The sequence below is a fragment of the Pedobacter metabolipauper genome (genome assembly GCF_004362715.1).
Classification (GTDB): Bacteria; Bacteroidota; Bacteroidia; order Sphingobacteriales; family Sphingobacteriaceae; genus Pedobacter; species Pedobacter metabolipauper.
On sequence record NZ_SNYC01000006.1, the window covers coordinates 1 to 445,687 of the forward strand.

Below are 445,687 nucleotides of genomic sequence, written 5' to 3' on the forward strand. Positions count from 1 at the left end.
CCGAAGCAGACCCGAACAAGACCGCAAGCGGACTGCAACAAAAGCCGAAGCCGAGCAGAAGCGGAGTCGAACAACAGTCGAACACTTACTACCTGTTTTTAACCTGAATTGACATTCAATACCAATTTAAGAAATCCAGGATCCGAACACCATCCCGGTGAAATTTGAAGCTGGACAAAGGGAATACGAAACCGTATGCCGCCTGTGAATTACTTTAGCCAATATACGAATTTTTCAGAACTTTCATCCTGTTAGAGACTTAAATATATAAATGCCTAAAATACCAACCAAATCCTTTCAATCTACAGATCTGACAGCTATGATCCGGGCTGAATTACTTTAAGAAAAAACCAATCAGCCTGTTTAAAATATACGTTAGGCAACGTACCATTCTGTAAATACAGGCTTACCATCCTATACATACCAGTTTGCCTATCTCTACATACCGGTCTACTATCCTGCATATACCATGTTATCATTCTATGTAGTCCAGTAATTTCGCCGTCAGCTCTCATTATAATAACTTTAGATTACCTTGGAATCCCACATAAGCTATATCACAGTTGCCGGAGCACCTCAGCTGTATATATATACTATATAGCGTAAACAGGATTCCTACCTACAACTGCTATAAAATAGTATGACCGCATGTCGTACACCCGAATTTCTATTCCTATATATACCATACAACAAAACACCTGTAAAGAGGAATCAGCCTGCCTGAATAAGCCATTCCCAAAGACAAGATATACCAGTATTGCACAAATGGTTGGTAATGCCTGACATATACAATAATTCTTCCCTGATCTATACCTCAAATATTCCCTGTTAAAAAATGAAACCATGCAGGAAGAATTCCAGTCAATTACCGGCCTGCCATTTCAATTGTTAAATTATGTTAACTGCTTGCCGGGATGAATGCCTTTACATAGCTTAGCGTCCTATTATTTTTAATTGACGTTATCGTATTATTAACTTATCTTTGCAGAATGTTTAAAATTAAACACCTATTACTATTAAGTTTTACCATCATTGCGCTTTCAATTGCAGGCTGCAAGAGCCAGTTTGAAAAACTCAGACTGAGTAATGATGTAGCCAAAAAATACCAGGAGGCATTGAGATTATATGGCAAGAAGAATTATTCTAAAGCATTGATCTTATTTGAAGACCTTTCTCAAAAATACAGGGGAAGAGAACAAGCTGAAGAATTGAACTATTACTATGCCTTAACCTTATTCAAATTAAGAGACTATACTTCAGCAAGATTTCAATTTAAAACATTTGCAGATACTTATCCTACCAGTAAATATGCTGAAGAGTGCCGGTACATGGGCGCATATTGTTACTATTTAGATTCGCCTAAAGCAAGTTTAGACCAGGAGAACACGATTAAAGCAATAGATGCACTTCAATTGTTCATCAACTTTTATCCTAAAAGTGACCGTGCAGTTGAAGCGGCTAAATATATCACGATCTTACGTGCCAAGCTGGAAGATAAAGCCTACGGAAATGCAAAGATGTATTATGACTTAGGCGGATATGACATCACCAATTACAAATCTGCAGTTATCGCGTTGCAAAATGCATTAATTGATTTCCCTGATATTAAATATGCAGATGAAATGGAATTGCTGATTGTAAAATCACAATTCAACTATGCTAAAAACAGTTTAGAAGAACGCCAGGAAGATCGGTATACTGAAGCCATTACCTTTGCTGATGATTTTATCGATTCGTACCCTGACAGTAAATATCTGGCTGAAGCCAAGAGTTTAAAAAAAGACAGTGAAACAGGAATTGAAAATGCCAAACGTTTCTTAGCATTACAGACTGCTAAAATAGAAAAATATAAAGCACAAATGGCAAAAGATGCCAAGAAGGACAGTTCTACTTTAAATAAAACCCCAATCAAGTAATGAATACGAGCAAACCCGCAATACCGAATACTACGGTTACTAGAAATGTTAATGATCTTGATCAGAAAACAGAAAACATCTATGAGTCTTTAGTGATTATTTCTAAAAGGGCTAATCAGATTTCAAACAACATGAAAGAAGAACTTCATGGAAAGCTGGCTGAGTTCGCGTCTTCAAATGACAATCTGGAAGAGATTTTTGAAAATAGGGAACAAATTGAGATCAGTAAGCACTATGAGCGTATGCCTAAGCCAAGCCTGATTGCAATTGATGAATTTCTAAACGATAAAGTATATCACAGAAATCCTGCTAAAGAACAACAATAACATACTGCATAGGGATTAAATTGCATGATGCATTCATAAAACTATGCTAAAAGATAAGAACATTATTCTTGGCGTTTGCGGCAGCATTGCAGCTTATAAATCGGCTACATTAGTAAGACTACTGGTTAAAGCTGGCGCAAACGTTAAAATAATCCTTACCGCTGATGCGGCAAACTTCATTACGCCGCTTACACTGGCAACCCTATCTAAAAACCCGGTCTATACCCAATACTTCGAAGAAGAAACCGGCGTTTGGAGCAATCATGTTGAACTTGGCCTCTGGGCCGACTATATGATCATCGCTCCCATCAGTGCAAATACCTTAGCTAAACTGGCTTCCGGCCTCTGCGACAACCTCCTTACTGCGGTGTACCTGTCTGCCAAATGCCCGGTATTTTTCGCCCCGGCCATGGATCTGGATATGTGGAAACATAAAAGTACCCGGCAAAATGTGAAGCAGGTTCTCTCATATGGCAACCTGCTGATCGCCCCGGAAAAGGGAGAGCTGGCCAGTGGATTGTTTGGCGAAGGCAGGATGGCCGAACCAGAAACAATTGTTACCTTCCTGGTTAATGAAATAAAAAAAGACCTGCCCTTCCTTAGTAAGAAAGTACTGGTTACTGCGGGGCCTACTTTTGAAGCTATCGATCCGGTACGATTCATTGGAAATCACTCTTCCGGAAAAATGGGCTTCGCCATTGCGGATGAGTTTGCACGTTTAGGTGCAGATGTGACCCTAATTTCGGGGCCAACATCAGCGCAAAGCAAATATGCATTACACAGGATCAATATAGTCAGTGCAGCAGAAATGCTCGGGGCCTGCCTAAAAGAATTTGCTGGCAACAGCATCACGGTGATGAGTGCCGCAGTAGCAGATTACACACCTGTTACTACCGCAGATCAAAAAATAAAGAAAACAGCTTCTGAATTCAGTCTTGAACTGAAAAAAACTGAAGACATCCTTGCAAATCTCGGACAGCGGAAAACAGCAGATCAGATCCTGGTTGGATTTGCCTTAGAAACTGAACACGAAGAGGAATATGCCAAAGCCAAGCTGGTCAAAAAAAACCTGGACCTTATCGTCTTAAATTCGTTAAATGATAAAGGTGCCGGCTTCAAAACAGATACTAATAAAATAACTATATTTAACAAAGCATTTGAAAAAACAGTCTTTGAGATGAAATCCAAGACTGAAGTTGCTCAAGATATTTGTAATGAAATATTAAAGTTGATTTAAGACACCCCTAAGGAAATCATCAAATGAAAAGATACTGCCTGCTTGTTTTTTGTTTCTCCCTGATCTTTAATTCCTCTACTCATGCTCAGGAATTAAATGCAAGGGTACAGATCCTTGCACCAACAGTTCCAAATATTGACAAAAGAAACCTGGAAGTACTGCAGAAAATAGTAAGGGAGTTTTTGAACAATAACAAATGGACCACCGAGACCTATACACCACAGGAACGTATCGAATGCAACTTTGTAATCACCATTACAGATTGGGACGGCAATTCTGCGTATAAAGCGGAAGCCCAGCTTCAGTCCAGCAGACCCGTATATGGTTCTGCATATAACAGCACACTACTCAATCTGAGCGATAAAGATTTCGATTTTAACTACACCGAAGGTCAGGCGCTGGATTTTTCGGATCAGAATTTCATCTCCAACTTAAGCTCACTTTTAGGCTATTATGCCTATACCATTATCGGACTGGATAAAGACAGCTTTAGTCGGCTGGGCGGCACCAATTCATTTAAAAAAGCATTAAACGTATTAAACAATGCCCAAACTTCAGGCAATAAAGGCTGGAAAGCTTTTGATGGTCTCAGAAACCGCTACTGGTTAAATGAGAACCTGCTGAATAAGGGGTTTGAAGAATTAAGGGCCTTTATTTACGACTATCATTATAATGGTTTGGACCGTCTTCAGGAAAATACGCCCAGAGGTGTAAAAAAAATGATCACCCTATTAGGTGGGCTCAAGCAGATGGATAAACAAAAAGTTGGTTCTATCTTTCCAAACTTCTATTTCTCTACCAAAGCAGATGAGGTAGTCAATGTTTTTTCTATTCCAACCGGAGATCCCTCCGATAAACTTAAAGCCTATAATCTATTATCTGAAATAGATCCTGCAAATATCAATAAATACGAGAGCCTGAAACAGGCTGCCCCTACGCTCCAGCAAGAACTTAAAAAAAATTAGTTAAAAGTTGTAAAAATATTTTGTTTATACGAATAGATTCGTACATTTGAATACGAACAAATTCGTACAACAAAACATGACAGCAAAAAGTAATCTTAAGCCTACAGAAAGTGAGTTGGAGATCCTGCAGATATTGTGGGAAAAGGGTGATTCTACGGTACGGGATGTACATGAGATCTTAGAGAAAAACAAGGAAGCAGGCTATACCACTACGCTAAAACTTATGCAGATCATGCATGAAAAAGGATTGGTTTCCCGTGATACATCCTCAAAGACACACATTTACAAAGCATTGGTCAATCAGCAAAAAACGGAGCAGCACCTGGTGAATAAGATGATCAACAATGTATTTAACGGATCCGCAGCCAGATTGGTGATGCAGGCACTTGGAAACCATTCGGCCAGCAAAGACGAAATTGATTCAATTAAAAAATATTTGGATGAACTAAGTAAAAATTAGAAACTATGGAGGCAATTGTAAACACCCTGATCAAAGCCACTGGCTGGAGTATTTTTCATTCACTATGGCAAGGCGCTATTATTTATGCAGTCTTGTTGATAGTGGTAAATGTATTTCCAGGATTAAAAGCAAAGACCAGGCATAATCTGGCGTATGCAGCCATGTCCTTAATCTTTATTGGGTTTTGCATTACCTTCTTCTCTATTTTTAAACTGCCGGATCACACCTCCCGGATCTCAGCACTAACCCAAGCAGCAGATGCAAAATACTACCAGTATATCATCAGCTTGCCGGAACGCATCAATAGCCGAACTGAACATCTGTTTCCCTACCTGGTTAGTGTTTATACCATGGGCATATTGCTGCAGCTATTTATTTTAGGTGCAGGATATAGAAAACTGCTGATCCTAAAAAAAGCTGAATACCTATCGATTCCAACAGAATGGCAGGCTGTTTTCAACGACCTTCTTGTTAAACTAAATTTAAAGCAACAGATCGGCTTTCGCTTGTCTTCCAGTGTTAATGTTCCATTGGTAATTGGATATTTAAAGCCAATAGTCCTGTTTCCTATTGCTCTGGCTTCCCAACTGGACATTAAGCAGGTTGAAGCAATCCTGATCCATGAGTTATCGCATATCCGCAGAAATGACTACCTGCTAAATCTGGTCAAGACTGCCATAGAAACCCTATTGTTCTTTAATCCATTTATCTGGCTTAGCGGCAGACTGATTAACATTGAACGTGAACATGCCTGCGATGATCTTGTACTTAAATTCACAGGAACCCCGGTAACTTATGCACATGCGCTGTTAAAATTAGAGATCTTAAAAAATAAAACCAGCCCTTCCCTGGCTATGGCTGCAAATGGGAACAATCAACATCTGTATCAACGTATAAAAAGAATAACTGATATGAAAACGAATTACATGAATGCCAAACAACAATTTTTCGCAATCGGAATAACCATCGCTACTGTAATATCCCTGGCCTGGGTTAACCCGTCCAACACGGCATCAGCAATAGAACTGGTTAAAGCAAAATTAAAAGTTGATCCTGCAAACCATAACATCAACGTGAATAACGGATCTAATACCAACTCCATTCAATTGGTTTCTCACTTTAGTGCTGAACCCGATACAATTAAGAAAAAGAAAAAGATAAAGATCATTACTACAGACGCTGACGGGAACAAACAAGAATATAATTCTCTAAATGAAATGCCGGACAGCTTACGGACACGGTTTATGAATGAGTCATTTTTAAACGGATCATTCTTAAATGGATTATCCATGAACCTGGACTCTGCTTTAAATGGCAGTTTAGCTTTCTTCAAATCTGGCGACTTTAAGAATATGATATTTGATGCCCGGAAAAGTTCGGAAGAGCTGCAAAAGTACTTTACTTCTCCGGAGTGGAAAAAACAGCAGGAAGAAATCAAACAGGGTTCTGAAGAGATCAAAAAACATTTTAATTCTCCGGAGTGGAAAAAACAACAGGAAGATATTAGAAAAAGCGCAGAAGAGATCAGAAAGCAATTCAACTCCCCTGAATGGAAAAAGCAAAAGGAAGAAATGATAAAAAGTTCTGAAGAGATTAAAAAGCATTTTAATTCTCCGGAGTGGAAAAAGCAACAGGAAGAAATAATAAAAAGCTCTGAAGAGATCAAAAAGCATTTTAATTCTCCGGAATGGAAAAAACAACAGGAAGATATTAGAAAAAGTGCTGAGGAAATAAGACTCCAATTTAATTCTCCGGAGTTTAAAAAACAAATAGAAGACATTAAAGAGCTTCAAAAGTCACAAGAGTATAAAGAGCTTAAGGAGAAATTTGATAAAGACCTGGAACTGCTTAAACAGAAAAAAGGGATTAAATCAGATACAAAAGGAATAACCATTACCTCTGGCAGTACCTCAAATAATTAATCACCGTACGTCCTAAACCAACCACACAAATAAATTTGAATAGCGGGCAGAAGAGAGATCTTCTGCTTTTTTTGTTTATAAGAAATAACCATGCATTGATTATGTTTTCATAATTTAGCAACGTATATGCTACAAAAACTTACTATTCGTAACTATGCGCTAATCGACAGCGTAGACCTGGAGCTTGATCAGGGACTCAATATCATCACCGGTGAAACTGGTGCTGGAAAGTCCATTATGCTGGGTGCCCTGTCCTTAATATTAGGTCAGCGTGCGGAAACAAAATACTTCTTCAATCAGGAAAAGAAATGTATCATCGAGGGTCAGTTCCTGTTGAATGACAATAGTCTTCAACCCATCTTCGAAGAAAATGACATCGATTTTGATACCGAGAGTAATTTACGCCGTGAGATTTCTACAGATGGTAAATCAAGGGCATTTATAAACGATACCCCTGTTACACTTGGTGTAATGAAACAGATTGGAGAGAAGCTGATTGACATCCATTCTCAGCATGCTACCTTGGAGATTAATGATCCCGCATTTCAGCTTACCATCGTGGATACTTTAGCAAACCATCAGGAATTGCTAAACCAATACCGCGATCTGTTTAAATCATTTAAAAAGAACCAGCAGAAATTAAGTGCCTTACAATCTGCAGTAGCTGAAGCCAGAAATAAGCAGGACTACGAACAATTTCTATTCAATGAACTGGAAACTGCAAATCTAAAGGTTGCTGAGCAGGGACAGCTTGAAGCTGAACTCGAGATCCTTAGTAATTCAGAAAGCATCAAAAGAAACCTGGTAAACAGCCATAATCTATTGAGTGAGCAGGATACGGCAGTGTTGTCCGTACTTAAAGAAGTGATCAATCAATACCAGGGAATTGAGAAATTTAATCCTGAATACGCTGCGCTGAGCGAGCGCCTCCGTTCTGCATTAATTGAAATCAAAGATATTGCACAGGAAACCGCTTCACTGGAGGAGGGTATCATTTTTAACCCGCTAAAGATCGAAGAGATCAACACGCGGCTGGATCTTATTTATACTTTACAGCAAAAGCACCGGGTTACTACAGTTGAAAAACTTTTATCTGTTCAGGACCAATTGTCCAATAACCTAAGTGATCTGCTGAGTGACGATCAGGAAATTGAACGCCTGGTTGCTGAGATCAATCAGCAGAAAGAGGAATTAAACAAAAAAGCACAAACCTTATCGGAAAACCGCAGCAAATCGATTGGCACCACAGAACAACAGGTTGCCGAAGTACTGGTCCAGGTTGGCATGCCCAATGCAAAGATCAAGGTAGCACATACAACTAGTGAAGAATTAAATAAAGATGGTAAGGATACCCTTTCTCTATTATTTTCTGCCAATAGCGGACAATCTCCTGCACCAGTTGGAAAGGTAGCTTCCGGCGGGGAGTTATCACGGCTAATGCTCGCTATAAAATCTATTCTTGCAAAACATGCTGCACTACCGACGCTGATATTTGACGAGATCGATACGGGGATATCCGGTGAGACGGCTGTTCAGGTTGGTCATGTGATCGGTGCACTGGAACACAGCATGCAGGTGATCTGCATTACCCACCTGCCTCAGATTGCGGCCAAAGGTGATGCACATTACTTTGTTTATAAGAATGAGGACAGCCAGCGTACCACAACCGGCATCAAAAAATTAACTTACGACGAGCGGGTACAAGCGATTGCAGAGATGCTCAGTGGAAAAACCCCCGGACCTTCTGCCCTGCAAAACGCAAAGGATCTACTTGGCTAAATCATTTAACACAGAATAACAAAAAACAGATCTATGTATAATTTATTAAAAGGTAAGCGCGGCATCATCACGGGAGCTTTGGATCAGAACTCTATCGCTTGGAAAGTAGCTGAAAAAGCACATGAAGAAGGTGCTGAATTTGTTTTAACGAATGCACCCATTGCCATGCGGATGGGCGAGATCAATATCCTCGCAGAAAAAACAGGTTCTAAAATTATTCCTGCTGATGCTACAAATGTAGAAGAATTAACAAATCTGTATGTTCAATCACAAGAAATACTGGGCGGCAAAATAGACTTCATCCTGCATTCTATTGGCATGAGTGTCAACATCCGTAAAAAAATTCCCTATACAGAATCTAACTACGACTATTTCATGAAGGGGATTGATGTCTCTGCAATGTCTTTACACAAGATGCTTGCTGTGGCTAAAAAACTGGATGCCATCAATGAGGGCGGCAGTGTGGTTGCCTTAACCTATATGGCCGCACAGCGCACCTATCCATTCTATACGGATATGGCAGACATTAAAGCCATGCTGGAATCTATTGCACGCAGTTTTGGATATCATTATGGATTAGAAAAGAAAGTACGGATCAATACCGTTTCTCAGTCCCCAACAAAGACAACTGCAGGTACTGGCATTAAAGGATTTGGTGATTTTTATGATTTTGCAAATTCTGTAGCCCCTTTGGGTAATGCGGATGCAGAATCGTGTGCGGACTACTGTATCACATTATTCTCTGACCTTACCCGCATGGTTACCATGCAGAACCTTTTCCATGACGGCGGTTACTCCTCAACAGGTGTAAGTGACGAGGTTATGAAAAGATTAGGTGTTGAATAATTAATTACAGGGCATTTTTGTTTTGTATCCAGGTCTGAATTAATTATATTAGTAAAATGACCAGATTATCTTTATGCTGCCTTATTCTTTTAAGTCTTGCAAAGTACAGCTATGGACAAGGCCTATATTCGATCAGCGGAACAGTAAAGGATACTAAGGGAGAAACACTTCCCGGTGCCGGGATCTATTTAAGCGGCTATAAGATCGGTACTGTTGCAGATAATAATGGAAAGTTCAGCTTAAACAATCTAAAGCCTGGTAATTATGATGTGCTGGTTCAGGTCATTGGATTTTTGCCGCAAAACAAGAATGTGATCATCACCAATAAATCAGCAACTATTGAAGTCGTACTCCAGGAAAACATTACCCAACTGCAAGAGGTTGTTATTCGTGCAGATCCAGAAAGACAATACCACCTTGAACTTTTTAGAAAGTTCTTTATCGGGACAACCCCACATGCTAAAAAATGTAAAATACTAAACCCTCAGGTGATCATTACGGAGTATGATAAGAAAAACAGGATCTTAAAAGTGACTGCCAATGAATTCCTAATCATCGAAAATAAAGCCTTAGGGTATCGGATCAAATATCTTTTAGATTACTTCGAGAATAATCAGAGTTCCAATATTGTTTTTTATTCCGGACATCCCTATTTTGAAGAGCTCAAAGCTTCAAAATCAAAAAAGAAAGAATATTTAAAATACAGGGACATCGCTTACAGGGGGTCGCCACAACATTTCTTTCAATCGCTCTATCAAAATAAAACAAACGAAGAAGGATATATCATTAATAAACTCATTAAGATCCCAAATACGAACCGGCCTTCTGACAGCGTGATCAATGCCCATATCAACCGGATCCTGAGACCCCCTGCAAATGGCGGGGTAGTCAGAATACAAGTATCTGCAGATGATTCTTTAGCTTATTGGTCGAAATTAAAAAGACAGCCCAAATTTATAAATACATTGAACCGTGGAAATGTATTAACGGATACCCTGGTAAAACAAATCTATCCCAATCTGAAAACAGTAAATTATAGCGATGCGCTTTATGTAATCTATACCCGTGAAAAAGAAACTGTGGAATATACCAATCTGTCCGGACATTCTGTAAGCAGACCTCTCGATATGCCTAACTATCAAATCTCAATTGTCCATCAATTAGAAGGGCCTGTAAATTTCTTTGAAAACGGTGGGATCTATGATCCCAGATCTTTACTCTATGAAGGTTTTTGGGCGTATGAAAAAATAGCGGATATGGTTCCTTTAGATTATATTCCACAATCGAAGTAATTACTTTAAAATTGCTAATATTTTTAGTAATTTTAACTCATGATACCAGATGAAGGAACCGCTGAAAATTATTTTAAAGGAAGAGGTGCTCAGTTCAACCCACACAATCGCTTTGCTAAAGATGATTATGTAAAGGAGCATTCAGAAGGAATAGACGATTGGGAAGAAGAAGATCAAAAAACGTCATTTATCTTTGGGAAATCTAAATCTATAGTCAACAAAGTGGACAGTCCGGATGTGGGCATGTTATATTCATTAAATCCTTACCAGGGTTGTGAGCATGGCTGCACCTATTGCTATGCGAGAAATGCCCATGAATACTGGGGCTTTAGTGCCGGTCTGGATTTTGAACGGAAGATCATTGTTAAGACTGAGGCACCTGAATTATTTAAAAAGTTTCTGGAACGAAAAGGATGGGATGCTTCCGTGATCTCACTATCCGGAAATACAGATTGTTATCAGCCGGCAGAAAGAAAGTTCAGGATCACCCGGCAGCTCTTAGAGATCGCCCTGGCTTATAAGCAGCCTATAGGAATTATTACAAAGAATGCCTTAATTCTCAGGGATATTGATATCCTGACAGAATTGGCAAAATTAAACCTGTGTATGGTTTACGTATCGATCAACAGTCTCAATGAGCAGTTGCGTCAGAAAATGGAACCCAGAACGACTACGGCTAAACAACGATTAAAAATTGTAGCCGATCTCAGCAAAGCCGGCATTCCAATGGGCGTTATGGTTGCTCCCCTGGTACCAGGATTAAGTGATCATGAGATTCCTGCAATATTAAAAGCCATTGCCAGCAATGGCGCAATTTCTGCGGGATATACAGTGGTTAGACTTAATGGTGCAATTGGCGGTATTTTTGAAGATTGGCTCCATAAAAATTATCCGGACAGGGCAGATGAGGTCTGGCACATGATCCAATCCTGCCATGGTGGAAATGTAAACGATTCCAGGTTTGGAAACCGCATGAAAGGTGACGGAAATATTTCGCAGATCATCAATGACACCTTTAAGTTACATTGTCGCCTAAACCATCTCAATGAAATAAAGCCCAAATTAGACTCCAGTCTTTTTCAGGTCCCAAAAATACAGCTCAATCTATTCGGGAATTAAAAAACTCCCAATCCTTTATCAGGATTGGGAGTTAAATTATGTGTTAGACTTCTGAATATTACTCCAGACTTCCTTCTTCTTTTTTCTTTTTCTTACCCGGACTTTTATTTTCCACGATAATTTGATCATTTTCTTTATCGTAATCAATTTCCAAAGTATCTCCGTCATGGATCTCGCCTTTCAGGATCTCTTCAGCAATCGGATCTTCTAAATACTTCTGAATCGCACGCTTCAGTGGTCTCGCTCCAAAAGCAGAGTCGAACCCTTTATCCGCAATAAATTCTTTTGCTTTATCGGTTAACTTAACCTCATAACCTAAGTTATGTACACGGCCAAATAATGATTTTAATTCAATATCAATGATCTTGAAGATCTCATCCTTACCTAAAGAATTGAAGACAACTACATCGTCTACACGATTCAGGAACTCAGGCGCAAATGCACGTTTTAAAGCACTTTCAATTACTCCTCTGGAATGGGCATCAACCTGGTTAACTTTAGCAGAAGTAGAGAACCCTACCCCCTGTCCGAAATCTTTCAGCTGACGTGCTCCAATGTTCGAGGTCATGATGATGATCGTATTTCTAAAATCAACTTTTCGTCCCAGACTATCGGTAAGCTGACCTTCATCCAATACCTGTAACAGGATATTAAATACATCCGGATGTGCTTTTTCAATCTCATCCAATAAGATCACCGCGTAAGGTTTACGACGAACTTTTTCTGTAAGCTGTCCGCCTTCTTCATAACCGACATATCCTGGAGGCGCTCCCACTAAACGTGAAACCGCAAATTTCTCCATGTACTCACTCATGTCGATTTGAATCAGTGAATCATCACTATCAAACATGAAACGCGCAAGTTCCTTAGCCAATTCCGTTTTACCTACACCCGTTGGGCCAAGGAAAATAAATGAACCGATTGGTTTTTTAGGATCTTTAAGACCTGCTCTTGTGCGTTGAATTGCTTTGGTCAGTTTTTTAATTGCATCATCCTGGCCAATAATTTTCTCTGCAACAGTTTCGTACATATTCAATAGCTTGATGCTATCTGTTTGTCCAACACGCTGCAAAGGAATCCCGGTCATCATAGACACTACTTCAGCAACATTGTCTTCAGAAACGGTATATCGTTTAGATTTTGTCTCTGACTCCCATGCTGCCTTAGCACGATCCAACTCTTCTAAAAGATTCTTTTCAGTATCTCTCAGTTTTGCTGCTTCTTCGTATTTCTGACTTTTTACTACTTTATTCTTTTCAACTTTGATCTCTTCAATCTTGTTCTCAATATCAATGATATTTTCAGGAACATGAATGTTTGTCAGGTGAACCCTTGAACCAGCCTCATCTAATGCATCTATTGCTTTATCAGGCAAGAAACGATCAGTAATATACCTTGATGTTAAAGCCACACACGCATTAATTGCTTCATCGGTATACGTTACACCGTGGTGTTCTTCATACTTTTCTTTAATGCGGTTTAAAATCTCTATGGTTTCATCTGGTGTAGCAGGCTCGATCATTACCTTTTGGAAACGACGGTCCAGTGCTCCATCTTTTTCAATATACTGACGGTATTCATCCAGGGTTGTTGCACCAATACATTGGATTTCACCTCTGGCCAATGCAGGTTTAAACATATTCGATGCATCCAATGAACCAGAAGCACCACCGGCACCTACTATCGTATGGATCTCATCAATAAATAAGATCACATCCGTAGATTTCTCCAGTTCATTCATCACCGCTTTCATACGTTCTTCAAACTGTCCGCGGTATTTGGTACCTGCAACCAGTGAAGCAAGATCCAAAGTAACTACGCGTTTGTTGAAAAGTACTCTTGAAACTTTACGCTGAACAATTCTTAAGGCCAATCCTTCTGCGATGGCAGATTTACCAACACCAGGTTCACCAATAAGAATCGGGTTGTTCTTTTTACGGCGTGACAAGATCTGGGATACGCGTTCAATTTCTTTCTCGCGACCAACAATTGGATCCAGTTTACCTTCTTCTGCGGCTTTGGTAAGGTCCCTTCCGAAATTATCGAGTACAGGCGTTTTTGATTTGATATCAGAAACTTTCTTAGGGCTGCTGAATGCTTCTTCTTCACGATAATCATCATCGCCGCCAGTAGATGCGCTATTTTGTGTTTCATCTCTGAAACCATTTTTATTCACTTCTACTTCCTGTTTAAATATCTCGTAATTAATACTGTATTGCAATAAGATCTGAGAAGCGATATTATCATCATCACGCAGAATGGAAAGCAGCAAATGCTCTGTACCAATTAAATCGCTTTTAAAGATCTTGGCTTCTAAATACGTGATCTTTAAAACCTTTTCAGCCTGCTTGGTTAATGGAATATTACCCAGGTTTACTGTAACACTTGAAGTACCCCTAACAGAGTCTTCTATTGAACGACGAAGTTTTGATGTATCAACCCCTAATGATTTTAATATCTTAATGGCCATACCATCGCCTTCGCGAATAAGGCCTAACAAAAGATGTTCTGCGCCTATGTAATCGTGACCTAATCTCAGGGCTTCTTCCCTGCTAAAAGAAATCACATCTTTTACTTGTGGAGAAAATTTAGCTTCCATATAATCCTTTCTAAATCCGGAATGCTCTAAACTATAAAAATTGTTTTATAAAATGCAGCCCCGGATTTTTTATTTTATCAACAATTACGCCATTGCATGTTAAATTGACACTTTAACACCGGCAATCCCATAAATGTTACCATGTATTGACTCACATAAGTCATTTCAAAAATGCGCTTAATACCTATACAAGGTAGTTTTTTTATTTGAAAAAAAATCAATAAAATGTATTTGTCCCCATAATGTAATGATTTTACCGTCTTCAACAGGCTGTCAAAAATGGTTTACATAAAAAATTGTCTAGCAAATTGTCAGTATTTATACAAAAAATGTCTTACATCACTTGATGTTATCTATAATAAAGGTATGTAACACGCTGTAAATAGCGATTTTTCATTTATGCTCCAAAATGATCATGCCCGCTGATCATCAGACCAACGGGCACAATCGGGATATATGCAGGGAAGAGAATGTCTAAGAACACTTCATCATGTTCCAGCGTGTTTGGTCATACTAATAATTCAACTTAATGGTTACTTCCCAAACTCCTTCTTTAAGTATGGCCATGTTGAACCAGTAATTAAAATAAGCACCGTTCACGTCCCCATTATTATACATATCAATGGTCAGAACCTGTCCGGCCACAAAAGGCAGCGGGAAACCGGCTATTTCCAGTTCGAGGCGATCCGGAAACTCCGTATATTTCGTTGGATTGCTTAAGCCCAGGTTGTGCCAGTCCTTCAGATCCGGTGCCGCAGCTGTTCCATAGTCATAACCAAACAATTTTTTGGGATCAATGGGAACTCCTTCTTTATTCAGGGTATAAACGGTGATCTTATTACCCGTGCTCTGCAGCCTTTTAAAGCTCACGTCAATACCTGTTAATTTTCCATCAATTCCGGAGAACCTATAATAGAATGGTGGTGAGTAGGTCACATTAACAGTCAATGCTCCCTTAATGATACGCTCTTCGGCAGGGTTCTTAACTTTTACATCTATGATATACTTTCCCTTGGTCAGTTGTAAACTGTCTGTAGATTCCGGGTAAATGATCACATTCCCATTTTCAGGATTGATGTCAATTGCTGGTCTGACAACCTTTGTCCGTTTGGCATCGAGCTCTTTATTTGTAGCTTCCTTACCGGTATATTCTGCCTGCCAAAAATAAGTGTCTACTTTATAATCCATAACCTTTGTGGCCAGGGTACCATCTTCATAGCGAATGGCATCTATGCTAAACTCCAGCGGCTTGGTGGATTCATCGGTAATCATTGCTCCGGACTGGATCAGGCTGGCGCCAACGGCTGCATTGATGGTGGTATTCGGGTATTTTAAAGCCGGGCTTAAAAAGCCTTGCTCACTATCATCTTTCTTACAAGATGTTATGAACAATGCAAGAAGCACCAGTAGCTGACCAGATTTTTTTATTAATGTTTTCATCAGTACTAAATTTAGTTTATCCTCTAATTAATTGCTGTTTATTAGTTGTCATTGACCCTAAAATATTTCAGTTTCAGTCCCCCGGCAAAGTTAGATCCGGGTGTTAAGACATGGATCCTCGCATTTGCGGTCTGCAGGTTATGGGTCTGGATCCCTGAAACATAATTTATAGAGTCTACCACCTTGATCTTCCGGTGTTCGTACTCCATATTAAAGGCCGAGGTTTGTATGGAACTTCCTGCATTGATCCCGCCTCCTTTACCATAAATATTCAGGCTATCGCCATTATTATCCTTATAGTACTTTAACTTATCCACTACAGCCTGTTCTAAAGAGACATTATAACTTGGAATAATGAAACGGTTCAGCAGCATTCTCAATGTATCTACACCAATTTTAACCAGCGGCCGCGGAGCTTGCCTGTCAGACGGGCTAAACCTGCGCTGAAAACGCATTACCCCTTCATTGGGAACTGCATAAAAGGTGATGTTAGACTGGTTAACGATTGCTTTTGCATCAGCCAGGTCAATGATCTTCACCAGTGAATCAAATACATGATTTGGACGGCTTGCCAGAAACTCGTAAGCCGTCATTTTCAGTTCTGCCTCTGATTGCCTGGATATACCACCATCCAGGTAGTATTCTTTCTTTTTACAGGCGGCCAGCATCAGGATGATTGCAACTGTTAAAAGGGATATTTTGTTAAATGAAGTATTTTTCATCTGTTTTATAATTAGTTTTTATCTGTGATGAAGCGATCATGATCTTAATCATCTATTGTGATTTTGAAAGATCATAATGGTTTCATATTTCTATTTTTATCAATTAAATGCCTGGCCAATTATCTCCAATATTCATTTTGGGTAATTACAAAATCACTTTTTGCAATGATGGTCTGATCTATCGGGAGCAGCCACGCCCCTTTCTGGAACCAGTCTGCCTGGGTTATTTTTGAATCGGTTGCCAGTTTGCGGGTCCGCACCAGGTCAAAGAAATACTGTCCTTCACCAATCAGTTCCTTTTTACGCTCTAATAAAATCGTATCCTGAAGATTACCTCCGCCTGTGTATAGCGATGCATAGGCCCTTCTTCTCACAGCATTTAGTAAGGTGACCGCTTCTGCGGTTCTGCCTACAGCCGGGCTGGCCAATGCTTCTGCCCTAAGCAACATAATATCAGGCAAGCGGGTAATGATAATATTCGATTCGTTGATGTTTTGAGAACTGGTATCGCCCTTAGCCTGCAGTGTCCTGTATTTACCCAGGTAGATGCGGTCGTTTGGAATATTTGGATTGATGTAATATTCCTTTACAAACCAGGTAAACCTTCTGGCATCCCGGGTACCCGGGATAAACATCTGGTTGAGCTTGGTACGTGTTGGACTCAGCAAGAATCTTTCTGTACCACCTCCTCCATCTGAACCATCAGAGTACCATGGTCTGCCTAACGTCCTGTTGTAAACCCTGTTCTTTTGAACCTCTTTTAATGTGGCATCAAAATTAAGTTCAAAGATGCCCTCGGATGATTTACCAACGAAAATGCTGATCAGATTATTGGTATCGGTTACCAGACTGTATTGTCCTCTTGTGATCACACTATCGCATAATTTCTCGCAGGTTGCATAATCCTGTGTCCAACCCATTACATGTGCCTTAATGGCCCATGCCGCGCCTTTAGTCGCTCTCACCGCTTTATCAGCTGTATTATAAACGACTTGTAAATTCGCGATGGCTACATCCAGATCAGCATTGATCTGTTTAAACACTTCAGCTTGCGGAGACCTTGGGATGTTACTAAAATCAACACTTTTTAAGTTCAAAGGTACATCGCCCCAAAAGCGTACCAGGTAAAAGTAACTCAACGCCCGGATAAAGCTGGCTTCGCCAATGTGCTTTTTCCTGGTTACCTCATCATAAACAGAGATCGTGGAGATCTTCTCTAAAATCAGGTTGCATTGTGCAATGGTACGATAGAACCCACGCCAGTCGCCACCAGCATTATTTAAAAGCTGACCGGAAGTATTCGTTGCAATTAACGTTTCTGTCCTTACATTCGATACTTGTGAGTAGCTTGAGAACACGTCAGCCCTCATATCGCCCATTAAAAATACCTTATCAGGAACTACTTCCCGTAAAAAAGAATATGCACCGGCAAGTGCTTTGTCTACATCGGCAGCAGAAGTGATCGCGTTGCCGTCTGTAGGAATATCAATTACATCCGGATCAAGTATCTTTTTGCAGGAGAACAGCAATGCAAAAGACATCAATGCAATGTATATCAGTTTAGATTTTCTGTTAAATATCGTGTTCATCTCTCTTAAAATTCAAAGTTAAAGCCTAAATTAAATTTGTTTGGAATTGGATATCCGTTACCCTGATCATAACCATAGTAATCCACATTTTCCGGATCGACACCTGAATATTTGGAAATCAGGAACACATTGTTCATGCCTCCATAAACCCTCAATCTTCTTACGTTTAATTTCTTAAGGAAAACCGGAGAAAAGTCATAGCCAAAAGTGACGTTGTTTAACCGTACAAAGCTTCCATTTTCTAAGAACAGATCAGTATTGGTATCATAATTACCGATAAAATCATAGCTGGAAGTGGCATAATAGCGCCATGGGTTTAACACCGGATATTTGGCATTGGTATGCGTTGGTGTCCAAACATCGAGATCAGAAACATCGAGCAGGTTGCGTTGTCCGCCCGGATAGTTTACATTTTCACTAGCCGTCCAGCTCACTGCTTTTAAGCGGTCTGCAAGTACTTTATTGTATACTTTACCGCCAAATGAATAGTTAAAGAACAGATCCAGCTGAAACGAAGAGTTATTCTTTAACCGGTAACTGAATGAGTGGGCCAAACTTCCTGTAAATTTAGGGTTTGGATCACCTGCATAGATCTTATCTGTAGAACCTTTAATATCGATCTCATAATTTCCATTCACATCCTGTAACCGGATATCTCCTGCCCGGTAAGGATCTTGTGAGGTAAACCCGCTGCCGTTAGGGTACAATTTTTTACCGGTATATTTATTTACCGGAACGGATGCGTCATCGGCATACACCCCTAAGTAATGCAGCAGATAAAATCCATTTAACGGGCGTCCGATCTCCAGGTAAGGAGAACCACCGGCATAACCGCCACGGGCAATACTGCGTCCAAAATCAGGAAGTTTTGTCAGCACATTTTTGTTGGTCCCGCCAATAAAAGTAACGGAATACTGAAAGCTTTTTTCAGGAGCGGTTATATATCCGGTAATGGCTCCTTCAAAACCGCTGTTACGTACGGCTCCGCTATTGATGTAGCGAAGGGAGTATCCACTGGTACTATTTACCGCATCAGGGAATAAAAACCCGTCCTTATTCTTATTGTAATAATCCAGGGTTAACGTTAACCGGCTTCTAAAGAATTCCAGATCCAAACCTGCACCGTACTCTTTAGATGTTTGCCAGGTTAGGTCTGGCAAGGGTACACCATTACCGCCGTCGTAATTTGGATAGAGAATAGGTACACCGTTATACGTCGCATTGTTTCCGGATGTTCCTGTATTATAAGCACCTAAAGCAAGGTAATTGTCCTGATACTGCTCACCGGCCTTACCTACACTGGCCCTGATCTTACCGAATGAGAACCAGGACCCTACACTTTTACTAAAGAAATCTTCTTTTGTAAATACCCAACCTCCAGAAACTGAAGGGAAATAGCCCCATTGTTTATTCTTACCAAATTTAGAGGAACCATCTGCACGGATCACACCCTGAATCAGGTATTTCTTCTCGTAATTATACGATAACCTTGAATAATAAGATAGCAGGCCGTAGCTTACATTGTGTGTATTTAAAGACAGATTGGATTGCGGATAACCCTGAATTACCTGCTGTGCATCACTTGGCCCGCCATAAGCACCGCCATATATATTGTTGTTCTCGCTGGTATTAATGGTATTACCTGCAGTAAAATCAAACGCATGTTTGTCATTAAAGGTATGGTGTAACCGGATGAAGGTTTCACTTAGCAGGTTCACATTTTCCTTTGCATAATAAGATGCTGAGGACTTAAAGTCGCTGTTCGTTGCTGAAGGAGCAAAGGAGCGGGTACGGTAAAATTCGTAATTGGCAGATGCCCTCGACGTAATGTTTAAAAATTCAAAAATGTCATAACTGGCTTCAAGCTGTCCCAATACCCTTCGGGTAAGGTCTTCATTCACCCCTTTATTATAAGAATCCAGGTAGGCATCAAAGAAACCGCTTTCTGGTCCGGGACGGAATGAAGAAGAGAAGTTATTTCCAACTACTGCAGCATTATAAGTATCTCCTCTTCTTTGACTTGCATCGGTCTGGCTTAAGTTTGCGCGTCCGGTAATGGTCAGTTTAGAGGTCGGATTGAATACACCGGAATACGTTAGTGCGTACCGGTTAAAACCAGATCCGAGTACAATACCTTTCTCATCATAATAATCAGCACCAAGCCTGTAGCTGGAATTTTCATTCGCACCGCTGATGCCCAGATTTATATTTTTTAAGTCTGCATTCTTAAAATACAACTTCTGCCAATCCGTAGAATTGTTATAGAAACTGTTTAAGCTGTCAGACAGTTCAATCGGAATATCTGTATAACCACCTCCAAATTTTGAGGCTTTATACTGGTTGTATAACGCGATCTTATAATCGCGTTCAGCCTTTCCTCCCAAGGTTTTACGGAGTTCCGGATAATATGTCAGTCCATACTGTGAGTTCAGGGTTACAATTGGCTTGCCTATTTTACCACGTTTGGTATTGATCACAATTACCCCATTCGCACCTCTTGAACCATAGATGGCTGTTGCCGATGCATCCTTTAGTACGTCAACAGATTCAATGTCAAAAGGACTAAAGCCTGAAAGCACACTGGTAATGGCCTGACGGGGATCTGAAGGATTAAAAGCATCCTGTTCCAATGGCACACCGTCTATAATAAATAAGGGTGTACTCACCACATTTGAATTTGCTGAATTAGAGAATGCAGCAATCCCCCTAAGCTGTACATTGCTTCTGCCACCGGGTAATCCGGAGTTGTTCTGCACCAATAATCCGGGTACTAAACCCTGTAAAAGACCTTCTATAGATGCACTGGGCTTATTTTGAAGCTGTGTACCCTTAACACTGTATGTAGAAGCTGTGGTTTCCTGTTTGTTTTGTGTACCATAACCAATTACCACTACGTCCTTTAACTGGGACTGATCTTCTTCCAGGATCACCCGAAGGGTCTGTAATCCCTTTACAGGAACTTCTTTGGATTTAAAGCCAATGAAGGTAAATACCAGAATATCATCATCATCTACTTCAATGGTGAAATTACCATTGGTATCGGATATGCGGGTAGTTGTTTTACCCTTAACCTTAACGGTTACACCGGGAATTGGTAAACCTTTAGCATCTACAACCTTTCCGGTGAAGTCTTTAAAAATGGAACTTACCGGTTGTACAGGTTCCTCTTTATTTCTGATGACCACCGTATTCTGGTTAATCGCATAAGCCAGAGGCTGGTCCTTAAAGCATTTTTCAAGCACATTGATCAGCGACTCATTGGTGACCTCAAGGGAGACTGGTTTGGTCCTTTTAATCAGTTGCGGGCTATATAGAAACGTATATCCGCTTTGTTTCCTGATCTTAACAAAGAGTTTTTCCAGAGAGGCGTTCTTTTCAGACAGGGTGATGTTCTGAGCAAATCCACTGGCACTTACTTGTAAGATTGCTGCAATCATTAACACAACGGTAATTTTTATGCGCATGATGATCTGTTTTTTAATACGCTGCCGCCTTTGCCCATTAGCCGGCCGGCAATGAATATTTTTATTCATATTTTTGTTTGGTTTGGGTTGATAATGATGGTCTTCAAAAATTCATTTGGATTGGCCCGGACTTTTTACCGGGGGGTGGTTCGAACATCTCCCGGTTTATTCACATCGCCATCCTGTGGTGTGGTGAGTCGCTATTTTATCATAGTGTTTGGTTTTAGGGTGAATGGATTGGTTAATTATTTATGCCTGTTTTAGTTTGCGATCACGGTGATCTTTCTCTGCTCTACTTTAAAATGAACGAGTCCGGTTAACTCTAAAGACCGGAGTACTTCAGATACCCTTGTAAATCTGGATACAGAACCTGCCAGTTCCTTATCCTTAATATCCCCTTCGTACACCACTTCAATATCATACCACCTGGCTATTTTCCGCATAACCGATGGAATACTTTCGGTATTAAAGACAAAATATCCATCTTTCCAGCCGGCAGCATCATTTACATCAACCTCTTTTACCAGGGCAGTATTGGCATTGACCTGTGCCTGCTGTCCCGGATCCAGAATAAATGCTGTATTGCCATTTGAAGGCAAGACACGCAGGCTTCCTTCCAGCAGGGTTGTTTTTGTATGATCTTCGTCGGTATAGCTATTGATGTTAAAATGGGTGCCCAATACTTCTACAGACTGCTGCGCAGTGATCACCTTAAATGGTTTTGTTTTATCTTTTGCGATCTCGAAATAACCTTCACCGGTTAGTTCTACTTTCCGCTCGGCACCCCTAAAAACGGTTGGATACCGCAGCGATGAAGCGGCATTTAGCCAGACTCTGCTGCCATCAGGAAGTTCCACCTGGTATTGTCCGCCATTTGGCGTTTCAATGGTATTGAATGATGTTTCTGATGCTGAAGCAGATTGAGCAGTGGCCGTATAGATCAACTGACCATCTTTCCCTTTTACAATTTTAATCCCCGACTGGTTAAAGACAACGCCCTTACTGATATCATTCAGGTTAATTTTGGAGCCATCTGCCAGGGTCAGTACAGCCTTGTTCCCACCGGGTAATGCATCTGCTGCATGAACAGCAGAAATCGGGCGTGTAGCCTGATGGTGCTGGTTGTAATACAACAGTGCTGCTGAGCATACCATTAAACAGGCCGCAGCAAATCCGACAACCTGTCTAACTGTCCAATTAAACAGGAACTTTCTTTTGGATTGAAAAGGTACATTGATGGCCTGTACCGGAACCATGGATTGATCTATTTTGTTAAGTCCTGTTTCTATTTGAAGAACCAGTTCCGGATCAATGGTTACCTGGTTTGCATTCCGTTCTGTGATCTTTTCCCATTCGTCCAGTATTTCGAGGTATTCGCCCTCCGGAGCATGAACCAGCCATGCGGTAAATGCATCTTTCTGTTCCTTTGTATAGTTGTTATCTGCAATTAATATTAAAAATTCCCTTGCTGCCTGTAGGTTCATACCATTCACTATTTAAGGATATGACAGGAACGCAGCTTGATTAGATACCTCTGATCAAAAATTTATTTTCAATATAATAATCCGGAGGCCACGCAAAAGGCGAGAAAGGCGGTGAGGTCGGCATGGATGCGTAAGTATTCCTTGATGTGACGTGTTGCTGCGTACAATTGCTTTTTTACCATCGACTTGGATATTTTCAATTCTTTAGCAATTTCATCCTGCGACAGCTCTTCGTAGGAACTCATTTCAAATATGCGCTTTCTTTTTGGTGGCAGCGCATCAATTGCCTGGTGTATAATTTCCCGGTATTGCGAATAGATATAATTGTCATCTGCATGATTTCCGCTCACTTCGCTGTGATGAATAATATAGTTAAACGCTTTTTCTTTTACTTTTTTATGTTCATGAAGGTTAACCAGCTTATTCTTTGCCATTCGGTATAAATAGCTGTTAAATGATTTTATTTTAGGGAGTTCTTCTTTACGTTCCCATATTTTCATGAATATGTCATGCAGCAGCTCTTCTGTATCTTCTTTACAAAAGCTGGCAAATGGATAAACGTATTTGTATAATTTTGGAAGATAGAAGGTATAGAGACTGGTAAAGGCAGTCCTATTTCCTAAAGAAGCCTGCTGAAGAAGCAAATGTTCTTCATTGAGCGCATCTACCACTTTACTTTCCATTCTACTATACTTACCCCTTGATTAATTTTATACTCAAAAATAGTTAAAATTTAGGGATTAAATTTAACAGATGTTCAATATCGGCACATTTAATTGGCCATCTGCTTAAAATTATTGTACAATATTTGGAATCATCCGATAATCAGGTAATCAAAATATTCCGCTGCTGTTAAACCTGAATATATTTTCTGCTGAGTGTGCTATAATTAAAAAACCCCGTGGATTAGAAATTAGCCTTTCTTCTCCACAGGGGTCAACCATTTAACCAATCTAACCGTATTAGTTCCTTTCGTTGTAAACGCCAAGTTCAGCGATGGAAGGTGATCTTGCTGGATCAATAAATTTGATCCTTACTTTATCGCCCCATACCCGGCTAAACCGATGGATATTTATTTTTTGTCTGGAAGACTGCTGACCTGGCATCAATGGATGCCATTTGTTGTTCGCAAAATATTCCAGTGTATATGTTGACGGGTCTTGTCTCTGTTTAGAGATCACCACCATATTGAATGCGGTTTCTTTACCCAGTTCAACCTCAAACCAAGGATTTTTCACACTTGGATGTGAGTACCAGCTGCTTCCAAAATCATCGTCTGTTGCAAAATCCATGATCGACATGTCATAGCTCCAGCTTGAATTGGCAGCATGTCCCTTTGCAAGGTTTGAAGAAATAATCGGTGCATCCGCTTTTGGGAACTTTGGCAATGAAGCTTGTGGTTTGTATAATTTACCAATTTCTTTAAGTGCGGTTAATGCATTGTCATCAATCAGCCCGTCACGGTTTGGTGCCACATTTAAGATAAAGTTACAGTAGATCTGGTTGTATGGAACCGCATTTTCGTTTACCATCTTTTCCGGAGATTTAACGTCCTTAGTAGGGAAAGATGGTTTCCAGAACCAGTTTTCCTGAAGCGGCAAACATGCTAAAGCCGGAAGACGGTTGTTTTCTTTAGAAATATGCTGACCTGCACCCTGCTCATAAGATTTAATATCTGTATAGAATAAAGCTTCTGAAGGATATTTTGCTGCATTCAGATCCATTACCAGGCAGTTGGGCTGTATGGATTTGATCAGGTTATACACCTCTTCAAATGGAACATCATCATAGGAGATCCTTGACCATGGTGCATCCCATCCATCAATAACCAATGCTGCTATTTCTCCATAGTTTGTTAACAATTCCGTTAGCTGCTCTTTAACCATTTTAATGTGGGCCGGTGTAATGTGCCCTGGTCTTAGCTTATGATGGGTATCCAGAATGGAATAATACAACATTACCTTTAAGCCCTGCTTACGGAAAGATGCTACATATTCTTTAACCACATCCCGTTTTAAAGGACTGTTCATTACATTGTAGGGGGTAGTCTTAGTATCCCAGATTGCAAAACCACTGTGATGTTTGGTTGTCAGACAGCCATAACTCATATTTGCAGATTTGGCTGCAATTGCCCACTGATCGGTATTGAGTTTTTTAGGATTAAAGATATCCGGAGAGGCATCAGGGTCAGCCCAGTCGTCTTCCATATAAGTAGGGATATTGTAATGGATGAACATACCAAACCCAAGATCAACAAATTGCTGCTGAAGCTGGCTAAGGGGTAATGCGCCGGGTCTTTCCTGGGCCATTACACGCGGAGACAGGATTGTGAGGCCAATTAAAACGGCCATTAAGATGTTAAAGGTAATTTTCATATTGTGTGTTAATTGTTTATTAAGGTATATAAATCAGCTGCCAAAACCAAATGAGCCCGGCAGCTGATCTTTTATTTATTTGTTCCAAAAAGTTACTTCACTGATGTTACTGTAATGAGAATCGCCGGAGGCAACTTCTAAAACACGGATCCGTATGTACCTCACTGGTGGCAGGCCATCTGCAAAAGCTACCTTAAACGGAGCTGAGCCATCGTCAGAACGTGAAACCTCCTTAAGGAGTTTCCATCCCCTGCCCAGTGATTCTGCTGTCCAGCCCGGAGAGTTAGACGGAGATCCGGTTACGGCTCCGGTTAAGTCTGCAATGCCCCATATTTCGAATTTTGTAGGGTTATTACAGCAATCCCTGCCAATGATCTCAAATTGTGCCATATTGGAATATACTTTACCCAGATCAAATGTAAAATGGTGCGGTAAGGCCGTATTGGCATCACTATGGAATATATCCGGATATCCGGTTGGCGAAGTATTGCCATTCCAAAGATTTTTAACCCCGGTGTTACTTCCATAGGTACCCACATCATTTGCGAGTTTTATTTCAGCAAATAGTCTTTTGTCCAAAGGAACCATAATGTTCGTCAATGAATCAAAGCCATGGGTATAGAAGGTATCTATTGCAGCTCTTACCGGAACATAGGCCGACTGGTAATAGATCTTTGTTCCGGACTTATAGTTACTCAGGGTAATTTCGGTCTGATCAGGATCCAGCGTCACCGATTTAACGGTTCCATCGGCATGCGTATACTTGACCAGGGTACCGGTATTGATGGTATCCGGAGCCAGGAAGTTTAGCTTGATGTCATTTCCATCCAGTTCGTACGGATTTGATACATCCAGGAACCTGTTGGTTAAGCTGGATTTATAGCTGTCCCCGTAGATCTTGATGTTGTTGATGTTAACCGGTATGGAGCGATTACCGCTTTCATCATACGAGTATACGGTAAATGAATAATTATATTCTACAAGGCGGCTGATGATTACAGACACAGGTGTGTTTACATTGGTTCCTGCAGCTACTTCCAGGGAGTCTGCCCCATTGTTCCAAAAGATCCTGTATTTTTTTACGGTAGGATCCGGACTTGGTGTCCAGCTAAGTTTTACCCGGTAATTACCTGCCGATGCGGTGATACCTTTTGGCAAACCCGGGTATATTTTTTCTTTACCATTCAGGTAATCCTGATACTCCGTTGCATCTTTACTGCAACTGTTGATCAGCAGCAGCATTGCTGCACAGGCGCCGATCAGATATATATTGAATTTCATCTTCGAGTTATTTAAGTTTCAAAAAGCGGTTAATTGGTATTTCCCCAGAAGGATAGTTCCGTTACGTGCGCAAAATCTGCATTACCCCAGGTACTTTTTACAGCCAGCCTGATGTACCTGACCCTTGGCGCATCCAGTGAAATATTAAACTCGAACCCGGCTTTTACAGCGGCAAGATCAAGTGGAGTAGTTTGTCCGGGCACATTTCCTGATGGCGGCGGCGGACAGTCGAAGTTCCCGAGGTTTACCCAGTCGCCAACAACGGCACCTGGAAGCGAAGTTACCGGGAGTTCAACATCCTGCGGGGCAGTTGCAGCGGATCCCCAAAGCGTCCATGCTTTTGGATTACCATGACCATAAGAGTAGTCATTACCGTAGGCTTCTCCGCGCTCCCAAATCTTATAGCGGCTTAGCTTTACCATTGTGCCCATGCTAAAAGTTGTGATCTGTAAGGGTTTCCCTTGTCCTGCTTCTGTATGCCAACCTGGATCTACAGTGATATTATCCCAGAGCCTGGTGGTGTTCCAACCCAATCCGGTAGCACCGAGCGGGGAGTCAGTTCCCAAACGGTATTCGGAGAACTTATCTTTTGGAACCAGGATTTCATAAATGGGACTAATCTTCTGGATTAACGTATCGGAGATATTGCCCCACCTGTCTGTGATATAAACTCCAAAATCACGGGAAAGGGTATCAAAACCACGGACGCTAAAATTGATGTCTTCGGCTTTTGTATAATACTGCTCTACCGGAAGCATTCTTCCGCTGGTTTTGTCGGTCGTAATTACAATGATCCCTATCGCTTGCTTATTCGGGTTTTTTGCGGTTAAATTTACGCCGCCAAAATCCCGCTGCATCAATATGGTAGGAAATGAAAGCAGGTATGCGGGAGTTTCCGGGTGTACTTTAACCAGTACGGCGTCAGATTTAACATCGGCACGGGAAACGGCATATAACGTAACCTCATACTCTGCACTCTTTTCAAATCCTTCTACACGAATGGTATCTGTATAGTAGGAAGATTTCGACTGTCTGACTACCAGGTCATTAATTCTGTATTCAGCAAGCACATACAACAAGTTTTCTGTTTTTGGCAGTGAATAGGTGATCACTGCGCCTCCCGAATAGTTCTCTACCTTAACCGAAGTTATCGCTGCGGGTTTTGATTTATCACTGGTAACCACATCATTGAATCCTTCAGTTTCTTTGCAGGAGAACAGGCAAAGTACCAGGGCAATGCTAAGCATGAACAGGATATGATCGGTCAGGCTATTTTTGGGATTATATATTTTCGATATCATGATTTAAATCTTTTAAGATTAATAATTTACCAATAAGGGTTTTGAACAAGATTTGGATTGATGATCAGGTCGTCATACTTGATCGGCCATAAATAATCTTTTAGTCCGAATACCGGAACAACCATGGTTCTTTGTCTATAATAACCTTCTGGTGAAGTTTCCTGGATACTCCAGCCTTGTAAAGGTGTGCTAAGTACCTGCTGCATGATTTTCCAGCGTCTTAAATCCCATCCAATACGGCCTTCAAAACAAAGTTCGATTCTTCTTTCCTGCTGGATGATCTGTCTAAGGCCTTCTTTCGAATTCACCTTACCCGGATTGGAAGAAGATGCAGTCCATGATTCCTGTACACCTTTAAGTCCGGCTCTTGCACGCACCAGGTCAATATACCGATAAGCGTCTGCTGTAGGTCCGTTCACTTCATTTAAGGTTTCTGCATACATCAGGTAAAGTCCTGACAGGCGGATCAGCGGCATACGAAAAGCGGCCTGGGTTACTTCAACACCAAAAACAGACTGGTATTTAACCAGCTTTTGAGGCCAGTAACCAGAAACGTTTACCCTGATGTTATCCTTTGGACCTGCAATTGAGGTTCCTCCCCTGGCCTGAACGAAGAGCATATTTTCAGGAGTGGTTTGTCCATTTCCGAAATAGTTACTGCCATCAAATGCAAGGTCGGCATAAAAACGCGGCTCCCGCCCCATGTGCATCTTAATGGTCTGGTACCCTTGTTTCAAATGATATTTCTCTTCAGCAGGTACCGTTTCAACGCCATAACGGCCTCTGTAATCATAGGTACGGTCTTCATTGATCGGCACCCCATTTTTTGAATAGAACAATTCTGCCATCACGATGGGTACAGCAAAATTTCCAGGGGCTCCGCCCATGTTTTGAACCATGGCACTGGTTAACCTTGGCATAGACATGCTTTGGTAATCAAATGTAGAGTTGAGTGCCCAGATCACTTCCGGGTTTACTTCCCAGTTCTCGGTGATGCTCTGCCTGATGTCCATTACTGTTTTTAACTCCGCAGGAAGGGTTGGCAAATTACCCGGAGCAATAAATTTATAAAGGGTGTGGTTATTGGTTTCGCATGCTTTTACGGCTATTTCGCAGGCCTGCATTGCTTTTAACCATTTTTCACTGCTGTATGCTGTTGGAAAAAGATTTACTCCATCTTTATCTTTAAAGCCGGCATAGTCTGTGTTTCCATTAAAGAAAGGGCTGGCTTGTGTAGTGAGTACCTCTGCTTTTACCGAAAGGGCAATCAGCTGGGTAATGCGGCCGAGGCTCTGTGCAGGATCCTGGATGATTGTCGGCAAGTTGGGTGTAGCTTCATCGAGAAGGCTTACGATGTAATCAAATGCGGCATCTACGGGTTCGCGCTTTACCCGAACCTGCTCTGTACCGGCATCAATGGATAAGTTATCTTTGATCAATGGAATTGGCCCGTACATTCTAAGCAGGTAATAATGATAGTAGGCTTTTAAGAATTTTACTTCTGCTATCCACCTGTTCTTTTCAAACTGCGGCAGGTCTTTGGGTTTATCAATATTCTCCAGGAATATATTACACCTTCTGATGGCCAGGAACAAGGGTTGGCCCATTTGCTCCCCATCCCAGTAGTTTAATGCCGGGCGGTCGGTTGTTTGTGTACCCCTGATCAGGTGAAAGCCTTGTTCAGCTTCACGGCTGCCCAGTGTAGGTTCTGTCAGTGTGTTTGGAAAAAAAACTTCTCCGGAGGCCGTAAATGCAGGGTCACTGATTGCCGAGTTCATCCGCTGAAGTGTGGAGTAGCAGGTAAAGAGGTAATTTTCCGCTTCATTGCGGTTTCTAAATGCGTAATCAATGGTGGCTACGTTATCCGGGGTTACATCCAGGTATTTTTTACAGGATGTAAAAAGCCCCATCAATCCCACGATGCCTATAAATATTTTGATTGAGAATTTCATGTTTAAGATTGGTTAAAGGTTAACATTGATACCGATGTTATAAACTTTCTGCAGCGGGTAACTGAATCCATTAGATGATAATTCAGGATCCCAGTCTTTAAAACGGCTCCAGGTTAACGGGTTTAGTCCGCTCACATAGATCCTGCAGTTGGCCAGAAACATTTTCTTCGCCGCGTTCTTAGGTATCGTATACCCCAATTCAATTGATTTAAGGCGGATAAACGCACCGTCCCTCATCCACCATGAACTGGTTTGCAGGTTATTGTTCAAGTCTGTTGTAGAAATACCCAACCTTGGATATTTGGCATACAGATCCTGGTTCTCTTCTGTCCAGTGGCTGTTTGCAAAAGCCTGCAATACCTGTCTGTTGTTTAAGAAAGGACTAACCTGGGATGGATCAATAAAGAATGAGGTACGGCCTACACCCTGGAAGAATAATGAAAGGTCAAAGTTTTTATGGCCCATTGATAAGCCCATACCGTAGACAATTTCCGGTGTTGATGGCAAGCCAAGAAATACCTGATCTGCTTCACTGATCTTACCGTCGTTGTTCATATCGCGGTATTTGATGTCGCCGCCTTTAGGTGCAATTGCGCCCGATCCAAATAACTGGCTCGGAGAGGAAGCTGCCTCAGCATCATCCACAAAAAGGCGCTCTGCAATGTATCCCCATCTAACCCCTATTTTCTGTCCGGACAAGATGCGCCATGGTTCTTTATAAGCAGGCTGCTCATAGTCGCCATATTTATTTTGGGAGAACGTAAAGTTACCCCTTCCGGACATCCAGAATCCACCTGAAAAAGTTTTGCTGTAATCTGCAGAAAGGTCTAATCCTCTTGAATCTGCTGAGCCTAAATTGGCACTAATACCAGACTCCAGACCCATTGTTGTAGGTACAGAGGCCCTGGCCATCAATATATCATACCGGTGCTGCTTGTAAGCCTCGGCAATAATGTTTACGCTGTTTAAAATGGTCAGCTCAACGGCAAGATTGGTCTGCCTGGAAGTTTCCCAGGTTACCGCATCGTTTGCATAATTTGAAATGCTGACCCCTGGTCTTGTGATGCTGTTATTCTGACCAAAATAGGCAGGGCTGCCACCGGCCAGGTTTACTTCGGAAAGATAAAAGAAACGCTGTGCACCAATGGCATCATTACCCACCAGACCATGACTGGCCCTAAATTTCAGTTTATTAATTACTTTACTCAATCCACCGTCCCAGAATTTCTCCCTGGAAACGATCCAGGAGGCTCCTATTGTAGGGAAGAAACCGAATCGGTTCTTTTCTGCAAAACGTTCAGAGCCATTATATCCAAAGTTAAACTCCAGAAAATAACGCTGTCCATAAGAATAGGTGGTACGACCGGATACACCTAAGTTCCGGAAAGGAAGAGAGGACTGCAAATCTGTACCGTTTGCATAGAGCCTTTGCTGACGCGTACCGATCAGGGTTGCCGCAATGTTATGGTTGTCTCCAAGTTGCTTGCTGTAATCCAATACCCCCTGCAGGTAGAGAAAGGTATCGATGTCTTTAGCACCAGGTATAAAGTTCAGGTATTCATTGGCCTGTCCGGGCTGGTTATTGATCCAGTTTAAGGAATAGGTATTGGTTACACGGTCGTAACCAGAAACATTATAAAAGAACGGGTTATACTGACGCGACAGGTCAAAATAAGAATAGCGGTTGGTATTGAAGATCCCTTTAAAGTTTAACCCTTTGGTTACGAAATCCAGTTGCTGGTTCAATTCCAGCTGGGCTGACATCCTTGATCTTGAAAAGGTTTTATAACCTTTCATCAAATCCGCATATGGATTGGAATAGCCGGGTGTATTTCCTGATCCCCCAAGCGGGGCATTCCCGAAAAGGATGTGTGTATCTATACCAAGATCAGCATTGTACGGGTATGAAGCCGGGAAAAGAACAGGACTGGTGTGCAGTGCCTTACTGTATAAGTCGGACGCAAATGAGCCATCTGCTGTGATTGGGCCATTGTATTCATCAAAGTTACCCGACAACCTTAACACGACCTCTGTTGTTGGGGTTACGTTAATGTTCACATTCGAACGCAGCTGGTAATTCTCCATCTTTACGTTATTGTTAAAGTTGTTGATCGGACTTACCTTTAAAATCCCATTATCCAGGTTATAGGAAGTAGCAATGTAATAACGGGCAATTTTACCGCCACCACTCACACTTCCGTTTAATCTTTGGTTGCTGGTCCGGTTTTTAAACAGCTCGTCCATCCAGTCTACTGCCGGATAAACATATTTGTTGCTTCCCGGTGCATTGGCGATGGTCTGCTCGCGGTTATAAATATCATTCTGTGTAAAGGCGGGAATGCCAAGCGGGTTACGCGTAGTAATCGCTTCATTGTACATCTTCATGAACGTAATGGGATCAGCAATTTCCAGATTTTGTGTGGCTTGTGAAATGGAGTTTTCAAAACGCACATTGATCTTCGCATTTCCTTCCACCCCTTCTTTGGTAGTAACCAGGATTACCCCGTTTGCTCCCCTTGCCCCGTACAATGCGGTTGCGCTTGCATCCTTTAATATAGAGAAGCTTGCAATATCATCTACCTGAAGCCTGGCCAGGTCGTTTGCGGAAAGCTCAATGTTATCCACAAGGATCAGCGGATCCTGTTTATATCCGAAAGTAGTTACGCCACGAATAAAGAATGCAGAATTGTCCAGCCCGGGTTGCCCGCTGCGCTGATAAGCGACAACTCCGGCAATCTGACCCGCAAGTGCATTTGTTAGATTACTGGATGGAATTTTCAGCTTTTGCGGGTTGATACTGGTAACAGAGCCTACAATGGCTTCCTTCCGTTCCTTTTTACCAAATGCGGTAACCACAACCTCGGTTAAACTGGAATCGTCTGATTTCATGACGACCGTAACCTGTAGTTTAAGCGGATCTGCAATGATGCTCTGGGTTACAAATCCAACGGAGGTGAATTCGATCCTTGATTTTGCAGGAACGTCGATGGAGAAGCGGCCTTCGCTATCGGTCACCGTTCCTACTTTCTTATTTTCTGAGAGGACAACACTTACGCCAGGAATACTAACGCCCGTTGTATCTTTTACAATTCCTGAGATCCTGATGCTGGCTTTTTCCTGTGCCGCCGCCGGTGCACTGTAAAAAAGTCCAAGCAGGATCAGTAAAAGAACTAAATGGTGGTTCAGGTAAGGCAGCCGCCTTACACCGTTCTTGTAAAGTTTTTTCATGAAGTTTGGTTTTGGTTTAGTTTAGTAATGAGTATGCTCCGGGTTAACCTACATCGATTTTCTGAATGCGAAAACCGGAAATCTCATTAATCAAATATATTCCGGCTGTTTTGTTCGATTTAACAAATCGTTTTAAAGATTAGCGATATTTAACAAAAAGAAAATGATTTAAAAAAATACAATAATTTGAATATCAGGTAATTATAATATTGGCATAACTCTTGATATTTGGTTTTATCGGCTAAGTCTGACCATCCGAAAGCCTTGCTCCTGCTTTTTGTAAGCAAATTTTTGATAATTTTAGCACACCGGCAGCAAATACTGCCTTACGGATAATTGTCAAACATGAAGTTTCTTAAAATCATAGTCTTAGCGGCCAGCTTTATGCTGCTGATCTTATCTTCCTGTAATCACGCTGCAGACAATAAATTTACCACACTGACAGATACGGTGAAGATCCAGAAACTGTTGGATTCAGGCAACGCTTTTCTTTGGAGAGAAGGTGATGAAAAACAGGATCTGGACAGCGCATACGCTTATTTCAGCAAGGCCGAAAAACTCAGTGATTCTCTGGGCGCGAGGGAATGGAAAAATAATATATATGCCACATTGGGGGATTATTATTACGAAAGCGGCAATGACAGCCTCGGTAAAGCGTACTTTATGAGGGTTATTCAAGATTACCAACGGTCAGGTGATCTGAAGCAGGAAGCACTCGCATGGCTGCGTTTCGGAAATACCAAAGGCTGGGACCAAAAGCAGACCAAACAAAACCTGGCCAGTTCGCAGATGGCATTTAACCTGTTTAAAAAGAACGGCAATACAGAGGATGCGGCATTGGCCCTGAAACAAATCGCAGATATACATTATCAATTGCGCAATATCCCCCTGGCTGAAATTGAATTACTCGAAGTACTGAAAATGTATCAGTCCATCAATTACAAGAACCTTCATTATACCTATGATCTTTTGTCTGGAATAGCCATTATTAACGGAAGGTATAACAAGGCGCTGTTTTATGCCCAGGAGATGATCAAGAGCATGCACTCTACCGGCGATTCTATATCTGCGGGATCTTTTTACCTCAGACTGGCGGACATTTATTTTAGACTTGGTAATTATACAGAGAGCATTAAATGGTGGCGCAAATCTTACGATCATTATTATATCGGGCACCAAACCGTGCGGTATGACTTAGCGAGATCAACTATTTTTGCGATGATCGGAGCCGGGCAATCTAAACAAGGCCTGGAATTTATTAAAAGCATCCTAAAGATCATGCCTCCGCGGACTTCCAATGATAAAAGAAATTCTTTTCTTGCCCTGGGCATGTGTTATGAAGCCTTAGGGAAGTATAAAAATGCGGAGGGATATTTTACAGATGCCATCAATGAAGACAAACTAACAGAGCCTGATGCCCTGTCCTCTACCATCAATTTTTACACCGGCAGGTTCTATGTAAATACCGGCAGATACAGCAATGCGGTTTATTTTCTGCAGCGGGTGATTGATCTGAGAAAACAATATCCGGGGATATCGCGGATCATGGATACAGAATACCTGTTGTTTAAAGTTGATTCTGCAGCAGCCAGACCCTACCTGGCCATCAAACACCTCCAGGTTCATAATATGCTGAAAGATTCCATATTTAATGAAACCAAAAGTAAACAGATTGAGGAGCTTCAGATCCAGTATGAAACCGATAAGAAAGAGCAGAACATACAGCTGTTGGAGAATCATGCAAAATTTCAGCAGATCAACCTGAACATTACGTATGGCGGAATCTTATTTTTACTCATCATTATTGGTGTACTGTATAACTTTTACAGGATCAAGAAAAAAAGCAATGACGATCTGCAGAGCAAACAAATTGTGATCAATCAAAAGAACAGTTCCCTTCTTCAGCTGGTCAATGAAAAAGAATGGCTGTTAAAAGAAATCCATCACCGGGTTAAAAACAACCTTCAGATTGTGCAGAGCCTGCTCAACAGCCAGGCCTCGTATCTGAAAGACAAGGAGGCATTGTCTGCGATCCAGAACAGCAAGAACAGGGTTCAGGCCATCTCATTAATTCATCAAAAGCTATATCAGTCAGACAATATGGCGATGATCAATATGAACATCTATATTCAGGAACTCTGCCTTCACCTCAGACATTCCTTTGAAACCAGCAACCGCATCCTGTTCGAACTTAACATTGATGCGGTTGAACTTGACGTATCACAGGCTGTGCCGGTGGGACTGATCATGAATGAGGCTATTACCAATTCGATCAAGTATGCGTTTCCTGACGACGCGAAGGGAGTGATCAGCATATCTTTGCAGCAGGTTGAAGGAAATACGATCGTGCTAACCGTTACCGATAACGGTATTGGCTTACCTGAAAACTTCAATGCACTTAAAAATGAGGCACTCGGCATTAAATTAATGAATGGTTTAAGCGAAGATCTGGATGGGAAGTTTTCCATCAGTCAGGATCAGGGCACTGTAATTAAACTCTCCTTTGTTATCAATAAAAGCCTGTTAAAGAAATTACCCTCCACCAATTCAGATTTTAACGTGACGGTACTATGAATGAGAAGATTTTAATTGTAGAAGATGAATTTATTGAGGCCCATGACCTTCAGCTTGTATTGGAAAAAGCAGGTTACCGAATCACCGGAATAGCCAGATCGGTAGACATCGCCTTGAAAATGATCCGGGAGGAAAAGCCTGATTTTGTCATGCTTGACATTTTCCTCAAGGGTGACCAAACCGGGATTGACCTGGCCAGATACTTATCAAAGGTAAATATCCCGTTTGTATATCTTTCTGCAAATTCAAGTGCCGATGTGTTGTCTGCAGCCAAAGCCACACATCCTTATGGTTTTTTGGTAAAGCCTTTTCGTGAAAAAGATGTGCTGGTTACTTTGGAAGTTGCCCGTTATCATCATGAGTACACTACAGAATCTGATCTGAGTAAAAGCATTCATTTCCAGAATCAGCTGGATACCATGCTTGAGGCCTGCAGTTCTTTTGATGAAAGGCTCATCCAAACCGGAAAAGCACTTCAAAACTATATCCCTTTTGAATATTTATCTGTTGGCGTATTGCAAGGCGAGAATTACCGGTTCGATGACCGGGGGATCTTACGCATCGGGTTTGATGAATACCAGTATATCGGACCTATGGAAATGCAGCACATTACGAAGAAAAATGTAGCACAGCTTTCTGCATTGTCGGCACAAACAGAATATAAAGATTCAACGGCTTATTTTCAGGAGCCTGCCTTTGTAAAATTGTGCCGGTTCCCTAATCTGCACAGTTTAATTGCAGAGCAGTTCCAGGTACATTCCTTACTTTATTTACCGCTGGCATTTGGCGATGGCAGCACATTCTATTTTAATTTTTACAGCAGTAAGGGAGACGGTTATGGCTCGCAGCATATCCGGATCAGCAACCAGATCAAAGCATCACTTACCATCGCGGTAGAAAGAATACTTTTGCTTGAATCTGCCAACAGCAGTAAAAACACACCAAATCAGTTGTCTCAGTTAGACACAGAAATCATTCAGCCTGCCCCTTTTGAGGGGATGGTGGGCAGCAGCCACCAGTTGCTTAAAGTATTTGACCAGATCAGCCAGGTGGCATCAACCAATACCTCGGTCCTGCTGATGGGCGAAAGCGGCACCGGCAAGGAGCGGGTAGCTTCCTGTATCCACTACCTGTCTGAACGAAGAAACAAACCTTTCATTAAGGTGAATTGCGCCCGGCTGCCTGGTGACCTGATGGAATCAGAACTGTTTGGCCATGAGAAAGGTGCCTTTACCGGTGCGGTTACCAAGAGAACAGGCAAGTTTGAGCTTGCCAATAATGGCACTATTTTGCTGGATGAAGTTGGAGAGATGAACATCGACATCCAGGTTAAGCTGCTGCGGGTTTTGCAGGAGCAGGAAATTGAACCCATAGGCGGAAGTGTTCCGGTAAAGATCGATGTCCGCATTATTGCAGCAACCAATAAGAGCCTGGAAAAGGAAATCAGTGAAGGAAAGTTCCGTCTGGATCTTTATTACCGCTTGTTTGTATTCCCAATTCATCTTCCGGCACTCCGTGACCGCAAGGAAGATATTCCAGCTTTGGTTGCCTATTTTACAGAGATATACAATAAAAAACTCGGCAAAAGTATCCGGCCGTTTTCGGATAAGATCTTACAAAAGCTAAAGCTGTATTCCTGGCCTGGAAATATCCGTGAACTGGAACACCTGATTGAAAGAACCTTCCTGATGACTAAAGGTGATGATGTGGAAGAAATTGCACTGCCATTGGCCACTGACGGCTATTCTGCGAAACAACAGCAAGACAAGATCAAAACCATCCTGGAAAACGAAAGAGATCATATCTTAACTGTACTCCGGAAGTGTAATGGAAAAGTTTGGGGTGAAGGCGGTGCTGCAGAGCTGTTAAATATTCCACCGTCTACGTTAAACTCTAAGATCAGAAAGCTTGGAATAAACAAATTTAATTTTTCCTGATCCAGACTTCCGTTTCTTATCTTTGCTTTGATATAGGGTCCTGAAAATGTAAAACCTGGTATAATTAGGTATGGGTTGAGTTTCTTCAATTCATCAAATTTGTCCCTGTTTTTGTCCCAACTTAAATAAGAAACACTTTAATACACGAAATAAGCATGTCAGACGAAAAGATTATTTTTTCAATGGCGGGTGTGAACAAGATTTACCCTCCACAAAAACAAGTTTTAAAAAACATATACCTTTCCTTCTTTTACGGCGCCAAGATTGGTGTGATCGGATTGAACGGATCTGGTAAATCATCTCTTTTAAAGATCATTGCCGGCCTTGATAAGTCCTATCAGGGAGAGGTTGTATTTTCTCCGGGATACAGTGTAGGATACCTTGCCCAGGAGCCCATACTGGATGAGAATAAAACCGTACGTGAGATTGTTGAAGAAGGAGTAGCGGAAGTAACTGCGATCCTAAAAGAATATGAATCTATTAACGAGCAGTTTGGCCTGCCTGAAGTTTATGAAGACGCTGATGCGATGGATAAGCTGATGACCAAACAAGGTGAACTGCAGGATAAGATAGATGCTTTAAATGCCTGGGAACTGGACAATAAGCTGGAGCGTGCCATGGATGCCTTGCGCTGCCCTGATCCGGATACCAAGATCGGTGTTTTATCGGGTGGTGAACGGAGACGTGTAGCCATGTGCCGCCTGTTATTGCAGGAACCTGATGTACTGTTGTTGGATGAGCCAACGAATCACCTGGATGCGGAAAGTATTGACTGGTTAGAACAATTTTTAAAGAATTATAAAGGTACTGTTATTGCGGTAACCCACGACAGGTACTTTCTGGACAATGTTGCCGGATGGATCCTGGAACTTGACCGTGGTGAAGGTATTCCATGGAAAGGAAATTACTCTTCCTGGTTAGATCAAAAGGCCAAACGCCTTGCACAGGAAGAAAAGACAGAAAGCAAACGTCAGAAAACACTGGAACGTGAGCTGGAATGGGTTCGGATGGCTCCTAAAGCCAGACATGCAAAGTCTAAAGCCCGTTTATCTAATTACGACAAACTGGCTTCTGAAGACAGCAGAGAACGCGAAGATAAGCTGGAGCTTTTCATCCCTGCAGGACCAAGATTGGGAAATGTAGTGATCGAAGCCAACAATGTAACCAAAGCTTATGGCGACAAATTACTATTTGAAAACTTAAGCTTCTCTTTACCTCCTGCCGGTATTGTGGGAATCATTGGTCCGAATGGGGCTGGTAAAACCACCTTATTCCGCTTAATTACGCAGCAGGAAAGCCCGGATACCGGTACCTTCCGCGTTGGGGAAACTGTTGAACTGGGTTATGTAGATCAGATGCACAATGACCTTGACCCTGACAAGACCGTTTATGAAAATATTACTGACGGACTGGATAACATTCAGCTTGGAAATAAAGCGGTAAGCGGAAGAGCCTATGTCTCTAAATTCAACTTTAATGGCGGCGACCAGCAAAAGAAAGTAGGCATCCTTTCTGGCGGAGAGCGCAACCGGGTACACCTTGCTATTACGTTGAAGAAAGGTGCAAACGTATTGCTGCTGGATGAGCCAACGAATGATATTGACGTAAACACCTTACGCGCCCTCGAAGAAGCTTTAGAAAACTTCGGCGGCTGCGCGGTTGTAATTAGTCACGATCGATGGTTTTTGGACAGGATCTGTACCCACATCCTTGCTTTTGAAGGAAATTCACAGGTTTACTTCTTTGAAGGTAATTACAGCGATTACGAAGAGAACCGTAAGAAGCGACTTGGAGACGTTACGCCTCACCGGATCAAGTATAAGAAACTGGTATAAACCATAAATAACAAAATAGCCCAATCATGATTGGGCTATTTTGTTATTTATACTGTTGCTGTATTTTTAACAGCAATTCTTTAGTTTTCCGGATGCCTTCATCTTCAGAGAACTTAGATCCTTCATATTCTATGCCGACTATACCTGACCATTTATCTTCTTTAATGATCTTAAACATCCGGTCATAGTCAATTGTCGTTTCATTTCCCTGATCGTTGAAATCATAAGATTTTGCACTGATCCCCTTTGCAAAGGGCAAAAGGTCTTTTACGCCCTGATATTTATCATATTCCCGCGTAGCACTTACTTTGAAGTTGCCGAAATCAGGCAGGGTACCACAATATGGGTTATTAACCTGTTTGATCACTGATGACAACCAATTTCCGTCAGATGAATAACCTCCGTGATTTTCTACAATAACATTGATCTTATTTTTTCTGCCATATTCAGAAAGCTTACCCAGTCCATCAACCGCAGCCGCTTTAACTTCTTCTTCTGTTCCTCTTCCTCCGGCATTTACACGGATGGTCTTACAGCCAAGGATTTTAGCTGCGTCAATCCATTTATAATGATTTTCTACCGCCTTTAACCTCGCAGTTTCATTCAAATCTCCTAGCTGACCCTCTCCATCAATCATAATGAGGTTATTTTTAACGCCCTCACTCTTTGTCCGGTCAAGTAGTTCTTTAAGATAGGCGGAATCTGTTTCCTTTTTTTGAAAGAAAGGGCTTACATATTCTACAATATCTATCCCAAAGTCTTTTTTCGCTTTCACTGGAAAATCCAGGTTGGTTAACTTTCCGGCCTGGAGGGTTTTGTGAAGAGACCATTGTGCCAGTGAGATGCTAAAGAATTCCTTCTTTGCCGATGCATAAAGATCAAATGGGACCAGGGAAGAAATACCTGCTGCTGCAGTCAGCATTCCTAAATCCTTAATAAAGGCCCTGCGGTTTTTAGCTTCCATAACGCTTATTTTTTAGTGAAAAAATTATTCATGAACATCAGTTGAAAACCAATTGCATTTTTCCAGTAATCCCAGTTGTGCGCTCCCGGACGGATCGTAAAATCATGGGGGATATTGCTGTACTGCAATTGTTCATGCAATTTAATATTTACATTGTAAAAAAAGTCATCTTTTCCACAATCAATGATCAATGCCAGTTTATTGGGAATCAATAAATGAGTTAGATCAACAACGGATGCGGCTTTCCACCTTTCGGGATACTTATCCAGCGGCCCCAGTCGTTTCGCGATGTCCCAGTTCAAAGGGAAAGGTTTGATATCTACGCCGCCGCTCATGCTACCCGCAGCACCAAAAACATCCTGATGCCTGAACGCAAGGTACAATGCACCGTGGCCGCCCATGCTCAAACCTGTTATTGCACGGCCTTTCCGATCTTTGATCGTTTTATACTTCTGATCTATAAAAGCAACCAGCTCTGTGGCCACGTAAGTTTCGTATTTCCATGCGGGATCTTCCGGACTGTCAAAATACCAGCTGGTTACATTACCATCCGGACAAACAATGATCATCTGGAAATCGTCTGCATATTTTTTTATTGCCGGAACCTTATTTACCCATCCAGAATAGATATCTCCGGCACCATGCAGCAAATAGACTGTTGGATATAGTTTATCTTCGCGATAACCGTCGGGCAGAATAACTACTGCCTTGATATTTTTCTTCATGGAAGCACTTGTGGTCAGTACCGTATCCACGCGTGCAGCCAAACCCTGCTGAATGCTCAGCAGCAGGAATACGCTTAAAACAAAAAGCAGTCTTTTCATACGGTATTAGATCCAGGAACAGGCAGCACCTACCAATGCGGCATCTTCCCACATTTCGGTTTGCCGGATCACGACTTTCTTATTTACGATCTTACTTTGAAGCGCTGGCATAAAATGATTCCATGTTTTAGCAATATTACCACCAACCACCAGAACTTCCGGATTTTCGTCAGCAATGAAATCATTTAAGAAGTTGGCCAGGTTTGTTGCAAATTCCTCAAACAACTGGTCTTTTATCCCCTGATCAGTAGTTGAGAGCAGGTCCTCTACATTCTTTACACTTTGACCTGTCAGTTCCTTATATCTTTTTAAGAACCATCGGGTAGAAATATATTCTTCGGCAATGCTGTCTAAAAAGGGAACAAATGCACGATTTACATCTACAGGTTCACCTTTACAGTTACTGGATGATCCAAGTCCGGTACCTAAGGTTACCCCAATTGCTTTTTCAAAATCTGAAGCCGCACCAGAGGCCAGTTCTCCGCGAAGAAAAGCTTCTGCATCATTAATAAAAACAATATGTTCGCCTGGAATGCCTAAACGATCTGATAAGATCTCCCGTACATTCATGCCATACAGGGAGTCGTATTTTTCCTGGCCTTTCATCAAAGAAATACCGTTTTCATAATCAAACGGTCCCGGCATTGCAATACCCAGCTTTATATCTCCCTCAGCAGACTCCACGATCATCGGCGACAAAGCCTCAACCCAGGAGTTAATGATTACTTCAGCAGTATCCATAGACGCTACACGGATCCGTGTCATGGTACTTTCTATAACTTTATATGATTTACAGTCTACGTGTGACGCAGTAATGTGAGAACCACCAATATCAACCCCAATAAAAGGGAGGTTAGCCGTTTTTGTATTCATTTCTCAGTTTAATTGTGGTTTAGTTTAAGAATCATCATCAATTCTAAGCCTAATTAAGGTTATTTAAACCGTTTTAGCAAAATTTTGACTAATAAATTTAGAACGTACTAATCTTATTACTTTCAAATGTCGTACATCTACTTTGCAGCATCCCTTGGGCCACGCTTATAAATTACCAGTCCATTTAAAAAATTACGAAGGATCTGATCTCCGCAGGGCTTAAAATTAGGATGATCATCACTTCGGAAAAAAGAACCCAGCTCACTTTTCGTAATTTTAAAATTTACCAGTTCCATGATCCTGATGATGTCGTCATTGGTCAGTTCAAGTGCTACACGCAGTTTTTTAAAAATATCGTTATTGCTCATACTAAAATGCTATTTCTATTTTTACCTTTTTATTTTTGATCTTTTCATTTGCCAGCGCACTGAGTACCCTGTTCACCATTTTACGCTTTATAGCTACATAAGATGCCTGATCCTTTACTTCGATCAATCCCACGTCTTCTTTCTGCAACCCGCCTTTTTTAAGTAAAAGCCCAACTATATCAATCTTATTCACTTTATCCTTCTTGCCGGCAGCGATGTACAGCGTTTGCCAGTCACTATCCTTTGGCAATGCAAAACTGCCTTTTAAGTTTTCTGTTTCAATATCGCTTTTTAGGAAAGGATATTTTTCATCGTCTGCAATGACCAGATAGGCGGTTCCCTTTGCATTCATCCTTGCGGTACGTCCGTTACGGTGTAAAAATGCATCTTCAGTATATGGCAACTGGTAATGGATGATGTATTCAACCTCGGGTATATCCAATCCCCTTGAGGCAAGATCTGTAGTAATCAGGATCTTGATGCTGCCGTTTCTGAATTTAAGCAAGGCACGTTCCCGCTCATCCTGTTCCATACCTCCATGAAAAATATCATGGGCAAGATCTTTATCAATCAGTAAATCGCTGATCCGGTCAACCGTTTCCCGGTGATTACAAAAGATCAATGTGGTCTTATTTCCAATTTTGCAGATCAGCTGGAACAACGTATCCAGCTTATCTTCTGCTGTGGTCAGTACTTTCTTAAGCTTAAGATCCGGTGCAACTTTAATATCCTTTAAAAAGTCTATTTCTACGGCCTTACTGACCCCTGTAAATTCAGGGATCTCGTCCATTGCTGTTGCAGATGTTAATATGCGTTGCTTTAAGGAAAGCAGTTTCCTGATGATGTAAGACATATCTTCCTGGAAACCAAATTCCAGTGCCTTATCAAACTCATCAAGCACGAGGGTTGAAATACCGGATTCATCAAAATTCTCATGGCGCAAATGGTAAGCTATTCTACCTGGAGTACCGATCAGAACCGCTGGTGGCTGCTCAAAATTATTGCGCTCTGTCTTTATGGGATGTCCCCCATAGCAACAGTTCACTTTGAAGCCTGTTCCCATCTGTTTAAAGACCTGTTCGATCTGTAAGGCTAGTTCTCTTGATGGAACAAGAACTAAAGCCTGTACGCCTTTTAAATCGGTTTTTAAATTATTTAAAACGGGCAATAAAAATCCAACTGTTTTACCGGAACCTGTTGGGGCCAGTAAAACCACGTCGCTGCCTTTACCTGTAGCGGCTACAGATGCAAGCTGCATTTCATTTAAAGCTGTGATTTTTAATTTCCCTAGTATCTTTTCTACCATCATGGCATCAAAGATAGGTATATATTAAAACTTCAGGTATTTCTTGCGTAAGTGTTTCATGGAAGTGTTTAGTTTTTCTTCTAAACGCATTAACATGACCCCTCTTTTAGAAATCCAGGAAGTCATTTTTTTATTTATTTTCTTGCTGGGCGTATAGATCCGTTCATTTAAAACCTCTTCGTACTTATTGGCCCTGCTTTGTTGTAATAAATAGAATTCATTGATCAGTTCACTTTCCATAATTTGTTTGATTTAGATGAAGTAAAATGCCATTAGACAAGTATAACGCCTGTTCTTAAGCATTAGTATAACAATTTATGGCTAACTTAGTTTATTAAAATTCTTAATCTGTTGACAACCAGATAAATGTTAGCAATTAAACAACATGAAATTAACTTCTTTCTAATTATATAAACTTATTTTTATAAAAACATGAACTGACAGTAACCCACCTAAAACCAACAACTTATGACCTGGAAGAAATTTAGCGGCGAAGTGATCTCCTCGCCCATCCTGGAAGAAATAGAACAAGCCATCATCAGGGAGACCGAGAAGGGCTACAAACTGAAGGTTTGTATCGGCACGGACTCACAGGTAAAAGGCGCTTTAACAGACTTTGCCACCGTAATTGTGTTGTTAAGGGCGCATCACGGAGGTTTTATGTACATCCATCAGGATAAGACCCCTCAAAAAATGAGCATTAAAGAGCGGATGCTGGTTGAAGTGCAGAAATCCATTGAAACGGCTTATTCGATTTGCGACCTTTTGGATCTTTATGATGTAGACCTTGAAGTACATGCTGACATCAATACCAATCCAATGTTTAAATCAAATAAAGCACTTAATGAAGCGATGGGCTATATCTTAAGCATGGGCTTTATTTTCAAAGCCAAACCGGAGGCTTTTGCAAGCTCTACGTGTGCGGACAAGATGGTACACTAATTACCACTTCTTTGTTGAAATGGCTTCCGCTTTTTTTACAGGTAACTGTACAGGAATTGTATTCGCCATTGTTTCCTTAAACTTAGCCGCTAAAATCCCGGTTTCTTTAGCTGTACTCTTTTGGTAAGACTGCCATTCTGATACATTCAGTTTACCCGGATCACTTTCAAGCGGTGTTCCAACAGTTGTTGAAGGCACAAAATTCCCATAGCGATCGCGCTGGTAAGGGATAAAGCTAAAATCTGTGAACCAGAATCTATATTTTTCCGGCTTTACTTCTACATAAAAATTATACCGGACTTCTCCCGAGGGCCTGCTCATTACAAGTGCTGTTTTTTGGATGATCAGTTTAGCGGATGATTCAAATAAACTATCGCCAACTACAGCCTCTGAACTAAAACGTTTACCTGCTTTTTTAAAATAAGCATCTGCTCTTGCAAATAAAGAATCTTTGGGCAATCCTTTACAATCAACCACTTCATAATAGATCAGCTTTCCACGTTCATCCACAGCTAAAGGCTTATCTTGTGCATTGCAAACGGAAGCGCCAATCAACAGCAAGCTGCATAGTATCCATATTTTCATAAGGCAATATAATTAAAAAAGCCACCGGATGTATATCCGATGGCTTGAGATTATGGTAATTGAGACTAAAATGCGTAAACTAATGCCAATGAGAACTGAGAGGCAGATTTAGACGGGGTTAAATTACTTTTAGCAAACATTTCTGATGAACCATTGTCAAATCTTACTTCAGGAATAAAGGTTAAACCTCCTGCTTTAAAATTTCCGGACAAGGTAACTGCCGTTACCGACTCATCATCTGCACCGCCAGTGCCTTTCATGTTGAAATACTCACCTCTAAGACCAAGGCCAAAACCTGGAGTGAATGAATTCTGAAGATATAACGCTGCACCGCTGTAGGCACCTGCACCATCATTGTCAATAGAATAATCAGCTGCATTTAGACCTATTTTAAAGTTCTCCGTCACCTGGTAAGAAGTAGTTAAATCCAATACCGTTCCGGTACCCGGATCAAACTCTTTTTTTCCAGACAATACATTTAAATAAGCAGTCCAGCCTTCAACCGGGCTTAGCATCAATTGCGCGCCAATATGTGAAACACCATTGTTATCGCTGTAAACATTCCAGTCGTTAAACAAACCAACCATTAAGCTGGCTTTGCTTGAAAAAGCATAGGTTCCTTTAATACCCGCATTCTGGAAAGGTCCGTAGCTAAACAGATAAGAAGTAGAATAGTTGTAATTTCCTGTTGGGGCAATTACTTCATATCCAATAAATGTACCCATATAACCTGCGGTCATTGAAAATTTATCTGTGAATGCATAAGAAGCATATAGGTTTTGAATATGAAAACTATTATACCCGTCACCTTCTATATAGCCTCCATCCGAATTGGGAATGGACTGATACTGCCCTCTCGGGCCAAAAGACAACTCACCAACAAAAGAAGCTTTTCCGGTTGTTTTCTTTAACACAAGATCAATCATACCTAATGAAACAGAGTTGTGATCACTACCAAAGTAGGTTGGTATATTGGAACGTTTCTCAAAATCATATTTGTAGTAGGTATCTACTGAACCAGAGATCTGCAACGGTGCATCAGCAGTTTCCTGCGCATAACCCGCAGACCCGATTGCCAGGGATGCTAAGGTTAATAAGGATTTTAATTTCATAATTAGTTTGGTTTGAGGTTGATATTTAGATGGTTTATTTTTTAAGAAGGCGTATTTTCCATTTCCTGTCCCGTTGAAGCAACGATCAGTGTTCCCTGGAAGTATTTTTCGTTGTGCTGACTGGCATCCAGTCCTTCTTCTTCTTCTTCAGAGGTAACGCGGATTGGTTGAACCAGGTTAATGAATTTGAAGATGATGAATGATACAACAAAACTAAATACGACAACGATGACAACGCCTTTTAACTGCGTGATGAAGAAATCCGGATTTCCGTAGAACAAGCCATCAACACCTGCACCATTTACTGTTTTAGTAGCAAAGACACCGGTTAATAACATACCTACGATACCTCCAACACCATGACATGGAAAAACGTCTAAGGTATCATCAAGGCTTGTTTTTTGTTTCCATGCAACGGCCATATTGGAAATAACGGCAGCAAGTGCACCGATAAAGATACTTGAAGGAATACTTACGAAACCAGCGCCTGGTGTGATTGCTACCAATCCAACTACGGCACCAATACAGAATCCTAAAACCGAAGGCTTCTTACCTTTTGCCACATCAAAGAACATCCAGGATAAACCTGCCGCTCCGGCTGCTGTATTTGTTGTCAGGAAAGCCGATACGGCTAAGCTGTTTGCACCCAATGCAGACCCGGCGTTGAAGCCAAACCATCCAAACCAAAGTAAGCCTGTACCGATCAGTACGTAAGGAATGTTGGCAGGAGGTACTTCCTGATGGTCGGCATGGCTTTTTCTTCTTTTTAAAACCAATGCACCGGCTAAAGCAGCCATACCTGCAGAAATGTGTACTACCGTACCACCCGCAAAGTCAAGCACACCCATTTTAAACAGGATGCCATCCGGATGCCATGTCCAGTGTGCCAATGGAGAGTAAACCAATAAAGAGAACAATACAATAAATAAGATGTATGAGGTAAAACGGATACGTTCTGCAACAGCACCCACTACTAAACCCGGGGTAATGATGGCGAACATCAGTTGGAAAACTGCAAATAATGAAAGTGGAATAGTTGCAGCCAGGCTCCATGACGGACTGGAGTTTACACCCTGAAAGAAGAAGAACGTCTTAGGATTTCCAATGAACCCACCAATCGTATCTCCAAAAGCAAGACTGAAACTTACTACAACCCAAAGCACCGTAATTACACCTGCAGCAACCACACTTTTGATCATGGTTGATAATACGTTCTTACGATGAACCATTCCACCATAGAAAAATGCAAGTCCTGGTGTCATTAAAAATACAAGAGCAGCCGCAATTAATACAAATGCGATATCGGGTCCACTGTATTTTCCTTCGTCAAAATTAGGTGCCAAAGGAATAAATAGAGCTAGAACTGCAACTATTACTAAAATTGCAAATGGTCCCCACTGTTTAAATAGAATTTTTGCCATACGTTGTTAGATTTTACTTGTGATTATTTAAAATTTGTTTGTTTGTTTTCCTAAATCTAATAAATATTATCATGCTATTCTAATTTTTTCAAAACAATTTCACGAAATCGTTGTATAATTTCTCAATAAAATCATTAAAATCATAGAAAACTGGTAATTTTAGGTTATGTTTTTTATATAATTACAATATTTACACCCAAAACACCCCCTATTTTTAATAAATAAATAAAAATTACACAAAATCGATCAAGAAACAAGAATATAACAAGCCATCCATCGTCTGATTACTATCCGAACAGGAAACGATATTTATTTGCTTTTTGAGAGATACCAGATAAAAACCTTTGTATCTTTGATCTTTATGAGATCTTACCACCTTTCATTTAAGCAGCAATTGCCCATTTCTGTAACGGAGGCCTGGGATTTCTTCTCTTCTCCAATGAACCTGGCCAGGATTACCCCTAAAGAAATGGCCTTTACCGTAACTTCTGATCCGGCATTGCTGGAAACGATGTATGCCGGAATGATCATTACTTATAAGGTATCCCCATTATTGGGGATTAAGATAAACTGGATGACAGAAATTACCCAGGTTGAAGAAGAACAATATTTTATAGACGAACAAAGATTTGGCCCTTATAAGTTCTGGCACCACCAGCATCATTTTAAAGCGATAGCAGGAGGCACCGAAATGAGCGACATTCTTACGTATGGTTTACCTATGGGGATATTGGGAAATATAGCGAACAGCGTATTTGTAGCCAATAAGCTTCAGCAGATCTTTAATTTCAGAAAACAAAAGGTAGTTGAATTATTCGGCGATTACCCGGTACGCTGAGCCCTGCACAACTCCCCTGCGTTCAATTTCTTTATCGATATAGGTTTGGATCGCAGATTTGTTCAGTCCCCAGTTTGGTGCGATCAGCAAATCCCAATCGGAGATCCCAAATAAACGCTGGATCACGATATCTGGTCTTAACAATGGAATTAGTTTACACAATAGATCGGTATACTCTTCCAGTGAGAATAACTTGAAAGGTTCTTTTTTGAATTTAACACCCATGATCGAACCTTCAACGATATGAAGATGATGGAACTTCACAAATTTTATTTGAGGGAACCGGTTGATCTCATGGATATAACCGAGCATCATCTCTTCGGTTTCCCAGGGAAATCCAAAGATGGTATGCACACAAAGGTCCAGTTTGGAATGCTCCAGTAATTTAACGGCCTCCACAAATTCTCCGTGACTGCAACCCCTGTTGATCTGGTTTAAGGTTTCATCATAGATTGACTCCATTCCCATCTCTAAATCGACATCAAAACGATCTGCATAGCTTTCAAGCAAAGCGATCTTTTCAGCATCAATACAATCGGGGCGGGTTCCTACAGAGAACCCAACTACATCTTCCGGATTTATAGACAATGCTTCATCATACATCATTTTCAAATAATGCACAGGTGCGTAGGTATTGGTATTGGGCTGAAAATAAACGATGAACTTATCTGCTTTATAAAACCCTTTACCCCTTTCCATACCCTGTTCCAGCTGCTCTCTTATTGTAGGAAGTTTCCTGGAAAGCTCTGGCGTAAATGAATCTACATTACAATAGGTACAACCACCATAGCCTTTACTGCCATCACGGTTAGGGCAGGTAAAACCACCATCCACAATTACTTTAAACACCCGCTGTCCTTTATATTTTTCTTTAAGGTGTGTGCCGTAATTATTATATCCCTTGATGCCTAAGTCTAATAGAGTTCCCAATTGTTTTTTCTTGCAAAAATACAGCTTTTATTAACAATCGAAGTGCGCGGAGACAGAATTTAGTTCAATAAGTCAGGCACATATCTCAAAGAACCCCTTTTAAGCTGTTGTTAAAGCCGATTAAAAAACCATTATTAAGCACAGATCTTTAAAACGGCAAAACATCAATTGCTTTCTTTTGTTACTATTGTATAGCTTTATTGCTATCTTCAATTCCGATAATCAACAGCAACAATAAATGACAGATAAACCCTCTTTTTGGCAACGAATTGGCGTTCAGGATTGGTTTTTAACCAACAATGAAACTGCATCATCTGCTAAATCACAATCACTTACCCCAAATATTGTATTTAAGTACATCACCGATAAGTTTCAGGAGTCTATTTCAGAATTGTCATTTGCAGAGCGCATTGTATTCTATCACGAATACATCATTTGCCTGAATGCGGATGACTACCGTGAGTTTATGGACAATAAAAAAGGGATACTGGGTCTTATTGCCCAGGAATCGGTAAAGAATTTTTACGAAGTATTGAATAAAAAAGTTGCTGAAGGCAAGAAAGCTGAGCCTTCCAGTAATAAGTGGGTTTTCCGGTTTGTATCTCATCCGGATTATAAACCTGGCGACAAAGGTTTTATCGGGAAGCTGCTGCCGGACAGTCACCAGAAGGAAGAAAACTTAAGGGTTACCTTTATTCCGAGACAAACGGGACTTGCGCAAACATTTGACATCAACAATGACGTTCTTAAGGATTTTATCTTTTACAGTGAAGGCTATTATGAGATCCCTTATGTAAACACATTAAAAGCAGACACCGGACCTGCGCGTGCGGAAAATAGTTTATTGGCGCGGTTTGAGACCACAATACCTGATAAAGCCTATTCCGGGCAGAAAGTTGAGTTCTTAATGAAAACTGAAGAGATCATCGTTTCCGGAAATGAAGACACCAGGAATGAGCCTCATATTTTCAAGATCCCTTCGGAGTGGGTAAATACGCCTCATCTAAAGATCAGGTACAACAATGCTTCGGATAAATTTTACCTCGCTTCTTTCGGAGAAAAGACAATTGTAAATGAAAACCTGATTGAAAGAAGCGATCTCAATGCCCCGCAGTGGACCGAGCTTCCCATCAATTCCCGGATCATACTGAACGGGATCATCGGTGTTAACATTTTTAAATCTTAAATTATGTCACAAGCCTTGTCTGCAGCGTTATTCATATTCTGTGTGCTCTTATTAATTGCACATTTCAGGGACATCAAAAAATCGGCAAAATAGAATGAGCAAAAATTACTTTGGAATAACCGATACCGGAAAAGTAAGAAGCAATAATGAAGATACTTTTATTGCTCAGAAAACTACAGGCAGCCCATTGATCGTTGCTTGTGTAATTGATGGTGTTGGTGGCTATTCTGGTGGCGAAATTGCCGCAGAGATCGCCAGACATTCTATCCTGTTAAACTTAAGTGATCCTGATCCTGATCTTAGCGGCTTAATGAAAAAAGCCATTATAGATGCGAATGAGAAGATCATGACCGAGAAACAGCAAACTAAAGAATATGAAGGCATGGCTTGCGTACTTACGCTTGCCCTGGTAGACCTTCAAAAAAACCTGCTTCATTATGCCCATGTTGGCGATACCCGGCTGTATCTGTTAAGGGACAATTCCCTGGTAAAACTATCCAAAGACCAATCGTTTGTGGGTTTTATGGAAGATACCGGGCGGCTCACTGAAGATCAGGCCATGCGTCATCCCAAAAGAAATGAGATCAACAAAGCGCTTGGCTTTGGTGCAGACCTGGTGGCGCAGGATGATTATATTGAAATTGGACAATCTCCCTTTCTGCCTGGCGACGTTATCCTGCTTTGCAGCGATGGCCTGTCTGACATGGTGAACAAGAAAGAGATTACCGAAATATTGATCAGCGAGTCTGATCTTCCTGAAAAAGGGAAGCTGTTGATTGATGCTGCCAATAAAAATGGTGGTGCGGATAACATTACCGTTGTTCTGGTTAAAAATGACAACCGATCTGCCCTCCATGAAATTACAAGACCTGAACCTGTGATTAGTGTAGTTATTCCGGAATCCACCCCCGAAACCGTTTTGGAAGATAAATCTGGTCAGCCTGATGAACACGACAAGCCCAATAAGCCTGAACCAGAATTTAAGACATCTGTTCAGGAACGGCTGATGCCCGCAAGAAAGCCGAACATTGCCGTTCCCATCCTTTCTATATTATGCCTGATCTTTATTGCTACATCGGTATACTTATTTTGGTTTAACACCAACGGTACTTCAGCGAATTTAAAGCCTCAACACATCAGCCCTGCTAAAGACCGCAGAAATACCCAGGAAATAAAGCTCCAGGATACGCTCAACAAGCTATCGGGAAACACGCTGATCTTAACGGACTCCTTATTTAAGTCTCCCATTCTCCTTAGTGAATCTTTACTATTCAATAAAGATACGTTGTATATTAAAGCTGAAAAGAACATGGTGATCCGTGCGGACTCTTCATTTAAGGGAACTGCCATTGTGGTTAAGCCAATTGCCAGGCACGTCCAACTTAGAAATTTAACTTTTGAAAATTTCAAAACTGCTATTTCCCTTGACAATAACGCGCTGGTGTTAAAAGACGTAAAGTTTAACAACTGCTTTAACGCGGTACAAAGTAATTATATCCTTTCGCCGAATGTATTTATCAATGGGAAGATCTCCCGGATCAATTTCACAACAGATTCTATAAAACCCGCAGCCATTGACTAGTATGCCGAGAAAATCTGAACGACTGTTTATTTTAGGGATCTCCATTGTACTCGGCGCCTTATTTTACACGCTCTTTAATGCGCTTCAAAGTAATTTTAAGGAAGTAAGTACCCGAACCGGGAACGGCATCATGCTGAACCTCAATGACAAGGATCCGGGAAACCTTATGACCACGCTGCTGCAAAAAGGCTATTATTTTGAAGACCGGAAAGATATTGCATTGATTGCCAAAACTGTGACCAATGGCGTAAGATCTTTTGATGCCCCAATCGACAATATTGGTGAACTTAATAAGCGCAGGTTCTTTGTCAATGCAGATGAGGCTTACCTTACGGGTGGGAAAGATTTTAAGAAAAGGGTAACCGCTTCCCGTTCCTTATTGGGATATACGGGTGATGATGCGAATCGTTTTATACAGGAGGCCAAAAACCCGCCGCAGCTGCCTGCCGTCAAAGATCTTACCCTTGGCGAATATCGGATTACCGGTAAAATTATCAATGTGGATAAAGATCCTGTTGCTGGTGTTCTGGTTAGATTAACAATGATTCTTCCCCAGGATAGTGCCTACTCTGACAATCCGGAGCAGCTGAACCGCTCTATTCCCAGCACTTACGTACGAACTGATGCCAGCGGTTCTTTTGAGTTTAGGGGTCTTCCTAATGATAAAGCTTTTGAAATTTTACCCCTGCAGCCCGGATTTCAATTTGGGAGGTCGCAGGGCGTACAGGAATTAAAGGAAAATGCGGACTTTGTTTTTAAACAGGCACCACATACCATACGACTCTTTTCTGCTGGTGAATTTAAGATCCTTAAAAAGGAAAAATCATTGATCGTACGTACCCCTGATGAATACAATACCTGGTACTGGATCATTGTGGGATGTTTCTTTTTCGGATTTTTAGTGCTCCATCTTTTACTTTCTGTGAAGTTTCCACAGGCCGACCAGCTGATCGTACCGGTAATCATGATCATGACCGGATTGTCATTCATTACATTATTAAGTCTGCAGGACCCGCTCCGCGACAGGTTCCTGGCAAAGGATACCCTAATCTTTTTCGCTATTGGAATTCTTGGCATCTGCATGATACTGGGCTTTAAGCTGCGGAAATTCAATGTGGATTCCCGCTTTTACCGGATGTTCATTTTAAATACCCAGGGCAATAAAGCCAATGGCTGGCAATGGGCCGGCATGGCCCTGGCTTTGCTGGCTCTGACCATCGTATTTGGAAGCGGTCCGGAAGGAAGCGGGGTAAAAGTTAACTTGTTCGGCATTCAGCCCAGTGAAATTGTTAAATATGGCATCATTCTATTTCTGGCAGGTTTTTTTGCCAGCAATGAGAAGTTTATTACCGAATACCGAAGCTGGCAAAAGAGATGGTATTTCTTTTCTTTTGCCCTGGCTGCCATGCTCATCGCGATCCTGATGTACCTGGTGCTTGGTGATCTTGGTCCGGCGATGGTGGTGTGCTTTACCTTTATCATTCTTTTCTCTTTTTCGAGAGGTGATTTTAGCATGATGCTTCTGGCAATCATCGTTTATACGCTTACGGTATGGTTCTTAAATATCTGGCTGGCTTCATTAATTACTGCTGTGCTGGTTACGCTGGCCATGGTATTTAATCAAAAAAAGACCAGCGAATCTGCGATCATGGTTATTATGGTTATTGCCGGGTTCTTACTGATTGACCAGATCCCTTATCTGGACAAACTTATTCCAGGCCCCGTTAACCGGCTTTCTGAACGTAAATCGATCTGGCAGGATCCATGGAATAACGAAGTGTATGGTGGTGACCAGGTAGCCAATGGCATTTGGGCTATGGCCGGTGGCGGTGTTAGCGGCCAGGGTGTTGGAGAAGGCTTTGCCAAAACAATTCCTGAAGCCCATACCGATATGATCCTGCCTGCTATTGGTGAAGAATTTGGATGGACTGCCATTGTTGGTGTATTTATTCTTTTCCTGATCTTTTTAAACCGCTCCATTATTATTGGCCGGCAAACGGGAACACCGTTCTTATTCTACGTCTGTGCAGGTATTGGCATCAGTATGTTTGTTCAGTTCTTACTCATTGCCGGTGGCTCTACAGGTGCCCTGCCCTTATCTGGTGTGGCATTGCCATTTATCAGTTATGGAGGTTCTTCACTGGTGGCCAATTTTATAGCTGCAGGCTTCCTGCTTTCCGCATCTTTAGTTCGGGGAACGCCTGTTCAGATGGCCTTTATTACGAAACAGCAAGACAAAAACCTGGTACCAGCACTATTGTCTGCCAGCGTAGCCGTTATTCTGCTGGCCATTCCTGTTACCCGGTATATTCTGGACAATAAAAAATGGATTGTTCAGCCAGCCCTTGTGGCTGACCGGAGCGGGGCGCGTATGTTTAGCTATAACCCCAGGATCGCTATTTTAATGGACAGACTGGAAGCCGGGCAACTTTATGACAGGAACGGTCATATTTTAGCAACCAGCAATCCTGAGCTGATCCGAAAACAGCGGAAAGACCTGACGGCTGCCGGCATTACCTATAACCTGGACTCTGCTGTGCACAAGCGTGTAAACCGATATTACCCCTTTGAAGCGCAAACGTTTTTTTGGACAGGCGATGCAAACACCGGCGTGTTCAATGGCAGTACCAATGGCTATTTTGCAGAATATGAACATGCCGCAGAATTAAGGGGTTTTCATTCTCCGGTTACTTCCTTCAATACCAGGGCCACCAAATACAGGGAAGACCGCTTTCTGCCCCGCGGCGTAAAAGAAATGAATGTGAGCAGGCGGGACTATGCGGAACTTGCTCCTTTATTAATTGCCGGTATCAACAGCAGTGCCGTTGATGCGTTTAAAAAGAGAAACCGGAATGTGAAGCTAACCATTGATGCGCGGCTGCAAGCCTCCATTCAGCATTCGATGTCATTGGATGATTCTTTAAAGAAAAGCAGGGTTTCTGTGGTGATCATGGAAGATATAACCGGTGATGTGCTCAGTTCTGCCGTTTATCCCCTTCCTCCTGTTAAGGACTGGGACTTATTAAATATGACTACTGCTGAGCAAAACAAGCTCTCTGGCTGGTATACCAATGCCGACCTTGGGTTTACGTATGCCACACAACCCGGTTCAACTGCTAAAGTACTTACGGCCATGGCCGCCTTTAATAAGCTCGGTCTTGCCGCCACAGAGAAAACGTTTAATGTAACTACCAAAGAAAGGATCCGTACCAAAGGGATTGAGCCCGATGAGACTGGTAAGATCAGCCTGGAACGTGCCATTGTAAACTCAAACAATGTGTACTTTATTAAACTGGCCAATGAGGAGCATTTGGAAGAAAACATGGCTAATCTCTACTTAAAAACAGGGATGTTCTTACGTGGTGTTGGCGGTTATTATTTTGACCGCGACACCAATAACATTAAACAGGAAAATAAATGGCTCAGCTACTGGCGCAAAACAGAGTTTAATACGAAGCCCAAATATGACCCTTCAAATATCCGCCGGACCAGGGCAAAGGGTATTTCTGGAATGTCATGGGGACAGGGCGAACTTATTGCTACCCCTGCTTCTGTTGCCAGGCTGGCATCAGGCGTAGCCAACAAGGGAATCCTGGTACCAAACCGGTACGTTTTAAAGATCAGTGATTCGGCTACTGCCGTTAAACCGGGAATTAAACTGGCCAATGACCCTAAATATGCTGCCTTGCTGACCGATTATATGCTCAAACAAAGTGCGAATAAGTCATATACGCTTGGCTTAACCGTTGCCGGTAAAACCGGAACCCCGGAAAGGATCTGGAAACAGAACAGCATTAACGATGGCTGGTATGTATTCTTTGCGCCAAGGAGAACAGGAAAGGGCCATATTGTAGTTTGTATCCGAATTGAATCTACGAGGGGCTCCAGTAAGGCTGTGCTATTGGCCGGACAGCACGTTGTTCCTGCATTAAAGCAACTGGGATACATTAAGGACTTTAAAAAAGAGATTATTACATCACCTAAACAGTCTTCAACCCTTAATTTTTAAAATTGGACTGTTTATTGATTAACCATTAACTAAAAAAAAGCAGAAGTCATGTTTAACTTATTCAACAAGGATACCTCTGAAAAGCCGCAGGATGTAAAAGCCATCAGGGAAGCTTTGCTTGTTTTCATCAAACAGGAATTGCAGAAACTGGAAGGCGGTGAAGGAAATCACATTAAGGGTTTTCTTTTATACATTGCTTGTCCGCCGGTTGAAAGATATATGTACAATTCGGCAGTTTTTGCTGAAGAAGAGGATCGTTTCAAAAATGAGGTTCAGCGGATTGCTGATGATTTTGCCATTGATCTTCCTGAAAAGTGGACAATGGAAATTGTATTTGTTGAGGTATTGCCGGATGAAGCGATTAAAATGGCAAATCTGGATGCCGCCCTTTTTATTAAAACCCCGGAACATGCGGCAACTGTAAATAAATCCGGCACGGCCTATATTACCGTATTAAATGGAGAAGCGGAGCAAAAAGGATATGTGATCAAATCTGAAGATGGAAAGATCAATATTGGAAGAGATAAAAAAGCACAGGATGAGTCGGGTTTTTTCAGGATCAATGAAATTGCCTTTCCAAGTGAAAGCACAAACGAAGGCAACAAATACATTAGCAGGCAGCATGCCCATATTGAATGGAGCGATGAGCATGAGGCCTTTCAGCTGTTTGCCGATGATGGCGGTGTTCCTCCTCGCAATAAGGTAAAGATCCGGTCAGTAAATGACCACAACCCGGTTAAACTCACTTTTACTGAACTGGGCCATACATTGTATGAAGGCGATCAGATCATTCTGGGCGAATCTGCTGTTTTGGAATTCAGTTATCATTTAACGAAGTAACCTGAATGGCTAAAGTATTTACCATAACGGAAGGGCTTGAGAACATGGGTGCATTAAGTACCGGTGGACAAGGCTCTGTGTATAAAGGCAAAAGGATAGGCACCGTAATTTCTGCCGTAAAACTTTTACCTACACCCATCCACACAGAAGATGCATTTGATAAAAACTTCAGGGACTTCCAGAATGAGGTTGAAAAACTTAAAAAGGTAAATGAGGATCCAAACCCCCATGTGGTCAGGATCTTGAATTCTGGTTTAACAGAAAGCGGCAATTTTCCTTTTATTGAAATGGAGTTTATTGAAGGGCCTGATCTTGAGGAACTTTTAAAGGCGCCCCATCCACCGTTATTTACCATATCCGAAACCATTAAGCTGGCCAACCATTTGGCAAGTGCGTTATCACATTGCCATAAAGTAGGTGTTAAACATGGGGATATTAAAAGCAATAATGTAAAATTTAACCAGGCTACCGGCAACTATGTCCTTTTAGATTTCGGCCTTGCTGTGATGTCGGATGAACAGCGTCGTTCCAGTTTAAGACACGCTGGCGCTGTTGAATTCATGGCGCCTGAACAACATCATGGCGAAATGCGGTTTGAGACCGATCTGTATAGCTTTGGGATCATCCTGTATGAACTCTTGGCTGGAACTGTTCCGTTTCCTTTAATTAATAAATCTGAAATGTCCCGCAATATGGTGATGCTTTCTCATGTGGAAAAGCAGGTACCTGATTTGCTGGAACTTAGAAAGAACAGGCTTCCGGAACAATGGCCGGATAATAAAAAGGCGGATGAAATGCGGGTGCCTTCCTGGCTGATGCAGATCATTTACAAGTGCCTGGAAAAGGCACCTGAAGACCGTTTTGCCAATGGCATGGAACTTTACGAGGCACTTTCCAATCACAACGACGGTTTATTGAATAAAGAAGAGGTTGACAGATTGATCAGTGGCCTAAAAAGTGAAAATGAAAGACTGCAGCGCACCTTAGCAAAATATAAACAGGTAACTAAATCTAAAGCTATCCTAATTTCTGCGTTACTTTGTTTTGTTTTTCTGGGGGTTTATGGTATCAATTCTGTTTTTAATACCCGCGACTCCGGAAATGTGATAGCAGCAGACTCTACAGTAACCACTAAGGTTCCTGTAAAAAGCAATGCAAAGCGTACTCCGGATACAATAAAAAAGACTGCTCCGGTAAACAATAATCCGGTTGCACCGCAGAACAAGAAGACAAAGGATGGTTTGGAGAATGATGTGCCCTATTTTTAAAAGAAAAAAACACGATGAGTAAAGTATTTACCATAGCAGAAGGTTTAGAGAACATGGGGGCCTTGCGTACCGGCGGGCAGGGCTCTGTTTATAAAGGTAAACGAATGGGTGCCATTATTACCGCCGTAAAAATATTACCTACCCCCATCCACAATGAAAATACGGAGGATAAAAACTACAGGAATTTTATCAGCGAGGTACAGAAACTTAAAAAGGTCAATGAAATACCCAATCCCAATGTTGTTAAGATCTTAAATTCTGGTTTAACTGAAAGTGGTTCTTTTCCCTTTATAGAAATGGAATACATAGAAGGGCCAGATCTTGAAGATCTGTTAAAACCACCTCATAGCCCTGTATTTACCATTCGTGAGACGATCAAACTTGCGGAACAGCTTTCCAATGCACTTTGTCACTGCCATCGGGTTGGTGTTAAGCATGGCGATATAAAAAGCAATAATGTAAAGTTCAATACCGATACCGGTAATTATATTTTACTGGACTTTGGGTTAGCCATCATGTCTGATGAGCAGCGCCGAAGCAGCGTTCAGCATGCCGGAGCTGTAGAGTTTATGGCTCCTGAGCAGCATGATGGCGAGATGTTCTTTCAGACAGATGTATACAGCTTTGGTGTGGTCCTTTACGAGCTTCTTGCCGGAAGAGTCCCTTTTCCACTTAATACGAAAGGTGAAACTTCGCGAAATGCGGTGATGCTTTCGCACATAGAAAAACCGGTTCCTGATCTGTTAACACTTCGCAGGCACAATTTACCAGAGGATTGGGATGCTGATGTTCAAAGCAGGGAAATGAATGTTCCTGCCTGGCTGCTTGACCTGATTAAAAAATGTCTGGAAAAGAACCCTGAAAATAGATTTGAGAATGGTTCCCTGTTAAAAGATGCCATTACACATCACAATCATGCGGAACCAATCAGACAACAGACCATTACAGTTGTTCCTCCAAATCCTCCAGAGCAGACCGAAGTAACCGCAGATCAAACTGATGTAGTAAAGGTCTCGAAACCGATCTTCTCGATCATGATCCTGTTGCTGGTTGTGTTTGGTGCATTTTCTGCCTATTCTTTGTTCTTTGTGAACAATGACAACAAAAAGATCATCTATGAAGATACGGAGAACCTTCCATTAAAAGATACGCTTTCTGAGAACGCTGCTCAGTTTAAACCGGATACAGCCCAGGTTATTAAACCAGTGCCCACAGATACAGTAGCTCAACAGCAGGAAATTGACAGCTTGCAGCTGGAGTTTGAAGAACAGACCGGCCATCATGGGGTTAAACCTGCAGTACCTGCAAACCCAGCTAAAGATCCTTCTGCAGAGCCCGTGATCATCAGTAAAGGAAAAAAATACATGATCCCAAAAACGGCCACCTATTTTTATGATACGCCAAATCCTGATGCCACCAGGCATGGTGTTTTGGGCCTATGGGTAAACACGAAATTTACGGTAGTAGATGAACAGAATGGATTTATTTTGGTTACCCATACCAATAATGACGGGGAAATAACCCGGGGATGGCTGAGTAAAAATGACCTGAAAGAATTGCCTTAACACAGGTTTTTACTTTTTTTTTAAAAAAAAAGATAAAAAATAAAAACCTTTTTTAAACCTCAGGTGTTATTGCTATAGTTTGTTTGGTTTAGGTTGATCTGTGGTGGGTCAACTGTCTATAAAAACAGGGATAGCATTAAATGCTTATCCCTGTTTCTCTTTAAAGACTTTTCAGTTTCTTTATGTTCTTCTCAGTATCTAAAACAGTCTTGCAAAACTCATTGACAACAGTATGTCGCGATTGAATAAGCATGCTTTGGAATAACTATGGGGCCAGGAACTAAACCTTAGTTGTTGGCTGGCTCAGCTGGTCCTTCAACTCTTTTGGTGATGTAATAAACCGGGATACCAACCAGCATGATCAATACGCCCCATCCGCAGGTATCTGTTTTATAATATAAAAGTGCCACAGATAATGCGGTAGCTAAGATGATGTATAAAAATGGCAGGACCGGATATCCAAAAGCCTTATATGGTCTTTCTGCATTTGGCATTTTCCTTCTTAAGATAAAGATGCCATAGATGGTGAGGATGTAAAATATAAGTACAATAATTACCACAAAATCTAAGAGTGCGCCGTATTTACCTGTGAGGCACAATGCAGAAGCCCAGATGCCCTGGATCCATAGTGCCCATTCCGGTACATCTGCTGTATTTAACTTTGCCGCTTTTTTAAAAAACAGGCCATCTTTAGACATGGTATAATAGACACGCGCTCCAGCCATGATCAATCCGTTATTACATGCAAAGGTGGAGATCATGATCATGACAGCGATGATTATGGTACCTGCATCACCAAAAATATATTGTGCAGCTACAACAGCTACACGATCTGATTTTGCGGTCGTAATCTGATCCAGCGGCAATACTGCAATATACATCAGGTTGGCAAGGATATAAATTACACTTACTATAAATGTTCCAAGGAAAAGGCTCAGCCCTACATTACGCTGGGGATTTTTGATCTCTCCTGCAATAAAGGTTACCCCGTTCCAGGCATCACTTGAAAAGAGTGAACCGACCATTGCGGCGGCAATTCCTGAAAGTAACAGGGAACCATTTATGGGGGTCCATGCCATTGTTTCCAGATTAAACGATCGTGAATCCCAAACATTGGTCCAGTTGGCATTCCAGATCTCTGCTTTTGCACCAAGCATAAAACCAAATACGATAAGCCCCAATAAAGACAGGATCTTTATGATGGTTAAAAAGGTCTGAAGGAGCTTGCTGTTTTTTACGCCCCTGCTGTTTACATACGTCAGCAGTACGATGGTTACAATAGATACCAGCTGTGCTGCGCTGATGGAGAAATTACCAACACCGGTTTGAATATCCCAGAGGATATTGGTTTCACTGAACGGCTCGTATAAATACGCTGCAAATTTCGAAAAAGCAACTCCAACAGCCGCAATAGTTCCAGTCTGGATGACTGCAAAAAGACTCCAGCCATATAAAAATGCGATCAGTTTATTGTACGCTTCTTTTAAATACACATACTGGCCGCCTGCCTTTGGAAACATGGCGCTTAATTCGCCATAGCTGATTGCAGCAATCATAGTCATTAAAGCCGTTGCCACCCAGATCAGGATCAGCCAGCCGGCAGATCCAACTTGCCTGGTAATGTCTGCGCTGACAATAAATATTCCGGAGCCGATCATTGATCCAACTACCAGCATGGTACCATCTAGGAGTCCGAGTTCCCGTTTAAAAGAGCCGTCCTGAGTTTCTTTTTCCATTCTTATCGTTTGTAGGTTTGAGTTTGTTTTTTGAATTGGCCTGATTTGGGCTTCAAAAGCCATAAATACGGGGTCAATCCTGGTGTGCTAATATATTTAAAATTTACAACTATTTAGAAATAGTACGCGATATCGGACAGGTTATGAATTACTTGATAAAATATTTGGTAATTTCACAAACACGACTATTTTTGTATCCCTCCTTAATTGCGAAAACGAATCTATTAGTAAGATGTATGCAGGGAGAAATGCCAGTAAAGCGTAACCAAGTATAACCAAATATATAAACTAAACGATCAGGTATGGAGTTTCTACAAAACAATTTAATCTATTTTATTCCCTTGCTGGGCTTAATCGGCATTATTGTCATGGCCGTTAAGAGTGCATGGGTAAACAAGCAGGATGCGGGTGATCAGAACATGCAGGAACTTGCCGGCTACATTGCCGATGGGGCAATGGCCTTTTTAAAAGCTGAATGGAGGGTACTCAGTATTTTTGTCCTTTTTGCCGGCGCATTATTGGCCTATTCAGGTACGATCCATGAGATTAACGGCAAACCGATCCATTCGAGCTGGATCATTGCCATTTCTTTCGTGATCGGGGCTGTATTATCAGCAACAGCCGGATACATAGGAATGCGGTCTGCTACCAAAGCAAACGTGCGCACTACACAGGCCGCACGTACGAGCTTAAAACAAGCGTTAAAAGTTTCATTTACAGGGGGCACAGTAATGGGTCTTGGTGTGGCTGGACTTGCCGTACTGGGCCTGGGCGGACTATTCATCGTTTTTTTAAAATACTTTGATGTGATTGGCGCAGATGGTGTTGACACCATACACATGAAAACGGCTATTGAAGTGCTAACGGGTTTCTCCTTAGGGGCTGAATCTATTGCGCTATTTGCCCGCGTTGGCGGGGGTATTTATACCAAGGCGGCTGATGTTGGTGCCGATCTGGTTGGTAAAGTTGAAGCTGGTATTCCGGAAGATGATGTTCGGAACCCGGCTACGATTGCAGACAACGTTGGCGATAACGTGGGTGATGTTGCCGGTATGGGTGCAGATCTGTTTGGTTCTTATGTTGCCACGATCCTGGCTACCATGGTACTGGGGCAGGAAATTACAGTAGTGGATAAATTTGGCGGCATGTCTCCGATCTTGCTGCCTATGGTTATCTGCGGATTGGGAATTCTCTTCTCCATCATCGGAACCTGGTTTGTAACGATCAAAGATGAGCACTCCAATGTTCAGAATGCACTGAACCTCGGAAACTGGTCTTCCATTATCATTACTGCTGTTGCTTCTTATTTCATTGTGATGTGGATGCTTCCTGATACTTTAAGTCTTAGGGGATATGAGTTTTCCCGCATTAATGTGTTCTATGCCATTTTAGTGGGCCTCGTTGTGGGTACGATCATGAGCATTGTAACAGAGTACTACACTGCTATGGGTAAGGCTCCGGTAAATTCAATCATCCAGCAGTCTTCAACCGGTCATGCAACCAATATCATTGCTGGTTTGTCTGTCGGCATGAAATCAACAGTTGTGCCGATCCTGGTTTTGGCCGGTGGTATCATGTCTTCTTATTATTTTGCCGGTCTGTATGGCGTTGCTATTGCAGCGGCAGGTATGATGGCCACAACGGCGATGCAGCTGGCTATTGATGCCTTTGGCCCTATTGCCGATAATGCAGGAGGCATTGCAGAGATGAGCCAGTTACCTCCTGAGGTTCGTGAGCGCACGGATAACCTGGATGCGGTGGGGAACACCACTGCTGCTACCGGAAAAGGGTTTGCCATTGCATCAGCGGCATTAACGTCCCTTGCTTTATTTGCTGCATTTGTAGGCATTGCAGGGATCTCTGCGATCGATATTTATAAAGCACCTGTACTGGCCGGACTTTTTGTTGGTGGTATGATCCCTTTTGTATTTTCGGCACTGTGCATCCAGGCTGTTGGTAAAGCGGCCATGGATATGGTTCAGGAAGTGCGCAGACAGTTCCGTGAAATACCGGGCATCATGGAATATAAGGCGAAGCCGGAATATGAAAAATGTGTAGCCATTTCTACGAAGGCTTCCATCCGTGAAATGATGCTTCCTGGTGCCATCGCTTTAATTACGCCTGTTGTGGTCGGATTTATATTTGGCCCTGAAGTTTTAGGTGGTTTACTGGCAGGTGTTACCGTAACCGGTGTGCTGATGGGGATCTTCCAAAGCAATGCGGGCGGTGCGTGGGACAATGCAAAGAAATCTTTTGAAAAAGGTGTAGAGATCAATGGAGAGATGCATTATAAAAAATCAGAACCGCACAAAGCCTCTGTAACCGGTGACACGGTGGGTGATCCGTTCAAAGATACTTCTGGCCCTTCCATGAACATATTGATTAAGCTTATGTCGATTGTTTCGCTGGTTATTGCCCCGTATATTGCTGTTGCCGGCAACAGCCCGGATTATCCGTCTACGGAGATTAAAAAAGAAATAAAAATCGATAAAACCGTTGATTCTTTAGGTAACGTAAAGTTAGATACACTCATTAATCGAACAGACACTTTAAATATTGAGCAATAACATCATAATTATTACTTATAAAAGGGATTTTGTGTCAAAATCCCTTTTATTTTTAGATATATTTTCTTTAGGTTTGACTTTTAAAATATAAAGTAGACACTTATAGACACACTTTAACTAAACTAAACTATGAATTTTAGAAAGTCGATTGACTTACTTACAAAAGAAGCTACAGCTAGCGGTGAGGGTACACTGAAAAGAACCCTTGGTCCCGTTAACCTGGTAGCTTTAGGTATTGGTGCAATTATCGGTGCTGGATTATTCTCAATAACCGGTTCTGCAGCTGCCAATAATGCAGGTCCTGCAATTACGATCTCCTTTGTTATCGCAGCTATTGGTTGTGCATTTGCTGGTTTATGCTATGCAGAGTTTGCTTCCATGATTCCTGTTGCAGGTAGTGCTTACACCTATTCATATGCCACCATGGGCGAATTTGTTGCATGGATCATCGGATGGGATCTGGTACTTGAATATGCCGTTGGTGCCGCCACTGTTTCCATCAGCTGGAGCAGGTACCTGGTCAAGTTTCTCGAATACTTTGACATTCATCTCCCCGCACAGGTAGTGATGTCTCCATTTGATACCGCTACACTTGCTGACGGTTCTGTGGTTTCGGGTATGTTTAACTTACCTGCTGTGTTTATTGTTGTTTTAATGTCGCTGATCCTGATCAGGGGAACTAAAGAATCTGCTTTTATCAATGGCATCATAGTAGCTGTTAAAGTAGTGATCGTTATTATCTTTATCATCCTGGGATGGCAATATATCAATGCGGACAACTTCCAGCCTTATATCCCTACCAACACCGGAACATTTGGTGAGTATGGTATGTCTGGCGTAGTTCGTGCTGCAGGAATTGTGTTCTTTGCCTACATCGGCTTTGATGCCGTTTCTACTGCTGCCCAGGAAGCTAAAAACCCGAAAAAAGATATGCCAATCGGTATCCTGGTATCGCTGTTTATCTGTACCATCCTTTACATTCTTTTTGCTCACGTCATGACTGGTGTTGCAAACTATGAGTTGTTTAAAGGACAGGACGGTATCGCTCCGGTTGCTGTTGCGATTGACAATATGGGTGTCAAAGATGCTGCCGGAATTGTTACTCCTGCTTATCCATGGTTAAATAAATTGATCATCCTTGCTATTCTTGGTGGTTACGCTTCAGTAATCCTGGTGATGCTTATGGGACAATCAAGGGTATTCTTCTCGATGAGTAAAGATGGTTTATTACCAAAAGTATTCTCTAATGTTCACCCTAAGTTTAGTACTCCTGCAAAAAGCAACTTGTTGTTTATGGTATTTGTAAGTTTATTTGCTGCTTTTGTTCCTGCACGTGTGGTAGGTGAAATGACCAGTATTGGAACTTTATTTGCCTTTATCCTGGTTTGTATCGGTATCGTTATCCTTAGAAAACGCATGCCTGATCTTCCACGTGCATTTAAAGTACCTTTGGTTCCGCTTATTCCAATCTTAGGTGTACTGGTATGTTTAGGCATGATGGTATTCTTACCATTGGATACCTGGGTTCGTTTATTGGTATGGATGATCATCGGTATCAACGTTTACCTATTCTATGGTATCAAGAACAGTTTATTGTCAGACAATGTAACTGCAACACTGATCAGAAGCAATAAGGTAGTTTCTTATGTAGGTCTTGCACTGGCTGCCCTTTTAATTATTGTGGCATTGGTGCATCATCATACTACTGGCGGCACAGATACCGGTTTATATTACTTCTCACTTGGATTCGCTGTACTCCACATATTTGTATATATCTACCGGATTATGAATACCAGTCAGATCCAACCAAAATAATAAGTGCTCAAAATGCTTAATAAAAAAGCCCCTTCATCGCTGAAGTGGCTTTTTTATTGTTAAATAATTTACCTTTGTATCAAATCAATCGGCTATGGAGTTTAATTTCAGTCAAATCTTGTCTACCTCAATGGTGCTGTTTGCCATTATTGATATTCTGGGTGCTATCCCTGTAGTTATTGAGCTGAGAAGAAAGGCCGGACACATTGAATCTGAAAAGGCTACGATCGTGGCTACGGTTTTGATGGTCATTTTCCTGTTTGCCGGAGAGACCTTATTAAAGATCATCGGGCTGGATGTGGAGTCATTTGCCATTGCCGGCTCATTCGTTATCTTTTTCATCGCCATGGAGATGGTACTGGGATTAACCATCTTTAAAGAAGGTGATGCCCCTGAAACAGTTTCCATTGTTCCGCTTGCATTTCCACTTATTGCCGGGGCAGGAACCATGACCACCCTGTTGTCTTTAAAAACAGAATATGCGACTCAAAACATCATTGTTGGCATTATGCTGAATATGGTATTCGTTTACTTTGTATTGAAGAATACAGAACGCCTCGAACGTCTTTTCGGAAAGTCGGGCTTGAACGTACTTAGGAAAGCCTTTGGAATTATTCTATTGGCCATAGCCATCAAATTGTTCCGTAACAATACCGGATTGTAACAAAATATCGTTATATTAGTCTTAACATAAATCAGGTTGAGCACGTTTGGCATATTTTCAAATGTTTGAATCCTGAAGGACCAAATTTAAGTAAGCGCAGTAATCATGAACAGTTTTGAGCAACTTACGTTAATAATCGGCATTTTAGCCGTTCTTTTTGAGGCTGTTAAGCACATCAAAGAGAAACTTAAAGATTGGATGCATCCGCTTTAATCAAGCGCGCAGCAAACATGGTATCGGCTTTATTGCCATAACCCTTAATCACTTCCACACGCTCCAGTTTTAAAGGCAGGTTTTCAAGCAGCCAGGAGACTACTTCTTCATTTTCTTTCTTAAACACAGAGCAGGTGATATAGATCAATGGCTTTCCATCTTTAAGATATTTAACCACATTTGCAGCGATATTCTTTTGCAGCTTTGAGAAATAACTCACCTTGTGTTCGTCAAAATAGTACAGCATCTCTGGCGTTCGCCCCCAGGTACCCGAACCGGAGCATGGTGCATCTAATACGATTCCATCAAACTCATAGTGGTGAAGATCAACTTCATTGTTCAGCAGCAGGTCCAGTACTTTCTTTTGATATTTTTTTAATCCTGCATCGCGGAAACGCTCATCCAGGTTATTTAAGCTATTTTCTCTAACGTCACTGACCAATAACTGTATATTCGGCTGCAAGTCGTGCAGAAGCAGGGATTTACCGCCTGATGCCGCACAGCAATCCCACCAGTAATCCCAGGTTTGCGGATCAAAAAGATCTCCTGTTTTTTGTGAGGAAAGATCTTGTATTTGAAAATGCTTCTGATCCGGAATAATTTGTTCCAGCCTGGTACCATTTGGCAGCGCGAGTGTAGTTGGGCCAACTGTTATTGCTTCAACCCCATTTTCTTTCAGCGTTTTGGTAAGCTGGCTGATATCGTTTGCCTTTACCCTCAAAAAAAGATCTGGTTGTGTAAAGTAGGATTCGAAAAAAGATAATTCATCAATGGCTTCACTAAGCTGTTCTTTGAAATTAAAGACCTCTTTTAATTTAAACGCTGGAAAGTGCTGCTGGATCAGGGTAATTTTCTCTTTAACCGGCAGACCGGTCTGGTCTTTTAATTCTGGCAGGGTTGTTTCTACCACCAGGCCTGGTGTTGGGTTGCATAAAAAATCTGCAATGGCGAGCCTGGTTAACTGATCCTCTTTCATCAGGGCTTTACCAAGACGGAAAAAACTATAGATATACCGGTTTGCCCAGCGCCTGTCTGAAGAGCCCATTTGCTTATTTTTTTTAAAATAGGCAAATAGAAACCGATGCAGTGGTTGTACTCCGTCATAGCTTTTAAAGATCTGTTCAAACGCCCTTATCTGATGCTCTACTCTCATTCCATATTTTTTAGCGTAAAATCCTGGTACTTTAATAGCATGAGGCTAGTATTGATATATCCCAATTCCGGATCCTTACGGAAGGAAAAGTCATTCTGTAAACCATTGTATCTTTCCCTTTCCATGTATTTTAAATAGTCAAGACCATGTTCTGCCAATAGTTTAGCAAAGTAAAACCCGGTATCAAATCCCTTAAAGGCATATTCGCCAGGCTCGAAATGATAGGCTGCCCGATATTTGATAATAAAGGTTTTTACTGTTGAACGGGTATAATCTACTTTATAAGATGAGGTTACTGCCGTGTTTAAAGCTTGCAGCTTATCGGTATTGTAGTTCTGTTTGATCCAGCCGGGATGCCCATAAAGATCAACTGCCAGTCCTGCGTTTTTCATTTTGACCAATTTATCCAGTGTTGGCACCACGAACTTCTGATCGTCAGAACATACGATGATCACATATTTCTTGTTCCTGATCAATTTGGTTTCCATGGTAAATACGGAGCCAAATTCCTGAAGTAAAAACTTCCGGCTGGGGTTTGCAAAGTAGGTCCTTAATGGTTTGGCCATCAGTTCATCACTTGCACTTTTTGGATTGATCAGTACCACTACCGTTTGGGCAGGATTGTAATGTTTATTTATATAATCTCCGATTTTTTGCGCATGCAGGTCAACGTTACTGACCAGTGAGATTAGGTTTGGGTTTTTAAATTCTGCGGGGTGACTTGCCGCTAAGGGGCTTACCACAGGAATCCCTTTGCTTAGCGAATAACTGGTGATGTGTTTTAGGCCTTGCGGAAAAACGGGGCCTATGATCAGATCAGAACCCAGCAGGCTTCCATTTTGTATTAAGCCATCAATCTGCGCATTTTCATCCCTGGTATCGTAAACTTTGAGTTTAAAATTGAGGCCGAGTGCTGCTGCTGAATCTACGCCAAGTTTAAAGCCCTGGTAAAAATCTATGGCCATTGCTGCTTTCTCTACCTCTGCCCTGGTTGCCGTTTTAAGCCTGATCTCATTTAACTTAAAAGGTACGAGCAAAGAAATGGTTGCCTGTGTAAATTTCACATCAGGCTTTACCGTTTCTTTTTCAACGCTTTTAGGAATATCCGGCTTTTTAACATTCGTATTTATTTTTGGCGAACATGACGCTAAAAATAATCCGAGACAGATGATCAGCCAATGTTTATTCCCACTCAATTGTGGCTGGTGGTTTAGAGCTAATATCATATACAACGCGGTTAATTCCTTTTACTTTATTAATAATTTCGTTAGAAATTTTTGCGAGTACAGGGTATGGAAGGTGACACCAGTCAGCAGTCATACCGTCAACAGATTCTACAGCCCGTAAGCAGATTACGTTTTCATACGTACGCTCATCTCCCATTACGCCTACTGACTGCACGGGAAGAAATATTGCACCTGCCTGCCATACCTGGTCGTATAAACCTGCTTCTTTTAAGTTATCGATATAGATGGCATCGGCTTCCTGCAGGATGGCTACTTTTTCTGCGGTCACATCACCAAGGATGCGGATTGCCAAACCCGGTCCGGGGAAAGGGTGACGGCCTATAATAAAATGTTCCAATCCAAGTGATCTGCCCACTCTTCTTACTTCGTCTTTAAACAACGTATTTAGCGGCTCTACCACCTTCAATTTCATAAAGTCTGGCAATCCGCCTACATTATGGTGTGATTTGATGGTTGCTGACGGTCCTTTTACGGAAACCGATTCAATTACATCGGGATAAATGGTGCCTTGTGCCAGCCATTTTACATCCTGTACCTGGTGTGCTTCATCATCAAATACTTCAATGAATACACGTCCGATTGCCTTACGTTTTAATTCCGGATCTTTCACGTTAGCCAGCTGGCTAAGAAAACGGTCTTTGGCATCAACTCCTTTAATGTTTAAACCCAGGTGTTTATACTGTTCCAAAACAGATTCATACTCTCCCTTGCGCAGTAAGCCGTTGTCTACAAAGATACAGTGTAAGTTTTTCCCTATGGCTTTATGCAGCAGAACGGCAGCAACGCTGGAGTCTACCCCTCCGGAAAGACCAAGTACCACTTTATCGTTTCCTAGTTTTGCCTGTAAATCTGCAATGGTAGTTTCTACGAATGCATCCGGGGTCCACTCTTGTTTACATCCGCAGATGTCTACCAGGAAGTTTTCCAATAGTTGCTTTCCATCCAGGCTATGTGTTACTTCCGGGTGGAACTGGATGCCATAGGTATCTGAATCTTTTACCTGGAATGCAGCAACTTTAACGCTGTCTGTACTGGCAATAAGTTCAAAGTTTTCTGGAACTACAGTGATGGTATCGCCGTGTGACATCCAAACCTGGGAGTCAACCGCTATATTTTTAAACAATTTGTTACCTGAAGCAACAAAGTTCAGGTTAGCGCGGCCATATTCTCTTGTGGATGAAGGCTGAACCTCACCACCTGAGTGCTGTGCTATATATTGTGCACCATAACAAACTGCCAGTACCGGGAAGTTTTTATGGAATTTTTTCAGATCTACTTGAGGAGCATCTTCCTGACGAACAGAGTAAGGGCTACCGGAGAAAATGATTCCCTTTACATCGGATGAAATTTCAGGAATATTATTAAAAGGATGAATTTCGCAATAAACGTTTAATTCGCGTACCCTGCGGGCAATTAACTGTGTGTATTGGGAACCAAAATCGAGAATTATGATTTTTTCTAGCATGGCCAAAGTTAAGAAAATTTAATTACCTCCACACCGAACCTTCTTAAAAAATCAACACCTTCATCGCTCGGCAACCCTTTATATTCGGCATAGGAATCTTTATAGAACACCAGTTTAATTCCTGATGATAAAATTAACCTTGCACAAGCAATGCAGGGGGAGAGTGTGGTGTATAAAGTTGATCCCGAGATCTTGGATCCGTTTTTTACGGCATACAGTATGGCATTCTCTTCTGCGTGCAGGGCCAGGGAGCAGCTTCCGCGCGAGTCTCTGTTGCATCCGGTCTCCGGCCATTCTTCATCACAGTTGTGTGTTCCTGCCGGAGGCCCGTTATATCCGATAGAAATGATCCGGGTATCTTTTGCCAGAACTGCTCCTACATGTGCGCGTACACAATGCGACCTGGTGGACAGATCGGACGCTAAGTTCATAAAAATATGATTGAAACTTGGTTTACTCATGTTGTTATATAATAAAAGGCTGCCCATTCAAAAGAACGAGCAGCCTTTTAACAGATTTTTTATTTTAATGACCGCCTTCAGCAGCGATCTCTTCGATATTAATTCCTTGTTTTTTTAGTTCACCACTAACTTTCCATGCAAAGAAAACCAAATATGCAAAGCCAATTACCGGAACGATGTATGAATTGTGAATACCTGCGCTATCTGCCAGCTCTCCTTGAATTGGCGGAATGATTGCACCACCAAGGATCATCATGATTAAGAAAGAAGACCCCTGACTGGTATATTTTCCAAGACCAGTGATGGATAATGCAAAAATAGACGGCCACATGATTGAGCAGCACAATCCACCGCTTACAAATGCAAATATGGCAACCTCACCGGTTGTGAACAGGCCGACTAACATTGCTATTGCACCCAGTGTACCAAATACAGCAAGTGTTTTAGCTGGTTTTTCTTGTCCGATATAGAATGCTGCGATCAGTATGACGATACATACTGCATAAACATATAAATTACCTATGTCTGTTCCTGTAAAATGGTTCACCAGCAAGATGACACCAAAAGCAATAAACGGTACAACCACAGTTAATACGTTACGAACTGTTTTTGTCAGGTTAAATGCACTGATTGCACCTGTCCACCTTCCGATCATCATGCTTCCCCAATATAAAGAGATGTATGGTTTAATGTCTGCCGAAGTAAGTGATCCGAATTCCGGAAGACCTAACAACGCGCCTAAGTTACTTTGAATGGTTACCTCTGTACCTACGTACATAAAGATGGCCAGCATGCCGAGGATCAATTGAGGATATTGCATGGCTCCCCATTTAGAAGCATCTTCTTTTTTAGCCATATAGCCAAATAAAAGGGCTCCAATGATGATTACCAATGATGAATATACAAAGATAGACGCACTAATTCCTGTCATATTTGCTAAGGGGCCTGCTGCTGCTACCATTAAAAAGCCTAAGATCATTACCACAAGCGGACCTGTTGGTTTAGGGCTGGATTCAATTTTCTCGTTGCTGGTTACATCAGGAAGTTTTGATACGGCATAGAATACGGCCACTGCAAGGAAAAGACCTGCAAGAATATAATATAAGTTATTGATTGATGAGATCTCAACCGTTTTAGCAACGGCATCATTGGCTGTTCCAAACAGGACTACACTGACAATTACCGGACCCATTAAGCCGCCGAAATTGTTGATACCACCTGCAAGATTTAAACGGTTTGCTCCGCCTTCAGGATTTCCCAATGCCACTACAAATGGATTGGCAGCAGTTTGCTGAAGTGAGAACCCCAATGCAATTACAAAAAATGCGAATAAGATAAATAAGAATGAACCGGAATGAACTGCAGGGATCATCAGTAAAGCTCCTCCTGCCGAGATCACCAAACCGGCAATGATCCCTTTCTTATATCCGATCTTATTCAGGATATCTACTTTACTTGCTTGTGAAGCGAAGTATAAGATCAATGATCCGATAAAATATCCACCATAAAAGGTAAAGTCTATTAGTTGGGATTCAAACTGGGTTAGGCTAAAATGTTGTTTACAAAATGGGATGAAGATTCCGTTTGATGCGGCTACAAATCCCCAGAAGAAAAACACGGTAATGATTGTATACAGTGCTGTTCCGTAATTCTTTTGTGACTGTTGTTCCATATATTGGTTAGTAATAATTTTATGCGTTAAACATAAATAAAAAAAACTGTATGCAGGTAGCCTTGTTTGTAATATTTCAATATTTTTAATGGGCTGAGGGCAATAAATCTAGTTAAAAAAAAGGGCGTAGATTCTATTTAAAATTGCATATTAGCATAATATATATGACGAGCTGAATGTTTGAAGCAATATTACAAGGGATTGGTGCGGGGATATTATTTTCGTTTTTGACGGGTCCCGTTTTTTTTTCTATGATAAAGACCAGCATTGAAAAAGGCTTTAAGGCTGGCTTTTCTTTAGCTATTGGGGTAGTTTTTAGCGACATAATATTTATTATCCTCACTATTTTCACTTCACAATTTGTAGATTATAATGCTGAATACAATCAATATATAGGGATTATTGGCGGGCTTTTCCTATTTGGGATCGGGGTCTATTATCTTTTCAATAAGGTAAAGGTTAGCTATGATATTTCTGAAACCATTAAGATACGGAAGCGCGGTTATATCTTAAAAGGTTTTTTAATGTGCCTTTTATCCCCTTCTACGCTGATGTTCTGGATTATGGTTGGCGGGATTATTTCTGTACAGCTCCATTATGATATGGCTGAAAAGGTGGTTTTCTTTGTGATTGCAATGGCTACACAGCTATCCGTTGATTGCATCAAGACGTATTATGCCGCCAAGCTGAGATACCGCATTAAAGAAAAGAACATCCAGATGCTCAATAAGATTGCCGGTGCTGTTATTTTAATCTTCGCGATCCGGTTGTTTGTTGAGGTCATTCTAAAACATTACAAATAATTATTCCAGTGGGATTAACGGTTTGTATTTATTGATCTAACTGAATACTTATCCTACAAAAAAACCGATGCTGCCCGCATCGGTTTTTTTGTTTGTTATGACCTTTACGATCCGGAACATTTCCGTGCTGGCTCCCCACTAATGGCATATTAATTAAGCTAACGCGTGATCTTTAATTCTTATTCCGTTATAAGCGTTCTTAATTAAAACGTTCTTACACGGTATTGTCTTATTATGCGCTTTTAATATGCTCTCTGGTTATTTCCCTCTTTCCAGTTTACAAATGCTTTGTTTACTACTTTGTTTCCACCAGGTGTTGGGTAGTTACCTGAGAAATACCAGTCTCCGGTATGATTCGGACAAGCAATGTGTAAATTATCAAGCGTCTGGTAGATTACCTCAACTTCCGCTGTGATGTCTTCCGGAGTAATGATCTTAGTGATCTGTGCAGAGATCTCTTCCTGTTTAAATGGTCTGTAAATATCCTTTACGTGATTGACGATCTCTTCTTTAGGAAGCAACAGCGATGCTTTACATTTTTGATATACTTCTTCAATGATGTGTTCCAATCCGCGGGCCTTTAACAATTGAATGGCTGCTTCGAAAGCTACAAACTGTCCCATTTTAGACATATCGATACCATAACAATCCGGATAACGGATCTGTGGTGCAGAGGATACAATGATGATCTTTTTAGGATGCAGCCTGTCGATAATCTTTATGATGCTTTGTTTAAGCGTTGTTCCCCTTACAATAGAATCATCAATAGCAACCAGGGTATCGGTATGGTTCTTAATTACACCGTAAGTGGTATCGTACACGTGTGCGACCATATCCTGTCTGTCGGCATCCTGGGTAATGAACGTTCTTAATTTTACATCTTTGATCGCCAGTTTTTCTACCCGCGGACTCATTGACAACAATTCTTCCAGTTGCTGGTCGTCCAGCTTATCTTTACGGTGAAGCAAGGTATCCTTTTGTACATTCCGGATGTAGCTGTGCAGTCCTTCTACCATTCCGTAGAAAGAAACCTCTGCGGTATTCGGAATAAAAGAGAAAACGGTATTCTTTAAATCGGCACTTACAGAATCAAGGATCTGCTTGCAGAGTAAAGCGCCTAAATGTTTCCGTTCTTTATAGATCTCTGCATCGCTTCCTCTGGAGAAATAGATCCGTTCAAAAGAACACGCTCTTTTTTCTTCCGGCTCTCTAAAGATCTCCTGGGTTACGGTACCGTCTTTTTTTACGATCAGGGCATGTCCGGGTTCAATTTCTTTGACATCCCTGAATGGAATGTTAAACGCAGTCTGAATGGCCGGTCTTTCAGATGCTGCTACCACGATCTCATCATCCTGATAGTAATAGGCTGGTCTGATTCCTGATGGGTCTCTCAACACAAATGCATCTCCGTTGCCAACAATACCTGAAATGGCATATCCCCCATCCCAATTCTTTGCTGAACGTTTTAATATTTTTGCAATATCTAAGTTATCAGATATCTTATGTGTAATGTCTACATTGTCCAGGCCTTCTTTTTTGTACTCGTCAAAAAGCTCCTGATTTTCATCATCCAGAAAGTGACCTATTTTCTCTAATACGGTTACGGTATCTGCCTGTTCTTTTGGATGCTGACCCAATTCATACAGTTGCTCCAGCAACTCATCCACATTGGTCATGTTGAAGTTACCTGCGATAACGAGGTTACGCGTCATCCAGTTGTTTTGACGCAGGAACGGGTGACAGTTCTCGATACTGTTCTGACCATGCGTACCATAGCGTAAGTGGCCTAATAACACCTCACCAATAAAACTAACATTTGCCTTAAGCCATTCTGCATCCAGCATTAACTCCGGGGTTTCATTCTGAATGTCTACAAACTTGCTCTGTACATACCCGAAAATATCTGCTACTGCGTTTTGTGCCATAGAGCGGTACCTGCTGATGTAACGGTGCCCGGGTTTCACATCCAGTTTAATGGTTGCTATACCTGCTCCATCCTGACCGCGGTTGTGCTGTTTCTCCATCAAGAGATAAAGCTTGTTTAAACCATAAAGCGCAGTACCGTATTTTTCCTGGTAGTATGAGAGCGGTTTTAAAAGACGGATAAAGGCTATTCCGCATTCATGTTTTATCGAGTCACTCATTGGGGTGTGTTATTTGAGCCGCAAATTTAGAGTTAATAATAATCAGAACCTAGAAAGAAATAGATTCTTTCATTCAGATTATAATTCAAGGATCATTTGCTATTTCCGGGATCTGTATGCATGGAATGCACCGTTTCTTCAAAAAACACGGAGGCATGGGTATCAAACTGAACCGGATCTCCTGAAGTATAAAAAAGACGTTTGGCTTCTTTGGCAATTTGCGATTCGATTTCGGGATGATTTTGAAGGTAGGTAACCAGGCTATCTGAAACGATGTCACCCTGCCCGAGCAGATTGATATGCGCAGGGAGGACTTCCCTGATCTTAGGCACCAGCAATGGATAATGGGTACAGGCCAGCAGGATGCAATCGATATTGTCATCCTTAGCAATCAATTCTTTTACATACCTGTCTACAAAATAATCTGCCCCTGGCGAGGTATGTTCATTGTTCTCCACCAGCGGCACCCACATTGGGCAGCTTTGCTGCAGTACTTTTACATCGGGAAAGAACTTATTGATCTCCATCAGATAAGATTCAGAATTAACTGTACCGCGTGTTCCCATTACACCGATGGTTTTTGATGTGGTAAAATCACCTACAATCTCCGCTGTTGGGCGGATTACGCCCAGAACCCTGTGATTGGGATATTTAACAGGAAGTACTTTTTGCTGAATGGAACGCAGTGCTTTTGCGGATGCTGTATTACAGGCAAGAATAACCAGTGGGCAGCCTTGTGCAAATAACCATTCTACACATTCCAGGGTATATTGATAAACCGTTTCAAAGGAATGGTCGCCATAGGGTGACCGTGAATTATCTCCTAAATAAATGTAATTGTATTGGGGAAGTTTTTTTGCTATAGATTTAAATACGGTTAAACCTCCATAGCCAGAATCAAATACACCAATAGAATGCTTATTATCCATTATAAAAAAAAACGGGATTGAGTTTTATCACTCAATCCCGCAATTTAATTATTTTATGCTACAATTGTTTTAGACCGCTGTATTAAATGTGCGGAACAATTATTTGCTTATTTTTTAGGTGCTACTGCAGCTGTTGCTGGTATGCCTAATTTAGTTTTAACTAGTGCAGTGATGTCTTCGCCACCATCCCAGTATACCAATCCCTGGTTTGCTGTATCAAATACGTAAGTATACCCTCTTTCTTTAGATACTGCTTTAATTGCAGCGTCAGCTTTAGCCTGGATTGGAGTAAACAACTCCTGGTTTTTTTGCTCTAATTCCTGTTGAGCTTTAGCTCTTGCATCTTCAATACGTTTTTGAAGATCCTGAAGCTGACCACCCATTGTTTGCAGTTCTTTATCTACTGTTTCTTTGTTTGCTTCGCTTCTGGTTTTTTCTTTAGCTTGTGCACCTGCAAGAGTTGTTTGATATTCAGCGATCATTTTATCAATGTCACCAGATTTAGTTTTTCTAAATGCTTCCAATGTAGTTTGCGCAGTCTTAACCTCAGGCATTGCTTCAATAATATTAGCTGAATTTAAATGCGCTAATTTTTGTTGTGCACTTGCAATATTAGCAGTAAATAATAAACCTGCTGCAATAAAAAATGCGTTCATTAACTTTCTCATCTCTATTTTTCTTAATAATTGTTTTTACTCTACTATTTGTGTGTATGTTATTTTATAATTGTACCTGGTTTATAGCCAAGCCTGGTAATTACATCATTGCTGATGTCGTAATTGCTGCTTGCATAGATCATCATGGTTGCCTCGCTACTTTTATCAAAGATAAAGTCTAAAAGCTTAACTTTTGCAATTTCTCCGATTGCTTTTGTTACTTTATCCTGGATCGGGCTAATTAACTTGGTACGGTTTTGAAACAGTTCTCCATCCGGCCCAAAGATCCGGCGCTGAAAATCTTTAGCGGCTTTTTCCTTTTCAATGATCTCGTTCTCTCTTCTCTTACGCATATCTTCAGTCAGTAAAACCTGATCTGCCTGATAGGTCTTATACATCTTGTCTATTTCAACAAAGTTGTTGTCAACCTGCTGCTGCCACTGCTCAGACAAAATGGTCAATTGGTTTAATGACGATTTGTATTCAGGCATGTGTTTTAATATATATTCTGTATCTACATACGCAAACTTCTGTGCAAACGCTCCAACCCCCGTAAAAAGCAGAAAGCATATTAAAATGTACTTTTTCATGTGTCTGATTTATAAAATTAATTAAACCCTCCCAATTGCTGAGCGATACTGAAATGGAACTGGCCCTTATTTGCATCAGGGATACCAGGGATCTTATCAAATCCGTAACCATAATCAATTCCCAACAGCCCGAATATCGGTAAAAATATCTTTGCGCCCAAACCTACTGAACGTCTAACGTTAAAAGGATTGAAATCACTGAACTTATCCCAGGTATTTCCACCTTCAGCAAATGCCACTACAAATGCGGTTGCCTGTTGTGACGCAATTACAGGATATCTTAACTCCATCACATATTTAGTGAAGATCGGGCTACCTGAATTCTGCGCGATCGTTGCATCGGCACCAACAGGTATTACTGAGTTATTTGCATAACCGCGCATGGCGATCAGCTCAGATCCCTGCAAGAAGTCAAATCCCTGCATTCCATCTCCTCCTAATTTAAAACGCTCAAAAGCCGACTGTCCTACGGATTGGTTGTATGTACCTAAGAATCCAAACTGGGCCTGGGCCTTAACCACAAACTTTCCAACCAATCTCTGATACCACTGCGACTCAAATTTCCATTTGTGATACTCGGTAAACTTATAACGTTGTTTATCTGATGCTGTTGCGTAGTTAATACTATTTAATAACGAATAAGGAGGCGTTGCCTGTATGGTGAATCTAAAATAAGATCCGTCTGTAGGGAAGATCTGGTGATTTCTTGAATCACGGCTCAACTCCTGTGTTAAGTTTAAGTTGTATGATGTTCCTGTGGAGAATAAGTATCCCGGGTAATTGTTCAGGATATATTGCTGCATATTGATCGAGTGCGTAAGCTGGAAGAAGTTATCCGGGAAGTTTAACCTTCTGCCCAAACTAACGGTTACCCCATTTAAGCGGATCTTTTGAAAGTTTGAATTGTCTGAACTCAATCCATTAGACTGTAATGAAGTGAATGCACTTACACCGAAGCTAATTGGTTTCTGACCACCTAACCAGGGTTCAGAGAATGAGAAGCTGTACGACTGGTAGTATTTACCATTGGTTTGACCTCTTAAGCTTAACTTCTGACCGTCACCTTTTGGCAATGGTTTGTAAGCATCCAGGTTAAACAGGTTTCTTAATGAAAAGTTATTGAAGGTTAGCCCCAATGTTCCAATGATGTTACCACCACCAAATCCACCGGATAGCTCAACCTGATCAGAAGGTTTCTCTTCTACGGTGTATTCAATATCTACTGTTCCGTCTGCCGGGTTTGGTTTTGGAATTGGTACCGTTTTCGATTCATCAAAATAACCCAGCTGACCAAGTTCACGGATGGTACGGATCAATAATTCTTTAGAGAATTTCTCTCCTGGTTTGGTACGCACCTCACGCATGGCCACGCGGTCATTTGTGATGGTATTTCCTTTGATCGTGATCCGGTTATTGGTGTACTGAGGCCCTTCGGCAATGCGCATTTCAATTTGTACCGTATCGTTATAGATCCTGGTTTGAACAGGCTCTACCTGGAAGGTTAAGTAACCATCATTCAGGTAAACGCTGGACACGTCATCTCCGCTCGCACTTCCTCTTAATTTCTTTTCCAGTTTTTCTTCACTGAATACTTCTCCTTTATCAATACCCAGCACACGCTGAAGATCTTCTGTGGTATATTTGGCATTACCAACCCATGTGATGTCTCCAAAGTAATACTTTGGTCCTTCGTACAGGTCAATTTTTATTCCTACCGCTTTAGCATTGTACTGATAGACGCTGTCTTTTAGAATCACCGCATCGCGATAACCCCTGTCCTGCATCTTAGCAATCAGCTTCAGCTTATCTTCTTCATATTTTTCTTTATTGAATTTACCAGATCCAAAAACTTTATAGAAAGCCTGTTGTTTAGTCTTCTTTAAGAACTTGCGTAATTTGGCTGATGAAAAATCTTTATTTCCGGTGAAGTTGATCTCATGAACTTTGACCTTATCTCCTTTTTCAATGAATACTTGTAATACCATACCATTCTCCAGGTTCGGATCTGGCTTGGTTTTGTACGTTACTGAGGTAAAAAAGAAACCTTTTTCCAGCAAGAATTTCTTGATGGTAGTAGTTGTTGAATTGTAAAGGTTCTCGTTGATAATTGCTTTACCTTTTTTTTCATTCAGTTTTTCAAGAATATCTGTTTTTTGAGACTTGCTTACGCCATTGATCTCAAAGGTACTTAAGCGCGGGCGCTCAACAACATCGATATCAAAGTACACGGTATCTTCCACGATCCTGGAAATATCCAGTTTTATATCGTCAAATAAACCTTGTCCCCATAGAATTTTTATGGCATTTGAAGTTGCTTCTCCGGGAAGTGTTACACGTTCACCTTTGATCAGTTTAGAAAGCGTTACGATTACATCCTTCTCAATAAATTGGGTTCCTGTGATGGTAGTCCCTCCAATTATATATTCTTTGGGATTAAAATAGTCCAGGTCTAAACCACTAACTTTTAAGCTGGGCTGTGCAGGTGTTTGCGTTGGACGTGTGATCTGTGCCATTGTTGGTAAACCAATCAATAACAATAATATGAGTTGATATATTCTTTTCATTTACAATCTAAAAATCGACGCTAAGTTAATTTAAACACATGTTAAAAAGTGTTAAAAGTAAAATTAGTTCAGTTGTTCACTAATTTTACCAAAGCGGCGTTCGCGTTTCTGGTAGTCTACTATGGCTTCAAACAAGTCTTCCTGTCTGAAGTCTGGCCAAAGGGTTTCTGTGAAATAAAGTTCTGAATAGGCCATTTGCCACAACAGAAAATTGCTTACCCGATGTTCTCCGCTTGTCCTGATCATTAATTCAGGATCCGGAATATTACGCGTGGTTAATTGTGCGGCAAAATTCTCTTCATTGATATCATCCAGCTGCAGTTCGTTGTTCTTAACCTTAAGTGCTAATTTCTTAGCTGCATCAAGGATCTCCCATTTTGCACTGTAACTTAAAGCCAGTGTTAGGGTACAGCGCGTATTGCCTGCGGTATTGTCCATCGCACTTTTTAGATCATCAATACATTTCTGAGGAAGAGATGCGATATCTCCGATGGCATTAAGCCGGATGTTATTTTTATTGAGTGTAGGCGTTTCCTGATTGATGGTTGAGATCAGCAATTCCATTAACGCATTCACCTCTTCTATAGGCCGGTTCCAGTTCTCTGTGGAGAATGCATACACGGTAAGGTATTTTATGCCGATATCTGCGCATCCCTCTACAATATCTTTTACAGACAACACGCCTGTTTCATGACCGAAATGCCTGTACTTACCCTGATTTTTTGCCCATCGTCCATTACCATCCATGATAATGGCAATGTGTTCCGGTAAACGTGTTAAGTCGATTTGTTCTTTAAATCCCATTGATTTTGTGCAAATATGCCTAAAATGTATAACATTTTTGGGACACAAAGGTATAAGATATGCCAATACCTACAAACATATATGTATCTCTTTTTCTAAAATCACCTCTTTGTGTGCCCTGAAGTGAGCTTAAAGACTGATTCGATGGGTTTGAAAGCTTTATCCTGGTTACCAGATTACCATCATTTGGCCAATTTACATTGACAGGATCAGGGTATCTGCCCGATACATCATCTAAATAATCGGTATTTGCGGTACGGTAACCAATTTGTGAAAGAAACTGCATGTTATCTGAGAGTCTTAATTTTATACCTGCTCCATAAGGAATAGCAAGGGCATAATTTTTATACAACTGGCTTTGTCCTTCGGTTTGATAGAACCTCAGCTTATAGTCTGTATTTCTGGAAGTACCCGGATCACGGTAGGTTCCAACAGGATTAAAGAAAACCGCTCCTACACCTGCAAACAGGTAAGGTGTAAATTTTTTAGGCCGGTCTATCGTGAAGTATTCCAGAAAGTTAAAATCAACCTGCATACTTACTTCGTTTAAAGAAGTCTTGAAGTTAAGTGCGCGATTTCTAAAATGTTCATTCGAAGATTCCTGATCATCTGCTTTAATGCTCCCGTAGTTATAGTGCAGGCCGACAGACCAATAGGCGTCAAGATTTAATTTCACATATCCTCCGGCAGACATACCACTGATCTTTAGCGGATTGTTCTGGTTAAGATCTCCGAGATATCCTGCTCCGCCACCGGTTAATCCAATTTCAACCGTTTGCCCTTGTACCGCCATTGCCGGCAAGAAAAGCGTAAAAAAATAGAACAGTTGCTTATATCTCATTCCTAATAATTGCGGGTATCAATGCCCCAGAGTAATTTATTCCTTAAGGTGGTTAAGTAACTTTCATTATTAAGCCGGATTAAATTTACATGAAATGCCGCCTTATTTAAAGTTATTTTAACAGAACGGTCTACTGTTTCCGTTCTCGAATCGCAGGAAACTAAAAACTTAGCACTCCTGGCTTCTACCTCAAAGGCCAAAGATACATCATCCGGAATAATTACCGGCCTTACATTTAAGTTATGTGGTGCAATTGGGGTAATTACAAAGTTCTGAGAACTTGGATAAATAATCGGCCCCCCGCAGCTTAAGGAGTAAGCTGTTGACCCGGTTGGTGTTGCAATGATCAGTCCGTCTGCCCAATAAGAGTTTACGAATTCATTATTCATGTACGCATGAATGATCATCATGGCAGAATTGTCCCTTCTGTGAATGGTGATGTCATTCAATGCAAAGTTTTCATCGCCAAATAAACCTTGTTTGGACGTTACGCTCAACAGGGTTCTTTTATCGAGAGAAAATTTTCGGTTTTGAAGGGCTTCAATGGCTACTTTTATTTCTTCTTTATTGATACTGGCCAGAAAGCCCAGTCTGCCAAAGTTAATTCCAATTACCGGGATGCCTGAATCACGGATCAGTGAAAGTGTATCCAATAAGGTACCATCCCCTCCGAGGCTGATCAGTACGTCGGTATTTCCTAAAAGTTCGGTATGGTCTTTAAAGGTTTCAATATGAGCAGGTAATTTGATCTTATCCTTAATAAAATCAAGATATTTCTGATAAACAAAGACCGGGGTTTTGTACTGTTCGAGAACGTTAAATACTTCCTGCACATGTGGCAGTACACTATTGTTGAACTCTCTGCCGTAAATTGCAATTTTCATTTACACATTTAAATAATTCATGAATGAATTATACCTGTCTTCGGTACCATTGTCTGAGCGTGTACTGTTGAACACCGCTTTTACCTGGTAATCGTAACGTTCAAAGGAAGCTATTATACCAGACAATTCTGTCTTATTGATCTTCAAGGTAATTTCAAGTTTGGTAGAGTCAGGAAAGGACTGCACATAGGACGATAAGATCTGTGCATTGTCTGCTTCTACGATCTGTGCCATATGCGCCAATGAATTATTTCTATTACTTATCTCTAATACGATGATGCCTCCATATTCTTTAACTGCATAAATATCTGCCGTGTATTCCAGCAGGCTGTTTACAGATATTAGGCCGAGGTAGTTCTTCTTATAATCCAGAACGGGCACTACGGATAAATGCAACTGGTTAAACAACCGGATAATATCATATACATGTGCATCTTCATACACAAAAGGATTTAAAATGGACAGCGAAAGATTCCCTACTTGCTGTTCGGTATCCCTGATTTCGATGAGTTCGTCTTCAGCGATCAATCCAAGAAATTGAGATTCATTTACTATTGGCAAATGAGATAATTTGAACTCAGTCATTCTTTCCAGAGACTTCTGAACAGAATCAGATGTCTTTAGCGGTGGGATTGAATTAGATATGAGTTCAGATGCAAACATTATTTTAGTAAGATACGATTTAAAAACTTTTCCAGATGGTCGTTAAAGATCTCCGGATGTTCCATCATTGGAGCATGTCCGCATAAATCTACCCAATTCAGTTCAGAATTCGGCAAAAGTTCATGAAATTCTTCAGCTACTTCTGGTGGGGTAACTTTATCTTGTTTTCCCCAAATCAATGAAACCGGGATGGTTATTCTTGACAGATCTTTTGAAAGATTGTGGCGGATAGCGGATTTTGCCAATGCAAGAATACGGATTACCCTGGAACGTTCGTTTACAGTCTTGTATACTTCGTCTACCAGTTCTTTAGTCGCTACAGCAGGGTCGTAAAAGGTAAATGCTACTTTTTCACGTACATAGTCATAACTTTCCCTGCGTGGAAAGGATCCTCCAAATGCATTTTCATATAATCCAGAACTTCCTGTTAAAACCAACGCTTTTACGTGTTCCTGGTGTAAAAGGGTAAATACAAGGCCCACATGACCACCAAGGGAATTACCAATTAGCACTACTTGTCCGAGTTTTTTATGCTTGATAAATTTATTTATGTATTTAGCTAAGCTCTTTACGCCTAAAGTAAGCAGCGGAAGTTCATAAATAGGCAGTATGGGTACCAGAATGTGATAGTGATCCTTAAAGTGATTGATCACCGGCTCCCAGTTGCTTAACTCTCCCATCAATCCATGAAGTAATACCAGGGTTTCACCTTTTCCGGCTTCTATATATTTAAACCCTTCGTCTTCTATTACTTCGTATGTCATATTTAATTTTGTGTAAGTATTGCTACTAAGTTAGTAGACTAAAATTAATTTAATGAAAAAAAAACATTATTTTTAAGATTCAGGGCCTAAAGCTGCAAATGCAACACAATTTATGCCAATTGTGCCTTTACGATCTCAGCAATTAATTTTCCATCTGCTTTACCTGCCAGTTCTTTATTTGCCAGGCCCATTACTTTACCCATATCTTTAACGGAAGTTGCTCCTGATGCCTTGATGATCTGAATGATCAATGCTTCCACTTCTGACTGATCCAGCTGTTTAGGCATAAAGTTACTGATCACCTCAATTTCTTCTTCCTCAATCACGCTCAGATCTTCTCTTCCCTGCTGTTTATAAATATCTGCAGACTCTTTACGCTGTTTGATCAGTTTTTGCAGGATCTTAAGTTCAGTTTCTTCCGTTATTTCTTCTGCTGATCCTTTTTCTGTTCTTGCCAGTAACAAGGCTGCTTTGATTGCCCGCAGTCCTCTGAGTTTGGCCGGGTCTTTCGCAAGCATGGCTTGTTTAATTTCCTGATCTATGGTGTTAGCTATCATATTTATTTTATTATTCGTTAATTTCTATCAATTATTGTTGCCGTTGCCTGCGCTGTTGGCATAATGAGCATATCGTTTATATTTACATGTGCCGGCCTGCTTACTGCAAACCAGATGGCTTCTGCAATGTCATTGGCCACCAATGGCTCTAAACCATCATAAACTTTTTTTGCCCTGCTTTCGTCTCCTTTAAAGCGTACTTTAGAAAATTCTGTTTCTACCATACCCGGATTAATGGCGGTAACTCTGATACCGTGCGGCAGCAGATCGATCCGCATGCTTTTATTCAATGCATCAACCGCATGTTTTGTAGCACAATAAACATTTCCATTCGGATAGACCTCTTGTCCGGCAATAGAGCCAATATTGATAATGTGTCCGCTTTTTTGTGCAACCATCCAGTTTGAAACAATCTTTGTGGTATATAAAAGACCTTTTACATTCGTATCGATCATGGTATCCCAATCTGCAAAGTTCCCTTTATCTATTGGATCCAGGCCCTGACTTAATCCGGCATTGTTAATCAGTACATTTACCTTTTTCCATGAAGCCGGTAAAGTATCCAGTCTGTACGACAGATCTTCATGATCCCTAACATCTGCAATTATCTTTTTAACTTCGATCGCGTATTTGTCTTCCAAATGTTTCGCAATTTCCGTTAACCGTTCTTCTCTTCTTGCCAATAAAATTAAATGATATCCCTGGGCCGCAAATAAGTGAGCGCAGGCGGCTCCAATACCTGAAGTTGCCCCTGTAATTAATGCAATCTTTGACATTTTTGATTTCTTTTATTAAGCAAAGCTATAATTTTTTTGAAATGAGCCGTTACTCGAAGAATAAACTGAAAGTTACATGACGCAGCATCAGTTTATCTAAAGGCGCCACATACCGGGTTGGCTCATTTTCTAAAACATTTTTCATCGAATACGACAGCTTAAGCTCTGGTGACATTTTAAAATATTCAAAGTACAGATCAAAGCCCAGTCCCGCTTCGTAGGACATGAAATTTCGTGCATTGTTTATAAACTTTTCTGCCGGATCGGTTACAAGGCTGTTATCGGTCTTTTTCTTAGAGGTGATGTCTGTGGTAAATTTAACGCCTCCGATCACATAGGCCCTAAAATTGGTTCTGCGATCTGATTTGATCTTGATGCCTATTGGAAAATCTACAAGTGTGGTTGAGATCTTCTTATCGATGTTCGCATTTGCATTGGTATATTCATAAGACAGGGAGCGATCACTGAATACCAATATCGGTGTAAAGCGGAGATCTGCATTTTCACCCAATCTTTTATTTACTACGAAACCAATTCCAAAACCTGGTGTTGGTTTTGAAGAGATAGACCGTAAACCCGGTGTATTTGGAATCTGAGGATCTTCATCAACATATTGACCCCTCCAGTTGGCCTTCTTAAGGATTTTATATTCTGAAGACAGGTATTGGAAGGTAAAGCCGAAATGCAGGTTATCATCGTCTACACCACCACCCCAATTCTGGGCTTTTGCAGAAACCGCAGCAATTAAACATAAAATAATTAGGCTTGTTCTTTTCATTTTATGCCTGTATAAATTGCACATACTCCAAAGGTAAGGCGTCTGTCTTTTGTTTGTTTAAATCCAACCTTATCCATTAATGCGGTAAATACTTCTCCATCCGGAAAAGCCGCTACCGATTCTGGCAAATAGGTATATGCACTATTATCTTTAGAAAAGAGTTTACCCAATAGTGGGGTAATGTGCTTAAAGTAAAAATTATATCCTTGTTTAATTGGGAACTGTCTGGGCTTTGAAAACTCTAATATCACAATTTTACCACCAGGCTTTAAAACCCTGAACATATCTGAAAGTCCTTTTTCCAGGTTTTCATAGTTCCTTACCCCAAAAGCCACAGTTATTGCATCAAAATGATCATTTCCGAATTGCAGTCCCTCAGAATCACCAAGCTGAACAGAAAATATGTCCTGCATATTCCGGTTCTGAATTTTTTTACGCGCCACATCCAGCATTCCTTCAGAAATATCTACACCGATGATCTTTTCTGGCTGAAGGATCTTGATCGCTTCAAAAGCAAAATCTCCTGTACCGGTTGCTACGTCAAGCATGATGCGCGGTTTTATGGATTTAAGCTCTCTAATCGCCTTTTTACGCCATATGATGTCAATTCCAAGCGACATAAAATGATTCAAAAAATCATAAGTTCCTGAAATATTGTTAAACATACTGGCAACTTGTTCTTTCTTTGTTGCTGTTTCGGATCCGTATGGTGTAATGTTTTCGTTCATGGTAAGTCGCAAAGATAAGTATTGTTGAAAACTAATTTTCTACCTTTGTCAAATGATTATAAAATCAGCAACATTTATTTGCAGTAATACAAAGGTTTCTGCCTTACCTGTAGCCAACATGCCGGAATATGCATTTATTGGTCGTTCAAACGTTGGCAAATCATCGCTTATTAACATGCTGGTTAACCAGCATGGTTTAGCTAAGACCTCACAAAGACCGGGAAAAACACAGCTTATTAACCATTTCCTGATTAACGAAAAATGGTATATCGTAGATTTACCCGGCTATGGTTATGCTAAGGTTTCTAAAAGCAGCAGGGAGAAATGGGAGAAGTTTATCCGCAATTACATCACCAAAAGAGAAAGCCTTCAATGCGTTTTTGTCTTGATAGACAGCCGGTTGGAGCCTCAAAAGATAGACATTGAATTCTGTTGCTGGATGGGTGAGATCCAAATCCCATTTGCCCTGGTATTTACAAAATCTGATAAGCAGGGTGCTGTAAAGACCGATCAGAATGTAGCTGCCTTTAAAAAAGAGCTTTCCGGATGGTTTGAAGAGATCCCTCCTTATTTTGTGACCTCCGCAGAAAAGGCGACAGGAAGAGACGAGACCCTTAAGTTCATTGAACAGGTAAATCTGGACTTTGCCATGCCGATCTTAACTCCTAAAGACGAATTTTAATTTATAAATACATGAAAAAGTACTTTTCACTTGTACTGTTTGCACATTCTATTTTTGCATTGCCCTTTGCCATGATCGGCTTTTTTCTGGGGATTACAACCACTTCCAATCCATTTAACTGGTTCTTGCTGGTTCTTGTGTTGCTTTGTATGGTCTTTGCACGTAATTCTGCAATGGCTTTTAACAGGTACCTGGACAGAAATATTGATGCTAAAAACCCGCGGACAAAGATGCGTGACATTCCTGCAGGCAAGATCTCTGCAAATGAGGCATTGATCTTTGTGATCATCAACTGCATTCTGTTCATTACTACTACTGCATTCATAAACAGCCTGTGCTTTTATCTGTCTCCTGTTGCGTTATTTGTTGTGCTGTTTTACAGTTATACGAAACGGTTTACGGCATTATGCCATCTTGTACTCGGATTGGGCTTATCCCTGGCTCCTATTGGCGCTTATATTGCGGTTACCGGCAAATTCAATATCGTTCCCGTTCTATACTCACTGGCAGTATTGTTTTGGGTTAGTGGCTTTGATATCATTTATGCCCTGCAGGACGAAGATTTTGATAAGGATGAAAAATTACATTCTATTCCTGCCGCCCTTGGTATAAAAAATGCACTGAACCTTTCGGTGTTCCTTCATGTGTGTGCTGCTGCCTGTGTGATACTTCCGGTTTTCTTTACACCACTAAGCTGGGTATACTATGCAGGTGTGGCATTTTTCTGTTTTATGCTTATCTATCAGCATTTGCTGGTTAAACCGAATGACATTAGTAAAGTGAACAAAGCCTTTGCAACCACCAATGGTTTTGCTTCTGTAGTTTTTGCACTTTGCTTTTTAATGGACGCTTTCTTAAGAACTAATTATAATTTCTAAACATGATCAACCTTAGCATACCCAAAAAGACAAGAAATTACATTCCCCAAGATCTTGAAATGAAATGGGACAACCTTGAACCTATTCTGAATGAGTTATTGGCACGGCCGGTAGAAGATGTGGCCGGGCTTGAAAAATGGCTTAAAGATAAAAGTGAGCTGGAAGCCGCGCTTGAAGAAGACTTTGCGTGGAGATATATTAGAATGAGCTGTGATACAGCGAATGAGAACCTGGTTAAAGATTTCCAATATTTTGCCATGGAGATTGAGCCAAAGATCTCTCCTATTGCCAACCAACTGAACCAGAAGTTCAATGATAGTCCTTTTATTGATGAGCTTGACCAGGAAAAATATTTTGTTTTTATACGGGCAATCCGGAAAGCAATTGAGATTTACCGTGCAGAAAACGTGGATCTGTTAACCAAACTTCAGGTTACCCAGCAAAAGTACCAGTCGGTTACCGGTGCCATGAGTGTTACGATCAACGACCAGGAATACACATTGGAGCAGGCTGCAAACTTTATTAAGGATACGAACAGGGCTGTTAGGCAGCAAGCCTGGGAAACGATTCAACAGCGCCGCTTAGTAGATAAGGACGAACTTAACATCTTGTTTGATGAACTCCTGGTTATGCGCCATCAGGTAGCATTGAATGCTGGTTTTGAGAATTACAGGGATTATATGTTCCAGGCCTTGGGCAGGTTTGATTATACACCCCAGGATTGTTACCATTTTCATGAAGCTATAGAAAAGGAAATTGTTCCTATTTTAAGAGAACAGGCAGAAAAACGTGCGGAATTGCTGGGTCTTGAATCTTTAAAGCCCTGGGACATGGAAGTGAGCACAACGGGTAAACCGGCTTTGAAACCTTTTACAGATGGACAGGATCTTATCGACAAAAGTATCTCTTGCTTTAATGCGATCAATCCACAATTGGGTCAGATGCTTGCCATCATGAAAGCAAACCACCTTTTTGATGTGGAAAGCCGTAAAGGTAAAGCACCGGGCGGATACAATTACCCGCTTGCTGAAACCGGGGCTCCTTTCATCTTTATGAATTCTGCCAATTCTTTAAGGGACCTGACAACCATGGTTCACGAAGGCGGACATGCGATCCATACGTTCCTTACGGCAAACCTGGAGTTAAACGACTTTAAGCATTGCCCTTCTGAAGTTGCCGAACTTGCTTCTATGAGTATGGAGCTGATCTCTATGGACAACTGGAATATTTATTTTGACAATGAAGCGGATTTGGTACGTGCAAAAAAAGAGCAATTGCTCGATGTGCTTAAGACCTTGCCATGGGTTGCGGTGATTGACCAGTTTCAACACTGGATCTATACGAATCCAGGTCATAATGCGGCCGACCGTGAAGAGGCTTTTAAACAAATATATACCCGCTTTGGTGCTGGCTTTGCAAACTGGGACGGGCTGGAGCAGGAGTTTGGAAATGCGTGGCAAAAGCAACTACACCTTTTTGAGGTTCCTTTTTACTATATTGAATATGCAATTGCGCAATTAGGTGCCATTGCGATATGGAAAAATTACAAAGAGAATCCTGAAAAAGCTTTACAGCAGTATTTAGCTGCTTTATCACTGGGTTACAGCAAACCAATTAACGAAATTTACGAAACTGCGGGCATAAAATTCGACTTTAGTCTGAATTATATTGAAGAACTTGCATCATTCGTTAAAGATGAGCTACAAAAATTAGATTAAATCCACAGTTATTTTTTAAGTTTGAGTATTGAAACCAAACCTAATCAATAACGCATGTTTGAAAAACTGTTTAGAAAGAAATCCATTTCTAAGATCCTGGCTGATGCTGAAAAAGGATATGGAGAACATGGGACCTCACTGCATAAAACCCTTGGCGTAAGAGATCTTACTGCATTTGGAATTGCGGCCATTATAGGCGCAGGCATTTTTAGTACCATTGGTAAGGCCAGTGCTGAAGGTGGGCCTGCAGTGATCTTCCTTTTCATATTTACGGCTGTTGCCTGTAGTTTTGCTGCGTTTGCGTATGCTGAATTTGCATCTATGGTTCCGGTATCCGGAAGTGCCTATACCTACTCATACGTTGCTTTTGGTGAGCTGGTAGCCTGGATTATTGGCTGGTCGCTCATTATGGAGTATGCCATTGGTAACATTACGGTTGCGATTTCCTGGTCTGATTATTTTACCGGGCTGCTCTCTTCCATCCAGATCCCTGCCTTAAACATTAACGGGATCCATTTACCCGATTGGACTACCATGGATTACCTTACTGCATTTAACGGGCATAAAACTGCTGAATCTTTGGTGAGTGCCGGCAAAAACTTGTCTGACCTTGATGAGGCCACGGCAATTGCCAACAATGCCTGGTTAACAGCACCAAAATTAGGAAGTTTTCATGTGGTTGCTGATTTACCTGCATTGGGTATTATCATTTTCATTACCTGGTTGGTTTATCGCGGAATGAAGGAATCCAGAAATGCCAGTAATGCCATGGTTATTGTAAAGCTTGCTGTTATTTTATTGGTTCTTGCCGTTGGTGTTTTTTATGTGGATACTAAAAACTGGAACCCCTTTGCCCCTAATGGCGTATCTGGCGTTTTAAAAGGTGTATCTGCGGTCTTCTTTGCCTACATTGGCTTTGATGCGATCTCTACCACTGCTGAAGAATGTAAAAATCCGCAGCGCGACCTTCCACGCGGAATGATGTGGGCCATTATCATCTGTACCATTTTATATGTTGCCATTTCCCTGGTTTTAACCGGGATTGTAAATTATAAATTTTTAGCCGTAGGCGATCCGTTGGCCTTTGTTTTCGATAAAATTGATTTAAAACTCATGAGCGGTATCATTGCCGTGAGTGCTGTTTTTGCAATGGCCAGTGTGCTGCTTGTTTTCCAAATGGGACAACCGCGAATCTGGATGAGCATGAGCCGTGATGGCCTGTTGCCTAAATCGTTTTCTAAAATTCATCCCAAATATAAAACCCCTTCTTTTGCAACCATTGTTGTAGGTTTTGTTGTTGCCGTGCCTTCTCTGTTTATGAACCTGACCATCGTTACCGATCTGTGTTCTATCGGCACCTTGTTTGCGTTTGTCTTAGTTTGTGCCGGAGTTCTTGTACTGCAGAATAAACCTGATATTCAAAGGGGTAAATTCAGGATCCCATATCTGAATTCAAAGTTCATTGTTCCTGTTTTGTTTATTGCAGCTATCGTCAGTGCTTTTACCTTGTTTAAAACAGAGACAGATGCCTTCATTTATAATAAACAGCGGGTATATGAACCTGTTAGTTTCCTGACATCTTTAAGTGATGCCGAATTGGGCACCATTAAAGAAGAAATTAAGGCCGACCAGGCAAAACTTAACCAGGTTACAGCAAATACAGATTCAGAACAATATTTGAACAAACTATCTGCTGATCAGTATGAAACATTTATGTCTGCTTCGTCCATTGATGCAGATAAGAAATACGAAAGCGGGTGGAATTTGTTTAAGCACAAGATCCCGACATGGATCTTCCTGATTATATGTGTGATCGTTTGCTACTACTGCATCACCAAGAATCTTTCGCTCATTCCGGTACTGGGTTTATTGAGCTGCCTGTATATGATGTGCGAGCTCGGCATATCCAATTGGATCGGTTTCGGCATCTGGCTAATTGTTGGTTTGGTTGTTTATTTCTTGTATGGCTATAAACACAGTAAACTAAACTTAGTCAATCCATAATCAATTAGAATCCATTCCTTTTAAAACTAAAAAAGACCAGATAAACTGGTCTTTTTAGTTGATGACATATTTTAATCGTAGAATAATTTACCCAAAAAATCAAAAATCATGAACAATACAAATATTTTTTTCCTAAAATTCTACATTTTGAGAATATATATCTACATTAGTGGGATAATATATATGAGGTGTTTACGAACACCGATTTGCCCTCCCACTTATCCCTAAAAATTGTTTGGTTGGAAACCCTACAATAAAGGCTCCTCCCCGGAGCCTTTTTAATGCTTTTTGAAATCGTTTAAAAGCAATTAAAAAAGTACTTTTTCAGGTTCTTGTGCACTGCCATCACATTAACAGGCGAAGTAGAAAGAATGATTTCGGAAAGGAGACAAAGCTTTTTAGTTCAGAGACCAGCGCAATTTCCTGCGGCCCTGCATACTTTTTAGAAAAAATTTATACCAGTTTTCAAATAAAAATTCGGACATTAGCCTTGCATCTATTCCAACAAAATATCATTCTTTACTAAAATTAATATGACTCTTTCGTGAGGAGATCTTTCCAATCTACCGCCCTGCTGATATCAATTGTTAAGATCTTACTTTGTTTCATTTGCATGCCAATGGCCTTAAAGGCACAGCAACCGATTCCCTTAACCAATGCCGATTCCCTGATCATTAAAAACTATGCAATACTAACAAGTCACTTTCAACCCTTAACCAGCAATTCGTATTGGGCTAAAATAGTTATCCGCAATCCTTATCCAAATGACGAACAATATGTATTATCCCTGTCTCAACCTCTAAATTATTCTTTATACCAATTAGAGATGAACACCGGTAAGTGGGCGATCAGCGAAGCAGGACCTGGGGTATCAAACGGAAAGCGAACACCGATCATCAATCATTGTACCTTAAAAAAATATTCAGACAATACAATTTATATTAAAATTGAACTACCTGATATCGCCCAGACCACACGATTAATCAAACCTGACATTATTCTGGAAAAAGAAGTCATTTATAGTTCCAGGGAAAGTTTTGTAAACTTATCATTCTGGACTTGCTGTATCATGCTCATCAGTTTTTCATGCTACAACTTTTACATTTATTTACAGTTGAAAGATAAGGCTTATCTATACTATGTAATTGCCCAGGCGGGCGCACTATTGTATCTGACCGGCGACAAGTTCTTTTTTAATGTACTCCTTCCGGTAAGGATTTATCACCAGCGTATTGTTGATGGGAGCGTATTGACGCATTATAACCTTAATGATTTTTTTGAGCACATCGGTGCAGCTGTACTCATGTGCGGGTTCGTTAATTTCAGCCGCTTTTATCTGCAGACCAAAGAACAGATGCCAGGTTATGATCAAATGTTACGGGTTCTTTCGTATATGTATATGCTCATTATCGGTCTGCCAGCCTTATTAAATATTAGCGGGCTATACATGATAAACCGGACGATATTTAACAGTGTCTTCATTATGATCATGATCATAGCCTGCCTGCTAACCGCCTTAGTTGCCTACCAGCGAAAAATCAGGATGGCTAAACATTTTTTGCTGGCCAATTTAATTCCGTTGTCCTTTATAGCCATGGCTTCATTCTACATCATCTGGTATAGAGAAAGCAGCCAGCTATTGCCTGAGATTGCCATACTTTCGCAAATACTTACGTTCGCCGTGGCCCTGGTGGCACGTATTAAGGTAATTAACGAGGAGCTGACCTGCAAAGCACTGGAGGCGATAACCATGAAGGCAGACCTGGATGAACTGGAATATCAACGCTTGCTGGCCGAGCAGCAACGTACCCATGCGGCTATTGTTATGGAGATAGAACAGGAAAAAAATGAATTGCTGCAGCAAAAACTGGAAGCAAACCAGCGCGAACTTGCAGGCAGCAGTCTGCACCTGCACCAAAAAACAAAACTCCTGTCTGACTTAAAAACACAGTTGCGATACATTGATCCAAAAATGCCGCATGATCAACCGGAAATTTTAAAAAACATTAAATCTTCTTTAAACGACAATCAGTATCTCGATGAACGATGGGGAAATTTTAAACTGCATTTTGAGCAGGTACATCCCGATTTTTTTAAAGATCTGCTAGCCAACCACCCCGGCTTTACTACTTATGAAGTGAGACTGTATGCTTATTTCCACATCAACCTGTCTACCAAAGAAATCGCTACGTTACTAAACATCGCCCCTGCCAGCGTTAGGCAGGCAAAAACCCGTCTTCTAAAGAAAATAAATCAATAAATACAGCTCATGTAGACACTTTGTAGACACTCTTATCTAAGTCGATTGGAAATTAAATGCTGTCCTTTGCTTTCGTCTTAAAAACAAAAGATGTCTAAATCGATGATCCTACGCCTATCTTCATTATCGCTAAAGTTTAAGCAAACTGCGCTCTTGGTTCTCTTAATTCTGTTAAGTTCAGCAGTATCGGCACTGGCCCAGTCCAGCACACTTAGTCCGCTATTCAACTCAGGTACATCCGGGTATAAAGGAGCTGACTATACGTTCGGCAGAACCACAAAGCCCAACTCCATCAATGCCACCCGGTTAATTACTCAAAAATTGTCGTGTATCAGTAACACTGATCCAACCTATGGTGATACCGACTATGCTCCAGTGATGGCGAATAGTGGGCTGCCTGTTCGCTACAGCAGTGACAATGATGCCGTGATCTCGATCGTAAACAATAAAATAAAAATTGTCGGGGCTGGCCGTGTAAACATTACCGCTTCACAAGAGGGTGATGCAATATACTTGCCGGCAAGCATTACCAAAACGATCAATGTAGCCCCTTTGCAGGTCACAGTAACTGCCAATGCCCAAACAAAGGTATACGGTAACAATGACCCGGAATTAACCTACACCATTACCTCAGGTGCGTTACTGGAAGGTGATACATTTACAGGTTCATTAAACAGGGATGGAGGAGTGAATGTTGGAGAGTACACCATCAATCGAAACACCCTGGCGTTGAACGTCAACTATACCCTGACGTTTGTAAGTGCAAAGCTGAGCATCACAAAAAGGCCATTGACCATTCATCCGATTTCCGCGACTAAGATATACGGCAACTCCGACCCAAGTCTTCCATATTCGTTTGATGGCACTTCTCTTGCACCCAACGAGGCTATGACTGGCCTATTTGGAAGGACTTTGGGTGAGAACGCTGGCACGTATGCACTGACTTTGGGCACTAAGCGACCGGTAAGCACACAAACTTTTGAATTGACCTCAGACAATTATGACATCTCCTTTATAAGCAACAATTTAACGGTTACACCAAGATCCATAGGCCTGTATGCATATCCTATATCTAAAGAATACGGCGATGCTGATCCTGAGCTAACAGTTAATACATTCTTAGTGGGGACGGATAAACTGAGCGGATCACTAGTTAGGACCCCGGGTGAAGATGCAGGTACTTACACCATTAACCAGGGCACATTAATGCCGCCCAGCAGCAATTATACTTATACTTTTACGGGAGCGTCCTTTACCATCAATAAAAAGATTATTACTGTTACAGCCAATGCGCAGTCAAAGTTATATTTAGATACCGAACCGGAATTAAGCTATGAAGCTACTACTCTTCCTTTTAACGAAATTTTTAACGGGAGCCTTACCAGGGCACCAGGAGAAGATGCCGGTAGCTATGCAATTACCCAGGGCACACTAGCCTTAAGCGATAACTATACCCTGAACTTTACCGGGGCTGATCTGCAGATCGATAAAAGATTACTGCGTTATACCGCCGATCCGGCTACACGTTTTTTTGGTGATAACAATCCCGCATTTACTGGAACCGTTACCGGTTTTGTGAATGGAGAAAACCTGGAAAGTGCCACAACTGGCAACCTATTGTTCTCTTCAACAGAGACATCAGCATCTCCGATTGGAATTTATGCAATTAACGGCTCAGGCTTAGCAGCAAAGAATTATGATTTTATGCAGCATTCTTCCAATGATGCTGCCTTGAGCGTGGTTCTTTCCAGTGACAATACCCTTTCGTCATTTACAGCACATGTAGGGACGCTAACATCAACTTTTGAGAGTTCCCAACTTAGCTACGTTATTAACGTCACGGGTTCTTACGTAGTTCTTTCTGGTACGTTAAGCAGTCCACATGCCACTGCTACAATAAACGGCAAACCTTTCATTTCCAATGATTTTGAAACCGTACCATTACAGCCAGGTAGTAATGCATTAGAAATTATTGTGACCGCACAGGACGAAAGCACCCGCACCTATCAGTTTACCATTAACCGTAACTTGTCTGGTAATAACAGGATTGGAGCGCTATACCTTGGCCACGGCAACCTTAGTCCGTCTTTCAATAGCGAAACTTTGAATTATACCGCAACAGTAAGCAATGCCGTTTCTTCTATTTCGGTTTCTTCTATTTTGGCCGATACTTCTGCCAGGGTAACTGTGAACGGAGCCAAGGTAACCGAAAACGGAGGTTTATCCGAAGTGGGACTTTTATTTGGAGAAAACTTGATTAACGTTTTGGTACGTGCAGAGAACGGAGACGAAAGACTGTACACGGTGTTGGTAACGAGGCCAATTTCATCAGACGCTACACTGGCCACTCTTGGGACAAGCAGTGCAATTAGCCCTGCATTTTCAGCTGCAGTTACAGATTATACCGCGACCGTACCCTCTTCAATCGCTACCTATTCTGTAACGCCGGGAACGAATCATGAAAGTGCAATCTTGTCCATCTCACTAAATGGTATGCCTTTAGCATCTGAAGCCACAGCAATACCGCTGCAAATTGGCCTTAACAATATTGTAATTTTAGTCACTGCGCAGGATAGCGTTACGACTAAAACCTATAGAATTCAGGTAAATCGTGTACCATCTAATGTTGCAACAGCCAATGTAAGTGTGGTTGGCACCACCAAGTTGGTATCTACTGCCGGCACAGGATATAAAAACTATCTGACATCCATCAATGTCAGTGCGACCTCCATCCAGGTAAAAGCCGCATTGGACAATAAAAACGCAAGCGTGACCATAAACGGGGAACCCGCTGTTTCAGGTGTATATACTGTGGTACCGCTTCTGGCAGACTCAACCCTGATCGATGTACTGGTCACTGCTGAGGACGGAATCACACAAAAATCTTATACCATTAAGGTAAAGCGTACTGGGATGAATATTGCAACAGCCAAAGTAGGTGTGCTCGGCGCTACCAAGCTCGTATCTATTACCGGACCGGGGTATGTGAATTATCTGACATCCATTAATGTCAGGGCGACCTCCATCCAGGTAAAAGCCGCATTGGACGATAAAAACGCAAGCGTGACCATAAATGGGGAACCGGCTATTTCAGGTGAATATACTGTGGTACCACTTCTTGCAGACTCAACCCTGATCGATGTGCTGGTCACCGCAGAGAACGGCATCACACAAAAATCTTATACCATTACGGTAAAGCGTACCGGGCTGAATATTGCAACAGCCAATTTAGGTGTACTCGGCGCTACCAAGATCGTATCTACCACCGGACCGGGGTATATGAATTATGTAACATACCTTAATGTCGGTGCTAACTCCATCCAGGTAAAAGCCGCATTGGACGATAAAAACGCAACCGTGACCATAAACGGGGAACCCGCTGTTTCAGGTGAATATGCCACGGTACCACTTCTTGCAGACTCAACCCTGATCAATGTGCTGGTCACCGCTGAGGACGGCAGCACACAAAAATCTTATACCATTGCGGTAAAGCGTACTGGGATGAATATTGCAACAGCCAAAGTAAGTGTACTCGGCACTACCAAATTCGTGTCTACTACTGGGTCCGGATATATGAATTATCTGACATCCATTAATATCAATGCAACCTCAATTAAAGTAAGAGCCGCATTGGATGATAAAAATGCAAGCGTGACCATAAACGGGGAACCCGCTGTTTCAGGTGAATATGCTGTGGTACCACTTCTTACAGACTCAACCCTGATCAATGTGCTGGTTACCGCAGAGAATGGCATCGCACAAAAATCTTATACCATTACGGTAAAGCGTACAGGAATGAATATTGCAACAGCCGATATAAATGTGCTCGGCGCCACCAAGCTCGTATCTACCACCGGACCCGGGTATGTGAATTATCTGACGTCCATTAATGTTAGTGCGACCTCCATCCAGGTAAAAGCCGCATTAGACGATGACAATGCACGCGTGACCATAAACGGGGAACCCGCTGTTTCAGGTGTATATGCCCTGGTACCACTTCTTGCAGACTCAACATTGATCGATGTGCTGGTCACCGCAGAGAACGGCATCATACAAAAATCTTATACCATTAAGGTAAAGCGTACTGGTATGAATATCGCAACTGCCAAAGTAAGTGTGCTCGGTGCTACCAAGCTCGTATCTATTACCGGACCGGGGTATGTGAATTACCTGACATCCATTAATGTTAGTGCGACCTCCATCCAGGTAAAAGCCGCATTAGACGATAAAAATGCAAGCGTGACCATAAACGGGGAACCCGCTATTTCAGGTGAATATACTGTGGTACCACTTCTTGCAGACTCAACCCTGATCGATGTACTGGTTACCGCTGAGAACGGTGCTACACAAAAATCTTATACCATTACGGTAAAGCGTACTGGGCTGAATATTGCAACAGCCAATTTAGGTGTACTCGGCGCTACCAAGATCGTATCTACCACCGGACCGGGGTATATGAATTATCTGACGTACACTAATATCAGTGCAACCTCCATCCAGGTAAAAGCCGCATTGGACGATGAAAATGCAAGCGTGACTATAAACGGGGAACCCGCTGTTTCAGGTGAATATGCCACAGTACCACTTCTTGCAGACTCAACATTGATCTATATGCTGGTTACCGCTGAGGACGGCATCACACAAAAATCTTATACCATTGCGGTAAAGCGTACAGGGACGAATATTGCAACAGCCAAAGTAACTGTACTCGGCACTACCAAACTTGTATCTACTACTGGGTCCGGATATATGAATTATCTGACATCCATTAATATCAATGCAACCTCAATTAAAGTAAGAGCCGCATTGGGTGATAAAAATGCAAGCGTGACCATAAACGGGGAACCCGCTGTTTCAGGTGTATATGCTGTGGTACCACTTCTGGCAGACTCAACCCTGATCGATGTACTGGTTACCGCAGAGAACGGCATTGCACAAAAATCTTATACCATTACGGTAAAGCGTACAGGGATGAATATTGCAACAGCCAAAGTAGGTGTGCTCGCTGCTACCAAACTCGTATCTACCACCGGACCGGGGTATGTGAATTATCTGACATCCATTAATGTTAGTGCGACCTCCATCCAGGTAAAAGCTGCATTAGACGATGAAAATGCAAGCGTGACCATAAACGGGGAACCCGCTGTTTCAGGTGTATATTCCCTGGTACCACTTCTGGCAGACTCAACATTGATCGATGTGCTGGTAACGGCAGAGAACGGCATTACGCAAAAATCATATACCATTACCGTTAAGCGTACAGGAATGAATATTGCGACAGCTAAAGTAGCTGTGCTCGGCGGGACCAAGTTGATATCAATCCCCGGATCGGGATATATAAATTATCTGACGTCTATCAATCTTGATGCCACCTCCATTCAGGTAAAAGCAGCATTGGACGATAAAAACGCAAAAGTGACCGTAAACGGTGAACCGGCTGTTTCAGGGGCATATTCCATTGTACCACTTCTCTCAGGCTCAACCCTGATCGATGTGCTGGTCACTGCAGAGAACGGCATCACACAAAAATCATATATCATTATTGTAGAACGGATGACAAATGACTCCGTCATCATACCTGCAAGGCCCGTTATGCTTAAGGAAGAATTTAAACAGACTACGATAACCAATCTGGAAACGCAGAATGCAAAAACCAAACTTTTAGTCCACCAAGGATTGACACCGAATGGTGACGGCATAAATGACTACCTGCAGATTGATGCAATTAACGACTTCCCGGAAAATAACTTTTCTATCGTCAACTCCAACGGGATGCTCGTCTATCAAACAAAAGAGTACGGTAAAGACGGAAATATATTCAATGGATATTCCAATAATGGAAGTAAACTGGTACCTGGCACTTACTACTACATTCTCGAATATAAAGACGGCAAAGCCAAAAATAAAAAAACAGGATATATTATTCTTAAATACTAAAATGAAGACTAAAATAATTCATGTCTTATAATATTGCTCTCCCAATCCTGCTGCTGATCTTATTAGTAGGCGGCAGGATTTCAGCACAACAGCAAGTATATAGCTATAGTCAGTATGCAGACAACCTTACCCCTGTTAATTCTGCCTACGCGATGCTGGACAAATCAGGATTTGTAAGTGCCTTAGGACACCGGCAATTTATAGGGATTGAAGATGCCCCCAGCAGTTTGATGTTCACGGGAAGTTTACCCATTACACCTATTCATGCATCAGCTGGCATTTACCTGCTAAATGACAGAACCCCGTTGGTGAGACAATTGGAGATCAATACATTTTTCGCAAAAAGTATCCAAATTACCTCAAACCAATATTTATCAATAGGCGTTAATGCAGGCATGAGAAATTATGCTTCTAATTATTCAGCGTTGGATCCATCTGATCCCGAATTCATGACTGATGTACACGATACCAAGCCTAATATCGGTTTTAGTATGATGTATTATAGTGACAGGTTCTATCTGGGCCTTTCTGCTCCGCAACTTACGTTTGGAAATCCCGAAACTGCATTTGCTCAGCAAACAAATCCTTTAAAAAGTCCTTATTTCTTTTCCGGGGCATTCCTTGCTGTGCTTTCTGACGAGGTTAAATTAAAACCCGCCGTGTTGGTCAGCTACGTCAAGAATACCCCAATAGCCGGAAGCTTTTCTGGAACCTTATATATTAAAGAAACTTTTGGGATCGGTGCTTATTATAACTCTGATAAAGTTATAGCCGGCACCGTTTCTGTGACTTTCAGCAACTTCAAAATAGGCTACAGCTATGCAACAGGTATTTCCTACAATACCCGCAATTTAAATAATGCAAGAAACGAAATCGGCTTATCATACAGGTTCGGATCAGAACGATCACCAAAACTTTTATAAGATGATTTCCATCAATCGGAGCAGCATTTGCAGCTGCTTTAGTCTGGTATGTATGAGCGTAAAGTGTCGGTATAGAATCTGATTGCAGTTAACACTTCAACATACAGCGAGAGTTTTATGGATTAAGGAATTACCCGCTACCAACAGCAACCATCTAAAGAGTTAATAGGGATTTAACAAATTGAAAAAGATCAATATTCTATTTTTATATTACGATTATTTCGTAGATTTACGAAAATAAAATAGACTTAAACTCAATGGTATGAAATCTGTATTTATTCTCTTTTTATTAATGGCTCTTTTTACTCCTGTTTTTGCCCAGAAACCCGACAGCGTTTTAGCAAGAGTTCGTTATACGTATATCAGCAAGGCAGACAGTTCTGCGGACAGCAAGCCGCGAAAAGAAAATATGCTCCTGTTTCTTGGCAAGAATGCTTCCGTTTATACCAGCTACGACAGGATTATCCATGAAACTATAGAGGACAGAAAATTTAGGGCGATGATGGCTGCCAGTGCAAACGGAAGTCCAAAGGCATACATTGTTGACAATACTGCGACTGCCTGGATGTCGGCCTCAACAAATCTGTATTTTAGCGGAGAAGACCGGTTTTATACCCGGGAGGTGATTGCATTAAATAATTATATCTATGAAGAGAAACCAGCTAAGATCAATTGGAAGATTAGCCATGACACGTTAACTTTTTCAGGTCTGCGTTGTCAAAAAGCAACAGGAACACTTGAAGGCAAGAACTTCGTTGCCTGGTTTGCCCCAGGCCTTCAGTTTAAAACAGGTCCGTGGAAACTAAACGGACTGCCAGGTTTAATTGTTGAAGCTTATGATGATCAAAAATCTTTACAGTTTCAATTTGCAGGTTTTGAACAAGCAAAAGATTTTAATAACGAGCGTGATACCGGAGGGGCATCAGACCCTAAGAAAGGTAGCGTGGCTGCTATATTTCAAATGATCGGTATGGATGCAGGCCTTGCCTATTTCGAGAACGTGATCAAGTTTCCTGCAAATGCGGTTAAAATTGAGCAATCACAAATGGAAAAACTAAAAGCTGCGTTTAAGAAAGATCCAAAAGGATTTACAAAAGCACTCTCTGGATTTTAACACGGCCTTTAGAGGAGCATTCCATTCAGGCAGTCGAAAAATAGCTGATCTGGAAACTGTTCTTATCATTAAATATACGACAAGTATCATCTGCTTATCACAGCAACAAAACAGGAAGCAGACGCTGATTAAAGACCATTCATTTCGTTAATATTTGATTTAAGGCCTCATTTTTGTTGAAATACTACTTTTCAAATGCCTTAATTTAATCTATGGATACTTTTACTACGATTGCCATTCTCTTTACAATTAGTTCATTTATTGCCTATATCAATCATCGATTTGTTAAACTTCCCGGAACTATCGGGATTATGGTGGTTTCTATAGTGCTGTCTCTATTCATTCTTATTGCAGGGAAATCATTACCTGAAGTGAATCGTTTTATTAAAGAACTTACTTCCAGTATAGACTTTACGAAAGCACTGCTGGACATCATGCTGGCCTTCCTGCTATTTGCAAGTGCCCTGCATTTTGATGTAGAAAAGTTAAAGGCGCAAAAGTTGCCTGTACTGATATTAAGCACGGTTGGTGTTATTGGTTCTACGATCATATTCGGATTTTTATTTTTCTGGACACTGCCTTTATTTGGTATTGATGTACCCATACTATACTGCTTACTTTTTGGTGCCCTGATCTCTCCCACTGATCCCGTCGCTGTTCTTTCCGTTCTTAAAAAATCAAAGATTCCAAAGTCGCTGGAAACTATTATTGGTGGCGAATCACTTTTTAATGATGGGGTAGGTATCCTGCTTTTTGTTACGCTGCGCGAACTTACAGAGAATACAGAAACAGCGTTCTCCTGGTCGCATTCCGCTCAATTATTTGCGATTGAAGTTTTTGGAGGCATCGCATTGGGCGTTGCTTTTGGCTGGATTTGTATACAGCTGATAAAAAAAGCCGACGAACTGCAAACTATTTTAATGATGACCATTTCCCTGGTGATGTTAATTTCTGTTATTGGATCATTACTGCATGTTTCCATTCCATTGGCTGCAGTTAGTGCCGGATTGATGCTGAGCAATATGAAATTAGGTGAAACCCCTGAAGCCGTACGCCTTAAAGACCTGGTTGACCGGATTTGGGGCCTAATTGATGATCTGTTAAATACCATTCTATTTGTACTGATTGGATTACAGATTGTAATCATCACTTTTTACAGTGCATATTGGCTAATTAGCCTTCTGGCTATCGTGTTTGTTCTGGTTGCACGTGCAATAAGCATTACACTTCCCTCTATTCTGCTGGCGCGTACGCTTGAACTACCCTATAAGCGTATCGGTATTATCATATGGGCTGGTTTAAGAGGTGGCATATCCGTTGCACTGGCATTGTCACTTCCTGAGTCTGAATTTAAACCGATGATCGTTTCGGTAAGCTACGTTATTGTGATCTTCTCCATTATTGTTCAGGGCCTGACCTTAAATAAGGTGGTAAACAAACTGGTAGATTAATAAAGCTTTAGCAGCCTAACGAATTATTATGCAGGACATAGAATTAAACCGGTAACCGGTTCAGTTCTATGTCATCTGGTGTAACAAAGATCAACGGAACTTTTTCTACATCTACATAGCTTGAATCCAGCCCGAAACTACGTTCTTCGGATAGACTGAGCTTCTTGAGGATAAAGTAATAATCCATGATGGTACGCTCATAAAAGCTCAGTTTAGAAAATTTAGAAAGGTGTTTTTCTAATAGCACAAACCTAAAATCTCCCGCAATTTTATGCTTATTTAATGAGGTATACTGACTTGTAATATCTACTTCTCCATTTTTAACCAGTTCTTCGATCACTTTCCGGTAAAGCAAGTTAACACGTTGCTCTACCCTGAAACCCAGTTTAAAGTCAATTCGGATCAGTTTGCCAGGAATCAGAAACTCTACTTTGTAATCTCTTGTATAAGGTTCATCGACTACATCTACATGCACCAGCCAGTACACATCGGCGCGTTTGGGTTCTTTCTGAATGATGGAATAGATGATCTTTGATTCTATCTCTGTTTTGAAGTTGGCACTGGTTAGGTAAACCAGTTGTGATGAATATTTAGGCACAGAGATGTCACTGCTCAATTCATTGATGATTTGAAAGTAATCTTCTATCTCGACATATTTTACAAACCTGTTCTTTATTTTCCTCGCCACATACCAGCTCCACATGATGGTAAACAGGAACGAACCGATTAACACGGTTACCCATCCCCCGTGGAAGAATTTAGCCATATTACCAACCAGGAAGGTAAGTTCAATAACGCCATAAACTACTAAAAAGAGCAGGATGACGTAATAAGGAACCTTTTTCCGCTTCATGTAAGCTGCAATTAATATGGTCGTTGCTAAAAAGGTTAAATTTATAGCCAACCCGTATGCACCTTCCATTGCTCCTGAACTTTTAAAGATCAATACAATGCTGATACAACCGGCCCATAGGATCCAGTTGATAGATGGCACATAGATCTGTCCTTTTTGATTGCTCGGATAATTGATCCGTACTTTAGGCCAAAGATTTAAGCGTACAGCTTCAGAAATTAAGGTAAAGGAACCTGTGATCATGGCCTGACTGGCGATTACCGCAGCACAGGTAGCCAATGCAACCATAAACAACAAATACTGAGGCGGTACGATCTCGAAGAATGGATTTAGTGAAGTATTATAATTACCGTGTTTTAATGCCCATACGCCCTGACCAAGGTAATTGAGTATGAGCATAACTTTCACAAAGATCCAGCTGATGCGGATATTCTTACGCCCGCAGTGTCCCATATCTGAATACAGGGCCTCTGCTCCGGTGGTACATAGAAATACTCCACCTAGTATTAATAAAGCCATTGGATTATTTACAATGAGCTTAAACGCATAGTAGGGATTTAAGGCATGAAGGATGCTAAGATCCTGAACAACAAACAACAAGCCCAATAATCCAAGGGTTCCGAACCACAAAAACATGACCGGGCCAAATAATTTACCAACCAGGTCAGTTCCAAACTGCTGTATAATAAACAATAGTGTAATAATTGCCAAAACAATGGGAATGACACTTACGGCCGGAAATTTCATCTGTAATCCTTCTATGGCTGAGGTTACCGTAATGCTGGGGGTAATGATTCCATCTGCAAGTAATGCACAGCCTCCAATAACGGCCGGAACAACCAGCCATTTTGCATTTTTGCGAACTAAAGAGTATAAAGAAAAAATTCCTCCTTCACCTTTATTGTCTGCTTTAAGCGTAACTACTACATATTTTAGAGTTGTTTGTAGTGTTAAAGTCCAGATGATACAAGATAAAGCACCTAAGACCAGGTCTGAATTAACAGATTGTCCGCCGACTACAACAGAATTGAAAATTGCTTTAAGTGTATATAAGGGGGAGGTACCAATATCGCCGTAAACAATACCTAAACTGACCAATAAACCGCCTGCACTCAGCGTATTTAAATTTTTATGACTCGACACAATGCTATTAATTAGGCGGTAAAACTACTCAAAAACGGATTAGAATCGCATATTATTTTATTTCCCGCGGTTCATCAAACGTCATAACTTGTTAAATATTGTTAAAAAATTAATAATTGAACAAATTCATTGATTTTTTTGTTTTATTATTTATATTTTTGACATTACCAATATGAGTGTAAAGCTACCAAAAGTATTTCTGTTAAGATTCTTCTGCATCCTGTGCTTAGGTGTTTTTAGCGTGATGCAGGTTTTTGCTCAGAAGCCTGATTCTTCGATCAGCAGTATCCGCTCGAAAAAGATCAATAAAACACCCCAGATCAAGGCAAGTGTACCTACATACAGACCGAAATATAACAATGGCTTTATCCAGTACAATGATGTGATTGCCAATACCAAACTGAGCACTCCTGTATCTATTAAGCCTGAAAAGATCCTTACCGTTTTAAAAGTTTATCCAAATCCGGTAGATAACCAGATCAACGTCATTGTTAGACTGGAACGTGAATCAAATTTCTCGGTTAAGATTATGGACCTTTTGGGAAATGAAGTACTTACCCTTTCTAATGAACGTATAGCTGCTGGTGAACAGACCAAGAACTATAATATTCCGAACCGCTTAAATGCAGGTATTTATTTTCTTAAAATAGTTGCCGCTTCAGAAACTGTTGTGAAACGTATCTCCGTTTTATAACATAATTCATACTTTAGCGTTTAAAACAAAACTATTCTGAATGAAGATCATTGCAATTGGACGCAACTATGCAGCACATGCCAAAGAACTTAACAATCCAATACCCGGCAATCCGGTTATTTTTTTAAAGCCAGATACCGCTGTACTTAAAGACAATAAACCCTTTTACATTCCTGATTTTTCGTCTGACATTCATTATGAACTTGAAGTAGTGCTGAAGGTCTGTAAAGAAGGGAAACATATTTCTGAGAAATTTGCCTCCAATTATTACGATGAAGTTGGACTGGGAATAGACTTTACTGCGCGCGACATACAAAGCATTCATAAAGAAAAAGGTTTACCCTGGGAACTTGCCAAAGCTTTTGACAACTCTGCGGCGATTAGTACTTTTATTCCTAAATCAAGCATTGAAGACCTTTACAATCTGCAATTCGAGTTAAAGATCAATGGTGAATCCAAACAAAATGGAAATACCAGCAACATGCTTTTCTCTTATGAAAAAATCATTGCCTTCGTATCTCAATACATCACCTTAAAAAAAGGGGATTTGATTTTTACCGGTACCCCTGAAGGTGTTGGACAAGTTAAACCAGGAGACAAGCTGGAAGCCTGGCTGGCCGGAGCGCAGTTGCTTAATTTTGAAATAAAATAGTTTTTAATGATTGTAAAAAAATTCTTAGCCCTTGCATTGCTGGGTTTTTGCTCTTTATATGCACAGGGCCAGCAAGTATTTAGCGACAATAAATATCCGCTTGTAGACTTCCGCTCCCCTTTAGATATTGTTCCCCCTGCCCTTGCCGGTTCTTTTGGAGAGTTAAGGGCCAATCATTTTCATTCCGGAATGGATTACCGTACCAATCAGCGTACCGGCTATCCTGTTTATGCAATTGCAGATGGATATATTGCGAGGCTACGCGTACAAAACAGCGGCTTTGGCCTGGCTTTATACATTAACCATCCAAATGGATACACCTCTGTTTATGGTCACTTATCCCGCTTTAACCCTAAGATTGGACAGCAGGTTAAATCCATACAGTATCAAAAAAAATCATATGAGATTGATGAGTTCCCCAATGCAGCACTTATCCCTGTTCGCAAAGGAGACATCATTGCCTATACGGGTAATACCGGAAGCTCCGGCGGTCCGCATTTACATTTTGAGATCAGGGATACAAAAATCGAAGCGACCATTAATCCACAGTTATTTGGGTTGGAGGTACCAGATAACATACCTCCTGTTTTGTATTCCATGTACGTTTACCGCTTAAATAAGAAACCATTTAACGAGTTTACACCCAAACAATATTTTCAATTGAGCGGAGGATCAGGCAGCTACCGCCTAAACCAGGTAAGCACGATAAATTTAAGCGGAGAAGTTGGGTTTGGCCTTGTTGCCACAGATAAGCACAACGGTGCATCCGGAATAAACGGTGTATATTCTATCGAACTTGAGCTGGATGGGAAACCCGTTTTTACGTCTGCACTGGAACGGTTTATGTTTGAAAACAGCAAGGCGATCAATTCTCACATTGATTACCCAACTTACCTGAAGACCAAAACAAGCATTCAAAAAAGCTTTGTAGACCCCGGTAACCCGTTATCTATTTACAGCAACCTGGTTAATAATGGACGCATTGAATTTAACGATGGTAAATTACACCAGTTAAAATATACAATAACAGATGGAAAAGGCAATAAAAGCACGCTTTCATTCAATGTGCAGGCAAATGCCAAGGCTACTATTGATACTCCTGAACCCACTCCCGGAAATTTATATTCTTATGCAAATTTAAATGAGTTTAATGCCGCTAATGTAAAAGTGATCATGCCCAAAGGGACGTTATATAACGATTTAAATTTTACCTATAAATTACTTCCGCGCCCATCTGTAAATGCATTTTCGCAGGTACACCAAATTCACAATAACCTGACCCCGCTGCACACTGGTTTTGAGATCTGGATTAAAGCAGACAGTACCTTAAACAAGTTTAAAGAAAAAGCACTGATTGTTAATACCGGCAGATCTTCTCAGGGTGGTTACTTCGAAAACGGATATGTAAAGGCTAAACCACGTAACTTTGGTTCTTATTTTATTGCGATAGACACCATACCTCCAGCCATCATTCCTGTTAACATCAGCAACGGCAAGAGCATGGCTGGGATTGGTAAAATGTCATTCAAGATCAGAGACAACCTTTCAGGCATAAAGAGCTTTAATGGCTATATAGATGGCAAATGGATCTTAATGGAGTTTGATACAAAAACAGCTTCACTATGGCATACCTTTGATGAGATCTCTGCTGGAAAACATACACTGGAAGTAATTGTTACTGACATGAAAGACAACAGCAAGAACTATTCAATTACCTTTTATAAATAGAATATGAGTGAACTAAAAGAGGGCCAGGCGGCTCCGGATTTCAACGCGAAAGACCAGGATGGAAATACAGTTTCTTTAGGTCAGTTTACAGGCAAAAAAGTTGTTCTTTATTTTTACCCTAAAGACGACACACCCGGATGCACCGCAGAAGCATGTGATTTCAGAGACAACTACCAGGGCTTAACGGCTAAAGGTATTGTGGTTTTGGGCGTAAGTGTAGACGACGAGAAGTCGCATCAAAAATTTGTGACTAAACACAGCCTTCCATTTACATTATTAGCAGATACCGATAAAAAAATTGTAGAAGCATATGGTGTTTGGGGAGAGAAGAACATGTATGGCAAAAAGTATATGGGTACGAACCGGACTACATTTATAATTGATGAGGAAGGCAAAATTTCACATATCATTAAAAAGGTAGATACTAAAAATTCAACTGCCCAGGTATTGGAACTGCTTACTTAACCACAAGCAGCTGGATCTTTTCATACAACTCGCATGGATGAAAAGGTTTAGAGATATAGGCATCCATTCCTAGTGCCATGCACTTCTCAAAATCACCTTTTACGGTGTGGGCGGTCATGGCAACTATTGGAATATTTTTCTTATAGGACCTCATCTTCCTGATATTCTCGGTCGTTTCATAGCCATCCATTTCTGGCATTTGAAGATCCATAAGCATGATATCAAAATCTTCTTCTTTATATTTTCGCAGCGCAACTTTTCCATTCTCGGCAACAGAAGTCTCATACCCATGTTTCTTCAGCAGCTTTAGAACAAGCATTTGATTGATCACATTGTCTTCAATAACCAATACCCTTATTCCCTTTCCTGATCCAACACCTGTATTTGGTGCTGATGTGCCCATGATGCCTTGTTTTAAAAAGGGCAAACGGAATCTAAACTCTGCACCCCTATCAGGTGCGCTGGTTACCCAAATATTACCCCGCTGTAAGGTAATCAAGTGCTTTACGATACTTAGACCTATCCCGGTGCCTCCAAATTTCCGTTTCATGCCGTTTGTGGCCTGCTCAAAAATATTAAAGATGCGGTCTTGTTTTTCAAGCGGAATTCCAATGCCTGTATCTTTCACCCTAAATTCAATTAGGGCTTCTTCAGGTCCGTCAGAAATTAATATCGCTGTAATGTTGATACTTCCATGTGTAGTAAATTTCAATGAATTTGAAGCTAACGTTAACAGGATTTGAGTAAGTCGGCCCGAATCCCCATAAACAACCTTAGGTATAGCATGATCAATCTCCGCACTGATTTCCAGTTGTTTCTGCGTTGCTTCTGCACCTATGCTCTTAATAACAGACCCAATTAATTCTGTTGTATTAAAAGCTTGTTTAATAAAGTTGATCTTTCCGGTTTCAATGGTGGAGAAGTCCAGGATATCATTCAATGTCATTAAAAGATGATCACCAGATTTGATCATCATCTGAATGCACTCCAATTGCTCTTTATTAACGGGAGAATCATGCAGGTACCGTGCAAAACCTAAAATGGCATTCATTGGTGTACGCATCTCATGACTCATATTGATCAGGAAATCCTGCTTTGCCTTTTCAGAATATTCGGCCCTTTCTTTCTGCTTTAGCATATTATCTTCTGCAAGCCGCAGATCATGGATGTTCTTTTCAAGGGTGTTGGTCATTTCATTAAATGCATTGGCCACTTTACCGATCTCATCCTTAGAGTATACTTGTACGCGTGTTTTTAGTTCTCCGTTCCGGATCAGGTCGGCACCACGTATGATTGCATACACTCCTTTTTTAAGGTTCCTGTTGATGGAGATGGCGATCAGAATACTGGTGATCCCAATGGTTAAGGATAAGGCCAGTACAATGCGCAGAACCATTTGTTCGAGCCATCTTGCTCCTTCACCAAGTGAGTAAGAAAAATTATCTTCCAGTACAGTCAGCTTTCTATTGATCAAATCGATCTTTGTTAAAAGCAGATCGATCTGTTTACCATTCCCGTCATTTTGAACAAGGATGTGAAGTTCTGCGCCGATTTTTATTAATTCCTGTAATGCTGGTTCTGCTTCTGCCCAGGCTACAAATGCTTTTTTGAGGTAATAGATGTTATGGAATCTTCTAAGCAGCTTAATCATTCCATCAATATCATCCGGATGATTCTTTCCTTCCAATAGCTTTTTTCGCGCTAGTGCATAATCCGGGCTGGGCTTTTCGAGTTCAATTCTTGCGGCCTTATCTCCAAGCGGGACCTTTAACAGTTCTGTAAATTTAGCATAATCTGCTTCGTCATGAGAATATGCATAGGTCCGTAATTTAAGCAGTGCATCTTTTTGCGCTTTAGACCATAAACCTTCTCCGCCGACATACGATCTTACCGCGGATAGCGTTGTTATAGAAAACCAAAGGGTACACAATTCTATGGTTACTAATAAAGCGGTAAATCCTATAGTGAAATATAGCTTTTTAGAAATCGACGTATCATTAAGTTTCCTATAGAGAGTTGATATGGCCATATAGGATAAAAGTATGCTTTTAACCTATAATTAGAAACTCTCAAAGCTGTTCATTCTGTTCAAATACGCATGGTTTTTGAACACTTGGCGTTCATTCTTTACATCGTCATTTGGCTTTGCCCATTACCTTCATGACCCGGTTTTAATTTTGTGCCCGGACACTGCATAATACCAGATAAACAGGTAACAGGGAACCATGATCCAATAAGCCTGCTGTGAATCAACAGTATCTGCCATGTACCCATACAGCAATGGCAGTAAGGCACCTCCGGAAATGCCCATGATGAGCAATGACGACCCCGTTTTTGTAAAACGTCCTAAACCGGTTATTGCCAGCGGCCATATTGCCGGCCACATGAGCGAATTGGCAAGACCCAGTAAGGAGATCATCAGAACAGACACATATCCTTCTGTAAGAATTGCTGCAATGGATAAAAGCACGCCTAATATTGCCGAAACTTTTAATGCAGATTGCTGTGTAATATATTTAGGAATGCAAACAATACCTGCTACATAGCCAATGATCATACTGACCAGCGTGTACGTAGCGAAATATTTAGCGGATGATAGCTCAATTCCCTGTGAAGAAGCGTAACTAATTACCGTATCTGCCGCCATTACCTCTACCCCAACATATAAGAATAACGCAAATGCGCCCAAAAGCAAATGCGGAAACTGCATAATGCTCGTTTTATTACTGTTTGCTAAAGCTACTGCTTCATCTTCTTCTTCGGTATTTATTTCTGGCAGACCAGAAAACCAGATCAGAACAGAAAGAACAATAAGCACCCCAATGATGGCCACATAGGGAAGAATTACTTTATGTGCCAGTGCATCCAGTTCCATTGCCTTTTCTGCTGCATTCATTCCTGCAATCTTTACAATCAACGCATCTGCATCCTTTAAGGTTACAGCCCCCAATAAGATTGGGGCACTTGCACCTGCAACCTTATTAAAGATGCCCATAATACTAATCCGCTTTGCTGCAGTTTCTATAGGCCCTAAAATGGTAATATATGGATTTGATGCCGTTTGCAGAATAGCCAGGCCAGTTCCCTGAACAAAAAGACCAAGCAGGAATAAAACATAAGTACGGCTTAAAGCTGCCGGGATGAATAAGGCTGCCCCAATGGCCATTATTACCAATCCAACGGCCATCCCATTTTTAAACCCCGTATTTTTAAGTACCCATGCTGAGGGCAGTGCCATCACAAAATAAGCGATATAAAATGCAAATGCAACCAGGTAAGACTCAAAATTAGTTAACTCACATGCAATCTTCAAATATGGGATTAGTACTGAGTTTAACCAGGTTACAAAGCCGAAAACAAAAAAAAGCGAGCATATAATATATATTGGACTAATTAATTTTTTGTCATTCATGATGTTTCTTGGTTTTTTGAGGATTTGGAGCCTAAATGTAGAAATAAACTGCACAATTTTATCTAAGTTTGTGTTATTAATCAACAACCCAGTTTAATGAAACATACAATTAAAGAATTAGAAGATATCGCTTTTCAAGTAAGAAGGGATATTGTAAGAATGGTGCATGGCTGCCAATCAGGTCATCCTGGTGGATCATTGGGATGTGCAGACTTTATGACGGCATTGTATTTTGAGGTTATGAACCACTCTGCTGATTTTACGATGGAAGGAAAAGGGGAAGACTTATTTTTTCTTTCTAACGGACATATATCACCGGTTTTCTATAGTGTACTTGCAAGATCTGGTTATTTTGACCTCAGCGAACTGGCAACTTTCAGAAAATTAAATTCAAGATTACAAGGCCACCCAACTACACATGAAGGTTTACCAGGAATCCGGATTGCTTCGGGATCATTGGGACAGGGAATGTCTGTTGCCATTGGAGCGGCTCTTGGTAAAAAATTAAATAAAGATACTTCTACGGTCTACTCTTTACACGGAGACGGCGAATTACAGGAAGGTCAGAACTGGGAAGCCATCATGTTCGCACCTTTCAACAAGGTAGACAACCTGATCTCTTCTATTGATTATAACGGACAGCAAATTGACGGCCCTACAGAAAAGGTACTTTCATTAGAAAACCTTCAGGCTAAGTTTGAAGCTTTCGGATGGCACGTGATCAATTCTGATGGTAATGATATGGACTCTATTGTTAAAGCATTACATTATGCCAAATCATTAACAGGAAAAGGTAAACCAATCTTAAATCTAATGAGCACTCAGATGGGCAGCGGTGTAGATTTCATGGTGGGATCGCACAAATGGCATGGTGTTGCTCCAAATGATGAGCAGCTTAAAACTGCCCTGGATCAATTAACCAGTACCCTAAAAGATTATTAAGCATGAAGAAGTATACATACACTGAAAAAAAAGATACCCGCTCTGGTTTCGGAGCAGGATTACTGGAAGCCGGAAAAAATAATCCCGAAGTGGTAGCACTTTGTGCAGATCTTGTAGGCTCTTTAAAAATGGAAGCCTTTATTAAAGAATTTCCTGAACGCTTTTTCCAGATCGGTATTGCTGAAGCCAATATGATCGGTATTGCTGCTGGTTTGACCATTAACGGGAAAATTCCTTTTACAGGAACTTTCGCCAACTTCTCTACCGGCAGGGTTTACGATCAAATTCGTCAATCTGTAGCTTACTCTGATAAGAATGTGAAAATTTGTGCGTCGCATGCTGGCTTAACACTAGGGGAAGACGGTGCAACCCACCAGATCCTGGAAGATATAGGTTTAATGAAAATGCTTCCTGGCATGACCGTAATCAACACCTGTGATTACAACCAGACTAAAGCTGCCACTATTGCAATTGCTGAGCACCACGGACCAGTTTATCTGCGCTTTGGCCGCCCTGTGATCCCTGTATTTACAGATCCTGATCAAAAATTTGAGATCGGTAAAGCATGGATGGTAAACGAAGGTACTGATGTTACGATCATTGCAACCGGACACATGGTATGGAAAGCCATTGAAGCTGGCGAAAAGCTTGCTGAACTGGGTATTGATGCAGAGATCATTAACATTCACACCATTAAGCCACTGGATGAAGAAGCAATTCTTAAATCTGTTAAGAAAACCGGCTGTGTGGTTACCTGCGAAGAGCACAATAAATTTGGCGGATTGGGTGAAAGTGTAGCCAGATTACTATCTACAGAATTCCCTGCCCCACAAGAATTTGTTGCCGTAAATGATAGCTTTGGAGAAAGCGGAACTCCTGACCAGTTGATGACCAAATACGGACTGGACAGCATTAACATCATTGAAGCAGCACAAAAAGTGCTTAAAAGAGCAAAAAAATAATTATTCCATTTAGAAGATTTTAATGAAGCAGGTTGAAGACTCAGAGATATTAGAGAAATTCTCCAATATAAAAACTCGTAATGAAGCATTCAACCTGCTTTTAACCAAATACCAGCAAAAAATTTACTGGCACGTTCGCCGTCTGGTCATTGATCATGATGATGCAGATGACCTGGTTCAGGACGTCTTCATTAAAGTATGGAAGAACCTGGAAAAATTTCGCAGTGACTCTCAGCTGTATACCTGGATTTACCGGATTGCAACAAACGAATCCATTACTTTCCTGAATAAGAAAAAACAGCGGAACAATACGCCGCTGGATGAAGTATCCAATGAGCTTTCTGAAACACTAATTGCCTCTTCTTACTTTAATGGCGATAAGATCCAAATGAAACTTCAGCAGGCTGTGCTTACCCTGCCCGAAAAGCAACGCCTTATTTTTAACATGAAATATTACGACGACCTAAAATATGAGCAGATTGCAGATATTACAGGAACAAGCGTAGGCGCATTAAAAGCCTCTTTTCACATCGCTGTAAAAAAAATTGAAGCTTTTATGCTAAATGAAGACATTAGCTTTTAAACCTTTTGTCAATAAATACATCAATATAACTGTAATGGAACAAAACATAGAAAATAACGACTGGAAAAAAGAAGCCCCATTCCTGGCTGGCTTACCGGTGCGTAATGCTTTTTCTGTTCCTGAGGGGTATTTTGAGGGGTTATCTGTTCAAATCTCAGGTGCTGTTTACCTGGAGAGCTTAAAGGATGTTGAGCACGCTGGTTTTACTTTGCCTGAAAATTACTTTGAAGGATTGGGTGAAAGCATTCATGCCAAATTGATTGCTGAACGATTAAAAGAAGAAATTCCGAATGAAGGACTTATTGTCCCGGTAAATTATTTTGATGATCTGCAGGCTTCTATATTGGCAAAGACCACTGGTGCACCACAACCTAAAATTGTACGCCTATGGCATTCTAAACTGCTGAAATATGCATCTGCCGCATGTTTCTTAATTATGGCCAGTGCAGGTCTTTACTTTAACTATCAAAGTCCTGCCCAACCTGTAAATTATGCAGAACTGGCAGCAGAACAAATGCTTTTTGATATTGATGAGGATGTTATTATTGACCACATCGAGGCAAATGGCATGCAGGAGCAAAAAGTAGCGAACACGAAAGATGCTGCTTTGGAAAGCTACATTTTAAGCAATTACTCTCAAAGTGATTTGACTACTGACTACTAATCCGATATATAAATGAAATATTTAATGACTATAGCGCTCTTCTTCTGTATCCCCTTTCTTGCTTCGGCACAGAGACCGGGAGACAATAGAATGGAAGAAATTGAAGCCTATAAAATTGGCTATTTAACCCAGAAATTAGACCTCTCCACTGAGGAAGCTAAAATATTCTGGCCAATTTATAACGGATGGCAAAAAGAACAAGGTGATCTGCGTAAAGAGCGCATGCAAAAAATGATCAGCTTCAGAAAGATCAACGAAATAGAAGAAATGTCTGACAGTGAAATACAAGTCCTGATCACCAATGACTTTACCATCAAACAAAAAGAATTAAACCTGGAAAGGAAATATTACTACAAGCTGAAGTCCAGCCTGCCGATTAAAATAGTTGGTAAATTTTATAGGGCACAGGAAGCATTTAAGAGAGAATTGTTGTCTAAATACAGGAATCCTCAGAAGCCATAGTAAATATTTCTTATTTTTGGCGCCATGCTTACACAACGCCAGTTATTTCTTCAGCATAACGCACAAACAACTTTAGGGCCGTTACTTCTTGAATTCGTTAAGGCCAGCGGAATGTATCTGTACGATACAGAAGGAAAAAGATACATGGACTTAATTGCCGGTATTGGCGTAAGCAATGTAGGACATTGCAACCCGGCTGTTGTAGAAGCGGTAAAAAAACAGGCAGAGAGCTACATGCACATTATGGTGTATGGTGAGTTTATTCAAAGTCCGCAGGTAAACTTTGCCAAGGCCCTCGCAGATGTTCTTCCTCCAAACTTAAATTGCACTTATTTTGTAAATTCAGGATCTGAAGCTACTGAAGGCGCCATGAAACTGGCCAAACGGTATACACACCGCACAGAGATCATTGCCTGTAACCATTCTTATCACGGTAGTACCCAGGGATCACTTAGTTTGATGGGAAATGAAGAGTTTAAACAGGCCTACCGCCCCTTGTTACCAGACATTAAATTTATCAATTACAATGCAACTGATGATCTTAAAAAGATCACCAATAAAACTGCGGCTGTTTTTGTAGAAACCATACAGGGTGAAGCAGGTATTAGGATTGCCGATAAAGCCTATTTTAAAGCCCTAAGAGCTAAGTGTACAGAGACAGGCACCTTACTCGTCCTGGATGAAATACAATGCGGCTTTGGGCGTACAGGGAAACTATTTGGATTTGAACATTTTGACATTGTTCCGGACGTTCTTTTATTGGCCAAAGGGATAGGTGGCGGAATGCCAATTGGCGCCTTTATCAGTTCTACTGACATAATGGCCTCTTTGGCAACGAATCCCATTTTAGGACACATTACTACTTTTGGCGGTCATCCGGTAAGCTGTGCTGCAGGGCTCGCAACCCTTCAAACCATACTTAGCGGAAATATAGTGCAGGGTGTAGCTCAGAAAGCTGAACAATTTAAAAGCTTATTGAAACATCCTGCCATTAAGGAAGTCCGCTTAAAAGGATTGATGATTGCCGTAGAATTTGAAAGTTTTGAGATCAACAAAAAGATCATTGATGCCTGCATTGCAGATGGAATAATCAGCGACTGGTTTCTGCATTGCAGCAATTCGATGCGAATAGCTCCCCCATTGATCATTAACGAAGAAGAAATTGAATATGCCTGCAGAATATTGCTGAAGAACATTGAGGCAGTTACATCGGTTACCGCGCAGCATTAGCCCATCTTTTGTCTCTTAATTAAATAAGCCTGGAGTATGGGGTAAAATCCCTCAGCTATATCTGCATCGATCATATCTATTTTGTACTGGATGCATTTGAGTTGAATAGATGCCCTGTAACTACTCATTTTAGACAGGTAAGCATCTTTAACTTTAGAAGTATGTGCTTTTAAGGTAGCCCCCGTTTCCAGATCAACAAACTCATATGGACGATTCTCAAAATTAAAGTCCACTTCTTTCTTTTTATCTGTGACGTTGAAGATCACGACTTCATGCTTATTGAATTTTAAATGCTGCAATGCAGAAAATAATGCTTCCGTGCTTTTATCATCCTGCATCGTATTGAGCATATCACTAAAGATAACTACCAGGGACCGCTTGTGGATCAACTCTGCAATTTGATGCAGTGCCTGCTCTAAATTGGTACCCATATTCATCTTTTCTGCTTTCAGCAGTTCTTCAAGGTGTGTAAAGATATATTTCTGATGGGTTGTAGTAGACTTTGCCGGTGTATTTAGAATTAGGTGGTCCGTAAAAAGACTCAGTCCAAATGCATCGCGCTGCCTTTTTAAAAGGTAGATTAGGGCCGCCGTTGCCTCTATAGAGAAGTTTAGCTTGTTGTATGCTTTTAATGGGAAAAACATAGACGACGATACATCTATGATAAACTGGCAGCGCAGGTTGGTCTCTTCTTCATACCGTTTGCTAAACATCTTGTCTGTTTTTGCAAAAAGCTTCCAGTCAATATTCTTAACGCTGTCTCCAATATTATAGAGCCGGTGTTCGGCAAATTCTACGGAGAATCCATGAAAAGGGCTTTTATGAAGTCCTGTAATAAATCCCTCCACCACTTGCCGGGCAAGGAGTTCTAAATTACTATTGAAGTGTTGGCCCTGTTCATCAAATTGCGACTGCATCTTGTAAATATAAAAAAAGCGTTCATAAATATGAACGCTTTTTAATCTGTATATGTTGATTGATTACAATTGCTTGTCTAGTTTCTGTGCTAAAACAGATTTAGGCACTGCACCAACTTGTTTATCTACAACTTCACCATTCTTAAAGTATAACAAGGCAGGAATATTACGGATTCCAAACTGCGTAGATATTTGAGGGTTGTTGTCAACATTCACCTTACCTACAATCGCTTTACCTTCGTATTCTTTCGAGATCTCATCTACTGATGGTCCTACCATGCGACATGGACCACACCATTCTGCCCAAAAATCAACCAAAACGGGTTTATCTGATTTTAACACAACTTCCTCGAAGTTTGCATCTGTAATTTCCAAAGCCATAATTCTTATTTTAAATTTGTTATTTTCTAATTGTTAAACTCCTCTTGCAGAAGCCTTATGAGTCTAAACCCATTACGCAAAAGCAGGATACAAATATATAATCAATTGTAATGCCATCATGTTGTGTAATGCCAATATGACATTAGTTCAACTTAGGATTAACATCAAGCGCCTGCAATTGTTCCAAAAAGATGTTATTGGGATTGATTTTCAGTGATTTTGAAGGCATTTTTATATTTACATTCTGCTCCCTATCATATACATCAAATAACAACTGGCAATTCTGCTGATCTGTATTTGCCCTATTATTTTCGAGTATTTCGTTAATCTGGGACATAAAATCATCTGTAATCCGCTCTATAGGAACCTGGATGGTGATGCACTTTGCGAGTTTATCCCTCAACTCCGACAGCAGATTAATTGAAGTGATCTTAAACTCCCAATCGCCTTCTTTTCTAAACCGTTCACCAACCCGTCCCCTGATCTGCAAAAAATAACCATCTGTAAGGAATTGTTTGAACTTGATAAAATCGTCGCCAAACAGTGCAAGCTCACAGGTATCGTCATAATCTTCAAAGACAATGGTACCGAAAGGTTTGCCGGTTTTAGTCATTCGCTGTGCAGCAACAACAACCAGTCCGCCAACAACAAGCTCCCTGTTCTTAAGCATTTCGAATTCTCCAAGCACCTCTTCATTGGTATCACCAGTTCTTATTTTATTGATAATGCTTAAATGACGCACCTTATGCTGACAAAATTCTCTCAACTCCAGACCGTAATTGTCAAGCGGATGCCCGCTCAAAAATATACCAATAGCATCCTTTTCATACTTTAAGCGGTCTATCAGGCTCCACTCCGGAGCAACAGGTAAGCTGGGTTCTGAGATCAGATCTGCAATGGAGCCCCCAAACAAAGACGACTGTGAAGAAGATTCGTTGTTTTGAAAATCATTGGCATATTTGATCAGCTTTTCAATGCCATTCATCTTATCGTTAACACCGATAAAGAAATATTGCGCCCGGTGATGACCAAAACCATCAAATGCACCGCTATACACAAAACTCTCGTAGGCCTTTTTATTTACGGTACGTGTATTAGATCGCCTTGCAAAGTCATAAACATCTGAATACATGCCATTCAGTACACGGTCTTCAATGATACTTTCTACCGCTTTATCGCCTACACCCTTAATACCTGATAAGCCAAAGCGCACTTCTCCCTGCGGATTTACAGAGAATTTAATATCAGATTCATTTACATCAGGACCCAATACCTGTACCCCCATCTGCCTGCACTCTTCCATAAAAAAGGCAACCTGTTTAATGTCACTCATGTTATTGGATAACACGGCAGCCATATATTCTGCAGGGTAATGTGCTTTCAAATAGGCTGTCTGATACGCGATCCAGGCATAGCAGGTTGAGTGTGACTTATTAAATGCATAGGATGCAAAAGCTTCCCAATCTTTCCAGATCTTTTCGAGTGTAGCTGCATCGTGACCCTTTTCTGCAGCCTGGGCAACAAATTTAGGCTTCATCTTGTCCAATACATCCTTTTGCTTTTTACCCATCGCCTTACGCAAAACATCGGCTTCACCTTTGGTAAAGCCTGCCAGCTTCTGCGATAAAAGCATCACCTGTTCCTGGTAAACGGTAATACCATAAGTTTCTTTCAAATATTCTTCGCAGGCATCAAGATCATATTTGATCTCTTCCTCGCCATTTTTCCTGCGTACAAAACTTGGTATATACTCCAAAGGGCCGGGACGATACAGTGCGTTCATTGCAATCAAATCGCCAAATACAGTAGGCTTAAGTTCCTTCATGTATTTCTGCATCCCGTTACTCTCATACTGAAAGATCCCAATGGTTTCTCCCCGCTGGAATAACTCATAGGTTTTTACATCATCAATTGGAAAAGCATCCGGATCAAGGTCTATACCATGTCCATGTTTAACTAACTTAACGGTATCCTTGATCAGGGTCAATGTTTTTAACCCTAAAAAGTCCATTTTTAACAAACCGGCACTCTCTACAACCGAGTTGTCAAACTGGGTAACATAGAGGTCTGAATCTTTGGCAGTAGCAACTGGTACAAAATTAGTAATGTCACTTGGCGTAATGATTACACCACAGGCATGAATCCCGGTATTCCGTAAAGAACCTTCAAGGATCTGTGCCTGTAATATGGTTTCAGCGCTCAGGTTTTTTGCGTCTGCCAGTATCTTTAATTCCAGGACCTTCTCATATTCGTCTGCCCGTAAAGCACCTTTCAGTGTCTTTTCGTCCAGGTTGAAAATCTTGGCAAGCTTCATGTTAGGGATCAGCTTCGCAATTTTATCTGCTTCAAAAAGCGGCAGGTCCAATACACGTGCCGTGTCCCTAATGGATGATTTAGCTGCCATGGTACCATAGGTGATGATCTGTGCCACCTGATTTGAACCGTACTTTTTGATTACATAATCCATTACACGACCACGGCCCTCATCGTCAAAGTCGATATCAATATCGGGCATGGATACCCGATCCGGATTTAGGAAACGCTCAAAAAGCAGGTCATATTTAATTGGGTCTATATTGGTGATCCATAAACAATACGCCACAACAGACCCGGCAGCAGAACCACGGCCCGGACCTACAGAAACATCCAGGTTCCTGGCTTCACGGATAAAATCCTGAACAATCAGGAAGTAACCCGGGTACCCGGTCTTTTCTATGGTCTGAAGCTCAAAGTCTAAGCGCTCTGTAATCTCGTTTGTTAATTCGCCATATCTCTTCTTTGCACCCACGTAAGTAAGGTGACGTAAAAATTTATTCTCTCCACGCTTGCCGCCGTCGCCTTCATCTTCTGCAACCAGGAATTCTTCCGGAATATCAAATTTAGGAAGGAGCACTTCACGGGCAAGCTTATAGATTTCTATTTTATCAACAATAGACTGGATGTTTATAATGGCCTCAGGAAGATCAGCAAACAAGGCTTTCATCTCATCGGGCGATTTAAAATAGTATTCCTGGTTGGGTAAACCATACCGGTAACCACGCCCTCGGCCTATTTGCGTAGCCTGTTTTTCACCATCTTTTACACAAAGTAAAATATCGTGGGCATTGGCATCTTTTTTATTGATATAATATGTGTTGTTCGTAGCAACCAGTTTAACCTCATTTCTTTTTGCCAATGAGATGAGTGACGCATTTACAATATTTTCATCGTCCTGATTGTGACGCATCAGCTCGATGTAAAAATCGTCTCCAAATTCCGATTTCCACCACAACAATGCATCTTCAGCCTGCCGCTCACCCATATTAAGGAGTTTGCTGGAAATTTCACCGTAAAGGTTTCCGGATAAAATAATAATATCCTCTTTATACTGCGCGATCACATTCCGGTCTATTCTTGGCACATAATAAAATCCTTTGGTATATGCAATGGATGACATTTTTGCCAGGTTATGGTAACCGTTCTTGTTTTTAGCCAGTAAAACAACCTGATACCCATTATCCTTCCGCTTTTTATCTTCATGGTCATCGCAAACAAAAAACTCACAGCCAACAATGGGTTTCATAATGACCTCTGTTGCTTCAGCACCGCTTTCAATAGCCGCAGCATTTTTAGCTTCAGCTCCTTTGTTGTAGTTTAATACCTGGCTTACAAAATGAAAGGCACCCATCATATTGGCATGATCTGTCATGGCTACAGCAGGCATTTTATAAGAAGCCGCAGCTTTGATTAAATCAGGAATATTAATGGTAGATTGTAATACGGAAAACTGGGTATGGTTGTGTAAATGTACAAAAGTAGCTTCCTTAAGTTCCTCCTTATTGCCATCGATAACCTGTTTGGAAAGCTTACTATCCGTTCTTTGAAGCCGTTTACGGATGTCATCAGATGCTGCTTTAAGATTAACATGTCTTAAGCCGGCCGTAGGAATTATCCCTGGGTTTCTTTCTTTGTACTGACGGATATAATCCGGATCAGCCTGCAGCTGTTCCGGTTTAAAAGCATCAATCTTTAAAAGCTGCAGAAAACAACGCGTAGTTGCTTCTACATCGGCCGTAGCATTGTGGGCTTCGGCAAAAGGTTCTCCAAAAAGGTATTGATGAAGCTCTGTCAGGTTTGGCAGTTTAAACTTACCCCCCCTTCCTCCAGGTAAACGAAGCATTTCTGCAGTAACCTCTGTACAGGTATCTAAAACAGGCATCCTGGAAAGTGAACTGTCAATACCCATCCGGTGAAGTTCACAACCCATAATGTTTACATCGAAACCCAGATTCTGGCCTACAATGAATTTAGCCTTTGACAATGCACCGTTGAATTTCTCTAAAACTTCAATCAGTCCGATACCTTGTTCCTCTGCCAGCTCGGTTGATATTCCATGGATCCGTTCTGCATCATACGGAATATTAAACCCTTCTGGTTTTACCAGGTAATCCTGGTTTTCTATTAGATTTCCGAATTCATCATGGAGCTGCCAGGCAATCTGTATACACCGGGGCCAGTTATCGGTATCCGTAATTGGCGCATTCCAATTGCGTGGCAAACCCGTAGTTTCAGTATCAAAAATCAAATACATAGGAAGTTATTAAAATTGATCGTTTCAGAAATCAAAATGATCAATCAAAAATACGGAAATTTGCGGGCTATTTCGGTTTGAATTTTAAATTTTAGAAGCTGACAAAGCCATTACTTTCTCTGCGGCAGGAGCCATTATATGTTCCTGAGAAACCAGTTTAGATGTATCATAACCCTTTTTATGGCACCTATCTATAATTTCTTCCAAAAGTGAATCTGGTAGCCCTGGTTTACGTGACATGATAAAAAGATATTTATGTTTTGGATGGCCCACTACAACATAAGAATAATCTTCTGCAAGTTCAATTACCCAATAATCTGCTTTAAATGGCCATAAGAATTGGGCTTTTAATTCGGCGTTATTTGTTCCGCGGACTACAAATAATTTTGAACGGATATACTTTCGGTCTTCATCACCAGCAGCACGATAGGTTGTAAATACAGCATAATAACCGTCGGGATGGATTACATAGGTTTCAACAGTTTGCCTCCAGTGCTTATCCATCAGGGTTGGTATAGAATACAATGAATACCATTTCCCTGCATAAGACATAATGTCAACTTTACTTACCGGTGTATTATCCATAAACTCCTGTGTTAATCTGCTGTTCAGCAAATGTAAATTCTTTATCATAAAACCACCAATCCGGAATAAAGTTTTTAAAAGCATTTTAAAAACTAACCTTAATTTATACCTTCGAAAATAAAGATGCTTAAAAATGGAGCTAAACGCAGAAGTAGTTAATGGCTTTTTTATTATGTCTGACAGATTATAATTCCTACTTTTAATGAAAACATTTTACAGTAGCTTCATAACCATTTAAAATATAACGAATGAAAATAACGGTTGTTGGTGCAGGAGCAGTTGGCGCCACCTGCGCAGATAATATTGCCAGAAAAGAACTAGCTGAAGAACTTATTCTATTAGACATTAAAGAAGGTTTTGCCGAAGGTAAAGCAATTGACATGATGCAAACAGCCACCTTATTGGGCTTCGATACAAAAATAAAAGGTGTTACCAATGACTATAGTCAAACTGCAGGCTCTGCTGTTGCGGTAATCACTTCTGGGCTGCCACGTAAACCAGGAATGACGCGTGAAGAACTGATCGGTATTAACGCTGGCATTGTTAAGGGAGTTGCTGAGAACATCTTAAAATACTCTCCGGATGCGATTATTATTGTAATTAGCAATCCAATGGATACCATGACCTATCTTGCTTTAAAATCATTAGGATTACCAAAGAACAGGATTATTGGAATGGGTGGCACATTAGACAGCGCCCGCTTTAAATACTATCTGAGCGTTGCATTAAATTGCAATTCTAACGACCTTCAGGGATTTGTTATTGGCGGACATGGCGATACAACCATGATTCCGCTTACACGCTATGCTACCTATCAAAGCTTACCGGTAACAGAATTACTGGATCAGGAAACCCTGGACAAGGTTGCTGCAGATACAATGGTTGGCGGGGCTACCCTAACCGGACTTCTTGGTACTTCCGCATGGTATGCACCAGGAGCTGCCGGAGCTGCCTTAGTAGAAAGCATTGTTAGGGATGAAAAGAAATTATTTACCTGCTGTGTTTCTCTGGAAGGAGAGTACGGACAATCTGATATTTGTTTGGGTGTACCGGTTATTGTAGGCCGAAATGGCTGGGAAACGATAATCGATTACAAACTGAATGAGAGCGAGCAAGCTTCTTTTAACAAAAGTGCCGACGCCGTTCGCGCAATGAATGCGGTACTTGCAGAAATGAAACTGGTATAAATGAGGACAATCAATGTTCCTATAATCTTAATAAATTTACAGGACGACGGTTTCCACCTTTTGGTGGAAATTGTCGTTTTCAGACAAAAAATTCTTGTCGTATTGGATACCGGTGCGTCCAGATCTGTGTTTGACATGGCCTTTATCAAAACACATTTATCGGAAGTTGAATATAGTGAAGAGAGTCAGGCCACTACCTTATTTTCTACGGCAACAACTTTACAAGCGGTAATTCCCAAACTTAAAATAGGACGCCTGGCATTAACAGATTATGAAACTGTTGCTCTCGACCTGGAAAGTGTTAACCAAACCTATGGATCACTTGGGCATCCTGAAATCAAAGGAATAATTGGCAGTGATATTCTGTTAAAGTATGACGCCGTAATCAATTACAAGAAAATGAAGCTCTATTTGTACGCAGAATGACCCCCTCTTTTTCTCTATATCGATCAGGAAGAACTAATAAATACAAAAGAGTCTGATCATTTCTGAACAGACTCTTTTAATAATATTCAAAAAGATCAACTAAGCGTCAATCTTTGCATATTTTGCATTTCTTTCAATGAAATCCCTTCTTGGAGCAACATCATCACCCATTAACATAGAGAATGTATGATCACATTCTGCTGCATTTTCAATGGTAGCCTGCATAAGTGTACGCGTTGCCGGGTTTAACGTAGTGTCCCATAATTGCTCGGCATTCATTTCACCCAAACCTTTATAACGTTGAATATGTACGCTTTCTTCTTTACCTGCTCCTTTTAAACGCTGAACAGCCGCATCGCGCTGCACATCGTTCCAGCAATATTCAAATTCTTTACCTTTTTTAACCTGGTACAATGGCGGAGCAGCGATATACACATATCCCGCTTCAATCAATGCTTTCATATACCTGAAGAAGAACGTAAGGATCAGGGTAGTGATGTGTGACCCATCAATATCCGCATCCGTCATGATTACTACCTTGTGGTAACGAAGCTTAGTAATGTTCAAGGCTTTATCATCCTCAGGAGTTCCTATACTTACGCCAAGAGCGGTAAACATATTCTTGATCTCATCATTTTCGTAGATCTTATGCTCCATAGCTTTCTCTACATTCAGGATCTTACCTTTCAAAGGAAGTATGGCCTGAAAATTACGATCTCTTCCTTGTTTAGCAGTACCACCTGCGGAATCTCCCTCCACCAGGTATAACTCGCATTTTTCCGGATCACTGTCTGAACAATCAGAAAGTTTACCAGGCAAACCCGAACCACCCATAATACTTTTACGCTGCACCATTTCACGGGCCTTACGGGCCGCTGCACGTGCAGTAGCAGCTAAGATCACTTTATTGATGATCAGTTTAGCTTCTCTTGGATTTTCTTCCAAGTAATTATTTAAAGCTTCACCAACGGCGATATCTACCGCACCCATTACCTCAGTATTACCCAGTTTAGTTTTAGTCTGCCCTTCAAACTGAGGCTCCTGTACTTTAACAGATACAACAGCCGTAAGTCCTTCTCGGAAGTCATCACCGGTAATCTCAAACTTAACGTTTTTAAGCAAGCCGGACTTATCAGCATAAGCTTTTAATGTCCGCGTTAAACCTCTTCTAAAACCAGCAATGTGTGTACCACCTTCATGTGTATTGATGTTGTTCACATAAGAATGTACATTCTCTGCATAACTATCATTGTATTGAAGCGCAAGTTCAACGGGAACGCCGTTTTTAATTCCTTCTACATAGATCGGCTCTTCAATCAGTGACGGACGGTTACCATCCAAAAACTGAACAAACTCTTTTAAACCACCTTGAGAATGGAACAACTCGGTTAAGAATGTACCGTCTTCATTTTCTTCACGTTCATCAGTCAGCGTTAATTTAATCCCTTTATTTAAAAAAGAAAGTTCTCTTAACCTCGCGGCAAGGGTATCATAACGGTACTCAGTAGTTTGGGTAAAGATCGTCGCATCTGGTGTAAACGTAACAATAGTACCACGCTTATCGGTTTCGCCGATAGATTTAACTTCATACAGTGGTTTACCAATGTTATATTCCTGTACCCAGATCTTTCCTTCACGGTGTACTTCTGCCCTTAAATGGGTGGATAGTGCATTTACGCAACTTACCCCAACCCCGTGTAAACCTCCGGAAACTTTATAGGTATCCTTATCAAATTTACCACCGGCATGAAGCACGGTCATTACAATTTCTAATGCTGATTTTTGCTCCTTGGTATTGATCCCTGTTGGGATACCACGGCCATTATCTTCAACCCTTATTGAGTTATCTTTTAGAATATTTACATATATGGTATCGGCGTGTCCTGCCAATGCCTCATCAATAGAATTATCTACAACTTCGTAAACTAAGTGGTGTAAGCCTTTTACTCCGGTATCTCCTATATACATTGAAGGGCGCTTACGCACCGCTTCCAAACCTTCTAATACCTGTATATTATCTGCCGAATAATTTGACTTTGAATCCTGTTCTTCGCTCATAATTTTTATTAAAACAATTAGATTCAAATTTAACCAATTATGGCCAATTAACGGCATATGTGGATAACTATTTGAGTAAAATAACCCAAAAAACTACCGAATAAATCCAGTTATTTAGGATACTAAATTTGAAATTTTATATTTGTTGAAATTTACAACTCATAAGGGTATAAAAGTTCAGTAACCCGAATGGACTTATAAGAAGAAAAACTAATTAAAGAATGAAAATAACTAAAAAATTAAGCGGCATTGCTGCTGCAGTAGCCATAGTTTCCGTAATGGCATCTTGCCAAAACAAAGATGAAAAAGGCACAACACCCGCAAAAACCGGATCAGCTCCAGTAAGCAGTGATGAGAAAATAGTTTATGTAAACTCAGACTCATTGTTAACTAAATATGAGTATTTTAAAGATATGACCGCTAAACTGGAAACTAAAGCCAAAGCTGCCCAGGCAGATATGGCAGCTAAAAGTCAGGCTTTTCAGCGCGAGGTTGCTCAATACCAGCAGCAAGCAAATACATTACCCGCAGATCAGAGAGCAGCTACTGAAGAAAGATTAAACCGTAAAGGACAAGAGCTTAAAACATATGAGCAAAATGCAGGTGCAGCACTTCAAAACGAACAAGCTACAGAGCAGAAAAAATTGTACGATGCAGTTGCCGACTATCTAAAAGAATATGCCAAGAAAAAAGGGTTCAAAATGGTATTAACCTATTCTAAAGGAAACAGCTCTATCTTATTTGCTGATGAAAGCCTTGATATTACCAGTGAAGTAATTACCGGCCTGAATGCAGGTTATAAAAAATAAGCTTAATATACCAATCAAAAAAATAGCCTGTATTGTGACGATACAGGCTATTTTTTTTGATATTTTAGTGTGCTTTAAAGTCGGAACATGCTATTTACTTCCCGCAGATTTGGCTGATGCCATACTGATCATTGCATCCAGTTCTGTTACAACTGCATCGGCACTGCCAGAAAAACCCACCGCTTTAAAACGGATCACACCATCACCATCAATAACAAACTTGGTTGGTATCCCTTCCACTTTATATGCCGTGATGACATCAAATAAATTTGGATTTTCTTTGTTTTTAGTATCCAGTAAAACGTTGAAAGTATACTTTGTATCTGCCATAAATTTCTTCACCAATTCCTCCCTGTTGGTCTCGCGCTGCGAGGTATTTATAAATAAGAATACCACGTTAGGGTTGCTGGCATATTTGTTTACTGCCTTTTGCATACCTGGAAATGAGGCTACACATGGACCACACCAGGTAGCCCAGTAATCTAATATAACTACTTTACCCTTCAGGCTGGCCAGGCTGACTGTCTCGCCTTTCAAATTTACCAATGAAAAAGCAGGTGCAGGAACACTGATCATCTTCTTTGCCCATTCTGCCTGCTCTTTTGCTTTCGCTTCTTTTTCAAGGTTGGCCAAAAATACAGCATACGGTTCTTTTAATTTCTTTCCTGCATACAACGACTTTAACCGTTCGCGCATTGCATCAGTACCCTGGCCTTCTTTAAGGAATTTTGAAGCTACCGTAAATGCTTTTTCTTTATCGCCTGCAAGGTCAAGGTACATGACATACCGCTCATTGCCTGGAATATCCATCGCGTCAATTGCTTTTTCCTGGTAAATTACAGCTTCTTTATCTTTACCAAGATGGTGGAGCAACAATGCGTAAGTATCCGCATACATAATATAATTCCGGTTTAAAACTTGAATATATTGCGCTTTGGAACCGGCATTGGCAGGAACTGCATCTGCCTTCGCTGCTTCTACCAGGTCTAATGATTTTTTAGAAATACCTGCAGCAAACGCAACCTCTTCATTCCTTTCTGCAAGAATCCAGGCCACGCTATTGTAGGCAGCTGCAAGACTGGATTTATCTTTTATTTTCGAAGCATATTCTTCGAATTTGCTGATGTTCTTTGTCTGCCCATAATTAGTCACCATCATGTTATACACATAAGATATCTTTTTCATATCGGCTTCTTTGTCTAAGTCCAGCCCATATTTCTTAACCAGTGCCAATAATTTCTCTTCCATTGCTGCAGGATCCTTTTGACTGGCAATAGCAGAATAATCTAATGAAAAAGCATAAGTACCCGTTGGATATTTAGATACCACTATGTTTTTCATAGAGTCGGCTTCAGACTTTTTCTTTAAAAGCATGTATAAATTTGAAGCCGTCATTAAATCAATCTCTGCAGGTAGAGATTTCTTGGAGATCAGGCTGAGGTAATCATTGATCGATTGTGTTCCTGAAACTGCATCAATTTTATATTTTACAGCCAGGTAATTATAAATGGATTTGTCTTTTGATGCAGGATCTATTTCAAAAGACTTTTCATAAGATGCCAGTGCCTTCTGATCATCAGCCTTCATTCCAAGATATGTTGCAATGCTTCCTAACAGATACCCCTCGCTTACATACGCTGAAGCGGGGATCACGCCTCCTTTGGAAAGCTTTACATAGTATCCTTGTGGGTTATCATCTGCAACATCACCAGATTTGAACATCAAAACAACCATGCTTGTACTATCTGTTGTTGGTATTTCTGAACTAAAAACAGATCCATCTTTAACTAGCTTAGGGACCGTAGTCGACAACTGAGTTGAAGCAAAAGTATAGACTAAACATGTAATATCATCCTTTCCCTCTAACTTTGTTCCTTTCGGATCGTAACTAAACTTTACTGGCTTTCCAGCTGCAGGGGCAGCTTCCATAAATTTGACATTCTGCGCAGAAGCAGATATAGATGCTGCTAAGAACAGCACAAAAGTGAGTTTTTTAAAACATTTCATAATCAACAGGTTAAGTTCGCTATTCAAAAACTAAATATATAGTTTTATTGCCAATAAAAAAATATTATATTTAAATATTCAATTCCATTTTATGCAGTTGAACTTTTAAATTATGATTGATCTATTTCAGTAAGATCTGGTTAATTATATCACCAACTCATTGGTACTTTTAAGCCATTGGTATATTACTAATTCATTACTTCAAGTGATTATAAAACGTTAAATAATTGTACTTATAAACGCTTACCTGACTATTTACCCTAATATAAAATCATGAGTTACGAAGAAACGATACGGATAGAACTGGAATTTTGGAAAAGGGATATACTGAAAAAACCATCTGTTTTTAGTAAGGTAACTGATAATATTCAAAAAAAGATCAACAGCTACATTCCAGACAAAGTACATACAGCAATCACTGCAACAATCAAAACAATGATCAAAGGTGTTCTTTATGGCTCAAAGTATACGACTTCAGACATACCACCCTTAGAAATGAGCCTCATACATAGAGAAGCACTTGTTAAAGAAAAGATTGATTTCTATTGTAAAACAGGTGCGGCAGAAGGCGGGATTACGGGTGCAGGAGGTTTTTTGTTGAGCATGGCAGATTTTCCGGTACTAATAGCCATCAAGATTAAACTGCTTTTCGAAATTGCATCGTTGTATGGTTTTGACGTTAAGAATTTCTCAGAGAGATTATACATCCTTTATATTTTTCAACTGGCATTTTCAAGTAAAAAGGGGGCATCAAAGGTATTTCTGCACATCGAAGATTGGGAAGATAAATTGCACATTCTTCCGGATAATTCAGATAATTTTGACTGGAAAACACTTCAGCAAGAGTACAGGGATTATATTGATCTGGCCAAACTTGCACAGCTTCTGCCCGTAGTAGGCTCAGCAGTTGGAGCAGTTGCCAATTACCAGCTGATTAAAAAATTGGGAAATACAGCAATGCAAGCCTATAGGATGAGAATATTAAAGTCCTAACCTTCTTTCTTTTTCTCATCGTTCTTACCCCCACCTGTCTTATCCTCATCGAACATGGTATCGGTCAGATCATCAATCTCCCTGCGGTCTCTCTTTGTTGGCCGGCCAGCACCACGGTCTCTTTTTAATACCGGGGCATGGAACATAGATTTAAAAGCATGGGTTTCTTCAACCGGTGTAATGTCTTTATATTTTGTAACTGCAATCTTGGATTCGGTTCTGTTATACGAAAACTCAACCACTTCAATGATCTTTTTTTCTATTCCTCTGGATACCTGGTAAACATCACCAAGCTTTACAATAGCAGAAGGTTTAAGATTCTGCCCGTTAAATTTAACCCTACCCGCTTTACAGGCTTCAGTAGCCAAACTTCTGGTCTTAAATAAGCGTATAGCCCATAAGTACTTATCGATCCTTAATTTTTCCTGTTCAGCCATAAAAAATCAAAAATACACAACAAAACAACGCTCAATACATAAAATTGATTTATTTTGTCAAAAATTAAAAAATAACATGATAGCAGAATTAAAAAAGTTAGTAGAAGCCGCTTGGGAAGATAGAACTTTATTAGAATACACAGAACATTGCGAAGCAATTGAAACTGTAATTATGCAATTAGATAAAGGTGAATTGCGCGTAGCAGAACCTGTTCTAAATTCATGGGGAATAAACGAATGGATCAAAAAAGCTGTGATCCTTTATTTCCCAATCAGACAAATGAAAGAAATTGAGGTTGGCCCATTTGTATTTCATGACAAAATGAAGCTTAAAACCAATTATAAAGAAATAGGTGTACGTGTAGTTCCTCATGGTATAGCACGTTATGGTGCTTATTTGGCTAAAGGCGTAATCCTGATGCCTTCTTATGTAAATATTGGTGCTTATGTTGATGAAGGTACCATGGTAGATACCTGGGCAACTGTAGGTTCATGTGCACAAATTGGTAAACACGTACATTTAAGTGGTGGTGTAGGTATCGGTGGTGTTTTAGAACCCATTCAGGCAGCACCGGTTATTATTGAAGACAACTGCTTTATCGGTTCAAGAGCGATTGTAGTAGAAGGAGTAAGAGTTGAAAAAGAAGCCGTTCTCGGTGCTAATGTAGTACTTACCGCATCAACTAAGATCATTGATGTTACCGGAAGCAGCCCAGTAGAATATAGAGGAATCGTTCCTGCACGTTCAGTGGTAATTCCCGGAAGCTATGCCAAAAAGTTTCCGGCAGGCGAATACCAGGTTCCTTGTGCGCTGATCATTGGAAAACGTAAAGAATCTACAGATAAAAAAACATCCCTTAATGATGCATTAAGAGAAAATAATGTAGCCGTATAATAAAAATGAATATTGGTTTTGATGGAAAAAGAGCAGCAAACAATTTAACAGGACTTGGCAATTACAGCCGTTCGTTAATTGCACAGCTTGCCGGATTTTTCCCTCAAAACCGATATTTTGTATATACGCCCAAAATTAAGAACCATCCACAGATCAATCGTTTTTTAAGCATTCCAAATATCCTGACTGAATTGCCAAATGTCCCCGGATTATTCTGGCGGACTTCAGGCATAAAAAAGCAATTATTAAAAGACAACATTGACCTCTTTCATGGTTTAAGCCACGAAATCCCTCTGGGTATCCATAAATCTGGAATCCCAAGTGTAGTTACCATTCACGATCTCATCTTTCTAAAATTCCCACAATATTTCGGCCGTATAGACCGCTTTATCTATAACCTGAAATTTAGATATGCCTGTAAAAATTCCAACCGGATCGTAGCAATCAGTGAGCAAACTAAAAATGACATTATAGAGCACTTTAATATTGATCCGGAAAAGATTGAGGTGATATACCAAAGCTGCGATGATAGCTTTAAGATCGCGTCAACAGATCAGTTGAAAGAATCAGTTCGACTAAAATACCAGCTTCCTGAAAAATACATCCTGAATGTAGGTACCATAGAAACCAGGAAAAATCTGTTAACATTGGTCAAAGCATTGAAACAGATCAATGAAGACCATGTGTTGGTAGTAGTAGGCAGAAAAACAAAATATGCAGATCTGGTAAATCAGGAAATCGATAAACTCAATTTAAGACCACGAATTATTTTTCTGCAGGATATTCCATTTAATGAGTTGCCATCTATTTACCAAATGGCAGCTGTATTTGTTTACCCATCCGTTTATGAAGGATTTGGCATTCCCGTAATAGAAGCACTATATGCCCATGTTCCGGTAGTAGCGGCCACAGGATCTTGCCTCGAAGAAGCCGGAGGTAAGTACAGCAGTTATGTTTCTCCATTCGATCATAATGGCTTCGCAAAAGCAATAAATCATATCTTAGACCATCCAAAGGTCCAAAAAGAAATGATAGAAAAAGGTAAAGATTATGTTCAAAGGTTCAATACAGAAATTATTAGTAAAGAAATGATGGGACTATATACGGATGTTTTAAAATTGCATCGTTCTCAACACTCTAATGACGCCCAGCTTTCTACACGACCTCAACGTTCTCGACGTTCTCAACGTACTTCCAAGAATTAAATCTTATGCTAAAAACTGAAATTCAAAAAGCGCTCGACGTATTAAAAGACGGCGGGGTAATCCTTTACCCTACAGACACGGTTTGGGGCCTGGGCTGCGATGCAACCAATGAAGCAGCAGTAGAAAAGATCAATGCCATCAAGGGCCGTGCATCCGATAAAAGCTTTATCATACTATTAGACAATGATTCTAAATTACAGAGTTATGTATCAGAAGTACCTGATGTGGCATATGATCTGATTGAGTACGCTGAAAACCCACTAACCATCATATTTTCAGGAGCTAAGAACCTGGCAAAAAATGTAGTCCACGAAGATGGAAGTGTTGGAATCAGAGTTGTAAAGCATGAATTTTGCCAGCAGCTGATTCAAAGATTCCGGAAGCCGATTACTTCAACATCAGCAAACTTATCCGGAGAACCTACCCCGGCATATTTTGATAAGATCAGTGATGAGATTAAAGAAGCAGTAGATCTTGTGGTAGACTTTGAGCAGGAACTCCGGTCTGACAAAAAGCCATCAACCATAATGAAATTAGCACCGGGCGGTCAATTTTCCTTTATTAGAAGGTAAGTTTTACTACTTTTGCAGATCATCAATGGAAAGACATTTACAAAATCCTGTTTTTAAGGTTCTTGCGGCTATAGCAAATCAGCACAACATTGAAGCCTATGTAATTGGCGGCTATGTTCGCGATATATTCTTGCAGAGGCCATCAAAAGATATCGATATTGTGGTGTTGGGAAATGGCATTGAATTCGCAGAATTAGCGGGCAGGGAACTTAAAGCAAAGGTTGCCGTTTTCAAAAACTTTGGAACAGCGATGCTGAAATTTCAGGACCTTGAAATTGAATTTGTAGGTGCCAGAAAAGAGTCTTACCGCTCAGACTCAAGAAAACCAATTGTAGAAAACGGAAGCATTGAAGACGATCAGCTGAGAAGGGATTTTACCATCAATGCACTGGCCATATCTTTAAACAGTAAAAATTATGGAAAACTGGTTGATCCATTTAATGGACAAACAGACTTGCAAAATAAATTGATCCGTACCCCGCTTGATCCGGAAATCACATTTTCTGATGACCCATTGCGGATGATGCGGGCAATCCGTTTTGCATCTCAGCTTAATTTCAATATTGATGAGGCTGCAATAAACGCAATTAAAAAACAGAAAGAAAGAATAGCCATTGTCTCTAAAGAACGGGTTACAGATGAATTGAATAAGATCATTCTTTCTCCACTCCCATCCATAGGTTTTAAGTACCTGTTTGATACCGGACTCCTGACTTTAATATTTCCCCAAATGGCCAACCTGTATGGAGTAGATATCATCAATGGAAAAGGACACAAAGATAATTTCTACCATACGCTGCAGGTACTGGATAACATTTGTGAGGTAACAGACGACCTTTGGCTACGCTGGGCTGCCATTCTGCATGACATTGCAAAGCCGGCAACAAAACGCTTTGAAGAAGGACACGGGTGGACATTTCATGGGCACGAAGATAAAGGGGCACGGATGGTTCCGCAAATTTTCGGGCAGTTGAAACTGCCACTTAATGAGAAAATGAAATACGTACAAAAGCTGGTACAGCTTCATCTGCGGCCTATTGTATTGGCACAGGAAGTAGTAACCGACTCTGCGGTAAGGCGGCTGCTCTTTGATGCAGGAGAAGATATCGAAAGCCTGATGTTACTTTGCAACGCAGATGTAACCACAAAGAACGAGTACAAAGTTAAAAAGTACAGGAACAACTTTGAGCTGGTTAAACAAAAACTCAAAGATGTAGAAGAGCGTGATAAGATCAGAAATTGGCAGCCACCAATTTCCGGCACGGATATTATGAATATATTTAGTCTAAGCGCAGGCAAAGAAGTTGGGCTTTTAAAAAACGCAATCCGTGAAGCCATTTTGGAAGGTGAAATAACAAACACCTACGATGAGGCATTACAGTTTATGATGAAAAAGGCAAAGGAAATAGGGATTTCAACAGCAACAGATTAATACCATTTCAAAAGTATATTTTATTTTTTTAATTTTATAGCTAGAAAATAAGCTCAAATGGCAATTTATAGATTTAGAATAAGTTTCGAAGATTTCGATGAGGTAGTAAGGGAAATCGATATTAAATCAACCCAGACATTTGAAGATTTGCATAAAGCTGTACACCGTTCAACGGGATACGCTGCAGAAAAATCTTCATCATTTTTTGTGAGTACAGATAACTGGATAAAAGGAGATGAAATTGCTTATTTACCTAACCAGAGAAAAACCGATCGTGGTGTAGCCTTAATGGAGAAGTCAAAGCTGAGCAGCTTTATTGAAGATCCGCATCAGAAATTTTATTATATCTACAATTTTGACCGTCCGTTCGACTTTCATGTTGAGCTGATCAAGATCATTTTAGAAACTGATCCGAACATAGAATATCCTTACCTGGTAAAAAGTACAGGTGATGCCCCTAAAATAATTGATAAAAACAATTTGGGATCCGTTGTCGTTTCATCAAATCCCGTATCCACCGAATTCGATTTCTTAAATGAGATAGATTTCGTTCCAGAAGACAGTGAAGAGCTGGAAGCAATGGGTGGAAGAGGTATCAGTACACAGGAAAAAAGTGAGGATACGGAAGACACGGAGGATGCTGAAGATAGCGATGAATTCGCAGATAACGACAACTACGAAGACGAAGAATATAAAGAAGATTATTAGTGCCTGGCATGGCATCCAATAAAACTTTAATTGTAATTGCAGGCCCTACGGCCATCGGTAAAACTGCTTTGGCCATCGCATTGGCAAAGCAGTTTTCTACCGAGATCATCTCTGCCGATTCCAGGCAGTTTTTTAGGGAAATGGAAATAGGAACCGCCAAACCATCTGCGGAAGAACTGGCAGCAGCACCACACCATTTCATCAATTCCCATAGTGTAAATACCCTTTTTAGTACCGGAGACTTTGAGATTGAAGCATTAAAGCTGATGGAAGTATTGTTCCGTGAAAAAGATCAATTGATTATGGTTGGGGGCTCAGGATTATACATTGATGCGGTTTGCAACGGCTTGGATAAGCTTCCGGAAACAAATCTGGAGATCAGGGCTAAACTAAACAAGTTGTTTACAGAAGAGGGCATTGAACCAATCCGTAAGCAATTAAGCACCTATGATCCTGAGTATTTTGAAAAGGTAGACCAGTCTAATCCGCAACGTATGATCAGGGGACTGGAATTCTTTCTTTCTACCAAACAAAAATTATCTTCTTTTCTAACCAACAGTAAAAAACAGCGTCCATTCAACATCATTAAGATAGGATTAAATACAGAACGCAGTAAACTGTACCAAAGAATCAATTTAAGAGTCGATCAAATGATGGAAGCAGGATTGTTGAAAGAAGTTAAAAGCCTGCAGTCTTTCCGCAGTTTTAACGCATTAAATACGGTTGGCTATTCTGAGTTATTTGCCTATCTGGACAACCAGATCGGCCTTAATGAAGCCGTCGATAAGATCAAGCAGAATACCAGGAGATTTGCAAAAAGGCAGCTAACGTGGTTTAGAAGAGATGACAGCACCGCATGGTTTGAACCCAATGACATCGATGCTGTCACCACCTATATCAACCAGAAAATAACTAAGCCTGAGCAGTAGGTCCGCCAAAATTCATAGGGAAACCTGGAGGCTCTTCCTGTGTTTTAATACGGCCGTTTATGGCTTCATATTTTTCCAGGTTATCCAGCATTGCAGTCACTAATCGTTTGGTATGCTCAGGTGTTAGTATGATCCTTGATTTAACCCGTGCCTTAGGCACGCCAGGCATTACCCGGATAAAATCCAATACGAATTCAGTGTTTGAATGGGTAATAATTGCCAGGTTAGAAAATATCCCTTCAGCTACCTCTTCAGAAAGCTCAATATTTAATTGATTATCTTGATTTTGTTCTTCCATAATACAAATCTAAAAACTATTCGGCGATTTCAAGCATAAAAAAGTCCCCCGACTTTAAAAGAAGGGGGACTTTAGAAAAATGTATTTTAAAATTAAGCTTCTACTTCTTCTTGTTTCGAAGCCAATAATTTATCGTATTCTTCCTGAGAACCAACAATGATCCGCTCATATCCACGTACACCAGTACCTGAAGGAATTAAGTGTCCAACGATTACGTTTTCTTTCAATCCAAGCATATTGTCACGTTTACCAGCAATAGCTGCTTCGTTCAATACTTTTGTTGTCTCCTGGAATGATGCAGCAGAAATGAATGATTTCGTACCCAATGATGCACGGGTGATACCCTGCAAAATTGAACTTGCTGTAGCAGGTCTGGCATCACGTACCTCGATCTGTTTCATATCTTTACGTTTTAACTGAGAATTTTCATCTCTTAATTTACGCAGAGAAAGAATCTGACCTGGTTTAACGGTGGTTGAATCACCTTCATCAACTACAACTTTTTTGTCATAGATCTCATCATTCTCGATCATAAAGTCCCAACGGTCTACAGAGTTGTTCTCTAAGAATATGGTATCTCCCGGATCTTCAATATGCACTTTCTGCATCATCTGGTGAACAATAACTTCAAAATGTTTATCATTGATCTTCACACCCTGTAAACGGTAAACTTCCTGGATACCGTTAACCAGGTATTCCTGAACGGCAGCCGGACCTTTAATCGCTAAGATATCTGCAGGAGATATCGAACCATCAGACAAAGGCATACCCGCTTTAACAAAGTCGTTATCCTGAACAAGGATGTGCTTAGACAATGGAACAAGATATTTCTTGATCTCACCATCTTTAGATTCGATGGTCATCTCACGATTACCACGTTTAACACCACCTAAAGTTACCACACCATCAATCTCTGTTACTACAGCAGGGTTAGATGGGTTACGTGCTTCAAACAACTCAGTTACACGTGGTAAACCACCCGTAATATCTCTTGTTTTACCAGTAGCACGAGGAATCTTAACCAGGATCTGACCAGTTTTAACCATCTCATTCTCGTCAATAGCAATGTGTGCTCCAACAGGAATGTTATAACCTCTGATCAACTCACCTTTTTTATCTACAACCCGTACAGAAGGGTTTTTAGTTTTATCACGTGTATCGATAATTACTTTTTCACGGTGACCAGTTTGCTCATCTGATTCTTCACGGAAGGTAACACCTTCAACGATCGCATCAAATTCAATTTTACCGGCAAATTCCGAGATAATAACCGCGTTGTACGGATCCCATGAACAAATCCTGTCACCCTTAGTGATCTTAGCTCCATCCTCAACATATAAGAATGAACCGTAAGGAATATTACTGGTCATGATCACCTTATTGGTGCCTTCTTCTACAATTTTAAACTCACCTGAACGGCCTAAAACGATTTGTTTCATACCTTCTTCAGTTGCGTTATCTACGGTACGAACATTTTCAAATTCGATGATACCATCAAATTTAGCCATGATCTGAGATTCAGCAGCAATGTTGGATGCAGTACCACCCACGTGGAATGTACGTAGTGTTAATTGTGTACCCGGCTCACCGATTGACTGAGCAGCAATTACGCCGACAGCTTCACCTTTTTGAACGCGTTTACCAGTTGCAAGGTTACGTCCGTAACACAGTGCACAAACACCTCTTTTATTTTCGCAGGTTAACACCGAACGGATCTCAATACCTTCTAAAGGAGATTCTTCAATTGCTTTAGCAACTTCTTCATCAATGTCGTTACCAGCACCTACCAATAATGCACCGTCTAATGGATTAAATACGTCATGAAGCGAAATACGACCTAAAATTCTGTCATATAATGGTTCAACGATATCTTCATTATCTTTCAATGCAGTAGTATACATACCCCTTAAGGTACCGCAATCTGCAGCATTAACGATCATGTCCTGTGCTACGTCATGCAAACGACGCGTTAAGTAACCAGCATCAGCAGTTTTTAACGCTGTATCCGCCAAACCTTTACGAGCACCGTGAGTAGAGATAAAGTATTCAAGAACCGACAAACCTTCTTTAAAGTTAGATAAGATCGGATTTTCAATAATTTCACCACCAGAACCTGATTTTTGAGGCTTAGCCATCAAACCACGCATACCGCAAAGCTGACGAATCTGCTCCTTAGAACCACGCGCACCAGAATCAAGCATCATATACACAGAGTTGAAGCCCTGATTATCGTTTGAAAGCTGGTTCATTACAAATGATGTTAAACGATTGTTGATACGTGTCCAGATATCGATGATCTGGTTGTAACGCTCGTTGTTGGTAATGAATCCCATATTATAGTTATTCCTCACCTCTTCAACCTCTGCAGAAGCTTGTTCCAATAGAACCTGTTTCTCAGCAGGGATGTTCACATCCTGTAAATTAAATGATAGACCACCTCTGAAAGCCATTTGGAAACCTAATTCTTTAATGTCATCAAGGAATCTTGATGCACGGGCCATACCGGTAATTTTTACAACTTCACCGATAATATCCCTTAAAGATTTTTTGGTTAACAGCTCATTGATATAACCTACTTCTTCCGGAACCATTTGATTAAATAGTACACGTCCAACCGTAGTATCAAGTAATCTATTTACAATTATACCATCATCACCTTTAACATTAGCTTTTACCTTAATGAATGCGTGAAGGTCAATTCTTTTCTCATTGTATGCAATGATCACCTCTTCAGCAGAATAGAATACTGAATCCTGACCTTTAACTACACGTCCTTCATCCGTTCTGCGGCCTTTAGTAATGTAATAAAGACCCAAAACCATATCCTGAGACGGTACAGTAATTGGAGTACCATTTGCAGGGTTTAGAATATTATGTGCAGCAAGCATCAATACCTGGGCTTCCAAAATAGCAGCATGACCTAAAGGTAAATGCACAGCCATCTGGTCACCGTCAAAATCCGCGTTAAATGCAGTACAAACCAATGGGTGTAATTGGATTGCCTTACCTTCAACAAGTTTAGGCTGGAAAGACTGGATACCTAACCTGTGCAGCGTAGGCGCACGATTCAGTAATACAGGGTGTCCTTTTAAAACATTTTCAAGAATATCCCAAACCAACGGGTCTTTGCGGTCAACAATTTTCTTAGCAGATTTTACAGTCTTAACAATACCCCTTTCAATCATCTTGCGAATGATGAACGGTTTGAAAAGCTCAGCAGCCATATCTTTAGGTAATCCGCATTCGTGTAATTTAAGGCTAGGCCCTACAACAATTACGGAACGTGCTGAATAATCCACACGTTTACCCAATAAATTCTGACGGAAACGTCCTTGTTTACCTTTCAGGATATCAGAAAGGGATTTAAGGGCACGGTTACCTTCAGTTTTAACTGCATTTACTTTACGTGAATTATCGAATAACGAGTCAACAGCTTCCTGTAACATCCGTTTTTCATTACGTAAAATTACCTCTGGTGCTTTGATCTCGATCAAACGTTTTAAACGGTTGTTACGGATAATTACACGACGGTACAGATCATTTAGATCTGAAGTTGCAAAACGACCACCTTCTAATGGTACTAAAGGACGCAATTCTGGTGGAATAACCGGAACGATCTTAATGATCATCCACTCAGGATTATTCTCAATACGCGTTCTTGCACCACGGAAAGCCTCAACAACCTGTAAGCGTTTTAACGCTTCATTCTTACGTTGTTGTGAAGTTTCGTTAGCAGCCTGGTGACGAAGGTTATATGATAAAGTATCCAGGTCAATACGTTTCAATAAATCTTCTAAAGCTTCAGCGCCCATTTTAGCGATGAATTTATTAGGGTCTTTATCATCAAGGTATTGGTTCTCTTTAGGCAATTTATCAAGAATATCCAGGTATTCTTCTTCCGTTAGGAAGTCCATATACTGAATGCCTTCTTCAGACATTAATCCCGCTTGTATAACAACATAGCGCTCATAATAGATGATCAGGTCTAACCTTTTTGTAGGCAGTCCCAATAAATAACCGATTTTGTTTGGTAAAGAACGGAAATACCAGATGTGCGCAACAGGAACCACCAAATTGATGTGTCCCATACGCTCTCTGCGTACTTTCTTTTCTGTAACCTCAACACCGCAACGGTCACAAACAATACCCTTATAGCGGATACGCTTGTATTTACCGCAATGGCATTCGTAATCTTTCACAGGACCAAAAATACGCTCGCAGAACAAACCATCACGCTCAGGTTTGTAAGTACGGTAATTGATAGTCTCAGGTTTCAAAACCTCACCACTAGAGCGCTCTAAAATAGCCTCCGGCGACGCCAAACTAATGGTGATCGAGGTGAAATTACTTTTTAATTTATTATCCTTTTTGTAAGACATAGCTCTTTTGTTTGAAAGTTGAAAAATTTAAAAAGTTGGCGTGCTTGTCAGTCAAGCTTCTAAACACGCCAACAAAATAACTTTCAACATTAGTCTAACGTAATATCTAAACCTAATCCGCGTAACTCATGTACCAATACGTTGAACGATTCCGGTACACCAGGTGTAGGAAGGTTTTCGCCTTTAACAATGGCCTCGTAAGTTTTTGCTCTACCGATAACATCATCTGATTTAACAGTTAAGATCTCTTGTAGAATATTGGCAGCACCAAATGCTTCCAATGCCCAAACCTCCATCTCACCAAAACGCTGACCCCCGAATTGAGCTTTACCACCCAATGGTTGTTGTGTAATTAATGAGTATGGTCCGATTGAACGGGCATGCATCTTATCATCAACCATGTGTCCAAGTTTCAGCATGTAGATAATACCTACTGTAGTTGGCTGGTCAAATTTCTCACCCGTTAAGCCATTATTTAAATAAGTTCTTCCTGAAGCAGGTAAACCAGCCTTAGCGATCCAGTCTTCAACTTCGTAATGTTTAGCACCATCAAAGATCGGGGTAGCAAATTTAACACCCAATTCCTGACCGGCCCAAGCCAATACAGTTTCGTAGATCTGACCCAAGTTCATACGTGAAGGTACACCCAGTGGGTTCAACACAATATCAACAGGCGTTCCGTCTTCAAGGAACGGCATATCTTCATCACGTACAATACGGGCTACAATACCCTTGTTACCGTGACGTCCCGCCATTTTATCCCCTACTTTCAATTTACGCTTTTTAGCTACATAAACTTTAGCCATTTGCACGATACCAGAAGGAAGCTCATCACCTACACTAATAGCAAATTTATCGCGTTTATAAGCACCCAGTTCTTCGTTTACACGAATACCATAGTTATGAAGCAATAATTTAATCTGATCATTTTTATCATCATCAGTAGTCCATTTGTATGGATTGATGTGGTTATATTCCAGATCAGTTAAACTTTTCTGGGTAAACTTAGCTCCTTTAGGGAACAACAACTCCTTGTAAACATTGTAAACACCCTGAGATGTTTTACCATTCACAATCTGGAATAGTTTATCTACCAGTTCATTTTTAAGGTTGGTTGTTGCCAGATCGTATCTCTTGTCTAATTTCTCTATTGCAGATTTCTCTTCTGCTTTAGTAGTTTTCTTAGCTCTTGAGAACAATTTAGTATCAATAACAACACCTTTAATAGATGGAGGTGTTTTCAAGGATGCATCTTTAACATCACCTGCTTTATCACCAAATATTGCACGAAGTAATTTTTCTTCCGGTGAAGGATCAGACTCTCCTTTAGGAGTAATCTTACCGATCAGGATATCACCTTCTTTAACCTCAGCACCGATACGGATAATACCGTTCTCATCTAAATCTTTAGTAGCTTCTTCAGAAACGTTAGGGATATCAGGAGTTAATTCCTCTTCACCGCGTTTCGTATCACGTACTTCCAATTCAAATTCTTCAATGTGTAAAGAGGTAAAGATATCTTCACGAACAATACGTTCGTTAATTACGATCGCATCCTCAAAGTTATATCCTTGCCAAGGCATGAAAGCAACCTTTAAATTTCTTCCAAGGGCAAGTTCACCATTTTCGGTAGCATAACCCTCACAAAGAACTTGTCCTTTTACCACTTTCTGGCCTTTTCTAACGATCGGCTTCAAGTTGATACAAGTATTCTGGTTGGTTTTCTTGAACTTGATTAATTTATAAGTTTTGCTGTCACCTTCAAATGATACCAAACGATCTCCATCGTTACGTACATATTTAATGGTAATCTCATTCGCATCAACATATTCAACAACACCATCGCCTTCAGCATTGATCAGCGTTCTTGAGTCACGGGCAACGCGACCTTCTAAACCTGTACCAACGATCGGAGCTTCAGGACGTAATAAAGGTACGGCCTGACGTTGCATGTTTGAACCCATCAAAGCCCTGTTCGCATCATCATGCTCAAGGAAAGGGATCAACGAAGCTGCAATTGAAGTAATCTGATTAGGAGCCACATCCATTAAGTCTAATTTCTCAGGCTCAATGATCGGGAAGTCACCCTCATAACGTGCTTTAACACGAGGAGTAGTAAAGTTACCTTTATCGTCATACTCGGCATTAGCCTGAGCAATCGTTTTACCATCTTCATCTTCAGCAGACAAATAGATTACAGGCTCATCAACAGAAACAACACCATTATCAACTTTTTTGTAAGGTGTTTCAATGAAACCTAAATTATTGATCTTCGCATGAACACAAAGAGAAGAGATCAAACCAATGTTTGGACCCTCTGGTGTTTCAATGGTACACAAACGACCATAGTGGGTGTAATGCACATCACGCACCTCAAAACCGGCACGTTCACGTGAAAGACCACCTGGGCCTAAGGCTGACAGACGACGCTTGTGCGTAATCTCCGCCAGAGGATTCGTTTGATCCATAAATTGCGACAACTGGTTGGTACCAAAGAATGAATTAATAACCGACGATAACGTACGGGCATTGATCAAATCTGTTGGGGTAAACACCTCGTTGTCACGAATGTTCATACGTTCGCGGATGGTACGGGCCATACGCGCTAAACCAACACCAAATTGAGCGTATAATTGCTCACCTACAGTACGAACACGACGGTTCGACAAGTGATCAATATCATCCACTTCTTCTTTAGAGTTGATCAGTTTGATCAGGTATTTAACGATCGCAATAATATCTGCTTTAGTTAAAACCTTAACGTGATCCGGAGTATCCATTTTCAACTTACGGTTAATGCGGTAGCGACCAACATCTCCTAAGTCATAACGTTTATCCGAGAAGAACAAACGCTCAATGATACCTCTTGCAGTTTCCTCATCAGGTGGTTCTGCGTTACGCAGAGCACGATAGATGTTTTCAACAGCCTCTTTTTCAGAGTTTGAAGTATCCTTTTGTAATGTATTATAAATAATGGTATAATCAGCCTGACTAGCACCATCATCTTTAGATAAGATGATCGTTTTAACGCCAGCATCAATGATCATATCAATATGGTCATCTTCTAAAACAGTATCCCTGTCTAAGATCACTTCGTTACGATCAATGGAAACAACCTCACCGGTGTCTTCATCCACAAAATCTTCAACCCATTTTCTTAAAACCCTTGCAGCAAGTTTACGACCGATATACTTTTTCAATCCTGATTTACTAACCTTAACTTCATCAGCAAGGTCGAACAACTCAAGGATATCTTTATCAGAATCGTAACCGATAGCACGCAATAAAGTGGTAACCGGGAATTTTTTCTTACGGTCAATGTAAGCATACATGACGTTATTTACGTCAGTAGCAAACTCGATCCAGGATCCTTTGAAAGGAATCACCCGTGCAGAATAAAGCTTGGTACCATTGGTGTGACGGCTTTGGCCGAAGAACACACCTGGAGACCTGTGCAATTGAGAAACAATTACACGCTCTGCACCGTTAATCACAAATGTACCTTTAGGAGTCATATAAGGAATGGTTCCTAAATACACATCTTGAATGATGGTTTCAAAATCTTCGTGTTCAGCATCATTACAAGAAAGCTTAAGCTTAGCTTTTAATGGAACACTATAAGTCAATCCACGGTCAATACACTCAGGTATATCATAACGCGGTGGATCAATAAAATAATCAAGGAACTCAAGAACAAAGATGTTTCTTGAATCGGTGATTGGGAAATTTTCAGCAAACACTTTGAATAAACCCTCAGTGTGACGGTTATCAGAAGTAGTTTCGATCTGAAAAAATTCTCTGAATGATTGCAACTGCACATCTAGAAAATCTGGGTAATCTATGATATGCTTACTACGTGCAAAATTTACTCTTTGGTCGACTTTATTTGCCAATGGACTAAAGTTAATTTACTTTAAGAATAAACTATTTGTTTGGTTAGCCGTTAAACAATTCCACCAACCAAACAAGATGAAATGTTTATAAACAGGTATAGACTCCGACTATACAGTCGGAGTCTATGGTTAAAGTGCGATTAAAATTAAGTGATTACTTAATCTCAACTACAGCTCCAGCTTCTTCTAATTGTTTTTTCAAAGCTTCTGCTTCGTCTTTAGCAACACCAGTTTTTAATTCTTTCGGTGCACCGTCAACTAAGTCTTTAGCTTCTTTCAAACCTAAACCAGTTAGGTCTTTTACCAATTTAACAACTGCTAGTTTAGAACCACCAGCTTCTTTCAATATTACATCAAAAGTTGTTTTTTCTTCAGCTACAGGAGCAGCATCACCAGCAGGACCTGCAACAGCAACTGCAGCAGCAGCTGGTTCAATACCATACTCGTCTTTTAAGATTTGAGCCAATTCGTTAACTTCTTTAACTGTCAAGTTTACCAATTGCTCAGCAAACGCTTTTAAATCTGCCATTTTATAGATTTTTAAAAATTTACGTAAAATAATTTATTAATATGAACTTATAAGGTGTTCCTTAACCTTCTCTTTCTTGAAGAGTTTTAACAATTCCTGCAATAATGCCACCGCCAGATTTCAATGCTGATATCACATTTTTAGCTGGTGACTGTAATAAGCCAACGATATCTCCAATAAGCTCTTCTCTTGATTTCAAGCTTACCAATGCATCTAAATGGTTATCACCAACATATACTGATGAATCGATATAAGCTGCTTTAAGCTGTGGTTTATCAGATCCTTTTCTCAACGCTTTAATCAGTTTCGCCGGAGCGTTACCACTTGTGGAGAATAATAATGCCGACTGGCCTTTTAGCGCAGCAAAGATCTCTGATGCATCGCCTTCTAAACCTTCGATCGCTTTTCTGATCAATGTGTTCTTAGCAACCTGCATTTCAATCCCGCTTTCAAAACATTTGCGACGGATACTGTTTACTTTCTCAACAGATAAGCTGGATGTATCAGCAATATAAAAATTGCCAAATTCCTGCATCTTCTCTTGAAGAGCCGAAACTACTTCGTGTTTTTCTTCTCTGTTCATAATTAGATCCCCGCTACTGATTTAGTTTCGATTGCAATTCCAGGACTCATTGTAGAAGAAACATGAATGCTCTTAAAATAAGTTCCTTTAGCAGCAGATGGTTTTAGCTTAGAAATTACCTGAAGTACTTCTAATGCATTTTCATATATTTTTTCTGCCGGGAATGATACTTTTCCTACTGAAGCGTGTATAATACCACTTTTGTCAACCTTAAAATCAATCTTTCCGCCTTTAACATCAGTAACTGCTTTACCAACTTCGTTGGTTACAGTACCTGACTTAGGGTTTGGCATTAGGTTACGTGGACCTAAAACGCGGCCCAGTTTACCTACTTTTGCCATACAAGCAGGAGTAGTGATAATAATGTCAACATCAGTCCATCCACCTTCAATCTTGGACACATATTCGTCTAAACCTACAAAATCTGCTCCTGCTGCTTTAGCCTCTTCTTCCTTATCAGGAGTACAAAGAACTAATACACGTACAGTTTTACCTGTTCCGTGTGGTAAAGTTGCGATACCACGCACCATTTGATTGGCTTTACGTGGATCTACACCTAAACTAACATCGATATCAACCGATGCATCAAATTTAGTTGTAGTGATCTCTTTAACCAAAGCAGCCGCATCCTTTAAAGAATACGTTTTACCAGATTCTAGTTTAGCATGTGCCTTTTTTTGATTTTTTGTTAATTTAGCCACTGTTGTAAACTGTTTTTTGTTAATTAATTTGTCCAAGGTGCATCACCGCTAACGGTGATTCCCATACTGCGTGCTGTACCGGCAACCATACTCATTGCCGATTCGATAGTGAAAGCATTTAAATCAGTCATTTTATCTTCAGCAATTGACTTAACCTGATCCCAAGTCACCGAACCAACTTTCTTACGGTTGGGCTCAGCAGAACCACTCGCTAATTTAGTCGCATCCTTTAACTGGATTGCAACAGGAGGGGTTTTGATGATAAATTCGAAAGACTTGTCAGCATAAACAGTAATTACAACTGGTAATACTTTACCGGGCTTATCTTGGGTACGAGCATTGAATTGTTTGCAAAACTCCATGATGTTCACCCCCTTAGCACCTAACGCAGGCCCTACTGGTGGCGATGGATTTGCAGCTCCACCCTTGATCTGTAATTTAACAAGTGCACTGACTTCTTTTGCCATTTTCTGTTTTGTTAATTTGTAATACTCAATGTTATAATGTTGGAAGCAAGTAACATTTAAGATCTTTATATATTTCTATTCCTTTTCAACCTGCATATAATTAAGTTCTAATGGAGTTTTCCTTCCAAAGATCTTAACCATAACCTTCAATTTCTTTTTCTCTTCGTTAACCTCTTCAATAACACCGGTGAAACCATTAAATGGCCCATCCATTACTTTGATGTTCTCTCCAACATAGTAAGCAACGTTCATGGTTTCGCTTTGCTGGCTCATCTCATCAACTTTACCTAAAATACGGTTAACTTCAGCCTGACGCATAGGAACAGGATTTCCGCCCTTATCGCCTAAAAAGCCGATTACACTATTAACATTCTTAATAATGTGTTCTAACTCACCGTCTAATGTAGCTTCAATTAAAACATATCCAGGATAAAAATTGCGCTCTTTTGCAATCTTCTTTCCATCTTTCATCTGATAATATTTCTCCATCGGGATCAATACCTGAGGTACCAGATGTGAAAATCCTAAACGGCTAATTTCAGAATCGATATACTGTTTTACTTTCTTTTCTTTTCCGCTAACAGCTCTAACTACATACCATTTTAACTGATCGTTCATTTAGCTATTAATTAAAGTGATTTATAAAAAGTATCTAAAACGAATGTAGAGCCCTTATCCATCGCAAATACAACCAATGCAATGATAAAAGAAGCTACCAAAACCAGCACCGCAGAATTTTGTAATTCTCCCCATGTAGGCCAGGTAACCTTCTGGGTCATTTCTTCATACGATTCTTTAATAAACTGAACTACTTTAGCCATAATTATTTTTTTGCACGGGAACAAGGATTCGAACCCTGATCAAAGGTTTTGGAGACCTCTATTCTACCGTTGAACTATTCCCGTGTGTTTCATAATTCTTTTCCAAGAATCAGATTTGTTATTAGAAACAAAGTACTCAGGCCGATAAAGCCTAAGTACTTTGCCTTTATTTTATAAAACGTCTGGTTCCCTAAGGAGACCGGAGAACTATTTTAAAATTTCAGTTACCTGACCAGCTCCTACTGTTCTACCACCCTCACGGATAGCGAAACGAAGACCTTTTTCCATTGCGATTGCGTTGATCAATTTAACTGTGATCGTAACGTTATCACCTGGCATAACCATTTCAGTTCCTTCAGCTAGTGAGATCTCACCAGTAACGTCTGTGGTACGGAAATAGAATTGTGGCCGGTATTTGTTAAAGAATGGAGTGTGACGTCCACCTTCTGCTTTTGACAATACATAGATCTCAGCTTTGAAATCAGTGTGAGGAGTTACAGAACCTGGTTTGCAGATAACCATACCACGACGGATATCAGTTTTCTCAATACCACGTAACAATAGACCTACGTTATCACCAGCTTCACCATAATCAAGGATCTTACGGAACATCTCAACACCAGTAACAGTTGATTTAAGATTTTCAGCACCCATACCCAAGATCTCAACAGGATCTCCTGAGTTGATTACACCACGCTCAATACGACCAGTTGCAACAGTACCACGACCAGTAATCGAGAATACATCTTCAACAGGCATTAAGAATGGAAGTTCAGTCAAACGTGGAGGAATTGGAATGTAGCTATCTACAGCATCCATTAATTCCATGATTTTTCCAACCCATTTTGGATCGCCATTCAAACCACCCAAAGCAGAACCTTGAATAACTGGAATGTCATCACCAGGGAATTCATAGAATGATAATAATTCACGAACTTCCATCTCTACTAATTCAAGCAATTCAGGATCATCAACCATATCCACTTTATTCATGAATACAACCAATGAAGGAACACCTACCTGACGAGCCAATAGAATGTGCTCACGAGTTTGTGGCATTGGACCATCTGTAGCAGCTACAACGATGATAGCTCCATCCATTTGAGCAGCACCAGTAACCATGTTTTTCACATAATCCGCGTGACCTGGACAGTCAACGTGAGCATAGTGACGGTTAGCTGTTGAGTACTCAACGTGTGCTGTATTAATAGTGATACCTCTTTCTTTTTCCTCAGGAGCTGAGTCAATCGAATCAAATGAACGCGCCTCAGATAAACCAGCATCAGATAACACTTTAGTGATAGCTGCTGTTAAGGTTGTTTTACCGTGGTCAACGTGACCGATTGTGCCGATGTTTAAGTGCGGCTTGCTGCGGTCAAACTTTTCTTTTGCCATGTTTTTATACTTATTAGTAGGTTAACTTTTTATTTATTTATTGTTTTGATACAATTTTCAATACAAAAAACCTTGTTCTCTCTGTGTTAACAGATTTAACAAAGTATCTTTATTTTTGAGCCAAAGATGGGACTTGAACCCACGACCTCTTCCTTACCAAGGAAGTGCTCTACCGCTGAGCTACTTCGGCTAATCTCAGCTTGCAATTCTCTATGTGCCGAACTGCCCACCTTTTTCTATTTGAGCGAAAGACGAGGTTCGAACTCGCGACCTATAGCTTGGAAGGCTATCGCTCTACCAACTGAGCTACTTTCGCTTCTTATTGTGGGGGGAGAAGGATTCGAACCTTCGAAGTCTTGCGACAACAGAGTTACAGTCTGTCCCATTTGGCCACTCTGGTATCCCCCCAAAAAAAGAGCCTCCTATCGGGATCGAACCAATGACCTACTGATTACAAGTCAGTTGCTCTACCAGCTGAGCTAAGGAGGCTTATATCATGCATTGCCAAAATAAAGCAATGGATTTTATAATATTAATCTTTCATAGAACTTTCCGTTTTAGTTAGCGAGCAACGCCCTCTCTGAAACGGAATGCAAATCTACAAGAATTTATGTTCTACGCAAAATTATTTTCAAAAAAAAACAGGCGGATTTAAATCCGCCTGTTCATTATAAAAAACGCAATAAATATATGTCTAATAATCAGACACTTCATCAGCATTCAGCAAAGCTTTGTGCTCACTGAGCTTGTCTCTCGTCTTATCTTTATGTTTTGTAATTTGTTTTCTTAAGGATTCTATAGCCAAATCGGTCGCCTCTTCAAACGATTTACATTGCTCTTTTGCAAACATGGTCACTCCCGGAACGATCAGTTTAATCTCGCTGATCTTATTCGCTTCATCATCTACATTCTCTAATTTTAAATAGACCTCACCACTGATGATCTGGTCAAAATACTGATCTAGCTTGTCTACTTTCTTCTGGATAAAATCTAACAACTTGTGGTCCGCAGTGAAATGGATCGATTGAACTGTAATTTTCATATTTACCTCCTTGTTTTATGCCTTTGGATGGGCTTGTTTATATATTGATTTTAGTCTTTCTACTGAATTGTGCGTGTATACCTGTGTAGCAGCCAAACTGGCATGCCCAAGCAGCTCCTTTATTGCATTTAAATCTGCCCCCCTATTTAATAAACTGGTTGCATAAGAATGTCGCAATACATGCGGACTTTTCTTGTCCTGTGTGGAAACGTACGTCAAATAACGGGTTACTATTCTGTGAATTAATTTGGGATAAGCATCAGCCCCTTTATCTGTAACGAATAACACCCCCGTTTTGTTATCGAAATTTTGCATCGATTTTAATGTGATGTACTCTTTTAGCTGATTAGCAAGCGGTTCGGCTATTGGAATAATTCTTTCTTTATTTCTTTTACCCAAAACCTTTAAACTGCACCCGTAAAAATTGATGTCAGAATCCTTTACAGACAACAGTTCTGCCAAACGCATCCCTGTACCGAATAACGTTTCAATAACGAGCCTGTCCCTTACAGATGGAAAACTGTCATCAAAGATCTCCGTAGAATCCAACAGCAGGTCCAGCTTCTGGTCGTCAATAAATACAGGAAGCCGCTTCGGTATTTTCGGTGCTTTCACCTGGGCCATTGGATTGCCGGTAAGTATTCCGCCACGAATCAAATGTTTATAATAACTGCGGAGCGTAGAGAGCTTCCGGCCAACAGAACTCTCAGAGACATGTTCATCCATCAGGGACACGATAAAGTCTCTTACATGGATGTATTTGGCTTCTGTAAGCTGTAAATCGTAGGTATGAAGGAGATAGTCCCTAAACTGGGTCAGATCTGTCCGGTAAGATTGAATGGTATGCGGAGAGTAACGCTTCTCATGTTCCAGATATGTTAGAAATTGATCAACAGCCATAAATAATATTTGCCATGCCCTATAAAAGTCAATGTACAAAACATTATTTTAATACTGTTCATTTTTTTTATTCAAAAAAAAAGCGCCGGCATAAACGCCGGCGCTTTTAATATATTTAAGCTATTGGATACTTATATAGTACCCTCTAGTTGCATATTTTGCTTGTATATTGCATGTTTAACTTGCGTACGACGAGCTACAGATTTCTTTTCGTAAGCTTGGCGGCTACGTAATTCTCTCAATACACCTGTTTTTTCAAATTTCTTTTTGAAACGTTTTAGGGCTTTGTCAAGTGATTCGCCGTCTTTAATATTAATAATGATCATAACGTAAAAATACCTCCTCTCGTTGTTTTTAGGATTGCAAAGATAAAGTTTTCATTTGATAATCAAAACAATAAATCACAATTAAACACAAAATAAAAGAGACTGCCTTAAAGACAGCCTCTGGATTAATTATATTTGGTTAGAATATTCGTTTTAATTTATTGCCGATCCTAGTTCTTTAATACTTCCCTTGCAATAACAATCTTCTGGATCTCTGAAGTTCCTTCTCCAATCGTACATAGTTTGCTGTCCCGGTAAAACTTCTCAACAGGAAAATCTTTTGTATAGCCATAGCCTCCAAAGATCTGCACTGCTTCAGTTGAGGATCTTACTGCAACCTCCGACGCGAAGTACTTCGCCATTGCAGATTCTTTGGTCATCGGTAAACCTCTGTTCTTTAGATCAGCCGCCTGGCGGATCAATAATTCTGCAGCTTCAATCTCTGTAGCCATATCGGCCAGTTTAAAACTGATGCCCTGAAAATTCGCAATCGGCTGTCCAAACTGATGACGTTCTTTAGCATAAGCCAAAGCAGCTTCGTAAGCGCCCTTCGCAATACCCAGTGATAAAGCCGCAATAGAGATTCTCCCTCCATCCAACACCTTCATGGCCTGTTTAAAACCATCACCAATATTACCCAGCATATTTTCTTTTGGAACACGGCAATTGTCGAAGATCATTTCCGTAGTTTCAGAAGCCCGCATACCCAGCTTGTTTTCCTTTTTGCCGGCAGTAAAACCAGGAGTACCACGTTCTACGACAATTGCAGAAATCCCCTTAGAATCACCTTTCTCTCCGGTACGCACCATAACTACCGCAATATCTCCGGATTTACCATGGGTAATCCAATTTTTAGACCCATTGATTATATAATCATCTCCATCAGCAACCGCAGTGGTCATCATACGTAAAGCGTCAGAACCGGTATTGGCTTCAGTTAACCCCCAGGCACCTATCCATTCTGCAGTAGCCAGTTTAGGCAGCCATTTTTGCTTCTGCTCTTCATTCGCAAAAGCCAGGATATGACCCGTACATAATGAATTATGTGCCGCTAAAGAAAGTCCAACAGAACCGCAAACCTTAGCCACTTCAACAATAACATCCACATATTCCTGATACCCTAATCCCGATCCGCCATAGCTTTCCGGAACAAGAACGCCCATCAAACCAAGCTCACCCAATTTTTTAAAAACGGCTACAGGAAAATATTGCGATTCATCCCATTCCATTACATGAGCACGAATATTCTTCTCAGTAAAATCTTTAACCATTTTCCTGATCATTTCCTGATTTTCAGAAATGCTGAAGCTATATCCTAATGCACTGTCCATTGTTTCTAACATATTTATTCGCTTGAATTGCAGCAATTATAAACAAATAAAACAATAGCACCAGCAGTTAAATATTTGCCTTAAGATAGAACGAAATGGTATTTAGTTCAATAACCTTTCCCCTTGATTTTATTAACTCAAATACCTGAGAAAATCTTTCTATTTTTTTTTAGTTTTACTTTTCAAACCAACAAACCAACCATGAAATTCATTACCAGGAAAGATATTTTTGAACAATTGAAAAAAGACCTAATCGGAAAAGATTCTTACCGTGGCGTAACGCTCACTTACTCCTGGATGGCCAATCAGTTTGGCCATTTTTCACTGGGGTTCATTCCTACCTTTATACTATATAAGATCTTTGTTTCTTCAACCTCCATAAATCCCCCCGCCCTATGGGCATCCCTAATTGTCTGGTCCATATGGATCCTGTTTGAGCTGTTCAACTTTTTATGGCCCTTATTAAAGCCAGCAATAAAGGGACAATCTTCCATTAAGTATACCTTTAAACCTGAATGGGGAAACATAGCTTTCGATACCGCAACAGACCTTTGCTTTTTTGGAATTGGTGGTTTTACAGCCAGCCTGATCTGCGGGTACTCGTCAATAGCAGCGTACCTGCTGGTCATATTGACATTGCTGATCATTTATCCAGCCTATCATTGGTATACCACGAAGATGTATCTTCAAAACGCAGAATATCCGTTCCAGCACCGGTTAAGTCAGTGGCAGATGAACATTACAGATTCAAATAGAGCGGCCATTATTGATTTTGTTGAAAATACAGTCCAGGGAAAGCATTTGTTACTCTTTGGCTCAAAGGGAAGTGGAAAAACAACACTTTCTGTAGGAATTGCAACAGAAGCATCTATCAGAAAGAATCCATGCAGTTATGTTACCGCAGTAAAACTACTATGTATGTTCTTTGAAAAAGAAGATCAGAAAGCGCAAAAATCCGGGCTGTGGACCTGGCGCGATTCATCCATTCTCGTAATTGATGACATTAACCCGGGTGGGCTGATCAAAGATGATATCCTTACCGCAAAGCTTTTTTACCAATTGCTCAATAATTTAGATTGCGGCCCATCCAATATCAAACACATCCGGGAAAAGAACATCATTTGGGTAATGGGTAACGAAGATCCAAATAAACAGCTTGAAGAAAAATGGGAAACTTTATTAAAACAAATAGGTGTATCCGAATCAAATATTAAAATAGTAAATCTGGACAATAGCCAAAAGGGGTAATATAAAATTATCGTAGGCAAAGCTAACCAGATGAGTAAGGCTTTTAACATCAAAACGCTTATACAATGGAATGATCCTTTTTTCAATAGCCGAATGTGATACATTTAATTCGCTGGCAATCTCTTTGAAAGAATATCCCCGGGCAACCAATGAAAGCGCTTCCTTTTCCTTGTTGGATATTGCCAAATGACTGAATAGGATCTTATTCAGTTCTTCTTCAAATTTCTCCTTCTCGGGCCCATAGGCTGCATAACGCATCACACGGCCAAAAATCAAACTGCGGTTGATTTGAAAACGGCCAATAATAGCATCTATTTTTCCATTTTCAGAACTAAATACACCAACCCTGGCAATGATAGGTACCTGGCTCCCATTCTTATGGATTTTTTTAAGTTCAATAGTGAAGCTATATCTCTCCAGATCTTTGCTTTTATTGTGAATAAATTGAAGTGCCTTATCATTCAGGTCATGAGAAAAGGGGGCAAATTCCGGGGCAGACATATTAACAATGGCCAGCATATTGATCTCATCATCCCTATATCCTACAACTTCTTCCCATCCACTTGCATAAACCATTCTATTCTGCTTAAATGAATAAATATAAACCGCCTCTTCCGGAAATCTTGGAATTGTATTTTTGTAATACAATGCTTCCTCACTTTCAAGTTCCGCAGGAATATCTGTTATAAAATTCCTAGAATAATCCCCAAAATCATTTTTCACCTTCATTTTTATTCTTAAGCCTTAATAAAACAACCAGAACTGCGTATTTTCTCAGTTGTCTGAAATAAATAGCTTGGTAATTTTGTAACAAGTTTAATTAAAATCCACATCAATTTATTAAAATAATGGAATAACTCTAAAAATTTTAATCACGCTAAACAAAATACCATGCAAACTAAATCATCAAATAAATTTTTCACATCAGAATTATCAATTTTTATTCTAAAAATGATAGCTTTAGGCTTAGTGATACTCATTCTGTACCAGGCAAGTGTCTAAGCAGGATTAATAAGAGGCCAATGAATAGATCTGGTCAGAGTAAGATTTAAGCCGGTCCCTGCCATTAAGAAAGTCCAGCGCAATAATAAAAGAATAAGCCGAAACCGATGCTCCCAATTGCATAATCAACTTAGAAGCCGCAACCACAGTTCCACCTGTTGCCAAAAGATCATCGTGAATCAAAACCCGTTGTCCGGTAAGCAATGCATCTTTATGACATTCTATAACAGCACTTCCATACTCAAGATCATAAGATTCCCGGATCGTTTTATAGGGCAGCTTACCTGCTTTACGGATCGGTACAAAAGGTACATTTAACCGTTGTGCCAGAGATGGGCCAAATAGAAAACCTCTGCTTTCAATACCTGCAACCACATCGATCTGTATATTTATAAGTTGCGATGCCAGTGCTTCCACAATTTCAGCACAAAGCAAAGGCTCTTTCAGTATAGGGGTAATGTCTTTAAAAATGATCCCAGGTTTAGGAAAATCTTTCACGTCGCGTACGGTTTGCTTAATCTTTGATTCGATCATTTTTAAAAAGTAAGGTAAGGGGCTAAACGCTTCAGTACCTCCGGACTAAGGATGACCACATTGTTCAGTTCTGCAATATTAATATAATTTCCATGTTGTTTTCTATATTGTATCAGTGCATTTACTTGTTTATATCTTATATACGGATGATTTTTAAAATCTTCAGGCATTGCTTCATTCACATTGATCTTTTTAATTTTTGAAACGTCGACAATAAACTGATCTTTGATCTCCATATATTTCGTAGAATCAAGACCAAAAACTTCCATAAGTTGTTCCTTTTTATAGAAACCACCAATCCGTTCCCTATACTTCATAATTCGAAGCGCAAATGCCGGCCCAATTCCTCTGATCTCTTCTAATGCCGTACTGTCTGCCCCGTTGATCTCAATAATTCTTAATACTGATAACGGATGATCCTGATCCTTTTCTTTTATAATTGGGTTTTCAAAACCACTTGTTAATTCACTCTGATCATTAATCCTAACATAGGGTACCAAACGCTCATAAAGTTCATGACTAATAACATACATTTTCTTTAAATCTTCCGGCTTTCTAAATTGCCCGCCTTTAGCGCGGTATTTTAAAATTGATGCAGACTGTCGTTCTGATAAACCCAGTATTTGCCATTCATCAGCATCAATTTCATTCGGATCAAAATAAAACAAGACTGGCTTTCTTTTCAAATATGCATTGCCAGGCAATATTTTATTATGCGCTATCCCGTCTTTTTCAGATAAGAATAACATCTTTACCACCTCCGTGGATTTGGCATCGATTGTATCTCCAGTTTTAACTAAATTATAACCATACGGAACAGTTCCAATCAACACAATTAATCCAAGTAAACCCAATAATCCATTAAATTCGGCTTTACTAAAGCCAAAGGCGTCATTTAACCACTTTTTCATTTTTTTATATCAATAATTGTAAGCAGTTAACAGTAATGCTTTAATGTCGTATTACCACACAAAAGATGTACTTAATGGATTTAAAAATATAAATCTTATTTTTGAGTGGAATTAAAGTTCAAAACAAGCATAAATGAAGATCATAACAACCCAGGAGTTTGCAAAGGCTACCAAAATAGATAAATTAGGCGTACCCGGTCTTGCAGCTTTACTCATGGAGATGATGAAACTCAATGATATCAATAAAGTTTTTTCTAAAAACGTACAGTTTAACGGGCTTGAATTTGTAGATAAGATCCTGGAAACAATAGGTGTTACCATAGATTTTGACGAAGATGACCTTAGAAATATTCCAAAAACAGGAGGCTTTATTGCCATAGCAAATCATCCTTATGGAGGTATAGAGGGTCTTGCTCTGGTTAAATTATTATGTACTGTAAGACCTGAGGCCAAGGTAATGGTTAATTTTATCCTCAAAAAGATTCCCAATCTGAGTGAATTTTTTGTGGCAGTTAACCCCTTTGAAAACGTTCAGCACTCCTCTAGTATAAGTGGTCTTAAAGCAACTTTTGACTTACTGCAAAGCGGCACACCTATTGGTATATTTCCTGCCGGAGAGGTTTCAACATTCAGTTTAGATAAGCAAGAGATCACGGACAGGCTTTGGCATCCTGTAGTAGGAAAACTAATTGCCAGAGCTAAGGTCCCTGTTGTACCGATCTATTTCCATGGAAACAACGGCGTTCTGTTTAATATACTAAGTTTTATACATCCAACGCTAAGAACAGCAAAACTGCCTTCAGAGTTTTTAAACAAGCAAGGATTAAAAATTAAGGTCAGAATTGGGAAGCCAATACATATTGAAGACATTTCTTACCGGAATAACACCAATAAGCTGCTTGACTTTTTAAGGGCAAGAACATATGCATTGGGAACCGGACTGGATGAGGAAAAGAAATTATTTAACCCGATCAGCTTATTCAAAATAAAGAAAAAGCCCGAAGAGATCATTGAGGAGACCGAACGGAATAAAATTTTACAAGAGGTTCAGCAGCTCGAATCATTTAGGGTATGGCAGGAAAAGAATTATGAAGTATATATTACGCCTACTTCAAGTATCCCCAATATTTTACGGGAGATCGGACGACTAAGAGAGATCACCTTCAGAGAGGTTGGAGAAGGAACTAACAAGAAAATAGATCTCGATAATTATGACATCTATTATAATCACCTCTTTATTTGGGATAAGGACCTTCAGAACATTGTTGGTGCGTACCGTATTGGAAAAGGAGATGAGATTTTAAATACCATGGGAAGAAGAGGATTTTATCTTTCCGAACTTTTTAAGATCAAAGAACCTTTTTATCCTATACTAAGAAAGGGTATCGAACTGGGGCGCTCATGGATTAGAAAAGAGTATCAGCAAAAACCACTTCCACTCTTCTTGCTGTGGAAAGGCATATTGAAATATTTATTGGATAACCCTCAATATAGGTATATGTTCGGTCCGGTTAGCATTAGTAATAACTTTTCAAAATTCTCTAAGTCCCTGATTGTAGATTACATCACTAAGAACCACTTTGATTATGAGCTTGCACATTATGTAAAACCGAAGAACAAGTTTAAAGCAGATCTTTCTGCAATTGATAAGGATCTTTTGATAGAAAGCAGCGATTCATTAAAAGACCTCGACGGGCTCATTTCAGACATTGAGAACTCACACATTAAGATTCCGGTATTATTGAGACAGTACATGAATCTGAATGCAAAGATTATATGCTTCAACATCGATCCTAAGTTTTCAGATTGCCTGGATGGATTTCTTGTTGTAGACATGCAAAACATACCACCAGAAATGCTGGAGAAGATTGGTAAAAATTTTTAATAGAAAAAGCCACGACATCCATCGTGGCTTTTTGTTTATCAACTAAACCTAAACGTATAAATACTAACCAAATATTTATAGCGCAAATCTAAGGTCATCATGTTAAGCAGTTGTTAAAAAGCAATTATCTTACTATTTCTATTTAATCTTTTTTAATTATCCTCAGTGCGTTATTATATATTCCTTCATAATTTGTCACTACATTAATTTTTACAAGTTCTGTTTTTAAGTCAGTTAGTTTATCTTCAATATTTTCAAGGCTGGCTGTTGAGTTCCCCCGCAATGCATCAATCTTACCATTGATCTCAATAAAGCTTTGATCAAAGTTCTCAAGGCTGGCTGTTGAGTTCCCCCGCATAGCATCAATCTTACCATTGATCTCAACAAAGCTTTGATCAAAGTTCTCAAGGCTGGCTGTTGAGTTCCCCCGCATAGCATCAACCTTATTATTTACCGAATCAATCTTACCGTTTATCTCAACAAAGCTTTGATCAAATTTCTCAAGGCTGGATGTTGAGTTCCCCCGCAAAGCATCAACCTTATTATTTACCGCATCAATCTTACCGTTTATCTCAACAAAGCTTTGATCAAAGTTCTCAAGGCTGGATGTTGAGTTCCCCCGCAAAGCATCAACCTTATTATTTACCGCATCAATCTTACCGTTTATCTCAACAAAGCTTTGATCAAAGTTCTCAAGGCTGGATGTTGAGTTCCCCCGCAAAGCATCGATCTTATTACTTACTCCTTGAACATGTTCGAGTAAAATTAACATTGTATTTTCAATACCTGTTACTCTTGTTTCCAATCGATTCATAATCTCTTAATTTATCCAAAAATACAATTTAACTACTTAAATTAAAAATAAATTAAATTATATTTTACTATAACGATAAATATAATTCATTAATAATAAAAAAACTGATTTTATTTACAAAACTAATATCATGTAATACCCATAAAAAACCTCAATTAAAATATTAAAACTATAATCTACAAACTATCGCTTTACAAAAAATTTACGTATATTTAATATTAACTAAATATAAAATCATGGGCCGTTTGCTAAGAATATTCGGTACGCTCTGTTTATCTATAATTTTCATACATGGTTATGGGCAGGATAAGAACTATAACATCGGCTTTGAGTTTTATAACGACACCTTTAATCTTGAGATCGATTCTACAATTCTCATAGGTCACAATAACATATTTTCAGAAGAATATATTAAATCTTGTTATAACCGGGTAAATGCCGGTAAATACAGGCAGATCCTTGATCAGTTAACCAACTACAAAGAAAAACACCAGCTTAACGATTGGATGTACTATCAGTTGATCAGAAAAACTGCGGAGCAGATTAGCCCGAAAAAAGAAAACTACGAACGCTATACATTTTACAAATGGTTTTTACTCGTTAAATCTGGCTACGATGCCAGGTTAACGTTAGCTAATAACCGGATTATTTTCTATGTATATAATGATGAAGACATCTCAGACATCCCATACGTGATGTTTAAGAACAGGAAATATATGTGTCTTAATTATCACGATTATTCAAATGAAGATCTTAATAAATTTCCACCTCATGACATGATCAGTATTCCCGAATCAAAAGAACCCTTTTCTTACATCGTAACCCGGATGCCTGATTTTAAACCTGAAGATTATACAGAGAAAAAAATAGAATTTAATTACCGCCACAAGGTATATCACTTCAATATTAAATTGAATCCCGAGGTAGAACGGTTGTTTGCCAATTATCCGGGTGTAGACTTTGGCTATTATTTTAATATCCCTTTAAGTAAAGAAACATATGGATCTTTGATTCCAATGCTTAAAAAAAACCTAAAAGGAATGAAGCAGAAGAAAGGCATTGATTACCTGATGCGATTTACCAGGTATGCTTTTCTTTATGAAAGTGATGATAAGAACTTTGGTAAGGAAAAAAGACTGTCTCCGGAAGAGACCTTGTTTTCAGAATATAGTGATTGTGACGATAGGGCTGCTCTATTCTTCTACCTGGTTAAAGAGATTTATAACCTTCCAATGATCGCTATGCTTTATCCTACACACATCACAATGGCAGTACAGTTTGATAAGCCCGTAGGTCAGCCCATCGTATATAAAGGAAAAACGTATTCAATCTGCGAGCCCACACCACAATCAGAAAACTTAAGCATTGGCCAATTATCTGCCAATCTAAAGAATATCCCCTACCAAGTGGTCTATCACTATGAACCCGGACAATAAATTCTGCTTCTGCCAAATTAATGACAAAAGCAGGAAAACAAGGGAAATTAAATAGAAGTAGTAGAATTTGGATAAAAATATTGTTTAACAAATACAGTATCACTATAAGATGCATTCACATCGCTTGCCATAATGACCTTAATCTCCAATAACCATTTTGATTTATTAATTGATTTGCCAGGAGTAAGATTCTTGCCCTTTACATAACCATCAATTTCTTTAACAGGAATCATATTGCAGGCAACACAAGAACTGATCAGCTTTACACGCCCAGCTAAGACATCTGCTTTCCCCAACTCAAAATTGCTCCCGTTCATTGGCGCCTTAACAAAAAGAAGTATATTATACCCTGGCCTGCTCATATTTGTATGGAATAACCTGTAATTGCCCGCGGCAGTCATAAATAGACTTCCGCCAGTGTTGATATCTGCATTTTCGTTAAATAAGAAAGTACAAGATGAATTTGCAGGACATTGGGTTAGGTCTTTATCTTCTATATTAACAACAACGCCTTTGTCTTTGGCACATGAGAAGTTAATTGCGATAGCGGCGTATAGCACAAATAACTGAATGGTAGCTCTTTTCATATCTTTTAGTTTGTTTACTACTAAAACGAGGGCTAAGTCTATTTCGCTACAAACTCCAGATATAAAAATATCAGGAGTTTGAATATTTAAAGATATAAAATGCTATCGTGTATTAATTAACGGTCACATTCTTAGTTGCTATGCCAGTTGTACTGTACTTTCCACCATAAACAGAACATTTTATTTGATAGCTTCCTGGAGATAAGCTCAGCTCAAAAATATTTTCAGAGCCTGTATATCCATAATAATAAGTCGTTCCGCTAATACCTGTAACTTCCCAATGGTATGAAAGTCCGGCTTCTAACGATTTGTAGCTCATATGAAAAGTCCGCTCCCCAGAAAAGGTACTTGGTCCGCTAATCATAGGCACAACCGTACTGCTTGTATTTATTGGATAGAGGGTTGTTATTGCTGCTGCATCGTAAACAGATGGTAATGCAGGATAGCTGCTGCTGTATGAGCTTATCGCTGTACCGCCATTCATAACAGAATAGGCATCAGTGTTTGGTGTATTAGGGATTTGAGCGGCATAACCTTCATCCATTTCATCCCAGTTTGTATGTCTCAAACCTAAAGTATGTCCAATTTCATGAATCATATTCCAGGTGGTTTGGCTATTATCGATGAAATAATTGGTGTTAGGATCTCTAAAATCAGTATTTACAAGAATTAAATTGCCTGGTTTACCATCATATGTAGGAGGCAAAGCACCTGCAGCTGTATAAATATCAAATGCACCATTATCACCTCGTATCTCAATATCAGCCAGCAATGATGGATCATAATCCTTAATAAATAGATTGAGCTTAATGTTGCTGTTTGCCGTTGAGTTCCAAATCACCACTGCTTGTACCACAGCCGAGTACCAGGTGCTGTTTCCCCAAATTGACTGGTCAATTGATATCGTGACATTTTGGTAACTGCCTGAAATTAGATAAGGTGTTTGGGCCTGGGAAATCCCCTGGTCAAGGCCCATTAATTTTTCTATCCCTTTTGATTTAGCCAGTGTTTCTTTTGAAAGTAAAATATCATTTTCAACCAGGTAATAGGCTCCTAAATCTTTAATCTCTTTAGTACTATAGCCTAAAGTTTCAATTTTAGAAAGTGTAGCCGCATCAATAGCTTGTTTATGAGATGCTTCAGCAGTTGGCTCATCTGTTTTTTTACACGACGAAATAACTGACGTCAACAATACAGCAGCCAAAGCCAGACGTATTGTAAATCGGTTTAAAGTAGTTTGAGTTTTCATAGGATATGATTTTTATTTGAACTTACAAGTCTAATTTAAACTAATCATTAAATAATTATTAATATTTACACAATACCATTAACCTAAGAATGAAAAATACAAATTATTATTGGCCTATGGTATTTTAGCAAACGCAAAAAAGGCTCCCGAAAAATATCGGGAGCCTTTTTTATTATAGTTATTTATAAATTTTGACTATAAGTTGGCTAACAAGTTAACACCATCAACTGTAGCCCATTTTCCACCTGTTATAGCAGCTCCTGTAGCAGTAGCAGATACTGACCAGTTGGCACCAAAGCTAGTAGCAGATACATTAATTGTACTTACTCCAGAGATGAATATAGTTGGGGTATTATTAAGCTTAACATTAGTTAACTTAATTTTACCTGTTAATACCTGATTGTTAAAAGTATTCAAATCACGGATCTGAACTGCTCCACCAGTAAATGCTGTTGGTGTAGTCTGGCTGTTATAACCATCGATAACAATATTGCTAAAGTCGCCGTTTCCTTCAGCTTTGAATTGGAACGCATCTAATTGAATTTCACTTTGTGCTTCAGTAGTTGTACCAGCAGCTCTTTTTAAGGTCATGTTGGTTACTTTTGGCCAAAACGTGTTATTCACACTTTTTGATTCTACTTCTACTCCGTAGTTAGCAATACCAGTTTGGTAAGCAAACCAGTTTGTGTTTTCCTGACCTCTCCAGCCATCTTGCCAATCGAAAGAATCATCACTGTTTGCATAAGAAATTAAATTCTTACCACTAACTGTTCCACCATAGAACTCAAAACCATCATCATTACCTCTATAAGAAACCAGGTTTTCTAACACAGTACCTGAACCTACAGAATAGAAAGAGAAACCATTGTGCTCTTTACTGTTTGTAGTAATTACCTGACCTGCATATTCTACTCTCACATATTTCAATGTACCGCCATTGTGCGTTAAGTTAGAGCCACCATAGGGTAAACCTAATCCATCTTCTGATGTAGCTGTTTGTGGAGTTGGTGCAGTAGCAGAATTCACGATTGGGGCATCTCCGTACATGATGATACCAGCCCATGAACCACCAACTTTTGATTTCTCTGTAAGCACGATTGGCTCATCAGCAGTACCGATAGCAATTAATTTACCACCGTTTAAAACAACTAGTCCATCTTCACCGTCAGTTTTATCAGCAGTAATGGTAGAACCTGCTTCAATTGTTAAAGTAACTCCTGAAGAAATTTTAACCATTCCTTTTAATGTATAATTCCCATAAGCAAGAACTGTATTGGTTGTATAGTTAGCACTGATCTCACCTTGAACTGGTGCTTTTACTATAGGATCATCATCATCACTAGAACATCCTGTGAAAATTGACGTGGTAATTGCGATTGCAAAAAGTACTTTTTTCATTTTTAATAGATTTGTTGTTTTCATTTTTTCAAAATTAATCTTATGATATTTTTTATACGTTAATTCTATTTTACCTTTATATAATCAATGTGTTAGCGAATTGTTAACCGCCAAGGCTTAAAAAGTATAGCCAAGATTTAATGAGAAGCCAACTCCTCTTTTAAAATCCTTAACAGTCAGGTCGTTCTCAACGATATTCACAGTGCTTTTGTCTCCCAATTCAACTTTATAAAGTGGATTTAAGATATTTTCTACACCAAACTTCACATCCCATTTATCTGAGATTTTATTATTCCAGATAAAATCAAGTTTACCAAAAGGCTTTTCATAATAGTGATCCAGGCCATTAGTACCCACTGCATAAATCCTTTCGCCGTAAACATTATAAGCCAGGGTCATGGTGTTTTTCCATTTTTTGCTGAAAGCAGTTTCATATTTAATATCCGCATTGATCAGCCATGGAGAAGCACCTTGCAGTCTGCGCGTATTATCGTTGCCAATAGCAGCCGTTTCTGAACTATTTTTAATCTTATCAATGGTCGTTTCAGTAACCATCAACGAAGTGTTAAAACCGACAGAGAAATCTGATAAGGATTCAGATACCCTGCTCAACTGAAGTAGGAATTCTAACTCAGCTCCATACAATACTGCTTTTTTAGAGTTGTTATAAGTAATCGATAAACCCCCGCTTCCTGCAGATTGCAGAAACAAACGTTCAATAGGGCTATCCAGATACTTTGCAAACCCGGTAACTGCAATCATTTCTTTATCAGTAGGGAACAACTCATATTTAACGTCGAGGTTGTAATTTTTGCTGTTGATTACGTTAGGGTTACCATTCTCGATCGTTGCATCAGGGTTAACAAATTCCAAAGGAAAGGCTTCCATAATTACTGGCTTCGTTAATGTTTTCGAAGCTGAGACCCTAAAGTTCGCTTTATCATTTAAAGCATACTTAAAGTTCAATGATGGAAGTATGTCAAAGTTATCTTTGATAATCTTTTCGAAGGGAGCATCAAAACTACCAGAATTTCTATATCTGGTAATTCGCTGAGATTGTTCAAATCTGATACCTGCGTTTAAATCTGTCTTTTCACCTAATTTTAAAGCCAAGTCACCATAACCAGCATTTACGCCTTCCTGCATTCTCGCTTTATATGTAGCATTTGATCCTTCTCTATAGCTGAAATTGCCACTTGAAAGCTCAGATGTAAATTTTGTATCCGGTTGATCTGTATTAAAAATAACATTATTAGATGCCAGGTTTTGTGAGATTAAGAATCTGAAATTCGACTCCATCTTACTAAAAGATCCGTTATATCCTAAAGAGAGTTTATGCGCTTTAGTGATATCATCATTACCAAATCTCCAGTTATACTCTGCTAATCCCGATGCGTAGAAACTACCATCAAAGTCCATATATTGTCTAACGATACTATTACCGCTATAGCTCACTGAAGTAGTAGATTCATCTATACGGGAACCTTTAAAGGATTTTCTGTCTGGCAATTCAAACTTGGTCTTAGAGTAAGAAACACCAGCACGTACGCTATGTCTGTTATCTTTAGTTAGTTTATAATTTGCAAACAACTGGCTGTTTAAAAAGTCAGAATTTGTCAGTTGATTCAACCGAATAAAAGAGTTGGTAACTGTAGCCTGGCTATTGGTATATCCAAGCTGATCCTGGATCATATTTTCAGTACTCTTCAAATAGAAAGTGTTAAAGCTTAAGTTTAAACGTTCTGATTTGTAATTAAGGGCACCCAATAAAGATGAGTTTGTAGAGAATCTATATCTGGTTGTATATAAATTGTTATCATAGATACCTTGCGCAGTATTAAAAAACCGGTCAACACCTTCTCTAATTTGAAAATTATTATCTGTGTTTAAAGATATTAGATATTGCCATGAACGTTGATTATCTAAATTGAATTTTTGAGTATGTAAAATACCAAAGCTGGTATTTAGCGGTGCCTTTCCATCTTCCACATCGAATCCAGAACCAAATTGCGAAAGCGCTTCACTTGAAGATAAGGTATAAGATGCAGGAACATTTCCTAAAATCTTAGGCAGCTCACGGTCTGTACCTGGAAAACCCAGAAAATCACTAAAAGAGCCGGCATCTTTAGATTTCAAAAACCTCTTCAGGTTACTGTTTGAAGTAAAACTGGTACCGATATTTATTTTAGTTTGGGCTTTCTCGCCTTTAGAGGTAACGATATTAAAAGTTCCGCCTGCAAAATCCCCGTATAAACTAGAATTAAAGGTCTTGTAGGTTTCCAAAACACTTACAATGTCTGTAGGGAAAACATCTAAAGGAATGATCTTTTTAAAAGGGTTGTTCGAGGGAACGGCCAAACCGTTAATTAACAAATTATTGTACCTGTCTTCCAAACCTCTAACAAAAAGTCCTCTTCCATCAACCTTAGTAATACCGGTAATTTTGGTTAATCCTTCTTCAACATCACTTACGCCCTTTCTCGAAAGTTCCTGAATCCCGATGCCTTGTTTAATCTCGGCTGAATTCTTTTGATTTAGCATGATGGAAGTTTCAGTCTCCCTGCTCATCTGACCAGTTACAACTACCTCGTTCAGTTTTTGAGTAGCATTAGACTCTTCCAGAATAAGGTCAACTACTGTTGATGCTCCGTTCTTAACTTCAACATCAACGATTGCTTTAGTAGTATATCCAACGTAAGATGCTTCAATGGTATATTTTCCTGAAGCAATACCACCAATCAGGTACTTTCCTTCAACATCTGTTGCGGCACCTTTAGTGCTGCCTGCAATCTTTACCGTAACACCAATTAGTGTTTCACCGGTTTTCTTATCAGATACTTTACCAGAAATTTTTCCTGTTTGTGCAAATACTGCTGTGCCAATAATTACGAATACCAGAGTAATTAATGCCTTCTTAAGATTTAGTTGTGATTTCAATTTGCCGTGTATTAATTTTCAGCAAAGCTATTACCACAATGTTAGGTATATGTTAGATGTAAATTACCATTTGTTTACCCGAATGTTAATTTAATGTTAATGCCTATTTGGATCAATACTTTATGCCTGTTTTTTTGCATATAAAGTGCAATAACCAGATCGGACCTATTAACAGGAATTTAACATCGTCCAGGAACGAAGGTTTCTTTCCTTCGATCTTATGACCAATAAACTGACCAATCCACGACAATACAAAAATGGCAACACAAACCAGCCACAATGCCGGGCCTCCATTCTTTTCCCACTGTTCAATAGAAACGATCCCAAAACTCATCATGGAAATCAGTATGAGCATCATATAAGACAATACGGGTGAAAGTTTATAATAGTAAAATATAGAGAAGGCAATTAGAAAAGATGCCCAGTTCAGGTAATCGGCATAACGGCCTAAAAACTCCAGTTTTGGAAATGGAATTGCCCAAACAAGACCAAGCAGGCTGAATACAATTAAAGGAACACAGATCCAGTGAATAATTTCATTAGAATGGTTTTGATGGCTTTCTGCATATTTATCAAAAAGGACATCTACCTCACTTCTTTGCACCGTTTTCATATTGGATTAGATTATATGTAAAAATAAAAAAAGCGGAGGAATAATCCACCGCTTTTATAAATATAATAAGCTTGATCTATTTGGCAAATGCTACAGATCTTGTTTCACGAATTACGGTAACCTTAATCTGTCCCGGATAGGTCATTTCAGTTTGGATACGGTTTGAGATATCAGCGGCCAATAATTCTGCCTGCTGGTCTGTTACGCGTTCACTTTCTACAACCACCCTTAGTTCACGTCCTGCCTGGATTGCAAATGTTTTCTCTACACCAGGATAAGAAAGGGCAAGCTCTTCTAATTCTTTTAACCGTTTAATATAGCTTTCTACAACCTCACGTCTTGCACCCGGTCTTGCACCAGAGATGGCATCACAAGCCTGAACAATTGGTGAGATCATTGAGGTCATCTCGATTTCATCATGGTGGGCACCAATTGCATTACAGATCTCCGGATGTTCTTTATATTTTTCTGCAAGCTGCATTCCTAAAATAGCGTGTGGCAACTCAGGGTTGTCATCAGGCACTTTACCTATATCGTGCAATAATCCGGCACGCTTGGCCATTTTTGCATTTAAACCCAGTTCAGCAGCCATGGTAGCGCAGAAATTAGCAACCTCACGGGAGTGATGTAACAGGTTCTGACCATAAGATGAACGGTAACGCATCCGTCCAACCATCCGGATCAGCTCAGGGTGTAAACCATGAATACCCAAATCGATTACCGTACGTTCACCAATTTCAACAATCTCATCCTCAATCTGCTTTTTCGTTTTGGCAACAACTTCTTCAATTCGTGCCGGGTGGATCCTTCCATCGGTAACCAAACGGTGTAAAGCAAGGCGGGCAATCTCTCTTCTTACCGGATCAAAACCAGATAGTATAATTGCTTCAGGGGTATCATCAACAATGATCTCGATACCAGTAGCAGCTTCAAGGGCGCGAATGTTACGGCCTTCTCTACCAATTACACGACCTTTAATCTCATCACTTTCAATATGAAAGATAGAAACCGTATTTTCAATGGCAGCTTCAACCGCAGTACGCTGGATGGTCTGGATCACAACTTTCTTAGCTTCTTTAGTTGCAGTAAGCTTCGCTTCGTCTACAATATCCTTAACCTGGATCATAGCCTGGGTACGCGCTTCCTGCTTCATGTTTTCAACCAGCTGGTTTTTAGCTTCTTCAGCACTTAAACCGGCAATCGTTTCAAGTTGCTTTACATGTTGATTTTTCAACAGTTCTACTTCTTCCTGCTTTTTCAATGCAATCTCAGTTTGCTTGTCCAGGTTCTTTTTATGGTTGTCCATCTCCTGGTCCTTACGTGTTGCATTTTCAAGACGCTGATTTAAGGATTGCTCTTTTTGTTTGACCGCATTTTCGCGCTGGTTGATCTGGTTATTTTTAGAATTTACTTCCTGTTCATGTTCCGACTTTAATTGTAAGAACTTTTCTTTGGCTTCCAGGATCCTGTCTTTCTTTAAGATCTCTGCGTTGATTTCCGCATCTTTAAGTATTTTCTTAACCTTGCTCTGAACTGCTACTTCCTGCTTTTTAAGCAGGCTGCGCAGGAGGAATCTTCCTATTATAACACCGATTACTAAACCGGCAAGTACATATCCTAATATTTCCATTCTATTTATTTAAAAACTATCGTGCCGCTGCACAACTGTAAAAACGTGTAAAAAAAAACCGCAACTACCTTTAAATTCCCCTGTTTTAAAAACCTCAACGAGTTATAATTAGGATTTAAGTCATTTTCAGGTGCAAAGCAGATGAAATACACTCTCTCAATCCTATAAATATTGAAGTGTTAAGTTTTAAAAATAGTGAAACTCAAAAACTAGCTGCGGCTATATCTTTGTTTAATCTTTTAACTAATATAAAGAACGCTCCTATTTGGAGAAAAAATCGTTTAATAAACTATCTAATTCGTCAACCTTTTCAGCAACCTCTGTATCCTGGTTCTGAACTTTGTTTTCTACCTTAAGTACTGCTGTTGCATAATGCAGTACGGCCATAGAAAGCAAATCCTGTTTATCTCTAACCGCATAATTTTCCTGATAATCTTTTATACGTTCATTAATAATCTTGGCTGCGCGCCTTACAATTTCTTCCTCTTCCATACTCACCTTTAAGGGGTAGATACGGTCAGAAATAGTTATTTTTATCGAGATTTCTCCCATTATTTAGCTTTGTTTCACTTTCTGGTATTCCTTATTTCTTAAGTAATACAACACACTTATCTATTTCACGCACAAAATCGTTAATTTTTTGCTTTATATCAAGAGTCTTTTCACTTGTACCCTCAATACTTTTTGCAAGCTTCAAAACCCTAAGCTTTTCTTCCATGTCCAGGTTCTTATTTTTAGCCGTATCAAGAGCAGCCTTTACAGACTGGTTCTCCAGCTTTAATAAGTCATTTTCTTCCTGTAAAGCATTACAGAGCTCTATTAAGCGAGCTGTTTTATGCAATACTGAGTTTAACTGGCCGGCAACAGAAGGCATCTTATTAAATTTTGTTATTTTATTTGTTTAACTTATCCTGAAAACTGAATCTATTTTCTAATTTCTGCTTTCGCTGTTTGTGCTAAGTTATATATAATCTTTTGCATAACAGAATCAATTTGCTTGTCTGTTAAAGTTTGCTCATCATCCTGAAGGGTAAAGTTCAGGGCATAAGACTTTTTACCCGCAGGAAGCTTATCACCAAGATACACATCAAACACCTGAATTGCACGGATTAGCTTCTTCTCGGTCTTGAAAGCAATTGTTTTCAGATCGTCAAAAGTAACGTTCGTATCAACCAGCATAGAAAGGTCTCTTCGTACCGACGGATACTTAGCAACTTCCTTATTGATGATCTTATTCTTTCTTACCAGGTCTAAAAGCAGGGCCCAGTCAAAATCAGCATAATAAACATCTTTATCAATATCGGCTTGCTTCTTATCGGCAGCAGTTACCGCACCAAAGGTTACAATGGTCTTATCGCCTCTAAAATATTTCAGTCCAAATGCAAAGTCCTCATCCTTTACTTCCTCTGTCTGATAAGTAGTGATCCCCAAACGTCCGATCACGGCATCAACAGCACCCTTTAAATGATAAAAACTTACCGGGGTTACTTTTTGGTTCCATTGTTCCGGCTGGATCGAACCAGAAAGCACCATCAATAAACGCGGGCGTTCCACATACTTCTCATTAATGAGATGATATGTTTTACCAAATTCATAGAACTTAATATCGGTCGTTTTCCGGTTTATATTGTAAGCTACACTTTCCAAAGCCGGCATTAACAGGCTCTGGCGCATTACATTCAGATCAGCACTCAATGGATTCAGGATCTGAACCGCTTCATCCGGTTGTTTAGAATACGTACCTTTAGTTAACGAGTTACACCAGATCTCCAGAAAACCGTTAGCGGTAAGCAAATCTGCAATTACATGCTGTGTTTGTTCCTTATCGGGCTTGGCGGTATAAGATAGAGATGCATTTATTTTACTGGGGATCTCAATATTGTTATAACCATAGATGCGCAATACCTCTTCAGTAATGTCACATTCACGGGTAACATCAACCCTATAGCCCGGCACTTTTAACTGTAGTCCTTCCGCAGTCTCTTCAGTAACTTCAATTCCTAAAGCAGTAATAATTCCTTTAATTTCCGCAGAAGGAATGTTGCTGCCAATTAATTTATTGATGTTTAGATAGCTAACACTAACCTCAAAAGGCAATACATGAACAGGATAAATGTCAGATATTGATGAACTGATCTCGCCGCCTGCAAGTTCTTTAATAAGCAGCGCAGCACGTTTTAACGCAATCACCGTCATATCTATATCAGTACCACGCTCAAATCTGAACGAAGCATCTGTTTTTAATCCAAAACGTTTCGAAGTCTTACGTACAGAAACCGGGTTAAAATATGCGCTTTCCAGAAATATGTTAGTAGTACCCTCGCTTACGCCAGAATCTTTACCACCAAAAACACCGGCAATACACATTGGTTCTTCTGCGTTACAGATCATCAAGTCTTCCGCATCCAGTTTACGCATAAGTCCGTCAAGCGTTACAAAGGGCGTATCCTTTGCGCACTTCTTAACCACTACTTTCCCACCTTTGATCTGGTCTGCATCAAATGCATGAAGCGGCTGTCCAAGATCATGCAGCACATAATTTGTAATATCTACAATGTTATTGATTGGTCTGATACCAATCACTTTCAGCTTGTCCTGCAGCCATTCAGGCGATGTTTTAACGGTAACACCAGAAATAGAAACACTGCTGTATCTTTTGCATGCATCTGTATCTTCAACGGTAACAGCTATATCCTGAGTCTCCTTATCTGTTTTAAATGCAGAAACATCAGGCATAGTAATTCCGGTACGGAAGTAGGCAGCTAAATCTCTTGCCACCCCTAAATGCGAAGCTGCATCAGCCCGGTTAGGGGTTAAGCCAATCTCAAAAAGATAATCATCCTCCAGGTTAAAATAGCTTTTGGCAGCAATACCAATCTGGGTATCTTCCGGCAAAACCATAATTCCGGCATGAGAAGCGCCAAGACCAATTTCATCTTCTGCACAGATCATTCCTTCAGAAACTTCGCCTCTTATCTTTGATTTGTTAATTTTAAAAGGCTCGCCTTCATTTGGGTAAACAGTTGTACCAACAGTAGCTACTACAACTTTCTGTCCCTGGGCTACATTGGGGGCTCCGCAAACAATCTGCAGAATTGCTTCAGCACCAACATCAACAGTAGTTATGCGCAAGCGGTCTGCATTTGGATGTTGTACACAACTTAAAACATGGCCAATCACTAATCCTTCTAACCCACCCACAACAGGCTGTACCGTTTCTAAGCTTTCAACCTCTAAACCGATATTCGTTAATACCAGGGAAAGTTCTTGTGGCGTTTGATCAGTATTTATGAATTGTTTTAACCAATTATAGGATATTTTCATGTTGTCATTCAAATAAAATGCAAAGATATAAAATAATGCTATCGCTTATCATTTCTGCTCATGATAAGTTTTAGCAGTTAATAAGTTGCTCAAAGCAAGTCCCCATCGCCAAAACTATAATACAAACTATTGTAAACAATCAAGTGATCTAAAACCGGAAGATCCAATATTTTACCTGCAGCGATCAGTTTCCTTGTTAAATTTAAGTCTTGTACACTTGGTTTTAAATTACCGGAAGGATGGTTATGTGCTAAAATAATATTAGAGGCTTTCTGTTCCAATGCTATTTTAAATATAATTTTTGGATCTGCCAATGTACCGGCTACCCCACCTTTACTAATCTGTTGTTTGCCTATCACACAATTGGCGTGATTAAGCAGAATGATCCAAAATTCTTCGTGACTTAAGTCGGCAAAAATAGATGAAACTATATTAAAGGCATCCCGGGATGAACTCACTTTATGAACAACCTTTGTTTGGATATCCTTTCTTCTCACACTCAATTCCAATGCGGCAACAATAGCAATTGCTTTCGCATCTCCTATTCCCTTAAACCTGGTAAGTTCTTTTACAGAAGCCTTTGCCAATGCATCCAGATCATTTTCATAAAAAGCCAGAATTCGTTTACTTAAATCTACTGCGGTCTCCTCTTTATTACCCGAAGAGATCAAAATGGCGACCAGTTCTGCATCAGTAAGATTTCTTCGGCCAGTTAGAATCAGTTTTTCACGGGGCTGATCAGCCTCTGCCCAAGATTTTAATACAATTTTTTGTTCATAGATATCCATTGGTAAAGCTATATCTATTTTAGCCTATTAACAACCACCTAATCTTTATTAATCTACTTTATATGTCCAACGTTGCAGGGAGGCAAACTAGTTTTTCTATAGGATCATCTGTTGGTATAAAAGAATATAACCCAATTACAATAACTGCAATCAAGGTTAAAAGAGGAGATTTATTTTTCACAATTGAATTATAGCCGGTTAGCTATTAAAAATAACAAATCAAAATCCGATCTCAAATGAATGAAGGTAAATGTTTGAACAAAAAAAACGGGATATGCATTTGCATATCCCGTTTGAATATTGTAAAGCTTTATTTATTTTAAGCCATTAACAAATTTTGTCAATTTAGATTTGTTGTTAGCTGCTTTGTTCTTGTGGATAACGCTTTTCTTGGCTAAACGATCTAACATAGAGATTACTTTAGGTAATAACTCTAAACCAGTTTTTTTATCTTCAGAAGCACGTAATCTTTTGATAAACGTACGTGTAGTTTTTGCTTGGTATCTATTACGTAAACGTTTAGTAGCGTTTGCTCTGATTCTTTTTAATGAAGATTTATGATTTGCCATTTTTCTTTAGCCTTTATTTTTCTATATTTTTCGGACTGCAAATATAGAACTAATGTTTTTAAAATACAAAATACATTTAAAAATATTTTTTCATCCCTATGCGCACTGATTTTCAGCATACACCACTCAACAACATCAACAGATCAAAATGCAAGTTAGCCAGCATTTTATTTATGAGCACAAATAACGCATTTCCAACCCATAAAAGGAATATTTCATACAAACCTGAAAACAACCTTTAATAAATACAAAAAATAATCATATAAATTAAATAAAAACTAAAATATTTTATTTATATTTAAATAATAATTCAGAAGTGCCCTTAGATTGGGTGTTAAAGAGATAGGGTTGAGTAGTACTTTTACAGGGTGCTCACAGGGTTGTAACAGGGTGCTAACAGGGTCATAACAGGGTCGGGAGCTAACGATCTCCTTGTTAATAATGAGTATAAAGTAATTAAATTTTCAGTTAATCCCGAAGGCAACCTTATGGGTGGTGCTTTCCGGGCAATCGTTTACTTTTTTTATTAACAAAAACAGATTATGGCAAGAGTTAAAAATGGAATTATGGGAGGCTTTAGTGGTAAAGCAGGCCCGGTAGTTGGTTACAACATTCGTGATGAGTGGTTCATGAGGGGTGCGCCTAAACTCAGAACACACTGGACAGATAATGAGCTGCTCAATCAGGCAAAATTTGGATTGATCACTAATTATCTTGATCCACTAAAAGCATTAATTAAAGTAGGGTTCAAAAACTACTATACAAAAACAGGCGGATATCGTGCTGCATTGTCCTACACAAAAAAGGTTGCTTTTATAACAAATAAGAATGGATTCTATATAGATTCTGAATTATTCAGAATAAGTGGAGGGCCATTGCTTATGGCTAAAGACCCTGCAGTAACGATCAAAAGTTTGAATGTATTAAAGTTTACCTGGGATGCATCAAACCTGGATTATAACAATCAGGCCGATCAGATCATGGTTTTAATTTATGACCCTGTTCTGTTACAGGCTCAGGTAACAATTTACAATGGCGCATTTAGAAAAGATGGAGTATACGAGCTGCCGTTTCAGCTTCGTTTTGAAGGCAGAGAAGTAGACATCCATATCGGTTTTGTAGCAGCAGACCGGCAATCACAATCAAACAGTCAATATTTAGGAAGTATTAAATTACCTAAATTAACCGCTGTTGAAGCTGAAAAATTAATCAGGGCCGGAAAGAAAACCAAAAAACTAAGCAAACTGGACCTTCAGTTTATTGCCCGGCACGTTTAACCAGCTAATAACCATTACAGCCATTGTTTGTAGCATTTAAGCTAAAAACAATGGCTTTTTTAGCTTAAATTGAAAATAATCAAACTTTTATCTAAGTTTGGGATTATAAGGACAAGCTAAATGAAAAAACGCATCGCCATATTTGCTTCAGGTTCGGGATCTAATGCCCAAAAATTGATGGAACACTTTAAACCCAATACGGGTGTAGAGATTGCTTTGGTGCTCAGCAATAATCCTGATGCCTATGTACTGCAGCGTGCAGACAATTATGAGATCCCGGTGCACATTTTCGACAGGCAAGAATTTTACCATACCAATGATGTAATAGACCTCCTAAAAAACCTGGATATCGATCTGATCGTACTCGCAGGTTTCTTATGGCTAATCCCTAAAAACCTGATCAGTGAATATCCTGGCAGGATCATCAATATCCATCCCGCACTGCTGCCTAAATTTGGCGGAAAAGGAATGTACGGAGATCATGTACACAATGCGATATTAGAGGCTGGGGAGACTGAAGGCGGCATTACCATTCATTATGTGGATGAGAATTATGACGAAGGACAGTACATCTACCAGGCCAGATATAAGATTGATAAGGGCGACAATCTGGAGATGATCAAATTCAAAGGACAGCAGCTGGAACACCATCATTATCCACGTATAATTGACGGGATCATAAAAAAGATAAAAAAGTAAATTTATCAAGTAAAAAATTCTAATTTTGCGGCTCAAAATTTTTCTCTGATGAGTCAATCCATAAAGATCAAAAACGCTTTAATTTCAGTTTATTACAAGGATGGTTTAGAACCTTTGGTTCGTCTGCTTGCTAAGCAGGATGTCCAATTGTTCTCTACCGGCGGCACTGAACAATTTATAAAAGATTTAAACCTTCCGGTTACAGCAGTTGAAGACCTTACCGGTTACCCGTCAATTCTTGGTGGCAGAGTTAAAACCCTCCACCCAAAAGTATTCGGTGGTATTTTAAACCGCAGAGGCCTGACCTCAGATCAGCAGCAGATCGCTGAATATGAGATTCCAGAAATAGACCTTGTTATTGTAGACTTATATCCTTTTGAAGAAACCCTGAAAGCTGGTGGTACTGAAGAAGAGATCATAGAGAAAATAGATATTGGTGGTATCTCCCTGATCAGGGCTGCAGCTAAAAATTTTAATGATGTAGTGATCATCGCCTCTAAAGATGATTACTCAACCTTAGTTGAACAGCTGGAAGCACAAAATGGAGAAACATCATTGGTTCAGCGTAAATCTTACGCTAAAAAAGCTTTCCATACTTCTTCAAATTACGACACTGCAATATTCAACTACTTTAATACCGAAGAGCCGCTTAATGTGTTCAAACAAAGTATCAGCGCTTCGCAAACCTTAAGATATGGAGAAAACCCACATCAAAAAGGTACATTCTATGGTAACCTGGATGAAATGTTCACCAAACTAAACGGTAAAGAACTTTCATATAATAACCTGGTAGATGTAGATGCCGCTGTTGCGCTGATCGATGAATTCGAAGCACCTACATTTGCGATCCTTAAACATACCAATGCCTGTGGTGTTGCGTCTAAAGACAGTATCCTGGAGGCCTGGAATGTGGCTTTAGCATGTGATCCGGTTTCTGCATTTGGCGGTGTCCTGATTGCTAACCGAGAGGTTGACCTGGCTACGGCTACAGAGATCAACAAATTGTTTTTCGAGGTGCTGATTGCCCCTTCCTATCAGGCTGAAGCCATTGAGCTTTTCCGTGGTAAGAAAAACAGGGTAATCCTGCAAAGAAATGAAGTAGAACTTAGTAAAAAACAATTCAAGACGCTATTAAACGGAGTCATTGAACAAGATAAAGATCTAATCATTGAAGGTCCGGAACAAATGACCCCGGTAACCGAAGTAAAGCCAACAGCACAGGAGTTGAAAGATCTTTATTTTGCGAATAAAATTGTAAAACATACCAAATCGAACACGATTATTTTTGTTAAAAATGACCAGTTATTGTCCAGTGGTGTAGGTCAAACGTCAAGAGTTGATGCCTTAAAACAGGCAATTGTTAAAGCAGACGCTTTTAATTTTGATTTAAAAGGTTCGGTAATGGCTTCAGATGCATTTTTTCCTTTCCCTGATTGCGTAGAAATAGCTGCCGAAGCAGGCATTACGGCTGTTTTACAGCCAGGTGGCTCCATTAAAGATGCCGATTCTATAAACATGGCAAATGAAAAGGGAATTGCAATGGTAACTACGGGTATCAGACATTTTAAGCACTAATTATTTAGCACTGAATACAATAAAAAGACGTAGTTTTACATTAATATAATATACAGATTTATCAATATTTAAATTATTACCTATAAATGGGTTTATTTAACTGGTTTACACAAGAAGTTGCGATCGATTTAGGTACCGCAAACACCTTGATTATACATAATGACAAAGTAGTAGTTGATGAACCATCAATCGTAGCTTTTGACAGACAAACAAATAAAATTATAGCGATAGGCAGACAGGCCATGCAGATGGAGGGTAAGACGCACGACAATATCCGTACGGTTAGACCGCTTAAGGATGGTGTTATTGCAGATTTTAATGCAGCAGAAGCCATGATCAAAGGTATGATCCGCATGTTAAATGGTGGTAAAGGCTGGATGTTCCCTTCGTTAAGAATGGTGATCTGTATCCCTTCCGGGATTACTGAAGTTGAAAAACGTGCCGTACGTGACTCGGCAGAGATTGCCGGTGCTAAAGAAGTATACCTGATCCATGAGCCTATGGCAGCAGCTGTAGGGATTGGGATCGATGTAGAAGAGCCAATGGGTAACATGATCATTGACATCGGCGGTGGTACTACAGAGATCGCTGTAATCGCTTTATCAGGTATCGTATGCGACCAGTCTATCCGGGTAGCGGGAGACAACTTTGATTCGGACATCGTAAACTACATCCGTCGCCAGCATAACATCATGATTGGTGACCGTACTGCTGAGAAAATTAAGATTGAAGTAGGTGCTGCTTTACCAGAACTTACAGATCCGCCAGCAGACTTTGCGGTACAGGGAAGAGATTTGATGACCGGTGTTCCAAAACAGATCACAGTATCGTATACTGAAATTGCACATTGCCTGGATAAGTCCATTTCAAAAATTGAAGAGGCCATCCTCAAAGCTTTAGAGATCACTCCGCCAGAGCTGTCTGCAGATATTTATCAAACCGGTATTTACCTTACCGGAGGTGGTGCATTGCTTCGTGGTCTTGATAAACGTGTTGCCGCTAAAACAAAACTTCCGGTACATGTTGCTGAAGATCCGCTTCGTGCCGTAGTACGGGGTACAGGTATTGCCTTAAAAAACATAGGCAGCTTTAAATTTTTAATGCAATAAATTAATGAATGTCAAAATGACCTTGCCTGGAAACTGTTTAAAGCATTCCAGGCAAGGTTAAGATATAACTAAATATGCGTAACCTTTGGATTTTCATAAACAGATATAACGCATTTTTCTTTTTCATTATTTTTTTCTGTATTGGAATCATTCTTACGGTAAAAAACAATGCCTATCAGCGCAGTGTTACTGTCAACTCTACCAATCAGGTAGTTGGCGATGTTTATAACAACCTCAATGTATTTAAAAAGTATCTGAACTTAGGATCTGTAAATGACAGTCTGGCTGCGGAGAATGCCAAACTAAGAACCGAGATCCTGGCCATTAAAAATGTAGATACTACAAAAGATGTGGTTGTTAAAGACACATCCGGGATTCCTCAATACCAATTTGTCCCTGCACGGGTAATTAAAAATTCTATTACCTTAAGAAACAACATCATTACGATCAATAAGGGCAAGGCTGACGGAATAGTGAGCGGCATGCCTGTTATCTCACCTGTAAAAGGGGTAGTTGGCTACATCCATGATGTTTCGGAGCACCTGGCCACCATTAAGTCGTTATTGCATAAAGACACCTACATCAGTGTAAGCATTAAAAAGAACAATGCCGTTGGTTCACTAATCTGGGGTGTGGGAAATACAGATTTCAGAAAGGCTTATATTAAAGACATACCGAATCACTTTAAGATCAATCTTAAAGATACTGTCGTTACTTCCGGCTTTTCTTCATTTCCAGCAGGTATCCCGGTAGGAATAGTCAGCAATACCGGAATTGCTACTGGTGGTAACTTCATGACGATAGAAATTAACCTGCTTAATGATTTCAGCAGTTTACAATACGTGTATGTTATCAAAGATAAATTTGCACAGGAACAGAAAGATCTAGAAGCTAAAATACCCAATGAACAGTAAATTAATCATAGTCAATATTGTCAGGTGGTTCATCCTGCTTCTAACACAGATCCTTTTATTAAGGAACCTGAGTTTTTACAACCTGGCCACTCCTTTTGTATACATTCTGTTTCTGTTACTGCTACCTTTTCGTATCCCCAACCTACTGCTTTACCTGGTTGCGTTTATTACCGGTTTAACGTTAGATGCTTTTTACGATACACTTGGCGTTCATGTTTCAGCATGTATTGCCTTAGCTTTTGTTCGTGTGCTATTCATTTCAGTAACCGTAAACCGGGATAATTTCGATGAACCAGATCCTACTCTGGGAAACATGGGCTTCAAATGGTTCATCTTATATTCTTCACTATGTATCATTACCCATCACATTGTATTGTTCTTCCTGGAAACCTTTAGATTGACAGAATTTTCTTATACCTTGTTAAGGTGCTTATTAAGCAGTGTATTCACATTATTTATTGTAGTACTGATCGAATTTGTTTTTTATAATAGAAAGATGCGCTAATGGACAATTTGTTTAATCGAAAATACATTGTACAAGGATTATTCATTGTTGTTTCCTTAATACTTTTAGGGACACTGTTCTATATACAGGTTGCCAGTGACAGGTATTTTCTATCTGCAGAAAGCAATGTACTGCGTAAGATCTATACCTTTCCTGCCCGTGGGATCATTTTAGACCGAAATGAAAAAGTTTTGGTCCAAAACGAACCTGTTTACGATCTGATGATCATACCAAATGATTTTAAGGCTGCAGATACGCTTAAGCCTATAGATACACTTGAACTTTGCAACATTATCGGCATTGATATGATTAAGTTTAGAAAAAACTTAAAGAAATCAACAAATCAATCCCTGTTTCAACCGAGTATATTTGAAGGGCAACTTTCTGTAGAGATCTATCAGTCGCTTTCAGAGAAGCTTTCCCGTTTTCCAGGATTTTTTGTGCAGAGCAGAACCATCCGAAACTATCCTGATAGTATAGCGTCTCAGTTTTTGGGTTATATCAAGGAAGTTTCAGCAAAAGAAATAGAGAAATCGGAAGGTTATTACCGGCCTACAGATTATATTGGAAAATCAGGTGTTGAGAAATCCTATGAAACTTTACTTCGGGGCAAACGCGGGGTAGTCCGCATGTTATATGATGTGCATAACGTACCAAAAGGAAGTTATGCGGATGGAAAGTTTGATACCGCCGCTGTATCCGGAGAACAACTGATCTCTTCGCTGGATATCAGGCTTCAAAAGATGGGCGAAGAGCTGATGAAAAATAAAGTAGGAAGTATCGTTGCTATTGAGCCATCTACCGGAGAGATCCTTGCTTTTGTAAGCGCTCCGGGATACGACCCAAATGAAATGGTTGGCCGGCAGTCGGGCAATAATTACATGAAATATCTTGGTGCTCCTAACCGTCCGCTTAATGTTCGTCCAATTGCTGGTTACTATTCTCCTGGATCTGCTTTTAAGCCCCTGGACGCGCTTCTTGGTTTACAGGAAGGCGTGATAGACCCAAATACAACATTTAACTGCCCTGGAGGCTTTAGAGCAGGGAGTCTTTGGGTAAGGTGCGAACATGTTGACGGTAACATCGCATTGCGAAGAGGTCTAGCCAGGTCTTGCAATACTTATGCCTGCTATGTGTTCCAAAAGCTGATTACTCAGAAAAAATATAAAAACCAAAAGGTTGCTTATGATGAATGGCAAAAGAAAGTTAGGAAATTTGGTATTGGTGATACATTGGGTGTTGATCTTCCGGGAGAGCGACGCGGCAGATTATATGACGAAGCCTATTACTCTGGCAAATACAGCAAATATTGGGGATATTCTACCGTAATTTCATTAGCCATTGGACAGGGAGAGATGGCTACTACGCCATTACAGATGGCAAATATTATGGCTATTATTGCCAACAGGGGATATTACATTAAGCCGCATCTGGTTAAGGGTATCGGAACAAACCGTACCATCAGGCCAGAATATCTGAAAAAGAATTATGTTGGCGTAGATGCAAAACATTTTGAGCCGGTAATTGACGGTATGCAAGATGCAGTAAATACCTCATGGGGTACTGCAATAGCCTCAAGGATCGATAACATCATCATGTGCGGTAAGACAGGTACGGTTCAAAATTCACACGGTAAAAACCACTCTGTATTTATTGGGTTTGCGCCAAGGGACAATCCCAAAATTGCCATTGCGGTAATCGTTGAAAATGCAGGCTATGGAAGTACCTATGCCGCTCCTATTGCAAGTTTCATTACAGAAAAATATTTAAAAGACAGTGTGGCAGTTTATAAACGCGCACAGATAGAGTGGATGAAAAAACAAGTTGTTTTGCCTGCTGAGCCCAAACCTAAAGTTGTAACGCCGAAGCCTGGTGATTCTGCAAAGGTAAATACACCCCCAGCTGGCAAGCAAACCATTAAAACAGTTATCAAGCCTAAACCTGCAGTCAAATAATGAGCAACCAACAATCAAACCGGTTCTTTTTTAATGTAGACTGGATCACCATTCTGATCTATGTGGCATTATGTACTATAGGTTTTGTAAATATCTATGCTTCTATACCTACCCAATCTGATTCTTCGGTATTTAACTTTTCAAGTAATTACGGAAAGCAGCTGATCTATATCCTTGCCGGACTGGTTTTGGGCTTTTCCATCTTATTATTAGAGGCCAAATTCTTCAGTGTCTTCTCTCCCATTGTGTATGGGATCACGGTATTGCTGCTCATCATGGTATTGATAGTTGGCAGAAAGGTTGCCGGTAACCAGGCATGGATCTCTATTGGGGGAGGATTTAGGCTTCAACCGGCAGAATTTGCGAAATTTGGAACAGCCCTATTGCTCTCCAGGTATATTAGCAGCTTTAGTCCTAAATTCAGAGATTTTAAGTCCATTTTATTTGCTGCACTAATCATTGGTACACCATTGTTCTTTATCATGATGCAGCCAGATGCCGGGTCTGCATTGGTATTCCTGTCGTTTATGTTTCCGATGTACCGGGAAGGATTGTCGGGCTATTTCCTGCTCATATTTCTGGGAATGATCGTATTGTTTGTGGCAGACTTCTTAGTTCCGATGGCAGTGCTGATTCCAATTATTTTGGCTATTGGCGGCTTTTTCATTTACCAAAACAGGAGAAAGCAAAAGGTTATGTTTTCTGCAATCCTGGTTACCTTTGTTGCAATCGCCTATTTATTCTTGGTTAAAGTCGCTTATGAAAAGGTTTTAAAACCACATCAAAGAACCCGGATTGAGCTCATACTGGGTTTAAAGATGGATCCACGGGGAGTAGGCTATAATGTGATCCAGTCTAAAATTGCGATTGGTTCCGGGCAACTTACCGGTCGCGGATTTTTACAAGGTACTCAGACCAAATATGGGTATGTACCTGCTCAAAGTACAGACTTTATTTTCTCTACCGTAGGAGAAGAATGGGGCTTTGTTGGCTGCTTTGTAGTAATTGGTTTGTATCTGTTCTTACTACTGCGATTAATTAATCTTGCGGAGCGACAGCGATCTACCTTCTCAAGGGTATATGGCTACTGTGTAGCCTGTATCCTTTTCTTCCACGTATTCATTAACATAGGTATGGCTATTGGAATTGTTCCGGTAATTGGAATTCCGTTACCCTTTATCAGCTACGGAGGTTCGTCGCTATGGAGTTTTACCGTGTTGCTGTTTATCTTTTTAAAGCTGGATTCGAACCGGATGGGCTTTATCTAGCTAATCCATCTTTAATTAAACCTTTGGAAAACGCTGGTGTAAAAGTTCATAGAATTTATCTACTGTATCCTGCCTGGCTTCCCAATTGTTCTTTCCAGCATAATTGTTTCTTAGAAAAGTATCAGCCGTAGCAAAGTCTGGCATTTTATTGATCAGATCTATCGCTTCAGAATACGCAAGGTTATAGCCGTTAAACAAATCTTTAATGTATAAAAGCTTTTCATTCAGGTTCACGGCCTTTTTTAAGTCTGTAACTGGTGCCTTAGTACTGTCATCATTTACGTTAGGTGATTTATTACCTGCAAGAAGGTCATTTAATGTGGGTCTTGGCGTGTATGCAGGCACAACCTGCTCTTCTACCTTATCCACAGTCAATTCAGTTGTAGCCTTTTGAACTTCTTTTTCTTCAATCTTATCTTCTACAAAGTCTGTCTTAGCAACAGGTGCCTGCCAAACCACAGGATTTGGAGTGATAGGTTCAGTACTATTAATTACTGGTTCAGGAGCATTTATAATCGGCTCTGGTTTATGGAACGCCGGTTCCGCTTTATTCACAACGGGCTCAGGTTTAATAAGTACAGGTTCAACGCTGGTAATGACTGGCTCTGGTCTGGTTACTGTTTCTGGAGTAGAGACGAGGAAAGGTTCAGGTCCGATCTCATCATCAGTAATCTCTTGTGCCTTGCTATTTGCAGCAGCTTGCTGATCTTTAAGGCGTTGTTTTTGTGCAATGATCTGTTGTTCCTCCGCACTTAGCGGTCTGTCAAATATTTCACCTACAGACTTTTCTTCAAAATCAAACTTATCGGTAACAGGAGTTTCATTGATGATAAATTCAAATGAAGGGGCAGAATTGTCCAGCTCAAACAGATCATCCATAAATGGAGCGGGCTTTGACTCTTGTTTAACAGGCAGAGTCTCTTCTTGAACTTCAATAGGCGGTATTTCCTGATGGGTTATTTCCCAATCAGGCTGAACCGCCTGCGCCGGTTGTATTTCTTGTTTATATTGTATTTCAGGTGTTGATCTTATTTCCTGCTTAGGTTCTTGTGTCTCTTGTTTAAAAGATGGGTCTGGTGCCGGCAGTTGCTTAATGGTCTCTGTATAATTTAGCTTTTTAACAATCTGTACGTGATCGGTCAGGAAATTAGCATTAGCAAGAAAAAGTTCCAGCTCCAATTCACTGAGTTGTTCGGGATTCTCAGATAAAAACTCATACTGATCCTGAAGTTCATTAAGTATAAGTCCTATTTTTTTGAAGATATTACTTTGATTCATCATATTCCTTAATTTTCAATTAAAATACATCCTTGAAGTATCCCAAAGATATAATTTTAAACAATTTAGAAAGACTTTAGTTTAAAATGAGCAGTATAAAAGCATTTGCAATGCTTCTTTTTCAAGTTGTTCATCAACACTTCATCGGGTATTATTATCTTATCTAATGAACTCATAATACGAATATATTCAGATAGTTATATACAGTGGTTATTTTACTATAAAATTCCTTTTATTTGAAGGATAAGATTCTTTAACCATCAATCAATTATATTCAATCCAAAATTCGGATATTAGCATTCTATAAGCACTCAGCATCATGTTATTTAGCGAACAAAATTACAGAAGAGGGGAATTCTGCGGCAGTATAGAGGTAATTTGCGGCTCTATGTTTTCTGGTAAAACAGAAGAATTATTGAGGCGTTTAAAGCGGGCACAAATTGCTAAGCTTAAAGTAGAGATCTTTAAACCAAAGATTGACACACGGTATGATGAAAATGCGGTGGTTTCACATGATCTGAATTCTATTCAGTCCATTCCGGTAGAAACTTCATCAGCCATTCTGCTGCTCAATGCAGATACCCAGGTTGTGGGTATTGATGAAGCGCAATTCTTTGATGATGGCCTTCCTGAGGTTTGTAATAAACTTGCACAAAAAGGGGTCCGGGTAATTGTTGCGGGTTTGGATATGGATTATACAGGCAAGCCATTTGGTCCGGTTCCGGCACTAATGGCCATTGCAGAACTGGTAACCAAAGTAAATGCTGTTTGCGTACGTTGCGGCAGTCCGGCAATGTATTCTTTCCGTAAGGCAGCCAGCGAAGCTAAAATATTACTGGGAGAAAAGGACAGCTATGAGCCGCGGTGCAGACGTTGTTACCATACCGTTTGAGTTGAGTTAAAATGAATCTCTTAGACTGAACAAACGGAAATTAAGGCTAACCAAACGGACAATTTTTACAGCGTTTTCCCTTTAAGTATTTCTCACAACACTTCTTTTTCTTCTTCTTATCCTTACCGTGTTTTGAGTCTTTATCCTTATCTTTCTTTGACATAATAGTATTTCAACAAAAAAAGGTACATACTGTTTGATCACCAGCATGTACCTCTCTATAAATTTAATGGATTAACGCGCGACTAGTCTTCGCTATAGCTAATTTTGCCAACGTGTTTATCAATTTCCCATCTTCCTGTTCCTTCTTCACCAATTACATCAAATAATTCAAGGGCACGACGGGCTTTATATTCTTCTTCTCTTTGTTCTTTAAAGAACCAGTTTAAGAATTCAAGAGTTACATAATCTTGTTCTTTATGGCAGCGTGCTGCTATATTTTTAATAGATTGGGTTACACTAACTTCCTGTTCTAACGCTTCTTCATAAACTTCACGGAAGGAATTGTATTCAATCTTAATGTTTGTTATTTCCGGAGAGATGGCAACACCTCCCATATCTAAAACGTATTTATAAAACTTAAGCTGGTGCATTCGTTCTTCTTCTGCTTGCTTAAAGAAGTAATCAGAAGAATAATCAAACCCATTCCTGTCGCACCATGAAGCCATTGATAGATATACTGCTGATGAATAAGCTTCTTTTTTTATTTGCTGGTTGATCAGTGTCTCTACATCTGATGAGATCAAACACTTCGTACGCATAATGTCTTTCATATTCCTGTTATTTATTGATTACAATACAAAAATAATGCAATAAATGCAGAAAGGGTAATATAAGCGCAATATGGAAAGATTCTAATTCTAAGTTAATCAGGCAACTATCCTGTGCAGGCGATCGTAAATGATGTGATTAAGCTCTAACATTACAAATGTACCTTGTAGTAATTCTTTGATTGCGATGATTTGTATTAAGGACAATACATAGCAATGGTCACAGGCACAAATGAATATAATTTCCAGATCAGGTGCCTTGTCACTACTTAAAAGCAGGTTTTCGATATCAATTTGGTATACTGCTTTTTGAAGTTTGAGCAGGTTACGGTAATCAAACCGGGCCAGCTTACCTGCAAAATCTATATACCAGCAATTTTCGCTGTCAGATTGATAGATAGCACCATTCTTTGTGCTAAATACTTCTGAGAACGTAATAGAAGGCAATGTGATCAGATCCTGCATTTTTAGAATTTACCCGTTGTTTAGGCAAAGATTGTTATTATTTAGATTTAATCCAAATCATACAGTAAGTTTTTTTAAAAAAATCAATCTGTCTTTTTAACCGTCATAATTGCTAAATTGGCGTCTTAAATCTTTAAGCCTTACCCATAACATGAAAAAAATTCTCCTATTTATTTTGCTGATCACTTCAGCAGCCTACTCAAATGCGCAAACTAAACTGAATGTTGTACTTGCCGGGCTTAGTCATGACCATGTTAACCTGATCATGAACAGTTATGCTAAAGGAGAAGTTAATATCATTGCAATTGCTGAACAGAACCCTGTTTTGGTTGAGCGTTTCAAAAAACGTTTCAAATTTGCTGATTCCATTTTTTATACCGACTTGAAAGAGGCACTTAAATATAAGAAGCCTGATGTTGTTCTTGCCTTTAATGCGATCAATGATCACCTTGCTGTTGTTGAGGTATCAGCTCCGCTTGGCATTTCGGTTATGGTAGAAAAACCACTGGCGGTTACCGTTAAACAGGCAGAGCGCATGGCAGAACTTGCCCGGCTTCATAAAATCCACTTGTTAACCAATTATGAAACTACCTGGTACCCGAGCAATCAGGAGGCCTATACACGCGTTAAAGACAACACCATTGGAGAAATCAGAAAGATGGTGGTTCATGACGGTCACCGTGGACCAAAAGAAATTGGGGTAAGTAAAGAATTTTTAAGCTGGTTAACAGATCCTAAACAAAACGGCGGTGGTGCCATTATCGATTTTGGATGTTATGGCGCAAACCTGATGACCTGGCTTATGAATGGAGAAGCCCCTATTTCGGTTACTGCCATTACCAAACAGATCAAAAAAGATGTTTATCCAAATGTTGATGATGATGCGACCATTATTTTGGAATATCCAAAATCAACAGGGATCATTGAAGCTTCCTGGAACTGGCCGTTTAATATTAAGGACATGGAAATATTTGGCCTAACCGGTTATGTACAGGCTGTAAATTCAAATACTTTACGGGTTAAAGAGAATAAAAGTCCGGATTATAAACTTGCAGAAGCTAAACCATTGGCAACAGCGTATAGCAGTCACCTTGATTATTTGGCTGCCGTGCTTAGAAATGAGATCAAACCTGGTAATGACCTGTCCTCTCTGGAAAACAACTTAATTGTTGTTAAGATCCTTGAAGCAGCAAAACGCTCTGCAAAAGAAGGTAAGAAGGTGATGTTAAGTAAATAAAGGGTAATATTCAATTAATAAACTATTATGAATAAGTTTCTGATCTGTGTTATTGCCATTGGTCTGTTTTTTACGGCCTGTCAGCCAGAAGGAAATGACCTCACGTTAATTTCTCCGGATTCTGCTGCCGTCAAGATGATCAATGATACCAGCTTTGCCAAACACATGAGCATTCTTGCGTCTGATGAGTTTCAAGGAAGGAAACCTTTTACTGTGGGCGAAACCAAATCGATCAACTATATGAAAGCGCAGTTTAGCCTGCTTGGGCTTAAACCGGGCAATGGCGACAGCTATTTTCAGGAAGTACCGATGGTTGAGATCAAGTCCAGACCAGATTCTCTAATGGTATTTAAAGGGGCTAAAGGAAGTATCAAGGCGAGTTACCTTACCCAATTTGTAGCCGGAACAAAAAGAGTAGATACGATGGTAAACTTAACCAACTCTCCTCTTGTATTTGTTGGCTATGGTATTGTTGCTCCTGAATATAAGTGGAATGATTACGAAGGACTGGATGTAAAGGGAAAAACAGTTGTTGTTCTGATCAATGATCCGGGTTTTTCTGACCCTAAATTATTCAAGGGAAAGAACATGACCTATTATGGCCGGTGGACCTATAAGTTTGAGGAAGCAGCCCGGCAAGGTGCTGCAGGTATATTAATAATTCATGATACCGAACCCGCAGCCTATCCCTGGTCTGTTGTGCGCAGCGGATGGTCAAAATCAAAGCTCCAGCTGGATGAGAAAGATGACAGCTTTAAATCTATTGTTCAGGGATGGATTTCACTGGATCTTGCCAAACAGCTTTTTAAACTTGGCGGCCAATCCGATGCCTTGCTTACTGATGCCCTTAAGCCGGATTTTAAACCTGTAGACCTTAAGTTAACCACGGCTCTAACGATCAACAATACAATCAAAAAATCTGTATCCAACAATGTAGTGGCTATAATTCCTGGTTCTAAAAGACAGGACGAAAATATCATATATTCTGCACATTGGGATCATTTGGGAATTGGCGAAAAGATCAAGGGAGATTCTATCTATAACGGTGCTGTAGACAATGCTACTGGTGTTGCTGCATTGCTGGAACTTGCTGCAGCTTTTCAAAAGTCTGCTCAAAAACCAGAGCGTTCCATTGTATTTGTCTCTTTTACCGGTGAAGAACAAGGGTTGATTGGATCGGAGTTTTATGCCAAACATCCTGTATTCCCTGTAAATAAAACGATTGCCGATATCAATATGGATATGATGGGAATGGCCGGAAAAACAAAGGACATCATTGTCTATGGCTTTGGCCAGTCAGATCTGGAAGACTATGCCGCAGCATCTGCCAAAAAACAAGGACGTGTGGTTGTACCAGATCCGGTACCATCATCGGGCTTATACTACCGTTCTGATCATTTCAATTTTGCTAAGGTAGGCATCCCATCGCTCTTTACCGGATCCGGATCGGACAACGTTGAGCATGGCAAAGAATGGGGACTAAAGAAAATCGCTGACTTTTATAAAGAGCAATACCATTCTCCACAAGACAATTTTGACCCAAAATCTGACGTTAGCGGAATGGTTGAAGATGTTCGTTTATTGTTTGATATGGGCTATCGGCTAAGTAATGAATCTACCTTTCCAAAATGGAAGGACGGATCAGAGTTTAAAGCCATACGGGAGAAAAAGTAATACCGTAGTTTTCCAGTATTAAGCGGGCCAATTTTCAGTATTAGACAGCGTAGTTCTTAAGGATTAAACGGAATAGCGGGCAAGCAGCAAACTCACATACCATGTTCAAATAACAGACTTCAATATTAAATAATGGGTATTTAGACTTATACTCAAATATGCTGCACCCAAACATGACAAGAAATTAAATTCTCTTAATATTAGCGCAATATTGGAACCTTATTTTTGACCAAATTGAATAGTCAGTTACGCTAAATAAGATGGAAAGAAGGTCGGTATTAAAGAGTATTGGTGGTTTATGTTTATTACCTGCATTGGGTTTTGGCATTGAAAACAACCCAAAGAAAGAGCCCGTATTGCGGATTGCACACCTTACTGACATTCATCTTAAAAATGAGTTAAATGCACCTGCTAAATTTGAAAAGTGCCTGCATCATGTACAGCAGCAATCTCCTAAAGTAGATTTTATATTGAACGGTGGTGACATCGTTTTCGACATGAACAAAGAGAACATCGATACCATTAATAACCAGTGGAATTTGCTGGAGAAGATCCAAAAATCTGAATTAAGTGTGCCCGTATATTACTGTTTAGGAAATCATGATATCTGGTGGCAGGAAGACAACAAGAAGGAAGCCATATATGGCAAGAAATATGCGTTAGACAGGCTCAAACTGGCTAAACCTTATTATAGTGTAATTAAAGGCGGCTGGAAGTTTATCCTATTAGACAGTGTTCATCTTGATATTGACGGCACCTGGTATATTGGTAAACTGGGCGATGAACAATTTGCCTGGTTGCAGGAAGAATTAAAGGCCACTCCCGCACCTATGCCCATTACCGTGTTATCACACATCCCTATATTAACGGCTTTATTGATGATTGAAGATAACGTTGTAAACAGATGGGAAATGCTTGGCGGAGATATGCATACCGATACGGCAAAGATCATCAACCTGTTTTATCAACATCCGAATGTAAAGCTTTGCTTAAGTGGTCATCTGCACATGCGGGATAAAGTAGTTTATAATAATGTTACCTATTTATGCAATGGAGCTGTATCTGGTGCCTGGTGGAACGGTAACCGCAGGGAAACTGCTCCTGGTTATGGGCTGATAGACCTATATGCCGATGGCACTTTTGATGAGCAGTATGTAAACTACTAATACAAAAAATACCTATCACATATAAAGAAGCCGTTTCCCTGCGTTATTTTGTCCATTTAAATGGAGCTTGAAATTATACTTTTAGCTGACCTTCAATTGAATCGTCCAGCGTTTTTCCAATTGCAGCGCCCACCATCATCTTAATGCCTGCTACCATATTTCCATGTTTATTGTCCCAGTAATATCCGGTGTAGGGTACTACTTTAAGCAATGAAATTCTAGGGTCATCTTCACCTTCGGTAAACCAGGTTTTTAACATTGGGTTCCATAGTTCTTTGATCTTTGCTTTATCCTCATGGATTGTTGCTTCTGCAGTTAGATACAGGAAGTCTGAATGTTTTGACCCTTGAAAATAGAGTTTCACTTTAGCATCAAGTGCAACTTCGGCATTGGTATGGCTGTCATTTGCACTAAAGATCCACAAGTTTCCTGCATCATCTACTTGCTGAATGCTCATTGGCCTTACCCCTTTAGATGGTCCTGTTGCTGCTTCGGTGCAGAAAAAACAGGTATCAGACTGCTCAATCATTTCTCTGATCTTTTTTAAAGCCTCTTCCTGGCTTAAATTCTCTTTATTATCTTCCGGTTGGTTTTTGTTAATGCTGTTCATAGTCGGTTATGTTTTTCCTATATGCTAACAGTTATGGGCATTAAATGTTCTCCGTAAATTATTTTTACAGGTATTCTTTGTACCTGATCAGATTACGCCGGATGGTGCAGACGGACAGAACATCCTGACAAAAAACACAAAAACCAACCGCTGCTGTTATACTAATCAATTGATTTAACTGCGATCTTAACACCCGATATGGCATCACCAAAAACAAACGACTGGCGTTTCAGACTGCATGAGATTATTTATGAATCGAATACACCTGCGGGTAAAGCATTTGACGTAGGCCTTCTTTTTGCCATTTTTGCCAGCATTATTGTAGTGATGCTGGATAGTGTTGAGCGCATCAATAACCATCATGGCAAGCTGTTTAAAATTCTGGAGTGGATATTTACAGGTCTCTTTACCATCGAATACATTTTAAGACTAATCAGCATCCGGCGGCCAATTAAATATGTTTTCAGTTTATTGGGGATAATCGATCTTATTGCATTGATTCCTACTTACCTGGGCTTTTTCTTTATTGGTGCACAATCATTGGTTGTTTTTAGGGCGCTTAGGTTGTTGCGGGTTTTCAGGGTATTTAAATTGGGAAGCTTTTTAACAGAGATCAATTTTCTAACCACCGCACTTAAAGGAAGTGTTAGAAAGATCAGCATCTTTTTACTTACTGTTTTAACGCTTACGGTAATACTAGGATCTGTAATGTATTTGGTAGAAAAGCGGGAGAATGGCTTTTCTAATATTCCTGAAAGTATTTACTGGGCCATAGTTACTATCACTACGGTTGGCTATGGCGATATTTCTCCCATTACCCCAATGGGTAAATTTGTAGCATCGGTTGTGATGCTTACCGGTTATGCGATCATTGCTGTACCTACAGGCATTATTACCCATGATTTGGCTATTGCCGCCAGAAACAGAAAGGAGCTGCCAGAATCTTGTCCAAGCTGCAGCAGCGAAGGACATGATACCGATGCTTTATTCTGTAAATACTGCGGATCTTCTTTATACAGATAATTCATTGTTATAGTCTGATAATTTCTAAACGTTCTCCGTTTTAAAGCTTTTGATATTTACTCATGGTTGAGCGGCAGATTTAATAAGTTGTGATCGCTTAATTCTCCACTTAAAAGCTGGCAATTTTGTGATACTTATTAATTTTTGGTTGGCAGACTTAAGGAGTTATGAATAGTTATTTACAGACTTAAAAGCTGACTACTTGGTTATACTTACTCCCTGCTGGCAACAGATTTGGAAAGATTTTAATATTTAATCTGGCAACTTTAAAATTATTTAAAGATTTTTTCAGTGCATTTTTTTGATGATGGTAATACTCCTGTATGCCAGCAACTTACAATATCCCCTATTCGTTGTAAATTAAATTATGCATTGATCAAATGCCTTCTATAACCCTCAGAAAATAGTTTTTTCAAAATTTGGTTTCCTATTCTAAAATGCAGAAGCTTGTATACACTAAAAAAAATATGATGTAAACAAAGCTATTGTTATAACTTGCAGAATCTTCAAAAAAATTGAAGCATTCAGCACTTAAGAATCTCGGAAAAGAAACCTCAGAATTTCAAGAAAGCGAGACGATAAAGTGATGAGTGCCCGCACTCTTGCGTAGGATGGAGTGTGTGGGCACCACTTACTCTCGTTTCGGGTTTCTCAGGACCTCTTGTACGGTAAGTTGGGGTCCACACACTTTATCTTAAACAGGAAGCTTTATAGCCGGAAACCCGGGTCTGGCTATAGATTTTCCACATCCCCCTTGCTTATTCAGATTTCAATAATACCAGCTTTAAAACCTGTTCATTATGAAAAAATCAGAATACCTTAAAGCCGTGATCAATCTGGTACACGCACAGTTAGATGCCGAATGCATTTTATGCTTCGATGAGCGCAAGTTTGCCTGTCAAAATCATGGATTGTTGTTAAAAAAGGACCCAATGTCCGAAAATCGCATCCATTTAGGGTTACTGGTAATCAGTGCTGCTGGAACAGATGATCTTGCTTTTATTAAAAGCAGCATCTGCAGTCTCCAGCAGGATGCGCTCAGCTTAACAAATGATACCATCAGCGTAACTTTACTGGTGCACAGCCGGGAACATGTTAAGGCCGCTTTACTTAACGGTGATGGATTTTTCAATTCAGCAGTCCGCAATGGAAATGTGATGTACCTTAAGCCGGGAATAAACCTTACCGATTTTAAGATCACACACAGCGGCTACAGGCATACAGAACTCATTAAAAGTACATGGCTTGGCAGGTGCGATCGGGCAAAAGTCTTTTACGAGGCTGCAACCCATGTTTTACAACATGATATATGCGATGTAACCCTTTACCAGCTGGTAATGGCCATGGAGCAGATCTGCCTTGGATTAACCGAGATCTTCTTTGATTACCGGTCTAACCTTAACGATCTGGACAGCCTGCTTGGCATTTGCGACTGCATTGATGAGCAGTTTGAAATGATCCTGCCACGCAAAACGGATCACGATCTTAGGGTTTACAGAACCTTATTGATCACTGCTAAAGACCTATGTGAAACGGATATGATCGAAGCAGAGTTCTGGATGGTAGACTTGCTTTATCAACAATGTGGCGCATACATCCAAGCGGCCATTCAGCTTGGAGATGAACAGACTGCAGAAAGCACAAGAAAACCTGTTCAAGTAGATCCGGTAGCCGAACTGGTGAATTAACAGCAATATGTTACTTTACTTATTTTCATCGGCACTGCTTATCTACCTTCCGGTTAGCTGGAATCCATTAGACAGGGATGACTTGAAAATTCTAATGCGTTTATTATTACTTTTATGCCTGTTTATGGTATTGAGCCGGATTCATTAATGAATAATCTCCCCCTAGCGTTTCCAGCTACGTTTGGGGAGGTTTTATTCGATCCATGAGTTTATCGGGTTAATAACTTGATAAAGGATGGTGAGCTTCTGCTTTTAGATCTTTTTTGTAATTTTAGTCAAACTATAACGACATGCCTATTCACATTGCCATTACCAGAAAAGTTTTACCCGGAAAGGAAGAAGAATTTAAAGAGGCACTCCACAAATTTCTAGGAGAATCTTTTGTTCATGGTGGCGTGCATGGGGCCAGTATGATTACCGCATTGCCAAATACGGATGGCAGGGAAATTGGGATTTTACGAACCTTTAAAGATGAGACCGAACGGGATGCTTTTTATAATTCTGACCAATTCAGAAAATGGGAAGCCTATGCTTCTACGCTTACCGAAGAACCGGTGTACCGTGAATTAAATGGTTTAGAAGCCTGGTTTCGTTCATCCGCTTCTCCCCCAAGATGGAAAATGGCTATTATTACATTATGCGGTGTTTTCCCTACCAGCATTTTTCTGTCGTTGGCTGTAGTTCCTTTTATTAAAGACTTTCCTTTACTCGTCCGGCTTTTTATTATTGCCGCAAGTATGGTTGGACTTTTAACATGGGTAGTAATGCCCGTGTTGATTAAAGTAATGAAAAGGTGGATCAATTCTTAGAAACCGGCAGGCAATGTTACTACCTGCCGGGTAGTGTTTTATATTTATTTGAAATATTGGGATAGATCGGTGATTTGGCCTATAAAGATGCTGCTAATTGGAGCTGGCGAAGTTCTCAGCTGTCTGGCATCTTTGATAAGGAATAATTTTGACTGGCCTGCCTCAAATTGAATGGCGGTGCCTGCTAGGGTAGATTTTCCCTCATTTAAAGCTATTGCTTTTACGGCTGCTGCCGAAACATCGTATGGAGAACTATTTAGCCCTCTTGCACAGATATCAAATTTGTATTCAAAGTTGGCGCCAGGTAATGGTGGTAATTCAAACGATGCGAAATCACCATTAGTCGGCAATGTAATGCGGATTTCTGGACTTGCTTTGGCGATAACATTGGTCGTCTTGTTACGTGTGTAAAAAACAAGATCAATCGCATTACCACCTGTAAAAACTCCAAGAGTAGATGTAATTGTAGATTTAAATTGAGCATTTATGGCCATATTAGCCATATTGGCTGGCGGATTTATTTGAATGTTATCCACCATCGATGTACCATCAAAGAAGAAACTCAAAGATTGCCCGCTTGTTGGTGATGAAGTAAGTATTTTTGTAATTAATATATCAGTTGTACCTTTTTTTCTAACCTGAAGTTCTCTGGTCGTATTTTCATTAATAAGAACAGTTAACGTCTTATCAATGGCGCTTGAAGCAGTCTCAATGACATTTCCGTCCAGAAGGAATTCTAACTCACCCGAAGAAGCATAACCTTTAACCTGATAGGTTATAAGCTGGTTGTAAATTTTGCTACCATCGTAATAGATAGCAAAAGCCTGTTCAAAAGGTGTAGTTTCTATTGCCCGGGTTGAAATAATATTTACAGATCCTTTTTCTCTGATTTGGATCTCGCCATTTTGACCCTCAATTTTAAGTAATGTTGTTGCCGATGTGTTGCTACCGCTGTTATCAACTAAACCAACAGCCACCACACTGTCTTTGTAAACAAATTCTAATGGTTTAGTTGTATTTATAGCAAACCTTATACGAACCACTTTGGGAGGATCAGCATGAAGTGGCTCTTGTTTATCACAAGAAATAGTTAATAAAGTAAAACAGGTAATAAATAAAAGGATGTAAATGTTAGATTTCATGTAAAATTTTTCTTGTCTTTTTAAAACCTGGATGCAAATCAAAGGATGCATCCAGGTGTGAATAATAAATTAGTGTGAGGAATTAAGTTTGCTAACTAGTAGTCAAACTTTGCCCAGCAACGAGAGAAAGAAGCAGGGAACCAAGAAGCAGGATCTGTTACACTTGTTGTGTTTCCACCAAGATCTGTATAATTTCCAGGAGTAACAAAACCATGGATTCTACTATCTCCTACAAGACCTGCTTCACAAGCACCGGCTGAAGCTTCAACGAAAACACCTCTATTGTATCCGGTTACTGTTGAACCACTAACAATTAGTGTTGCTCCTCTACGAACATGGATTCCATTCTCATATAGACCAGCACTAGCTGCTGCTGAAGTACCCCAAATGCTTACATTTTCAAATGTTACTGTTGTTGTAAGTGTAGTGCCACAAGGATTAGCAACACTGTTGTCTATCTCTGCACCATTTGAATCTGCAGTTCCAGGAAGTCCACTATGAGTTGAAGCGTTATTAGCAATAGCCGCTGAGTTAGAAAGTGTACCTGTATAACCCAAGTCAAAATCGAATTGGTCATCATCATTTGCATAAGCAAGAAGATCAGAAGTGCTTACAGTTCCACCAAAGAATTCGAATCCGTCATCTAAGCCCCATGCTGTTTCAACATTGTTAACTGTTGTTCCGCTACCAACACCACCTAGTGTTAAGCCGTTTACTTCGATATTTGCAGCAAGTTGGTAACCAGCATATTCAATACGTACGTTCTGGAAATTTCCGCGGTTATCTGTATCGTCTACACCTCCATAAGTAAAACGGGCATCAGTAGCATCTAATCCTTCAATGTTTGCAGAACCGGTTGGAGTATTGATTGGAGCATCACCTAAGATGATTATACCACCGAAATCGCCAGGGGCACCAACTGTTGAGTTATTGCCATCTAATAGTCTGCGGCTGGTAAATACGATTGGGTTACACTCATCGCCAACGGCATCAATAGTACCATCTTTAGCGATTACTAAAACGCCGTTAGCTGATCCTGGTGTGTTTACTGAAGATTTGATAAATGTTCCCGGATCAATTTCTAAATGTCCACCACCTGTTACCACAACAACTCCGCTTAATTCATATACATTACCAGCTGTCCAGTGAACAGAAGTAGTAATGTTTCCAGCAGGAACGCTTACTACTGGTAAAGAAGATGCCGCATAATCAGCTGCCGCAGTACTGCGGTTACCGAATGCATCTCCACCACTAAAGTCTTTTTTACATGAACTTAGTGAAAGTGAAACTAAAGCAATAGCGATTATTGCAGTTGATTTAACGTTTGATTTTTTTAGTGGCTCAACTACGTAATTATTTACGCTGGAACCGATAAGAGAAATGGCTTTATTAAGCATAATTTTAAATTTTTGAACAGGTTCTATTTATCCTGTCTATTGTTTTATTAAACTATAAACTCTGGTATTGCCCGGCTATATAAACTATAGCATTTTTTGTGGAGAAATGTAATAGGGAATCATAAATATCCGGGATGTTTTATTATCTTTGCGAGATTTTAAATGTTAAATTTACATTGATATACTGTAACCCAGCCCTTGGCTTGTAGCAGTTAATATTTTAATTATATACTCTCGGGCGTGTCCTGATAGTGCCGGTTTGCGCTAAGCTATCGGTTTTAAACGAGGGGCTCTGATACAGCCCTTCGTTTTTTTCTACCTTTTTGGTGCTATAGGATTCACTTTTTATCCTCCTTTTTAAATGCTGTTTAACTTCTATATCTACATTCATCATGTATTCATTTTAAAAATTCCAGGTAAGGGAAGTACTATACGTTCTGCCAAACTTTTGGCTAAACATAACCTGGTCACCTGCTTCAAGCTTATTCGTAAAACCTGCCTTTAACCGTGTTGCGTTGCTGGCATCGTTTGATTCACCTCGAATATAATCAGGATTGGCTTCGTAACTTCCAGAGTTTCGGTAAAACAAGGATACCCGGTTTAATAAGTTGCCCGCATTCAGTTTGATTTCTAACCTTTTTTTCATAAACCGGTAACTAATCTGCGCATCAATTTGCTCACGGGGCTGTTCATACTCTACATTCTCAGGCAATTCACTGGTTATGTAGGTTTTAAGACCAGACTTATTGTACATGACATTTAAACCCAGGCGATCACCATTATACTGAATGCCTGCGTTGACCAGGTAGGGTGTTTGTCCATACATCGGCCTGTTTTGTTTACTGGAAACTTCTATTTGAGGTAGGGTTGGATCAGGATTTGGAGTTTTATAAGTGCCTCTTACCTCTGATTTTTGTAAGGTTAAGTTACCGTATACTGAAAGGGCATTTAATAAATTATTGTCAGCTATAAAGTTTAGGTTTTTCCGAAGCTCAAATTCTAAGCCATATACTTTTGCCCAATCTGAGCTTTGCAGGTAATAGGATGGGGTATTGTTTGTGGTAATAACCGTTAACTCAGCTGGTCTGTCAAATTTCTTGTAAAATCCACCTACAGATAAGATTTCGCCTAAACCAGGGAACCATTCCGTTTTAAAGTCCCAGCTATTGATCCGCGTACTGTATAGACCCGAGTTACCGTATTGTGCACCCAAATAAGGACTATATCGCCAAAACTGGCTATTATCCATCATTTCCGGACGAACTACACTACTTGAGTATGCTGCACGGATGTTAAGATCTGAAAGAGGACTGTAAGTTAAATTAGCAGAAGGTAGCCATTGCCAGCGGGGATCTGGCTTAATACTGAATACAGAAGTCTTATCATTCTGTCCGTTTTCAATCTCTGTATATTTATAATACTCCCCTCTAACACCCCAAACTAAGCGAAGTTTCTCCATTAGGCGGTTATCAAACATAATATATCCGGCATGACTTTGACTTTTACCTGCATAGCTGTCTAAGAAAAATGGCGATATCGTATATTGAAATCCATTTACTCCTAAGTGCTCTGGTTTTAGCATCTCACTAATCGGAATATACAACAGACTTTCTGCTATTGCTGGACTCGCTGAAAAGGCAGCAATCTGCCAATCGAAATCTGCTTTTTTCCGGTTTCCAAAATAACCTACTTTTAAACTGCTTCGAATGCTGCTTAAGTCAAAAGGAATTGTTGCCGCTACATCCCAGGAGTAGTGTTGCTCCTTATTGTGATAATGCTGCCTGGATGTTGGATTAATACGCGGTTCTGAAGCACTTCCTGGTATATAAAAATATTCATAATCGGATCCAAGCTTAACGGGTTTGCTTTCAGCAATGCTGAGATCTTTTTCTTCCCGGTTGATTGATGTACGTGCAATATTCCATTCTACCTTAATTTTATCCAGCTGATGTTGACCGCTTAGTTTGTTCTGTAACAAATCAGTAAAAGCAGGATCATCAGCTTCCTGAATTCTTGTAGGTGGTACGCCGGCAGTTGGCGGCTCTTCCATAATATATCCTATAGTACGAACAAGTGTATTGTCATACATATGGGTATAGGTATTGCGGAAACTAAAACGGTTATTACCCAATTGTAAACCCGCATTAAACAGACCGCCTAATGTGGTATTAAATCCATACACATGTCCAGTATTGTTGCTCTCTAAATGCCAACCTCCTCTGGTTTGCTGGGTAATCAGGTTGTTACTTTGGGTATTGCGGTAACTAAGAGATCCAGTAAAACCGAATTTATTGCTATTCGAAGTATCTAACGAAAGTAGTCTGCCAATTGTGAATTGGTAATTCTGTGAAGGGGCTGCCTGATTGTGATACATTGTAAAATTATCATTTGTAAATTTTTTACTTTGATCATCAACTTTCTTTCGGTATTCCACATCAGACAATGCTTCATTAGGAGTAGTGTTTCTTATCGTATGCTGAAGGTCTTTTGGAAAATCGCGTCTGCCATCATCGAAGCCAAAGTAGTCGTATTTACCCCTTTTATGGCTTAAAAAGTCTTCGCCGGTGGTTTGGTCGTTATAAGATGTACCCGCAGTAAAGGTTGTAAAATTCTCATTGGGTATATCTTTGGTATTGATCTGGATCAGACCACCTCCAAAGCTGGCATTCATATCTGGTGTAACTGTTTTACTTACCACCACATTATCTACCATATTTGAAGGGATGAGGTCGAACGAGAAGTTACGGCTTTGCGCTTCTGTACTTGGCAATGTTACTCCATCCAGCATGGCTGAATTGTATCGTTCACCAATACCACGCACAAGTATAAATTTATTGTCTATCGTGCTTACCCCGCTGATCCGCTTTAAGCTTTCTCCTATATTTTTATCCGGTGTTCTGGCAATCTGTTCTGCGCTAATTCCATTACTAAGTTCGGCCGCATTTTTTTGCCTGGCCAACAAACCTTCTACTGATGCTTTACGATAATTTGCGGTAACGATGACCTCTTTTAACCCTTTGGCATCTGGCTTCATGGCCACATCAAGCGGGGTATTTTTACCTTCGGTAACCACTACGCCGGTAACACGTTGCGTTACATAAGAAAGGTAGCTGATCTCCATCGTATAAGTGCCAGGATTGAGGCTCAGCACATAACTTCCATCAACACTTGTTTGTACTCCTGCTCCGGTTTCGATGATCTTGATTGATGCTCCCGGCAGGGTTTCTCCCTTTTCATCCAGAATTTTTCCAGAGATCTTGCCTGGCTTAACCGGATCCGGAAGCTTGTAGAGCAATATGGTTTGAGGGTCTGCAAACCTATAGGCCACGCGGGCACCTGTTAACATCTTTTTTAGTACCTGTTCCAAATCCATATCTTTTACATCGATACTGATGGTACTGTTGTCTTTAAAAATCGATTTATTGTAATTGATTGAGCAGTCTGCTTTTTTCTCCAGTGCAGAAAGTCCGTCTGGAATACTTACTGCATTTAGTTTGAGGCTTATTGTACGTGCTTTTACAATTTGGGTTACATGATTTGCGATGCCATTATTCCACAAAAAGCAAAGCAGCAGCAGCATGGCCATGATTGACCTGCTCTTCAAATTGATAAAATATTCTTTTATATGTATGTAAAATCCTACTTTCATAGGTTCAAGACGTTTTTTAATTTTCACGAGTTAAGAACTTTTGTTTATGAGCCGTTCTGTTGACGCAGGGCGGCTTTTTTGTTTGGTTAATTATTTGATTTTTAACTAATAGGGATGATTGTGGAATGTAGAATTATACGATCATTGGCATCCTTCCCCCCATAAGGCTATTTTCTTGTTGTTATTATTGATTTTGTATTTGATGTGGTTTCCGCTCATGATGCGGACCTGTTCCATAACATCTTTTATGCTTTTATTATAAAAGGTTGCATTAAACCGGCACTGTCCTAGTTTAACATTCTGCAGGTCAAAGTTCACATTGTAATATCTTTCAAGCTGGTTAAGGATTACTGCAAGGCTTTTATCCCTGAATACAAACTTATTATTGACCCAGCTATTCACTTCTTCTACACGTTCTGTATTTACCGCATGCTTTCCATTATGCGCATTATATATCAGCTTCATTCCTGGGGTGAGCAGAGAAAGCCTGGTTATTTTACCGCCATTGTTTTCTGAAACTCTTACTTTTCCGGTCTTAACGGCTACGCTAAACTCTTTGTCTGCAGGATATGCATACACATTAAACGATGTTCCCAATACCTGGGTCTGCATTTTGCCAGAATGGATGATAAACGGGCTGCTTACATCTCTTTTTACTTCAAAGAATGCTTCTCCTGCTAAAATGATATTCCTTTTGCTTCCTTTTACAAAGCGTGAAGGCCATGTTAGTTTACTGCCCCCGCTTAGGTATACGATTGAACTATCTGGCAGGATCATTTTTACCTTCTCACCGATCTGGGTTGCTTTGCTGATCATCCCGATCGGCATTTCCTGTATTTGTTGATTTTTATAGCTGTACCAGCCTAATGCTGATGAAAGAACAAAGACTATTGAAGCGGCATATTTTAACACCTGGTAACGCTGCACTTTCTTTTCTTCTTTTTGTTGGAGCTTACCCCAGATCTGTTCAAGGCCCGCAGCTGCTTCAGGTGTCTCGTCCCGCTGCCTGGCTTCTTTTTGCCATGCCTCTTTCATCAGGTCATAGAATTCGTTGTCTTTATTTTTGCTATCGGCTAAATATTGAAATAGTATATCCTTTTGCTGTACGTTTGCCTTTCCTTCCAGGTAAAGTTTAAATAATCTATTAATGTCTCTGTTCTCTTTCACTGTTGATCGATATAATAATTGAGCTTTTTATATGCCCTTTACATATATTATCCACCGGAAGGCAACAACAGCTATATGGATGATCATCTTTTTTAAAGAAAAAACACAACTCACTGTATATCAATTATTAACTTTTGAAAAAATTATTGATTCAGGTTACAATCCGGCATTTCTGGATTGGTACTATCAGTTTTTACAGTTTGGTGCTACCATGGGAAGCTTGCTGTTTATGAATGATATTACCAGGCCATAAAACAAAGAATGCCCTTTCGGGCAAACATAAACAGGGATAATAAAATGCGATGATATGTTCTTAAAAGAACGTTAGTAAAATCAATGATAGCACGGTTTCTGAAGAATATACCTGCATGTATTTACGTACAGTTCCCAATGATTTTTTGATATGATTGTTTACCGTATTCTTGGATATCCCCATTTGCCGGGATATATCTTCGTGAGAAAACCCTTCATTACGGCTTAGCTGAAATGCTATTTTGGCTTGTGGAGAAAGTGAGTTGATGGCTAGGCTGGCAATTTGCTGACAGTCTTTAAGATCTATGTAATCGTCTATTGCGTTGTTAGAGGGTTCTTCTTCTAAATTCTCCACATTAAAAACACTTTCTTTTGCACTATGTCTTAATGCTTTCAGGTAATTGTTACGGATAAGAATAAATAAGAAGCCATCAAAATTTTTAGCAGAGTCAATCTTCGACCTGTTTTCCCAAACACGCACAAAAACATCTTGTGTCAATTCTTCTGCTTGTTCAGATGAGCGTGTAAACCGGTAGGCAAAACCATAGACCTTTTTTCTGTACCTATGATATATCTCATTAAAAGATGCACAATCCCCTAGACGGATTGAAGTCAATAGTTGTTCATTTGTAAGATCGTTAACGTTTTCCATAAGGACAATGGTTTATAAATGCAATTTACAGGTGCAGTTTAAAGTCTATGTTAAGTCTATAAAAATCTTTGTCGCAGGTTAATGATGTGTGATTACAATACTGCTATTAGCTGCTTGTATCCTTGTGTCTAATAACACTTTAGCTACAGCCAATTCTTTTGTTTTAGCCTGTTTTAGTTTGTTATTGACAGCAGCAATGGCTTTTCCTGTAACTTGTGATATGGCTGCCTTTAACAGTGGATCTTCTATTTCGCCAAATTGCCGCAGTGGCAAAGATGACAATTCATTGACGGGAACATCGGGTAAAATTCCTGCGCTATACCCTCCAATTCCACTGCTATTAAATAGTTTATACACTATGGGATGCATTTCCCATTGCACCTGTTTAGGGTTACGGGCATCTGAAATACTGAAAGAAGCTTCATCCTTGCCCCTGGTGGTTTCGCCGATCAATATCACCTGCATGTATGGCTTTAAATTGTTTATAATGACCTCTGATGCTGACGCCGTTGCTGCTGTACCTAGTATATATACCTTACTTAACCCCAGATTTTTTTGCAGCAGGGTATTGAAATTTACGGTGCCATCAAATGTTGCTGCACTTCCTAACGATTCTGTTTTTACACCTCCGTTTTTATTTCCTTTATAGGTAATGAAAGGTTTATCATAGTTGACACCCTGAGCAATCAGGGCACAAAGCCCCGCAGCTTCTGCTACTTGTCCGCCAGAATTGTAACGCAGATCCAGAATGAGATCTGAAATGCCCGATGTCTTAAATCCCGAAAAGGCTGCAGTTAGTGAATTTGCGAGTCCAGGGCTAAAGTCTGTAAGATACAGGTAGCCGATTTTTTTGCCATCGCTTTCTATAACCTTACTGATCTCCCGCTGATCCAGTATAACTCCCTTACTGATCTCCACTGATTTTTTGTCTACCCAGGTATTGTTATTGAGTTCAGCGATCATAAGTGTGAAATGATCACTGCTTAGGATCTCATTCTGTAATGTCTGTGCATTTGCCTCTGTCAATTGCTTGCCATTAATCTTGTTGATGTAGTCTCCCCTTTTTAGTCCGGCCCTTGAAGCTGGCGAATCTTTTAAAACCAGTTTAATAATTCCGATCACCTGTCCTGTAGTTTGCTCCTTTATTGTACTATAATCGAAACCGAAGTTTTTGTTGTTAGGCGTATATGTAGATGGATCATTTGGGTTAATGATATAAGAGAACCTGTCTGCTGCATTACGTACGCTATTAAAAAAATCTTGTGGTTTTGCACTGATATCCAGATTGGAAGGCAGAGACTCATTCCAATAATAGTAACGTTTTAAGCTATCGAGTATCCAGGTGTTCACATTTTCATTGGATCCTGCAGGATATTCTGGTTTTTGATCTTTATTTTTTTTACAGGAACTTTGAACGGCTATAAAGAAAAAGAACAGGCAAAGCCAGTGAAGGGCACTTCTTTTGAAAATGTTTAACGTGTTCTCCATGATACTTTTGGTTAGGCAATGGTATATGGTAAAATTAACTGTCTATTGTTAAGAAATCATTAATAATTAAATTGATCACCATATTTGTATAAGTGTGTTATTTTCAAATAGCGCCAATATTGTAAGCCGGGTTACCTATTTTTACCTTAAATAAGGATCATGAAATATTTTACTAATGTTGTAACCAATGAACTGTAGAACAATATAAAATGTCAAAAGTACCGATCATTGAAGGAACATTCCTGTTGGAAAGAATGCCAGGTAAGGGCGGCTGGACCTATTTGAAGTTACCAGGAGTAAGCTCAGACTATAGAGGAAAGTTTGGCTCGGTCAAAGTAAGCGGTACTATCGATGATTATGAATTAGTCAACTATGGTTTGATGCCCATCCGTAATGGCGGACTATTCCTGCCGATAAAAGCAGAGATCAGGAAAAAGACTGGTAAAAAGGAAGGCGACAACGTATATATAACGCTATATGCGGATGCTGAAAATTTACCAATGGCAACTCCGGAAGATCTGTTATTATGTCTTCAGGATGAGCCTGAGGCCTATCAAGCTTACCAGAGCTGTACTGAGACTGAACGCAAGGCTTTTTTAGATTGGATTGGAGAAGCAAATCAGGACGAAATACGCGTAAAACGTATTGTCCAGACTATAGATATGCTGCTGAATAAATAAACCTCTCATTGTTAAGATATTAATCTGTTAGCCCGACTCAACCAAATCCGGATATATTCCTCTTTATGTTCTTCATGAAGGAATGACCTGTGAATTGTATCAAAGAAGCTGTGGGGTGTGTTAACAAACTTGCTTATTACTCTCTGACAAACTTTATCACTCAGCCCAATTGAAACTGCCAGGTTTTCAAAATCCTTACGTTTAATGTTTCGCTTTCTACCACTTAAAAATAAAGCCACATCGTCTTTGTCATCTGGAAAAATCAAAGAGCTATTGATTAGGTCATACGCAGGTGAAAGTATAATCTGATCTCCTGAATACAGGATAGAGAAATTTTTCATATGCATGTCACTGTTACCGCTTAAGAAGGAAAACACCAGGAGTTCAAAATAATTGAGTACATCCAATCCTTTGTTTGTACAATACAGATTTATCAATTTCCCACAACGTTCGTAAGAGCTGTCGTATTTCTGTTCGGTCTGAAATCCTCCAAGCTGACAAAAATCTTCCATATGAATCTTAGCTTTTCCTTTCCTATCGAATCGCTTGGCCACATAAGCTGGTCCGCCATCCGATATTGGAATTAGGCAATGATCACAGGTCTTTATTTTGAAAATTTCAGCCAGATGCATCGTTAGGTCTTCAACCTCCGGCATAAATGCGATTTCTGCATTCTGCGGTTTTAGTATATATTTTCCTTGAAGCCCCACTATAGTCAATCGTTTTCCTGCTGGAATATTTTCCAGATCCAGGGATAATTTTGGCTGAACGCCTGTAACTGCAATTCTTTTATTTACGGTTTCTTCTGCAAGATTTTGCAGCATCTGCTGGTCAAGTTTGAATTCAGGTAATTTATCTGTTCCGAAGAACTTTTTACAACATTTCTTATGATAGCCTCTATTCTCCTCCACTTCGTTATAACAAAAATAACAATTAGCCATTTTCTGCCTCCTCTTCCAACTCATCCGGCAATACAGTTACAGCACCTATAGTGTCTCTGCAAAGTGTTATCAATAATTTAAAGCGATCTGATCTATTAATTTTCCAATGGCTGCTGGCAATATTCAATAACCAACCCTCTGGGATCAATCCATCGAAAAAAGAAAACAGGACATGGCTATTATACGGATATTCGCTTAAAGGCAGGGTCTGGCTTATTGGCATTGGCTGGTCACTTTTTAAGTATCCGGTATCATACATATAAGTATACCCGCTGTCATTTTTTTCCAGATAACCCGCAAGTTTACCACTATAAAGAACCTTTGCTTTATTTGTCATGGTCCGGTTGTTTATTGATAACCCCAACTTCCTTTCCAAACATATTTAGTACGTCATTTACTTTATCAAGCTGAACAGTGGTTTTTCCTCTTTCCAGTTCGCGCATAAAACGAAGCCCTACACCTGCTTTAAAAGCCAATTCTTCCTGAGATAAGCCATTTTTTTTTCTCGACTCTTTAATGAATTCCACTATTGACTTCATGTCTAATACCCTTTCGGGTACAATATACATGAAATAATCTTAAAATATACCCTAAAGGGTATATTTTCTTAAATGTGATAAACATTTGTACCTGAAAGGGTATGCCTAGATTGAAAAATATAATAATTCGAGGGTGACCATGATCGATGATATACCCTCGAATTATAAATGAATACTTAGATTAGTCTTTCGATTGCAAGGCCGAATCAATTCTACGCTGGGTAAATAGCCCCCGCGTGGTTACTTTATAAAGCCTGCGATTTTTTTATTTACATCTTCGCCTCTAAGATCTTTCGCAATTACTTTACCATCCGGATCAATCAGTACATTTTGTGGGATGGCTGTAATGCCAAACCGAACAGCGATTTCTGTTTTGAAACCTTTAACGTCACTTACCTGGGTCCAGGGCATTTTGTCTACCGCAACGGCATTTAACCAACTGGCTCTTTTATCATCTAAGGAAACCCCTACAATTTCAAAGTTTTTATCTTTAAGTTCTGTATAGGCTTTTAACAGGAAAGGGTTTTCTGCCCTGCATGGCACACACCAGCTTGCCCAGAAATCAACCAATACATATTTTCCCTTTAATGAAGAAAGCTTAAATTCCTTTCCATCTTTATCAGGGAGGGTAAAGTCAATTGATTTACCAATAGCAAACTGCTTTGCTTTCATGTATTTATCTGTTATTTTCTTTCCGGTAAAGCTGGAGAGCACATTTTGGCTCAATACCTTGTAGATTGGATCAAACTTAACTACATCAATTACCATCATTCTATTGCCAAGCACTAAATCTGCTGTTACATATGAATCGGGATGGCTAAAGATGAAATCATCCAATGTTGATTCCATTTTGGCCACTACCGGTTTTGCATCTACAGATATTTGTTTAAGCTCAACCGAATCTTTGGCCGCTTTTGCTTTAAAATACCTTGCAGTTATGTTTTGATACTTCGCTTGCCATGGATCCATTTTGGAATGGTATTCCAGGTTGTCGCTCTGAACTTTAGTTCCGGAAATAGAAGCTGTGCCCATACTGTCCTTTCCAACAACCAGGGTGTTGCCCTTTTCCAGATAAAATTCTTTAAAGTCAGCCCGGGTCTTTTTTGAACTGTCTTTGATAATGGGTTTAAGTTCCAGGTAGGACCTGTTTCCAAAGGCAGTGGTACCACTGATGTTAAATTTGCCTTCTTTTACCAGGGCACTATCCTTTGCAGATTTCCCTAGTGCGTTAACGTAAGTTAAAAGTACCATCTTTTCATTTCCCGCCTGTGGAAGGGTTCCGGAAATGGTGAATTTATCCTGGGCCATGCAGATACTTGTTGAGGAGCATAATAGTATGGCGATTGTGTTTTTTATATTGAATTTCATGTTTTGTTATGATTTAAATTTGAGGTTTGATTACTTGATATATGTTTTCAATTGTTCAAGCAGGTTTTCGCCTCTCAGGTTCTTTGCGATGATCATCCCTTTAGGGTCAACCAGGATATTTTGCGGCACTGAGTTGATGCCATACATTAAGGCTACCTCATTTTTCCAATATTTAAGATCGCTTACATGAATCCATGGCATACCGTCTTTTTCAATCGCTGCTGCCCACTGCTCTTTCCCTGCATCAAGGGATACACTAACAATTTCGAAGTTCTTGTCTTTAAGCGCTTGATAGGCTTTTACCACATTTGGATTTTCTGCACGACAAGGAACGCACCAGCTTGCCCAAAAATCGACCAGTACATATTTTCCCCGTAAAGAAGAAAGTGTAAAAGGCTTGCCGTCCAAGTCATTTTGTGTAAAATCGGTTGCTTTAGCACCTGCCTGGCGTCGTTTACCAATCTCTATTTTTTCGATGGTACGCTGGCCAAGCGGGGAAGACTTTAAGCTGGCTGAAAAGCGGTTAAATAAGGGTTCCACTTTTGCCGGATCAAAGTGACTGTCCAACACGTATAGGTTGAAAGTATGCAGCCCCATAAATGAATTTAAATGAGTTTCAGCAAATTTTACATGAATGTTTTTAATCTCAATAACCAATTTCGAGATGCTGTCTCCTGCCTTTGTCCGTTCTTCTTTAGGCTTAACAAAAACACCGTCTTTTGTTTTTTCTCCATACTCATTCTGCAGTTTCATGATTGCAGCAATCAATGGCTTAACCATTGCTTCTTGTTCGCGGCTTTCACGATCAGACACCGATCCGCTAATCTTTGCATTTTTAACAGAGTCTGTGCCAACAATTGAAATCATGGAGTTTTCCAGAAAAAAGCCCTGGTTATCTTTTGGAGTGCCGCTACGTGGTGACCCGGTCCGCTTGACCGCAATAATTGCCTGCTGTGGTTCAGTTACGTTTCCGGTGAACTGGAATTTGCCGTTTTTTATTTCCAGGGAATCTGTTTCCTTCCATGCCCCGCCCTGCAGGGTAACAAGATAAACTTTCGCCGGTCCGTTTATGCCCGGGATTTTTCCATTTATGGTATAGTTCTTTTGTGCAGCTGCCAAAAATGGAAGCAACAACATGATCAACAGGATTTTTTTCATCAGTGTATGTTTTATAACCATCATGATTGCTGAACTGTACTAACAATCATGATGGTGTTATAGAGATTTAGTTGATGTGAATTAAATTTAAAAATTAAGGCACCAGGGATATACCACTGATGAAGATAGCCTCATACAGGGACGCACCGCTGATATACTTTTCGGATGAAAGAACGGTAAAGCGAAGATATCTTGCGGTGGTGGCCCCCACATCAATTGACTGGCTTCCATCTGCCGCGATGTTTCCGGGAAACACTCCCTTATTTACCCAGGTGGTTCCATTCATACTTGTTTCTATTTGTATGGTTTTTGGATAACCTCCTAAGGTGGGATATTTTAATAAGGTTGGTAAGTAATAATTTACCGCTATAAAGGATACCTCTCTATTAAAATTGATGGTTACCCATTGAGGCATTGTTGCCGTTATGGTAGTGCCCCAATAGGTGGTTAAATTATTAGCATCTAGTAAATTAGCTGCAACCTGTGTTCCATTTACAGAGGATTGACCCACTATGGCCCAGCCCGTTTTATTGACGAACAAGGGTTTACCGGTTTTAAACACATAGTATATTACCCGGCTTGTGGCAGCACCTTCAATTTTTCCATCTACGGATTTGATCACTACCGGAAGAACATAGGTACTATACTCGGTCAACTTCGTTTGCTGACCGATATTTAGCTGGGCGGCTTCTGACACTGATGCTCCTGCAGGTATAACTACAGTAGGTTTGAAGAAGAGATAGGATGTGCTGGGCGGTAGTAGCGCAGCCCCATATTTGGCCCGGTATTCTAATATTTTTGTGGTATCTACTGCAAAAGTGACATGGTGTTTATCTGAAGATGCTGATCCTGACAAGGCTGCCTTGATCTCCAAAACCAGTGTATTATCCAGTAATATAGAAACCGGCATTTCTATGGTATCGCTACCCGCAGCTTGTGCGAACGATACACTTCCGTCCGGTAAAGAAACCAGATCATTTTCTTTACTGCATCCCATTAACAATACAATCAATGAGCATATTGTTATTATATTTATTTTACGCATTTTCATCTGATTTAAATTAAGGGTTTTGTGGCATATCGGGGTTGTAACTTAATACCTGCAACGGGATCTGTAAAGTGTACTTATCGCTGTGTGGCGGCAAAGTAGCAACGACATCCCCTTGTGCATTGTAACGGTTTACTGTTCCCATTCGGTTTTCTTTGTCCAGACGGCGCATATCAAACCAGCGTAATCCGTTGAAGGGCAGTTCATGGCTTCGTTCCATCAATATTTCCTGTATTACATCTTCCTGAATAGTAGATGAATATTTTACATAGCTTGCAGTTGCAAACCTGTTTTTACGGATTTCGTCGAGATGCTGGAGTGCTACCGTTAGGTTATTGGCCCTTGCTGCACATTCTGCTGCGATCAATTTCATCTCCTGCACCGAAGTTCCGGTATTGGTATACGTAAACACTGGTGTAATTTGCGCAGGATAATAGCTGGCAGATCCCCTTGTAAGAAACTTATAGCCATCTGTACTTGAGTATAGCTTTCTTACACGAAGATCGTTGCTGGCGAATGAGCGAATAAAATCAAGGGTAGTACCTGCCGAACCAATTACCATTCTGCCATATACTACATCCGGATGGTAAGCCAGCATATTGGTTGAAGGTAAGGTCCCGTTATAATCAATCATCACTGATCTGCTGTTAGCCAAGGCCAGTTCTGCATTTTTCTGTGCCTCGGAATAATTTCTGGCATAAAAATATAGTCTTGCCAAAACGCTGTATGCCCCTGCCCTGGATCCACGGATCCGGTTGCCGGAATTGTCTTCTGGCAGGTCTGGAATGGCCGCATTAAGATCATCAATAAGGCGCTGATAGATCTCTGCTACGGTGCTTCGCGGTGGAACGATTTGGGTTACATCATTAGAAGTCAAAAAAGGAACTGCAAGGTCCTGGCCAGCGGTTGCGGCATCATAAGGCTTACCATATTCATTTAACAGGTAAAAGTATTCTAAAGAGCGGCCTAATATGGCTTCGGCCTTAAGACTCTTCTTTTTGCTGGTGGTTCCGCCTATTGCATTGTCTACTCCAATAACTACGGTATTGTATAAGTTGATCTTCGCATAATGCTCTCCCCAAAATAAGGGGGCTAAGTTGAGATCCAATATAGGTTGTGGCGCCCATGTATACACCAGCTCGGTTGATGTTAGGGCTGGAGTGGTTATGCCTGCATAATCCACGTTATCACCATAATAATTAAAAACGTTGCTTGGCTGTGCAAGCCCCAAATAGAGCACCTCATCATTTAACCATTTGTCGTAATCGTCAACTGTATTGAGCAAGGTTTTACCTTTTGGGGTAATGTCCAGGTATTTATCGCAGCCGGCAAATAATAGACAACAAGTAAAAAGCTGAATAATTTTATATTTATAATTTTTCATATTGCTAAAATTAAAACGTAGTAAATAGTGCAAGGGTATAGGTTGGGGTTAGATAGGACTTCTGATAGCTTCCTGTGGCCATGCTAAAGTTTTCCCTGTTCATGCCAACTGTCCAGATATTGGATGCCTGCGCTTTGATCTCAAGATGTTTGAGACCTATTTTATTCACAAATTTGAGTTGATCAAAACTGTAAGACGCTGTCAGATCGCCTAAAGTGATATAATCTCCGCTAACCACATAATTATCTGAATAGTTATAGGCGTTGTTTGAGTTGGCACTGGCAAATCCTGCAAGGCCCATTACAGTCGTTGTATTTTCATCACCTGCTGTTTTCCAATAGCTTCCGGCGCCTTCCAAAGGTCTGAGTACATTGGGAGCAGCCCTGGGGATCCGAACTTTAAATCCGCCGTAATAGTTAATCATAGCGAATACGTAAAAGCTTCCAATATCAACCCGGTTACTTAAGCCTGCATTTATGGTAGGAATTGATGAGCCGCTATAATAGCTAACATCTGATGTTGCACTTGCCATTGCCGCAGCTGTTGCGTTCCCCAGGCTATTAACGTTAGTACGGTATTGCGTTCCGGCACCATCCTTAATTAAAGGGTATCCTTCTGCATCAAGTCCTGCATACCGATAAGAGAACATGGCCCCAACCGGATAATTCTTTACATACCCTAGCTGGTTTAGCGTTTGGGGACTAAAATCTGCTTTTTGATAGACTTCCAATACTTTACTGGTATTGCGTGCTATTACCAGGCCTGTATTCCAGTTTGTTTTGCCTGTGGCAATCCAATCTGCATGTAAGCTCAGCTCTATACCATTGTTATTGATGGTGGCCTGGTTGATTAGTGTAGGACTCACGCCAAGGGTAGGGTCAATTTGCGCGCTGCCCAGCAAGTCTGTACTTTTCTTGCGGTAGTAATCTAAGCTACCGCTGATATTTTTGAAAATGTTGAAGTCCAAACCTGTATTAAAATTCTGAGTTTGTTCCCAACGCAGGCTGGTGTTGGCATAGGAAAGCAATCTAAGCGATTGACTTGAAGGCGAAGTATTGGCATTTAAAACAGCACGCGCAATTACCTCTGGAAGTGATAATTTAGCAACGTTACCGTTGAAACCGTATGCTGCGCGCAGCTTTAACTGATTTACCCAGTTTAGCCCTTGCATAAATTCCTCTTTATGGATATTCCATGCCCCGCCTACAGACCATAATGGTTTGTATTTGTATTTGGGATTGGTACCAAAAAGGTTAGACTGGTCTATACGAATACTTCCTGATACCGAGTATGTATTTTTGTAAGAATAAACACCGTTAGCGTAACCTGATAGAAATCTGTCTTCGTTGTATTGCCGGTTGAACAGGTTGTCATATACCGATTGTGTTGCCAGGGGTGATCCAAGGTTAAAGGAACCTCTGATCGTTCCATTTACCAGCGAAGTATAATCTATTGGCTGCTGCAGTAACGTTTCTTCATTATAACCAAAGGATGAAGTTGTAAATCCTTTATCGATCAAATTCCTAACCTCTGCACCCACTATTCCATTAAAAGAGTGTACGCCGATTTCTTTATTGTAATTTAGTTGTGTTCGTGCGGTATAGCTTGAGGTACTATTTGTTTGCTGACGAAGGAAGCCTCCTTTTGGTACATTATATTTATAGGTTCCATCCGTGTTTCTCACCACATAACTATTTACATATCTCCTCGATTCTTGTGAAAGATCGCTGGCATCATGTCGGCTGTCTGAATTTGAACTTTCATAAATTCCCCTTAAGTTCAAATCAAATCCCTTACCTATGTTGTATTTGAGATCAACTGTAGTCCGGTTATTAGTGGTTCGGGTCTTATCATTAACTTCATTCATTTCTACCAATGGGTAATACAGTTGATCGTCCATTCCCTGAGACATCAGCACATTGTTGTAGGTAGGTGAAATGCCTCTTGCTACGATCGACAAAGGATCTCCATTTTCATCTTGAAAACGTGCATAAGGTGCAACCTCAGTGATACCGATTGTAGGCGCACTGCTGGATCTTTGTTCCTGGTAATCTGTTGTCAATTCCAGCGAAAGCCGCCTGGAAATTTTAAAGGTGGTACGGCCAGAAAGAAGCAGCCTGTTATTATCATTCAACCGACGCGATTGCTGGTTACCTGTGTAATTGGCAGTAATGTAATACAATGCATTCTCATTTCCGCCAGAGGCATTGAAATTATATGTTTTAGTTACCGCCTGACGAAGAAATAAACTGCTGTAATCGTCTGTATTGTTGTAACTGGTCAAATCATTAAATGCCGATGCGGCCTGATCTGGAGTAATCATGTTTGCAGCTGCCTGTGCCAGGATATAGTATGGCGCGGTTCGCTGAACGGTGCCCCCGGTAGTTGCGGTGCCTGTTGCTAATAAACCCCACGTACCTGCGTTTACATTTGACAATTGAGTGGTTCTTTGATAATTGGCAACAACAGCAGACGCATCATCTGCCCATCTGTAACGGCTATAATCTTCTTTGGGCGTAAGGCCGGTGGTAGTTCTGAAGTTAAAGCTGGTTTTGCCCTGAGCCGCCTGTTTTCTTTCGATCACGATCACGCCGTTGGATGCCCTTACTCCATAAACGGTAGCCGCAGCCGCATCTTTGAGAATAGTTACTGATTTGATCTCGTTTGGATCAATCATATCCAGGGTGAGCTCGGTTGGAAAACCATCAATTACAATCAGCGGATTTTGGTTGGCAGACATGGTAGAGATACCCCTGATGTTGAACAATGCCCTTGAGTTAGAACCGGTGCTGCCTGGAACGGTACTGGTAAAGTTCACATCATTATTGATCATTAGTCCCGGCAGCCTGTTTACCAATCCGTCCAGAAAACTGGTACTGATCCTGGATTCGTACGCTTTGGTAGTAATTTGCGAAACAGCGCCTGTGCTTTGCTCTGGTTTAATGCGCTGATAACCTGTATTAACAACGACACCAACTTCTTGCAAGTTGGACACCGCAACGGCCATGCGGATTAGTCCGAGGTTTTTTACAGGTTTAAGTTCCCTGGTTTTATAGCCTGTGTGCGTGATAACCAACAATGCATCTTCCTCTACATTTTGCAGCGAGAATGTACCATCTGTAGCGGTCCTGATCATTTGCTTTTTGCCCTTGATCAATATAGTAGCACCGGGCAAAGGTTCTCCAGTTAAGGAATCCACAACTTTACCTGAAACATCAATTGCCATTAGCTGGTCAACCATTCGCTCAAAAATGCCTTTTGGTTTTGCTTTTAAGGTGACTGTATTGTTATTGATCTCATAGGCAATCTGTTGGTTCTCAAAAATTTGATCCAGGACTTTTTCGAATGCTGCATCCTTAACTTTGATGTTCACTGATTTTGCCTGGTCAAGCAGTTCTCCGATCACGATAAAATCAAAACCGCTTTGTTTTCTCAGGTCCTTGATGATTTGCTCCAGGGAAGCATTGGATTTATTTAAACTGATTTTCTGTGCAAAGCCAGAAGCACTGACTTGCATGATGGCAGCTATTAAAATAACGGTGGTTAGTCGCATTATCAGCCAGATTTTATGGATGTAGCCCTTTGCTACTTCCGGTTTCTTGTTTAGTTTTTTTGACACTTAATTTTATTTGTGACAAAGACTTAGCGGCCAAATGAGTGCCTCTCAATATTGCTTTAATGCGCATTATTGCCTAAGTTTGTTTGTCTGGTTTATTGCAGACTGCCTTTTTGCCTTGAAAACTATGGGCACCTGCGGTTAGTTGATAATCCAATATCGAAGCCAGCATATATCCTATTCCGACTCCAATCGGGATGGGATATTTTATGGATGGCTTCTGCTCTAATTCAGCCTCAGCTTTTCTGTCGTAGTTTTTTCTCCATTTCTAGTATTAAGTTTAAAAATCTATTAATTTTTTATTAGCAATATTTTATATCGGAAAGCTTACATAAAGACATAAATTTTCCGGCCTTCAATTTTAAAATGCACATTTCCTGTAGCCTCAAGAGAGATTAGTGCTTTAGACACATTTTCAAAACGGGATACCGATCCCCAGAAAGTGACGTCTGGTACTTCTCCCTGATAGATCACCTCAACGTTATACCAGCGCGAGATCATTCGCATGATTTCTTCAATATGCAGCCGTTCGAAGATGAATTTATTGTTTTTCCAGGCAACGGCCAGTTCGGTATCTACCGTGGCCAGGTGAAGCTGGCCTTTTGCGTTCGTAGCCTGATCTCCCGGACTTAAGATTCTGGTGGCCCCATTGTCTGATAGCTTTACGCTCCCTTGCAGCAAGGTAGTTCTGAACACCTCTTCATCCTGATAGGAGTTTACATTAAATTCAGTACCCAGCACTTCCACCTGTTGACTGCCGCTTTCTACGACAAAGGGATGCAGGGCATCTTTAGCTACCTGAAAATAAGCCTCACCAACCAGCTTTACCCTGCGCTGTCCTTGCTGTTGTAAGCCTGCGGCGTAAGTTAAACTTGAAGCTGCATTTAGCCAAACCTTTGACTGGTCAGGTAAAATTAAACTGTAAGTTTCACCCACGGCGGTACTTAAGGTATTGACCTGATTATTGTTGGAAGAACTTTCTTCGATCTTGTAGGTGATCTGCCCATCGGCTGTTTTGATCACACTGATACCAGCCTGTTTAGCTATCTGCCCATTGGCAGCATCACTCAAACGGATCTTTTTGCCATTGGCCAAAGTCAGCGTAGCTCCTACTTTACCCGGTGCAATGTCATTCGCGTAGTTAGCCATTGCATGCAGGCCCCTTTTTGGATCCTGTGCCTGGTAGTAGAACAATCCGGCACCAATAACGATCAGGGCAATAGCGGCAGCAATCAAGCGTGACCAAAGCGGGATTACCTGTGTTTTTTTAGGACCAGGAAGCGTGGCTAATAGTTGTTGGTAACGAAAGTCGTAATCAATAGGGGCATTTACTTCTTGCTTGTCGCCCAGATCAAGATACCAGGTTTCTACTAATGCTTGTTCTTCAATTGAACTTTTGCCTGCTAAATACCTGTCTAATATTTCTTTTGCAATTTGATCTTTCATAGTTGAAAGGAATTAATTGGATCCCTCTTTAATACTATGACGCTGTACCCGGCCCTTGGTGGTACGCTATATTTAAAAAAAAGATAGAATTTGGAAGAATTTTAAAACAGGACCAGCAGGTACGCTTCAAGTTTAACCTTCAATACCTTTAATGCCTTATTGATCTGCTTCTTTACAGTTTCATCAGAGATACTTAATGCTTCAGCGATTTGCGCATGCGACAATCCCTGGTTCCTGCTCAATTTGAATACTTCCTGCTGACGCGGAGGAAGTTTGGAAACTTCCATTTCCAGCTGGCTGGTCAGTTCTTTAAACCTAACCTGGTTATCGGTCACAAAATCTCCTTTTTCCTCCAGGTCAACCAAAGAATGGAGGTATCCTTCGTGAACCTTATTGTGTCTGATTTTACTGATAATACGGTTACGAACAGCGCTATACAGGTAAGATTTTACAGAACTGCTGATTTTAATGCCGTTGCGTTTTACCCAAAGTGCAGTAAAAATACTTTGAACCACATCCAAAGCCTCATCTTCGTCTTTTAGTAATTTAACAGCATGCTGTAAAAGTACGGCCCAGTAGCGTTCAAAGAGCTGTGTGTACGCAGCATGATCACCAGATGCGACCAGTTTTACCAGGTCAGCATCAGAAAAGCTCTGATATATGCGTTCGCCACTCATCCTTTCCCTGTTAAGTATATTGTGTTATGGAGTATTCCCGATCGATTAATTATCTCCAGCCCAATTATAAAGATTTATTTTGGAAATAACTGTATTTTTTAAAATTAGCACTATTGTAATCAGCAATTTAGTCAAAATGCAAGCCATAAACTTCGACAGTATTGTTTAAATTTAAACAACAAAGATATTTTAACCTTTTTACAACATTTTTTCCTGTTTATCATATATTAAAATAATATCAGGCATCAAAAAAAGTAAAACCAATGCAAGATATCATCTTGTTCTATCTAAATCAATTCCATCTATATTACCTGTTCTATGAATTGCCAATCGTTTTATTGTTCTTTTCCTTTCGGCTGACGGCTAAGTGCTTCCATTTCTGTTTGGATTCCCTTGTCTCCCTGCTGGATCATAAAGTCTTTGAGTTTTTCCTGCAATTCTTTTTTAATGCTGGAATACTGTACATCATTGGCAAGATTGTTCAAATTGTATGGATCCTGAATAACATTATACAGTTCCTCCTGCGGTCGCTTCTCGTAAAAGGAAGAACGCAGGGGGTCTTTTTCAAGCCATTGCTTAAACATCTGCGAATGTGTAATGGTATTTGAAAATTCACCCTGATAATTGAGGTTATGTATATACAGGAACTTTGTACTTCTGGCCGAGCGGCTTGCATAGGCATCACTTCCCTGGATGATGCCACGTGTGGTATGTTCTGCAAATACATAATCGCGCGCATGAGCTACTCCATCAGTAAGTACCTTTTTAAAACTTTGTCCGTCAAATCCGGTTTTACCCAAACCGTCTTTAGAACCCGTATTGATCTTTCCAGGATCTCCCCCCGCGATATCAATTAAAGTAGGCGTGATGTCTATATAGGCGAGCATCGCTTTATTTCGGGTATTTGGCTGCACTTTGCCAGGCCATTTAACAATAAACCCGGAATGAAGTCCCTGGTCATATAGCGTCCATTTAGAGAACGGGAACGAATTGCCCTGCTCTGTTGCAAACATAATAATAGTATTTTCTTTTTGGCCTGATCGTTCTACCATGTCCAGACAGACGCCAACGAGGCTATCCAGATATGAGATTTCTGCGAAGTAGTTCGCCATACGCTTACGGGTCAGTTTAGTATCAACCATGTTGGGCTTAAGCTTGATCTTATCCGGATTATAGGCCTGCTGGTTGCCACGCGTCCAGGGTTCATGCGGCTGATTGCTGGTAAACATTAAAAAGAAAGGTTTACCGGCTGATTTTTTAATGTAAGCTTTTGCTTTGCTTAAATCAATATCCCGGCCCTCGCCATTGTCATGCTCCCTTCCACCAAGAAAATCAAAGGGATAAGCTGATTCCGGTGCATAATGTTTTTTGCCGATCAGTGCAGTACGGTACCCCAGTTGCTTTAGATATACGGGAAGTGTTTTGATCCCATCATAGATCATGGTATGGTTGGGATAGGCCCCGCTGCGAACCGGGCCAAGGCCGGTAAGGATTGATTGCCTTGTAGGAGAACAAACGGGCACCATGTTGAACATATTGTCCAGACACACGCCTTCCCTTGCCAGTCGTGTTATATTTGGAGTATGTACCTGAGTGCTCCCGTATGGTGCTATATCCTCCATAAAAAGATCATCGGCCATAATAAATATGATATTGGGACGGCTTGTGTCCGTTGATTTCTTCTTAGGTGTATTTATTGCCAATAGCGATTCGGCAACAATAACCGACGCACAGATCATAAGAAAGTTTTTCATCGTCTAAATTTACCTTTTTCATCCGGCATTATTTATGCCGGCTGGCTTGTATCTTTTTGATTTCGTCAAATGGTACCACACCAGCCCTGCTGGCCCATTCGTTATATGCTTTAGATAGCTTGCTTACCTGCTCTGGCATGGAAGCCGAAAGATCATGCAGTTCAGACCGGTCTTTATCCAGATCGTAAAGTTCCCATTTTTTTGGTCTACCCTCATGGTACTCGCAAACCAGTTTAAGGTTGCCCATCCTAACGGCCGAGTTGCCTTCGTGTTCCCAGAATATTGGTTGATGGTGTACGGGCAATTCTTTTCCCTGCAGGATTGGAAGTATGCTTTTGCCTTCCATTGGTATAATAGACTGTCCTTTATATGCCAATGGGTATTTTGCGCCGGAAGCTGCTACTACAGTCGCCATGATATCCGGAAGAAATCCGTATTGGTCTGAAAATTTTCCCTGTGATGCTTTTGGAATCATTTTGGGCCAGTATGCAATTAACGGAGTACTGATTCCGCCTTCATTTACCCAGTGTTTATATTTTTTAAATGGTGTATTGGATACATTGGCCCATGATTGCCCATAACTGAGCATGTATCCTTTTTTTGTTCCCAGGTTTTCTGTTAATCCCCCTCCCAGATCACCGCCTTCTGCACATGCCCCATTATCAGAAAGGAATAAGATGAGCGTATTATCGAGTTCCCCTGACGCTGTCAGTGCTTTTACCACCCTTCCGATATTTTGATCCATTCTATCGATTTGCGCGGCATACAGTGCCATACGAAAATCCATTTCATCCTGTTTCTCCGGACTCAGTTTATCCCAGTCTGCCGCATCATCTGCTGAAAGTTCGGCTTCCGGCTTAAGTATGCCCATTTTGATCATCCTGTTGTACCTTTCCTTTCTTAGGGCCTTCCATCCGTTCTTATACTTTCCGCGGTACTTTTTTACATCGTCCTGTAATGCATTTAAGGGCCAGTGCGGACTGGTATATGCCAGGTACATAAAGAACGGGGCTTTTGTTTGCTGATGGTTTTCATTGAGGAAGTCGATTGCATGATCGGTAAGCGCATCTGTCAGGTAAAAATCTTTTCCTTTCGGCTTTACGGGTTCATTCATTAAGGTGAGCCCCCTTAATCCTGTTGGATTAAAATAATTTGCTGCTCCGGCCAGTATGCCATAATATTTATCAAACCCTCTTTGAAGCGGCCATTTCTGGCGATCATGATAACCTACATGCCATTTTCCGGACATCATGGTCTGATAGCCCCTGGTTTTTAACACTTCTGCAATGGTTACGCATTTATTATTGAGGGAACCCTGATAGCCCGGCAAATTATACTGATAAGCAGTACTGTCCTCCGGATCATTGGTCATATGGCCAATTCCGGCCTGGTGGGGATACAGTCCGGTTAACAATGAGGCCCTGGTTGGACAGCATCTTGCCCCATTATAAAACTGCCTGAACCGGATTCCACTGGCAGCAAGCTGGTCCAGGTTAGGTGTAGCTATCTCACTTCCATAACAGCCGATATCTGAATAACCCATATCATCTGCCATAATGATAAGTATGTTCGGTGCTTTTTCCAGAACGGGTTTTGTGTTTACTGCATTGGCTGATCTAAAAGAGTAACCGGCCAGCAAGATACCCGCCGCTATTGAAAAACCGATAAGTCTTTTGATTTCAAATTTCATAGCATAAAGCTATGCTGTTATCAGCATAAAAAAGAATAAAACAAAAAAGCCTCAGATTTCTCTGAAGCTTTTTGCGTGGTATGGGCCGGGATCGAACCGGCGACACATGGATTTTCAGTCCATTGCTCTACCGACTGAGCTACCGTACCATCTTGTTTAAATATGTTTTATCATATTCCCCTCGGTTGGGAGTGCAAATGTAGTGTCTTTTTTTGAATCACAAAATCTTTTTTCAAATTTATTTTAAATAAGCGTTTTTTATTTAAAACACTTCTAAATTTTAAACTTTATGCATGCATAATAATTTCTTTTGTGGGATTTGTTTTAACTTAGCCATACTATAATAGATAAATTGAAAGAATGGTGTCACAAATCATATTTATAGCAATTACACTGGCAGCAGTAGCCTTGTTCAGTTATAACCTCAGGAAAATTATCAGGAATATCCGTCTTGGTAAAGCTGCCAACAGAACGGATCAGCCTCAGAAGAGGATTATGACCATGGTTAAAGTTGCATTCGGACAAACAAAAATGTTCTTCCGTCCGATCCCTGCTTTTCTTCACCTGATCGTTTATGCTGGCTTTGTAATCATTAACCTGGAGGTTCTGGAGATCATGATTGACGGGGCTTTTGGAACTCATCGTGTATTTGGAGGATTGGGTTCGCTTTATAATGCCCTGATCGGTTCTTTTGAGATTCTTGCTTTTGGTGTATGGCTGGCCTGTGCCATTTTCCTGATTAGAAGGAACGTTCTTAAACTGAAAAGATTTACCGGTGTGGAGATGACCAAATGGCCAAAGTCTGATGCCAACTACATCCTGATCACTGAAATTTTACTGATGTCTGCTTTTCTGACTATGAATGCGGCTGATGCCAAGCTCCAGCTGCTGGGTTCAGGCCACTATATCAATGCCGGGGCATTTCCAATAAGCCAATATCTTCAAAACTTGTTACCTGACACCGAGGGCAGCCTGGTTGCGATTGAAAGAGGCTGCTGGTGGTTTCACATCATTGGTATATTTGCATTTTTAAATTACCTGCCATATTCTAAACACTTCCACATCATGTTCGCATTCCCAAACACCTATTTCTCCAACCTGGAGCCTAAAGGTGAGTTTACGAATATGAAAAGTGTTACCAATGAGGTTAAGGCTATGCTTGATCCTTCTTTTACGCCTGAAGAGGCTGAAGCTGGACGTTTTGGAGCAAAGGATGTTAATGACCTCAGCTGGGTTAACCTGATGAATGCATATACCTGTACCGAATGCGGAAGATGTACCTCGGTTTGTCCGGCAAACATTACGGGTAAGCTGCTTTCGCCGCGCAAGATCATGATGGATACGCGTGATCGTTTGGAAGAAGTTGGTAAGAATATAGATAAAACTGGTAATGGTTTTGATGATGGCAAATCCCTGATCGACACTTACATTACCAGGGAGGAGATCTGGGCCTGTACCAGCTGCAATGCTTGTACACAAGCCTGCCCGATCAATATAGATCCTTTAGCCATTATTACCGATCTGAGAAGATATGCGGTAATGGAGGAATCACAATCACCGGCAAGCATCAGTGCCATGCTGGGCAACATTGAGAACAATGGTGCCCCGTGGAAGTATTCGCCGGCCGACCGGTTTAACTGGGCTAAAGAAAGTTAATTAAATGCGCATGTCATAACGTATTAAGAGCGTCAATAAGATGAACGAGCAACTAAATTTTGAAGTGCCTACCATGGCAGAGCTGATCGCCAAAGGCGAAGAACCTGAAATATTATTCTGGGTTGGCTGTGCCGGAAGTTATGATGAACGGGCACAGAAAACCACACGCGATATCTGCAAGATCTTACATCATGTAGGAATTAAATATGCCGTGCTTGGCACCGAAGAAAGCTGTACCGGTGACCCTGCCAAACGTGCTGGCAATGAATTTCTGTTCCAGATGCAGGCTATGACCAACATTGAGGTACTGAACGCTTACAACATAAAGAAAATAGTTACCGGCTGTCCGCATTGTTTCAATACTATTAAAAATGAATACCCCGGTTTGGGCGGAACATATGAAGTGATCCATCACACCCAGCTGATCCAGGATCTGATTAACGATGGAAAGCTTAAAGCCGAGGGCGGTGAGAGTTTTAAAGGTAAAAAGATCACTTATCATGACCCTTGCTATTTAGGTCGCGGAAACGGCATTTATGAGGCCCCACGTAAAGCGCTGGAAGTATTGGATGCCCAATTGGTTGAAATGAAGCGTTGCAAGTCTAACGGCTTATGCTGTGGTGCTGGTGGCGCCCAGATGTTTAAGGAGCCTGAAAAAGGAAATAAGGACATCAACATTGAACGCATTGAGGAAGCGCTTGAAACCCAGCCGCAGATCATTGCTGCAGGATGCCCCTTCTGCATGACCATGCTTAGTGATGGTATTAAATTAAAAGATCAGAATGAAAACGTTCAGGTTTTAGATATTGCTGAAATCACGGTAAGGGCTAATGGTTTGTAACAACCTCCATATTACCTCTTTAAATTCCGGAAGTAACGGGAACTGCTACTATATTGCCAACGATACAGAAGCCATTCTTGTTGATGCCGGACTTTCTTGCCGGGAAACGGAAAAAAGGATGCTTCGCCTGGGCTTATCCATGAGCAAGGTTAAAGCGATCTTTATTTCTCATGAACATACAGACCACATCAAAGGCTTATGTACGCTTTCGGCAAAATATAATCTGCCGGTTTATATTACCCACGGCACTTTAAAAGGCTGTCCGTTTAACATCCGGGAAGACTTGATCAGACCTTTGTACAGCCATACTGCTATTCCTATTGGTAATTTGGTGATTACCGGCTTTCCGAAACTGCATGATGCTTCTGAGCCACATAGCTTTGTGATTTCATGTGGTTCAACTACGGTTGGTGTTTTTACAGATATTGGTGCTGCCTGCGAAGAGCTTACCCATCATTTTAAACAATGTCATGCTGTATTTTTGGAAGCGAACTATGACGATGAAATGCTTAGTAAAAGTGCTTATCCTTATTTCTTAAAGAGGCGCATTAGTGGTGGTAAAGGTCACCTTTCCAATCAACAGGCCCTGGAGCTTTTTAAAACACATAAGCCTTCTTTTATGACCCATGTATTCCTTTCTCACCTGTCAAAGGACAACAACTGTCCGGAGCTGGTGTATGAGCTTTTTAACCAGCATGCCGATGGTGTTGAGATCATTGTTGCCTCCAGGCATGAGGAAACCCCCGTATATACTATTTTTGAACCAGCACTAATTGTGCATTCATTTTAGTTAGCTTTTCTAGAAGATCGCTAAGGTCTTGTGGTTCTATATTTTTTAACGGAATGGAGAGATAAGAAGCCATACTGTCTACATCGCCCTTTTTATCGTTATACGTTTGCACGATGACATCATCGCCTTTGGTGCGCAGGTACAGCTCTCCTTTTTTATCTGTACCGTAATAATCGAGGTCTTTAAACTTAACGAGGTTAAACGAGAAATATTCAACCTTACCGGACGTAAAAAATCGCTTATACCGGCAAAATCCAGTGTTGGTAACATTTAGTTCGTAACGCTTAATTGCAGGGTTTACTGGTGCTTCATTGTAATGCTCTTTCAGCATTTTCTGAATAAATGCCGTTTCTTCCGCTAACCCTATCCCTAAAGAAAAAGCCATAAAAATGCCACACAGCATTACGCCGAGGCCTATTTTCAAGTTTAATGTAAACTTTTTCATTTGGCTAATTATTTTGGAGAATCAAAGTAAATATTTTTGTATTTTTGATATATGAGTTTTTCTCCACAATCTAAAGTTTGGATCTACCAAAGCAATCGTGCATTTACGAATGACGAGGTAAATGCTATACAGCAAAAATTAAATGATTTTACTGTACAGTGGAAAGCGCATGGCCGACAGCTAGAGGCTAAGGCTGAGATCCTGTACAACTTTTTCATTATATTTTTTGTTGATGAAGCGTCTGCCGGTGTAACGGGTTGCTCTATCGATTCTTCTGTTCGTATCATTAAAGAAATTGAGAGTGAGTATCACGTTGATCTGTTTGACAGGTTTAATATGGCCTACAAAGTTGACGATAAAGTAATTGTAACCAATAAGGAGGATTTTGAGACCTTGGTTAACATCAAGGCAGTTGGTCCAAAAACCATTGTTTTCAATAACCTGGTACAAACGCTTCAGGAATTTGAGACCAAATGGGAGATTCCTTTTGAACAAAGCTGGCATAGTAAAGTATTTGCCCATCTGCTGTAACCAGGTTACTTAATATAAAACACATCACCATCTGTATACATATTGAATTGGAAACTTTCCATTTTAATGTGCCCGTTAGCAGTGATCTTTAGTTTTTTAGGATCTGTAATCCGAAGTACCTGGCTTTCGCCGCTTACCCGGATCTTTTTATTGCTCACTACAATAGCTGTTCCTTCATCGATACCGATACAGTCAAATTCTGGATGTGCCGCCAACGATGATATTAAGCGGTTGTAACGATTCCTTTTTACGAAATGCTGATCAATAATGACAGAACCCAATAAGCCCAATCCTTGCTCAAACTCTATGTTTTTATCTAGCAACTTATCAAATGTTTCCTTGTATACGGTATCCAGTAATTGCTTTCCGGTGATCATGTATTTACTCATCACTGCCGCTCCCGCGCTTGTACCCGCTATAGTTGCGCCATTTTTATAGGCTTTGTGGATCACGTCATACACCGGGGTATTTAAAACTACCTTCATAAACCGGCTTTGATCGCCACCGGTAATAAAGATCAGCTTTGCACCTGCTAAAGAATCCAGCCATTTTTTATCTGTTATATTTTGTGCGGTAAAATTCAGGTTGCCAATATGATTTGCTGCCTGTGCGGATAGCTGTACTTTTATGGCCTCAAATGAGGCTTCAGGTTCTCCGCTGGACATTGGCAGAACAATCATATAGTCTGTCGGTTTTAATCCGGCTGTTTTGATCAGATCCCGGATCAGCTCAGGAGACCGCTTTCCTCCACCTATAATAAACAGGCTTCCTTTTGGTGCATCCTTTTGCTGCGCCAGCACCGGTTGCACCATCAATGAAAAGAGGAATGCAAGAACCGTAGTTTTTAAGATTTTATGAATGAGCATCTATTTATAGATCAATACTTCAATTTTACCATCTGCTGTTACGGTTCCCCTATACATGCCTTCGGTATTAAAGGGCATGGTTACATTGCCATTTTTATCTAGTGCAATCAGTCCTCCGTCCCCACCAAGTTTAGCCATTTTGTCCAGCGATGCCTGTGCCGCATCTTTTACAGAAAGGCTCTTATATTCCATCATTGCAGAGATATCATGTGCCACTACACTGCGAATGTAGAACTCGCCCCAACCGGTACAGGAGATACCAGCAGTAAGGTTATTTGCGTAGGTTCCGGAACCAATGACCGGCGCGTCGCCTACCCTTCCGTATTTCTTATTGGTCATGCCACCTGTTGATGTTCCTGCTGCCAGGTTTCCCATTTTATCAAGGGCTACTGCTCCTACCGTACCGAATTTATTGTCTTTGTTGATGGTTCCCAGCTTCATAGATTTCTTGCTTCCATGATCCAGAACTGTTTTTGTTGAATCTTCTTTTATTGCTTTCTGCAAACCTTCCCAACGTTCATCGGTAAAGAAATATTTTGGATCTACGATCTCAATTCCGCTTTGCGCGGCAAACTTCTCTGCTCCGGCACCCACCATCATGACATGTTCTGATTTCTCCATGACCGCCCTTGCCGCACTTATTGGATTGCGAATGGTAGTTACCCCTGCTACGGATCCTGCCATTAAGGTTTTACCGTCCATTATGGCGGCGTCCATTTCATTTTTGCCATCGTGTGTAAACACGGCACCTTTACCTGCGTTAAACAGCGGATTATCTTCCAGCACATGGATCGCGGTTTCTACTGCATCCAGACTAGACTTACCTGCTTTGATGGCCTCATATCCTTTTCGCAATGCTTCTGTTAATGCAGCGGTGTATGCGGCTTCTTTTGCTGGCGTCATATTCTTTTTTAGAATTGTACCGGCACCTCCATGTACGACCATTACATATTTAACTTTTTCCTGTGCCATTGTTTTTAACGATACCAGGATCATAATCAGGCTGGCTATGGTTTTCAATTGTGTTTTCATGGTATACTGGTTAATGCCGCAGCAGTGTTCTTGTTGATCTAAAAATCCAATGGCCCTAATCTACGCATATTTCGCATGATGAGATATTGTCTGTGTTTGATATATCGGGTTGGTTTTTTAGGCGACCATTTCCTTGGATTTGGAAAACAGGCTGCGATGAGCGCGGCCTGCGAACGGGTTAGTTTTGTGCATGACTTTCCAAAATATTCTTGTGCGGCCGCTTCTGCTCCGTAAACACCATCGCCCATTTCTATTACATTCAGATAAACTTCCAAAATCCTTTCTTTACTCCATAAGATCTCGATCAGCAAGGTAAAATAGGCTTCAAATCCTTTACGGATATAGGATCTGCCGGGCCATAGAAACACATTCTTTGCGGTTTGCTGTGAGATGGTGCTGCCTCCTTTTATCTTTTTGCTGTTCTTGTTGGCCTCAAATGCTTTTTCAATGGCCTTGACATCAAAGCCGATGTGCTTTAAAAAAAGCTGATCTTCTGCAGATACAGCCGCCCGTTTCATGTTATTTGAGATGTTGTCAAAGTCGACCCATTTCTTTTCCATTTTTGAGGGCTTGTCATCACCGCTGCGCTCTATATTGCGCTGTATCATCAATAACGTGATTGGCGGGTTTACAAAGCGGTATACCAGCACCCAGAGCACAGTAACCATAAGGAACCACAAGAACACTCTTGATGCTATCGAAATTATCTTTTTAAAAAGAGCAGGTTTTGATTTGGGGGAAGCGGATTTACGTTTAGCCATTGATCAAAGATAATAAAAGGGCACAAAAAAAGCTCCCGATAATATCGGGAGCTTTTTAATAATTATTTGTAAAAGATTACTCAGCTACAACTGCGAAAGGAACTTTAACTTTCACTTCTTTGTGTAAGTTTAGGTTAGCAACATAGTCACCAACAAATTTAGGTTCAGTTTCGAAAGTGATGCGGCGACGGTCAACATCAAAACCTTGTTGTTTTAATGCATCAGCGATCATAATGGTGTTAACTGCACCAAAGATCTTACCTGTTTCACCAGCTTTAGCACCGATTGAAAGTTTAACATCTGTTAAACGCTCAGCGATACCTTCAGCATCTTTTTTAATTTTATCTTGTTTAAATGCAGCTTGTTTCAAGTTTTCTGCCAATACTTTTTTAGCAGAAACTGTAGCCAACTGACCATATCCTTTTGGGATAAGGAAGTTACGGCCGTAACCAGACTTTACATTAACGATATCATCTTTTTCCCCTAGGGATTTGATATCTTGTTTTAAAATGATTTCCATCTCTAAGTTCCTATTTTAATTGGTCAGCAACAAACGGTAACAAACCAATGTGACGTGCACGTTTTACCGCTTGAGCCACTTTACGTTGGAATTTCAATGAGGTACCGGTTAAACGGCGAGGTAAGATCTTACCTTGATCATTGATAAATTTTAACAAAAAGTTTGCGTCTTTGTAATCGATGTATTTAATACCATTTTTTCTGAAACGGCAATATTTTTTTCTGTTATCGTCCACTTTTGGAGCGGTAACATATTGTATCTGATCCTTCGCCATTATACTGCAGCCTCCGTTTTAGGTTTTTTGTTAAAAGCACCACTGCGTTTCTTTTCATTATAAGCAACCGCGTGACGGTCTAATCTAATGGTTAAGAAACGTAGAACACGCTCATCACGTTTTAGTTCTAATTCCAATTTACTAATCACCTCTCCTGTAGATTTATACTCAGTTAGGTGGAAAAATCCGCTTGCTTTTTTCTCAATCGGATACGCTAATTTTCTCAAACCCCAATTGTCCTCTTGAACAATTTCGGCTCCGCTGTCAGTGATGATCTTGCTGTATTTAGCTAATGCTTCTTTTGCAATCTCTTCTGACAACAACGGGGTTAGAACGATAACAGTTTCGTACTGATTCATTGTTATTTATTTGTTTTTTATAATTAATCCGCTCTAATTGCGGGCTGCAAAAGTAACAATAAATTTCTATAAATCAATACATAACCTAAAGATTTTTAATGTTTATTAAACCAACCAAACCGTGATGGCTTTAATTGTATTGATTTTAATTTTCCACAAATTCATTAAGCTCCATAAAAAATTTCTAATTTCGTTGGCGAATGGAGAATTTTATAGTATCAGCCCGTAAGTACCGCCCGGCAACGTTTGAAACCGTTGTTGGTCAGCATCACATTACGGGTACGTTAAAAAATGCTATAAAAAACAACCAGCTTGCACAGGCCTTTCTTTTCTGCGGACCACGGGGTGTTGGTAAAACTACCTGCGCCAGGATACTTGCGAAAACCATTAACTGTACGAATTTAACCCCTGAACAGGAAGCCTGCGGTACTTGCGACTCTTGTGTTTCTTTTCAGACCGGGCATTCATTTAACTTTCATGAGCTGGATGCTGCATCCAATAATTCTGTTGATGACATCCGGAGTTTAATTGAGCAGGTACGGATCCCGCCACAAGCAGGAAAATATAAGATCTATATTATTGATGAGGTCCACATGCTTTCGGCTAATGCCTTTAATGCGTTTTTAAAGACGCTTGAAGAACCGCCATCTTATGCCATCTTTATATTGGCAACAACTGAGAAGCATAAAATTCTTCCTACCATCTTATCACGATGCCAGATCTTTGACTTTAACCGGATCCAGGTGGATGATATTTCCGGACTTTTGGTGAAGATTGCACAGCGTGAGAACATCAGTGTTGAAGCAGACGGATTACACATTATTGCTCAAAAGGCAGATGGCGGATTGAGAGATGCCCTCTCTATGTTTGACCAGATTGTAAGTTATACCAATAAGAACCTTACCTATAAATCTGTAATTGATAACCTGAATATTCTGGATTACGATTACTATTTCAGACTAACTGATTACCTGACTACTGCCAATGTTAGTCAGGTCCTGATCTTGTTTGATGAAATATTGAACAATGGTTTTGACGGCAATAACTTCATTAATGGCCTGGCCAGCCACCTGAGAAATTTACTGGTTGCAAAAGATCCCCAGACCACTAAATTATTGGAGGTAAGTGAGAACATTAAGCAGAAATATATTCTACAGAGTGGTCAGACCCCAGTTTCATTTATACTTACTGCGTTAAATTTAGCTAACCAGTGCGATCTCAATTATAAGAACAGCAAAAACCAGCGCTTGCAGGTTGAGCTTTCGCTAATTAAAATGTGCCACATTCCATCGGTGCTTCAGCTAGCGCAACAGCCAAATAGAGTAACTGACGAAGATCAGATTAAAAAAAAAACTAATTTAAGTCCTGCTCCTGCCGCAATCGCTGAGCCTCAAAAAGCTGAGTCTGCACATTTGTCACAATCGATTCCTGCTGAACCTGAAGTACAAATAATACCTGTTGCTGCAATTCCACTGACCTCGATTACTCCAGAAAAGCCGGTTACTGAACCGCAGCGAAATCCTTCATCTCCTATAAGCATATCTCCCAATGGAAAAATAGCTTTAACCCCTTCTGTAAACAAAGGAGTTGGTACACTCATTCCTTCGTTAACAGATTTAGAGCGGGTTGCCGGTGGCGAAGATGACGATGAACCGAAATATATTAGCGGTGATGCCAAAGAAACTTTTACGTACGAATTTTTATTTGATTGCTGGACACAGTATGCCAATAAAGCAAAGGATGATGGCAAGATAAATATCTATACCATTCTTACTGCTTCTGAACCATTACTGGAATCACCTGAAGAAATTACAGTTCATGTAGAGCATAAAATTCAGGAAGGTCAGCTGCAGGCCGAAATGATTGAACTACTTAACTTCCTGAGGCCGAAATTAAAGAATTTCAATGTAACCATTAAGTGCAAGCAGGTTGTTAAGGCTGTTGTAAACCGCTTATATACCAGTAATGAAAAATATCAGTACCTGATGGAGAAAAACCCTAAGCTTGATGAATTGCGAAGAAAGTTTAACCTGGATATAAACTCCTAGCCACTACGGCATAGGAGGCGCATCATTTATTGGATAACCTTCTTCATCCAGATCGGTACGGTCATCCTCTGGTGTACGTGCCAGATATTCATCTTCCGGGCTTACTTCAAGTATCTCTCCGTTATCAATGTGCATGGCAGAATTTTCCAGGCCTTTTTCTACCTGTTCTTCTTTCGTTTTGTATTCATCTCCTATATACGGATTGGCTTCATCATAATCTGAGTTATCATCTTCACCATTTGGGGCAGCCGTATCATAAGGAAGCGGATGATCGTAGTCTTTATCTTCACCCTTTACATCGATTTCAAAGCTGTTGCTCTCTTCATCAAAATTCAGATTGTTAAAATCTTTGGTCTCTCCTAAATCTGGAGTATGTAATTTATCGGTGGCTTTATTTTCTGATTGCTCTTCGTTCATAATAGAATATCTTAATGTCATTATAACGTTATCGAATCTTTATTTGTTTTGGTTTTTATATCTTTGAGTTTTCAAAATTAAAATTGCATCGATAATATGTCAGTACAAAAAATTAAAGTAACGCAGCCCGTTGTAGAGTTAGATGGTGATGAAATGACCCGTATCATTTGGAAATTCATTAAAGATAAACTTATCCTTCCTTACTTAGATCTTGATATTAAGTATTATGATTTAGGTGTTGAATATCGCGATGAAACCAACGACCAGGTTACAATTGATGCTGCTGAGGCCATTAAACAATATGGTGTAGGTATCAAATGTGCTACGATCACTCCTGATGAAGATCGTGTAAAAGAATTTAATTTGAAACAAATGTGGAAATCACCAAACGGGACCATCCGTAATATTTTAGATGGAACTGTTTTCCGTGAGCCTATTGTAATGAACAATGTTCCACGTTTAGTACCGAACTGGACTGCTCCAATCTGTATTGGCCGTCATGCTTTTGGCGATCAGTACCGCGCTACCGATTTGGTAACTAAAGGTAAAGGTAAACTGACTTTAACATTTACTCCTGAAGATGGTGGTGAAGTTCAGTCTTTTGATGTTTACAACTTTAAAGGTGATGGTGTTGCTTTGGCAATGTACAATACTGATGAAAGTATCCGTGGTTTTGCCAATGCTTGTTTTAACCAGGCACTGATCAAAAAATGGCCTTTATATTTATCTACAAAAAATACAATCCTTAAAAAATACGATGGCCGTTTTAAAGACATCTTCCAGGAGATCTTTGAGAATGACTTCAAAGCTAAATTTGACGAAGCTGGTATTACTTACGAGCACCGTTTGATTGATGACATGGTTGCATCTGCCTTAAAATGGAACGGCAACTTTGTTTGGGCTTGTAAAAACTACGATGGTGATGTTCAGTCTGACACTGTTGCCCAAGGTTTTGGTTCATTAGGCTTAATGACCTCTGTATTGGTTACGCCAGATGGAAAAACAATGGAAGCTGAGGCTGCGCATGGTACAGTGACCCGTCACTACCGCGATCATCAGGCTGGCAAACCTACATCCACCAACCCAATTGCTTCGATCTTTGCATGGACCAGGGGATTAGAGTTTCGCGGTGTATTAGATAACAACCAGGAGCTGATTAAATTCTGCCAGGCTTTAGAACAAGTTTGTATTGAAACGGTTGAAAGCGGCAAAATGACTAAAGATCTTGCGGTTTGTATCCACGGAAACAAAGTTGAGCACGGTAAACATTACTTATATACTGAAGAGTTCTTAGCAGCAATTGATGAGAATTTACAAGCCAAATTGGCATAAAGGTTAATTTTCCGGATTTAATCCGGGAACCTAAATTATTCAGGATTGTGCCGAATCCTATAATTAAAGCCCTGAGTAAAACTCAGGGCTTTATCATTGCCAGCCTTTCGCTAACCAGCTTCAAGGCTTCTTCTAAACTTTTTAAGTTTACGGTACCAAAGCCAAATCGCAGATAATAGATATCAACGTCCGGGATATCTGCATTTGGAATTATTGGCATATCCATACCATGTTCTTTAAGATATTCTACAACTTCATTTACACTACAGTATGCCGGAAAACGAAACCAAAAACTTAGCCCGCAATCGGGTTTATTTACTTTAGCATAATTACCTACATAGTGTTCCAGCTCTATGGCAATATTGTCCCTGTCTTTCTTTTTTGCTGCTCTTGCCTGCCTTACACAAAGCCAAAGATCTCCATTATAAATCATTTTCGTGATTGCCTTTTCTTCCAGAATACTCCGGTATGGATTTATCCTTAATAAATTTTGATCCAGCAAGGCAATAAATTCTGCCGCGGCTATGACCACTCTTGTATTGGACATATATTCAGAAAGCCGGCTTAATGCTCCGAGATAGATCACATGTCCATCATGATTATAGTTGGCAAGAGGAATGAACGGGGTAGACTTATACCAAAATTCATGGTAATCATCTTCTTCTACGATATAGAATTTATGTTTTTTAGCCAGTTTAATTAATCTGGAACACTCTTCGGGCTTCAGTTGATTACCTTCAGGGTAGCTGCACTGTGGTCTTAAGTACAACAGATCAATCTTTTTTTGATTGAGCAAATTTTCCAGCTTCTCAAAAAAGTTGATATCATAAGTACTTAGGTCATAACTATTGGTTTTACAATACTGCAGTGATTCACTAAGAATTACATCTTTTGGCGCTGTATTTACCACTGCACTTCCAGGCTTAAGTAAAAATTTAAACACAGTATCCAGGCATTCCTTCCTCCCAAAGATGAGATGGAGACAATCGCGATGGATCTCAAACCGTCTATGTACATTGAAATAATAACGGATGGCTTTTTTTAACTCTGCAGACTTAAACGTTTCTAACTGTTGCCTGGAGTTCATCTCCAGAAAGCTATTTTTAATTTCAACCAAGTAATTGTAATTGTGTATTACGGGCTGATAATATGGATTGACGGTATCAAAGCCTATAGAAAGAAATGATTGCGGCTGCATCACTACATCTGGCTTTAACAGCTTAGCATGGTCCAGTTTTATGGGCAGCTCTGTTAAAAGATTTTCATCAGGCCCATCCAGCTCTGGAATCCTATCGGCCACAAAGGTTCCGGAGCCGCTTACAGTGGTGATCCATCCCAATGCCGCCAGCTTAAAATAAACCCGCTTGACTGTGTTGACGTTAATTCCATTAAGTTTGGCAAAGGCCAGCTGAGACGGTAATTTTTCTCCCGGTCTGACTTCTTTGGTTTTTATTTTATCTATAAAATATTCCAGTATTTTGTCGCTGAAATTTTTTACAAGCGGAAAGTCTATTTTCCACTGGGCATTAATTTTACGCATAAGATGAGAGATTAATTTATAAACGTTAGGCTAATTTAAACTATACTTACGAGAAATAGAGCATTATAAAAAGCAGGCTATCTCATAATTGGTAAAGCAGGCTATATAAAGTGCTTCCAGGAATGAATAATCTATTTAGTTTGTTTCATGAAATTTTATGAGTAACTCTGATTTTGGTTTTTCCTTTTATCGCCTTAAGTTACTTGCCAACCAACTTTGTTAGTAGATAGATATTAATTTTAATTGTTAAATTTGCGGTAATAAATTAAAAAAACTAGACGTGATAAATTCTCCGATACGTATACTGGCAGATGTTGAAGCGATCTCAAAAATACCTGTAGTTGATAACATTCTTGAAGTGATTTGCCGGAGTACGGGTATGGGCTTTGCTGCAATTGCCCGGGTAACGGAGGACAGATGGGTTGCCTGTGCTGTACGTGACGAAATCAACTTTGGATTGGTACCAGGAGGGGAATTGAAAATTGAAACCACCATCTGCGCTGAGATAGAAAAGAGTAAGCAATCGGTTATTATTGATCACGTTGCTCAAGACAATCGCTTTCATGATCACCATACACCGGCCATGTATGGCTTTCAAAGTTATATTTCTACACCCATTATACTTCAAGACGGCACCTTTTTCGGTACTCTTTGTGCCATTGACCCCAGGCCTAATCAACTAAACACACCAGAAACTATTGGTATGTTTAATCTTTTTGCCGAATTGATCGGCTTTCATCTGAATGCATTGGAACAGGTGGAGATGAGTAAAAGCAAGCTTTTAGAAGAACAGAAGACTGCTGAACTTAGAGAACAGTTTATTGCTATTTTAGGCCATGACCTTAGAAATCCTGTAGGCGCAATCCGTAACAGTGCACAACTGCTGAACCGGATGCCTTTGGAAGACCGGGCATCCCGTTTTGTACGCATTATTCAGGACAGCACTTTTCGCATCACCGGTTTAATTGAGAATGTACTGGATTTTGCCCGCGGACGTTTAGGTGGGGGCCTCACCTTAAATCGTAAACCGAATGAACAGCTTGAAACTACCTTGGTGCAGGTTGTTACCGAGTTAGAAACCATCTGGACTGATCGTACAATAGCTTTTCAATGTAATATTAATGGTTCTGTAAGCTGCGATGCAGAACGCATTGCACAACTTTTTTCAAACCTATTGGGTAATGCCCTTACCTATGGTGATCCGGATACTCCTGTAAAAGTTAACGCAACAAATGAGGATAATCAATTCTCTTTACGGATATCAAACTCCGGCAAAAAAATTCCTGATGCTGCAATGGCTCTGTTGTTTCAGCCTTTTTCCCGTGGTGATGTTGAAAAAAGCAAGGAAGGACTAGGCCTTGGGCTTTACATATCGTCTGAGATTGCAAAAGCACATCTTGGAACTCTTGAGGTATCATCAACTGAGAAGGAAACTAGCTTTCTTTTAAAATTTCCGAGCTAATCAAACTGCTGTTTACTCCAAAGCACAAATATTTAACAGTTTTTTAGATTCTTTTAACATATGTTTAACATTTTAGGCCATTCCTTTTAGGTATTATTGCGCTAAATTACAAGTGCTTATCTATTTTTTCCGGGTTTTCGTCGTATGTTTAAATTGGTTGCTACTCTCCTTCTGGCTTTTACAGCCATTTCTTCTTATGCACAAAATAAAACTACGGTCAAAGGTATGCTTATTGATTCTGCTTTCAGGCTACCTGTTAAATTTGCAACAATAGTAGCTATTAACACATATTCATCACATTTAACCTCCATTTCGTCACATTTAAACTATTGGTTAGTATTTCATTGGTAACATTGCAGCATAAAAAGAATCAAACAACCACAAAACAAACACACACACTCATGAATAAATTTTTCGTTTCTCTCCTGCTCTCGATGGCAGCTTTCACATCCTTTGCCCAGAATAAAGCTACAATTAAAGGTATACTCATCGACTCTGCCTCTAAGGCTCCTGTTGAATATGCCACTGTTGCCGTAGTTAATACCAAAGACACTACGCTGATCTCTTATACGCTGAGCGATAAGAAAGGTGCTTTCACAATTTCAGGGATCACAACAGAACGGCCAACGCGGTTAATTGTTTCTTATGTAGGTTATAAGATCATCCGCAGAAACCTCGATCTCACCAAAGGAGAAACAAAAGATATGGGTACGTTGCTTTTTACGAGCGAAAGTCTCCAGGAAGTGGTAATCCAGGGAGCACGGTCTCCAATTGTTGTGAAGAAAGACACCATTGAGTTTAATACTGAAGCCTTTAAAACACGCCCAAATGCCGTGGTTGAAGAGTTACTGCGAAAGCTGCCAGGTGTTCAGGTAAATACTGATGGTTCTATATTGGTAAACGGAAAGTCTATCAGCAAATTGCTCATTGATGGTAAACAGTTTTTTGGCAATGACCCTAAAGTAGCAACAAGGAACCTGGATGCTGATATGATTGATAAGATACAGGTTTATGACGACAGGGAAAATGACCCAGATCATAAGCTTAGTGAAACTCAAGTGGTAAAGATCATTAATTTAAAGCTGAAAAATAAGATCAAGAAAAGTACCATGGGCAAGATCTTTGGCGGTGGCGGTACCAGGGACCGTTATGAATTTGGTGGTATTGTGAGCAGCTTTAGAGATACACTGCAGGTCAGCCTAATTGGCCTTGGCAATAATTTAAATAAAACTGGCTTCTCCAGCCAGGAATTATACTCTATGGGTGGTTTTAACCGTTCTGGTGGCTCACAGATTTATGATGGTACTTTTGGAGGCAGAGGCTGGGGCGGAATAGAAAAGGTAGCTTCTGGCGGCGTAAATATCAATAACGATTACGGCCAGAAGTTAAAAATGAACCTTACCTATTTCTATACCAATACTATCCGCAACAATGATGGCAGTGCTTATGGTGAACAGACCTTGCCGGAAACCATATTATATACAACAGCGAATTACGGTTCAAAGAATACGGAGAATAAACACGCACTTTCATCATCTATTGAATGGAGGCCTGATACGCTAAATCGATTTAAGTATGAACCGAGATTAAATCTTAATGGTAACAAATCTGACGACCGATCTTACAACCTCTCATCAAACACCCTAAATCCTATACTTAGTGAATCTAAAGGTTATTCAAACAGCAATAGTGATAATACCGACTTTAGCCATAATTTTTCCTGGTACCGGAGGCTAAAGAAAAAAGGATCGTCATTGAACATAAACCATAATCTTTCACTGAACAACTCTGCTTCGAACAATTTCAATTTTAATGACCTGGTGTCTTATACATCACAGCTAAAATCAGAAACGCTGGATCGATATGCCAACGGTGCCAACGGTGGTGACAACGCATCTTTAAGTATTGGTTACACCTATCCGATCGTAAAAAAACTAACTGCTGAACTGAACGCGTCTTCTGGTTATTCTGCTTCTTCTGAGGGTTTATTTACCTACGATAAAAATGTGACTACCGGGTTATACGATATCTTTTTAAATAATCAGAGTAATGAACTGGACAGAACAACCTGGACTCATGATTTAACACCGCAGCTAGCCTATCAGATTACTGAAAAATACAACCTTAGACTTGGCGTAAATGCAAAATGGCAGAATCTTAACAATAAATTTGGCGGCAATACAGGCGATGTTAAGAAACAATATTCAAATGTATTTCCTATAGTTCGTTTTGATGGCCCTGGTTTTTCAATCAATTATGCTGAAAATATTCAACAGCCTGGTATTTCTCAAATTCAGCCTATTGTAAGAGAATATTCACAACTGTATAAATACACCGGGAATCCGGATCTGGAACCAACCCATCAATATGAGATCAATGGAAACGTATATAAATACAATTATAAGAACCAGACCAATCTGAATGCCTATGCTTCTGTTCGTTTTTCTGATAATGAAATTATCCAGCGGACAAATATTGAAGCGAACGGAGCGCATACTTCTACTTATATTAACAGGAATGGTGGAATTTATGGATATGTTAGTGCCAGTTTTGGTAAGCAGTTTAAAAAATCTCAGGACTGGCAGATCGGGCTTAATACGAATGTGAACCTTAATATTAATAAAAGTGCCTTTTTCTTAAATGCAGATGAAGGCCTACAATACCGCTATAGTGCCAGTGCTGGCGAGGGTATAAATTTTAACTACAATGAGCTGCTAAGTTTAAGTTCTAATTATAATTTCTCTAAGTCTATTACGAATTATAAAAATGTAGATTTTAAATCAGTCAATACTTATACGCATACCCTGGGTGCAGACATGAGTTTAAGATGGCCAAAGCGGGTAATTGTTGAAGGAAACTATAATTTTAATTATAACCCACAGGTTTCACAGGGTTTTCAGAAAAGCTCAAACATTTTAAACCTAGCAGTTTCTATACAGATGTTGAAAAAAGACAGGGGAAACCTGAAGGTTTCAGTGTATGATATTTTGGATGAAAATGTCTCTGTATATCAATATGCATCCAATAACTCAATTAGCATGGGACAACAGGATGTATTAAAGCGGTACTTTTTAGTTACTTACCAATATAAATTCAACATTTACAAGAGTAAATAACGGTTTTGTTTATTTTGGGCTTAAAATTTGACACTGGTTTGCTAATGAAAAAATTGCTCACCGGGTGCCTGATCCTTAGCGGATCATTAGGTTTCGCACAAAATAAACAAGATTCTGTTAAACGATTAAAAGAAGTAGTGATCCAGCCTTACTTTTCGGTACAGCCGTTGATTAGAGCAACCGGTACGATTGGACTTATTGGTCAGGAAACGCTGGATCGTCAACCAGGGAGTTCTTTGGTTTCTGCAGTGAATACTGTTGCTGGTGTACGGATGGAAGAGCGTTCTCCGGGCAGCTATCGATTGTCTGTTCGGGGCAGTTTGCTTAGGTCTCCTTTTGGGGTTCGGAACATTAAGATCTATCTTGATGATTTTCCGTTAACCGATGCCGGAGGAAATAGCTACCTGAATGCACTGGATGCTTCCGGAACTTCGCAGCTTCAAATTTTGAAAGGGCCGCATGGAAGTATTTATGGCGCAAATTCTGGTGGCGTGATCCTGATTCAACCCAATGGTGAGGCTGCTGACACAAATTATGTTGCTGTAAAAGCTGAAGGTGGTTCTTTTGGTTCTTTCCGCGAAAATGTGGTGCTAAACCAGCAGATTGGAAATTACGGGCTGAACATTACACAGGCTTACCAACGCAGTGATGGTTACCGTGACCATAGCGAAATGGACCGGAAGTACTTTCAGGCTCTACAAAAGTGGGATTACTCGAAAAACAAGGCCTTAAAAGTCCTGCTCTTTTATTCGGACCTGCATTACAATACTCCCGGCGGCTTAACCGCTGCCCAGTATGAACTGAGCCCTAAATTATCCAGACCTGCAGCCGGTGCGAGTAAAGGTGCTATTGAACAACAGGCTGGAATATATAGCAAAACCATTTATGGAGGGGTTTCTCACAATTGGCGGATTAGCGAAAGTTTTAAACATGTAATTTCGGTTTTCTCTTCGTACACTGATTTTAAAAATCCATTTATCAGCAATTATGAAAAGCGCAGGGAATTCTCTCTTGGCCTTAGAACGTATGTGGAATATGGTAAAGGCACACAAAATATAGATTGGAAGATAGATGCCGGACTGGAAAGTATGAAAACAAGTACGGATTTTGACAATTTTGACAACAACTTTGGTAGGCCTGCTGCAGTACAGGCATTAGATGAGCTTAATGCTTCTGCTAATTTTGCCTTTGTACATTTTAGTATTGACTTGCATAAGAAACTATTGCTGGAACTCTCAGGAAGTGCTAATCTTTATGGTTACGATTATGCCCGCTTAGCTCCTGTTACTGTCGCGAAAAAGACCTATGATTTTGATGTGCAGCTGATGCCCAGGGTTGCCCTATCTTATTTACTGACACCACGAACTTCGTTAAGGGCTTCTGTTAGCAAAGGATATTCTCCTCCTACAAGGGATGAGGTACGCGCTTCTGATCATGTAATTAATGTTGACCTTCAGCCTGAATATGGCTGGAACTATGAAACAGGTATCCGGTACATCAGCAAAGACAATAGGCTTTTTGCTGATGTGAACGGCTTTTATTATAACCTGAAGAGCGCGATTGTTAGGCGCTTAAATGAGAATGATGCTGAATTCTTCATCAATGCCGGGGGAACCAGACAATGGGGACTGGAAAGCACCATTGCTTATTGGGTTTTACCTGAAAAAGATTTTGGCCTGCTTAGGGGCCTGCAGCTGAAAAGCGCATATACGCTGAGTCATTTTAAGTTTGATAATTATACAGACCGCAGCGATGACTTTTCAGGTAATGACCTGACCGGGGTTCCTAAAAACATGATCATCAGCAGTGCAGATATCCTGCTGCCAAAAGGAATTTACTTATTTATGCAGCATAACTATACATCCAGCATTCCTTTGAACGACGCCAATACTGCTTATGCCAAAAAGTATGATTTGGTACAGGCTAAAATTGGCTGGAAGAATTTACACCTTGGCAAGGTTCCGGTTGAGATCTATGCGGGTGCAGACAACTTATTGAACCAGAAGTACAGTCTTGGAAATGACCTGAATGCTTTTGGCGGACGATATTTTAACGCTGCGGCAACCCGTAATTTCTATGGCGGAATGCTGGTCAGGCTATAAGCCTGACCGGGTCATTTGATAACCAGTTCCAGGCTGCTCACGATGATCTCTGTCGCAAATCTTTGTTCTCCTTTTTTGTCAGTATAGATTTGGGTACTCAATTTACCTTCTATGGTAAATTCTGTTCCTTTCTTTACCACATTATCAACCAGGCTAACTTTGTTATTCCAGAAAACGAGGTTAAACCATTGGGTTTGGTTAACGGCCTCACCTGCGCCGTTTTTATAAAACTCATTGACGGCCACGCTGAGGCGTGCCATTTTCTTATTCTCAGAGAAATCAATTACTACCGGATCTGTACCGGCAAATCCGGTTAAGCGAATGCTGTTTTTAATGTTATTCATAATTCTATCTGTTTAGGTAGGTAACAGTATTCAGATTCGATGAGAAAAAGTTAAATTAACCGGATATATCCGGTTAATTTTAAAATAGTGTATATTTAACCTGCAAAATAAAATGACCATGTTTAAATCAATTTCTTTACTACTTACAGTTGTATTCATTTTCCTTCTTACGGATCCGGCATCTGCAAAGAATAAACGCATACTGGTATTTTCTAAAACTGCAGGTTTTCACCATTCCTCCATTAACATAGGTATAACGGCTATCCAGAAACTGGGTTTGGAAAATGATATTGATGTAGATACCACCAAAGATGCCTCTAAATTTACGGTTGTTAACCTTAAAAAGTATAGTGCTGTGGTTTTTCTAAACACTACCGGCAATGTTCTTGACGAGGATCAGCAAAAAGCTTTTGAATCTTATATCCGTTCTGGCGGTGGTTTTGTTGGCATTCATTCTGCTACTGACACTGAATATGAGTGGCCCTGGTATGGCAAGCTTGTAGGTGCTTATTTTGTTAGTCACCCTGCACAGCAAGTGGCTAATTTGAATGTGGTTAACCGTAAATCTAATGCGACAAAACATTTACCGGAGGTTTGGAAGAGAAAAGACGAGTGGTATAATTTTAAAGATATTGGTAAGGATCTAAATGTACTGATCGCATTGGACGAAACGAGTTATACCGGCGGGATCAATGGCGCAAACCATCCGATGGCATGGTATCACAATTTTGAGGGCGGCCGTTCGTTCTACACGGGACTTGGACATGTGGAAGAATCCTATTCAGATCCTTTATTTCTAAAACATCTGCTTGCTGGGATTAACTATTCAACCGGTAAAAAACCGATCGAATAGTTGTGGTCATCACGGCAAGACTGTCCTGATATTTTAATATGCTGCAGTAAAACGCTTTTGCAAATGTTTACCCTGCTCCAGTTCATCTACAATAACAATGGCCAGATCTTCTCCTGATAAGATACTTCTGCCTTCGTTGTTAAATACCGGACTGTCCAAGCCCAAACGATAGGAGCCGGTACGTCCTGTTTTTATGCCCTGGTGCATTTCTATTGCCGGACTGAAAAAAGTCCATTGTAATTCCTTCTCTTCTTTAAGAATATTCAGGTAATCTCTTGCCGCTGTTGCCCCTGGTTTGATGTCTTGCGGAAAATCTGGCCCATCAACCAGCTGGTTGCCGTCAATGTATAAACTTCCCGCTCCGCCAATTGTAATGAACCGGCTTACACCTGATTCTTTTACGGCTTTTTGGATGGCTATACTTCCATTGAGAAAATCGTCATATAAATTCGGATTCGTCCACCCCGCATTAAATGCATTGATCACTGCATCATATCCTTTGACGGCCTCTGCTAATGCATCTGTTTTGAATACATCAACTTCTGACACGGTTAACAGATTATTATTGTTGTTGATCTTACTGCCATCACGAACGATTGCTTTAACCTCATGACCCCGGCTCAATAATTCTGTCAGAATGTTGGCTCCTACAAAGCCGCTTGCTCCTATTAATGCTACTTTCATATTTATAATTTTTGTTGTTTATCTATATTGTAATGTTTATTGTTACAGTTTAGGGTAAAAAAAATCAAATGAACTTACTGCTAAAATCTGCCAGGGTCTGTTTAGATAACTCTGAAATTAAAGTTTGTTCTGTTGAATCATATAAGGTATTTAAATGCATATTAATTTGTTTACCTACCTGACACAGCGGATTGGGCGTGTTTTTTGACACCCCTAGTAAATGATCTTGCTTTACCGCATGATATACCTGCGCCAGACTGATCTGATCTGCTGCTTTTTCTAAATAACTACCCCCGTTTTTTCCTTCTTTACTATTTACCAATCCATGACTGCGTAAGTTGCCCAGTTCTTTTCGCACCAGTACCGGGTTAATGTTAATACTTCCTGCAATCCACTCAGAAGACAATAGTTCTCCCTTTGCTTTTTCGAGCAGGGTTAAGATGTGTAATGATATGGCAAACCTCGAATTGTTCATTCTGTAACTTTAATTATTACAGTACAAAGGTATATTTTCAACTTACTTTGGCAAGGCTATTGCTTATGAAATGATTAAAAAATGACAATTATGAAAAGATACATTTTGATGATGGCTATCGCATCTGCGGGTTTTGCTTCTTGTTCTAACGATAAAGCGGGCAGTGACGCAAAAGACAGCACTGAAGTAATTGCAGTTGATACTACTTTTACAGCTACTGAGCCTAAAGTTGCAGGCGACTGCTATACCTATACTAAGAACAGAGATACTGCGTACCTTAAGCTGAATGTAAGCGGCGAAGAACTTACTGGTGATCTAAATTATAGTTTGTACGAAAAAGATAGGAACAGCGGAACGATTGCCGGTGAAATTAAAGGTGATACGATCATTGCAGAATATACTTTCGACTCGGAAGGAATGCGTTCGGTACGTGAAGTTGTTTTCCTTAAAAAAGACGGGAAGCTATATGAGGGTTTTGGAGATGTAACGGAAAAAGGTGGAAAAACTTTATTTAAAAACAGGGCTGATTTGAAGTTTACGGACGCTATGGTATTCTCAAAAACTGAATGCAGGCCATAATTCTGTGATTAAAACCCTTCAAATTTTTCCCAAAATCCGTCTATGGGTAATTTGGCAAAAATGTTTACAGGTTCCTTTTTAACAGGATGAAGAAACTGAAGTCTGCGGGCATGCAGGCAAATGCTGCCTTTTCTGCTGCCCCGCGGGTATCCGTACTTATTGTCTCCTACTATTGGGCATCCTAATGTAGATAGCTGCACCCTGATCTGGTGTGAGCGGCCGGTAAGCGGATCTACTTCTATTAAGTAATAACCATTTAGCTCGCCAATTAAGCGGTAGCTTAATTCTGCGCGCTGGCTTCCTGCCACTTCGGTGTTGTATGGAGTAACTACATTTTTTTGAGGATTCTTTACCAGCCAGTGAACCAATGTTCCTGATGGTTTTTGTGGCTTATTGCGAACAACCGCCCAGTATGTCTTTTTAACTTCTCTATTTTTAAACAGGGCATTTACCCTTTCCAGGGCTTTACTTGTTTTGGCAAACAGGATAACACCACTTACTGGTCTGTCTAAACGGTGTACAACACCCAGAAAAGCACTGTTTGGCTTATTATATTTTTGGGCAAGGTATCTTTTAACCTGATCGTCCAATGGCTCATCCCGGGTTTCATCTACTTGTACAATATCTCCTGCGCGCTTATTTAACGCGATGAGGTGGTTATCTTCGTAAAGTATATCTTTATCCGTTACAGGCATTAATACTGCTCTTTTTCGTTCGGGAAATCATTTGCTTTTACATCACTGATGTAAGATTTTGCGGCTCCAAGGATGCCATCATATAGATTAATATATTGGCGTAAAAAACGGGGCTTAAATCCTTTGGTCAGGCCAATCATATCGTTAACAACCAATACTTGTCCGTCGCAATGCGGACCGGCACCTATTCCAATAGTCGGAATGTGCAGGCTTTCTGAAACTTCCTTCCCTAATTTAGCCGGAATCTTTTCCAGTACAATACCAAAACATCCCGCTTCCTGTAAGGCCAGTGCATCTACTTTCAACTTTTCTGCTTCGGCTTCATCTTTTGCCCTTACGGTATAGGTTCCAAATTTATAGATAGACTGCGGTGTTAACCCCAAATGCCCCATTACTGGTATTCCTGCTGTAATGATCCTGGATATAGATTCGGTGATCTCTGTACCTCCCTCTAATTTTACCCCATGTGCACCAGATTCTTTCATGATCCTGATGGCTGAATTCAATGCTTCTTTAGAGTTACCCTGATAGGTACCGAAAGGCAGATCGACTACGACGAAAGCACGGGTTGCACCACGAACTACACCCTGAGCATGATAGATCATTTGATCTAGTGTTATTGGAAGCGTAGTTTCATGTCCGGCCATCACATTTGAAGCGGAGTCGCCAACAAGTAATACATCCAGTCCGGCATCATCTAAAATAGTGGCCATTGAATAATCGTAGGCTGTTAACATCGCGATCTTTTCTCCGCTTTGTTTCATTTCCTGAAGGATGTGTGTTGTGATTCTTTTTACTTCTTTGTGTACAGACATGCGTATTGGTTTTGGAACAAAAATAGTTTTTACATTCGAAATAAACGTAGTTTGATTGTTTTTTGACAATTCAGGTAATTCTGACCTATCTTTATATCCAGTATTTAAGCCCTTGAGGATTCCGATCATCATAAAATTATAATCTTTAAAAAACATCTTGATTTAAACCATCAAAAACGTATCTTTGTATCCCGAAATGAAGGGGTCACTTAACAGCACATTTGTTAACTACAAGAACAGCATCAAAGCTGTATTTAAATCCTCATTTTTTCCTTTTTTCACATCCACAATTTCTTTTAATAAGCATGACTAATTACACTAAGTTACCTGCAATCCTGTTACTGGCCGACGGAACCGTTTATTACGGTAAAGCTGCTGGAAAAATAGGTACTACCACTGGCGAGATCTGTTTTAATACAGGAATGACTGGTTATCAGGAAATTTTCACTGATCCTTCTTACTTTGGACAGATCATGGTTACGACCAATGCTCATATTGGAAATTATGGTATCCATAAGGATGAGATTGAATCTGGAAGCATTAAAATTGCCGGACTGGTTTGTAAAAACTACAACATTGGCTTCAGCCGCAAGGAAGCTTCGGAGTCCATTCAGGATTATTTTCAGAATGAGAACATTGTAGGTATTTCTGACATTGATACGCGTTCATTGGTTCGTCACATACGTAATAAAGGAGCTATGAACGGAATTATTTCTTCTGAGATCACTGATCTTGAAGAATTGAAAGCCAAACTTGCTGAGGTTCCTTCTATGGATGGCCTTGAGCTATCATCACAGGTATCTACCAAAGAAGCTTACTTTTATGGTTCTCCTGATGCTACATATAAAATTGCTGCATTAGACCTTGGCATCAAAAAGAACATCTTACGCAATTTTGACGACAGGGACATTTATGTTCAGGTCTTTCCTGCCAAAACAACTTTCGAAGAAATGGATAAATGGGGTGCTGACGGGTACTTTATCTCTAATGGTCCTGGTGATCCATCTGCTATGCCTTACGCGATTGATACCGTTAAGGAAGTGTTAGCTGCTGACAAACCATTATTCGGTATTTGCCTTGGCCATCAGCTACTTGCTGAAGCCAATGGTATTGGGACCATGAAAATGTTTAACGGACACAGGGGTTTAAATCACCCTGTTAAAAATATCATTAAAGACCATTGCGAGGTTACTTCACAAAACCATGGTTTTGGTGTAATTCCTGATGAGGTCCGTAAATCTGACAAGGTAGAAATTACCCACATCAACTTAAATGACCAGTCTATTGAAGGCATCCGTGTGAAAGGCAAAAAAGCCTTCTCTGTACAATACCACCCGGAGTCTTCTCCTGGTCCTCACGATTCACGTTATCTTTTTGATGATTTCATTACCATGATTAAAGGTGAATTGGCCTGGTAAGAATTTTCACGGGACAAATACATCATTTTACCGACATTTTTGAAAGGAAGTAACCCACGTTACTTCCTTTTGCGTAAAACCTTATTACATTTATACCATGGATGACAAAAAAGTCATGATCAGTGTAAAGAACCTGGTTAAGAAATATGACGATTTCATTGCGGTGCAGGGCATTAGCTTTGATGTTTATGAAAATGAAATATTTGGCTTGCTGGGTCCAAATGGCGCGGGTAAAACGACTACACTAGAAATCATTGAAACTCTGCGGGAAAAGACTTCTGGAGAGATCTTTGTTGATGGCCTTTCTGTTGAAAAAGAGGCGAACAAGATTAAGCAGATCATTGGTGTTCAGCTGCAGGCTGCAGGCTATTACCCAAATCTAAACCTGGTTGAATTAATGGAGCTCTTCTCTGGCTTGTACGGGGTTGATATTAAACCAATGGAGATGCTTGAAAAAGTAAATCTGCAGGATAAGGCTAAGGCCAAATACAAAGCACTTTCTGGTGGCCAGAAACAACGCTTTTCCATTGCGACTACACTCATTAACTCTCCTAAGATCATTTTTCTCGATGAACCTACCACCGGACTGGATCCGCAGGCCCGTCGTAACCTGTGGGACCTGATCACGGAAATTCGTAACCAGGGTACTACGGTTGTTCTTACTACACACTATATGGATGAGGCTGAGCAGCTTTGTGACCGTGTGGCTTTTGTGGAACGTGGTGAGATCATTGCGCTGGATACGCCTGACAACCTGATTGACCAGTTGGTAAGCAGTGGTTTTGAACGTAAAAAAGAAGTTAAAAAAGCCAATCTGGAAGATGTTTTCATCAACCTTACCGGCAAAGAATGGCGTGAGGATAATTAACGAAGCACATGAACAACAAACCTTATAGTAATACTAAAGCTACGCTGGCTCTTGCAAAAGCAAGTTTCAGGTCCATTATGCGGAGTCCTTCTGCTGTTGTTTTTACACTTGCGTTTCCATTGATCTTTATCCTTGTTTTCGGATTTTTAGGTGGTGGTGGTGTAAAGGTTGATCTCGCTATTGCACCTGGCTCTGATCTTCAAAATCCGATTATTAAAGCACTGGAACAAAATAGTGTGGTGCGTTTGATTAAAGACAAAGATACCGCTGAACTAAAGCCCCTTCTTGAAAAAGGAAATATTGATGCCGTGATCAATGTTCAGAAAAATGCCGCTGGCACTCCTGCATACCTCGCAAATATTCAATACACATCTGCTTCCATAGACAAGGGAAATATTCTTAGGTCTGTGTTGAACAACATGCTGTATATCATCAATACCAAAGACGTTAAACCAAGCATTGCGCAACTGAACGAAAGTACGGTGCATGGCCGGATTTACCGCACCATAGACTTTATTCTACCTGGACAGCTTGGCTTCTCTTTGCTAAGTACTGGTGTATTTGGAACTGCATTTGTATTCTTTAGCCTACGTCAAAATCTGGTGATCAAACGCTTCTTTGCTACCCCGGTTAGCCGGTCCAGCATTATATTTGGTGAAGGTATTGCCCGAATTGGCTTTGCGTTGCTGGGTGCTGTTTTCATCATTACAATTGGACACTTCTTCTTTCATTTTACTTTGATCCATGGCGTTGTTACTGTTTTAAACATGCTGGTGCTTGCCTTGATGGGCTTAATTGTATTTATGGGCTTTGGCTTTATTGTTTCGGGAATGGCCAAAAGTGAGAGTACCATTCCTCCCATCTCTAATATCATTACGCTACCGCAGTTTTTACTTTCAGGGACTTTCTTTTCTATCGATGCTTTTCCAACCTGGCTTCAACCGATCAGCCGTGCTTTGCCTTTAACCTATTTAAATGATGCCATGAGAAAGGTTGCGTTTGAGGGCGCTGGATTATGGGATGTTAAACACCAGATCCTGATCATGGTAATTTGGGGTATTGGTATCTATGCGGTTGCCGTTAGGGTATTTAAATGGGAATAAGCCCGAATAATCATTATACATCAGAACTTAAATGATCATCAGAATTATAGTCTTGATCGTTGCCGTCATTTTCCTGGCGGGCAACATCGTTTTATTGTACCGGACCAACCTAAGCTGGGCTGCCGGGCAATCCTTTTACATTGGTATTTTTACCATGGCCTGCGTGATTGCATCACAAGTATTTGCATTAAAAGTTATTCAAAAAAACAAAAGGTTAAGTCAATAATTTTGATCTTAACCATTTCTTAATGAACGGAGATATGAAAAAATATCACGATCAAACCTGATAGTTTAAAATTTATTATAACTTTGGATATTGCCTTAGTAATTGTACATTTTACACTAAGGCTTACGTACAAACAAAATATAGATAAAAATGAGTTTAATAATTGATGTTCATGCGCGGCAAATACTTGACTCCCGCGGGAATCCTACTATCGAAGTAGATGTAATTACAGAAAATGGTATTCTTGGTCGTGCTGCTGTGCCTTCTGGTGCTTCAACAGGCATGCATGAGGCTGTAGAGCTTCGTGACAATGACAAATCTGTATACATGGGTAAAGGTGTTCTAAAAGCCGTTGCTAACGTAAATGATAAAATTGCTGATGAATTAAAAGGTATTGATGTATTTGAACAAAATGCTATTGACAGCCTGATGATTAAACTGGATGGTACAGAGAACAAGGGTAACCTTGGTGCTAATGCAATTTTAGGCGTTTCTTTAGCGGTTGCTAAAGCTGCAGCTCAGGAAAGCCGTCAGCCTTTATACCGTTACATTGGTGGTGTAAATGCAAACATTTTACCTATTCCGATGATGAACATCGTTAACGGTGGTTCTCACTCTGATGCTCCTATTGCATTTCAGGAATTCATGATCATGCCGGTTGGTGCTTCTTCTTTCTCTGAAGCATTGAGATGGGGTACTGAAGTTTTCCACAATTTGAAAGCGATCTTACACGACAGGGGTCTTTCTACTGCTGTTGGTGATGAAGGCGGTTTTGCCCCTACTTTTGACGGTACTGAAGATGCAGTTGAAACGATTATGCTTGCCATTGAAAAAGCTGGTTACAAACCAGGTGAGCAGATTTTCCTTGCATTTGACTGTGCTGCTTCTGAATTTTACAAAGACGGTAAATACGATTATACTAAATTTGAAGGCGATAAAGGCGCAATCCGTACGAGTGCGGAACAAGCTGAATATCTTGCCCAGTTAACTGAAAAATACCCTATTATCTCTATTGAAGATGGGATGGATGAGAATGATTGGGATGGCTGGAAATTATTAACAGACAGAGTTGGTGATAAAGTTCAATTGGTTGGTGATGATTTATTTGTAACGAATGTTACACGTTTACAAGCTGGTATCGATAAGAATACTGCCAATTCTATTTTAGTAAAAGTAAACCAAATCGGTTCTTTAACTGAAACCATCAATGCAGTTAGCTTAGCACAAACCAATGGTTATACTTCTGTAATGAGCCATCGTTCTGGTGAAACTGAAGATACTACAATTGCCGACTTAGCTGTTGCTTTAAACTGTGGTCAGATTAAAACCGGTTCTGCTTCTCGTTCTGACAGGATTGCAAAATACAATCAATTGTTACGTATCGAAGAAGAATTAGGTGCTGCTGCCCGTTTTATTGGCAAAGACTTCAAATTTCTTAAGAAATAAGTTGAATTAAACTAAAAAAGCCAATGCACATTACGTGCATTGGCTTTTTTAGTTTATCATAAAGCTGATATAAATATATTTTTATATAAAAGTATATTTATATATTTGTTTACATGAACCGTTTACTGGAACTTATTCGTAACAAGTACTTTCTGTCTGTAGCAGCCTTCATAGTATGGATGCTTTTTTTCGACAAAAATGATGTGGTTGCCCAATATGAATACCGGTCGCAGGTTAATAAACTACAGGAAGAAAAGGATTTTTACGTTAAAGAGATCGATCAGGTTAAGAAAAATCTCAACGAACTAAACACCAACTTAAACACCGCCGAGAAATTTGCCCGCGAGAAGTACTTCATGAAAAAAGACAATGAAGATGTTTTTGTGATTGTTAAAGAAGAGCCTAAAGATTAATTACCCAAATCTGGGAAGCGTTAATTTATACCTTACCACTATTATTCTTAGCGCAAAGATGAATGCGATGACGGCGATCTTCGCAAGATCTGGCTTTAAATTAAAGTAAAGCAATGCAAAATACAGTATCCCTCCCATGATGCATGCCGTTGCGTAAACTTCTTTCCTAAATATCAAAGGAATGGTATTGAGCAGTGTATCACGAATTACCCCTCCAAAGCAGCCGGTTATTGTTCCTAAAGCAATACAAATTCCAGGGCTAAGACCAAATACAATCCCTTTCTCTATCCCCAATATGGTAAATAATCCCAATCCTAATGAGTCGAACAGAAAAAGAGTAATTTTGAATTTCTTGATATAGGTTTTAAAGAAGATGGTGGCTATTGACGTAAGCAGAATGAGCAGGCAGTAATTTACGTCGCGCATCCAGGCTACCGGTGTATCTCCAAGCAACAGGTCACGTACGGTTCCACCGCCTATTGAGGTTACAAATGCAATAATGAGTACGCCAAACGGATCCAGCCTTCGCTGCATAGCCGCAAAAGAACCTGAGATGGCAAATGATACTGTTCCTAATATTTCAATAGCTTCAATTGTAGTGATCTGCATATATTGCTCCTTTACACTTCTCCGTTTCTTTTTCTGAAGAACCATTCCATGGCTAACAACAGCATAATCATTATAAACAGCCACTTATAATTAATCAGTTCCTCGTATTTGCGGTCTTCATAGCTTAAAGTCTTGATCTGCTCATTGCTTTCTATCGCTTTCTGAATCTGATTTATATCCTGAGGCCTGTATAAACGGCCATTTGTCTGGACGGACATTGCATTTAGCAACTGATGATTTGCAATGGTTTGCTGATATTCGGCAACCAGTGTATTGATATAAAATACACCCTGAGCTGTATATTTATTTTTACCTAGTGTTGTACTGGCCACATAGGAATAATTACCGGAAGGCAGAGTTCCGGCATCCAGCTGATAGGCTGATTCTGTACGGGAGAATAGAAAATTATAGGCCTTTCCTGCTGAGTTTTTAACCTGGACATTTACATCAGCTGTATTTACAGATACATAACTGTCATTATACAATACGGCATTAATGATGATGTTCTCATTCTCATCAAACGTATTTTTAGCGGTATAAACCCTAAATTTACGCTTATCATCTTTTACGGATAAGTATTGTGTGGTTTTTAAGACTAAACTGTTTACTATAGAGGGTGCAAGTCCTTCTTGCGCTTCTGCCAGTTTCCATCGCCATATCCCTTCACCTACCAGGTAGCCTGTTTTTTTTCCATTATTGGCCATGAAAAACAATTGTGGATATTGCGTTTTAATTTTTCCAATCCGTTGGTTAAATACTATGGCTGCATCTCCTTTAATTGCTGCAGATCCAAAAGGTGATACTAATGGATCAAATGTTTCTAGTACTTTAACCGAGGCGGCATCAAGATCAAATGCTGTAAAATTTGGGTTAACGGCACTGAAAGCTTCCTGTAGCGTTCCTGTATTTCCTCTAACCTCTACACCATCTTGCAGCCGGTTAAATGCATTCAGATTACTTTGAGCACCCAGGATGTGCCATACGGATACATTAGCTGTTTTTAACTTATTAAAAAAGGCTGTTGGTTCTGTTTGTGATGACGGCAGCTGGTATAAAATGATTAAACCAAAATCGGCTGGATTTACAGCATTTAGTTCTTCTCCTAAAACTACTTTTAGGTCGTAGTATTTATTTAGGGCAATGGCCTGTTTTAATACGGCAATATCCGGATGTGGGGAAGCGGCAGCAATCAATACTTTTTGCCGGGCATCAATTACCTCTATGAATATATCCTCGCTATTATTGCGGATAGAGATTTCATTACTGACTGCACTGAGTGATATGGTATATTTTTGTATTCCAAGCTTTGTTGCTTTTAATTTAACGGGTATATTTTTGACAAATGGATTTGACCCAATCTGCTGACGCGCTTCGTATACTTTGTTTCCATTTTCCAATACTGATATAGTTGTTGATTCTCCTTTACTTTCAAATGCCTGAACCTGCACTTCTATGGTAAACTCATTATCAAGATATACAATATTATTATGGTTCACATTGGCGATCATCACGTCTTTTTTAGGGATGGTATCTCCTAATGCAATGGTATAAACCGGAGCTTTAAGTTTATTGATATCGTATAAAGGGCTTCCTCCACGATTAAATATTCCGTCTGAAGCCAAAATAACAGCGCCAACGTTACGGTTTAACAACTGGTCGTTCAATTGCGCAATAAAATTTGCCCCATTGGTTAATTTTCCTTTGTTCTTAAAATCAAAGCCAGTCCTTACGCTATCACTAAAATTATAGATCTTAACCTCATATTTGTCTGAAAGGTGATTTGCCAGACTATTTAGATCCTGTTCATACTGCTTTTTATCAAATCCTGCTGGTTCAATATGGTCTATTGACAAGGAATTGTCCTGACCGATAATAATAATTGGTTTTTGGAGGTTGTATGAAATACTCCTGATCAAAGGAAAGAACAGCAAGGCTGCAATGGCAGCAAATACTATGGCACGAGTAGCCGCCAGAGCATATCGAAGCCTTTGATCCAAATGCGAAGTTTTTTGATACAATAGCCAGGCAAATAATATGCCTGCAAACAGGCATGCCAGGAGGGTTAATAAGGTGTATAAATTAAAGGAATCGCTCATAGCATTTGCGTAAAGATGCTAAATTTTAAAAAAATAAGTTCTATTTACCAGATAAAACTTACTTTACATTAAATATTTAATTGATCAATCCATGAAGCGCTTTCTTAACCTCATTTTTTTAGTAATTACTATGCTGCCTGCACTTGCACAATCGGATATTAAGAATAAACAGTTAAAATTTGAACGGGTAAGGAATGCGTATGACGAAAAATGGACTGCCTTACAGACGGATTTAAAAAAGGCCGGTTTGGGTGGAAAGATTGAGATCTGCATTACCGCATATAAAACTGAAGGGGTATTGGAACTTTGGATTAAAAATAAAAAACATCAGTTTACACTATTTAAAACTTATAACTTCTGCAGTCATTCCGGCACGCTTGGACCTAAGGTGAAAGAAAATGACGGGCAGACCCCGGAAGGTTGTTACTACATAAATGTTCTAAATCCGGTAAGTACGTATCATTTATCGCTTGGATTAAACTACCCTAATGCTGTTGACAAATTACGAAGCGGAGAGCAGAGACCGGGTAGTGACATTTACATTCACGGAAATTGCGTTACTATAGGATGTATTCCCTTAACGGATGAGAAGATAAAAGAGGTGTATGTATTGGCTGTTGAAGCACAAGATGGCGGACAATCTAAAATTCCAGTTTTCATATTTCCGTTTAAGATGACGAGTGCTAATATGAATAAATATATAACTCAGTTTCCGGCACAACAGATTTTTTGGAAAAATTTACAGCCCGCTTATGATTATTTTAAAGCGCATAAAAAACTTCCAGCCGTTTCAGAGCTGGAAGGTAAGTATGTTTTTAAATAAGTTTAACGGTTCTATAGCATTCCGCCGCAAACGGAAAGTACTTGTCCGGTAACGTAAGCACTCATGTCTGAAGCAAGAAATACACAAACATTAGCTACATCTTCAGGCTCTCCGGCTCTTTTTAATGGAATCCCTTCTTCCCAACCCTTAACTACTTTTGGATCCAGTACATCTGTCATCTCTGTACGGATAAATCCTGGAGCAACTACATTGGTGCGGATATTCCGTGAACCCAATTCTTTGGCAAGAGATTTAGAGAATCCAATAATGCCTGCTTTTGAAGCGGCATAGTTGGCTTGTCCGGCATTTCCCTGGACCCCTACTACCGAGCTCATATTGATGATTGATCCTTTACGCGCTTTCATCATTACCTTAGAGGCTGCTTTGGAGACATTAAAAACAGATTTTAGATTTACATTAATCACCTCATCCCAGTTTTCTTCGCTCATGCGCATCAATAACCCATCTTTTGTGATTCCTGCGTTATTTACTACAATATCTAAAGCACCAAAATCTGCTACAATATCTGTGATTAACTTTTCTGCCTCATCAAATTTGGATGCATCAGACCGGTATCCCTTTACCTGGGTACCAAAGCCTTGAAGCTCCTGCTCTAAAGCCTGGCCTTTCTCTACCGATGACAAATAGGTAAACGCCACATTTGCACCTTGTTCTGCGAATTTTTCAGCAATTTTACGACCGATTCCTTTTGATGCTCCGGTAATTAATGCTGTTTTTCCTTCTAATAACTTCATCTATATATTGTGATTTTGATTAATAACTTTTATTAAACAGCAGGCTCCTGCTGACTTAGACAATGGAAACTTCCTAATCCCCAGATAATATCTGTTGAATCGATCCCTACTACTTTTCTATCCGGAAAAACTGCCTCTATGATCTCCAATGCTTTTTTATCATTTACATCTCTGAATGTTGGAACGATTACTGCCGCATTTGCAATATAAAAATTAGCATAAGAAGCTGGCAATCGGGTATCTTCATGAATTACTGGCGAAGGCATTGGAAGTTCAATAATATTTAAAGGCTCGCCATTTAGTAACCGCATCGCTTTTAATTCTTCCAGATTCTCTTTTAAAAGGATATAATTTTCATCCAATGGATTAGATTCTATTGCGGTTAGCACCGTATTTTCATTTACAAAGCGGGTGATATCATCGATATGACCATCTGTGTCGTCGCCAACAATTCCGTCACCAACCCATAGGATCTGCTCCGCACCATAACATTCTTTCAAATATTCTTCGATCTGCTCCTGGCTTAGGTGCGGATTCCGGTTCTTATTTAAAAGACAGGCCCTTGATGTTAATATGGTTCCTGCACCATTAAACTCTACGGAACCCCCTTCCATAACGATCCCGGGATAGAATACAGGAAGATCAAAATGATCTGCAATTTTTGTTGGGATCACATCATCTAATTCATAGGGTGGATATTTGTTACCCCACGCATTGTATCCCCAGTCAACCACAACTTTTTTAGGATCTGTGTTGCTATTAATCAGAAAGGCTGGTCCATGATCACGGCACCATGCATCATTACTCGGATTGAAATAGAATTCAATCTTGTCCAGATCAGCACCGGCCTGTTCCAATTGTTCCAAGGCAAATACTTTAGTTTCCGCATCATTGACATTGATCCTTACGATTTCTCCTTCGGCAACGATCTTGATGAACTGGCAATAAGGCGCGTAGATGGTTTCTATCTTTCCCGGCCATGATTCTTCTTTATGGGGCCATGTTAACCAGGTTGCTTCATGCTTAGCCCATTCTGCAGGAAAGCGGTATCCGGCTTTCTTCGGAGAGTTATCAAACAGACTCATCATCTATATATCTTTTGGTGATCTGTGAATAACTGTCAATTCTTCTATCGCGCAAGAAAGGCCAGTGAGTCCGGTAACTGTCTGATTTAGACATATCGATTTCTACTACTTTCAATTCTTCTTTATTGTGCGAGGCCTGGTAAAGAATGGTACCAAAAGGATTAGACACAAAGGATCCGCCCCAGAACTCTACTCCTGCTTCTTCGCCAACCCTGTTAATACTCACTACGGGTATACCATTAGCAATGGCGTGCGACCGCTGGATGGTTTGCCATGCGTTATATTGTTCGGTATTGGTAGGCTGATCTTGTGTAGTTGCCCAACCTATTGCTGTTGGGTAAACCAGGAAGTCAGCGCCCATTAACGCGGTTAATCTTGCTGCTTCCGGATACCATTGGTCCCAGCAAATGAGTACACCTATTTTAGCATATTTAGTTTTAAATACTTTATATCCAAGATCTCCTGGTGTAAAATAGAATTTTTCATAAAAACCCGGATCATCAGGAATATGCATTTTGCGATATTTTCCAAGATAGGTTCCATCAGCATCCAGAACAGCTGTTGTATTGTGGTATAAACCTTCTGCTCTTTTTTCAAATAGAGAAGCTACAATGACGACATTCAATTCTGCAGCTACTACTGATAGTATATCTGTAGATGGACCCGGGATTGTTTCTGCAAGCTTAAAGTTCTCATAGTTTTCTTCATCACAAAAATATAGAGAAGTAAACAATTCCTGAAGGCACACTACCTGCGCGCCTTGTGCTGCAATTTCCCGGATCTTAACGATTGCTTTATCTAAATTTTCCTGTTTATTATTGGTACAACTCATTTGTACCAATCCAACTTGTACTTTAGCCATTCTTTATCAACAAATAATTTTGGCTAAAGTTAGCCAAAAAAAATAAATTAGTGGGTATCGCAAGTAGTTTGGAGATGAATGACATTACTCATGAACAGCGTAAAAAAATGGGCATTAGGAAGCCATCATATCCCGATATTCTTGCTGCAGCTGAAATAAACAAAATGAACAGAGGCATCCCTCATGCTGTTCACTAATGAACTGCATTTCGTTCAGATTGAGCTGAACCACGCTGCATTGGCATTTGGTATAGGAATTTGCCTTACACTCTATGGGTGAGCCGCAGCGTTCACACGGTATAATCTCATGTTTAGCCATTTAAATTCAAATATACGACCTTTTGATGGTATCCGCTTTGTAGCCGTTCTTTATTACATTACTATTAAAAAAACTAGCTATGAAAAAATCCATCCATCTTCTTTGCCTGTTATTCATGCTTATTGCAGGCTTAAGTTCGTGTAAAAAAAGCGGCACAAAAGACCCCGAACCAGATCCCATCAGTCCAATTCCAAGTTCATTTAGTTATGCTACAAATAAGGAACTTTCTATTTCTGTACGGCTATTAACAAACGCAGATAAACCTATTCAGGGCGCAGTACTGAATATTACAGATCCGAATAATAGCGAAAGGGTATTTCTAAGGGCAGTAAGTGATGCAAATGGTTATATAAGAGGTAACATATCTGTACCTTCTTATATGGATACACTAACTATTAATCCAAATTATATTGGACTTCTGAACAATGTTAGGGCACACATTGGAACTAAAACCTCCGTTAATGCAATTATTGGAGGTGTTTCGATGGCTAGTGGAGACATTATTCCTGAGGTTGTCAAATTTCCAGCGGTTACAAATCCCGGAAGTATCCTCGCTACTGGCGGAACAGGCAACAAAGCACTGGCCTTAACTTATGGCTATCCTTCTCCATATACCAGTTCTAATGATGCCATTGTAAATACGTCGACCTATCCGCTTGCGCTTGGACGGCCCAAGTATTTGGAAGCTACTGCAGATGTCATTGAAACAAGTTTGCTTAATTACGTAAACGCATCTTTGCCGGAGGGTAAACCCATTACAACATCACATCCTGATTATTTAAGTGCCAGTGCTTTAAATAATATTGTAGTTACTGCAACCAGTGATATTTATGTAACATTCGTTTCTGAAGGCGCAAATAATCTAAACACACTGGCCTATTATGCCTATGATACGGACAGCCCTCCAGCCAATGTTACTTTAGGGGGTGCATTAGGGGGGATTGACAAGATAACCATGGTATTCCCAAATGCATCTGGCCTACAATCTGGCGGTGGCTTAATTTCTGGCGACCGGGTAAAGCTTGGTACATTTGATGCGGGAACAACCATAGCTTTTGTTCTTATACAGAATGGGTGGAATGGAAGTGGTGTTTCTACTTCTTCTACGAAATTTTACTCGGAGACTAAATTTAATCCTGAACTCAGTACAACAAAGAAAAAGCATTCTGTACTCCTTTATGATAATGTTCACAGTCTTTATTTGATGGGATTTGAAGATATTAACAGGGAGGCGACATCTGACAATGATTTCAATGACCTGGTAATTTATGTAAAATCCAGTCCGGCAAATAGCGTTTCTACGACGGGTATGTCTTTAATAGACAAGGGCGGTGATACAGATGGTGATGGTGTGATTGACGGCTTAGATGATTTCCCTAATGACCCTTCCAGAGCTTACATTACTTATTCTCCATCTGCTACCGGATGGTCTACCCTTGCATTTGAAGACAACTGGCCTATAAAAGGTGACTATGATGTAAATGACCTTGTCGTTAATTACCGGTATACCTTTATAAAAAATGCACAAAATGCAGTTGTTGAAATGGCGGGCGAATACCAGCCTGTTGCTGCAGGTGCCAGCTATAAGAACGGATTTGGTGTGCAGCTTCCTATATCAGCTTCTTTGGTTTCTTCTGTAACAGGGCAGAGTTTACAAAGCAGTTATATTCAGCTTGCTTCAAATGGGGTTGAATCCGGACAATCCAAAGCTGTTCTTATCCCATTTGATAATTATGAGAATCTATTACGAAATCCGGATGGAAGTGCACAGGTAAATACAGATCCTGCTAAATCAAAAGTTACGCCTTCAAAGGTTACTTTAGCCATTAAATTTATTAGCCCGGTTGCTGCTGCTGATCTGGGAACGGCTCCTTTTAATCCATTTTTAATTATCAATTTAAAAAGGGGCTATGAAGTACATCTGCCATTTAATAGTCCTACAGATAAGGTAACAAGTTCTTTATTTGGAACGGGTGATGATAACAGCAATCCAGCCACAGGAAGATACTATCTGGGTAAGGACAATTCTCCATGGGCGTTGAGTTTTACAGATATGTTTAGCTATCCGATTGAAGGTAGTCCGATTACGAATGGATATATGCATTTTAATGAATGGGCAACCTCCGGAGGCACAACCTTTAAGGATTGGTATGTAAATACTGCCGCTGGTTTTAGAAATGGCACATATATTTACAGCAAATAGCTGTGAGAACCTAAAGTACAAGTAATTAGTTGCGTATTAAAGAAAAGGCTGGCTCTGATAAACATCAGGCCAGCCTTAATATATTTGGTTAGAATAGTAAACCGGTTAGCCTGAACAGCTAATGCAACCTTCTTCCATTGAACAAACAGGTCCTTCTACAATCTCTTCTGCACTTTCACTTTGTGAAATGTGTTCAGGGATTACCGGCTCCATGTTCTTACCAGCCTGATTCTCTACTGTAAACTTAACGGCTTGTGAAGCTGCTTGTGTACGCAGATAATACATACCAGTTTTCAATCCTTTTTTCCATGCATAGAAATGCATTGAAGTCAATTTTGAAGTATTTGGTGCATTGATGAACAAGTTTAGGGATTGAGACTGGCAGATATACGCCCCTCTGTCTGCAGCCATATCAATGATACTGCGCATTTTAATTTCCCAAACTGTTTTATAAAGTTCCTTGATATAATCTGGAATCTCTGCAATCTCCTGAATAGATCCGTTGGCTAAGATGATACGGTCTTTCATTGCTGGTGTCCATAGACCCAGGGCAACCAGGTCCTTTAACAAGTGTTTATTTACCACAATAAACTCACCGCTCAGTACTCTTCTGGTGTAGATGTTAGAAGTATAAGGCTCAAAGCATTCGTTGTTACCCAGGATCTGAGAAGTAGATGCGGTTGGCATTGGAGCAACAAGCAGGGAATTATAAACCCCATCTTTAACTACTTTTTCACGCAAAGTTTCCCAATCCCACCGGTTACTGTCTGGTTTTACGTTCCATAGATCAAATTGGAATTTACCTTTAGACAAAGGAGATCCTTTAAAGGTTTGGTAAGGTCCGTTTTCAACAGCTAAAGCGTGTGAAGCGGTCATTGCTGCAAAGTAAATCGTTTCGAAGATCTCTTTGTTCAACTCACGTGCACCTTCACTTTCAAATGGTAAACGCATTAAAATAAATGCATCGGCCAATCCTTGTACACCTAAACCAATTGGTCTGTGACGCATATTAGAATTTTTTGCCTCTTCTACCGGGTAGTAATTATAATCTATAATTTTATTCAGGTTCAATGTAGCCTGATAGGTTACATCATACAATTTCTGATGATCAAACTCACCGTTGATTACAAATCTTGGTAATGCCAGTGATGCCAGGTTACAAACAGCTACTTCATCTTTAGAAGTATACTCAATGATTTCTGTACACAGGTTTGAACTTTTAATGGTACCCAGGTTTTGTTGATTTGACTTGCTGTTTGCAGCATCTTTATACAACAGGTAAGGTGTACCGGTTTCAATTTGCGAATCTAGTATTGCAAACCACAACTCTTGTGCTTTGATTGTTTTGCGTGCCCTGCCTTCTTTTTCATAGCGTTCATACAAAGCATCGAATTCTTCGCCAAAGCAATCTGCAAGGCCTGGTGCTTCATGCGGGCAGAATAAACTCCATTCGCCGTTTTCTTCTACACGTCTCATAAATAAATCGCATACCCACAGTGCATAGAACAAGTCACGTGCGCGCAGTTCTTCCTTACCGTGGTTTTTACGCAGGTCTAAGAAACTGAATACATCTGCATGCCATGGTTCTAAATAAATGGCAAAGGCTCCTTTACGTTTACCCCCACCCTGGTCTACGTAACGTGCAGTATCGTTAAATACTTTAAGCATAGGTACAATACCGTTACTTGTTCCATTGGTACCACCAATATAAGAACCTGTAGCACGGATATTATGAATGCTTAGACCAATACCACCTGCACTTTGTGAAATCTTAGCAGTCTGTTTTAATGTATCATAGATACCCTCGATACTATCATCTTGCATGGTTAACAGGAAGCAGGATGACATTTGAGGCTTAGGGGTAGCTGCATTAAACAGGGTTGGTGTAGCATGTGTAAACCAGCGCTCGCTCATTAAGTTGTAAGTTGCAATTGCACTTTCAATATCTTCTTTATGGATACCTACAGATACACGCATGAACAAATGCTGGGGACGCTCAACGATCTGTCCATCTACCTTTAACAAGTATGATTTTTCAAGGGTCTTAAAGCCGAAATAATCAAAGCCAAAGTCTCTGTCGTAAATAATGGTGCTATCCAGAACATCTGCATTCTCTTTAATAACCTCCCAAACATCGTCAGCAATAAGGGAAGCTGGTTTACCTGTTTTAGAATCTATATAGTTATACAGCATCTCCATTGTTTTGGAGAATGACTTTGTTGTATTTTTATGCAGGTTGGATACTGCTATACGCGATGCAAGCAGTGCATAATCCGGGTGTTTTGTAGTCAAAGAGGCTGCGGTTTCAGCTGCAAGATTATCTAGTTCTGATGTTGTAACACCGTCATATAACCCTTCGATTACCTTCTTGGCAACATCGATCGGATCTACAAGTTCAACATTAAAACCATAACATAACTTTTCAATACGAGCAGTTATCTTATCAAACCTTACCGCTTCTTTACGGCCATCTCTTTTTAGTACAAACATATTTTTCAGGTATTAGTAGTGCATATTATTTAATTATTATTTTTTGATGGTGATGACCTAAAAGTCATCATCCAATGAGAAAGCTGCGGCTTTATCTTCGGTTGAAGTTAACACACCACTTTTTTGGTAATCTCCTACTCTTTTCTCAAAGAAGTTGGTTTTACCCTGTAGTGAGATCATCTCCATAAAATCAAATGGGTTGGTGGTATTGTATATTTTGGTATATCCCAGTTCCTGGATCCATCTGTCAGCGACAAACTCAATATATTGAGACATTAATTTAGCATTCATACCTATTAAGGCAACAGGCAATGCATCTGTAATGAATTCTTTTTCTATTTCTACAGCATCTCTGATGATCCCATGAACTTGTTCTTCGCTTAATTTATTTTTAAGCATGCCGTATAACAAACAGGCAAATTCACAGTGTGATCCTTCATCTCTTGAGATTAGTTCATTGCTAAAGGTAAGCCCCGGCATTAAGCCGCGTTTCTTAAGCCAGAAGATAGAGCAGAAGCTTCCACTGAAGAAGATTCCTTCAACTGCTGCAAAAGCAACAAGGCGTTCTGCAAAGTTTCCGCCTTCTATCCAGCGCAATGCCCATTCTGCTTTTCTTTTTACACAGGGAACGGTTTCTATGGCATGAAAAAGTCTGTCTTTTTCATCAGGATCTTTAATATAGGTATCAATCAGCAGAGCGTAAGTTTCAGAGTGGATGTTCTCCATCATAATTTGGAAGCCATAAAAGCATCGGGCTTCCGGCAGCTGAACTTCACTCATAAAATTAACAGCAAGATTTTCATTCACGATGCCATCGCTGGCAGAGAAGAAAGCCAGAATGTGTGAAATAAAATGTCTTTCGCCATCATTTAGATTATCCCAATGTTTTTGATCGTCTGAAAGATCGATCTCTTCTGCGGTCCAAAAACTAGCCTCACTCTTCTTATACATTTCCCAGATCTCTGGGTATTTAATCGGTAAAAGGACAAAACGATCTTTGTTTTCTCTTAATAATACTTCTTCTTCTTGCATAAGCCGCTGTTTTTAGGTAATCAATGTGGATGTGAAACGCTTTTAATAAATTCTAAGAGTCACAGAAAGCATATTTAATTCTAAAGATTAAAAAGATTTGAACTTTTCGAGCAACCTTAAACAACTAAATATTAAAACTTTAACTAATGAACCTTTGTGTGATTTATTAAAGAATCTTACTAAACAAATATAAAGTTTGATGTGTTTTTTGTCTAACAAAGTTGTTAACACCGTGTGGGTTTCGGTTGTTCAGAAGATCACATTACATCAATAATCAACCATCAAAAAAGCTAATTATTTCTTTTTAAGGGTTTAGGGATTTTTTTAAATTGTTAATAATTTAAAAAAACTGACTATAACAACAGAATAGTTAAATGATTAATCAACATCAAGCACGTAGCTGATCTCTACTTTAGATTGTCCTTTTCTGTAAAAGCCGAGCTCCTTTGCTGCACCTTCAGAAACATCGATCATGTATTTTTTGGAATGCGGACCTCTGTCATTTACAACGACATCAATAGATTTTCCGTTTGATAGATTGGTTACGGTAACTATGGTACCAAAAGGTAGGGTTAAATGAGCGGCTGTCATCTTTTTTCCACGATACCGGGTTCCGCTTGTTGTTTTACGGCCTTCGAATTTTTTCGCATAGTAGGTTGCATAACCTGTTATTACAGAAACATTAGAAGAGACAGAATCTGCAGAATCTACAGGCGTTCTTATACTAACAACTGAGGCTTTATTTTCAGGCAGATTTTGAGCAAAACCTGCAAAAGACATTAGCATACCGCATAAAAATAAACAATACTTCATATTTACTATAGTTGGTGAGTTTGCAAACATAAGAAAACTAACCACTTATCCAATAAAAAGCCCGAGAAGTTTTCATCGGGCTTTCCAGTATTGTCATTAAGAATAATATTATTTCTTGTCTGGAACAAAATTCATAGAAATTGAGTTCACACAGTTCCTTGTATTTTTGGCTGTAAATCCTTCTCCAATAAAAACATGGCCTAAGTGCGCTTTACAATTTGCACATACGATTTCTGTACGCATCCCATCGGCATCAGGTATCCGCTCTACGGCACCTTTAATTTCATCGTCAAAGCTTGGCCATCCACAATCGGATTCAAACTTAGATTCAGAGCGGTATAATGGCGCATTACAACGTTTACAAGTATAGGTTCCCTTTTCTTTATTATTTAAGAGTGTACCTGTACCCGGGTATTCAGTACCCTTACGTACAATCACATCCTCTTCTGCTTTTGTTAATTTATTCCACTCCATATTTTTGGTCGTTTTTTTAGGCTCTTCTTTTTTAGGCTTTTGTGCACAGGCGCCAAAACTTGTCACTAATAACAGGCCGGCGACCACAAATGTTTTATTCAATAAAGCTTTCATAAGTTAAAAGGATTAGTTACTACAATATACGCTTCTGATTTCTTAATAGTTTCTTGCGACTGCCATAACAGTGTAAAGTTGATTCTATAAAAAAAGCTCCGATGAATAATCACCAGAGCTTTCGATTTATACAAGAAGATCTTATTATTTTTTTAACAGCTCTACCATAGCAGCACCAATTTCGGCAGGGCTTTCTACTACACGGATTCCGCATTCAGCCATAATTTTCATTTTGGCAGCAGCAGTATCATCGGCCCCTCCTACAATAGCACCAGCGTGACCCATTCTACGGCCAGCAGGAGCTGTTTGTCCGGCAATAAAGCCAACAACCGGCTTAGTGCCATTTTCTTTGATCCAGAGTGCTGCTTCGGCTTCCATACCACCACCAATTTCGCCAATCATGATGATACCTTCAGTTTCGGGATCATTCATTAGCAATTCTACAGCTTCTTTAGTTGTAGTACCAATAATTGGATCGCCTCCAATACCGATAGCGGTGGTGATTCCTAATCCTGCTTTTACAACCTGATCTACAGCTTCATAAGTAAGGGTTCCTGATTTAGAAACCACACCTACTGTTCCTTTTTTGAAGATAAAGCCTGGCATGATACCGATTTTTGCTTCATCCGCAGTAATTACACCAGGACAGTTAGGACCGATTAAACGGCAATCCTTATCAGAAATATATTCTTTAACCTGAATCATGTCCTTAGTAGGGATACCTTCAGTAATACAAACAATAACTTTAATTCCGGCTTCTGCAGCTTCCATAATTGCATCTGCAGCAAATGCTGGCGGAACAAAAATGATAGATACATTAGCTCCGGCTTGATCAACCGCGTCCTTTACCGTATTAAATACTGGTTTATCTAAATGCGTTTGGCCACCTTTTCCTGGTGTAACACCACCAACAACATTAGTTCCGTAATCAATCATTTGAGAAGCATGATAAGTACCCTCATTTCCTGTAAAGCCTTGAACAATAACTTTTGAATCTTTATTTACTAAAACACTCATGTATCTTTAATTTTTGTTGCAAAGCTAAGCTAATTGCATGTAAAGTCAAACAATAAAAGCTAATTTCCCGTTTCTTTATCAGATGTATTTAAAGCCTTGCATGAAACCACTTAAAATCTATTTCAAAATATTACAGAGCGGGAACGGGAAGTTCCTTAAAACCAAAAACGAGGTAAACAACCTGATTGTAGATCTCATTAATAAAAACCCCAGTAAGCCGGCATCTGTACTCAGGGAAATTGCTATTGAAGAATTTAAGAATGGCACTGAAGCTAAAAGGGTCTTGACTGAAAGTAGCAGCTTCTTTATTGATTCAGTGACCGATATTGAAATACTCATTACTTTCTTGCCACAGGAGCAGGTTCTTCATGAGCAGTTTTATATTCAATGGAGATATGTTCAGAACTCTGCTCCTTACCGGCTAATTCAATATTTAGACGACAACAAGGTAGTTGTTTACAGTGAAAAGACAAAAGTAATCCACACGGTTAAACTAGATAAAGGTATTTCTATTATTGCGGACGATGAATTGCCAAATAATTACTTAGGGTAATTCAGCTTCATTTCTCTCAATATTTGCTGGCCGAATAGCCAGCAAATATTTATCTTCATCAAATTCCTGTTCACTTTTAGCAATAACAATTGCTGCAATACCATTTCCAATCATATTGGTAATGGCACGCGCTTCAGACATGAACCGGTCTACACCAAGTAAAATAGCAATATGCTCTACAGGCATGATCTTTAAGGCAGTTAATGTTGATGCCAGCACAATAAAGCCACTTCCTGTTACACCTGCTGCTCCTTTAGAAGTAACCATCAGAACTGCCAAAACACTAATTTGCTGTCCAATAGACAGGTTTATATTAAATACCTGGCAAAGAAATATGACTGCCATAGAAAGGTAAATTGCAGTACCATCCAGGTTAAACGAGTATCCGGTAGGAATAACCAAGCCAACTACAGACTTTTTACAGCCAATAGCTTCCATCTTCTGCATCATACTTGGCAGAACAGACTCGGAGGAAGAGGTACCCAATACGATTAGAATCTCTTGTCTGATGTATTTTAAATACTGCCATAAACTAAATTTAAAATATCTGCAAATGGCATTTAAAACAACGAAGATGAATAAGAAACAGGTTAGATAAACAGCCCCCATTAGTTTGGCCATGGGCAAAAGGGTATGCAATCCGTAAGTACCCACGCTATATGCCATTCCGCCAAATGCACCCAGCGGAGCAATACGCATAACGACCTTCATAATGTTAAACAATACCTTGGATATTTTATCAAAGGTACCAAGTAAGGATTGTCCGTTTTCACCCATTTTACTTAATCCATAGCCAAATAAAATAGCAAAGAACAGGATCTGGAGAATATCGCCTTTGGCGAAAGATTCGAAAATGTTATGTGGAATAATATGGGCAAAGAAATCTGCCCAGTTAATTTCTCCTGCTTGTTCTGTATAGGTTTTTATTTTATTCACATCTCCTTCAGCAACCTGAACGCCTTGTCCGGGTTTAACTAAATTTGCAACCAGCATCCCAATGATGATAGCCAGGGTAGTTACTACTTCAAAATACAATAAGGCCTTTCCTCCTACACGGCCAACTTTTTTCATATCACCCATATGGGCAATACCTAAAACAATGGTTAGAAATATGATTGGCGCAATAAGCATACTGATCATATTTATAAAACTTTGGCTGATTAGTTTGGCATTCGGTGCAAAGCCCGGAAAAACTGATCCAACAGTAATACCTAACGCTATAGCAATAAGCACCTGAAAAGTAAGGTTAGAAAATATCTTTTTCATTATACGATAATAGCGATTTTTATAGAGAAAAGCTAAAAATTGAATTCCCGTGAATTTTGTGGATTAAGCTCCAAAAAAAACTTAACTCAATGGGTATTCGACAAATAATTCTGTCAAAACAAAATTAAATATGGCACATGAAAATAAAAAATATGGTTATCGGAGACTGCAAACAGCATTTATTAAATTAAAATATTATAAACATTAAAATATTTTATATATTAGTTTAATTGATTCACCTAATAGTTACCGCCTCATGCCCATATCTTCAGTTATCAACTCGTATTTTCATGAAAAATACGCTCCGGTCCACCAAGTATCAGATCTATTCATTTTATTAAACCGTTATGATCATGTTTAATATACCAGGATTAGATAGCATTGATCTGCAAATTCTGCAGATCCTTCAGGAAAATGCAAATGTTCCTGCTAAACAAATTGCAAAGTTGCTGCACAGATCCCTATCTGTAATATATGACAGAATTAGAATACTTAAGAAAAAGGGAATCATTCATTCGGGTATTATCTTACTAAACCATGAAAAGATACCAGGAATACTAATCGTTCATACCCTGATCAGTTTTACAGAACGCATTGAGGATTCCCTTGTGATCCTTAAGAAAATGATTTATAAGCATGATGAAGTAATGGAGTGTTATCAAGTTACTGGAAAATTTGATTTTAACATAAAGACAGTCACCCAAAATATGGCATCATATCACAAGTTACACATGGAACTTTCCGCAATTCCTTTTCTTGGCACAATAGAAAGCTATGTTGTAATTGCGGAACATAAGAATAAGACTGCCATTCAGCTCATTTAAAATTGACACTTCATTTAGTACACAAAGAGATATACTTCCACAGTTTGTCCATTTCAGTTCTCAATAAAATTAGCACTGATTGTTGGCATCAGCTATTTGATGCTGTTTAAGAGGCTTTTGTAAATTTGGCTTGTTTATTGACTTTATTAAATCAGATATATCGGGGAGAAGAAGTGAGAATGATTGAGGGCAACAAGTATATCATTTTCTGGACTAAGTTGGTATGACGAAGAGGGACGTCATACCGACGAGGTTCAGTATTAAACAACAGTCTTAATTCCTCCTGAGGTAAACTGCAGATCATACAATCGTTTGTAATATCCATTTAGCTTGAGTAACTCCTGATGTGTTCCCTTTTCTTTGATTTCACCTTTATCCAGCACAATGATCTCATCTGCTTTTTGTATTGTTGATAAACGATGTGCAATGACAATAGATGTTCTTCCTTGCATTAGATTTTCAATAGCCCGCTGAATAAGCATTTCTGTTTCTGTATCTACTGAAGAGGTAGCTTCATCAAGTACCAAAATAGAAGGATTATAAACCAGTGCCCTAATAAATGAAATAAGCTGAGCTTGTCCTGCAGACAATGTTGCTCCACGTTCCATTACATTATATTGATAACTACCCGGCAGTTTCTCAATAAAATCATGAGCACCTACTTTCTTAGCCGCATCAACAACCTGTTCCATTCTGATCTCTGGATTATTGAGCGTAATATTATTAAAGATCGTGTCTGAAAAAAGAAATACATCCTGAAGTACTGTTGCAATATTACTTCTTAAATAATTGAGTTCATAATCCTTAATGCTTATCCCATCAATTTTAATCTTTCCCTTTTGGATCTCATAAAAACGGTTTAAAATGTTAATTGTAGATGATTTACCAGCTCCTGTAGCCCCAACCAGTGCAACTGTTTTTCCTGCTTTCACCTCAAATGAAATATTCTTGAGTACATAATTCTCTTCATTATATGCGAACCAAACCTGATTAAACGAGATTCCTCCCTCCATTTTGTCTGGCGCAAAAACTCCTGTGTTTTCGGTGCTTTCATCTGTATCCAGCACTTTAAATACGCGTTCTGCTCCTACCATTCCCATTTGAAGTGTATTAAACTTATCTGCAAGCTCCCGAATTGGTCTGAACAGCATACCGATATAGATAATAAACGAAGCGATCGTACCTGGTGTAACATCGAGCGGTTTATCCAAGATACTTTTGGAGCCGTACCATACCAACAGGCCCAAAGACATGGCAGAAATTATTTCTACAACTGGAAAGAAAATAGAATAATACCAGTTGGAGCGGATATTTGCATCGCGGTAGCGCCCATTTATTTTTAGAAACTTTTTATACTCCTGCTCTTCACGGGCAAAATATTGAATAATAGAGATCCCTGTAATGTGTTCCTGCAGGTAGGTATTTAAATTAGAAACTTCTGTTCTTATTTCCTGAAAAGCTGATTTAATAGATTTCTGAAAAATGGAAGTCGCAAATACAAGCAAGGGCATTGGCAATAGCACAACAATAGTTAACGCCCAGTCTGTATAGAGCATAACCCCAATCATAACAATTACCATAAGTACATCGCCAATAATTACAATCAGCCCTTCTGAAAAGATCTCTGCTATAGTTTCCAGATCAGATACCGTACGTGTTATAAGCTGACCAATAGGTGTTTTATCAAAATACTTAAGGCGAAGCTGTGTGATATGATTGAACACATTAATTCGCAGATCCCGTATTGCCGATTGCCCAAGCATATTGGTTAAGAGCGTGTGACTAAATTGGATTACTGCTTGTAATACCAGAAGTATAAGCATAACAATAGTCATGGAAAGCAATCCGGAGTAATCATCTTTCATAATGTAATTATCCAGGGTATACTGGATTAAAAATGGCCTTACAGGCGCAACTATAGCCAGTAAAACAGTAAGGACAATTGCCCATACAAAGATTTTGTGGTACGGCTTCACGTATTGAAAAACCCTTCTGAGTAAGCTTATGTTAAATGCGTCGCCTGTTATTTTAGACATATTATTGTATAAAGGGATAAGTTACACGAACCAGATACAATCCGCAGGCCGGAACAGATTGCCCGGCACTGCTTCGATCCTTACTTTCTATAATTTCTTTAAACTGCGCTAAGGTAATTTCATTTTTCCCAATTCTCACTAAAGTACCCACAATTGCACGCACCATGTTTCTTAAAAACCGGTCTGCACTTATGGTAAATACAAGTCCATCTTCTTTTTCCTCAAAATATGCGGTTGTAATTTTACAGTTATTCGTAAACGTTTGTGTGTTTGATTTACTAAAGCAAGAGAAATCTGTATACTGGAATAATATTTTTGCAGCTTCGTTCATTACATGAACATCAAGGCTTCCTTTAAATAACCAGGACCGGTCTAATTTAAATGGATCTTTATGAAAATGGATGTGATACTGATAAGCCCTTTCTGTGGCATCAAATCTGGCATGTGCTGTATCTGCTACTTCAAACACTCGTTTAACGGCGATTTGATATGGCAAAAGTGAGTTTATTCCAGAAATAGAACGGGAAAGATCTTTTGGGTTTTGATCTGCTTCAAGCTGTAAATCAAAATGTGCGTAAAATTGGCTGGCGTGAACGCCGCTGTCTGTTCGTCCGCAACCAAGGGAAGTAACAATTTGTCTAAAATAAGTTGACAATGCGGTATCCAAACACTGTTGTACGGTTAATGCATTTGGCTGTATTTGCCATCCATGGTATCCGGTGCCGTTATAAGACAATTCAATAAAGTAACGCTGCATGTTCAATATGCAAATTTATCTTTTTAATCTTAATAACAGATTGGTTAGTATAGGTCTTTTAATATATTTGTTGAAACTATTGAACTGATATGATACAAAGAGTACAATCTATATGGCTTTTTCTAGCGAGCGTTGCTATTTTTTTATTACTGATTATACCTATTGTCTCCAAACAGGAAGCGGGGGTTGAGACCTGGATTCAGGGCAGCGGCCTTTATAAGGAAAGCAATGGTATTAAAGAGAAAATTGACTCTTCTAATCCACTGGTAATTAACATTATTGCGGTAGGCATTCTATGCTTTGTTGCCATATTTACTTTTAAAAACAGAACTTTGCAAAAACGTATGATTTGGGTTTGCATGGTATTGATCATATCACTTTCTTTTTGGATATACTTATTTTGCGGAGTGCTTCCTGGTGGAATTACTATGGCCAGCTACGGTGTAGGGGCCTTTTTACCTATACTTTCATTCTTTTTTTGCATACTGGGCTTAAGGGGAATCCGTAAAGATGAGCAATTATTAAAATCAGCAGACAGGCTAAGATAATTAATCTGCTCATTTTTATTTAGTTACGGTACTGTAAAATACCAATTATTAAGCTTACCTTTGCGGCTTAATAAATTATAATACATGATAAACCCATTTAGTAAATTGGGGATAAGTGATGACGTTGTTAATGCCGTAAAGGATTTAGGTTTCGAAAATCCAACACCTATTCAGGAACAAAGTATTCCTGTGCTGTTAGAGGGCAATAACGATTTTGTTGGTTTGGCCCAAACAGGAACAGGAAAGACAGCAGCATTTGGTTTGCCGCTGTTAGAGTTGATAGACTTTAAAAGCAATAAGCCTCAGGCATTGATTTTATGCCCTACCAGAGAGCTTTGCTTACAGATTACCAGCGACATCAAGAATTTCTCAAAAAACATCTCTGGTGCAAATGTAGTTGCCGTTTACGGTGGCGCAAACATTATGCAGCAGTTGCGTGAAATTAGAATCGGTGTACAAATTGTAGTGGCTACACCGGGCCGTATGTTAGATATTATTGGCCGTAAGGCTATAGATTTCACCAATGTGAAATATGTAGTTTTAGATGAGGCTGATGAAATGTTAAACATGGGCTTCCAGGAAGATATAAACGACATTTTGTCGACAACTCCTGATGACAAAAAAACTTGGTTATTCTCTGCTACTATGCCTCCTGAGGTTAGAAGAATAGCTAAAAATTACATGGATTCGCCAGTTGAGCTTACCATGGGAACAAAAAATACGGGTAACGTAAATATTGAGCATGAGTACTATATTGTACGGGCAAGAGATAAATACGCGGCGCTAAAACGCATTGTAGATTTTAATCCTGAGATTTTTGCTGTAGTATTTTGCAAAACCAAACTGGATACGCAAGATGTTGCTGAGCATTTGATCAAAGATGGCTACAATGCTGATGCATTGCATGGCGATCTTTCTCAACAACAACGGGATAAGGTTATGCAGCGCTTCCGCGAACGTAACATGCAGTTGTTAATTGCTACTGACGTTGCTGCCCGTGGTATTGATGTAAATAACGTTACTCACGTAATCAATTACTCTTTACCTGATGAAATTGAAAGTTATACCCACCGTAGCGGTCGTACTGGTCGTGCCGGGAAAACAGGTATTTCAATCTGTATCATCAATTCTAAAGAAATCGGTAAAATCCGTCAAATTGAACGGATCATTGGTAAACAATTTACTAAAGCTGAACTGCCTACTGGTTTCGATGTTTGCGAAAAACAATTGTTTTCTTTGGTTCACAAGGTTCACAATGTTGAAGTTAACGAGAGCCAGATTGAGCAATACATTCCACGTATAATGGATGAGTTTGCTGAATTAAGCAAAGAAGATGTAATCAAACGTTTTGCTTCTTTAGAGTTTAACCGCTTCTTAGAATACTATAAAAATGCACCTGATCTAAATTCTTCTGCTGATGACAGAGGAGAGCGCAGCGAACGTGGTGAACGTGGTTCAAGAAGTAGCGAAGGTTATACCCGTCTATTCATTAACTTAGGTTCTGTTGACGACTTTACAAGAGGTGATCTATTATCTTTTGTTTGTAATAACGGTAAAATTAGCGGAAAAAGCATTGGTAAAATAGATCTAAAAGGTGTTTATTCATTCTTTGAAGTTGAAAATGCTACTGTAGAATCTCTATTTGCAAACTTCAAAGCGGTTGAATTTAACAATCGTGGCGTAAGGATTGAAAAAACTGCTGAAGGTGAAGGCGGAAGCGGCGGCGGTCGTAGTCGTGGTGGATTTGGCGGAGAACGCAGAAGCGGTGGCGGCGGTTACGCTGGAAAACGTGAAGGCGGAAGCGGAGAAAGAAGAAGCTACAGCGGTGGTGCTGGTGGCGGCAGGCGTGAAGGTGGAAACAGCAGTGGTGGTTTCAGAGATTTCTCTGGAAGAAGCCGTGAAGAAAGAGGTGGAAATTCTGGTGGTGGCAGACGCGAAGGCGGAAGCAGCGACAGAAAACGCAGATCGTAATCGAAATTCTAAATATAAAGCCCTTTGAAAATTTCAAAGGGCTTTTTTATTAATTTACTGGCCTTGTTTTTATTTCTGATGCTTTCAAATAGACTTTTCCACCTTTTTTATTGATGTAATACTTTCTATTTTTACCATCAATATATACGTTTGAGCCGTCTGGCGCCATCTTGCCTTTATAGGTTTGATCAACAACCTTTGCACTTCCTTTAACAGTAACCTCTGCGGTTTTATTACCTACTTTTTTAGCTGTTTTATTAATTGTTGTACCCACACTTTCCTTTTTCTTTTTTTCTTGTGCAGGAGAGGAGAAACCAATTGCAATGCTCATGGCAAGGGTTAATAACCCTGTTAAATATCTTGTTTTCATAGTCGTAGTATTTGTTAAGCAACAAATGCAATACGTTTTTGTTTTTACACTAGCTCAACTGCTCGGTAAGCAGACGCATTTCAATGTGCGGAGAATGTTTTTCATAAAGGATAGCATATACTGCCCGGCTTATTGGCATATCAACTTTATATTTTTTATTAATGTGGTGCATACAGTTTACGGCATAATATCCTTCGGCTACCATAGCCATTTCCAACTGTGCTGATTTTACAGTATATCCTTTACCAATCATATTACCGAAGGTACGGTTGCGGCTGAATTGCGAATAAGCAGTTACCAGCAGATCTCCCAAATAGGCAGATTCTTTGATATCCCGCGAAATGGGATGTACAATATCCACGAACCTATTGATCTCACGAATCGCATTTGAAATTAAAACAGCCTGAAAATTATCACCATATCCAACGCCATGACAAATACCACTTGCCACTGCATAAATATTTTTCAGAACCGCAGCATATTCGGTACCGAAAATATCATCAGAAACATTGGTTTTTATATACCTGGTATTAAGAAGACCAGCAAATGTCGATGCAAGATCCACATTTACAGACGCTATAGTGAGGTATGATAATTTCTCCAATGCCACTTCTTCTGCATGACATGGCCCGCTGATCACAACAATATCCTCAAGGGGCACGTTATATTTTTGATTTATAAATTCTCCGATGATCAAATTTTCATCAGGTACAATTCCTTTAATTGCAGAAATGATCTTTTTACCTTTCAACTGTTCCGGAGTGATATCTTTTAGGGTTTCTTTAAGAAATGCTGCCGGCACATTTAAGATGACGTAATCAGCATTGCTGATAATTTCCGAGATATCATTAGAAATGTGTGTTTCAGGTATCCTGATCTCTACAGAACTCAGGTAATTTGGATTGTGTTTATATTTTTGAAGATGCGCTATAGCTTCGGCATTCCGCATCCACCAATAGATCTCCTTAGCAGTAATATTATCTGAAAGCATTTTTATGATTGCGGTAGCCCAGCTCCCGCCACCAATCATTGCAACTCTAGGCATCATAGTTTTATAAATAAAAAAACCCGGCTTAATGTTTTAAACCGGGGCAATTTACTTATTTAAAATGACTGATATTGTTTACTTTTATTTCGCTGCGTTAAACAGTTGATCTTTAGTAGTTTTTTCTACTTTCATACCATCCTTTAACCGGTTTTGAATGGCCGAATAAGGTCCTGATACTACATCCTGACCTGCTTTAAGTCCTGTTTTAACAATAATATACTGATCGTTCTGAATACCTGTTGTAACTTCTACCTTCTTTATTGTTCCGGCATTGAACAGGTAAACATATTGCTTAACTGTTTTATCATTAAGTTTCGATTTTTGTTTATCAGCATTCTGGTCATTATTCTCTGTATTGGGCTTCGCTTTATTTTTATCTTCAGTAAATACAGCCTGAATTGGTATAGCCAATCCTTTGACAGATTCACTTTCAATATCCACAGTTGCCGAAAGGCCTGGCCTGAATGGAGACGGTAAATCCTTAGCACCACCTTTAACATCATTATAGGATTCTGCTATGATACGCACTTTAACATTAAAGTTAGTTACCTGATCTACGGAACTTGTAGTTGTACCAATATCTTTTGAGGAGCTTGCAATTTCTGTTACAACGCCTTTAAATTTCTTATCTGCAAATGCATCTACTTCAATCACCGCACTGTCACCAACATTAACCCGGTTAATATCATTTTCATTGACATCAACATTTACTTCCATTGATGAAAGATTGGATATTCTCATGATCTCTGTACCTGCCATTTGAGCTGTACCAAGAATACGATCACCCAACTCTACCGATAACTTGGAAATCACTCCATCAACCGGCGCAAAAATCGTTGCTTTAGCTAAATTTGCATTCGCTTCCTGAACATTCGCTCCTGATTGCTCTAACATAAATTTAGCGGATGTTACGTCCTCTTTAGCCCTTCCCAAATTTGTTTTTGCCGTTAAATAAGCAGCTTTCGCAGCATCAAATTCTGATGCAGAGATTACTTTTTTATTAAAAAGTTCGACATTACGCTTGTAAGTAGCTTCTGCATTTATAAAATTTCCTTCGCTCTGCTGCAGCATTTGTTGTGAAGATGCTACACTCGCTCTTTGAGAACTATATGAAGCGACTGCCCTATCGTATCCCGATTTTAATACATCTGGCCTTACTTTACAAAGCAGCTGGCCTTTTTTTACCACATCACCTTCTTTAACTAAAAGCTCTGTAACCTCTCCAGACACCTCAGAGCTCAATTTAACCTCGGTTTCTGGTTGGATCTTACCACTTGCTGTAACCGTTTCGATCACTTTCCGGTCTGTGGTTTTCTCTATAGTAACCTTTTCAATTTTTTCTCCTCCAATAAGGCCGGTAAGCTTTGCTATCACTAGTAATGCAATGATTACACCTAGAATAATTAATATGGGTTTTAGTTTCATTTGTTCTATTTTTTGTTTTCTATTTTATTATGGTTACTTAGAATATAATTTGTTTACCTAAGTAGTAGTCTATCACTTTTGCTTTAAATAATAAATCGTATTTAGCCCTTATATTATCAATCTCTGCCCTATTCCGGTTTGTTAATGAGGTACTGTAATCCAGTGAATTTACCAAACCAACATTATAGCGTTGCTCAATCACTGCAAATGCTTCCTGACGGGCATTAAATGTTTTTGTAGTAGATTCGTAGGTACTTTCAGCCGCTTTCAGATCTGCCACTGCCTGATAAATGATCTTATTCAGATTATTTTTTGCCAGTTGCTCATCTGCCTGAAATTGCTGCAGATTAATTCTCGCCCTGGTTACTCCTGAGCGAGCCTGCAGTCCATTAAAAATGGGAATGCTCAAACTCATACCAACTCTTTTAGAAATATTATTTTCAATCTGTTTTCCGAAAGCTACATTTGGATTTTCAGGTCTTGCATTATAGTTGTAGAAATAACCCGTTCCGTAACCTCCGCTTAAAGATAGCCTTGGATACAAACTCCCTTTTGCAATATCTATACCTCTTTTTGCAACTTCCGTTTGCAATCCTGCAAGTTTAATATCTGGAAAAATACGCATAGACTCTGAATACACTTGTTCAGGGTTATAATTTGTTGACGGCTTATTAAAGCTAGACAGTACAGGGGCCTGTATGTCATATCTTGTAGCAGATGGAATGTCCATCAATTGGGCCAAGGTAAGATATGAAATGGTTAAGGCATTGGTAGCGGTTGTAACATCAAGCTCAGCGGTTGCTACAAGCGATCTTGATTCAGCTACATCTGCAAGGGTCTTATTACCTACGTTTAATAGTTCTTGTTGTTGCGTTAACTGTTCTTGAGAAACTACCAATTGTTGTTGTGCAGCTTTCAAGCGGTCTTTATTGTATAAAATGTCAAGATAAGATGTAATTACCTGTAAAGTCAGGTCATTTTTCAACTTTTCTGTACTTGCCTTTCCCGATTCTAATAAGACCTTATTCTGTCTGATCTGGTTAATTTTAGAAAATCCGTTAAACAAATCGACTCCAGCACTTGCGTCTGGGCCGAAGTTATAGTTTTGTGTGTTTTCGTAAATTCCGGAAGTACCCGAGTTATTACGTCCCCATGCCATGCTCTGAGAAATTCCTGCACTAAGGGTTGGATACAAAGCCAATTTTGCCTGTTTTAAGTTCTCATCTGCCAGGCTTTCACTGAGCTCTGCCTTTTTAACCTGAAGATTATTATTTAGTGTTTTTTCAATAGCCTGCTGTATGGTGATGACCTCCTGCGCGGCAGATCTCTGAATAAAACCTGCAATAAGCAAAAGAGACAATACTAGGGGAAGCTTTTTCATAATTTAATTTTCACAATATTAATATAAACAACTCTTTGATTTTGTAAATTTTCAAGTACACCAATTGTATTTTATTACATTTGCGGATGTACCTGGTCAAATCTCCACTTTTATTAAAATGGTATTATCCGTCGTTAACCTGGAGCAGGTCCAGTGATCAAAAAGTTATTTATTTAACCTTTGACGATGGACCTATACCCGATGTTACAACGTTCGTATTAAAAACTTTAAAAAGCTTTAATGCGAAAGCTACGTTTTTCTGTATCGGAGATAACATTTGTAAACATCCCTACATTTTTGAACAGATAAAGAACGATGGACACAGCATCGGCAACCATACTTTTAACCATTTAAAAGGATGGGTAACACCGGATGATGTATACCTTGAAAACTTTCAAAAATGCCAGGAATTAACCGGCACAAATTTATTTCGCCCGCCTTACGGAAGAATCAAAAGATCACAGATCACCAAACTCCGTTCTATGCTTCCAGATCTTAATATTGTGATGTGGAATGTATTAAGCGGAGATTTTGATATTGAACTTGATCCCAAAAAATGCTGCTCTAATGTGATCAGAAATACTGGAAACGGTTCTATAGTTGTATTTCATGATAGTTTAAAAGCTTACGAACGTCTTACATATGCGTTACCTGAAGTGTTGAAACATTTTAGTAAAATGGGCTATAGATTTGATTCTCTCTAATTCTTCTGATCTAAATTCATCTAACAGTCTGCTAACGTCAGGCCAAAAGAATCTTCTGACTCAAAACCTTACTTATCAATATATTAACGAATATCTTTGAATATGAGATGTTCATTAATGGACAATAGTGTTCAAAAGCGATCGGAAAAAATAGATCTGTTAAATCAGTATTATTTATTATACTTAATTATTTAGAATATATATAAATAATATAATGATTTACAGATGATGTCTTACCCCTGTTTTTTTTTGTAAATTCGCTACAAATAATAAATACTTACCCTTTTAACACATATCATCAATGGCTTTTGATATTGAAATGATCAAAAAGGTGTATGCAAACTTTGGCCCCCGTACTGAGGCGGCACGTAAATTAGTAGGCAGACCTTTAACACTTTCAGAAAAAATACTTTACACCCATCTTTGGGATGGAAATACAAATACCGTTTACATTAGAGGTACTGATTATGTAGATTTTGCTCCTGACCGTGTGGCTATGCAAGATGCTACTGCACAAATGGCTTTATTGCAATTTATGCAGGCTGGAAGACCAAAAGTTGCTGTTCCATCTACCGTGCATTGTGATCACCTGATCACTGCAAAAAATGGTGCTGAAATAGATCTACCTGCTGCAAATACTGAAAGTAAGGAAGTATTTGACTTTTTGGCTTCTGTTTCTAACAAATATGGTATTGGTTTCTGGAAACCAGGTGCGGGTATTATTCATCAGGTTGTATTAGAAAATTATGCTTTTCCTGGTGGAATGATGATAGGTACTGATTCACACACCGTAAATGCTGGTGGTTTAGGTATGGTTGCTATTGGTGTTGGTGGTGCTGATGCATGTGACGTGATGGCCGGACTGCCATGGGAACTTAAATTCCCGAAATTAATTGGTGTTAAGCTAACTGGAAAACTGAATGGATGGACGTCTGCTAAAGATGTGATCTTAAAGGTTGCCGGTATTCTTACTGTTAAAGGCGGTACTGGTGCCATTGTTGAGTATTTTGGTGAAGGTGCAACCAGTATGAGCTGTACAGGTAAAGGTACAATCTGTAATATGGGTGCAGAGATTGGCGCAACGACTTCTACTTTTGGATACGATGAAAGCATGGAGCGTTATCTACGTGCTACAGACAGATCAGAAGTTGCCGATGCTGCAAATGAAATTAAAGAACATTTAACCGGAGATCCTGAGGTTTATGAGGATCCTGAAAAATATTTTGACCAGATCATTGAGATCAATCTTTCTGAGCTTGAACCATATCTGAACGGCCCTTTTACCCCGGATCTGGCTACGCCTATTTCTAAAATGAAAGAGGTTGCTGAAGCAAACGGATGGCCAATGAAGATTGATGTTGGTTTGATCGGGTCTTGTACAAACTCATCCTATGAAGATATTTCAAGGGCTGTAAGTATTGCAAGACAGGTTGCAGAAAAGGGTCTGGTTGCTAAAGCTGAGTATTGTATTAATCCTGGATCAGAGCAAATTCGCTATACAATTCACCGTGACGGTTTTTTAGACGTATTCGAAGGCATAGGTGCTAAGGTATTTACCAACGCTTGCGGACCTTGTATTGGCATGTGGGATCGGGTTGGTGCGGAGAAGCAGGAAAGAAATACCATTGTTCACTCGTTTAACAGGAACTTTGCTAAACGTGCCGATGGTAACCCAAATACTTTCGCATTTGTAGGTTCTCCTGAACTGGTAACTGCTTTGGCTATAGCTGGTGATCTAAGTTTTAATCCATTAACCGATACATTAACAAATAATAAAGGTGAACAGGTTAAGTTAGATGAACCATCAGGCTATGAGTTGCCTGTTAAAGGATTTGCTGTTGAGGATGCCGGTTACCAAAAACCAGCTGAAGATGGAAGCGGTGTTCAGGTCCTTGTTTCTCCAACATCACACAGGTTACAACTGCTTGATCCATTTAAAGCTTGGGAAGGCACTGATATTTTCGGATTAAAATTGCTTATTAAAGCAAAGGGAAAATGTACTACGGATCATATTTCTATGGCTGGTCCTTGGTTAAAGTTCCGCGGCCATCTAGACAACATCTCTAATAACATGCTGATTGGTGCGGTTAACTATTTTAACGACAAGACAGATTCTGTTAAAAATAATTTAACTGGTGAGTATGGTCCGGTACCTGCTACTCAGCGCGCTTATAAAGCAGAAGATCTTGGATCTATCGTAGTGGGAGATGAAAATTATGGTGAAGGGTCTAGCCGTGAACACGCTGCTATGGAGCCTCGTCATTTAGGTGTCCGTGCGGTATTGGTTAAATCTTTTGCCCGTATTCACGAAACTAACCTTAAAAAACAGGGGATGCTTGGGCTAACCTTTGTTAACAAAGATGATTATGAGAAAATACTTGAGGACGATGTAATTGACATCATTGGTTTAACCACATTTACGCCTAACCTTCCACTTACATTGGTGTTAAACCATGCTGATGGAACTAAAGAAAGTATTTCTGTAAATCATAGTTATAACGCACAACAAATTGAATGGTTTAAAGCTGGTGGTGCATTAAATATCATTAGAAGAGAAGCAGCTAAAAATGCAACCATCTAATTACTAAAATAATTTAAACAAAAAAGGCTTCTGGTTATTATACCGGGAGCCTTTTTTGTTATTGACATCTTAATTTGGCTATGTGTTTAAAAATTCTTTAAACCAAAGACCAGAATCTTTAATCGTACGCTTTTGAGTTTTAAAGTCATTATATACAAGCCCAAACCGGGCATTGAATCCTTCTGCCCATTCAAAATTATCCATTAATGTCCATGCCATATAGCCTGTGATATTTAAGCCTTCCTGTTTTGCTTTTAAAAGCGCTTTTAAGTACTCCTTAAAGTAATTGATCCGATCATGGTCATGTATATTACCCTGCTCCAGTTTGTCATGATATGAAGCGCCATTCTCTGTGATCATCAAGCTTCTGATATTCGGGTAGGCTGCAAATTTTTTAATTACATTATAAAAAGCATCTCCGTTAACTTCCCATCCCATAGCAGTATGAGGCTTCTTTCGGTTCTTTGCCTTAACCTCCCATGCCTGAAGAACCGGTATGAACGCGTTGTATTTTATGGTAATTGGAAAATAGTTCTGTAAACCTATAAAATCAAAGTCGAAGGTTAGTCGTTCTGTATGACGCCAGGTAGAATGCTGAACTGCAAATTTATCCATTACCTCCCATTCTGCCCCAGGATAGCCCATGCCTAAGCAAGGCTCTATAAACAGCCGGTTCATAAGGCAATCTACCCGCTTCGCTGCTGTTATATCTGCCTCACTTTGTGTATATGGTATAACCTCTGAGCAGGAGAAACTAGTACCAATATTTGCACCTTTAACTTCTGATCTTAAAATTCTTCCTCCATCTGCCTGTGCAATTGCAGTATGGTGAACTGCGGAGAAGAAATTAGTAAGTCCTGTTTTCCCCGGAGCATGTATGCCAAGCATATAACCTAATGAAGTAAAGCCAAAGGGCTCATTGAGTACAATCCAGTTCTTAACCTTATCCCCGTACGTTCTTGCACAAATTAAAACAAACGTATTAAAAGCATTATTAACACTGTAGCTCGTCCAGCCTCCTTCTTCTTCCAATGCATCTGGCAGATCCCAATGATACAATGTGATATATGGAACCAATCCGTTAAGCAGGCACTCATCAATAACACGGTGATAAAACCGGATTCCTTCTTCATTAATTGGTGCATGCCCATTTGGAAGAATTCTTGGCCATGAAATAGAAAAACGAAAAATGCCAAACCCAAGTGCTTTTACCAAAGCGATATCAGTTTTATAGCTGTGGTAGAAATCACAAGCCATAACTGGCTGATGGCCGTTCTTTATTTTACCGGATCTTTTTGAAAAAGTGTCCCAAATTGATGGCCCTTTACCATATAGATCTGACGCACCTTCAATTTGTGCAGCAGCTACAGCCACACCCCATGAAAAATCACTACCAAAATCTGAAGCTTTAATCATATCTGCTAATATCCGGCAATATGGGATAATGGTATTAATTTAATGTTAACCCGATCTCTTTTAATAACAATGCTGCATTAAATGTTGTACAAGGCCCATATTTTAGCTTGTAATCGAAGTTCATTTCTCCGTCAGAGATCTGTATATCAAAATGATAGTTTCGCACTTCATTGGAATAATTGTCCTGCATTTCTGAGAGCTGAAGATCATGTGTTGCAAACAATGCAGGGGTATGTTGCTCAATCAACTTTTGAATAAATACTTTTGAGCCCAGGTATTTATCTTTACTATTTGTACCTCTAAGCATTTCATCAATTAAAACAAACGACTCTTTTTGAACGTCAATCGCATTAAGTATCATTTTAAGGCGGTTAAGTTCCGCCTTAAAGGTTGAGGTCTGATCATTTAGCGAATCTTTAATCCGCATATAAGATACGACCCTGAATATAGAAAGTGATAGTTCTTTAGCACACACTGGAGCACCGGCAAATGCAAGTACCATGTTAATCCCTACAGTTCGCAGAAATGTACTTTTACCAGCCATGTTTGATCCTGTTACAATATCTACTGTGGGTTGTGCCGACAGACTAAAATCATTTACTATCCGATTTGAATCCTTAATAAGCGGATGACCAATTGCAGTAGTTTTTAATTGAAAAGCATCACTAATATCTGGGAATACCCACCCCGGCTCATTATAATGCAGCGTAGCAAAGGAGATCAACTCTTCAAACTGGCTGATCCGGTACAATCCATTTACTAAATGCTCAGAAGATTTTGAATGCCATTTGGAAAGATTGACTGAACACCTAAGATCCCAGAGCAGGAAAAGATTTAAAACTGAACTTAAAATTACATTTAACCGGGCATCAAAAGCTTGTATAATACCAGAAAGCTGCTTAATCTGTATACTTACCTTCTCTGGCTCTTTGTTACTTGTAAAAAAATTCTTTATATAAGCACTTTCCCATTTTATATCTTCCGTCCATTTGATGGTTCCTGAGAATGCATTGAGCAGATTTGAACTTCCGGTAAACCCATAATATAGTTTATTAATTGCTGTCAGATAAAAAAATGTAAGCCCGGCATTGAACACAGCTATAAATCCAAATATTTTCCAAAAATACTGACCATAGACTACACCAAGTATAAACAACAACAGCGTTAAAAAAGGAACAATCTTTACATACAGTTTAAGCGGTGGCTTATTTGTAAATTTTAGCTGATTTGGCAGCTGGTGTTCGAGTTTATCTTTAATAACAAGCAATTCTTCTGGCTTATGATCCTGAAGCTGGGCTCTAAAGTGAAACGTTTGATCAATATGAACAGTTAGTTCTTTTATGGCCAATTGACGGCTCAGAATCTTTTCTTTATCCTTTGGAAGGCTTAAACTATCTTCAAGTATATTTAAACCATTAAATGTATTGCATCGGTTGATAAATGAGAAAAGCGATCCGGCACCTAAAATATCCAGATCTGAAGTATATGGATGGCTTTCATTACTATAGTTTTCTCCATTAGCATATCCATTCTTTCCTTCTGTTGTCTGATTAATCTCGTTTTGATAAACCCAAAGTAGCTGTCCTTCATACTTTAATTCGAGCTGAACTGCAGCTTGTTTTTTTACCAGGATTAAAAAACAGATTACCGGAACAATAGCCAATGCAACAAATACCAAATGATATCCAATGTTAATAACGGCAGCAATGATCAATATTTCTGCAACAAATAAACCAAGCCTGGAAAAAGAAATGAGGTTTAGTTTACTTTTAAGTTCAGCAATAAGGGCTTGCTGGCTTTTAACGGTATCATAGTATCCCTCAAGGATCTGTTGTTTTGTTTTTGACATTACATTTTCAGGTATAAATCTCTTTAATGAAGAACAATTTATCTAAGTTTGAACTTCACGAACTGATAAATATAGGGAATTGATGATTACCCACACCAATTAGATGAAGATTACATTACTTGTTACAGGAAAAACAGAAGATAAATACCTGATTGAAGGCATTGAGAAATATCTAAACCGGTTAAAGCATTATATAGGTTTTAACATGGTGGTTATACCTGACGTTAAAAACACAAAAAATTTAAGTGAGGCTCAGCAAAAGAGCAAAGAGGCAGAGCAAATGCTAAAGCACATTAATAACACAGATCAGATAATCCTGTTGGATGAAAAAGGAATTAAGTATACTTCTGTTCTATTTTCAAGTTACCTAAACAAACAGATGATTGGAAGTGTTCAGCATTTGATCTTTGTTATTGGTGGGCCATATGGCTTTGATGAAAGCATTTACAAAAGAGCAAATGGAAGTATATCTTTGTCAGAAATGACCTTTTCGCATCAAATGGTAAGACTATTCTTTGTAGAACAACTTTACAGGGCTTTTAGCATTCTAAAGGGCGAACCCTATCACCATCAATAAGATTTATGGAATTTTAGATCTTATATCATCATTATAAAAAAGAACTTATGCTATCACCAGAAAATTTTAAAAGAAACTATAGATATAAAAGTGATAAACGAAAAGACCGGATAAGCTATATTATTGCAATCATTATTTCTGTAATTGCATTTATCCTGATCTGGAAATTCGTTTAAATAATAAGGCAGTCTAAAGTATAACTTTGGACTGCCTTTTGCAAATTGATCCGAGAATTAAACTCCCTTTTTACTGGTCATGCTTGCTTTCTTTGCAGGCTGAGCAGTTTTGGCGGGAGCTTTAGCATTGGAAGGTTTTGGAGTAGCCTTAGGTTTCTTTTCTACCTTTTCTTCTCCTTTTATGGCTTCCTGGTCTACTACTTCCGAAGGCGCTTCTTCACTGAAGAGCGGCAAATCTTTTAACAGATGATACCAGGTAATGATTTTCTTCATATCTGAAGTGTACACTTTTTCCTGATCATGACCAGGAGCTACTTCTTCAAAGAATGTTCTCAATGCTTTTGCATCTGCTTTTGCATCAGGTACACTTCCTTTGGCAGCAGTAATATTAGCCATAATATTTACCAGTTTAAGATCATCATCTTCACCATAAACCGTAATATCCTCCAGCGACGCCAGTTTGGTTGTAGTAATATTAGCTACGATCTTAACTTTTTGAGCATCTAGGCCCTCCAAGACATATCCGCCTTTATTTTGTCCTACAAGTTTAAATAAACCTGGTCTTCCAGATACCGCTACTATTCCTCTTAAATTCATATCATTTGTTTTTTGAGAAGTATAGAATTAATCTTCTATCACTTCTATACTTAAAATCTTATCTCCTTGTTTAATCTCATCTACGATATCAACATTTTCTATCACTTTACCAAAACAGGTATGATTTCTATCTAAATGTGCAGTATTATCTCTGCTGTGACAGATAAAAAATTGAGAACCTCCAGTATTTCTACCTGCATGTGCCATAGAAAGTACACCACGGTCATGGTATTGATTTTCACCTGTTAATTCGCAGTCAATTTTATAACCCGGACCACCAGTACCAGCTAAATGTGCTCTGGCAGGGTCTTTAGAATTTGGACATCCACCCTGAATCATAAAATTTGGTATCACCCTGTGAAAGGCCACGCCATCATAAAATCCTTCTGTAGCCAATTTTTTAAAGTTAGCTACTGCAATTGGTGCATCCTGCTCATAAAATTGAACAGTCATATTACCTTTATCCGTTTTAATTACCGCTTTGCTCATGTAAATTTTTTGTGAACGCCAAACTTAGATAAAATTGTTTTTATATGCAATTAAACAATGACCTCATCCTACAATTAATCCGCTCTTCTTAAGCTTTTAATAAAAATTTTACAAGTGTTTTTTAGTAAATTGAACTCGAAAAATCTACATTCGCATTACTGACACCTAAATCATGACCTTAAAAAAAGCAAGCCTTACACTCTTATTACTGGCAATTACCATAGTGGTTAAGGCTTCGTCTATCTTAATTTTTATGGATCAGGATCAAAAGAATCATTTAAAGGCTTACGGCATTGCCTACTGGAGCATTAAGCAGACCGCCAATGTAGATTGGCTGCTAAATTATCGTGGAGGTAGCTTTTTAATTGGTTACACAAAAACTGTAGAAGATGAGTGCAAGGCAAGAGGAGTGTCTTATCAGATATTGGCTGATGGAAAGGTAACGGCAATATTAAATGAGATCAGTGATCCTCAGGTAAACATGGAAGTTGTTAAGCTGGAAAAAGCACCCAAGATGGCTGTATATTCTCCGAAAAGCAAATTACCCTGGGACGATGCCGTAACCTTAGTGCTTACTTATGCAGAAATACCATACGATGTGATCTATGACGATGACGTTTTAAAAGACAAGCTTTCTGCTTATGACTGGCTTCACTTACATCATGAAGATTTTACAGGCCAATATGGAAGATTCTGGAGCTCATTCAGAAATGCCGTTTGGTATCGCGAAGATGTAAAAAATCAGGAGGCCACAGCAAAAAAAAATGGTTACAAAAAGGTTTCTGAAATGAAACTGGATGTTGCCAAACGAATTAAAGAGTTTTGTGCTGGCGGAGGCTTTCTTTTTGCAATGTGTTCTGGTACGGACAGTTTTGACATCGCCCTTAGCGCTGAAGGAACCGACATCTGTGAAAGCATGTTTGATGGTGATCCTGCTGACCCGCAAGCGCAATCCAAGCTTGACTTTAATAAGACTGTAGCCTTTAAGGATTTCAGACTCGACATAAATCCCAACAATTATGAGTTTTCTGATATCGATGTTACTCAGACCCGGATGCTAAATAAAGGGAATGACTTTTTCACCTTATTTGATTTTTCTGCCAAATGGGATCTAGTACCAACAATGTTAACACAAAACCACGATAAGGTTATTAAAGGTTTCATGGGGCAAACAACGGCATTTAAAAAACAACTGGTAAAACCAAGCATCACTGTACTTGGAGAAAATAAAGGTGCCGAAGAAGTACGGTATATTAATGGCGAAATTGGTAAAGGGCAGTTTACTTTTTATGGTGGCCATGATCCGGAAGACTATCAGCATGCAGTTGGCGACCCGCCTACTGATCTAAACTTACATCCCAACTCTCCGGGCTATCGTTTAATTTTAAATAATGTACTGTTTCCCGCTGCAAAAAAGAAGCCTCAGAAAACTTAACATTACTTAATCATAGAAGTTCCAAATCACACCAAATTTAAGCAGTAGCCTGTCTTGCATCGGATACCTGTTAACAGAGTAATAACCTTTTGATATCAGTCCCTGATTTACATAATCGCATTTCACAAATAGATTCGCTTTTCTTAAACTTGCTTTTACCCAAACGTCAACGATGGGGGTTGTTCCAAGTTTTTCACCAGAAATGTTATTATAAAATTGACCTGCAGCAGGCGAATAAGCGTAATTACTATATGGCGTATTATACCGGATATCAAAACCTACATTAGTTTTTAATACTTTAAAAAAGGTTTTGTCCAGGTAAAAGCTATTAAAAGTATATACTTCTGGAGTACGTAGAATATCTGTATTATCTGTTTTTTGATAAACGACATAACTATCCAGGGTAAACCTGCCAAGTTTTATCTTTTTACCCAATGTTATTTTAAGTAGATTTATGGGTGCTGCTGAGTTTTGAGGTAAAATTCCGCTTTCTCCATTTTGGATAAAATAAAGATAATTATCAATCAAATAATATTGTGCGCCAGCCTCAAGACCAAGTTTCTCATTTAGGTAATTAAATGAAAAATTAACTGTTTTAGTACGTCCAAAATCTCTTTCCCAGTTATAATGATTCCCAAAATATCGGTTATAAATTTCTTCAGGAGATTTATTATGAAAATAGGCTCCTAAAACAATCCTGCCGGCAGATTTGCTTAGCATGACGTTACTTTTAGCTTCATAGATAAAATCTCCAATATTTCTCCCTTGAAATATTTGCTGCAAATCTACATTCAGGTCAATTCTGTCACTAAATCGATATCCTGCAGAGCCCAGAAGAGTAACATTTTGAAATGAAGAATTGTAATTATAGTAGGTAGTTCTATTCTTATATAAAACCATCTGATTATAGTTATAAAAATCATGCCTGATCCCTGCATCTATCTTCAGCTCATTTTTAATAATTGAGTTTGATTTTGCCCGTAGAAAAAAGCTATAGATAAATTCATTTTGGACATGCTTATAGCTCGTACTGTCATTTGTATAGGTACTGTCTGCTGCTCCAATTGGGAAAACAGAATTATCATCGTCTTCGTTTTTTTGAAATCCATAAGAATTGCTGCTGTATTTAAAAGTATGGGCAATCTTATTTGTAGGTAAGATCTTCTTTGAGATATCTTCTTTTATACTGTCAATACGACCAACAAAATAAGTTTGTTTGAGCATAAAACTTGACTGCCTCCAAATCCGCTTGGCACTCGTAAGGTTAATGGGTTCTGCCTGTCTGGTTATATTCAGCGTATTTACATCAGTATAGATTGACGTATTTGTAATAGAGCCATTCTCTTCTGTTTTTAAGGTATTAAATATGCCGTTGGCCCACATATTATAGCGCTTACTTGGTGACTGAAACCAGGCAAATAGCGCTCCGTTCAGATCATCTCCCCGCTGGTGTGTATAATTTCCGTTCGCTCCTATCCGATTAAAGTTGGCACCAATATTTAAATTCCTATTTATATTTTGAGAATGAATAACTTTAAAAACCTGTTCTACTTCGCCCGCACTTACATAGTATAAGCTTGTAAAAGGCGTTCGTGCCTGATAATATTTTATGTCATCCTGGGTAAGTGCATAATAATCTAAACTATGAAACCCGGCATCAAATCCTATCGTTTTTAAGGGTTCGAAAAGCATAGGCATTGCTGATAGGCCCAAATTACCCGTACCTACTGTCGGTCTTCTTGGTTGAATGAGTACATTAAAGTTATGAAACCCATTTAACGTAGTATCAATTGGCATCGTTTGAATACTATCCTTAGTTAGCTTAAGTGTAGTATACCTGATAAATCTCGAAGTAAATATTACGGAATCCTTTCCCTCTTCTTCCAATTTTCTTAAGGAATCCATTTCCTTACTCTTAACATTGGTCTTTAAATCCTGAGCAAATAACTGTACCCCACTTAGAAAGATAAAGCAGAAAACAAGAAAGGTAACGTTTCTATACATTATAAGGCTGAGATTAACTGGCTCAATATTTTTGTTATTTTAGGTTCAGCAATTCTTGCGGTTTCTATGATCTCTTCCAGGCTTACCGGCTCCAAAACTTCAGGGAACCCCTCGTCTGTTAATACGGATATGGCAAATACAGGAATACTCATGTGATTGGCTACAATCACTTCTGGAACGGTACTCATACCAACGGCATCACCTCCTATAATACGGAGGTAATTATACTCTGCCTTTGTTTCTAAATTAGGACCAGTTACGGCAATGTAAACGCCCTGATGACAATTTATGTTGTTCTCCTTTGCAATATTTAATGCAGTTTGTATTATCTTCCTGCTGTAAGGCTGACTCATATCCGGAAATCTGGGACCCATATCAGCATCATTTCTTCCTCTCAAAGGACTTTCCGGCTGCAAATTAATATGATCATTAATAACCATGAGATCTCCTTTCTTAAACTCCGGATTTAATGAGCCTGCAGCATTAGAAACAAACAGAGTTGTAATGCCTAAGGCTTTCATAACACGGATTGGAAAAGTGATCTGCTGCATAGAATAGCCTTCGTAATAGTGTAACCTGCCTTGCATTGCAATCACTTTTTTACCATTTAAGGTTCCAAAAATCAGTTTACCTGAATGAAATTCCAGGGTTGAGATCGGAAAGTTAGGAATATTAGCATACATCAGATGAAACTCAACGTCAATATCATTAACAAGAGCCCCCAAACCCGTACCTAAAACAATTCCAATTTCTGGTTGGAAGTTATTCGTTTTAACCTTTATATATTCAATAGTCTCGTGTAGTGCTTGAAACATAGTCTAAAATCTTTTGATCAAATGTAACTTTATCTTCTTCTTGTACTGCTATTTTAACAGGCAAATAAAAGACAGGCAAATTTAAAAGTAATTCTTTTAAAACAGCATCTAATAAACGTTGCGCATCCTTTTCTGTTGTTATAATTATTTTGCTATCTGAAGGGTCTTCATGGTACGCCTTTATTAGTTCCTGTATATTATTCCTGTTGTATTGATAATGATCCGGATAGTCATAGTGACTTATCAAATTAGTATATTGTCTTAAATGCAACAACAACGGTTGAGGATTTGCAATACCTGTTAACAAAAAGACAGTTGTAGTGGGTAAAATTGAAGACCAAGGCTTATTTTCTAAAGAGGTTAAGTGTACCAATTCGTGATAAACAAGGTACGAAAAGAATAATTCTGGGACATTAGCAGAATCAAACTTGCTCCTACATAAACTTTTCTGCGCCTCAGTTATCATTTCTGGCGCTTTGGTAACCAGTAGTACGTCTGCTCTTTGATATCCGCTAAATGGTTCTCTCAGATTTCCGGCAGGCAATAAAAACTGCGTTGATAACAGTTTTTGATATTCAAATAGTAAAACACTAAAACCTGGCTTCAATCTCCTGTGTTGAAAGGCATCATCCAATAAAATCACATCATGTTCCTTACATAACCTATTAATGCCTAATACACGATCTTCACAAACTGCAACGGTTACATTTGGAAATTTTCGGTAAAACTGCATCGGTTCATCACCTATTGTTTCTGCTGTTGCCATTTGATTGGCAAGAATATATCCTTTTGTCTTACGGCCGTATCCTCTGCTTAATATCGCAATCTTCCGGTCACTAAGAAGCTGTACCAAATACTCAGTTACCGGACTTTTGCCGGATCCGCCAACAACAAGATTACCGACACAGATAACTGGCAGATCAAATCCGGTTTGCTTAAACACGCCCGTATCATATAGTTTATTTCTGATCAGAACGACTATGCCATAAAGCACTGAAAACGGAAGTAACAATAAACGAAAATATTTAATCATAGACCGGTCTCAAAAATAAGAATTAAACGCCGCTTAGTGTCAACTATAAGTTAGTTATTTATTCTAACAAGCAGAGCTTTATTTACATGCAAATAAAGCTATCATGGCAATTAAAAAACAAATATATTCTATGAAAAACTATCTTTGCAGAAATAATATTTTATATCATGCTTAAAGGATTTTTTAACGTACCAGCTCCTGTAAACGAGCCTATTTTAGGTTACGCACCAGGAAGTAAAGAACGTGAACTTTTGAAGGCTGCTTTAGCCGATGCCCGTTCTAAACAAATTGAAATACCAATGTATATTGGCGGTGAGGAAGTACATACCAGCAATAAGGGAAAAGTTACTCCTCCTCATGACCATCAGCACATTTTGGGTCAGTATAGTAAAGGTGAAAAGGCCCATGTACAACAGGCTATTGATGCCGCACTTGCAGCTAAAGCAAATTGGGAAAATTTAGCATGGGAACATCGTGCAGCGATCTTCCTTAAAGCAGCAGACCTTATAGCAGGCCCCTACCGTTATAAATTAAATGCAGCAACTATGCTTGGGCAATCAAAAAATGCATACCAGGCAGAGATTGATTCTGCGTGTGAACTGATAGATTTTCTTCGTTTCAACGTCAGTTATATGACTGAAATATATAAGCAGCAACCTCCGGTTTCCCCTAAAGGATCATGGAACAGGGTTGAGCAACGTCCATTAGAGGGCTTTGTCTTTGCATTAACTCCTTTCAACTTTACAGCCATTGCCGGAAACTTGCCTACATCTGCAGCCATGATGGGTAACGTTGTGGTTTGGAAACCAGCAAATACTCAAATTTTTGCCGCAAATGTATTGATGCAAATTTTTAGAGAAGCCGGATTGCCTGATGGTGTAATTAACTTGGTTTATGTATCAGGTCCCGATGCAGGAGATGTGATCTTTAGTCACCCCGATTTTGCAGGTATTCATTTTACAGGATCAACAGGGGTTTTTCAAAACATCTGGAAAACCATTGGCAATAACATTCATAAATTTAAGACTTACCCCCGCATTGTTGGAGAAACAGGAGGAAAGGATTTTATTCTTGTTCATGGATCTGCCGATCCAGAAGTATCAAGCACGGCAATTATCCGTGGTGCATTTGAATATCAGGGACAGAAATGCTCCGCCGCTTCACGCGTTTACGTTGCAAAAAGTGTATGGCCAAAAGTTAAAGAATATATGACTCGTGACCTGGCAACCTTTAAGATGGGCGGGACAGAAGATTTCAGCAATTTTATCAATGCTGTTATTGACGAGAACTCATTTGATAAATTAGCCAAATATATTGATGAGGCTAAGAAAGATACTGCTGTAGAAATTATAGCTGGTGGTAGCTATGACAAGTCTAAAGGTTATTTTATTGAGCCTACAGTAATTGTTACCAAAGACCCCATGTATGTTACCATGTGCGAAGAGTTATTTGGACCAGTTTTAACAGTATATGTTTATAATGACGAGGACTTTGAACAGGTTCTTGACATCGTTGATTCGACTTCTATCTATGCGTTAACTGGTGCCTTTATTGCACAAGACCGCTATGCAATAGAAAAAGCGACTCAACACCTAAGAAATGCAGCAGGTAACTTTTACATTAATGATAAGTGTACAGGAGCAGTTGTTGGTCAGCAGCCGTTTGGCGGTGCCAGAGGCTCTGGTACAAATGACAAAGCCGGATCTATGATCAATCTTTTGCGTTGGGTTTCGCCAAGAACGGTTAAAGAAACATTTGATCCGCCAAAAGATTACCGCTATCCTTTTTTAGCAAATGATTAGTCAGATCTATCTGCTGAAATCTTTCATTTGAAAAATCAGATCAGTAACAGACTTAATAAAGTCATAAAAAAACTCCCGGTAATATACCGTGAGTTTTTTTATGACTTTAATTAAAATATAAATGAATTTTATTTCTTATCAACACCATCAATCCTAAATACTGAACTGCTGTGGTTATTGGCTTCACAAGTTACACCTAAATCGGTTATAAGTCCTGTTTCCAAACTATAAGCCCATCCATGCAAACTAAGCTTTTTACCATTTGCCCATTTATTCTGAACGATAGATGTCTTTGTAAGATTAAACACACCTTCTATCACATTTAACTCTACTAACCGCTCACATCTCTTTTTATGATCTGACATCAGATCCAATTCATGATAATGAAGTCTGTAAGTATCTTTTATGTTCCTTAACCAGTTATCTATAATTCCATATTGCTTATTGCTCAATGCAGCTTCTACGCCTCCGCAGCCATAGTGGCCGCAAACAATCACATGCTCTACCTCCAAAACATTTACTGCATAATCCAGTACGCTAAGCATATTCATATCTGTATGAACAACTACGTTAGCAATATTACGGTGCACAAAGATGTCACCCGGATTGGTGTTGGTAATCTGATTTGCAGGAACCCGGCTATCTGAGCATCCTATCCACAAAATTGGTGGTTTTTGACCTGCAGACAGGCGCTTAAAATAATCCGGGTCTTCTAATAATGTAGCAGCAACCCAATCCTTATTTCCCTGTAATAATCCTTCGTATGTTATTTGATCTGTAGCTTGTTTTTCTAATTTTGCACACATAATAATAGTTTAATTATTAATTTCTTCAATGATTTTATTATTTAATTTTGGTACAGAATAGTGATCTTTAATGTTCACTAAATCTACAATAATACCTTTAGTATAGGCATTGTGCTTGTAATTAAAGATGGTTTCCAGAACGTCCGGATCTATATACCTTGAATTGGTCCCATCAATAGTTACATTTGTCTCTTTCGGCAGTTCTGTTAATACTACCTGTATAGCAGCTTTATTTAAAAAGGAGACTTCTTCTGCTAATGTTATTCTTAAATTTTTCTTATCCCCTTCTTCCTTTATCCTGTAAAAGAATGGGTTTCTCATATTTGTACGAAGCAGGAAGAATATAGATAAAAGCATTCCAATGGCCACGCCTTTTAGCAAATCTGTAAGTAATACAGCGATGATGGTGACCACAAAGGGAATAAATTGATCCCATCCTTTATGATACATGTGCTTAAATAAAGCTATACGTGTAAGTTTATAACCTGTAACCAATAGTATTGCAGCTAAACATGCCAAAGGTATCATATTTATCAGACCAGGAATAAACAACAAGGATAAAAGTAACCAGCAACCGTGAAAGACTGCAGACATTTTTGTTCTTCCTCCTGCATTTACATTCGCAGAACTGCGTACAATAACCGAGGTCATTGGTAAACCACCAACTAAACCACTAACAATATTTCCTGCACCCTGAGCAATCAATTCCCTATTGGTAGGTGACACCCTTTTTATTGGATCTATTTTATCTATGGCTTCTAAACTTAACAACGTTTCTAAACTCGCTACGATGGCTATTGTACCAGCAACCATCCAAACTTTACCATTTGAGATTTGTGAAAAATCCGGGGTGGTAAACAATCCGATAAATTCTGAGAATCCATTTACTACTGGTATAGCAACCATCTGGGCCCCATCCAATGCATAATTTGTACCCTTAAAAGCAATCGCTAAGCCAACACCTAATGCAACAACAACTAAAGGAGCAGGCACTGTGCTTAACTTCTTAAATTTTGGCCAAAGCACCAATACAGCGATTGAAAGCCCGCTGATCACAATTGCAGCCAACCCAAAATGACTCATCGCAGCGGTAATTGCTGAAAAGGTATTTTCATGATCACCCTGAAAAAAACTCTCATCTCCAAAAAAGTCCGAGTGAATACCCAGCGCATGAGGAAATTGTTTAAGTATCAGGGTTAATCCAATAGCAGCTAACATCCCTTCAATTACACTGGAGGGAAAATAGTTGCCAATCATTCCGCCTTTTAAGATCCCGAGTATCAATTGTATTACTCCTGCAATAACTACTGCCAGTAAAAAGGTCTCATAAGTGCCAAGCTGGCTTATTGCACCCAATACGATTGCAGTTAACCCTGCGGCAGGCCCGCTTACACTCAGTTGCGATCCGCTAATACTTGAAACTATAATTCCTCCTATTACACCCGTAATGATACCGGCAAACAAAGGGGCACCAGATGCCAGTGCAATGCCCAAACATAATGGCAAGGCTACTAAGAACACCACAATACTGGACGGCAAGTCCTTCTTTAAATTCTTTTTTAATATATATTTCTTTACTTCAAATCTTGAAAAGACTGAATTCCCATTTTCCATTGGTATATAATTTATTCTTTGTTGTATTTAATGATGAACTCAAGTCAGTTTATCTTACGAAAAACCGCTTACATGAGTTTAAATGCAGGATATTATCCTTATTAAAGTACTGGAATTTAAAATGACCTGTAGGGCTTACTAATAGGATATTATTCTCCTATTAGTATAGCCATACATGCAAGCATTTATACTCGGAATTTAACAGAAATTGGGAGGGGGAGTTGGAACGGTTGGATGAAATGGGTCTACATACCGCTTAAAATGATCAATGAAGCTATTGCTAATCCCAAAATGGCTAAGGATAGTCTCAAAAGAATCAACATGATAAAATTCGATAAGCTTATAATCTGTAAACTTAATTCCTGTTTTACCTGAATCACCATCTGAAGAGTGTTCATGCTCAATTTGCATGATAACAGAATTCATGATGTTTTTATCAATGTGGGTGAAAAATACCGGTGCTCCTGAAATGATCATCTTCGCTAAAAAGATGCTCAAAAAAGTAACGAATATGAAAATACGGTATTTCCTTAGGAACATTTGTTTTTATTATTTATCTAACCATTTCAAAAATAACTCGAAACATCTCTAATTAACAAATTATCTTGTAAAAAAAATGTAATTTAGTTGTTAACACGGCTATGAGTTCATTTAATCGTATAACAGAATTGACTTTTTATAAAAAATGCTCTATTTAATGTAAATTCGTCTCCTTCAAATTTCTTTATGCCTTTCATGAAAAAAACACTATTAATCCTTGTATTTCTCAGTCCCTTATTTGTTAATGCCCAGAATAATAATGCTCCATCATCCTATGATGCGCATGAAATTGCGATAACTGGATATTTGCAAACTCAATATCAAAAAGCACAGTCTGCAGGGATTAACTCTTTTTCTGGCGGAGACTTTTCCAAAAACTCGAGTGAACGATTCATGATCCGACGTGGAAGATTAAAGATTGACAGGGCCGATAAATATTCGAGTATTGTTTTCCAGATAGATGCTACACAAAATGGTGTGCAGTTAATGGATGCATTTATTCAGTTCCATGACCCAAGTTCAAAGGCATTAATGTTTACGGCCGGTTTATTTAACCGTCCATTCGGTTATTCAATTGTTTACTCATCCGGGTACCGCGATTTTCCTGAACGGGCAAGGGTATTTCAGACATTAATGCCCAGAGAGCGTGATCTTGGTGCCATGATTAGCTATCACCCACAAACTATATTCAAATTTTTGACTGCAGAGATAGCAGCTGTAAATGGAAGCGGACACAGCGCCCGGGATTATGATTCTAAGAAAGATATAATAGGTAACCTTGTATTTAAATTTGACAGCCTTTACAACCAGAAATTACATATCGGTTTTGGTGGCTCTATATATAAAGGATCCGTACGCAGCGATACAGAAAACTACTTTACTTATACTGGTAGCGGATATATAAAGAACACAGATCCCAACAATGTGAACTGGAATGCTAAACGTGATTACTATGGAGCCAATGTGCAGCTGCAATACGACAATACTTTTGGCAAAACAATGCTTAAAGCAGAATATATTGGAGGTACTCAGCCTGGGGTTGCCGCATCGTCATTAATAAGCGGACCCGTTTCCAGTACCAGCTTCGCGGCTCAACCTGCCACAGACCTTTATCTGCGTACATTTTCTGGTTATTACATCTGGTTTACCCAGCAAATTGCAAAAACAAGATTAACTGCCTTAGTTGCCTATGATATTTATGACCCAAATAATAAGATTAATGAACGGGAAATTGGCGTAAACAATAACAATACTACTGCTGGAGATATTAAATTTAGTACATTGGGATATGGGTTCAGCTACGGCATAAACCCAAGGTTAAAACTGACCGTATATAATGAGCATGTCGTAAATGACAGAACATCATTACCTCAATATACTGATGATTTAAAAGATGATGTATTTACTACCCGATTACAATATCGCTGGTAATTGAAGTATAAACGTATTTGCAGATGAAGAATAAAATAGAAGTACTTCAGGATAAGATTATAAAGGCTCATGCTGGCGGAGGACCTGTACGAATTGAAAGTCAGCATAAAAAAGGTAAACTGACTGCCAGGGAACGAATCCATTTTTTATTGGATGAAAACTCCTTTGAAGAAATTGGGATGCTGGTTACACATCGAAGTACTGATTTTGGTATGGAGCGTGAAAAATATTCAGGAGACGGTGTAGTTACTGGTTATGGAACAATCAATGGTAGATTAGTCTATGTCTTTTCACAAGACTTTACTGTATTTGGCGGTTCTCTTTCAGAAACACATGCTGAAAAGATTTGTAAGATCATGGAAATGGCCATGAAAAATGGAGCCCCCCTGATTGGTTTAAATGATAGTGGTGGTGCAAGGATCCAGGAAGGTGTAGTCTCACTCGGAGGATATGCAGATATATTTTATAGAAATGTACAGGCTTCCGGAGTAATCCCTCAACTTTCTGCCATTATGGGGCCTTGTGCCGGCGGTGCTGTTTATTCCCCAGCCATTACAGACTTCATCTTAATGGTCGAACATACATCCTATATGTTTGTTACCGGGCCAAATGTTGTAAAGACAGTAACTCATGAAGAGGTTAGTTCTGAAGAGCTTGGCGGTGCTGCTACACATGCAACAAAATCTGGGGTCACTCATTTTGCCTGCTCCAATGAACTGGATGCCATTAACCATGTCAAACAGCTTCTTAGCTATATGCCTCAGAATTGTGAAGAAATGCCTTCACTGTTACCTTATACCCCAGCGGATGAAAATCGCAGCACATTAAATACATTAATGCCTGAAAATGCAAATCAGCCTTACGATGTACGTTCTGTGATCACCGAAGTTACCGATTCTGAAAGCTTTCTTGAAGTACATAAAGATTATGCAGAAAATATTGTTGTCGGTTTTGCACGCTTAGGAGGTAGAAGTATCGGTATCGTAGCTAATCAACCTGCATATCTTGCAGGTGTTCTTGATAATCACGCCTCCGTAAAAGCAGCCCGGTTTGTACGTTTCTGTGATTGCTTTAACATTCCGCTTCTGGTCTTTGAAGATGTTCCCGGATTTTTACCAGGCACAGACCAGGAATGGAACGGCATCATCACAAATGGAGCCAAGCTATTATATGCATTTAGTGAAGCTACCGTTCCAAGAATTACCGTAATTATCAGAAAAGCATATGGTGGTGCATATGACGTTATGAACTCAAAACACATTGGAGCAGACCTGAATTATGCATGGCCAACTGCAGAGATCGCAGTTATGGGGGCTAAAGGTGCAGCCGAAATTATATTTAAAAAAGAAATTACCAGCGCTGAGCATCCGGAAGAAAAATGGTTGGAAAAAGAAAAATTATACTCTGATATTTTTGCTAATCCCTATCGCGCTGCTGAAAGAGGCTTTGTTGATGAAGTAATTGAACCTGCACAAACACGGACAAAACTGATCAAGGCATTTAAAATGCTGGAAAATAAAGTGGTTAATAATCCGCGTAAAAAACATGGCAATATTCCCCTTTAAAGCTTTAGCAGAATCAATATACGGTCAGTTTAGGTGTCCTTTATTATGATGTTAAACTATCTGTACAATGATTGTTATAGCCGTAAAATTAAATGCTAAAAATGTCCCAAATTCAAATTGAACAGATCAGGTATGAGATGACCTGGAAGATCAGACATGAAGTGATGTATCCTGATTTACCATTTGATTCAATAAAACTACCCAATGATGCCGATGGTATCCATTTTGGATTATATGCAGATGATTACCTGACATCTGTGGTCTCCTTATTTAACGACCATACCAATTATCAGTTTAGAAAATTTGCTACCCTTGATAAAGACCAGGGTAAAGGATACGGAACGCTACTGCTTAAATATATAATCAATTATGTTAAACAATTAGGCGCGGAAAGATTATGGTGTAATGCCCGGGTTTCTGCGTCGCCCTTTTACAGTAAATTTGATTTTGTTAAAACTGACCAGGTATTTACGAGTGAGGGGCTTGATTTTGTCATTATGGAGTTACAACTTAATAATTCACTTGAGTCTTAAGTGCTAGTTTATATATTTGTTCAGAATAAAAATTAAAAAATGTCAAAGAAAAAAGAAGATAAGCAGAAACATGTTGCTGTAGTTACAAAAAAATCACTCCAATTTTTCGAAAAATATATCAATAACCCATCTCCTACCGGCTTTGAATACCCAGGGCAAAAATTATGGCTGGATTATTTGAAACCATATATCGATGAAAGTTTCATTGACAATTATGGAACTGCTGTAGGTGTGATCAATCCTAAAGCAGATTTTAAAGTAGTTATTGAAGCTCACGCTGACGAAATCTCCTGGTTTGTCAATTACATCACCTCAGATGGATTAATCTACGTAATCCGCAATGGAGGTTCAGATCATCAGATAGCGCCTTCTAAGCGCGTAAATATCCACACAGACAAAGGGATGGTTAAGGCTGTTTTTGGCTGGCCTGCCATACATACACGAAGTGGAGAAAAAGAAGAAGCACCATTGCTTAAAAATATATTTTTGGATTGTGGCTGCACATCAAAAGAAGAAGTAGAAAAATTGGGCATCCATGTAGGCTGTGTAATTACCTATGAAGACGAATTCATGGTGCTGAATGATCGATACTATGTTGGCCGTGCATTAGATAACAGGGCAGGTGGGTTTATGATAGCAGAGGTTGCGCGCTTACTACAGGAAAACAAAGTAAAATTACCATTTGGTTTATACATTGTAAATTCCGTTCAGGAAGAAATTGGCTTAAGAGGGGCCGAAATGATTGCACATAGAATTAAACCTAATGTAGCGATCATAACTGATGTTACACACGATACGTCAACACCTATGATCAGTAAGATTACACAAGGTGATCTGTCTTGTGGTAAAGGTCCGGTAGTATCTTATGCCCCAGCAGTCCAAACAAACTTAAATAAATTGCTTATTGAAACCGCTGAGAAAAATAGCATTCCTTTCCAGCGTCAGGCATCATCCCGTTCAACAGGTACAGATACAGATGCATTTGCCTATTCAAATGGAGGTGTTCCTTCTGCATTAATATCGCTTCCGTTAAGATACATGCATACCACTGTTGAAATGATCCATAAAGAAGATGTAGATAATGTAATCAGTTTAATCTATCATTCCTTGCTAAACATTAAAAAAGATCACGATTTTACGTATTCAAAATAGTATTAAAGCGAAACATTCTTACTTTTACTCAAAATATTAATCCTAATTATTACTTTAGTTAAATGAAACCGACCTTACTAATATTAGCCGCTGGGATGGCGAGTCGCTATGGCAGCATGAAACAGATTGACGGGTTTGGCCCGAATGGTGAAACAATTATTGACTATTCCATTTATGATGCGATCAAGGCAGGATTTGGCAAAGTAGTATTTATAATTAAAGAAGAGTTCCTGGATAATTTCAAAGGGATATTCGAACCTAAACTGGCCGGTAAAATTGAAACAGACTATGTATTTCAAAATTTCGATCTGAAACAATTCGGAATTGAAGAAGAGATTTACCGTGAAAAACCATGGGGAACAGCTCACGCTATTTTATCTGGCAGAAATCTAATTAAAGAGCCATTTTGCGTGATCAATGCAGATGATTATTATGGATTTGATGCGTTTAAGAAAATGGTAGACTTTTTAGAGACTGAAGCTACCGACAGCTTATTTTCAATCGTTGGTTATCAGATTGGTAAAACTTTATCTGATTTCGGATCAGTTTCCCGCGGTGTTTGCAAAACTAGTGATGCCGGATTTCTTGAAGAAATCACGGAACGCACACAGGTTTATAAAAAAGGTGAAAGCATTGTTTATGAAGAAAATGGTTCCGAATATCCTTTAGATTACGATACCCCCGTTTCAATGAATTTCTGGGGCTTTACCCCTGCTGTTTTCAAGTTGACAGAAGATTTATTTAAAACCTTTGCCATAGAGAATAAAGATAAACCAAAAGCAGAGTTTTTCATTCCTTTGATTGGAGAGAACCTGGTTAAAAATAACACGGCTTCCTTTAAAGTGATTCCTACAGATAGCCAATGGTTCGGTGTAACTTATAAAGAAGATAAACCTTTTGTACAAAATAGTATTGATCAGCTTGTAAAAAACAAGACCTACCCTGAAAATCTTTGGAATTAAAATAAATCTATAAATAGAAAAGGCCCCGGATAAATATCCGGGGCCTTTTCTATTTATAATGGATCAAGAATTACTTTTTGTCGTCTTTTACTTCTTCAAAGTCAACATCAGTAACATTATCCCCACCGTCAGATGACTGTCCGCCATTTTGTGCTTCAGGAGCACCTTCTGGTTGTGAACCATCCTGACCCGCTTTATACATTTCTTCAGATGCTGCATTCCATGCATTCTGCAATTCTTCTTGTGCTGCATCAATATCAGCAAAGTTCCTTGAAGCATGTGCATCTTTTAGTTTTTGCAAACCAGATTCGATAGGTGCTTTTTTATCAGCAGAGATCTTATCGCCAAATTCTTTTAACTGTTTCTCAGTAGAGAAAATTAAAGCATCTGCCCCGTTGATTTTTTCTGCTTCTTCTTTAGCTGCTTTATCTGCATCAGCATTTTGCTCAGCTTCTTCTTTCATCCTTTTGATTTCTTCATCAGTTAAGCCAGATGAAGCCTCAATACGGATTTTTTGTTCTTTACCTGTAGCTTTATCTTTTGCACTTACATGTAAGATACCATTCGCATCAATATCAAATGCAACTTCTACCTGAGGAACTCCGCGTGGAGCTGGCGGAATACCATCTAAAATGAAACGTCCAATTGTACGGTTCTGAGCAGCCATAGGACGCTCTCCTTGTAAAATGTGAATTTCTACTGAAGGTTGATTATCTGCAGCTGTAGAGAAAGTTTCTGCTTTTTTAGATGGGATCGTTGTATTTGACTCAATTAACTTAGTCATTACACCACCCATAGTCTCAATACCTAAAGAAAGTGGAGTTACATCTAACAACAATACATCTTTTACTTCACCTGTTAATACACCACCTTGAATTGCAGCACCAATAGCTACTACTTCATCAGGATTCACTCCTTTAGATGGTTCTTTACCAAAGAAAGCTTTAACAGCATCCTGAATTGCAGGAATACGCGTAGATCCACCAACAAGAATGATCTCATCAATATCCGTTGTTTTTAAACCAGCATTTTTCAAAGCAGATTTACAAGGCTCTATAGTACGTTTAATTAAATCAGCAGCTATTTGCTCAAATTTAGCACGGCTTAATGTTCTTACAAGGTGTTTAGGTCCTGTCGCATCGGCTGTGATATAAGGAAGATTTATTTCTGTAGAAGTAGTGCTTGATAATTCAATTTTAGCTTTCTCAGCAGCTTCTTTCAAACGTTGCAATGCCATTGGATCCTGATGTAAGTCCATGCCATTCTCAGTCTTAAACTCCTGAGCTAACCATTCAATAATGATATGGTCAAAGTCATCACCACCCAGGTGAGTATCACCATCTGTAGATTTCACTTCAAACACACCATCACCCAATTCCAATACTGAAACGTCATGTGTACCACCACCGCAGTCAAACACAACGATCTTCATATCTTTGTGTGCTTTGTCTAAACCATATGCTAAAGCAGCAGCCGTAGGCTCATTGATAATACGCTTAACTGTTAAACCGGCTATTTCACCAGCTTCTTTTGTAGCCTGACGCTGAGCATCATTAAAGTAAGCTGGAACAGTAATAACCGCTTCTGTAACCTCATGACCTAAAAAGTCTTCTGCAGTCTTTTTCATTTTCTGCAAAATCATTGCAGAAAGCTCCTGAGGAGTATATTTACGATCATCAATTTCTACGCGAGGTGTGTTGTTATCACCTTTAACCACTTTGTAAGGTACACGTCCAGCTTCTTTAGTTACTTCAGCAAAACTGCTTCCCATGAAGCGTTTGATAGAAGAAATTGTTTTTGTTGGATTCGTGATCGCCTGGCGCTTTGCCGGCTCACCTACTTTGCGTTCACCATTTTCTGCAAATGCAACAATGGACGGAGTAGTGCGTTTACCCTCACTGTTGGCTATAACTACAGGCTCGTTACCTTCCATTACCGCTACGCAAGAGTTTGTTGTTCCTAAGTCTATACCAATAATTTTTGACATGCTATTTATCTCTATTTGTTATAAAATCAATCTATTTATCTTTGCTTAACAAGCCATGTGCCAATAGGGTTTTGGCAGAAAAAAAAGAGACAATCAATTTTAAATAAAACAATTGTCCGAATTACACTTTAAAATTGTGACACTATGACAGAATTATTGTCTCATTATATGGATAGCAGTTTTTGCAAATGATGATACCCAATACCAAAATAGGCCTTTATCTCATCGATCTGAATCAATATCTCTGCTTTTCTTTTATCAGTTATCTTGGTTCTTATTCCAACAACCAATATATTTTTTGGCGTATGAACATCAGAGATAAATTCAAATACTTTTGTTTTGTATCCGGAATATTCCATAAGCAAAGCTCTTAATCCGTCAGTAACCATTTCAGCTTGTCTTTCTAAAAATATTCCATATTTAGTCAAAAAGGAAAATTCATTCTTCAGCTTACTTTTTTCCATTTCTCTTCTAATTTGTTTATGGCAGCAGGGTGCAACAACAATTAATTTTGCATTTGCTTTTATTCCTTTAAAAATTGCATCATCAGTAGCAGTATCACAAGCGTGTAGTGCAATTAATAAGTCAATACTATTTACTTCATAACTTTCTATAGTACCCTGTATAAAACTCAACCCGTCAAATCCGGATCTAGCGGCAATATCATTACACAATTGGACAAGGTCTTCCCTGTATTCAATACCAATTACAGTTGTTTCCGATTTTAAAATAGTTTGCAGGTAATCGTATAAAGCGAACGTCAAATACCCCTTACCAGACCCCATATCTACTACATTTCCGATATTTTGATCAGGCAGTTCCTTAATAAGTGAACTAAGAATTTCTATGTATTGATTAATCTGCTTGTATTTATCCTGGGTATTCTTAAATACATTTCCATCCTGATCAGTGATTCTTAATTCCTGCAAATAAGTTTTACCTATTGGCTGTATTAATCTTTTCTTTTCCTTATTATGACTTAAGCTTGGCTTTAAAGCACCCGAAATCGCCACCTCTCTTACGGAGATTGTACCGCCTTTCATATGTTCCGCAATTACTTCTTTAACCGTAGTAAAAAGCGTACAGATCTTGAAATCATTACTAATCTGATGATTGATCCTATTCAAACCCTCAGAAATAGAAAAGTTCTTAACAATATCCCTGGTCTTATAACGGGAAGTGAAAGAAAGCATATCTGTTCTTTTAATGATAACCCGTCGAACAAAAACCTGCTTTAATTCCTTATCATTACCCTGGTAATTGCCAAGAGAAATTTTTAAGAACTGACCTGATGAGATACTATCTTCCAGTAGATCCTGGAATATTTTAAGATTGACTTGATGGGACATAGAATAATATAAAGTACAAAGATAGCCTTTTGAGAAAGGAGTTATATACTAAAAAAGCCCTGTCCGAAATTCGGACAGGGCTCTTATTCAGATTAAGGATATTATTCTCCTTTATCTTCTGCTTTTTCTTCAGTAATTTCAGGAGCTTCTTCAGCAGCAGGTGCTGCTTCAGCAACTTCTTCCGTTTTAGCTGCAGGAGCATCAGATTTTTTTGCTTTGCTTCTACCACGACGAGTCGTTTTCTTCTCTTCGGTTGCAACTTCCTTACCGTAAACTTCATTATAATCAACCAATTCGATCAATGCCATTTCAGCATTATCACCAAGACGGTTGTTTAATTTAATGATTCTAGTGTAACCACCCGGACGATTAGCAACTTTAGCTGCAATATCGCGGAACAGTTCAGTAACAGTTTCTTTATCTTGCAAATAACCAAATACGATACGACGAGAGTGGGTAGTATCTGTTTTAGATTTTGTGATAATAGGCTCAACATACATACGCAAAGCTTTTGCTTTTGCTAAGGTTGTTGAGATCCTTTTGTGTTTAATTAACGATGAAGCCATATTAGCCAACATCGCTTTACGATGTGAATCTGTTCTTCCTAAGTGATTTACTTTTCTACCGTGTCTCATTTTTAAATTTATTCAGTGTATACCGTCTCTATAAAATTATTCTGAGGGAATTATACACTATTAGTACTATGTTATTTATACGTTATCCGCTTACTCTTCGTCTAGTTTAAACTTTGATAAATTCATACCAAATGATAAGCTTTTAGATTTAACAAGCTCTTGTATCTCAGTCAAAGATTTTTTACCGAAGTTTCTGAATTTCAACATATCAGCAACATCGTAAGAAACAAGATCAGCTAAAGTACGAATATCAGCTGCTTTTAAGCAGTTCAATGCACGTACTGAAAGATCAAGATCAACTAATTCAGTTTTAAGAATCTTACGCATATGTAAGATCTCTTCATCAACTTCTTTAGTTTCTTCTTTAGCTTGAGACTCTAATACTAAATTCTCATCAGAGAACAACATAAAGTGCTGGATCAAAATTTTCGCAGCTTCTTTTAATGCCTCTTCAGGATGGATAGAACCATCTGTTGAAATATCTAATATTAATTTTTCATAATCTGTTTTTTGTTCAACACGATAATTTTCAATCGTATATTTTACATTTTTCATTGGGGTAAAGATCGAGTCGATCGCAATAACTCCAACAACAGCATCATTAATTTTATTCTCTTCTGCCGGTACATAACCACGTCCCTTATTAATGGTCAATTCCACTTCTAAAGTAACAGATTTCTCCATGTTACAGATAACGAAATCCGGATTAAGAACCTCAAAGTTATTAGAGAACTTAGTAACATCTCCAGCAACAAATTGCTCCTGACCATTTACTACGATAAAGACTTTTTCAGAATCACCTGAATCACCAACTTTTTTAAAACGAACTTGTTTTAAATTAAGGATGATCTCGGTTAGATCTTCTACAACACCTTTCATCGTTGAAAACTCGTGAGATACGCCTGAAAAACGAATACTTGTAATCGCATAACCTTCTAAAGAAGAAAGTAAAATTCTTCTTAAGGCATTACCAATTGTTACACCGAAACCGGGCTCTAAAGGACGAAATTCAAATATACCATCGAAATCAGTTGATTTCTGCATAATTACCTTATCGGGTTTCTGAAATGCTAAAATTGCCATTTATAATGTTTTTAGATCGTTATTAAAATTATGTAACGTAAAAAAGTTAATTACCCGCAGGTAATTAACTAAATATATTACTTAGAGTATAACTCTATTATAAGGTTTTCCTTGATATTTTCTGGAATCTCATCACGGTTAGGATAAGTTAAGAACTTACCTGTTAATTCACTTGCATTCCAGTCTAACCAATTGAATTTATTGATTACTCTTCCTGCTACTGAATTAGTGATTGCTTCTAAAGTTTTTGATTTCTCACGAACTGCGATCACATCACCAGCCTTTAACTGATAAGAAGGGATATTTACTACTTCACCGTTAACTGTTACATGTTTATGGCTAACTAACTGACGAGCAGCTGAACGAGTGGTAGCGATACCTAATCTATAAACAGTGTTATCTAAACGAGCTTCTAACAATTGCAGTAAGTTATCTCCTGTGATACCTTCACGGGAAGATGCTTTGGTAAACAAGTTACGGAACTGACGCTCCAATACACCGTAAGTATATTTAACTTTTTGTTTCTCCATTAACTGAACTGCGTACTCAGATTGCTTTCCTCTTCTTTTCGAAGCACCATGTTGCCCTGGAGGATAGTTTTTTCTGTCTAATACTTTGTCAGGACCAAAAATTGGTTCTCTGAATTTACGCGCGATTTTGGACTTCGGTCCTGTATATCTTGCCATTGCTTTTTGTTTTAAAGTATCGTGCAACCTTAAGCTGCAGACTCTTAGCTTTAAAAATTAATAAATTAAACTCTTCTCTTCTTAGGAGGACGACATCCATTGTGTGGAAGCGGGGTGATATCTTTGATAGAGGTTACTTCGATACCTGAAACCTGCAATGTTCTAATTGCAGACTCACGACCTGAACCTGGACCTTTAACAAAAACTTCCACTTTACGCAGACCTAAGTCAAATGCTACTTTACCGCAATCAGATGCGGCCTGACCTGCTGCATATGGAGTGTTCTTTTTTGAACCCTTAAATCCCATTTTTCCTGCAGAAGACCATGAAATAGTCTGACCATTGTTATTTGTTAAGGTAACAATGATATTGTTAAAAGTAGCATTGATGTGTGCCTGACCAACAGGTTCTATAACAACAATACGCTTTTTGGTAACTTTTTTACTCTTAGCCATAATTATTATTCAGTACTAATTTTATTTAGTAGCTTTTTTCTTGTTCGCAACTGTTTTTCTCTTGCCTTTACGTGTACGAGAATTGTTCTTAGTACGCTGACCACGTACAGGCAAACCTTTTCTGTGACGTAAACCACGGTAACAACCGATGTCCATTAAACGTTTAATGTTCAATTGAACCTCCGAACGTAAAGCACCTTCTACTTTCACGCCGTCGTTGATAATGGTACGGATCGCCGATAACTCATCATCAGACCAGTCCTGTACTTTTTTGCTTAAATCGATACCTGCCTCAGTTAATATACGTTGTGCAGTTGATCTACCTATTCCGAAGATATAAGTTAATCCAATTTCGCCTCTTTTGTTTCTTGGTAAATCTATACCTGATATCCTTGCCATATTTGTACTAAATGTTTGATTATTTGATTAAACGACAGATTGAGTAACCTGTACATACAATCCAATCATACTTCAATAATTTCTTAACCTTGACGTTGCTTAAACTTTGGGTTTTTCTTGTTAATTACGTAAAGTTTACCTTTACGACGAATAACCTTACAATCAGCGCTACGTTTTTTAATTGATGACCTAACTTTCATTTTATTTATATCTATAAGTAATCCTGCCTTTTGATAAATCGTAAGGCGACATCTCTAATTTTACTTTGTCCCCCGGTAAAATTTTGATGTAGTGCATCCTCATTTTTCCCGAAATATGTGCTATTATTTCATGTCCATTCTCCAGTTCTACCCGGAACATGGCATTCGATAATGCTTCTTTTATTACACCGTCTTGTTCAATTGAGGCTTGTTTAGCCATATAATATTGATTTTTACTTAATTAGCTGCTATTAAACAGGGTTGCAAAATTAAATAAAAAATTTTAATTATTTACTTTTTTTCTGCTAAAACTTCTTCAATAAATGAAAAGGTTGATAAAACATCCGGTTTGCCCTTTTTAACAGCCACAGTATGCTCAAAATGAGCGGATGGTCTATTATCTTTACTCGTTACCGTCCAGCCATCAGACCAAAATTTAACAGCTGCAGTTCCTGCATTGATCATGGGCTCTATCGCAATTACCATTCCTTCTTCAAGCTTGATCCCACTTCCACGCTTACCATAATTGGGAACCTCTGGTTTCTCATGTAGCTTTACACCTACACCATGACCTACCAATTCTCTAACTACTCCAAAGCCGTTGTGTTCTGCCAGGTTTTGAACAGCAAATCCAACATCACCAATCCTCGATCCAACAACTGCTTTTTCAACAGCCAGTCTTAAACATTCCTTTGTAACTTCAACCAGCTTTTTTCTTTCTTCATTTACAGCCCCGATAGAAAATGTATACGCAGAATCCCCAAAATAGTTATTCTTAATTACGCCACAATCTACTGAGATCAAATCACCTTCCTGAATCACATAATCACCTGGAAAACCATGGACAACCTGATCATTTGGAGAAATACAAAGTGAATAAGGAAATCCGTTATAGTTTAAAAAGGCAGGTATTGCACCATGATCCTTAATAAACGTTTCAGCAAGCTGATTCAACTTCATTGTTGTAATTCCTGGTTCTATGATCTTCGCCACTTCAGCTAAGGTCTTTGAAACCAACAAAGAACTTTCTCTAATCAATTCTATCTCTTCAAGAGACTTGTAATAGATCTTAGACATTCAATCCAATTAAACCACAGCATTGGTGGTAGTAGTACCACCAGCAGCAGGAACACCTGTTCTACCGGTTACTCTACCAGTTTTCATTAATCCATCATAATGACGCATCAATAAATAACTTTCAATCTGTTGTAAAGTATCTAATACGACACCTACAAGAATCAATAAAGAAGTTCCTCCATAGAAATGGGCAAATTCAGACTTGATTCCAAATACAACAGCTACAGAAGGAAGAACAGCGATAATGGCCAAAAAGATAGCACCTGGTAAGGTGATCTTTGAAATTACATCATCAATGAAAGAAGAAGTAGGCAATCCCGGCTTAATACCAGGAATGAAACCACCATTCTTTTTCATATCATCTGACATCTGAGTTGGATTAACAGTTATAGCGGTATAAAAGAAAGTAAACGCTACAATTAAAAATCCAAACGTTAAGCTGTATGCTAATGATGTATAATCGCTAAACTGGGTAAGCCATGTATTTTGCAGTGAAGGAAAAAACTGTGTTAATGTTGCCGGTATAAACATCAAAGCCTGAGCAAAGATGATCGGCATAACACCTGCAGCATTTACCTTTAATGGGATATATTGTCTAACACCACCAAATTGTCTGTTACCTACAATTCTTTTTGCATATTGAACTGGCACCTTGCGAACACCCTGAACAATCATAATTGTAAACATAACCACAGCAAATAAAGCTACAATTTCTACAACCAATGCAATAAGACCACCATCACCAACAAACCTGGAGCTGATCTCCTGTTGTAAAGCAATAGGTAAACGGGCAATAATTCCAACCATGATGATGATAGAAATACCATTACCTATACCTTTATCAGTGATTTTTTCACCAAGCCACATTACAAATAAAGTACCTGCTGATAAAACAAAAGTCGCTAAAACAAAGAACAAAGCCGGATCAATGATGATCGCTTCCTGAGGAACTTGTGTTTTAACATAACCAATGGCCTGTACTGCTGTAATAGCCACAGTCAAATAGCGGGTGATCTGGTTTAATTTCTTTCTGCCACTTTCACCTTCCTTTTGCATTTTCTGGAATGATGGTACAGCAATACCTAAAAGCTGAACTACGATAGACGCAGAAATATAAGGCATAACGCCCAAAGCCAGGATAGATACACGTGAAAAAGATCCACCTGCAAACATATCTAAAAGACCCAATAAGCCCGACTTCTCATTACTACCTAAAAGAGTTGGATCTACACCCGGCAAAACCGCATGCGATACAAATCTATAAACCAAAAGAATCATGAGCGTAAAAAGTATACGCTCTTTTAATTCTTGAATTTTCCAAATATTACTTAAAGTAGTAAACAGCTTCTTCATTAATTACAATTTTTCGATTGAGCCACCAACAGCCTCAATAGCTTTTTGTGCAGTTGCAGAAAAAGCATGTGCTTTAACTTCTAATTTAGATTTAACCTCACCACGACCTAAGATTTTAACTAAGTCATTTTTAGATGCTAAACCATGTTGTTGCAATGTAGTAAAATCTATGCTCGTCAATTCAAATCTCTCAGCTAAACCTTGTAAAACGTCTAAGTTAACGCTAACATATTCAACTCTGTTGATTGGTTTGAAACCAACTTTAGGTACGCGGCGTTGTAATGGCATCTGACCACCCTCAAAACCGATTTTAGTTTTGTGTCCTGAACGGGATCCAGCACCTTTATGACCACGTGTAGAAGTACCACCACGACCAGAACCAGTACCACGACCAATTCTTTTACTATTTTTAGTAGAACCTTTTGCAGGTTTTAAATTACTTAAGTTCATTTTGAAACTTATTGTGTTGCCCTTCGCTTTCACTAATCAGGGTCAACGGTTAAACAAATATAAAGGTTGCAAATGTAATGATATAACTCATATTTGCAACCTTTAAAATTATATACTCTCGATAGCTATTAAGTGGTTAACTTTTCTTACCATTCCAATAATGGCAGCATTAGCTTCTACTTCTACACTTTGGTTCATTTTAGTTAAACCTAAAGCCTGCATCGTTCTTTTTTGGCGCTCGCTTCTATCGATAATGCTTTTTATCTGGGTTATTTTGATCTTAGCCATAATATTATCCGTTAAAAACTTTATTTAAATCTACACCACGTTGCTGAGCTACCGTATAAGCATCACGCATTTTTGTTAAAGCATCTACAGTTGCTTTTACCACGTTATGGGGATTTGATGAACCTTTTGATTTTGCAAGTACATTGTGTACACCAGCACTCTCTAATACAGCACGCATCGCACCACCAGCGATAACTCCGGTACCTACAGCAGCTGGTTTTATTAAAACAAAACCACCTGAAAATTTACCGATTTGCTCGTGAGGAACAGTACCGTTTAGCAAAGGAACTTTAACCAAGTTCTTTTTAGCATCATCGATACCTTTTGCAATCGCTTCTGTAACCTCTTTTGCTTTACCCAATCCGTAACCTACAATTCCGTTTTCATCTCCAACAACTACGATTGCTGAGAAGCTGAAAGTACGACCACCTTTGGTTACTTTGGCTACACGCTGTATGCTAACTAAACGATCTTTCAATTCGATCTCGCTAGTCTTAACTCTTTTTATATTGATAGTTGACATTCTTATCCTATTTTCAGATTAAAATACTAAACCAGCTTCGCGAGCACCTTCTGCCAACGACTTAACACGTCCATGGTATAAGTAGCCATTTCTATCGAAAACAACTTCTTTAACACCAGCTGCAATTGCTTTCTCAGCAACCAATTTACCTACAGCTACTGATTGCTCAGATTTGTTTCCAGTTCCTGCAAAATCTTTTGATAAAGATGATGCTGATGCAATTGTATTGCCGGTCACATCGTTAATGATTTGAGCATAAATACCTTTATTGCTTCTATAAACCGATAAACGTGGACGGTTTTCGGAACCTGTTAATCTTTTTCTGATTCCTTTTTTTATACGATCTCTACGAGATAATTTTTTCCCTGCCATGATGATTATTTTTTAGAAGCTGATTTACCTGCTTTTCTTCTTAACACTTCGCCTACAAACTTGATACCTTTACCTTTATATGGTTCTGGTGTACGTAATGAGCGGATCTTTGCAGCAACCTGACCGATCAATTGCTTGTCAATACTTTCTAAAATGATTTTAGGAGTCTGACCTTTTTCTGAAGTCGTTGTTACTTTAATCTCTTCCGGTAATTGGAACACATAATGGTGAGAATAACCTAGAACAAGATCTAAAGTATTTCCGGTATTCGTTGCACGATAACCTACACCTACTAATTCTTGTTGTATTTTATAACCTTCTGTTACACCAATAACCATATTATTTAACAAAGAACGATACAAACCATGTAACGCTTTGTGTCTTTTTTGTTCTGATGGACGTTGTACTGTTAATACACCATCTTCTTGACTTACAGTGATATCTGTATCAACTGTTTGATTTAATTCTCCTTTTGGTCCCTTTACTGTAACTATATTATCTTTAGAAACTGTAATGGTTACACCAGCAGGAATACTAATTGGGGCTTTTCCGATTCTTGACATTTTGCTATCCTCCTTTAATTAATAAACGTGACACAAAACTTCGCCACCAATGTTTAGTCTGGCAGCTTCTTTATCAGTCATAACACCTTTAGATGTAGATAAGATTGCAATACCTAAACCATTTAATACCCTTGGCATATTCTCTACACCGGCATATTGTCTTAAACCTGGTTTGCTGATACGTGTTAAAGTACGGATCGCAGGGATTTTAGTGATAGCATTGTATTTTAATGCTATTTTAATAATGCCTTGAGTTGTTGTATCCTCAAATTTGTAATTAGCAATGTAACCTTTATCAAAAAGTACTTTAGTAATTTCCTTTTTAAGGTTTGATGCAGGAATTTCTACAATTCTATGATTTGCCTTAATGGCATTTCTTACCCTTGTAAGATAATCTGCTATTGGATCTGTATTCATTTTTATATAATTGTGATAGTGGTTTCCTTCCTGATGTATTCGGGACGACCTGCCATCGGTTAAAATTCATTTTTTGCTTAAGAAAATCTTAAGCCTAAAGAAGCTGTATTACCAGCTTGCTTTTCTTACTCCAGGTATTTTACCTGCTAAAGCCATATCACGGAACAATACCCTTGATATACCGAAAGTACGCATGTAACCACGTGGACGGCCAGTCAATTTACAACGGTTGTGTAAACGTACTGCAGATGAGTTTTTTGGTAACTTATCTAATCCTTCATAATCACCAGCAGCTTTAAGTTCTGCACGTTTATCTGCATACTTAGCTACCAATTTTTGGCGCTTAATTTCGCGAGCTTTTACACCTTCTTTTGCCATTATTGATTTGTATTAGGGGTTTGGTTTTTAAACGGTAATCCAAATTGTTTTAAAAGTTCCAATGCTTCAACATCAGTAGTAGCTGTTGTCACAAAAGTGATATCCATACCTAAGATCTTACTGATCTTATCGATGTTGATCTCTGGAAAGATGATTTGTTCAGTAATACCTAATGTGTAATTACCTTTTCCATCAAAACCTTTATCATTGATACCTTTGAAATCACGGATACGGGGCAAAGCTACGGAAATTAAACGATCTAAAAACTCATACATGTTATTGTCACGTAAAGTTACACGTACACCAACCGGCATACCTTTACGCAATTTGAAGTTTGAGATATCTTTTTTAGATTTCGCACCTACAGCTTGTTGTCCGGAAATTGTGCTCATCTCTAAAATAGAGCTGTCCATAATTTTCTTATCCGTTACAGAGAAACGACCAACACCCTGGTTGATAGCAATTTTCTCCAACTTAGGAACCTGCATAACGCTTTTGTAATTGAACTTATCTTTAAGCGCGATTACAATTTCCTCTTTATATTTACTTTTTAATCTTGGTACGTAAGCCATTATTTGATCTCCTCTCCTGATTTTTTACTAACCCTAACTAATTTCCCATCAGCATTAAGCTTTCTGCCAACGCGGGTAATCTCACCTGTTTTAGGATCAACTAACGCTACGTTAGAAATGTGAAGAGCAGCTTCTTTTTTAATGATACCACCGTTTGGTGTAGCAGCATTTGGTTTTGTATGTTTTGATACAAGGTTGATACCTTCTACAAGTATTCTGCTTTTAGAAATTAATACTGAAAGCACTTTACCTTGCTGGCCTCTTGAATCGCCGGCTATAACCTTTACTAAATCTCCTTTACGGATCTTAATTTTTGGTGTAGTTGTGTTATTTTTCATTTTATAATACCTCCGGTGCTAATGATACAATTTTCATGAATTGTTTTTCACGCAGTTCTCTCGCTACCGGGCCAAAAATACGTGTACCGCGCGGCTCATCTTGTGCATTTAATAATACAGCTGCATTATCGTCGAAACGAATATAAGAACCATCTTTACGTCTAATCTCTTTCTTTGTCCTTACAACAACTGCTTTAGAAACTGTTCCTTTCTTAATGTTTCCAGAAGGTAATGCACTTTTAACGGTAACAACGATCTTGTCACCAATAGAAGCATATCTTTTTCCAGTACCACCAAGTACACGGATAACCAATACTTCTTTTGCGCCGCTATTGTCGGCTACGTTTAATCTTGATTCCTGTTGTACCATGTTATTTAGCCCTTTCTAAAATTTCCACTAATCTCCAGTTCTTGTTTTTACTCAGCGGACGAGTCTCCATGATCAGTACTGTATCTCCAATACCGCAATCGTTTTTCTCGTCATGAGCCATAAATTTGGTAGTTTTCTTAACAAACTTACCATAGATCGGGTGTTTCACTTTACGTTCTACCGCCACAACAATAGACTTATTCATTTTGTTGCTTACTACCAACCCGGTTCTTGTTTTTCTTAATTGTCTTTCCATTTCGACTCTAAAGTTATTTAGTTTCACTAGTAGCTGACTCTGCTTTACGCTTAGTCACTTCAGTATTTAATCGGGCAATATCCCTTCTTACCTTTTTAATGCGGGTAGGATTCTCTATAGCCGAAATTGTATGAGCAAATTTCAACTTTACTAAGTTTTCTTTTTCTTCTGCAATCCTGACTACTAGTTCTTCTTGTGAAAGCCCTGTGATTTCTGAGTTCTTCATTTTATTAATTTTTATGTTGTGGGTCTAGCGGTTGTAATAACAAGTTACTTACAACATTCAACCCAAAACTACTTATGCCTCTACGTAATCTCTACGTACTACAAATTTTGTTTGGATCGGTAATTTTTGAGCGGCTAGTCTCATTGCTTCTTTAGCAACTTCTAAAGGAACACCTTCGGCTTCAAAAATAATACGTCCGGGTCTTACAACGGCTACCCAATATTCTGGAGCACCCTTACCTTTACCCATACGTACCTCAGCTGGTTTCTTAGTCACCGGTTTGTCCGGGAATATTCTAATCCATACCTGGCCTTCACGTTTCATGAAACGAGTTACCGCAATACGGGCTGCCTCTATCTGACGACTGGTAATCCAGGTCGACTCTAAAGATTTGATCCCGAAAGACCCGAATGATAATTCAGCACCACGAGTTGCTAAACCTTTCATTCTGCCTTTTTGCATCTTTCTGAACTTCGTTCTTTTTGGCTGTAACATTTTATTCTAATATTATCGTTAAACGATCTGTTAACTAATTATTTACGAGGACCTCTGTTAGGAGTATTTCCGCCTCTATTATCTCTACCTTGACCAGGACCGCCTTGACCAGGGCCTCTTCCGCCACGACTTTTGTCGTTTCTTCTGTCGCCACCGCCGCCACGGTTATCTCTTTCCCTGCCACCAGCAAATGCACCTTCTGGTCTGCCACTTTTGCCAGGAGCATTGCTCGTAGCACCAATGTTTGGAGAAAGATCACGTTTACCGTAAACTTCACCTTTGCAGATCCAAACTTTAACACCTATTTTACCATAAGTAGTCAAAGCTTCAGCCAATGCATAATCAATGTCTGCACGGAAAGTATGCAAAGGAATCCTTCCTTCTTTATACTGTTCGCTACGAGCCATCTCAGCACCACCTAACCTACCAGAGGTCATGATTTTGATACCTTCAGCACCCATACGCATAGTTGATGCGATAGTAGACTTCATTGCCCTACGGAAAGAAATCCTTGCCTCTAATTGTTTTGCAACACCTTCTGCTACTAATTGTGCATCAAGTTCAGGGCGTTTAATCTCAAAAATGTTGATCTGAATTTCCTTTTTAGTCAATTTCTTCAACTCTTCTTTGATCTTGTCAACTTCCTGTCCTGCCTTACCAATCACAATACCCGGACGAGCTGTATGGATAGTAACTGTAATGCGTTTTAAAGTACGCTCAATTACCACTTTAGCTACGCCGCCTTTTGCGATACGTACAGAAAGGTATTTTCTTATTTTTTCGTCCTCAACTAATTTATCAGCATAGTTGTTGCCTCCGAACCAGTTAGAATCCCAACCTTTGATGATTCCTAGCCTGTTACCTATTGGATGTGCTTTTTGTCCCATTTCTGTTAATTAGTTTGAGTTTCAACGGTTTTACTATCTACTACCAAGGTTACGTGATTAGAACGTTTACGTATTCTATAACCGCGTCCTTGAGGTGCTGGTCTAAGTCTTTTTAACTGACGACCACCGCCTACCATTATCGTTTTAACGTATAACTGGTTTTCTTCAGGGCGAGAACCTTCATTTTTAGCTTCCCAGTTTTTAATCGCTGATAATAATAGTTTCTCAACTTTTATTGCAGCTTCTTTATTGGTAAACTTTAAAATATGTAATGCTTTCTCAACACGCTCACCTCTGATAAGATCTACAACCAAACGCATCTTACGTGGTGAGGTTGGACAATTGTTTAATTTCGCTAATGCTTCCATCTCTTAATTATTTTTTCTTTTCAGAGTGACCCCTAAATGTTCTGGTTGGAGCAAACTCTCCCAGCTTGTGACCAACCATGTTTTCTGTTACGTATACCGGTATAAATTTATTACCGTTATGTACTGCAAATGTATGACCCACAAAATCTGGTGAGATCATTGATCTGCGTGACCAAGTTTTAATGACAGACTTTTTGCCTGAATCATTCATAGAGACTACTTTCTTCTCTACGTTATGGTCAATATAAGGTCCTTTTTTTATCGAACGAGCCATTATTTCTTCCTTTTCTCTATGATGAAACGATTTGAGTATTTTTTAAGTGAGCGGGTCTTAAAGCCTTTAGAATACATACCATTCCTTGAGCGGGGCTGACCTCCTGATGAACGACCTTCACCACCACCCATTGGGTGATCGACTGGGTTCATCGCTACCGGACGTGTTCTAGGACGACGACCTAACCAACGTTTACGACCTGCTTTACCCAATACTTCATTTGCATGATCTGAATTGGAAACCGCTCCGATTGTTGCCAAACAAGCAGTCAAGATCAATCTTGTCTCGCCTGAAGGCATTTTCAATGTTGCATATTTACCATCACGAGCTGCAAGCTGTGCATAAGCACCTGCGCTACGTGCCAATTGAGCACCACGACCTGGATGAATCTCCACGTTGTGTACAATAGAACCCAAAGGTATATTGGCCAATTTTAAAGTATTTCCCACTTCTGGTGTTGCAGTATCACCCGATACTACTTTTTGCCCTACTTGCAATCCTTCCGGTGCAATAATATAACGCTTCTCGCCATCTGCATAATGTAATAATGCAATACGTGCGGTACGGTTTGGATCGTATTCAACAGTAGCTACTGTTGCAGGAATATCAAATTTCTCACGTTTAAAGTCAATTAAACGATAAGATTTTTTATGACCACCACCCATGTAGCGCATAGTCATCTTTCCTGTATTGTTACGTCCTCCCGATTTCTTAGAAGATACAACCAATGATTTTTCGGGCTTGGTTGCTGTAATCTCCGTAAAACTGGCACCTACTCTAAAGCGGGTTCCCGGAGTGACTGGTTTAAATTTTCTTAAGCCCATAGTTTATAAATATTTCAATTCTTATTAAATATTCGCGTAATAATCTATTGTCTCACCTGCTTTTAAGGTTACAATAGCTTTTTTATATTTCGGGCTACGTCCCGTAACTAATCCACCTTTAGTGTTTCTCGACTTAACTTTACCATTTACAACCATTGTATTAATGGCTAAAATGCTTACGCCGTACATCTTCTCTATGGCTTCTTTAATTTGCAGTTTGTTAGCTTTATGTTCTACTTTGAAAGTAAAGCGGTTAGACTTTTCTGTCAGAACAGAAGCTTTTTCTGTTAATATTGGTTTCTTTAAAAGTTCCATATTACTTGGCAAATGCCTCCTCCAATGTTTTAAGAGAATCAGTAGTAAACAAAAGCTTGCTGCAATTCAATACATCATATGTATTCAACTGATCTGCAGTGATCACTTTCGCTTTCTGAATGTTTCTGCTTGATAAATAGATATTGTTATTTTGTGAAGGTAAAACCAACAATGTCTTTTCGCCAGCTAAATTTAATGCGCTAACCAAATTGATGTAGTTTTTAGTTTTGATTGAATCAAAGCTAAAGTCTTCTAAGATCACAACATTTGAATCTTGTGCTTTATAAGACAATGCAGACTTACGAGCCAGCACTTTTAGTTTTTTATTCAATTTGAAACTATAGTCACGTGGTTGAGGACCAAATACGCGACCACCACCATTAAACAATGGAGATTTAATACTTCCGGCACGAGCACCACCAGTACCTTTTTGTTTGTATAGTTTACGGGTTGAACCAGCAATCTCATTACGTTGTTTAGATTTGTGAGTTCCCTGACGTTGATTCGCCAAGTATTGTTTCACATCTAAATAAATTGCGTGGTCTACAGGCGTAATGCCAAATACCGACTCAGGGAGCTGCACTTTGGCACCTGTCTCTTTTCCTGAAATGTTTAATACTTTAACTTCCATCTGCTTACTTATCTAAGATTACGTAAGAACCCTTAGCTCCTGGAATGGAACCACTAACTACAACAAGGTTTTGATCAGCATAAACTTTCAAAACTTGTAAGTTTTGAACTTTAACACGGTCTCCACCCATTCTTCCCGCCATACGCATGCCTTTAAATACACGTGCAGGATAAGAAGCAGCACCCAATGAACCTGGCGCACGCATTCTGTTATGCTGTCCGTGAGTTTGGCCACCAACACCACCGAAACCATGACGTTTTACAACACCCTGGAAACCTTTACCTTTTGACGTACCAACTACATCCACAAAATCTCCTTCATTAAAGATGCTTACCGTTACAGTATCACCTAAATTTAAAGACTCTTCAAATGGTTCAAATTCAACCAATTTACGCTTTGGTGTAGTACTTGCTTTCGCAAAGTGCCCTTTAAGGGGCTGAGTGGTGTTCTTTTCTTTAGCTTCGTCGAAACCCAATTGAACTGAAACGTAACCGTCTTTCTCTTCGGTCTTAACCTGCGTAACTACACAAGGCCCAGCTTCGATCACCGTACATGGAATGTTTTTTCCATCGGCGTCGAAAATGCTGGTCATTCCTACTTTTTTTCCAATAATACCTGACATTTTCTTTTTTTAATTTAACACCCATCGAAGCAGTAGGGCTTCGTTCAAGGTGGATACACATCCCCGTTAAGGGAGGGCAAAAATAGGAAAGAAATCTTAATTTTCAAATAGTTAGCACATTATTTTTTCAAATAAATGCAAAAAAAATAATTAGAAGGGGTAACATACATTTAAAACAAGTTTTAGCCAGCCAACTTATTGCTTAAACTAATTAGTATTATACACAAAACGAACAAGCCAATCACTACATATAAATAATCACGCTCAATTAAGAAGCTAAAAATTGAGAAAACAACCCGAGCTATAGGCGTGAAGATCAGCAGCAATACACCAAATTGGATAATTGCACCGCCATTCATCGTTTTTAATCCTTTAAAGATTGCTTCCAGTGAAGAAAACCCAGACCTGCCTGCATCAAACTTACTATAATCAACTACTTCAGAATGGTTTAAAAAAAGATAAACAACCCCGCCCGTAAAAACAACTGCCATAGAAGCAATTACACCTACCCGCAGCAGCGTACCAAGAATGATCTGAATATCCTGGTCCGCAAAGAAATTTTTATTCTCCTTACTCATAGTCTCCCTGTTAATCCGTTATAAATCATTTGAAAAGCTAAAAATGTTACTACAACGGCAAAAATTACTTTAAGCTTATCCGTTTTTGTACGCACAAGGATCTTAGAACCCACCGTAGCACCAAGCATTACACCCAATGAAACCGGCATCGCTATTCCTGGATCAATCTGGCCCCTGTGTAAGTACACAATAGCACTGGCCGCAGCTGTAACCCCCATCATGAAGTTACTCGTTGTAGTAGATACCTTAAAAGGCATCCTCATGATGTTATCCATAGCAATAACTTTTAATGCCCCTGAGCCTATACCCAGCAAGCCAGAAATAATGCCCGCTAAAAACATCATTACAAATCCACCTAAAACATGGTGAACAGCATATTTTTGAACTCCATTTGCAGTCGGATAGGTTCCGTTCAGCTTGAAAAAAACCGCAAGCTTACCAGAAGTATCATTGTCAGAACGGTCAATCTTCTTTCTTACCATCATCACTGCAGAAAACAAAAGAATAAGACCAAAAGTAATGGCAATATAACTTGGGTCAATAAACACAGTAATTATAGCTCCTATGATCGCACTTATTGTTGTTGCTACTTCAAGAAACATTCCTATTCGAATATTTGTGATCCCCTCCTTAACATAGGCAGCAGCAGAACCTGAAGAAGTTGCAATTACAGAAATAATGGAAGCGCCAATAGCATAATGCAGATCTACCCCCAATACAAGAGTTAATAAAGGAATAATGATAACCCCGCCGCCAAGCCCCGTCAGGGAGCCTAACAATCCTGCCAGAAAAGCTCCTAACAAAACTATAATTGTAAATAGTAATACCGACATTGCTGCAAATATACTATCTCCAAACAAAACACAATAAATTAAAATATGAATGTTAAATTAGTCGCAACTAATTAAGTGTTTTACAAAAGATCCACTAATGAAAAAGATTTTATCCCTCGCTGCAATTTTATTAATTACATTAACCGTACATGCGCAGCTGGCCACTGATACAACAAATAAAAAGCCTGCAGATACGATAAAAGCAGTAACAAACCTTCAGGCTCAATATGAACTTATGTTATCACGGTCAAAAACGGTAAATGGTTATAAGCTCCTAAACCCATACAGACTTTCGACTTTCTGGAAAAATGTTGTGGATACCCTTACTACCGAACGTAACAAACAAATAAGTTCAGAACAAAAGGCATTAGAACTTGAGCAGGAAATTTCTGGTTTAAAATCACAGGTTTCAGGCAGCAAAACGGTTATAGCCAGTTCAAATTCTAAATCAAATGAGGTTAGTTTTTTGGGGATGTCAGTTACTAAAACCAATTACAGCATCACAGTCTGGAGTATAATTATAGCGCTTGCCATTGCACTTACTGTAGTGATCTTAAGATCAGCCAAACACATTCATGAGGCGAAGTATAGAAGAACATTATATGACGAGATCGCTCAGGAATACCAGAATTATAAAACAAAAGCAAACGATAAAGAGAAAAAGCTGGCCAGGGAACTTCAGGATGAGCGGAATAAACTTGACGATCTAAAAAGTCAGGGAAAGAACTAACAAAAAGAGCCCTTTGAATTTCAAAGGGCTCTTTTTGTTTACTGTAAAAAGTATAATTAAACTTTAATTTCTACTTCAACACCACTAGGTAGTTCAAGTTTCATTAAAGCATCAACCGTTTTAGAGTTAGAGCTATAAATATCTAACAAACGTTTGTATGCACACAATTGAAACTGCTCACGCGCTTTCTTGTTCACGTGTGGTGAACGAAGTACAGTAAAGATTTTCTTTTCTGTCGGCAACGGAATTGGTCCGCTTACCACTGCACCCGTAGGTTTAACAGTTTTAACGATTTTCTCAGCAGATTTATCTACCAAGTTGTAATCGTAAGATTTTAATTTAATTCTGATTCTTTGGCTCATGTTTTTATATTTAAGGCTGCCTGTTAGAGCTATTAATAACAGGCAACCGGTTTAATTTTTATTAATCTACAGATTTAACCCTGCCTTTTGATTTAGCGATGACCTCATCTTGTACGTTTCTTGGAGCTGGCTCGTAATGATCAAACTCCATTGTAGAAGTTGCACGTCCAGAAGTAATCGTACGTAACTGAGTTACATAACCAAACATTTCAGAAAGAGGAACGGTAGCTTTGATTACCTGAGCACCAGCACGCGTGTCCATACCTAAAAGCTGACCACGACGACGGTTCATATCACCGATCACATCACCCATGTTTTCTTCAGGGGTAAGGATCTCAATTTTCATGATAGGCTCCATCAATACTGGATTACATTTAGGCAACGCTTCACGATAAGCCATTTTAGCTGCCAATTCAAAAGATAAAGCATCTGAATCGACTGCGTGGAATGAACCATCAATTAAACGAACTTTCATATCAGGAAGCGGATAACCAGCCAATACACCATTAGCCATAGAAGCTGCAAATCCTTTTTCAACAGAAGGGATAAATTCACGGGGAATTGAACCACCTGAGATCTCATTAACAAATTGCAAACCACCTTTTTCCCAATCGGCATCAATTGGAGAGATCACAACCTGAATGTCTGCGAATTTACCACGACCACCTGATTGTTTTTTATAAGTTTCACGGTGTTGAATAGTACCGTTGATTGCTTCTTTGTAAGCTACTTGCGGAGCTCCCTGATTAACTTCAACTTTAAACTCACGTTTTAAGCGGTCAATCAAAATATCCAGGTGAAGCTCACCCATTCCAGAAATTACAGTCTGTCCGGTTTCTTCGTCAGTCTGAACTCTAAATGTTGGATCTTCTTCAGCCAATTTAGACAATCCCATACCCAATTTATCAATATCAGCTTGAGTTTTAGGCTCAATAGCTAATCCAATAACCGGCTCAGGGAAGTTCATAGACTCAAGAACAATTGGGTTTTTCTCTTCACAAAGGGTATCACCTGTTTTAATATCTTTAAATCCTACAACAGCAGCAATATCACCAGCACCTACATTAGGAATTGGGTTTTGCTTATTAGCGTGCATTTGGAAGATACGCGAGATCCGTTCTTTGTTTTCAGAACGTGCATTATAAATGTATGAACCCGCTTCCAGATTACCTGAATATACACGGATAAAGCATAAACGACCAACAAAAGGATCCGTTGCAATTTTAAAAGCTAAAGCTGCAAAAGGTTCTTTTTCATCCGGTTTACGTAATACTTCTTCACCAGTATTTGGATTAGTACCTACAATACCTTCTGAATCCATAGGTGAAGGCAATAATTCCATCACATAGTCAAGCATCGTCTGAACACCTTTATTTTTAAAAGATGAACCACAAACCATCGGTACAATTTTAGCATCTAATACTGCTTTACGCAAGGCGTCTAAAATTTCACGCTCTGTAATTGAATTCGGGTCTTCGAAGAATTTCTCCATCAACGACTCATCGTAATCAGCAACAGATTCCAATAATTTCTCTCTCCACTCAGCAACCTCATCAATCATATCCTCAGGAATTGGCACTTCAGTAAAGGTCATACCTTTATCATGCTCATTCCAAACAATACCACGGTTATTGATTAGATCAACAACACCTGTAAAGCTATCTTCAGCGCCGATAGGTAACTGCAATGGAACGGCGTTACTGCCTAACATGCTTTTAACCTGTGCTACGACTTTCAAGAAATCTGCTCCGGAACGATCCATTTTGTTAACAAAACCGATACGGGCAACGTTATAATTGTTCGCTAAACGCCAGTTAGTTTCAGATTGAGGCTCAACACCGTCAACTGCTGAAAATAAGAACACCAAACCATCCAATACACGTAACGAGCGGTTTACCTCTACGGTAAAATCCACGTGTCCTGGTGTATCGATAATGTTAATGTGATAATCCTGACCTCTGTATTTCCATCCTACTGTTGTAGCAGCCGAAGTAATGGTAATACCACGCTCCTGCTCTTGTGCCATCCAGTCCATAGTGGCTGCACCTTCATGCACCTCACCAATCTTATGACTAACACCAGCATAATAAAGGATACGCTCTGTTGTTGTGGTTTTACCCGCGTCAATGTGAGCAGCAATCCCGATATTTCTTGTAAATCTTAAATCTCTTGACATTATATAATTTTCAATTATTAGAAACGGAAATGAGAGAACGCTTTATTGGCTTCTGCCATCTTATGCGTATCTTCTTTTTTCTTAACAGCTGCACCTTCACCTTTAGCTGCTGAAACGATCTCACCTGCTAATTTTTCTTTCATTGTTTTTTCACCACGTTTACGAGCGTAAGAGATCAACCATTTCATGCCTAAAGCAATCTTACGATCCGGTCTTACTTCGGTTGGTACCTGAAAATTCGCACCACCTACACGACGTGATTTAACCTCTACTGCAGGCATTACATTAGTTAGCGCACGTTTCCATACTTCTAACCCATTTTCACCAGCTTTTTTCTCAGCCAATTCAACTGCATCGTAAAAGATTGAATATGCAATGGATTTTTTTCCATCGTACATCATGTTATTTACAAACCTTGTCACCTGAACATCGTTAAATTTTGGATCAGGAAGGATAATTCTCTTTTTTGGTTTTGACTTTCTCATTTGTTTTTCCTCCTAATTATTTCTTTTTACCTTTTGTTGGTGCCGCAGCTACTTGTCCTGGCTTAGGACGTTTAGTACCATATTTTGAACGACGTTGGTTACGACCAGCAACACCTGAAGTATCTAATGCTCCACGGATGATGTGATAACGTACACCTGGCAAATCTTTAACACGACCACCACGGATCAATACGATCGAGTGCTCCTGTAGGTTGTGACCTTCTCCAGGGATGTAAGCATTAACCTCTTTACCATTGGTTAAACGTACACGCGCAACTTTACGCATTGCTGAGTTTGGTTTTTTAGGGGTAGTGGTATATACACGTGTACACACACCTCTTCGCTGTGGACAACTGTCCAACGCCGGAGACTTACTCTTGAACTCCAGTGCTACTCTACCTTTTCTAACTAATTGTTGAATGGTTGGCATTGTTCTTTTTTGTTTTTCTTATTAATGTTTAAAAACTTTACCCCTCAATAAGGGACTGCAAAGGTAAGACAATACATTTTATAAATCAAGCTGTTAACAAAATTTTAATAAAAAAAGAACCTCACCCTCGAAATTAATCTGCTAACCGCAAATGATCAATCATATTTCTATGCATATAAATGCACTTTAAAGTATTAAGTGCCTCATATTTAAGTTGCCGCGTACGTTCTTTACTCCTATTGATCATACCCGCTATTTCATCCGGGGTAAGTATTTCACACCCATCAAACCCAAAGCAATGCTTTAGAATAAACTGCTCCCTTTTTGGTAAGATCTGGATCATTGTATTCAAATCGATCAGCAAAGATTCTCTCAGCAGCTGCTCTTCAGGACATAGCGTTTCATAATTTATTAAAGTATCAAAATGGGTAATTTCACTATTCTGGTGTGCACTTGAATTTAATGAAACACACAGTCCTCCGTTATGAAAAAAATCAGAGATCTTATATTCAGAGAGACCCATAATCTCTGATATCTCAGCAAAGGTTGGCATGCGTTCCAGCTTCTGCTCTAGTTTTTGGCTCACCTTTAAAGCTCCGGCCAGTCCGGAAATTTGATTACCCGGAATTTTTACCATTCGTATGTTTTCAGAAATAGCCTTGATAATAGACTGCCGGATCCACCAAACTGCAAAAGATATAAATCTAAATCCCCTCGTATGATCAAACCGGACAGCAGCAGTCATCAAGCCAATATTACCCTCATTGATCAGATCCATAAGTGCCAGATCCCTGTTCTGGTATTGTTTTGCAATAGAAACAACAAATCTTAAATTAGCAGTAACCAGTTTATCCACTGCGTTCTTATCCCCGCCTTTAATGGTAATGCAAAGTCTGGTTTCCTCTTCAGGGGTGAGTATACGATACCTGTTAATTTCCCTTAAGTACAAAGCGATGCTGCCATCCCTCCGCTCTGTAATACTTATTGCTTTATTAAATCGTTTCATAAGCCGCAAACCAGAATAGCCATGCTTAAGCACCTCATTTATATGAGACTTCGCAAATCCTGATTAACCAAATCTCGGAACGATAATTGTATAAAAATAAGCACTTCAAAAGTTCAGTGAATATTCTTGTTTAGCATTGAAAATTTATTGAATCTAAGTGTTTATCATAAAAATATAGCTAAACACAAAATATAATTTTGAACTACGTAAGGCTATTCAATAAAAGAATTGTAATTCCGGGCAATTATTTGTTTAATTTCTAATGAAAAGTGTTCAGATATAACTTCTCTACTTTTTTTCTTGCCCAATCTGTTTTACGCAGAAATTTCAAACTTGAATTCATCGTAGGGTTATTGTTAAAACAATCGATCCTTACAAGAGTACCCATCTCTTCCCAGCCATAGTGCCACACAAGCTGCTTTAAAATAAATTCAAGTGTTTTTCCATGCAATGGATTATTTTTCTGCTCTTCTGCTGACATACCCACAAAAATAACAACTAAATTTTCTGCATGAAACTTTTTCTGGTAGTTTTATCTAAGTTTGAGCAGTTAAAAAGGAAATCATGAATTTAAAATTAGGAGATTTTGTTCGCTTCGTGGACGAAAATTTAGAAGGATATATTACAAGGATCATAGATAAAGACACCATTGGCGTTACAGATTCAAACGATTTCGAAATACCGGTTCCATATTCCAAAGTAACACTTGTTTACGGAGAGATCCCGGATAATAATGCTATCGTTAGTAATCGACCGGAAGCTAAGATCGAACCAGCAGAATTTATCACAGAAGGAATACATCTTGCCATTGTCAGCGATCAGCACATCGCATCAGTTGCTCATTTCCACCTGGTCAATGAATCATCTTTTAGCTTACTGGTTAGTTTCACTACTGAAAGAGGAGGACAATTTAAAGGAGAATTTGCCGGGATAATAGAAAGCAGGTCCTCAAAAAAGATTTATTCCGCCAATATGGCTGAGATACAGTTGTGGCCAAAATTCAGGCTGGAAATAATCTATCACACCACCAGTGATCAGGAACCAAAAGAACCAATATTATATCATGAAACCCTTAAAGGTAAAGATCTTTCTGTATCAAAGGTTGACATTGAACTGCTAAAAACTAAAGGCTGGCTCATCAGGCTTGATGCTCCTAAACCTTTAATTGACGCACAAAAATTAAAAGAAAGCTTCTTCAAACCACGCTAAAATTATTTCACAAAAAATCCGCTCTATAGTTACCTCTAGAGCGGATCAATAAAATTCTGCCGTATATTAATTTTTAGACCATGTATTGTTCGAAGCATTGATATCCGGCAATACACTTTTCGGATCCAGGGTTACTGAAACTACTTCTTCAGTTGTTGGATAGTTAACGGTCCAAACTTTATTCCTCATCCAGATATCAACAGGTATCCTGATAAGATCAGTTTTACCGCTCTTCGTTTTAATCTCTAAAATTATAGGCATTGGCATTTTTTCCAGGTTTGCAACAGCAATATTATAACCGGTTTTAACCCCAGCCGTCTTTGCCTCGGTAACATCTGTAATGGCCTGATCCATTTTCCAGTTCTCCAGAAACCATCCCCTCCAAAACCAGGAAAGATCTTCTCCGGCACCATTTTCCATTGAACGGAAAAAATCATAAGGTGTAGGGTGCTTAAAAGCCCAATGTTCAATATAATTTCTAAAAGCATAATCAAAACGGTCAGCCCCAAGTACCTGCTCTCTTAAAATATCCAGACCATAACCTGGTTTACTATATAGATTGGTACCGATATTGCGTTCTCTCATCGCATCAGGCGTTAACATAATATATTCCATTTCAGGACGCTGCAGATTTAGAGCAACTTTATGCATGTCGGCATCCTTTTTAATATATTCTCCGTTATTAAATTCTGCCGATGAGATCCCATTAATAAAAGTATTGAAACCTTCGTCCATCCAGCCATATTTGCGTTCATTACTTCCTACAATCATAGGAAACCAGGTGTGTCCAAACTCATGGTCTATAACCCCCCAGGCGTCTTTACCTTTAGCTTTCCAACCACAGAATACAATACCTGGATATTCCATTCCACCAACATTACTGGCAACGTTTACAGCCATAGGATATGGGTATTCAAACCATTTTGTAGAATAATGCTCTATAGATGTTTTAACATACTCCACCCCTCTTCCATATATATCTTTTCCATTACTTTCAACAGGATGCGCAGAAACTGCCAGAGATTTTTTACCGCTTGGCAAATTAATACGAGCTGCATCCAATATAAATGCTTTTGAAGACGCCCAGGCAACATCACGAGTATTCTTGATCTTAAATTTCCAGGTCAGCTTATCCTTTGCCGGACGCGATTTAGGATCTGTTACTTCAGATTCAGAACGTATAGAAATTGTTTTATCACTTAATTTGGCAGCATTCCAGCGTCGAAGCTGTTCTGCAGTAAAAACTTCCTGTGGATTTAACAATTCACCAGAACCCATAACAATATGGCTTGCAGGGGCAGTAACCGTAAAATCAACATCACCATATTCACAGTAAAATTCACCTGCACCCCAATATGGTAACGTATTCCAACCCAAAATATCGTCGTAAACACTCATTCTCGGAAACCACTGGGCAATAGAGAATATCTCCCCATTCTTAGTAGTTAAATGTCCCATCCGGTCTGACCCATTAATAGGAACAATAAAAGAGAAATCCATTTTAATGGTAATTACATCACCAGATGCAGCCATCGGCTGATCCAAACGGATCTGCATCCGGGTATCTTCAATTAAAGAACTGAACTTAACAGGTTTCAATTTTTGTGATACAGTTAAACCTTCAATCTTATATCCACCTTCCAATTTTTCACCCCTTGCACCATAACGGCTTCCTGCAGCAATTAATGAATTACCTCTGGATTGCGGTGCAAATAAATTCTGATCAAGCTGGAGCCATAAATAGGGTAGCTTATCAGGACTATTGTTCTTGTAGGTTATAGTAACAGTTCCGGTTATTTTATTGCTGATTTCATCCAGGTTTGCTATAATGCTGTAATCGGCACGATTTTGCCAATATTTAGAACCTGGATATCCGCTTGCCGAACGGTACTCATTACCATTTTGAGTATAGAAAAGTGGGCTAAAGGCTTCATGCGGATCATAGTTGCCTGAAGCAGGATTGGTTTGCTGTGCAAAAGAGCCAAAGGCTAATGCAAACAGCAATACAAATAGTAAAGTCGATTTATTAAACATGCAATTCAATGGATTAGATCTCAAAAATAAAGATATAAAGCGCAATTTTACCCAACATTAATGTAACGGTTTTAATAGTTGCTCTTTAATTTTGGCAACGGAGCCACTTTTCGTTGATCCTGGGGCAGCTTTAACCAGGTATGATAGGCTTTTACGATATAATAGTCATAATTAAATGGTCTATCAGCAGACACCAGCAAAACAGACGGACGATATAACAGCATAAAGTTCTTAAGATCATCGTCTTTCAACTTTGTGAGCTTAGAAACATAAGATTCCGTAAAAATACTTCGGATCTCAGCTTCATAACCCTCCGTTTCTTCCATTGCTCTTAATTTCTTGTCCTTATTTTTATATTTATCATAGCCCAGGTTAAACACCAACCCGCCAGCCCGGTCATTGTTTCCCTTCCCACGAAGGTCGTCGCGGTCAATTCGTTTAAATTCACGGGCTTCCGGATCTTTATAATAAACCAATGGATTTACTTTAGCTCCCAAAATCTCTACTTCTTTCAGATCAGTAGCATCAACGGGCAGGTATACTTTTTTAAGTTTAAGATCAATCAAATACATCGTATCAGTATGATAATGACTTAAAGAAAACACCAGCAGGTCTCCTGCTTTAGCAGTAATCTTAAATCCCCCGGAAGCTTTGGTCTTTGTAGACTGATTATTATTTAAATTCTGTACATGAACATCCTGCAAAGGAAATGTCTTATTGTCATAATCATATACAATACCAGAAACGGTAGTCTGGGCCCATAAACTAAGCGGAAAACCCAATATAAGTATGACTATTAACTTCTTAAGCATATTCAAAGGTAACGCAGTTAAAACAGACTAGTTTACAATTTAACATACTTTAACAGCAGTATGGAGTGAAATCAACAATTGCTATTTGATCAAAATATTCTTATAAAGTTCTTCACTAAAGCTAATTAGCGCCGGCTGGCCTTCAACTTCCACTATCGGGCGTTTGATGGCACTTGTATGCTTTAATAAAACAACCACAGCAGTTTCCTGATTGATTACCTCACCCTGTTCTTCAGGCGTTAGTTTCCTCCAGGTAGTCCCTTTTTTGTTCAGAACATTTTCCCAGCCAAAGGTATCGCACCATAGATCTAATTTCTCTTTGGTGATTCCTTTCTTTTTAAAATCATGAAATTCTGGTTTAAAGCCATGATCAGCCAGCCAGGTCATGGATTTTTTCACAGTATTGCAGTTTGGTATTCCATATACGGTCATGCCTGCAAAATAAAAGATTATTCATCACTTTTTTTAACCGTTTCATCACATTTTAAAATTTAAAATCCTATTGGTTCGTACTATTGCATCAGAAATCAACAAAACACCATAAATAAAATGATAAAATTAAAAGAGTCAGACAAAATAGAATTCTGGATCGTAACGGGCTTTCTGATATGCGCTTTTCTATTTTCTATTTCTGAATTATTTCATGCCAATCCATCCGCATCGATCAGCAGCAAAGTTGAGATAAATGGGGTTACTCAGTTCAATTTCAGCCAGGTTACCAGTGCATTTATACCCATTCTTTTCAACTATTCGATTATATATATCATCTACCTGTTATTGTGTTTTTATGTCACACCAGAACTGGAGATGAAAGATAAGCGCGCATCAAATAAAATACTGTTTGTCTTCCTGCTGCTTTTAGTTTGCGTTTTTATGGACATCATATTGATCTATTTTAGTTGCCTTCTTGCCTTAAAAATTCTAACTATTCTTTTCATGAGAAATCAAAAGAACAATGAGAATGCTTTATCCGTAGAAGCCGCATTTCTAATTTCCTCCTGGATTCTCCTAATCACCGCATTTTCATTTCTCAATACACCGCATCTTCTTAAAGTATACCTGTTGTTCGTTTTACCTTCCTCCATATTAATCTACCTGTATTCAGTATATAACCTGATCCCACTGGCCAAGTCCAAAAGATGGAAGTTCATGCACTATTTTGGAAACATGATCGTAATTTCGATCATATCCTCACTTGCCATACTTGCAAGTCTGTACCTCATTCTTCCTGAACACAATTTCTCCTTTGGATCATTTGATATTCCTCCAGGGTTATTCGTGCCGGTTACCATTAAATCGCTATATATGTTTGGCCTTAATGAAACCGTAATAGGGGTCGCTGTAGGCGGCAATTTCTTCACACAACTCTTAATTACCCTACCCGTATCATGGAGGATTTATAAAGACAGGAATAACAAAAAGGTAGAAGAGATCATCACCCTGAAAACAGAACTCGGCAAATCTGATGCAAATCTTAATTTCCTTAAATCACAGATCAATCCCCATTTCCTCTTCAATGCATTAAACACATTATTCGGTACTGCTTTACAGGAAAATGCGGAACGCACAGGAGAAGGAATACAAAAACTCGGAGATATGATGCGCTTTATGCTTCAGGAAAATATGGAAGATAAGATTGCGCTGACACGTGACATAGATTATCTGAAGAATTATATTGTGCTTCAGAAACTTAGAACGTCAACTTCTGATGATATCAGGATAGAGACCCAGATAGATGATCAAACACAAGATCTTGAAATAGCACCAATGCTGCTGATCCCATTTGTTGAAAATGCATTTAAACATGGAATAAGTTTAAAATATCCCTCTCACATTAAAATAACGCTACAAATAAGTGATAAAAAACTGTATTTTGATGTGCACAACAGCATCCATTTAAAAGTAGATAATGATCCTGAGAAGTTACAAAGCGGTATAGGTTTGCAAAATGTTCAACAACGCCTGGCTTTACAATATGCAAATCGCCATGAACTGATCATCAGAGAAAATGCAAAAGAATTTTTCATCCATTTAACCATCGAGTTAGACAAAATTTCCTAATTTTATTATATGATTGCCATTGCAATAGATGATGAGCCAATAGCGCTTGATGTAATCAGGTCTCACGCTTCAAAAGTACCTTTTATTGAATTAAAAGCGGCATTTACCAACGCATTTGATGCCATAACCTTTATGCAGCACAATAAAACAGACCTGATCTTTCTGGATATTAAGATGCCTGATATTAATGGCATCGACTTCTTAAACAGCCTCAGCAATCCACCAATGGTAATTTTTACTACCGCGTATTCAGAACATGCAGTAAGAAGTTTTGAGCTCGATGCTATTGATTACCTGCTAAAACCTTTTTCATTATCCAGGTTCCTAAAGGGGTGCAATAAAGCTCAGGAGCTATATAATCTCAGAAACAAAGCAGAAGAAACACAAAGTAGTTCCATCTTTATCAAGGATGGATATGAACAGATCAAAGTTCAACACGAAGATATCCTATACATTGAGGCTTCAGGAAATTATACAAGGATCCACTTAACCGGTAATCAATTATTAAGTACACGGGTACCATTAAATGAAATGCTTATACTGCTTCCGGCAAAAAGATTTATCCGGACACATCGCGCCTTTATTGTTGCATTAGATAAAATTAGCAAATTTGATCGTACACAAATTTGGATAGCTGATCAAATTATTCCGATTGGAGCAACTTATTCGCAGTGTTTGCAAGACCTCTGTTAATCAGCGGTTAAATCTTTTCCAAGCGGTCTTCTAATTAAATATTATTGTTAATATTGTGGACTTTGTTACACTGACTTATTAACGATCATATGTTTAAACTATCCTTTAAACGGCAGGTATTAACAGGATTTACAATATCCTTGTTGTTTGTTCTTTTATCTGCGATTACTTCTTACTTAAGTATAAAATCATTAGCAACAGATGCCAAATGGCAAAGCCACACCTATGAGGTGATTAACCTCACACAAAAAATAGAAACCCAGGTTTTAAGTTCAGAAACAGGCTTAAGGGGATATATTCTTTCACAAAATGAAATCTTTCTGGATTCATACAATTCTAATGCAAATAAGATCTCCCCAACTATTGCTGACCTCAGAAAATTAGTAAAAGATAATCCTGTACAGGTTCAACGCGTAGATACGCTGGACGCTTACGCTTCGCAAAAAATAGCTGATATGCGGGAGGTTTTGCGTTTAAATACCATGGTAAGCAAAGAGGCCGCAACAAAAGGAATCTTAAATGGTAAAGGTCAGAAGTTAAAAAACAAAATGCTGGATAGCAGCAATAAGATCATTAATGTTGAGTTACAATTATTAGAAAAAAGAAAAGCCGCTACAGATCAAGGGAGCACAAGAAGTATGTGGATCGTATGGATTAGCTCGCTAACTATATTTGGCTTAATCCTATTTTTATTCTCCTATATTAAACGAACATTTGATCAGCAAAAATTAACAGAAAATCAAATCAGGGAATCCAACCTGGAACTGGCAAGGATCTCTGCAGATAATGAGCAAAAAAATTGGTTGTTATTAGGCACTACCGCAATCAATGAAACAATGCGCGGAGAGCAGGAAATTGATCAGCTGTCAACAAATATCATTACTCAGATCTGCAACTATATTGATGCACCTGTTGGCGCAATATTTATTGCAAACAACACCAACAAGTCGTTCAAAATGGAGGGTAGCTATGCCTATCAAAGTGCAAAGAGCATACGAACAGAATACCGCCTTGGAGAGGGAATGGTTGGACAAGCAGCAGCAGAAAAACAAAATAAACTGTTAAAGAATATACCTGCAGATTATATCAAGATCAATTCAGGACTTGGTAATACAGTTCCATCTTCCATCTTCTTACTTCCCGTAATATTAGAAAACCAAACCATTGCAGTCATAGAATTGGGATTACTTCAGCAACCCAGTGATGCTGTACTCATGTTCCTTAACTCAATTACAGAAAATATTGGTATTGGTATAAACAGTGCCATTGCCCGTGTTATATTAAGAAACCTGTTTGAACAGACGCAGCAACAAGCAGAAGAGCTGGAAAGCCAGCAGGAAGAGCTCCGTACTACAAATGAAGAACTGATGTTTAAATCAGAACAACTGCAGGCTTCTGAAGAAGAATTAAGGGTACAGCAGGAAGAATTGCGCCAAACCAATTCTGAGCTGGAAGAAAAAGCACAGCAACTGGAAGAGCGGAATATATTGGTAAATCAGGCACGGGAGGCAATGAGCCTCAAAGCAGAGGAACTTGAAATATCCAGTAAATATAAATCCGAGTTCCTGGCCAATATGAGCCACGAATTGAGAACACCATTGAACAGCATCCTCATACTTGCCCGGATATTAAAAGAAAACAGAACAGAGAATTTAAGTGATGATCAGATCAAATATGCCGGGGTTATACACAATGCTGGAAATGACCTGCTCACACTCATTAATGATATTCTTGATCTGTCAAAAATTGAATCCGGTAAAGTAGACTTAACCATTGAGCCTGTCAAACCACTGGAAATTAAACAGGACATGGAAGCCTTATTTACCGAACTTGCCAGAAGCAAAAAGATAAAATTCAACACCATACTCTCTTCAGAACTTCCAGACTTCATCACATCCGACCAATCGCGTGTTGAACAGATTATAAAGAATCTATTGTCAAATGCATTTAAATTCACTCCTGAACATGGAGAGATTACCCTCGAAATAAGCTTAGCAGATCACAACACCATATTTTATGCTGACCAGCTCAAAGTAAATAACAAAAACATATTGGCAATTTCAGTAAAAGATTCTGGAATAGGTATCCCGGAAGAAAAGCAAAAACTGATCTTTGAAGCATTCCAGCAAGCAGATGGATCCACCAGCAGAAAGTACGGCGGCACAGGATTAGGCCTGTCTATAAGTAAAGAACTAGCCTATATATTAGGTGGCGAAATACAAGTACAAAGTGAATCCAACATCGGCAGTACCTTTACGCTATTTTTACCAGAAAACAATACCGGCGAAATCGTTCAGCCTTCATCAGAAAATAAGGCTCATGATCTGGAACATAAAACGGTGGAACCTGAACCTGCAAAGGCACCAGTTAAGAAAACAACAGTACAAACCTTGCTGATCATTGAAGATGATGAGGTTTTTGCAGATGTTCTTAATGATTATGCACTGGAAAAAGGTTTCAATCCAATATTGGCCTATAGCGGCGATGTTGGATTAGAAATGGCCATAAATACAATTCCAGATGCCATTGTGCTGGATGTGATGCTTCCGGTAATGGATGGGTGGCAAATCCTTAAGAAGTTAAAATCAGATCCCAGAACCAAACATATTCCTGTGCACATGATGTCTGCAGGCAATATCAAAGACGATCAGGCAAAAGAAGAAGGTGCAATAGGCTTTCTTAGAAAACCAATTGAAAAAGATAAACTGGATGAAGCTTTTGACCTGCTAAGTGCCGCTTATTTAAAATACAATTTCAACACGGTACTTCTAATTGAAGATCAGGAATTGCAGAGCAAATTACTAACAGAGCAGCTTATTTCCAAAGGGGTCGAAGTGAAACAGGCCTTTACCGGTAAAGAAGCATTGGCATTACTATCTGAGCAAACTTTCGACTGTATCATCCTGGACTTAAAGCTTCCTGATATTTCAGGTTTTGAATTGCTTGATCAAATAAAATCACAGCCAGAACTCACCCATGTTCCCGTAATTATAAACACAGCAATGGAACTTGATCAGGACAAGATGTCCCATATCATGAAATATACAGAGGCAATGGTACTTAAAACCAACAAATCAAACGATAGGTTGATAGATGAAGTAAGCCTTTTCATGAATAAGCTAAAACAGCAAAATCAGAAAACCTTTGATGCAGCAAAAAACAGCACACCCATAAAGTCCGTTTCAACAATAGAGAAAGCATTAAAAGGTAAAAACATCTTAATTGCTGATGATGATATGCGTAATATATTCGCTTTATCCAGCGCCTTGCAGGTATACGATATGAACATCATAATTGCCAACAATGGAAGAGAGGCAATAGAAAAATTAACAGATCCGGGGAAAATAGACCTGGTACTGATGGATATTATGATGCCAGAAATGGACGGATATGAAGCCATGCGTGCAATTAGACAAGAAAAGCGCTTTGCAAAATTACCCATCATTGCACTTACTGCAAAAGCAATGAAAAATGACCGGGAAAAATGTATAGAGGCCGGAGCAAATGACTACGTTTCCAAACCGGTAGATATAGATAAACTATTATCCATGTTAAGAGTCTGGTTAAGTTAGTATGAATAATCAAAGTCCCGAAAACATTACCTATCAGGATCTGGAAAGCCTGATAGATCTTGTCAAAAATCTTCATGGTTTCGATTTCAGTGATTACTCTGCCGCATCCTTAAAACGAAGGGTAACAAGAATCATGCAATTGCAAAAACTAAGCCTTTTTGATTTACGTACCTTACTCACAAATGACCACGATTACTTTGAATCCTTCTTAATTGAAATTACAGTGAATGTAACCGAAATGTTTAGGGATCCAGAGTTTTATAAGTCTATTTCAAATCATGTGATACCCTACTTAAGGTCATATCAGCGCATAAAGATTTGGAATGCCGGGTGTTCAACGGGTGAAGAACTTTACTCATTTGCAATCTTATTCTCAGAAGAAAATCTATATGATAGATCCTTCTTCTATGGAACAGATATTAATGTAGATGTATTGGAACACGCAAGAAATGGAATTTACGACCTGCAGAAGATGAAACAATATTCTGAAAATTACCAGAATACAGGTTCAAAAAATACATTGGCAAATTACTATACAGCCAGATATGATGCAGCAAGAATTAATCATTCTTTAAGAAAGAATGTGCTTTTCTCTGTGCATAATCTTGCATCGGATAGTGTATTTAATGAATTTCAGATCATTTCATGCCGTAATGTGCTGATCTATTTTAACCCGGATCTCCAAAAAAAAGTAATCGAACTATTTTACAATAGTTTGGCTAACTTCGGATTTTTGTGCCTTGGCTCTAAAGAAACCCTGAGAAGCACAGAATTAGGCCGTTTTAAAGTAATAGATAAAAAAAATAATATTTACCAAAAAATCGCCTAAGGGCCATAAAACGGATAACAACACATATGGAAAAAATTAACATATTAATTGTTGATGACAGACCCGAGAATATAATTGCCCTTGAAGCACTTTTGCAAAGACCAGACATTGATCTGATCACTACAACCAACCCCAATGAAGCACTCCGCATCTCCTGGGAAATGGATATAGCAATTGCACTTGTTGATGTTCAAATGCCAGAAATGGATGGCTTTGAACTGGTAGAGATCCTCAAAAGTAATCCGCGCACAAAAGACATTCTGATCATATTTGTAACTGCAATATCCAAAGAAACTAAATATGCTGTTAAAGGCTTAAATACCGGAGCTGTTGATTATCTGTATAAACCTTTAGATCCATTTGTAACTTCTGCAAAGGTAGATTCATTTATACAATTTGTTAGAAACCAACGCGACCTTAAGAGTAAGAATACACAGCTTGAAGCTTATCAGAAAGAACTTATAAAAGCAAAGGAACTCGCAGAGCAAGGTAAAAGAATTAAGGAAAATTTCCTTGCCAATATGAGCCATGAAATAAGAACCCCCATTAATGGAATAATTGGGATCGCACATCTATTAGAAAAAACCGGCTTAAGTGCTGAACAAAAGGAAATGGTTAGTCTCCTTGAGATCTCTTCCAATTCGTTACTTGGCGTAATTAATGATATCCTGGATCTGTCTAAAATAGAAGCCGGAAAATTCAAGATCAACCGGACAGAAACGGATCTTTCCAGTCTATGTTACTCCGTGATAAACCTGCTCCGCATAAGGGCTAAAGAGAAAAAATTAGCATTAAAGACAGATTTAGACTCCAATCTTCCGAAGCATGTACTTGCCGATTCATTACGTCTCAATCAGATCTTAATGAACCTCATAGGAAACGCAATTAAGTTTACTACAGAAGGAAGTGTAACATTAAAGGTTGAGATCTTAGATACCAAAGGAAACAATGCACACATCAGGTTTTCTATCATTGATACAGGAATAGGAATAGCAAAAGAAAATATTGAAAAGATCTTTGAAACTTTTGAACAGGCAGACGAGCAAACTACCGTAAAATTTGGCGGAACAGGATTGGGCTTATCTATAGTAAAAAATCTGGCCAAGTTAAAAGGAGGGGTTTTAGAAGTATCTAGTGAAGAATGTAAAGGCAGTACGTTCTGCTTCTCAAATTGGTACGAAGTGGTTAAAGAAGAGAATACCCCGGTAGCTGTAGAAACACAAAAGGAAAAACTTACCCCCTTTAACAATTTAAAGATCCTGGTAGCCGAAGATAATCCAATTAATAAATTCTTGATTGTGAAAATTCTGAATGAGTGGATGATCGATACCGACGTAGTTGAGAATGGCAAGGATGCCATAGAACAGATCAGGATCAATGATTACAACCTCATTCTAATGGATACATTTATGCCCGTAATGAATGGCCTGGATGCTATTAAATTGATCAGAGATGGCTACGCACCAGGAAAAGAAAATATACCAATCATCACATTCTCTGCGGCTGTAATGGAAAATGATAAGAAGACTGCGATAAATGCAGGAGCCAATGATGTGATCAGTAAACCATTTGATCTGGAGGTACTGCATCAAAAAATCGCCAGGTATACGACTACTGATTAAAGGCAGTCATGGTTTTAGCTGGCCCTATGGTAACAAAGCTTTTAATCAATTCTATACTTTTATCAATAAGAGCTGGTAACTCAGGTAATTCATCTTTGTCAAAAGTGTCGAGAACATAATCAACCTGTCTTCCTTTTGCAAAATTATCACTAATTCCAAATCGCAAACGGGGGTAACCCTGTCCGCCGCAAAGTCCTTCAATACTTTTTAAACCATTGTGCCCTGCGCTGCTGCCTTGAAGTTTTAACCGCAGTTTACCCAGTGGTAAAGCAAGATCGTCAACAATAACCAATACATTTTCAATAGGGATCCGCAATTCCTGCATCCAGTAATTTACGGCTTTCCCGCTCAGGTTCATATAGGTTGTGGGCTTAATCACATATAGCTTATTTCCTTTAAAAGAAATTTCTGAATAATAGGCCAATCTTAGATTAGAAAAACTTCCATCAAATTGCTTAACCAGCTCATCAGCGATGATAAACCCAATATTATGCCTGGTAAAAGCATATTCAGGCCCGATGTTTCCTAAACCGACAATTAAATATTTCATTTCATTACAAATATAATAGTTTAGCCGGTAATGAAGCGGTGTTCCATTAAATCCACAAAAAAAGCAGTACCGGTATATCGGTACTGCTTTTTAATACTAAACTAATTTGAAAATTATTTCTTACCAGCTATTTGTTCTGCTTGTTTTAAAGCTCTTGACATACCTACAGATACGATAGTATCTTCAGGAGTGTTTGTGATCACATAGTCACCTTTTGCAAGGTCACGTACGCGGAACAAGTTACCAACTTCTAATTTTGCAATGCTTACTTCAACTGTTTGAGGCATATCTTTAGGGAATGCTTTAACACGAAGCTTGCGCAGTTTTTGAACCAGTTTACCACCCATTTTAACACCTGGAGAAGTTCCGGCTAATTTAATAGGAATTTCCATGATGATTTCTTTATCGTCAAATAATTGAAGAAAATCAACGTGTAACAATAAGTCAGTTAATGGATGAAATTGTAATTCTTTGATAATGGCTTTTGTTTTTGAACCATTAATATCAATTTCAATAAAGTTTGCTTCTGGTGTGTAAATAGCATCCTTCAATTCAGTTGTAATCACAGCAAAATGTGCTTGTTCTTTACCACCGTACAATACTGCAGGAACTTTGCCTTCATAGCGAAGCTCTTTAGCATCGCGTTTCCCTACGTTCTCTCTTGGAGAACCGCTAATTGCGATTGTTTTCATTTTTTGTTGTTTAAATGTTAGAAGCCTAATGGCCTCTTATGTGTAATTATTAATATTAAACGTTAAAAAGGTCACTAATAGACCCATGTTCATTTACATTGGCAATGGCCTTTGCAAAAAGCGGGGCAGTACTTAATACCCTAATCTTTGAACTTTCCTGCTTCAAAGGAATCGTATCCGTTACGATCAGTTCAGTAAGCATAGAATTTTCTATGGTCTCATATGCCTTTCCTGATAAAACAGGATGTGTACAAACGGCACGAACACTCTTCGCACCTTTTTCCATGATCAAAGCTGCTGCTTTGGCTAATGTTCCTGCAGTATCGCAAATATCATCGATCAGCACAACGTCCAATCCAACAACATCACCAATAATAGACATGGATTCAATCTCATTTGCACGCTTACGCCTTTTATCACAGATTACTACTTCAGCATTGAAGAATTTAGCAAACGTACGTGCCCGGTAAGAGCCGCCCATATCTGGTGATGCAATGGTTAAATTCTCCAGTCCAAGACTTTTAATGTAAGGAACAAAGATTACAGAACCATCAAGATGATCTACAGGAATGTCGAAAAATCCCTGTATTTGTGCGGCATGCAAGTCCATCGTCATAATGCGGTGAATCCCTGCAGATTTTAAGAGGTTTGCAACCAGCTTGGCACCTATTGCCACACGCGGTTTATCTTTTCTATCCTGTCTTGCCAAACCATAATAGGGAACTACAGCAGTTATATAATGCGCAGATGCTCTTTTTGCAGCATCAATCATTAATAATAACTCCATTAAGTTGTCAGAAGGCTGGTAAGTAGATTGGATTAGAAAAACATCGCAACCACGCACTGTTTCATCATATGATGGTTGAAACTCACCATCACTAAACCTGCTAAGGGTTACATTACCAAGTGGTTTACCGTAACTATCGGCAATTTTATGTGCTAAGGCTTTAGTACCGGTTCCAGCAAAAAGTTTAACTGGGTTAAATTGCAGTGGCATGATTATACGGGTATCAATGCTGGTTAAAATAAAATCGGATTGTGTTTTATGTTCACAATCCGAATATTGTTTAGTTGCCCGACCAGGATTCGAACCTAGACAAACGGTACCAAAAACCGTTGTACTACCTTTATACTATCGGGCAATCTTCCGTCAAAGGGTTGCTTTGAAATGGAATGCAAATTTACGCAGATTTTTCACTTCTGCAAGACCAAAGAAGAAAAAATATAAAATAATTTAGAACAGGTCTGGCATTAGTTAAAATAACCACACTAAATCAGCCTGTTATAAAATTCAATAAATTACCTTTCCAGGAGTTTAAATTAAAAAATAAAGCAGATGTTATGAACAGCCCGCTTTTTGTCGCGTTTAAAAGTGTTAAACTAAGGATTAGTTTATGCGATTATCAATCTTATTCTTTATTTTCGGCTGCAATTAATAGCCTTAAATATTAATCACCACTTGAAAAAGAAATGAATTATTCAAAAATCAATAACATTACCGGCTGGCTTTGCTTTGCCATTGCTACATTAACCTATATATTAACATTAGAACCTTCAGTAAGTTTCTGGGATTGTGGAGAGTTCATTGCTTCCGCATTTAAAATGCAGGTAGTGCATCAGCCTGGTGCCCCCTTATTCTTAATGATCCAGCGTTTCTTCTCTTTAATGGCTTTTGGAGATCCGGCTAAAATAGCTTATTTCATGAACGTAGGCTCTGCAATTGCCAGTGGTGCTACAATCCTGTTCCTATTCTGGACAATTACCGCCCTTGCTAAAAAAGTATTGGTAAAAGAGAATGAAGAAGTAACAAAATCTAATCTGATCTCCATTATTGGAGCAGGTGCAGTAGGTGCTTTAGCCTACACATTTTCTGATAGCTTTTGGTTCTCGGCAGTAGAGTCTGAAGTATATGCACTTTCTTCCCTATTCACTGCAATTGTTTTTTGGGCTATTTTAAAGTGGGAAGCTGTAGCTGATGAACCACGTGCAGATCGCTGGTTATTGTTCATCGCTTATATAATGGGGCTATCAATAGGTATTCACTTACTAAACTTATTGACCATACCGGCCATTGCCTTTGTTTATTATTTCAAGAAAACAAATAAAGCAACAACCTCCGGTATTTTTAAAACAGCAGTAGTCGGCGTTTTAATACTGGCTGTTATTCAATATGGAATTATACAATACCTGGTTTCCTTTGGAGCATATTTTGACCTGTTCTTTGTAAATACCCTTGGAATGGGATTTGGATCAGGCGTTATTTTCTTCGCTATATTGCTGATTACGGCCATGGTATTGGCAATCCGCTATTCTATAAAACATCAGAAAAAAATCCTTAACCTGGCCTTACTTTCTACAGTTCTGATCATATTTGGTTATGGCTCATTTGCGATGATCATCATTCGCGCCAAAGCAGATCCAAACTTAAACAATAGTGATCCGGATAATGCATTCTCCTTTTTAGGATACCTGAACAGGGAACAATACGGTGACAGGCCTTTATTATTTGGCCCTAATTATAATTCACAGGCTGTAAACTATAAAGAGGGTAAGACCTTATATAGAAAAGGCGCAGAGAAATATGAAGAAGCTGGTAAAAAGACCGATTATGAATATGACAAAACGACTCCGTTCCCACGGATGTACAGCGATGATGCAAGACATATAGGTTACTATAAGGATATGGTAGGGCTGGACGATACCCAGTTCCCCACACTTTTTGATAACATTGTCTTTTTCTTTAAGTACCAAACCGGACAGATGTATATGCGGTACTTCTTCTGGAACTTTGTAGGACGTCAAAATGACGACCAGGGACAAGGAAGTCTTTATGAAGGACAATGGTTAAGTGGTATTAAGCCAATAGATGCGCTTCTTTTAGGTGATCAAACAAACCTGCCGCCTTCCATTGTTGACAGTAATGCATATAACAGATTCTTCTTCTTGCCGCTTATTCTCGGTTTGTTAGGTGCTATATGGCACTTTAAACGCAACCAAAAAGATGCAGGGATTGTAACGCTGTTATTCTTCTTTACAGGAATGGCCATCGTTCTGTACCTGAATCAAAAACCAATGGAACCAAGAGAACGTGATTATGCCTATGCAGGATCATTTTATGCCTTCGCCATTTGGATAGGACTTGGCGTACTGGCCATCCGTGAATGGCTGTCTAAGAAAATAAACCCGGCTAATGCAGCTATTGGCGCAACAGTGATCAGCTTATTTGCAGCTCCTGTTCTTATGGCTGCCCAGGGATGGGATGATCATGATCGTTCAACTAAATTGGTACCACACGATATTGCTGTAGATTATTTACAATCCTGCGCACCAAATGCCATCCTGTTTACTTATGGAGATAATGACACCTATCCACTATGGTATGCCCAGGAGGTAGAAAATATCAGACCAGATATTCGCCTGGTAAACCTTAGCTTATTCGATACAGATTGGTATATCAATGGAATGAAGCGCAAGCAGAATGAATCTGAACCATTACCAATTTCCATGAATGAATCACAATACGTTCAGGGTGTAAGAGATGTGATGTATTATCAGGATATGAAAGTTGCTGGTCCTGTAGAACTAAGTACCATATTAGGAATTCTTTTATCTGATAATGATGATGATAAATTATCTTCATCACAGGGTGACAAGAAGATGAACTTCCTGCCTACTAAAAACTTCAAACTAACCATCAATCGTGAAGATGTAATTAAAAATGGAGGAGTAAGTATTACTGATTCTGCTAAGATCGTACCATCTATTGAATGGACATATAATAAAAACTATCTCACAAAAGGCAATTTGGCCTTATTAGATATCCTGGTTCATAACGATTGGAAAAGACCAGTTTATTTTGCAAGTACAGTTCCTTCAGAACAATACATTGGTCTGGATAAATACTTGTATAATGAAGGCCTTGCATTACATTTGATGCCATTTAAAGCAGACACATCCGCAGCAGCAGAAAATGCTGAATTGCTAAATACGCCTGCTTTATATAATAATGTAATGAACAAATTTGTATGGGGTAACGTGAAAAATGCGACTTACCTGGATACGCAATCTGCTGATGATATCTCTATCTTCTCTAACGTATTTAACAATACGATCTCAGGATTACTTAAGGAAGGCCGGACTGAAGACGCTAAAAAAGTAGTAAACCGATATTTTGAAGTTATGCCTGAAAAGTTTTATGGAATGCGCTCTACAATGGGTGCTTATTTTATGGCAGAAAACCTTTATATCTTAAATGATCCCAAAAGAGCCAATGCATTAATGGAAAAATCTGCAGCTTACATACAAAAGGAGTTAACCTACCTTGCTGATGTATCTAAAAGCAAAAACAGCTTTACAGGCGGCCAGAATGTACAGTTAGGAATGATGTTCCTGGCCAGAATGGCAAAAACAGCGGAGACCTATAAGCAACCCGCATTAAGTCAGAAATTAAGCAATCAATACGGAGCACTGGAAGCGAGGTTCTCGCAATACTTCCCGCAACAGTAATTCCAAACCATCCTATAAAAATAAAGGCCTGCAAAATGAATTGCAGGCCTTTATTTTTATATAGATATTATTTATGATTCAACCACTACGCCCATTGCGCAAAATTTATCAATTCGTGTGGCAATCATTTTCTCTGTTTTTTCTTTCTTAAGTTCCTTCAGGTCTTTCAGGATCTGTTCTTTAACAGTAGCAGCCATCAATTCAGGATTCTGATGTGCACCGCCTAAAGGTTCTTTAATGATCCCATCAATCAGCTTATTATTAAACATATCGTCAGAAGTAAGCTTTAAGCATTCTGCAGCTCTTTCTTTATAATCCCAGCTTCTCCATAATATAGAAGAACAAGACTCAGGAGAGATCACAGAATACCAGGTATGTTCAAGCATATATACTTTATCACCAATCCCAATACCTAAGGCACCACCAGAAGCACCTTCTCCAACAACAAAGCATAGAATAGGAACTTTTAAGATAGACATCTCCAGTAAGTTCCTGGCAATAGCCTCCCCTTGTCCGCGTTCTTCAGCTTCCAGTCCGGGATATGCGCCCATCGTGTCAATAAAAGAAATTACAGGCTTGTTAAATTTCTCCGCAAGTCTCATCAGGCGAAGCGCCTTTCTGTATCCTTCAGGATTTGCCATCCCAAAATTGCGATACTGGCGCTCTTTGGTATTTTTCCCTTTCTGATGACCAATAATCATAACCGTTTGTCCATCAATCGTAGCAAAACCCCCAATAATTGCTTTATCATCTTTTACGGTACGATCACCATGCATTTCGATAAAATCGTCGCAGATCATACTGATATAGTCTAATGTTTGAGGCCGCTCAGAATGCCTTGACATTTGAACCTTTTGCCATCCGGTAAGATTGCTGTAAAGTGTCTCCTGGGTTTGAACCAATTTCTCTCCGAGTTCTGCCAGGGTAGAAGACATATCTACTTTTGTTTTATCGGCAACCTGTTTAACCTTTTCTATTTGCTGTACAAGTTCAGCTAAAGGCTTTTCAAAATCAAATGATGTTTTTATCTGTTCCATAAGCGGGCTGTAAAAATAGTCATTTTATTTTAAAATAAAATCTGTTCTTTTAGAAGAAATGCGTTATCCACATCCCATAATGGCTCGTATAACAATCCACATTTAACACAATAAATAAGGAACATCTGAACTTAAAGCAACTTCGTAACTAAATAATAATATGACACGTAAATTATATGGTCATAAATTCATTACATTCGCTACTTATCACTGGGGGTAAATTAGCCATCAAGGAATTAAACAAGATATGGCTAAAAAGGTCAAGTTTACAAATGCAAATAAATCTGCATTTTATGCAACCGTGCGCAAGAGAGTTGATTTATATTTTAGCGGGAACAAATTATCAGTATATGCCAATTCAGCCATGTGGTTTAAGGCATTCTTTTTCTTAACTACCTTAACCGGTCTTTATTTATTGATATTACTCGGTACTTTAAGTATGCCGGTAATGCTATTGCTTTCTTGTATCCTGGGTATGTTTGGGGCATTTGTTGGGTTTAACGTCTGCCATGATGCAATTCATAAGGCATTTTCAAAAAATCAAAATGTAAATGCAGTATTTAGCTTTGTCTTTAATCTGATCGGAGCAAGTCCATATGTTTGGAACATTTGCCATAATATTGTACATCATACCTACACCAATATTGCAGGTCACGATGAAGATATTGATGTTGCCCCGGGACTGATCCGTTTTTCAGAATCTGAGGTCGTAAATAAAATTCAGCGCTATCAGCATATCTATGCGTTTGGCCTATACAGCTTTGCCATGCTTTCCTGGGTCTTCAGAAAAGACTATAAAAAATTCTTCCAAAAGAAAATCGGTGAACATATATCTGTACACCCAAAAATAGAATACTTTAAGCTGTTCTTTTATAAAGGTATTTATTACTTCCTCTTTATTGGCCTGCCATTATGGGTGATGGATATAACCATATGGCAATTTCTCATCGGATTTTTAGCGATGCAGTTTACACAAGGATTGGTATTAGGCCTGGTATTTCAGCTTGCGCACGTAGTGGAAGGTACAAGTTTTCCATTTCCTGATGAACAGGGCAATATAGAAGAAGCATGGGCAGCCCACCAAATGAACACAACAGCTAACTTTGCGGTCGACAGTAAAATGGCTGCATTCTTTTGCGGTGGATTAAACCGCCAAATTGAGCACCACCTTTTCCCTAAAGTATGCCACATCCACTATCCCGCCATCGGATCCATTGTCAAAGAAACAGCATTAGAGTTCGGGCTTCCTTATATTGAAAGCCCAACTTTCGGAGCAGCACTCGTATCTCATTATAAAACGCTGAGAAGACTTGGTAAAGAGGCCTACATAGAGAACAAATACATCAACAAATCTTCCTGTACCTTTACCAGGAAAGTTTCTGCGGCATATTCCTGATCTGTTATAGACCTGGCAGCCAGAAATCAAACGGGTTGTCTCTATCGCAAACCAAAGTCCCGTCTTTAAATATCAGTTCAGCTACCTGGATTGACGATCTCCGCAACCCGAACGGAATGATGCCCTGGTTATTTTCAGGAGCATCACCATGAGATTTACGCTCCGGATGTGTGAAATAAAAGACATAGGCTTTATCACCCACAACAACCACATCACCGTGGGCACCAGTGGGGCCATCCTCACGCCTTTTAGAAGGCTTGTCCAAAATCAGCCCTTGTCTATTCCATACATTTGCATCATCAGAGCGATGTACCCGCATCCCCTTCCACTCATCAGTAAGCATCCAATACTGGCCGGCAAAACGAAAAGCTTTTGGCCCTTCATGCTCAGGCTTTCCAATTGCGGGTTTATCTGAAAATGTCCATTTAAAAAGATCTGCACTTTCTCCCGTCATGGTTACACTACCCTCCCCTTTGTACCAGATCCGCCATTTATCATCTGGCATCTGCATCAGTGTAGCATCAATGATATTACTTTTAGGAGTGTTGAGATATCCAATGAATTTCCAGTCCCAAAGGTTCTTGCTTGTATAATGAATAAGCTTGGCATTACCTGCCCATTTGCTGTATACACCTTGAATATAAACAACAAACATGTGATAGGTTCCTTTATCGTAAACGATGTCAGGAGCCCAGAAGGTATTTTTCCCTTTTTCAAAATCAAGGTTCAATACACCGCGATATGCCCAGGTCTGACCATGATCTTTAGAAGATGCAATACCAATATCATTACCATAACAATAGGCCACACCAGGGGTTTCTACATTTGCCCTTCGCTGGGTATATAGCATCCACCAACTCTGCTCCTCCCTGTTCCATACCACAACAGGATCAGCGGCACCATCAAAAACAGGATCACGAAATAAAGGAGCAGGAGGATTATGGATCCTGGCACCAGGCAAATCTTGCTGTGCAAACAAAAAAGCAGCCTGAAATGAGCAAAGCATTAAAAAGAAAAAGTGTTTCATTGAAGTATGATTATTTGTAGCAATACAATTACTACAAATAAATTTACAAATCATAGCGGTGCAGTTATTTTAAATAACCTCCATTTTTAAGAATCCCAGCCCAAACTTGGTATCCTTCTTCGTTTAAATGTAAACCATCTTTCGTTAGGTTCTCCATCAAATGGTTATTTGGATCCAGAAACTTTGGATATAGGTCAATAACCTTCACTTTCCCCGCCTCCAGCATTCTAATTTGTTCATTCAACCATAGAATATGTTCATCCTTTCCATAGTGGTTTTTAAACTTGCCAAAAGAACTGTTTACGGGCAGTAAGGTATAAAAGAAGATCTCTGTCCTTTTAGCGCCTTTTCGGATCCTGCTGATCATCGTTTTATAATTTCTTAAAATAATACTATCCGGTATATTTCTGGAAATGTCATTAATCCCGATCAGGATGAATATTTTAGAAGGCTTGCCATATATTACATCATCCAGGCGCTCTAAAACACCAAAAGTAATATCTCCGGATATTCCACGGTTCTTCGCCTCCGGCAGGTTTAGTAGCTTACCCCAATCGGTACCTGCAGTAATACTGTTTCCTAAAAAAACGATATCCTTTTTAGACCTCCTATCAGCTTTAAACTTAGTCACCAGTTCCTTGTATCTGGCAGGCCGGTAAGTCGTATCATATTTAATCTCCTGCGCATGTAAAGGGAGCGCAAAAACAAAGATCAGACCTAATAAAGCAGCAGCGTTGCTAAACTTAGTTTTCATGAGGTAATAATTTTGAACCGGATCCGGTAAATTCCAACAATATGTCATTCTGTATAGTTATCCCAATAGGTTTTTCTTTTCTCTGTTCCAGGTTAAAGCGGTAAAGAATATGGCCAGAACACATGCGGCAACAATCACTTCAAAGCCACCATCCCAACCATAGGCATCAACCACATAACCAATGGCAATATTTGCAAATAAAGCACCACCCATGTAACCAAATAAACCGGTTAGCCCGGCAGCAGTACCAGCAGCTTTTTTAGGAACCAGATCCAATGCCTGAACGCCAATAAGCATAACAGGACCGTAAATTAAAAAGCCTATCGAAATTAAGGCAACATTATCAATCCAAATGTTTCCGGGAGGATTTTTCCAATAAACCAAAACGGCAATAAGAACCAGGATCATGTAAATAATCGTTGCAGGGGCCCTTCTGCCTTTAAATACCTTATCACTGATCAATCCGCACAATAACGTGCCGGGTATGCCCGCATATTCATATAGAAAATAAGCCCAGCCCGATTCCTTTAAAGAAAATCCCTTTGCCTCTTCAAGAAAGGTCGGTGCCCAATCCAGAATACCATAACGTACTAAATAAACAAAAGCATTTGCAAAGGCGATGTACCATAAGATCCTGTTGTTAAAAATATATTTAAAGAAAATTTCCCTGGCAGACAATTCTTTCTCCTGATCTGCAGAGTAATTTTTAGGGTAGTCATTTTTGTACGCTTCAATAGGAGGTAACCCGCACGATTGTGGCGTATCTCTCACCAATATGTAGGCAATCAGCGCAAAAAATAAAGCAATGATCCCTGGAAAATAAAACTTACTGTGCCAGTCAGCAAAGATCTCAATTGCCAAAATCGCAATAGGTCCAACCAAACCACCGCCAACATTATGTGCAACATTCCAAATCGACATCATCGTACCGCGTTCCTTTACAGAATACCAATGCACAACAACCCTTCCACATGGAGGCCAGCCCATTCCCTGAAACCATCCGTTTATAAATAATAAGATAAACATGATGGCAATAGAAGATGTTGCAAATGGAAAAATACCCATAAAGATCATGGTAAAGGCTGACAGGACCAGCCCAATGGTTAAAAAGTTCCTCGCATTACTTCGGTCAGAAACATTACCCATTAAAAACTTACTTAAGCCATAGGCTATAGAAACCCCGGATAGCGCAAAGCCCAGCTGGGCTTTATTAAATCCCTGATCGATTAGATCAGGCATAGCCAAAGAGAAATTTTTGCGGACCAGGTAATACCCGGCATAACCCAAAAATATGCCCAAAAACACCTTTAACCGTCGTGCCTTATATTCAGGATCAATACGATCGGCAGGTAAAAGCGGTTGGTGCGGAGCGGGCTTAAATAAACTAAAACTCATAATATTTGGTTAATCGATACGGTTAAAAACTTTATAAACGGATGGGTCAGATCAGCATTAATTCACTAGCAGGTTCGGGTAGTCAGAGATAATACCATCTACACTCAATAGCTTTAAACCCGCAATATCTTCTTTGGTATTCACTGTCCAGGGAATGATCCTAATCCCCCTGTCATGGCATTTTTTTACCAGATCAGCAGTTACCAATTTGAAAGCCGGACTATAAATAAATGGATCATATCCCAGGTCTTTAATATTTTCTTCAAAGCTTTTCTTATTATCAATCAAATAAGAAGTGCGCACCTGCGGATATTTTTGATGAATGATCTGTATCGTTCTTTTATCGAACGACTGGATCACAACATAAGGGGTGATCTTCTTCTGCTCAATAACATCCATCAATAATTTCACAAACTTTTCCGGATCAGGATGCAGTACGCCATCACTCTTATCGCTGCATTTGGTTTCAATATTATAAAAAAACTGCTTTTTACCTTTAGCATATAATTGTACAGAATCTATCAGATCAGCCAACCGTGGTATATACGTTTTGATTTTCTTCTGATCAGGAAAATTACTGTAGTATTTAGAACCCAGATCAAATTGCTTAAGCATTCCATAGTCCATCTGATAGATCACATATTTTTTAGCGTCACTTTGAGGGATCTCCCTACCATCAGGAGTTTGCATAAAAGCAGGGCTCAGGTAATCATCATGCGTAACCACTACCTCATTATCTTTGGTAATGTGGGTATCCATTTCCAGTGTAGTAACACCAAGATCTATTGCCTTTCGCATAGCCAGAATTGTATTTTCAGGCATCAGGCCCCTCCCTCCTCTATGGCCTTCCGTACTAAATTCCGGAAATCCGGCCGCAGACGTATTTCCAGTTGAATTTTTTACGGTATTACATCCGTAAAAACCCAATAAAACCAGGGCACTAAAACAAAATAACGCTTTCATACTATACATTTAAGATCCTACTGTTTCTGCATACTTGTGTCCAAAACGATCAGTAACTACTACTTTCACCTTTTTAACCGAAGGACTAAAATGAGCCATAAAAAGATGATCCATCTGATGAGGTTCAACAAATACCCTTCCTTTTGGCAGTTGATCCCCTTTATATAAAGTAACCGTCAAAGGATCATATCCTTCCTGCTGTTCAAGGCTCCCCATAGGCTTATCGTCTAAAAAATATTCTACTTTCCATTCCGGGTCCCAGTTCCAAACATTGGCAATTAAACGCTTTTGATTTGTCAGCTCGTCCACATAAATCCGCATCTGGTTGTTCCTGTCCTGTCCAGTTGGCTTATAATACCAGCTCAGTTTATTGCCATTCACCTCATAAACGCCATAACCTCTGGGTGTACCATCGCTACAGACCGGGCCAGTCCACCATGCACCGCAAACAGTACCATGATTATGCTCAAAGATCCCGTCATTTATAGAATTGGCATTATAATGTGTGTGCCCGGACATGATATGAACATTTTTATGTTCCGTTAACAGCGCGTACAAAGCCGTATTGTTCTTTACCCCATTATATACCGGAATATGGAGACAAATAATAACCAGCTGATCTTTTTTAACGTATTTCAGATCTTCTTTAAGCCATGCCAATTGCTGCTCGCTGATATACCCGTCGTAATCGCGCTCAGTACCCAGATACCTAACATTATCTAAAACCACATAATGCGCCTTGCCACGATTAAACGAATAATAGGTAGGGCCATAGATTTCTTTAAATGTCCGGTCAGATGTCTCATCACCACCCGCTCTGTAATCCATATCGTGATTTCCAAGAGCCTGGAAAAAAGGAATGCCCATCCTGGCAACCGCCAGATTATAATCTTCAAACAAAGCATGATTGTCCCAAACAATATCCCCAACACAAATACCGTGAACAGGTACCGCCGGATCCATCGTTTTAAGCAATTGCTGCACATCAGGAACCGAAGTATCCATCATCTGCTGAACGTCTTTTTTATTTTTTACCTGCGGATCTGCCCAAATGATAAAATTGTGCCTAGTATCGCTTTTCTTTAAAGGCACCAGGTTAAATGTGTATTCAGTACGACTGCCAAGTTTTTCATATTGCTTGGCTACCGTTTGGTAATCCGTTTTAAATTCATAGCCGGCAGGCGTGCTAATAAAAATAGTTAGGGCCAGGTCGTCGGTATTCAACGTATAATTTCCTTTGGCGTCGGTAAGCACTACAGAGTAGCCGTCAGAAACAACAACATTTGCTAAACCTTTATTGCCAGACAATACACGCCCGTTAATCTGTTTTGATCGTTCAAAAGAACCGAAGGCGCTAGTCTTCAGACTAATGAATGCGCCTCCGGTAATTAATCCTAACCTTTGAATAAAAATCCTTCTGTTCATTACAATAACTTAATTAATTGGAGTAGATAGCAATATCTTCAACAGACATCCTTCCATTTAGTATGTTCGGAACACTGGTAGTTCCAAGTCCTAATTTATTAACCCTAAACCTAACTTTACCTTTAATGTTCAATAAGAAGGTTTCTTGTTTTGAACCACCGCTGGCACATTTCACATCCGCACCAGCAGCAAGCCATGTCGTTCCACCGTCTGTTGAATATTCCAATCTGAATGTACTGATCGCATCCGTATAATAAGCGCCATGCCATAAAGTAACCTTCGAAGCACCATTCTGCAGATCAAAGTTCATCTGTACAAAAGCAGGCACCGAAAGATTTTGCTGCATTCTGATTGCTTGTGCACCAGGAGCATTGATCCGGTCCCTGCCAGCAGTATTTGCAAGAATAGACTGGAACAATTTCCAGCTGCCGGTTTTCAGTTCCACATTATTATCCGGAACTGCAGTAGTATTCATATTGTACGACGGCTTAAACGTAGCATCCGGTGATTCAAAACTTTCAGGCCAGTTTGGATAGATCGGTCCGCTGGCATTTTCTACATCAGCTTCAGTTCTAATCCTAACCTGTTGTACAGAACCATAACCACCCGTTTCATTACCATAAACAGGAATAACGGTATAGGTCGCACTGGCAGGCAATGAATTGCCTGCAAAAAGAGCATCAGCTTGAGTATAAAGTGCAATAGAACTCGATCCATCATCAAGAAATTTATTACCGGCATATGTTTCACCAGTCAAAGGCAGCGGTTTTGTATCCGCTGTTAACTTAAGCAATGTATTTTCATAAAGACCAAAATCAGCAGCCAGTGCACCAAGGGCAACAGTTCTTGGCGTTAGTACATTATTAGAGCTGATCTTTTTGATACTGGCAAGGGAAAGCCCTTTCAGGTGCAACGAATTACCAACCTTAGTTAAGGTTCCGCCCGTTACATCAACTACCAGGGAATCGCCAGGAACAAAAGGAATGGCTGCATCACCAAGTTCGATCAATATACCACGGATCTGTCCGCGATTTGCATTTTGAATGATCAATCCGCCATTTGGGAAGTTCTTTCCAATCAGGTTCGAAATCACCACCCCACCCGTTAAATTGGCTCCGCCCAATGCAGAAGGATCGAGCTGTACATCCGAGCCTTTATACAGGTTCTTAACTACATACAATGCAGCAAATGGGTTTTGAGTACCTAAAGAAGGATTTACATCCTTTTTGCATGCATTTAATACCATACCGAAGATGATAAGGACGGCAAGAATTGAATATATCTTTTTCATAATTGATTTTCTATAGTTCTTATTTATTCCACCACACTTTTGTATTCAGATCATCAGCGCCAAATACACTTACCGCAGCACTATAATTTGAATTTAGCGACTGTACATAAACCGGATATACTAACCTGGATGGCATTTGCTTTCCATTTTGCAGGCCGTCTCCTTTTGGTAAGTTCGGGTGCCCCGTTCTTCTATACTCAAACCATTGCTGAAAATCAGTAAAGAATAGCGTATAATATTTCTGCAAGTGGATCTTTTCCATTTTAATGTTAAGATCTTCAGCAGCATTCCATTTAATGTCCTGGTTGTTCAGTTGATCAGCAGGCGGAGTAAATCCCCAGAAAGTGATCGCATTAATAACCCCGTTCTCATAATAGGCTTTTGCATCACCGGTTATATAGCCTTTCAATGCAGCCTCAGCCAAAATAAACTGAAGCTCAGGATAATTAATAATATTACCCAGCAAAGGCTCATTCATCAGGTCACCAACATAGGTAGACCTTCTTTCCGGAACACTGCCGCGAACATAACCACTAGCTATTCCAATATAGGTGCCTCCGTCAATAGTCGCCCACTTAGCCCTTCTCGGATCATTCCAGCTATTTAATGTATTAATAAAGAATTCAGTAAGACCATTATCACCATTAAAATCAATTAACCGGCCGCCATAAAATGCAGAAGTATATGGAGGTGTAGCCGTGTAGCGGATCACAGCAGATTCAGTATTGCTGGTAAAAATCGGATAAGTAGCTGTATTACTTACAATCTCCTGCATTTTAGCAATAGCATTTGCTTCCGGTCTGCCGGATGCACGCATTAATAAACGCAGGTACATAGAGTTACCTAATTTACGCCATGAGTTAATAACAATCGGCGAACCTACTGCAGCAGTTGTTCCAGTAGGTAAGTTCCTGCCATAAATAGGATCGTACGCAATTTGTTCCAGGGTTAAAGCATTGCCGGATGCCAGTAAAGTATTGGCTTCTTCCAATTTACGGAACAGGTCCAGATAAATACTTTGCTGAGTATCGAACTTTGGCTGATAGATCCCATCTTTACCCTTATTGGCATCACTATAGGGAACATCACCAAAAGTGTCGGTAAGTAGTGAACTCACATAAACGTCGCAAATTAAAGCGATCGCCATATAGGTTTTATTATTCAATTCAGAAGACTTGCTATACATATCTTTGAAATTGGTAAGCTGTAAATACCAGTTATTCCACATGTAATCTGATTCTGCCGGACGGATCACAAAGCGATGGATCTCATCATTATCAGTAGTTGTAACATGGTCTTGCATCAGTTCGTTGTTTATGCGCAAAGCCCTGTTATTATTTCTGGTAACTACATCCCATAATGCAGGTGTTAAGAGTGCTTCAGGCAAAGCTGCTGCAATGGTATTGGGATCCGTATTGATCTCTTCAAATCCCTTTTTACAGGAAGGGGCAAGCATAGCACCCAGAACGAAGAGTAAAATAAATGCTTTAAATTTTATATTCATGATCTTAAAATCTTAATGTTAAATACCGATGGTAATGTTCAATCCAAATGTTCTGGTTGACGGAAATTGACCGGTTTCAAAGCCGGCAGTAATATCTCCTGTAGAGCCAATAGTTCCAAATTCAGGGTCAAAAACAGGCCAGTGTGTAAACATGAACAAATCACGTCCATACAATCCGATTGTTCCTTTCTGCAACCCGAGTTTGTTTAAGAACTTAGGCGTAAAAGTATAATCTAACCTTGCTTCCCTTAGCTTAATAAAATCTGTGCTAAAGAGATTCGATTCCACATTATCCCGAACAAAGTGAGACTTATAATAAGTTCCTGCACTGGTTGCAACTACCGTATTCTTACTGTAAGAACCATCGCTGTTTAAAACTACACCATCCCCAATAATTCCATTATACCTGCCTGGCAGAGTCTTGGTAAGCTTACCTTCCTCAGCCAATACAGCATGGGTTAAAGAATAAGCCTTACCACCAAACTGTGCATCAAATAAAACATTGAATTTAAATTTACCATAGCCAAAACCAGTCCCGATACTGGCTTTATAAGCCGCAGTAGAGTTACCCAGATATTTAGTGTTTGTCGCCATAACCGGATATCCATCGCGATAGATAATCTGTCCGTCAGGTGCCCTTTCATAGCCAAGTCCGTAAATATCACCCATAGATGCACCTACCCTTGCCTCAATCGTTCCTCTTGGTCCGCTAGACATGATCAAAGAACCTACACTATCTGCAAGTGCCAGCACTTTATTTTGGTTGTAAGAGAACGTTCCGAAAACGTTCATATTAAAACCAGTGCTGCTTTTAAATGGAACGGCATTTAACTGAACTTCAATACCTTTATTCCGAACCTTACCCACATTAAGTATAGTACCCGAATAACCAGATGAGTAATCTATACGGGAAGGGATGATCTGGTCTTTGGTATCGTTATTATAAACTGCAATATCAAAACCTAACCTGCTTTCAAATAAGCGTAAGTCTAAACCAAACTCATAACTGGTAGTCAGCAATGGTCTTAGATTCGGATTCGCAATTACAGTTGGATTGGAAAGGCTGCCTGGAAATTGAGTTGGATTATATGCATATGCCGTCTGGTATGCTTTGGTAGAACCACTACCGGCCTGAGAAAGTGAGGCCCTTAATTTAAGGTAAGAAATCTGAGATGGCATTTTAAACTTTTCAGACAATACCGCACTTAAGCTGGCAGATGAATAAAAGAACGATACATTACCCGTTGATGTTGGAGTTGCCAAAGTACTGGCCCAGTCATTCCTTGCCGTTAGATCCAAATACATAAAATTATCATAGGTAACAGATCCCAACCCATAAAAGCTATTTACTGCATACTGGGTTCTAACAGGAATAACCAACAGTGGGTTCTTACTGTTCGCAAGACTATATACTCCAGGATATAAAAGTTGATCAGCTCTCAACTCGTCCAAAATGTATTTATTATTCATCTTACTGCCACCACCGGTAACAGCATATTCAAACTTATCACCAATTTTATTATCGTAACGCAGCATGAAATCACTGTTGATCTCCTGGTTATATATATTTTGGGTGCGGTACATACCCGTAGCAAACTTGTTTGAGTTAAATGGCCGCTGCTGCGATCTCGCTTCATAAGAAAGATCGACAGACGTCCTGACCATTAAACTTAAGTTCTTTAAAAAGTTATAAGTCGCACTCACGTTACCGTTGACATTGTTCCGGTTCGATTTATTTAACATCTCATTTGCAATCAGGTATGGGTTATCCAGAAGACTGCTAAAAGGTCTGTTTTGACCAATTCCAACCTGATTAGGCAACCAATAATCTTTAAACCAATCCATATCCATGTTTGGGGTTAACCCCCTGATAAAATACATGATCGTATTGTTATTGTAACCTGTTGAAGGCAAATTATCAGAATATTTATTCGTGTAGTTGATCTTACTTGCAATCTGCAGTTTATCCGTTAACTTGTTATTAACCGATAGCGATACCGTGTTACGTGTGTATCCGGTATTCGGTACGATCCATTTATTCTCCAGATTGGTAACAGACAACCGGGCAGAGGTTTTTTCATTCCCGCCATCCAAAGCGATGCTGTTTAAAAAGGTTGACCCAGTATTAAAGAATTCCTTATGGTTATCCGGATAAGAAACCCAGGGCATCCGTGTAGCACTTGTAGTCCTGGTAAGCGGATCATATAAGAAGTAGGATTGCCCATCAAACTTAGGCCCCCATGCAGAACTTGTGCTACGTGTACTGGCACCATCTGCAGTTGCCAGGTAAGAATAGTAAAGATCTTGTCCAACATCACCCTGCCCATATTCTGTTTGATAGTCCGGCCATCTTGAAATGGTTTCAATAGAAGTATTCGAATTGATCGTTACCCCAATTCCCTTTTGATTTAGCTTACCAGATTTGGTCGTGATAATAACCGCACCATTTCCCCCTCTAGAACCATATAAAGCAGTTGCGGCAGGCCCTTTTAGTACAGAAACACTTTCAATATCATCCGGATTAATATCAGCTAAACTATTCCCAAAATCCGCAGGTGCATCGCTGGATAAATAAGCAGAACTTCCGGTACCGGTTGATCTTCCGCTGCTTCCGCTGGTAATTACCCCATCAATAACAATCAATGCAGCACTCTCACCCAATAGTGAATTCTCACCACGTAAAATGATCTTATTGGAACCAGCAGGGCCGCCACCAGATTTGATCATGTTTAAACCAGCAACTTTTCCTGTAAGCGCATTGGTCCAGTTATTAGACATCGCATTGGTTAAGTCCTCATTTTTAAGTACCGAAACCGAATAACCCAATGCTTTCTCATCTCTTTTAATACCTAAAGCTGTAACTACAACTTCATTCAGTTCGCTGCTTGAAGAAACCAGGCGAATACTCAATTTATCCTGATTCTCGGTAATCACACGTGTTACCGCTGTAAAACCGATCATATTAAATGTAAGAGAAGAGCCTTTAACGATCCGGATCGTAAATTCTCCGGTTTCACTTGTGTTGCCTATAACTTTTTTCTGTCCATCTGTAATGGTCACACCCGGCAATCCTTTGCCATCTTCATCATCAAGCACAATTCCCTTTACGGTCACAGTTTCCTGGGCAGATTGCTGAGATGCGATCGCCTTAGGATGGGCAAATAAAGCCAGTGGCGACTGAAAAGCGAATACAAACAAAGCTAAGCCAGCCATATACTGCCCAGCCTTGTATCGCTGATTAAAATTCCTGTTCATCATACTTGGTTATTTTGGTTTGTTTGTTTTCTCTTCACGTAGATATTTCGTTTCATTTCGAATTTTTAATGTTCCGCAAATATCAAGTTTGTATTTTTAAGTTCCCGTTAAGTATATGTTAAGTCTATGTCAACAGACCCACACCTTGTTCAGCATCATCCTTTACAACCATTGGCTCTAGAAGATACTGCTTCACCAGCTCTGCAAATTCTGATATCTGCAGATCAGCCCAGGCTTCATCCTTAACCAATTCAGAAGCCATTACTTTAGCAATCGCAGGAGCGAGTTTCAGCGCGGCTTTCGCGTCCAGAAATAGCAGGCGCATCCTTCTCGAAAGCACATCCTCTATATTTCTCGCCATTTCGTTTCTAACCATCCAAACGATCTCGGCTTTCAAATACTTATATTCAGGATCAAGAAGCACATTTAAATGAGGTTCTTCAATCAGTAGCTTACCAATCTCAGTCGCATCCGAACCATAAAGACCCAGATCTGTGTATTGCATCTCCGGCATATAACCATGAATTTTTATATTCTGGCTAATACAATTCCGGGCATCCAGCTTACCCAGCTCAATGGCCTTGTCTACAACATCCATAGCCATCTTTCTATAGGTTGTCCATTTGCCACCAGTTATAGTGATCAGTCCGGATTGACTAATGATCAGCTTATGGCTTCTGGAAATCTCTTTGGTACTATTTGTATTTTTATCAGGAGCAGCAAGCGGCCTAAGTCCCGCAAAAGCAGCAAGCACATCAGACCTCAAAGGAGCTTTGGTCAAATATTTTCCGGCAGTATTTAATATAAAGTCAATTTCCTGGTCCAATGGTTTTGGCTCCAGGCTATGTTCATCCAGGGGAGTGTCTGTGGTGCCTACCAAAATTTTACCATGCCATGGTACAGCAAACAAAACCCTGCCATCCGACGTTTTCGGAATCATCAATGCGCTGCTCCCCTGTAAAAAAGAGGAATCTAAAACTACGTGTGCACCCTGACTTGGCCTGATCAATGGCTTTCCGGCAGGCACATCCATCTTTAAAATATCATCAACAAATACTCCGGTTGCATTGATGATTGTTTTAGCTTCTAAAGCATATGTCCTGTTCGTCTCAAGGTCGCATACCTCAACACCACCCACCAGGCTGCCTTTCTTTGTAAGCCCGGTAACCTTCATATAATTAAGCAATACACCACCATGTTCAGCAGCAGTCTGTGCCAGGTTCAGTGCGAGGCGCGCATCATCAAACTGCCCGTCACTATAACTTATCCCGCCAATCAAACCTTTAGCACTAAGCCCGGGTATTGCGCTCAATACCTTAGCGGCCGATAAGAACGAAGACTTCTTAAACCCGCTTTTACCGGCAAGCAGATCGTACAGCTTTAGTCCGATCAGGTACTTATATTTTGAGAACAACGAATAACAAGGGATGATAAATTCCTGGTCTTTTACCAGATGAGCCGCATTTTTCAACAACAATCCACGCTCATGCAACGCCTCATACACCAACGCGACATTACCCTGGGCCAGGTACCGGACACCACCATGAACTAACTTTGTACTCCTGCTTGAAGTTCCCTTTGCAAAATCAGATTGTTCCAAAAGTAACGTACTGTAACCTCTCGATGCAGCATCCAGAGCAGTACCCAATCCAGTAGCTCCACCACCAATAATGATCATGTCCCAACTGTTCTTCTTCTCAAGCTGACTTATAAATGCAGATCTGCTGAATATCATTCCGTTCGTTTCAGGTTAATAAATGGCTTTTGTTATCTTTCGTTTTCAAATACAAAAAACAACAAAACGAAACTAAACATAATTATTTTATAAATAAACTATAATTGCATATTATTTTTTTTCTTCCCAAACTTGTTACAAATTTAACTTTACAGCAGAAAAATATTAGTATATTAGATAGCCAAAATAATCCTTAAATGATTAGCATAGCTGAAAGACACCAGTATATTTTAAATAAAATCCAGGTAAACGGATCTCTCGACGTTCAAGGGCTATGTAAAGAATTGGATGTTTCGTCTGTAACAATCCGTAAGGATCTGAAACTATTAGAAGACAAAAATCTTTTATTCAGAACCCATGGAGGTGCCACATTGAACAATCCGTATACGGTTGATAAACCTGTAAACGAGAAAGAGCACTTACAGTCCAGTGAAAAAATGAGGATTGGCGCAATTGCAGCAGATCTGGTCGAAGACAATGACTCTATTATTATTGCTTCCGGAACCAGTGTTCTGGCACTCGCCAGGTGCATCAAACCAAAAGGAAATCTTACCGTCATTACTTCTGCTTTAAATGTAGCGCTTGAACTTGTTCACAACAATAATATAGAGGTGATCCAGCTTGGAGGGCTGCTCAGAAAAACTTCTTCCTCCGTAACCGGCCCTTATTCTGACAATGTATTGAGCAATGTATTCTGCAGCAAGCTATTTCTCGGTGTAGATGGAATAGACCTGGAGTTTGGCTTAACCACAACCAATGCATTTGAAGCCCACCTAAACCGTCAAATGATAGACGCCTCACAAAAGATCATCGTTCTGGCAGACTCTACCAAATTCGGAAAACGTGGATTCGGAAGGATTTGCGGTATAGAAGAGGTCGATCATATCATTACAGACAGCGGTATCTCCGAGCATACCATAAAAACACTTAAATCGTTAGGAATTAAAGTATCAATTATTTAAATCATGTAATTAATTCTTGCATATATAAAAATTAATACTTTACTTTGAACCACAAAGTACTTTTATGGAAGAGAAAGAAATCTATGCTGAACTTAGCTCCATTAGAAACCTAATGGAACGATCTGCCAAATTCATATCCTTAAGTGGACTATCCGGAATTTTAGCAGGCATCTACGCAATTATTGGTGCAGGCTTAGGCTATTATTTTGTATATGGAACTGGTGGTATGCAATACCGTGATTATTATATTAGCGATGATCGCCTGATCTGGAAGCTCTTCCTCATTGCAGCAGCAGTACTTGTACTCTCTTTAGTTACCGGCCTCTACCTAACCTTAGGCAAGGCAAAGAAAAAAAACCAGAACGTATGGAACCCCAGCAGCAAAAGCCTGCTTAAAAATGTCGCTGTTCCACTATTTACAGGAGGCATCTTTATACTTATCCTCATGCTTAGGGGAAACTATGGGGTCATTGCTCCCGCCTGCCTTATTTTTTATGGATTGGCACTGGTCTCAGGCAGTCAATATACCTATACCGATGTAAAATGGCTTGGGTTACTTGAGATTTGCTTAGGTCTCCTGGCCGCATTACTACCAGGGTATGGTATCATATTCTGGACAATTGGCTTTGGTGTCCTTCACATTGTCTATGGTTCAATTATGCACTTTAAATACGACAGGTGAAATCAGTATTAGATCAATTCGACAAAGCATTTGAAAACCGGATCCGCCTCCAGATCATGAGCGTTCTGGTTGCAAATGAAAATTATGATTTTAATTCTCTTAAAGAACTGCTGGCCGTAACAGATGGGAATCTTGCGTCCCATCTAAAAGCACTCGAAAAAGAAGAATATATCATTATCTATAAATCCTTTCTGGGCAAAAAGCCAAATACCACGTATGCCGCGTCAGAAAAAGGCAGGGTAGCTTTCATAAAGCACCTCTCTGCACTTGAAAATTTAATTAAACAACAAAAATTATAATTTTTTTTACCTAATTACTTTGAATTTCAAAGTACTTTTAAAACAAATAAAAATGGACCCATTTCAAATACCACAGCAAAAATCATTGGCCAATCAGATCCAGGACTCTGTAGCCTTAAAGCTTTTCTTAATAGGCGCACTAACCCTCCTGCTGCTTATTCCATCATCATGGATACAAATGATTATTTCAGAACGGGAAGAACGACAAAATGAGGCAACAACAGAAATTACAGAGAAATGGTCAGGAGCCCAGCTTATTGAAAGCCCGGTTATGCAGCTGCCGTATAAAACAGTTACAAAAACAACGGATAACAATGGAAAGATAACTTTTAAGGATGAAAATTCTACCATCTACATTCTTCCGGAGAACCTGGTGATTAAAAGCCAGGTTAAACCAGAAATTCTCCATAGGGGAATATTTGACGCAGTAGTTTACAATACTAAAATTAGTATCCAAGGTCAGTTTAGTAAGCTTGAACTTAAAAAATCAGGCATTAATCCAGATCAGGTTTCCTGGGATAAAGTAAAGATCATCGCCGGATTAAGTGATTTTAAAGGATTAAAAAACAGTCCCATCATTAAACTAGGAGATTCTATATATACGGCAGAACCAGACTTTGCTTCAGAAAATCTATTTGAAAATAGTTTGGCCACGCAGACAAACCTAAGCGCAACCAGGAATACATCTATTCATTTTGACTACAGCCTGGATCTAAGGGGCAGTGACGAACTCAACTTTCTTCACCTTGGCAAGAACACATCAGTAAATGTTCAGGGAGACTGGAATAATCCAAGCTTTACAGGCAACTACCTGCCTGAACACCGGGAAATTAAAGAAAAGCAATTTACGGGAACCTGGAAAATGTCTAACTTTAACAGACCCTTCCCGCAGCAATGGAATAGCACAGGCAACGCTTTTACGAGTCAAAATCAGGTAAAGGCTACATTTGGCATTAAGTTCCTTTTACCCGTTGATCAGTATCAGAAAACGATGCGGTCAGCCAAATACGGGGTGCTGATCATCCTGTTAAGCTTCATATCGCTTTTCTTTATCGAACTACTCAACAAGATCAGTGTAAACTTACTACAGTACGTATTAATCGGGGCAGCAATGATCATTTATTACGGCTTGCTGTTATCCTTCACAGAGCAGATTGGCTTTACCATAGCCTACATCATTGCGTCGCTGGCAACCATAATATTGGTTAGTTCATTTATAGCAGCATATCTGAGAAACAAAAAGGCGGCTATCGCTTTCTCGCTAATACTAAGCATCTTCTACTGCTTCATCTATGTCATCATCCAGCTACAGGATCTGGCGTTATTATTTGGAAGCATAGGTCTGTTCATTACCGTTGCAGGGCTGATGTATTTTTCTGTTAAGATCAACTGGAACAAAAATCAAACAACCCCTGTACAATCATGAAAAACCTACTCTCCGACCTCAAGTCCGATACATTCCGACTAAGCGGCATCATTGCCATAATTGCATCGGCACTTGTATTTTTGATCACCAGCATGTATAAAAACAATGATGACTCAAACATGCTTATATTTTGTTTCAGCTTCATCGTTACACTGAGCTATACCGTCGCGCTGATTATAAGAACATTCTCCGTGCATCGCTGGAAATTGTCAAAATCAAGACAAGAATATGTGGTACTAATGTTGGTGCTGTGGTTTATCAGCGCATTTTCACTAAACCAGGAAATGAACATTTTTGACAATTCTACCAATTGGTTGTCTTGTTATATATGTATCGCCTGTTCAGCACTTGTACTCACAACTGTGCAGCAGCAGCTTCCTGTATATGTAAGGCATATCCTTAGTTTTATACTTGGCGCATCTCTAATCCTGTTTATGTATTATGCCATTTATTTAATTCCTTTCTATCTGTTAAGCCTGGTGGCAGCCATTTTTTTCGGACTCTCGCTCCACCTTCTTATTCCACTTTTTTTAACCATACTAACACTGGTCATTGCAATCAGATCAGTGAAAGAAATACCAGCACTAAAATATCCCTTTGCACTCGGCGTAATGCTCCCTTTAATCATCTGTACGGGGTTTACCATGAAATGGAACCAGACCAACAAAATGATATCACAAACCATTAATCACAATACCCTAAATGAAAGCAAACTGCCAACCTGGGTACTAATTAGCCAGCAAGTACCAAAATCAGCCCTTACAGAAAAAATAATGAAGGCAGGATTGGTTTATACCATTCCAGATCGTACAGGAAATTGGTTTTGGGGTGATTTTGGAGGAACAAGTTTTGATGAGCCCAAACAGCATGATCCCCTGGTATATATAGCAAGCCTGTTAACGAAAGAGCAAAATCTTTATGAATACGACCGGATCAGGATCCTCAAATCCATGTACGACTCCAGACATCCTGCACAAGAAAGGCTCTGGTCCGGAGAGAATCTCGAAACAGCGTCTGTAGTAAGCAACATTAAGATCTATCCCGAATACAGGATGGCTTACACAGAAAAAACATTAAGTATCCGTAATAAAAGCCACCGCAGATGGCGTTCAGAAGAAGAGGCAATTTATACCTTTCACCTGTCAGAAGGCGCTGTAGTCAGCTCACTCTCCTTATGGATCAATGGAGTAGAACAAAAAGCACGCTTAACAACAAAGGGCAAGGCAGACACGGCATATAAAACTATTGTAGGTGTAGAATCGAGAGATCCATCAGTAATTCACTGGCAGGAAGGAAATACCGTAAGTGTAAGGGTATTTCCATGTAACACAGAAGAAAACAGGAAATTCAGGATCGGTATTACCAGCCCATTAAAAAAAACCGGCAGTACCTTAAGCTATGAGAACCCTTATTTTAACGGCCCTGCATCTACACACGCACAGGAAACCATTCAGTTATCGCTCTCAACGCTCTCGACGCTCTCGGCGTTCTCAACGTTCTCAACGTTCTCCTCAACGCGGGCATTATCGTCCGGCACACCAACATCATTAGATACAGAATTTGAATTCAAAAACAACAAGCCATTAGTGATAGACAGGGATTACATAGACAAATGGAACCTTTCATTCCAGAGCGTACCGCTATCAAACCGCTCCTTTTCGTTTAACGGTTCGAGCTATAGGCTTAAAGAAGCTTCAACAATAAATGCAGCCTTTAAGCCAGAAAAAATTTACCTCGACATCAATAGTTCCTGGAGCCAGGAAGAGTTAAATACCATTTGGGAAACTATAAAAGATCAAAAAGTATATGCGTATACCGATCACCTGGTCCAGGTTAACAAAGACAATTTAGAAGGTATTTACCAGGATCTGCATGTATTGAACTTTAGTCTGTTTCCTTTCTTTGAGATCACTGAGCCAGGCACAGCACTACTGATCACTAAGGGAAGTGACAATTCCCCAAATTTAAGCGACCTGGAGAATAGCGTTTTTCAGAAAAATACATCGGCATATTTAGCCAGGGCCACTCCATTGCACGTATACAATATTGGAACACAGCTCAACCCCTATTTAAAAACGCTGAAAGAATTTGGTGTGTTCAAATACAACGAAGGAGACTTAAACCAACTGGCATTACAGCTCCAAAAAAGATCATTTCCCTTGCTCCAGGAACAACCCAGCGTTCTTACCCTGGAAAGTGCTCAAATGGCAATAGAAAAAACACCGGGGATACTGCCAAATGAAGCGCCAGATCATTTATTACGCCTGTATGCTTATAATGACATCCTGAAAAAAGTTGGCCCGACTTACTTTAACAAGGATTACGTGAATGACGAACTCTTAAAAACCGCTGGCGAAGCATATATCGTATCGCCAATGTCCAGTTTAATCGTTCTTGAAACCCTAAAAGATTATGACAGGTTTGGCATTGAAGAAAGTAAAAACAGCCTGCAAAATGCCTCCTTTAAATCATCAGGTGAGGCGCCAGAACCACATGAATGGATGTTAATGGCATTAACAGCAGCAATCCTGCTTTATTATCTGTACCAATCAAAACACAAGATCAAATACACCTAACCTATGAATATTATAAGATCAATAATTTGCCTGGTGTACCTAATTATCGGATTAATACTGCTCAAATTCTATTTAACCTGGAACATTAGCTTAATTATTGGTCTTATTATGATCCCATTTGTTTGCAGGGTAGAAAAAGGGGTGTTGTCAACCCGCTTTATAATCCCGGCACTGGTATTTGCAGTACTTGCAATCTTTATCTCAGCTAAATCAACGGTATTCTTTGCATTACTATTTACCTCATTATTACTATTCGAAAGTTTCAAGGGAAAAATCAGCCTGACCTTCTTTTTTGTCATCGTATTGATCTCTCCCTTATTTAAGTTCTTTAGTGATACGCTCAGCTTCCCGCTCAGGTTATGGTTAAGCGACATTGTTGCTAAAACCATAGCCCTTGGTGGGAGTTATTCAGAATCAGCAGGAAATATCATAAAAATAGACGGTTATGATTTCTACATCGACCAGGCATGTGCAGGGTTAAACATGCTCAATATCTCTTTATTGATAGCCATCTTCATCCTTTCCTTTTATCAAAAGAAATTGAACGCATCGTTATCCTTCTTCGGAATAGTATCCGTAATGACAGGCACATTTCTGTTAAACCTCATTTCAAATTACTTTAGAATACTCCTTATTGTACTCTTCAAAATTATGCCTGGAACAGCCATGCATGATCTTGTAGGGATCTTTAGCCTGTTCGTTTATGTAATTTTACCGTTAACGCTACTTACAGAACCCGTAATTAAAAAATTTGGCAAAGTACAAATCCCTGAAAACAAAGAAAGGCAGTACCGTGGATTCAAACCAGAGTTTAAGATCCCAGCAGTACATCTGCTCCTGTTTATATCCATCATGTACAGCGCTATAACCTACAAAACACGGCTATACAGCTATCCCAATGAAAAAAGCTTAACCTTAGAGGGCTTTCAAAAGACCATTCTGGATAGTAAAGTTTTAAAATTTGAAAACTCAAAAGCCCTGATCTACATGAAGCCATCGGTGTTCTATTCTCCGGAACACAACCCCATGATCTGCTGGACAGGGAGTGGATATGAGTTTAAATTCATAAAAAAAGAGTTTTGTAAAGGAAAAGAGATCTACACCGGAACTTTAGTAAAAGGAACCGATAAGCTGTATGCATCCTGGTGGTTTGACAATGGAAAAATAAAAACCATAGATCAAATAAACTGGAGATGGAACAGCGCTAAAGGCAGCAACTTTTATCTCATAAACGTAACTGCAGCTAAAAAATCTGATCTGAAAAGAATTACAGAAGAGCTTTTACCATCTCCATTCGCCGGCAATCTTTAACGGAACCTCCAGGTTGTTTTCCTGCAAGAAATCTTTCAATGCCACCTCGCTAAACCGTGTAATGGGAATAGTAGCTGTATTTGCAAGTGCATAGGTAAGCATAGCACTGTAGCGGACCGTATTTTTAATTCCTTGTTCATCAACCAGCTTAAATACATCTCCGTCAGAATGATAATAGGGTCCGGAGTTATTTGGCAGTTTTCCACCAGCACCCCCACCGGTAGGAATACCCTGCAGCATAAAAGGCTGGTGATCACTATGCAGTGAGGCACCTACGGAAAACATATTTTTAAACCCCGTGTCCAGCTTAACGATCTGACTTCCCCATGCGGTAAACAGATCCTTCATTTCATTCCTGCTGGTCGAGAAGCCTTTCGGATCATTGGTCATATCGTAGTTTAGCATAAACCGCACTTTATCCAGATCATTTGAATGTTTCGCTGCTTCAACATACGCCTTAGAACCTAGTAAACCCTGCTCTTCGCCCATAAAAAGAACAAACTCAACCGTACGCTTAGTACTCAGATTTAGCGCCTTAAAAGTCCTGGCCATATCTATAATTGCAAAAGAACCAATTCCATTGTCAATTGCTCCGGTAGCAAGGTCCCAGCTGTCCAGGTGGCCGCCAACAACAATCTTTTCATTGGGATAGGCAGTACCTTTTAAAGTCGCAATTACATTTCGTGCTTTTATAGCACCAGAGAAATTGGTCATATTTAGGTTAGCAAACATCTTTTGTGTTTTTAGACGCTCTTTAAACCGCATACCGTTCTCTAACCCGATACATACTGCTGGTATAGGAATCAGTTTACCAGTAACAGAAGCCGTACCGGTAAGCAATACGCCGCCTTTAACCCCATTGATAATGATAATCCCAGAGGCACCATATTTTGTGGCAATTGATGCTTTTTCAGAACGGTGTAAAGATGGGGTACCAGCAGGAGATCCCGGAAGTACACCCAAATAGACAAGGGCAATCTTACCCTTTACCAGATCCGGGTTCTTTACATAATCTTCCTCTAAGCCATTGCCCATATCAACCATCTCAGCAGTTACATTTGCTTTAACCGGAGAATGGGCCAACGTTACAGAAGTTATCTTTAAGAGTGAATCAACAGAAGATCCTATTTTTGTTTCATTGGTTAAACGGCTCCAGCTTTCTACTTCAAAAGGTTGAAATTTAACATCGTAACCATAAGATTTAAGTAGTTTATAAGCGTAGTCTTCTGCTTTAGCGCCATTAGCAGACCCGGTTAAACGATGTCCAATAGTTTCTGTGGCCGACTTTAAATTGGAATATGCTTTTGAATTTGACTGAACATCTGCATTGATCTTGTTAAAGACAACACTAAAATCATCCTGCGCAGCAGCATTAAGAACAAAACAGCAGGCAAACAAAACAAATAAGGCTTTCATAAAGATATTTTTTATGAAAATAGGCTTTTTAGACAGATAAACATAGGTTGTTATGCAACAAATGTATGATTAACCTATTTTTTACGCTCGGTGGTGTACCGAACAAGCTGTTCTAAGCCAGTTCTGGCATCGCCAGGCTCAAAACTGTATAAAATATCAAAAGCTTCCTGTTGATATTGAAGCATTTTTTCGTTGGCGTAATGAACACCTTCTTTTTCATTCACAAAGTCGATGATTTCCTGAATTTTGGCAGGCTCATCCTGATGGTTCTTAACCAGGTTAATGATTCGCTTCTTTTCAGATTTCTCAGCCCGGTTCAGCGCATAGATTAATGGGAGTGTAACCTTCTTTTCTTTAATATCTATACCTAAAGGCTTACCCACATCATCAGTACCGAAATCAAACGTATCATCTTTAATCTGAAAGGCAATTCCAACCTTTTCACCAAACAACCGCATTTTCTCTACAGTTTCTTCATCAGCACCAGCAGATGCGGCTCCGCATGCACAGCAGGAAGCGATTAATGAAGCTGTTTTTTGCCGGATCACATCAAAGTAAAGCTCTTCACTGATATCCATCCGTCTAACCTTTTCAATCTGTAGCAGCTCACCCTCGCTCATTTGTTTCACCGCTTCAGAAACGATCTGTAGTAAGCGAAACTCACCATTATTTACAGATAGCAGCAAACCTTTTGCCAGCAGATAGTCGCCAACCAATACCGCTATTTTGTTTTTCCATAAGGCATTGATAGAGAAAAACCCACGTCTTTCATACGCGTTATCCACAACATCATCATGAACCAGTGTGGCTGTATGAAGCAATTCTACCAGGGCAGCACCACGGTGGGTAGATTCAATGATACCACCACAAAGTTTAGCTGCAAAAAAAACAAACATCGGACGGATCTGCTTTCCTTTCCTTTTTACAATATAATGTGTAATCCGGTCCAGTAAAGGCGCATCACTATGCATTGAGGCTTTGAACTTTTCTTCAAAGACATCTATATCTGCAGCTATGGGTAGTTTTATCTGATTTATTCCTGGCATTTCAGGTAAAAAAATGTGTGTGCAAACATAAATTAAATTCCTTTAAATGCACACGGTTGTAAAAATTAAACCTTCATTGCTTTTGACGGACATGCAAAGTCTGTTCTTTTTAAATCGGTAGCTTTAAGCGTTCCGTATCCACCTGCGATATCAATTACATGATCCACACCTCTTGCTTTAAGAATAGAAGCGGCAACCATAGAACGGTATCCACCAGCGCAGTGGATATAATAAGTATCATTTGGATTAATCTCGTTTGTCCAGTCGTTGATGTAGTCCAGCGGACGGGCAAGGGTAAATTCAAGATGCTCGGCCTCATATTCACCGGGCTTCCTTACATCAAGAACATGAACATCCGGATTGGCGTTAAAAACCGCTTCAAATTCAGTGGCTGGTATAGATTTAACGGTGTCTACCTCTTTACCGGCAGCAAGCCAGCTGTCAATGCCACCATCCAGATAACCGATAGTGCTGTCATAGCCAACCCGTGCTAAACGGGTAATTGCTTCTTCTTCTTTACCACTTTCAACAATCAGTAGCAGCGGTTGCTGAAGATCGGTTACCAATGCACCAACCCAAGGGGCAAACTGACCATTAAGACCAATATTAACAGACGATGGGATAAAACCAGCAGCAAAAACCTGCGGGTCTCTTGTATCCAGGATCAAGGCTCCAGTTTGGTTGGCCATCGCTTCAAAATCAACCGGAGACAATGGATTCAATCCCTTCTCATAAACATCATCAAAACGCTCGTATCCGTTTTTATTCATTGCTGCATTCTTTGCAAAATATTGAGGAGGAGGAAGAATGCCATCAGTAACCTCTTTTATAAATTGTGCTTTAGTAGCAGCTTTAAGTGCATAATTAACTTGTTTCTGATTACCTAACGTATCAAAAGTTTCTTTACTCATATTCTTACCACAGGCAGAACCGGCACCATGTGCAGGGTATACCAAAACATCATCCGGTAAGGTTAAGATCTTATCATGTAAAGAGTCATATAAGGTACCGGCCATATCCTCTACAGTCAGCGTACCTTTCTGGGCCAGATCGGGCCGGCCTACATCACCAATAAACAAAGTGTCGCCGCTAAAGATGCAGTAGGGCTTACCATCTTTATCCGTCAGTAAATAGGTAGTAGATTCTGGCGTATGACCAGGAGTATGCAGCGCAGTAATGGTTAGATCGCCCACCTTAAATTGCTCCCCATCAGCAGCGATGTGAGCTTTAAAAGAGGTACTTGCCGTTGGGCCGTAGACGATTTCCGCACCAGATTTTTCTGCCAGATCGATGTGGCCTGACACGAAATCAGCATGAAAATGCGTTTCAAAAATGTACTTAATGCGTGCATTATCCTTACTTGCTTTTTTAAGATAAGGACTTACTTCACGCAATGGATCTATAATTGCAGCTTCACCATTACTTTCTATGTAATAGGCGGCTTCTGCTAAACAACCCGTATAAATTTGCTCTATATTCATCATAACAGCACAAAACTAAGATTATAATCCCGGTGTAGAAATGTAAAATACAACTTTTACCTTAAGCAGTTAATTCTCCCCTTAAAGATTGCTCCAAAAGCCGTTCTACATCTTTCTTTTCCAATCCCTGTCCCATTAAGTACATCAGTTTCGTAGTGGTCGCCTCAAAGGTCATATCGTATCCGCTAACAACACCCATTTGCTGCAGCTTTCTGCTCGTTTGGTACATACCAAGTTCTACAGAACCCCGCTGGCATTGGGTAATGTCCACAATGATCTTATCCTGCGCGATCGCTTCTTTCAGGCAATCGATAAACCACTCCGCAGTGCTTGTATTTCCAGAACCGAATGTTTCCAGGATAATCGCATCAACCGGTGAGTGGGTAATGGCCTTTACCGCTTGTGGTGAAATACCCGGGTACAATTTTAAAACCCCTATGTTCGGGTTCAGCGTTAAATGTACAATTAGCCGATCAGATGGCTGTGGCAAAATGTAATTGCTAAAAAAAGAAAGGGTTACACCGGCTTCTCCCAGGATCGGATAATTTGGCGACCGAAAAGCTTCAAATTTTTCAGAATTGTATTTAATAGACCGGTTACCTCTAAACAACTGGTAATCGAAATAGATACACACTTCGGGAATCATTGCTTTCCCTTCATTTTTTGTAGCTGCAATTTCTAATGCAGTGATCAGGTTCTCTTTAGCATCTGTTCTGATCTCCCCTATTGGAAGCTGCGAACCGGTAAGCACCACAGGCTTACTCAGGTTTTCCAGCATAAAGCTTAACGCAGAAGCAGTAAAAGCCATAGTATCAGAACCATGTAAGATCACAAAACCATCAAAATCGTCGTATTTACTGGAGATCAGCTGGGCAAGCTCTGCCCAAATTTCCGGGGTCATATTGGAAGAATCCAGAATGGGATCAAAAGAATACACATCCAGATCATAATTTAAACGGTCCAGCTCAGGTACATTCTGACGGATCTGTTTAAAATCAAAGGGGATCAATGCACCCGTCTTTGGATCATTAACCATCCCAATTGTTCCACCGGTATAAATAATGAGTATTTTAGTCATTCATTAAACGTTAAAAATACGGATAGAGTTGGCTGTAGTTACCGATGCAATCTCTTCCAGGTCTACCTGATAAATATCTGCTAGCTTCTCTGCAATATAAACCAGGTAACTGCTCTCATTCGGCTTACCTCTAAACGGCAATGGGGCTAAATAAGGAGAATCTGTTTCCAGTACGAGGTTGGCCAACGGAATGCTTTTTAAAACTTCGTCCAAACCAGCGTTCTTATAGGTAACCACACCGCCAATGCCCAGGTAAAAGCCCAGATCAATTGCTTTTTGCGCCTGTTCCAGATTTCCTGTAAAACAATGCAGAATGCCTCTGAGCTTTTCGTCCTTTTCCTTTTCTAATACTTCAAACACTTCATCAAAGGCTTCCCTGCAGTGAATTACAATAGGAAGATCAAGATCCTTGGCCCAATTGATCTGCTCAGTAAACGCGGTCTTTTGAAAATCAAGCGTGGTTTTATCCCAGTGCAGGTCAATCCCAATCTCTCCGATCGCATAGATCTGCCGGTCCATCAAACTCTCGCATATTTCATCCAGAACAAGTTCATAATCCTCCTTCACATCACAAGGATGTAACCCGGCCATGGCAAAACAATTTTCCGGATATTTACTAACCAGGTGATCAATTTTAGCTATGGAAGCGATGTCTACATTGGGCAAAAACAACCGTTCTACCTTATTGTCAAAGCAGCGCTGCATCAGCAAGGCTTGTTTTTCCTCATCTGTCTCGTAATACAGATGGGTGTGGGTGTCCGTTAAAACCATAAGCGAAGTTAACAAAAAACCCTGTCCGGCATATATACCGGACAGGGTTTTTATTTTATCTCTGACCAAGGTCAGAAAGAAGAATTACTATTTAACAGGGGCAGTAGGAACCGGTGGTGCAACTGGTGCAGCAGGAACGCCTGTAGGTTTTTTAATATCAACAATCTCAACTTCGAATGACAATGGAGAGAAAGGGGCAATTTTACCCTGAGGGTTTCCACTTTCACCGTAAGCCAATAAAGAAGGGATGATCAGGTGAATTTTACCACCTTTACCAATTAACTGGATACCTTCATCAAATCCAGGAATTGCAGCACCAAGCGTAAATGCACGTGGAACATACTGAGCCATTGGATTGTGAATTTTAGCAGCTTTAGCTATTTTCTCATCAGTAGTATCAAATATACGCTCAGAACCGTCGCTGGCTTTAGTCAGAAGTTTACCAGTATATTTCAACATTAAGGTATCACCTAAAACTGCTTTTTGAGCACTTCCCGGAGTAATGATCACATATTGTAAGCCAGAAGCTGTAGTTTGGGTTTTCAATTTATTATCATCAACAAAAGTTTTGATCTTTCCAGCTTCAGCGCCTTTAATTTTAGCGATGTTATCAGTATAGTCTTTTTGGAAAAACTCCTGAGCTTTTTTCTGGAATGTTGAGTCAGCTTCATTAGCCGCTTTTTTCAATACTTTTTCTACTTTAACTGTAAATACCAGGTAGGTATCTTTTCCTGCGGTAGGAGGTTTAGGCTGACCAGAATATTTAGCCATTGTATCCAGGTTCAATTTAAAAGTTGCACTATCACCTTCACCAAAAAGGTAAAGAACATCATTCATATCACCTGCGTAAACTTTTTTACCAACTGGAAAGATCTGTGCCTGATCAATGTCATAAGTACTGAACATGATCGAATCTCTTTCATTTTTTTGGGTAAAGTTTAATTTAACGATATCACCCTCTTTAATTTTTTCGTTTCCACCATCTTTGTGGATCTGATACATCAAACCTCCTGGTCCTTTTTTGTAGTTGTTACAAGCAGCTAATCCAAGTGTTGCCGCGAAAAGAATTATTATACCTTTTTTCATGTGGTTATTTTATTTTTTTGTCGTTTTATATATTTTTTTAATTGTACTTAAGAGGCTGTTTACTGCAGCAGCTGTGTTTTATATTCGGTTAATATTGATTTAAATTCATTACGGGTATCTTCTAAGTTTTTGTCAGAAGCACCACCAGCAGCATTCCTGTGCCCACCGCCGTTAAAGTATTTCTTACAAATTTCGTTTGCAGGAAAATCCCCGGTAGAGCGCAAAGATAATTTAACTTTATCAGTTCTTTCAATAATAAATGCAGCCAGTCTTATTCCGTTTACAGAAAGTGCATAATTCACAATTCCCTCTGTATCACCCGTAGCCACGTTATATTCTCTCAATTCTTCTTTAGTTACGGATATAATTGCCGTATTAAACTCTCTCAGTATCTCTAATTTGTTACTCAGGCAATGTCCTAAAAACCTCAAACGGTTTTCAGTGGCATTATCATATACCAACTGGTGTATCTTCCAATGTTCTGCACCAAGATCAATCAGTTCAGCACCAATCCGGTACACTGCAGACGTTGCAGAAGGAAAGCGGAAAGAACCAGAATCGGTCATGATACCGGTGTACAAACAAGTCGCAATGTCTTTATTCATCATCGCACCATCTTTCAGCTCATTTACAATAAAATCATAAACCAACTGAGCGGCGGCGCAAGCATTGATATTCCAGTGACGGTAGTCGTCAAAATCTTCAGGTTCAAGGTGATGGTCGATCATGATCTTATACGCATCAGAAGCCCGAACCAATTCACCAAGTTCATTGATCCTGCTCAGCGTATTAAAGTCCAAACAAAAGATGATTGCTGCATCAGCAACTAATGCGGCAGACTGATCAGGTTGATCAGTATAAATGATCACATCAGAATTATTAGGAAGCCAATGCAAAAAGTAAGGGTAATCCGTTGGCGTGATCACTTTAACATGATGCCCCAATTGGATCAGGTATGCATACAAACCTAAAGATGAGCCCATCGCATCACCGTCCGGTTTATGGTGCGTAGTGATAACAATTTTCTGCGGCGTAGCCAGCAACGACTTTAATTCTGAAATTGACAACATAATTTTCGGTGCAAAGCTAATAATTTAATGATAAATTGAGGCCTAATATATTTCAAGCTTTAATATTAACAGTATAAAACGTAATTTTGCAAAAAAATCGAAATAAAATAAGATGAGTACAAACAGAACTTTTACCATGATTAAGCCAGATGCAGTTGCAAACGGGCATATTGGCGCAATCATAAATGATATTACTGCAGCTGGATTTAAAATCATTGCATTAAAATATACAAAACTAACTGACGAAACTGCAGGTAAGTTTTATGAGATCCACAAAGCACGTCCTTTTTATGCAGACCTGGTAAGCTTCATGTCTTCAGGACCAATCGTTGCCGCTATCCTTGAAAAAGATAATGCAGTGGAAGATTTCAGAACCCTAATCGGAGCAACCAACCCTGCAGATGCTGCTGAAGGTACTATCCGTCAAAAATATGCGAAATCAATTGATGCAAATGCAGTTCACGGATCTGATTCTGATGAAAATGCAGCTATCGAAGGCGATTTCTTCTTTACTGCTGCTGAACGCTTTTAGTAAACAACACCTACTGACAATGGTCAGCTGTTAACATAAAATAAGCACCCCAAAAGGTGCTTATTTTTTTATTTAGTTTGTACCTTTCCAAACAAATTTATACAAATGAAGAAGATCATCATTACATTTTTATTGCCTCTATGTGCTGTTGTTGCCGTAGCACAAACTAAAAAAACGGCAACAACAACAAAAAAGACGGTTACTACAAAGGCTAAAACACCTGTAAAACCACTGCCTGTGTTTAAAAGCACACTGGATTCTGCAAGTTATTCATTGGGATTAACAATGGCCGGCCGAATGAAATCAGATGGATTAACTACACTAAATTATCCACTACTGATGCGTGGCTTACAAGATGCGCTGGAGAGTAAAACCCCTTTGCTTAATGAAGAACGCGGACAACAGGCAATTAACAATTTATTTGGTGGTATAGCCAAGCAAAAATTTGCACCCAATATTGCTGAAGGTAAAACGTTCCTGGAAAACAACAAAAAACAAGCTGGCGTAAAGGTTACTGCAAGCGGCATCCAGTATGTGGTATTGGCAGAAGGAACCGGAATTAAACCAGTAGCTACAGATACCGTATTGGTACATTACAAAGGCACCTTACTAAACGGAAAGCAATTTGACAGTTCTTACGACCGTGGAGAGCCGCTATCACTTCCTTTAAACCGCGTAATAACCGGATGGACAGAAGGTATGCAGCTCATGTCAACCGGTTCAAAATACAAATTCTTTATTCCATATAACCTGGCATACGGAGAACGTGGTGCAGGAGCGGACATTCCTCCTTACAGTACCTTAATATTTGAAATCGAACTATTAAAAGTAAACGGGAAGTAAAATCTGCAAACCATTATTATAATTTTTTGTTAAAGAATAAAAACAAACATTATGATGATCAAAAGATATTTCCCACTGGCAATTATTGCGTTCCTATCTACTACACTGGCAAGTTGTGAACTTGTTGAAGGCATATTTAAAGCCGGCTTCTGGACGGCAATTGTAGTAGTAGTGGTAGTTGTAGCACTAATAATTTGGCTGGTTAGTAAAGTTTTTGGTGGAAGAAGCTAATCTTATAGAAATATAATATCTGTAATCACTTCAGTACCGGCTCGTTCATTAATTTTTTGGATGATGCCGGTTCTGACCATCAATAATTCATTTTTAATTACGGATGATTCTACCCGGATAAACAATTTGTTGTGGGCAATATAGATTTGAGTAGTTCTGTTGGCAACAGCATTCCCCATCAGTTCGGGCCAAAATGCAATAACGGCAGTTTCATCGAACCTGCCTTTTAGCTTATATACTTTAAGCATTTTACCAATCCCTTCTTTTAAGGTAATGTCGTTCGGTTTACGCATGATTTACTGATCCATTATTTACTTCAAACAAAGTTACGGGCACATTAATTTTACTGAATACAGCGAGAACGCGCTCCTTTCCGGTATCTGTGATGAAGATCTGGCCAAAATCCTGATCAGAAACCATCTCCATCAACTTCCGTACGCGGTTATCGTCCAGCTTATCAAAAATGTCATCCAGTAATAAAAGCGGTTTAAATCCCTTATATTTCTGAAGATAAGCATATTGTGCCAGTTTCAATGCAATTAAAAAAGATTTCTGCTGTCCCTGCGATCCAAACTTCTTTAAAGGCATCTCTGTAATGGTAAACACAAGATCATCCTTATGAATTCCTGTAGTTGTTCTTTCTAAAACCTTATCCTTTTCTATAGATTGCGCCAGCAGGTGTTCAAACGCAGTATCTTTAAGCTGGCTCAGGTATTGCAGGCTTACCTGTTCATGATCATCTGTAATAAACTGGTAATGCTTATCAAATAGCGGAATAAACTCCAGCATAAACTGCTGTCTTTTTGCAAAGATCTTAATTCCGGATTGCACCAGCTGTTCATTATAAATTTCTAACAGCATGGGATCATAGCTTCTTGTAACTGCTATTTGTTTCAGTAAGGCATTGCGGTTTAGCAGGTGTTTATTGTACAAAATAAGTTCGTCCAGGTAATGCGAATCTGTTTGTGAGATCACATTATCCATAAAACGCCTGCGCTCTTCGCTCCCATCCATAATAATGTTGGTATCATATGGAGAGATCATCACCAGTGGGAACAAGCCAATGTGGCTGGCCAGCTTATCGTATTCTTTTTTATTCCGCTTAAACTGCTTTTTCTGATTTCTTTTTAAACCGCAGGTAATCTTCTCGTTCTTTTCCTTGCGGTCAAAATCGCCCTGTATTAGAAAAAGATCCTCAGAAGTTTTAATTTGCTGGCTATCTATTGGATTAAAATACCCTTTACATAAGCACAGGTAATGAATTGCATCAAGCAAATTCGTTTTCCCGGCCCCATTATTACCTACAAAAGCATTAACTGTTTTAGAGAAACTAATATTTGCGTCTGTATAGTTTTTAAAATTAAGAAGTGTAATGTTTTTTAACCACATATATCTGTTTCAAAGTTACCGTTTACCTTTGTTAAATCAGATGGCTTTATCCTATTTATTTAACGGCAGGTCCTGATTATAGAAGCTCTGCACGCTTCTATTTAACGGTCAGATCATTAAAGTTTGTTTAAATACTAAAAAAGGGTTGATACTTTGATGTAAAAATGTATTTTTGCAATCCTTAATTTTTTTAAATAAAATGTCCACAACAGAAAAAGAAATAAATGTACAGGTAAAGAAGGGTTCTTTTTTACAAGAAAATTCGAAAAGCCTTTTGTTCATTGCAGGTGCTATTGTAGCCCTTATTGGAATTTACTTCTGGTACCAAAATGTGTACTTAAAAGGCAGGGCAGAAGAAGCTGCAGCTAAAATGTACAAAGCAGAGCAATTTCTTGGTGTAGATTCACTAGCAAATAAAGCAATAAACGGAGAAGGTGGTTTTCCTGGATTTGAAGCAATTGCAGATGAGTATGCAAATACAAAATCAGCAAACCTTGCTAATCTTTATTTAGGTGGTATCTATTTACGTAAAGGAGAATACAAAAAAGCAATTGAGTCTTTAGGTAAATATTCTGAAACAGGAAGTGTAGTTGCAGATCCATTGGCTTTAGGTCTTTTAGGTGATGCGTACAGCGAATTAAAAGACTACAAACAAGCAGCTACTTACTATAAAAAAGCAGCAGATAAAGCAAGCAACAAATTTACATCACCAATGTTCCTAAAAAAATTGGGCTTGGTAAATGAAACGCTGAAAGATTTTAAGGATGCTGAAGATGCATACACAAAGATCAAAACACAATATCCTGAAAGCCAGGAAGCAACCATGATCGATGAGTACATTGCCCGTGCAGCTGCGCAAGTAAAGTAATTATTAAAATATATTTTAAAAGGGAGATGCCAGCTAGGCACCTCCCTTTTTTTATGCAACATACGTTACGAGATATATAAGAACATAAAATCAGAAGGCACGGTACAGGCACCTGAAACTGCATTGTTAACTTTGGTATTGACACAACTAAAAGGAGTAATCCTATTTCCTGAAAGGATCGAAGCCGGAAAAAAATATTTAAAACGTTTAAATAATAAAGCAGCAATTTAATCCTGCCTGGCTTGCATTTAAAAGAATATCAATTGACATTCTTTCTTCCATAAAAACTTTATGGATCCTGAAAGGTTAACCGGGTTTTAATTTGAGAATAACCCCTAACCTGACAGCACCTTTTAAGAGCAACTGTTCGCTAAGCGTCTAATATGGCTTCGGTCAGGCACTAATTATACTCCGTATTTTGTATTGCTTTTGTTTGGGTATTGTATTGCTCTGCTATTGCTTTAGCAATACAAAACACGTAGAATGGCCATATTTGATACAAATAACATTGATTTCTTTAGTATTTCCTGACCTGCCCCTCATTGGTTCCGGTAGCGGCCCTTTCAGGCACCACCTTGCAGCGTATCCCTGCCAGCATAAAGGCCCTAAAAAAAGAAACACGGTCAGAAATTAATCCGACACGTGTTTGCCACCCCTGCTCCCCTATCTTTAATATTTTTAAATTATGCCCTGCGTCATAATAAGACAAAGATAAAAACTCTTTTCATATTGCGGTAATAAAATACCGCAATAAATGATTTTTTATTAACACAAACATCATTTTCATTCGTTAAATTTTATCTAAGTTTGCAGCATGGCAACACAATTAAAAAACCTATCTGATTTTTCTCATACCTCAGTACCTGATGGTGCTGCTTATAAAATAGCCATTGCCGTAGCAGAATGGAATGCAGAAATTACTGGAAGCCTATATAACGGAGCGCTTGAAACTTTAACTAAACATGGTGTTGCTGCAGAAAATATTTTATCTATTGCGGTACCCGGAAGTTTTGAACTAACCAGCGCAGCTGATCTGCTGTTACAAAAACACAAAGATCTTGATGCTGTAATTTGTTTGGGATGTGTGATTCAGGGAGATACTAAACATTTTGATTTTATTTGTGATGCCGTAGCTAACGGAGTTACCCAGGTGAGCATTAAATACAGCAAACCGGTAATATTTGGCGTATTAACTACAAATGATTTACAGCAGGCAATTGACAGAGCTGGCGGTAAACATGGCAATAAAGGCGACGAAGCGGCAATAACAGCATTAAAAATGGCTCATCTTTCTGCAACTATTTAATATTATTTGAATAGTTAATCAAATGTTGTAGATTAGTGCAGAAATATTTCATAATATCATACAGATGAAAAAAGTAGCAATCTTACTGATTGGCGTGTTTTTTGCCATAACTATTCTAGAAGCATGCTCTAGCCGTCTTTGCCCTGCATATAGTTCATATCCGGAAGGCAAAAAAAGAAGAGGTTAAAGCGCTATAGCGTGAAAACGTTAGCGTTGAGTGCGTTAAAGCGCATGCTCAATACAATTTAGAAAGATAGTCATGCAGTGGAAAAACATAACTGATTTAAATCAAATCAGCGACATACAAAACCAAACCGGTTATAGCCTGATTTTTAAACACAGCACCCGTTGCTCTGTAAGCATGATGGCTAAAAAACGCTTTGAGCTTGATTGGGAAGCAATTCCTGAAAATACGTCCTTGTATTTTTTAGACCTCATCAGCTACCGCGACATCTCTGCCAAAATAGCCGAAACCTTCCAGGTACACCACGAATCACCTCAGATCTTATTGATCAAGGATGGCGATTGTGTGCTGGATGCTTCTCACAGTGATATCTCTGCAGAAGAAGTGGCCGAGGTTATCAATAATTAAAAGAAACCGTTTTCTTGATATCCGGATGCAGACTGTAAGCTACCGGACAGGTATTTGCAGACCGCTCAATGATTTTCTTGTCTTTATCAGAATATGAATTGGCAGGGAACTGAAAGTTTACCACAATCTCTGAAACTCTTCTTGGGTTTTCTGCCATGATCTTTGTAATCTCGCAAGTAGTACCATTTATATTAAAACCATGCTCATTTGCAGCAATGCCTACAATGGTCAGCATGCAATTCCCCAATGAAGTAGCCAAAAGATCGGTTGGCGAAAAAGCCTCTCCTTTACCCTTATTATCTACCGGAGCATCTGTTATGATCTCATTTCCAGAACGCTCATGTATCGAAGTAGTCCTTAAACCACCGTTGTATGTAATTTTAGATGTAGCCATTTTATTTATATTTATTATGAGCAAGATTACCAAAATTCTTCATCAAATACAACCAGCTCCGGCACCGTTTAATAACATTACATCATTCAAACATTTGATTTTTATAACAATTGAAACCTATTGCTTAACTTTGCCATATGATCGCACTTCCGGTTGTTTCAGAAAACCCAGTACAACGTAAACCAGATTGGCTTAGAGTTAAGCTTCCTGTTGGTAAAGAATATGCACAAGTGCGCAGCCTTGTAGATACACATAAGCTCCACACCATTTGTGAAAGCGGCAATTGTCCCAATATGGGCGAATGCTGGGGTGCTGGTACAGCTACCTTCATGATCCTTGGAAATATATGTACCCGTTCCTGCTCTTTCTGTGCAGTTGCCACAGGCAGGCCGCTTGCCGTAGATACAGATGAACCCAACCGGGTTGCCAATTCTGTTAAACTGATGCAGGTTAAGCATTGTGTAATCACATCGGTAGACCGGGATGATCTTAAAGATGGTGGTTCAATCATATGGGCCGAAACCTTACAAGCCATACGCAGAGAAAGTCCGGATACTACACTGGAAACATTAATCCCAGACTTTAGAGGAATTTGGGATAACCTGTACCGTGTTCTGGAAGAAAGACCTGAAGTGATGTCCCATAATGTTGAAACCGTTAGACGCCTAACGAAACAAGTACGTATACAGGCAAAATATGACCGTAGCCTGGAGTGTCTTAAACGCATCTCTGAGTTTGGACTAAGAACTAAAACAGGTATCATGTTAGGCCTTGGCGAAACAGAAGACGATGTTTTGGAAGCAATGGACGATCTTGTTGAAAATGGGGTACATATTCTTACATTGGGTCAGTATTTACAACCAACACGCAATCACCATCCTGTGGTTGACTGGATCCACCCTGATCAATTCGCTAAATACAAAGAGATTGGATTAGCCAAAGGATTAAAATATGTGGAAAGCGGCCCTTTAGTCCGTTCTTCATACCACGCAGAAAAGCATCTATTCGACTTTTAGCATCTTAAACAACAAAAAATTGAAATGTACTTTTATCTTGTCCTAGTTTCTGTATATTAGCGATACATTGGCACCAACAAAGAAAATATCACTACCAGAAGAAGAGCTAGTACGTAAACTTAAAAGTAAGGATACTACTGCTATCGAGGCACTATACAACATGTATTCAGCTGCCTTACTTGGAATCATATCACGCATTATTCAGCACGATGAAATTGCTGAAGATCTGCTGCAGGAAACTTTTATAAGGATCTGGAACTCTTCAGATAGTTACGACAATTCAAAAGGACGCTTGTTTACCTGGATGATGAACATTGCACGTAACATCTCTATAGACAAATTACGTTCTAAAGACTTTAGAAATGCAAACAAAAACCAAGGAATAGAAAATAACGTAGATTTCATTGACGCACAAAGGGAGATTACTTTTAATGCTGATACACTCGGTCTAAAGGACATGGTAACAGCACTTAAACCAGAATTCAAAATTGTATTAGATATGGTATATTTTAAAGGATATACCCACGTTGAAGCGGCAGAGGAGTTAGAATTACCATTGGGTACTGTAAAAACACGTATCCGAATGGCGATCATAGAGTTAAGAAAGCATTTTAATTAAAGTGGAAGAACCAAGAAATTATATCGAATCGGGCATACTTGAACAATACGTTCTGGATCAGTTAAGTGATCAGGAAAAAGTAAAGGTCGAAGAGATGGCAGAAAAATTTCCTGAAATAAAACAGGAAATTGCAGATATCGAGTTCTTCTTAGAAAAATATGCAACCCACCATGCTGTTTCTCCATCAAATAACCTGGAAGATAAAATTCTGGTTAAACTCAGAGAAGCCAACATCACCACAAGCCATCTTCCTAAAAAAGAAGCACATATTGTAAAGCTTAACCCAAACGAAGATCAATCAAAGATCAGGAACCTTAGGATTATGCTTGCAGCAAGCATTGCGCTACTAATCCCTGCTTGTATTGCGCTTTATTCTGCACACAATGAACTTGGCCTTGCCAAAGATCAGATTGCAAGCTTAAGCCTGGATAAGGAGAAATTTACAAGTACAGTAAGTCAGATCACTAAAGATAATTCTTACCTGAACCAGCTTCTTGAAATGAAGCAGGATCCAAATTGGAAAACAGTAAACCTGGCAAGTACAAAATCTGATGCCCAGTCAAAGATGACTGTTTATTGGCACACCACAGGTAAACAGGTGATGATGGACAATTCTAAAATGTCTTTGCCAGCAAATGATTCGACACATCAATACCAGCTTTGGGCACTTGTTAATGGTAAACCCGTTGATTTGGGTGTGTTTGATGTTAAACCTGATACCACTCAGATTTTAATAGCCATGAAAGATATTAGTTCTGCCAATGCTTTTGCAGTTTCTCTGGAGAAACGTGGTGGTAATGTTACGCCTACCGGCGATCAAATCTTACTAATGGGTGGCGTTTAACGCAATTACCTGTTTAAAATACGTCTTACTGTTTTAGGAATCTGCATGGCTATCTTAGAAGCTGTTACATTAAAGTAGCGTGCTGCAAGCTCGTCTCCAGCTTTACCATGAAAATAACAAGCCAATACTGCTGCGTCTTTTGAGGTATGGCCCTGAGCTATATATGCGGTTATTAATCCTGTTAGCACATCTCCCATTCCACCCTGTGCCATTGCAGGATTACCTGTTGGATTGATGAATACCGATCCTTGTTCATCTATGATAAACGTATACTGGTTTTTTAGTACAATCACGATCTGCATTTCCCTGGCCTTTGTAACCGCAGTCTCTAACCTGCTCTCCCAATTTTTATGTTCACCAAACAAGTGATCAAATTCTTTTAAATGTGGGGTTAAAATACTGTGTGGTAGAATATTTGAAAGCAGATCTGTCCTGCTGGATAAGATATTTAAAGCATCGGCATCCAGGATCAGTGCCCTTTTAGCTTTTAACAGTTGTTCTAAAATTTTTTCTGCTTGCTTATCTTTACCAATTCCCGGCCCGATGGCAATGGCGTTGTATTTATCTGTTGCATCTTTTTTAATGAGGCCCAGAGCATCCCGGTCCAGGTACATAACTTCAGGCAATGAAGTATTTAAAGCCGTTAAACCGCTTTCCGGAATGGAAAGCGTAGTTAATCCTGCCCCGCCATACAGGCATCCCTTTGCAGAAAGTAAAGCCGCCCCCATGGTTTCCGCAGCTCCGGCAACGATAAGTGCATGACCATACGTACCTTTATGAGAAAAATCAGCTCTTGGTTTTAGTAATTTTAAAATATCGGAGCCTTCAACTAAAGCATATGCAGAAGTATTTTTACCACCGCCTTTATCCATTCCTTTTTCCACCTTCTGCTGCTTACTTTTGGTATCCGGATCAGGTAGAAAAGAACTTAAATACATAGCCGTTAATTAATTATAATCCCATTTCCTTCTTTAAAAATTTACCGGTTAAGCTAATCGGATTTTGGATCAGTCCTTCTGGTGTACCTTCAAACAAGATTCTTCCGCCGCCTGCGCCGCCTTCTTCACCAAGGTCAATTACCCAATCTGCAACCTTAACCACATCAAGGTTATGCTCAATCACCAGAATTGTATTTCCTTTATCAACAAGTTCGTTTAAAACCCCAAGCAAGACACTAATATCTTCAAAGTGTAAGCCTGTAGTTGGCTCATCCAGAATATAGAAAGTTCTGCCGGTATCTTTTTTAGAAAGTTCTGTAGCCAGTTTCACACGCTGTGCCTCTCCTCCGGATAAAGTAGTAGACGATTGTCCGAGTGTGATGTATCCCAATCCAACATCTTTCAGCGTCTTTATCTTACGGTAAATAGAGGGCATGTTCTCAAAGAATATACAAGCCTCTTCAATACTCATATCCAGTACATCGCTGATCGACTTACTCCGGTAGCGAACCTCAAGGGTTTCGCGGTTGTATCTTTTCCCGCCGCATTCTTCACAAGGCACCTGTACATCTGGCAGGAAGTTCATTTCAATCACCTTCATTCCTCCACCCTGACAGGTTTCACAACGTCCGCCTTTTACATTGAAAGAAAAACGTCCGGGTTTATATCCCCTGATCTTTGCTTCCGGCAACTGAACATATAAATTTCTGATGTCTGAAAATACACCTGTATAAGTTGATGGGTTGGATCTTGGCGTACGCCCGATAGGTGCCTGATCAATCTCAATAACTTTGTCCAGTTCTTTTAAACCATTGATCTTTTCATAAGGTAAAGGATGTTTTTTCGCCCTGAAAAAATGATGGTTTAATATCGGATACAGCGTTTCGGTAATCAGGCTGGATTTACCGCTTCCCGATACCCCGGTTACTGCAATAAATTTACCCAATGGAAAATCTACAGAAACATCTTTTAAATTATGTCCGCTGGCCTTTATAATAGAAAGCTTATGGCCGTTACCTTTTCGGCGCTTTTTTGGAATTTCGATTCCCTTTCTGCCATTCAGGTATGCTGCTGTCAGTGTATCTGATTTCAGGATCTCTGCTGGTGTACCCTGCGCAACAATTTGTCCGCCATGAACACCTGCAGCAGGGCCAACATCTATCACATGATCTGCTTCTAAGATCATATCCTTATCGTGCTCTACCACAAGAACGGTATTGCCAAGATCTCTCAAATTCTTTAATGCCCCAATTAGACGTTCGTTATCACGCTGGTGCAAACCAATACTTGGCTCATCCAGAATGTACATTACGTTCATCAGCTGAGAGCCTATTTGCGTAGCCAGCCTGATGCGCTGTGCCTCACCGCCAGATAAAGTTCGCGCGGTACGGTCTAACGAAAGATAATTTAATCCAACATCGGTTAAGAAACCCAACCGTGTACGTATCTCTTTTAAGATCTCTTTGGCAATGGTATTCTGTCTTTCGCTTAAGCGGCTCTCTACATCAACATACCAGCTTTTTAAGCTGTTTATGTCCATTTCGGCAAGTTCAAATATGTTCTTACCGTCAATTTTAAAATGAAGACTTTCTTTTTTTAAGCGGGCACCATTACAAACAGGACAGGTTTTCAACTTACGGAAAGATTCCATATCGTCAACTGCACCTTCTCCTTTGCGTTCCTGCTGTTCTTCTAAAAGCTTAATGATCCCGTCAAAAGTGATCTGGTAATTTTGAACATTCCATTTATTGTATTCAACGGCAACACTCAAAAGCTCAGGTGCACCATTTAGAAGAATATCAATATTTTCATCTCCAAGTTTCTCCAATGGGGTAGAAAGAGAGAAATTGTATTTTTTGGCCACTGCTTTCAGCACCTGGAACATCCAAACATCGCGGTACTCGCCTAAAGGTGCCAGACCTCCGTTTAAGATGCTCAACTTCGGATTTGGCATTACAGATTCTTTATCAATGACAAAGATGTAACCAAGACCATCGCAGTTCTCACAAGCACCATAAGGAGAATTGAAAGAGAAGCTGTTTGGCTGAGGTTCATCATAAGAAATACCTGTTGTTGGGCACATCAGGAACCTGCTAAAGTGAGATACATTGTTGTCTTTATCACTAATCTTAATGATCCCTTTACCCAAGCGCATCGCTGTTTGCAAGGAATCCTGCAGGCGCTTTATGTCTTTACGGTCAACAATAAGACGGTCAACCACAATTTCAATATCATGGATCTTGTAACGGTCAACCTGCATTTTTGCCGTAATATCCTGAATATCCCCATCAATACGGACTTTAACATATCCTTGCTTACGGATCTGCTCAAACAACTCCCTGTAATGTCCTTTACGTCCCTTTACTACGGGTGCTAAAATATTAACAGGTAATTCTCCATATTTATTGAAAATGGTATTCAGGATCTGGTCTTCAGACATGCGTTCCATCCGCTCGCCGGTGTTGTAAGAAAATGCATCGGCGGTACGGGCATAGAGCAGACGCATAAAATCGTAGATCTCTGTGATTGTGCCAACAGTTGACCGTGGATTTTTACTGGTTGTCTTTTGTTCAATTGCAATTACAGGACTTAGCCCAGATACTTTATCCACATCTGGTCTTTCCATTCCACCCATAAACTGGCGGGAATAAGCACTAAATGTTTCCATATAGCGTCGCTGTCCTTCCGCATAAATCGTATCAAAAGCCAATGATGATTTACCACTGCCACTTAAACCAGTAATAACAACCAGTTTATTTCGGGGAAAGGAAACATCTATATTTTTAAGGTTATGTACCCTGGCACCATATACTTCTACATCTTTTTGCTCGCCCAGGTCAATGGTATTCTTGCTCATATTTTATATAAAAACGATATTGATATCTAACGGTTTAAGATAGCAATTTTTAAACCACAAAGGTAATTCATTAAAAGCAAAAACTATGTCAGCTAAAGGTTTTTTACCAAACCAGCGTGGTATTGTTCTCTGTAGGGTGGCCGGTGCATACCAGCACCCGTCCGGCAGCTATTTCATGATCCATTAAAACTTCATTATAGTCCATCCGCACATTTCCGGTTGTACAGGTAGCTGTACAGGTGCTGCAGATTCCGGCGCGGCAGCTATACGGTAAGTCGATGTGATGAGAAAGGGCTTCCTGCAGGATCGTCCGGTTATATGGAACAGACAAACTATAAACAACGCCTTTATAGTTTAGGTTTACGGTATAAGTGTTGGCATCCCTGATCTGTTTTTCTGACATGTCATCGTCATCAGCTTCATCTTCGGGCAGTACAAATGTTTCTCTTTTAATCTGTGTAATATCATAACCCAGCTTCAGTAAAGTGATGCGGCAGGTAACCATATAATCAATAGGCCCGCAGGTATAAAACAGGGCCTGCTGCTTATCAAACTCCATGTGTTCAGCTACAAGACGCTCAATCAGCGATACATTTAACCTGGCCATCAGCAGGTTCTTTGACTGACTAAATGCGAAGATCACTTTTAGCCGGTCTGGATGTTTGGATTGCAATGCTGTGAGTTCCTCATAAAAAAGTGATTCATCTGCAGAGCGGTTGCTGTAGATCAATACAATCTTCGAATGGGTCTCTTTAACAAGCGCTGTCTTTATAATAGCGTAAACTGGTGTAATGCCTACGCCTGCAGCAAAAAGAAATACGGTTCTTTTAAGAGCCGGATTCGGATGATAAACAAAGATCCCGTTGGGCTGCATCGCATACAACACATCTCCTACAACCGTTCTATGATGCAGCAACCTGGATATTTCGCCATTCTCTACGCGCTTTATAGAAATAGCAAGAGGTTCATCTACATCAGGTGAGCTGCATAAGGAATAAGATCTTCTTAGTTCACGTCCCTGGATATCAAACACAAACGTTAAAAACTGTCCGGCTAAATAGGTTGGCTTGTCTCCCTCTAAAACTTCAAAGCTTAGAATGAGTGTTTCACCGGGGCCATAAGTCATGGTTTTTATCTGCAGTTTCATCAATCCCATAGGGCAGTAAATTAACAAATTTCATACAGAATAAAAAAACAAGGGTTAATAAACCTGAAATGATATAACCAAAAAGAGGATGATCATATCAATGAACATCCTCTTTCCCCATTTGCAGTCTTTTATTTACTTATTCCGTATTGGCATTTTCTGCGTTATATGCCAATAGCGCTCTCGGAGCTCTATAGCCATAACGAACAGGATCTTCCACAATCTCTTTCATGGAAATCAATTTGTACACGTAACCAGCAGTTTCGCGGTTAAGTTTCATTTTGAAGTAATTATCCTGATTTTGACGGTCTATTTGTTTTCTCATGTGGCCATCTCCTACATTGTAGGCTGCCGCCACCAGGGTCCAGCTATCAAAGATACCATACAGTTCTTTGATATACTTACAGGCCGCTATGGTAGATTTACGAAGATTTTTACGTTCATCTACTCTAGAATTAACTTTTAAACCGTAATTACGGGCTGTTCCGGGCATAAACTGCCAAAAACCTGCAGCACCTTTTGGTGATACGCCCCCTTGTAAACCTGACTCAACCAAAGGAACATATTTAAAGTCCTCGGGAATACCATAAGCGGCAAGGATTGGTTCTATTACAGGAAACCATTCTGCTGCTTTTCTATGTAAGCGATTGGTCTGTAATTTACTGAAATTATACGCAGCAAGAACTTTTTTCATTTTACGCTCCACTTTGGCATCGCCTAGCGGGAGTGTTTCTTCTGCGAAATTTAACTGGGCCATAAGAGATAATGGCACCGGAATTTGTGTTGTTATTGTATCTTTTATTGTGGTTGTCTTTCCTACTTTTGAAAGACTTTTTGCTGCTTGGGGCATGTTGTAAGCAAACACTTTTGCCATAACCAATAATGTTATAATTATCGTACATGTTATTATGTGTTTCTTTATCATTTTCCTCCTTTTTTTGGTTAACAATATTAAACGGCTGCAAACATACAATATATTTATCTAATTATCAACCATTTACAAAAATAACCGCCAAAATCTGCGTTTAAACGTTTTAAACAAAGATTTTTAAAAGTCAAACTGGCCCTTAAAAATGCATCTGGCATATCGGATCCCTTTTGTTCAAATTCCCGGTTTTTAGCTTGCACAATTGGTTATAAAAGAACTGACTTGAAAGTCCTTTCAGGTAATGATGGTATTGCCAATATCTAGTAGTGGCACTGCCAAAATTCTAAGAGAAATGATATAAATTATAGTAAAAAAAAGAAATACCAGCAGGATCATTTAACACATCTTTAATTTTAGCAGCAGCCTATTTCCGCTAGTACTTACATTAAAGATTCCAGACGGATGTAAAGAAAACATGATAATGGAATCAAAAGCAGCAACCGACAGGCCTATTAAAGATCGTTTAAACTTATTCAAAAAACTGTCATTTAATAGTCGGCCGAATCACCATTTGAAAGTTAAAATTGTGAATTAGAGCATTTTTAACTAAATTTGCACCCGCATTAATTATGCGGTTAAGAGCGTATCATGATAAAAAATAACAATAGGAACAGTCGGGATGACAAGTCCAAACCGGGAAACCGAAGCACAACGGGCAGAAGACCAAGTGGAACAGATAGTTCATACAAGGGAAAAAGCAAGTTTGACGATAAGGAAGGGAAGGATAATAAATTTGGTGGCTCCCGGGATTTTAAGCCGAGAGAAGGTGACAGAAAAGATTTCAAACCGAGAGAAGGCGACAGGAAAGACTTTAAGCCAAGGGGAAGCAGCGATGGTGATGCCAGAAGCTTCAAACCAAGATCTGGCGGTGATTTTAAACCCAGAGAAGGCGACAGAAAAGATTTTAAACCAAGGGGAAGCAGCGATGGTGATGCCAGAAGCTTTAAGCCAAGAACTGGCGGTGATTTTAAACCGAGAGAAGGCGACAGAAAAGATTTTAAACCAAGGGGAAGCAGCGATGGCGATGCCAGAAGCTTCAAACCAAGATCTGGCGGTGATTTTAAACCGAGAGAAGGCGACAGAAAAGATTTCAAACCAAGGGGAAGCAGCGATGGCGATGCCAGAAGCTTCAAACCAAGATCTGGTGGTGATTTTAAACCCAGAGACGGAGAAAAGAGAGACTTTAAGCCCAGAGCTTTTAAAGAAGGCAGCTCAAGAGAAACTCCTCCAGGAGAAAAAACCCGCAGTTATATAAAGAAAGATAATTTCAGTACTGGCGGTGATAAACCGTTCAGGAAATTCGATGATACAAAAAGCTCCTCATCCAGGAGTACTGACAGCAGACCATTTAGAAAAAGAGACAGCGATTCAAAATCTGATTTTCAGGATCGCGGTGAACGTGTAGAAAACGGTCCGACCATGCGCAGCAGGAAAAATGCACCTGTTAAAGATGACGGACTAATCCGTTTAAACAGATACATTGCCAATTCTGGTATTTGTTCAAGACGTAAGGCTGATGAACTAATTGCAGCTGGTGTGGTTTCTGTTAATGGTGAAGTAGTTTCTGAACTGGGACAAAAAGTTGATCCTGGAAAAGATGAAATCCGTTACAATGGTGAATTGCTGAAACGTGAGAAAAGAGTTTACGTTCTATTAAACAAGCCTAAAGACTACATTACTACTACTGATGATCCGCAGGAGCGCCGTACCGTAATGCAGCTGGTTGAAAAAGCAAGCAGGGAACGGATCTATCCGGTAGGAAGATTAGACCGCAACACTACCGGTCTCTTATTAATGACCAATGATGGCGATCTTGCTGATAAATTATCTCATCCAAAAAATGGAATCACCAAAATTTATCATGTTGAATTAAACAGAAGTTTAAGTCAGGGTGACTTCAATAAAATCGAGTTTGGATTGGAACTGGAAGACGGATTGATCAAACCAGATAACATCTCCTATGTTGCCGGTGGCACCAAAAGAGAAGTAGGCATCCAGATTCACAGCGGAAAGAACCGGATTGTACGCCGTATATTCGAACATCTCGGCTATGATGTTGTAAAACTTGACCGTGTTGTTTATGGTAACCTAACCAAGAAAGACCTTCCACGTGGAAGATGGCGCTTCCTGGAAGAACATGAACTGATCCAGATCAAACATCTTATTAAATAAATAGTATATGAGAACACCCTTGCTTTTGCCTATCCTGCTCCTATCCTTTCAGCTACCAGCACAAACAGCAAAGCAAAAACAAGCAGCCGGTACCAATTTCAATCTTTTAATTGGAACGTATACACACAATGGCAAAAGCGAGGGTATCTATACTTATAATTTCAATACTTCAACGGCAGTCACTACTTTAAAGCGTGAGACCAGCCAAATTGAAAACCCCAGTTTTCTGACCGTTTCTGCAGATAAAAAGTTTGTTTACAGCGTGAATGAAAGTGGTGCCAAAAGTACGATCAGCTCATTTGGTTTTGATGCCAAAACTGGGGCACTTGGTTTTATCAATAAACAAGACAGCCACGGTACAGATCCCTGCTACATCACTTCAGATCAAACCAACGTTATTGTAGCTAATTACAGTGGCGGCAGCCTTGCTATATTCGGCCGGAAAGCAGATGGATCATTATCTGAAGCCAAACAGGTGATACAACATACCGGAAAAAGTATTGATCCTAAAAGACAGACTTCGGCACACGTACACCAGGTACAGTTTAGCCCGGATAAGAAATACCTGATCTGCAATGATCTTGGCGAAGATCAAATCTATATCTACACGTATAATCCTGCTGAAAAGAATAACATACTCGCTATTAAAACGGTAATAAAGACAGATGCGGGCAGTGGCCCAAGACACCTGACCTTTAGTCCAAATGGCAAATTCGTTTATTTGGCCCATGAGTTTACCGGTAGTATCATTGCATACGCCTATAAGGATGGGAATTTAACTAAGATTCAGCAAGTAAGCACTGTTGAAGAAGGTTTTAAAGGAAACATAGACGGTGCAGACATTCACATTTCTGCAGATGGTAAGTTCCTGTACGAAAGTAACCGCGGTGATGCCAATACCATTTCCGTATTTGCTGTACATCCGGCAGGCACCCTTTCATTGGTATCCAGGGTTAATAGCCTTGGCAAAGGCCCCAGGAACTTTGCAATTGATCCAAGCGGCAAATATTTGCTCGTTGCACATCAATACACCAACAACGTGGTTATCTTTAAAAGAGACATTAAAACAGGGGTTTTAAAAGATAGTGGAAAAAGAATCGAATTGAATTCACCCGTTTGCCTGGTATTTACCCCGGTAAAATAGCCTCTACAATCTTACAATCCGTAATTACAGATTGGGACGAATACCCAAACAGCACAAATAAGTTTTATTGCTGAATAATTAGGCCTCTTTCAGGTTAAACTGATTTTCAATAACTTGATTATAGTAGCTGATATAATCTGGCAATATTTTCTTAAGGTCAAAATCCTTGGCTCTTATAAATGCATTTTCTTTGAACCGGTTTAGTACCTCATCGCTTTGCAGTATAGAAATTGCTTTAGAAGCCATATCATCTATATCGCCAACGTTACTCATATATCCGCAATACCCATCAACATTCAACTCTGGCAAACCACCTGCATTAGAGGTTATAATTGGAACCTTACAAGCCATTGCTTCCAATGCGGCCAAACCAAAGCTCTCTGTTTCTGATGGCATTAGGAACAGGTCTGAAACAGACAGGATCTCTTCAATTGCATCTTGTTTCCCTAAAAACCGTACATGATCACAAACACCCATATCCCGGCACAACTGTTCATTGTACGCACGCTCAGGTCCGTCACCAACCATCAATAATTTAGAAGGGATCTTTTCCTGGATCTTTTGGAACATCCGGATCACATCATCCGTTCTTTTAACTTTTCTAAAGTTAGAAGTATGAATTAAGATCCGTTCATTATTAGGGGCAATCGCTTTTTTAAAGTGGTCTTTAGGTTTCAGGCTAAATCTCGAAAAGTCGATAAAGTTAGGGATAACCTTAATTTCACGGGTAATGTCAAAATGCTTTAGCGTATCTTCTTTAAGGTCTTGAGATACCGTAGTAACCCCATCAGATTTGTTTATAGAAAAAGTAACTACCGGCTTATAGGTTGGGTCTTTTCCAACCAGGGTAATGTCTGTACCGTGCAATGTGGTTACAAAGGGAATGTTAATACCATAGCTTTCCAGGATCTGCTTGGCCATAAATGCGGCAGAGGCATGGGGTATTGCATAATGAACGTGTAAAATATCCAGCTGTTCAAAACGGACTACATCTACCAGCTTACTGGCCAGTGCAGATTCATATGGGGCGTAATCAAACAATGGATAATCCCTTACAGATACTTCATGATAAAATAAATTCTCGGAGAAAAAATCTAAGCGGGCGGGCTGACTGTAGGTGATGAAGTGAACCTGATGGCCTTCATCAGCCAATGCTTTACCTAATTCGGTTGCAACAACACCACTACCTCCAAAAGTAGGGTAACAAACAATACCTATTTTCATTACTATATTTTATGATGCAAAGTACCGCACTTAAACTGAGCTTTATGTTAAACAATTGCAATTATTTGCACCAAATGAAGTAATGATTCTATTACGATGATTTCATCTCGGTCATGATCACCAGATACATCTCATTTGGTCTTTGTGTACCTATATAATAATGAAACCCATCGCTGTCGGTAAGCACAATTGCATCCTTACCGGAAGAGTAAAAACGGATGCTCCCTTTGCGGTGAAGATTATATACCGGGTTATTAAAAAGATAATTGCTATACGTATCCTTTCTAACACTAACGATAGAATTCAAATCAATCTCCACTTTTTTGGCAGACCAAAGGCCAGTTATAATGATTCGTTTATGGTCTATAATGGTCTGGTATTGAATTAAAAACAGCAACGCGATAGAAACACCAATAATACCAAAACCGACAACAAGAAACAGATCTTGTGTATTGTCCCGGTCCCGCTCATAGACATAAGCAGCAAAACAAAACGCTGCCATAACCAACCTTATACAGATTCGTACATAATCGCGGCCGATATATTGTTTTTCAAGAAAAGCGTAGCGGTTTCCCATTTCTATAAATTTCAATAAAGTTACTTGTTTTTTGATTGCATCGTACCCATATCTTTTTTTAATTCAAAGATTGCCAGCTTTTTTGTTGTGGAGGTAACTTTATAGCGGTTGTCTTGCCTTAGTCCGGCAATCCAGATTACTTCTCCATTTCCATTTATAAGGATTGGAGTTACCTCTTTTTCATTAAGCGGTACCTTCTCGTCAATAAAGAAATTGCTCAGTTTCTTAAATGTGCTCATCCCCATTGGCATAAAGTGGTCACCATCCTGACGTGTCCGCACAATCAATGGATAAATCAGCAGGTCTGCATCTACAAATGCTTTAGCCATTGTTTTTTCAAAGAAAGGTGTACCGGAATAAGTTACCAGAATTTCCTGCTGCAGGGTGCGTACTCCTGCATCGTGAGTATGAATAAATGCAATGGGAGTTTCTTCGGTATTAAAGACGCTTACAATTAAGTACTCCCGGTCTATGATCAAACGGTGAGTGGTACTGTAAAAGCATGTCCCGCTTTGCTTACCTAATGCATGAAGCAGATCTGAAACAATAGACTCTGTAAACCCAAAGGTCCTCAACAGTTCAAAACACAATAATTTTTGAGGCACCAGGGCATTAATTTTAGCGATTGAGATATAAATGCCATGCTGTTTCTCTATAAACAATTCCTGTTTTAATGCGGCAACTACGTTTTGCAATACCAATTCTGTATCTGAAAAACGCTGGATATTGTGTTCAAATGTATGTTCCAGGTTGGGGTTGATCTCTTTAAGCTGGGGGATCACATTTAACCTGATCTTATTGCGTGCGTAATTGGCCGTCAGGTTGGAACTGTCTTCTACAAAATCGAGATCATTTTCATCAATAAGCCCATCAATATCCTTTCGGGACATGAATAAGAGCGGACGGATCAATTTGCCTCTTTTTGGTAAAATTCCATGAAGTCCGGCAATTCCTGTACCGCGGGTAAGGTTCAATAAAACCGTTTCTATGGCATCATCCTGATGCTGGGCCAATGCGATTGCATCGTAGTTATGGATCTGCCTGATCTCTTCAAACCACTCATACCTTAAAATCCTTGCAGCCATCTGCGTAGATACCTTATGTTCGGCGGCATAATCTTTGGTTTTAAAATGCGTTACATAGAACGGTACGGATAAAGTTGCTGCGAGCATTTTTACAAAGCTTTCATCCCTTTGAGATTCATCAGCCCTTAAATTAAAATTGCAGTGTGCTATACCAAACTCGTAGCCTGCAAGTTTAAACAAATGGGTCATCAGAACAGAATCTTTACCCCCGCTTACAGCCAGTAAAACCCGGCCTTGTGGTGTAAAGAGATTGTTTTGACTGATAAAGTCGATAAAGCTTTGAAGAGGTAACATCTTTCAAAAATATTTAATTAAAACCATAATGAGCATATGCATACAAATATTAATGAATAAGCCCATGAAAATGGCAACCAAAAAACTAACTTTGTAACGTGCAGAAAATACGCTTTTTCTTAATCCTATTCGTACTCCCAATCTCTTTGCTTGCGCAACAGAGAACCAAGATCTTTCTACAAAGTTCTACACGCGGAACTACGGTTAAAGACATCTCTTATTTAAGAAATCCAGTGTTTCAGCATGCCGGGGCTGTTCTTTCGTGCGACAGTGCTGTATATTATGAAAAACAGAATGTTTTTGAGGCATTTGACAATGTGCACATTGTACAGGGTGATACCATCAATATTTATTCTACCCGGTTAACATACAATGGAAATACAAAAATAGCCCACTTAACCGACAATGTACGGATGATTGATAAGGAATCTATCTTAACCACCAACATTCTTGATTACAATATGGGCATTAAGGTGGGTACCTATGTACAGGGCGGAAAGATTGTAAATAAGGATGTAACGCTAACCAGTAAAAATGGTTACTATTTTTCGAATACCCGCGATGCGTATTTTAGATATAATGTAGTGGTGGTAACCCCTCAAAGCACCATTAAATCTGATTCATTAGTTTACAACACCTTAACCAACTGGGCATTTTTTCATGGCCCTACCAACATTTCCGGTAAAGGCGACAATTTATACACAGAAGACGGTGCTTACAATACAAAGACTGAATATGCCTATTTTGGTAAGAAGAATTTATATACCAATGGCAGCAAGTCTTTAAAAGGAGATAGCTTGTATTACGATGGCATTGCCGGTTACGGTAAAGCAATACGGAACATTGTTTTTAAAGACACCTCTGATAAAACAATCTTGTATGGTCAAAAGGGAATGTACTACAAGATTGATGAGCGTGCGGTAGTTACTAAAAATGCCTATGTAGGTCAGGGTACCAAAGATTCTATTAAAATAAACAACAAACTACAGCCTGATACCATATGGATTGGTGCTGACACCCTGGTTACTCAAATGGTATTGCAAAAAACATTGAAGCTTATTGAATTCCCTATTTTGAAAAAGGATAATGAGCTGGGCGAAGAAGAAGGGCCTGAAGAACCCAAGATAGGCGCAAAGCCCAGGGCTGCTGCAAGAAAACCAGAACCGGTGGCTTCCAGCGCAGCTCCTAAAAAACTAAGCAAGCAAGAGAAAAAAGAAGCTGCCAAGCTGAAAGACAGTGTTTCTACGGACAGCATTGGAATAAAGAAACCCGATATCGTATCTATTAAAGATTCTATAAAGCTGAAGATTCCAGATAGTACGCTTAAGAAAGCAAACCTTGCAACAATCAAAGATTCTATAAAAGTCAAGATTCCAGACAGCGTTCTCAAGAAAGCAAACCTTGGGATGATCAAAGACTCCTTAAAGGTTAAGATTCCTGACAGTACCTTAAAAAAAGTGGATAGCCTGGCTAAGAAGACCGACAGTCTGATTAAGAAAACAATAGACCCGCAAAAAGCTAAAGCCGTTGTAAGTGCAAAGGCTAAGGATGCTGCTGCAGCCATTAGTAAGCCTGGCGCAGTTAAAGATCTGTTGAAAAAGCCGGGGCTTAATGATTCCTTACCGGTAAACCCACTGGATACGATAAAAGCCAGGTCCATTAAGGCTTTTCATAACGTACGTGTTTATAAATCCAATATGCAGGCTGTAGCAGATTCTTTATTTTATACCAGTGCAGATTCAACACTGCGATGGTACGGAAGTCCGATCATCTGGTCGCAGGGATCTCAACAGACTGGAGATACGATTCACCTGCGCTTAAAAAACAATAAATTAAATACGCTGCAGGTATTGAAAAATGGTTTTCTTGTTAATGTGAATGCAGACTCTGCTAAATTTAACCAGGTTAAAGGTAAACTGATTACAGCATTCTTTAACGACAAAGGAGAGCTGATGACCATGTTTGTTGATGGGAATGCGGAAAGTGTGTACAACAACCGCCGGGAAAAAGACAGTGTTTATATAGAAATGAGCCAAACGGTAAGCAGCAGGATCAAGGTTCTCTTTAAGAATAAAGAGATCCATACCATTCTGAATATAAAGGATACTGAAGGTATTAAGGTTCCAATTGCTGAGTTAAAAGCCGACGTAATCCTTACCGGTTTTATCTGGAAACCTGAACTCCGGCCACTTTCTAAAAAGGAGGTGATCAATGGTAAGGCTAAACCGAAAGGTAAAGCAGCAACAGCAGTAAAAAAAATCATTAGTCCGACTAAGTCAGCGCTTACACCTGGCAAAAAAGCTACAGAGGCTCCGGCTGCTCCATCCAACAGAAAAACAGCGGCTAAGCCTGGTCTTTCAAGAAGGCAATAAGTTTTTTCATGGCTATTGCCCTATGACTGATCTCATTCTTTTCGGCCATGCTCATCTGCGCAAAAGTGCGGTCATACCCCTCAGGCTCAAATATAGGATCATAACCGAAACCCTGGTCGCCAACGGGTGTTTCGCGGATATTTCCATAAACTACCCCTTCAAAAAAGAAGTTTTCATCTCCTTTAACCAGGGAAATGACGGTTTTAAAATGTGCCTTTCTATTCTCTACGCCTGTTAGTTTGCTTAATACCAGTTCCAGGTTCTTACGGTCGTCCCTTTCTCCTGAATAACGGGCAGAAAAAATTCCGGGCTCGTTATTTAGTGCATCAATCTCCAATCCGCTGTCATCGGCAAAGCAATCCATTTGATAATGCTCAGCAACATAGCTGCTTTTTAATGCTGCATTTTCTTCAAAAGAATCTCCCGTTTCAGGAATATCGACCAGGCAGCCAATGTCAGTTAGATTAAGTACCCGGTATTGGTTTTCGAGCAGCTTTCCTACTTCTTCTGTTTTATATTTATTATTGGTTGCAAATACTAATTCAGGTATCATATTCCCAGTTTCTGTAAACTTCCCCACAATGTTTTCTTTCTATTTTGATCTGCATCCAGCTTTCTTAATTCCTGTGCAAAGATCAGTTTAACATTACCTTCCATAACCAATGTATTTTCAGGATGGCCTTGCAAACCGAGTTGCTCAGGAGCAACCCCAAATGCAAAGATCAGAACACTCGAAAAGTGGCTTTGCAACATTTGGAAATCAGCCGTATGATAACCTGCATAATTCAGCAAGGCAAAATCGTTGGCAGACAGGTTAACTGACTTTACAATTTTACGGAGCAGTTCTCTGCCTTTCTCATCGCTAACCTCATTTTCAGCATCATTTACCAGGATGAGGATGTTGCGTTTATTGTTGCCTAAAAATTTAAATACAGGAACTGTTTTCATCGGTTCAACAACAGGTGGTACAGCTTCAATAACAAACGGTGCGGCTTCAACTACAGGCAGTACAGTTACGGCTGGCATATATCCTGACGTAGTTTGCACAGCTTCAACCGGTACTTCATCCGTTACCGGCAAGTTCATTTCTGCTTTCAACACTGGCTCTGGCTCATTGACCAGGTAAATATCATCGGTAAAAAATAAACGTAAAGCTTCTTTATTCGTTGTAAGCTGACTAAGCATTCCTGATAAATTTATTAAATATCTTTTTTCTGTTAAAATTAGTTAAATATCTCATTATAGTGCCTATATTTATTACTTTTATACCTTAAAATTTACACCATAAATCTTTTGTGAGAAAAGTTTATTGCATCCTGTTCTGCTTTCTTTTTATTGTTGGTGCGGCTGCGCAAAATGTTGCAGTAATCAATGGAAAGGCTATAAGCAACAAAGAATTTATGTGGTTTTATAAGAAGAACCATTCCGGCAATGCCAATGTTTCATTTGATGACCTGTCGTCTTACCTTAACTTATATGTGAATTTTAAGCTTAAGGTTTTAGATGCAAAAAAAATGGGTCTTGATAAAGACACAGCCTATATTGCTGAGGTTGAAAATTATGAGTACGCTTTGCATACTCAAAAAAGAATATCAAAGACCAATGCAGAATTTGTATTTATTATGAATGAATACCGGGATGCTGTGCTGATGTTTAACCTTTCAGAGATGAAGATCTGGAATAAGGCACAGAACGATGAAAGCTTGCTCCGCAGCTTTTATGAAAAGAATAAAGACGCTTATTTGCAGCGTCCCTTTGAAGAAGTAAGCGGACAGGTAATTGTAGATTACCAAAGAAAACTGGAGCGTGATTGGGTAGAATCCCTAAAAAAGACCTACACTGTAAAGATATACCAGGATGAATTAAGAAAATTAGCCAAATTATAAATGGCACCAGTAGCGTATATAATTGTTAAATTTGCAAAATAGAATATAATCGAATAACTATAAATGAAGAAACTTTTAATAATCACAAGCGGTCTTATCTGCTTGTTTTTAAACACACAGGCACAAAATAAGAATCTGGACAAAATTGTTGCACAGCTGGGAAATAACATCATTTTATTATCAGAACTAAACCAGCAGTATGCCCAATATCTGAATAGTGGAAATCCTGAAGACGACAAAGTAAAGTGCTATTTTCTTCAACGGTTACTTACCCAGAAATTACTTAAACAACAAGCAGAAATTGACTCTGTTTATGTAGAAGAATCTGATGTAGACCAGGAAGTAGACAAACGGATGCGTAGCCAAATTAGCCGTGCCGGCGGACAAGAGCGGTTAGAACAGTTCTTAAACCGTTCTGTATTGCAGTACAAGGATGAGATCAGACCTGAAATTAAGGAACAACTGATTGCATACAAGATGCAGCAAAAAATTACAGAGAATGTAAATGTTACCCCATTAGAGGTAAAGCGTTATTTTGAAACTTATAAAAAGGATAGTCTTCCGGATATCCCTACGGAGTTTGAAATTGGTGAGATTGTTCTTTATCCAAAATTAAATAAAGAAGAGAAACAACGGGCAAAAGATAAAATTGAAGCTCTACGCCTAAGGGTTAAAGCCGGAGAAGACTTTGGTTTTTTGGCTAAGTCTTATTCCGAAGATCCCGGATCTGCTGCTGAAGGCGGAGATCTTGGCTTTTTTGACCGTGCAGGAATGGTAAAAGAATTTAGTGCCTGGTCATTTAAGTTAAAACCGGGAGAAATGTCACCTGTTTTCGAAACGGAGCATGGTTTCCACTTTCTTCAGGTTGTTGAACGTCGCGGAGAACAGGTTAATGCCCGTCATATCCTGATCCGTCCGCAAACTACTCCTCAGAGTTTAGAGCGTATTAAACTTCAGGCAGACACCATTTACAAGAACATTCTGGATAAAAAACTTCCTTTTGCTGCTGCTGCATCTCTATATTCAGACAACAAAGACTCACAATATAATGGTGGTATGTTGTTGTATGCAGATGAAGTTACCACAAGAACTACTTTCATTCCTGCAGACAAAGTAGACCCGAAGGTATTCCTTGTGGTAGATACCATGCATGCAGGTGAGGTTTCAAAACCAGTTGCCTTTTCTAGCCCTGAAACAGGTAAAGAAGGATATAAAATACTGTATCTTAAATCAAAGATCGCTCCCCACAAAGGAAGTCTTGAGCAGGATTATACGAAGTTCAAAGAAAAAGCACAGCAGGAAAAAGTAGAACGTTCATTGAGTGAATGGTTTGAAAAAAGAAGAGAAAATACCTATATCAAAATAGACAGTGAGTTTACGGATTGTGATGAATTGAAGATATGGAATAAACCCACCACAGCTAAAAATTAACTACTCTATGCAGTTTGAAAATGATATTAAGGCAGTAGATGCGCTGCACCAGGCATACAAAAATATAAGCACAGAAATAGGCAAGATCGTTATTGGACAAGAGCAGGTTATTAAATCTGTTCTTATTTCCATTTTCAGTAATGGCCATTGCCTGCTTGTTGGCGTACCTGGTTTAGCAAAAACATTACTAGTTCAAACTGTTGCAGATGTAATGGACCTTAACTTTAACAGGATCCAGTTTACACCAGATCTGATGCCGAGTGATATTATCGGTGCTGAGATCCTGGGCGAAGACCGGAACTTTAAGTTTATTCATGGACCAATATTCTCAAATATTATCCTGGCGGACGAAATTAACCGGACCCCGCCAAAGACACAAGCCGCCCTGTTAGAAGCAATGCAGGAAAAAGCAGTTACTGCCGCGGGGCAAAGGCATGTATTGCCAAAACCATTTTTCGTGCTGGCTACACAAAACCCCATTGAGCAGGAAGGCACATATCCGCTTCCTGAGGCTCAGCTAGACCGCTTCATGTTTAACGTCCACCTGGGTTATCCTTCCTTTGCTGATGAGCTTACCATTGTTAAAAATACAACCAGTAATAACACCGTTAAACTGAACAAATTAATAAACGCAGAGCAGATACAATATTTCCAGAAACTGATTAGAAATATTCCTATTACAGACAATGTGGTGGAATATGCAGTAAAATTAGCCAGCAAAACGCGTCCGTATACACCACTTGCAACAGAAGATGTAAATAAATACATCAGCTGGGGTGCTGGTCCGCGTGCCTCTCAGTTCCTCGTTATAGGTGCAAAGTGCCATGCCGCAATTTCAGGAAAATATGCGCCGGATATTGAAGACGTTCAAGCGGTAGCTGAAGCGATCCTTCGCCATAGAATTGTTCGTAATTATCGTGCAGAAGCTGAAGGCCTGTCTATAGAACACATCATTAAAAACCTGTTCTAAAAATAACAGGTTAAAGTTCTTCCAGTACTTTCTTATATAGATTTGGATAATCGGTAATTACCCCATCAACTCCAAGATTGATCAGGTATTTCATGTCTTTGGCAGAGTTTACCGTCCAGGGTATGATCTTTACCCCTGCTGCATGGCATCGATCAATTAAGCCCTTCCCTACCAATACGGAATACGGACTATATACGGTTGGCTTAAAACCGAGGTCATTGATATTGACTTCAAAATCTATTTTTTCATCAATCAGCAAAGCTGTTTTTATTTTGGGGTAATGTATATGCAAATACTGCAGCGTGCGGATATCAAAAGACTGGATGGTTACCCGTTTAGCGATCTTTTTGGCATTTACAATCTTCATGATCAGCTCTACAAATTCAGCGGGTTCCGGTTGAAATTCATTGTCTCCATTGGGAATGGTCTTTGTTTCAATGCTGAATTCAGGCTTTGGCAGTTTGTTCGCTTTAACATAAGCCTCAACCGCATCAATGGTTTCGGTTAACAGGGGCTTATACACTTTAAACTTTTGCTGGTATGGAAACCGGTTATGAACCTTGCTTCCTACATCAAACCCTTTAACATCTTCATAATCCATTTTATAGATGTTATAGTTTTTCTGGTCTTTCAGTGTAATTGGCTTTCCATCTGGCCTCAGGCTAAATTCATGATTAAAATAAGGTTCCTGAGAGAGGACTACTTTCTTATCCTTTGAAATAACGGTATTCATTGTCAGCGTACTGGCACCCAGATCCAATGCCTTCAACATTCCTTCAATGGTATTTTCGGGCATAATACCGCGAGCACCACGATTGCCCTGCAAATCAAACTTCTGAGCAGCTGACTGCAGGCAGATCAGCATAAAAGCAATTAGAAATAGATCTGATCTTCTCATCATTCTTAACGTTGTTAACCTTCTCTAGCGCACTGCAGGAGAAAATACCATTGCAATAAGGTTCCAGGTATGATCTGCCTGGCTTTCATAAACAAAAACATAGTTAAAGCTTTCTCTAAGGTCTGCTTTATAATCAACCGTTGCTACACCATAGCTGCAGGCAAGATCTCCGCCATCAGCACGGTCTACCTTAGTTGTTTTTAACGCAACCTTTGCAAACATGCTATTAAAGAAAGCAAGTGCTTTATCTTTTCCTAAGATGGGCTCATATCCGGGAAACAATATCCTGACATCATGATTTACAAATCCTGCAAATGCCGGAATTCCATAAGATTTTAATGTAGTGCTTAAGGTAGCTTCTGTAGTAGCAATAACTTCTGCTCCTGTAGCCCTTTGTCTGTCATTTAAAAACTTAGGACGGTATGAATCCTTTGGTTCTATAATTTGAGTAGTAACTTTGTTCAGCGGTTTGTTATGGCTAATTCCTAAATCCAGGATAAGTTCCCATTTTGCGCTGTTGTTGGCTCTCCATACAGAGAAGTATTGTCCGTAGCTTGTTTTTTCGCCAGTTTCTGTATACGGGCCTGTTGTAAAACCCCAGTCCCCACTTCTTGATACTCTTGCATATGCTGGTGTCCAGCTTATGTTTTTACTTTCAGGCTGACCAGCATAATACGATTTTGCATTTACAGGGTTTGGTCTAAAAACTAAACCATTAGCAGATGCAAATTCGGTATAAGCAGTTTTGGCACCATGCTTTGCAAGACTTTCTGCAAACTCAGTCTCAGTTTTTACTAAAGATTTGGTTGTGCCATCAGTTCTTTGCGCATATGCACCAATGGTAGTCATACATGCAGCAACAAGTGTATATAGAAATTTATTCATCATGATTTGAATGGTTATTTTGCGAATATATTGATTTGAGTAATTTTTAGCGGGTAAATTAATTAACAAAATGCTAGATCTTGTTCCAGGTTGTTCCTTCTTTACTGTCTTTTAGCTGGAAGCCCATGCTTTGCAGTCCCACTCTTATTTTGTCAGAAGTTGCATAATCTTTGTTCTCTTTAGCTATTTTTCTAACGTCAATGACCAGATCCAGTACGCCATTTAGCTCATTGTTAGACGTATCTTCATCCTTTAAGCCAAAAATATCGAATACAAAATCCTTCATTAGTTTTTTCAGCGCATCCAGTTGTTTCTCAGAAACCGAGGCTTTACCATCATGAACGGTATTGATGATCCGTACGGCATCAAACAACTCAGCAATCACAACAGGACTGTTAAAATCATCGTTCATTGCTTTTACGCAATTTGCAGCAATGGCATCTATATCAAAATCACTGGCTGCAGAGGGAACAAGCCTTTCCAGCAAGCCAATGGCATTCATCAATCTTCTAAAACCTTTCTCAGACGCATCTAAAGCCTCATTAGAAAAATCTAACGTGCTTCTGTAGTGTGCCTGCAGCATGAAGAATTTAACCGTCATCGGGCTAAAGCCCTTAACAAGCAGGGGATGATTTCCGGTAAAGAGTTCTTCGGGAAGAAAGCCATTTCCTGCAGATTTAGACATGCGTGAACCATTTACGGTCAGCATATTTGTATGCATCCAATATTTTGCCGGCTGAATATGGCTGCAAGCCTCAGACTGGGCTATTTCATTGGTATGGTGTGTAGCTGCAAGGTCCATACCACCGCCATGAATATCAAATTCATCACCAAGATACTTGGCGCTCATTGCAGAGCATTCAATGTGCCAGCCTGGAAAACCAACACCCCAGGGTGATGGCCAGCGCATGATGGTTTCTGGCTTTGCTTTGATCCAGAGTGCAAAATCTAACCGTCCGCGCTTTTCATTCTGTCCGCCAAGTTCTCTTGTATTGGCCAGCATATCTTCCAGATTGCGGTTGGTAAGTATGGTATAATTGTATTTCTCGCTGTATTTTTCTACGTCAAAATAGATGGTTCCATTTGATTCGTAAGCATAGCCATTTTCTATGATCACTTTGATCATCTCAATCTGCTCCATAATGTGCCCGGTTGCGGTAGGCTCTATACTTGGAGGCAGGGTATTGAACATGCGCAATACATCATGGAAACCCAATGTATACTTCTGTACAATCTCCATAGGCTCAAGCTGTTCAAGCTTGGCCCTTTTAGCAAACTTATCATCACCTTCATCACGGTCGCCTTCCAAATGGCCTGCATCTGTGATATTACGCACATAACGAACTTTATAGCCGCTATACTTCAAATACCTGAAAATCAAGTCGAACGAAATAAACGTACGGCAATTACCAAGGTGAACATCACTGTAAACAGTAGGCCCGCAAACATACATACCCACGTTGGGTGCATTAAGGGGTTCAAAAGGTTCTTTTTCCCTGGTCAGGGTATTATAAAGCTGTAAGCCTGTATTCATAGTGCAAAGGTAAAAATTTTAGGGATTTAATGATAAATCGCTGCGAACAGGAAAATGATCTGACAATTTAGCCTGGATAATGCGATAATTATTCACCTTAATATCCTTTGTTGTGGCAATATAATCGATCTGAAAATTTGGGAATTTTCCATTATAGGTACGTCCTAGCCCACGTCCATGTACTTTAAAGGTATTGTTTAAAGACCTGGTGAGCTGGGTTACTGCATAGGATGCAGGTGTATCGTTAAAATCGCCGGCAATTAAAAATGAGGAAGAACAGGCTCCCATATGCTTCTTCATAATATCTACCTGTTCACTCCGCTTTAAAAATGCATTCTTTAATAAACTGATAATGCGTTTGGAAGGAACAATATCGGCATCCATCTTTTTAGTAACCTTGTCCAGGTAATTGTAATCCTGTTTATCAAATGAGATGGACTGTAAATGCAAGTTATAAACACGTAATTGTTTATTGTTCACTTTAATATCGATGAAGATACTGGCATTGCCGCCATAGTTTTCTCCAAAAACAATTAGCCCTTTGTTTTTTATTGGATACTTGGAAAAGATAGCCAGTCCGGTAGCCTCGTAACTATTCTCTGATGAAGGTTCAAAGTAATAATAAGGTGTCTTTAAGATTTGCTTTAGACTGTCTGTAATATCAAAAGGACCTTTTTGGCGGGTGTAATATTCCTGAAAACAGATCACGTCCGGATCTTCATTTCTAATCAGGTCGAGCATCCGCTCTTTTATCTGCTCTATATTTTCAGATCCATATGGTTTAAAGCTATGCACATTATAGGTCATCATTCTAAACAACTCCGGGTTGGCTTTTTTACCGGCACCGGATTCACCGGCAATACCAAAAGTTGCAGTCAGTGCCCTCCATCCAATCAGGATCACTACGGCCGTACTGATGGCGAATATCCATCTTTTTCTCAGGCACCACCATAAGATCATCAGGATATTAATAATTAAGAGAAATGGATAAGCGAGACCAAAGAAAGCGATGTATTTATTATCGCGGGGATCAAAAGTACCAGCCAAAAAACCCAACACCAGGGCTATTGCTAAAAGAACAGCACCAAAGCGGACTATTTTATCAATAAATGTGGGCTTAGTTTCCTTTTTCATTAGTGTTTACTGGCCTTAAATAAGGTTTCCTTTTCTTCTCTGCTCAATTGATCGTAACCCGATTTAGATATTTTATCTAAGATCGCATCTATTTCCTTTTGATCAACCAATTCTTTCTTTTTTATTGAAGATGCTGCCCTGCCGGATGATTTGGCAGGTTCATTTTTAACCACCCTTAATTTGGGCTTTCTTTTAAACAGATTGCTCCAGTCTGTTCCTCCCTGAAGTACCTTAATGTAGAAGAAGCCCAAAATAGCCCCACCAATATGAGAGAAACTGCCACCGGCATTAATTGAGGTGGTTCCAATCAAATCCAATAAGATATACGCGATGGCAAGGTATTTTAATTTTACGTCACCAAACAGGAGTAACCGCATGCTGTAATCCGGCACAAGTGTAGCTGCTGCAACCACCACTGCCATTACTGCGGCAGATGAGCCGATGATTGTTGCCTCAGAAATACTATTGGCAAATACAGGAAAAATATTAAAAGCCCCGGCAAATAATAGTGCACCAGCAAAGCCCCCGGTGAGGTATACAAAATGAAACTGTCTTGGCTTAAGAAAGTCAAGAAAGATCCTGCCCATCCAAAACAGCCAAAGCATGTTAAAAAGAAAATGGAAAAAGCCATCATGAAAAAACTGGTAAGTAAGCAGGGTGTAAAAGCGGACAGGGATTTTATCCAGATAGGCCGGAAATCCAAAATACTCCCTGATAATGCCATCATAATTGACTCCATTTCCAGAAAGAAATAATGGAACATTAATTAGCGAAACCACTAAAAAAACGAGTGTATTTAATCCAATATATAAATAAGATGGATCACCCGATTGAAAAACCTTAAACTTTAAATCCTTTATCAGGTTGTTATTCATAATATGTATAAAATCTATTGTTATCCTTATCCTTCCAAAGTTTTACTAAGATAAAGCCCAGCAAAGCACCACCTAAATGGGCATAATGTGCTATAGAATCTCCCGGAATTTTTGCTACACCCAATGACAATTCCAATATGATGTATACCGGAACCATATATTTTGCTTTTATAGGAATCGGGATAAACATCAGGTATAGCTCTGTATTCGGATAAAGCATGCCAAATGCCACTAATAAACCAAATACAGCCCCAGATGCGCCAATCATAGGAAATCCATAAATTCCTAATAAGGTATTCATACTTTCCTCAGACAATCCCGGTATATTGATATTTGCAGAAATTCCATTTCCTGAACGTGTTAAATCCATTATTGGATTATTTGCAATTGATCCGGTAATGTGATAAACCTCGTAAGCCTGTACGCCCATTTGTAAGGCTACCGCACCTAACCCGGTAATCAAATAAAAATTAATAAACCTTTTCGTTCCCCACCTGCTTTCGATAACGCCTCCAAACATGTACAAAGCAAACATATTGAAAAATATATGCATAAAATCACCATGCATGAACATGTATGTAATCAATTGCCAAACACGAAAAAATTGAGAATCAAAGTAGAAAGCACCGAGTAAATAGTCCAAATCAGCCAATCCGGTATTCTTAACAACATATTTTGCAGCAAAAAACAACACATTAATGATGAGCAGATTTTTTACTACAGGGGGTATATTAATTGTATTCATGCGATCTATTTATCAAATTTTTTATCCAGTTCTAAAAGCCCGATCGTTTGTATAACGGGTCTGCCGCTAATGCTATAATTAGGGGTCTTACATGCAAAAAGCTGTTCAATTAACATGTTCATCTCTGCCTGCTGTAATGCTGTACCACTTTTAATGGCACTATTTCTAGCCATACTTCTGGCAAGGGCATCTCTCTTATCCAGTTTAAGTTCTTGCTGTGAGTTTTTAAATCCTTCAATAAGGTGTTCAAAAAGCTGCGTTTCATTGATGTTATTGCTGCCAAGATCAACAGGGATCCCTTCAATCACTAACGTATTTTTACCAAACTCTCTTACTTCAAAACCTAAACTTTTTATATCATCCAGTAAACTCTTTGCCAATTCATAATCATTGGGGCTTAAAGTAACGGTTTGAGGAAACAGGCTTTGCTGTGAGGCCCCTTTTCTATCTTCCAGATGGAGTATAAAACGTTCGTACAGGATTCTTTCATGCGCCGCCTGCTGGTCAATCAGCATGATCCCAGATTTAATCTGAGAGATGATGTATTTATTGTGGAGCTGCATCAGCTGTTTCTGAACGGGCGCAAATTGTTCTTCCGTGTCAGAGCCGGGCAGTTCCATTTTATGCTGCTGTTGCTCTGCAGTATCCTTTGCTATTTCATATAATGTACCCCAATTTTTCGTGCTGGGCGATAAATTACCAGATCCTCCGCTATAATTTTTAGAAAAGCTGGCATAGGCATGATCCCTCGGTTCTGGCTTCTCTTCTGTAAAAGGGTTAAAATTAGGGTTAAAGTTTATTGTAGGAGGTACGATCTCTTCAGGGGCTTTATGGGTAATCATCGCACTAAATCCGGTTTCCTGATCAAAATCTATAGTCGGACTGATGTTAAAACGCCCCAATGATCTTTTCACTGCGGAATGCAGGATCGCATAAATGGATTTTTCATCCAGGTACTTGATCTCTGTCTTTGTAGGATGTACGTTCACATCAATTTTTGCCGGATCTATATCGATGAACAGAACATACAATGGGAAATTATCATCCGGCAGTAACTCTTCATAAGCCCGGTTTACAGCATGATTTAGATATGGATCTTTAATAAAACGGTTGTTCACAAAAAAGAACTGCTCACCACGGGTTTTCTTAGCAAACTCAGGTTTGCCAATAAATCCTTTTAAATTAATGATGGATGTTTCTTCTTCCACAGGAATCAGACGTTCATTGTAATTATTTCCAAAAAGGTGAACGATCCGTTGTTTCAATGCAGATGCCGGCAACCGGTAAATCTCTGCCCCATCGTGATGCAAGGTAAATGCAATGGCTGGATGTGCCAGGGCTACCCTTTGAAATTCATCCAGAATATGCCTCATTTCGGCAGGGTTACTTCTCAGAAAATTTCTCCTTGCCGGAGTATTGTAAAAAAGGTTCTTTATGCAAATGCTTGTTCCGGCAGATGTTGCAACAGGCTCTTGCTTAATGAACAAGGATCCCTCAATTTCAATCAAGGTGCCTAGCTCTTCATCGTGCTTACGGGTTTTCATTTCTACCTGCGCAATAGCGGCGATAGAAGCCATGGCCTCCCCTCTAAAGCCCATCGTACGAATGGCAAACAGGTCTTCTGCTTTGCGCACTTTAGATGTTGCATGACGCTCAAAGCACATGCGGGCATCGGTAACGCTCATTCCACTTCCATTATCGATCACCTGGATCAATGATTTCCCCGCGTCTTTAACAATCAGCTGAACCTTATTGGCCCCGGCATCTATGGCATTTTCTAATAATTCTTTTACTGCCGATGCAGGACGCTGCACCACCTCACCTGCTGCAATTTGATTGGCAACACTATCGGGTAAAAGTTGTATAATATCTGACATTTATATCCTGGTAAAGGTTGCTAATTTAAGGAAAATAAGACTCATTTCGGGCTTTCTTTTTCAGTTAATTGATGTTAACACTGCTTGTGTCAAGATAAGAATACCGAATCAGTTAATAATAATCTTGTTCAAAATGGCATGCTTTTTATATCTTTAAGGCTATGAATAAAATTATCATTGGCCTGCTCTGCTTATGCACCTTTACCGCATGCGCACAAGATCATCAGCAAAATGCACAAACGCTTAACCTCCTTAATAAAATTACCAGTAATACGGTACTCTTAAACAATCACAATGCAGTTATCCCGTTATTAAACCTGGATAAGCAAAACATTGCGTCAGTTAACCTGGGTTTTAACAACCAGTCTGTTTTTGACAGTCTTTTAAATAAGTATACAAAAATAACATCATTCAGTGCCAATGATTATCAAAGTGCTGCTACGCTGAATGACCTGGAAGATGATCTTAAATATTTTAATACCGTAATTGTATCCTTACCTTCTTCGGCCAGCAATGATATACGTATAACCAGTTTTATTTTGAGCCTTTCAAAAAACAAACAGGTCATTGTTTCTTTATTTGGAGAAGGTAAAGCATTGGCTGCATTCGATGCTCTAAATGTTCCGATCATCTGGACAGATCAAAATACGCCATTATCGGCAGCAATTATCCCCCAGATCATTTTTGGAGGAATTGGGATCAATAAAAAGCTGTCTGCAAACTTTTCTGCAAAATATATTGCCGGCTCTGGTTTCGAAACCAGCACCATTCGCCTAAAATATACCTTACCGGAAGATGCCGGTGTTAATGCAGACAACTTAAAGGAGATTGATGAAATTGCTAATGAAGCCATCAAAGCACAGGCTACACCTGGTGTTGTGGTTTTGGTTGCTAAAAATGGAAAAGTAATCTTTAATAAGGCTTACGGAAACCACACCTACGTAAATGGGATTCCGGAAAAAGTAAGCGACATTTTTGATTTGGCCTCCTTAACAAAAACAACAGCCACCACACCTACCGTGATGCGTTTGTTCGAAGAAAACAAGCTTAACCTGGACACCAACATCGGAGCCTATATCCCTAAGGCAAGAACATTGCCTATGAATGAGATCAAGGTACGTGAAGTGATGCTGCACCAGGCTGGTTTTATCCCATATATCCCTTTTCATAATTCAGTAACTACGAGCGACTACAGCAGAGATTCCAGCGCGGCCTATCCTACCAAGGCTGCAGACAATTATTACATCCGGAAAAATTACTTTAAGGATGTGATGTGGCCTAAAATGCTAACCTCTCCCATTAAAACAAGGGGTAAGTATGTTTATAGCGACATCAGCATGTACGTAATGAAAGATATTGTAGAGCGTTTAAGCGGTGTTCCGCTAAACCAATATGTGTGGGATAATTTCTATAAGCCGCTGGGCATGCAGACTGCAGGTTTTTTACCCAGAAACAGGTTTAGTAAAGACCAGATCGTCCCTACAGAACAAGATACCTACTTTAGAAAAACCCTGCTTGAGGGTTACGTCCACGATCAGGGTGCCGCATTGGTGGGCGGAGTTTCCGGGCATGCCGGTTTATTTGCAAGTGCAAACGATCTGGCCATCATCTATCAAATGCTCTTAAACAAAGGCAGCTATGGCGGCCAGCAATATTTTAAACCGCAAACGGTAGATCTGTTCACCCAGAAACAATCTGATGTAAGCAGAAGAGGTCTTGGTTTTGACAGATGGGATCCAGACCTAACCAAAAAATACCCTTCAGAACTTGCCTCGCCACAAACATACGGACATACCGGATACACTGGGACCTGTGTGTGGGTTGATCCATCCAGAGGATTGGTATACATCTTCTTATCTAACCGCGTACACCCATCGGTTACCGAAAAGCTCGGTAACCTAAAAATACGGGGACGAATTCAGGATGCAATCAATAAAGCAATTGATAAAGGATTATAAACTATTAAAAGTGATGCCTGGTTACTTTACCCTTTACCAGGTATAGCTTTTTAATCACATCACGTGCTATTATGGTGTCTCCTCTAAAATTTGGGTTAGAGGAGCGCAAAATAATTTTACTGTAGCTGGTATGCTCATAAAGCAGCTTAACGCTGGTAAAATTATTAGCACGATCATCTGCAACCACCAGGTAGGCCTCTCCCCATTGAATGATCTCGAGGTTTTTCACCTCCTTTACCGCAATGATCTCCCCACTGGCGTATTTCGGGTACATGCTATCGCCATATATCGGCATATATGCATCACAATCATTAAACGGCTTATAGTTCACGTAATACTCTGGCGGCTCACGAAGTTCATTAAAATCTTCGAAGGCACGCTCGGCCATGTTTACGTTATAAAAAGGAACGCCAGGCTTATTTAAGGAAATTTTAGTAAACATCTCCCCTTCGCCGGTAAGCAGCCAATCCTTATTTATAGAATGGTACCTGACTATCGCCCCAATTAATTTTACACCTATATTCCTGTTACCCAGTTCAACAGCTGAAAAGTTAGCTGTGTGGCCACTTATAGGCACATAAAAATCATGTATGGTCTTGCCTTTGATCAGCCTGACTTCCTTAAGCCGCGAACCAATTTTATTTGTCTGTAAATCAGTGTGTTTCAAAATAATTTAATTAAAGTTTAGAAATGAGTTGTCTTGTTTGCTAAGAAATGGTTAACGTTACATGTAATTCTTGCAAGTTACTAATTTTTATATTAAGTCACATTAAATCATTTAAAATTATATAATTATGAGTTATAATGAATATTGTTGTTATAAAGATCACATAATTTTTCTAAAAGAGAAAAATATTGAAAATCCAATCAACGTTTTGGATGAAGTTTATTCTAATAGAAGTGTAGAGAACCTGCAAAGCGATCTATGGAACCTATTTTGGACCATATTTAAGGCAGATGAGTGGCGAAAATACGATCCTCAGTATTTGTACAAAACCTACAAAGTTCTGGTCAAACTAATTGATGCTTTATGGTTGGTAAACGCCTATTCTCCTGGCATAAGCGAGGTAATAAAGCCTGAAAAAGATGTCCCGTCTGTAAGTTTAATGCGTACATTTAATCTCGTATTTCAGCACCATACCAACGACGAAGCTGAATTTAACGGACTGGAAAAGGAGAAAACCACCTTTCTTACCAATTTTTACGACAAATATTCTATTGGCTTTATTAAAAGTAACCTGCTTAACTATTTACAGATTGGGATTGATGCATCTTATATGCATGCAGATAAGTACGACTATTTTGATCTGCAGGAATTTAATGTCATCTCTGAATTTTTAAGTCTAAGCGATTTAATTGAAGAAGGCTTTCACATTTACAAGAAGCTGTCTTTATCAACAGCCAAACTAGGTACCAATACGGAGTTAATTTATGCCATTGACCGTGACCATCCTACCCACCTGCATGCTGAGGCCATTGCTTTACCTTCCTTAGCCGTAGATGATCTGCACCGGTATAGCCTGGATATTAATAACATGAAGCCCAGCCTTAATATTTGGAAAGCCTTGTTGTACAAAACTGACTTTTGGAAAAAAGCTGCCAATCCCGGAAACCTGCTTTACTATCAGCTATGCCTCTCTAAATTGATCGATGGGGTCTGGTTACAGATCCAGGCCGGTGAACTGGACAGGATTGAAAACAACCATGCTGCTAAAGAAGGCGATCTATCGAAAACCATTAACAACAACCAGGAGGTCAAAAGGCTCTTTGGTACCATAAAGGAGTTTTTTGAGATCAGACCAATGCATGAATGGAAACTGTTGTTAGAAAAATGGCTGGATTGCGCACTCAGCAACACTTTCATCCTGGAATCAGAAAAGGACCAAACAGACCTGGATTTCAAACAGATCTTAAAATTTATTGAAGCCAGTTATCTGTTCACCTTTTTTTTAGCCGATACTAAAAATTCGAATTCTTAATTATCATACACTCATAAAACCCAACAACATGAAAAATCCACAAACAACATTGAAGAGCGTAATTGATACCATCTGTCAAAAAGTATCGCCAGAGAAGATCATTTGTTTTGGCAGCACCGAAAAAATGGAGGTTAGTTCAAGCTGCTTTAAGGATCAGGATGCAGAAACAGAATTTAACCCGCGAAACAACTATAGTTTATTGGTTGTTCCTGCCAAACAAGAACGGCTCACCAACACTACAATTCAGAAATCTGCAGAGCAAAGTGTTAAAGGCTTTGCTAACATTGCCGTAATTACCCACAGAATGGATGAGATTAATCTGGCCATTAAAAAAGGAAGTACCTTTTTTAGCACCCTTCACAAAAAGGGAACCATTTTATTTGATGCCAAGAAAGAACCTTTTGTTATTCCGGCAACAATGCCAATTATAACTTCTGAAGCTTTAAAAAGAGAAAAATTCTGGTTTCACTGGTTTAACCTCTCCGATGAGTTTTTAATGGGTGCGCATTTCTATGCTTCCGAGCGCAAAAATGGCCTGGCTATTTTTATGATCCACCAAACACTTTGTCACTGTTATTCTGGTATGCTCCGCGTATTAACCGGCTATCATGCCGGCAGCAATGGTCTGAGAAGGTTATCCAAAATTACGGAAAACATCCTGCCGGAATCTAACTTTATTTTAGCCCGTAATACACCAGCAGAATCACGTTTAACCAATTTATTAATGGGAGGCTTTGATGATTCCCGCTATCTCAATAAAGTTAACGCTACCAATGATGATGTAACTGAACTGATCACACGTGCAGAAAAAGTTCTTGAATTTTCAGATACAGTCTGCCTTTCACACATTCAAAAGATAAAGGATAGTGAGAACAACAAGAGCCTTGAAAGCGTTGAAAGCCGTGAGAACATTAACAGCAATCAACGCCGTATTTGTCATTAATAAATAGAGTATGGAGGAGAATTGCGAGTTGAGTTGGCTGTCTAAAGTCGTCATCTTATGGTTTACGCCACAGAGCATGCCGGGTTTAGACAGCCCATTCAAATTTATTTATTTCTTTAATCCAATTTCTCGCAGCCTTTCGTCGAGGTATTCTCCTGCAGTCATATCTTCATAAACTTTAGGATGTTCGGCATCAATACAGGAAGGTAAACTGGTTAGGTCCATATTTAAGCGTGGGTGCAAAAAGAAGGGCACAGAAAATCTTGAAGTTTTCATCAATTCACGCGGAGGATTAACCACCCTGTGCGTGGTAGACCTTAATTTGTTATTCGTCAGTCTTTGCAGCATATCGCCTACATTAACAACAATATCTGTATGCTGTGCTTTAATAGGCAGCCATTCGTTACTTCTTGTTAATACTTCCAGCCCATCTGCACTCGCACCAATCAATAAGGTAATCAGGTTTATATCTTCGTGTGCACCTGCCCTTACTGCATCGTCTGGTAATGCTTCAGGATCCTGAATCGGGAAATAATGGATCCCTCTCAATATAGAATTGCCATTGTGCACATGCGGATCAAAATAACCAATAGGCAGGTCCAGGTAAGTAGCTATGGCCCGCAGCAAATGTTTACCATTTTCTTCCAGGCGCCGGTAGGTTTCCATAGTTACTGCATTAAAATCCGCAATTTCTTCTACTACCTCATTGTCCGGATAGTCCGCTTTAACAGGGTCACCGTCTGTTACTTCCTGACCAATTTGCCAAAATTCTTTCAGATCAGCGGTTTTTGCTCCTTTAGCGGTTTCTTTACCCGCACTGGTATATCCGCGCTGTCCGGCAAGCTCAATCTTTTCATACTTTTTCTTCTGCTCCAGAGAAAGGCTAAACATAGCCTGGATGTTCTGATAAAGCTTATCGATCAACTCCTGACTTAAGCCATGGTTGGTAATGGTTACAAAACCTGAATCGTTAAACGCTCTACCCAGTTCATCGGAGAATTTTTTACGCTGTGATTCATCTCCATTCACATAAGAGTTCAAATCTAAAGTAGGGATATAAGGTGCTGACATTTGATCTGTTTTAAAATTAATACCCTCTAATTTAAGAAACTATTGTTAATAACCGTCAAATACAAGGTCATAACAATTATAAAATTCTGGAAATAAATCCATTAAGTTATTCACAAAGCAAGCCCTCCATACTCCATTATCAGCACATTGTCAACTTAAAACCACAAACCTGATGATATAAAACTATATCGAAAATGCTTACGTAATTTTACATAACAAATGATTCCTAAATTCTATATCATGAAAAATATATTCATACTGGCTTTAATTCTATTATCTGCAGGCAGTGCAGATGCACAGTCTAAGAAGTTACAAAAGGCCACATTCGGAAACGGGTGTTTTTGGTGCTCAGAAGCTGTATTTCAGCGTCTGAATGGCGTAACAAGTGTTCGTTCCGGATATGAGGGCGGCGATGTACCAAACCCAACCTACGAAGATGTATGTACCGGATCAACCGGACATGCTGAAGTGATTGAGGTTACCTACGATCCTCAAAAAATAAAGTACGATGAACTTTTAGAGGTTTTCTGGAAAACACATGACCCTACTACATTAAACCGCCAGGGTGCCGATGTTGGTACACAATACCGTTCTGTTATCTTTTATCACAATGATGAGCAGAAAGCAATTGCAGAGAAATATAAAAAGGAACTAAATGCCAGCAAGGCTTTTGGGAATCCTGTGGTTACCGCAATCAGCAAAGCATCTGCATTCTATGTAGCAGAAAACTATCACCAGGATTATTATAACAAAAATGGCAATCAGCCATACTGCCGTGCGGTCATCTTACCAAAAATGGAGAAGCTGGAGAAGATCTTTAAAGCAAAGCTGAAACCGTAATACAGGCGCGTATCCGTAATTAGACATAAAAAAAGGTGACGAAAATATTCCGTCACCTTTTTTTATGTTCAAAAACGAGAACCTTTATGGATATAAAGTCCCCCTGTATTTGCTGGCATCAACTGTTGGTATGCTTGATGAATATTTTGAATTGATTGCTTTTATAAACTCATTGGCTACAATAGCATATCCCAATGGGGTAAGGTGTATCCCATCCAATGAAAATAGGTTACCCCTAATAAATTCAGCACTTACGCCTACGCCATTAACCTTAGTACCTGCACCGTATTCTTTTAACAATGCACCGGCATCAACAATAGCCAGGTTACTGGTGTTGGCAGCTGCCTTAATCGTTGCATTATAACTGTTTGTAAAGTCTATTACCACTGCTACTTCGTCTTTATCCAATGCATATTTATTTTCAATTGGGTTTGCAGGGCTTAAGCCATAAGGACCTTTTAAGGGGTCGTTAACTCCAAATACACCGTCAGAACTTAAGGTAAGCGTAAACAGGTCTTCTGCTGTTGCTGCTCTGGCTACACCAGCTCCTGTTCTTAGATAAAGCGTATTTACATTTGCACCGGCAGGCGTTGCCCTAACTGCAGCAAGTAACGAGGCCAGGGTAACTGTTCTGAAATAAGGGGTAATTGTAATATCCGGAATCGTGGCTACTACCCCTTTAGCTCCTTTTGAAGTAAGACGGGCCAAAACGCTGGCATATTTGGTACTGAATGTAGTTTTAAGTGTAGGAACATCTCCGGCACCACCGCTGCTCGCATACCCTAATATATCATTACCACCAAGCCACATGCTAAAGAATGTAAAATCCTTCTGCATTACAAAATCAATATAGCTGGTATTATTAGTACCGGCATTACCTGGCAAAAGACGCTCAAAATAGCCGTTAAAATTGCCATAAGGAGCCAGATCTGCATTGTCCAGCTTTATACCCGGAACACCATAATTATTGATGTCACCTGTATATTTAGTATACAGGATCACATTTCCAACGGGAGGAATATTAACCTGTCCGCGAACGGCAGTCTGTGTAGTTACCCTTTCAATGTTTGGCGTTCCATCTGCTTTAAAACCAGCAAACCGAAGGTATCCGGAACCGTTAAACTGAGCCTCACTAAAGAGCGGACTGGTAAAACTACCACCACCTACGGCTTTCATCTGTCCGGCAATAATTTCAGGAAAAGAATTCTTTTGTCCTTCCAGGTACAAGCCTCCGTCAGCAAATCCGGATGTTAATGAATTTCCAAGGGCTACATACCTGGAAAAGTCGGCATTACCTTTAGAAGGGGTAACCTCGCTAAGCTCTGGCTTGCATGAAGCAACCGAAACAACGGCAATGGCCAGTATACTTTTAACTATATAATTCGATTTCATTATAGAAAATTTTAAATGTTGATGGATACGGTGTTTAGCAATTAGAATTTATAAGAAAGAGAGATCCCTGGAATGTAGGCTTTTGTTTTATACTCACCGCTCAGGCCAGACTCAAAGTTGGTCTGTTTTCTGCTCATTACGTCTTCGTATAAAAATGAAAGATCCATTCCAAAACCCTTTGTACCATGATAGCCAATACCTGCACTTAATAGCAGTCTGTCTGCATCAGGAACTTCAGCAGTCACATATCCATCATCAACAGGCGTAAAAGCATAACCAATACCCGCTCTTAATGCAAGCTTAGCTGTGGTTTGATGTTGAAACCCTAACCTTAAAGCTGCTGCATCGTGGTAATTACGCGGAGATTCTGTATCCTGAATGGTGGTATTGTTATTATAATCGAACGCCAAAACCTTATAGGTATTCCAGTGTACCCAGTTTACATCCAGTGCCATCGTTAGCTTTTCTGAAGGATAAAAACCAAATCCGATGGAAGAGGTAGCCGGTAAAGGCAGGGCAGCAGTGAATTTTGTTGGCAAGGTAGGCTGTAATGAATTGGGGCCAGCAAAGATGGCATCCCCATCCTTAACATTTGCAGTTACCTGCGACCGGTGAGTAACGCCAATGGTAATGCCAACCTCTGTTTTTACATATATACCTGCATTCCATCCAAAATCTTTAGTATCTCCTTTTAGCTGCGCGGTACCTGGCTGACCATTACTTTGGTTTATTGGTAAGGCTTGTCTCAAATCTACTTTACCCAATGAATAAACCAATCCACCACCAATACCAATATGATCGGTAATCTTTAAACTTAAAGTTGGCTGAATATAAATAGCCTGCAGATCAAGTGATGTAACGGTATACTTGCCCGTCCAGTCTTCTTTCCAGTGCATGGCCCCGCCAAAAGGAGTATATATACCTACTCCAAAGCGGAGGCGGTTAGCCGGAGATCCAAAAACCGCGTATCCCATAATCGGAGTTGCTATTTTATCTTTATTGTATTCGGTAAGGTTAGATCCAGTTTGACGGAAGGCCGTTTTCAGGTAAAGCGGACTAATACCTGCCTGAACACCATTTTGCTGCAGGAAAGAAACAGCTCCGGGATTAAAAAATATGGCAGCTTCATCTAAGGCCAGTCCGGTTCCGGCACCACCCATTGCCGTTTGCTTTTGCCCTTGAAGGTTAACCTGAAATGATTGGGCAAAACCAAAAACAGGTACTGACAGTAAAAAACTGAGTAGGATCTTTTTCATATTTGATTAGAATTAATTGCACTATAACGCATTAAAATGACAGATTTAATGAATGTATGTTTAAACACAACAAATTTTTCAATGATGTGTTTTAGCAATCCAATAAAACTATGCTCGCATAATAACTATTTCCAATTTATAGCATAATCAATAAGATTCCAAATCTTAAAATTATTTGTTCATCTAATCGCTGCATATCATAAAAAAGTCATAAACTGCTGTATTTCACCTTGGTATTATTAACATAAGTATATTTGCTAACACCGTTATTTTATTGGCCTAATGTGGTCAAAAATCAATAACTGACAATTAAGAAAATTAAATAATACAAATATTATGAGTTTAATAGAAGCCTTAAACTGGCGTTATGCTACTAAGAAAATGAATGGTGAAAAAGTTTCACAAGATAAAGTTGACCAGATTATTGCTGCAGCGCATCTTGCACCAACATCATCAGGTTTACAGCCATTCAAAGTTATTGTGGTTACTAACCCAGAATTAAAAGAGAAGATCAAAGCACTTGCTTTCGGACAAGGTCAGATTACCGATTGTTCGCACTTATTGATCTTTGCCGCATGGGAAAATTATACAGAAGAAAAGATTAGAGCTGTTTTTGCAAACCTAAACAGTGAGCGTGGTTTACCTGAATCTGCAACGGCAGACTATATGAACATGCTGATCACAAATTATACCGGCAGATCTGCTGAAGAGAATTTCGTTCATGCGGCTAAACAAGCCTATATTGGTTTTGGTATTGCGTTAACCGAAGCGGCATTACTAAAAGTAGATGCTACGCCAATGGAAGGTTTTGATCCGGCAGGACTTGATGAGCTGCTTGGTTTAAAAGAACAAGGCTTACGCAGTGTAACCCTGTTGCCTTTGGGATACAGAGATGAAGCTGGCGACTGGCTGGTAAATCTGAAAAAAGTTCGCAGACCTTTAGAAGATTTTGTAATCGAAATGAACTAATAAATACTTGCCATTTACAAGAAGCTACCCCAAACGCGGGGTAGCTTTTTTTGTATACTGATGGCCTTAAAACTGTCAAAAAATGTTAAACATGTGAGGTAAATGCCCTAATAAAGTCTTAAATGAATATATTAGCACTATTCATAGTATACATATATTTTAATGAGATTTTTAAACTTCGCAATTGCCTTACTAATACTTTCTATAGCCATCCAAATCACTGCATATGGCCAGCAAGACAGTATTGTTTTAGATAACATTATAAAAAAATCGAAGCGGCTTACTGATGAGCACCCTGTAGAAAAGGTTTATCTGCATCTTGATAAGCCTTATTACAGCGTAGCAGATACCATCTGGTTTAAAACGTACTTAACCATGGAGCAGAACCTGCCATCTATGTTAAGTAAAATAGTTTATGTAGATGTATTGAACAGCCGTGATTCTCTTGTACAAAGAATCATGTTACCGGCGGTAAACAGTATGGCCAATGGAAATATCCCGCTTACCCCGGGAACGTACAAGCAAGACAATTACCACATCCGCGCCTATACACAATGGATGATGAACTTTGGTGAAGAGTATTTTTTCCATAAGAATGTTCCTATCGGCGAGGCTATTGACAAACAATTAATTACCAATTTTAGCTTTAAAAACAATCAAACAGAAAAAAGCCAGGTCATTGATGCAGTTGTTCAATTTAAAAATACGGACAATATAGTGCAGGCCAATAAAGCAGTTACCTGGAGTGTAACCTCAAATGGTGATGAAGTGAGTAAAGGAAAAGGGGTTACCGATCAGAACGGCTTCTTAAAGATCAAGATCGATTCGCGTAAAGGAGACCCAATTACCAATGGCGAACTCAATACGGTTATTACCCTAACACCAGAAAATATACTTCCGGCTACCTTTAGCTTTAAGCCTAAAAAGAACGATAACGACCTTCAGTTCTTTCCGGAAGCTGGAGAGATGATTGCTGGCTTACCGATCCGCATTGCCTTTAAAGCCATCAATAGCGCCGGCCTTGGTGTGGATGTAAAAGGTACAATTACGGATAATGCCGGAGGCAAGATCACCGACCTGGCTTCCTCACACTTAGGAATGGGTTCATTTTATTTAAGCCCCGAAACTGGTAAGACTTACAAGGCCAATGTTACCTTTGGTGATGGCAGCACCAAAAGCTACGACCTGCCTGCACCGGTTGCATCGGGCATCACCCTTCAGGTAAACAATACCGATCCAGCCATTATCAATCTTAAAATTGCCGCCAACCAATCGTTTTTTGACGTTAATAAAGACAAAACTGTATTCATTTTGGGTACGCATGAGGGGATTGTTTTCTATGCCGCAAAAACACGGTTAAGCAACCTGATCACCTCTGCAAAAATCCCTAAAGATAAATTCCCGTCAGGGATCATTCAAATTACTTTATTCTCTGATGCGGGAGAACCGATCAGCGAAAGGCTGGCTTTTAACATGCCAAAACCAACGTTAAGCCTATCTGCTAAAACAGATCTTGCTGCGTATAAAAAGAGACAAAAAGTAAAGATGACGGTAACTTCTGCAGACGGGCCAACTGCCTTAGAAGGCAGTTATTCCATTTCCGTAACCGACGATCAGAAGGTTCCGGTAAATGAAGATTCAGAGATAACGATCTTAAGTTCGTTATTGTTAACAGCTGATCTGAAAGGATATGTAGAAAAGCCGAACTATTACTTCAATAAAACTGATGCAAAGAAACTGGCAAGCCTTGACGACCTGCTGCTTACACAAGGTTTTCGCCGTTTTAATTATAAAGACATCATTGCGGGCAAACTTCCTTCCTCTACCCTTTTCCCTGAGCAGGATATGCGCATTACGGGCACCTTAAGAGATAGAACAGGAATGCCTGTAAAAAAAGGTGCTTTACGCCTTACGGTAACTGGTACACGAATTGGTGCAGAAACACTGACCACCAACAGCGGCGTATTTACGTTCCCAAACCTGACTATCCCGGATTCATCTGAAGTAGTGATCAACGCAAAATATAGCGCCAATGGGTCCAGCTTAATGATCATACCAGATGTTCCGCCAACATTAGCCAGCACAAAAAATATATTTCCTGGCGATGAGATCTTGAATATTGACAGTGCCCTAGCTCCTTATTTAAGTAACAGCAAAAAGCAGTACAGCTACTTGCGTACACTAAAAGAGGTTAAAATTGAGGGTACTAAAGTCGCCAGACCAAGCCATAAAGATCATCCTGGTTTATCTACGCTAAGTAGTATTACAGGAAGACTTATCGAAGGAGACCGCTTTAAAGGATGTAACAACCTGGCTATTTGTCTTCAGTCTATGGCTTCGGGGCTAACTTATTTTGAGAATAAATTTTACGTATCGAGAGATTATAACCAGAATAAAAAAGTACCCGTTCAAATCTTTCTAAATGGCAACCCGATTGATTATTTTGACCTGGTCAGTATTCCGGCATCCAATGTAGAATCTGTTGAGGTATTTACCAGGGATGAGCTTGGAACAATAGACCGTTTGTACAACACCAATGGTGTTTTGGTTGTAAATACAAAGGCAGAAGTAAAAGGGACTAAAATATCGATGGATGAATTGAGAAAATTAATTCCTGAAGCGAACCTGCTTAAATTTAAACCTAAAGGCTTTAGCAAAGAGAGGGAATTTTATGCACCTAAATATGTGAATGCTGCCAGCACTTATAATTTCAACGATCTGCGCAGTACCATTTACTGGAATCCTAACGTAACTACAACTGCTGCACCACTTTCATTAGAATATTACAACGGAGATGGAAATGGCACATATCGCGTTGTTATAGAAGGAATAGACAAGAACGGGAATGTTTCCCGCTCTGTCTCCCATTATACCGTTAAATAGTATGGCTGTTCCGCTTAAGGAACAGCTATTCTTCCTCTTTTTCTTCGTGGGGATATTTACATTTTAATCCTGTATCCGTCATGATCCATTCGGTATAGTCACTGTTATCATCGTGGTCGCACCAATAATTGTATCCGTTTAAACTTCGGTTAAGATCTTTATTGATGGTTAATGAGGTTCCAACCGGCACTTTTAAGATCATTTCCAGTTCCTGGTCTCTCCAGTTCACATTTTGCAGGATCTGCAGTGCGGAGCTAAAGTTTAATACGGCACCTTTTTGCGCAAAGTCGTAATGTGTATTCTGTGCATTCTTCAATGCATCCTCAAAGGTTCTACCCCTTGAACTGTAATTCTGGGTCATGCTTACAGAATTGTCTTCACTCTTAACCATGGTAAGCCTGATGTTTCTTGGCTGCTCATTGTTATTCCAATCTCTATCGGTAAGGATTTTTCTTCCTTTATAACGATTTGGATCTATTTGATAACGGAGACTATCTGCACTGGTAAAGAAACGGGTACGGTCTATATTCAATGTATAGGCCTGGTAGGGTTTAAGTTCAACTGTTTGTGAAAACTCTGCTGATTCTTTAAAATCTGATGAGATCTTTACGGCATAGAATATGGAAGATCCCATTCCAAAAAGCCAGATGATGAGCAGCACAAAAGAGAAGGTTTTATTAACCGGCCTGCTGCTAAAGGCAACGCGAACGGTAAACAATACCAGGGCCAGCAATGGAACCGCACAGGTAACAAATGCAGCAAAAGCAAGGGTGGTAAAGTATTCTTCATTGATTATATTAAATGGAAACTGATGGTACAGTGAGGCATCCCAAACGCCCAGTATTGCAATGAGCGTAATAAATAAGCTGATCAATGTAAAAGAACCCACAGCGATGATAAAAACAGCAAGTATCTTAAAGATAATCTTTCCGGTTCCATGAATAAACCGTCCGAGCGCATCAAATGAACGTGCGATAAAGCCACGGGATTCGTCAACAAAAGGATGCAGGTAACTGTTTGCAAAACCACGCAGGTTGGCTTCTTCACCACGCATAAACATCTTTTCTGTTTTAGTACCTGCTTTGGGGATCATGATCCAAAGGATCAGGTAAGCCAGAATACCGGCACCACCAAAACCTGCAGAAACCAGAAAGGCCAATCTTACCCAACTTACACTCACATCCATATAATGCGCTAATCCGACACAAACACCTGCAATATTTGCCTTATCCGTATCCCGGTACAGTTTTTTAATTGGATTAAATGATGGCCCTGTGTATTGATCTTCTTCGGCTTCTTCAGAAGTTTCAAAATCTTTGACCGAGCCCATTTGCTCAATAATAGATTGAACATCTTCAATACTGATCGCTTGTTTTTGTTGAGCGGCTAAGATCTCGCTAAACATTTCTGCAATCCGGTTTTCAATGTCCGTTACAATCTCGAAGTTATCTGCGTTTTTGGAGAAATGAAATTTCACTTCATTTAAGTATACGGTTAACAGTTCATAGGCATCTTCTTCAATATGAATGATGGTATTTCCTATATTTATGTTGAGTGTCTTTTTCATTACTTGGTTAAATTTATGTTGATGTTTGGTGTGTTTTCAGTAACCTTCTTAGACGTATTAATCGCATAGGAAAGTTCGATCCAGGTGGTATCCAGCTGACTTAAAATAGACTTCCCGTCTTCGGTAAGCACATAATATTTTCTCGGCGGACCGGATGTAGACTCTACCCAATTGTAACTCAGCAGTCCGTTATTCTTTAAACGGGTGAGCAAGGGGTACAATGTTCCTTCAACAACCAGTAGTCTTGCCGACTTTAGTTCGGCGATAATATCAGACGCGTAAATTTCACCTCTGGATATTATAAGTAACACACAATATTCAAGTATGCCCTTCCGCATTTGTGTCTGCGTATTTTCTGCTATCATAAAACAAAGTTATGTGTTTTATATAGTAATATGCAATACATAGTACTATATAAATTTAACAATAGCATATAAATACCTGATTAACAGCATAATAATTTTATATTAATTTTGATTAAGTTATCCGTTAATTAGAAATAATGGAATAATATCGATGGCGTATGGATTTTCCAATAGGTTTTGGATCAATCAAAAAACCGGTTTTGTAAGCGTGTACGTGTTTTTAAAAGACTGTATACGTTTTTAACAGCAGAGTTCAAAAAATAGTACAACAATTCATTACTAATGCACTAAAAATGAGGACTAAAAGAGACAGCGCGATTGAGAAATCCACATAAAAGTAAAAGTTATTAACATTTTAACAAGACTGGAAAAATTTGGCTTAAGGTTTGTATTATGCAAAACCTACCTACTAATACATCTACCTATGTTAATTAAATCACCTTCCATATTTCAAGCTTTTGCAAGGCAAAAGGAAGAAGTAGAACAAAAGCCGCTAACGAGACAACAATGGATCAATGCTGACCGCCTGGTTATGTTAGCCCTTTTTTTAAGTGTAATTGCCGGCGCAATATTTTTCTCTTAATTATAAGATAACAGCTCGTTAACCCGGCAAATAAGGCGTACTCCTATACGCTGTTGCGAGTTATACAGCGAGACTACAATAATAACGTATCAATGCGGTGGGCCTGTACTTTACCCTGGTGATCAGACCAGGTATATATGGTAAAGTGCCCGTCTTGAGAGGCCACCAGTGCCGTAGCATCATGCTGATCATGTACAAATTGTGCAGCAGAAAGATGCCGTGTACCTCCAACCTTTGCGGGATGAACAACAATGGCTTCTCCTCCGGATATCGGCTCCGAGAATGAAAGTTCATCAATATTATCTTTTCCCTTTGCGCGTCCAATTTTTGCACCAAATGCCAGCAGCTCATATTGATTGCTGATTACTGTTGCACCATCAACCGCAGTAAGTCCGGCCAAATGTTCAACCTCACGCTTTAAGGCAGTCTGCCAAAAAATCTGACTGGATTCTTTTCTATCCTGCTGCAGCAATTTAGACAATCCGCTAAATGAAGGCTGCACATAGTATTGAACGGGCTTAATGATAGACTGAAGCCAGTTATTATTTTCATTGGGTACGATCAGTAAGGTGCCTCCCCTGGCATGGGCACGCATAGATACGGCAAGCTGGATCATTACATTTACAGAATCATTCCAGTAAGAAGGTGCAGTAAGGTCAAGAAGCGACATCAATATTGGCGGGCAATCCGGCATGCTTGTCGTCTGCCCGTCTACCATTTTAACCTGATCACCCTTAAGCACTGCTATATTGGTAAATTTCCCGAAGCCATAGATCCTGCGGTGCTTAATGACCAGCAAGGCTGGCTCAGATACATCCACTACAAAGCAAAAGTTAGGAATGCTAACGGTAGTTCCCCAAATGTAAAACTGATCATCCTCAACCCAAACGCCTAAATGGATCCCTGCCCGTTCTATTCCTGGCGCAAGCTTGGTTAAAGTACCGGGATTTAACGATAGCCGCTGCTTAAACACCAGCGGGTTTCCGGCTTGTTCAGGCGGTAAATAGGCCAATGATATTTTTGGAGAATGGCCTTCTTCCTTCCGTAAGCTTGCCCAAAAGGTAGCATCTAAAATTGCTTCTACAACCTTTGCTGTGGGCAAAGGGGCAAGATCATCTTCACCACTTTTATGGGCAGCATCAAGGTGCGACGCAAAGATTGCTTCAACTCGAGGGGCAATAAGCCGTGCTGCCTGGTAGGTAGATTGATAGATCATGCCATAAAGTTAAACTATTCGATTTATTTTATGGTATATCTAATGCCAAAAAATCCTCTGATTCCCTGATTTGGTCCATATACATAAGTTGGGTCGAAAGTTAATCCGTACGGATTATCTGGAGTAACCATTACTTGTCCGGCAGGATCAAGCTGCACCTGTTTATCGAACGGATCATTAGCCCTGGCAATAATAAACGGATTACCTCTGTTTGGGGTCCAGTTAAGCAGGTTTTTAACACCCCCGTATACTTCAAACCTGTTAAAGCCTGCAAAGGTAAATTGTATGTTCTGGATGCTCCATGTTTTAGAATATTCCCTTCTGGGATCAAGATCACTGAGCAATGGCAAACGCATTGGACTGTAAATATTCCCGGTATAATCCACTGTAAGTTTCAGCGGACGGATCTTATATGAAATGGCCCAGTTACCGGCAAACTTCTCTGTAAGGATTTGTTCTTTCTTTATTCCGGCCTCATAGGTAGCTACATCCTGATAGGTTGCCCCTAAAATCAGTTTTAGGCCGTTGCTAAACGTTACATCAACATTAGTACTTAAGCCCTTGCTTACGGCGTAGCCATCCAGGTTGTCATAGATGATCTTATTTGGGTCAATGTCGAAATTACCAATAATCCTGTTGTTAAAATAGGTGTAAAAGGCAGAAGATTCAACCCCAATAAATGTACCTCCTTCTGTATACATCTTTTTAAGGTAATTGAGATTTACGTTATAGGTTTTTTCGGGTTTAAGCTCCCCGGTAATCTCTACAGATCTTGCACCGGTAAGTGCTGCATGGTCTTCTGTAAAGATATTTACCACTCTAAAGCCGGTACCTGCATTTAACCTTAGAATGTTATTTTCATTGATGCTCCATTTATAGGCTGCCCTGGGTGTAAATATATTGCCATGAACAGAGTTATAATCATACCTGAAACCAGCCAGTACCTTGTGTTTTTCTGAAAGGGTAATCTCATCCTGTACAAAAAGGCCGGGCAGCCAGGTATTCTTTGCAATTACCTGATTAAGGCCGGTAGTTGCAGCAGTATTGTCGTCATAAAAAGTATACCTCAAGGCAGCACCTACCAACAGGTCGTGGTTATCAATCCGCTTGTCCCACGTTAGCTGGGTAAAGCCAATTTTTTGTTCTGCAATGTAAGACGTTGTGCCATACCGGCTATCCTGATTGTGTTCATTGTAAGAGAATGCGAGGAAAAGCTTCTCTTTAACCGGCAACTGGTAATTACCGATCAGTTCCCACCGGTTGGTATAGATACTTTCTCCATAAACCTGATCGCCGCCCCTGAAAGATTTGTTCCACTGCATCTCGCCGCCCCAGCGGTTTTCATACATATACCGTGCTCCTAAACTAAATACCCGGTCTTCTTTTCGCTTAAAAGTCCATTTTTGAAAGATAGAGATGCGGTCCTGCAAGGTAACATCGGTAAAGTTATCGTGATTATGATCTACCGGGTTATTGTACAAGAAGTAGTTTAACCCGGTTAGTACAGTCGCTTTTTTACCGGCATTAAATTTAAAGCCCAGATCTGCATTGAGTTCCTTATACGATGTTGAAAAGACATCTGCAGAAATTAAGGCCGCCTTTTCTGGCTTTTTGGTAATGATGTTAATCAATCCGCCTACCGCTTCGCTCCCGTATAAAGAAGAAGCCGGACCTTTAACAATCTCAATCTGCTCAACCAGGGAATTCGGAATCCCGGAAAGGCCATACACGGTAGACAGGCTGCTAACAATTGGCATTCCATCAATCAATATCATGGTGTACGGACCTTCGAGGCCATTGATATGAATATCACCGGTGTTGCAAATATTACAGTTTAGCTGTGGTCTAACACCGTTCACATTTTGAAGCGCATCAAAAATGCTTGGTGTAGGGTTCATTTTAAAATATCCGGGTGTGTAAACCTCTACCGGAACCGGGCTTTCTAAACGGTTTACTGCTTTCAATGTTCCGGTAACTACAATTTCATTCAGGTTATTCTGGAAGTTGCTCAAGTCAAAGTCCAATACTTTAGACTCTCCTTTTTTGAGTTCCAGGGTGATGATCCGGTTTCTAAACCCAACCGCCGATGCCTGAACTTTGTAAGTTCCTTCCGGAATGCTGCCAAGGTTATACCGGCCAATGCTATCTGTTTTAACCACAAATAAGGTTCCCTGAATGGCAATAGTAGCCGAGGGTACAGCCTCGCCTTCTGAAATTACCTTTCCAGTAACCATACCGTTCTGGGCACTGGCTGTTAGCGTAACCAGCATAAAAATTAAGAGATTGAATAGTTTAAAGTAATTGTTCTTTATCATAGTTTTAATTAGCCTAATTTTAATAATAACATCACAAAACTATAAAAGTTAGACTAACCTAACAAATAAAATATGATATATATTATTTTATATTTGTGCCATGCTATCTTATACAGAAGAAAACTATTTAAAGGCCTTACTGAAATTAAGCTTTCAAAACGAGGACAAACCAGAGGCAGGAACCAACGAAATGGCGGCTTATTTGGGTGTAAAGCCCGCTACGGCCACAGATATGCTAAAAAAGCTAAAGGAGAAAGACCTCGTTACCTATCAGAAGTATGGTAAGATCCTGTTAACGGATACGGGTAAGAAAAATGCCATTGCTATTTTAAGAAAGCACCGTTTATGGGAAACTTTCCTGTACGAAAAGTTAGATTTTAGCTGGGATGAGGTTCATGAAGTTGCCGAACAGCTGGAGCATATCCAGTCTGCAAAGCTGGTAGACAAGCTGGAGGAGTTTCTTAATTTCCCGGAGTTTGACCCGCATGGCGATCCCATTCCAAAGGCAAATGGTGAGATCCCTATCCTGGCCAAAACACTACTTTCGGCCTTAGAACCAGGCAGCAGTTGTAAGGTTGCTGCAGTTAAAGACACCTCCACGTTGTTTCTTCAATATTTGCAAAAGCTACAGATCACCATTGGTACAAAAATCAAGATACTGGAGGTCATTGCTTTTGACGGATCATTGAGCATACAAATTGAAGATGAAGAACCGAGAACGGTATCGATGAAGTTTGCCGATAGTTTATTTGTACAGAGATAATCGTATTTTTGTATAGTTCCTGATTTACCTGTTTCCTAATAACGAATATATGTCTACTGAAATAAAATGCCCCAATTGTGCACACACCTTTCCTATTGAAGAGGTTATGGCTGAGGAATATAAAAAAGACCTCAGAGAGAAGATGGTGTCATTTACCCGGCAAAAGGAAGAGGAGTTTGCTAAAAAGCAAACAGAATTTGTTCAGCAGCAAAAACAGCAGGAGCTGGCTTTTGAGCAGCAGCAGCAAAAGCAGGCCGCTGCCTACGAGCAAAAGTTAACTGAAGAAAAGAAACAGATCCAGGCCGTTTTGGAAGAGAACCTGCGTAAGAGCATTTCTTCAGACTTTGAAAATAAACTTCAAATGCTGGACAATGCGAATAAGGATAGCGAAGAGAAGTTAAAACTGGCGCGTGCAAAGGAACTTGATTTCCTTAAAAAGGAACAGGCCATGAAGGAGAAAGAAGCTGAGATGGAGCTTCAAATCCAGCGCAAGCTTCAGGAGCAGCGTGCAGAAATGGTTGAACAGATCCGCAAACAGGAAACTGAAAAAAACAACGTCAAAGATACAGAGCACCAGCTTCGGGTAAAGGAACTGGAGAAACAGCTGGACGACCAGAAAAAGCTGGCCGAAGAGATGAAGCGTAAAGCGGAACAGGGCTCTATGCAGCTGCAGGGCGAAGTTCAGGAACTGATCCTTGAAGAGTTATTGCGCAACACATTCCCATTTGACCTGATTACTGAAGTTGGTAAAGGCGTACGGGGAGCAGATTGCGTTCATCATGTTAGAAACCAGTTTGGACAGGAATGCGGCAAGATCATCTATGAAAGCAAGCGTACTAAAGATTTCTCTATGGAATGGATTGAGAAATTGAAAAAGGACATGCGGAGCACGGGAGTTGATGTGGCTGTTATTGTTACCCAATGTTATCCCAAAGGGATGGATTGCTTTGGCGAAAGAGATGGGGTTTGGATTTGCTCTTTTGACGAGGTTAAAGCAGTTTCTTATATTCTGAGAGATGGTATTGTGAAGTTATTCAGTGCTGTAAAAACACAGGAAAACCGTGGCGACAAAATGCACATGTTATACGACTACTTAACGAGCAATGAGTTTTCTGAACAATGGAAAGCCATTCGTGAAGGGTTTATGAGCATGAAACTTTCCATTCAAAGGGAGCGCGATGCCATGGAAAAACTTTGGAAAGCGAGAGAAAAGCAGCTTGAAAAGGTAATGTTAAATGCCGCACACATTAGAGGCTCTATTGAGGGCATTGCAGGTACAGACAGCATTCAGCTGAGTTTAACCGATGATGAAGATGATGCTTTATTGCTAGATTAGTCTATGATCTACGCCAAAAAGAAAGTACAGAATACCGCTCATCTTGCTGCACAAACGGCAAAGATCATTGCAAATGTAAAGGAGCTCGAAGAGAAGAACCTGTTAAAAATAGAAGGCAACGAGGTTTCTGTATATCCAGAAATCCTTAAAGACAAGGCTACGGCTTTGAACTGGATCAAATGCCTGCACCTATACTGCATGATCAAGAAACGCTTTAAAGAAAGTGACTCCTTATATTTTAAAGATTACACGACTGGAGCACCAATAGGTGCATTTAAGAACAAAAGAGCAAGCGTACTTATTTTTTAGGGATTCCATCTTTTTTTAGCCCATTCCTGCTGTTGTGCGGGTGATAAGAACGTCCAGGCTACAAAACGGCTAATCTTTTGTCCCTGTGCCATATCTATGGTTTTAACTTCTAATGCTTCTGCGCGTTGTAATGCCCGGTAAACAAATTCCAGGTTACTGCTTTTAGACACCAATGAGGTAAACCATAAACACTGGCGGCCAATAGCCTTACTCTCTTCGGCCATTTTCCTGATAAAAGATACTTCACCCCCTTCATACCAAAGCTCTGTGCTTTGTCCGCCGAAATTAAGTACCGGTTCTTTTCCTTTATTTTTACCCAGGTTATGCAGCTTTCTTTTCGTTCCATACTGTGCTTCTTCTGCCGAAGCATGGAATGGCGGATTACACATGGTAAAGTCAAATACCTCTTCGTGATTTACTATCCCATTAAAGATGTTTTGCTTATTGGCTTGCAACCTGCAGGTAATTGAACCAGAAAGGTTCTTATTTGCATCTACAATTGCTTTTGCAGCCTTAACTGCTTTCGCATCCACATCAGACCCTACAAAGGCCCAACCATATTCCTGGTGGCCTATAATCGGGTACACACAATTTGCACCTGCTCCAATATCCAATCCCTTTATATGATCCCCTTTAGGGATTACTCCGCTATTTGCATCTGCCAATAGATCTGCCAGGTAATGCACATAATCTGCGCGGCCCGGTATTGGCGGGCACAGGTAATTTGCAGGGATATCCCAATAAGAAATCTCATAGAAATGACTGAGAAGGGCTTTATTCAATGTCTTTACCGCTTCTGGATTTGAGAAGTCAATAGATTGATCACCGTATGCATTTACTGAAACATAGGCCTGCAGTTCGGGCTGGCTTTTAATCAATTCCGGAAAATCGTATCTAAAGCGGTGTTTGTTTCTTGGATGAAGGGAAGTTTTTTCTGCAGGCATTCTTGTAAATAATGGGCAAAGGTAATGGTTATTAGCAAACAATTGGATATGTAAGAAAGCATGACGTACTTTGCAGCTATAAATAACTGTTTAATTGCTATGCGGAAATTCTTAAAAAGCTTTGGTTATGCATTTTCCGGGGTCTCCTATGCATTCAGAACACAACTTAATTTTAAGGTCCATACCGTTGCTTTAATTCTGGCCTGCCTGTTGGGATGGTATTTAAATTTATCACTAAACGAATGGCTTTGGATTACTGCTGCTGCAGGGCTGGTATTTATTGCTGAACTTTTTAATACGGCGTTAGAAGTTCTGGTAGATTTGGTTTCTCCATCCTATAACGAGAAAGCCAAAGTGATCAAAGATATGGCTGCTGCTACTGTTTTACTTGCTGCCATCTTAGCGGTTATTATCGGACTGGCTATCTTTATTCCTAAACTCCTGAATTATGCTGCATAAAACCAGGGGCATTGTTTTAAAAACTACTTTGTATAGCGAGAGCAGTGTGGTTGTGCAGATGTTTACTGAAAAATTTGGCATCCAATCCTACATGATTAATGGTGTTAAAAAGCCAAGGGCCAAGATCAGAATGAATATGCTGCAGCCACTGCACCTGGTAGACATGATCGTATACCATAAAACCAACTCCAGCATCCAGCGGGTGTCAGAGCTCAGACCATCTCCTATCTTTAGCAGCATTCCTTACAACATCATTAAAAGCACTATCGTCATGTTCTTAAATGAGGTATTGTATAAAAGCATCCGGCAGCAAATGGCCGACGAGAATTTATTTGATTTTATTTTCAATGCGATCTGCTGGTTTGATGCCAATGCCGAGTTAAATGTAAACTTCCATCTTGCTTTTCTGCTTAAGCTCTCCCGGTTCTTAGGATTTGCTCCCAGTACACAAACAAAAAGCGACCAAAGTTTCTTCGATCTGCAGGAAGGTGAGTTTAGATCTGCTCCACCCATCCATCCTTATTTTTTAGATAAATCTGATGCAGCAGTGTTTATTTCACTGTTTACATTACCTTTTGAAAAAATAAATGAAATAAAATTAGACAATAAATCCAGAAGGATGATCCTTGATAAAATATTGGTTTACTATACGTTACATACGGCATCTTTTGGAGATATCCGATCCCATCAGGTTTTAGAAGATGTACTTTCCTAAAAAAAGTGAAAAAACTTTTGCAAAACTGAATTTAGACTGTATATTTGCATTCCCAAAACGAGGGAACGTTCTTAAAGAAAACAACAGCAAAACTCAGCTGGTTTATTAGAAACAAAAAGAGTAGAACCAAGGAGCCTGGCTCACTGGTTCAGAACCAAAAGGGGAGATTAGCTCAGCTGGTTCAGAGCACCTGCCTTACAAGCAGGGGGTCACTGGTTCGAACCCAGTATCTCCCACCAAAATGGGCAACTTCAACAATACGAAGTTGCCCATTTTTTTTATCCTCCTAATTCCTTGTTAATCAACATAGTCGCGCAGCAAACATCATTAAAGTGAGTTTTTCAGACTTTCGGATCAAGCGGAAACATCTGCACCTATATTCACTGGGCAATTTTTATTTACATTCTATTTCTTTTATTTCGTTTATTTCGTTTATTTTTGAAAAAACTTAATTGATATGGAGATATTGGATCAAATACGAAGGCCATCCAAATTGGAACAGAAAGTAGCCCTCGAGTCCTACCCTGCACTGTTCTCGGCGCTGTCGCATATTACTGCGGAGGAAACTGAAATTGAGATCGAAGAAACTAAGGAGCGGATTAAAATCCCATTCAGGGCATTAGAACTTTTAACAGACATCCTGAAGGCAATGAGCGAAGGAAAACCGATTTCAATTGTTCCGATAGCAACTGAAGTAACCACACAGAAAGCCGCCGAGGTACTGGGATGTTCAAGACCTTATCTTGTTAAGCTTTTGGAGGATGGGAAGATTGATTTTGTAAAAATTGGCAAACACCGCAGGATCAAATTTGAGGATGTGGTGGCCTATAAGCTGAAGATGAAGAAAGACCAGAAAAGGGATATTATCGACATCATGGGCTTTGACGAAGAAATTGGATTGTATGATTCATAGTGTCAGGTTCAAGGCTGTTCTGGACACCAATGTGATTTTCCCTATAGTTATCCGGGATTTGCTTTTCTGGTTTGCGCATTACGAGCTTTATACACCCAAATGGAGCAATAACATCTTTGAAGAGTGGAAAACAGTTATGATCAGAAAGGGAGTAGACGAAACCGAGGCCAATAAACGGGTGCAAAAGGCAAATCTTGCTTTTCCTGATGCACTGGTAAAGAATTATGAAGGCCTGATTAGAGACTTGAAGCTGCCCGACGAAGATGACCGTCATGTACTTGCAGCTGCAATAAGGACAAATGCGAACGTAATTGTAACGAATAACCTAAAGGACTTTCCAGGCAAATACCTTGATTCATTTGGATTAAAGGCCAAAAGTGCCGATGACTTTTTAACCGATATTATCGATCTGAACCAGGAAAAGGCAATTGAGGCTTTCAAAGAAATGGTACTCAACAGGAAAAATCCGGCGATGGATGAGTACCAGGTACTGGAAAGCCTTCGGAAAAATGGTCTAAAGGATACAGCCGATTATTTGCACGCGCTTTTATAACATTCAGCAGCAGATCAAAGATTAGAGAATATTCATAAATGCTGTACAACCGAATTGCACAGCATTTATTCTATTTAATTAAGCAAATAACAGTTGACCATGAAATGAAAATGTACCTCCGCCTACAAAAGTACCAGACACGTCACCTACCCAATAATGGTGTACGCTATCATACGTTGCAGTACCACTAAAAGTCAGCACATCCGGACCTCCGTTTAACAAAAAAATTGACGTTACTTCACCTGTACTTGGATCGCCAAAAACGTAATACCAGCTGCCATTGTATTCGAAATCTCCGAATTCAATAATCGTACGCTTTTGACTCACGCTTACACTGTTTACTTCTTTTGCATTTGTAAATGATGGCATTGACAACATGAACACCATTAATGCGGCACATAGAGTTAATTTAGTTTTCATTTTTACAATTTTAAGTGAATGATTTAATTACTTAAATAAATATAACTCAAATATTAATGAATACATCTTTATTAATTGAAAATATTTATCACTTTAGTAATTTAAAATTGAACACCCTCAACTAAATTGGCATTTACTACCCAAAGAGATTAAGTTCATACAAATATTCTCCTTAACTAATAAATCATTTGCACTGGTTTTAGATAAAATGCTATATTTATTTTTTATACAATCAACCAATTACCTAACCCTAACCAAATCCCCTCATTCAATCGTATGAAAGCTTTTAAATTTAGCCGATCCATCTTAATGATTTTGCTGAGCACAGCAATCCTCGCTTCCAGCTGCAGTAAAAAGAAAAACGAGCCAGAAACACCTGTAAACCCTCCTACATCTCAAGTTGAAGAACTCGACATTACCAGCCAGGCTACCTTAACTGTAAATATTGAAAACACCGGTGGAAAAACTGCTAAAGAAGGATCTTCAAGCTTAGTAGATAATAAATTAGACACTAAGTTTCTTATTTACTCTTTTGCTAAAACGTTTTATATGCAGATGGAGTTCCCTACTGCAAAACAAATCGGTTCTTACACGCTAACTGCAGGTGATGATGCTGATGATCGCGACCCGCAAACCTGGACCCTCACTGCTTCTGTTGATGGAAGTACATGGGTAGAACTCAATGCTCAGGCCTATGAATTTTTTCCGACCCGTACCCAAACCAAACGGTATGATTTCATAAACCCCAAGGCTTATAAATTTTACCGGTTAAATGTAACCGATATACGTGGCGGTTCTCTATTCCAGTTAACAGAATGGCGCTTAATACAAATGCCAGACAGCAAGCAGCGGACTTTCCCGATAAGTTCTGTAGAAACAATTGTTGAAGGAAAGAACACCCTGACCTTTGTTAATAAAACAGGTGATCTGAATGCTACTGTTAAAGCCGGACTTTTAAACGTTTTTAAAGTCAACTATCAGAAGATGGCTGATGTATATAACCCCGCTGCTAAAGACAAGGTTATTTTTGTAATAGAGCCAGGCTATAAAGGCGTTGCTGCAACATGGGGCGGTTCTGTAATCCGGTACGATCCTGATTGGTTTAGAAACAACCCTAAAGATCTGGATGTTGTTACCCATGAGATGATGCACGTGATCCAGTCGTATCCGCCAGTAGCTGATGCAGGCTGGGTAACAGAAGGTATAGCCGATTATGTAAGATTTACTATGGGATTAACTAACGCTGAAGCAAACTGGTCTTTACCTAATTTCACATCAAGCCAAAGTTATAGAGATGCTTACCGGGTTACTGCACGTTTCTTTTACTGGTTAGAAAAACATGGCTATGAAGGCATTGTAATTAAGCTGGATAAAAGCATGAGAAGCGGTGCTTACACTACAGCAGCTTTCTGGCCAGCCAATACCGGCAAAACTGTTGATCAACTTTGGACAGATTACAGCAATAACTCTGCTTTGTAATAAAATTCAAGATATTTACTGCCCGTTGCAAGAGAAATTTTGCAACGGGCTTTTTTGTGAACCATACTGATTAGCAAAAACTCAAAAATGCCCCTATAAACTTTTAATATGTTGACGGATGTCTGCGAATATATAATACGCTCAGATTAAATATTGCTTCAATAAAGCACGGATAATGTCAAATGAAATCAGTAATTAAATTTTAATCTATAACAAAATAGGTAAAAATCAACCCCACAATTGTAAAGTAATTCTGTAATAAGACAAACGTTACGGCTCGCTCACAGGCTTGTCAGCGTTCGGTCTGAGAAGGGGTCTCATTCACGTCTCCTTCACACCTTGTTCACATTTAGTTCACAAAAAGGTACCTTTTTGTGAAGAAGAAGTGAATGAGACGTGTATTATGTGAGGAGATGACCTTAACGCTGCCCGTACACTGATCCTATTCATAGTACCGACGCCCATCATCCAAAGAAATTTATTCCCAAAAATTAACATTAATTTTTACTTCAAAAAAAGGATGTTAAACCAGCAATTTTAGGTTTATTTATCTAAGGCTATCGCCCGATTTTCGGACATTTTAAAAATAATTAAAATATATTTTCATAAAACTTGGTTTTATAATTTAAAAATGCAGAAGATAGATTATTAAATAAACAGATTATGTAACAGGCTTTTATTATAACTTGCCGAATCTTCAAAATTTTGAAGCATTTAGCACTTAAATCTCGAAACGAAACCTAGGAAATTTCAATAGAAACGAGACGATAAGTGATGAGTGCCTGCACGTCTTATGCAATAAGGTGTGTGGGCCTCGCTTATCTCGTTTTGGGTCTCCTAGGACCTCGTTTCGGTAAGTTGGGGTTCACACACTTTATTAATTACAGGAAGCCAGAAACCGGGCCCGGCATACAGCTTCCTAAAAACACCCTCCGGCTTATTCAGATTCTATAATACTGGCTTAAAAAACCAACAGTTCATTATGGAAAAATTAGAAAACAAATGCCCGGAAGCCGTGATCAGCCTGATCAACGCGCACCTAAATGCTGAAAGTATATTTTGTTTTGATGAGCGTGTTGCTTATCCAGATCAGCGCAAAGGAACCTTCTTAATCAACAGACAGCTGCAGGAAAAAACCCACCTGTATTTACTGGTCATCAGTGATGCCGGAAACAAAGAACCCGATGTTCTTAAATGGGAGATCAATACCATTCAGAAAGCCGTTGCTGATTTACATACGGCAATCAGTGTTACCCTCCTTGTACATACCGCACAGGAAGTAGCTGAGGCTTTACGTAATAACGAGCGCTTTTTTAGCACAGTGATCAAAACCTCTGATATGATTTATTTCAAACCGGAACTGCAGTCGTTTAAAGACCTTGTACGGGTTAAAAATATATCTGACGAAGTCTTTAACCAGATCCAATGGCAAAACCGCTGTAAAAGGGCTGACGACTTTTTCACGGTTGCAGGCGAAGTGTTTGATGAGGTGAATGGAGAGGTTACCCTTTGCCAGATGGTAATGTCTATGGAACAGATCTGTTTGGGGCTAATTGAGCTGTTCTTAGGCTACCGTCCAAAGTTTACCGATCTGGAAAACCTGATCCCGATCTGCGATTGCATTAACGAAGAGTTTGAGAAGATTATGCCAAGAACAGACGACCATGACCAGGAAATTTATGTGTTGCTCATGTTAGATGTAAGGGAGTTTCGAACCAAGAGGGCAATCGATGTGAACTTCCTGTTGCTGAATGTGCTATACGTACGGTGCAACCGGTATATTGAGGCGGCCAGAGCATTGGGTGATGCCGAGGTTAACCGGATGAACCAACCGTATGAATAATGTTGTATTTACTACCGTATTTCATGCTTGTTGTGTATCAATGCTCCTGGCAGCCATACAATAGGATCAACTTAAAGGATTATGTCCATCTGTTACTGATGTTGGCCTGTATATTATTTGCGTTTCATATATTATTTGAATGCAATTAAACAATCAGTTATTGAAGTAACCAAATTGGTTACTTCAATTTTGTAAGTTTAGATCCTTCATCATTTCAATAATAATAGTAATTATTTTATTATCAACATTTAAAACAGCAACAATTACATTACTTGATATAACATAGTCCTTGTATATTATCGGCATGATACAGGTCAGTTATTGAATCCTTTTCTAAACAAATCTCTGTTGAATCATCATAACTATAACAATTTACATGTGGCAACTGCTTCGCTGAAATTGCTATATTTCCAATAAAACCTTTTAAACTCGAATGCAATTTAAAATCATAGCTAAGGCCGCTCTTAATTTCGGTACATTTCCTGTTGAAATTCTTTTTTGAAACTATTTTATATAGAGAATCTCCTCTCTTTGCATAAATTAAGTAGTAAGTATTAATTGAATCAATTTTGTAAACCTCGTAACCTTTTGCACTGACTCTTTCTTTTTGATTTAAATAACCCTTTCCGGTTAAGGTTGAAGAAACACATGCAAGGAAAAATAAAACCATCAACAACAAAGTATATTTCATAAAATCAAATTAAGGAGCATGAACTTACCTGACCCCTCTCTAATTGTTGCTCCATAGATAGCTTCCAAATAAGTTCACCTCTCGCTTGGATCGATATGCTCTATATATATTCACTAATTACAACCAAAATCAACCTGCCCTAAAGGTTCTTTTTTATCGTGTTTCATAAAAAATATAGTGTTTGTACCCTTAGGCTTATCTATATAATCCCCTACTTTTATTTTGTTGAAAATTTGGTTTCTCTCCAATACCAGGTTCAATCGAATAATTGAATCATTGGCATTTAATATTTCAACAATTGGATAAGAGTGTTCATTAAAATCGATATATTTTTTTTTAACAAGCCCTATATACCGAGTATTATTAAAATCATGTTGTAAAATACAGTGAGTTTCAGATGTGCCGGGTAATAGCCATATAATAATAATGAAAAATATCATTATAAAACATATACCTAATAATAAGTTCTTCATATGAAGTTAAAAATGAATAAGAATCGGAAATTGGGTAAGGAGAAATCAGGGCAAGATCCGGGTAACATGAGAGCGTTCATAAATGAGGTTAATAGATTAGCTATTTTACTTCCTAAAACTATAAATTATCTTAATGAAATCAAAATTTACTGATGCAATTAACAATAATTTAAACAGTCATAATACTTGAAATAAGATAGATTTAACAATATATTATTTCATAAATTTCTTAAATCCAATCTAAGCATAAATTTATTTACCTCGTTTGCTGAGAAATTTCACTTTTAACTATGTCGAATTTGACGGAGTTATAATGTGGTCTGATAGCTTTCCATGAAATTAATAAAGTTATAACTCAGTATGTGACAAATGCGACTAGCATAATTATAAAAAAAAGGGCAACCTCGCCAGGTGCCCTCTTCAACTTTACTAAAAAACTAGGTCTTATTTTGCTTCGTTTGCAGTTAACTTAACCGCTTTCATTGCTACAACAGCTGATGTGGTATTTTTGCTTACAAACTTATCCAGTTTTGCATTTTTAAGGTTGGCAGCAATCAACGTATGCTCATCTGCAGAACCGTTCAGTTTCAATACTGCATTGTCATTCACTACCGTGTATAAACTTCCGGCTGTAGTTTTAATCTTTGCCGTTGCACTTTGGCTTAAGAATACCTGAAGGTATTTTACATCAAAGTTATTGCTGGTTACCACTACTGAACTTCCGGCAGCTTCAATCCGTTGCAAGTCTTTTACCGAAACATTGATCGTAACCTGGGCAGATTCCATCGAGTTGATGTATAGCGTTTGTCCCTGGCTTTGGATCGTTGTATTTTCTGAATTGAAGTTATCTCCTACCTGCACTTCTTCTTTGTCACCCTGGGTCAATACGATCTTCACATTTCCACTTACCCAGATCTTGTTAAAACCAGCGTAAGCTGTAGTTTTTTGGATGGGCGTTGCAGCAAAGGTTGCCATGGCAGAAGTACTTAAAAGGACAGCTGTAAATAGAGAAGCGATTACGGATTTAGTTAGAGTTTTCATAATATCTTGTTTTTAAATTTTCTTGTTGTTTTGTTATTAAGACGCCATCAACAGGAAAACGTTGCACAAGAATCTGCTGTATTATACCAGCAACAGCACAATCACGACCAACGCCCGTAATATTTCGACGAAC

General features: G+C 39.5%; 392 protein-coding genes and 8 tRNA genes. 154 read left to right on the forward strand and 246 right to left on the reverse strand.

What is annotated here, in order from left to right:
- The first annotated feature begins 989 nt into the window (after positions 1-989).
- The 10 genes from ATK78_RS16765 to ATK78_RS16810 all read left to right on the forward strand — a co-directional run bounded on the left by ATK78_RS16765 (position 990) and on the right by ATK78_RS16810 (position 11,862).
- Positions 990-1,916, forward strand: coding sequence for an outer membrane protein assembly factor BamD (locus ATK78_RS16765; protein WP_133577299.1), 927 nt, complete (start codon positions 990-992; stop codon positions 1,914-1,916).
- Positions 1,916-2,242, forward strand: a complete 327-nt coding sequence (locus tag ATK78_RS16770) for a DNA-directed RNA polymerase subunit omega (RefSeq protein WP_133577300.1) — start codon at positions 1,916-1,918, stop codon at positions 2,240-2,242. The genes ATK78_RS16765 and ATK78_RS16770 overlap by 1 nt, the downstream gene beginning before the upstream one ends.
- Before the next feature lie 43 nt (positions 2,243-2,285).
- Entirely contained in the window at positions 2,286-3,479 is a 1,194-nt protein-coding gene (gene coaBC, locus ATK78_RS16775) for a bifunctional phosphopantothenoylcysteine decarboxylase/phosphopantothenate--cysteine ligase CoaBC (RefSeq protein ID WP_133577301.1), read from the forward strand.
- A gap of 23 nt (positions 3,480-3,502) precedes the next feature.
- Positions 3,503-4,444 (forward strand): type IX secretion system protein PorD, encoded by a 942-nt coding sequence (gene porD / locus ATK78_RS16780; RefSeq protein WP_133577302.1) that lies wholly within the window; start codon positions 3,503-3,505, stop codon positions 4,442-4,444.
- 76 nt (positions 4,445-4,520) lie between these two features.
- A complete protein-coding gene (locus ATK78_RS16785; protein ID WP_133577303.1) occupies positions 4,521-4,904 on the forward strand; it encodes a BlaI/MecI/CopY family transcriptional regulator in 384 nt (127 codons plus the stop codon).
- Between the two features lie 5 nt (positions 4,905-4,909).
- Positions 4,910-6,826, forward strand: a complete 1,917-nt coding sequence (locus ATK78_RS16790; RefSeq protein ID WP_133577304.1) for a M56 family metallopeptidase — start codon at positions 4,910-4,912, stop codon at positions 6,824-6,826.
- A gap of 126 nt (positions 6,827-6,952) precedes the next feature.
- Positions 6,953-8,605, forward strand: coding sequence for a DNA repair protein RecN (recN, locus tag ATK78_RS16795; RefSeq protein ID WP_133577305.1), 1,653 nt, complete (start codon positions 6,953-6,955; stop codon positions 8,603-8,605).
- Between the two features lie 33 nt (positions 8,606-8,638).
- Positions 8,639-9,451, forward strand: coding sequence for an enoyl-ACP reductase FabI (locus ATK78_RS16800; protein ID WP_133577306.1), 813 nt, complete (start codon positions 8,639-8,641; stop codon positions 9,449-9,451).
- A 56-nt stretch (positions 9,452-9,507) separates the two neighbouring features.
- Positions 9,508-10,743 carry a carboxypeptidase-like regulatory domain-containing protein gene (locus ATK78_RS16805; RefSeq protein ID WP_133577307.1) on the forward strand — a complete coding sequence of 412 codons (1,236 nt, stop codon included), beginning with the start codon at positions 9,508-9,510 and terminating at the stop codon, positions 10,741-10,743.
- A gap of 39 nt (positions 10,744-10,782) precedes the next feature.
- The gene (locus ATK78_RS16810; protein ID WP_133577308.1) at positions 10,783-11,862 is read left to right on the forward strand and encodes a PA0069 family radical SAM protein; all 1,080 of its coding nucleotides are present in this window, start codon (positions 10,783-10,785) and stop codon (positions 11,860-11,862) included.
- A gap of 58 nt (positions 11,863-11,920) precedes the next feature.
- On the opposite strand, the gene ATK78_RS16815 is transcribed toward ATK78_RS16810, so the two are convergent.
- From ATK78_RS16815 to ATK78_RS16870, 12 genes are all read right to left on the reverse strand, one after another.
- Positions 11,921-14,461, reverse strand: coding sequence for an ATP-dependent Clp protease ATP-binding subunit (locus ATK78_RS16815; RefSeq protein ID WP_133577309.1), 2,541 nt, complete (start codon positions 14,459-14,461; stop codon positions 11,921-11,923).
- Positions 14,462-14,974: 513 nt separating this feature from the next.
- A complete protein-coding gene (locus ATK78_RS16820) occupies positions 14,975-15,901 on the reverse strand; it encodes a DUF5007 domain-containing protein (protein WP_133577310.1) in 927 nt (308 codons plus the stop codon).
- A 41-nt stretch (positions 15,902-15,942) separates the two neighbouring features.
- The gene (locus tag ATK78_RS16825; protein ID WP_133577311.1) at positions 15,943-16,623 is read right to left on the reverse strand and encodes a hypothetical protein; all 681 of its coding nucleotides are present in this window, start codon (positions 16,621-16,623) and stop codon (positions 15,943-15,945) included.
- 119 nt (positions 16,624-16,742) lie between these two features.
- The gene (locus tag ATK78_RS16830; RefSeq protein WP_133577312.1) at positions 16,743-18,212 is read right to left on the reverse strand and encodes a RagB/SusD family nutrient uptake outer membrane protein; all 1,470 of its coding nucleotides are present in this window, start codon (positions 18,210-18,212) and stop codon (positions 16,743-16,745) included.
- A gap of 5 nt (positions 18,213-18,217) precedes the next feature.
- Positions 18,218-21,745, reverse strand: coding sequence for a SusC/RagA family TonB-linked outer membrane protein (locus ATK78_RS16835; RefSeq protein WP_133577313.1), 3,528 nt, complete (start codon positions 21,743-21,745; stop codon positions 18,218-18,220).
- A 191-nt stretch (positions 21,746-21,936) separates the two neighbouring features.
- Complete coding sequence (locus tag ATK78_RS16840; RefSeq protein ID WP_133577314.1) at positions 21,937-23,160, reverse strand: FecR family protein; 1,224 nt, start codon at positions 23,158-23,160, stop codon at positions 21,937-21,939.
- A 68-nt stretch (positions 23,161-23,228) separates the two neighbouring features.
- Complete coding sequence (locus ATK78_RS16845; RefSeq protein ID WP_133577315.1) at positions 23,229-23,843, reverse strand: RNA polymerase sigma factor; 615 nt, start codon at positions 23,841-23,843, stop codon at positions 23,229-23,231.
- A 279-nt stretch (positions 23,844-24,122) separates the two neighbouring features.
- A complete protein-coding gene (locus tag ATK78_RS16850) occupies positions 24,123-25,535 on the reverse strand; it encodes an alpha-L-fucosidase (RefSeq protein ID WP_133577316.1) in 1,413 nt (470 codons plus the stop codon).
- 75 nt (positions 25,536-25,610) lie between these two features.
- A complete protein-coding gene (locus tag ATK78_RS16855) occupies positions 25,611-26,816 on the reverse strand; it encodes a DUF4998 domain-containing protein (RefSeq protein ID WP_133577317.1) in 1,206 nt (401 codons plus the stop codon).
- A 29-nt stretch (positions 26,817-26,845) separates the two neighbouring features.
- Positions 26,846-28,117: a DUF4959 domain-containing protein gene (locus tag ATK78_RS16860; RefSeq protein ID WP_133577318.1), complete on the reverse strand. Its 1,272-nt coding sequence runs from the start codon at positions 28,115-28,117 to the stop codon at positions 26,846-26,848.
- 26 nt (positions 28,118-28,143) lie between these two features.
- On the reverse strand, positions 28,144-30,069 hold the full coding sequence (locus ATK78_RS16865) for a RagB/SusD family nutrient uptake outer membrane protein (protein WP_133577319.1): 1,926 nt from the start codon (positions 30,067-30,069) through the stop codon (positions 28,144-28,146).
- Positions 30,070-30,081: 12 nt separating this feature from the next.
- Positions 30,082-33,297 carry a SusC/RagA family TonB-linked outer membrane protein gene (locus tag ATK78_RS16870; RefSeq protein ID WP_133577320.1) on the reverse strand — a complete coding sequence of 1,072 codons (3,216 nt, stop codon included), beginning with the start codon at positions 33,295-33,297 and terminating at the stop codon, positions 30,082-30,084.
- A gap of 345 nt (positions 33,298-33,642) precedes the next feature.
- Between ATK78_RS16870 and ATK78_RS16875 the strand changes: the two genes are divergently transcribed.
- The 3 genes from ATK78_RS16875 to ettA all read left to right on the forward strand — a co-directional run bounded on the left by ATK78_RS16875 (position 33,643) and on the right by ettA (position 39,643).
- Complete coding sequence (locus ATK78_RS16875) at positions 33,643-35,871, forward strand: tetratricopeptide repeat-containing sensor histidine kinase (RefSeq protein ID WP_133577321.1); 2,229 nt, start codon at positions 33,643-33,645, stop codon at positions 35,869-35,871.
- Positions 35,868-37,808 carry a sigma 54-interacting response regulator gene (locus ATK78_RS16880; RefSeq protein ID WP_133577322.1) on the forward strand — a complete coding sequence of 647 codons (1,941 nt, stop codon included), beginning with the start codon at positions 35,868-35,870 and terminating at the stop codon, positions 37,806-37,808. Before ATK78_RS16875 ends, ATK78_RS16880 begins: the two co-directional genes overlap by 4 nt.
- Positions 37,809-37,963: 155 nt before the next feature.
- Positions 37,964-39,643 (forward strand): energy-dependent translational throttle protein EttA, encoded by a 1,680-nt coding sequence (gene ettA / locus ATK78_RS16885; RefSeq protein WP_133577323.1) that lies wholly within the window; start codon positions 37,964-37,966, stop codon positions 39,641-39,643.
- A gap of 43 nt (positions 39,644-39,686) precedes the next feature.
- On the opposite strand, the gene ATK78_RS16890 is transcribed toward ettA, so the two are convergent.
- The 6 genes from ATK78_RS16890 to ATK78_RS16915 all read right to left on the reverse strand — a co-directional run bounded on the left by ATK78_RS16890 (position 39,687) and on the right by ATK78_RS16915 (position 44,218).
- Complete coding sequence (locus ATK78_RS16890; protein ID WP_133577324.1) at positions 39,687-40,607, reverse strand: sugar phosphate isomerase/epimerase family protein; 921 nt, start codon at positions 40,605-40,607, stop codon at positions 39,687-39,689.
- Positions 40,608-40,612: 5 nt separating this feature from the next.
- Positions 40,613-41,431, reverse strand: coding sequence for an alpha/beta hydrolase (locus ATK78_RS16895; protein WP_133577325.1), 819 nt, complete (start codon positions 41,429-41,431; stop codon positions 40,613-40,615).
- Positions 41,432-41,437: 6 nt separating this feature from the next.
- On the reverse strand, positions 41,438-42,304 hold the full coding sequence (locus tag ATK78_RS16900) for an ROK family protein (RefSeq protein WP_133577326.1): 867 nt from the start codon (positions 42,302-42,304) through the stop codon (positions 41,438-41,440).
- A 137-nt stretch (positions 42,305-42,441) separates the two neighbouring features.
- The gene (locus tag ATK78_RS16905; RefSeq protein ID WP_133577327.1) at positions 42,442-42,672 is read right to left on the reverse strand and encodes a DUF1456 family protein; all 231 of its coding nucleotides are present in this window, start codon (positions 42,670-42,672) and stop codon (positions 42,442-42,444) included.
- 1 nt (position 42,673) lies between these two features.
- Positions 42,674-43,981, reverse strand: a complete 1,308-nt coding sequence (locus ATK78_RS16910; protein WP_133577328.1) for a DEAD/DEAH box helicase — start codon at positions 43,979-43,981, stop codon at positions 42,674-42,676.
- Between the two features lie 21 nt (positions 43,982-44,002).
- The gene (locus ATK78_RS16915; protein WP_133577329.1) at positions 44,003-44,218 is read right to left on the reverse strand and encodes a hypothetical protein; all 216 of its coding nucleotides are present in this window, start codon (positions 44,216-44,218) and stop codon (positions 44,003-44,005) included.
- 228 nt (positions 44,219-44,446) lie between these two features.
- Between ATK78_RS16915 and ATK78_RS16920 the strand changes: the two genes are divergently transcribed.
- Positions 44,447-44,920, forward strand: a complete 474-nt coding sequence (locus ATK78_RS16920; RefSeq protein WP_133577330.1) for a ribonuclease H-like YkuK family protein — start codon at positions 44,447-44,449, stop codon at positions 44,918-44,920.
- Here ATK78_RS16920 and ATK78_RS16925 read toward each other — a convergent pair whose 3' ends face one another.
- From ATK78_RS16925 to ATK78_RS16935, 3 genes are all read right to left on the reverse strand, one after another.
- Positions 44,921-45,505: a DUF4468 domain-containing protein gene (locus ATK78_RS16925; RefSeq protein WP_133577331.1), complete on the reverse strand. Its 585-nt coding sequence runs from the start codon at positions 45,503-45,505 to the stop codon at positions 44,921-44,923.
- Positions 45,506-45,570: 65 nt separating this feature from the next.
- Entirely contained in the window at positions 45,571-46,617 is a 1,047-nt protein-coding gene (locus ATK78_RS16930; protein WP_133577332.1) for a porin, read from the reverse strand.
- 41 nt (positions 46,618-46,658) lie between these two features.
- Positions 46,659-48,038 carry an ammonium transporter gene (locus tag ATK78_RS16935; protein ID WP_133577333.1) on the reverse strand — a complete coding sequence of 460 codons (1,380 nt, stop codon included), beginning with the start codon at positions 48,036-48,038 and terminating at the stop codon, positions 46,659-46,661.
- A gap of 361 nt (positions 48,039-48,399) precedes the next feature.
- Between ATK78_RS16935 and ATK78_RS16940 the strand changes: the two genes are divergently transcribed.
- Positions 48,400-48,876 carry an SRPBCC family protein gene (locus ATK78_RS16940; RefSeq protein WP_133577334.1) on the forward strand — a complete coding sequence of 159 codons (477 nt, stop codon included), beginning with the start codon at positions 48,400-48,402 and terminating at the stop codon, positions 48,874-48,876.
- Here ATK78_RS16940 and ATK78_RS16945 read toward each other — a convergent pair.
- Positions 48,850-49,806, reverse strand: coding sequence for a TIGR01212 family radical SAM protein (locus ATK78_RS16945; protein ID WP_133577335.1), 957 nt, complete (start codon positions 49,804-49,806; stop codon positions 48,850-48,852). The two genes, ATK78_RS16940 and ATK78_RS16945, sit on opposite strands and share 27 nt — an antisense overlap.
- A gap of 238 nt (positions 49,807-50,044) precedes the next feature.
- Between ATK78_RS16945 and ATK78_RS16950 the strand changes: the two genes are divergently transcribed.
- The 6 genes from ATK78_RS16950 to ATK78_RS16975 all read left to right on the forward strand — a co-directional run bounded on the left by ATK78_RS16950 (position 50,045) and on the right by ATK78_RS16975 (position 60,256).
- A complete protein-coding gene (locus ATK78_RS16950; protein WP_133577336.1) occupies positions 50,045-50,992 on the forward strand; it encodes a hypothetical protein in 948 nt (315 codons plus the stop codon).
- 94 nt (positions 50,993-51,086) lie between these two features.
- Complete coding sequence (locus ATK78_RS16955) at positions 51,087-52,574, forward strand: protein phosphatase 2C domain-containing protein (RefSeq protein ID WP_133577337.1); 1,488 nt, start codon at positions 51,087-51,089, stop codon at positions 52,572-52,574.
- Position 52,575: 1 nt separating this feature from the next.
- Complete coding sequence (locus ATK78_RS16960; RefSeq protein ID WP_133577338.1) at positions 52,576-56,583, forward strand: FtsW/RodA/SpoVE family cell cycle protein; 4,008 nt, start codon at positions 52,576-52,578, stop codon at positions 56,581-56,583.
- 48 nt (positions 56,584-56,631) lie between these two features.
- Complete coding sequence (locus tag ATK78_RS16965) at positions 56,632-57,423, forward strand: FHA domain-containing protein (RefSeq protein WP_133577339.1); 792 nt, start codon at positions 56,632-56,634, stop codon at positions 57,421-57,423.
- 5 nt (positions 57,424-57,428) lie between these two features.
- A complete protein-coding gene (locus ATK78_RS16970) occupies positions 57,429-58,691 on the forward strand; it encodes a serine/threonine-protein kinase (RefSeq protein ID WP_133577340.1) in 1,263 nt (420 codons plus the stop codon).
- A 14-nt stretch (positions 58,692-58,705) separates the two neighbouring features.
- Positions 58,706-60,256: a serine/threonine protein kinase gene (locus tag ATK78_RS16975; protein ID WP_133577341.1), complete on the forward strand. Its 1,551-nt coding sequence runs from the start codon at positions 58,706-58,708 to the stop codon at positions 60,254-60,256.
- A 287-nt stretch (positions 60,257-60,543) separates the two neighbouring features.
- Here ATK78_RS16975 and ATK78_RS16980 read toward each other — a convergent pair whose 3' ends face one another.
- The gene (locus tag ATK78_RS16980) at positions 60,544-61,992 is read right to left on the reverse strand and encodes an APC family permease (RefSeq protein WP_133577342.1); all 1,449 of its coding nucleotides are present in this window, start codon (positions 61,990-61,992) and stop codon (positions 60,544-60,546) included.
- A gap of 302 nt (positions 61,993-62,294) precedes the next feature.
- Between ATK78_RS16980 and ATK78_RS16985 the strand changes: the two genes are divergently transcribed.
- The 3 genes from ATK78_RS16985 (at position 62,295) to ATK78_RS16995 (ending at position 67,038) form a co-directional block, all read left to right on the forward strand.
- Entirely contained in the window at positions 62,295-64,559 is a 2,265-nt protein-coding gene (locus ATK78_RS16985) for a sodium-translocating pyrophosphatase (protein ID WP_133577343.1), read from the forward strand.
- A 129-nt stretch (positions 64,560-64,688) separates the two neighbouring features.
- Complete coding sequence (locus ATK78_RS16990) at positions 64,689-66,374, forward strand: amino acid permease (protein WP_133577344.1); 1,686 nt, start codon at positions 64,689-64,691, stop codon at positions 66,372-66,374.
- A 94-nt stretch (positions 66,375-66,468) separates the two neighbouring features.
- Positions 66,469-67,038 (forward strand): MarC family protein, encoded by a 570-nt coding sequence (locus tag ATK78_RS16995; RefSeq protein WP_133577345.1) that lies wholly within the window; start codon positions 66,469-66,471, stop codon positions 67,036-67,038.
- A gap of 187 nt (positions 67,039-67,225) precedes the next feature.
- On the opposite strand, the gene ATK78_RS17000 is transcribed toward ATK78_RS16995, so the two are convergent.
- The 5 genes from ATK78_RS17000 to ATK78_RS17020 form a co-directional block, all read right to left on the reverse strand.
- Complete coding sequence (locus tag ATK78_RS17000; RefSeq protein WP_133577346.1) at positions 67,226-68,404, reverse strand: RsmB/NOP family class I SAM-dependent RNA methyltransferase; 1,179 nt, start codon at positions 68,402-68,404, stop codon at positions 67,226-67,228.
- Positions 68,401-69,630 (reverse strand): ABC transporter substrate-binding protein, encoded by a 1,230-nt coding sequence (locus ATK78_RS17005; RefSeq protein WP_133577347.1) that lies wholly within the window; start codon positions 69,628-69,630, stop codon positions 68,401-68,403. The genes ATK78_RS17000 and ATK78_RS17005 overlap by 4 nt, the downstream gene beginning before the upstream one ends.
- Positions 69,587-71,116, reverse strand: a complete 1,530-nt coding sequence (gene guaA / locus ATK78_RS17010) for a glutamine-hydrolyzing GMP synthase (protein ID WP_133577348.1) — start codon at positions 71,114-71,116, stop codon at positions 69,587-69,589. Before guaA ends, ATK78_RS17005 begins: the two co-directional genes overlap by 44 nt.
- A gap of 8 nt (positions 71,117-71,124) precedes the next feature.
- Complete coding sequence (locus ATK78_RS17015) at positions 71,125-71,547, reverse strand: deoxycytidylate deaminase (RefSeq protein WP_394346948.1); 423 nt, start codon at positions 71,545-71,547, stop codon at positions 71,125-71,127.
- A 94-nt stretch (positions 71,548-71,641) separates the two neighbouring features.
- The gene (locus ATK78_RS17020) at positions 71,642-73,249 is read right to left on the reverse strand and encodes an MFS transporter (protein WP_133577350.1); all 1,608 of its coding nucleotides are present in this window, start codon (positions 73,247-73,249) and stop codon (positions 71,642-71,644) included.
- A 176-nt stretch (positions 73,250-73,425) separates the two neighbouring features.
- Between ATK78_RS17020 and ATK78_RS17025 the strand changes: the two genes are divergently transcribed.
- Entirely contained in the window at positions 73,426-74,052 is a 627-nt protein-coding gene (locus ATK78_RS17025) for a LysE family translocator (protein WP_133577351.1), read from the forward strand.
- A gap of 242 nt (positions 74,053-74,294) precedes the next feature.
- On the opposite strand, the gene ATK78_RS17030 is transcribed toward ATK78_RS17025, so the two are convergent.
- The 14 genes from ATK78_RS17030 to ubiE form a co-directional block, all read right to left on the reverse strand.
- Positions 74,295-76,196 carry an amidophosphoribosyltransferase gene (locus tag ATK78_RS17030; RefSeq protein WP_133577352.1) on the reverse strand — a complete coding sequence of 634 codons (1,902 nt, stop codon included), beginning with the start codon at positions 76,194-76,196 and terminating at the stop codon, positions 74,295-74,297.
- 92 nt (positions 76,197-76,288) lie between these two features.
- A complete protein-coding gene (murI, locus tag ATK78_RS17035; protein ID WP_133577353.1) occupies positions 76,289-77,125 on the reverse strand; it encodes a glutamate racemase in 837 nt (278 codons plus the stop codon).
- A gap of 107 nt (positions 77,126-77,232) precedes the next feature.
- Complete coding sequence (locus tag ATK78_RS17040) at positions 77,233-77,793, reverse strand: OmpH family outer membrane protein (RefSeq protein ID WP_133577354.1); 561 nt, start codon at positions 77,791-77,793, stop codon at positions 77,233-77,235.
- A gap of 47 nt (positions 77,794-77,840) precedes the next feature.
- Entirely contained in the window at positions 77,841-78,371 is a 531-nt protein-coding gene (locus tag ATK78_RS17045) for an OmpH family outer membrane protein (RefSeq protein ID WP_133577355.1), read from the reverse strand.
- A 17-nt stretch (positions 78,372-78,388) separates the two neighbouring features.
- Positions 78,389-80,935 (reverse strand): outer membrane protein assembly factor BamA, encoded by a 2,547-nt coding sequence (gene bamA / locus ATK78_RS17050; protein WP_243732561.1) that lies wholly within the window; start codon positions 80,933-80,935, stop codon positions 78,389-78,391.
- Between the two features lie 63 nt (positions 80,936-80,998).
- Positions 80,999-81,739 (reverse strand): isoprenyl transferase, encoded by a 741-nt coding sequence (locus ATK78_RS17055; protein ID WP_133577356.1) that lies wholly within the window; start codon positions 81,737-81,739, stop codon positions 80,999-81,001.
- 19 nt (positions 81,740-81,758) lie between these two features.
- A complete protein-coding gene (gene porG, locus ATK78_RS17060) occupies positions 81,759-82,580 on the reverse strand; it encodes a type IX secretion system protein PorG (protein ID WP_133577357.1) in 822 nt (273 codons plus the stop codon).
- Between the two features lie 2 nt (positions 82,581-82,582).
- Positions 82,583-83,464: an NAD kinase gene (locus tag ATK78_RS17065; RefSeq protein WP_133577358.1), complete on the reverse strand. Its 882-nt coding sequence runs from the start codon at positions 83,462-83,464 to the stop codon at positions 82,583-82,585.
- On the reverse strand, positions 83,465-84,127 hold the full coding sequence (locus tag ATK78_RS17070; RefSeq protein ID WP_133577359.1) for a CBS domain-containing protein: 663 nt from the start codon (positions 84,125-84,127) through the stop codon (positions 83,465-83,467).
- Complete coding sequence (locus ATK78_RS17075) at positions 84,127-84,891, reverse strand: alpha/beta fold hydrolase (protein ID WP_133577360.1); 765 nt, start codon at positions 84,889-84,891, stop codon at positions 84,127-84,129. Before ATK78_RS17075 ends, ATK78_RS17070 begins: the two co-directional genes overlap by 1 nt.
- A gap of 110 nt (positions 84,892-85,001) precedes the next feature.
- Complete coding sequence (locus ATK78_RS17080) at positions 85,002-85,448, reverse strand: GatB/YqeY domain-containing protein (protein WP_133577361.1); 447 nt, start codon at positions 85,446-85,448, stop codon at positions 85,002-85,004.
- 17 nt (positions 85,449-85,465) lie between these two features.
- Positions 85,466-86,224, reverse strand: a complete 759-nt coding sequence (locus tag ATK78_RS17085) for an SDR family NAD(P)-dependent oxidoreductase (RefSeq protein WP_133577362.1) — start codon at positions 86,222-86,224, stop codon at positions 85,466-85,468.
- A 49-nt stretch (positions 86,225-86,273) separates the two neighbouring features.
- Positions 86,274-87,002, reverse strand: coding sequence for a type IX secretion/gliding motility protein PorT/SprT (gene porT, locus ATK78_RS17090; RefSeq protein WP_133577363.1), 729 nt, complete (start codon positions 87,000-87,002; stop codon positions 86,274-86,276).
- Positions 86,999-87,730, reverse strand: coding sequence for a bifunctional demethylmenaquinone methyltransferase/2-methoxy-6-polyprenyl-1,4-benzoquinol methylase UbiE (ubiE, locus tag ATK78_RS17095; RefSeq protein WP_133577364.1), 732 nt, complete (start codon positions 87,728-87,730; stop codon positions 86,999-87,001). Before ubiE ends, porT begins: the two co-directional genes overlap by 4 nt.
- A gap of 52 nt (positions 87,731-87,782) precedes the next feature.
- Here ubiE and yihA point away from each other — a divergent pair, with 52 nt between their 5' ends.
- The 9 genes from yihA to ATK78_RS17140 all read left to right on the forward strand — a co-directional run bounded on the left by yihA (position 87,783) and on the right by ATK78_RS17140 (position 104,697).
- Positions 87,783-88,412, forward strand: a complete 630-nt coding sequence (yihA, locus tag ATK78_RS17100) for a ribosome biogenesis GTP-binding protein YihA/YsxC (protein WP_133577365.1) — start codon at positions 87,783-87,785, stop codon at positions 88,410-88,412.
- 11 nt (positions 88,413-88,423) lie between these two features.
- A complete protein-coding gene (locus ATK78_RS17105; RefSeq protein ID WP_133577366.1) occupies positions 88,424-89,290 on the forward strand; it encodes a UbiA-like polyprenyltransferase in 867 nt (288 codons plus the stop codon).
- Between the two features lie 2 nt (positions 89,291-89,292).
- On the forward strand, positions 89,293-91,008 hold the full coding sequence (locus tag ATK78_RS17110) for a M3 family oligoendopeptidase (protein ID WP_133577367.1): 1,716 nt from the start codon (positions 89,293-89,295) through the stop codon (positions 91,006-91,008).
- A 54-nt stretch (positions 91,009-91,062) separates the two neighbouring features.
- A complete protein-coding gene (locus ATK78_RS17115) occupies positions 91,063-93,012 on the forward strand; it encodes an amino acid permease (RefSeq protein ID WP_133577368.1) in 1,950 nt (649 codons plus the stop codon).
- Between the two features lie 544 nt (positions 93,013-93,556).
- Positions 93,557-95,272, forward strand: coding sequence for a 7TM diverse intracellular signaling domain-containing protein (locus tag ATK78_RS17120; protein ID WP_133577369.1), 1,716 nt, complete (start codon positions 93,557-93,559; stop codon positions 95,270-95,272).
- Between the two features lie 102 nt (positions 95,273-95,374).
- Positions 95,375-101,209 carry a cadherin-like beta sandwich domain-containing protein gene (locus tag ATK78_RS17125; protein ID WP_166664909.1) on the forward strand — a complete coding sequence of 1,945 codons (5,835 nt, stop codon included), beginning with the start codon at positions 95,375-95,377 and terminating at the stop codon, positions 101,207-101,209.
- A 20-nt stretch (positions 101,210-101,229) separates the two neighbouring features.
- Positions 101,230-102,132, forward strand: coding sequence for a PorP/SprF family type IX secretion system membrane protein (locus ATK78_RS17130; protein ID WP_133577371.1), 903 nt, complete (start codon positions 101,230-101,232; stop codon positions 102,130-102,132).
- 262 nt (positions 102,133-102,394) lie between these two features.
- The gene (locus ATK78_RS17135; protein WP_133577372.1) at positions 102,395-103,246 is read left to right on the forward strand and encodes a GLPGLI family protein; all 852 of its coding nucleotides are present in this window, start codon (positions 102,395-102,397) and stop codon (positions 103,244-103,246) included.
- Between the two features lie 212 nt (positions 103,247-103,458).
- On the forward strand, positions 103,459-104,697 hold the full coding sequence (locus ATK78_RS17140) for a cation:proton antiporter (protein WP_133577373.1): 1,239 nt from the start codon (positions 103,459-103,461) through the stop codon (positions 104,695-104,697).
- Between the two features lie 43 nt (positions 104,698-104,740).
- Here ATK78_RS17140 and ATK78_RS17145 read toward each other — a convergent pair whose 3' ends face one another.
- Positions 104,741-106,693, reverse strand: coding sequence for a KUP/HAK/KT family potassium transporter (locus tag ATK78_RS17145; protein ID WP_133577374.1), 1,953 nt, complete (start codon positions 106,691-106,693; stop codon positions 104,741-104,743).
- A gap of 172 nt (positions 106,694-106,865) precedes the next feature.
- On the opposite strand from ATK78_RS17145, the gene ATK78_RS17150 reads away from it, so the two are divergent.
- From ATK78_RS17150 to bcp, 4 genes are read left to right on the forward strand one after another with little or no spacing between them, the layout of a single operon-like run.
- Entirely contained in the window at positions 106,866-107,387 is a 522-nt protein-coding gene (locus ATK78_RS17150) for a T9SS type A sorting domain-containing protein (protein WP_243732562.1), read from the forward strand.
- A gap of 40 nt (positions 107,388-107,427) precedes the next feature.
- Positions 107,428-108,039, forward strand: a complete 612-nt coding sequence (locus ATK78_RS17155; protein WP_133577375.1) for a fumarylacetoacetate hydrolase family protein — start codon at positions 107,428-107,430, stop codon at positions 108,037-108,039.
- 6 nt (positions 108,040-108,045) lie between these two features.
- Positions 108,046-109,767: a M23 family metallopeptidase gene (locus tag ATK78_RS17160; protein WP_133577376.1), complete on the forward strand. Its 1,722-nt coding sequence runs from the start codon at positions 108,046-108,048 to the stop codon at positions 109,765-109,767.
- 3 nt (positions 109,768-109,770) lie between these two features.
- The gene (gene bcp, locus ATK78_RS17165; protein WP_133577377.1) at positions 109,771-110,232 is read left to right on the forward strand and encodes a thioredoxin-dependent thiol peroxidase; all 462 of its coding nucleotides are present in this window, start codon (positions 109,771-109,773) and stop codon (positions 110,230-110,232) included.
- On the opposite strand, the gene ATK78_RS17170 is transcribed toward bcp, so the two are convergent.
- Both ATK78_RS17170 and ATK78_RS17175 read right to left on the reverse strand, forming a co-directional pair.
- A complete protein-coding gene (locus ATK78_RS17170) occupies positions 110,225-112,261 on the reverse strand; it encodes a response regulator (RefSeq protein ID WP_133577378.1) in 2,037 nt (678 codons plus the stop codon). The two genes, bcp and ATK78_RS17170, sit on opposite strands and share 8 nt — an antisense overlap.
- A gap of 129 nt (positions 112,262-112,390) precedes the next feature.
- On the reverse strand, positions 112,391-113,644 hold the full coding sequence (locus tag ATK78_RS17175; RefSeq protein ID WP_133577379.1) for a sugar MFS transporter: 1,254 nt from the start codon (positions 113,642-113,644) through the stop codon (positions 112,391-112,393).
- Positions 113,645-113,719: 75 nt separating this feature from the next.
- Here ATK78_RS17175 and ATK78_RS17180 point away from each other — a divergent pair, with 75 nt between their 5' ends.
- The 6 genes from ATK78_RS17180 to ATK78_RS17205 are packed head-to-tail and all read left to right on the forward strand — an operon-like array spanning position 113,720 to position 118,487.
- Complete coding sequence (locus ATK78_RS17180; protein WP_262712177.1) at positions 113,720-114,586, forward strand: transketolase; 867 nt, start codon at positions 113,720-113,722, stop codon at positions 114,584-114,586.
- A gap of 2 nt (positions 114,587-114,588) precedes the next feature.
- Positions 114,589-115,548 carry a transketolase family protein gene (locus ATK78_RS17185; protein ID WP_133577381.1) on the forward strand — a complete coding sequence of 320 codons (960 nt, stop codon included), beginning with the start codon at positions 114,589-114,591 and terminating at the stop codon, positions 115,546-115,548.
- 22 nt (positions 115,549-115,570) lie between these two features.
- On the forward strand, positions 115,571-116,131 hold the full coding sequence (locus ATK78_RS17190; RefSeq protein ID WP_133577382.1) for an RNA polymerase sigma factor: 561 nt from the start codon (positions 115,571-115,573) through the stop codon (positions 116,129-116,131).
- 34 nt (positions 116,132-116,165) lie between these two features.
- Complete coding sequence (locus ATK78_RS17195; protein WP_133577383.1) at positions 116,166-116,795, forward strand: hypothetical protein; 630 nt, start codon at positions 116,166-116,168, stop codon at positions 116,793-116,795.
- A 12-nt stretch (positions 116,796-116,807) separates the two neighbouring features.
- Positions 116,808-117,257, forward strand: coding sequence for a hypothetical protein (locus tag ATK78_RS17200; RefSeq protein ID WP_133577384.1), 450 nt, complete (start codon positions 116,808-116,810; stop codon positions 117,255-117,257).
- Between the two features lie 24 nt (positions 117,258-117,281).
- Entirely contained in the window at positions 117,282-118,487 is a 1,206-nt protein-coding gene (locus ATK78_RS17205) for an aspartate aminotransferase family protein (protein WP_133577385.1), read from the forward strand.
- Here ATK78_RS17205 and ATK78_RS17210 read toward each other — a convergent pair.
- The 4 genes from ATK78_RS17210 to ATK78_RS17225 form a co-directional block, all read right to left on the reverse strand.
- Positions 118,484-119,404: a DUF58 domain-containing protein gene (locus ATK78_RS17210; protein WP_133577386.1), complete on the reverse strand. Its 921-nt coding sequence runs from the start codon at positions 119,402-119,404 to the stop codon at positions 118,484-118,486. The genes ATK78_RS17205 and ATK78_RS17210 overlap by 4 nt on opposite strands.
- Positions 119,405-119,467: 63 nt before the next feature.
- Entirely contained in the window at positions 119,468-119,785 is a 318-nt protein-coding gene (gene trxA / locus ATK78_RS17215) for a thioredoxin (RefSeq protein ID WP_131594827.1), read from the reverse strand.
- A gap of 142 nt (positions 119,786-119,927) precedes the next feature.
- Positions 119,928-124,355, reverse strand: coding sequence for a DNA polymerase III subunit alpha (gene dnaE, locus ATK78_RS17220; RefSeq protein ID WP_133577387.1), 4,428 nt, complete (start codon positions 124,353-124,355; stop codon positions 119,928-119,930).
- Between the two features lie 84 nt (positions 124,356-124,439).
- The gene (locus tag ATK78_RS17225) at positions 124,440-124,988 is read right to left on the reverse strand and encodes a lipocalin family protein (protein ID WP_243732563.1); all 549 of its coding nucleotides are present in this window, start codon (positions 124,986-124,988) and stop codon (positions 124,440-124,442) included.
- A 200-nt stretch (positions 124,989-125,188) separates the two neighbouring features.
- Here ATK78_RS17225 and mdh point away from each other — a divergent pair, with 200 nt between their 5' ends.
- On the forward strand, positions 125,189-126,127 hold the full coding sequence (gene mdh / locus ATK78_RS17230) for a malate dehydrogenase (RefSeq protein ID WP_133577388.1): 939 nt from the start codon (positions 125,189-125,191) through the stop codon (positions 126,125-126,127).
- On the forward strand, positions 126,128-126,553 hold the full coding sequence (locus tag ATK78_RS17235; protein WP_133577389.1) for an aspartyl protease family protein: 426 nt from the start codon (positions 126,128-126,130) through the stop codon (positions 126,551-126,553).
- A 99-nt stretch (positions 126,554-126,652) separates the two neighbouring features.
- Here ATK78_RS17235 and gyrB read toward each other — a convergent pair whose 3' ends face one another.
- Complete coding sequence (gene gyrB / locus ATK78_RS17240; RefSeq protein ID WP_133577390.1) at positions 126,653-128,611, reverse strand: DNA topoisomerase (ATP-hydrolyzing) subunit B; 1,959 nt, start codon at positions 128,609-128,611, stop codon at positions 126,653-126,655.
- 221 nt (positions 128,612-128,832) lie between these two features.
- On the opposite strand from gyrB, the gene ATK78_RS17245 reads away from it, so the two are divergent.
- The gene (locus ATK78_RS17245) at positions 128,833-129,420 is read left to right on the forward strand and encodes an OmpH family outer membrane protein (RefSeq protein WP_133577391.1); all 588 of its coding nucleotides are present in this window, start codon (positions 128,833-128,835) and stop codon (positions 129,418-129,420) included.
- A gap of 90 nt (positions 129,421-129,510) precedes the next feature.
- Here the strand turns inward: ATK78_RS17245 and ATK78_RS17250 are convergent, their stop codons facing one another.
- Positions 129,511-131,427, reverse strand: a complete 1,917-nt coding sequence (locus tag ATK78_RS17250; protein ID WP_133577392.1) for a redoxin domain-containing protein — start codon at positions 131,425-131,427, stop codon at positions 129,511-129,513.
- Positions 131,428-131,700: 273 nt separating this feature from the next.
- Between ATK78_RS17250 and ATK78_RS17255 the strand changes: the two genes are divergently transcribed.
- Entirely contained in the window at positions 131,701-132,420 is a 720-nt protein-coding gene (locus ATK78_RS17255; RefSeq protein WP_208112395.1) for an EcsC family protein, read from the forward strand.
- On the opposite strand, the gene ATK78_RS17260 is transcribed toward ATK78_RS17255, so the two are convergent.
- A complete protein-coding gene (locus ATK78_RS17260) occupies positions 132,417-132,857 on the reverse strand; it encodes an RNA-binding S4 domain-containing protein (RefSeq protein ID WP_133577394.1) in 441 nt (146 codons plus the stop codon). The genes ATK78_RS17255 and ATK78_RS17260 overlap by 4 nt on opposite strands.
- 76 nt (positions 132,858-132,933) lie before the next feature.
- On the opposite strand from ATK78_RS17260, the gene ATK78_RS17265 reads away from it, so the two are divergent.
- Genes ATK78_RS17265 through miaA form a run of 6 tightly spaced genes read left to right on the forward strand, consistent with a single transcriptional unit; the run spans position 132,934 to position 138,598 of the window.
- Positions 132,934-133,752: a 2,3,4,5-tetrahydropyridine-2,6-dicarboxylate N-succinyltransferase gene (locus ATK78_RS17265; RefSeq protein WP_133577395.1), complete on the forward strand. Its 819-nt coding sequence runs from the start codon at positions 132,934-132,936 to the stop codon at positions 133,750-133,752.
- 5 nt (positions 133,753-133,757) lie between these two features.
- Positions 133,758-134,957 (forward strand): glycosyltransferase family 4 protein, encoded by a 1,200-nt coding sequence (locus tag ATK78_RS17270; RefSeq protein WP_133577396.1) that lies wholly within the window; start codon positions 133,758-133,760, stop codon positions 134,955-134,957.
- Positions 134,958-134,962: 5 nt separating this feature from the next.
- The gene (locus ATK78_RS17275) at positions 134,963-135,529 is read left to right on the forward strand and encodes an L-threonylcarbamoyladenylate synthase (RefSeq protein ID WP_133577397.1); all 567 of its coding nucleotides are present in this window, start codon (positions 134,963-134,965) and stop codon (positions 135,527-135,529) included.
- A 25-nt stretch (positions 135,530-135,554) separates the two neighbouring features.
- Positions 135,555-136,961 (forward strand): CCA tRNA nucleotidyltransferase, encoded by a 1,407-nt coding sequence (locus tag ATK78_RS17280; RefSeq protein ID WP_133577398.1) that lies wholly within the window; start codon positions 135,555-135,557, stop codon positions 136,959-136,961.
- A gap of 57 nt (positions 136,962-137,018) precedes the next feature.
- Positions 137,019-137,669 (forward strand): IS1096 element passenger TnpR family protein, encoded by a 651-nt coding sequence (locus ATK78_RS17285; RefSeq protein WP_133577399.1) that lies wholly within the window; start codon positions 137,019-137,021, stop codon positions 137,667-137,669.
- An 8-nt stretch (positions 137,670-137,677) separates the two neighbouring features.
- A complete protein-coding gene (gene miaA / locus ATK78_RS17290) occupies positions 137,678-138,598 on the forward strand; it encodes a tRNA (adenosine(37)-N6)-dimethylallyltransferase MiaA (RefSeq protein WP_133577400.1) in 921 nt (306 codons plus the stop codon).
- Here miaA and ATK78_RS17295 read toward each other — a convergent pair.
- From ATK78_RS17295 to ATK78_RS17385, 19 genes are all read right to left on the reverse strand, one after another.
- Complete coding sequence (locus ATK78_RS17295; protein WP_133577401.1) at positions 138,582-138,896, reverse strand: DUF3467 domain-containing protein; 315 nt, start codon at positions 138,894-138,896, stop codon at positions 138,582-138,584. The two genes, miaA and ATK78_RS17295, sit on opposite strands and share 17 nt — an antisense overlap.
- Positions 138,897-138,988: 92 nt before the next feature.
- On the reverse strand, positions 138,989-143,275 hold the full coding sequence (gene rpoC, locus ATK78_RS17300; RefSeq protein WP_133577402.1) for a DNA-directed RNA polymerase subunit beta': 4,287 nt from the start codon (positions 143,273-143,275) through the stop codon (positions 138,989-138,991).
- 89 nt (positions 143,276-143,364) lie between these two features.
- Complete coding sequence (rpoB, locus tag ATK78_RS17305) at positions 143,365-147,168, reverse strand: DNA-directed RNA polymerase subunit beta (RefSeq protein ID WP_133577403.1); 3,804 nt, start codon at positions 147,166-147,168, stop codon at positions 143,365-143,367.
- A gap of 154 nt (positions 147,169-147,322) precedes the next feature.
- On the reverse strand, positions 147,323-147,697 hold the full coding sequence (rplL, locus tag ATK78_RS17310; protein ID WP_133577404.1) for a 50S ribosomal protein L7/L12: 375 nt from the start codon (positions 147,695-147,697) through the stop codon (positions 147,323-147,325).
- Between the two features lie 61 nt (positions 147,698-147,758).
- A complete protein-coding gene (rplJ, locus tag ATK78_RS17315) occupies positions 147,759-148,280 on the reverse strand; it encodes a 50S ribosomal protein L10 (RefSeq protein ID WP_133577405.1) in 522 nt (173 codons plus the stop codon).
- A 2-nt stretch (positions 148,281-148,282) separates the two neighbouring features.
- Positions 148,283-148,981: a 50S ribosomal protein L1 gene (gene rplA, locus ATK78_RS17320; protein WP_133577406.1), complete on the reverse strand. Its 699-nt coding sequence runs from the start codon at positions 148,979-148,981 to the stop codon at positions 148,283-148,285.
- 23 nt (positions 148,982-149,004) lie between these two features.
- On the reverse strand, positions 149,005-149,448 hold the full coding sequence (gene rplK, locus ATK78_RS17325; protein WP_037443979.1) for a 50S ribosomal protein L11: 444 nt from the start codon (positions 149,446-149,448) through the stop codon (positions 149,005-149,007).
- 75 nt (positions 149,449-149,523) lie between these two features.
- Positions 149,524-150,066: a transcription termination/antitermination protein NusG gene (gene nusG, locus ATK78_RS17330; RefSeq protein WP_133577407.1), complete on the reverse strand. Its 543-nt coding sequence runs from the start codon at positions 150,064-150,066 to the stop codon at positions 149,524-149,526.
- An 11-nt stretch (positions 150,067-150,077) separates the two neighbouring features.
- Positions 150,078-150,269: a preprotein translocase subunit SecE gene (gene secE, locus ATK78_RS17335; RefSeq protein ID WP_133577408.1), complete on the reverse strand. Its 192-nt coding sequence runs from the start codon at positions 150,267-150,269 to the stop codon at positions 150,078-150,080.
- A 13-nt stretch (positions 150,270-150,282) separates the two neighbouring features.
- Positions 150,283-150,353, reverse strand: a tRNA-Trp gene (locus tag ATK78_RS17340).
- Positions 150,354-150,476: 123 nt separating this feature from the next.
- The gene (tuf, locus tag ATK78_RS17345; RefSeq protein WP_074612231.1) at positions 150,477-151,664 is read right to left on the reverse strand and encodes an elongation factor Tu; all 1,188 of its coding nucleotides are present in this window, start codon (positions 151,662-151,664) and stop codon (positions 150,477-150,479) included.
- A 118-nt stretch (positions 151,665-151,782) separates the two neighbouring features.
- Positions 151,783-151,854 (reverse strand) — tRNA-Thr (locus ATK78_RS17350).
- A gap of 53 nt (positions 151,855-151,907) precedes the next feature.
- A tRNA-Gly gene (locus tag ATK78_RS17355) sits at positions 151,908-151,980 on the reverse strand.
- 9 nt (positions 151,981-151,989) lie between these two features.
- A tRNA-Tyr gene (locus tag ATK78_RS17360) sits at positions 151,990-152,072 on the reverse strand.
- Between the two features lie 8 nt (positions 152,073-152,080).
- Positions 152,081-152,153, reverse strand: a tRNA-Thr gene (locus tag ATK78_RS17365).
- 205 nt (positions 152,154-152,358) lie between these two features.
- Complete coding sequence (gene hpf, locus ATK78_RS17370; RefSeq protein WP_133577409.1) at positions 152,359-152,706, reverse strand: ribosome hibernation-promoting factor, HPF/YfiA family; 348 nt, start codon at positions 152,704-152,706, stop codon at positions 152,359-152,361.
- Between the two features lie 15 nt (positions 152,707-152,721).
- Positions 152,722-153,606: a tyrosine-type recombinase/integrase gene (locus ATK78_RS17375; protein ID WP_133577410.1), complete on the reverse strand. Its 885-nt coding sequence runs from the start codon at positions 153,604-153,606 to the stop codon at positions 152,722-152,724.
- A 131-nt stretch (positions 153,607-153,737) separates the two neighbouring features.
- Positions 153,738-153,932 (reverse strand): 30S ribosomal protein S21, encoded by a 195-nt coding sequence (gene rpsU, locus ATK78_RS17380; protein ID WP_012781007.1) that lies wholly within the window; start codon positions 153,930-153,932, stop codon positions 153,738-153,740.
- Positions 153,933-154,102: 170 nt separating this feature from the next.
- On the reverse strand, positions 154,103-155,275 hold the full coding sequence (locus ATK78_RS17385; protein WP_133577411.1) for an acyl-CoA dehydrogenase: 1,173 nt from the start codon (positions 155,273-155,275) through the stop codon (positions 154,103-154,105).
- 189 nt (positions 155,276-155,464) lie between these two features.
- On the opposite strand from ATK78_RS17385, the gene ATK78_RS17390 reads away from it, so the two are divergent.
- Positions 155,465-156,511 carry an ATP-binding protein gene (locus ATK78_RS17390; protein WP_133577412.1) on the forward strand — a complete coding sequence of 349 codons (1,047 nt, stop codon included), beginning with the start codon at positions 155,465-155,467 and terminating at the stop codon, positions 156,509-156,511.
- On the opposite strand, the gene ATK78_RS17395 is transcribed toward ATK78_RS17390, so the two are convergent.
- From ATK78_RS17395 to ATK78_RS17405, 3 genes are all read right to left on the reverse strand, one after another.
- Entirely contained in the window at positions 156,467-157,240 is a 774-nt protein-coding gene (locus tag ATK78_RS17395; RefSeq protein ID WP_133577413.1) for a LuxR C-terminal-related transcriptional regulator, read from the reverse strand. The two genes, ATK78_RS17390 and ATK78_RS17395, sit on opposite strands and share 45 nt — an antisense overlap.
- 279 nt (positions 157,241-157,519) lie before the next feature.
- The gene (locus ATK78_RS17400) at positions 157,520-158,047 is read right to left on the reverse strand and encodes an adenine phosphoribosyltransferase (RefSeq protein WP_133577414.1); all 528 of its coding nucleotides are present in this window, start codon (positions 158,045-158,047) and stop codon (positions 157,520-157,522) included.
- Positions 158,048-158,049: 2 nt separating this feature from the next.
- Complete coding sequence (locus ATK78_RS17405; protein ID WP_133577415.1) at positions 158,050-158,958, reverse strand: ComEA family DNA-binding protein; 909 nt, start codon at positions 158,956-158,958, stop codon at positions 158,050-158,052.
- A gap of 133 nt (positions 158,959-159,091) precedes the next feature.
- On the opposite strand from ATK78_RS17405, the gene ATK78_RS17410 reads away from it, so the two are divergent.
- Positions 159,092-160,843 carry a lysophospholipid acyltransferase family protein gene (locus ATK78_RS17410; RefSeq protein WP_133577416.1) on the forward strand — a complete coding sequence of 584 codons (1,752 nt, stop codon included), beginning with the start codon at positions 159,092-159,094 and terminating at the stop codon, positions 160,841-160,843.
- A 142-nt stretch (positions 160,844-160,985) separates the two neighbouring features.
- Here the strand turns inward: ATK78_RS17410 and ATK78_RS17415 are convergent, their stop codons facing one another.
- Positions 160,986-161,657 carry a hypothetical protein gene (locus ATK78_RS17415; RefSeq protein WP_133577417.1) on the reverse strand — a complete coding sequence of 224 codons (672 nt, stop codon included), beginning with the start codon at positions 161,655-161,657 and terminating at the stop codon, positions 160,986-160,988.
- Positions 161,658-161,893: 236 nt separating this feature from the next.
- On the opposite strand from ATK78_RS17415, the gene ATK78_RS17420 reads away from it, so the two are divergent.
- A complete protein-coding gene (locus ATK78_RS17420; protein ID WP_133577418.1) occupies positions 161,894-163,093 on the forward strand; it encodes a hypothetical protein in 1,200 nt (399 codons plus the stop codon).
- 47 nt (positions 163,094-163,140) lie between these two features.
- Here the strand turns inward: ATK78_RS17420 and ATK78_RS17425 are convergent, their stop codons facing one another.
- The 11 genes from ATK78_RS17425 to rpsT form a co-directional block, all read right to left on the reverse strand.
- Positions 163,141-163,680 (reverse strand): hypothetical protein, encoded by a 540-nt coding sequence (locus tag ATK78_RS17425; protein ID WP_133577419.1) that lies wholly within the window; start codon positions 163,678-163,680, stop codon positions 163,141-163,143.
- Positions 163,681-163,792: 112 nt separating this feature from the next.
- Positions 163,793-164,929 carry a zinc metalloprotease gene (locus ATK78_RS17430; protein ID WP_133577420.1) on the reverse strand — a complete coding sequence of 379 codons (1,137 nt, stop codon included), beginning with the start codon at positions 164,927-164,929 and terminating at the stop codon, positions 163,793-163,795.
- A 195-nt stretch (positions 164,930-165,124) separates the two neighbouring features.
- Positions 165,125-166,351 (reverse strand): hypothetical protein, encoded by a 1,227-nt coding sequence (locus tag ATK78_RS17435; RefSeq protein WP_243732564.1) that lies wholly within the window; start codon positions 166,349-166,351, stop codon positions 165,125-165,127.
- 93 nt (positions 166,352-166,444) lie between these two features.
- Positions 166,445-169,264, reverse strand: coding sequence for a TonB-dependent receptor (locus ATK78_RS17440; RefSeq protein ID WP_133577421.1), 2,820 nt, complete (start codon positions 169,262-169,264; stop codon positions 166,445-166,447).
- A gap of 112 nt (positions 169,265-169,376) precedes the next feature.
- Positions 169,377-169,877, reverse strand: a complete 501-nt coding sequence (locus ATK78_RS17445) for an Mpo1 family 2-hydroxy fatty acid dioxygenase (RefSeq protein ID WP_133577422.1) — start codon at positions 169,875-169,877, stop codon at positions 169,377-169,379.
- 76 nt (positions 169,878-169,953) lie between these two features.
- Positions 169,954-171,507, reverse strand: a complete 1,554-nt coding sequence (gene rny / locus ATK78_RS17450; RefSeq protein WP_133577423.1) for a ribonuclease Y — start codon at positions 171,505-171,507, stop codon at positions 169,954-169,956.
- Between the two features lie 261 nt (positions 171,508-171,768).
- On the reverse strand, positions 171,769-172,059 hold the full coding sequence (locus tag ATK78_RS17455; RefSeq protein ID WP_133577424.1) for a cell division protein ZapA: 291 nt from the start codon (positions 172,057-172,059) through the stop codon (positions 171,769-171,771).
- Positions 172,060-172,090: 31 nt separating this feature from the next.
- Positions 172,091-172,381, reverse strand: a complete 291-nt coding sequence (locus ATK78_RS17460) for a hypothetical protein (protein WP_133577425.1) — start codon at positions 172,379-172,381, stop codon at positions 172,091-172,093.
- A gap of 50 nt (positions 172,382-172,431) precedes the next feature.
- On the reverse strand, positions 172,432-174,831 hold the full coding sequence (pheT, locus tag ATK78_RS17465; RefSeq protein WP_133577426.1) for a phenylalanine--tRNA ligase subunit beta: 2,400 nt from the start codon (positions 174,829-174,831) through the stop codon (positions 172,432-172,434).
- A gap of 89 nt (positions 174,832-174,920) precedes the next feature.
- Entirely contained in the window at positions 174,921-175,619 is a 699-nt protein-coding gene (gene radC / locus ATK78_RS17470; RefSeq protein WP_133577427.1) for a RadC family protein, read from the reverse strand.
- Positions 175,620-175,933: 314 nt separating this feature from the next.
- Positions 175,934-176,188, reverse strand: coding sequence for a 30S ribosomal protein S20 (rpsT, locus tag ATK78_RS17475; protein WP_133577428.1), 255 nt, complete (start codon positions 176,186-176,188; stop codon positions 175,934-175,936).
- 542 nt (positions 176,189-176,730) lie between these two features.
- Here rpsT and ATK78_RS17480 point away from each other — a divergent pair.
- The 8 genes from ATK78_RS17480 to rodA all read left to right on the forward strand — a co-directional run bounded on the left by ATK78_RS17480 (position 176,731) and on the right by rodA (position 185,490).
- The gene (locus ATK78_RS17480) at positions 176,731-177,465 is read left to right on the forward strand and encodes a DUF6266 family protein (RefSeq protein WP_133577429.1); all 735 of its coding nucleotides are present in this window, start codon (positions 176,731-176,733) and stop codon (positions 177,463-177,465) included.
- A 120-nt stretch (positions 177,466-177,585) separates the two neighbouring features.
- Positions 177,586-178,164, forward strand: coding sequence for a phosphoribosylglycinamide formyltransferase (purN, locus tag ATK78_RS17485; RefSeq protein WP_133577430.1), 579 nt, complete (start codon positions 177,586-177,588; stop codon positions 178,162-178,164).
- A 48-nt stretch (positions 178,165-178,212) separates the two neighbouring features.
- Positions 178,213-179,739 (forward strand): bifunctional phosphoribosylaminoimidazolecarboxamide formyltransferase/IMP cyclohydrolase, encoded by a 1,527-nt coding sequence (purH, locus tag ATK78_RS17490; RefSeq protein WP_133577431.1) that lies wholly within the window; start codon positions 178,213-178,215, stop codon positions 179,737-179,739.
- A gap of 86 nt (positions 179,740-179,825) precedes the next feature.
- A complete protein-coding gene (locus tag ATK78_RS17495) occupies positions 179,826-180,848 on the forward strand; it encodes a rod shape-determining protein (protein ID WP_133577432.1) in 1,023 nt (340 codons plus the stop codon).
- Positions 180,849-180,922: 74 nt separating this feature from the next.
- Complete coding sequence (gene mreC, locus ATK78_RS17500; protein ID WP_133577433.1) at positions 180,923-181,762, forward strand: rod shape-determining protein MreC; 840 nt, start codon at positions 180,923-180,925, stop codon at positions 181,760-181,762.
- Positions 181,752-182,267 carry a rod shape-determining protein MreD gene (locus ATK78_RS17505; protein ID WP_133577434.1) on the forward strand — a complete coding sequence of 172 codons (516 nt, stop codon included), beginning with the start codon at positions 181,752-181,754 and terminating at the stop codon, positions 182,265-182,267. Before mreC ends, ATK78_RS17505 begins: the two co-directional genes overlap by 11 nt.
- Positions 182,267-184,222 carry a penicillin-binding protein 2 gene (gene mrdA, locus ATK78_RS17510; RefSeq protein ID WP_133577435.1) on the forward strand — a complete coding sequence of 652 codons (1,956 nt, stop codon included), beginning with the start codon at positions 182,267-182,269 and terminating at the stop codon, positions 184,220-184,222. Before ATK78_RS17505 ends, mrdA begins: the two co-directional genes overlap by 1 nt.
- Positions 184,222-185,490, forward strand: a complete 1,269-nt coding sequence (gene rodA / locus ATK78_RS17515) for a rod shape-determining protein RodA (RefSeq protein ID WP_133577436.1) — start codon at positions 184,222-184,224, stop codon at positions 185,488-185,490. The genes mrdA and rodA overlap by 1 nt, the downstream gene beginning before the upstream one ends.
- Positions 185,491-185,505: 15 nt before the next feature.
- On the opposite strand, the gene ATK78_RS17520 is transcribed toward rodA, so the two are convergent.
- Positions 185,506-186,771, reverse strand: coding sequence for a hypothetical protein (locus tag ATK78_RS17520; RefSeq protein WP_133577437.1), 1,266 nt, complete (start codon positions 186,769-186,771; stop codon positions 185,506-185,508).
- 316 nt (positions 186,772-187,087) lie between these two features.
- Here ATK78_RS17520 and ATK78_RS17525 point away from each other — a divergent pair, with 316 nt between their 5' ends.
- Positions 187,088-187,660, forward strand: coding sequence for a thymidine kinase (locus ATK78_RS17525; RefSeq protein WP_133577438.1), 573 nt, complete (start codon positions 187,088-187,090; stop codon positions 187,658-187,660).
- 245 nt (positions 187,661-187,905) lie between these two features.
- Here the strand turns inward: ATK78_RS17525 and ATK78_RS17530 are convergent, their stop codons facing one another.
- Entirely contained in the window at positions 187,906-188,433 is a 528-nt protein-coding gene (locus ATK78_RS17530; protein WP_133577439.1) for a ferritin, read from the reverse strand.
- Positions 188,434-188,529: 96 nt separating this feature from the next.
- Entirely contained in the window at positions 188,530-188,895 is a 366-nt protein-coding gene (locus ATK78_RS17535; RefSeq protein ID WP_133577440.1) for a hypothetical protein, read from the reverse strand.
- Between the two features lie 151 nt (positions 188,896-189,046).
- Between ATK78_RS17535 and ATK78_RS17540 the strand changes: the two genes are divergently transcribed.
- From ATK78_RS17540 to ATK78_RS17550, 3 genes are all read left to right on the forward strand, one after another.
- Positions 189,047-190,132 carry a Gfo/Idh/MocA family protein gene (locus ATK78_RS17540; RefSeq protein ID WP_133577441.1) on the forward strand — a complete coding sequence of 362 codons (1,086 nt, stop codon included), beginning with the start codon at positions 189,047-189,049 and terminating at the stop codon, positions 190,130-190,132.
- 27 nt (positions 190,133-190,159) lie between these two features.
- On the forward strand, positions 190,160-191,806 hold the full coding sequence (locus ATK78_RS17545; RefSeq protein WP_133577442.1) for a M28 family metallopeptidase: 1,647 nt from the start codon (positions 190,160-190,162) through the stop codon (positions 191,804-191,806).
- Positions 191,807-192,066: 260 nt separating this feature from the next.
- Positions 192,067-192,972 carry a metallophosphoesterase family protein gene (locus tag ATK78_RS17550; RefSeq protein WP_133577443.1) on the forward strand — a complete coding sequence of 302 codons (906 nt, stop codon included), beginning with the start codon at positions 192,067-192,069 and terminating at the stop codon, positions 192,970-192,972.
- 73 nt (positions 192,973-193,045) lie between these two features.
- On the opposite strand, the gene ATK78_RS17555 is transcribed toward ATK78_RS17550, so the two are convergent.
- A complete protein-coding gene (locus ATK78_RS17555; RefSeq protein ID WP_133577444.1) occupies positions 193,046-193,582 on the reverse strand; it encodes a pyridoxamine 5'-phosphate oxidase family protein in 537 nt (178 codons plus the stop codon).
- A 198-nt stretch (positions 193,583-193,780) separates the two neighbouring features.
- Here ATK78_RS17555 and ATK78_RS17560 point away from each other — a divergent pair, with 198 nt between their 5' ends.
- The 3 genes from ATK78_RS17560 to ATK78_RS17570 all read left to right on the forward strand — a co-directional run bounded on the left by ATK78_RS17560 (position 193,781) and on the right by ATK78_RS17570 (position 197,102).
- Positions 193,781-194,605, forward strand: coding sequence for an ion transporter (locus ATK78_RS17560; RefSeq protein WP_133577445.1), 825 nt, complete (start codon positions 193,781-193,783; stop codon positions 194,603-194,605).
- 800 nt (positions 194,606-195,405) lie between these two features.
- On the forward strand, positions 195,406-196,293 hold the full coding sequence (locus tag ATK78_RS17565) for a hypothetical protein (protein ID WP_133577446.1): 888 nt from the start codon (positions 195,406-195,408) through the stop codon (positions 196,291-196,293).
- Between the two features lie 290 nt (positions 196,294-196,583).
- Complete coding sequence (locus ATK78_RS17570) at positions 196,584-197,102, forward strand: antibiotic biosynthesis monooxygenase (protein WP_133577447.1); 519 nt, start codon at positions 196,584-196,586, stop codon at positions 197,100-197,102.
- Between the two features lie 44 nt (positions 197,103-197,146).
- Here ATK78_RS17570 and ATK78_RS17575 read toward each other — a convergent pair whose 3' ends face one another.
- The 4 genes from ATK78_RS17575 to ATK78_RS17590 form a co-directional block, all read right to left on the reverse strand.
- Positions 197,147-198,244, reverse strand: coding sequence for a hypothetical protein (locus ATK78_RS17575; RefSeq protein WP_133577448.1), 1,098 nt, complete (start codon positions 198,242-198,244; stop codon positions 197,147-197,149).
- 95 nt (positions 198,245-198,339) lie between these two features.
- Positions 198,340-199,641, reverse strand: a complete 1,302-nt coding sequence (locus tag ATK78_RS17580; RefSeq protein ID WP_133577449.1) for a hypothetical protein — start codon at positions 199,639-199,641, stop codon at positions 198,340-198,342.
- Positions 199,642-200,044: 403 nt separating this feature from the next.
- Positions 200,045-203,290: a TonB-dependent receptor gene (locus ATK78_RS17585; protein WP_133577450.1), complete on the reverse strand. Its 3,246-nt coding sequence runs from the start codon at positions 203,288-203,290 to the stop codon at positions 200,045-200,047.
- 141 nt (positions 203,291-203,431) lie between these two features.
- Complete coding sequence (locus ATK78_RS17590; RefSeq protein WP_133577451.1) at positions 203,432-204,457, reverse strand: FecR family protein; 1,026 nt, start codon at positions 204,455-204,457, stop codon at positions 203,432-203,434.
- Between the two features lie 31 nt (positions 204,458-204,488).
- Between ATK78_RS17590 and ATK78_RS17595 the strand changes: the two genes are divergently transcribed.
- Complete coding sequence (locus ATK78_RS17595; protein ID WP_133577452.1) at positions 204,489-204,710, forward strand: hypothetical protein; 222 nt, start codon at positions 204,489-204,491, stop codon at positions 204,708-204,710.
- Positions 204,711-204,770: 60 nt separating this feature from the next.
- Here the strand turns inward: ATK78_RS17595 and ATK78_RS17600 are convergent, their stop codons facing one another.
- Entirely contained in the window at positions 204,771-205,361 is a 591-nt protein-coding gene (locus ATK78_RS17600; protein WP_133577453.1) for an RNA polymerase sigma factor, read from the reverse strand.
- Positions 205,362-205,439: 78 nt separating this feature from the next.
- Entirely contained in the window at positions 205,440-206,849 is a 1,410-nt protein-coding gene (locus ATK78_RS17605; RefSeq protein ID WP_133577454.1) for a S41 family peptidase, read from the reverse strand.
- A 209-nt stretch (positions 206,850-207,058) separates the two neighbouring features.
- Between ATK78_RS17605 and ATK78_RS17610 the strand changes: the two genes are divergently transcribed.
- On the forward strand, positions 207,059-207,529 hold the full coding sequence (locus tag ATK78_RS17610) for a YdeI/OmpD-associated family protein (RefSeq protein ID WP_133577455.1): 471 nt from the start codon (positions 207,059-207,061) through the stop codon (positions 207,527-207,529).
- Between the two features lie 11 nt (positions 207,530-207,540).
- Here the strand turns inward: ATK78_RS17610 and ATK78_RS17615 are convergent, their stop codons facing one another.
- The 13 genes from ATK78_RS17615 to ATK78_RS17675 form a co-directional block, all read right to left on the reverse strand.
- The gene (locus ATK78_RS17615; protein WP_243732565.1) at positions 207,541-208,494 is read right to left on the reverse strand and encodes a HipA domain-containing protein; all 954 of its coding nucleotides are present in this window, start codon (positions 208,492-208,494) and stop codon (positions 207,541-207,543) included.
- On the reverse strand, positions 208,463-208,807 hold the full coding sequence (locus ATK78_RS17620) for a HipA N-terminal domain-containing protein (RefSeq protein ID WP_133577456.1): 345 nt from the start codon (positions 208,805-208,807) through the stop codon (positions 208,463-208,465). The genes ATK78_RS17615 and ATK78_RS17620 overlap by 32 nt, the downstream gene beginning before the upstream one ends.
- The gene (locus ATK78_RS17625; RefSeq protein WP_133577457.1) at positions 208,797-209,009 is read right to left on the reverse strand and encodes a type II toxin-antitoxin system Y4mF family antitoxin; all 213 of its coding nucleotides are present in this window, start codon (positions 209,007-209,009) and stop codon (positions 208,797-208,799) included. The genes ATK78_RS17620 and ATK78_RS17625 overlap by 11 nt, the downstream gene beginning before the upstream one ends.
- Before the next feature lie 240 nt (positions 209,010-209,249).
- Positions 209,250-210,377: a TlpA disulfide reductase family protein gene (locus ATK78_RS17630; protein ID WP_133577458.1), complete on the reverse strand. Its 1,128-nt coding sequence runs from the start codon at positions 210,375-210,377 to the stop codon at positions 209,250-209,252.
- Between the two features lie 30 nt (positions 210,378-210,407).
- On the reverse strand, positions 210,408-211,535 hold the full coding sequence (locus ATK78_RS17635; protein ID WP_133577459.1) for a TlpA disulfide reductase family protein: 1,128 nt from the start codon (positions 211,533-211,535) through the stop codon (positions 210,408-210,410).
- A 94-nt stretch (positions 211,536-211,629) separates the two neighbouring features.
- Positions 211,630-212,580 carry a BT_3987 domain-containing protein gene (locus ATK78_RS17640; protein WP_166664911.1) on the reverse strand — a complete coding sequence of 317 codons (951 nt, stop codon included), beginning with the start codon at positions 212,578-212,580 and terminating at the stop codon, positions 211,630-211,632.
- A gap of 16 nt (positions 212,581-212,596) precedes the next feature.
- On the reverse strand, positions 212,597-213,967 hold the full coding sequence (locus ATK78_RS17645; RefSeq protein ID WP_133577460.1) for a RagB/SusD family nutrient uptake outer membrane protein: 1,371 nt from the start codon (positions 213,965-213,967) through the stop codon (positions 212,597-212,599).
- Positions 213,968-213,977: 10 nt separating this feature from the next.
- Positions 213,978-217,520, reverse strand: a complete 3,543-nt coding sequence (locus tag ATK78_RS17650) for a SusC/RagA family TonB-linked outer membrane protein (RefSeq protein WP_133577461.1) — start codon at positions 217,518-217,520, stop codon at positions 213,978-213,980.
- Positions 217,521-217,910: 390 nt separating this feature from the next.
- On the reverse strand, positions 217,911-219,029 hold the full coding sequence (locus tag ATK78_RS17655) for a FecR family protein (protein WP_133577462.1): 1,119 nt from the start codon (positions 219,027-219,029) through the stop codon (positions 217,911-217,913).
- Positions 219,030-219,130: 101 nt separating this feature from the next.
- Positions 219,131-219,706, reverse strand: coding sequence for an RNA polymerase sigma-70 factor (locus ATK78_RS17660; RefSeq protein WP_133577463.1), 576 nt, complete (start codon positions 219,704-219,706; stop codon positions 219,131-219,133).
- A 335-nt stretch (positions 219,707-220,041) separates the two neighbouring features.
- Positions 220,042-221,460, reverse strand: coding sequence for a sulfatase family protein (locus ATK78_RS17665; protein ID WP_133577464.1), 1,419 nt, complete (start codon positions 221,458-221,460; stop codon positions 220,042-220,044).
- Between the two features lie 28 nt (positions 221,461-221,488).
- The gene (locus ATK78_RS17670; protein WP_133577465.1) at positions 221,489-223,150 is read right to left on the reverse strand and encodes an arylsulfatase; all 1,662 of its coding nucleotides are present in this window, start codon (positions 223,148-223,150) and stop codon (positions 221,489-221,491) included.
- A gap of 76 nt (positions 223,151-223,226) precedes the next feature.
- A tRNA-Phe gene (locus tag ATK78_RS17675) sits at positions 223,227-223,299 on the reverse strand.
- Between the two features lie 211 nt (positions 223,300-223,510).
- Here ATK78_RS17675 and ATK78_RS17680 point away from each other — a divergent pair.
- Genes ATK78_RS17680 through ATK78_RS17690 form a run of 3 tightly spaced genes read left to right on the forward strand, consistent with a single transcriptional unit; the run spans position 223,511 to position 226,437 of the window.
- Positions 223,511-224,806, forward strand: coding sequence for a 4Fe-4S dicluster domain-containing protein (locus ATK78_RS17680; RefSeq protein ID WP_133577466.1), 1,296 nt, complete (start codon positions 223,511-223,513; stop codon positions 224,804-224,806).
- 40 nt (positions 224,807-224,846) lie between these two features.
- Positions 224,847-225,647 carry a (Fe-S)-binding protein gene (locus tag ATK78_RS17685; protein WP_133577467.1) on the forward strand — a complete coding sequence of 267 codons (801 nt, stop codon included), beginning with the start codon at positions 224,847-224,849 and terminating at the stop codon, positions 225,645-225,647.
- Positions 225,637-226,437 (forward strand): MBL fold metallo-hydrolase, encoded by an 801-nt coding sequence (locus ATK78_RS17690; RefSeq protein WP_133577468.1) that lies wholly within the window; start codon positions 225,637-225,639, stop codon positions 226,435-226,437. The genes ATK78_RS17685 and ATK78_RS17690 overlap by 11 nt, the downstream gene beginning before the upstream one ends.
- On the opposite strand, the gene ATK78_RS17695 is transcribed toward ATK78_RS17690, so the two are convergent.
- Positions 226,400-226,882, reverse strand: a complete 483-nt coding sequence (locus tag ATK78_RS17695) for a hypothetical protein (protein ID WP_133577469.1) — start codon at positions 226,880-226,882, stop codon at positions 226,400-226,402. The genes ATK78_RS17690 and ATK78_RS17695 overlap by 38 nt on opposite strands.
- 51 nt (positions 226,883-226,933) lie before the next feature.
- On the opposite strand from ATK78_RS17695, the gene ATK78_RS17700 reads away from it, so the two are divergent.
- Positions 226,934-227,413: an ABC transporter ATPase gene (locus tag ATK78_RS17700; RefSeq protein ID WP_133577470.1), complete on the forward strand. Its 480-nt coding sequence runs from the start codon at positions 226,934-226,936 to the stop codon at positions 227,411-227,413.
- 5 nt (positions 227,414-227,418) lie between these two features.
- Here the strand turns inward: ATK78_RS17700 and ATK78_RS17705 are convergent, their stop codons facing one another.
- The 6 genes from ATK78_RS17705 to rpsF all read right to left on the reverse strand — a co-directional run bounded on the left by ATK78_RS17705 (position 227,419) and on the right by rpsF (position 231,225).
- Entirely contained in the window at positions 227,419-228,279 is an 861-nt protein-coding gene (locus ATK78_RS17705) for a cyanophycinase (protein WP_243732566.1), read from the reverse strand.
- Positions 228,280-229,311: an isoaspartyl peptidase/L-asparaginase family protein gene (locus ATK78_RS17710; RefSeq protein ID WP_133577471.1), complete on the reverse strand. Its 1,032-nt coding sequence runs from the start codon at positions 229,309-229,311 to the stop codon at positions 228,280-228,282. It abuts the gene before it with no gap.
- A 38-nt stretch (positions 229,312-229,349) separates the two neighbouring features.
- Positions 229,350-230,072 carry a monofunctional biosynthetic peptidoglycan transglycosylase gene (mtgA, locus tag ATK78_RS17715; protein WP_133577472.1) on the reverse strand — a complete coding sequence of 241 codons (723 nt, stop codon included), beginning with the start codon at positions 230,070-230,072 and terminating at the stop codon, positions 229,350-229,352.
- 76 nt (positions 230,073-230,148) lie between these two features.
- On the reverse strand, positions 230,149-230,592 hold the full coding sequence (rplI, locus tag ATK78_RS17720) for a 50S ribosomal protein L9 (RefSeq protein ID WP_133577473.1): 444 nt from the start codon (positions 230,590-230,592) through the stop codon (positions 230,149-230,151).
- A 10-nt stretch (positions 230,593-230,602) separates the two neighbouring features.
- On the reverse strand, positions 230,603-230,866 hold the full coding sequence (rpsR, locus tag ATK78_RS17725; protein ID WP_012780908.1) for a 30S ribosomal protein S18: 264 nt from the start codon (positions 230,864-230,866) through the stop codon (positions 230,603-230,605).
- A complete protein-coding gene (rpsF, locus tag ATK78_RS17730) occupies positions 230,866-231,225 on the reverse strand; it encodes a 30S ribosomal protein S6 (protein WP_133577474.1) in 360 nt (119 codons plus the stop codon). The genes rpsR and rpsF overlap by 1 nt, the downstream gene beginning before the upstream one ends.
- Before the next feature lie 200 nt (positions 231,226-231,425).
- Here rpsF and ATK78_RS17735 point away from each other — a divergent pair, with 200 nt between their 5' ends.
- Positions 231,426-233,273 carry a DNA polymerase III subunit gamma/tau gene (locus ATK78_RS17735; RefSeq protein WP_133577475.1) on the forward strand — a complete coding sequence of 616 codons (1,848 nt, stop codon included), beginning with the start codon at positions 231,426-231,428 and terminating at the stop codon, positions 233,271-233,273.
- A 3-nt stretch (positions 233,274-233,276) separates the two neighbouring features.
- Here the strand turns inward: ATK78_RS17735 and ATK78_RS17740 are convergent, their stop codons facing one another.
- A complete protein-coding gene (locus ATK78_RS17740; RefSeq protein WP_133577476.1) occupies positions 233,277-233,690 on the reverse strand; it encodes a hypothetical protein in 414 nt (137 codons plus the stop codon).
- 96 nt (positions 233,691-233,786) lie between these two features.
- On the opposite strand from ATK78_RS17740, the gene ATK78_RS17745 reads away from it, so the two are divergent.
- Positions 233,787-235,022, forward strand: coding sequence for an isocitrate dehydrogenase (NADP(+)) (locus ATK78_RS17745; RefSeq protein ID WP_133577477.1), 1,236 nt, complete (start codon positions 233,787-233,789; stop codon positions 235,020-235,022).
- 82 nt (positions 235,023-235,104) lie between these two features.
- On the opposite strand, the gene ATK78_RS17750 is transcribed toward ATK78_RS17745, so the two are convergent.
- Positions 235,105-236,562: an aminotransferase class I/II-fold pyridoxal phosphate-dependent enzyme gene (locus ATK78_RS17750; RefSeq protein ID WP_133577478.1), complete on the reverse strand. Its 1,458-nt coding sequence runs from the start codon at positions 236,560-236,562 to the stop codon at positions 235,105-235,107.
- Positions 236,563-236,842: 280 nt separating this feature from the next.
- Here ATK78_RS17750 and ATK78_RS17755 point away from each other — a divergent pair, with 280 nt between their 5' ends.
- The 3 genes from ATK78_RS17755 (at position 236,843) to ATK78_RS17765 (ending at position 243,242) form a co-directional block, all read left to right on the forward strand.
- On the forward strand, positions 236,843-238,024 hold the full coding sequence (locus tag ATK78_RS17755; RefSeq protein WP_243732567.1) for a GAF domain-containing sensor histidine kinase: 1,182 nt from the start codon (positions 236,843-236,845) through the stop codon (positions 238,022-238,024).
- A 401-nt stretch (positions 238,025-238,425) separates the two neighbouring features.
- Positions 238,426-241,140 carry an outer membrane beta-barrel protein gene (locus ATK78_RS17760; protein ID WP_133577479.1) on the forward strand — a complete coding sequence of 905 codons (2,715 nt, stop codon included), beginning with the start codon at positions 238,426-238,428 and terminating at the stop codon, positions 241,138-241,140.
- 44 nt (positions 241,141-241,184) lie between these two features.
- Positions 241,185-243,242 carry a TonB-dependent receptor gene (locus ATK78_RS17765; protein WP_133577480.1) on the forward strand — a complete coding sequence of 686 codons (2,058 nt, stop codon included), beginning with the start codon at positions 241,185-241,187 and terminating at the stop codon, positions 243,240-243,242.
- 11 nt (positions 243,243-243,253) lie between these two features.
- On the opposite strand, the gene ATK78_RS17770 is transcribed toward ATK78_RS17765, so the two are convergent.
- Entirely contained in the window at positions 243,254-243,586 is a 333-nt protein-coding gene (locus ATK78_RS17770; protein WP_133577481.1) for a single-stranded DNA-binding protein, read from the reverse strand.
- Positions 243,587-243,704: 118 nt separating this feature from the next.
- On the opposite strand from ATK78_RS17770, the gene ATK78_RS17775 reads away from it, so the two are divergent.
- On the forward strand, positions 243,705-244,439 hold the full coding sequence (locus ATK78_RS17775) for a ThuA domain-containing protein (protein WP_133577482.1): 735 nt from the start codon (positions 243,705-243,707) through the stop codon (positions 244,437-244,439).
- A gap of 33 nt (positions 244,440-244,472) precedes the next feature.
- On the opposite strand, the gene ATK78_RS17780 is transcribed toward ATK78_RS17775, so the two are convergent.
- Entirely contained in the window at positions 244,473-245,123 is a 651-nt protein-coding gene (locus ATK78_RS17780) for an NAD(P)-dependent oxidoreductase (protein ID WP_133577483.1), read from the reverse strand.
- A gap of 64 nt (positions 245,124-245,187) precedes the next feature.
- The gene (locus tag ATK78_RS17785) at positions 245,188-245,598 is read right to left on the reverse strand and encodes an Rrf2 family transcriptional regulator (protein ID WP_133577484.1); all 411 of its coding nucleotides are present in this window, start codon (positions 245,596-245,598) and stop codon (positions 245,188-245,190) included.
- Positions 245,599-245,688: 90 nt separating this feature from the next.
- Between ATK78_RS17785 and ATK78_RS17790 the strand changes: the two genes are divergently transcribed.
- On the forward strand, positions 245,689-246,177 hold the full coding sequence (locus ATK78_RS17790) for a hypothetical protein (RefSeq protein WP_133577485.1): 489 nt from the start codon (positions 245,689-245,691) through the stop codon (positions 246,175-246,177).
- 8 nt (positions 246,178-246,185) lie between these two features.
- On the opposite strand, the gene ATK78_RS17795 is transcribed toward ATK78_RS17790, so the two are convergent.
- Both ATK78_RS17795 and panB read right to left on the reverse strand, forming a co-directional pair.
- Entirely contained in the window at positions 246,186-246,872 is a 687-nt protein-coding gene (locus ATK78_RS17795) for an RluA family pseudouridine synthase (RefSeq protein WP_133577486.1), read from the reverse strand.
- Positions 246,872-247,687 (reverse strand): 3-methyl-2-oxobutanoate hydroxymethyltransferase, encoded by an 816-nt coding sequence (gene panB, locus ATK78_RS17800; RefSeq protein WP_133577487.1) that lies wholly within the window; start codon positions 247,685-247,687, stop codon positions 246,872-246,874. The genes ATK78_RS17795 and panB overlap by 1 nt, the downstream gene beginning before the upstream one ends.
- 305 nt (positions 247,688-247,992) lie before the next feature.
- Between panB and carA the strand changes: the two genes are divergently transcribed.
- The 6 genes from carA (at position 247,993) to ATK78_RS17830 (ending at position 253,161) form a co-directional block, all read left to right on the forward strand.
- Positions 247,993-249,105, forward strand: a complete 1,113-nt coding sequence (gene carA / locus ATK78_RS17805) for a glutamine-hydrolyzing carbamoyl-phosphate synthase small subunit (RefSeq protein WP_133577488.1) — start codon at positions 247,993-247,995, stop codon at positions 249,103-249,105.
- A 97-nt stretch (positions 249,106-249,202) separates the two neighbouring features.
- The gene (locus tag ATK78_RS17810; protein ID WP_133577489.1) at positions 249,203-249,973 is read left to right on the forward strand and encodes an ABC transporter ATP-binding protein; all 771 of its coding nucleotides are present in this window, start codon (positions 249,203-249,205) and stop codon (positions 249,971-249,973) included.
- Between the two features lie 8 nt (positions 249,974-249,981).
- Positions 249,982-251,076, forward strand: a complete 1,095-nt coding sequence (locus tag ATK78_RS17815; protein ID WP_133577490.1) for an ABC transporter permease — start codon at positions 249,982-249,984, stop codon at positions 251,074-251,076.
- 31 nt (positions 251,077-251,107) lie between these two features.
- Complete coding sequence (locus tag ATK78_RS17820; RefSeq protein ID WP_133577491.1) at positions 251,108-251,302, forward strand: hypothetical protein; 195 nt, start codon at positions 251,108-251,110, stop codon at positions 251,300-251,302.
- 150 nt (positions 251,303-251,452) lie between these two features.
- Positions 251,453-252,748 carry a phosphopyruvate hydratase gene (gene eno, locus ATK78_RS17825; protein WP_133577492.1) on the forward strand — a complete coding sequence of 432 codons (1,296 nt, stop codon included), beginning with the start codon at positions 251,453-251,455 and terminating at the stop codon, positions 252,746-252,748.
- A gap of 113 nt (positions 252,749-252,861) precedes the next feature.
- Positions 252,862-253,161: an FtsB family cell division protein gene (locus ATK78_RS17830; protein ID WP_133577493.1), complete on the forward strand. Its 300-nt coding sequence runs from the start codon at positions 252,862-252,864 to the stop codon at positions 253,159-253,161.
- Here ATK78_RS17830 and ATK78_RS17835 read toward each other — a convergent pair whose 3' ends face one another.
- Both ATK78_RS17835 and ATK78_RS17840 read right to left on the reverse strand, forming a co-directional pair.
- Entirely contained in the window at positions 253,162-253,770 is a 609-nt protein-coding gene (locus tag ATK78_RS17835; RefSeq protein ID WP_133577659.1) for a trimeric intracellular cation channel family protein, read from the reverse strand.
- An 11-nt stretch (positions 253,771-253,781) separates the two neighbouring features.
- Entirely contained in the window at positions 253,782-255,866 is a 2,085-nt protein-coding gene (locus tag ATK78_RS17840; RefSeq protein WP_133577494.1) for a hypothetical protein, read from the reverse strand.
- Between the two features lie 91 nt (positions 255,867-255,957).
- Between ATK78_RS17840 and ATK78_RS17845 the strand changes: the two genes are divergently transcribed.
- Positions 255,958-256,689, forward strand: coding sequence for a L,D-transpeptidase family protein (locus ATK78_RS17845; RefSeq protein ID WP_133577495.1), 732 nt, complete (start codon positions 255,958-255,960; stop codon positions 256,687-256,689).
- An 11-nt stretch (positions 256,690-256,700) separates the two neighbouring features.
- Here the strand turns inward: ATK78_RS17845 and fabG are convergent, their stop codons facing one another.
- From fabG to ATK78_RS17865, 4 genes are all read right to left on the reverse strand, one after another.
- Positions 256,701-257,444, reverse strand: a complete 744-nt coding sequence (fabG, locus tag ATK78_RS17850; RefSeq protein ID WP_133577496.1) for a 3-oxoacyl-[acyl-carrier-protein] reductase — start codon at positions 257,442-257,444, stop codon at positions 256,701-256,703.
- A 32-nt stretch (positions 257,445-257,476) separates the two neighbouring features.
- On the reverse strand, positions 257,477-258,532 hold the full coding sequence (locus ATK78_RS17855) for an agmatine deiminase family protein (RefSeq protein WP_133577497.1): 1,056 nt from the start codon (positions 258,530-258,532) through the stop codon (positions 257,477-257,479).
- Positions 258,516-259,391, reverse strand: a complete 876-nt coding sequence (locus ATK78_RS17860; protein WP_133577498.1) for a carbon-nitrogen hydrolase — start codon at positions 259,389-259,391, stop codon at positions 258,516-258,518. Before ATK78_RS17860 ends, ATK78_RS17855 begins: the two co-directional genes overlap by 17 nt.
- Before the next feature lie 114 nt (positions 259,392-259,505).
- On the reverse strand, positions 259,506-259,709 hold the full coding sequence (locus ATK78_RS17865) for a cysteine-rich CWC family protein (protein WP_133577499.1): 204 nt from the start codon (positions 259,707-259,709) through the stop codon (positions 259,506-259,508).
- Between the two features lie 79 nt (positions 259,710-259,788).
- Here ATK78_RS17865 and ATK78_RS17870 point away from each other — a divergent pair, with 79 nt between their 5' ends.
- Positions 259,789-261,912, forward strand: coding sequence for an LruC domain-containing protein (locus ATK78_RS17870; protein WP_133577500.1), 2,124 nt, complete (start codon positions 259,789-259,791; stop codon positions 261,910-261,912).
- Between the two features lie 105 nt (positions 261,913-262,017).
- On the opposite strand, the gene ATK78_RS17875 is transcribed toward ATK78_RS17870, so the two are convergent.
- From ATK78_RS17875 to sucD, 5 genes are all read right to left on the reverse strand, one after another.
- Positions 262,018-264,402: a ribonucleoside-diphosphate reductase subunit alpha gene (locus tag ATK78_RS17875; RefSeq protein WP_133577501.1), complete on the reverse strand. Its 2,385-nt coding sequence runs from the start codon at positions 264,400-264,402 to the stop codon at positions 262,018-262,020.
- A 57-nt stretch (positions 264,403-264,459) separates the two neighbouring features.
- The gene (locus ATK78_RS17880) at positions 264,460-265,434 is read right to left on the reverse strand and encodes a ribonucleoside-diphosphate reductase small subunit (protein ID WP_133577502.1); all 975 of its coding nucleotides are present in this window, start codon (positions 265,432-265,434) and stop codon (positions 264,460-264,462) included.
- Between the two features lie 378 nt (positions 265,435-265,812).
- Positions 265,813-266,247 (reverse strand): septal ring lytic transglycosylase RlpA family protein, encoded by a 435-nt coding sequence (locus ATK78_RS17885; protein WP_133577503.1) that lies wholly within the window; start codon positions 266,245-266,247, stop codon positions 265,813-265,815.
- A 108-nt stretch (positions 266,248-266,355) separates the two neighbouring features.
- Entirely contained in the window at positions 266,356-266,835 is a 480-nt protein-coding gene (locus ATK78_RS17890; protein WP_133577504.1) for a methionine-R-sulfoxide reductase, read from the reverse strand.
- Positions 266,836-266,979: 144 nt separating this feature from the next.
- On the reverse strand, positions 266,980-267,852 hold the full coding sequence (gene sucD / locus ATK78_RS17895) for a succinate--CoA ligase subunit alpha (protein ID WP_133577505.1): 873 nt from the start codon (positions 267,850-267,852) through the stop codon (positions 266,980-266,982).
- A gap of 100 nt (positions 267,853-267,952) precedes the next feature.
- Here sucD and ATK78_RS17900 point away from each other — a divergent pair, with 100 nt between their 5' ends.
- Positions 267,953-268,405 carry a hypothetical protein gene (locus ATK78_RS17900; protein WP_133577506.1) on the forward strand — a complete coding sequence of 151 codons (453 nt, stop codon included), beginning with the start codon at positions 267,953-267,955 and terminating at the stop codon, positions 268,403-268,405.
- Here the strand turns inward: ATK78_RS17900 and dctA are convergent.
- Positions 268,397-269,671, reverse strand: a complete 1,275-nt coding sequence (gene dctA / locus ATK78_RS17905) for a C4-dicarboxylate transporter DctA (RefSeq protein ID WP_133577507.1) — start codon at positions 269,669-269,671, stop codon at positions 268,397-268,399. The two genes, ATK78_RS17900 and dctA, sit on opposite strands and share 9 nt — an antisense overlap.
- A 353-nt stretch (positions 269,672-270,024) precedes the next feature.
- Here dctA and ATK78_RS17910 point away from each other — a divergent pair, with 353 nt between their 5' ends.
- Positions 270,025-270,495, forward strand: a complete 471-nt coding sequence (locus tag ATK78_RS17910; RefSeq protein ID WP_166664912.1) for an Lrp/AsnC family transcriptional regulator — start codon at positions 270,025-270,027, stop codon at positions 270,493-270,495.
- Positions 270,496-270,755: 260 nt separating this feature from the next.
- Here ATK78_RS17910 and ATK78_RS17915 read toward each other — a convergent pair whose 3' ends face one another.
- Together ATK78_RS17915 and truA are read right to left on the reverse strand one after the other, a co-directional pair.
- Entirely contained in the window at positions 270,756-272,531 is a 1,776-nt protein-coding gene (locus tag ATK78_RS17915; protein WP_133577509.1) for an ABC transporter ATP-binding protein, read from the reverse strand.
- A gap of 1 nt (position 272,532) precedes the next feature.
- On the reverse strand, positions 272,533-273,288 hold the full coding sequence (gene truA / locus ATK78_RS17920; protein WP_133577510.1) for a tRNA pseudouridine(38-40) synthase TruA: 756 nt from the start codon (positions 273,286-273,288) through the stop codon (positions 272,533-272,535).
- An 89-nt stretch (positions 273,289-273,377) separates the two neighbouring features.
- Here truA and ATK78_RS17925 point away from each other — a divergent pair, with 89 nt between their 5' ends.
- Positions 273,378-273,836, forward strand: coding sequence for a DUF4293 domain-containing protein (locus ATK78_RS17925; RefSeq protein WP_133577511.1), 459 nt, complete (start codon positions 273,378-273,380; stop codon positions 273,834-273,836).
- 84 nt (positions 273,837-273,920) lie between these two features.
- Entirely contained in the window at positions 273,921-275,807 is a 1,887-nt protein-coding gene (locus ATK78_RS17930; RefSeq protein ID WP_208112396.1) for a DEAD/DEAH box helicase, read from the forward strand.
- A gap of 49 nt (positions 275,808-275,856) precedes the next feature.
- Here ATK78_RS17930 and ATK78_RS17935 read toward each other — a convergent pair whose 3' ends face one another.
- The 4 genes from ATK78_RS17935 to ATK78_RS17950 form a co-directional block, all read right to left on the reverse strand.
- Positions 275,857-276,177 (reverse strand): hypothetical protein, encoded by a 321-nt coding sequence (locus tag ATK78_RS17935; protein WP_133577512.1) that lies wholly within the window; start codon positions 276,175-276,177, stop codon positions 275,857-275,859.
- A 49-nt stretch (positions 276,178-276,226) separates the two neighbouring features.
- Positions 276,227-277,225, reverse strand: coding sequence for an NAD(P)H-dependent glycerol-3-phosphate dehydrogenase (locus ATK78_RS17940; protein ID WP_133577513.1), 999 nt, complete (start codon positions 277,223-277,225; stop codon positions 276,227-276,229).
- An 81-nt stretch (positions 277,226-277,306) separates the two neighbouring features.
- On the reverse strand, positions 277,307-278,650 hold the full coding sequence (locus ATK78_RS17945) for an efflux RND transporter periplasmic adaptor subunit (protein ID WP_133577514.1): 1,344 nt from the start codon (positions 278,648-278,650) through the stop codon (positions 277,307-277,309).
- A 37-nt stretch (positions 278,651-278,687) separates the two neighbouring features.
- A complete protein-coding gene (locus tag ATK78_RS17950) occupies positions 278,688-280,031 on the reverse strand; it encodes a TolC family protein (protein ID WP_133577515.1) in 1,344 nt (447 codons plus the stop codon).
- Positions 280,032-280,117: 86 nt separating this feature from the next.
- Between ATK78_RS17950 and ATK78_RS17955 the strand changes: the two genes are divergently transcribed.
- On the forward strand, positions 280,118-280,735 hold the full coding sequence (locus ATK78_RS17955) for a polysaccharide deacetylase family protein (RefSeq protein ID WP_133577516.1): 618 nt from the start codon (positions 280,118-280,120) through the stop codon (positions 280,733-280,735).
- Between the two features lie 301 nt (positions 280,736-281,036).
- Positions 281,037-283,316, forward strand: a complete 2,280-nt coding sequence (locus ATK78_RS17960) for an aconitate hydratase (RefSeq protein WP_133577517.1) — start codon at positions 281,037-281,039, stop codon at positions 283,314-283,316.
- Positions 283,317-283,394: 78 nt separating this feature from the next.
- Here the strand turns inward: ATK78_RS17960 and ATK78_RS17965 are convergent, their stop codons facing one another.
- Together ATK78_RS17965 and ATK78_RS17970 are read right to left on the reverse strand one after the other, a co-directional pair.
- Positions 283,395-284,732, reverse strand: coding sequence for a GH1 family beta-glucosidase (locus ATK78_RS17965; RefSeq protein WP_133577518.1), 1,338 nt, complete (start codon positions 284,730-284,732; stop codon positions 283,395-283,397).
- 34 nt (positions 284,733-284,766) lie between these two features.
- Positions 284,767-286,581, reverse strand: a complete 1,815-nt coding sequence (locus ATK78_RS17970) for a MutS-related protein (protein ID WP_133577519.1) — start codon at positions 286,579-286,581, stop codon at positions 284,767-284,769.
- Positions 286,582-286,684: 103 nt separating this feature from the next.
- On the opposite strand from ATK78_RS17970, the gene rlmH reads away from it, so the two are divergent.
- Complete coding sequence (gene rlmH, locus ATK78_RS17975; protein ID WP_133577520.1) at positions 286,685-287,158, forward strand: 23S rRNA (pseudouridine(1915)-N(3))-methyltransferase RlmH; 474 nt, start codon at positions 286,685-286,687, stop codon at positions 287,156-287,158.
- Positions 287,159-287,391: 233 nt separating this feature from the next.
- On the opposite strand, the gene ATK78_RS17980 is transcribed toward rlmH, so the two are convergent.
- The gene (locus tag ATK78_RS17980; protein ID WP_133577521.1) at positions 287,392-287,931 is read right to left on the reverse strand and encodes a DUF5606 family protein; all 540 of its coding nucleotides are present in this window, start codon (positions 287,929-287,931) and stop codon (positions 287,392-287,394) included.
- Between the two features lie 27 nt (positions 287,932-287,958).
- Complete coding sequence (locus ATK78_RS17985) at positions 287,959-288,420, reverse strand: peptidylprolyl isomerase (protein ID WP_133577522.1); 462 nt, start codon at positions 288,418-288,420, stop codon at positions 287,959-287,961.
- 253 nt (positions 288,421-288,673) lie between these two features.
- Between ATK78_RS17985 and ATK78_RS17990 the strand changes: the two genes are divergently transcribed.
- The gene (locus ATK78_RS17990) at positions 288,674-289,855 is read left to right on the forward strand and encodes an asparagine synthetase B (RefSeq protein WP_208112400.1); all 1,182 of its coding nucleotides are present in this window, start codon (positions 288,674-288,676) and stop codon (positions 289,853-289,855) included.
- Positions 289,856-289,861: 6 nt separating this feature from the next.
- Here ATK78_RS17990 and ATK78_RS17995 read toward each other — a convergent pair whose 3' ends face one another.
- The 3 genes from ATK78_RS17995 to lpxK are packed head-to-tail and all read right to left on the reverse strand — an operon-like array spanning position 289,862 to position 293,707.
- A complete protein-coding gene (locus ATK78_RS17995) occupies positions 289,862-291,859 on the reverse strand; it encodes a putative porin (RefSeq protein WP_133577524.1) in 1,998 nt (665 codons plus the stop codon).
- Positions 291,859-292,674, reverse strand: coding sequence for a purine-nucleoside phosphorylase (locus ATK78_RS18000; protein ID WP_133577525.1), 816 nt, complete (start codon positions 292,672-292,674; stop codon positions 291,859-291,861). Before ATK78_RS18000 ends, ATK78_RS17995 begins: the two co-directional genes overlap by 1 nt.
- Positions 292,646-293,707: a tetraacyldisaccharide 4'-kinase gene (gene lpxK / locus ATK78_RS18005; RefSeq protein WP_133577526.1), complete on the reverse strand. Its 1,062-nt coding sequence runs from the start codon at positions 293,705-293,707 to the stop codon at positions 292,646-292,648. The genes ATK78_RS18000 and lpxK overlap by 29 nt, the downstream gene beginning before the upstream one ends.
- Before the next feature lie 167 nt (positions 293,708-293,874).
- Here lpxK and pruA point away from each other — a divergent pair, with 167 nt between their 5' ends.
- Positions 293,875-295,509 (forward strand): L-glutamate gamma-semialdehyde dehydrogenase, encoded by a 1,635-nt coding sequence (gene pruA, locus ATK78_RS18010; RefSeq protein ID WP_133577527.1) that lies wholly within the window; start codon positions 293,875-293,877, stop codon positions 295,507-295,509.
- 128 nt (positions 295,510-295,637) lie between these two features.
- Here the strand turns inward: pruA and can are convergent, their stop codons facing one another.
- The 3 genes from can to ATK78_RS18025 form a co-directional block, all read right to left on the reverse strand.
- Entirely contained in the window at positions 295,638-296,315 is a 678-nt protein-coding gene (can, locus tag ATK78_RS18015) for a carbonate dehydratase (protein ID WP_133577528.1), read from the reverse strand.
- Between the two features lie 9 nt (positions 296,316-296,324).
- Positions 296,325-297,929 carry a SulP family inorganic anion transporter gene (locus ATK78_RS18020; protein ID WP_133577529.1) on the reverse strand — a complete coding sequence of 535 codons (1,605 nt, stop codon included), beginning with the start codon at positions 297,927-297,929 and terminating at the stop codon, positions 296,325-296,327.
- Between the two features lie 198 nt (positions 297,930-298,127).
- A complete protein-coding gene (locus ATK78_RS18025) occupies positions 298,128-298,469 on the reverse strand; it encodes a hypothetical protein (RefSeq protein WP_133577530.1) in 342 nt (113 codons plus the stop codon).
- A gap of 195 nt (positions 298,470-298,664) precedes the next feature.
- Here ATK78_RS18025 and ATK78_RS18030 point away from each other — a divergent pair, with 195 nt between their 5' ends.
- The 5 genes from ATK78_RS18030 to ATK78_RS18050 all read left to right on the forward strand — a co-directional run bounded on the left by ATK78_RS18030 (position 298,665) and on the right by ATK78_RS18050 (position 304,112).
- The gene (locus ATK78_RS18030; RefSeq protein WP_133577531.1) at positions 298,665-299,900 is read left to right on the forward strand and encodes a porin; all 1,236 of its coding nucleotides are present in this window, start codon (positions 298,665-298,667) and stop codon (positions 299,898-299,900) included.
- A 23-nt stretch (positions 299,901-299,923) separates the two neighbouring features.
- Positions 299,924-301,465: an acyl-CoA carboxylase subunit beta gene (locus ATK78_RS18035; protein WP_133577532.1), complete on the forward strand. Its 1,542-nt coding sequence runs from the start codon at positions 299,924-299,926 to the stop codon at positions 301,463-301,465.
- Positions 301,466-301,566: 101 nt separating this feature from the next.
- A complete protein-coding gene (locus ATK78_RS18040) occupies positions 301,567-301,998 on the forward strand; it encodes a GNAT family N-acetyltransferase (RefSeq protein WP_133577533.1) in 432 nt (143 codons plus the stop codon).
- A 39-nt stretch (positions 301,999-302,037) separates the two neighbouring features.
- Positions 302,038-303,150, forward strand: coding sequence for a M42 family metallopeptidase (locus ATK78_RS18045; RefSeq protein WP_133577534.1), 1,113 nt, complete (start codon positions 302,038-302,040; stop codon positions 303,148-303,150).
- Between the two features lie 62 nt (positions 303,151-303,212).
- Positions 303,213-304,112: a nucleotidyltransferase family protein gene (locus tag ATK78_RS18050; RefSeq protein WP_133577535.1), complete on the forward strand. Its 900-nt coding sequence runs from the start codon at positions 303,213-303,215 to the stop codon at positions 304,110-304,112.
- 70 nt (positions 304,113-304,182) lie between these two features.
- Here ATK78_RS18050 and dnaK read toward each other — a convergent pair whose 3' ends face one another.
- The 33 genes from dnaK to ATK78_RS18215 form a co-directional block, all read right to left on the reverse strand.
- A complete protein-coding gene (gene dnaK / locus ATK78_RS18055; protein ID WP_133577536.1) occupies positions 304,183-306,099 on the reverse strand; it encodes a molecular chaperone DnaK in 1,917 nt (638 codons plus the stop codon).
- 164 nt (positions 306,100-306,263) lie between these two features.
- On the reverse strand, positions 306,264-307,448 hold the full coding sequence (locus ATK78_RS18060; RefSeq protein WP_133577537.1) for a class I SAM-dependent methyltransferase: 1,185 nt from the start codon (positions 307,446-307,448) through the stop codon (positions 306,264-306,266).
- 101 nt (positions 307,449-307,549) lie between these two features.
- Positions 307,550-308,083 carry a 50S ribosomal protein L17 gene (gene rplQ, locus ATK78_RS18065; protein WP_133577538.1) on the reverse strand — a complete coding sequence of 178 codons (534 nt, stop codon included), beginning with the start codon at positions 308,081-308,083 and terminating at the stop codon, positions 307,550-307,552.
- Positions 308,084-308,173: 90 nt separating this feature from the next.
- A complete protein-coding gene (locus tag ATK78_RS18070; protein WP_133577539.1) occupies positions 308,174-309,166 on the reverse strand; it encodes a DNA-directed RNA polymerase subunit alpha in 993 nt (330 codons plus the stop codon).
- A gap of 77 nt (positions 309,167-309,243) precedes the next feature.
- Complete coding sequence (rpsD, locus tag ATK78_RS18075) at positions 309,244-309,852, reverse strand: 30S ribosomal protein S4 (protein WP_133577540.1); 609 nt, start codon at positions 309,850-309,852, stop codon at positions 309,244-309,246.
- A 65-nt stretch (positions 309,853-309,917) separates the two neighbouring features.
- Positions 309,918-310,307: a 30S ribosomal protein S11 gene (gene rpsK, locus ATK78_RS18080; RefSeq protein ID WP_048907426.1), complete on the reverse strand. Its 390-nt coding sequence runs from the start codon at positions 310,305-310,307 to the stop codon at positions 309,918-309,920.
- A 21-nt stretch (positions 310,308-310,328) separates the two neighbouring features.
- Positions 310,329-310,706: a 30S ribosomal protein S13 gene (gene rpsM, locus ATK78_RS18085; protein WP_048907427.1), complete on the reverse strand. Its 378-nt coding sequence runs from the start codon at positions 310,704-310,706 to the stop codon at positions 310,329-310,331.
- A gap of 83 nt (positions 310,707-310,789) precedes the next feature.
- A complete protein-coding gene (ykgO, locus tag ATK78_RS18090; RefSeq protein ID WP_008244551.1) occupies positions 310,790-310,906 on the reverse strand; it encodes a type B 50S ribosomal protein L36 in 117 nt (38 codons plus the stop codon).
- 1 nt (position 310,907) lies between these two features.
- On the reverse strand, positions 310,908-311,126 hold the full coding sequence (gene infA / locus ATK78_RS18095; protein ID WP_048907428.1) for a translation initiation factor IF-1: 219 nt from the start codon (positions 311,124-311,126) through the stop codon (positions 310,908-310,910).
- 71 nt (positions 311,127-311,197) lie between these two features.
- The gene (gene map, locus ATK78_RS18100; protein WP_133577541.1) at positions 311,198-311,983 is read right to left on the reverse strand and encodes a type I methionyl aminopeptidase; all 786 of its coding nucleotides are present in this window, start codon (positions 311,981-311,983) and stop codon (positions 311,198-311,200) included.
- Between the two features lie 9 nt (positions 311,984-311,992).
- On the reverse strand, positions 311,993-313,336 hold the full coding sequence (gene secY / locus ATK78_RS18105) for a preprotein translocase subunit SecY (protein WP_133577542.1): 1,344 nt from the start codon (positions 313,334-313,336) through the stop codon (positions 311,993-311,995).
- 3 nt (positions 313,337-313,339) lie between these two features.
- Positions 313,340-313,786: a 50S ribosomal protein L15 gene (gene rplO / locus ATK78_RS18110; protein ID WP_133577543.1), complete on the reverse strand. Its 447-nt coding sequence runs from the start codon at positions 313,784-313,786 to the stop codon at positions 313,340-313,342.
- A gap of 108 nt (positions 313,787-313,894) precedes the next feature.
- Entirely contained in the window at positions 313,895-314,074 is a 180-nt protein-coding gene (rpmD, locus tag ATK78_RS18115) for a 50S ribosomal protein L30 (protein ID WP_131594486.1), read from the reverse strand.
- A 4-nt stretch (positions 314,075-314,078) separates the two neighbouring features.
- Positions 314,079-314,597 (reverse strand): 30S ribosomal protein S5, encoded by a 519-nt coding sequence (gene rpsE / locus ATK78_RS18120; protein ID WP_008244566.1) that lies wholly within the window; start codon positions 314,595-314,597, stop codon positions 314,079-314,081.
- 18 nt (positions 314,598-314,615) lie between these two features.
- The gene (rplR, locus tag ATK78_RS18125; protein ID WP_133577544.1) at positions 314,616-314,969 is read right to left on the reverse strand and encodes a 50S ribosomal protein L18; all 354 of its coding nucleotides are present in this window, start codon (positions 314,967-314,969) and stop codon (positions 314,616-314,618) included.
- A gap of 5 nt (positions 314,970-314,974) precedes the next feature.
- Positions 314,975-315,532, reverse strand: a complete 558-nt coding sequence (rplF, locus tag ATK78_RS18130; RefSeq protein WP_133577545.1) for a 50S ribosomal protein L6 — start codon at positions 315,530-315,532, stop codon at positions 314,975-314,977.
- An 18-nt stretch (positions 315,533-315,550) separates the two neighbouring features.
- Positions 315,551-315,949: a 30S ribosomal protein S8 gene (rpsH, locus tag ATK78_RS18135; protein WP_133577546.1), complete on the reverse strand. Its 399-nt coding sequence runs from the start codon at positions 315,947-315,949 to the stop codon at positions 315,551-315,553.
- Between the two features lie 108 nt (positions 315,950-316,057).
- Positions 316,058-316,327, reverse strand: a complete 270-nt coding sequence (rpsN, locus tag ATK78_RS18140; protein WP_055130472.1) for a 30S ribosomal protein S14 — start codon at positions 316,325-316,327, stop codon at positions 316,058-316,060.
- Entirely contained in the window at positions 316,327-316,899 is a 573-nt protein-coding gene (gene rplE, locus ATK78_RS18145; protein ID WP_133577547.1) for a 50S ribosomal protein L5, read from the reverse strand. The genes rpsN and rplE overlap by 1 nt, the downstream gene beginning before the upstream one ends.
- Positions 316,899-317,237, reverse strand: coding sequence for a 50S ribosomal protein L24 (rplX, locus tag ATK78_RS18150; RefSeq protein ID WP_133577548.1), 339 nt, complete (start codon positions 317,235-317,237; stop codon positions 316,899-316,901). Before rplX ends, rplE begins: the two co-directional genes overlap by 1 nt.
- Before the next feature lies 1 nt (position 317,238).
- Positions 317,239-317,607 (reverse strand): 50S ribosomal protein L14, encoded by a 369-nt coding sequence (gene rplN, locus ATK78_RS18155; protein WP_008244575.1) that lies wholly within the window; start codon positions 317,605-317,607, stop codon positions 317,239-317,241.
- Between the two features lies 1 nt (position 317,608).
- A complete protein-coding gene (gene rpsQ, locus ATK78_RS18160) occupies positions 317,609-317,863 on the reverse strand; it encodes a 30S ribosomal protein S17 (protein ID WP_133577549.1) in 255 nt (84 codons plus the stop codon).
- 13 nt (positions 317,864-317,876) lie between these two features.
- On the reverse strand, positions 317,877-318,089 hold the full coding sequence (gene rpmC, locus ATK78_RS18165) for a 50S ribosomal protein L29 (protein ID WP_133577550.1): 213 nt from the start codon (positions 318,087-318,089) through the stop codon (positions 317,877-317,879).
- A gap of 72 nt (positions 318,090-318,161) precedes the next feature.
- Positions 318,162-318,584 (reverse strand): 50S ribosomal protein L16, encoded by a 423-nt coding sequence (gene rplP, locus ATK78_RS18170; RefSeq protein WP_048907441.1) that lies wholly within the window; start codon positions 318,582-318,584, stop codon positions 318,162-318,164.
- A 38-nt stretch (positions 318,585-318,622) separates the two neighbouring features.
- Positions 318,623-319,471, reverse strand: a complete 849-nt coding sequence (rpsC, locus tag ATK78_RS18175; protein WP_133577551.1) for a 30S ribosomal protein S3 — start codon at positions 319,469-319,471, stop codon at positions 318,623-318,625.
- A 5-nt stretch (positions 319,472-319,476) separates the two neighbouring features.
- Positions 319,477-319,839, reverse strand: a complete 363-nt coding sequence (gene rplV / locus ATK78_RS18180; protein ID WP_133577552.1) for a 50S ribosomal protein L22 — start codon at positions 319,837-319,839, stop codon at positions 319,477-319,479.
- A 7-nt stretch (positions 319,840-319,846) separates the two neighbouring features.
- Positions 319,847-320,113 (reverse strand): 30S ribosomal protein S19, encoded by a 267-nt coding sequence (gene rpsS, locus ATK78_RS18185; RefSeq protein WP_008244581.1) that lies wholly within the window; start codon positions 320,111-320,113, stop codon positions 319,847-319,849.
- The gene (gene rplB, locus ATK78_RS18190) at positions 320,113-320,937 is read right to left on the reverse strand and encodes a 50S ribosomal protein L2 (RefSeq protein ID WP_133577553.1); all 825 of its coding nucleotides are present in this window, start codon (positions 320,935-320,937) and stop codon (positions 320,113-320,115) included. Before rplB ends, rpsS begins: the two co-directional genes overlap by 1 nt.
- Positions 320,938-320,961: 24 nt before the next feature.
- Positions 320,962-321,252, reverse strand: coding sequence for a 50S ribosomal protein L23 (gene rplW / locus ATK78_RS18195; RefSeq protein WP_133577554.1), 291 nt, complete (start codon positions 321,250-321,252; stop codon positions 320,962-320,964).
- A gap of 1 nt (position 321,253) precedes the next feature.
- Positions 321,254-321,883 (reverse strand): 50S ribosomal protein L4, encoded by a 630-nt coding sequence (rplD, locus tag ATK78_RS18200; protein ID WP_133577555.1) that lies wholly within the window; start codon positions 321,881-321,883, stop codon positions 321,254-321,256.
- Between the two features lie 4 nt (positions 321,884-321,887).
- Positions 321,888-322,505 carry a 50S ribosomal protein L3 gene (gene rplC / locus ATK78_RS18205; protein WP_133577556.1) on the reverse strand — a complete coding sequence of 206 codons (618 nt, stop codon included), beginning with the start codon at positions 322,503-322,505 and terminating at the stop codon, positions 321,888-321,890.
- Positions 322,506-322,687: 182 nt separating this feature from the next.
- Positions 322,688-323,083, reverse strand: coding sequence for a DUF1634 domain-containing protein (locus ATK78_RS18210; RefSeq protein ID WP_133577557.1), 396 nt, complete (start codon positions 323,081-323,083; stop codon positions 322,688-322,690).
- On the reverse strand, positions 323,080-323,916 hold the full coding sequence (locus tag ATK78_RS18215; protein ID WP_133577661.1) for a sulfite exporter TauE/SafE family protein: 837 nt from the start codon (positions 323,914-323,916) through the stop codon (positions 323,080-323,082). Before ATK78_RS18215 ends, ATK78_RS18210 begins: the two co-directional genes overlap by 4 nt.
- Positions 323,917-324,013: 97 nt before the next feature.
- On the opposite strand from ATK78_RS18215, the gene ATK78_RS18220 reads away from it, so the two are divergent.
- A complete protein-coding gene (locus ATK78_RS18220; protein WP_133577558.1) occupies positions 324,014-324,646 on the forward strand; it encodes a hypothetical protein in 633 nt (210 codons plus the stop codon).
- 56 nt (positions 324,647-324,702) lie between these two features.
- Here the strand turns inward: ATK78_RS18220 and rpsJ are convergent, their stop codons facing one another.
- The 6 genes from rpsJ to ATK78_RS18250 form a co-directional block, all read right to left on the reverse strand.
- Positions 324,703-325,008: a 30S ribosomal protein S10 gene (gene rpsJ, locus ATK78_RS18225; RefSeq protein ID WP_008244591.1), complete on the reverse strand. Its 306-nt coding sequence runs from the start codon at positions 325,006-325,008 to the stop codon at positions 324,703-324,705.
- Positions 325,009-325,069: 61 nt separating this feature from the next.
- Positions 325,070-327,184: an elongation factor G gene (gene fusA / locus ATK78_RS18230; RefSeq protein ID WP_133577559.1), complete on the reverse strand. Its 2,115-nt coding sequence runs from the start codon at positions 327,182-327,184 to the stop codon at positions 325,070-325,072.
- 17 nt (positions 327,185-327,201) lie between these two features.
- On the reverse strand, positions 327,202-327,669 hold the full coding sequence (gene rpsG / locus ATK78_RS18235) for a 30S ribosomal protein S7 (RefSeq protein ID WP_062550444.1): 468 nt from the start codon (positions 327,667-327,669) through the stop codon (positions 327,202-327,204).
- A 16-nt stretch (positions 327,670-327,685) separates the two neighbouring features.
- On the reverse strand, positions 327,686-328,099 hold the full coding sequence (gene rpsL, locus ATK78_RS18240; protein ID WP_008244597.1) for a 30S ribosomal protein S12: 414 nt from the start codon (positions 328,097-328,099) through the stop codon (positions 327,686-327,688).
- Positions 328,100-328,232: 133 nt separating this feature from the next.
- Positions 328,233-329,105: a sigma-70 family RNA polymerase sigma factor gene (locus ATK78_RS18245; protein ID WP_133577560.1), complete on the reverse strand. Its 873-nt coding sequence runs from the start codon at positions 329,103-329,105 to the stop codon at positions 328,233-328,235.
- A 259-nt stretch (positions 329,106-329,364) separates the two neighbouring features.
- Positions 329,365-329,586, reverse strand: coding sequence for a VF530 family protein (locus ATK78_RS18250; protein ID WP_133577561.1), 222 nt, complete (start codon positions 329,584-329,586; stop codon positions 329,365-329,367).
- Positions 329,587-329,669: 83 nt separating this feature from the next.
- Between ATK78_RS18250 and ATK78_RS18255 the strand changes: the two genes are divergently transcribed.
- Positions 329,670-330,314 (forward strand): hypothetical protein, encoded by a 645-nt coding sequence (locus ATK78_RS18255; protein WP_133577562.1) that lies wholly within the window; start codon positions 329,670-329,672, stop codon positions 330,312-330,314.
- Positions 330,315-330,380: 66 nt separating this feature from the next.
- Here ATK78_RS18255 and ATK78_RS18260 read toward each other — a convergent pair whose 3' ends face one another.
- The 3 genes from ATK78_RS18260 to ATK78_RS18270 form a co-directional block, all read right to left on the reverse strand.
- The gene (locus tag ATK78_RS18260; protein ID WP_133577563.1) at positions 330,381-332,348 is read right to left on the reverse strand and encodes a M1 family metallopeptidase; all 1,968 of its coding nucleotides are present in this window, start codon (positions 332,346-332,348) and stop codon (positions 330,381-330,383) included.
- Between the two features lie 71 nt (positions 332,349-332,419).
- Positions 332,420-333,160, reverse strand: coding sequence for a hypothetical protein (locus tag ATK78_RS18265; RefSeq protein WP_133577564.1), 741 nt, complete (start codon positions 333,158-333,160; stop codon positions 332,420-332,422).
- A gap of 81 nt (positions 333,161-333,241) precedes the next feature.
- On the reverse strand, positions 333,242-333,592 hold the full coding sequence (locus ATK78_RS18270) for a Spx/MgsR family RNA polymerase-binding regulatory protein (RefSeq protein WP_133577565.1): 351 nt from the start codon (positions 333,590-333,592) through the stop codon (positions 333,242-333,244).
- A gap of 117 nt (positions 333,593-333,709) precedes the next feature.
- Here ATK78_RS18270 and ATK78_RS18275 point away from each other — a divergent pair, with 117 nt between their 5' ends.
- From ATK78_RS18275 to ATK78_RS18295, 5 genes are all read left to right on the forward strand, one after another.
- Positions 333,710-335,221 carry a sensor histidine kinase gene (locus ATK78_RS18275; protein WP_208112397.1) on the forward strand — a complete coding sequence of 504 codons (1,512 nt, stop codon included), beginning with the start codon at positions 333,710-333,712 and terminating at the stop codon, positions 335,219-335,221.
- Between the two features lie 9 nt (positions 335,222-335,230).
- On the forward strand, positions 335,231-335,914 hold the full coding sequence (locus ATK78_RS18280; protein ID WP_133577566.1) for a LytR/AlgR family response regulator transcription factor: 684 nt from the start codon (positions 335,231-335,233) through the stop codon (positions 335,912-335,914).
- Between the two features lie 89 nt (positions 335,915-336,003).
- Positions 336,004-339,486, forward strand: a complete 3,483-nt coding sequence (locus ATK78_RS18285) for a response regulator (RefSeq protein WP_133577567.1) — start codon at positions 336,004-336,006, stop codon at positions 339,484-339,486.
- Position 339,487: 1 nt separating this feature from the next.
- Positions 339,488-340,315, forward strand: coding sequence for a CheR family methyltransferase (locus tag ATK78_RS18290; protein WP_133577568.1), 828 nt, complete (start codon positions 339,488-339,490; stop codon positions 340,313-340,315).
- A 26-nt stretch (positions 340,316-340,341) separates the two neighbouring features.
- The gene (locus tag ATK78_RS18295) at positions 340,342-341,937 is read left to right on the forward strand and encodes a response regulator (protein ID WP_133577569.1); all 1,596 of its coding nucleotides are present in this window, start codon (positions 340,342-340,344) and stop codon (positions 341,935-341,937) included.
- On the opposite strand, the gene pth is transcribed toward ATK78_RS18295, so the two are convergent.
- The 4 genes from pth to ATK78_RS18315 all read right to left on the reverse strand — a co-directional run bounded on the left by pth (position 341,927) and on the right by ATK78_RS18315 (position 344,321).
- Positions 341,927-342,487, reverse strand: a complete 561-nt coding sequence (gene pth / locus ATK78_RS18300) for an aminoacyl-tRNA hydrolase (protein ID WP_133577570.1) — start codon at positions 342,485-342,487, stop codon at positions 341,927-341,929. The two genes, ATK78_RS18295 and pth, sit on opposite strands and share 11 nt — an antisense overlap.
- Positions 342,488-342,600: 113 nt before the next feature.
- Complete coding sequence (locus ATK78_RS18305) at positions 342,601-343,179, reverse strand: 50S ribosomal protein L25/general stress protein Ctc (protein ID WP_133577571.1); 579 nt, start codon at positions 343,177-343,179, stop codon at positions 342,601-342,603.
- Between the two features lie 55 nt (positions 343,180-343,234).
- Positions 343,235-344,176, reverse strand: coding sequence for a ribose-phosphate pyrophosphokinase (locus ATK78_RS18310; protein ID WP_133577572.1), 942 nt, complete (start codon positions 344,174-344,176; stop codon positions 343,235-343,237).
- 74 nt (positions 344,177-344,250) lie between these two features.
- Positions 344,251-344,321 (reverse strand) — tRNA-Gln (locus ATK78_RS18315).
- Between the two features lie 328 nt (positions 344,322-344,649).
- Here ATK78_RS18315 and ATK78_RS18320 point away from each other — a divergent pair.
- Entirely contained in the window at positions 344,650-347,685 is a 3,036-nt protein-coding gene (locus ATK78_RS18320) for a DUF2723 domain-containing protein (protein WP_133577573.1), read from the forward strand.
- Positions 347,686-347,756: 71 nt separating this feature from the next.
- On the opposite strand, the gene ATK78_RS18325 is transcribed toward ATK78_RS18320, so the two are convergent.
- Positions 347,757-348,722: an acetyl-CoA carboxylase carboxyltransferase subunit alpha gene (locus tag ATK78_RS18325; protein WP_133577574.1), complete on the reverse strand. Its 966-nt coding sequence runs from the start codon at positions 348,720-348,722 to the stop codon at positions 347,757-347,759.
- A 247-nt stretch (positions 348,723-348,969) separates the two neighbouring features.
- Here ATK78_RS18325 and ATK78_RS18330 point away from each other — a divergent pair, with 247 nt between their 5' ends.
- A complete protein-coding gene (locus ATK78_RS18330; RefSeq protein ID WP_133577575.1) occupies positions 348,970-350,118 on the forward strand; it encodes a fatty acid desaturase family protein in 1,149 nt (382 codons plus the stop codon).
- A 4-nt stretch (positions 350,119-350,122) separates the two neighbouring features.
- On the opposite strand, the gene ATK78_RS18335 is transcribed toward ATK78_RS18330, so the two are convergent.
- The 9 genes from ATK78_RS18335 to ATK78_RS18375 all read right to left on the reverse strand — a co-directional run bounded on the left by ATK78_RS18335 (position 350,123) and on the right by ATK78_RS18375 (position 363,467).
- Complete coding sequence (locus ATK78_RS18335; RefSeq protein WP_208112398.1) at positions 350,123-351,145, reverse strand: glycoside hydrolase family protein; 1,023 nt, start codon at positions 351,143-351,145, stop codon at positions 350,123-350,125.
- A 64-nt stretch (positions 351,146-351,209) separates the two neighbouring features.
- A complete protein-coding gene (locus ATK78_RS18340; RefSeq protein ID WP_133577576.1) occupies positions 351,210-351,899 on the reverse strand; it encodes a GDSL-type esterase/lipase family protein in 690 nt (229 codons plus the stop codon).
- A 57-nt stretch (positions 351,900-351,956) separates the two neighbouring features.
- Complete coding sequence (glpT, locus tag ATK78_RS18345; protein WP_133577577.1) at positions 351,957-353,294, reverse strand: glycerol-3-phosphate transporter; 1,338 nt, start codon at positions 353,292-353,294, stop codon at positions 351,957-351,959.
- 57 nt (positions 353,295-353,351) lie between these two features.
- Positions 353,352-354,257 (reverse strand): glycerophosphodiester phosphodiesterase family protein, encoded by a 906-nt coding sequence (locus tag ATK78_RS18350; protein WP_133577578.1) that lies wholly within the window; start codon positions 354,255-354,257, stop codon positions 353,352-353,354.
- A gap of 9 nt (positions 354,258-354,266) precedes the next feature.
- Positions 354,267-355,682 carry a calcineurin-like phosphoesterase C-terminal domain-containing protein gene (locus ATK78_RS18355; protein ID WP_133577579.1) on the reverse strand — a complete coding sequence of 472 codons (1,416 nt, stop codon included), beginning with the start codon at positions 355,680-355,682 and terminating at the stop codon, positions 354,267-354,269.
- Positions 355,683-355,695: 13 nt separating this feature from the next.
- Entirely contained in the window at positions 355,696-356,973 is a 1,278-nt protein-coding gene (locus tag ATK78_RS18360; RefSeq protein WP_133577580.1) for a DUF5689 domain-containing protein, read from the reverse strand.
- A gap of 19 nt (positions 356,974-356,992) precedes the next feature.
- Positions 356,993-358,477, reverse strand: coding sequence for a SusD/RagB family nutrient-binding outer membrane lipoprotein (locus ATK78_RS18365; protein ID WP_133577581.1), 1,485 nt, complete (start codon positions 358,475-358,477; stop codon positions 356,993-356,995).
- 18 nt (positions 358,478-358,495) lie between these two features.
- The gene (locus tag ATK78_RS18370) at positions 358,496-361,735 is read right to left on the reverse strand and encodes a SusC/RagA family TonB-linked outer membrane protein (protein WP_243732569.1); all 3,240 of its coding nucleotides are present in this window, start codon (positions 361,733-361,735) and stop codon (positions 358,496-358,498) included.
- A 121-nt stretch (positions 361,736-361,856) separates the two neighbouring features.
- The gene (locus ATK78_RS18375) at positions 361,857-363,467 is read right to left on the reverse strand and encodes a glycerol-3-phosphate dehydrogenase/oxidase (protein ID WP_133577582.1); all 1,611 of its coding nucleotides are present in this window, start codon (positions 363,465-363,467) and stop codon (positions 361,857-361,859) included.
- Between the two features lie 197 nt (positions 363,468-363,664).
- Here ATK78_RS18375 and ATK78_RS18380 point away from each other — a divergent pair, with 197 nt between their 5' ends.
- The 6 genes from ATK78_RS18380 (at position 363,665) to xrtN (ending at position 370,723) form a co-directional block, all read left to right on the forward strand.
- A complete protein-coding gene (locus tag ATK78_RS18380) occupies positions 363,665-364,429 on the forward strand; it encodes a DeoR/GlpR family DNA-binding transcription regulator (protein ID WP_133577583.1) in 765 nt (254 codons plus the stop codon).
- 64 nt (positions 364,430-364,493) lie between these two features.
- Entirely contained in the window at positions 364,494-365,111 is a 618-nt protein-coding gene (locus ATK78_RS18385; protein ID WP_133577584.1) for a hypothetical protein, read from the forward strand.
- On the forward strand, positions 365,108-365,410 hold the full coding sequence (locus ATK78_RS18390; RefSeq protein ID WP_133577585.1) for a winged helix-turn-helix domain-containing protein: 303 nt from the start codon (positions 365,108-365,110) through the stop codon (positions 365,408-365,410). Before ATK78_RS18385 ends, ATK78_RS18390 begins: the two co-directional genes overlap by 4 nt.
- A gap of 52 nt (positions 365,411-365,462) precedes the next feature.
- Positions 365,463-366,836 carry a cell envelope integrity protein CreD gene (gene creD / locus ATK78_RS18395; RefSeq protein WP_133577586.1) on the forward strand — a complete coding sequence of 458 codons (1,374 nt, stop codon included), beginning with the start codon at positions 365,463-365,465 and terminating at the stop codon, positions 366,834-366,836.
- Positions 366,833-369,412, forward strand: a complete 2,580-nt coding sequence (locus ATK78_RS18400; protein WP_133577587.1) for an XrtN system VIT domain-containing protein — start codon at positions 366,833-366,835, stop codon at positions 369,410-369,412. The genes creD and ATK78_RS18400 overlap by 4 nt, the downstream gene beginning before the upstream one ends.
- A gap of 3 nt (positions 369,413-369,415) precedes the next feature.
- Positions 369,416-370,723, forward strand: a complete 1,308-nt coding sequence (gene xrtN, locus ATK78_RS18405) for an exosortase N (RefSeq protein ID WP_133577588.1) — start codon at positions 369,416-369,418, stop codon at positions 370,721-370,723.
- Here the strand turns inward: xrtN and ATK78_RS18410 are convergent.
- The 7 genes from ATK78_RS18410 to ATK78_RS18440 all read right to left on the reverse strand — a co-directional run bounded on the left by ATK78_RS18410 (position 370,694) and on the right by ATK78_RS18440 (position 378,671).
- Positions 370,694-372,139, reverse strand: a complete 1,446-nt coding sequence (locus ATK78_RS18410; RefSeq protein ID WP_133577589.1) for a M28 family peptidase — start codon at positions 372,137-372,139, stop codon at positions 370,694-370,696. The two genes, xrtN and ATK78_RS18410, sit on opposite strands and share 30 nt — an antisense overlap.
- Before the next feature lie 74 nt (positions 372,140-372,213).
- Complete coding sequence (locus ATK78_RS18415) at positions 372,214-373,185, reverse strand: polyprenyl synthetase family protein (RefSeq protein WP_133577590.1); 972 nt, start codon at positions 373,183-373,185, stop codon at positions 372,214-372,216.
- Between the two features lie 65 nt (positions 373,186-373,250).
- Positions 373,251-374,669, reverse strand: a complete 1,419-nt coding sequence (locus tag ATK78_RS18420; protein WP_243732570.1) for an MBL fold metallo-hydrolase — start codon at positions 374,667-374,669, stop codon at positions 373,251-373,253.
- Between the two features lie 58 nt (positions 374,670-374,727).
- Positions 374,728-375,744, reverse strand: coding sequence for an asparaginase (locus ATK78_RS18425; protein WP_133577591.1), 1,017 nt, complete (start codon positions 375,742-375,744; stop codon positions 374,728-374,730).
- Between the two features lie 3 nt (positions 375,745-375,747).
- Positions 375,748-376,515, reverse strand: a complete 768-nt coding sequence (locus ATK78_RS18430; RefSeq protein WP_133577592.1) for a TatD family hydrolase — start codon at positions 376,513-376,515, stop codon at positions 375,748-375,750.
- A gap of 87 nt (positions 376,516-376,602) precedes the next feature.
- Positions 376,603-377,601 carry an FKBP-type peptidyl-prolyl cis-trans isomerase gene (locus tag ATK78_RS18435; protein ID WP_133577593.1) on the reverse strand — a complete coding sequence of 333 codons (999 nt, stop codon included), beginning with the start codon at positions 377,599-377,601 and terminating at the stop codon, positions 376,603-376,605.
- Between the two features lie 59 nt (positions 377,602-377,660).
- A complete protein-coding gene (locus ATK78_RS18440; RefSeq protein WP_133577594.1) occupies positions 377,661-378,671 on the reverse strand; it encodes a DHH family phosphoesterase in 1,011 nt (336 codons plus the stop codon).
- Positions 378,672-378,783: 112 nt separating this feature from the next.
- Here ATK78_RS18440 and ATK78_RS18445 point away from each other — a divergent pair, with 112 nt between their 5' ends.
- The 3 genes from ATK78_RS18445 (at position 378,784) to ATK78_RS18455 (ending at position 380,277) form a co-directional block, all read left to right on the forward strand.
- On the forward strand, positions 378,784-379,203 hold the full coding sequence (locus ATK78_RS18445; RefSeq protein WP_133577595.1) for a nucleoside-diphosphate kinase: 420 nt from the start codon (positions 378,784-378,786) through the stop codon (positions 379,201-379,203).
- Between the two features lie 105 nt (positions 379,204-379,308).
- Positions 379,309-380,046 (forward strand): FKBP-type peptidyl-prolyl cis-trans isomerase, encoded by a 738-nt coding sequence (locus ATK78_RS18450; protein WP_133577596.1) that lies wholly within the window; start codon positions 379,309-379,311, stop codon positions 380,044-380,046.
- A 51-nt stretch (positions 380,047-380,097) separates the two neighbouring features.
- A complete protein-coding gene (locus ATK78_RS18455; protein WP_133577597.1) occupies positions 380,098-380,277 on the forward strand; it encodes a hypothetical protein in 180 nt (59 codons plus the stop codon).
- A gap of 2 nt (positions 380,278-380,279) precedes the next feature.
- Here ATK78_RS18455 and ATK78_RS18460 read toward each other — a convergent pair whose 3' ends face one another.
- Both ATK78_RS18460 and recF read right to left on the reverse strand, forming a co-directional pair.
- Positions 380,280-380,570, reverse strand: a complete 291-nt coding sequence (locus tag ATK78_RS18460; protein WP_133577598.1) for a DUF721 domain-containing protein — start codon at positions 380,568-380,570, stop codon at positions 380,280-380,282.
- Positions 380,563-381,666, reverse strand: coding sequence for a DNA replication/repair protein RecF (gene recF, locus ATK78_RS18465; RefSeq protein ID WP_133577599.1), 1,104 nt, complete (start codon positions 381,664-381,666; stop codon positions 380,563-380,565). Before recF ends, ATK78_RS18460 begins: the two co-directional genes overlap by 8 nt.
- Positions 381,667-381,865: 199 nt before the next feature.
- Here recF and ATK78_RS18470 point away from each other — a divergent pair, with 199 nt between their 5' ends.
- The 3 genes from ATK78_RS18470 (at position 381,866) to ytxJ (ending at position 384,432) form a co-directional block, all read left to right on the forward strand.
- Positions 381,866-382,534 carry a tetratricopeptide repeat protein gene (locus ATK78_RS18470; RefSeq protein ID WP_133577600.1) on the forward strand — a complete coding sequence of 223 codons (669 nt, stop codon included), beginning with the start codon at positions 381,866-381,868 and terminating at the stop codon, positions 382,532-382,534.
- A gap of 814 nt (positions 382,535-383,348) precedes the next feature.
- Positions 383,349-383,840 carry a 6,7-dimethyl-8-ribityllumazine synthase gene (gene ribH, locus ATK78_RS18475; protein ID WP_133577601.1) on the forward strand — a complete coding sequence of 164 codons (492 nt, stop codon included), beginning with the start codon at positions 383,349-383,351 and terminating at the stop codon, positions 383,838-383,840.
- A gap of 259 nt (positions 383,841-384,099) precedes the next feature.
- Positions 384,100-384,432, forward strand: a complete 333-nt coding sequence (ytxJ, locus tag ATK78_RS18480; protein ID WP_133577602.1) for a bacillithiol system redox-active protein YtxJ — start codon at positions 384,100-384,102, stop codon at positions 384,430-384,432.
- Here ytxJ and ATK78_RS18485 read toward each other — a convergent pair.
- On the reverse strand, positions 384,422-384,826 hold the full coding sequence (locus ATK78_RS18485) for an OsmC family protein (RefSeq protein ID WP_133577603.1): 405 nt from the start codon (positions 384,824-384,826) through the stop codon (positions 384,422-384,424). The two genes, ytxJ and ATK78_RS18485, sit on opposite strands and share 11 nt — an antisense overlap.
- A gap of 137 nt (positions 384,827-384,963) precedes the next feature.
- Between ATK78_RS18485 and lipA the strand changes: the two genes are divergently transcribed.
- From lipA to ATK78_RS18500, 3 genes are all read left to right on the forward strand, one after another.
- Positions 384,964-385,842, forward strand: a complete 879-nt coding sequence (gene lipA, locus ATK78_RS18490) for a lipoyl synthase (protein ID WP_133577604.1) — start codon at positions 384,964-384,966, stop codon at positions 385,840-385,842.
- 67 nt (positions 385,843-385,909) lie between these two features.
- Positions 385,910-386,461, forward strand: a complete 552-nt coding sequence (locus ATK78_RS18495; protein WP_133577605.1) for an RNA polymerase sigma factor — start codon at positions 385,910-385,912, stop codon at positions 386,459-386,461.
- A 1-nt stretch (position 386,462) separates the two neighbouring features.
- The gene (locus ATK78_RS18500) at positions 386,463-387,305 is read left to right on the forward strand and encodes an anti-sigma factor (protein ID WP_133577606.1); all 843 of its coding nucleotides are present in this window, start codon (positions 386,463-386,465) and stop codon (positions 387,303-387,305) included.
- A gap of 5 nt (positions 387,306-387,310) precedes the next feature.
- Here the strand turns inward: ATK78_RS18500 and ATK78_RS18505 are convergent, their stop codons facing one another.
- The 4 genes from ATK78_RS18505 to ATK78_RS18520 form a co-directional block, all read right to left on the reverse strand.
- On the reverse strand, positions 387,311-388,243 hold the full coding sequence (locus tag ATK78_RS18505; RefSeq protein ID WP_133577607.1) for an NAD(P)H-hydrate dehydratase: 933 nt from the start codon (positions 388,241-388,243) through the stop codon (positions 387,311-387,313).
- Positions 388,244-388,256: 13 nt separating this feature from the next.
- Positions 388,257-391,100 carry an excinuclease ABC subunit UvrA gene (gene uvrA, locus ATK78_RS18510; protein ID WP_133577608.1) on the reverse strand — a complete coding sequence of 948 codons (2,844 nt, stop codon included), beginning with the start codon at positions 391,098-391,100 and terminating at the stop codon, positions 388,257-388,259.
- A gap of 103 nt (positions 391,101-391,203) precedes the next feature.
- On the reverse strand, positions 391,204-392,247 hold the full coding sequence (locus tag ATK78_RS18515; RefSeq protein ID WP_317126219.1) for a 2Fe-2S iron-sulfur cluster-binding protein: 1,044 nt from the start codon (positions 392,245-392,247) through the stop codon (positions 391,204-391,206).
- A gap of 139 nt (positions 392,248-392,386) precedes the next feature.
- Positions 392,387-393,121 (reverse strand): lytic transglycosylase domain-containing protein, encoded by a 735-nt coding sequence (locus ATK78_RS18520; RefSeq protein ID WP_394346949.1) that lies wholly within the window; start codon positions 393,119-393,121, stop codon positions 392,387-392,389.
- Between the two features lie 642 nt (positions 393,122-393,763).
- Here ATK78_RS18520 and ATK78_RS18525 point away from each other — a divergent pair.
- Positions 393,764-395,347 (forward strand): pseudouridine synthase, encoded by a 1,584-nt coding sequence (locus ATK78_RS18525; protein WP_133577611.1) that lies wholly within the window; start codon positions 393,764-393,766, stop codon positions 395,345-395,347.
- 7 nt (positions 395,348-395,354) lie between these two features.
- A complete protein-coding gene (locus ATK78_RS18530; protein ID WP_133577612.1) occupies positions 395,355-396,491 on the forward strand; it encodes a lactonase family protein in 1,137 nt (378 codons plus the stop codon).
- 78 nt (positions 396,492-396,569) lie between these two features.
- Here ATK78_RS18530 and bshA read toward each other — a convergent pair whose 3' ends face one another.
- The 3 genes from bshA to tilS all read right to left on the reverse strand — a co-directional run bounded on the left by bshA (position 396,570) and on the right by tilS (position 399,671).
- Positions 396,570-397,715, reverse strand: coding sequence for an N-acetyl-alpha-D-glucosaminyl L-malate synthase BshA (bshA, locus tag ATK78_RS18535; protein WP_133577613.1), 1,146 nt, complete (start codon positions 397,713-397,715; stop codon positions 396,570-396,572).
- Positions 397,716-397,806: 91 nt separating this feature from the next.
- Positions 397,807-398,292, reverse strand: a complete 486-nt coding sequence (locus ATK78_RS18540) for a hypothetical protein (RefSeq protein ID WP_133577666.1) — start codon at positions 398,290-398,292, stop codon at positions 397,807-397,809.
- A 20-nt stretch (positions 398,293-398,312) separates the two neighbouring features.
- Complete coding sequence (gene tilS / locus ATK78_RS18545; protein WP_133577614.1) at positions 398,313-399,671, reverse strand: tRNA lysidine(34) synthetase TilS; 1,359 nt, start codon at positions 399,669-399,671, stop codon at positions 398,313-398,315.
- A 98-nt stretch (positions 399,672-399,769) separates the two neighbouring features.
- Between tilS and ATK78_RS18550 the strand changes: the two genes are divergently transcribed.
- Entirely contained in the window at positions 399,770-402,043 is a 2,274-nt protein-coding gene (locus ATK78_RS18550; protein ID WP_133577615.1) for an OstA-like protein, read from the forward strand.
- Here ATK78_RS18550 and rdgB read toward each other — a convergent pair.
- The gene (rdgB, locus tag ATK78_RS18555; protein WP_133577667.1) at positions 402,015-402,593 is read right to left on the reverse strand and encodes an RdgB/HAM1 family non-canonical purine NTP pyrophosphatase; all 579 of its coding nucleotides are present in this window, start codon (positions 402,591-402,593) and stop codon (positions 402,015-402,017) included. The genes ATK78_RS18550 and rdgB overlap by 29 nt on opposite strands.
- Positions 402,593-403,228 carry a hypothetical protein gene (locus ATK78_RS18560; protein WP_133577616.1) on the reverse strand — a complete coding sequence of 212 codons (636 nt, stop codon included), beginning with the start codon at positions 403,226-403,228 and terminating at the stop codon, positions 402,593-402,595. The genes rdgB and ATK78_RS18560 overlap by 1 nt, the downstream gene beginning before the upstream one ends.
- A gap of 110 nt (positions 403,229-403,338) precedes the next feature.
- Here ATK78_RS18560 and ATK78_RS18565 point away from each other — a divergent pair, with 110 nt between their 5' ends.
- The 3 genes from ATK78_RS18565 (at position 403,339) to ATK78_RS18575 (ending at position 406,330) form a co-directional block, all read left to right on the forward strand.
- On the forward strand, positions 403,339-403,929 hold the full coding sequence (locus ATK78_RS18565) for a hypothetical protein (protein ID WP_133577617.1): 591 nt from the start codon (positions 403,339-403,341) through the stop codon (positions 403,927-403,929).
- Between the two features lie 63 nt (positions 403,930-403,992).
- Positions 403,993-405,360, forward strand: a complete 1,368-nt coding sequence (locus ATK78_RS18570) for a peptidylprolyl isomerase (protein ID WP_133577618.1) — start codon at positions 403,993-403,995, stop codon at positions 405,358-405,360.
- Between the two features lie 7 nt (positions 405,361-405,367).
- A complete protein-coding gene (locus tag ATK78_RS18575) occupies positions 405,368-406,330 on the forward strand; it encodes an AAA family ATPase (RefSeq protein ID WP_133577619.1) in 963 nt (320 codons plus the stop codon).
- A 10-nt stretch (positions 406,331-406,340) separates the two neighbouring features.
- Here ATK78_RS18575 and ATK78_RS18580 read toward each other — a convergent pair whose 3' ends face one another.
- The 7 genes from ATK78_RS18580 to mutL form a co-directional block, all read right to left on the reverse strand.
- On the reverse strand, positions 406,341-407,231 hold the full coding sequence (locus ATK78_RS18580; RefSeq protein WP_243732571.1) for a glycerophosphodiester phosphodiesterase family protein: 891 nt from the start codon (positions 407,229-407,231) through the stop codon (positions 406,341-406,343).
- A gap of 21 nt (positions 407,232-407,252) precedes the next feature.
- The gene (locus ATK78_RS18585) at positions 407,253-408,116 is read right to left on the reverse strand and encodes a nuclear transport factor 2 family protein (protein ID WP_166664913.1); all 864 of its coding nucleotides are present in this window, start codon (positions 408,114-408,116) and stop codon (positions 407,253-407,255) included.
- Positions 408,117-408,186: 70 nt separating this feature from the next.
- Entirely contained in the window at positions 408,187-409,647 is a 1,461-nt protein-coding gene (cysS, locus tag ATK78_RS18590; RefSeq protein WP_133577620.1) for a cysteine--tRNA ligase, read from the reverse strand.
- Positions 409,648-409,665: 18 nt separating this feature from the next.
- Complete coding sequence (locus ATK78_RS18595; RefSeq protein ID WP_133577621.1) at positions 409,666-410,781, reverse strand: endonuclease/exonuclease/phosphatase family protein; 1,116 nt, start codon at positions 410,779-410,781, stop codon at positions 409,666-409,668.
- The gene (locus tag ATK78_RS18600) at positions 410,781-411,656 is read right to left on the reverse strand and encodes a rhomboid family intramembrane serine protease (RefSeq protein WP_133577622.1); all 876 of its coding nucleotides are present in this window, start codon (positions 411,654-411,656) and stop codon (positions 410,781-410,783) included. Before ATK78_RS18600 ends, ATK78_RS18595 begins: the two co-directional genes overlap by 1 nt.
- Positions 411,649-412,401, reverse strand: coding sequence for a rhomboid family intramembrane serine protease (locus ATK78_RS18605; protein WP_133577623.1), 753 nt, complete (start codon positions 412,399-412,401; stop codon positions 411,649-411,651). The genes ATK78_RS18600 and ATK78_RS18605 overlap by 8 nt, the downstream gene beginning before the upstream one ends.
- 5 nt (positions 412,402-412,406) lie before the next feature.
- Positions 412,407-414,278, reverse strand: a complete 1,872-nt coding sequence (mutL, locus tag ATK78_RS18610) for a DNA mismatch repair endonuclease MutL (protein WP_133577624.1) — start codon at positions 414,276-414,278, stop codon at positions 412,407-412,409.
- A gap of 161 nt (positions 414,279-414,439) precedes the next feature.
- On the opposite strand from mutL, the gene ATK78_RS18615 reads away from it, so the two are divergent.
- Positions 414,440-416,236 carry a serine hydrolase domain-containing protein gene (locus ATK78_RS18615; RefSeq protein WP_133577625.1) on the forward strand — a complete coding sequence of 599 codons (1,797 nt, stop codon included), beginning with the start codon at positions 414,440-414,442 and terminating at the stop codon, positions 416,234-416,236.
- 4 nt (positions 416,237-416,240) lie between these two features.
- Here ATK78_RS18615 and ATK78_RS18620 read toward each other — a convergent pair whose 3' ends face one another.
- The gene (locus ATK78_RS18620; RefSeq protein ID WP_243732572.1) at positions 416,241-416,903 is read right to left on the reverse strand and encodes a S24 family peptidase; all 663 of its coding nucleotides are present in this window, start codon (positions 416,901-416,903) and stop codon (positions 416,241-416,243) included.
- 127 nt (positions 416,904-417,030) lie between these two features.
- Between ATK78_RS18620 and ATK78_RS18625 the strand changes: the two genes are divergently transcribed.
- Complete coding sequence (locus ATK78_RS18625; RefSeq protein ID WP_133577627.1) at positions 417,031-418,215, forward strand: hypothetical protein; 1,185 nt, start codon at positions 417,031-417,033, stop codon at positions 418,213-418,215.
- Positions 418,216-418,243: 28 nt separating this feature from the next.
- Entirely contained in the window at positions 418,244-419,158 is a 915-nt protein-coding gene (locus ATK78_RS18630; RefSeq protein WP_133577628.1) for a HEPN domain-containing protein, read from the forward strand.
- Positions 419,159-419,266: 108 nt separating this feature from the next.
- Here ATK78_RS18630 and ATK78_RS18635 read toward each other — a convergent pair whose 3' ends face one another.
- On the reverse strand, positions 419,267-420,229 hold the full coding sequence (locus ATK78_RS18635) for an isopenicillin N synthase family dioxygenase (RefSeq protein ID WP_133577629.1): 963 nt from the start codon (positions 420,227-420,229) through the stop codon (positions 419,267-419,269).
- 240 nt (positions 420,230-420,469) lie between these two features.
- Here ATK78_RS18635 and msrA point away from each other — a divergent pair, with 240 nt between their 5' ends.
- Entirely contained in the window at positions 420,470-421,069 is a 600-nt protein-coding gene (gene msrA, locus ATK78_RS18640; RefSeq protein WP_166664914.1) for a peptide-methionine (S)-S-oxide reductase MsrA, read from the forward strand.
- An 84-nt stretch (positions 421,070-421,153) separates the two neighbouring features.
- Here the strand turns inward: msrA and ATK78_RS18645 are convergent, their stop codons facing one another.
- Complete coding sequence (locus tag ATK78_RS18645) at positions 421,154-422,461, reverse strand: SGNH/GDSL hydrolase family protein (RefSeq protein WP_133577631.1); 1,308 nt, start codon at positions 422,459-422,461, stop codon at positions 421,154-421,156.
- A 41-nt stretch (positions 422,462-422,502) separates the two neighbouring features.
- The gene (locus ATK78_RS18650) at positions 422,503-423,717 is read right to left on the reverse strand and encodes an OmpP1/FadL family transporter (RefSeq protein ID WP_133577632.1); all 1,215 of its coding nucleotides are present in this window, start codon (positions 423,715-423,717) and stop codon (positions 422,503-422,505) included.
- Positions 423,718-424,053: 336 nt separating this feature from the next.
- On the opposite strand from ATK78_RS18650, the gene ATK78_RS18655 reads away from it, so the two are divergent.
- Entirely contained in the window at positions 424,054-424,686 is a 633-nt protein-coding gene (locus tag ATK78_RS18655; RefSeq protein ID WP_133577633.1) for an NAD(P)H-dependent oxidoreductase, read from the forward strand.
- Between the two features lie 162 nt (positions 424,687-424,848).
- Positions 424,849-427,569, forward strand: a complete 2,721-nt coding sequence (locus ATK78_RS18660) for a carboxypeptidase-like regulatory domain-containing protein (RefSeq protein ID WP_133577634.1) — start codon at positions 424,849-424,851, stop codon at positions 427,567-427,569.
- Between the two features lie 25 nt (positions 427,570-427,594).
- On the opposite strand, the gene ATK78_RS18665 is transcribed toward ATK78_RS18660, so the two are convergent.
- A complete protein-coding gene (locus tag ATK78_RS18665) occupies positions 427,595-429,136 on the reverse strand; it encodes a PspC domain-containing protein (RefSeq protein WP_133577635.1) in 1,542 nt (513 codons plus the stop codon).
- Positions 429,136-429,501: a PadR family transcriptional regulator gene (locus tag ATK78_RS18670; RefSeq protein WP_133577636.1), complete on the reverse strand. Its 366-nt coding sequence runs from the start codon at positions 429,499-429,501 to the stop codon at positions 429,136-429,138. The genes ATK78_RS18665 and ATK78_RS18670 overlap by 1 nt, the downstream gene beginning before the upstream one ends.
- Before the next feature lie 424 nt (positions 429,502-429,925).
- Between ATK78_RS18670 and ATK78_RS22800 the strand changes: the two genes are divergently transcribed.
- Complete coding sequence (locus ATK78_RS22800) at positions 429,926-430,084, forward strand: hypothetical protein (protein ID WP_166664915.1); 159 nt, start codon at positions 429,926-429,928, stop codon at positions 430,082-430,084.
- Positions 430,085-430,157: 73 nt separating this feature from the next.
- Here ATK78_RS22800 and ATK78_RS18675 read toward each other — a convergent pair whose 3' ends face one another.
- A complete protein-coding gene (locus ATK78_RS18675; RefSeq protein ID WP_133577637.1) occupies positions 430,158-431,300 on the reverse strand; it encodes a putative sensor domain DACNV-containing protein in 1,143 nt (380 codons plus the stop codon).
- A 23-nt stretch (positions 431,301-431,323) separates the two neighbouring features.
- Positions 431,324-433,615, reverse strand: a complete 2,292-nt coding sequence (locus tag ATK78_RS18680) for a TonB-dependent receptor (RefSeq protein WP_317126220.1) — start codon at positions 433,613-433,615, stop codon at positions 431,324-431,326.
- A 100-nt stretch (positions 433,616-433,715) separates the two neighbouring features.
- On the opposite strand from ATK78_RS18680, the gene ATK78_RS18685 reads away from it, so the two are divergent.
- Genes ATK78_RS18685 through ATK78_RS18695 form a run of 3 tightly spaced genes read left to right on the forward strand, consistent with a single transcriptional unit; the run spans position 433,716 to position 436,023 of the window.
- The gene (locus ATK78_RS18685; protein WP_133577638.1) at positions 433,716-434,378 is read left to right on the forward strand and encodes a metal-dependent transcriptional regulator; all 663 of its coding nucleotides are present in this window, start codon (positions 433,716-433,718) and stop codon (positions 434,376-434,378) included.
- 49 nt (positions 434,379-434,427) lie between these two features.
- Positions 434,428-435,714, forward strand: coding sequence for a DUF2130 domain-containing protein (locus ATK78_RS18690; protein ID WP_166664916.1), 1,287 nt, complete (start codon positions 434,428-434,430; stop codon positions 435,712-435,714).
- A gap of 3 nt (positions 435,715-435,717) precedes the next feature.
- Positions 435,718-436,023: a hypothetical protein gene (locus ATK78_RS18695; protein WP_133577639.1), complete on the forward strand. Its 306-nt coding sequence runs from the start codon at positions 435,718-435,720 to the stop codon at positions 436,021-436,023.
- Here ATK78_RS18695 and rlmF read toward each other — a convergent pair.
- Positions 436,020-436,967, reverse strand: a complete 948-nt coding sequence (gene rlmF, locus ATK78_RS18700) for a 23S rRNA (adenine(1618)-N(6))-methyltransferase RlmF (protein ID WP_133577640.1) — start codon at positions 436,965-436,967, stop codon at positions 436,020-436,022. The genes ATK78_RS18695 and rlmF overlap by 4 nt on opposite strands.
- Positions 436,968-437,066: 99 nt before the next feature.
- Here rlmF and ATK78_RS18705 point away from each other — a divergent pair, with 99 nt between their 5' ends.
- From ATK78_RS18705 to ATK78_RS18725, 5 genes are all read left to right on the forward strand, one after another.
- Positions 437,067-437,426 carry a diacylglycerol kinase family protein gene (locus ATK78_RS18705; protein WP_133577641.1) on the forward strand — a complete coding sequence of 120 codons (360 nt, stop codon included), beginning with the start codon at positions 437,067-437,069 and terminating at the stop codon, positions 437,424-437,426.
- On the forward strand, positions 437,416-438,141 hold the full coding sequence (gene recO / locus ATK78_RS18710; protein ID WP_133577642.1) for a DNA repair protein RecO: 726 nt from the start codon (positions 437,416-437,418) through the stop codon (positions 438,139-438,141). The genes ATK78_RS18705 and recO overlap by 11 nt, the downstream gene beginning before the upstream one ends.
- A 161-nt stretch (positions 438,142-438,302) precedes the next feature.
- A tRNA-Val gene (locus ATK78_RS18715) sits at positions 438,303-438,380 on the forward strand.
- Between the two features lie 227 nt (positions 438,381-438,607).
- Positions 438,608-439,054: a helix-turn-helix domain-containing protein gene (locus tag ATK78_RS18720; protein WP_394346950.1), complete on the forward strand. Its 447-nt coding sequence runs from the start codon at positions 438,608-438,610 to the stop codon at positions 439,052-439,054.
- Complete coding sequence (locus ATK78_RS18725) at positions 439,044-439,607, forward strand: PIN domain-containing protein (protein ID WP_133577644.1); 564 nt, start codon at positions 439,044-439,046, stop codon at positions 439,605-439,607. Before ATK78_RS18720 ends, ATK78_RS18725 begins: the two co-directional genes overlap by 11 nt.
- Before the next feature lie 78 nt (positions 439,608-439,685).
- On the opposite strand, the gene ATK78_RS18730 is transcribed toward ATK78_RS18725, so the two are convergent.
- Positions 439,686-440,027, reverse strand: a complete 342-nt coding sequence (locus tag ATK78_RS18730) for a hypothetical protein (protein ID WP_133577645.1) — start codon at positions 440,025-440,027, stop codon at positions 439,686-439,688.
- 276 nt (positions 440,028-440,303) lie between these two features.
- On the opposite strand from ATK78_RS18730, the gene ATK78_RS18735 reads away from it, so the two are divergent.
- On the forward strand, positions 440,304-441,506 hold the full coding sequence (locus tag ATK78_RS18735; protein ID WP_133577646.1) for a basic secretory protein-like protein: 1,203 nt from the start codon (positions 440,304-440,306) through the stop codon (positions 441,504-441,506).
- Positions 441,507-442,488: 982 nt separating this feature from the next.
- A complete protein-coding gene (locus ATK78_RS18740) occupies positions 442,489-443,349 on the forward strand; it encodes a hypothetical protein (protein ID WP_133577647.1) in 861 nt (286 codons plus the stop codon).
- Positions 443,350-443,617: 268 nt separating this feature from the next.
- On the opposite strand, the gene ATK78_RS18745 is transcribed toward ATK78_RS18740, so the two are convergent.
- The 3 genes from ATK78_RS18745 to ATK78_RS18755 form a co-directional block, all read right to left on the reverse strand.
- The gene (locus tag ATK78_RS18745; protein WP_133577648.1) at positions 443,618-444,040 is read right to left on the reverse strand and encodes a hypothetical protein; all 423 of its coding nucleotides are present in this window, start codon (positions 444,038-444,040) and stop codon (positions 443,618-443,620) included.
- 113 nt (positions 444,041-444,153) lie between these two features.
- Complete coding sequence (locus tag ATK78_RS18750) at positions 444,154-444,513, reverse strand: hypothetical protein (protein ID WP_133577649.1); 360 nt, start codon at positions 444,511-444,513, stop codon at positions 444,154-444,156.
- Between the two features lie 444 nt (positions 444,514-444,957).
- On the reverse strand, positions 444,958-445,554 hold the full coding sequence (locus ATK78_RS18755) for a GIN domain-containing protein (protein WP_133577650.1): 597 nt from the start codon (positions 445,552-445,554) through the stop codon (positions 444,958-444,960).
- Positions 445,555-445,687 lie beyond the last annotated feature (133 nt).

Coding starts and splice junctions, on each gene's coding strand:
- ATK78_RS16765 (WP_133577299.1), top strand. CDS start 990: ATGTTTAAAATTAAACACCTATTACTATTAAGTTTTACCATCATTGCG.
- ATK78_RS16770 (WP_133577300.1), top strand. CDS start 1,916: ATGAATACGAGCAAACCCGCAATACCGAATACTACGGTTACTAGAAAT.
- coaBC (WP_133577301.1), top strand. CDS start 2,286: ATGCTAAAAGATAAGAACATTATTCTTGGCGTTTGCGGCAGCATTGCA.
- porD (WP_133577302.1), top strand. CDS start 3,503: ATGAAAAGATACTGCCTGCTTGTTTTTTGTTTCTCCCTGATCTTTAAT.
- ATK78_RS16785 (WP_133577303.1), top strand. CDS start 4,521: ATGACAGCAAAAAGTAATCTTAAGCCTACAGAAAGTGAGTTGGAGATC.
- ATK78_RS16790 (WP_133577304.1), top strand. CDS start 4,910: ATGGAGGCAATTGTAAACACCCTGATCAAAGCCACTGGCTGGAGTATT.
- recN (WP_133577305.1), top strand. CDS start 6,953: ATGCTACAAAAACTTACTATTCGTAACTATGCGCTAATCGACAGCGTA.
- ATK78_RS16800 (WP_133577306.1), top strand. CDS start 8,639: ATGTATAATTTATTAAAAGGTAAGCGCGGCATCATCACGGGAGCTTTG.
- ATK78_RS16805 (WP_133577307.1), top strand. CDS start 9,508: ATGACCAGATTATCTTTATGCTGCCTTATTCTTTTAAGTCTTGCAAAG.
- ATK78_RS16810 (WP_133577308.1), top strand. CDS start 10,783: ATGATACCAGATGAAGGAACCGCTGAAAATTATTTTAAAGGAAGAGGT.
- ATK78_RS16815 (WP_133577309.1), bottom strand. CDS start 14,461: ATGGAAGCTAAATTTTCTCCACAAGTAAAAGATGTGATTTCTTTTAGC.
- ATK78_RS16820 (WP_133577310.1), bottom strand. CDS start 15,901: ATGAAAACATTAATAAAAAAATCTGGTCAGCTACTGGTGCTTCTTGCA.
- ATK78_RS16825 (WP_133577311.1), bottom strand. CDS start 16,623: ATGAAAAATACTTCATTTAACAAAATATCCCTTTTAACAGTTGCAATC.
- ATK78_RS16830 (WP_133577312.1), bottom strand. CDS start 18,212: ATGAACACGATATTTAACAGAAAATCTAAACTGATATACATTGCATTG.
- ATK78_RS16835 (WP_133577313.1), bottom strand. CDS start 21,745: ATGAATAAAAATATTCATTGCCGGCCGGCTAATGGGCAAAGGCGGCAG.
- ATK78_RS16840 (WP_133577314.1), bottom strand. CDS start 23,160: ATGAACCTACAGGCAGCAAGGGAATTTTTAATATTAATTGCAGATAAC.
- ATK78_RS16845 (WP_133577315.1), bottom strand. CDS start 23,843: ATGGAAAGTAAAGTGGTAGATGCGCTCAATGAAGAACATTTGCTTCTT.
- ATK78_RS16850 (WP_133577316.1), bottom strand. CDS start 25,535: ATGAAAATTACCTTTAACATCTTAATGGCCGTTTTAATTGGCCTCACA.
- ATK78_RS16855 (WP_133577317.1), bottom strand. CDS start 26,816: ATGAAATTCAATATATATCTGATCGGCGCCTGTGCAGCAATGCTGCTG.
- ATK78_RS16860 (WP_133577318.1), bottom strand. CDS start 28,117: ATGATATCGAAAATATATAATCCCAAAAATAGCCTGACCGATCATATC.
- ATK78_RS16865 (WP_133577319.1), bottom strand. CDS start 30,069: ATGAAATTCTCAATCAAAATATTTATAGGCATCGTGGGATTGATGGGG.
- ATK78_RS16870 (WP_133577320.1), bottom strand. CDS start 33,297: ATGAAAAAACTTTACAAGAACGGTGTAAGGCGGCTGCCTTACCTGAAC.
- ATK78_RS16875 (WP_133577321.1), top strand. CDS start 33,643: ATGAAGTTTCTTAAAATCATAGTCTTAGCGGCCAGCTTTATGCTGCTG.
- ATK78_RS16880 (WP_133577322.1), top strand. CDS start 35,868: ATGAATGAGAAGATTTTAATTGTAGAAGATGAATTTATTGAGGCCCAT.
- ettA (WP_133577323.1), top strand. CDS start 37,964: ATGTCAGACGAAAAGATTATTTTTTCAATGGCGGGTGTGAACAAGATT.
- ATK78_RS16890 (WP_133577324.1), bottom strand. CDS start 40,607: ATGGAAGCTAAAAACCGCAGGGCCTTTATTAAGGATTTAGGAATGCTG.
- ATK78_RS16895 (WP_133577325.1), bottom strand. CDS start 41,431: ATGAAAAGACTGCTTTTTGTTTTAAGCGTATTCCTGCTGCTGAGCATT.
- ATK78_RS16900 (WP_133577326.1), bottom strand. CDS start 42,304: ATGAATACAAAAACGGCTAACCTCCCTTTTATTGGGGTTGATATTGGT.
- ATK78_RS16905 (WP_133577327.1), bottom strand. CDS start 42,672: ATGAGCAATAACGATATTTTTAAAAAACTGCGTGTAGCACTTGAACTG.
- ATK78_RS16910 (WP_133577328.1), bottom strand. CDS start 43,981: ATGATGGTAGAAAAGATACTAGGGAAATTAAAAATCACAGCTTTAAAT.
- ATK78_RS16915 (WP_133577329.1), bottom strand. CDS start 44,218: ATGGAAAGTGAACTGATCAATGAATTCTATTTATTACAACAAAGCAGG.
- ATK78_RS16920 (WP_133577330.1), top strand. CDS start 44,447: ATGACCTGGAAGAAATTTAGCGGCGAAGTGATCTCCTCGCCCATCCTG.
- ATK78_RS16925 (WP_133577331.1), bottom strand. CDS start 45,505: ATGAAAATATGGATACTATGCAGCTTGCTGTTGATTGGCGCTTCCGTT.
- ATK78_RS16930 (WP_133577332.1), bottom strand. CDS start 46,617: ATGAAATTAAAATCCTTATTAACCTTAGCATCCCTGGCAATCGGGTCT.
- ATK78_RS16935 (WP_133577333.1), bottom strand. CDS start 48,038: ATGGCAAAAATTCTATTTAAACAGTGGGGACCATTTGCAATTTTAGTA.
- ATK78_RS16940 (WP_133577334.1), top strand. CDS start 48,400: ATGAGATCTTACCACCTTTCATTTAAGCAGCAATTGCCCATTTCTGTA.
- ATK78_RS16950 (WP_133577336.1), top strand. CDS start 50,045: ATGACAGATAAACCCTCTTTTTGGCAACGAATTGGCGTTCAGGATTGG.
- ATK78_RS16955 (WP_133577337.1), top strand. CDS start 51,087: ATGAGCAAAAATTACTTTGGAATAACCGATACCGGAAAAGTAAGAAGC.
- ATK78_RS16960 (WP_133577338.1), top strand. CDS start 52,576: ATGCCGAGAAAATCTGAACGACTGTTTATTTTAGGGATCTCCATTGTA.
- ATK78_RS16965 (WP_133577339.1), top strand. CDS start 56,632: ATGTTTAACTTATTCAACAAGGATACCTCTGAAAAGCCGCAGGATGTA.
- ATK78_RS16970 (WP_133577340.1), top strand. CDS start 57,429: ATGGCTAAAGTATTTACCATAACGGAAGGGCTTGAGAACATGGGTGCA.
- ATK78_RS16975 (WP_133577341.1), top strand. CDS start 58,706: ATGAGTAAAGTATTTACCATAGCAGAAGGTTTAGAGAACATGGGGGCC.
- ATK78_RS16980 (WP_133577342.1), bottom strand. CDS start 61,992: ATGGAAAAAGAAACTCAGGACGGCTCTTTTAAACGGGAACTCGGACTC.
- ATK78_RS16985 (WP_133577343.1), top strand. CDS start 62,295: ATGGAGTTTCTACAAAACAATTTAATCTATTTTATTCCCTTGCTGGGC.
- ATK78_RS16990 (WP_133577344.1), top strand. CDS start 64,689: ATGAATTTTAGAAAGTCGATTGACTTACTTACAAAAGAAGCTACAGCT.
- ATK78_RS16995 (WP_133577345.1), top strand. CDS start 66,469: ATGGAGTTTAATTTCAGTCAAATCTTGTCTACCTCAATGGTGCTGTTT.
- ATK78_RS17000 (WP_133577346.1), bottom strand. CDS start 68,404: ATGAGAGTAGAGCATCAGATAAGGGCGTTTGAACAGATCTTTAAAAGC.
- ATK78_RS17005 (WP_133577347.1), bottom strand. CDS start 69,630: ATGATATTAGCTCTAAACCACCAGCCACAATTGAGTGGGAATAAACAT.
- guaA (WP_133577348.1), bottom strand. CDS start 71,116: ATGCTAGAAAAAATCATAATTCTCGATTTTGGTTCCCAATACACACAG.
- ATK78_RS17015 (WP_394346948.1), bottom strand. CDS start 71,547: ATGAACTTAGCGTCCGATCTGTCCACCAGGTCGCATTGTGTACGCGCA.
- ATK78_RS17020 (WP_133577350.1), bottom strand. CDS start 73,249: ATGGAACAACAGTCACAAAAGAATTACGGAACAGCACTGTATACAATC.
- ATK78_RS17025 (WP_133577351.1), top strand. CDS start 73,426: ATGTTTGAAGCAATATTACAAGGGATTGGTGCGGGGATATTATTTTCG.
- ATK78_RS17030 (WP_133577352.1), bottom strand. CDS start 76,196: ATGAGTGACTCGATAAAACATGAATGCGGAATAGCCTTTATCCGTCTT.
- murI (WP_133577353.1), bottom strand. CDS start 77,125: ATGGATAATAAGCATTCTATTGGTGTATTTGATTCTGGCTATGGAGGT.
- ATK78_RS17040 (WP_133577354.1), bottom strand. CDS start 77,793: ATGAGAAAGTTAATGAACGCATTTTTTATTGCAGCAGGTTTATTATTT.
- ATK78_RS17045 (WP_133577355.1), bottom strand. CDS start 78,371: ATGAAAAAGTACATTTTAATATGCTTTCTGCTTTTTACGGGGGTTGGA.
- bamA (WP_243732561.1), bottom strand. CDS start 80,935: ATGAAAAGAATATATCAACTCATATTATTGTTATTGATTGGTTTACCA.
- ATK78_RS17055 (WP_133577356.1), bottom strand. CDS start 81,739: ATGGGATTTAAAGAACAAATCGACTTAACACGTTTACCGGAACACATT.
- porG (WP_133577357.1), bottom strand. CDS start 82,580: ATGAGATATAAGCAACTGTTCTATTTTTTTACGCTTTTCTTGCCGGCA.
- ATK78_RS17065 (WP_133577358.1), bottom strand. CDS start 83,464: ATGAAAATTGCAATTTACGGCAGAGAGTTCAACAATAGTGTACTGCCA.
- ATK78_RS17070 (WP_133577359.1), bottom strand. CDS start 84,127: ATGTTTGCATCTGAACTCATATCTAATTCAATCCCACCGCTAAAGACA.
- ATK78_RS17075 (WP_133577360.1), bottom strand. CDS start 84,891: ATGACATACGAAGTAATAGAAGACGAAGGGTTTAAATATATAGAAGCC.
- ATK78_RS17080 (WP_133577361.1), bottom strand. CDS start 85,448: ATGATAGCTAACACCATAGATCAGGAAATTAAACAAGCCATGCTTGCG.
- ATK78_RS17085 (WP_133577362.1), bottom strand. CDS start 86,224: ATGTCAAAGATTGCATTAATTACAGGGGCAACTTCAGGTATTGGAGCC.
- porT (WP_133577363.1), bottom strand. CDS start 87,002: ATGAAAAGAACAAGCCTAATTATTTTATGTTTAATTGCTGCGGTTTCT.
- ubiE (WP_133577364.1), bottom strand. CDS start 87,730: ATGAACGAAAACATTACACCATACGGATCCGAAACAGCAACAAAGAAA.
- yihA (WP_133577365.1), top strand. CDS start 87,783: ATGATTATAAAATCAGCAACATTTATTTGCAGTAATACAAAGGTTTCT.
- ATK78_RS17105 (WP_133577366.1), top strand. CDS start 88,424: ATGAAAAAGTACTTTTCACTTGTACTGTTTGCACATTCTATTTTTGCA.
- ATK78_RS17110 (WP_133577367.1), top strand. CDS start 89,293: ATGATCAACCTTAGCATACCCAAAAAGACAAGAAATTACATTCCCCAA.
- ATK78_RS17115 (WP_133577368.1), top strand. CDS start 91,063: ATGTTTGAAAAACTGTTTAGAAAGAAATCCATTTCTAAGATCCTGGCT.
- ATK78_RS17125 (WP_166664909.1), top strand. CDS start 95,375: ATGATCCTACGCCTATCTTCATTATCGCTAAAGTTTAAGCAAACTGCG.
- ATK78_RS17130 (WP_133577371.1), top strand. CDS start 101,230: ATGTCTTATAATATTGCTCTCCCAATCCTGCTGCTGATCTTATTAGTA.
- ATK78_RS17135 (WP_133577372.1), top strand. CDS start 102,395: ATGAAATCTGTATTTATTCTCTTTTTATTAATGGCTCTTTTTACTCCT.
- ATK78_RS17140 (WP_133577373.1), top strand. CDS start 103,459: ATGGATACTTTTACTACGATTGCCATTCTCTTTACAATTAGTTCATTT.
- ATK78_RS17150 (WP_243732562.1), top strand. CDS start 106,866: ATGAGTGTAAAGCTACCAAAAGTATTTCTGTTAAGATTCTTCTGCATC.
- ATK78_RS17155 (WP_133577375.1), top strand. CDS start 107,428: ATGAAGATCATTGCAATTGGACGCAACTATGCAGCACATGCCAAAGAA.
- ATK78_RS17160 (WP_133577376.1), top strand. CDS start 108,046: ATGATTGTAAAAAAATTCTTAGCCCTTGCATTGCTGGGTTTTTGCTCT.
- bcp (WP_133577377.1), top strand. CDS start 109,771: ATGAGTGAACTAAAAGAGGGCCAGGCGGCTCCGGATTTCAACGCGAAA.
- ATK78_RS17170 (WP_133577378.1), bottom strand. CDS start 112,261: ATGGCCATATCAACTCTCTATAGGAAACTTAATGATACGTCGATTTCT.
- ATK78_RS17175 (WP_133577379.1), bottom strand. CDS start 113,644: ATGAATGACAAAAAATTAATTAGTCCAATATATATTATATGCTCGCTT.
- ATK78_RS17185 (WP_133577381.1), top strand. CDS start 114,589: ATGAAGAAGTATACATACACTGAAAAAAAAGATACCCGCTCTGGTTTC.
- ATK78_RS17190 (WP_133577382.1), top strand. CDS start 115,571: ATGAAGCAGGTTGAAGACTCAGAGATATTAGAGAAATTCTCCAATATA.
- ATK78_RS17195 (WP_133577383.1), top strand. CDS start 116,166: ATGGAACAAAACATAGAAAATAACGACTGGAAAAAAGAAGCCCCATTC.
- ATK78_RS17200 (WP_133577384.1), top strand. CDS start 116,808: ATGAAATATTTAATGACTATAGCGCTCTTCTTCTGTATCCCCTTTCTT.
- ATK78_RS17205 (WP_133577385.1), top strand. CDS start 117,282: ATGCTTACACAACGCCAGTTATTTCTTCAGCATAACGCACAAACAACT.
- ATK78_RS17210 (WP_133577386.1), bottom strand. CDS start 119,404: ATGCAGTCGCAATTTGATGAACAGGGCCAACACTTCAATAGTAATTTA.
- trxA (WP_131594827.1), bottom strand. CDS start 119,785: ATGGCTTTGGAAATTACAGATGCAAACTTCGAGGAAGTTGTGTTAAAA.
- dnaE (WP_133577387.1), bottom strand. CDS start 124,355: ATGTATTTGATTTTTGATACTGAAACTACGGGTTTGCCACGCAATTGG.
- ATK78_RS17225 (WP_243732563.1), bottom strand. CDS start 124,988: ATGATAAAGAATTTACATTTGCTGAACAGCAGATTAACACAGGAGTTT.
- mdh (WP_133577388.1), top strand. CDS start 125,189: ATGAAAATAACGGTTGTTGGTGCAGGAGCAGTTGGCGCCACCTGCGCA.
- ATK78_RS17235 (WP_133577389.1), top strand. CDS start 126,128: ATGAGGACAATCAATGTTCCTATAATCTTAATAAATTTACAGGACGAC.
- gyrB (WP_133577390.1), bottom strand. CDS start 128,611: ATGAGCGAAGAACAGGATTCAAAGTCAAATTATTCGGCAGATAATATA.
- ATK78_RS17245 (WP_133577391.1), top strand. CDS start 128,833: ATGAAAATAACTAAAAAATTAAGCGGCATTGCTGCTGCAGTAGCCATA.
- ATK78_RS17250 (WP_133577392.1), bottom strand. CDS start 131,427: ATGAAATGTTTTAAAAAACTCACTTTTGTGCTGTTCTTAGCAGCATCT.
- ATK78_RS17255 (WP_208112395.1), top strand. CDS start 131,701: ATGAGTTACGAAGAAACGATACGGATAGAACTGGAATTTTGGAAAAGG.
- ATK78_RS17260 (WP_133577394.1), bottom strand. CDS start 132,857: ATGGCTGAACAGGAAAAATTAAGGATCGATAAGTACTTATGGGCTATA.
- ATK78_RS17265 (WP_133577395.1), top strand. CDS start 132,934: ATGATAGCAGAATTAAAAAAGTTAGTAGAAGCCGCTTGGGAAGATAGA.
- ATK78_RS17270 (WP_133577396.1), top strand. CDS start 133,758: ATGAATATTGGTTTTGATGGAAAAAGAGCAGCAAACAATTTAACAGGA.
- ATK78_RS17275 (WP_133577397.1), top strand. CDS start 134,963: ATGCTAAAAACTGAAATTCAAAAAGCGCTCGACGTATTAAAAGACGGC.
- ATK78_RS17280 (WP_133577398.1), top strand. CDS start 135,555: ATGGAAAGACATTTACAAAATCCTGTTTTTAAGGTTCTTGCGGCTATA.
- ATK78_RS17285 (WP_133577399.1), top strand. CDS start 137,019: ATGGCAATTTATAGATTTAGAATAAGTTTCGAAGATTTCGATGAGGTA.
- miaA (WP_133577400.1), top strand. CDS start 137,678: ATGGCATCCAATAAAACTTTAATTGTAATTGCAGGCCCTACGGCCATC.
- ATK78_RS17295 (WP_133577401.1), bottom strand. CDS start 138,896: ATGGAAGAACAAAATCAAGATAATCAATTAAATATTGAGCTTTCTGAA.
- rpoC (WP_133577402.1), bottom strand. CDS start 143,275: ATGTCTTACAAAAAGGATAATAAATTAAAAAGTAATTTCACCTCGATC.
- rplL (WP_133577404.1), bottom strand. CDS start 147,697: ATGGCAGATTTAAAAGCGTTTGCTGAGCAATTGGTAAACTTGACAGTT.
- rplJ (WP_133577405.1), bottom strand. CDS start 148,280: ATGAACAGAGAAGAAAAACACGAAGTAGTTTCGGCTCTTCAAGAGAAG.
- rplK (WP_037443979.1), bottom strand. CDS start 149,448: ATGGCAAAAGAAGTCAGTGCACTTGTTAAATTACAGATCAAGGGTGGA.
- nusG (WP_133577407.1), bottom strand. CDS start 150,066: ATGAACGATCAGTTAAAATGGTATGTAGTTAGAGCTGTTAGCGGAAAA.
- secE (WP_133577408.1), bottom strand. CDS start 150,269: ATGGCTAAAGTAGTTCAGTTTATTAAAGAATCGTATGAAGAAATGACC.
- tuf (WP_074612231.1), bottom strand. CDS start 151,664: ATGGCAAAAGAAAAGTTTGACCGCAGCAAGCCGCACTTAAACATCGGC.
- hpf (WP_133577409.1), bottom strand. CDS start 152,706: ATGAAAATTACAGTTCAATCGATCCATTTCACTGCGGACCACAAGTTG.
- ATK78_RS17375 (WP_133577410.1), bottom strand. CDS start 153,606: ATGGCTGTTGATCAATTTCTAACATATCTGGAACATGAGAAGCGTTAC.
- rpsU (WP_012781007.1), bottom strand. CDS start 153,932: ATGATCATTATTAATATTAAAGACGGCGAATCACTTGACAAAGCCCTA.
- ATK78_RS17385 (WP_133577411.1), bottom strand. CDS start 155,275: ATGTTAGAAACAATGGACAGTGCATTAGGATATAGCTTCAGCATTTCT.
- ATK78_RS17390 (WP_133577412.1), top strand. CDS start 155,465: ATGAAATTCATTACCAGGAAAGATATTTTTGAACAATTGAAAAAAGAC.
- ATK78_RS17395 (WP_133577413.1), bottom strand. CDS start 157,240: ATGAAGGTGAAAAATGATTTTGGGGATTATTCTAGGAATTTTATAACA.
- ATK78_RS17400 (WP_133577414.1), bottom strand. CDS start 158,047: ATGATCGAATCAAAGATTAAGCAAACCGTACGCGACGTGAAAGATTTT.
- ATK78_RS17405 (WP_133577415.1), bottom strand. CDS start 158,958: ATGAAAAAGTGGTTAAATGACGCCTTTGGCTTTAGTAAAGCCGAATTT.
- ATK78_RS17410 (WP_133577416.1), top strand. CDS start 159,092: ATGAAGATCATAACAACCCAGGAGTTTGCAAAGGCTACCAAAATAGAT.
- ATK78_RS17415 (WP_133577417.1), bottom strand. CDS start 161,657: ATGAATCGATTGGAAACAAGAGTAACAGGTATTGAAAATACAATGTTA.
- ATK78_RS17420 (WP_133577418.1), top strand. CDS start 161,894: ATGGGCCGTTTGCTAAGAATATTCGGTACGCTCTGTTTATCTATAATT.
- ATK78_RS17425 (WP_133577419.1), bottom strand. CDS start 163,680: ATGAAAAGAGCTACCATTCAGTTATTTGTGCTATACGCCGCTATCGCA.
- ATK78_RS17430 (WP_133577420.1), bottom strand. CDS start 164,929: ATGAAAACTCAAACTACTTTAAACCGATTTACAATACGTCTGGCTTTG.
- ATK78_RS17435 (WP_243732564.1), bottom strand. CDS start 166,351: ATGAAAACAACAAATCTATTAAAAATGAAAAAAGTACTTTTTGCAATC.
- ATK78_RS17445 (WP_133577422.1), bottom strand. CDS start 169,877: ATGAAAACGGTGCAAAGAAGTGAGGTAGATGTCCTTTTTGATAAATAT.
- rny (WP_133577423.1), bottom strand. CDS start 171,507: ATGGAAATATTAGGATATGTACTTGCCGGTTTAGTAATCGGTGTTATA.
- ATK78_RS17455 (WP_133577424.1), bottom strand. CDS start 172,059: ATGGGAGAAATCTCGATAAAAATAACTATTTCTGACCGTATCTACCCC.
- ATK78_RS17460 (WP_133577425.1), bottom strand. CDS start 172,381: ATGCCTTCTGTTGCCGGCCAGTTAAACTCAGTATTGCATAAAACAGCT.
- pheT (WP_133577426.1), bottom strand. CDS start 174,831: ATGAAAATATCCTATAATTGGTTAAAACAATTCATAAATACTGATCAA.
- radC (WP_133577427.1), bottom strand. CDS start 175,619: ATGGATATCTATGAACAAAAAATTGTATTAAAATCTTGGGCAGAGGCT.
- rpsT (WP_133577428.1), bottom strand. CDS start 176,188: ATGGCAAATCATAAATCTTCATTAAAAAGAATCAGAGCAAACGCTACT.
- ATK78_RS17480 (WP_133577429.1), top strand. CDS start 176,731: ATGGCAAGAGTTAAAAATGGAATTATGGGAGGCTTTAGTGGTAAAGCA.
- purN (WP_133577430.1), top strand. CDS start 177,586: ATGAAAAAACGCATCGCCATATTTGCTTCAGGTTCGGGATCTAATGCC.
- purH (WP_133577431.1), top strand. CDS start 178,213: ATGAGTCAATCCATAAAGATCAAAAACGCTTTAATTTCAGTTTATTAC.
- ATK78_RS17495 (WP_133577432.1), top strand. CDS start 179,826: ATGGGTTTATTTAACTGGTTTACACAAGAAGTTGCGATCGATTTAGGT.
- mreC (WP_133577433.1), top strand. CDS start 180,923: ATGCGTAACCTTTGGATTTTCATAAACAGATATAACGCATTTTTCTTT.
- ATK78_RS17505 (WP_133577434.1), top strand. CDS start 181,752: ATGAACAGTAAATTAATCATAGTCAATATTGTCAGGTGGTTCATCCTG.
- mrdA (WP_133577435.1), top strand. CDS start 182,267: ATGGACAATTTGTTTAATCGAAAATACATTGTACAAGGATTATTCATT.
- rodA (WP_133577436.1), top strand. CDS start 184,222: ATGAGCAACCAACAATCAAACCGGTTCTTTTTTAATGTAGACTGGATC.
- ATK78_RS17520 (WP_133577437.1), bottom strand. CDS start 186,771: ATGATGAATCAAAGTAATATCTTCAAAAAAATAGGACTTATACTTAAT.
- ATK78_RS17525 (WP_133577438.1), top strand. CDS start 187,088: ATGTTATTTAGCGAACAAAATTACAGAAGAGGGGAATTCTGCGGCAGT.
- ATK78_RS17530 (WP_133577439.1), bottom strand. CDS start 188,433: ATGAAAGACATTATGCGTACGAAGTGTTTGATCTCATCAGATGTAGAG.
- ATK78_RS17535 (WP_133577440.1), bottom strand. CDS start 188,895: ATGCAGGATCTGATCACATTGCCTTCTATTACGTTCTCAGAAGTATTT.
- ATK78_RS17540 (WP_133577441.1), top strand. CDS start 189,047: ATGAAAAAAATTCTCCTATTTATTTTGCTGATCACTTCAGCAGCCTAC.
- ATK78_RS17545 (WP_133577442.1), top strand. CDS start 190,160: ATGAATAAGTTTCTGATCTGTGTTATTGCCATTGGTCTGTTTTTTACG.
- ATK78_RS17550 (WP_133577443.1), top strand. CDS start 192,067: ATGGAAAGAAGGTCGGTATTAAAGAGTATTGGTGGTTTATGTTTATTA.
- ATK78_RS17555 (WP_133577444.1), bottom strand. CDS start 193,582: ATGAACAGCATTAACAAAAACCAACCGGAAGATAATAAAGAGAATTTA.
- ATK78_RS17560 (WP_133577445.1), top strand. CDS start 193,781: ATGGCATCACCAAAAACAAACGACTGGCGTTTCAGACTGCATGAGATT.
- ATK78_RS17565 (WP_133577446.1), top strand. CDS start 195,406: ATGAAAAAATCAGAATACCTTAAAGCCGTGATCAATCTGGTACACGCA.
- ATK78_RS17570 (WP_133577447.1), top strand. CDS start 196,584: ATGCCTATTCACATTGCCATTACCAGAAAAGTTTTACCCGGAAAGGAA.
- ATK78_RS17575 (WP_133577448.1), bottom strand. CDS start 198,244: ATGAAATCTAACATTTACATCCTTTTATTTATTACCTGTTTTACTTTA.
- ATK78_RS17580 (WP_133577449.1), bottom strand. CDS start 199,641: ATGCTTAATAAAGCCATTTCTCTTATCGGTTCCAGCGTAAATAATTAC.
- ATK78_RS17585 (WP_133577450.1), bottom strand. CDS start 203,290: ATGAAAGTAGGATTTTACATACATATAAAAGAATATTTTATCAATTTG.
- ATK78_RS17595 (WP_133577452.1), top strand. CDS start 204,489: ATGCCCTTTACATATATTATCCACCGGAAGGCAACAACAGCTATATGG.
- ATK78_RS17600 (WP_133577453.1), bottom strand. CDS start 205,361: ATGGAAAACGTTAACGATCTTACAAATGAACAACTATTGACTTCAATC.
- ATK78_RS17605 (WP_133577454.1), bottom strand. CDS start 206,849: ATGGAGAACACGTTAAACATTTTCAAAAGAAGTGCCCTTCACTGGCTT.
- ATK78_RS17610 (WP_133577455.1), top strand. CDS start 207,059: ATGTCAAAAGTACCGATCATTGAAGGAACATTCCTGTTGGAAAGAATG.
- ATK78_RS17615 (WP_243732565.1), bottom strand. CDS start 208,494: ATGAGTTGGAAGAGGAGGCAGAAAATGGCTAATTGTTATTTTTGTTAT.
- ATK78_RS17620 (WP_133577456.1), bottom strand. CDS start 208,807: ATGACAAATAAAGCAAAGGTTCTTTATAGTGGTAAACTTGCGGGTTAT.
- ATK78_RS17625 (WP_133577457.1), bottom strand. CDS start 209,009: ATGAAGTCAATAGTGGAATTCATTAAAGAGTCGAGAAAAAAAAATGGC.
- ATK78_RS17630 (WP_133577458.1), bottom strand. CDS start 210,377: ATGAAATTCAATATAAAAAACACAATCGCCATACTATTATGCTCCTCA.
- ATK78_RS17635 (WP_133577459.1), bottom strand. CDS start 211,535: ATGAAAAAAATCCTGTTGATCATGTTGTTGCTTCCATTTTTGGCAGCT.
- ATK78_RS17640 (WP_166664911.1), bottom strand. CDS start 212,580: ATGCGTAAAATAAATATAATAACAATATGCTCATTGATTGTATTGTTA.
- ATK78_RS17645 (WP_133577460.1), bottom strand. CDS start 213,967: ATGAAAAATTATAAATATAAAATTATTCAGCTTTTTACTTGTTGTCTA.
- ATK78_RS17650 (WP_133577461.1), bottom strand. CDS start 217,520: ATGCGACTAACCACCGTTATTTTAATAGCTGCCATCATGCAAGTCAGT.
- ATK78_RS17655 (WP_133577462.1), bottom strand. CDS start 219,029: ATGAAAGATCAAATTGCAAAAGAAATATTAGACAGGTATTTAGCAGGC.
- ATK78_RS17660 (WP_133577463.1), bottom strand. CDS start 219,706: ATGAGTGGCGAACGCATATATCAGAGCTTTTCTGATGCTGACCTGGTA.
- ATK78_RS17665 (WP_133577464.1), bottom strand. CDS start 221,460: ATGAAAAACTTTCTTATGATCTGTGCGTCGGTTATTGTTGCCGAATCG.
- ATK78_RS17670 (WP_133577465.1), bottom strand. CDS start 223,150: ATGAAATTTGAAATCAAAAGACTTATCGGTTTTTCAATAGCGGCGGGT.
- ATK78_RS17680 (WP_133577466.1), top strand. CDS start 223,511: ATGGTGTCACAAATCATATTTATAGCAATTACACTGGCAGCAGTAGCC.
- ATK78_RS17685 (WP_133577467.1), top strand. CDS start 224,847: ATGAACGAGCAACTAAATTTTGAAGTGCCTACCATGGCAGAGCTGATC.
- ATK78_RS17690 (WP_133577468.1), top strand. CDS start 225,637: ATGGTTTGTAACAACCTCCATATTACCTCTTTAAATTCCGGAAGTAAC.
- ATK78_RS17695 (WP_133577469.1), bottom strand. CDS start 226,882: ATGAAAAAGTTTACATTAAACTTGAAAATAGGCCTCGGCGTAATGCTG.
- ATK78_RS17700 (WP_133577470.1), top strand. CDS start 226,934: ATGAGTTTTTCTCCACAATCTAAAGTTTGGATCTACCAAAGCAATCGT.
- ATK78_RS17705 (WP_243732566.1), bottom strand. CDS start 228,279: ATGCTCATTCATAAAATCTTAAAAACTACGGTTCTTGCATTCCTCTTT.
- ATK78_RS17710 (WP_133577471.1), bottom strand. CDS start 229,311: ATGAAAACACAATTGAAAACCATAGCCAGCCTGATTATGATCCTGGTA.
- mtgA (WP_133577472.1), bottom strand. CDS start 230,072: ATGGCTAAACGTAAATCCGCTTCCCCCAAATCAAAACCTGCTCTTTTT.
- rplI (WP_133577473.1), bottom strand. CDS start 230,592: ATGGAAATCATTTTAAAACAAGATATCAAATCCCTAGGGGAAAAAGAT.
- rpsR (WP_012780908.1), bottom strand. CDS start 230,866: ATGGCGAAGGATCAGATACAATATGTTACCGCTCCAAAAGTGGACGAT.
- rpsF (WP_133577474.1), bottom strand. CDS start 231,225: ATGAATCAGTACGAAACTGTTATCGTTCTAACCCCGTTGTTGTCAGAA.
- ATK78_RS17735 (WP_133577475.1), top strand. CDS start 231,426: ATGGAGAATTTTATAGTATCAGCCCGTAAGTACCGCCCGGCAACGTTT.
- ATK78_RS17740 (WP_133577476.1), bottom strand. CDS start 233,690: ATGAACGAAGAGCAATCAGAAAATAAAGCCACCGATAAATTACATACT.
- ATK78_RS17745 (WP_133577477.1), top strand. CDS start 233,787: ATGTCAGTACAAAAAATTAAAGTAACGCAGCCCGTTGTAGAGTTAGAT.
- ATK78_RS17750 (WP_133577478.1), bottom strand. CDS start 236,562: ATGCGTAAAATTAATGCCCAGTGGAAAATAGACTTTCCGCTTGTAAAA.
- ATK78_RS17760 (WP_133577479.1), top strand. CDS start 238,426: ATGAATAAATTTTTCGTTTCTCTCCTGCTCTCGATGGCAGCTTTCACA.
- ATK78_RS17765 (WP_133577480.1), top strand. CDS start 241,185: ATGAAAAAATTGCTCACCGGGTGCCTGATCCTTAGCGGATCATTAGGT.
- ATK78_RS17770 (WP_133577481.1), bottom strand. CDS start 243,586: ATGAATAACATTAAAAACAGCATTCGCTTAACCGGATTTGCCGGTACA.
- ATK78_RS17775 (WP_133577482.1), top strand. CDS start 243,705: ATGTTTAAATCAATTTCTTTACTACTTACAGTTGTATTCATTTTCCTT.
- ATK78_RS17780 (WP_133577483.1), bottom strand. CDS start 245,123: ATGAAAGTAGCATTAATAGGAGCAAGCGGCTTTGTAGGAGCCAACATT.
- ATK78_RS17785 (WP_133577484.1), bottom strand. CDS start 245,598: ATGAACAATTCGAGGTTTGCCATATCATTACACATCTTAACCCTGCTC.
- ATK78_RS17790 (WP_133577485.1), top strand. CDS start 245,689: ATGAAAAGATACATTTTGATGATGGCTATCGCATCTGCGGGTTTTGCT.
- ATK78_RS17795 (WP_133577486.1), bottom strand. CDS start 246,872: ATGCCTGTAACGGATAAAGATATACTTTACGAAGATAACCACCTCATC.
- panB (WP_133577487.1), bottom strand. CDS start 247,687: ATGTCTGTACACAAAGAAGTAAAAAGAATCACAACACACATCCTTCAG.
- carA (WP_133577488.1), top strand. CDS start 247,993: ATGACTAATTACACTAAGTTACCTGCAATCCTGTTACTGGCCGACGGA.
- ATK78_RS17810 (WP_133577489.1), top strand. CDS start 249,203: ATGGATGACAAAAAAGTCATGATCAGTGTAAAGAACCTGGTTAAGAAA.
- ATK78_RS17815 (WP_133577490.1), top strand. CDS start 249,982: ATGAACAACAAACCTTATAGTAATACTAAAGCTACGCTGGCTCTTGCA.
- ATK78_RS17820 (WP_133577491.1), top strand. CDS start 251,108: ATGATCATCAGAATTATAGTCTTGATCGTTGCCGTCATTTTCCTGGCG.
- eno (WP_133577492.1), top strand. CDS start 251,453: ATGAGTTTAATAATTGATGTTCATGCGCGGCAAATACTTGACTCCCGC.
- ATK78_RS17830 (WP_133577493.1), top strand. CDS start 252,862: ATGAACCGTTTACTGGAACTTATTCGTAACAAGTACTTTCTGTCTGTA.
- ATK78_RS17835 (WP_133577659.1), bottom strand. CDS start 253,770: ATGCAGATCACTACAATTGAAGCTATTGAAATATTAGGAACAGTATCA.
- ATK78_RS17840 (WP_133577494.1), bottom strand. CDS start 255,866: ATGAGCGATTCCTTTAATTTATACACCTTATTAACCCTCCTGGCATGC.
- ATK78_RS17845 (WP_133577495.1), top strand. CDS start 255,958: ATGAAGCGCTTTCTTAACCTCATTTTTTTAGTAATTACTATGCTGCCT.
- fabG (WP_133577496.1), bottom strand. CDS start 257,444: ATGAAGTTATTAGAAGGAAAAACAGCATTAATTACCGGAGCATCAAAA.
- ATK78_RS17855 (WP_133577497.1), bottom strand. CDS start 258,532: ATGATGAGTCTGTTTGATAACTCTCCGAAGAAAGCCGGATACCGCTTT.
- ATK78_RS17860 (WP_133577498.1), bottom strand. CDS start 259,391: ATGGCTAAAGTACAAGTTGGATTGGTACAAATGAGTTGTACCAATAAT.
- ATK78_RS17865 (WP_133577499.1), bottom strand. CDS start 259,709: ATGGCTAAACATGAGATTATACCGTGTGAACGCTGCGGCTCACCCATA.
- ATK78_RS17870 (WP_133577500.1), top strand. CDS start 259,789: ATGAAAAAATCCATCCATCTTCTTTGCCTGTTATTCATGCTTATTGCA.
- ATK78_RS17875 (WP_133577501.1), bottom strand. CDS start 264,402: ATGTTTGTACTAAAAAGAGATGGCCGTAAAGAAGCGGTAAGGTTTGAT.
- ATK78_RS17880 (WP_133577502.1), bottom strand. CDS start 265,434: ATGCAAGAAGAAGAAGTATTATTAAGAGAAAACAAAGATCGTTTTGTC.
- ATK78_RS17885 (WP_133577503.1), bottom strand. CDS start 266,247: ATGAAGTATTGTTTATTTTTATGCGGTATGCTAATGTCTTTTGCAGGT.
- ATK78_RS17890 (WP_133577504.1), bottom strand. CDS start 266,835: ATGAAAGCTTTATTGAATAAAACATTTGTGGTCGCCGGCCTGTTATTA.
- sucD (WP_133577505.1), bottom strand. CDS start 267,852: ATGAGTGTTTTAGTAAATAAAGATTCAAAAGTTATTGTTCAAGGCTTT.
- ATK78_RS17900 (WP_133577506.1), top strand. CDS start 267,953: ATGAAACCACTTAAAATCTATTTCAAAATATTACAGAGCGGGAACGGG.
- dctA (WP_133577507.1), bottom strand. CDS start 269,671: ATGAAAAAGATATTTTCTAACCTTACTTTTCAGGTGCTTATTGCTATA.
- ATK78_RS17910 (WP_166664912.1), top strand. CDS start 270,025: ATGTTTAATATACCAGGATTAGATAGCATTGATCTGCAAATTCTGCAG.
- ATK78_RS17915 (WP_133577509.1), bottom strand. CDS start 272,531: ATGTCTAAAATAACAGGCGACGCATTTAACATAAGCTTACTCAGAAGG.
- truA (WP_133577510.1), bottom strand. CDS start 273,288: ATGCAGCGTTACTTTATTGAATTGTCTTATAACGGCACCGGATACCAT.
- ATK78_RS17925 (WP_133577511.1), top strand. CDS start 273,378: ATGATACAAAGAGTACAATCTATATGGCTTTTTCTAGCGAGCGTTGCT.
- ATK78_RS17930 (WP_208112396.1), top strand. CDS start 273,921: ATGATAAACCCATTTAGTAAATTGGGGATAAGTGATGACGTTGTTAAT.
- ATK78_RS17935 (WP_133577512.1), bottom strand. CDS start 276,177: ATGAAAACAAGATATTTAACAGGGTTATTAACCCTTGCCATGAGCATT.
- ATK78_RS17940 (WP_133577513.1), bottom strand. CDS start 277,225: ATGATGCCTAGAGTTGCAATGATTGGTGGCGGGAGCTGGGCTACCGCA.
- ATK78_RS17945 (WP_133577514.1), bottom strand. CDS start 278,650: ATGAAACTAAAACCCATATTAATTATTCTAGGTGTAATCATTGCATTA.
- ATK78_RS17950 (WP_133577515.1), bottom strand. CDS start 280,031: ATGAAAAAGCTTCCCCTAGTATTGTCTCTTTTGCTTATTGCAGGTTTT.
- ATK78_RS17955 (WP_133577516.1), top strand. CDS start 280,118: ATGTACCTGGTCAAATCTCCACTTTTATTAAAATGGTATTATCCGTCG.
- ATK78_RS17960 (WP_133577517.1), top strand. CDS start 281,037: ATGGCTTTTGATATTGAAATGATCAAAAAGGTGTATGCAAACTTTGGC.
- ATK78_RS17965 (WP_133577518.1), bottom strand. CDS start 284,732: ATGATTAAAGCTTCAGATTTTGGTAGTGATTTTTCATGGGGTGTGGCT.
- ATK78_RS17970 (WP_133577519.1), bottom strand. CDS start 286,581: ATGTCAAAAACAAAACAACAGATCCTTGAGGGATACTATGATACCGTT.
- rlmH (WP_133577520.1), top strand. CDS start 286,685: ATGAAGATTACATTACTTGTTACAGGAAAAACAGAAGATAAATACCTG.
- ATK78_RS17980 (WP_133577521.1), bottom strand. CDS start 287,931: ATGAATTTAAGAGGAATAGTAGCGGTATCTGGAAGACCAGGTTTATTT.
- ATK78_RS17985 (WP_133577522.1), bottom strand. CDS start 288,420: ATGAGCAAAGCGGTAATTAAAACGGATAAAGGTAATATGACTGTTCAA.
- ATK78_RS17990 (WP_208112400.1), top strand. CDS start 288,674: ATGGATCAGGATCAAAAGAATCATTTAAAGGCTTACGGCATTGCCTAC.
- ATK78_RS17995 (WP_133577524.1), bottom strand. CDS start 291,859: ATGTATAGAAACGTTACCTTTCTTGTTTTCTGCTTTATCTTTCTAAGT.
- ATK78_RS18000 (WP_133577525.1), bottom strand. CDS start 292,674: ATGTTTCAAGCACTACACGAGACTATTGAATATATAAAGGTTAAAACG.
- lpxK (WP_133577526.1), bottom strand. CDS start 293,707: ATGATTAAATATTTTCGTTTATTGTTACTTCCGTTTTCAGTGCTTTAT.
- pruA (WP_133577527.1), top strand. CDS start 293,875: ATGCTTAAAGGATTTTTTAACGTACCAGCTCCTGTAAACGAGCCTATT.
- can (WP_133577528.1), bottom strand. CDS start 296,315: ATGTGTGCAAAATTAGAAAAACAAGCTACAGATCAAATAACATACGAA.
- ATK78_RS18020 (WP_133577529.1), bottom strand. CDS start 297,929: ATGGAAAATGGGAATTCAGTCTTTTCAAGATTTGAAGTAAAGAAATAT.
- ATK78_RS18025 (WP_133577530.1), bottom strand. CDS start 298,469: ATGTTCCTAAGGAAATACCGTATTTTCATATTCGTTACTTTTTTGAGC.
- ATK78_RS18030 (WP_133577531.1), top strand. CDS start 298,665: ATGAAAAAAACACTATTAATCCTTGTATTTCTCAGTCCCTTATTTGTT.
- ATK78_RS18035 (WP_133577532.1), top strand. CDS start 299,924: ATGAAGAATAAAATAGAAGTACTTCAGGATAAGATTATAAAGGCTCAT.
- ATK78_RS18040 (WP_133577533.1), top strand. CDS start 301,567: ATGTCCCAAATTCAAATTGAACAGATCAGGTATGAGATGACCTGGAAG.
- ATK78_RS18045 (WP_133577534.1), top strand. CDS start 302,038: ATGTCAAAGAAAAAAGAAGATAAGCAGAAACATGTTGCTGTAGTTACA.
- ATK78_RS18050 (WP_133577535.1), top strand. CDS start 303,213: ATGAAACCGACCTTACTAATATTAGCCGCTGGGATGGCGAGTCGCTAT.
- dnaK (WP_133577536.1), bottom strand. CDS start 306,099: ATGTCAAAAATTATTGGTATAGACTTAGGAACAACAAACTCTTGCGTA.
- ATK78_RS18060 (WP_133577537.1), bottom strand. CDS start 307,448: ATGTCCCATCAAGTCAATCTTAAAATATTCCAGGATCTACTGGAAGAT.
- rplQ (WP_133577538.1), bottom strand. CDS start 308,083: ATGAGACACGGTAGAAAAGTAAATCACTTAGGAAGAACAGATTCACAT.
- ATK78_RS18070 (WP_133577539.1), bottom strand. CDS start 309,166: ATGGCAATTTTAGCATTTCAGAAACCCGATAAGGTAATTATGCAGAAA.
- rpsD (WP_133577540.1), bottom strand. CDS start 309,852: ATGGCAAGATATACAGGACCGAAGTCCAAAATCGCGCGTAAATTCAGA.
- rpsK (WP_048907426.1), bottom strand. CDS start 310,307: ATGGCTAAGAGTAAAAAAGTTACCAAAAAGCGTATTGTTGTTATAGAA.
- rpsM (WP_048907427.1), bottom strand. CDS start 310,706: ATGGCAAGGATATCAGGTATAGATTTACCAAGAAACAAAAGAGGCGAA.
- ykgO (WP_008244551.1), bottom strand. CDS start 310,906: ATGAAAGTTAGGTCATCAATTAAAAAACGTAGCGCTGATTGTAAGGTT.
- infA (WP_048907428.1), bottom strand. CDS start 311,126: ATGGCTAAACAAGCCTCAATTGAACAAGACGGTGTAATAAAAGAAGCA.
- map (WP_133577541.1), bottom strand. CDS start 311,983: ATGTCTAAGATCTATTACAAGTCTCTTGAAGAGATAGAATTGATTAGA.
- secY (WP_133577542.1), bottom strand. CDS start 313,336: ATGAAGAAGCTGTTTACTACTTTAAGTAATATTTGGAAAATTCAAGAA.
- rplO (WP_133577543.1), bottom strand. CDS start 313,786: ATGAACTTAAGTAATTTAAAACCTGCAAAAGGTTCTACTAAAAATAGT.
- rpmD (WP_131594486.1), bottom strand. CDS start 314,074: ATGGCTAAGATCAAAATAACCCAGATAAAAAGCATTATCGATAGAAGC.
- rpsE (WP_008244566.1), bottom strand. CDS start 314,597: ATGTCAACTATCAATATAAAAAGAGTTAAGACTAGCGAGATCGAATTG.
- rplR (WP_133577544.1), bottom strand. CDS start 314,969: ATGGCAGGGAAAAAATTATCTCGTAGAGATCGTATAAAAAAAGGAATC.
- rplF (WP_133577545.1), bottom strand. CDS start 315,532: ATGTCAAGAATCGGAAAAGCCCCAATTAGTATTCCTGCTGGTGTAACC.
- rpsH (WP_133577546.1), bottom strand. CDS start 315,949: ATGAATACAGATCCAATAGCAGATTATCTTACAAGGGTAAGAAATGCC.
- rpsN (WP_055130472.1), bottom strand. CDS start 316,327: ATGGCAAAAGAAGGTGTAAAAGCTCGCGAAATTAAGCGCCAAAAATTG.
- rplE (WP_133577547.1), bottom strand. CDS start 316,899: ATGGCTTACGTACCAAGATTAAAAAGTAAATATAAAGAGGAAATTGTA.
- rplX (WP_133577548.1), bottom strand. CDS start 317,237: ATGAAAAATAACACAACTACACCAAAAATTAAGATCCGTAAAGGAGAT.
- rplN (WP_008244575.1), bottom strand. CDS start 317,607: ATGGTACAACAGGAATCAAGATTAAACGTAGCCGACAATAGCGGCGCA.
- rpsQ (WP_133577549.1), bottom strand. CDS start 317,863: ATGGAAAGACAATTAAGAAAAACAAGAACCGGGTTGGTAGTAAGCAAC.
- rpmC (WP_133577550.1), bottom strand. CDS start 318,089: ATGAAGAACTCAGAAATCACAGGGCTTTCACAAGAAGAACTAGTAGTC.
- rplP (WP_048907441.1), bottom strand. CDS start 318,584: ATGTTACAGCCAAAAAGAACGAAGTTCAGAAAGATGCAAAAAGGCAGA.
- rpsC (WP_133577551.1), bottom strand. CDS start 319,471: ATGGGACAAAAAGCACATCCAATAGGTAACAGGCTAGGAATCATCAAA.
- rplV (WP_133577552.1), bottom strand. CDS start 319,839: ATGGAAGCATTAGCGAAATTAAACAATTGTCCAACCTCACCACGTAAG.
- rpsS (WP_008244581.1), bottom strand. CDS start 320,113: ATGGCTCGTTCGATAAAAAAAGGACCTTATATTGACCATAACGTAGAG.
- rplB (WP_133577553.1), bottom strand. CDS start 320,937: ATGGGCTTAAGAAAATTTAAACCAGTCACTCCGGGAACCCGCTTTAGA.
- rplW (WP_133577554.1), bottom strand. CDS start 321,252: ATGGAACTTTTAAAGAAACCAATATTAACAGAAAAAGCTTCTGTTCTG.
- rplD (WP_133577555.1), bottom strand. CDS start 321,883: ATGGAAGTTAAAGTATTAAACATTTCAGGAAAAGAGACAGGTGCCAAA.
- rplC (WP_133577556.1), bottom strand. CDS start 322,505: ATGTCAGGTATTATTGGAAAAAAAGTAGGAATGACCAGCATTTTCGAC.
- ATK78_RS18210 (WP_133577557.1), bottom strand. CDS start 323,083: ATGAGTAAGGAGAATAAAAATTTCTTTGCGGACCAGGATATTCAGATC.
- ATK78_RS18215 (WP_133577661.1), bottom strand. CDS start 323,916: ATGTCGGTATTACTATTTACAATTATAGTTTTGTTAGGAGCTTTTCTG.
- ATK78_RS18220 (WP_133577558.1), top strand. CDS start 324,014: ATGAAAAAGATTTTATCCCTCGCTGCAATTTTATTAATTACATTAACC.
- rpsJ (WP_008244591.1), bottom strand. CDS start 325,008: ATGAGCCAAAGAATCAGAATTAAATTAAAATCTTACGATTACAACTTG.
- fusA (WP_133577559.1), bottom strand. CDS start 327,184: ATGTCAAGAGATTTAAGATTTACAAGAAATATCGGGATTGCTGCTCAC.
- rpsG (WP_062550444.1), bottom strand. CDS start 327,669: ATGAGAAAGTCAAAACCAAAAAAGAGAATTATCCTTCCTGATCCAAAA.
- rpsL (WP_008244597.1), bottom strand. CDS start 328,099: ATGCCAACCATTCAACAATTAGTTAGAAAAGGTAGAGTAGCACTGGAG.
- ATK78_RS18245 (WP_133577560.1), bottom strand. CDS start 329,105: ATGAAACGATTTAATAAAGCAATAAGTATTACAGAGCGGAGGGATGGC.
- ATK78_RS18250 (WP_133577561.1), bottom strand. CDS start 329,586: ATGTCAGCAGAAGAGCAGAAAAATAATCCATTGCATGGAAAAACACTT.
- ATK78_RS18255 (WP_133577562.1), top strand. CDS start 329,670: ATGAATTTAAAATTAGGAGATTTTGTTCGCTTCGTGGACGAAAATTTA.
- ATK78_RS18260 (WP_133577563.1), bottom strand. CDS start 332,348: ATGTTTAATAAATCGACTTTACTATTTGTATTGCTGTTTGCATTAGCC.
- ATK78_RS18265 (WP_133577564.1), bottom strand. CDS start 333,160: ATGCTTAAGAAGTTAATAGTCATACTTATATTGGGTTTTCCGCTTAGT.
- ATK78_RS18270 (WP_133577565.1), bottom strand. CDS start 333,592: ATGACCGTATATGGAATACCAAACTGCAATACTGTGAAAAAATCCATG.
- ATK78_RS18275 (WP_208112397.1), top strand. CDS start 333,710: ATGATAAAATTAAAAGAGTCAGACAAAATAGAATTCTGGATCGTAACG.
- ATK78_RS18280 (WP_133577566.1), top strand. CDS start 335,231: ATGATTGCCATTGCAATAGATGATGAGCCAATAGCGCTTGATGTAATC.
- ATK78_RS18285 (WP_133577567.1), top strand. CDS start 336,004: ATGTTTAAACTATCCTTTAAACGGCAGGTATTAACAGGATTTACAATA.
- ATK78_RS18290 (WP_133577568.1), top strand. CDS start 339,488: ATGAATAATCAAAGTCCCGAAAACATTACCTATCAGGATCTGGAAAGC.
- ATK78_RS18295 (WP_133577569.1), top strand. CDS start 340,342: ATGGAAAAAATTAACATATTAATTGTTGATGACAGACCCGAGAATATA.
- pth (WP_133577570.1), bottom strand. CDS start 342,487: ATGAAATATTTAATTGTCGGTTTAGGAAACATCGGGCCTGAATATGCT.
- ATK78_RS18305 (WP_133577571.1), bottom strand. CDS start 343,179: ATGAAAACAATCGCAATTAGCGGTTCTCCAAGAGAGAACGTAGGGAAA.
- ATK78_RS18310 (WP_133577572.1), bottom strand. CDS start 344,176: ATGCCACTGCAATTTAACCCAGTTAAACTTTTTGCTGGAACCGGTACT.
- ATK78_RS18320 (WP_133577573.1), top strand. CDS start 344,650: ATGAATTATTCAAAAATCAATAACATTACCGGCTGGCTTTGCTTTGCC.
- ATK78_RS18325 (WP_133577574.1), bottom strand. CDS start 348,722: ATGGAACAGATAAAAACATCATTTGATTTTGAAAAGCCTTTAGCTGAA.
- ATK78_RS18330 (WP_133577575.1), top strand. CDS start 348,970: ATGGCTAAAAAGGTCAAGTTTACAAATGCAAATAAATCTGCATTTTAT.
- ATK78_RS18335 (WP_208112398.1), bottom strand. CDS start 351,145: ATGAAACACTTTTTCTTTTTAATGCTTTGCTCATTTCAGGCTGCTTTT.
- ATK78_RS18340 (WP_133577576.1), bottom strand. CDS start 351,899: ATGAAAACTAAGTTTAGCAACGCTGCTGCTTTATTAGGTCTGATCTTT.
- glpT (WP_133577577.1), bottom strand. CDS start 353,294: ATGAGTTTTAGTTTATTTAAGCCCGCTCCGCACCAACCGCTTTTACCT.
- ATK78_RS18350 (WP_133577578.1), bottom strand. CDS start 354,257: ATGAAAGCGTTATTTTGTTTTAGTGCCCTGGTTTTATTGGGTTTTTAC.
- ATK78_RS18355 (WP_133577579.1), bottom strand. CDS start 355,682: ATGAACAGAAGGATTTTTATTCAAAGGTTAGGATTAATTACCGGAGGC.
- ATK78_RS18360 (WP_133577580.1), bottom strand. CDS start 356,973: ATGAAAAAGATATATTCAATTCTTGCCGTCCTTATCATCTTCGGTATG.
- ATK78_RS18365 (WP_133577581.1), bottom strand. CDS start 358,477: ATGAATATAAAATTTAAAGCATTTATTTTACTCTTCGTTCTGGGTGCT.
- ATK78_RS18370 (WP_243732569.1), bottom strand. CDS start 361,735: ATGATGAACAGGAATTTTAATCAGCGATACAAGGCTGGGCAGTATATG.
- ATK78_RS18375 (WP_133577582.1), bottom strand. CDS start 363,467: ATGATATTCAGCAGATCTGCATTTATAAGTCAGCTTGAGAAGAAGAAC.
- ATK78_RS18380 (WP_133577583.1), top strand. CDS start 363,665: ATGATTAGCATAGCTGAAAGACACCAGTATATTTTAAATAAAATCCAG.
- ATK78_RS18385 (WP_133577584.1), top strand. CDS start 364,494: ATGGAAGAGAAAGAAATCTATGCTGAACTTAGCTCCATTAGAAACCTA.
- creD (WP_133577586.1), top strand. CDS start 365,463: ATGGACCCATTTCAAATACCACAGCAAAAATCATTGGCCAATCAGATC.
- ATK78_RS18400 (WP_133577587.1), top strand. CDS start 366,833: ATGAAAAACCTACTCTCCGACCTCAAGTCCGATACATTCCGACTAAGC.
- xrtN (WP_133577588.1), top strand. CDS start 369,416: ATGAATATTATAAGATCAATAATTTGCCTGGTGTACCTAATTATCGGA.
- ATK78_RS18410 (WP_133577589.1), bottom strand. CDS start 372,139: ATGAAAGCCTTATTTGTTTTGTTTGCCTGCTGTTTTGTTCTTAATGCT.
- ATK78_RS18415 (WP_133577590.1), bottom strand. CDS start 373,185: ATGCCAGGAATAAATCAGATAAAACTACCCATAGCTGCAGATATAGAT.
- ATK78_RS18420 (WP_243732570.1), bottom strand. CDS start 374,669: ATGATGAATATAGAGCAAATTTATACGGGTTGTTTAGCAGAAGCCGCC.
- ATK78_RS18425 (WP_133577591.1), bottom strand. CDS start 375,744: ATGACTAAAATACTCATTATTTATACCGGTGGAACAATTGGGATGGTT.
- ATK78_RS18430 (WP_133577592.1), bottom strand. CDS start 376,515: ATGGTTTTAACGGACACCCACACCCATCTGTATTACGAGACAGATGAG.
- ATK78_RS18435 (WP_133577593.1), bottom strand. CDS start 377,601: ATGAAAAAAGGTATAATAATTCTTTTCGCGGCAACACTTGGATTAGCT.
- ATK78_RS18440 (WP_133577594.1), bottom strand. CDS start 378,671: ATGTTGTCAATTTCAGAATTAAAGTCGTTGCTGGCTACGCCGCAGAAA.
- ATK78_RS18445 (WP_133577595.1), top strand. CDS start 378,784: ATGAGTACAAACAGAACTTTTACCATGATTAAGCCAGATGCAGTTGCA.
- ATK78_RS18450 (WP_133577596.1), top strand. CDS start 379,309: ATGAAGAAGATCATCATTACATTTTTATTGCCTCTATGTGCTGTTGTT.
- ATK78_RS18455 (WP_133577597.1), top strand. CDS start 380,098: ATGATGATCAAAAGATATTTCCCACTGGCAATTATTGCGTTCCTATCT.
- ATK78_RS18460 (WP_133577598.1), bottom strand. CDS start 380,570: ATGCGTAAACCGAACGACATTACCTTAAAAGAAGGGATTGGTAAAATG.
- recF (WP_133577599.1), bottom strand. CDS start 381,666: ATGTGGTTAAAAAACATTACACTTCTTAATTTTAAAAACTATACAGAC.
- ATK78_RS18470 (WP_133577600.1), top strand. CDS start 381,866: ATGTCCACAACAGAAAAAGAAATAAATGTACAGGTAAAGAAGGGTTCT.
- ribH (WP_133577601.1), top strand. CDS start 383,349: ATGGCAACACAATTAAAAAACCTATCTGATTTTTCTCATACCTCAGTA.
- ytxJ (WP_133577602.1), top strand. CDS start 384,100: ATGCAGTGGAAAAACATAACTGATTTAAATCAAATCAGCGACATACAA.
- ATK78_RS18485 (WP_133577603.1), bottom strand. CDS start 384,826: ATGGCTACATCTAAAATTACATACAACGGTGGTTTAAGGACTACTTCG.
- lipA (WP_133577604.1), top strand. CDS start 384,964: ATGATCGCACTTCCGGTTGTTTCAGAAAACCCAGTACAACGTAAACCA.
- ATK78_RS18505 (WP_133577607.1), bottom strand. CDS start 388,243: ATGTATTTAAGTTCTTTTCTACCTGATCCGGATACCAAAAGTAAGCAG.
- uvrA (WP_133577608.1), bottom strand. CDS start 391,100: ATGAGCAAGAATACCATTGACCTGGGCGAGCAAAAAGATGTAGAAGTA.
- ATK78_RS18515 (WP_317126219.1), bottom strand. CDS start 392,247: ATGAAACTGCAGATAAAAACCATGACTTATGGCCCCGGTGAAACACTC.
- ATK78_RS18520 (WP_394346949.1), bottom strand. CDS start 393,121: ATGGCAAAAGTGTTTGCTTACAACATGCCCCAAGCAGCAAAAAGTCTT.
- ATK78_RS18525 (WP_133577611.1), top strand. CDS start 393,764: ATGATAAAAAATAACAATAGGAACAGTCGGGATGACAAGTCCAAACCG.
- ATK78_RS18530 (WP_133577612.1), top strand. CDS start 395,355: ATGAGAACACCCTTGCTTTTGCCTATCCTGCTCCTATCCTTTCAGCTA.
- bshA (WP_133577613.1), bottom strand. CDS start 397,715: ATGAAAATAGGTATTGTTTGTTACCCTACTTTTGGAGGTAGTGGTGTT.
- ATK78_RS18540 (WP_133577666.1), bottom strand. CDS start 398,292: ATGGGAAACCGCTACGCTTTTCTTGAAAAACAATATATCGGCCGCGAT.
- tilS (WP_133577614.1), bottom strand. CDS start 399,671: ATGTTACCTCTTCAAAGCTTTATCGACTTTATCAGTCAAAACAATCTC.
- ATK78_RS18560 (WP_133577616.1), bottom strand. CDS start 403,228: ATGCTTAGTCAGCTTACAACGAATAAAGAAGCTTTACGTTTATTTTTT.
- ATK78_RS18570 (WP_133577618.1), top strand. CDS start 403,993: ATGAAGAAACTTTTAATAATCACAAGCGGTCTTATCTGCTTGTTTTTA.
- ATK78_RS18575 (WP_133577619.1), top strand. CDS start 405,368: ATGCAGTTTGAAAATGATATTAAGGCAGTAGATGCGCTGCACCAGGCA.
- ATK78_RS18580 (WP_243732571.1), bottom strand. CDS start 407,231: ATGATGAGAAGATCAGATCTATTTCTAATTGCTTTTATGCTGATCTGC.
- ATK78_RS18585 (WP_166664913.1), bottom strand. CDS start 408,116: ATGATGAATAAATTTCTATATACACTTGTTGCTGCATGTATGACTACC.
- cysS (WP_133577620.1), bottom strand. CDS start 409,647: ATGAATACAGGCTTACAGCTTTATAATACCCTGACCAGGGAAAAAGAA.
- ATK78_RS18595 (WP_133577621.1), bottom strand. CDS start 410,781: ATGAAAAAGGAAACTAAGCCCACATTTATTGATAAAATAGTCCGCTTT.
- ATK78_RS18600 (WP_133577622.1), bottom strand. CDS start 411,656: ATGAATAACAACCTGATAAAGGATTTAAAGTTTAAGGTTTTTCAATCG.
- ATK78_RS18605 (WP_133577623.1), bottom strand. CDS start 412,401: ATGAATACAATTAATATACCCCCTGTAGTAAAAAATCTGCTCATCATT.
- mutL (WP_133577624.1), bottom strand. CDS start 414,278: ATGTCAGATATTATACAACTTTTACCCGATAGTGTTGCCAATCAAATT.
- ATK78_RS18615 (WP_133577625.1), top strand. CDS start 414,440: ATGAATAAAATTATCATTGGCCTGCTCTGCTTATGCACCTTTACCGCA.
- ATK78_RS18625 (WP_133577627.1), top strand. CDS start 417,031: ATGAGTTATAATGAATATTGTTGTTATAAAGATCACATAATTTTTCTA.
- ATK78_RS18630 (WP_133577628.1), top strand. CDS start 418,244: ATGAAAAATCCACAAACAACATTGAAGAGCGTAATTGATACCATCTGT.
- ATK78_RS18635 (WP_133577629.1), bottom strand. CDS start 420,229: ATGTCAGCACCTTATATCCCTACTTTAGATTTGAACTCTTATGTGAAT.
- msrA (WP_166664914.1), top strand. CDS start 420,470: ATGAAAAATATATTCATACTGGCTTTAATTCTATTATCTGCAGGCAGT.
- ATK78_RS18645 (WP_133577631.1), bottom strand. CDS start 422,461: ATGAAATCGAATTATATAGTTAAAAGTATACTGGCCATTGCCGTTGTT.
- ATK78_RS18650 (WP_133577632.1), bottom strand. CDS start 423,717: ATGAAAAAGATCCTACTCAGTTTTTTACTGTCAGTACCTGTTTTTGGT.
- ATK78_RS18655 (WP_133577633.1), top strand. CDS start 424,054: ATGAGTTTAATAGAAGCCTTAAACTGGCGTTATGCTACTAAGAAAATG.
- ATK78_RS18660 (WP_133577634.1), top strand. CDS start 424,849: ATGAGATTTTTAAACTTCGCAATTGCCTTACTAATACTTTCTATAGCC.
- ATK78_RS18665 (WP_133577635.1), bottom strand. CDS start 429,136: ATGAAAAAGACACTCAACATAAATATAGGAAATACCATCATTCATATT.
- ATK78_RS18670 (WP_133577636.1), bottom strand. CDS start 429,501: ATGATAGCAGAAAATACGCAGACACAAATGCGGAAGGGCATACTTGAA.
- ATK78_RS22800 (WP_166664915.1), top strand. CDS start 429,926: ATGTTAATTAAATCACCTTCCATATTTCAAGCTTTTGCAAGGCAAAAG.
- ATK78_RS18675 (WP_133577637.1), bottom strand. CDS start 431,300: ATGATCTATCAATCTACCTACCAGGCAGCACGGCTTATTGCCCCTCGA.
- ATK78_RS18680 (WP_317126220.1), bottom strand. CDS start 433,615: ATGATAAAGAACAATTACTTTAAACTATTCAATCTCTTAATTTTTATG.
- ATK78_RS18685 (WP_133577638.1), top strand. CDS start 433,716: ATGCTATCTTATACAGAAGAAAACTATTTAAAGGCCTTACTGAAATTA.
- ATK78_RS18690 (WP_166664916.1), top strand. CDS start 434,428: ATGTCTACTGAAATAAAATGCCCCAATTGTGCACACACCTTTCCTATT.
- ATK78_RS18695 (WP_133577639.1), top strand. CDS start 435,718: ATGATCTACGCCAAAAAGAAAGTACAGAATACCGCTCATCTTGCTGCA.
- rlmF (WP_133577640.1), bottom strand. CDS start 436,967: ATGCCTGCAGAAAAAACTTCCCTTCATCCAAGAAACAAACACCGCTTT.
- ATK78_RS18705 (WP_133577641.1), top strand. CDS start 437,067: ATGCGGAAATTCTTAAAAAGCTTTGGTTATGCATTTTCCGGGGTCTCC.
- recO (WP_133577642.1), top strand. CDS start 437,416: ATGCTGCATAAAACCAGGGGCATTGTTTTAAAAACTACTTTGTATAGC.
- ATK78_RS18725 (WP_133577644.1), top strand. CDS start 439,044: ATGATTCATAGTGTCAGGTTCAAGGCTGTTCTGGACACCAATGTGATT.
- ATK78_RS18730 (WP_133577645.1), bottom strand. CDS start 440,027: ATGAAAACTAAATTAACTCTATGTGCCGCATTAATGGTGTTCATGTTG.
- ATK78_RS18735 (WP_133577646.1), top strand. CDS start 440,304: ATGAAAGCTTTTAAATTTAGCCGATCCATCTTAATGATTTTGCTGAGC.
- ATK78_RS18740 (WP_133577647.1), top strand. CDS start 442,489: ATGGAAAAATTAGAAAACAAATGCCCGGAAGCCGTGATCAGCCTGATC.
- ATK78_RS18745 (WP_133577648.1), bottom strand. CDS start 444,040: ATGAAATATACTTTGTTGTTGATGGTTTTATTTTTCCTTGCATGTGTT.
- ATK78_RS18750 (WP_133577649.1), bottom strand. CDS start 444,513: ATGAAGAACTTATTATTAGGTATATGTTTTATAATGATATTTTTCATT.
- ATK78_RS18755 (WP_133577650.1), bottom strand. CDS start 445,554: ATGAAAACTCTAACTAAATCCGTAATCGCTTCTCTATTTACAGCTGTC.